Source organism: Streptomyces sclerotialus (genome assembly GCF_040907265.1).
GTDB classification, from domain to species: domain Bacteria; phylum Actinomycetota; class Actinomycetes; order Streptomycetales; family Streptomycetaceae; genus Streptomyces; species Streptomyces sclerotialus.
This window is the reverse complement of sequence record NZ_JBFOHP010000002.1, coordinates 1,379,396-1,838,684: the sequence shown is the minus strand read 5'-3', so window position 1 is coordinate 1,838,684 and position 459,289 is coordinate 1,379,396. Positions and strand designations below refer to the sequence as shown.

Genomic DNA, 459,289 nt, shown 5'->3' with positions numbered 1-459,289 from the left:
GCTACTCCGACTGTCATGCCCCTGAGAACCCTGACCGCCCGGGTGCCCATTCCGCCCGTACGTGACAACTTCTTGTCGGTCGCGTGAACCCGGCCATTCCGTCAGTCCTGTGCACCCGGCCGGTCCGGGGCCGCGGCCGTGAGGTGGGTCAGGACGCACTGCCAGCGGCCGTCCCGTCGTACGAACACGTCCGTCGTCCACTCGTCCGCGTCGAGGCGCTCGCCCCGGTAGTGGGCCGTGTTCGTGATCCTTCCGGTGACGAGCGCGGTGTCGCCGTGGACGCGGACCCGGGGCGGGCCGAGGTAGCGCATCGCCGAGTGCGTCAGCTCGCCGGACTCGACGAGCGACAGGAACTGCTCCCTCGGCGCGATGCCCGACGAGGAGACGCTCACCCATTCCTCGGCCATGAAGCCGGCGATGCGCGCGGCGTCACCGGCGACGAGGGCAGCCGCCCAGTCAGCGGTGAGCCCGATGAGCGCTTCCGCCACGTCACAGCCCGGTTCCTGCGGGTCGGGGGGAGGCTGTCCGTCCACGTTCCGACCGTAGGCGGGCCGGGCCGGCTGCGCGAGCACATGCACGGCGTTGCATAAAAGTGCCTTGGTCCGTATAGTCATGCCATCGATGAGGAGGATCCGATGACTGTACGAGCGGCGGTGGCCGGGGCCAGCGGATACGCGGGCGGCGAAGTCCTGCGTCTGCTGCTGGCGCACCCCGAGGTCGAGATCGGTGCGCTGACCGGCAACTCCAACGCGGGCCAGCGGCTCGGCGCGCTCCAGCCGCACCTGCTGCCGCTGGCGGACCGGGTGCTGGCGCCGACCACCACCGAGGCGCTGGCCGGGCACGACGTCGTCTTTCTCGCGCTGCCGCACGGGCAGTCGGCGGCCGTGGCCGAGGAGCTGGGCCCGGACGTGCTGGTCGTGGACTGCGGCGCCGACTTCCGGCTGAAGGACGCGGCGGACTGGGAGAAGTACTACGGCTCCCCGCACGCCGGTACCTGGCCGTACGGCCTCCCCGAGCTTCCCGGGGCGCGCGCCGCGCTGGAGGGGTCCAAGCGCATCGCCGTCCCGGGGTGTTACCCCACCGCCGTCTCGCTCGCGCTGTTCCCGGCGTACGCGGCGGGGCTGGCCGAGCCGGAGGCCGTGATCGTCGCGGCGTCCGGTACCTCGGGCGCGGGCAAGGCGGCCAAGCCGCACCTGCTCGGCTCCGAGGTGATGGGGTCGATGAGCCCGTACGGCGTCGGCGGCGTGCACCGGCACACCCCGGAGATGATCCAGAACCTCAGCGCCGCGGCCGGCGAGCCGGTCAGCGTGTCCTTCACGCCGACCCTCGCGCCCATGCCCCGCGGCATCCTCGCGACCTGCACGGCCAAGGCGAAGCCGGGGCTGACCGCGGAGGACCTGCGCGCCGCGTACGAGAAGGCCTTCGGCGACGAGCCCTTCGTGCAGCTGCTGCCCGAGGGGCAGTGGCCGGCCACCGCCGCCGTCTACGGCTCGAACGCGGCACAGCTCCAGGTCGCGTACGACGCGGCCGCCGGGCGGATCATCGTGATCTGCGCGCTCGACAACCTCGCGAAGGGTACGGCCGGAGGCGCCGTACAGAGCATGAACATCGCCCTCGGGCTCCCCGAGGACACGGGACTTTCCACGATCGGAGTCGCGCCGTGACGGTAACGGCAGCCAAGGGATTCACGGCGGCGGGCATCGCCGCCGGGATCAAGGAGAACGGGAACGCGGACCTCGCCCTCGTGGTGAACAACGGCCCGCGACTGGCCGCCGCCGGCGTCTTCACCGCCAACCGCGTCAAGGCGGCGCCGGTCCTCTGGTCCCAGCAGGTGCTCAAGGCCGGTCAGCTCAGCGCCGTCGTGCTGAACTCCGGCGGGGCGAACGCCTGCACCGGGCCGAAGGGCTTCCAGGACACGCACGCGACCGCGGAGAAGGTCGCCGAATCGCTCAACACCGCGGGGCTCGACGACACGGGCGGGCACGCCCCCGGCATGGTCGCGGTCTGCTCGACCGGCCTCATCGGCGAGCTGCTGCCCATGGACAAGGTGCTGCGCGGCGTCGACAAGGCGGTCGCCCAGCTGAGCCCGCACGGCGGCGAGAAGGCCGCCATCGCGATCAAGACCACCGACAGCGTGCACAAGACCGCGTTCGCCGAGCGGGACGGCTGGGTCGTCGGCGGCATGGCCAAGGGCGCGGGCATGCTCGCGCCGGGCCTGGCCACGATGCTCGTCGTGCTCACGACCGACGCCGACGTGCCGGCCGAGGAGCTGGACACGGCGCTGCGGGCCGCCACCCGTACGACCTTCGACCGCGTCGACTCCGACGGCTGCATGTCGACCAACGACACCGTGCTGCTGCTCGCCTCGGGCGCGTCCGGCGTCTCCCCGGCGTACGACGACTTCGCCGAGGCCGTGCGGGAGGTCTGCGACGACCTCGCCCGGCAGCTCATCGGCGACGCCGAGGGCGCCAGCAAGGACATCCGCATCGAGGTGGTCAACGCCGCGAGCGAGGACGACGCCGTCGAGGTCGGCCGGTCCATCGCGCGGAACAACCTGCTCAAGTGCGCCATCCACGGTGAGGACCCCAACTGGGGCCGGGTGCTGTCCGCCATCGGCACCACCTCCGCCGTCTTCGAGCCGGACCAGCTGAACGTCGCGATCAACGACGTCTGGGTCTGCAAGAACGGCTCGGTGGGGGAGGACCGCGACCTGGTCGACATGCGCTACCGGGAGGTCCGCATCACCGCCGACCTCGCCGCCGGGTCCGAGTCCGCCGTCATCTGGGCCAACGACCTCACCGCCGACTACGTCCACGAGAACAGCGCGTACTCCTCATGAGCGAACCGACCACCGCACGCAAACACACCGCGCTGCCCAAGGCCCGCATCCTCATCGAGGCGCTGCCCTGGCTCACCCGGCACCACGGGAAGACCGTCGTCATCAAGTTCGGCGGCAACGCCATGGTCGACGAGGAGCTGAAGGCCGCCTTCGCGCAGGACGTCGTGTTCCTGCGGCACGCGGGGCTGCGCCCGGTCGTCGTGCACGGCGGCGGCCCGCAGATCAGCAAGCAGCTGGACAAGCTCGGCATCGAGTCGGAGTTCAAGGGCGGGCTGCGGGTCACCACGCCCGAGGCCATGGACGTCGTACGGATGGTGCTGGCCGGGCAGGTCCAGCGCGAGCTGGTCGGGCTGCTCAACCAGCACGGGCCGCTCGCCGTCGGCATGACCGGCGAGGACGCCCACCTGATGACCGCCACCAAGCACTACGCCGACATCGACGGCGAGCTGGTGGACATCGGCCGGGTCGGCGAGATCTCCGCCATCGACGTGGGCGCCGTCCAGGCGCTGCTGGACGACGGCCGCATCCCGGTGATCTCCTCCGTCGCCCGGAGCGCGGACGACGGACACGTGTACAACGTGAACGCCGACACCGCCGCAGCGGCGCTCGCCGCCGCGCTGAACGCCGAGACCCTGATGGTCCTCACGGACGTCGAGGGCCTGTACGAGGACTGGCCGAACAGCGACGAGGTCATCTCCCGGCTCACCGCCACCGAGCTGGAGAAGCTGCTGCCGGACCTGGCCAGCGGCATGGTGCCCAAGATGCGCGGCTGCCTGCACGCGGTACGCAACGGCGTGCACACCGCCCGGGTGATCGACGGGCGGGTCCAGCACTCGATCCTGCTGGAGATCTTCACCGACGAGGGCATCGGCACGATGGTCGTGCCGGACGCCAAGGAGCACACGGACGACGAGGGGGCGGCAGCATGACGGCCGGCGTGACCAACACGGACCTCACCCGGCGCTGGCAGGGCGCCATGATGGACAACTTCGGCACGCCCCGCGTCCCCCTGGTGCGCGGCGAGGGGACCAGGGTCTGGGACGCCGACGGCGCCGAGTACCTGGACTTCCTCGGCGGCATCGCGGTCAACGCGCTGGGCCACGCCCACCCGGCCGTCGTCCGCGCCGTCTCCGACCAGGTCGCCACCCTCGGGCACGTCTCGAACTTCTTCGTCGCCGAGCCCACCGTGGCGCTCGCCGAGCGGCTGCTGAGCATCGCCGGCGGCCGTCCAGGACGGGTGTACTTCTCCAACTCCGGCGCCGAGGCCAACGAGGCCGCCTTCAAGATCGGCCGGCTCACCGGCCGGACCCACGTCGTCTCCACGGCCGGCGGCTTCCACGGCCGGACCATGGGCTCCCTCGCGCTGACCGGCCAGCCCGCCAAGCAGGACCCCTTCCGGCCGCTGCCCGGCGACGTGACGTACGTGCCGTACGGCGACACCGAGGCGCTGCGGAAGGCCGTCACCACCGACACCGCCTTCGTGATCCTGGAGCCGGTGCAGGGCGAGAACGGCGTCATCGTGCCCCCGGCCGGATACCTCCAGGAAGCCCGCGAGATCACCGCCGCCACCGGCACCCTGCTCGTCCTGGACGAGATCCAGACCGGCATCGGCCGGACCGGGCACTGGCTGGAGTCCCAGGCCCAGGGCGTCGTCGACGCCGACATCGTCACGCTCGCCAAGGGGCTGGGCGGCGGGCTGCCGATCGGCGCGACCCTCGCGTACGGCAAGGCCGCCGAGCTGCTCACGCCGGGCGCGCACGGCTCCACCTTCAGCGGCAACCCGGTCGTCTGCGCGGCCGCGCTGGCCGTCCTGGACACCATCGAGGCGGACGGGCTGCTGGACCATGTGAAGCGGGCGGGGGAGCGGCTGCGGGACGGGATCGAGGCCCTGGGTCACCCGCTCGTCGGCTCGGTCCGCGGTGCGGGCCTGCTGCTGGGTATCGTCTTGAGCGGGCCGCATGCGCCGAAGGTGCAGCAGGCCGCTCAGGACGCGGGTCTCCTGGTGAACGCCGTCGCGCCGGACGTGGTCCGGCTCGCACCGCCGCTGATCGTCTCCGACGCTGAGGTGGACACGTTCCTCCAGAAGCTCCCCGGCGTCCTGGACGCGGCAGGCGAGGCGGCCGACGGGGAACGACGAGCCGGAGACTGAACGAGACGATGACCGAGGCGCAGGACAACGATTCGCTGCACGGCCCTGCCGTACCGCAGACACGGACCGCCCGGCACCGCCGGATCGTGGACATCCTCAACCGCGATCCGGTCAGGTCGCAGAGCCAGCTGGCCAAGCTGCTGGCCGACGACGGGCTGAGCGTCACCCAGGCGACGCTCTCCCGCGACCTGGACGAGCTGGGCGCGGTGAAGATCCGCAACACCAACGGTGAGCTGATCTACGCGGTGCCCAGCGAGGGCGGCTTCCGCACGCCGAAGGCGCCGCTGGGCGAGTCGGCCAAGGAGGAGCGGATGCGCCGCCTCTCCGGCGAGCTGCTGATCTCCGCCGAGGCGTCGGCGAACCTGGTGGTGCTGCGTACCCCGCCGGGTGCGGCGCAGTTCCTCGCCTCGGCCATCGACCAGGCCGAGCTGCACGTCATCCTCGGCACCATCGCGGGGGACGACACCCTGCTGCTGATCAGCCGTGACCCGGACGGCGGCCAGGCGCTCGCCGATCATCTGCTGCGGCTGGCGCAGAAGTCCGGCTGAGCCCGGCCCGACGCACGTACGGCCCGCTCCCTCGGGGGCGGGCCGTACGCGTGCCGGGCCGTACGCGCGTCAGGAGGCAGGCAGCGGCGGCAGCGGCAGGGGCAGGCCCGGCAGCCCGTCGATGCTCTGCGCGATGTGCTCCTTCTTGCGGAAGTACGCGTCGAGGCTCTCGTCCGTCTCCCGCGCGAAGCGCGAGGCGTGCAGCGGACGGTCCTCGTCGTACGTCATGAACGGCACGCCGTAGCCGCAGGTGTCCCGGATCAGCTCGGCGGTGACCACGATGATCGCGCGCAGGCCGTGCGCCGCCCCGTCGACGCCGGGGAAGTGCGCGAGCAGGTCACCCCACCGAGGATCGTCGCGGAAGACCGGCTCACCCCGGCCGTGCACGCGGACGATGTTCGGCGGCCCCTCGAAGGCGCACCACATCAGCGTGATGCGGCCGTTCTCCCGCAGGTGCGCGATGGTCTCCGCGTTGCTGCCCGCGAAGTCGAGGTACGCCACGGTGCGTTCGTCGAGCACCGCGAAGGACCCGCTCAGCCCCTTGGGCGAGAGGTTGACCGTGCCGTCCCCGGACAGCGGTGCGGTAGCGGTGAAGAAGATCTTCTGCGCCTCTATGAACGCGCGCAGCCTGCCGTCGATACGTTCGTGAACCTTTCCCATACGCTCCAGTATCCGTTTGCCACGGGGGCGTTGGGAGGGCCGCAGGTCTCGCTCCGGAAACGTCCGCAACGGAGGCTCTCGAAAACCTCCCGGCCGTGGCAGAGTGTGCGGACACCCGCCCGGCGGCGGTGATCGGACGGCCGCCCGGGCGGCGAGGCGGACGAGGAGGCAGCGGCATGGACCGGCGGATGCGGCCGGCGGACGCCCTGCGGGCGCTGCTCGCGGTCTGCGCGCTCGTCCTCGGCGGGCTGAGCCCCACGGCGGCGGCCGCGACGACGGCCTCGTACGCGGACGGCGTGCCGTACGCGGCCAGGGGCCCGGCAGGATCCCCGCACGCGCACGACGGCTCCGCGCATCCCGCGAACCTGCCCGCCGTCCTCCGCACCGGCGGCCGCACCGCCCCCGCCGAACAGCACGTGGCCCACCCGGCACCGGGCCTCGGCCCGGCCGGCCGCTACGCGCCCCGGCTGCGGGCCCTGTCCTGGCTGCCGGTGCTCCGGAGTACCGGCGACCGGCAGCAGTTCTCGGCGGGCCTCCGGCCGGCCCGCGCCCCGCCCCTCTCCCACAGGTGAACACGCCACACCACGGCACGCCCTGACCTGTCCCCAGGTCCCGGGGCGTCCGCCGTGCTTCCCGCCGTGCCCGTACGTACCGGCCGCGGCGTTCCCCGCCGTACCCGTACGCCCGCGCGTACCCGTACGGATCTCCGCCGCGCCCGTACGCGACCGGGCGCGCGGCACCGCCTGTTGGAGGCCCACGCCCATGAACCGCGCTTCGAGGCTGCGCGCGCTGCTCGCGCTCGCCGTCCTCGCCCTCTCGCTGTACCTCACCTTCACCCAGTCGCCACGCCTCGGACTCGACCTGCGCGGCGGCACCCAGATCGTCCTGGAGACCCGGGACTCGCCCACCGCCGAGGCCGACCGCGAGGCCACCGAACGCACCCTGGAAGTCCTCCGCCGCCGCGTCGACGGCCTCGGCGTCTCCGAACCGAACCTCGCCCGCTCCGGCGAGCACCGCATCGTCGTCGAACTCCCCGGCGTCCAGGACCCGCGCGAGGCCGCCGAGGTGCTCGGCCGCACCGCACAGCTCACCTTCCACCCCGTACGCGGCACCGAACCGGCCGGCTCCCGGCAGCCGGGGCCCAAGGACGACCGCAGCCTGCGCGACGAGACCGGACAGCCGCTGCGGATCGGCCCCGCCGCGCTGACCGGCGAACAGGTCGACGGCGCCGAGGCCGGCTTCGACGCCGAGCGCGGCAGCGGCTGGTACGTCACGGTCGACCTGCGCGGCACCGGTGAGCAGAAATGGGCGAAGCTCACCGGCGACGCCGCCTGCAAGCCGATGGGCGACCCCGCCCGCCGCGCCGCCATCGTCCTGGACGACAAGGTCATCTCCTCCCCGCAGGTGAACGAGTCGGTGGCCTGCGGCACCGGCATCACCGGCGGCTCCACCCAGATCACCGGCAACTTCACCCAGCAGGAGGCCCAGGACCTCGCGCTGCTCATCAAGGGCGGCGCACTGCCCGTCCCCGTCGAACTGGTCGAGCAGCGGACCGTCGGGCCGACGCTGGGCGCGGACGCCATCGAGGCCAGCGCCGAGGCCGCGGTCATCGGCATCACCCTCACCGCGCTCTTCATCATCGTCGTCTACCGGCTGCTCGGCGCCCTCGCCGCGATCGCCCTGGCCTGCTACGCGCTGATCTCCTACGCCGCGCTGCTGGCGCTCGGTGCCACGCTCACCCTCCCGGGCCTGGCCGGCTTCGTCCTGGCCATCGGGATGGCGGTGGACGCCAACGTCCTCGTGTTCGAGCGGGCCAGGGAGGAGTACGCGATGACCGGGCGCAAGCGGAAACGGCGCGGCGGCCCGGACGACGCCGCGCGGCCGAGCATCCGTACCGCCCTCACCGCCGGCTTCCGCAATGCCTTCAGCGCCGTCGCGGACTCCAACATCACCACCCTGCTCGCCGCCGGACTGCTGTTCTTCTTCGCCTCCGGGCCGGTGCGCGGCTTCGGCGTCACCCTCTCCATCGGCGTCCTCGCCTCGATGATCAGCGCACTCGTCGTCACCCGCGTCCTCGCCGAATACGCCGTCGGCCGGGACCTGGTCAAGGCCGCGCCGCGGATCACCGGGCTGGCCAAGGAAGGCCGGGTCCGCACCTGGCTCACCCGCCGCGCCCCCGACCTGATGCGCCACCGCCGCCGCTGGCTGGCCGGTTCCGCGCTCGTCCTCGTCCTGGCCGGCAGCGGCATCGGCCTGCGCGGCCTCGACTTCGGCGTGGAGTTCACCGGCGGCCGGATGGTCGAGTACAGCACCGCCACCGAGGTGGGCCCCGGCGCGGCGCGCAAGGCGCTCGCCGAGGCCGGCTTCCCGCGTGCCGTGGTCAACTCCTCGGGCGAGGGCGACCTCACCGTACGCACCGAGAAGCTGACCGCGGCGCAGGAGAGCGAGGTCCGGGAGACCGTCGCCGGGCTGGGCGGGAAGACCGAGAAGGTACGGGACGAGCTGATCGGCCCGAGCCTGGGCGACGAACTGCGCCGCAACGCGCTCATCGCCCTCGGCGTGGCGCTGCTCGCCCAGCTCGGCTACCTCGCGGTCCGCTTCCGCTGGACCTTCGGCGCCTCGGCGGTCGCCGCGATGGCCCACGACGTGCTGATCCTGGTCGGCGTCTTCGCCTGGCTCGGCAAGCCTGTCGACGGGGTCTTCCTGGCGGCGCTGCTCACCGTCATCGGGTACTCCGTCAACGACTCCGTCGTGGTCTTCGACCGGGTGCGCGAGCTGTGGGGCGCGAACCGCAGGGCCCGGTTCGACCGGATCGCCAACTCCGCGATCCTGCAGACCCTGCCGCGCACCGTGAACACCGGCATCGGCGCCGTCCTCATCCTGGCGGCACTGGCGGTCCTGGGCGGTGACACGCTCACCGACTTCGCGGTGGCGCTGCTGATCGGCATCGGCGTCGGCACGTACTCGTCGCTGTTCACCGCGATGCCGCTGGCCATCTCGCTGGAGGCCCGCAACTCGGCGCCGCCGCCCCGGCCCGTCACGCGCCGCAAAACCCAGCCCCTGACCGGGCCACGCGGCAGGGCGGGAGCGGGCCGCGTGGACGACACGGGCGCGGTGGTCTGACCCGAGGGCGCCACCGGGGGCGCGGGCCGTGACGGGTACGGCCCGCTACGGCCCGCGCCCGCTGTGGCCCGCGCCCGTCTCAGGGCCGGCGCGCTTCCGCTTCCCGCGCCGGTACCGCCGTGGCGCCCGTCCCCGGTGCGCCGGCGGCCCCGCCGTCCTGCCCGCGCCGCCGCCGGGCGCGTACCCCGTACGCCGCGAGGACGACCACGAGCGTGACGGCGCTGGCAGCGAAGTCCATGCGGGTGCCGGGAAGGACGGCCATCGTGACGATCACCACCGTCATGGCGGCCACGGTGAACCAGCTCAGGTACGGGTACCACCACATCTTCAGCTGGAGCGCTTCCGGGTCCTCGCGTTCCAGACGGCGGCGCAGCCGCAGCTGGGAGAGGGCGACGAGCAGGTACACGAAGAGGGCCACCGCGCCGTAGGAGTGCACGATGAAGGAGAAGACCGCGTCCGGCGAGACGTAGGCGATGACCACCGAGACGTAGCCGAGGGTGGTCGCGAGGAGGATCGCGCGGCGCGGCACGCCCCGCTTGCTGAGCTTGGTCAGCCCGCGTGGCGCGTCGCCGTTCCGGGTGAGCGCGAAGACGATGCGGGAGGCGCTGTAGAGCCCCGCGTTGAGCGAGGAGAGCACGGCGACCAGGATCAGGGCCCGCATCAGGGTGCCCGCCGAGGGGATGCCGATCTCCTGGAGCGCCGCGACGTACGGGCCGTCGGCCACGTCCGGGTCGTTCCACGGCACGATCGCGATGACCAGGAAGACCGAGCCGACGTAGAAGAGCAGGACGCGCACGACGACGGAGTGGGTGGCCTTGGCGACGTTGCGGCGCGGCTCGCTGGACTCCGAGGCCGCCAGCGCGGCGATCTCGGCACCGGTGAAGAAACCGACCGCGGGAATGACGGCGGCGAGCACCGGCCCGATGCCGTGCGGCGCGAACCCCTGGTGCGCGGTCAGATTCGAGACGTCCGCGTCGTGCGCGCCCGGCCACAGCCCCAGCACGAATACCAGGCCGAGCACGAGAAATACGGTGATGGCGGCGACCTTGACGGAGGAGAACCAGTACTCGAACTCCCCGAAGGACTTCACGGAGAACATGTTGACCGCGGTGAGGACGACCATCAGGCAGAGGCTGATGACCCACAGCGGAATTCCCGGCAGCCAGACGTGCAGCTGGCTCGCGCCGGCCACCGCCTCCAGCGCCACCACATTCACCCAGAAATACCAGTAGAGCCAGCCGATGGTGAAGCCGCCCCAATTGCCCAGGGCGAGGCGTGCGTACGCGTAGAAGGAGCCGACCGAGGGACGCGCCACCGCCATTTCGCCCAGCATCCGCATCACCAGGATGACCAGCCCGCCGGCCAGCATGAACGAAATGACGGCGGCCGGCCCGGCGTCCTCGATGACCACACCGCTGCCCACGAAGAGCCCCGCGCCGATGACCCCGCCAAGAGCGATGAGCCGCATATGGCGCTGTTTCAGTTCGCTGCGCAGTCCGGCTCCGGCTCCTTCGACGGCTTCCTTGTTGTCTTCTCCCACGGGTGTTCCATTTCGTTGGGTGAATCGGCATTGCCCGGAATGGCGGCCCGCCGGCGAACTCCGAGAAAGCGCCGAGAAGCAGCGTTGTCGCGGTACCGGAGGGAGTTTAGAACGCGGACATGGCGTCGTTGTTGCAGGCGGATTGCACCATGATCTTCCGGGCGTACGCCAAGAGGGGGCGGGCGGACACGTCGTCCGCCCGCCCCCTGCGCCACGTGCGGCTCTAGACGAGGACCTCGTCGACGTCCACGTACTTCAGGTCGTGCGCCTCGGCCACCGGCCGGTAGGTGAGCTGACCGCCCATCACATTGATGCCCCGCTTGACGGCGGGGTCGGCCTCGGCCGCGGCCGCCAGGCCGTTGCCGGCGATGGCCAGGACGTACGGCAGGGTCACGTTGGTCAGCGCGTACGTGGAGGTGTTCGGGACCGCGCCCGGCATGTTCGCGACGCAGTAGAAGACCGAGCCGTGGACCCGGTGGACCGGGTCGGCGTGCGTCGTCGGCCGGGAGTCCGCGAAACAGCCGCCCTGGTCGATGGCGATGTCGACCAGTACCGAGCCCTCCTTCATCCGCGACACCAGGTCGTTGCTGATCAGCTTGGGGGCCCGGGCGCCGGGCACCAGCACCGCGCCGACGACCAGGTCCGCCTCCAGGACGGCCCGCTCCAGAGCGAAGGCGCTGGACGCGACGGTCCTGATCCGGCCCTGGTACATCCGGTCGGCGGCCCGCAGCTTCTCGATGTCGATGTCCAGCAGTGTGACGTCGGCCCACATGCCGGTGGCCACGGCCACCGCGTTCATGCCGGAGACGCCGGCGCCGACGACCACGACCTTGGCCGGGGAGGTGCCGGACACCCCGCCCATCAGCACGCCGCGGCCGCCCGCCGCCCGCATCAGGTGGTACGCGCCGACCTGCGGCGCCAGCCGGCCCGCCACCTCCGACATCGGGAACAGCAGCGGCAGCGAACCGTCCGCCGGCTGCACCGTCTCGTACGCGACGCCGGTGATCCCGGACTCCAGCATCGCCTGCGTGCACTCCTTGGAGGCCGCCAGGTGCAGGTACGTGAAGAGCAGCTGCCCCTCGCGCATGCGGTGGTACTCCTCCGCGACCGGCTCCTTGACCTTGAGGACCATGTCGGCGGTGGCCCAGACCTGATCGGCGTCCCGCAGGAGGGTGGCGCCGGCCGCCGCGTACTCGGCGTCCGGGATCGAGGATCCGGTGCCGGCGCCCTGCTCGACGTACACGGAGTGGCCGTGCCGGACCAGCTCGTGGACGCCTGAGGGGGTGATGGCCACCCGGTACTCGTGGTTCTTGATCTCGCGCGGGATCCCGATCTTCACGAAGAACTCCCATCGGTAGGGCGGGCGCGGACAGGGCGCCCGGCGACCTGCGGTGTCCGTGGCACCGGCGTGCGCGGCCGACCGGCCCGGGCATGAGCGCCAGTTCTCCGGCTCCTGACGGGCCCGGAGCCGGACGTACCGGCCCCGCCCGGCCGGCCGATTTCCCGGCTCCGCCCTCCTGGCCGGTGGCCCGGACGCGATCACGATCCCGCCGGCCGGCCCCCTGCGACAAGGCAAATCCGGTCAATCCGACCGGGACTCCGCCGATGCGACCGTGCTCCGGCCTGTTGACGGGTAGTTGAAAGCTGATTCACAGTAGCCGGCGCGGCTCCGGCCCCGGCCCGGGCGGTTGGCCGGTGCCCCCTTACGTCCTACGTGATGGTGAGTGAGGAAGGCGCGATGCGATGACCGACGTCACGGCCAGGGAAGAGCTGCTTCGTGGCGCGCCCAGCGGCGCAACCGCAACCGCACCCGCAGCCCCCGGGGTCGCCGAGTGAGTGCGTACCGGGAGCGACCCTGGCTGGCGCGGTACGGCGAGGGGGTGCCGGGCGACATCACGCCCGAGTACCCCACGCTCCTGCACGCGTTCCGGGCCTCCGTCGAGCGCAGCCCCGGTACCGAGGCGATCCGGTACTTCGACGGTGTGCTGACCCTCGCCGAGCTGGACGCCGCGTCCGACGCCCTCGCCGTCGCGCTGGCCGAGCGCGGTTTCGCGCCCGGCGACCGGCTGGCGCTGTACGTCCAGAACGACCCGGCCTTCGTCATCGGGCTGCTCGCCGCCTGGAAGGCCGGCGGTGCCGCGGTCGCCGTCAACCCGATGAACAAGGCCCGCGAGCTGACGTATCTGCTCACCGATTCCGGCGCGAGCGCGCTGCTGTGCCTGGACGGGCTGTACGAGAGCGTGGCCAAGGGTGTCATCGGCGGCGGGGGGACGCAGGTCGCCACCGTGGTGACCTGTTCGCCGTCGGACTGGCAGACGCGGGACGACCCGCGGCTGTTCGCCGGTGTGCGGAGGAGCCGGCCCCGGGGGACGCTCGGTCTGCGTGCGCTCGTCGAGCGGTACGCGGGGCGGGCCCCGGAGCCCGTGTCGCCCGCGCCGGGGGACATCGCCGTGCTCACGTACACCTCCGGTACGACCGGGGAGCCCAAGGGGGCGCTGAACACGCACGGCGCGATGCTGTTCAACGCCTGTACGTACCGGGACTGGATGCGGCTGGGGGAGGACGACAGCATCCTCGGTGTCGCGCCGCTGTTCCACATCACCGGGCTGATCGGGCATCTCGCGCTCGCCCTGCTGCTGCCCTGCCCGCTGGTCCTCGCGCACCGTTTCCACCCGGGCGTGGTGCTGGACGCGCTGCGCGAGCACCGGCCGACGTTCACGGTCGGCGCCGTCACCGTCTTCATCAGCCTGGCCGGCGCCCCGGACGCCACCCGTGAGGACTTCGCCTCGCTCCGCGTCGTCTACTCCGGCGGCGCGCCCGTCGCCCCCGCCGTCAACGAGCGGTTCGAGGAGGCGACGGGGCGGTACCTGCACAACATCTACGGGCTGACGGAGACCAATTCGCCCTCGCACGCCGTGCCGCTGGGCACGCGGGCGCCGGTCGACCCGGAGTCGGGCGCCCTGTCGGTGGGCGTACCGGTCTTCAACACCGTCGTGCGCGTCCTCGACGAGAACGGGGAGGAGGTACCGGTCGGGGAGACGGGGGAGATCGCCACGTCGGGGCCGCAGGTGGTGCCCGGGTACTGGAACAAGCCGGAGGCGACGGCCGCCGCGCTGCCCGGCGGGGAGCTGCGTACCGGCGACGTGGGGTTCATGGACGCCGAGGGCTGGTTCTACCTGGTGGACCGCAAGAAGGACATGATCAACGCGGCCGGGTACAAGGTCTGGCCGCGCGAGGTGGAGGACGTCCTCTACGGCCATCCGGCGGTGCGGGAGGCGGCGGTGGTCGGCGTGCCGGACGCGTACCGGGGCGAGAGCGTGCAGGCGTACGTGTCCCTCAAACGGGGCGAATCCGTCACGGAGGAGGAGCTGATCGGGTACTGCAAGGAGCGGATGGCCGCGTACAAATACCCGCGCTCCGTATCCTTCCTGGATGAGTTGCCGAAAACGGCCACGGGGAAGATCCTCCGTCGCGAGCTGCGGGAAACGCCGCGGTAACGCGAAACGTCGGCGAAACGTCGATGTTCGATACCGGAAATTGCGGCGGGTCACTCTCTTCCCTGGCCCGGCGGCCCCTCCTGCCGTCACCGCCGGGCGGGAAGGTTGACGCACATGCCTGCCGGAATCGACTCCGGGGACACCGCCTGGCTGCTGGCCGCCACCGCGCTGGTCCTGCTGATGACGCCGGGGCTGGCGCTGTTCTACGGCGGCATGGTGCGCGCCAAGAGCGTGCTGAACATGCTCATGATGAGCTTCACCGCCATCGCCGTCGTCACGGTCGTCTGGCTCGCGATCGGATACAGCCTGGTCTTCGCCCCGGACACCGGCGCAGGCCTGATCGGCGGCCTGGACCACCTCGGCATGCACGGCATCGGCCCGAAGAGCGTCACCGGCACCGTGCCGACCGCCCTCTTCGCCGCCTTCCAGCTCACCTTCGCGATCCTGACCGTCTCCCTGATCAGCGGCGCCATCGCTGACCGCGCCCGGTTCGGTGCGTGGGTGGCCTTCGCCGCGCTCTGGACCCTGCTCGTCTACGTACCGGTCGCCCACTGGGTGTTCGCGCCCGGCGGCTGGATCCTGGACAAGCTGGGCGCGCTGGACTTCGCGGGCGGCACCGTCGTCGAGGTGAACTGCGGGGCCTCCGGTCTGGCTCTCGCCCTGGTGCTCGGGCCGCGGCTCGGTTTCGGCAAGGAAGCGATGCGGCCGCACAGCCTGCCGCTGGTGGTCCTGGGCGCCGGTCTGCTCTGGTTCGGCTGGTTCGGTTTCAACGCGGGGTCCGCCGTCGCCGCTGACGGCAAGGCCGCCATGGCGCTGCTCAACACCCAGGCGGCCGGCTGCACCGGTCTGCTCGGCTGGCTGCTGGTGGAGAAGCGCCGGGACGCGCACGCCACCACCCTCGGCGCGGCCTCCGGAGCGGTCGCCGGCCTCGTCGCGATCACCCCGTCCTGCGGCTCGGTCGGCATCTGGGGCGCCCTCGCCATCGGCCTGGTCGCGGGCGTGGTCTGCTCCTACGCCGTCAACTGGAAGTTCCGCTTCGGCTACGACGACTCGCTCGACGTCGTCGGCGTCCACCTCGTCGCCGGTGTCATCGGCACGCTGCTCATCGGCTTCTTCGCGACCTCGGACATGACCGGAGGACCGGCAGGCCTGCTCTCCGGCGGCGGAGCGGGGCAGCTCGGCAAGCAGCTCGTCGCCGTGCTCGCCACCGGCGCGTACGCCTTCCTCGTCAGCTACGCCCTCGGCAAGGCCATCGACAAGGTCATGGGCTTCCGCGCGGCCCCCGAGCACGAACGGACCGGCCTGGACCAGACGATCCACGCCGAGACCGCCTACGACCACGGCGTACTCGGCCACGGCACGGTAGGCCGCCGCGACCCGGCCGGCCACCTCCCCGGCGGCGCCACCACCCTCATGCACCGCGCGGACCGGGAGCCCGGGGACTGATACGGAGGCGGGCGGGCGCGGAGGGGCGCGTCGGCGTGGTCCGGGGGCGGAGTGCCGCTCGTCTCGTCGCGCAGGGGGCTTACCGCAACGAGGGGACCGCGCCGCGGCGCGCCGCCGTGCTTCCGGGGCTCCTGGTGCCGTCCGTCCGTGGGCAACCCGGGTGACGTGAAGGGCCGTCTAGGTCCATGTCATACGACGTATGACACTTCACATCACAGGGGGATGCCTCATGGCATTACGGACATACGATGTGGTGGCACTTCAAGTTCCGATTGTGTACGACACGTGGGGGGACCACGACCCGGACGGGATGATCTACGCGCTCGCGGCGGACGAGCCCGAGCTGCGCAGGGTCCGGGAGAGCTTCCCGGACCCGTTCCCGCACCCGATCGAGGAGCCGGAGCGGCTCCCGGAGCCGCACCCGCTCGTCCGGCCGCTCGTGCTGCGTGCCAACGTCGGCGACAAGGTCGTGGTGCGGTTCCGCAACGAACTGCCGCAGCGCGCCGGTATCCACGCCCAGGGCGTCGGCTACGACGTCCTCGAAGCGGACGGCGGCCAGGTCGGCAGGAACCCGGACTCCGCCGCCGCACCGGACGGCGGCCGCCGGACCTACGTCTGGCGGTGTGACGAGGAAGGAACCTTCTTCTTCGGCGACCTCGCCGACCTGCGCGGCGCCGAGCACGGCTCGAACGCGCACGGCCTGTTCGGCGCGCTGATCGTGGAGCCGCGTGGCGCGACCTGGACCGACCCGGTCACCGGCGGGCCGCTGGCGTCCGGCCTGTACGCGGACGTGCACGTGCCCGGCGGGCCGAGCTTCCGCGAGTACGCGGTGTTCATGCACGACGAGACGCACAACCACAACCCCGTCCTGCCGCCGCACCCGCGGTACCACTGTGACCTGCCGCGCCCGCACACCCACTCCGTGGCCGCGGGCGGGGAGCGGCTGGCGCCCGACCTCTTCGGCGACCAGGACCCGGGCAACGGCGGGCACGGGGGCGGGCACGACGACGGGCACGCCGCGTCGATGATGCTGATGAGCTACCGCACCGAGCCGATGGGCTGGCGCGCGTTCGCCTACGAGCGGATGCTGGCGAGCGGGGAGCTCGACCCGGTGCGCGACCAGATCGTCGGCGAGGAACAGCACCACAGCTCCTGGCTGTTCGGCGACCCGTCGACCCCGCTGCTGCGCGCCTACCGGGGGGACCGTACGCGGATCCGGCTGGTGCACGCCGGGATCAAGGAGACGCACGTCTTCCACCTGCACCTGCACCAGTGGCGGGCGGTGCCCGGCAACGACGACTCGCCGCTGATCGACTCCATCTCCATCGGCCCGCAGCAGGCCTTCACCATCGAGACGACCGCCGGCTCGGCCCAGCGCGCGTACGGTGACGCGATCTTCCACTGTCACCTGTATCCGCACTTCCACTCCGGGATGTGGGGCATCTGGCGGATCTTCGACACGCTGCAGGACGGGTCGGGGCGTTACCCCGACGGGACGCCGATCGCGGCCCTGCGGCCGCTGCCCGGCAACCCCGAGCAGCCGCAGCCGCCGACCGCCGAGCGGCCGGGATACCCCGCCTTCATCCCCGCCGAGTTCCCGCAGAAGTCGCCCCGCCCGCCGCGCACCCCGCACATGCCGGAGGGCATGGGCCGGGAGCCCACCGCCCTGGAGCGCGCGGCGTTCGTCGACGACCCGCAGCCGGGCGAGGCGTTCACCAGGGTGACGCCCGCGGGTGTCACCCCGCCGGTCCGCCGCTACCACCTCGTCGTGCTGGAGGCGCCGGTCACGTACTTCGACGGCGGCAACGGCCACCCGGGCGGGGACGCCGGGCACGGCAGCCGGTGGTACGACCCGCGCGGCCACCTCTTCGCGCTCAAGGAGGAGATCGACGAGGCCGGCGGCGTCGAGGAGTTCCGGCGGCAGCTGGCCGAAGGCCACCGGCAGGTCCAGCCGATCGCGATCCGCGGGCGCAAGGGCGAGGTGCTGGAGTTCACGCTGACCAACGCGCTGCCGGTCGGCTGCCAGGAGGAGACCGCCTTCGACCAGGTACTGCCCTTCCAGCCCGAATGCGGACTGCACGTACACCTGGTCAAGTTCGATCCGCTGGTGTCGGACGGCGCCAGCGTGGGCTGGAACTACCTCTCCGGTACCACCACCACCGACCAGGGCGCCGAGGACTTCGCCCGCTACAACTCCTGGATGTACCGCTGGTACTGCGACGAGGAGTTCGGCGTCGTCTTCTTCCACGACCACCTGCTCGCCAACGAGCGGCAGCGGCACGGCCTGTTCGGCAGCATGATCGCCGAACCGGAGGGCGCCGTGTGGGTCGACCCGCACGACCACGACCGCGAGGTGCGCAACGCCAACCAGGCGGTGGTGCGGCTCCCGGACGGCACGGCCTTCCGCGAACAGATCCTCGGCGTCGCCGACTTCGTCCCGCTCTTCGAGCGCAAGGACGGCCGCGACGACCCGATCAACCCGCCGGAATTCCCCGGCCAGCTGGAGGACCACGGCGCGATGGCCGTCGGCTACCGCTGCGAACCGCTGCACGAGAGGGGCGACGAACCGGCCGACTGGTTCTCCAGCGACAAGCACGGCGACCCCGGTACGCCACTGCTGCGCGGCTACCCCGGCGAACCGGTCCGGCTGCGGCTCTACCAGGGCTCCCACGAGGAGCAGCACGGCCTGATGGTGCACGGCATGCGCTGGCGGGCCTGGCGCGACGACCCCGCATCACCGCTGCGCGACCACCAGACGCTGGGCATCTCCGAGGCGTTCAGCTTCCACCTGGACGAGTACCGCGGCCCTGGCGACTACCTGTGGCTCTTCGCCGGCATCGACGACACCTGGATGGGGTGCTGGGGGCTCTTCCGGCTGCACGAGGAGGAACAGCCGGACCTGCCGCCGCTGCCCGGCCGCCGCACCGCCGACGCACTGCCGCCGTTCCGCTCCGCACAGGCCCGGCGCTACCGGGTGCGCGCCCGGAGCAAGGAGCTGCGCTACAGCGACCAGCGCTCCGACCCGTTCGGCGTGGAGTACCGCACCGACGGCCAGCCCGAGAACGAGCCGCTGATCATCCGCTGCCGGGTCGGCGAATGGGCGGAGATCCGGCTCCGCAACGAACTGGCGGTGCCGCTGACGCCCACCCCGTTCGACCCGCCGCTGCCCGCCAAGGACGACCCCGCGACCCGGGAGATCTCCCAGCGGGTGTCGCTGCACGCGGGCGGCCTGGTCCGCTACGACGTACGGACCGGCGACGGGGCGCACATCGGGCGCAACCCCGACGGCACGGTGGGCCCGGGCGACGAGATCGTGTACCGCTGGTACGCCGACACGCCCGGCGCCGTCCTCCTTCAGGACCGCGCCGACCTGCGCACCCACCGCCACCGCGGGCTGGTCGGCGCGCTGATCGTCGAGCCGGCCGAGGTCACGCCCGAGCGCTGGACCGGGGCGCGGACCCTGCTGCGCGGGCCGGACGGGCCGCCGGTCCACGAGCTGGTCCTGATCGTCCAGGACGGCATGCGGCACTACCACGACGGCGACCCCGACCAGCCGGTGCGCGATCTGCAGGACGACCCCGAGGACGCGGGCCAGAAGGGCATCAACTACCGCAGCGCCCACCTGGTGCCGTCCCGCCCGTCGCTGGCCGACCCACGCCCGCCGACACCACTGCTGGAGTGCCGATCGGGCGACCGCATCCGTCTGCACCTCGTCTTCGGCACGGACAAGCCGCGCAACCACAGCTTCGAGGTGCACGGCGCGACCTGGCCGATGGAGGAACACCTGCGCCGCCCGCGGGTCGGCTCCCTCGGTGCGCTGAGCCCCGGCAGCGTACGGACCCTGGACCTGACGGCCGGCGGCCCCGGCGACTACGCGTACCGCAGCGGAGTGCTGCGCTGGACGCTGTCGGAGGGGGTGTGGGGGATCATCCGCGTCCGCGGCTGACCCGGCCCGTACGGCCTGCTCGGCCGCGATAGCCGGAAACGCCTCAGGGGCCATCCGAAGATGACCCCTGAGCTGCAAAAACACCGTCGGGACGACAGGATTTGAACCTGCGACCCCTTGACCCCCAGTCAAGTGCGCTACCAAGCTGCGCCACGTCCCGGTGCCTGCTCCGGTCCGGGTTCCCCGGCCGGTGCGTGCAGAAGAAATTTACCCTGTCCGGCCCCGTGCGCCAAAAACGGGGTCGGGGAGGCGGCGGATCGGGCCACCGGCGATGCCGCGCGTACGGGGTGCTCCGGTGTTTCAATGCGGCTATGAGCGAGGTCGCGGACGTACGGGTGCGCCGGGTGTACGAGCGGGTGGAGTCCGGCGACGGGGCGCGGGTGCTGGTCGACCGGCTGTGGCCGCGCGGCCTGTCGAAGGAGGCGGCGCGCCTGGACGCCTGGCTGAAGGACGTCGCGCCCTCGTCGGAACTGCGCAAGTGGTACGGGCACCGGGCGGCGGCGTACGAGGAGTTCGCCGAGCGCTATCGGGCGGAGCTGGCGGCGGAGCCGGCGCGGGGTGCGCTGCGGGAGCTGCGGGAGCTGGCCGGGCAGGGGCCGGTCACCCTGCTGACGGCGACCAGGGAACTGGACCTCAGCCATACGACGGTGCTCGTGGAACTGCTGCACAAGGGCGTCTGAGAGGTCTAGCGCACCCCTCCTGACCTGCACTGTTGACGAAACATACGGAGGACTGCATAGTTATACCTGTCAGTGCATGGACCGTAAGGAGAATCCCGTGACCGAGCGCGTCGTACTCGCCTACTCGGGCGGCCTGGACACCTCCGTCTGCATCGGCTGGATCGCCGAGGAGACGGGCGCCGAGGTCATCGCCGTCGCGGTGGACGTCGGCCAGGGCGGCGAGGACCTGGACGTCATCCGCAAGCGCGCGCTCGCCTGCGGTGCGGTCGAGGCCGAGGTCGCGGACGCCAAGGACGAGTTCGCCGACGAGTACTGCCTCCCGGCGGTCAAGGCCAATGCGCTGTACATGGACCGGTACCCGCTGGTCTCCGCCCTCTCCCGGCCGGTCATCGTCAAGCACCTGGTCGCCGCCGCGAAGAAGCACGGCGCGACGACCGTCGCGCACGGCTGCACCGGCAAGGGCAACGACCAGGTCCGGTTCGAGGCGGGCATCTCCTCCCTCGCTCCCGACCTGAAGTGCATCGCCCCGGTGCGGGACTACGCGATGACGCGGGACAAGGCGATCGCCTTCTGCGAGGAGAAGAACCTCCCGATCGCGACCACCAAGAAGTCGCCGTACTCCATCGACCAGAACGTCTTCGGGCGGGCCGTGGAGACCGGCTTCCTGGAGGACATCTGGAACGCGCCCATCGAGGACGTGTACGAGTACACCGCGAACCCCGCCACGCCGCGCGACGCCGACGAGGTCGTCATCACCTTCAAGGAAGGCGTGCCGGTCGCGATCGACGGCAGGCCCGTCACCGTCCTCCAGGCGATCCAGCAGCTGAACGAGCGGGCCGGCGCCCAGGGCGTCGGCCGGATCGACATGGTCGAGGACCGGCTGGTCGGCATCAAGTCCCGGGAGGTCTACGAGGCCCCCGGCGCGATCGCCCTGATCACCGCCCACCAGGAGCTGGAGAACGTCACCGTCGAGCGCGAGCTGGCCCGCTACAAGCGGCAGGTCGAGCAGCGCTGGGGCGAGCTGGTCTACGACGGCCTGTGGTTCTCGCCGCTCAAGCGCGCCCTGGACGGCTTCATCGCCGAGGCGAACCAGGCCGTCTCCGGTGACATCCGGATGACCCTGCACGGCGGCCGCGCCGTCGTCACCGGCCGGAAGTCCGACCAGTCGCTGTACGACTTCAACCTGGCGACGTACGACACGGGCGACACCTTCGACCAGTCGCTGTCGAAGGGCTTCATCGAGATCTTCGGCATGTCGAGCAAGATCGCCGCCAAGCGCGACCTGGCCTGACCGGCCGACCCGGTAACGTCCGTACCGCACTGCCGCCTCCCCGCCCGTCCGGCGGGGAGGCGGCGGTACACGACATCAGCTTTGAGGAGCGAAGCAAGTGAGCAACGGCAACAGCGGTGACGTCCGGCTCTGGGGCGGCCGTTTCGCGGACGGTCCCGCGGAGGCCCTGGCGAAGCTGTCCGCGTCGGTCCACTTCGACTGGCGGCTCGCCCCGTACGACATCGCCGGCTCGCGAGCCCACGCGCGCGTGCTCCACAAGGCGGGCCTGCTGACGGCCGACGAGCTGGACCGCATGATCGCCGGCCTCGACCAGCTGGAGGTGGACGTCGCCGACGGCAGCTTCGTCGGAACGATCGCCGACGAGGACGTGCACACCGCGCTGGAGCGTGGCCTGCTGGAGCGGCTCGGCCCCGACCTGGGCGGCAAGCTGCGGGCCGGCCGGTCCCGCAACGACCAGGTGGCGACCCTCTTCCGGATGTATCTCCGGGACCACGCCCGGATCATCGGCGGCCTGCTCGCCGAGCTCCAGGAGGCGCTGATCGGGCTGGCCGAGGCGCACCCGGACGTGGCGATGCCCGGCCGTACCCACCTCCAGCACGCCCAGCCCGTCCTCTTCGCGCACCACGTCCTCGCGCACGCGCAGGCGCTGTCCCGGAACGCCGAGCGGCTGCGCCAGTGGGACGACCGCACGGCCGTCTCGCCGTACGGCTCGGGCGCGCTGGCCGGCTCCTCGCTCGGCCTGGACCCCGAGGCGGTGGCCAAGGACCTCGGCTTCGAGCACGGTTCGGCCGGCAACTCCATCGACGGCACGGCCTCGCGTGACTTCGTGGCGGAGTTCGCCTTCATCACCGCGATGATCGGCGTCGACCTCTCCCGGATCGCCGAGGAGGTCATCATCTGGAACACGAAGGAGTTCTCCTTCGTGACCCTGCACGACGCCTTCTCCACCGGCTCCTCGATCATGCCGCAGAAGAAGAACCCGGACATCGCCGAGCTGGCGCGCGGCAAGTCGGGCCGCCTCATCGGCAACCTGACGGGCCTGCTGGCGACCCTCAAGGCGCTCCCGCTCGCGTACAACCGCGACCTCCAGGAGGACAAGGAGCCGGTCTTCGACTCCTGCGACCAGCTGGAGACCCTGCTGCCCGCCTTCACCGGCATGATGGCCACCCTGACCGTCAACCGCGAGCGCATGGAGGAGCTGGCCCCGGCCGGCTTCTCGCTGGCCACCGACATCGCCGAGTGGCTGGTCAAGCAGGGCGTGCCGTTCCGTGTCGCGCACGAGGTCGCGGGCGAGTGCGTCAAGGAGTGCGAGGCGCACGGCATCGAGCTCGACCAGCTCACCGACGAGCAGTTCGCGAAGATCTCCGAACACCTGACGCCCGAGGTGCGGACCGTCCTCAACGTGCCCGGCGCGCTCGCCTCACGCAGCGGCCGCGGCGGCACCGCCCCCTCGGCGGTCGCCGTCCAGCTCGCCGAGGTCAAGGCCGACCTGGCGACGCAGCGGGAGTGGGCCACGGCCAAGCAGAAGTAACTCCCTGAAGCGGCAGCGGCCGCCGTCCGGTCTCCCTGACCGGGCGGCGGCCGCTTTTGTGTGGTCCGGTGGACTGCGATGAGACTGCGGCGACCTTGGTGAGACAATGATGTCTCATTGGCGTACGATCTGTCTCATGGCCGTGGATCGAGAACGCGTACTCAAAGACGCCGCCGCCCTGCTCACCCGGAGGAGCACCGCCTCGATGGACGACATCGCGCGGGCCGCCGGGATCAGCCGGGCGACGCTGCACCGGCATTTCGCGGGGCGGGACGCGCTGATCCGCGCGCTGGAGGAACTGGGCATCGCGGAGAGCGGGCGGGCGCTGGACGCCGCCCGGCTGGACGAGGACGGTGCCGAGGCCGCGCTGCGCCGGCTCATCGCCGAGCTGGAGCCGGTCGCCGGGGTGCTGGCGTTCCTCTACACCGAGAACCAGCTCTTCGAGGGGGAAGAGATCAACGAAGGGTGGACGGCGCTCGACGCCCGGATACACGCGCTGTTCCGGCGGGGTCAGGAGGAGGGGACCTTCCGTATCGACCTGACCCCGGCCTGGCTGACCGAGGCGCTGTACGGGCTGGTCTGTGCGGGCGCCTGGTCGGTGCACGAGGGCCGGCTGGCCCGCGCCGACCGTAACCACTCCATCGCCGAGCTGCTGCTCGGCGGCGTACGAAGGGAGAGCACGCGATGAGCGGGGCGACGGCCGTGGGGGCGGCGGAGAACGGGACGGCGGAACAGCCGCGCCCGGGGCGCTGGCTCGCGCTCGGCGTGCTGGTCCTCGCGGTGCTGCTGGTCGGCGTCGACGCCACCGTGCTGGGCCTGGCCGCGCCGTACCTCAGCGAGGACCTGCGCCCGTCGGGCACCCAGCTGCTGTGGATCGGCGACGTCTACTCGTTCGTCATCGCCGGTCTGCTGGTGTCGATGGGCAGTCTCGGCGACCGGATCGGGCGCAAGAAGCTGCTGCTGACCGGGTCGGTGGCGTTCGGTGCGATGTCGGCGCTGGCGGCGTACGCGACGACGCCGGAGATGATGATCGCGGCGCGGGCGCTGCAGGGCGTGGCCGGTGCGACGCTGATGCCGTCCACCCTCGCGCTGATCCGCAACCTCTTCCACGACCCGCGCGAACGCAGCCTGGCGGTCGGCGTCTGGGGTGCGGCGGCCTCCGCGGGCACCGCGGTCGGCCCGGTGCTGGGCGGCTTCCTGCTGGGCCACTTCTGGTGGGGCTCGGTCTTCCTGATCAACCTGCCGGTGATGGTGGTGCTGGTCGCCGTCGGCATCAAGGTGCTGCCGGAGTCCCGCAACCCGAAGCCGGGACCGTGGGACCTGGTCAGCGTCGGGCTGTCGCTGGTCGGCATGATCGGTGTGGTGTACGCGGTGAAGGAGGCGGCGGCGCACGGCATCGGCGCCGGGGTCGCCGTCGCGGGCGTGATCGGTGTGCTCGCGCTCGTCGGCTTCGTCCGCCGCCAGCTGCGGCTGCCCACACCGCTGCTGGACATGAAGCTCTTCGGCAACCGTGGCTTCTCCGGCGCCGTACTGGCCGATCTGCTGACCATCCTGGGCCTGGCCGGACTGCTGTTCTTCCTGTCCCAGTTCCTCCAGATGGTGCAGGGCCGCTCGCCGCTCAACGCGGGGCTGGTCGAACTGCCCGCCGCCGTCGGCGCGATGGGCGCGGGGCTGGCCGCCGGACACGTCGCGCGCCGGCTGTCGGTGCGCGCGGTGGTGTCCGGCGGGCTGGTGCTGGTGGGGCTCGGGCTCGGCGCGTGTGCCTGGGTCAGCGCCACCACCGCGACGCCGGTCCTCGGCACGATCCTCTTCGTGGTCGGTGTCGGCGCGGGCTTCTCCTTCACCGTCACCGCCGACGTCATCCTCTCCAGCGTGCCGAAGGACCAGGCGGGCGCCGCCTCGGCGGTCTCCGAGACGGCGTACGAACTGGGCTCCGCGCTCGGTATCGCGCTGCTCGGCTCGGTCGTCACCGGCGTCTACCGGAACTTCACGGCGCCCGAGGGCGTGCCGGGCGACGCGGTCGGAGCGGCCCGTGAGTCGCTGGGCGGCGCGGTGGAGACGGCGGGCGACCTGCCGCACCGCGCGGGCGAGGCGCTGCTGCACGCCGCGCAGCAGGCGTTCACCGACGGCGTGGAGGCGGCGGCCGTGGTCGGCGGCGTCATCTCACTGGCCGCCGCGGCCGCCGCGTGGATACTGCTGCGCGGCCACCGGCTGGAGGGCGGCGACTGACCCGACGGCGGCGCGCGGTACGGGAGTACGGCGGATCGGCGCGCGCCCCGCGCCGGGGCGCGCGCCGCCGCCGGTAGCCTGCGCCGTGTCGGGACATCCGCGCTTCGGAGGAGGACTGTCATGGCACTGGCCGCCGAGGACCGCGCCGCCATCGCCGAGCTGCTCTCGCTGCACGGGCATCTGTTCGACGCGGGCGAGCTGCACCGGCTGGACGAGCTGTTCACCGAGGACGTCGTCTACGACGTCACCGACTTCGGGCAGCCGCCGCTGAAGGGTGTGTCGGCGATCCGCGAGGCCGCGCTCGCGCTGGGCGAGGCCAACCCGGTGGCCCACCACGTCACCAACGTCGTCCTCGCCGAACTGCCCGGCGGCGACGGGGTGCACGCCCTCTCCAAGGGCATCGGCGTCAACGCGGACGGCAGCTGCGGGACGGTCACCTACGAGGACACCGTCGTACGCGTCGGCGACGGCTGGCGCATCAGCCACCGCAAGGTCCTCGCCCGCCGCGCCCCGCTGGGCGGCCGGTGACCGCACGCGAACGGGCCCCCTGCCGCGGTCGGCGGCAGGGGGCCCGTTGTGTCCGGCGCGCGTCAGGCGGCCTTGGCCTTGGTGGCGTACACGTCGACGTACTCCTGGCCCGACAGGCGCATGACCTCGCTCATGACCTCGTCGGTCACGGCCCGCAGGACGTAGCGGTCGCGGTCCATGCCGTCGTACCGGCTGAAGTCCAGCGGCTCACCGAAACGGCAGGTCACCGGCGCGATACGGGGCATGCCCTTGCCGCCGGGCTGCACCTTGTCGGTACCGATCAGCGCGAACGGGACGACCGGCGCGCCGGTCATCAGCGTCAGCCGGGCGATGCCGGTGCGGCCCCGGTACAGGCGGCCGTCGGGGGAACGGGTGCCCTCGGGGTAGATGCCGAAGACCTTGCCCTCCTCCAGCACGCGGCGGCCGGTCATCAGGGCCGCGACGCCGCCGTGCCCGCCGTCCCGGTCGACCGGGATCATGCCGGCGGTGGTGAAGAACCAGGCCATCAGGCGGCCCTTGACGCCCTTGCCCTTGACGTACTCGTCCTTGGCGATGAAGTACACCTGGCGCTTGGTCGCGCGCTCCACGATCAGCGACAGGAACAGCGAGTCGATGAAGGTGACGTGGTTGCCGGCCAGGATCACCGGTCCGCTGCCTGGAATGCCGTCGAGTCCCTCGACCTTCGGGCGGAACAGGACACGCATGACGAATCCGAGAGTCGCCTTCAGCAGCATGCGGGACAACGGGTCCTCCGGGTTGACTGGTCAGTGCAGGAGTCTGCAGGTGAGGACGATACTCGCGGCTCAACCTCGATCGCACACCGGGTTCATGGGATCGATACGCAGAGTTGACACGCCCTTCCCGTGCGTCACGGGTGGTTAACCGGTCCGCCATGCGAAGAACGCAGGGTCCGTGTCTACGCAGCCTGCGGGACCGATGATGCGTACGAATGTTCGCGAGTGGCCGGAAGTGATCCCTCCGAGGCTGTGGAATGCCGCACACCGCACGGACCCGCGATGAGGCCGCTGCGCCTGCGGGTGACATCAGAATCACCCATACGTCACTCGCGTTCACCCGCGTGTTCGGTCGGATGTCTCCCACCGGAAAGCTGTACGGGCCTAACATCGCCCCGGCACCGGCAGGTGCCGCACATCACAGAACCATGAGGAGTCGGGGAAACATGGACAAGGCGCAGCGACCCGGGCGGCGGACCGTACTGAGCGTTGCGGCGCTCGGCGCCGGAGCGGCGGTGCTGGGCGGCGGGGCCGGTACGGCGACCGCGGCCGGGCGCGGGCACGGCGGACACGGCGGCGGGGAACTGCCCGTCCCCCTGGTCGTCGGCCACCGCGGCGCGAGCGGCTACCGCCCCGAGCACACCTTCGGCTCCTACCAGCTCGCGCTGGACATGGGCGCCGACGTCATCGAGCAGGACCTCGTCCCCACCAAGGACGGCCACCTGGTCTGCCGCCACGAGAACGACATCACCGCCACCACCGACGTCGCCGACCACCCGGAGTTCGCCGGCCGGAAGACGACCAAGACGGTGGACGGCACCAAGCTCACCGGCTGGTTCACCGAGGACTTCACGCTCGCCGAGCTGAAGACGCTGCGCGCCAAGGAGCGCATCCCGCAGACCCGGCAGCACAACACCCTCTACGACGGCCGCTGGGACGTCCCCACCCTCGAAGAGGTCTTCCAGTGGGCCGACCGCGAGGGCCGGAAGCGCGGCCGCCGCGTCTGGCTGCACATCGAGACCAAGCACCCCACCTACTTCCGCAAGCTGGGCCTCGGCCTGGAGGAGCGGCTGGCCAAGCTGCTCCGCCGGTACGGCCGCCACAAGAAGGACTCCCCGACCTTCCTCCAGTCCTTCGAGCCCTCCAGCATCCAGCGGCTGGACAAGCTCGTCGACTGCCCGAAGGTCGTCCTGCTCAGCACGCTGAAGTCCCAGCCCTGGGACTTCAAGGAGGCCGGCGACCCGCGTACCGTCGCCGACCTGGTCAAGCCGGCGGGGCTGCGCTGGATCGCCTCCTTCGCGCAGGGCATCGGCCCGGACCTCACCGTGATCATCCCGCGCACCGCCGACGGCAAGCTCGGCGAGCCGTCCTCCGTGGTCAAGGACGCGCACGCCGCGGGCCTCGTCCTGCACCCGTACACGGTCCGCAACGAGAACACCTTCCTGCCGGTGGACCTCCGCAAGGGCAGCGACCCGGCCGCGTACGGCGACTCCCTCGCCTACTTCAAGGCGCTCTTCGCGACCGGCATCGACGGCCTCTTCTCCGACAACCCCGACACCGCGCTGCTGGCGGCGGCGGAGTTCCGCAAGGGCTGACCGGCAGCGGTACCACCGTGGCGGCGGGCGGGTGCGGGGTGGTGACCCCGGCCCGCGCGCCGCACGCGCCCTGCCGTGCACCGACGCGGGACACCGCCGCGTTGACGCACGGCAACCGCGGGCCCGCCGGGCGCCGTCAGCGCGGGCATGACGGACCGCGACCATGAACTGATCACCGCGCTGCGCCCGCTCCTCGCCGCCGAGGCGGCGGCCGAGGCACCCGCCGCCGGGGCCGACGCCGAGGACATCGAACAGGGCGTGTGGGCACGCCTGCTCCGGTACACCCGAACGGCCGGTCCGCCGGCCGAGCCCGCGCGCTGGCTGCGCCGGGCGGTACGCGCAGAGGTGCGCGGCGCCCTGCGGCGGTCCCGGTACGAGATCCCGTACGACCCCACCGGCGCCCAGCCCCGGGTCGGCACCGTCGCCGAACCGCTGGCCCTGGACGCCGAGCGGCGCCGCGCGCTGCTCGCCGTGGCCGAACAACTCCCGGGACGCTGCCCGGCGTTGGTACGCGCCCTGTTGTCGGGGGCGGATCCGACCTACCGTGAGGTCTCATCTGAGTTGGGAATGTCACAGGGGAGCATGGGGCCACTCCGTTCCCGATGTCTGGGATGTCTGCGCAGAATGCTGACGGCGGAGGTTGGGGTTCCTGAACTCCGGGGAAAGGAGCGTTGACCCCGCCATGGCGGCGCCGCGCATCCCGTGGTGCCATCAAGTCAGGGCAGACCCGTCCGGGCACCGCACCACACCCTCATGGCGCCCGGGCTCACCGAACCGAAAAGGGGAGGCCAGCACGCATGGGCATGAGCGTGACCATCTCTGCGGCGACCGACAGCGACGCCGAGCAGATCCTCAAGCTGCAGTACCTGTGCTACCAGTCCGAGGCCGCGCTGTACGACGACTACTCGATCGAGCCGCTCACGCAGACGTTCGATGAGTTGCGTGCCGAGATGCGCGACGGCTGCGTGGTGGTCGCCCGCCTCGGCGACGAGGTCGTCGGCTCCGTGCGGGGCGCGGTCGACGCGGACGGCGTGGGCGGCATCGACAAGCTGATCGTGCATCCGCGTATGCAGCGGCACGGGCTCGGCAGCCGCCTGCTGGCCGCCGTCGAGGAGCGGCTGGCCGCCGAGCACGGCGTGACCCGCTTCCGCCTGCTCACCGGCCACCGCAGCGAGGGCAACCTCCGGCTGTACCGCAGCCGCGGTTACGCCCAGGTCGGCACCGAAGAGGTCAGCCGCCGGCTCAGCCTGATCACGCTGGAGAAGGACGCGTCGGCGCAGGCGTACGTGGCGAGCGCCTGAGCCTCCCCGTCCATGTGCCGCGGGCCCCGTACGTGCATCCGCACGTACGGGGCCCGCGGCCGTGAACGCAGGGGGAGCCGTCAGCCGGCGCGGCGGCCGCGGCGCAGCCAGAGCAGCCCGGTGACCGGCAGGAGGACGGGGATGAAGAGGTAGCCGTAGCCGTACCCCGACCAGACCGTGTCGTCGGGGAAGGCGGACGGCTCGAGCAGCGTCCAGGTGCCGACGCCGAGCACGCCCAGCAGCTCCAGACAGCAGCACACCAGCCCCACCCTGCGCGCCTTCTCCCCGCCGCGCACCAGGGAGAACAGGATGACGGCGTACACCACCGCGGAGACCGCGGACAGGATGTACGACAGCGGCGCACGGTCGTACTGGGCGATCAGCTGGTACACGGCGCGCGAACCGGCGCCGACGGTGAAGACGCCGTAGAGCCAGACCAGCAGCCGGCCGGGGCCCGAGCCCAGCGCAAGGCGGCCTCCGGCGGGCGCGGGCTTCTCGGTGGTCGTCGCGGGCTCAGCCATGGCCGCCTCCCCAGATGTCGTACAGCCGCACTTCCAGCACGGCCAGCACCACGCCGCCGGCCGCCACCGTCACCGAACCCCAGCGGGTCCGCTCCGACAGCGACAGGAACCCGGCCGCGGGCACACAGGCGGCGGCGCCGATCAGATAGGCGAGGAAGATCGCCGTACCGTCGTCGGGCTGCTCACCGCCCGCCAGCTTCACGACGGCGATCACCAGCTGCACGAGGGCGAGCAGCGAGACGACGGCCATCCCGATGAAGTGCCAGTCCTTGGTCGGCTCGTCGCGGTACGCGGCGAAGCCGCACCAGGCGGCGAGAGCAAGGGCGGTCACGCCGACCGCGACCGTCAGCGCGTCGATCACCGGGACCTCCGCACGGCGGCGCGGCTGCGCGCGGTGGGGCTGTGGGGCATGCCCCCGACTTTAATCGGCGTCCGCGGCCCGCCCGCGCGCGGCCCCGGCCCGGAGCGCGGCCCCGCGCACCACGTACGCTCGGCGACCATGAAGCTCTCGGTTGACGCCCTCCTGTTCGACAACGACGGCACGCTCGTCTCCTCCATGGAGTCGGTGCACCGCTGCTGGGCGCGGTGGGCGGAGGAGTACGGCGTCACCGAGGAATTCGCCCGGGTCGAACTGCACGGCCGGCCCGCCGCCGACATCGTCGCCGACCTGCTGCCCCCGGAGCGCGCGCCCGAGGCGCTGGCCCGCATCGAGGAGCTGGAGACCGCGGACGCGGACGGCGTGGTGCTGCTGCCCGGCACCCGTGAGCTGCTGGACTCCCTCCCCGCCGACCGCTGGGCCGTGGTCACCTCCGCCACCCGCAAGCTCGCCGAGGCCCGGCTCGCCGCCGTCGGCATCAGCGCCAAGCACCTGATCACCGCGGACGACATCACCCGCGGCAAGCCCGACCCCGAGCCCTTCCTGCTCGCCGCCCGGCACCTGGGCGTCGACCCGGCCCGCTGCGCCGTCTTCGAGGACGCCCCGGCCGGGCTCGCGGCGGGCCGCGCCGCCGGCGCCACGACCGTGGCGTTGACCACAACGGCCACGGCGGACGAGCTGGTGGCCGACGTGCTCGTCCCCGACCTGTCGGCGGTGTCCGCGCAGGCCACGGCGGCCGGCGTGGAGATCACGACCGCCGGCTGAGCCGCCGTCCACGGACTGATCCGGCCCGTCCGGTATCCGGACTGGCTTGATCGGTCCGTACGCGTGTCTGGTTTACTGGCCATCATGACCACGACGAGCTGCCGCATCCCTGCGACCGAGGCGCACAAAGCGCCCGGTGCTCGTCGCATGTGTCGAATGTGTGACCGCTGAGGGCCCCCGCCTGAGCCTCGCGCCCCGAAGCGAGACCCGCTGCCATGCGCCGGACGACCCGTACAGACACGCCCCGTACCTCCCGTACGCAGGCATTCCGTACCCCGCATCCCCGGCCGCCCCGCGTCACCGGACCCCGGAGCCGGGCGCCCGCCGCCCCTGTGCCTCCGCGATCCCCATGCCGCACTCCGCAATGAATGCCCCGTGCCCGGCGGACGAGCCGCCGAGCACTCAACCGTGACGGATATCCCTGTGATCACCACTACAGGCCTCACCAAGGTCTACCGATCGGGTGACCGCGAGGTCACCGCGCTGGACGGCGTCGACCTGCACGTCCGCGAGGGCGAGGTGTACGGCGTCATCGGCCAGAGCGGCGCCGGCAAGTCGACGCTCATCCGCTGCGTGAACCTCCTGGAGCGCCCCACCTCGGGCACGGTCACCGTGGCCGGCCAGGACCTCACCGCGCTCGCTGGACGCGGCCAGCGGGCGAACCCCGCGCTCCGTGCCGCACGCAGCCACATCGGCATGGTCTTCCAGCACTTCAACCTGCTGTCCTCGCGCACCGTCCAGGACAACGTCGAGTTCCCGCTGGAGATCCTCAAGGTCTCCCGCCGCGAGCGCAGCCGCAAGGCGCTGGAGCTGCTGGACCTGGTCGGCCTCGCCGACAAGGCCAAGGCGTACCCCGCCCAGCTCTCCGGCGGCCAGAAGCAGCGCGTCGGCATCGCCCGCGCGCTCGCCGGCGACCCGAAGGTGCTGCTCTCCGACGAGGCCACCAGCGCCCTGGACCCGGAGACCACCCGCTCCATCCTCCAGCTGCTCCGCGACCTCAACCGCCAGCTGGGCCTCACCGTCCTGCTCATCACCCACGAGATGGACGTCGTCAAGAGCATCTGCGACTCCGCGGCCCTGATGAAGGGCGGCCGCGTCGTCGAGCAGGGCACCGTCTCGGAACTGCTGGCCACCCCCGGCTCGGAGCTGGCCACGGAGCTGTTCCCGGTCACCGGCGAGGCCTCGGCGGCGGACCGCACGGTCGTGGACGTCACCTTCCACGGCGAGGCGGCCACCGAGCCGGTCATCTCGACCCTCTCGCGGACCTACAACGTCGACGTGTCGATCCTCGGCGCCGCCATGGACACCGTCGGCGGCAAGCAGATCGGCCGGATGCGCATCGAGCTGCCCGGCCGCTTCGAGGACAACGTCGTACCGATCGGGTTCCTGCGCGAGCAGGGCCTCCAGGTCGACGTCGTGGGCCGTACCGAGCCGGCCGCCGCGCCCGCCACCGTGCTGACCAAGGAGGTCGCCAAGTGACCTGGAACGACATGCAGCCGGTGCTTCAGGACGGCATCCTCGACACCCTCTTCATGGTGTGGTGGTCCACCGTCTACACGGTGATCGGCGGCCTGCTCCTCGGCGTCCTGCTGGTCCTCACCGACCGCGGCGGCCAGCTGCAGAACACCGTGGTGAACAAGGTCGTCAGCGTCGTGGTGAACATCGGCCGCTCGCTGCCCTTCATCATCCTGATGATCGCGATCATCCCGTTCACCCGGCTCGTCGTCGGCACCTCCATCGGCCCCTCGGCCGCCGTCGTGCCGCTCGCCGTCGGCGCCGTCCCCTTCTTCGCACGCCTGGTGGAGACCTCCCTGCGCGAGGTGGACGGCGGGCTCGTCGAGGCCGCCCAGTCCATGGGCGGCGGCACCTGGACGATCATCTTCAAGGTGCTGCTCCCGCAGGCGCTGCCCTCGCTGGTCGCCAGCCTGACCAACACCGTCATCACGATCATCAGCTACTCGGCGATGGCCGGCGCGCTCGGCGCCGGCGGCCTGGGCAGCGTGGCCATCACCTACGGCCAGCAGCGGTACGACACGCGCTTCATGCTCGTCACCGTGGTACTGATCATTGTGATCGTCACCGTCGTCCAGCTCATCGGCGACCTGGTGGTCCGGCGGCTGTCCCGCCGCGGCTCCCGCGCCGCCGCCCCCGTACGCCTCCTGAAGTCGCCCAAGGCCCGCACCGCGGCCCCGGACCCCGAGGCCCGCGCCGACGCGGGCAAGGTCCGCGAGACCGCGGACGAGGCCGCCTGAGCCACCGCACCCCTGGAGCCCGGACCCTTTGCCGGGCGGAACACCACTTGTAAGAAAGGCACTCTTCGTGCGTAACACCGTCAAGCTCACCGGCGCCGTCGCGGCCGCCGCCGCGCTCACCCTCGCCCTCGGCGCCTGCAGCGCCCCCTCCGACCCGGACACGGAGAAGAAGGACGACGCGAGCTCGCCGCTCGTCGTCGGCGCCACCTCCGTCCCGCACGCCGAGATCCTGGAGTACGTCAAGAAGGACCTGGCCCCCAAGGAGAACCTCAAGATCCAGGTCAAGACCTTCGACGACTACCAGCTGATCAACCCGGCGACCAAGGACGGCAGCCTGGACGCCAACTACTTCCAGACCGAGGAGTTCCTCGACGACTGGAACAAGAAGAACGACGGCAGCATCGAGCCCGTCGTCAACGTCCACGTCGAGCCGATGGGCGTCTACTCCAAGAACTACGACAAGCTCTCCGAGCTGAAGTCCGGAGACACCGTCGGCGTCCCCAACGACGCCAGCAACGAGGCCCGCGCCCTGAAGCTGCTCGACAAGGCCGGCGCCATCGAGCTCAAGGCCGACGCGCCCGCGGTCCCGGGTCTGAACGACGTCAAGGACAAGAAGGGCCTGAACATCAAGGAGTCCAAGGCGGAACTCCTGGCCCCGCAGCTGAGCGACTACGACGCAGCGGTCATCAACGGCAACTACGCCATCGCCGCCAAGCTCAGCCCGAAGTCCGACTCCCTGACCATCGAATCGGCCAAGAACAGCCCCTACGCCAACTTCCTCGCCGTCGACAAGAGCGAGAAGGACGACCCGCGCGTGCAGAAGCTCGCGAAGCTGCTCAACTCCGACCAGGTCAAGAAGTACATCGAGACGCACTACAAGGACGGCTCCGTGCTGCCCTCCTTCAGCAAGGCGAGCTGACCCCGCACCGCTCCCCGTACGACGGCCCGTACCTGCCTTATCAGGGCAGGTACGGGCCGTCATACTTGGCACATTCGCAGGCAGATGCTGCATGCTTGTGCACTCAAGACGGGCAGGACAGCCCGAACGTATTCACGGAGCCGCACGGAGCCGCACAACGCTTCGCGCAGCTCTACGTCCACGGCGTGGGAGCAGCTGCATGACATCCACCTTTCCGGACATCTCCATCAGCACGGAGCGTCTGGTGCTGCGGCCCTTCGACGACACGGACGTCCCCGCGCTCGGCGACATGATGAACGACGAGGCGGTCGTCGCCTGGACCGCGCAGCCCCACCCGTACACCACGGCGCACGCCGAGGAGTGGGTCACCACCGGCGCCCCGGCCGTCCGCACCTCCGGCCGCGGCCTCGCCTTCGCCGTCACCGAGTTCCTCACCCAGCGCCTCGTCGGCACCGTCCGGATCGACCGCACCGACTGGCGGATACGCGGCGCCGAGCTCTCCTACATCACAGCGCCCTGGGCCCGCGGCGAGGGCTACGCCTGCGAATCCGCGCTCGCCGTCGCCCAGTGGCTCTTCCGCGACCAGAAGTTCGAACGCCTGGAACTGCGCACGGCCGCCGACAACACCGCCGCCCAGCAGGTCGCCCAGAAACTCGGCTGCATCAGCGAGGGAGTGCTCCGCAACGCCTGGATAGCCCGGTCCCGCACCGAGGACGGGGGCTGGACCGACATCCGTACCGACCTCATCGTCTGGAGCCTGCTGCCCGAGGACTTCGACGGGCTGCCGGACCGGGCCGCCGACGCCAACGGCTTCGCGTACCCGGAATGGAACTGAGGCCCGGCCGCGGCCGACGGGGCCGGACCCCTTCGGTCACGCCCGGCGGCACGGCCCGCCGCTCGGGGTACCCTCACCTGATCCACACCCGTACGGCGCACCGACCGCACGAACCGTGACACGAACAGCCGTACGAAGGGCCGTACGAACGGCCGCACGGACAACCGCACGACGAGACCAGGGAGACACCTGCAGATGGCCGACCGCGTCACCGTGATCGGGTGGGACGGCTCGCCTCTGACCGCCGCCGCACGCTCCGCACTGGGCGCGGCGACCCTGGTGGCCGGCGCCGCCCACCACCTGGCGCTCAAGGAAGTGCCGCCCGCCGCCGAACGGATCAGACTCGGCAGCGTCGAACTGGCGGCCCGCCGGATCGCCCAGCACCGCGGCACCGCCGTCGTCCTCGCCGACGGCGACCCCGGCTTCTTCGGCGTCGTCCGCACCCTGCGCGCACCCGAACACGGCCTGGAGGTCGAGGTCGTACCGGCCGTCTCCTCCGTCGCCGCCGCCTTCGCCCGGGCCGGCATGCCCTGGGACGACGCCCAGATCGTCGTCGCCCACAGCCGCGACCTGCGCCGCGCCGTCAACGTCTGCCGCGCCCACACCAAGGTCGCCGTCCTCACCTCGCCCGGCGCGGGCCCCGCCGAACTGGCCCTCCTGCTGCGCGACGTGCACCGCACCTTCGTCATCTGCGAGGCCCTCGGCACCACTCAGGAACAGGTGACCGTCCTCACCTCCGACAAGGCGGCCGACCACGTCTGGCGCGACCCCAACGTCGTCATCGTCGTCGGCGGACCGGCCGGCAGCGCCGCCACCCAGGGCAGCCCCTGGCTCGCCGCCCACGAGATCGGCTACCCCGCGGGGCCGCGCGGCTGGGGCCTCTCCGACAGCGCGTACGGCGGCGGCCTCTCCGAAGGCGAGTCCGGCCAGCTGCGCACCGCGCAACTCGCCCGCCTCGGGCCCGCCATCGGCGACCTGGTCTGGGACATCGGCTCCGGCTCCGGCGCCGCCGCCGTGGAGGCCGCCCGCTTCGGCGCGGCCGTCATCGCCGTCGACGGCGACGCGGACGCCTGCGCCCGTACGACCGCCGTGGGCCGCAGGTACGGCGTACAGCTCCAGGTCGTGCACGGCCGCGCGCCCCAGGTGCTCGAAGACCTCCCCGAGCCGGACGTGGTCCGCATCGGGGGCGGCGGCACGGCCGTCGTCACCGCCTGCGCGGCCCGCCGCCCCGAACGCATCGTCACCCACGCCGCCACCCGCGACGAGGCGGAGGCGCTCGGCCGCGCACTGGCCGACGGAGGGTACGAAGTGGAGTGCGCGCTCCTCCAGTCGGTGGAGCTGGACACGTCCGCATGGGTGGAGCGGGAGCGGGCCGTCGTCTTCCTGGTCTGCGGTTACCGCGTGCATCACCCCTGACCCGATCGGTCACCCGCGGGAGGTAGGCTGGCGGATCGTTGCGCCGCCGTTCCGCGATCGGAGTCGTGCGTCAATATCCGGAAAAGCCGGAGGTTTTGACCGCACAAGATGCTCTTGAGGGCGGACGTGCCGCGAGGCGCGCTCGCTCGTTCTAGCTATGGGGGCGGTCGGCGCGTGCCGCGGTCGAGCGCGTCGGACGAGCGGTTGGAAGGAGCACTACCGATGGGCGAGGGGTACGCATGACCGACACCGGCCAGGTCCCGGGCGAGGGACTGCCGGAGAACGCAGGCGGACATCCCGGAGGGCCGCTGCCGGCGGCCGCTCCTGCCCCTGCCGACCCCGGCCCGCAGCAGCCGCACGACGCGTACGCCTACCTCGACACCGCCGAGCAGGCCGAGGACGACGACCTGCTGATGCCGGGCGCCCAGGGCGCCTGGGGCAGCGAACAGCAGGCGCACGCCGAGCAGCAGACCCCGTACGCCGACTACACCCCGGGACGGGGCGCGGTGTACGACCCGGTGGCGGCCTACGACCCGACGCCGTACGAGCCGGTGGCGTACGCCGCGGAACAGCCGGCGGACCCTGCCACCGCGCAGCCGGCGGGCGCGGCGCCCGGCGCCGGTGTGCCCGTCGGTGCGCCTCCGGTTGAAGCCCATCCGCACGCCGGTGCCCACGAGCACGGCGGCCGGGACACCGGCTCCGTCGACGTCGGCGGCGTACGGATGCCCGAGGCGGCGCAGCAGCCGGGCCAGGCCCCGCAGGCGGGCGCCGCGCAGCCGGGCGCCATGCCGGGCCAGGCCGCGATGCCGAAGCAGAGCACGCCGGCGCGCCGGCCGCTGCACATGGGCCCGCCCGTGCCGGAGGCGCACACCGGTGGCGTGGTGCGCTCCCTCGCCGACCGCGGCCCGGCCGGGACCCCGCAGCCGCCCACACGGCACGCGGGCCCGCCGACCGTCGGACCCGAGTACCTCGACGTACCGCGCGACGAACCGGGCCCGCTGCCGGACGCGACCCCGGGCCCACTGCCGGACGCGACCCCGGGCCCGCTCCCCGGGGAGGGCGCCCAGCGGGCGGCTCAGCAGGCCGCCCCGATGCCGATGCCGGAGGCCGAGCCGGTCGAAGCGGCCCAGCCGGTCGAGTCGGCTCAGTCGGTCGAATCGCCTCAGCCGCCGCAGGCCGAGGCGGAGGCTGCTTCGCAGCCGGCGGTCGCTGAGCAGCCGGTCCCGGCCGAGCAGCCTGCACCGGCCGAGCAGACCCCGTCGGCCGCGGAACAGGGTGGCGTGGTCATTCCCGCGCAGATGCCGGCTTGGGGCGCCGCACCGGTGGGGACGGAGGACGGCACGGCGGCCGCCGCGCAGGCGGCGGTCGAGAGCACGGACGCGACCGGTGAACCGGGCCAGGAGCAGACGGCCGAGGACGGGCAGCAGCCGGAGGCCGCGGCGGCGGAGTCCGCGGCCTCGGAGGACGCGCCGCAGGATGCTGCGGAGGGCCAGGCTCCTGAGGATGCCCAGGTCCCTGCGGAGGCTCCTGAAGCCGTCCCGGACGCGCAGGCCTCCGGTGAGCAGGAGCAGGAGGCCGTGGAGCACGGTGTCGCGGCGCCGCTCCCCGAGGCCGGGGCGGCGGAACACGACGCCGTCGGCCGGACCGCTCCGGAGCAGGGCCAGGAGCAGGACCAGGACCAGGGCCAGGAGCAGGGCCAGGCCGAGGACGTCGTACCGGCTGACGCCACCGCGGCGCCGGAGACGACGGACGAGGCCGACGCGCAGGACGCCGCGGCGGCCGCGCAGCAGAACGACACCGAGGGCGAGCAGGGACCCGCGGACGGTACGGCCGAGGCTGTACCGGCAGCCGCGGAGCAGCCCGGCGCTGAGCCCGTATCAGAGGAACACGTGCACAACGAAGAGCAGGCCGAGCCGCAGGCGCCCGTCGCCGGGGCAGAGCCGGTCCAGGCCGCCGAGCCCGCTCCCCAGGACGCCGCCGAGCTGGTGCAGCTCGGGGAGGACGCCCCGGAGGGCGCGGAGGGTGCGGACGGCGCCCCCGCGGCCACCGAGGCGCCCGAAGCCAAGGTGAAGGTGCCCCGGGCCCGGTCGGGACGGTCGGCCAAGGCGAAGGCCACCAAGGCCGCGATCGACGCGGCCTTCGCGGAGGACGAGGTCGGCACGGTGCCCGACGCCGCCGCGCCCGCCGAGGTGGCGGCCGAGGAGCCCGCTCCTGAGGTAGCTGAGCCTGCTGAGGCGCAGGTTCCTCCGGCGGCTGAGGCGGCAGACGCGGCTGAGGCGGCAGACGCGGCTGAGGCGGCAGCCGACGCCGAGGCGGTGGACGGCGACGAGGCCGAGTCCACGGTCGCCGAGGCCGAGGACGCGGTCGCCGGAGACGCGAGCGCCGAGGACGCGAGCGCGGCCGAGACGGCCGTCGAGGAAATGCCCGCCACGGACGCGGCCCCCGCGGAGCCCGAACCCGAGCCCGAGCCCGGGAGCGAGGCCGCCGTGCCCGGCGCCGCGCCCGCCGAGGCGGAACCGGCAGCGGAGCCCGACGCCGCCGCCGACAGCGAGACCGTGACCGAGCCGGCCGCTGCGAGCGAGGAAAACGAAGCAACGGCCGCCGCGCCGGAAGCCGACGCCGAGCCCACCCCCGAGATGGCGGAAGCCGAGGCCGACCCGCAGGCCGAGCCCACGGCGGCAGCCGAGCCCACCCCCGAGGCCGAGCCCGTCGCGGCGGCTGCAGGTGAGCCCGCCGCGGCCGACGCCGACGTGCCCGCCGCGGCCGACGCCGAAGCCGCCGACGCCGAAGCCGCCGACGCCGAAGCCGCCGACGCCGAAGCCGCCGAGGCCGAGGCGCCCCGGCCGGTCGACCCCGCCGCGGGGTACGGCGACGAGGAGCGGGCCGCCGTACACCGTGTGATGCGGGAGCGCCGGGACATCCGTAACGGCTTCCGCAGCGACCCGATCCCCAACGACGTACTGCTGCGCGTCCTGGAGGCGGCGCACACCGCCCCCAGCGTCGGCCACTCCCAGCCCTGGGACTTCGTCGTCATCCGGTCCGCCGAGACGCGCGAGCGGATGCACGAGCTGGCGATGCAGCAGCGCGAGGCGTACGCCAAGTCGCTGCCCAAGGCGCGCGCGAAGCAGTTCCGCGAGCTGAAGATCGAGGCGATCCTCGACACCCCGGTCAACATCGTCGTCACGGCCGACCCCACCCGCGGCGGCCGCCACACGCTCGGCCGGTACACCCAGCCGCAGATGGCGCCGTACAGCTCCGCGCTCGCCGTGGAGAACCTCTGGCTCGCCGCCCGCGCCGAAGGCCTCGGCGTCGGCTGGGTCAGCTTCTTCGACGAGCGCGAGATGGTCCGCGAGCTCGGCCTGCCCGAGCACCTGGAGATCGTCGCGTACCTGTGCGTCGGGTACGTCGACGAGTTCCCGGAGGAGCCCGAGCTGATGCAGGCCGGGTGGTCCAAGCGCCGCCCGCTGTCGTGGGTCGTGCACGAGGAGACGTACGGGCGCCGCGCGCTGCCCGGTGCCGAGCCGCACGACCTGCTCCAGGAGACCCTGCAGGGCATCCGCCCGCTGGACGCCAAGGCGCTCGGTGAGGCGTGGGAGCGGCAGAAGCGGATGACCAAGCCGGCCGGCGCGCTCGGCATGCTGGAGATCATCTCGGCGCAGCTGTGCGGCCTGTCGCGGAAGTGCCCGCCGCCGATCCCGGAGCCCGCCGCGGTGGCGATCTTCGCGGGCGACCACGGTGTGCACGCCCAGGGCGTCACCCCGTGGCCCCAGGAGGTCACCGGCCAGATGGTCGCCAACTTCCTCGGCGGCGGCGCGGTCTGCAACGCCTTCGCGAACCAGGTCGGCGCCGAGGTCTGCGTCGTGGACGTCGGCGTGAAGTCCGAGCTGCCGGCCACGCCCGGCCTGCTGCCGCGCAACGTGCGCCCCGGTACGGACGACATGACCGCCGGGCCCGCGATGTCCCGCGAGGACGTGCTCAAGGCCGTCGAGGTGGGCATCGAGACCGCCCGCGACCTGGTGTCGGCCGGGAACAAGGCCCTGCTCACGGGCGAGATGGGGATCGCGAACACCACCGCCTCCGCGGCGCTGATCTCCGTCTACACCGGTACCGACCCCGCCGAGGTCACCGGCCGCGGCACGGGCATCAACGACGAGACGCACGCCCGCAAGGTCGACGTCGTCCGCCGCGCGCTCGAACTGCACCAGCCGGACCCGGCCGACCCGATCGGCGTCCTCGCGGCCGTCGGCGGCCTGGAGCACGCCGCGCTGGTCGGCCTGATCCTCGGCGGCGCGTCGCTGCGTACGCCGGTGATCCTGGACGGCGTGAGCACCGGCGCGGCCGCGCTGGTGGCGCGGGCCGTGGCCCCCGAGGCGCTGGCCGCCTGCATCGCGGGCCACCGCAGCGCCGAGCCGGGGCACGTCGCGGCCCTGACCAAGCTGGGCCTGCGCCCGCTGGTCGACCTCGACCTGCGCCTCGGCGAGGGCACGGGCGCGCTGCTCGCCCTGCCGATCGTGCAGAGCGCGGCGCGCGCGATGCACGAGGTGGCCACGTTCGACTCCGCCGGAGTCACCGAGAAGGGCTGACGGCCTGCGGAGGACGGACCGCCGAGACCTTGCGTCGAGGGGGCCGTCCTCCACGCAGGGCCCCGCCGCGCCCCACCCCCGGGCGCGGCCCCGGCTGCCACATGTCCCGGCTGCCACGCGCCCCGTGTGCACCGGGCGGAACGCACCCCGGTCACCCGGGGCCCGCCCCGCCGTCCGGTCCTCAGGGGCGCCCGCGCATGACCCCAGGCCCGCGGCCAAATAGGCTGTGGGCCGGAATGCGTGGCCGCCCGTACCGGCCGCACCACCACCCTCACGCCGCTCCAGCGCCGAAGCGGCCCCGCATCACCCGCACAAGGAGCCGTACCGCCATGGCCGTTCCCTCCGAGCACGCCGCCTATCCCGTCGGCCTGCGCCTGACCGGCCGCCGGGTCGTGGTGCTGGGCGGCGGCCAGGTCGCCCAGCGCCGGCTGCCCGCGCTGATCGCCGCCGGCGCCGACATCCTGCTGGTCTCGCCGTCCGCCACCCCCTCCGTCGAGGCCATGGCCGACGCCGGGGAGCTGACCTGGGAACGCCGTACGTACCGGCCCGGCGACCTCGCGGACGCCTGGTACGCCCTGATCTCCACCGACGACGACGCGGCCAACGCCGCCGCCTCCCAGGAGGCCGAGGAGAACCGCGTCTGGGCCGTACGCTCCGACGACGCCGAGGCGGCCACCGCCTGGACGCCGGCCACCGGCCGCAGCGAGGGCGTCACCGTCGCCGTCCTCAACACCGAGGGCGCGGGCCGCGACCCGCGCCGCGCCGCCGCCGTCCGCGACGCCATCGTCGAGGGGCTGCGGGACGGCACGATCGCCGCGCCCCATCACCGCCGCCGTACCCCCGGCGTCGCCCTGGTCGGCGGCGGCCCTGGCGACCCTGACCTGATCACGGTGCGCGGCCGCCGGCTGCTCGCCGAGGCCGACGTCGTGATCGCCGACCGGCTCGGCCCCCGCGACCTGCTGGACGAGCTGCCGCCGCACGTCGAGGTCATCGACGCGGCGAAGATCCCGTACGGCCGGTACATGGCCCAGGAGGCCATCAACAACGCGCTCATCGAGCACGCCAAGGCCGGGAAGGCCGTGGTGCGTCTCAAGGGCGGTGACCCGTTCGTCTTCGGGCGCGGCATGGAGGAGGCCGAGGCGCTGGCCGAGGAGGGCATCGCCTGCACGGTCGTGCCCGGCATCTCCAGCTCCATCAGCGTCCCCGGCGCGGTCGGCGTGCCCGTCACCCACCGCGGCGTGGCGCACGAGTTCACCGTGGTCAGCGGCCACGTCGCGCCCGACGACCCGCGCTCGCTGGTCGACTGGGCGGCGCTGGCCAAGCTGCGCGGCACGCTGGTGATCCTGATGGGCGTGGACAAGATCGCCGCCATCGCCGCGGCCCTCGTCCGGCACGGGCGCCCGGCCGACACCCCGGTCGCGGTGGTCCAGGAGGGCACGATGGCCACCCAGCGCCGGGTCGACGCCACGCTGGAGACCGTCGGGGCGCGCGTCAAGGAGGAGGACGTCCGCCCGCCCGCCGTCATCGTCATCGGCGACGTGGTGAACGCCGCGAAGACCTTCGGCCGGTGAGTCCGGGAAGACCCCGGAGGCCGGGGAGGCGGCGCCTCCCCGCTCGGCCCCCTTCGCCCGACGGCCTCGGCAGCTCCGGCGGTTCCGACGGCCTCGCCGGCTCAGGCGCCCCCGGTGCAGTGACGCTTCACCACTTGGTCCCCCTTATGACTGGGGTTATATAGGGGAGGCGGCTTCGCCGGGCGGGCTTGTCCACAGGGCGGCTCGTTTCGTACGACTGGCCGCTCCTGCGACTGGCTGCTCCTGCGACTGGCCGCTCCTAGGACTGGTCGCTCGTACGGCGGGCCCTTCGTACGGCGGGCCCTTCGTACGGCGGGCCCGCCGCGCGGCTGCCCGGTTCGTACGACGGGGCGCCGCCACCGCGCAGGGCCTGGCGTAACCGTAGGTAACAAATCCGGTACCCCGGCAGGGGAACCGCAACGACGACAAGGCACCATCGACCCGTGGCAGACATCATCACCGTCGACGACCCCGACGACCCCCGGCTGCGCGACTACACCGGCCTCACCGACGTGGAGCTGCGCCGCAGGCGTGAACCGGCCGAGGGGCTGTTCATCGCCGAGGGCGAGAAGGTGATCCGGCGCGCGAAGCACGCCGGGTACGAGATGCGGTCGATGCTGCTCTCCGCCAAGTGGGTCGACGTCATGCGGGACGTCATCGACGAGGTGCCGGCCCCGGTGTACGCGGTGGATCCCGGGCTCGCCGAGCGGGTGACGGGCTATCACGTGCACCGCGGCGCGCTCGCCTCCATGCAGCGCAAGCCGCTCCCGGAGGCCGGCGAGCTGCTGGCCTCCGCGCGCCGCGTCGTCGTCATGGAAGCGGTCAACGACCACACCAACATCGGCGCGATCTTCCGCAGCGCCGCTGCCCTGGGCATGGACGCCGTACTGCTCTCACCGGACTGTGCCGACCCGCTGTACCGGCGGTCGGTGAAGGTGTCGATGGGGGCGGTGTTCTCCGTGCCGTACGCGCGGCTGGAGCAGTGGCCACGGAGCCTGGAGACCGTACGGGAGGCCGGCTTCAAGCTGCTCGCGCTGACGCCCGACGAGAAGGCCACGGCCATCGACGAGGCCGCGCCGCACCGCCTGGAGCGGGCCGCGCTGATGCTCGGTGCCGAGGGGGACGGGCTGTCCCGGCAGGCCCTGGTCGCCGCCGATGAATGGGTGCGCATCCCGATGGCGCACGGCGTCGACTCGCTGAACGTCGGTGCGGCCGCGGCGGTCGCCTTCTACGCGGTGGCCACGGGACGGCCAGGTCCGCGTGAGACGGCCAGGTCCGCGTGAGACGGGCAGGTACCGCCTGAGACGGCCGGGACCGCCTGAGCGTGACACGGTGAACGCCGCCGTGTCACGAAGGCCGCTGCTGCGAGTGCGGCACCATGAAGGCCCGCGCCGCCGTACTACGGCCGCGGCCTGCTCTCAGGCCATGGCCGGTTCTCAGGCCCCGCCCCTGCCACGTCCGTGCCTCCCGCATGACCGCCTGACGCGTGCGATCCGGCCGCGTGCCCACCCGGCACGCGCACACCCGCCGCGTGACCGACCGGCTCGTCCCCGTCCGGCACATGCGGAACCGACGGCACATGCACCCCTTGGGCGTGTCCGTTCGGCACACCTGCGCCCGACGTCCCCGTCCCCTGCCCGTGTGCCGAGCCCAGTACGCCGAGGCCGCGGGTGGGCCCCTGGCAGCCCTGGGCCGCTGCGATGCCCAGGGCCACGAGCAGCGTCACCGTCACGAAGACGATGAGCCGCTGGCGCAGCAGCCGGCGGTCGGGCCCTGCTGGGCGGCGTCCGCCCGACGTGGAGCGGGCCGCCGGACGCGAACCGTTTCGCCCGGTCGAACGCGCTCCCGGCACCCTGCCTGCGGCGCGCCCGCCGGAGCGTCCTTCGGAGTGCGGCCCGGCGGACCTGCCCTGGGAGGCGGTGCCGGACCTGCCGTTCGACCCGGGCGCCGAACGGCCGTTGGAGCCGGGCGGGGCCGTGCGGCCGTTCGAGCCGGGGGCGGCCGAGCGGCCGTTGGAGCCCGCGGGCGCCGACCTGCCGTTCGACCCGAGGGGCGCGGAACGCCCGTTCGAAGAGGGGGCGGGCGCGGAGCGCGCACCGCTGCCGCCCGGCGTCTGCCGTCCGCCGCTCTGGCCCGGTGCCGACGGCCACCCGCCGTTCGCCCCGGCCGCCGACCGGGAACCGGCCGGACGCGAGACGGAGGGCCGCGAGGAGGACTGCGGACGCGGCGTACTGGGGCCCTGGCCCGGGGTGTGCCGCTCGTCCGTGCGCTGGCGTACGAACTCCTCCGCGCGGCGGCCGGAGCGGTCCGTCCGTGCCGGGACCTCACCCGGCAGCCCGTCCACCGGGCCGTCCGGCAGCCCGTGCGCCTCCCGCGCGGCGATCTCCTTGAGCCGCAGCGAGAGCGACAGCGTGCTGGGGCGCTCGGCCGGGTCCTTGGCCAGGCACGACTCGATCAGCGGCACCAGCGCTTCGGGCACCCCCGCCAGCTGCGCCTCCTCGTGCACCACGCGGTAGAGCATGACCTCGGAACTGCCGTGTCCGAAGGGTGAGTCCGCGGTGCAGGCGTACGCCAGCGTGGCCCCGAGCGCGAAGATGTCCGTCGCGGGCGTGACGGCCGCGCCGCGCACCTGTTCGGGCGCGAGGAAGCCGGGCGAGCCGACGGCCGTGCCGACGTGCGTGAGCGTGCTCGCGCCGGTCGCCCAGGCGATGCCGAAGTCGATGATCCGGGGACCCTTGGGGGACAGCAGGATGTTCGACGGCTTCAGGTCGCGGTGGACCACCCCCGCGTCGTGGACGGCGAGCAGCCCTTCGGAGAGCGCGGCGCCGATCGTGGCGACCTGGGCCGGGGGCAGCGGGCCCTCGTCGTTGACCTTGTCGTGCAGCGAGGGGCCGGGGACGTACTGGGTGGCGAACCACGGGCGGTCCGCGTCCAGGTCGGCCGCCACCAGCCGCGCCGTGCAGCCGCCCCGGATGCGCCGGGCCGCCTGCACCTCACGTGCGAAGCGGGAGCGGAACTCGTGGTCCTCGGCCAGATCGGGGCGGATCACCTTCAGGGCGACCCGCTGGCCGCGCTTGTCGGACCCGAGATAGACCACGCCCATCCCACCGGCGCCCAGCCGCCGGTGCAGCCGGAACGAGCCGACGACCCGCGGATCCTCGCGCCGGAGCCGCATCATCGCCATGTCCGTCCCCTACCTGCGGTGGGGAGGCCCCACTCCGCTGCATCCGTCTGACGTGCCACAGCTTACGGATTGACGGGGCGTCGCGCTGTCAGGCCGCGCATGCGTCGGCCATGGATTGTCGGCGGCGGGCGGCGGGCGCGCACGGCCGAGGCGGAATGGGCCGCACTGCGCGCCCAGTTCCGCGGTACCGGTCCAAGGATCGGCGTCGGCAGGGGGATTGGCGGGCCGGCGGGTGATGGCCGGTCCGCCCCGCCCGGCGCGGCGGTACGGGAGCGGAAGGCGGCCACGCGGTGCCGCGGCCCGGTGCGCGGGCCCGGCGGGTGACCGGCGGGGGAGTGGCGGAAGTGACCGAAGTCACGCGAAGGGGCGGTCTCGGGGCACACCCGGGCATCCGGCGGCCCCCTGCGGGCGGCCCCGTCCGGGAACTCCCCGAAAGTCAGCCCCGCGTCTCCACCCATAGGAGTACGTCAGGGGGTGCCCCGTCATCCTCCTGGAGGCCGGACGATCAGTACGTCGGGCTGACGCCCCGCGGCCGCCGGCTGCCTAGTGTGGAGGTCAGGCGGTGGGCGCGGTACTCGTCCCCCGAGGTCGGACGCCCGCCGCCGCCAGGACGAGGGGAGCGGGGCGATGGCGGACACGGCAGGACGGACGGTTCTCCGTACGCAGGGGCGCAGGGCGGCCGCCGCGTTCGGCGGCGACCAGCCCTCCGGCACCCGCCATCCCCTGGTGGCGGTGGCCATGGTGCTGCCGCTGGCGGTGCTGCTGGCCGTCGTCTTCGGTGGCTGGGACGCCGTCCTCACACAGGCGTCGTCCGTGGCCGGAATGCTGGAGCGCTGACGCTCCGGCCCCCGGAAGAGCGGTCCGGGGCCGGGCGTGTACGGCGCTCCGGGGACAAGCCTCCGGCCGATTGACCCCGTGGGGACGGGGGTGCGGCGGACGGCACGAAGAGCCGGGCATCTGGGGAGATGCCCGGCCTTCGCGCGTCCTGGAACGGGCGCCGGGGTGCCCGTTCGGCGCCCGCGCACCGGTGCGTACGATCCCAGCGGCGGGGCCGGCCGGTGCGCTCTGCACGAGCCGGGTCCGTACGAGCCGAGGGGGAACGATGTCCCGCGCCCTGATCAGCCGCCTGGCGGCACTCTCCGCCGCCTCCGCGCCGTCCGGGGCCGCCGGCCCGGGCGCGGCCCACGAGCCCGTCGTACTCGCCGACCGGCCCGACGGGACCGTGGTCCGCGGCGCGCGTACGGTCGCCAAGGCGCACGCGCCCGACTGCGACGCCGCCGAGCTCGCCGTCCGGCTGCGCATCGCCGCCCACCCCGAGCTGCACGGCACGCTGCTGCCCCCGCTGCCCGTCACGGGCCCGGACGGCTACCTCGTGAGGCACGACGACGGCCGCCCCCTCACCCGCTGGCCGTACGGCCTCCCCGTCGCGCCGGACGACCCGGACGCGGCGCCCTGGGAGGACGCGGCCCGGCTCCTCGCCCGGCTGCACGCCGTGGACCCGCAGGCGCTGCCGGGCCCGGTCCCGCCGATGCGCGGCCCGGCCAAGGCGGCCCGCGCGCTGGCCCGGATGCGGGCCGCGCCCACCGCCGCCGTGCCGTCCCTGGCAGCGGCGGCACGCGCCGTGGAGGGCGGCTGGGCCACGCTGCCGCCCTGGGCGCGCGACGAGGCGCCCGCGCCGGGGCCCGGCCGGCTCTGCCACGGCGATCTGCACCTGGGCCAGCTGGTCCGGCATCCCGTGTCCGGCGGGCCCTGGCTGCTCATCGACGTCGACGACCTCGGCGTGGGGGAGCCGGGCTGGGATCTCGCCCGGCCCGCCGCCTGGTTCGCGAGCGGGCTGCTCGCCGGGGAGGTCTGGGCGCGCTTCCTCGGCGCGTACCGGGCCGCCGGGGGCCGTGCCGTACGGCCCGAGGGTGATCCATGGCCGGAACTGGACGTCCCGGCGCGCGCCCTGACGGTGCAGACCGCCGCGCTCGCCGTCGCCAAGGCGGCCCCGGAGGGCCGTCCGCCGGACGAGGTGGAGAGCGCTCTCGTCGACTCCTGCGCCCGGATGGTCTGGTGACAAGCTGTTACGTACCGGGGCAGTTGAGGTGCGGTTTCGAGTCGTAGGGTGAACACACCAACGGTGGACGGAGGTTCGTCGCCGCCGCCGTGCGATCACAGGAGTTGAGCCGACATGCAGTGTCCCAAGTGCCATGCGCCGATGCACACGTACAACCGGAACGGGGTCCAGATCGAGCAGTGCGCCGGCTGCCGGGGGATCTTCCTGGACTACGGCGAGCTGGAGTCGCTGACCCGCCTGGAGTCCCAGTGGTCGCAGCAGGCCCCGCCGCCCCCGCCCGCCCCGCAGGCCTACCCGGCGGCACCGGCCTGGGGTGCCCCGCATCACGGGCAGCACGGCCACCACGGTCACCATGGACATCACGGTCACCGCAGCTTCGGCCGGATGCTCTTCTCCTCCTGATCGCCGGTGCCCGCCCGGCCCGTCAGGGCCGGGCACCCGGGCGCCTGTCACCACACGACGACGAAGGGCCGGAGCATGAGCTCCGGCCCTTGTCTTTCGGGTGGACGATACTGGGATTGAACCAGTGACCTCTTCCGTGTCAGGGAAGCGCTCTCCCGCTGAGCTAATCGTCCTCGGGACCACGGTCACTCCGAGAAGTGAGCCGTGGGCACTGCGTGCGCGATACTGGGATTGAACCAGTGACCTCTTCCGTGTCAGGGAAGCGCTCTCCCGCTGAGCTAATCGCGCGGGTCGATCCTTATTAGATCATGGTCTTGGAGGACCGGATCCTTGTGGATCAGTGGACGATACTGGGATTGAACCAGTGACCTCTTCCGTGTCAGGGAAGCGCTCTCCCGCTGAGCTAATCGTCCTTGGAGGTGGAGACGGGATTTGAACCCGTGTAGACGGCTTTGCAGGCCGTTGCCTCGCCTCTCGGCCACTCCACCAGGAGTGCAGGGGTTCGGGAAGATCCCCCACTCAGAGCGGACAACGAGGCTCGAACTCGCGACCTCAACCTTGGCAAGGTTGCGCTCTACCAACTGAGCTATGTCCGCAGGTGCCTCCCCCAGACTAACGCCTGGGAGCTGCTGTCTTCGGTCGGCTTCCGCTTTTCGCTTCCGCGTCCCGGCGACGTGTTGAACTCTAGCGGATTCCTGGGCCAGTACAAAAACGCGTTTGTGCAGCGTGCTGCGGTGGTCGCTCGACCCGGGCGGCGCCGGGGCCCCCGTCCTAGACTCAGCGGCGTGTACGAGCTGCCTCCGCTGGCCCGCTTCGGCGGCCTGATCGCCTCTGACCTGCGGGACGTCACCAGTGACCCCGCCGCCCTGGACTCCGCCGGATGGTGGGCCGTCGTCGCCGACTTCGAGGGCCGCCTCGTGTGCGCGCGCTTCGGCGACGTACGGAAGGACCCCGGCGACCCCGCCGCCCGCGGCGCATGGCGCGGACCCGCGCGCGACGCCTGGACCAGTTCCCTGGACCGCGCCGCCTACACCGCGGGCGTACGCCGGATACGCGAGCACATCGCGGCCGGCGAGGTCTACCAGGCGAACCTCTGCCGCGTGCTCTCCGCGCCGCTGCCCGACCCGGAGCACGCCGACGTGGACGCCCTGACCGCGCTGCTGGCCCGCGGCAACCCGGCCCCGTACGCGGGAACGATTCGCCTCCCCGCGCACGGCGTCGAGGTCGCCACCGCCTCGCCCGAGCTCTACCTGCGCCGCGACGGCCGCACGGTCGAGTCCGGGCCCATCAAGGGCACCGGCCGCACCGCCGACGACCTGCTGGAGAAGGACCACGCCGAGAACGTGATGATCGTCGACCTGGTCCGCAACGACATGGGACGCGTCTGCGCCACCGGCTCCGTCACCGTCCCCGCGCTCTGCGCGGTCGAGGCCCACCCCGGCCTGGTCCACCTCGTCTCCACCGTCCGCGGCGAACTCCCCGAGGACGCCGGCTGGCCCGGCCTGCTGGCCGCCACCTTCCCGCCCGGCTCCGTCACCGGCGCCCCCAAGCGCAGCGCCCTGGACATCATCGAATCCCTGGAGACCGCGCCCCGCGGCCCCTACTGCGGCGGCATCGGCTGGGTCGACGCCGACCGCCGCACCGGCGAGCTCGCCGTCGGCATCCGCACCTTCTGGATCGACCGGCAGGCCGCCGCCGGGCCCGTGCTGCGCTTCGGCACCGGCGCCGGCATCACCTGGGGCTCCGACCCCGACCGCGAGTGGGACGAGACCGAGCTGAAGGCGGCCCGGCTGCTGGCGGTAGCGTCGGAGACGTACGAGACGACTGGAGGAACGACGCGATGAAGATCTGGCTCGACGGGGAACTGCGGGACGCGGACAGCGCCCGGGTCTCCGTCTTCGACCACGGACTGACGGTCGGGGACGGCGTCTTCGAGACCCTGAAGGCCGAGAACGGCCGTGCCTTCGCGCTCACCCGCCACCTCCACCGCCTGACCACCTCGGCCCGGGGCCTCGGCCTGCCCGACCCGGACCTCGACGAGGTACGCCACGCCTGCGAGGCCGTACTGGCCGCCAACCCGATGCCCTTCGGCCGGCTGCGGATCACCTACACCGGCGGCCGGTCCCCGCTCAGCTCCGACCGCGGTGACGACCGCCCCACCCTCGTCGTCGCGGTGGGCGAGACCACCCGCCGGCCCGACACCACGGCGACGATCACCGTCCCCTGGACCCGTAACGAACGCGGCGCGCTCGCCGGCCTGAAGACCACCTCGTACGCCGAGAACGTCGTCGCCCTGGCCCGCGCCGGTCAGCAGGGCGCCAGCGAGGCGCTGTTCGGCAACACGGTGGGGCGGCTCTGCGAGGGCACCGGCACCAACGTCTTCGTCGTGCTCGACGGCGAACTGCACACCCCGCCGCTGGAGTCCGGCTGCCTGGCCGGCATCACCCGCGCGCTGACCGTGGAATGGGCCGGCGCCAAGGAGACCGACCTGCCGCTGGACGCCCTGGACCGGGCCGAGGAGATCTTCCTGACCTCCTCGCTGCGCGACGTCCAGGCCGTCACGCGCCACGACGGGCGGCAGCTCGGCGACGCACCGGGACCGGTGACCGCCGAGGCCATGCGGATCTTCGCCGAACGGTCGGCGGCGGACTTCGACCCGCGCTGAGCGCGGCGCCGCGGCCCGGCCGCCGGGACTGCGGGCCGGGCCGATGACTGAGCGGCCGTACGCGGGTAGAACAACAGCGTGACCACAACGCTGCGCCCCACCGGTCCGGAAGAGCGTCCTGAGGGCGGCGGCCGGGCCCGTTCGTTCGACGTCTGCGTCAACAGCCGTCCCGTGGGACGGCTCCGGCTCGCCACCGATCCGCGGTCGGCGCTGTCCACCGGCCGCCTCGCGGACCTGTGGATCGACGAACCCGACCGGCGGCGGGGCCGGGCCACCGTCGCCGCCCTGGCCGCCGAGGAAGTGCTGCGCGGCTGGGGCTGCCGGCGTATCGAATTCCTGGTGCCGGCCGACGCCACGCCCGCGCTGCGGCTCAGCGCCGCCCTCGGCTACACCGAGCGCGCCCGCCGGATGACCAAGGAGCTCACCGCCCCGCCGGTGCTGCCGCCCGGGAGCACCGACCGGCCGCTGGACGACGCGGAGTACCCCGGCTGGCGCGCGGCCGCGCTCGCCGAGTACGTACGTGCCATGACCGCGCAGGGCGAGTCCCCCGAGCGCGCCGCCGAACTGGCCGAGGCCGACCACCGGCTGCTGCTGCCGGACGGCGCGCACACGCCGGACCACAGCCTGCGTGTGCTGAGCCACGAGGGCACGGACGTGGGCACCGTCTGGACCGCACTGAGATCGCCGGGCCGGCCGGGCGGCTACGTGTACGACGTACGGGTCGAGCCCGAGCACCGCGGCCACGGCCACGGGCGCACCCTGATGGGGATAGCCGAGCGGGAGTGCCTGGCCGCGGGGCGGCGCACCCTGGGCCTCAACGTCTACGCCGACAACCCCACCGCCCGGCGGCTGTACGAGTCACTGGGATACCGCGCCACGGATCACCGGCTGTGGAAGCCGCTGCTGTGAGCGGCCGCCGGGCCGCCCGGCCGGGGCGGGCGGCCGTTCCCGGCGCGCGGTGACCGCTCCGCCGGCTACCCGGCCGCGGCCAGCAGCCGGTCCGCGATCTCCTCGATCCGGGCGCGCAGCCCCTCCTGGCTCTTGCCGCCGTCCAGCCGCTCACCGCCGATGACGTACGTGGGCGTGCCGGTGACACCGATCGCCTTGCCCTCGGCCTGGTCCGCGTCGACGATCAGCAGGTGCCGGCCGTCGATCAGCGCGGTGTCCAGCTCCTCCGCGTCCAGGCCCAGCTCCCCGGCCACCTTCACCAGCAGCTTCTCGCCCTGCTTCGCGAGCTCGGCGGTGCGCCCGAGCACGGCTTCCACGTACGGCCAGCCCTGGCCCTGCTCGATGGCCTCCTCGGCGGCCTGCGCGGCGGCGTAGGCGTGCTTGTGCTTCTCCAGCGGGAAGTGGCGCAGCCGGATCTCCAGCCGGTCGCCGTAGCGCTCGCGCAGGGCGCGCAGGTCGGCGAGGGCGGTGTGGCAGTCCGGGCACTGCAGCTCGCACCAGACGTCCAGGACGGGACGGGGCACGGCGGGGGAGGGGGCGTCGTTCATGGGGCCAGTCTTCCAGCCCCGCGGCCCTGCCCGGACAGCCCCCGCGGTACGCCGGACCGGCACCTGCGGAGGATCCGTACCCCGAGATGACCCTGAGGGCGCGCGGGGGCATGGCCGGTACGCGGCGCGAGGGGGCAGGATGGAGGGAGAACCGTTCACGGCAGGAGGACCCGATGCTGACCTCGACCGTCTGCGCCGTGCTGTCGGTGGCCGGCCTGGGCGTCGCCGCGCTGACCGCCTTCCGCAGGCGTTTCCTGGCCGCGACGCGCATCGCCGCCTTCGCGCTGATCCCCGCCGGCCTGGTCATGACCGGCGTCATCGACTGGATCACCGGCCTGGTCCTCGAGCCGACCGTGTGGGCGGGCTTCGGCCTGCTGGCGCTCTCGGTCCTGCTGTTCCTGGTGAGCCGCTTCGCCGAGCGCCGCTCCGGGCGGCGGAAGGAGCGCCGGGCCGCCGCCGCGCAGCAGGGCGGTGCGGTGGCCCCGGGCGCCTCGGCGCCGTCCCTGGGCGCCGGCCGTGCGCCCGCCCGCCGTCCCGCCGCCGGGCCGGCCCGGCAGAGCGGCGGCGACGAGGACTTCTCCGATATCGAAGCCATCCTGAAAAAGCACGGGATCTGAGGAAGTCCCCCTCCTGCGGGGGAAGACCGCGTCACGCGCGGAGATCAGCTGCGCCATGATCTCCGCGAGATGAACGACGAGTGCGCCCTGACCCGGGAGACCACTCCCCGGGCCCCAGACCCAGCTTCTCCGTCCCGTGGCTGCCTGTTCGCCCTGTCGCAGCCGCCCCTGATGCTCTTCCTCACCGTCATCGGCGTCCTGCTCCTGGTGGGCGCCGTGCACGACCTCTTCGTCCTGTGAGCCGGCGGCCGTGCCCGCGGTACGGGTGCCCGGTCCGCGGGCTCAGCTCGCGGCCTCCCGGCGGCGGGCCCGGTACGCGGCGACGTGCAGGCGGTTGCCGCAGGTCCGGCTGTCGCAGTAGCGGCGCGAGCGGTTGCGCGAGAGGTCGACGAAGGCGTGCCGGCAGTCCGGCGCCTCGCACCGCCGCAGCCGCTCCCGCTCCCCGGCGACGACCAGGAACGCCAGCGCCATCCCGCCGTCCGCCGCGAGGTGGTCGGCGACCGAGGCGCCCGGCGCGAAGTAGTGCACGTGCCAGTCGTACCCGTCGTGGTCGGTCAGCCGCGGGGTGGTGCCGGCCGCCGCGATCAGCGCGTTCAGCAGCTCCGCCGCGGTGCGGTCGTCGTCCGCCGCGAAGACCTGCGCGAAGCGGCCCCGTACGGCCCGTACGGACGCCAGGTCCCGGTCGCCGAGCGTGCCCACATCGCTGATGGCGTTGCGCGCGACGAACTGGCGCAGGGCCGGCACGTCGCCGAGCGTGTCGGGCGCCGATGGCTCCCCGGCCTCTGGTGCGGTGTTCAGGAGGTCGACGACGGCCTCCAGTGCGCACCGGCTGTCGTGGGTGATCATCACGGGTCGCTCCCTGGCCGGGAGGGGCGGCCGTGCCGCCCCCGGGATCGATGGGCGGTGGCCGGCGGATCTCCAGCGATCGGCCGGCCACCCCCTTGTGCCGAATGGTCGCCGACTCTAGCGCTTCCAACAAGGCCGGGCGGACACGGTGCCGGAGGTTCGCCCGGCCCACGGGGGCGCGGCGTCCGGGCCGGTCAGCACGGACGGCGCCGCCACCGCGGTGGGTCCCGCGGGGGCGGCGCCGGTCTCGCCGTATGAACTTGTCCGTCCTGCGCCGTCTCCCCGAGTCGGACGGCGCGCGTGGTGAGCAGGGTTGACGCGGCACGTGGCCGCGGGCTCCTCAGCTCTCCGCGAGGATGTGTGAGAGCTCCGTGTCGAGATCGAAGTGGCGGTGTTCGGTGCCCGGCGGAACCGCGGCATCGGTGCGCTTCAGGAAGGATTCCAGAGCCCGCGCCGGGGCTTCGAGCAGAGCCTCCCCCTCCGGGGAGCTCAGGGCGATGCAGACGACTCCCTGACCGTGGCTCCGGGACGGCCAGACGCGGACGTCGCCGGTGCCGGTGGGCCGGTGCAGGCCTTCCGCGAGGAGATCACGGGCGAAAACCCACTCGACGGTCTCCTCGGCTCCGGTGTGGAAGGTGGCGTGCACGGCATAAGGATCGGCCGTGTCATACCGCAGGCCCGCAGGTACAGGCAGTGAGGACTCGCTCGACACAACGAGGCGCAGGTGCAGCTCGCAGCTGACCGTGGTGTTCATACGCCAGGGCCTTTCGCTCAGTGTGCGCTCGGGGGTTCGCACGTCGGCGAAATCGACATGCCACCTACGGTGGTGTTGTAAACCCCTCTGACTGTTTTGGGTGGCTTCGAGTACCTCTTACGGCGGAGTCCCGGATCCTCCTCGGCGTTCATGCGGGGGACCGGCACGTCGGGTAGGTTTGCCGGTATGAACGCGGAGAGTGACGGGGGCCGGGGCGCCGGCACGGGAGGCGCCACGGCGATCCCGCAGAAGCTCGGGTCCAAGGCGCCGCATTTCGTGAAGCGCTCCCGGACCCTGCACATGAGCTGGCAGGTCGGGATCTTCATCGTCGGGCTGGCGGTGGTCATCGGCGGCATCATCATGCTGCCGCTGCCCGGGCCCGGCTGGCTGGTGATCTTCGCCGGTATGGCGATCTGGGCGACCGAGTTCGTCTGGGCGCAGCTCGTGCTGCGCTGGACCAAGCGCAAGGTCACCGAGGCCGCGCACAAGGCCCTCGATCCCAAGGTCCGCCGCCGCAACATCATCCTCACCACGGTCGGCGCCGTGATCATCGTCGCGGCCCTCGCGGCGTACGTGTGGCAGTTCGGCTTCGCCATGCCCTGGAACATCAGCCGGTGACCGTGGTCATGAGCCCCGCTGACATGCGGTAATGTTGGCGGTGCGCCAGGCCGCGAGGCACCGGCGCACCGGGCGATTAGCTCAGTGGGAGAGCGCTTCGTTCACACCGAAGAGGTCACTGGTTCGAACCCAGTATCGCCCACAAGTACGAGGGTGAAGTGCGTTCGCGGAAAGCGCGAACCGCTTCGCCCTCGTCGTGTTCTGCGCGGCTTCGCCGCGCGCAGCGGGGGTTCCGCCACCCGCGCCCCCGGGCCCGGAGGTTTCCGCTTCCGGGTCCTTCGACATTCCGCGGTGCGGCACACCGACCTCTCCCCGCGCGGCACACTGGGCCCATGCCTGCCTGGCTCGCCCGCCCCCACCACTACCGCTTCCGCAGCGTCTGGCTGCTGGAGGCCGCGCCCGGCGCCGTGTACGCCGCCCTGGAGCGCACCGAGGCCTACCCCCGTTGGTGGCCCCACGTCGCCGAGGCGCACCGGATCGACGAGCGCTCCGGGGCCGCCCGCATCCGCTCCGTGCTGCCGTTCAGCCTGCGCTTCACCGCCCGTGAGACCCGGCGCGACCGGGAGGCCGGCGTCCTGGAGGCGACGCTGCACGGCGACATCGACGGCTGGGCCCGCTGGACGGTCGGCCCGTACGGCCCGGGCGCCCGCGCGCTGTACGAGCAGGAGGTGGAGGTGCGCCGGTCCTTCATGCGGCGGCTGGCCTACCCGGGGCGTCCGTTCTTCCGCCTCAACCACGCCCTGATGATGCGGGCCGGGCGGCGCGGGCTGGCCACCTGGCTGGACGGCCGCGAAGCAATTTGAAGCCAGGGCCCCGCGCCCTGTATTGTTCAGGTCGTTCGCGGGGGACACCCCAGGAACCCCGGGCGATTAGCTCAGTGGGAGAGCGCTTCGTTCACACCGAAGAGGTCACTGGTTCGAACCCAGTATCGCCCACCCGGAGAGAGGCCGGACCGTGACAACGGTCCGGCTTCTCGCTTGTGTTCACGCTTCACGCCGCCGCCGGAAGGTCAGGACGCAGCGGCCAGTGCGGGTCGACCGGCTCCTCCGTGCCGTTGCGCGCGAACCACGCCTGCAGACCCCGCGCCTGCGCCGCGTGCCACACCGCCTGCAGCGCGTGCAGCTCCGCCACGCTCAGCCCGTCGAGGCGCGTCGCGAACGTCTGCCCCACGGCCCGTACGACCTGCAGCGCCGCCGTCGCGTCCGCCGCCGCCTCGTGCGCCCCCGTCAGCTCGACGCCGTAGTGCTCGCACAGGTCCGTCAGCGTCCGGCGGCCCTTGCGGTACCGGTCCAGGTGCTTGTCCAGCACCCGCGGGTCCAGTACGCACAACGACTGCGTACCGAGGTACGCCGCCAGCGACGACGCGCGGTGCCGCCGCAACTCACGGTCCAGCAGCGTCAGGTCGAACGGCGCGTTCATCACCACCAGCGGCCGCCCCGCCATCGCCTGCTCCGCCAGGGCCCGCGCTATCTCCTCCATGACCGGCGCCGGCCACCGGCCGTTCATCGCCAGATGCCCGGCCGTCAGACCGTGCACCGCCGTCGCCGCCTCCGGGATGTCCACCCCCGGGTTGACCAGCCAGCGCGTGACCCGCGGAGTCGAGCGGGGCGTCTCCTGGACGACCAGGGCGGCGGAGACGATGCGGTCCTGCTCCACATCGATCCCCGTGGTCTCGGTGTCGAAGGCAGCAAGCGGCCCGTCGAACCAGCTCGGCATTGTCCCAACTCCTCGTGCTCCTGCGGCGGGTGGCCTGCCCCGGGCCGCCCGAGCTGGTGATACCCGGCCCTCACGGTTGTCGAACCGCCCTTGTTTGCGGACCACTTGACACGGAGACAACACAGAGGGGACCGCCGCCTCAGCCGCGGTCCGCCGGACCGCCGTGCGGTCCGGACTCTTCCACCCCCAGGCACCCGACCGGCATCACAGCAACGCCCGGAAGGCACAGGAGCGATGACGCTCGCGCAGCCAGAACCGGGTGGGCTGTCCCCCGCAAGCGGGCGGTACCCCCAGCCTGAAGGGGGACCGGTACCGCTGCGCGGCCAGCTCGCCACCACCGCCTCCATGGAGACGCTCCAGGTGGGCTACCTCCACGCCGTGGCCGCGGCCGCCGGCTGTTCGCTCGCGCAGCCCTTCCCGGACAACGGCATCGACTGGCACGTCAGCCACAGCGCGCCCGGCCACACCATCGACGACGAAGTGACGATCAAGGTGCAGCTCAAGTGCACCTACCAGGTCCGGCCCCGCCCGCCGGGGCCCAGCTTCGGCTTCACGCTGGACAACGACCACCTCGTGAAGCTCGCCCGGACACCCGTCGCGGTGCACAAGATCCTGGTCGTGATGCTCGTACCGCGCAGCCCCGAGGACTGGCTGCGCGCGAGCCACGACCGGCTCGAACTGCGGCACTGCTGCTACTGGATCAACCTGGCGGGCCGGCAGGCCACCGGCAGGCGCAAGACCACTGTGCGGATTCCGACCACGCGGGTCTTCGACGACCGCGCGCTCAGCGAGATCATGACGCGGGTCGGGGCGGGAGGGAGACCCTGATGTACCGGCCGACCGACGAGCAGCCCTTCCCCGTACCGGACCCCGCCCGGGTCGACCCCGCCGTCCTCACCGCTCTCCTGGCGCGGCACGGCTGGCGGCGCCGGGGCGGCTCCCAGGGGCGGTACGCCCGCTGGACCCCGCCCGGCGGTGCCGCCGGCACCAGCCTCCTGGTGCCCGAGTCCGCCGGCTTCCCCGACAGCGCCGACCTCCTCGCCGAGGCGCTGACCGCGCTCGCCCGCAGCGCCGTGCCCTCGGCCCGCGAGGTGCTGGTCGGTCTCGCGCTGCCCAGCGACGAGGTGCGCTGGGAACGCGAAGCCCCCGACGAGCGCTCCGGCGCGACCCTGTGGACCGCACAGGAACGGCTGCGCGCCGCCGCCCGCTCCCTGCTGATCGCCGGCGCGCTCGGCACGTACGGACGGGCCGGTTACTACGGCGCGCGGCACAAGCGGCAGGCCGAGGCGTTCCTGGACCAGGTGCTGGTCGGCCCGGCACCGGCGGGCCGCCGCCTCACCGCGTACGTACCGGTCGGCGCCGGCCGCGGAGCGGTGGCGAGCCTCCAGCGGGCGCTGCACGCGGCGCGCGACGCCACGGACTACCAGCGTGCCACCGGCGGCATGGAGGCCTACGAGGCCGCCGTGGAGCTGGGCGTCTGCCACGAGCTGACCGAGGCGCTGATCTCCCTGGTCCGCGGCGCCGAGGGCGTCCGCATCACCCTCGCCTGGTCACCGGCCGAAGGGCCGCCCCCGGGCTGCCCGGCCCGCCCCGAACCGGTCGAGTTCACCCCCGGCGACCTGCCCGCGCTGCAGCAGGCCGCCCAGCGGTACGTACAGGACGAGCCGTCCCTCGCCGTGCGGGTGACCGGCACGGTCGTACGGATGCGGCGGGAGCACCCCGACGGCGCGGGCGCGGTACGCCTGCGCGTCCTGGCCGGGGCCGACGTGGCGCAGGTCAGGGTGGCCCTCGGCGAGGAGGGCTACCGCATCGCGGGCCACGCGCACCTGCTCGGGCTGCCGGTACGGGTGACCGGCCGGCTGGAGAGCCGCGGCGGCTTCCGCCGGATAACGGGCGCCCGCGACGTCACCCCCGTCCAGGTCGACGAGGCCGAGCGGGACCGGCTGCTGAAGTCGCTCCAGGAGAACCTCGACCACTTCGAGGAGGCGTGCGGGGGCGAGTGAACGGCGGGCTGCGCCGCCCTCCGCCGGTCCGCACGCCCGCGCCAGCCCTTGCTCTCCCAGCCCCCGCACGCCCTGGTGCCAGGCCGCGTTCGCCGCGTCCGGCTGCTCCGGCGCGCCCTGCGCCGAGCCCGCGTACGCGAAGCTCTCGTAGGCCACGGGCGGCCCGCCGCCAGGCGATCGTCGTCACCGGCGCGGGCACCGGCTCGGGGAAGGCGAAGTCGACCGTGAACGCGCCGGCGCCCGCCTGGATGGGCGCGCTGTCCGTACCGCGCGGCCGGACGTTCCAGGCGTCCGGCACCGGCTCCCAGAAGTACTCCTCGTCGCTCGGCCCCTCCAGGCGCTCGCGCAGCTGGTGCCGCCAGTGCCGGTCGAGCTGCTCCGTCAGCATCTCGTTCCTGTGGATGGGCCCGGCGGTAGGGGCGCGCCGCCCCGGCGCGGGGCGGAACGCGGCGGGCGGAGGTGGCGCCGCCGGAATACCGTTTCGCGAGGCGGGCCCGTGGCTCGGTACGATTCGGTGAGCGCAGCGATCGCTGCCGTCCAGCAGACATACGTCAGGAGAGACCGGTGTCAGACGTCCGTGTGACCATCCAACGCGATTCCGAGCGGGAAGAACGCGTGGTGACCACGGGCACTACGGCCGCCGACCTCTTCCAGGGCGAGCGCAGCGTCGTCGCCGCGCGGGTGGCCGGAGAGCTCAAGGACCTCGCGTACGAGGTCGCCGACGGCGAGACCGTCGAGCCCGTGGAGATCACCTCCGAGGACGGCCTGAACATCCTGCGGCACTCCACCGCGCATGTGATGGCGCAGGCCGTGCAGGAGCTGTTCCCGGAGGCCAAGCTCGGCATCGGCCCGCCCATCAAGGACGGCTTCTACTACGACTTCGACGTCGAGACCCCGTTCACCCCCGAGGACCTCAAGCGCATCGAGAAGAAGATGCAGGAGATCCAGAAGCGGGGCCAGCGCTTCGCGCGCCGGGTCACCACCGACGAGGACGCCCGCGAGGAGCTGGCCGCCGAGCCGTACAAGCTCGAGCTGATCGGCCTCAAGGGCAAGGCCGGCGAGGCCGCCGAGGGCGCGGACGCCGAGGTCGGCGCCGGTGAGCTCACCATCTACGACAACCTCGACGCCAAGACCGGCGAGCTGTGCTGGAAGGACCTCTGCCGCGGTCCGCACCTGCCCACCACCCGGAACATCCCGGCGTTCAAGCTGATGCGCTCCGCCGCGGCGTACTGGCGCGGCAGCGAGAAGAACAAGCAGCTCCAGCGCATCTACGGCACCGCCTGGCCGACCAAGGACGAGCTCAAGGCGTACCTGGAGTTCCTCGCCGAGGCCGAGAAGCGCGACCACCGCAAGCTGGGCGCGGAGCTGGACCTGTTCTCCTTCCCGGACGAGCTGGGCCCCGGCCTCGCGGTCTTCCACCCCAAGGGCGGCGTGATCCGCAAGGTGATGGAGGACTACTCCCGCAAGCGGCACGAGGACGCGGGCTACGAGTTCGTGAACACCCCGCACATCTCGAAGGAGCAGCTCTTCGAGACCTCGGGGCACCTCCCGCACTACGCGGAGGGCATGTTCCCGCCCATCGAGTTCGACGGGCAGAACTACCGCCTGAAGGCGATGAACTGCCCGATGCACAACCTGATCTTCAAGTCGCGTGGCCGTTCCTATCGCGAACTGCCCCTGCGCGCCTTCGAGTTCGGCACGGTGTACCGGTACGAGAAGTCCGGTGTGGTGCACGGCCTGACCCGCTCCCGCGGCTTCACCCAGGACGACGCGCACATCTACTGCACCAAGGAGCAGATGCCGGAGGAGCTGGACACGCTCCTGACCTTCGTGCTCGACCTGCTGCGCGACTACGGCCTGACCGAGTTCGAGCTGGAGCTGTCCACCCGCGACCCCGAGTCGGACAAGTTCATCGGCTCGGACGAGGACTGGGAGGAGGCCACCGAGGCGCTCCGCCAGGCGGCCGAGAAGCAGGGCCTGCCGCTGGTCCCGGACCCGGGCGGCGCCGCGTACTACGGCCCGAAGATCTCCGTGCAGGCCAAGGACGCCATCGGCCGGTCCTGGCAGATGTCGACCCTCCAGGTCGACTTCAACCAGCCCAAGCGGTTCGGCCTGGAGTACACCGCGGCGGACGGCTCCAAGCAGCAGCCCGTCATGCTGCACCGCGCCCTCTTCGGCTCGATCGAGCGGTTCTTCGGCGTCCTGCTGGAGCACTACGCCGGTGCTTTCCCGGTCTGGCTGGCGCCCGTCCAGGCCACCGGCATCCCGATCGGCGACACCCACGTCCCGTACCTGGAGGAGTTCGCCGCGGAGGCCCGCAAGCAGGGCCTGCGCGTCGAGGTCGACTCGTCCTCGGACCGGATGCAGAAGAAGATCCGCAACGCCCAGAAGTCCAAGGTCCCCTACATGGTCATCGCGGGTGACGAGGACATGGAGAACGGCGCGGTGTCCTTCCGGTACCGGGACGGCTCGCAGGAGAACGGCATCCCGAAGGACGAGGCCATCGCCAAGATCCTCAAGGCGGTCGAGGAGCGCGCCCAGGTCTGACCGGGCCACGACGCGAGGATTCCAGGGGCGGTCCGCCAGGGCCGCCCCGCACCGCGTCCGTACCAGGGAATATGCTGCGTTTCATGACGACTGAGCCGGAGCAGCAGATCGGAGTCGGGACGCAGGACGCCTTCCAGCGCCTGTGGACGCCGCACCGGATGGCCTACATCCAGGGTGAGAACAAGCCGAGCGGCCCGGGGGCCGACGACGGCTGTCCCTTCTGCACGATCCCGTCGAAGTCGGACGAGGACGGTCTGGTCGTCGCCCGCGGCGAGCACGTTTATGCGGTGCTCAACCTCTACCCGTACAACGGCGGCCACCTCATGGTCGTCCCCTACCGGCACGTCGCCGACTACACCGAGCTGGACGACGCCGAGACGGCGGAGCTGGCGAAGCTCACGAAGCAGGCCATGATGGCGCTGCGCGCCGCCTCCGGGGCGCACGGGTTCAACATTGGCATGAACCAAGGCAGCACGGCCGGCGCCGGTATCGCCGCGCACCTGCACCAGCACGTCGTACCGCGCTGGGGCGGCGACACCAATTTCATGCCCGTCGTGGGGCACACCAAGGTGCTGCCGCAGCTGCTGGCGGACACCCGCGCGATGCTGGCGGACGCCTGGCCGTCGGTGTGACGCGGCAGGGCTGATCATGAGGGTGGCCGGTACGGGAGTCCGTACCGGCCACCCTCATGCCGTGCGTGCCGCCGCTCTCACGCGTCGTACGCGTCCGCCTTCCGCGGCGAGGCGTCCTGCACCGCGCCGCTGAGGACCAGGGAGCGGTTGTCGAAGCGGGTGATGTCCACGCCGTTCTCCTTCAGGACGCTCATCGCGGCGGAGTGCACCACGCGCAGTACGGGCGTGGCGGCGCGCAGCGCGTCGTCGGCCATGAAGCGGTGCCGCCAGGGCTTGTCGGCCCAGACGTGGCGCAGGCCGAAGGGCTCGGGGAGGACGAGCTTGCCGCCGAGGAAGTCCAGGACCGGCGGGAACCAGGTCAGCGGGGCGCGGGCGGCGAGGCGGACCACCTCGCCCGTGTCGATGAGCGGCAGGGTGGAGGTCTTGGTCTCCCAGAACTTCACCGTCTTGTTGACCGTGACGGTCTTGGGGCTGGGCTTGCCGAGGAAGAGGCCGTTGACGGGGCCGAGGGCGTGGCCGGTGACCTCGATGCGCAGCGTCTCGTGCAGCACGGTGACGGTGATGAGCAGGGTCAGGACGAGCTGGCCGTCCCAGAGGACGAACTGCACGCCCAGGTAGTGGCGGTTGCCGGCGCCGAACTGCTGCTCGTTGCAGATCCGCTCTATCTCGTGCGGGCGGATCTGGAAGGCGTCGGTGTCGGTGCCTTCGGGGCGGGCGACCGCGTCGGCGCCCTCGGCGACGGGGACGACGATCCAGTGGCGTACGGAGGGGGCCTGGCCGAAGCCGCCGGTGTGCAGCGGGCTGCGCTCCAGGAGGCGGAGCCGGTCGTGGATGACGCGGATGACGTCCCAGCTGCGGAAGGGGTGGATCTCGGATCCTTCTTCGGCGGGGCGCAGCTCCTCGGCGAGCTGCCAGCTGCCCCAGCGGGTGCCCATGCCGAGTATGCCCTTGGGGCCGGCGTAGAAGACGACGTTGCTGTTCTGTTCGGCGCTGAGCTTGGCGAGGTTCTGGCGGAGCTGTTCGGCGGCGGTCTGGGTGGGGTCCTGGGGCACCGCCTCGGGGATCTTGGCTCCGATGCCGCCGCCCTCCAGGAGGCCCTTCCACGCCTCGCGCAGGTCGACGGCGGTGCGCTCGCAGATCCGCTTGGCCCACCACCAGCCTATGACGGGGGCGATGAGCATCAGCCGGACGTAGATCATCCAGAAGCTGTTCAGGGGCAGCTTGACCAGGAAGATCAGGATGACGCCGCCGAGCGCCACGAGCAGCACCGTGCCCAGTGCGCTCTTCCCCTTGGTGGTGGCCTTGTCCAGGAGCCGCTTGAGCTGGAAGCCGCCGAGCCAGAGGAGGACGCCGGGCAGGAAGAGCAGCCCGAAGACGACCATGAGGATCGTCAGCTTGGTGTCCCGTTCCTTGCGGATGCGGCTGGCGGCGAGGCAGTGCTCGACGACGGTCTGCGGCTCGATGCCGAAGGACTGGATCAGCGCCTTGCGGCCGCCGCCGAGCATGCGGACCTGGACGGCGCGCGAGAAGGCCTCGCCGAGGTTCGGTTCGAAGAGGGAGAGCTTGGGCTTCTTGATGTCCGACTTGGCGGTGTCGGAGTCGGCGTTGGATATGTCGGAGAGCGGGCTGTCCCGGTACGCGGCCGAGGCCAGCGCCTGGGTCGCCGCGGTCTGGCCCGCGCCGCCGGCGATCGGGACTTGTGCCCCCGGGCTGAAGTCGAAGCCGTCCATCGTCGTCACCAAGGCCCCCTCGCCGCCGTCTGCCCCTGCCGTCGGGCGTGCTCCCGGAGGACGCCCCTAGGCGCCCTTCCCACCGTCCGCCTCCGGCACACCTGCTGAGCTGGACCTCAGCGTACAGCCGGCGTGCTGCCCAAGGGAGTTGAGCGTGCGTCCCTGGGCGGTACGCCGGCTGTTCCGCGGGCCGTCGGGGGTGGACTATCCGCCGTTCTCCGGCTTTTCCCGCTCCTCCCGGATCCGGGCGGCGAGCTGCGGCGGCATGGGTTCGTGCCGGGCGTAGCGGCGCTGGAAGCGGCCGGTGCCGTGCGAGAGTGACCGGAGATCGACGGCGTAGCGGCCGATTTCGATCTCCGGGACCTCCGCGCGCACCAGGGTCCGGCCGGCGCCGGACTGCTCGGTGCCCACGACGCGGCCGCGCCGTCCGGAGAGGTCGCTCATCACGGGGCCCACGTAGTCGTCGGCGACCAGGACGGAGATCTCGGCGACCGGTTCCAGGAGGTGGATGCGGGCTTCGGCGGCGGCCTCCCGCAGCGCGAGGGCGCCCGCGGTCTGGAACGCGGCGTCGGAGGAGTCGACGGAGTGCGCCTTGCCGTCCAGCAGGGTCACCCGGACGTCGACGAGCGGGTACCCGGCCGCGACCCCGCGCGCCGCCTGGGCCCGTACCCCCTTCTCCACGGAGGGGATGAACTGGCGGGGCACCGCGCCGCCCACGACCTTGTCGACGAACTCGATGCCGCTGCCGCCGGGCAGCGGCTCCACCTCGATCTCGCAGATGGCGTACTGCCCGTGGCCGCCCGACTGCTTGACGTGCCGGCCGCGTCCGGCGGCCTTGGCGCCGAACGTCTCCCGCAGCGAGACCTTGTGCGGTACGGCGTCGACCTGCACCCCGTACCGGGAGCGCAGCCGCTCCAGCGCGACGTCCACATGGGCCTCGCCCAGGCACCACAGGACGACCTGGTGGGTGTCCTGGTTCTGCTCCAGGCGCATGGTGGGGTCCTCGGCGACGAGCCGCGCGAGGCCCTGGGAGAGCTTGTCCTCGTCCGCCTTGCTGTGGGCCTGGATGGCGACCGGCAGCAGCGGGTCGGGCATGTCCCAGGGCGCCATCAGCAGCGGCGCCTCCTTGGCGGAGAGGGTGTCGCCGGTCTCGGCGCGGGAGAGCTTGGCGACGCAGGCCAGGTCGCCGGCGACGGCCTTGGTGGCGGTGCGCTGCTGTTTGCCGAAGGGTACGGACAGGGCGCCGATGCGCTCGTCGACGTCGTGGTCCTCGTGGCCGCGGTCGGCCAGCCCGTGTCCGGAGACGTGCACGGTCCGGTCGGGGTAGAGGGTGCCGGAGAAGACCCGGACGAGGGACAGCCGGCCGACGTACGGGTCGGACGAGGTCTTGACGACCTCCGCGACCAGCGGGCCTTCGGGGTCGCAGGTCAGGGCGGGCCGGGGCTTGCCCTCGGGGGTGGTGACGGCGGGGGCCTCCCGCTCGGCGGGGGTGGGGAACCCCCTGGTGATCAGGTCCAGCAGTTCGATGGTGCCCAGCCCCTCCTTGCTGCCCTCGGCGGCGGGCGCGGCGGCGAGCACGGGATGGAAGCTGCCACGGGCCACGGCGGTCTCCAGGTCGCCGATGAGGGTCTTGATGTCGATGTCCTCGCCGCCGAGGTAGCGGTCCATCAGGGACTCGTCCTCGCTCTCGGCGATGATCCCCTCGATGAGGCGGTTCCTGGCCTCCTGGATGAGGGGCAGCTCGCCGGGCTCGGGGTCGCGCTCCTTGCGGCTGCCGGTGGAGTAGTCGTACACCCGCTGGGTGAGCAGGCCGATCAGGCCGTGCACCGGAGCGTGGCCGTCGGCCCCGGCCGCGCCGTACAGCGGGAGGTACAGCGGCAGCACGGCGTCGGGGTCGTCGCCGCCGAAGGCCGTGCCGCAGGTCCCGGTCATGGTGTCGAAGTCGGCGCGGGCCGCTTCGAGGTGGGTGATCACTATGGCGCGGGGCATCCCTACGGCCGCGCATTCGTCCCAGACCATGCGGGTGGCGCCGTCCACGCCGTCCGCGGCCGAGACGACGAAGAGGGCCGCGTCCGCTGCCCGCAGACCGGCCCTCAGCTCCCCGACGAAGTCGGCGTATCCCGGTGTGTCCAGGAGATTGATCTTCACTCCTTCCCATTCGACGGGGACCAGGGACAGCTGTACGGAGCGTTGCTGGCGGTGCTCGATCTCGTCGTAGTCGGAGAGGCAGCCGCCGTCCTCCACCCGGCCCGCCCTGTTGACCGCGCCCGATGCCAGCGCGAGGGCTTCGACCAGGGTCGTCTTCCCCGATCCGCTGTGGCCGACCAGCACCACATTCCGTACGGAGGAGGGGGTGGTCGACCGCCGCTGCCCTGCCGGCGGCTCCTGGATGTGTGCTCGTCTTGTCGCCCATGTGTCTCGCCTCCAGGTCGACACTCTGCGGTGCTCCGAGCTTTCCACCGAGGTCATGGTGCGTCCATACATCGCACAAGGGACGATAGGGGATCTTGAGGGTGTCCGGGGAGCATGCAGGACAAGCCCGAACGGGTGGACCGGCCACGTGTGTACGGCTGCCAACTGCCGTCCTTCGCCGAGCTCATGGCCCCGGGGGCGGCCGCGGCCCGCTGCGCCGGGCGGGTGGCGGGGGAGGCGCCGGCGGTTCCGCGGGGTGTCCGCGAGCCGTGGTGCGTTCGCAAAGCGCCGAGGACGCCTGGCTACGATGGGCCAGCCGGTGGCCGTATTGACCGCGCGGCCCGCACACAACCTCCGGGAAGGCCATGCTGAACAAGTACGCGCGTGCGTTCTTCACGCGTGTTCTCACGCCGTTCGCCGCCCTGCTCATCCGCCTCGGCGTCAGCCCCGACGTGGTCACCGTCCTCGGCACCGCCGGCGTGGTCGCCGGGGCGCTGGTCTTCTACCCGCTGGGCGAGTTCTTCTGGGGCACCGTCGTCATCACCCTGTTCGTCTTCTCGGACCTGGTCGACGGCAACATGGCGCGGCAGCTGGGCCGGTCCAGCCGCTGGGGCGCGTTCCTGGACTCCACCCTGGACCGGGTCGCCGACGCCGCGATCTTCGGCGGCCTCGCCCTCTGGTACGCGGGCCGCGGTGACGACCTCCTCCTGTGTGCCGTGACGATCTTCTGCCTCGCCTCGGGGCAGGTCGTCTCGTACACCAAGGCGCGGGGTGAGAGCATCGGCCTGCCGGTGAACGTGAACGGCCTCATCGAGCGCGCCGAGCGGCTGGTCATCTCGCTGGTCGCGTGCGGCTTCGCCGGGCTGCACAAGTTCGGCGTGCCGTGGATCCAGAACCTGCTGCCGATCGCCCTGTGGATCGTGGCCGTCGGCAGCGCGGTCACCCTCGGCCAGCGGGTGGTCACCGTACGCCGGGAGTCCGCCGAGGCGGACGCCGTGGGGGGAGAGGGCGCGTGAAGCTCGACATCGGCAGGCTGACGGGCCCCGACGGGCCGCTGGACACGGGGAAACTGACCGACGCGCTGTACGGACTGGGCTGGGCCACGGTCAAGAAGCTCCCCGAACCGGTCGCCGTACGGCTCGGCGAGCGCATCGCCGACACCGTCTGGAAGCGGCGCGGCAAGGGCGTGCAGCGCCTGGAGGCCAACCTCGCGCGGGTCGTCCCCGACGCCTCCCCGCAGGCCCTGTCCCGGCTCTCCCGGGCCGGGATGCGCTCGTACATGCGGTACTGGATGGAGTCCTTCCGCCTGCCGGCCTGGAGCCGGGACCGGGTGAAGCAGGGGGTCGACGTCACCGACGTGCACCACCTGACCGAGGCCCTGGACAGCGGCCGGGGCGTGATCCTGGCCCTGCCCCACATGGGCAACTACGACCTCGCGGGCGTCTGGGTCACCCGGGCCCTCGGCGTGCCCTTCACCACCGTCGCCGAGCGCCTGAAGCCCGAATCGCTCTACGACCGCTTCGTCGCCTACCGCGAGAGCCTGGGCATGGAGGTGCTGCCGCACACCGGCGGCGCGGCCTTCGGCATACTCGCCCGGCGGCTGCGTGCCGGGGGCCTGATCTGCCTGGTCGCCGACCGCGACCTGTCCGCCTCCGGCATCGAGGTGAAGTTCTTCGGCGAGGCCGCCAAGATGCCCGCGGGACCGGCCATGCTCGCGCTCCAGACAGGCGCGGTACTGCTGCCGGTCACCCTGTGGTACGACGGTACGCCCGTCATGCGGGGCCGTGTGCACCCCGGGATCGAGGTACCCGAGACCGGTACGCGCACCGAAAAGGCCGCCGCGATGACCCAGGCCCTGGCCGACGCCTTCGCCTCGGGCATCGCCGAGCACCCGGAGGACTGGCACATGCTGCAGCGCCTGTGGCTCGCCGACCTGGAGCCGAACGGTGCCGGCGCCCGAGGGACGGAGACCCCGTGAGGATCGGCATCGTCTGCCCCTATTCGTGGGACGTCCCTGGCGGCGTCCAGTTCCACATCCGCGACCTCGCCGAGCACCTGATCCGGCTCGGCCACGAGGTCTCGGTACTCGCTCCGGCGGACGACGAGACCCCCCTCCCGCCGTACGTCGTCTCCGCCGGACGTGCCGTCCCCGTCCCGTACAACGGTTCGGTCGCGCGGCTCAACTTCGGCTTCCTCTCCGCCGCGCGGGTGCGGCGCTGGCTGCACGACGGCGCGTTCGAGGTCATCCACATCCACGAACCGGCGTCGCCCTCGCTCGGCCTGCTGGCCTGCTGGGCGGCCCAGGGGCCCATCGTGGCCACCTTCCACACCTCCAACCCGCGCTCCCGCGCCATGATCGCCGCGTACCCGATCCTCCAGCCCGCCCTGGAGAAGATCAGCGCCCGGATCGCGGTGAGCGAGTACGCCCGGCGGACGCTGGTGGAGCACCTCGGCGGCGACGCGGTCGTCATCCCCAACGGTGTCGACGTCGGCTTCTTCGCCCGCGCCGAGCCGAAGAAGGAGTGGCAGGGCCGGACCATCGGCTTCATAGGCCGCATCGACGAGCCCCGTAAGGGCCTCCCCGTCCTCATGAAGGCGCTGCCCGAGATCCTCGCCGAGGTACCCGACGCGCGCCTCCTCGTCGCCGGCCGCGGCGACGAGAAGGAAGCGGTCGCGGACCTTCCTGCGGAGTTCCGTGATCGCGTCGAGTTCCTCGGCATGGTGAGCGACGAGGACAAGGCCCGCCTGCTGCGGAGCGTCGACCTGTACGTCGCGCCCAACACCGGCGGCGAGTCCTTCGGCATCATCCTCGTCGAGGCGATGTCGGCGGCGGCGCCCGTCCTCGCCAGCGACCTCGACGCGTTCGCGCAGGTGCTGGACCAGGGGGAGGCGGGGGAGCTGTTCGCCAACGAGGATGCGTCCGCGCTCGCCGCGGCTGCCATCCGGCTTCTCCGCGACCCCTCCCGCCTCGCCGAACTGCGCGAGCGCGGCAGCCGCCACGTACGGCGGTTCGACTGGTCGACGGTGGGGGCTGACATCCTCGCCGTGTACGAGACCGTGACGGACGGGGCAGCGTCCGTGGACACGGACGAGCGGGTGGGGCTCCGGGCCCGGTGGGGGCTGGCGCGGGACTAGCGCCGCTGGGGCTGCGCGGGACTAGCGCCGCTGGAGGCCGTGCGTTGCCGGGTGCGGCGCCGTTGCGCCTGCGGCGGGCGGGTCCGCTGCGCGGGGCATGATGCTACGGTGCCGGGCCTCCGCGGGTGGGGTACCGGACTGCTTCGCTCTACGTCCGGTACCCCACCCGCCCCGGCCCGTCCCCTCCCGTCGTGGGTGGGGAGAAAGACAGGTGCGTGGGGGTGGCGGCCGTGCCGATAGCCTGGGCCGTCGTGAGTACTCTCATCTGGGTCGTCGTGGCCCTCGTTGTCGTCGGCGTGTACCTGAGCTGGACAGCCGGCAGGCTGGACCGGCTGCACGCGCGTATCGACGCCGCCCGCGCCGCGCTGGACGCGCAGTTGCTGCGGCGCGCGTCCGTCGCGCAGGAGCTCGGGACGTCCGGCATCCTCGACCCCGCCGCCTCGATCGTGCTGTACCAGGCGGCACACGAGGCTCGGCAGGCGGAGGAGGACCAGCGGGAGGTCGCGGAGAGCGCGCTCACCCAGGCGCTGCGCGCGGTCTTCGACGAGGCCGAGCAGGTCGACGCCGTACGCGAGGCGCCCGGCGGTGAGCAGACGCTCGCGGAGCTGAACGCGGCCGTGCGGCGGGTTCCGATGGCCCGGCGCTTCCACAACGACGCCGTACGCGCGGCCCGGGCCGTGCGCCGGCACCGGGTCGTACGGTGGTTCCGCCTCGCGGGCCACGCCCCGTTCCCGATGGCCTTCGAGATGGACGACGAGGCCCCGGCGGGCCTGGCGGAGCGCACGGCGGCCTGAGTCCGCCACGGCACGGGCAAGAGCCACCGCCGTGCAATTGGCCCTTTTCACCTGCCGTACACAAACGGTTCTCTAGGTGCTGCAGCACAACCACCCGCACTTAGTGAGGTCAATCGTGTCCACCACGCCCACCACGCCCCAGTCCCCGGAGACCGGAACCGCCCGCGTCAAGCGCGGCATGGCCGAGCAGCTCAAGGGCGGCGTGATCATGGACGTCGTCACGCCGGAAGAGGCGAAGATCGCCGAGGACGCCGGCGCCGTGGCGGTCATGGCCCTCGAGCGCGTCCCCGCGGACATCCGCAAGGACGGCGGCGTGGCACGGATGTCCGACCCGGACATGATCGACGGCATCATCAACGCCGTCTCCATCCCCGTCATGGCCAAGTCCCGCATCGGCCACTTCGTCGAGGCCCAGGTCCTGCAGTCGCTCGGCGTGGACTACATCGACGAGTCCGAGGTCCTCACCCCCGCCGACGAGGTCAACCACTCCGACAAGTGGGCCTTCACCACCCCCTTCGTGTGCGGTGCCACCAACCTCGGTGAGGCCCTGCGCCGTATCGCCGAGGGTGCGGCGATGATCCGCTCCAAGGGCGAGGCCGGCACCGGCAACGTCGTCGAGGCCGTCCGCCACCTCCGCCAGATCAAGGGCGAGATCGCCAAGCTGCGCGGCTGCGACAACAACGAGCTGTACGCCGCCGCCAAGGAGCTGCGCGCCCCGTACGAGCTGGTCAAGGAGGTCGCGGAGCTGGGCAAGCTGCCGGTCGTCCTGTTCTCCGCCGGTGGTGTGGCCACCCCGGCCGACGCCGCGCTGATGCGTCAGCTCGGCGCCGAGGGCGTCTTCGTCGGCTCCGGCATCTTCAAGTCCGGCGACCCGGCCAAGCGCGCCGCCGCGATCGTGAAGGCCACCACCTTCTACGACGACCCGAAGGTCATCGCCGACGCCTCCCGCGACCTGGGCGAGGCCATGGTCGGCATCAACTGCGACACCCTCCCCGAGGCGGAGCGGTACGCGAACCGCGGCTGGTAAGGCAAAGGCACCTACATGAGCAACAGCACCCCCACCATCGGCGTGCTGGCGCTGCAGGGCGACGTACGCGAGCACCTCACGGCGCTCGCGTCCGCCGATGCCCTGGCGCGCCCGGTGCGCCGCCCCGAGGAACTGGACGAACTCGACGGCCTGGTCATCCCGGGTGGCGAGTCCACGACCATGTCCAAGCTGGCGGGCGTCTTCGGCATGCTGGAGCCGCTGCGCGCGTTCATCCGGGCGGGCAAGCCGGTGTACGGCACCTGCGCGGGCATGATCATGGTCGCGGAGAAGATCCTGGACGGCCGGGAGGACCAGGAGACGTTCGGCGGCGTCGACATGATCGTGCGCCGTAACGCCTTCGGGCGACAGAACGAGTCCTTCGAGGCGGCGGTCGACGTCGCCGGGATCGACGGCGGACCGGTCGAGGGCGTCTTCATCCGCGCGCCCTGGGTCGAGTCGGTCGGCGCCGAGGTCGAGGTACTGGCCGAGCACGGCGGGCACACGGTGGCCGTCCGGCAGGGTAACGTCCTCGCCACGTCCTTCCATCCGGAGCTCACCGGTGACCACCGGGTCCACGCGTTCTTCGTGGACATGGTGCGTCACGCGGTGTGAGCGATGGCCGGTAGGATCTAGGGCGTTCGTTTTCGGAAATGGTTACGCGAAGGAGACAGGCGGATGTCCGGCCACTCTAAATGGGCTACGACGAAGCACAAGAAGGCCGTGATCGATGCCAAGCGCGGCAAGCTCTTCGCGAAGCTGATCAAGAACATCGAGGTCGCGGCGCGCATGGGCGGCGTCGACCTGGACGGTAACCCGACGCTGTACGACGCCGTGCAGAAGGCGAAGAAGCAGTCGGTCCCGAACAAGAACATCGACTCCGCGATCAAGCGTGGCGGCGGTCTCGAAGCCGGTGGTGCCGACTACGAGACGATCATGTACGAGGGTTACGGTCCGAACGGTGTCGCGGTGCTCATCGAGTGCCTCACCGACAACCGCAACCGTGCCGCCTCGGACGTGCGCGTCGCCATGACCCGCAACGGCGGCTCCATGGCCGACCCGGGTTCGGTGTCGTACCTGTTCAACCGCAAGGGCGTCGTCATCGTCCCCAAGGGCGAGCTCTCCGAGGACGACGTGCTCGGCGCGGTGCTGGACGCGGGTGCCGAAGAGGTCAACGACCTCGGCGAGACCTTCGAGGTGCTGAGCGAGGCGACCGACCTGGTCGCGGTCCGTACCGCGCTCCAGGAGGCCGGTATCGACTACGACTCGGCCGACACCAACTTCGTCCCGACCATGCAGGTCGAGCTGGACGAGGAAGGCGCGAAGAAGATCTTCAAGCTCATCGACGCGCTGGAGGACAGCGACGACGTCCAGAACGTCTTCGCCAACTTCGACGTCTCGGACGAGGTCATGGCGAAGGTGGACGCGTAAGCGCCCACGGCTGACACGGCTGACACGGCTGACACGGCTGACACGGCGGGCCGGCAGGGAGCACCCTTGCCGGCCCGCCGTCGTCGCGGGGTGGGCGAGAACGCCGGCCCGTGCCGTCCTCGCGGGCGGGCGAACACGCCATGCCCCGTGCCGTTCTCGTGGGCGGGTGAACACGCCATGCCCCGTGCCGTTCTCGTGGGTGGGCGAACACGCCATGCCCCGTGCCGTCTCGCGTTGTCAGTGGCACCCGATACTGTGCTGAGCAGGGGATCTCCGCTCCCCCGTGGTGGGGGTGGAGGGCCGAAACGGTACGGCGGCGGTGGGCACAGCGCGCCATGAGGGGAGGGGAGCACCCGTGAAGGTGCTGGGTGTGGACCCGGGGTTGACGCGCTGCGGTGTCGGTGTGGTCGAGGGCGTGGCCGGACGGCCGCTGACGATGGCCGGCGTGGGGGTCGTCCGTACCCCCGCCGACGCCGACATCGCGCACCGCCTCGTCCTCATCGAGCAGGGCATCGACGCCTGGCTCGACGAGCACCGCCCCGAGTACGTCGCCGTCGAGCGCGTCTTCAGCCAGCACAACGTCCGTACGGTCATGGGCACGGCCCAGGCCAGCGCGGTCGCCATGCTGTGCGCGGCCCGGCGCGGCCTGCCCGTCGCGCTGCACACCCCCAGCGAGGTCAAGGCCGCCGTCACCGGCTCGGGCCGCGCCGACAAGGCGCAGGTCGGCGCCATGGTGACCCGGCTGCTGCGGCTGTCGGCGCCCCCGAAGCCCGCCGACGCGGCGGACGCCCTGGCGCTGGCCATCTGCCACATCTGGCGCGCCCCCGCCGTCAACCGGCTCCAGCAGGCCCAGGCGCAGGCCCGGACCGCGGCCCGGCGCACCCCGCCCGCCGCGCGTCCGGCCGGCACGGGCCGCGCCGCCGCCCCGGAGCGCTCCGCCGGGACGCCCCGGACCGTCGCTCCCGAGCGCTCCAGCGGCGCGTCCCGCACGCCCGCTCCCGAGCGCTCCGCCGGCCCGTCCCGCGCCTCCGCCGCAGAGCGTCCCGCCGCGGCGCCCCGCACCCCCGCCCCCGTACGCACCACCACCCGCATCCCGAAGGGCACGTCATGATCGCCTTCGTCTCCGGCCCGGTCGCGGCCCTCGCCCCCGACGCCGCCGTCGTCGAGGTCGGCGGCATCGGCATGGCCGTCCAGTGCACGCCCGGCACCCTGTCGGGGCTGCGCATAGGGGAGCAGACCCGGCTCGCCACCTCCCTCGTCGTACGGGAGGACAGCCTCACGCTGTACGGCTTCGCGGACGACGACGAGCGGCAGACGTTCGAGCTGCTGCAGACGGCGAGCGGCGTCGGCCCGCGGCTGGCGCAGGCGATGCTCGCGGTGCACAGTCCGGATGCGCTGCGGCGCGCGGTCGCGTCCGGCGATGAGAAGGCGCTGACCGCCGTGCCCGGTATCGGCAAGAAGGGCGCGCAGAAGCTGCTGCTGGAGCTGAAGGACCGCCTCGGCGAGCCGGTCGGCAGCGCCGGGCCCGCGATCGGCAGCCCGGTCACGGCCGGCTGGCGCGACCAGCTGCACGCCGCGCTCATCGGCCTCGGGTACGCCACCCGGGAGGCCGACGAGGCGGTGGGCGCGGTCGCCCCGCAGGCCGAGGCGGCCGTGGCGGACGGCGGGACGCCGCAGGTCTCGCAGCTTCTGAAGGCGGCGCTGCAGTCGCTGAACCGGGCCCGCTGACCGGGCGCCCGACCGGGTACCCCTACGATCCGGCACTCCATCCACCGACGACGCGAGGCAGTACGCAGTGAACTGGGACGACAGCACCGACACCGCGGACGGACAGGACCCCGGCCTGCCGCCGGGCGGCGCCGACCGGCTGGTCGGCGCGGACGCCGACGGTGAGGACACGGCTGTCGAGGCCGCGCTGCGCCCGAAGGACCTGGAGGAGTTCGTCGGCCAGGAGCGGGTGCGCGAGCAGCTGGATCTCGTGCTGCGGGCCGCGCGGGCGCGCGGCGCCACCGCCGACCACGTGCTGCTCTCCGGTGCCCCGGGTCTCGGCAAGACCACCCTCTCGATGATCATCGCGGCGGAGATGGGCGCCCCGATCCGTATCACCTCCGGACCGGCGATCCAGCACGCCGGCGATCTCGCCGCGATCCTCTCCTCGCTCCAGGAGGGCGAGGTGCTTTTCCTGGACGAGATCCACCGGATGTCGCGGCCCGCTGAGGAAATGCTCTACATGGCGATGGAGGACTTCCGGGTCGACGTCATCGTGGGCAAGGGGCCGGGCGCCACCGCCATTCCGCTGGAGCTGCCGCCGTTCACGCTGGTCGGGGCCACGACGCGGGCCGGGCTGCTGCCCCCGCCGCTGCGCGACCGCTTCGGCTTCACCGGGCACATGGAGTTCTACGCGCCGCAGGAGCTGGAGCGGGTCATCCACCGCTCGGCGGGCCTGCTGGATGTCGACATAGAGACCGAGGGTGCCGCGGAGATCGCCGGCCGGTCGCGCGGTACGCCCCGTATCGCCAACCGTCTGCTGCGCCGCGTACGGGACTACGCCCAGGTCAAGGCGGACGGCCTGATCACCCGCGAGGTCGCGGCGCAGGCCCTGGACGTGTACGAGGTCGACGGGCGGGGCCTGGACCGGCTGGACCGCGCGGTGCTCACGGCGCTGCTCAAGCTGTTCAGCGGCGGGCCCGTGGGTCTGTCGACCCTGGCGGTGGCCGTGGGGGAGGAGCGTGAGACGGTCGAGGAGGTCGCCGAGCCGTTCCTCGTCCGTGAGGGACTGCTCGCGCGCACCCCCCGTGGCCGCATCGCCACGCCTGCCGCATGGACGCACATGGGGCTGGTGCCGCCGCAGCAGAAGACGGGCGGAAACGGACAGCAGGGGCTGTTCGGGGCGTGACGGCGCGGGGACTCGCCGGGTCAGGAACTGCGGTGCGATGCTGGGCGTTGTTCCACTGGTGCGGACTCGCTTAGACTCCGCCGATGCCGTCCGTACGGTCCGGCATCCAACCCCCGTATACCAGGCCGCGCCTCCGCGGTCGTGCGAAGGAATGTCCGTCCCGTGAATATCATGACCCTCCTCCCGTTCATCGTGCTCATCGGGGCCATGTTCCTGATGACCCGCTCCGCCAAGAAGAAGCAGCAGGCGGCAGTGCAGATGCGGAACGAAATGCAGCCCGGCACCGGCATCCGCACGATCGGGGGCATGTACGCCACCGTCAAGGAGATCCACGACGACACGGTCCTCCTCGAGGTGGCCCCGGGTGTGCACGCGCTGTACGCGAAGAACGCCGTCGGCGCCGTGCTGCCCGACGACGAGTACAACCGCATCATCGACGGCGCCGAGAAGGGCACCGTCGTCCCGGACGACCTGTCCTCCCTGACCGGCGCCTCGGCCGTCAACGACGCCGACGACGACACCACCGGCAAGGGTGACGCCGCCGAGAAGATCGACCTGGGCAAGGAAGCTCCCGCGGAGAAGGCCGACGCCGACGAGCCGAAGGCCGACGCGGCCCCGGCCGAGGACGCCGACGCCAAGGCCGCCGAGGCCAAGGACGCCAAGAAGGACGGCGGCGCCGACGCGAAGTAGGCCCGCCTCTCAGGGAACCGCGGTGCGCCCCGTGTGCGGTGCACCGCGGTTCCTGGACCGTCTAGGCTCCGGCGGGGGCACGTCCCCACAAGACTTCGTGGCCGTCCGGCACTGACCTGACTCGGGCGGTTGGACAGGGAGATACGAGAAGGTGGCAGCACCGAACAAGGGCCGAAGGTCGCCTGCGGCCCAGGGCAGGCCGGGGCGCGCCCTGGTCCTGATCCTGGTGGTCATCGCGGCGCTGGTCGGGGGGATGTTCTACTCCGGCACGATGACGCCGCGACTGGGCATCGACCTCGCGGGTGGTACGAGCTTCACGCTGGAAGCCCAGAACATGCCGGGCAAGCCCAACGCGATCAACGAGACCAACATGAAGACCGCGGCTGACATCATGAATCAGCGGGTCAACGGTCTCGGCGTCTCCGAGGCCGAGGTGCAGACGCAGGGCACCAACCACATCATCGTGAACATCCCCAAGGGGACGGACGCGAAGCAGGCCCGGGAGCAGATCGGCACCACTGCCCAGCTCGGCTTCCGTACGGTGCTCACCGCCGCGGCCGCGACGAAGACGCCCACGCCGGGCACCTCCGAGAGCCCCAAGGCCGGCAGCGGCGAGAAGGAGAAGGGCGACGGCGGCAGCTCCGCCTCGGCCACCCCCTCCGGCAAGCCCACCACCCAGGGCCGCGCCGTCAGTGACGCGCTGAAGAAGGACGACGCCCCTTCGGGCACCGCCACGCCGTCCGCCTCCAAGACGCCCAGCGTCCCCCCGGCCCAGCAGCAGCCCCAGGGTGCCGACATCCCCGCGGCGCTGCAGAAGAAGCTCGCGGCGCTGGACTGCTCCACCAAGAAGGGCCGCGCGGACGCCGCGGCGCAGGCCGCCCGTGCCAAGCCCAGCGAGCAGATCGTCGCCTGTGAGAAGGACGGCTCGCGGAAGTATGCCCTCGGCCCGGTCAAGGTCCAGGGCACCGAGGTGGACGACGCGAAGGCCATCTTCGACCAGCAGAACGGCCAGGGCTGGATCGTCCAGATGAACTTCAACTCCAAGGGGGGCAAGGCGTTCCTGGACCAGACCACGCAGCTGGCGTCCCAGGCCCCTCCGCAGAACCAGTTCGGCATCGTCCTGGACGGCAGCGTCGTCTCCAGCCCCCAGGTGACCAAGCCGATCCCGGGCGGTAACGCCCAGATCAGCGGCGGCTTCACCCAGCAGTCCGCCGAGGACCTCGGCAACATGCTGTCCTACGGTGCCCTGCCGCTCTCCTTCAAGATCGCGGACGAGACCACCGTCACCGCGGCCCTCGGCGGCGAGCAGCTGAACGCCGGTCTGATCGCGGGCGCCATCGGCCTCGCCCTGGTCGTGATCTACCTCGTCGCCTACTACCGCGGTCTGTCGCTGGTCGCGCTGGCCAGCCTCGTGGTGTCGGCGGTCCTGACGTACACGATCATGACGCTGCTCGGCCCGGCCATCGGGTTCGCGCTGAACCTCCCGGCCGTGTGCGGTGCGATCGTGGCGATCGGTATCACCGCCGACTCCTTCATCGTGTACTTCGAACGCATCCGGGACGAGATCCGGGAGGGCCGTACGCTGCGGCCGTCCGTCGAGCGGGCCTGGCCGCGCGCCCGGCGCACGATCCTGGTCTCGGACTTCGTGTCGTTCCTGGCCGCCGCCGTGCTCTTCATCGTCACGGTCGGCAAGGTGCAGGGCTTCGCGTTCACGCTCGGCCTGACGACCCTGCTGGACGTCGTGGTGGTCTTCTTCTTCACCAAGCCGCTGATGACGCTGCTGGCCCGGCGGAAGTTCTTCTACTCCGGGCACCCCTGGTCGGGTCTGGATCCCACGCGCCTCGGCGCGAAGCCGCCGCTGCGCCGCGGCCGGCGCACCTCCGCCCCCATCGAGACGAAGGAGGCGTGAGATGTCCAAGCTCGGAAATCTCGGCGCCCGGCTGTACCGAGGCGAGGTCGGCTACGACTTCATCGGTAAGCGCAAGATCTGGTACGGCATCTCGATCCTGATCACCATCACGGCGATCGTGGGCCTCGCGGTGCGCGGCCTCAACATGGGCATCGAGTTCTCCGGCGGCGCGGTCTTCACCACCCCGAAGACCTCCGTCTCGGCGAGCCAGGCCCAGCACCACGCCGAGTCCGCGTCCGGGGGCCACCAGGCTGTGGTCCAGCAGCTCGGCAACGGCGGCCTGCGCATCCAGATCAGCGAGCTGGACACCAAGGAGGCCGTGCCGGTCCAGGAGGAGCTGGCCAAGGACCTGAATGTCCCGGTCAAGGACATCAACACCCAACTGGTCGGTCCCAGCTGGGGCGAGGAGATCGCGAACAAGGCCTGGCTGGGCCTGGGGATCTTCATGATCCTCGTGGTGCTCTACCTCGCCATCGCCTTCGAGTGGCGGATGGCGCTGGCGGCCCTGATCGCGCTGATCCACGACCTCACGATCACGGTCGGTGTGTACGCACTGGTCGGCTTCGAGGTCACGCCCGGTACGGTCATCGGTCTGCTGACCATCCTCGGTTACTCGCTGTACGACACGGTGGTGGTCTTCGACAGCCTCAAGGAGGCGTCGCGGGGCATCACGAAGCAGTCCCGGTACACCTACGGGGAGATCGCCAACCGCTCGATCAACTCCACGCTGGTTCGGTCGATCAACACCACGGTCGTGGCGCTGCTCCCGGTGGCCGGTCTGCTCTTCGTGGGTGGCGGCTTCCTGGGTGCGGGCATGCTGAACGACATCTCGCTGGCCCTGTTCGTGGGTCTCGCGGCCGGTGCCTACAGCTCGATCTTCATCGCCACCCCGCTGGTCGCCGACTTCAAGGAGCGCGAGCCGCAGATGAAGTCCCTGGCCAGGCGGGTGCGTGCAAAGCGTGCCGCGGCGGCCAAGGGCGAGTCCCAGCAGGGGGCGGCCGAGGGCGCGGCGGAGGCCGGCGAGGAGCCGCAGGACGGCGCCCCGGCGGCGGCCGGCAGCTCGGCGGCCGGTCCGCGCAGCAGGCCCGCTGACCGCAGCCGCGGCCGCGGCCGTCCGTCGGGGAAGCGCCGATGAGCGCCCCCGCGGAGCTGCGCGAGCTCCTGCTGAGCAGAATCGCCGATGTGCCGGACTATCCGCAGGCGGGGGTGGTCTTCAAGGACATCACCCCGCTGCTGGCCGATCCGGACGCCTTCGGCAGGCTGACGGACGCGCTGGCCGGGGTCTGCGGTGAGTTCGGCGCGACGAAGATCGTGGCGCTGGAGGCCCGCGGGTTCATCCTGGCGGCCCCGGTCGCGGTGAAGGCGGGCGTCGGCTTCGTGCCCGTACGCAAGGCCGGCAAGCTCCCCGGGGCGACCCTGGGCCAGAGCTACGCGCTGGAGTACGGCCACGCCACGATCGAGATCCAGGCCGACGCGCTGGCTCCGGGGGACCGGGTGCTGGTGATCGACGACGTGCTGGCCACCGGCGGTACGGCCGAGGCCTCGCTGACCCTGATCCGCCGCTCCGGCGCCGAGGTCGCGGGCGTCGCGGTCCTGCTGGAGCTGGGCTTCCTGGACGGCCGCGAGCGGCTTGCAGCGGGCCTGGACGGGGCTCCGCTGGAGGCGCTGATCACGGTCTGAAGGCCGATGCAGCAGATGAGGCCGGTGCCCCGGGTGTTCACGGGGCACCGGCCTCTGCGCACCAGGCCGGCTGGAAAGGTCGTTGGCTGAAGATCAAAAACCCCTCAAATGAATGGCGGCCGTCCGCTCGCGTCTGATTGGATCATGGAGGTGCTCCTGACCAGAGCACCTCAATTTTGGAGGATCCATGAAGTTCTCGCGCAAGACGGCCACGGGGGCAGTCGCGCTCGCCTCTGCCGCGACGGTGGCACTCGCCGCCGCTCCGGCGAATGCATTCACGTCGGGTGCTGCTGGGCCCGCTGCTGACAAGATCGCCGTCAAGAGCTGCGGTGGCGGCTGGAACAAGGCGGGCGGTGTCCCGCTGAAGTGGAGCAAGTCGACCACGGACGGCTGCGGCATCTTCGGGCGCCCCGGGCACAAGGTCGTCTACAAGTGGGCGGCGTTCAAGGGCAGCGCCTGCGTCAAGGCCAAGGGGTTCACCAAGGCCGGCAAGAAGAAGTGGTACAACGCGGGCTGCGGCAAGAGCGGCTCGGTCAAGGTCTACTGGGGCAACGTCCTTGCCGAGAAGCAGATCATGATCAAGGGTGCTTCCCTGATCAGCTGGCGTTGAGGCGGTCGCGAGCGGCTCACCCGCCAGGCGCTGACGGTTGACCGAACCGGGCGGCGCAGCGCGCGGATTCCGCCCGCGAAGTAGGCAAAGTGCAGGTAAAAGGGCATCCGGCATAAATGCGGATGCCCTTTTGCTGTGACCACAGGAGCATCGGCCCGCGGAGGAGCCGGGGCCGCCGGCATGGATACCATGGCAGCCCGGCCACTCCGTGGACCGGTGGCCCGGCACCGCTCTTTTCCGCCCGTTCGCCGGTGGGAAAGGTCCCAGCGAGGAGTTGCTCTTGCCAGACGAGGCCCAGCCGCTCTCCCCCCGCACGCCGGGGGGTGGCCCCGCCGCGCACCCGGATGCCCGGCCCGCGCCCGCGGGCGGTTCCGCGGACGCGCCGAAGAACGGCGGGAAGGGAGCACCGGCAGGGCCCGGCCCGGCGGCTGCCCGGCCTGCCGCCCCGGCGTCCAAGCCCACCCCGCCGCCCTCGGCCCCCAAGCCGCTGCCGCCCGGTCACACCGGCCAGCCCGGCGGCCGCTCCGGCTCCTCCAACCGGGTCAGGGCCCGCCTGGCCCGGCTCGGCGTGCAGCGCCAGAGCCCGTACAACCCGGTCCTGGAGCCGCTGCTGCGGATCGTGCGCAGCAACGACCCCAAGATCGAGACGGCCACGCTGCGCCAGGTCGAGCGGGCCTACCAGGTGGCCGAGCGATGGCACCGCGGCCAGAAGCGCAAGAGCGGCGACCCGTACATCACGCACCCGCTCGCGGTCACGACCATCCTCGCCGAGCTGGGCATGGACCCGGCGACGCTGATGGCCGGGCTGCTGCACGACACCGTCGAGGACACCGAGTACGGGCTCGACACCCTCCGCCGGGACTTCGGCGACCAGGTCGCGCTGCTGGTGGACGGCGTCACCAAGCTGGACAAGGTCAAGTTCGGCGAGGCCGCGCAGGCCGAGACCGTGCGCAAGATGGTCGTGGCGATGGCCAAGGACCCGCGCGTCCTGGTGATCAAGCTCGCCGACCGGCTGCACAACATGCGCACGATGCGCTACCTCAAGCGGGAGAAGCAGGAGAAGAAGGCCCGCGAGACGCTGGAGATCTACGCCCCGCTGGCGCACCGGCTGGGCATGAACACCATCAAGTGGGAGCTGGAGGACCTCGCCTTCGCGATCCTCTACCCCAAGATGTACGACGAGATCGTCCGGCTGGTCGCCGAGCGGGCGCCCAAGCGCGACGAGTACCTCGCGATAGTCACCGACGAGGTCCAGGCCGACCTGCGCTCGGCGCGCATCAAGGCCACCGTCACCGGACGGCCCAAGCACTACTACAGCGTCTACCAGAAGATGATCGTCCGCGGACGCGACTTCGCGGAGATCTACGACCTGGTGGGTATCCGCGTTCTCGTCGACACGGTGCGTGACTGTTACGCGGCGCTGGGCACGGTGCACGCGCGATGGAATCCGGTCCCGGGCCGGTTCAAGGACTACATCGCGATGCCCAAGTTCAACATGTACCAGTCGCTGCACACGACGGTCATCGGGCCCAACGGCAAGCCGGTCGAGCTGCAGATCCGCACGTTCGACATGCACCGCCGCGCCGAGTACGGCATCGCCGCGCACTGGAAGTACAAGCAGGAGGCCGTCGCCGGCGCCTCCAAGGTCCGTACCGACGTGCCCAAGGGCAAGGCCGGCAAGGACGACGCGGTCAACGACATGGCGTGGCTGCGGCAGCTCCTGGACTGGCAGAAGGAGACCGAGGACCCGGGCGAGTTCCTGGAGTCGCTGCGCTTCGACCTCTCCCGCAACGAGGTCTTCGTCTTCACGCCCAAGGGCGACGTCATAGCGCTGCCGGCCGGCGCCACCCCGGTGGACTTCGCGTACGCGGTGCACACCGAGGTCGGCCACCGCACGATAGGCGCGCGCGTCAACGGCCGCCTCGTACCGCTGGAATCGACCCTGGACAACGGTGATCTCGTGGAGGTCTTCACCTCCAAGGCGCCGGGGGCCGGGCCGTCCCGCGACTGGCTGGGCTTCGTCAAGTCGCCCCGGGCCCGCAACAAGATCCGCGCCTGGTTCTCCAAGGAGCGCCGCGACGAGGCGATCGAGCAGGGCAAGGACGCCATCGCGCGGGCCATGCGCAAGCAGAACCTGCCCATCCAGCGCATCCTGACCGGCGACTCGCTGGTCACCCTCGCGCACGAGATGCGGTATCCGGACATCTCGTCGCTGTACGCCGCGATCGGCGAGGGGCACGTCACCGCGCAGTCCGTCGTGCAGAAGCTGGTGCAGGCGCTCGGCGGCCAGGACGAGGCCACCGAGGACATCGCCGAGTCCACGCCGATCCGCCGCTCCAAGCGGCGCTCCAGCGCGGACCCGGGCGTGGTCGTCAAGGGCGTCGAGGACGTCTGGGTCAAGCTGGCCCGCTGCTGTACGCCGGTGCCGGGTGACCCGATCATCGGCTTCGTCACCCGCGGCTCCGGCGTCTCGGTGCACCGCGCCGACTGCGTCAACGTCGACTCGCTGTCCAAACAGCCGGAGCGGATTCTCGAAGTCGAGTGGGCGCCCACCCAGTCCTCGGTCTTCCTGGTCGCCATCCAGGTCGAGGCGCTGGACCGTTCCCGCCTGCTCTCGGACGTCACCCGCGTGCTGTCCGACCAGCACGTCAACATCCTGTCGGCGGCCGTCCAGACCTCCCGGGACCGGGTGGCCACCTCCCGCTTCACCTTCGAGATGGGCGACCCCAAGCACCTCGGGCACGTCCTGAAGGCGGTACGGGGCGTGGAAGGCGTGTACGACGTGTACCGCGTGACCTCGGCCCGTAGGCCCAACTAGCCGCCGTACGCGACGAGGAGGGCCCCGGTACGCGGTACCGGGGCCCTCCTCGTGCGCTGTGCTCGTCGCAATCAGCCGCCGAACTCCTGGAGACCCTTCTGGGCCTGGTCCAGCAGCGCCTGGCGGCCCTCCAGCTCACGGGCGAGCTTGTCGGCCTTGGCGTCGTTGCCCGCGGCGCGGGCCGTGTCGATCTGCTTCTGGAGCTTGTCGACGGCGTCCTGGAGCTGACCGGTCAGCCCCGCGGCACGCGCCCGCGCCTCGGGGTTGGTCCGCCGCCACTCGGCCTCCTCGGCCTCCTGGATGGCGCGCTCGACGGCGTGCATCCGGCCCTCGATCTTCGGGCGGGCGTCCCGCGGCACATGGCCGATGGCCTCCCACCGCTCGTTGATCGAACGGAACGCGGCCCGCGCGGCCTTCAGGTCCGAGACCGGGAGCAGCTTCTCGGCCTCGACGGCCAGCTCCTCCTTGCGGGTGAGGTTCTCCCGCTGCTCGGCGTCCCGCTCCGCGAAGACCTCGCTGCGGGCCTGGAAGAAGATGTCCTGGGCGCCGCGGAAGCGGTTCCACAGATCGTCCTCGTGCTCGCGCTGGGCGCGGCCCGCGGCCTTCCACTCCTGCATCAGCTCGCGGTACCGGGCGGCGGTCGGGCCCCAGTCCGTGGAGTTCGACAGTGCCTCGGCGTCCGCGACCAGCTTCTCCTTGGTCTGCCTGGCCTGCTCGCGCTGCGCGTCCAGCGACGCGAAGTGCGCCTTGCGCCGCTTGGAGAACGCCGACCGGGCGTGCGAGAAGCGGTGCCACAGCTCGTCGTCGGACTTGCGGTCCAGGCGCGGCAGCCCCTTCCAGGTGTCGACCAGGGCCCGCAGCCGCTCGCCGGCCGCCCGCCACTGCTCGCTCGCGGCCAGCTCCTCGGCCTCGGCGACCAGCTTCTCCTTCGCCTCCCTGGCCTCGTCCGCCTGCCGGGCCTTGGCCGCCTTGCGCTCCTCGCGGCGGGCCTCGACCGTCTGAACGAGCGCGTCCAGGCGCTTGCGCAGGGCGTCCAGGTCGCCGACCGCGTGGTGCTCGTCCACCTGCTGGCGCAGGTGGTCGATCGCGGTCATGGCGTCCTTGGCCGACAGATCGGTGGTCTTGACCCGCCGCTCGAGGAGGCCGATCTCGACGACCAGGCCCTCATACTTGCGCTCGAAGTAGGCGAGGGCCTCCTCGGGAGATCCCGCCTGCCACGATCCGACGACCTGCTCGCCGTCGGCGGTACGCACGTACACGGTCCCCGTCTCATCGACGCGGCCCCATGGGTCGCTGCTCACAGCGCCTCCTCCACATGATGCCGGCGGGACACGGCGGCCCCGGGCATCGTCCACAGTTTCTGTCCGGCGGGACTGCGCCCCGGCCGGTCCGACGGACTGTTCTTGCGGGTGAGGGTGGCAGCCGTCGGAGCAGGCACCCTACCCAACGCCAATCTAGGCGACCGGCGGCCCGGCTGTCCGCATCCCGCACGACCGAAATTCCGTGGTCCAGGCAAGGATGGCCGGAGTACGTTCAGGACTTCGTGACGCGGGCACGGTCGATGACGACGGTGGCGTTCGGCGCGGTGTTCTGCGTCTGCGGGTCCACCGTGGAGCCGGCCTTGGCGATCTTCTTCAGCACGTCCATGCCCTCGGTGATCGTCCCGAACGGCGTGTAGTTCGCCGGCAGCTTGCTGTCCTGGAAGACCAGGAAGAACTGGCTGCCGCCGGTGTCCCGGGTCTTCTCGCTCCGCCCGTCGTAGCGGTTGGCCATCGCGACCGTGCCGGCCGGGTAGACACCGCCCTTGAGCCGCGGGTCCTTGAGGTTCTCGTCCGGGATGGTGTAGCCGGGGGTGCCCTGGCCGGTGCCCGTGGGGTCACCGCACTGCAGGACGTGCAGGCCGTCGTCGACCAGGCGGTGGCACTTGCTGTGGTCGAAGTAGTGCTTTCCGGCCAGGAAGTTGAACGAGTTGACCGTGTGCGGCGCCTTCTTCGCGTCCAGCTTCATGGTGATGTCGCCACAGGTGGTCGAGAGCTCGGCGGTGTACGAAGCGGACGTGTCCACCGTCAGCTTCGGCTCCTTCTTCCACTGCTCCTTCGACGGCTCGCCCTCGGCGGGCGTGGCGCACGGGTCCTTCGGCTGCTCGGCCGCCGCCGCGTCCACGTCGTTGCCGTTGTCCGAGCCGACCAGGCCCGCCGTCGCGTACACCGTCGCGCCCGCGGCGAGGACCACCGCGAGCGCCGACGCGATGATCACGTTGCGGCGCTTGGCCTTGCGCCGGGCCTCGGCCCGCCGCTGGAGCTGACGCTCGTACTTCTGGCGCGCGAGCTGCTTGCGCCGCTGATCCCCCTTGACCACCAGGCCGTCTCCTTGGTCTGTGTGCTCTGCCGTGGCCCGTACCGTATACGGGTTCGCCCCCGTGGGAGTCCCGCCGGTAGGCTCTGAACAGCAGAGATCTTGCAGCATGTTTCTGTGAGATCCGCCAGGGCCGCCTGCCGGGGCCCGCCAGGATCTGTCCGCCGGACGATAGAAGGACGAACGTGCTGATTGCCGGGTTCCCCGCCGGGGCCTGGGGCACCAATTGCTACTTGGTCGCCCCCGCCGCGGGTGAGGAGTGCGTGATCATCGACCCGGGCCACCAGGCCACCCAGGGCGTCGAGGAAGCGGTCAGGAAGCATCGCCTCAAGCCCGTCGCCGTCGTCCTCACCCACGGCCACATCGACCACGTCGCCTCGGTGGTGCCGGTCTGCGGCGCGCACGACGTCCCCGCCTGGATCCACCCCGAGGACCGCTACATGATGAGCGACCCGGAGAAGGCGCTGGGCCGCTCCATCGGGCAGCAGCTCATGGGCGAGCTGACCGTGGGCGAGCCCGACGACGTCAAGGAGCTGGCGGACGGCGGCACGCTCTCGCTCGCCGGGCTGGAGTTCTCCGTCGCGCACGCGCCGGGCCATACCAAGGGGTCGGTGACCTTCAGGATGCCCGAGCAGGCCGACATCCCGCCGGTCTTCTTCTCGGGCGACCTGCTCTTCGCCGGCTCCATCGGACGCACCGACCTGCCCGGCGGCGACCACGCCGAGATCCTCCGGTCGCTGGAGCGCGTATGCCTCCCGCTGGACGACTCGACCGTGGTGCTGTCCGGCCACGGCCCCCAGACCACCATCGGCCAGGAGCGCGCCACCAACCCCTTCCTGCGGGAGGTGGCCGCCGGCCTCGGAACGGGCCCCCAGAGCCCGGCTCCGCGACGAGGAATGTGACGAAAGCTTCCGTGAGCACCTTCAAGGCCCCCAAGGGCACCTACGACCTGATCCCGCCGCAGTCCGCGACCTACCTGGCGGTCCGCGACGCGATCTCCGGACCCCTCAAGCGCTCCGGTTACGGCTACATCGAGACGCCCGGCTTCGAGAACGTCGAGCTGTTCGCGCGCGGCGTCGGCGAGTCCACCGACATCGTCACCAAGGAGATGTACGCCTTCGAGACCAAGGGCGGCGACCAGCTCGCGCTGCGCCCGGAGGGCACCGCCTCCGTGCTGCGCGCCGCGCTGGAGGCCAACCTCCACAAGGCCGGCAACCTCCCGGTCAAGCTCTGGTACTCCGGCTCGTACTACCGCTACGAGCGCCCGCAGAAGGGCCGCTACCGGCACTTCTCGCAGGTCGGCGCGGAGGCCATCGGTGCCGAGGACCCGGCGCTGGACGCCGAGCTGATCATCCTGGCGAACGACGCGTACCGCTCGCTGGGCCTCAAGAACTTCCGCATCCTGCTGAACTCGCTCGGCGACAAGGAGTGCCGCCCCGCCTACCGGGCCGCGCTGCAGGACTTCCTGCGCGCCCTGGACCTGGACGAGGACACCCGCCGCCGCATCGAGATCAACCCGCTGCGGGTCCTGGACGACAAGCGCCCGGACGTGCAGAAGCAGCTGGTCGGCGCGCCGCTGCTGCGTGACCACCTCTGCGAGAACTGCAAGGCGTACCACGAGCAGGTGCGCGAGCTGCTGACCGCGGCGGGCGTGGCCTACGAGGACGACCCCAAGCTGGTCCGCGGCCTGGACTACTACACCCGCACCACCTTCGAGTTCGTCCACGACGGGCTGGGCTCGCAGTCCGCGGTGGGCGGCGGCGGGCGGTACGACGGCCTGTCCGAGATGATCGGCGGTCCCGCGCTGCCGTCCGTCGGCTGGGCGCTGGGCGTGGACCGCACGGTGCTGGCGCTGGAGGCCGAGGGCGTCGAGCTGGAGATCCCCGCGAGCACCGCCGTCTTCGCGGTGCCGCTGGGCGAGGAGGCCCGCCGGGTGCTCTTCGGCACGGTCACCGAGCTGCGCCGGGCCGGTCTCGCGACCGACTTCGCGTACGGCGGCAAGGGCCTGAAGAACGCCATGAAGTCCGCGAACCGCTCCGGCGCGCGTCTCGCGATCGTCGCCGGTGAGCGCGACCTCGCCGAGGGCGTGGTCCAGCTCAAGGACCTGGAGAGCGGCGAGCAGGCGCCGGTCGCGCTCGACGCCGTGGTCGAGGAGGTCCGGCGCAAGCTGGGCTGAGCACCCGTTTCTCTGTGCGAAGGGTCCGGGGCCGAGTGGCCGCCGGGCCCTTCGTCATGGGTGGGAGCACGTGCGTGGGCGCTCGATTTTATGTGCAGCGAACGGTGAGCGGTGGGCCGGTTGCGGCACAATGTGAGGTTCCACGGGCCTACCGACCACCGGATCGACGGAACGGCGATATGACGACGACTACGCTTGATGACGTGTCCACCGACCACGCTTCCGAGGGCGTCGACGACCGCACCATCGGCGCAGGCCGTCCTTTCGCCTGGCTTCTGGTGATCACTGGCGCGCTGGGCATCCTCGCGGCCTGGGTCATCACCCTGGACAAGTTCGCGCTGCTGGAGGACCCGAACTTCAAGCCGGCGTGCAGCATCAACCCGATCATCTCCTGCGGCAGCGTCATGAAGAGCGCGCAGGCCTCCGTCTTCGGCTTCCCGAACCCGATGGCCGGCCTGGTCGGCTTCGCCGTCGTGGTCGCGATCGGCATGGCGGTGCTCGGCGGGGCCCGCTTCCGCGCCTGGTACTGGATCGGGCTGAACATCGGCACGCTGCTCGCCTCGGTGTTCTGCATGTGGCTGATGTCCCAGTCGCTGTACGTCATCAACGCGCTGTGCCTGTGGTGCACGCTGACCTGGTGCGTCACGATCCTGATGTTCTGGTACACCACCGTGCACAACATCAAGCACCGCATCATCAAGGTGCCGGAGGGCGTGCGCGGCCCCGTCCTGGAGTTCCACTGGGTCGTCCCGGTGCTCTGGTACGGCGTGATCGCGGTGCTCATCCTGACCAAGTGGTGGACGCAGTACTGGAGCACGCTGCTCTAGGCGGCAGCCGCGTTGTCAGTACGGTGAATTAAGGTCGAACCGTGGAGCCCGACCTGTTCACCGCCGCCGCCGAAGACCGCCAGGAGAAGGACCCCGCGGGGTCCCCGCTCGCCGTACGCATGCGTCCGCGCACCCTGGACGAGGTGGTCGGCCAGCAGCATCTGCTCAAGCCCGGGTCGCCGCTGCGGCGGCTGGTGGGCGAGGGGGAGGGCGGGCCGGCCGGGCCGTCCTCGGTGTTCCTGTGGGGCCCGCCCGGCATCGGCAAGACCACCCTCGCGTACGTCGTCAGCCAGGCGACCAACAAGCGCTTCGTGGAGCTCTCCGCGATCACCGCGGGGGTGAAGGAGGTGCGGTCCGTCATCGACGGCGCCCGCCGCGCCTCCGGGGGATACGGGAAAGAGACCGTCCTCTTCCTCGACGAGATCCACCGCTTCAGCAAGGCCCAGCAGGACTCCCTGCTCCCGGCGGTGGAGAACCGCTGGGTGACCCTCATCGCGGCGACCACGGAGAACCCGTACTTCTCGGTGATCTCGCCGCTGCTCTCCCGCTCGCTGCTGCTGACGCTGGAGCCGCTCACCGACGACGATCTGCGCGGGCTGCTGAAGCGCGCGCTGACGGACGCGCGCGGGCTGGCGGGCGCGGTGACGCTGCCCGAGGACACCGAGGCGCATCTGCTGCGGATCGCGGGCGGCGACGCGCGCCGGGCGCTGACGGCCCTGGAGGCCGGTGCCGGGTCCGCGATCTCCAAGGGCGAGAAGGAGATCACCCTCCAGACCCTGGAGGAGTCGGTGAACCGGGCGGCGGTGAAGTACGACCGGGCCGGTGACCAGCACTACGACGTGGCGAGCGCGCTGATCAAGTCCATCCGCGGCTCGGACGTGGACGCGGCGCTGCACTATCTGGCGCGGATGATCGAGGCGGGCGAGGACCCGCGGTTCATCGCGCGGCGGCTGATGATCTCCGCGAGCGAGGACATCGGGCTGGCCGACCCGACCGCGCTGCAGACCGCGGTGGCCGCCGCGCAGGCCGTCGCGATGATCGGCTTCCCCGAGGCGCGGATCACGCTCAGCCAGGCGACGATCGCGCTGGCCCTCGCGCCCAAGTCGAACGCGGCGTACCTGGCGATCGACGCGGCGCTGGCGGACGTCCGGGCGGGGCTCGCCGGTCCGGTGCCCCCGCATCTGCGGGACAGCCATTACCAGGGCGCGAAGAAGCTCGGCCACGGCAAGGGGTACCAGTACCCGCACGACCTGCCCGGCGGCATCGCGGCCCAGCAGTACGCGCCGGACGAGGTGCACGGCAAGCGGTACTACACCCCGACGAGGTACGGCTCGGAGGCGCGGTACTACGACGTGGTGGAGCGGGTCCGCGGCCGGCTGGCGGGGGAGGCGGGGCCTGCGGGGGAGTGAGGCACGTGCGGAAGGCGGCGTTCCGTCGTCGCACGGGCAGGGCCCTGTCGAGCGGGGGCCCGTCACGAGATATCTTGATGTCGAGCAATGTTGCAGACGTGGAGCGGAGCACCGGTGACTGACTCGACCATCATCTATACGCACACCGACGAGGCCCCGGCCCTGGCGACGTATTCGTTCATGCCGGTGATCGAGGCCTACGCCTCGACGGCCGGTGTCGCCGTGGAGAGCCGTGACATCTCGCTGGCGGGCCGGATCATCGCCAGCTTCCCCGAGCGTCTTCGGGAGGACCAGCGCATCGACGACGCGCTGGCCGAGCTCGGCGAGCTGGCGAAGACGCCCGAGGCGAACATCATCAAGCTGCCGAACATCTCGGCCTCGATCCCGCAGCTGAAGGCCGCGATCGCGGAGCTGCAGGAGCAGGGCTACGCGCTGCCGGACTACCCGGACGACCCGAAGACCGACGAGGAGCGCGACATCCGCGCCCGGTACGACAAGGTCAAGGGCTCGGCCGTCAACCCGGTCCTGCGTGAGGGCAACTCCGACCGCCGCGCCCCCGCGTCGGTCAAGAACTACGCCAAGGCCAACCCGCACCGCATGGGTGCCTGGACCGCGGACTCCAAGACCAACGTCGCGCACATGACCGGTGACGACTTCCGCTCCACCGAGAAGTCCGTCGTCATCGCCGAGGACGGCGCGCTGAAGATCGAGCTGGTGGGCGACGACGGCTCCACCACCGTACTGCGCGAGTCGGTGCCGGTGCTGGCGGGCGAGGTCGTGGACGCCTCCGTGATGCGCGTCGCCGCGCTGCGCGAGTTCCTCAAGGAGCAGGTCGCCCGCGCCAAGGCCGAGGGCGTGCTGTTCTCGGTGCACCTCAAGGCCACGATGATGAAGGTCTCCGACCCGATCATCTTCGGCCACGTGGTGCGTGCCTTCTTCCCGAAGACCTTCGCGAAGTACGGTGACGTGCTCGCCGGTGCGGGCCTGACCCCGAACGACGGCCTCGGCGGCATCTGGAAGGGCCTGGAGTCGCTGCCCCAGGGCGAGGAGATCAAGGCCTCGTTCGACGCCGAGCTCGCCGAGGGCCCGGACCTGGCCATGGTCGACTCGCACCGCGGCATCACCAACCTGCACGTCCCCAGCGACGTCATCGTCGACGCCTCCATGCCGGCCATGATCCGCACCTCCGGCCACATGTGGAACAAGGACGACCAGGAGCAGGACGCCCTGGCCGTCATCCCGGACAGCAGCTACGCCGGCATCTACCAGGCCGTCATCGACGACTGCAAGGCCAACGGCGCCTACGACCCGTCGACCATGGGCTCGGTGCCGAACGTCGGCCTGATGGCGCAGAAGGCCGAGGAGTACGGCAGCCACGACAAGACCTTCGAGATCCCGACCACCGGCACGGTGCGGGTCCTCGACAAGGACGGCAACGCCGTCCTGGAGCAGACGGTCAGCACCGGCGACATCTTCCGCATGTGCCAGACCAAGGACGTGCCGATCCGGGACTGGGTCAAGCTGGCCGTCAACCGCGCCCGCGCGACCGGCGACCCGGCGGTGTTCTGGCTGGACGAGGACCGCGCGCACGACGCGAACCTCATCGCCAAGGTCAAGCAGTACCTCCCCGAGCACGACACCGAGGGCCTGCAGATCGAGATCATGTCCCCGGTCGAGGCGACGAAGTTCTCGGTCGAGCGCATCCGCCGGGGCGAGAACACCATCTCGGTGACCGGCAACGTGCTGCGTGACTACCTCACCGACCTGTTCCCGATCCTGGAGCTCGGCACGAGCGCCAAGATGCTCTCGGTCGTGCCGCTCATCAACGGCGGCGGTCTCTTCGAGACCGGTGCCGGCGGCTCCGCGCCCAAGCACGTCCAGCAGCTGGTCAAGGAGAACTACCTGCGCTGGGACAGCCTGGGTGAGTTCCTCGCGCTCGCGGTGAGCTTCGAGCACCTCGCGCAGAAGACGGGCAACGCGCGTGCCCAGATCCTCGCCGACACCCTCGACCGCGCCACCGGCACGTTCCTCAACGAGAACAAGTCCCCCAGCCGCAAGCTGGGCGGCATCGACAACCGCGGCAGCCACTTCTACCTCGCCCTGTACTGGGCCCAGGAGCTGGCCAAGCAGACCGAGGACGCGCCGCTCGCCGAGGCGTTCGCCGAGCTGGCGAAGACGCTGGCCGAGCAGGAGCAGACGATCGTCGACGAGCTGATCGCCGTCCAGGGCAAGCCGGCCGACATCGGCGGCTACTACCAGCCCGACCCGGCGAAGGCCGCGGCCGTCATGCGTCCGTCCGCCACGCTGAACAAGGCGCTCGCCGCGCTCAGCGCCTGACGCGCCCGACGGGCGTCCGCCCGCACGCGTACCGCCCCGGCCGGTCCTTCGACCAGCCGGGGCGGTCCCGTGTGCGGAGGGCGGCGCGGCCCGCGCGTGGGGGAGCGGCGGCGTTGCCGTCGCGGGCCCTCACGCCGCCGCGTCGAACAGGTGGTGCATCGCCCGGCGCAGCTCCATCAGGTCACGCACGGGCGTGGGGAAGTCGAAACGGGCGTCGAAGGTGTGGTGGCCCGGGTCGGAGAAGCGGACCCGGAGCCCGAAGCGGTCCAGCGCCACGGGAACGACGTCGCCGCGCGCCGCGCAGACCTGCTCGGCCCGGTCGCCGAGCAGCCCGCACAGGTCGCGTACCTGCTCGCCGTGCGCGGTGTGCAGATGCTGCAGCAGCTCCGCCTCGTGGCCCGCCACGGGGTCGGGAGCGGCCTGGGCGAATTCTTCCGGCTCGACGGAGTCCGCGCCCCACAGATCGTCCACAGTGGCCTCGCCGACCTCCAGGCGGAGCATCATCCAGGCGGCGCGGCCGACGGCGCCGGTGAGCGGGGCGGGGCGCAGTGCCTCGCCGATGCCCAGCAGCTCGCCGACGGGGTGCCGCTCGGCGAGCAGCCGGGCGGCGTGGGCCCGGTCCTCGCCGCGTACGGGGGTCAGCCAGCCGGCGATCCAGGCGCGTCCGCGGATGCGGTGCGGCACTGAAACGGGTGCGACGTCCGTGAGTTCCATCACGGCTGTGACGTCGTCGTCCTGTGCGTGAGCTGCGGCGCGAGCGGCTGCTGAGTCCCCAGGAACCAGCAACAGCACGTCTCCTGAGCCGTCGACCGTTCTGCAGGCGGGCGCGGCGAAGCCGGTCTCGTCGGGGTCGTGGACTCCGGGAATGGCCAAAGACGCCATAGCATGGGAATCCACGAGGGTTCGCACACGCTCGGCGGCGGTCGGCTGCTGGGCGTCTTCCATGGGACGCGGCTGACCCGCCTCGGTGCTCTCATCTGCACTGGGCAGGGGGTTCCCAGGTCGAAACATGCGGTCTCCTCGCGCTGCTAAGGTAAGCCTCACCTAACTTACATGGAGGTTCGTTCCACGTGAACCAGTCGCGTCCCAAGGTCAAGAAGTCGCGCGCGCTCGGCATCGCCCTGACGCCGAAGGCCGTCAAGTACTTCGAGGCCCGTCCCTACCCGCCCGGCGAGCACGGCCGTGGCCGCAAGCAGAACAGTGACTACAAGGTCCGCCTGCTGGAGAAGCAGCGTCTGCGTGCGCAGTACGACATCAGTGAGCGCCAGATGGTGCGCGCCTACGACCGCGCTCGGAAGGTCGACAGCAAGACAGGCGAAGCGCTGATCATCGAGCTTGAGCGCCGTCTGGACGCGCTCGTCCTCCGTTCGGGCCTCGCCCGGACGATCTACCAGGCCCGCCAGATGGTGGTGCACGGTCACATCTCGGTGAACGACCGCAAGGTCGACAAGCCGTCCTTCCGCGTCCGCCCCGGTGACGTCGTGATGGTCCGCGAGCGCAGCCGCAACAAGCACCCCTTCCAGGTCGCCCGTGAGGGTGGCTACGCCGGCGAGGGCGAGACCCCCCGCTACCTGGAGGTCAACCTGCAGGCCCTGGCGTTCCGCCTGGACCGGGACCCCAACCGCAAGGAGATCCCGGTCATCTGCGACGAGCAGCTGGTCGTCGAGTACTACGCCCGCTGAGCGAGCGCCGTACTCCGCGTGCCGGGCGAGCCGCCCGGCAGCACCCGGCACGCGCGCCGCACCGCGGCGCGCGCTGCCTCAGCCCGTCGTCTCCCCGCCGTTCGTGGCCGGGGAAACGGCGGGCTCGCCCGTATCCGGGGTCCGGCCGCCGGATTCCCCGCGCGGGCGCGGGAGACCGCCCACGACCCGTGCGACGGCCGCGTCCAGGTCCAGCGCCCCGCCCCGCCGCACGGCCGCCTCGTACCCCGCGTCGCCCAGCTCGCCGCGGGCCAGCCGCTCGCACAGCTCGTGCGGCTGGTTGAAGTTGCGGGAGCCGAACAGCTGCGGCCCGACCGACGGCCAGATCCGCGCCGCGGCCCCCTGCAGCAGCGCCGCCTCCGCCGCGTCCCCCTCGTCCGCCGTGACCAGCGCCAGCAGCTCCACCGCCAGCACCGCGCCCAGCAGGTCGTGGAAGGTGTGGTCGATCACCAGGCACTCGGTCAGCAGCCGGCGGGCACCCGCGAGGTCCTGCCGCGTCCACGCCGCGTAGGCCAGTACGTACAGCGCGTACGCCAGCGCCCAGCGCTCACCGTGGTCCGTGCACACCTCCCGGACCTCGGCGCACAGCTCCTCCGCCGCCGCCAGGTCGCCGCCGAAGGCCACCGCCATCGCCAGCTCGATCTGCGCCATCAGCACATTGCTGTTCAGCTCGCCGATCTCCCGGTAGGCGGCCAGCGCCTCCCGCAGCAGCTCCTCGGCGCGCGGCATGTCGTCGCCGGTCAGCGCCAGGCAGCCCAGGCGGTGCAGCGCGTAGGCGGCGGCCGTGGCGTTCCCCGCGTACCGCGCCTCCGACCGGCACTGCTCCAGCACGCGCCGCGCACGGACCGGATCGCCCTGGAGGACCGCGACGTAACCGGTCACCCAGAGCGCCTTCAGCCGCGCGTCGTGATGGTCGGCGGGCAGCCGCAGGGACCGCTCCAGCCAGTGCCGCCCCTCCGCGAGCCGGCCGCAGCCCACCCAGAAGAACCACAGCGTCCCGGCCAGGAACTGCCCGAGGTACGCCTCCTCCGGCACCTCCAGGCTGTGCTCCAGCGCCAGCCGCACGTTGGGCAGCTCGGCGTCGATCCGGGCCGCCACCTCGTCCTGCCGGGGCCCGAACCAGTCCAGCTCGCACCAGGTCGCCAGGCCCACGTACCAGTCGCGGTGCCGGCGCCGCAGCCGCGCGGTGTCGTCCAGCGCCGCCAGCCACTCGGCGCCGTAGGCCCGTACCGTGTCCAGCATCCGGTACCGCACCCCGGCCGGGCTCTCCTCACGGATCACCACCGACTGCGCGACCAGCTCGGACAGCACGTCCAGCAGCTCGTCGGCGGGCAGCCCGCTCCCCGAGCACACGTACTCCGCCGCCTCCAGATCGAACTGTCCGGCGAACACCGACAGCCGCGCCCACAGCAGCCGCTCCTGCGGCGTGCAGAGCTCGTGGCTCCAGCCGATGGCCGTACGCAGCGTCTGGTGGCGGGGCAGGGCCAGCCGGTCGCCACCGGTCAGCAGCCGGAAGCGGTCGTCCAGGCGGCGCACCACCTGCTCGACGGAGAGGGCGCGCAGCCGGCCCGCCGCCAGCTCCAGGGCCAGGGGGATGCCGTCGAGCCGGTGGCACAGCTCGGCGACCGCCGCGCCGTTCGCCTCGTCGACGGTGAACCCGGCGACCACACAGCGCGCCCGGTCGGCGAACAGCTCGCCCGCTTCCTCGTCGGGCAGCGGTGCCAGCGGACAGTTCCGCTCCCCGGGCAGGCCCAGCGGGCGCCGCCCCGCGGCCAGCACCCGGACATCGGGGGCCTGCCGCAGCAGCTGCGCGACCAGCGGCGCGCAGTCGGCCACCAGGTGCTCGTAGCCGTCCAGGACCAGCAGCAGCTCGCTGTCGGCGAGGTCGTCGCAGAGCGCCTCCCGCGTCGGGCGCCCGCTGTGGTCGGCCAGCTCCAGGGCCTCGGCGACCACGTGGTCCAGCAGATGCGGCTCCTGCACGCCGGACAGCTCGATCAGCCACACCCCGTCGCGGAAGCGGTCCCGCAGCGCCCGGCCGGCCTGCGTGGCGAGCCGGGTCTTGCCGACCCCGCCCATCCCCGTGAGCGCCACCACCCGCGCGTCCGCCACCATCCCGGTCAGCGTGGCCAGTTCGCCGGCGCGTCCGACGAACCGGTTCAGTTCCGCGGGCAGATTGCCCGGGGCCGGCGGGCGGACGCAGCGGTCACGGGAGGCGGGGTCCGGTCCCCGGGAGCGTCGCATGGCACACGGAGCGTACTCGGAGCTGTGCGGACCGTACAAACGAGCAGTACCTGCCCGGGTGCGCGGTCCGCCGCGGCACCACCGGCCCCGGAAACCGGCCGTGGCACACGGGAACGCGGTGCGGACGGGGAGCCCCGGCGCGATAGGGTCGTCATCTGCCGATCGAGCAGGACGAGACAAGCAGAGAACCAGTCGGAAAGTGGTGTGAGCGTGTCCGGTGGAGAGGTGGCCGGGATCCTCGTGGCCGTCTTCTGGGCGATCCTCGTGTCGTTCCTCGCCCTCGTGCTGGTGAGGCTCGCGCAGACGCTGAAGGCGACCACCAGGATGGTCTCCGAGGTGTCCGAGAAGGCCGTACCGCTGCTCGCGGACGCGTCCGAGACCGTCCGCTCCGCGCACACCCAGCTCGCCCGCGTCGACGCGATCACCTCCGACGTGCAGGAGGTCACCGCCAACGCCTCCGCGCTCTCCTCGACCGTCTCCTCCGCCTTCGGGGGCCCGCTGGTCAAGGTCGCGGCGTTCGGCTACGGCGTCCGCCGCGCGATCGGCCGGAAGGGCGCGCCCGCGCCCGAACCCCCCGTCGTCGTCGGCCGCACCCTGCCCGCCGCCCGCCGGAGCGGGCGCCGCAACCGCCGTACCAAGGACTGATCACCGCGATGTTCCGCCGCGCATTCTGGTTCACCACCGGCGCCGCCGCCGGGGTGTGGGTCACCAACAAGGTCCACAGCAAGCTGCGCAAGCTCCAGCCCGACAGTCTCGCGGCCCAGGCGGCGGACAAGGCGGTGGCGACCGGACACCGGCTGCGCCGATTTGCATTGGACGTACGCGACGGAATGGCGGACCGTGAAGAGCAGTTGCACGAAGCGCTCGGTCTGACGGAGACCGGAGCGGCGCGCGAACTGCCGCCCGCCCGCCGGACCGCCGCGCTCGAACCACACCACCCCACGACACGTATCACCCGGAAAACCGGACCGAACCGAAACGAGGACCACTGATGGAGTCGGCTGAAATCCGCCGCCGCTGGCTGCGCTTCTTCGAAGAGCGTGGGCACACCGTCGTGCCGTCGGCGTCGCTCATCGCGGACGACCCGACGCTGCTGCTGGTCCCCGCGGGCATGGTGCCCTTCAAGCCGTACTTCCTCGGCGAGGTCAAGCCGCCGGCGCCGCGCGCCACCAGCGTCCAGAAGTGCGTGCGCACGCCGGACATCGAAGAGGTCGGCAAGACCACCCGGCACGGCACGTTCTTCCAGATGTGCGGCAACTTCTCCTTCGGCGACTACTTCAAGGAAGGCGCCATCACGTACGCCTGGGAGCTGCTGACCAGCTCCCAGGAGGACGGCGGCTACGGCCTGGACCCGGAGAAGCTCTGGATCACGGTCTACCTGGACGACGACGAGGCCGAGCGGATCTGGCACGAGGTCGTCGGCGTGCCCAAGGAGCGCATCCAGCGCCTGGGCAAGAAGGAGAACTACTGGTCCATGGGCGTGCCGGGCCCGTGCGGCCCGTGCTCCGAGATCAACTACGACCGCGGCCCGGAGTTCGGCGTCGAGGGCGGCCCGGCCGTCAACGACGAGCGGTACGTGGAGATCTGGAACCTGGTCTTCATGCAGTACGAGCGCGGCGAGGGCACCTCCAAGGAGGACTTCGAGATCCTCGGCGAGCTGCCCAGCAAGAACATCGACACCGGCCTCGGTCTCGAACGCCTCGCCATGATCCTGCAGGGCGTACAGAACATGTACGAGACCGACACCCTGCGCGTGGTCATCGACAAGGCCACCGACCTGACCGGCGTCGCCTACGGCGCCGGCCAGGACACCGACGTCTCGCTGCGCGTCGTCGCCGACCACATGCGCACCTCCGTCATGCTCATCGGCGACGGCGTCACGCCCGGCAACGAGGGCCGCGGCTACGTCCTGCGCCGCATCATGCGCCGCGCCATCCGCAACATGCGGCTGCTCGGCGCCACCGAGCCGGTCGTCGCCGACCTGGTCGACGTGGTCATCAAGACGATGGGCCAGCAGTACCCGGAGCTGATCCAGGACCGCAAGCGCATCGAGACCGTCGCGCTCGCCGAGGAGGCCGCCTTCCTCAAGACCCTGAAGGCCGGCACCAACATCCTCGACACCGCCGTGAGCGAGACCAAGGCCGCCGGCGGCACGGTCCTCTCCGGTGACAAGGCGTTCCTGCTCCACGACACCTGGGGCTTCCCGATCGACCTCACCCTCGAAATGGCCGCCGAGCAGGGCCTGTCGGTGGACGAGAGCGGGTTCCGCCGCCTGATGAAGGAGCAGCGGGAGCGCGCCAAGGCCGACGCCCAGGCCAAGAAGCACGGCCACGCCGACCTGTCCGCCTACCGCGAGGTCGCCGACGCCTCCGGCTCGACGGTCTTCACCGGCTACACCGACACCCAGGGCGAGGCCGCGGTCGTCGGCCTGCTGGTCGACGGCGTCTCCTCGCCGGCCGCCCACGAGGGCGACGAGGTCGAGGTCGTCCTGGACCGTACGCCGTTCTACGCGGAGGGCGGCGGTCAGCTCGCCGACACCGGCCGCATCAAGACCGACACCGGCGCCGTGATCGATGTCCGCGACGTCCAGCAGCCGGTCCCGGGCGTCACTGTCCACAAGGGCTCGGTCCAGGTCGGCGAGATCACCGTGGGCTCGCCCGCGTACGCCACCATCGACGTCAAGCGCCGCCGGGCCATCGCCCGCGCCCACAGCGCCACCCACCTCACGCACCAGGCGCTGCGCGACGCCCTCGGCCCCACGGCCGCCCAGGCCGGTTCGGAGAACTCCCCGGGCCGCTTCCGGTTCGACTTCGGCTCGCCGACCGCCGTGCCCGGCACGGTCCTCACGGACGTCGAGCAGAAGATCAACGAGGTCCTCTCGCGCGAACTGGACGTCACCGCCGAGGTGATGAGCATGGACGACGCCAAGAAGCAGGGCGCCATCGCCGAGTTCGGCGAGAAGTACGGCGACCGCGTGCGCGTGGTCACCATCGGCGACTTCTCCAAGGAGCTGTGCGGCGGTACGCACGTCCACAACACCGCCCAGCTGGGCCTGGTGAAGCTGCTCGGCGAGTCCTCCATCGGCTCCGGCGTGCGCCGCGTGGAGGCCCTGGTGGGCGTCGACGCGTACAACTTCCTGGCCCGTGAGCACACGGTCGTCTCGCAGCTGACCGAGCTGGTCAAGGGCCGGCCCGAGGAGCTGCCGGAGAAGATCTCCGGCGTGCTGGCCAAGCTCAAGGAGGCGGAGAAGCAGATCGAGCAGTTCCGCGCGGAGAAGGTCCTGCAGGCCGCCGCCGGGCTCGCCGAGGGCGCCAAGAACGTGGGCGGCATCGCGCTGGCCTCCGGCCAGGTGCCCGACGGCACCTCCGCCGACGACCTGCGCAAGCTCGTCCTGGACGTGCGCGGCCGTATCCCGTCCGACCGCCCGGCCGTGGTCGCTCTCTTCTCGGTGGCCAACGGCCGCCCGCTGACCGTGATCGCCACCAACGAGGCTGCCCGCGAGCGCGGCATCAAGGCCGGCGACCTGGTCCGTACGGCCGCCAAGACGCTCGGCGGCGGTGGCGGCGGCAAGCCGGACGTCGCCCAGGGCGGTGGCCAGAACGCCACCGCCGTGCCCGAGGCCCTCGAGGCCGTCGAGCGGCTCGTGGCGCAGGCGGGCTGACGGTTGCGACGAGGCAGGCGGATCGCCGTCGACGTCGGGGACGCCCGGATCGGGGTCGCCTCGTGCGACCCCGACGGGGTCCTCGCGACCCCGGTGGAGACCGTGCCGGGACGTGACGTCCCGGCCGCCCACCGGCGCCTGGCGGCGATCATCGAGGAGTACGAACCGCTGGAGGTCGTCGTCGGCCTGCCCCGCTCCCTGAACGGGGGAGAGGGACCGGCCGCTGCCAAGGTGCGGGCCTTCGCGCGGGAGATGGCGAAGAACATCGCGCCGGTGCCGGTACGCCTGGTGGACGAGCGGATGTCGACGGTCACCGCGGCCCAGGGCATGCGCGCCTCCGGCGTGAAGGCCAAGAAGGGCCGTTCCGCGATCGACCAGGCGGCGGCCGTGGTCATCCTCCAGAGCGCCCTGGAAACCGAACGCACGTCCGGACAGGTCCCTGGTGAGAGCGTCGAGGCGGGCGGCTGATCGCGGTACGGTAACGTTCCGCGCGACCGGCCGCGTTCGAACAGGGGCGCGCGCAAGAAGAGGCGGTCAGTACGTCAGCAGCGCTGCCGACCACGGAGCGCACCGCCTCGCGGCTCTAGGGGATCGATGACTGAGTATGGCCGGGGCCACGGCTCCGAACCGTGGCACCCCGAGGACCCTCTCTACGGAGAGTCCTACGGCGAGCAGGGTGCCTACGGCGGCCAGGCTTCCTACGGGAACCAGGACCCCTACGCGGGGCAGCAGCCGGGCTGGGGCGGCGCCCCCGGCCCGCAGCAGCACCAGTACGAGCACCAGCAGTACGCGCACCCGCAGCAGTACGACCCGTACGGACAGGGCGGCGGACAGGCCGGGCAGGCCGGCGGCGCGCCCTACGACCCGTACGGCCACCAGGCGGACCCGTACGGCCACCAGCCCGACCCGTACGGGCAGCAGCCCGATCCGTACGGCGCCGGGGTGCCGGACCACTACGGCACGCCCGACGGCTACCCGGCACCGCACCCGCAGCAGCACCAGCCGGTGCGGCACGACCAGACGGCCCCCATGCCCGCCGTGCCCGGCGGCCCGCAGGGTGACGACTGGCAGGGGGCGGGGCACGACGCGGCCTGGCAGGAGGAGCCGGCCCGGCCCGAGCCGGAGCCGGACCATGCCTTCTTCTCCGGCGGCGACGCGGAAGCGGACCCCGACGAGGAGGCCGCGCCGCGCGGGAAGCGCCGGCCGGTGCGGGAGCGCCGCGGCAAGGACCAGCGCCCGAAGCGGCGTGGCCGCGCGGTCGCGGCGGTCGTCGTCCTCGCGGTGATCGCCGGCGGCGGCTACCTCGCCTACGACCGCTTCGCGCCGCCGCCGGACTTCGACGGCGAGGGCACCGGCAGCGTCCAGGTGGAGATCCCGGACGGCTCGCCCGTGCTCCAGATGGGGCTGCTGCTCAAGAAGGAAGGCGTGGTCAAGAGCGCCGACGCGTTCACCGCAGCGGTCACCGAGAATCCCAAGGCCGAGGCGGGCCTCCAGCCCGGCGTCTACACGCTGCGCAAGGAGATGTCGGCGGCCTCGGCCGTCGAACTGATGCTCAGCCCGAAGAGCCGCAACAGCCTGACCATCCCGGAGGGCTCGCGTGCGGTGGCGGTCTACTCCGCCATCGACAAGAAGCTCGGGCTGAAGGCCGGTACGACCAAGGGCGTCGCCGCGAGCGAGGCGAAGAACCTCGGCCTGCCGTCCTGGGCGGACGACGACCCCGACATAAAGGACCCGCTGGAAGGCTTCCTGTACCCCTCGCGTTACGAGGTCGGCGACCACACGAAGCCGGTCGACGTCCTCAAGCAGATGGTCGCGCGGGCGAAACAGAATTACGCCCGCTACGACCTCGCGGCGAACGCGAAGAAATTCGGGCTCACCTCGCCGCTCCAGCTCGTCACGGTCGCCAGCCTCACCCAGGCCGAAGGCACCAGCCACGACGACTTCCGCAAGATGGCCGAGGTCATCTACAACCGCCTGGACACCGGCAACACCGAAACCTACGGCAAGCTCGAATTCGACTCGACGTACAACTACATCAAGAACCAGAGCGAACTCGACATTCCGATCAGCGCCATCAAGAACTACGACAACCCCTACAACACGTACTACTACAAGGGGCTGCCGCCGGGGCCGATCGGAAATCCGGGCGAGGACGCGCTCAAGGCCGCGGTCAACCCGACCGACGACGGCTGGTACTACTTCGTCGCCATCAACGGGAAGACGAAGTTCGCCAAGACCTACGCCGAGCACGAGAAGCTCGTCGCGGAATTCAACAAGACCCGCTAGCACCCCTGGCGACCCGCCAGGGCAGGACGCGTGAGAGAACGGCTGAGGGCAGTACCCGTGTCAGGAACCCACCACAAGGCGGCGGTCCTCGGATCGCCCATCGCCCATTCGCTGTCGCCGGTGCTGCACCGTGCCGCGTACGAGGAACTGGGCCTGGCCGGCCGGGAGTACGGCCGCTTCGAGGTCGACGAGGCGGCCCTGCCCGGCTTCCTGGCGGAGCTGGACGACGCCGAGTGGGCGGGCCTGTCGCTGACCATGCCGCTCAAGCGTGCGGTCATCCCGCTGCTGGACGGGATCAGCGAGACCGCGGCCTCCGTCGAGGCGGTCAACACCGTGGTCTTCACCGAGGACGGCCGCCGCACCGGCGACAACACCGACATCCCCGGCATCCAGGAGGCGCTGCGCGAGCGCGGCGTGACGAGCGTCGGCCACGCGGCCATCCTCGGCGCGGGCGCCACCGCCTCCTCGGCGCTCGCCGCGCTCTCCCGGATCTGCACCGGCGAGGTGACCGTGTACGTCCGCAGCCAGGCGCGCGCCGACGAGATGCGCGGCTGGGGCGAGCGGCTGGGCGTCGCCGTTCGCACCGCCCCCTGGGACGAGGCGGCCGCCGCCTTCGACGCGCCGCTGGTCATCGCCACCACTCCGGCCGGGGCCACGGATGCGCTGGCCGCCGCGGTACCGGCCCGGCCCGGCACCCTCTTCGACGTGCTGTACGAGCCGTGGCCCACCGCCCTGGCCGCCGCCTGGTCCGAGCGCGGCGGCGCGGTCGTCGGCGGCCTGGACCTCCTGGTGCACCAGGCCGTCCTCCAGGTCGAGCAGATGACCGGCTGCGAGCGGGCCCCGCTGGCCGCGATGCGCAAGGCCGGCGAGGCGGCGCTGGCGGCCCGCTGACCCTCCCCGGCGTCCACCTGCCGTTCCGTCTGCTGGACTGGCCGCCGGCCGTGGCGCCGGACGTGGGAGGATCAGGGGAAGACCGTACGCGCAGTACATGAGGAGCACCGTTGAGCAGGTTGCGCTGGCTGACGGCGGGGGAGTCGCACGGCCCCGCACTGGTGGCGACGCTGGAGGGCCTTCCGGCCGGCGTCCCCGTTACCACGGACATGGTGGCGGACGCCCTGGCCCGTCGCCGGCTCGGCTATGGCCGCGGTGCCCGGATGAAGTTCGAGCGGGACGAGGTGACCTTCCTCGGCGGCGTGCGGCACGGTCTGTCGCTCGGCTCGCCCGTCGCGATCATGGTGGGCAACACCGAGTGGCCCAAGTGGGAGAAGGTCATGGCGGCCGACCCGGTCGACGAGGCCGAGCTGGCCGAGCTGGCCCGCAACGCGCCGCTGACCCGCCCCCGCCCCGGCCACGCGGACCTGGCCGGCATGCAGAAGTACGGCTTCGACGAGGCCCGCCCGATCCTGGAGCGCGCCTCCGCGCGGGAGACCGCGGCCCGGGTGGCGCTGGGCGCGGTGGCCCGCTCCTTCCTGAAGGAGACGGCGGGCATCGAGATCGTCAGCCATGTCGTGGAGCTGGCCGCCGCCAAGGCCCCCTACGGCGTGTACCCCAAGCCCTCCGACGTGGAGAAGCTGGACGCGGACCCGGTGCGCTGCCTGGACCAGGACGCCTCGAAGGCGATGGTCGCGGAGATCGACCAGGCCCACAAGGACGGCGACACCCTCGGCGGCGTCGTCGAGGTCCTCGCGTACGGCGTGCCGGTCGGCCTCGGCAGCCACGTCCACTGGGACCGGCGCCTGGACGCCCGTCTGGCAGGCGCGCTGATGGGCATCCAGGCGATCAAGGGCGTCGAGGTCGGCGACGGCTTCGACCTGGCCCGCGTGCCCGGCTCCCAGGCGCACGACGAGATCCTCGCGACCGATGAGGGGATCAAGCGCGCGTCCGGCCGCTCCGGCGGTACCGAGGGCGGTCTGACCACCGGCGAGCTGCTGCGTGTCCGCGCCGCGATGAAGCCGATCGCGACCGTGCCGCGCGCCCTGGCCACCGTGGACGTGACCACCGGCGAGGCGGCGCAGGCCCACCACCAGCGCTCCGACGTGTGCGCCGTGCCCGCCGCGGGCATCGTCGCCGAGGCCATGGTGGCGCTGGTCCTCGCGGACGCCGTGGCGGAGAAGTTCGGCGGCGACAGCGTCGCCGAGACCCGCCGCAACGTCCAGTCGTTCCTCGACAACCTGGCGATCCGGTGAGCGAGCCGGTGACCGGCCCGGCCGTCATCCTGGTCGGTCCGATGGGCGTCGGGAAGACGACGGCCGGCATGGCGATCGCCGCCCGGCTGGGCACCGCCTTCCGCGACACCGACGCCGACATCGTCGCCTCCCAGGGCAAGCCGATCTCCGAGATTTTCATCGACGAGGGCGAGCCGCACTTCCGCGAGCTGGAACGGCAGGCGGTGCGCGCCGCCGTGCAGGAGCACTCCGGAGTGCTCGCGCTGGGCGGCGGCGCCGTGCTGGACGCGTCCACGCGGGAGCTGCTGGCCGGCCGGCCCGTCGTCTTCCTGGAGATGGGCGTGGCCGAGGCCGTCAAGCGGGTCGGTCTGGACGCGCCGCGCCCGCTGCTGGCCGTCAACCCCCGGCAACGCTGGCGCGAGCTGATGGCCGAGCGCCGGCCGCTGTACGAGGAGGTGGCGCGGGCCGTGGTGTCCACGGAGGGCCGTACGCCCGAGGAGGTCGCCGACGCCGCGCTGAACGCCCTGGAGCTGCTGAAGACCCCCGGGGGCGACCCCGGGACCCCCGGCGGGAAGGACCACGCATGACCGACGCACCCACTCGCATCCACGTCGGCGGCACCGCCGGCTCGGACCCGTACGACGTGCTGGTCGGCCGGCAGCTGCTGGGCGAGCTGCCCGCGCTGATCGGCAACCAGGCCAAGCGCGTCGCCGTACTGCATCCGGAGGCGCTGGCCGCCACCGGTGAGGCGCTGCGCGAGGACCTCGCAGGCCAGGGCTACGAGGCCATCGCGATCCAGCTGCCGAACGCCGAGGAGGCCAAGACCGCCGAGGTCGCGGCGTACTGCTGGAAGGCGCTGGGCCAGACCGGCTTCACCCGTACCGACGTCGTGGTCGGCGTCGGCGGCGGCGCCACCACCGACGTGGCGGGCTTCGTCGCGGCCACCTGGCTGCGCGGGGTGCGCTGGATCGCCGTACCGACCACCGTGCTGGGCATGGTGGACGCGGCCGTGGGCGGCAAGACCGGCATCAACACCGCCGAGGGCAAGAACCTTGTCGGCGCCTTCCACCCGCCGGCCGGTGTGCTGTGCGACCTCGCGGCGCTGGACTCGCTGCCGGTGCACGACTACGTCTCGGGCCTGGCCGAGGTCATCAAGGCGGGCTTCATCGCCGACCCGGCCATCCTGGAGCTGATCGAGGGCGACCCCGAGGGCGCGAAGCGCCCCGACGGGCCGCACACCGCCGAGCTGATCGAGCGCGCCATCCGCGTCAAGGCCGAGGTGGTCTCCTCCGACCTCAAGGAGTCGGGCCTGCGGGAGATCCTCAACTACGGCCACACGCTCGCGCACGCCATCGAGAAGAACGAGCGGTACAACTGGCGGCACGGCGCGGCCGTCTCGGTGGGCATGGTCTTCGCCGCCGAACTGGGCCGGATCGCCGGGCGGCTGGACGACGCGACCGCCGACCGGCACCGCGCCGTCCTCGGCTCCGTCGGGCTGCCGCTGACCTACCGCGGCGACCAGTGGCCCAAGCTGCTGGAGACGATGAAGGTCGACAAGAAGTCCCGCGGCGACCTGCTGCGCTTCATCGTGCTGGACGGGCTGGCCAAGCCGACCGTGCTGGAGGGCCCGGACCCGGCCATGCTCCTCGCGGCACACGCCGAGATCGCCGCCTGACGCCCGCCGGGCACTTCCCGCCGCCCCCGGCCGTTCCCACAACTACGGCCGGGGGCAGTACCTTTCGGTACGACCCATCGTCCGCACTTCACCCACGAGACGGAGAGCCACCGGATGCAGCACCCAGGGGGGGCTCCGCTGCCACCGCCTCATTCGCCGGGCAGCGCCGGCGCCTGGGCCGACCCCCAGGCCCGCTCCATACCCTCCGGGCCGCAACGGCCCCCGGCACCGGCCGCACCGCCCCGGCCGCAGGGCGCCCCCACGGGTCCGCCCCCTCCGCCGCAGGGCGCGCCGACCGGTCCGCCGCCCCCGCCGCAGGGCGCGCCCGCGGGCTGGGCCGGTAACCAGCAGGCGCAGGCACCGCGGCCGGAGGCCACGGGCCACATCCAGCTGCCCACGGGCAACCCCGTCGCGCTGCCCACGCCGCCGCCCGGCACGGCCGCGCCCGACGCCGCGCACACCGCCGTCGCGGTGCTGCTCATCGGCCCGGCGGGGGCCGGCAAGACCAGCGTCGCCCGGCACTGGGCCGACATCCGCCGCGTCCCCACGGCCCACATCAGCCTGGACGACGTACGCGAATGGGTCCGCTCCGGTTTCGCCGACCCCCAGCAGGGCTGGAACGACCACTCCGAGGCGCAGTACCGTCTCGCCCGCCGGACCTGCGGCTTCGCCGCGCGCAACTTCCTCGCCAACGGAATCTCCTGCATCCTCGACGACGCCGTCTTCCCCGACCGGCCGGTCGTCGGGCTGGGTGGCTGGAAGCGCCACGTGGGCCCGGGGCTGCTGCCCGTCGTGCTGCTCCCCGGCCTGGAGATCGTCCTCGAACGCAACGCCCAGCGCAGCGGCAACCGCCGCCTCACGGACGAAGAGGTCGCGCGTATCCACGGCCGGATGGCCGGCTGGTACAGCTCGGGCCTGCCGATCATCGACAACTCCAGCCACGACGTCGCCACCACGGCCCGGATGCTCGACGACGTCGTGGCCCGCAGCATCGCCAGCCCGCCCGCCTGGTGACGGGCTGACCGGCCCGGTGCCGGGCGGCCGCCCCGTGTGGCGCGGCCGCCCGCTCGCCGACGGGCCGGAAACCCCCACAGACGCGTTCAAAGCGCGCGAGTCCCGGCGCACCCGTACGCTCGGTACATGCCAGACATGTACGCAACCCGACGCGCCCGGTTGCGTGACCGCTATGCCGCGGTCGGCACCGGCGCGGGCGCGACCGACACCGCCGCGGCACTCGTTTCGAGCCCCGCCAACATCCGCTATCTCACCGGGTGCGCGCCGCGCGGCGCCGCCCTGCTGCTGCACGAGGGCGGCGACACCCTGCTCTGCCCCAGCGCACCCACCGGCGATCCGTCGGAAGGGCGGCCGGCGGAGGACCTGCGGGTCAGCCTGCTGCCGCCGCACGCCGGCGACCCGGCCGTGGCCGGTGCCGACCTCGCCGCGAAGTCCGGCGCCGAGGCCTTGGCGGTGGAGGAGCACCACCTCACCGTCGCCCGCCACCGCGCCCTGCGCTCGGTGGCGCCCGAGCTGCGTCTGGAGGATCTCGGCTGTGCCGTGGAGGCGCAGCGGCTGGTGAAGGACCAGGACGAGATCGCGTGCCTGCGGATCGCGGCCGAGATCACCGACCAGGCCCTCGGCGAGCTGCTGGAGTCGATCCTCGTGGGCCGCACCGAACGCCACCTCGCCCTGGAGCTGGAGCGGCGGCTCGTCGACCACGGCGCGGACGGGCCCGCCTTCCCCACCTCCGTCGCCACCGGCCCGCACTCCGGCCGCCCCGGTCATCCGCCCACCGACCGGCGGGTCGAGGAAGGCGACTTCCTCACCGTCAGCCTGGGCGCCGACTACCGCGGCTACCGCTGCGAGATCGGCCGTACGTTCGTCATCGGCACCACCCCCGCGGACTGGCAGATCGACCTGTACGAGCTCGTCTTCGCAGCCCAGAGGGCCGGGAGGGAGGCGCTGGCACCCGGCGTCGAGTGCCGTGAAGTGGACCGCGCGGCGCGTCAGGTGCTGGCTTCCGGGGGGCACGAAGAGGGGCTCGGACCGTGGACCGGGCACGGCGTAGGGCTCGAAATCGCCGAGGACCCTCAGCTGTCACCTGCGGCCATGGGTAAACTGGACGCTTGCGTGCCGGTCACCGTCGATCCTGGGGTTCATCTTCCGGGCCGTGGCGGTGTCCGGATCGACGACACACTCGTCGTCCGCCCCGAGGCGGACGGCGGGCCAGAGCTACTCACGATCACGACCAAGGAGCTGCTCGCCCTCTGAGCCTTGACGGGCCCGGAGCGTGCGGACTCCGGGTCCCCACCACCTGCAGTCCAGGAGATACCGCAACCGTGGCATCCACGAACGACCTCAAGAACGGCATGGTGCTCAAGCTCGAAGGGGGCCAGCTGTGGTCCGTTGTCGAGTTCCAGCACGTCAAGCCCGGCAAGGGCCCGGCCTTCGTCCGTACCAAGCTGAAGAACGTGCTCTCCGGCAAGGTGGTGGACAAGACCTTCAACGCCGGCGTGAAGGTCGAGACGGCCAACGTCGACAAGCGCGGGATGCAGTTCTCGTACATGGACGGCGACTACTTCGTCTTCATGGACATGGACACCTACGACCAGCTGCACATCGACCGTAAGGTCGTCGGCGATGCCGCCAACTACCTGCTCGAGGGCTTCGAGGCCGTCGTGGCGCAGCACGACGGCGAGGTCCTGTACGTCGAGCTGCCGGCCGCGGTCGAGCTGACGATCAAGCACACCGACCCCGGCGTCCAGGGCGACCGCTCCACCGGCGGCACCAAGCCCGCCACGCTGGAGACCGACTACGAGATCCAGGTCCCGCTCTTCATCACCACGGGTGAGAAGATCAAGGTCGACACCCGCTCCGGTGAGTACCTCGGTCGGGTGAACAGCTAACCGTGGCCGCCCGTAACAAGGCCCGCAAGCGCGCCTTCCAGATCCTCTTCGAGGCCGACCAGCGCGGCGCCGACGTGCAGACCGTGCTCGCGGACTGGATGCGGCACGCCCGGACCGATCCCCGGCAGCCCCCGGTCAACGAGTACACCCTTGAGCTTGTCGAGGGGTACGCGGACCACGTCGGGCGCATCGACGAGCTGATCGCGCAGTACGCGGTCGGCTGGACGCTCGACCGGATGCCGGTCGTCGACCGCAACATCCTGCGGCTCGGCGCCTACGAGCTGATCTGGGTGGACGAGACTCCGGACGCGGTCGTGATCGACGAGGCCGTGCAGCTGGCCAAGGAGTTCTCCACCGACGACTCGCCGTCCTTCGTGAACGGCATGCTCGGCCGTCTGAAGGACCTCAAGCCGAGCCTGCGCCGGGCCTGACGCCCGCGCCGAGGCTCCGCACGCATCCACCGGGCCCGGAGACGGAAGGAATTCCTTCCGTCTCCGGGCCCGGTGCCGTTGCGGGGCCGCGCTACGTTCGGCCGGCGGTGCCGTTGCGGGGCCCGCCCTACGTTCGGCCGGATGTCCGAATCTGTCGCACGCCGAGCCGCCGGCCCCCTCCTCGCCCGTCCGGACCCCGGCCTGGACATGACGGCCTTACCGGGCGTCGTGGCGCGATCAGAGGCGGCCCGGGGAGCTGCCTCCTGGCCGTGTTCACGGCGCGTGAGCGCGCCCGTCGTACGCGCGGGGTCAGCGCGCCCGAAGTGCTCCTCCCCGAGACGGCGCACGCCGCCTTCCACGAGGCCGCGACGCTCTTCGGACTGCGCGCAGTAACCGTCCCCGTCGACCCCGTCGGCTACCGGCTGCGCCCTGCGGACGTCGCCGCGGCGCTCACCGGCCGCACGGCGCTGGTCGTGGGGCTGCGCCGGTCCTGCGGCACATCGGTCCCGAGGGCTGCACGGAGCCGGCGCGACGGGTGTACGGGGCGACGGGCGGCCCTGGTACGCGGCGTCGGGGGCCCTCGACGGCCTGCGCGTGTCCTCGGGCCCGCCGGACGACCTGCTCGTCGCGGTGGCGGCGGTACGGCGGGCTCGCGAGGACGGTCCCGCGGTGGTGAGCCCGGAGCCGCTGGCCGTGGCGGCCGCCCCGGCCAGCGGCGGAGTGGGAGCCCGCCCGGACGCGACAACGCCCCGGCGCGGGAGCTGTCGCTCCCGTACCGAGGCGTTTCGTTTCTGCTTACGGGCGGAGGACTCAGATGTCCTCGTGCTGGACCGCGCGGCGCGCGTCGGCGTCCAGGACGCCCCAGCTGATCAGCTGCTCGGTGAGGACCGAGGGGGACTGGTCGTAGATGACCGCGAGCGTGCGCAGGTCGTCCTGGCGGATGGAGAGCACCTTGCCGTTGTAGTCACCGCGCTGGCTCTGGATCGTCGCGGCGTAGCGCTGCAGCGGGCCGGCCTTCTCCTGCGGGACGTGGGCGAGCCGCTCCAGGTCCAGCACCAGCTTCGGCGGCGGCTCGGCGGCGCCGCCCGGGGTCGTGCCCGGAAGGAGCTCCTGGACCGGCACGCCGTAGAAGTCGGCGAGCTCGGCCAGGCGCTGCACGGTCACGGCACGGTCGCCGCGCTCGTACGAGCCCACTACCACGGCCTTCCAGCGGCCCTGGGACTTCTCCTCGACACCGTGGAGGGAGAGGCCCTGCTGGGTGCGGATGGCGCGGAGCTTGGCCCCGAGCTGTTTAGCGTATTCGCTGGACATAAAGCTCCCCAGACAGCTGTCTCGATATGCGGCTCGGCCGCGCGGCTGGTAACTCACTGTGAGTTACGCAGCGTAATTTGGCTTCGTCAAGCCGAATGAGGCATACCGTGTACCGGCAGGGGTGCTTACGGCCGATGTCCGGGCCCCTGGTACCGTGAATGCGGTAAATCCGACGTCCTTTAAGGTCCGTCCCGTGAGGCGGAGAAGGAGGTCCGTTTCGTATGGACGTAAACCCTGCGACTCCGGCGCGCCCCGTTCTGGAAGGCCCGGACATCGCGCGGATGCTGACCCGCATCGCCCACGAGATCGTGGAGCGCGCCAAGGGCGCCGAGGATGTGGTCCTGCTCGGCATTCCCACCCGTGGCGTCTTCCTCGCCCGCCGGCTCGCCGCCAAGCTCGAAGAGATCACCGGCCGCGCGGTCCCCGTCGGCTCGCTCGACATCACGATGTACCGCGACGACCTGCGTCTGGGCCCCGCCCGTACGCTCGCGCGTACCGACATCCCCGGTGACGGCATCGAGGGCCGCGTGGTCCTCCTCGTCGACGACGTGCTCTTCTCGGGCCGCACGATCCGCGCGGCCCTGGACGCCCTGAACGACATCGGCCGGCCGCGTGCCGTGCAGCTCGCCGTCCTGGTCGACCGTGGCCACCGCGAGCTGCCGATCCGCGCCGACTACGTCGGCAAGAACCTCCCCACGTCGCTGCGGGAGACGGTCAAGGTCCAGCTCGCCGAGGAGGACGGCCGGGACGCCGTGCTGCTCGGTGTGAAGCAGGACAAGCAGGCTCAGGCCGCACAGACCGCCGAGCGCTGAGCCCTCCCGTACGCCCCGGTGTGCCCGGGCGCGTACCCATGCCCGCTCGACGGACATTCCCGCATACCTGCCTCACTCACGGAGAAACCGGATGAAGCGTCACCTCATCTCGGCCGCCGATCTCTCACGCGACGACGCCGTCCTGATCCTCGACACCGCCGAGGAGATGGCCCGGGTCGCCGACCGGCCGATCAAGAAGCTGCCCACCCTGCGCGGGCGCACCGTCGTCAACCTCTTCTTCGAGGACTCCACCCGCACCCGCATCTCCTTCGAGGCGGCCGCCAAGCGCCTCTCCGCGGACGTCATCAACTTCTCCGCCAAGGGCTCGTCCGTCTCCAAGGGCGAGTCGCTGAAGGACACCGCGCTGACCCTGGAGGCGATGGGCGCCGACGCCGTCGTCATACGGCACCACGACTCCGGCGCGCCGCACCGCCTGGCCACCTCCGGCTGGATCGGCGGCTCGGTGATCAACGCCGGTGACGGCACCCACGAGCACCCCACCCAGGCCCTGCTGGACGCCTTCACGATGCGCCGCCGGCTGGCGGGCGGCGAGGGCGACCTGAACGGCCGCCGCATCACCATCGTCGGCGACATCCTGCACAGCCGCGTCGCCCGCTCCAACGTCCACCTGCTGACGACGCTGGGCGCCGAGGTCACGCTCGTCGCGCCGCCCACCCTCGTCCCGGTCGGCGTCGAGACCTGGCCGTGCGAGGTCTCCTACGACCTGGACGCCGTGGTCGCCAAGTCCGACGCGGTCATGATGCTGCGCGTCCAGCGCGAGCGGATGAACGCCGCGTTCTTCCCGACCGAGCGCGAGTACGCCCGCCGGTACGGCCTGGACGGCGACCGGATGGCCCGGATGCCCGAGCACGCCGTCGTGATGCACCCCGGCCCGATGAACCGCGGCATGGAGATCACCGCCGAGGTCGCCGACTCGCCGCGCTGCACCGCCGTGGAGCAGGTCACCAACGGCGTCAGCATCCGCATGGCGGTCATGTACCTGCTGCTGGGCGGCAACGAGCCCGCCCTCTCCACCCCCACCACCAGCACGACCGGCACCACTCGCACCGAGGAGAGCAAGTAACCATGGGCAAGATCCTTATCCGCGGCGCGAAGGTCCTCGGCGGCGAGCCGCAGGACGTGCTGATCGACGGCGAGACCATCGCCGAGGTGGGGAACGGGCTCAGCGCCGAGGGCGCCGAGGTCATCGAGGCCGACGGCAAGATCCTGCTGCCGGGCCTGGTCGACCTCCACACCCACCTGCGCGAGCCGGGCCGCGAGGACTCCGAGACGGTCCTGACCGGTACGAAGGCCGCGGCGGTCGGCGGCTTCACCGCCGTGCACGCCATGGCCAACACCTTCCCGGTCGCCGACACCGCCGGCGTCGTCGAGCAGGTATGGCGGCTCGGCAAGGAGTCCGGCTACTGCGACGTGCAGCCCATCGGCGCCGTCACGGTCGGCCTGGAGGGCAAGAAGCTCGCCGAGCTGGGCGCCATGCACGACTCCGCCGCCAACGTCCGGGTCTTCTCCGACGACGGCAAGTGCGTCGACGACGCGGTGATCATGCGCCGTGCCCTGGAGTACGTGAAGGCCTTCGACGGCGTCGTCGCCCAGCACGCCCAGGAGCCGCGCCTCACCGAGGGCGCCCAGATGAACGAGGGCGTCGTCTCCGCCGAGCTGGGGCTGGGCGGCTGGCCGGCCGTCGCCGAGGAGTCGATCATCGCCCGCGACGTCCTCCTCGCCGAGCACGTCGGCTCCCGTGTGCACATCTGCCACCTCTCCACCGCCGGCTCCGTCGAGATCGTCCGCTGGGCCAAGTCCCGCGGCATCGACGTGACCGCCGAGGTCACCCCGCACCACCTCCTCCTCACCGACGAGCTGGTGCGCACGTACAACCCGGTCTACAAGGTCAACCCGCCGCTGCGCACCGAGCGCGACGTCATGGCGCTGCGCGAGGCGCTGGCGGACGGCACGATCGACATCGTCGCCACCGACCACGCCCCGCACCCGCACGAGGACAAGGACTGCGAGTGGGGCGCGGCGGCCATGGGCATGGTCGGCCTGGAGACCGCCCTGTCCGTGATCCAGCACACGATGGTCGACACCGGCCTGCTGGACTGGGCGCAGGTCGCCGACCGGATGTCGGTCCGCCCCGCGGCCATCGGCCGCCTCGCGGGCCACGGCCGTCCCGTCTCGGCAGGCGAGCCCGCCAACCTCACCCTGGTCGATTCCGCTTACCGTGGAGCTGTGGACCCCGCAGGGTTCGCCTCCCGCAGCCGGAACACCCCGTACGAGGGCCGCGAGCTGCCGGGCCGCGTCACGCACACCTTCCTGCGGGGCCGGGCAACGGTCGTGGACGGGAAGCTGGCGTGACACCTCATCTGACCTTGATCTCTCTGGCCGCCGCGAAGGAGTCGGCAGAGGTCACCAACTGGCCCGCGCGGATCGGCTGGGTCGTCGGCCTGCTGCTCTTCGTGGTGCTCCTGTACTGGCTGATGCGCGAGGGCTGGAAGTGGCGCGGCACGCTCCAGGGCGACCTGCCCGAGCTTCCGCAGGCCCCCGAGGAGCCCGGTGAGCCGCGGCTCACGATGAGCGGCCGGTACCACGGCTCCACCACCGCCGGACAGTGGCTCGACCGGATCGTGGCCCGCGGGCTCGGCACCCGCAGCCGAGCTGAGCTGTCGCTCAGTTCCGCGGGGCTGAACGTGCTGCGCCCCGGCGCGGCCGACTTCTTCGTCCCGGCCGATCGGCTGCGCGGTGCCCGGCTCGACAAGGCCATCGCGGGCAAGGTTCTGCCGGAAGGCGGCCTGCTCGTCATCACCTGGGCGCACGGCGACAAGCTGCTCGACTCAGGGTTCCGCTCGGACCAGGCGGCCGAGCACCCCGCCTGGGTGGCAGCGATCAACTCCATGAACCAGTTCATCACTACGACGGAAGGCGCCGAACGATGACGACCTCCACCAGGGGAACCGCGAAGGTTCCCGCCGTACTCGTCCTGGAGGACGGCCGCAGCTTCCGCGGCCGTGCTTACGGGGCCGTGGGGGAGACCTTCGGCGAGGCGGTGTTCTCCACCGGCATGACCGGCTACCAGGAGACCCTGACCGACCCCTCCTACCACCGCCAGGTGGTCGTCATGACCGCCCCGCACATCGGCAACACCGGCGTCAACGACGAGGACCCCGAGTCCAGGAAGATCTGGGTCTCCGGCTACGTCGTCCGCGACCCCGCCCGGACGCCCTCCAACTGGCGCTCCGTCCGCACCCTGGACGACGAGCTGGCCGCCCAGGGCGTCGTCGGTATCTCCGGCGTCGACACCCGCGCGCTCACCCGCCACCTGCGCGAGCGCGGCGCCATGCGCGTCGGCATCTTCTCCGGCGAGGCGCTGCCCGACGAGGGCACGCTGCTGGAGAAGGTCCGCCAGGCCCCCGAGATGAAGGGCGCGAACCTCTCCGCCGAGGTCGCCACTCAGGAGGCGTACGTCGTCCCGGCGATCGGCACGAAGAAGTTCACCGTCGCCGCGATCGACCTGGGCATCAAGGGCATGACCCCGCACCGCATGGCCGAGCGCGGCATCGAGGTGCACGTCCTGCCCGCGACCGCCACGATCGAGGACGTCTACGCGGTCGATCCGGACGGCGTGTTCTTCTCGAACGGCCCCGGCGACCCCGCCACCGCCGACCACCCGGTCGCCCTCATGCAGGGCGTCCTGGAGCGGAAGACCCCGCTCTTCGGCATCTGCTTCGGCAACCAGATCCTGGGCCGCGCGCTCGGCTTCGGCACCTTCAAGCTGAAGTACGGCCACCGCGGCATCAACCAGCCGGTCCAGGACCGCGTCACCGGCAAGGTCGAGGTCACCGCGCACAACCACGGCTTCGCCGTGGACGCCCCGCTCGACAAGGTCTCCGACACCCCCTACGGCCGCGCCGAGGTCTCCCACGTCTGCCTGAACGACAACGTGGTGGAGGGCCTCCAGCTGCTCGACCAGCCGGCCTTCAGCGTCCAGTACCACCCCGAAGCGGCCGCCGGTCCCCACGACGCCGCGTACCTGTTCGACCGCTTCGTTAGCCTGATGGAGGGCCAGCGTGCCTAAGCGCACCGATATCCAGTCCGTCCTGGTCATCGGCTCCGGCCCGATCGTCATCGGCCAGGCCGCCGAGTTCGACTACTCCGGTACCCAGGCCTGCCGGGTCCTGAAGTCCGAGGGTCTCCGCGTCATCCTCGTGAACTCCAACCCGGCGACGATCATGACCGACCCGGAGATCGCCGACGCGACGTACGTCGAGCCGATCACCCCCGAGTTCGTCGAGAAGATCATCGCCAAGGAGCGCCCCGACGCGCTGCTGCCCACCCTCGGCGGCCAGACCGCGCTGAACACCGCGATCTCGCTGCACGAGGCCGGCACCCTCGACAAGTACGGCGTCGAGCTGATCGGCGCCAACGTGGCGGCGATCCACAAGGGCGAGGACCGCGACCTGTTCAAGGAGGTCGTGGAGGAGGTCCGCAAGAAGATCGGCCACGGCGAGTCCGCGCGCTCCTACATCTGCCACTCCATGGACGACGTCATGAAGGGCGTCGAGGAGCTGGGCGGCTACCCCGTCGTCGTCCGCCCCTCCTTCACCATGGGCGGCGCCGGTTCCGGTTTCGCGCACAACGAGGAGGAGCTGCGCCGCATGGCCAGCACCGGCCTCACGCTCTCCCCGACCACCGAGGTGCTCCTGGAGGAGTCCATCCTCGGCTGGAAGGAGTACGAGCTGGAGCTGATGCGCGACAAGAACGACAACGTCGTGGTCGTCTGCTCCATCGAGAACTTCGACCCGATGGGCGTGCACACCGGTGACTCGATCACCGTCGCCCCGGCGATGACGCTCACCGACCGCGAGTACCAGGTGCTGCGCGACGTCGGCATCGCGATCATCCGCGAGGTCGGCGTGGACACCGGCGGCTGCAACATCCAGTTCGCGGTCAACCCCGTGGACGGCCGGGTCATCGTCATCGAGATGAACCCGCGCGTCTCCCGGTCCTCCGCGCTCGCCTCGAAGGCCACCGGCTTCCCGATCGCCAAGATCGCCGCCCGGCTCGCCGTCGGCTACACGCTGGACGAGATCCCCAACGACATCACCGAGAAGACCCCGGCGTCCTTCGAGCCCACGCTCGACTACGTCGTGGTCAAGGTGCCGCGCTTCGCGTTCGAGAAGTTCCCGGCCGCCGACGCCACGCTGACCACGACCATGAAGTCGGTCGGCGAGGCCATGGCCATCGGCCGGAACTTCACCGAGGCCATGCAGAAGGCGCTGCGCTCGACCGAGAAGAAGGGCAGCTCCTTCACCTTCACCGGCGACCCCGGTGACAAGGCCGAGCTGCTGGCCACGGCGCAGGTCCCGACCGACGGCCGGATCAACACCGTCATGCAGGCCATCCGCGCCGGGGCCACCCCGCAGGAGGTCTTCGACGCCACGAAGATCGACCCGTGGTTCGTCGACCAGCTCTTCCTGATCAAGGAGACCGCCGACGAGATCGCGGCCGCCGACAAGCTCGGCGCCGAGGTCCTCGCCGAGGCCAAGCGGCACGGCTTCTCCGACGCCCAGATCGCGGAGATCCGCGAGCTGCGCGAGGACGTCGTCCGCGAGGTCCGGCACGCGCTCGGCGTCCGCCCGGTCTACAAGACGGTCGACACCTGCGCCGCCGAGTTCGCCGCGAAGACGCCGTACTTCTACTCCTCCTACGACGAGGAGTCCGAGGTCGCGCCGCGCGAGAAGCCCGCGGTGATCATCCTGGGCTCCGGCCCGAACCGCATCGGCCAGGGCATCGAGTTCGACTACTCCTGCGTCCACGCCTCCTTCGCGCTCAGCGACGCGGGCTACGAGACCGTGATGGTCAACTGCAACCCGGAGACCGTCTCCACGGACTACGACACCTCCGACCGCCTGTACTTCGAGCCGCTGACCCTCGAAGACGTGCTGGAGATCGTGCACGCCGAGCAGGCGGCGGGCCCGGTCGCGGGCGTCGTCGTGCAGCTCGGCGGCCAGACCCCGCTGGGCCTCGCGCAGGCCCTGAAGGACAACGGCGTGCCGATCGTCGGCACCTCGCCCGAGGCCATCGACCTCGCCGAGGAGCGCGGCGCCTTCGGCCGGGTGCTGACCGAGGCCGGGCTGCCCGCCCCGAAGTACGGCACCGCCTTCTCGTACGACGACGCCAAGAAGATCGCCGCCGAGATCGGCTACCCGGTCATGGTGCGCCCGTCCTACGTGCTCGGCGGCCGCGGCATGGAGATCGTCTACGACGAGCCGTCGCTCGGCGAGTACCTGGAGCGGCACGCGGGCCTCATCGACCAGCACCCCGTGCTGATCGACCGCTTCCTCGACGACGCCATCGAGATCGACGTCGACGCGCTCTACGACGGCCAGGAGCTCTACCTCGGCGGCGTCATGGAGCACATCGAGGAGGCCGGCATCCACTCCGGCGACTCCGCCTGCGCGCTGCCCCCGATCACCCTCGGCGGCTTCGACATCAAGCGGCTGCGCGCCTCCACGGGGGCCATCGCCAAGGGCGTCGGCGTCCGCGGCCTGATCAACATCCAGTTCGCGATGGCCGGGGACATCCTGTACGTCCTGGAGGCCAACCCGCGTGCCTCCCGTACGGTGCCCTTCACCTCGAAGGCCACCGCGGTACCGCTCGCCAAGGCCGCCGCCCGCATCTCGCTGGGCGCGACCATCGCCGAGCTGCGCGCGGAGGGCATGCTCCCGAAGACCGGCGACGGCGGCACGCTCCCCATGGACGCGCCGATCTCCGTCAAGGAGGCCGTGATGCCCTGGTCGCGCTTCCGCGACATGCAGGGCCGCGGTGTGGACACCGTCCTCGGCCCGGAGATGCGCTCCACCGGCGAGGTCATGGGCATCGACTCGGTCTTCGGCACGGCGTACGCCAAGTCGCAGGCCGGCGCGTACGGCGCGCTGCCCACGAAGGGCCGCGCGTTCGTCTCCGTCGCCAACCGCGACAAGCGCGCGATGATCTTCCCGGCCCGCGAGCTGGTCCAGCACGGCTTCGAGCTGCTGGCCACCTCCGGCACCGCCGAGGTGCTGCGCCGCAACGGCATCAACGCCACGGTCGTGCGCAAGCAGTCCGAGGGCGAGGGCCCGAACGGCGAGAAGACCATCGTCCAGCTCATCCACGACGGCCAGGTCGACCTGATCGTCAACACCCCGTACGGCACGGGTGGCCGCCTCGACGGCTACGACATCCGTACGGCGGCGGTGGCCCGCTCCGTGCCCTGCCTGACCACGGTCCAGGCCCTCGCGGCCGCCGTCCAGGGCATCGAGGCGGTCTCCCGCGGCGAGGTGGGCGTGCGCTCCCTCCAGGAGCACGCGGAGCACCTGACCGCGGCCCGCGACTAAGCAGCCCGTCGATCGAGGGGGACACCGGCCACCCGGTGTCCCCCTCTTCATGAGGACACTCCTGTGTACAAGCTGTTCTTCAACCTGATCTTCAAGCGGATGGACCCGGAGCAGGCCCATCACCTGGCCTTCGGCTGGATCCGGCTGGCCGCGCGCATCCCGGTCCTGCGGACCTTCGTCGCCGCCGTCCTCGCGCCCCGCTACAAGGAGCTGCGCGTCGAGGCCCTCGGGCGCCGCATGCACGGCCCCTTCGGGCTCGCCGCCGGCTTCGACAAGAACGCCGTCGCGATCGACGGCATGACCATGCTCGGCTTCGACCACGTCGAGATCGGCACGGTCACCGCGCAGCCGCAGCCCGGCAACCCCAAGAAGCGCCTCTTCCGCCTCGTGAAGGACCGCGCGCTCATCAACCGCATGGGGTTCAACAACGAGGGCTCCGCGGCCGTGGCGGCCCGCCTGGCGGCCCGCAAGGCCGCCTTCCGGACGACGCTGGGCGTCAACATCGGCAAGACCAAGGTCGTGCCCGAGGACGAAGCGGTCGGCGACTACGTCACCTCCACCGAGCGGCTGGCCGGCCACGCCGACTACCTCGTGGTCAACGTCTCCTCGCCGAACACGCCCGGCCTGCGCAACCTCCAGGCCGTCGACCACCTGCGCCCGCTGCTCTCGGCCGTGCGTGAGGCCGCCGACCGCACGGTCACCGGGCGCCGCGTCCCCCTCCTGGTGAAGATCGCCCCCGACCTGGCCGACGAGGACGTCGACGCGGTCGCCGACCTCGCCGTCGAGCTGGGCCTGGACGGCATCATCGCCACCAACACCACCATCGCCCGGGACGGGCTGGGCCTGAAGTCCGACCCCGCGCTCGTCCAGGAGACGGGCGGGCTCTCCGGCCGTCCGGTCAAGGAGCGCTCCCTGGAGGTGCTGCGCCGCCTGTACGCCCGCGTCGGCGACCGCATCACCCTCATCGGCGTCGGCGGCATCGAGAACGCCGAGGACGCCTGGCAGCGCATCCTGGCCGGCGCCACCCTCGTGCAGGGCTACAGCGCCTTCATCTACGAGGGCCCCTTCTGGTGCCGCGCGATCCACAAGGGCCTGGCAGCACGCCTGCGCAACAGCCCGTACGCCACCCTCGCCGAGGCCGTCGGCGCCGAGCACAAGAAGGTGACCTCATGACCGCCCAGGACACTCAGGGCAGCGCTCCGGAGCCCTTCGGAGCGCGCCTGCGCCGCGCCATGGACGCGCGCGGGCCGCTCTGCGTCGGCATCGACCCGCACGCCTCCCTGCTGGCCGACTGGGGCCTGAACGATGACGTCGCGGGTCTGGCGCGGTTCACCCGTACCGTCGTCGAGGCGCTGGGCGAGACCGTCGCGGTCTTCAAGCCGCAGGCCGCGTTCTTCGAGCGCTTCGGCTCCAAGGGCATCGCCGTCCTGGAGACCGCCGTCGCCGAAGCCCGGGAGCGGGGCGCGCTGGTCCTCATGGACGCCAAGCGCGGTGACATCGGCTCCACGATGGCCGCGTACGCCGACACCTTCCTCAGCCCGGACAGCCCGCTCTTCTCCGACGCGCTCACCGTCAGCCCGTACCTGGGCTACGGCTCCCTGAAGCCCGCCGTGGAGCTGGCCAAGGAGAACGGCTGCGGCCTCTTCGTGCTGGCGCTGACCTCCAACCCCGAGGGCCGGGAGGTGCAGCACGCGGTACGGGCCGACGGCTCGACCGTCGGGGCCACCGTGCTCGCCCACCTCAAGGCCGAGAACGCCGGTGCCGAGCCCCTGGGCTCCTTCGGCGCGGTCGTGGGCGCGACGCTGGGCGACCTGTCCTCGTACGACCTCGCCGTGAACGGACCGCTGCTCGCTCCCGGCATCGGTGCCCAGGGCGCGACCCCTGCGGACCTCCCCAAGGTCTTCGGTGCCGCCGTGCGCAATGTGGTGCCGAGCGTCAGCCGGGGTGTTCTGCGTCACGGTCCGGACGCCACAGGTCTGCGCGATGCGGCGGCTCGGTTCGCCCAGGATGTGGCCGCAGCGGTCGGTTAATGGCAGGCACCGGCACTTTTGCCGGTCCATTGGTCCCGAAATGTCCTGGTCGGTAGAGGCTGACCAGGACTTTTCGTCTGTTCTCGCTGACTCTGGCGCCCTCGCCCGCTAGTCTCCGACGAGAGCACCGCGCACAAGCGCGTTGTTCGTTGCTCCGCAGGTGCGGGGCGACTAGGTTCCACACCGGTCCGTATCCGACAGTTCGACATCCGAGGTGACGTAGGCGTGGCTCTTCCGCCCCTTACCCCTGAACAGCGCGCAGCCGCGCTCGAGAAGGCCGCCGCGGCTCGCCGGGAGCGCGCCGAGGTCAAGAATCGGCTCAAGAATTCAGGCGCTTCCCTTCATGACGTCATCAAGCAGGGCCAGGAGAACGACGTCATCGGCAAGATGAAGGTCTCCGCACTGCTCGAGTCCCTGCCCGGCGTCGGCAAGGTCCGTGCCAAGCAGCTCATGGAGCGGCTGGGGATCTCCGAGAGCCGCCGCGTCCGCGGCCTCGGCTCCAACCAGATCGCGGCTCTTGAGCGTGAGTTCGGCAGCAAGCCTGCCTGAGTGTCCGGGCACCCCCGGGAAGCTGAAATAATCGCTGTATGAGTTCTGCAGTCTCCCGGGGGGCGACCCCGGCATCCCCGGACAGACAACCGCGGCTGACCGTGCTCTCCGGCCCCTCCGGGGTCGGCAAGAGCACGGTCGTCGCCCATATGCGCAAGGTCCACCCCGAGGTATGGCTCTCGGTCTCGGCCACCACCCGTAAGCCGCGTCCCGGCGAGCGCCACGGCGTCCAGTACTTCTTCGTCGAGGACGAGGAATTCGACAAGCTGATCGCCAACGGCGAGCTGCTGGAGTGGGCCGAATTCGCGGGCAACCGCTACGGGACGCCCCGCCAGGCGGTCCTGGACCACCTGGCGGCCGGTGAGCCCGTCCTGCTGGAGATCGACCTGCAGGGCGCCCGGCAGGTCCGTGAGTCCATGCCGGAGGCCCGGCTGACCTTCCTGGCCCCGCCGAGCTGGGAGGAGCTGGTCCGCCGGCTCACCGGCCGGGGCACGGAGTCGCCCGAGGTGATCGAGCGCCGGCTGACCGCGGCGCGCGTCGAGCTGGCGGCGGAGAAGGAGTTCGACGAGACGCTCGTCAACACCTCCGTCGAGGACGTCTCGCGCGAGCTGCTAGCCTTGATGCTGAATAACTCCGGAGAATGATCTTCGCGCTCTTCCCGATGTCGCGGCTCCTCCGGAAATTCCCTGATCACACCCTTCGGAAGGCAGAGAGTGTCCTCTTCCATCACCACGCCCGAGGGCATCATCAACCCGCCGATTGATGAGCTTCTCGAGGCCACCGACTCGAAGTACAGCCTCGTGATCTACGCCGCGAAGCGTGCGCGCCAGATCAACGCGTACTACTCGCAGCTCGGCGAGGGCCTGCTCGAGTACGTCGGCCCCCTGGTGGACACCCACGTCCACGAGAAGCCCCTCTCGATCGCGCTGCGCGAGATCAACGCGGGTCTGCTGACCTCCGAGGCCGTGGAGGGCCCGGCCCAGTAAGGCCGCGCGAGATGTACCGCACCGAGGGCCCGGCAGCCGTGCTGCCGGGCCCCTGGTGTGTCATGGGTACGTACACCGCCGTGTGCGGGTAACCGTTCGGCGCATGGGCGCCCTGGCTCGGGGAGCAGCGAAGACGATGGACAAGCCCAAGGTCGTCCTGGGGGTCAGCGGCGGGATCGCCGCGTACAAGGCGTGCGAGCTGCTGCGGCGGCTGAGCGAGTCCGGGCACGACGTCCGCGTGGTGCCGACGGCCTCCGCGCTGCACTTCGTGGGCGAGGCCACCTGGGCCGCGCTCTCCGGGAACCCGGCCTCGACCGAGGTCTGGGAGTCCGTGCACGAGGTGCCGCACGTCCGCATCGGGCAGGGGGCCGACCTGGTCGTGGTGGCTCCCTGTACGGCCGACATGCTGGCCAAGGCGGCGCACGGCCTCGCCGACGACCTGCTCACCAACACGCTGCTGACCGCCCGGTGCCCCGTGGTCTTCGCCCCGGCGATGCACACCGAGATGTGGGAGCACCCGGCCACCCAGGAGAACGTCGCGACCCTGCGCCGCCGCGGCGCGATCGTGATCGAGCCCGCTGTGGGCCGGCTGACCGGCGTCGACACCGGCAAGGGCCGCTTCCCGGACCCCGCCGAGATCTTCGAGGTCTGCCGCCGGGTACTGGCCCGCGGCCCGGAGGCGGTCACGCCCGACCTCGCGGGCCGGCACGTCGTGATCAGCGCGGGCGGCACCCGCGAGCCGCTGGACCCCGTCCGCTACCTGGGCAACCGCTCCTCGGGGAAGCAGGGCTACGCGCTCGCCCGTACGGCGGTGGCGCGCGGCGCCCGGGTCACGCTGGTCGCGGCGGAGACCGGGCTGCCGGACCCGGCGGGCGTGGACGTCGTCCGTATCGGGACGGCCGTGCAGCTGCGCGAGGCGGTGCTGAAGGCGGCGGCCGACGCGGACGCGGTGGTCATGGCGGCGGCCGTGGCCGACTTCCGTCCGGCGCAGTACGCCACCGGAAAGATCAAGAAGCGGGACGACGTGGAGCAGCCGCCGCTCGACCTGGTCCGCAATCCGGACATTCTCGCGGAGATCTCGGCCGACCGGGCGCGTCCCGGACAAATCGTCGTCGGATTTGCCGCCGAGACCGACGACGTCCTGGAGAACGGGCGCAGGAAGCTCGCCCGCAAGGGCTGTGACCTGCTGGTCGTCAACGAGGTCGGGGAGCACAGGACCTTCGGTTCGGCCGAGAACGAGGCGGTCGTGCTGGCCGCCGACGGCACGGAGACCCCGGTGCCCCACGGGCCCAAGGAGGCGCTGGCCGACACGGTCTGGGACCTGGTCGCCGAGCGAATTTCCTGATCGTTCGACGAGTCCGTCCCGACCCATGGGCCACGGCAAAAACCCTTGTCGTGGCCTGCCGTTGAGCGGTCCTCGAGATCCGGATGGCAGGGTGTCCCTGGTCACGGCGCATCCACAGAACGAGACTGCGTGCCCGAACGTGGTGCCTGACCGATAAACTGGCCGTGGATCGCGCCGAGCGCAGCTCTCGGCCGGTCCGTCAATGATCAGACAGCAGCCGCTGCAACCCCAGGGAGCGATGTGTCCCGCCGCCTGTTCACCTCGGAGTCCGTCACCGAGGGCCACCCCGACAAGATCGCTGACCAGATCAGCGACACCATCCTCGACGCGCTCCTGAAGGAGGACCCGGCCTCCCGGGTCGCCGTCGAGACGCTGATCACCACCGGCCTGGTCCACGTGGCCGGCGAGGTGACCACGAAGGCCTACGCCGACATCCCCACCCTCGTGCGGAACAAGATCCTGGAGATCGGTTACGACTCCTCCAAGAAGGGCTTCGACGGCGCTTCCTGTGGTGTCTCCGTGTCGATCGGCGCGCAGTCCCCGGACATCGCCCAGGGTGTCGACACCGCCTACGAGAAGCGGGTCGAGGGCGACGAGGACGAGCTGGACAAGCAGGGCGCCGGCGACCAGGGCCTGATGTTCGGGTACGCCTGCGACGAGACCCCGGAGCTGATGCCGCTCCCGATCAACCTCGCGCACCGCCTGTCCAAGCGGCTGTCCGAGGTGCGGAAGAACGGCACCATCCCCTACCTCCGCCCCGACGGCAAGACCCAGGTCACCATCGAGTACGACGGTCACAAGGCGGTCCGCCTGGACACCGTGGTCGTCTCCTCGCAGCACGCCTCGGACATCGACCTGGACTCGCTGCTCGCTCCGGACATCCGCGAGTTCGTCGTCGAGCACGTGCTGAACCAGCTGATCGAGGACGGCATCAAGCTCGACACGGAGGGTTACCGCCTGCTGGTCAACCCGACCGGCCGCTTCGAGATCGGCGGCCCGATGGGCGACGCCGGCCTCACCGGCCGCAAGATCATCATCGACACCTACGGCGGCATGTCCCGGCACGGCGGCGGCGCCTTCTCCGGCAAGGACCCGTCCAAGGTCGACCGCTCCGCCGCCTACGCCATGCGCTGGGTCGCGAAGAACGTCGTGGCGGCGGGCCTGGCCCAGCGCTGCGAGGTCCAGGTCGCCTACGCCATCGGCAAGGCCGAGCCGGTCGGTCTCTTCGTGGAGACCTTCGGCACCGCCACCGTCGACGTCGAGAAGATCGAGCAGGCCATCAGCGAGGTCTTCGACCTCCGCCCGGCCGCGATCATCCGTGACCTGGACCTGCTCCGCCCGATCTACGCCGAGACCGCCGCGTACGGCCACTTCGGCCGTGAGCTGGAGGCCTTCACCTGGGAGCGCACGGACCGCGTCGACGCCCTGCGCAAGGCGGCCGGCCTGTAAGGCCCCGCGAGCCTTCGCGGCTCCGTTCTTTGTTGCTTCACGCCTCCGGGCCCGTACCGCTGTCGCGCGGTACGGGCCCGGAGGCGTTCCCGGCCGGCGCCGCTGCCCTGCGGCCGGCGGCCACTGTCGGTGGGGTCTGCTAAGACTGGGGGTGTGAGCAGCGAGAACGGGGCGGGGGCCGGGGAGCAGGGAGAGCAGCTGGCCCTGATCCGGGAGACCGTGCGTCAGGCCAAGAAGAAGACGCCGAAGGCCAAGCCGCGGACCTGGCGGGGGGCCGAGCTGGCCAAGGAGCGGCCGGTGGCGCGGGTCCTGGTGGACAAGGGCCCGGTCCATCTCGACAAGCTCTGGGACTACGCCGTGCCCGCCGCGATGGACGAGGAGGCCCGGCCCGGGGTCCGGGTCCGGGTCCGGTTCGGCGCGGGCACGGGCAAGGTGCGCGAGGGCCGGCGCGAGGGCGGCGGCCTCCTCGACGGGTTCATCGTCGAGCGCATCGCCGAGTCCGACTACCGCGGCCCGCTGGCGGCGATCGCCCAGGTGGTCTCGCCGGAGCCGGTGCTGAGCCCGGAGCTGCTGACGCTGTGCCGCGCGGTCGCCGACCGGTACGCCGGCTCGCTCGCCGACGTCCTGCAGCTGGCGATCCCGCCGCGGCACGCCAAGGCCGAGGCGGAGCGCTTCCCCGCGCCGCCGCCCCCGCCCGCGGTGCCCGCACTGGCCAGCTGGGAGCGGTATCCGGACGGGCCCGGGTTCATCGACGTCCTCGCGCGCGGGGGCTCGCCCCGGGCCGTGTGGACGGCGCTGCCGGGGCCGGACTGGCCCTGGGAGCTGGCCGCCGCGGTGGCGGCGACGCTGGCGTCGGGGCGGGGGGCGCTGGTCGTGCTGCCCGACGGGCGGTCGGCCGCCCGCGTCGACGCCGCCCTGACCGAGCTGGTGGGCCGGGGGCTGCACACCCTCCTGACGGCCGACTCCGGACCGGAGGAGCGGTACCGCCGCTGGCTGGCGATACGCCGGGGCGCGGTGCGCGCGGTCGTGGGGACGCGCGCGGCGATGTACGCGCCGGTGGCGGATCTGGGGCTCGTCGCCATCTGGGACGACGGGCACACCGCGCACAGCGACGATCACGCGCCGTACCCACACGCGCGGGACGTACTGCTGTTGCGCGCGGTGCACGAGAAGGCGGCGTGTCTGATCGGCGATCTGGGGCGCACGGTCGAGGCGGCCCAGCTGGTGGAGAACGGCTGGGCGCGGTCGCTGGAGGCCGGACGCGATCAGGTGCGCGCGGCGGCGCCGCTGGTCCGCACGATCGGGGACGCGGAGACCGCCCGTGACGAGGCGGCGCGCGCGGCCCGGCTGCCCTCGCTCGCCTGGCAGACGGCGCGCGCGGGGCTGGCCAGCGGCCCGGTGCTGGTCCAGGTCCCGCGGCGGGGGTACGTACCGCGGCTCGCCTGCGCCCGGTGCCGGGAGCCCGCGCGCTGCCGGCACTGCGCGGGGCCGCTGGAGGCGCGGGACCAGGACAGTGCGCTGTGCTGCGGATGGTGCGGGCAGGAGGCGCCGGACTGGCACTGTGCGGAGTGCGGGCACGCGCGGCTGCGGGCCCAGGTCGTGGGGGCGCGGCGGACGGCGGAGGAGCTGGGGCGGGCGTTTCCGGGAGTGCCGGTCCGGACGTCCGGCCGGGACCATGTGCTGGACACCGTGCCGGATCGGCCGGCGATCGTCGTCGCCACGCCTGGCGCGGAGCCGGTCGCGGCGGGCGGTTACGCCGCCGCGCTGCTGCTGGACGGGTGGGCGTTGCTGAACCGGCCCGATCTGCGGGCGGGGGAGGAGGCGCTGCGGCGCTGGCTGGGCGCGGGGGCACTGGTGCGTGGCGCCGACGCCGGGGGCGTCGTCGTGGTGACCGGGGAGCCTACGCTGCGGCCGGTGCAGGCGCTGGTGCGGTGGGACCCGGTGGGGCATGCGGTGCGGGAGCTCGCGGAGCGGGCGGAGCTGGGATTCCCGCCGGTGTCGCGGATGGCGTCGGTGGCGGGGCGGCCGGAGGATGTCGCGGAGCTGGTGCGGGGGGCGGCGTTGCCGCCTTCGGCGGAGGTGTTGGGGCCGGTGCCGGTTCCTGTCCCGGCCTCAGGGCGCCCGCGGCGGGCGGGGGAGCCGCCGGTGGGCGAGGTGTGGGAGCGGGTGCTCGTCCGGGTGCCGCCGGGGGAGGGGGCGGCGATGGTGGGCGCCCTGAAGGGTGCTTGGGCCGCGCGGATGGTGCGGCGGGAAGGTTCCGCCGTACGGGTGCGGGTCGATCCGCTGGATCTTGGGTGAGCCCTGCGCGGCCGGCGGTTCTGTTGCGTCGGGTGCGCCCCGGTGACGGTGTCCTCAAGCGCCGGACGGGCTGGGTCCGTACCGGGTGCGGTGGCGGCCCTCCGCGGGTGGGGGGTCGGACTGCTTCGCTTGACGTCCGAACCCCCACCCGCTCCGGCCCGCCCCCTCCCGTGGGGGAAGTGAGATTCGGTGCGTCGGGGTGGCTGAAGTGGCCTGCTGTCCGCCCGTAGTGCGTCGGCGTGCGTACGGGTGTCCGTGATCAGCCGTTGCGGGGGCCCGGGAAGGCGTTGGGGCGGTCCTGGGCGGCGGACTGGGCCGGCATCGTGCGGGCCGCGGGGACCGAGGGGGTGGGGGGCAGGGCCGGGGCCACGGAGACCGGGCGGGGGGCGGCTTCGGTGGCGCGGGGAGGTTCCTGGGCGTCGGCCGGGGGCTGGGCGGTGGCGCGGCGGGCGCCGTAGCGGCGGTGGACGGCCTGTTTGGTGACGCCGAGTGCCGAGCCCACCGCATCCCACGAGAAACCGAGCGAGCGGTCGAAGTCGACCGCGGCCGTGACGAGCGTCTCGACGCTGTCCCGCAGCTCCTGGGCGAGGCGCACCGTGGGTGCCGGAGCGCGCCCGTACACGACGAAACCCGTGGACGGGCCGGTGCGCCGGGGACGGTAGACGTTGCCGAGTTGGGCGGTCAGCGTACGCAGTGCGTCCACCTGCCGGCGGACCCGCTCGATGTCCCGCACCAGTAGATGGAGACTGGCGCGTGCCTGGGCGTCGTGGGTTGCGTGGTCGGCCATGAACAAGCCTCTCGAACCGGCGTTGATGCGGAAAGTGAATGCGTGGACCGGCTGGCGGTCCGGTGTGGTCAATGTCGCTTGACCAACGCGGCAGCGCCGGGTGGGGTCACGGTATGGGGGCGTACGAGCTTTCAGCTGGGGCGCGCGATGACCCGTACGCCCCCGGTTCTGACGCCCCATAGACTGGTGTGTCTTTCCGCAGCGCTGAGAGGTAGCACGCCACCCATGAGGCTCGTCTTCGCCGGTACCCCCGAGGTCGCCCTGCCCGCACTGGACGCCCTGATCGCGTCCGATCGGCACGAGGTGGTGGCCGTTTTGACCAGGCCGGACGCCCCGGCCGGGCGCGGCCGCAGGCTCGTCGCCAGTCCGGTCGCGCAGCGCGCGGAAGAGGCCGGCATCGAGGTGCTCAAGCCCGCCCGGCCGCGGGACGAGGACTTCCTGGCCCGGCTGCGTGAGATCGCGCCCGACTGCTGCCCGGTCGTCGCGTACGGCGCGCTGCTCCCGAAGGCCGCGCTGGAGATTCCCGCGCACGGGTGGGTGAACCTGCACTTCTCGCTGTTGCCCGCGTGGCGCGGCGCGGCGCCGGTGCAGCACGCGGTGCTGGCGGGCGACGAGGTGACGGGTGCTTCGACGTTCCGGATCGAGGAGGGGCTGGACTCCGGTCCCGTCTACGGCGTGCTGACGGAGGAGGTCCGGGCCACGGACACCAGCGGTGATCTGCTGACCCGGCTCGCGTTCGCCGGTGCCGGGCTGCTCGCCGCCACGATGGACGGCATCGAGGACGGCTCGCTGAAGGCGGTGCCGCAGCCTGCCGAGGGCGTCACGCTCGCGCCGAAGATCGAGGTCGAGGACGCGAAGATCGACTGGTCGGCGCCGGCGCTGCGGGTGGACCGGGTGGTCCGTGGCTGTGCCCCCGCGCCGGGCGCGTGGACGCTGTTCCGGGGGGAGCGGCTGAAGGTGATGTCGGTGGCGCTGGTGCCCGACCGTACGGACCTGGGGCCCGGTGAGATCGCGGCCACGAAGAAGGCCGTCTTCGTGGGTACCGGCAGCCACGCGGTGCAGCTGCAGTGGGTGCAGCCGCAGGGCAAGAAGCCGATGGCCGCCGCGGACTGGGCGCGCGGTGTGCGGATCGAGGCCGGGGAGCGGCTGGACGGCTGAGGAGTGCCCGCGGAGGGCAATTAATCAAGTTTGACGAGTGGAGCGCCGGGTATGACCTTGCCGAGCAATTAGTCAAGTTTGATTAGAGGGGGAGTCGGCATGGCTGAGTTCGTGGTGCCCGAGGCTGCTGGGTACGTACCGACCGAGCGGGACCGTCGGGAGGTGGACGCGTGGTTCGCGCGGTACGACGCGCTGAGTGCGGAGGTGGACGTCGAAAGGATGGCGGACATGGCCGTCTTCCCGCTCAACCTCGTCACCGACGACTCCGCGGGTGACGGCTGGACCGGGCAGTGGAGCCGGGCGGAGTTCATCCGGACGATGGAGGAGGTGATGGGCGGGGATGACGAGGTGTCGTTCGAGTCGAAGCGGACGCCGCACTTCCTGAGCGCGTCGCTCGTCGTGGTGTTCACGGACGCGGTGTTCACCGTGGGCGGGCGGCGGCAGGCGGTGCGGTACGCGGACGTGCTGGTGAAGCGGGGCGGGGCGTGGGCGTTCCAGACCATGATCCAGGGCGGCTGGGGCGACCTGCTGCGACGGTAGGCTGGACGGGATTCATTCTCGTCAGCAGCGGAGCACCTTACTCGTGAGCGACCAGCCTCGTCGTCGTACCGGCAAGCCCTACCGGAGGCCGAAGAAGGACCCCGTACGCATCCTCGCGTTCGAGGCCCTGCGCGCGGTCGACGAGCGGGACGCGTACGCGAACCTCGTCCTGCCGCCGCTGCTGCGCAAGGCGCGCGAGGGCGGCGACTTCGACGGGCGTGACGCGGCGCTGGCGACGGAGCTGGTCTACGGGACGCTGCGCCGGCAGGGGACGTACGACGCGATCATCGCGGCGTGTGTGGACCGGCCGCTGCGGGAGGTCGACCCGCCGGTGCTGGACGTGCTGAGTCTGGGCGCGCACCAGCTGCTCGGTACGCGCATCCCTACGCATGCCGCGGTCAGCGCCAGTGTGGAGCTGGCGCGGGTGGTGCTGGGCGACGGGCGGGCCAAGTTCGTCAACGCGGTGCTGCGGAAGATCGCGGCGGATGATCTGGACGGCTGGCTGGACCGGGTCGCGCCGCCGTACGACGAGGACCCGGAAGACCACCTGGGTGTGGTGCACTCCCATCCGCGCTGGGTCGTCTCCGCGCTGTGGGACTCGCTGGGGGGTGGCCGGGCCGGTATCGAGGACCTGCTGGAGGCGGACAACGAGCGGCCCGAGGTGACCCTGGTCGCCCGGCCCGGCCGGTCCACCCCCGAGGAGCTGCTCGCCGCGGTCGGCGAGGAGAACGGGCTGCCGGGGCGCTGGTCGCCGTACGCGGTACGGCTCAGCGAGGGCGGCGAGCCGGGCGCGCTGGACGCGGTACGGGAAGGCCGTGCGGGCGTGCAGGACGAGGGCAGTCAGCTGGTGGCCGTCGCCCTGGCCAACGCGCCGGTGGACGGGGCCGACGAGCGCTGGCTGGATGCCTGTGCGGGACCCGGCGGCAAGGCGGCGCTGCTGGGGGCGCTGGCGGCGGAGCGCGGTGCCTCGCTGCTCGCCGCGGAGAAGCAGCCGCACCGGGCGCGGCTGGTCGCGCGTGCGCTGGCGGGCAATCCCGGGCCGTACGAGGTGGTCGCGGCGGACGGTACGCGTCCGGTCTGGCGGCCCGGTTCCTTCGACCGGGTACTGGTGGACGTGCCCTGCACGGGCCTGGGCGCGCTGCGGCGCCGTCCGGAGGCCCGCTGGCGGCGGCGGCCCGAGGACCTGGACGGCTTCGCGCCGCTCCAGCGGGAGCTGCTGCGGCAGGCGCTGAAGGCCGTACGGGTCGGCGGGGTCGTCGGGTACGCGACCTGCTCGCCGCACCTGGCCGAGACCCGGGCGGTCGTGGACGACGTGCTGAAGGAGCGGGAGGCGGTGGCCGCCGAGCTGGTGGACGCCCGGCCGCTGATGCCCGGCGTCCCCGCCCTCGGGGACGGGCCGGACGTCCAGCTCTGGCCGCACCTGCACGGCACGGACGCGATGTACCTGGCGGTGCTGCGCCGCACGGCGTGAGGCGGCGGCCGCAGCGAGCAGTTGTCGGCATCACCGTCAAGCTGCTCGGCACCCCGGCGGAGGAGGACGGCGGCGGAGGAGGACGGCGGCGGCAAGGTCGACATGATCGAGCACGGCCTCTTCGACGAAGTCGCCGTCGCGATGATGGTGCACGCGAACGACGCCGACGCCGACGCCGTCGGCAACGGCTCGCTCGCCCTCGGCTCCTGGAACATCACCTGCACCGGCCGCCCCGCACACGCCTCGGCCGCGCCCTGGGAGGGCCGCAACGCCCTGGACGCGCTCACCGTCGCCCGGACCGCGCTCGGCCTGCCCCGCCAGCAGCTGCCCCCGGAGAGCGTCGTGCACGGCATCGTCACCGACGGCGGCCAGGCCGCCAACGTCATCCCGGCCAGGACCTCGGCCCGGTACGAGGCGCGCTCGCCCACGATGGAGTCGCTGCGAGCGCTCCAGGAACGGGTGCGCGCCCGCTTCGAGGCGGGCGCCTGGCCACCGGCACCGAACTCCGCGCGGAGCCGCACGGGCACGACTTCGCCGACCTGTGCAGGACACCACCGCCGCCGAGCTGTACGCGGGCGCCGCCGAAGCGCTGGGCCGTACCGTCGGGCGCGCGCCGGAGCGCGCCGGCTCCACCGACACGGGCAACGTCTCGCACCTGCTGCCCACGATCCACCCGATGATCGGCTACGACACCGGCGGCGCCCGGCAGCACACGGACGAGTTCGCCGCCGCCGGCACCTCCGAGGGGGCCGACCGCGCGGTCCTGGACGGCGCCGTCGCGATGGCCTGGACGGGCGTCGCGCCGGCCGCCGAAGCCGGGCACCGGGAGCGGCTGCCGGCCGCCGTGTACCGCCGCGCCGCCGAGCGGAAGCGTGCCGCGGAGGGCCGTGGCGGCCCGCGTCCTTGACCCGCTTATGGTTGTGGGCGCGGGCGCGACATACTAGGTGGCATGGCCTTGATCAACCCCAGCATTCTGTCCGCCGACTTCGCCCGGCTCGCCGAGGAGGCGAAGGCCGTCGAGGGCGCGGACTGGCTCCATGTCGACGTCATGGACAACCATTTCGTGCCCAATCTGACGCTCGGCGTCCCCGTCGTGGAGTCGCTGCGGAAGGCGACCGACACCCCCCTCGACTGCCACCTGATGATCGAGGACCCGGACCGCTGGGCGCCGCAGTACGTCGAGGCGGGGGCCGGCTCCGTCACCTTCCACGCCGAGGCCGCCGCCGCGCCGGTCCGCCTCGCGCGGGAGATCCGGGCCAAGGGGGCGCGGGCCTCGATGGCGCTCAAGCCCGCCACGCCCATCGAGCCGTACGAGGACCTGCTCCCCGAGCTCGACATGCTGCTGATCATGACGGTTGAACCGGGCTTCGGCGGGCAGGCGTTCCTCGACATCATGCTTCCGAAGATCCGCCGCACCCGTGCGCTGATCGCCAAGCACGGTCTGGAGCTGTGGCTCCAGGTCGACGGCGGGGTGTCCGACAAGACGATCGAGCGCTGCGCCGAGGCGGGCGCCGACGTCTTCGTCGCGGGTTCGGCGGTGTACGGCGCCGAGGACCCGGCGAAGGCCGTCCGTGAGCTGCGGGACAAGGCCGACGCCGCGACCGCGGCGGTCGGCTGGGGCTGCGCGCACTGACGCGGCCGGGCCGCGCGCACGGCGCGGCCCACATCCGGGGCGGCGGTCGCACGGCGGCGGGGGTTGACCTCGTGGCCATGCAGCGTTCATCGCGGGCCGAGCGGTCACGGTCCACGGCGGCCCCGGGTTTCTGGAAGGATGAGCGCAGAGTCGATCAGGTGCGCAGTAGGGGAGATTTTCGTGGTTGCCAGCCGCCCACATACCGGGATGGGCCCCGCCGAGCTGGTGCAGGCTGCGGCCATGGCCCGCCGGTTCTATCTCGAGGGCAAGTCCAAGATCCAGATCGCTGAGGAGTTCGGCGTCAGCCGCTTCAAGGTCGCGCGGGTGCTGGAGACGGCACTGGAGCGTGACCTCGTACGGATCGAGATCCGGGTGCCGGCCGAGCTGGACGCCGAGCGTTCGGACGCGCTGCGGGCCCGGTACGGCCTGCGGCACGCCGTGGTCGTGGAGTCGGCCGCCGACTCCGACGACGCGCCCGATCCGGAGAACCTCGGCGACGTCGCCGCCGACCTGCTCGGTGAGCTGGTCACCGAGGGGGACGTGCTCGGCATCGCATGGGGCCGCTCGACGATCCACATGGCCTCGGCGCTGCACCGGCTGCCGCCGTGCACGGTGGTCCAGCTGACCGGCGTGTACGACGCGGGCACCGCCGACAGCGGTTCGGTCGAGGCGGTACGCCGCGCCGCCGACGTCTCCGGAGGCGAGGCGCACCCCATTTACGCGCCGATGCTGCTGCCGGATTCGGCCACGGCGGCTGCGCTGCGCGGCCAGACGGGTATCGCCCGGGCGTTCGATTACTTCGACAAGGTCACCGTGGCCTGCGTGTCCATCGGTTCCTGGGCGCCCGGCATCTCGACGGTGTACGACATGCTCTCGGAGGACGAGCGCGAGCACTACGCCTCGCTCGGCGCCGCCGCGGAGATGTCGGCACACCTCTTCGACGCCGAGGGCCGGCGCATCGGCCGCGACCTGGGGGAGCGCTGCATCACGGTCGAGGCCGACCGGCTGCGCCGCATCCCCGAGGTGGTCGCCATCGCGGGCGGCCACCGCAAGGCCGCGGCGATCGGCGCGGTCCTGAAGTCCGGCCTGGTCACGAGCCTGGTGACGGACACCGCCGCCGCCGACCACCTCCTCCTGGAGACCGGACCCGGCCCGCGCCCGGCCCTGGACCGGGCGGACCCGGACGGTTCCTGAGCACCGCTCCCGGCACCTGCCGCGGCCCTCGTCCGCCGTACGGCGTGATCCGTACGGCGGGCGTTCGCCCGGCGGGCCGGCCGGGGCTGTGACAGCATCGCGGCATGTCCGATACCCCCGGAGTACCCGGCCAGGCGAGTGCCGGCCCGCGTAGCGGCGCCCCCACAGAGACGGACGGTGTCCCCCGGCCGCTGGCCGCCGTGCTCGACGGGCGGACGCTGCCGGGCGTGCTGTCCTGGCCGGCGGGCCGGCCCGTGCAGGACGCGCTGGACGCCGCACTGGCCGCGGGCTGGCAGAGCACGGTGCTCGACCTCGAAGGGGTCGCGGACAAGGCGGAGTTCATGGCCCGCGCCTCGGAGGCGCTGCGCCTGCCGCCGTGGTTCGGCCGCAACTGGGACGCGCTCGCCGACTGTCTCGGCGACCTGTCGTGGTGGCCGGCGGAGCACGGTGGCCGGCTGCTGGTCGTACGGGCGTGGCAGGGGTACGCCGCCGCCGAGCCGGAGGAGTGGCACGCGGCGGAGTCGGTGCTCGCGGACGCGGTGGCCCGCTGGCGGGACACCGACACCGGGCTGGCCGTCCTGCTGACCCGAGACGCCGGCGGCACGGCGCCGGCCCGCCGGTAAGAAGCCCCCGTCTACAGCACGCGCTCGAAGCACCACGACGACGCCACGCCCGTGTACGCCCCGAAATTCGGGATGCGGGCGTAGCCCGAGCGGGTGTAGAAGCGCACCGCGGCGTGCTGCCGGTCGCCGGTCTCCAGCCGGAGCCGGGTCCAGCCACGGGCGCGCGCCCAGTCCTCGAGGGCCCGCAGCAGCTCAGTGGCGGCGCCCGAGCCGCGCCGGTCCGGCAGTACGTACATTCGCTTGACCTCGCCGGTCCCGTCGCCGAGGTCGCGCAGCCCGCCGCAGCCCACCGGTATGCCGTCGTCCTCGTACGCGACGAAGAACGCCGTGCTGTCCGCCGCCGAGGGCGGGACCCCGGGCTCGCTGTCCGGGGTCCCGTAGAGCTCGGCGATCTCGCTCCGCTGCCCGGCCCGCAGTACGGCGGCATCCGGGTCGTCCCAGGCCACCTGTTCGATCTTCATGGCGGGGATTCTGCCGAGGCCGCGTTTCGGCTGCGTTACGCCACGGGACCGGCGTCCGGAACGGGTCAGTCGTCGACGCGGTCCCGCAGTACCGAGCCGCCGAAGTCCTCGTCGTCCGTGCCCCACAGGGCGTGGTCGCCGTCGGGGAGCAGGGCGACCGCCTCGATCTTGCGGTTGTCCGCCGTGGTGTAGCGGCGTACCTCGTCCGGCTTGGCCAGCTTCAGCGCGGGACGTCCCTTGTCGACCGTGAGCCGGCCCGCTTCGTACACCGCGGAGCTGAACGGACCGGAATTTTTGTTCGGGTCCTGGGCCGCGGACAGCACCACGGTGCCGTCCGGCGCGATCTTCAGGTCGCTGATGTGCCGCACCTCGTCCTGCGCCGGCCACGGCGCGCGGAACGCGACCGGGTCGGTGACGTGCGAGAAGACCGTCCCCGGGGTGGACGCGGCGGGGTGCAGTACGGCGGTGCGCACCTGGGAGGCGGTGCCGTTGCTGCCACGGGTCGCCCAGACCGCGACGTCCTTCCCGGTGGCCCGGTCGCGGTGGACGGCGAACGCCTCGTAGTTCTGCGTGTCGTCGCCCTTGTAGTCCTCGGTGCCGGGCAGCGGGGCCGACCAGCGGACCGTCGCGGTCCCGCCGTGCACCTTCACCCCGTACAGCGTCGGGCGGAACTTCCCGCTGTCGCCGCTGCTCAGGGTGGTGTACTCGCCGGGCCGCCCGGGGACGGCGTCCAGCGACTCCAGGTCCTTGGGCACCTCGCTCCCGGCCCACTTCAGGTCCCGGACGACGGGGGCGTGGCCGGCCGACAGACGGACGGTCGAGAGCCGGACCTGGCCCGGTTCCTTGTTGTCCCGTGCCACGACCGTGTCGATGCGGCCGTGACCGGCCGCGGCGACGGCCAGGCCGCTGACGCCGCCGGTCATGCCGTCCCCGACCTTCTGCCAGGTTCGGGTGGCGGCGGCCGGACGTTCCGTGCCGCCGGCGAACGCGACGGTGGCGGCGACGGTCGCGAGGGACACGCCGGCGATGCCCGACGCGAGGAGTGCTTTTCTGATCATCACGGCACGGTAAGGGAGCGTGCCGCTGTGCGAGCAGTCCGTATGCACAGGGTTTACCTTCACGGTCACAATTTCGGGTGAAACCACAGCCCGCGCGAGCGCCGGTCGGGTGATGTCACAGAACCTGGCCGAACGGCTGCCGAAGCTCGTCAATCCGGTGCCCGATCGGCGATGATGTACTAGGAGCTTGATGCCTGATCCGCTGCTGGCCGATCTGTACCCACTGTCGGACCGGTGCTGACTCCCCGCCCGCTACCGCAGTAAAACCGCAGGTGAGAGAGTTAGCATGCGATTTCTGAACGATCTGAAGCCGCCGTACGACCTGACGTACGACGATGTGTTCATGGTGCCGAACCGCTCCGCGGTCGGCTCCCGCCAGGGCGTGGACCTCGCTTCGCCGGACGGCACGGGCACCACCATCCCGCTGGTCGTGGCCAACATGACCGCGATCGCCGGCCGCCGGATGGCCGAGACGGTGGCGCGCCGCGGCGGCCTCGTCGTCATCCCGCAGGACATCCCGATCGACGTCGTCACCGACGTCGTCAGCTGGGTCAAGCGGCGTCACCTGGTCCTCGACACCCCGATCGTGCTCTCGCCGATCGCGACCGTCGCCGACGCGCTGTCCCTGCTGCCGAAGCGGGCGCACGGCGCGGGCATCGTCGTCGAGGGCGGCCGTCCCCTCGGCGTCGTCACCGAGCACGATCTGACCGGCGTGGACCGCTTCACCCAGGTCGCCGAGGTCATGTCCAAGGACCTGCTGGTGCTGGACGCCGACATCGACCCGCGCGAGGCCTTCAACCAGCTCGACGCGGCCAACCGCAAGCTCGCCCCCGCGGTCGACAAGGAAGGCCAGCTGGTCGGCATCCTCACCCGTAAGGGCGCGCTCCGCGCGACCCTCTACACCCCCGCCACCGACGCGGACGGCAAGCTGCGCATCGCCGCCGCCGTCGGGATCAACGGTGACGTGGCGGGCAAGGCCAAGGCGCTGCTCGCGGCCGGCGTGGACACCCTCGTGGTGGACACCGCGCACGGCCACCAGGAATCCATGATCAGCGCGGTCAAGGCCGTCCGGGCGCTGGACCCGCAGGTCCCGATCGTGGCGGGCAACATCGTCGCCGCCGAGGGCGTGCGTGACCTGATCGAGGCCGGCGCGGACATCATCAAGGTCGGCGTCGGCCCGGGCGCCATGTGCACCACCCGCATGATGACCGGCGTGGGCCGCCCGCAGTTCTCCGCCGTCCTGGAGTGCGCCGCCGAGGCGAAGAAGTACGGCAAGCACGTCTGGGCCGACGGCGGCGTGCGGCACCCGCGCGACGTCGCCATGGCGCTGGCCGCCGGCGCGTCCAACGTCATGATCGGCTCGTGGTTCGCCGGTACGTACGAGTCGCCCGGCGACCTCCAGCAGACCGCCGACGGCCGGCTCTACAAGGAGAGCTTCGGCATGGCCTCGGCGCGCGCGGTGCGCAACCGCACCAGCGAGGAGTCGGCGTACGACCGGGCCCGCAAGGGCCTGTTCGAGGAGGGCATCTCCACCTCGCGGATGTTCATCGACCCGGCCCGCCCCGGCGTCGAGGACGTGATCGACTCGATCATCGCGGGCGTGCGGTCCTCCTGCACCTACGCGGGCGCCTCGAACCTCGCCGAGTTCGCCGACAAGGCCGTCGTCGGCGTGCAGAGCGCGGCCGGCTACGCCGAGGGCAAGCCGCTGCACAACAGCTGGTAGCCGACCGGCAGGCCGACGCACTTCCGCGTCCCACGGGCCCGGTCCCGCGCACACGTCGCGCGGGGCCGGGCCCGTCGGCGTTCGCGGGACCGCCCGTCGGTGCGCCCGGCACGGCGTGAGATCGCTTACTTCCGGCCTCGTACGGCGCCGCGGCCCGAATGGCCGACCTTCGAATCCATGGTTCCAACACGCCGTGAACGCGCAACAAATGGCCGCTGTCGCCGTTCGTGCGCAAGGATCATGCACGGATGCGCAAAGAACCCGCATTACGGCAGGTCACGCGCGGGCCTTAAGGTCAGGCAAGTTACGTGGAGTGGCGGGGACCGTCCGCTCGGCGGTTCCCCCGTGCGGGTTGCTTCGTGCTGCCCTTGTGCCGGGCCGCCGCGGTCACCGCCGCCTGACCGGCAGCGATAAAGGAGCCACCCCAGTGTTGGACCACGGCGCAGCCCCTCCCGCAGAGGGCAGCGACCCCCAGCCGCAGCAGCCTCCGTCCCGTTCCGGGCCGCTCGGCACGCTGATGCGGCGCAAGCCCGTCGAACGCCTGGTGGCCGAGGGCGGCCAGGGCGAGGGCGGCACCCTCCGCCGCTCCCTGGGCATGTGGCAGCTGACGATGATCAGCATCGGTGCCACGCTCGGCACCGGCATCTTCGTCGTGCTGGGCGAGGCGGTGCCGGACGCGGGCCCCGCGGTCATCGTCTCCTTCGTGATCGCCGGTATCACCGCCCTCTTCTCGGCGCTGTCCTACGCCGAGCTGGCGGGCACCATCCCGGTCTCCGGCTCCTCGTACTCCTACGCCTACGCCACGCTCGGCGAGCTGGTCGCCTGGGTCTGCGGCTGGTGCCTGATCCTGGAGTACGGCGTCTCGGTGGCGGCGGTCGCGGTCGGCTGGGGGCAGTACCTCAACGAGCTGCTGTCCGGCACGATCGGCCTCACCATCCCCGAGGTGATCGCCGCGCCGCCCGGTGACGGCGGCGTCTTCAACCTGCCGGCGCTGCTGGTCGTGCTGCTCGCCATGGTCTTCCTGCTGGGCGGTGCCAAGGAGAGCGCCCGGGCCAACGCCATCATGGTCGCGGTGAAGATCGCCGCGCTGCTGCTCTTCTGCGCCGTCGCCTTCCAGGGGGTCCGGGCCGGCAACTACGCCCCCTTCATGCCGCTGGGCATGGCGGGCGTCAGCGCCGCGGGTGCCACGCTCTTCTTCTCCTACATCGGCTTCGACGCCGCCTCCACCGCCGGTGAGGAGGCCAAGAACCCGCAGCGCGACCTGCCGCGCGCCATCATGCTCTCGCTGGTGATCGTCACCGCGCTGTACTGCCTGGTCGCGGCCGTCGCCGTGGGCGCACTGCCCTGGAAGCGGTTCACCGGCACCGAGGCCGCGCTCGCCGGGATCATGAAGGACGTCACGGGCCAGGGCTTCTGGGCGGTGCTGCTCGCGCTCGGCGCGGTCGTCGCCATCGCGTCCGTCGTGCTGACCGTGCTCTACGGCCAGACCCGCGTCCTCTTCGCGATGTCCCGCGACGGCCTGGTGCCCAAGGTCTTCTCCAAGGTCCACCCGAAGACCGGCGCGCCCCGCGCCAACACCGTCATCGTCTCGCTGTTCTGCGGCATCCTCGCCGCCGCCGTGCCGCTCGGCCAGCTGGCGGACGCCACCAGCATCGGCACGCTCTTCGCGTTCGCGCTGGTCAACGTGGCGGTCATCGTGCTCCGCAAGACCCGGCCCGACATGCCGCGGTCCTTCCGTACGCCGCTGTCGCCGCTCTTCCCCGCGATCGGCTTCGTGCTGTGCCTCTGGATGATGGGCAGCCTCGACGTGATCACCTGGGTGGTGTTCGGAGTCTGGATGGTGGCCGGGCTCGTGGTCTACTTCGCTTACGGCATGCGCCGCTCCCGATTGGCCACCGACCAGAAGTGAACCACCCCCCGTGCGACTGAACGACCTCGACGAACGCATCGTCCACGCCCTGGCGGAGGACGCCCGCCGCTCCTACGCCGACATCGGACAGGAGGTCGGGCTCTCGGCCCCGGCCGTCAAACGCCGGGTGGACCGGCTGCGCGAACAGGGCGCCATCACCGGTTTCACCGTACGGGTGGACCCGGCGGTGCTCGGCTGGGAGACCGAGGGCTTCGTCGAGCTCTACTGCCGTCGCAACACCTCGCCCGAGGCCATTCACCGCGGCCTCGCGCGCTACCCCGAAGTGGCGTCCGCCTCCACCGTGACCGGTGAGGCGGACGCCCTCGTGCAGGTCTTCGCCTCCGACATGCGCCACTTCGAGCGGGTGCTCGAACGCATCGCGGGCGAGCACTTCGTCGAGCGGACCAAGTCCGTCCTGGTGCTCTCGCCACTGCTGCGGCGCTTCTCCTCGGGCTCCCCGGTCTGAGCCGGCCGTCCGGGCCCGCGCCGCGGTGCGCGGCCGGTAAGTGCATACCGCTGCCTGGCGTGGCGATGCGTCCGTAAGGCGGCGGTACCGCGCAACGAATCGCCGCGAGCGGCTCGCAAGGCGCAACGAATCGGTACGTGAAGCGCAATGGTGCAGCCTTGTACCACTTGCTCCGCTGACCGTACCGTCTTTACGTCTTCCGAAAGCCCGTACGCACCGTACGCACCACCCGAGGGGTCCCATGTCTTCGCTGCGCACCGCCCTGCTCCAGAGTTCGGGACGGCCCGGCGACGTGGCGTACAACCTCAAGGCGCTGGAGCGGGCCGCAGCGGACGCCGCGGCGGCCGGTGCCGGGCTGCTGGTGACCTCGGAGATGTTCCTGACCGGGTACGCGATCGGCGCGGACGTGCCCCGGCTGGCCGAGCCCGCCGACGGCGACAGCGCCGACGAGGTGGCCCGGATCGCCGCCGAGCACGGCATCGCCGTCGCCTACGCCTACCCGGAGCGCGCCGGTGCGGCGGTCCACAACGCCGTCCAGCTCATCGGCCCGGACGGCACCCGGCTCGCGAACTACCGCAAGACCCACCTCTTCGGCTGCTTCGAGCAGGAGATGTTCACCCCCGGCGACGAGCCCGTCGTCCAGGCCGAGCTGAACGGCGTCCGGATCGGCCTGCTGATCTGCTACGACGTGGAGTTCCCGGAGAACGTCCGGGCGCACGCGCTGGCCGGCACCGACTTCCTGGTCGTGCCCACCGCGCAGATGCATCCGTACCAGTTCGTCGCCGAGTCGGTGATCCCCGTACGGGCCTTCGAGAGCCAGCTCTCCATCGCGTACGTCAACCGCACCGGCCCCGAGGGTGAGTTCGAGTTCGTCGGGCTCTCCACGCTGGCCGGTCCCGACGGGGTCGTACGTGCCCGCGCCGGACGCGGCGAGGAGATGGTGTTCGGCGACGTCGACCCCGGCTTCCTCGCGGCCTCCCGTGAGGCGAACACCTACCTCGCCGATCGCCGCCCGGAGCTGTACGGCTCGCTGAGCTGACCCGGCGCCTGCGCCGCGCCCCCTCGTAGCGCCGCCCGCCGCGCTCCGGCCGCCCGGCCGGGCCGCCGGCTGCCCCGCCCTGGGCCCCGCCTGCCCCTTTCCTCTTGTTCTGCACGGTTTTGCAAGGAGCCTCGCCCCATGACGTCCACGGTGCCCACCGCCGTCCAGCACACCGACGCTCAGCCGCCGATCACCATGTTCGGGCCGGACTTCCCGTTCGCGTACGACGACTTCCTCGCCCACCCGGCGGGCCTGGGCCAGATACCCGCGACCGAGCACGGCACCGAGGTCGCGGTCATCGGCGGCGGCCTCTCCGGCATCATCACCGCGTACGAGCTGATGAAGATGGGCCTCAAGCCCGTCGTCTACGAGGCCGACCGGATCGGCGGCCGGCTGCGCACCGTCGGCTTCGAGGGCTGCGACTCCTCGCTCACCGCCGAGATGGGCGCCATGCGCTTCCCGCCGTCCTCCACGGCGCTGCAGCACTACATCGACCTGGTGGGCCTGAAGACCAAGCCCTTCCCGAACCCGCTCGCGCCCGACACCCCCTCCACCGTCGTCGACCTCAAGGGCGAGTCGCACTACGCCGAGACCCTCGACGACCTGCCCGACGTCTACCGCCAGGTGGCCGAGGCCTGGAACGCCTGCCTGGAGGAGGGCGCCGACTTCTCCGACATGAACCAGGCCCTCCGCGAGCGCGACGTGCCGCGCATCCGGGAGATCTGGGCCAAGCTCGTCGAGAAGCTCGACAACCAGACCTTCTACGGCTTCCTCTGCGACTCCAGCGCCTTCAAGTCCTTCCGGCACCGGGAGATCTTCGGCCAGGTCGGCTTCGGTACCGGCGGCTGGGACACCGACTTCCCCAACTCCATCCTGGAGATCCTCCGCGTCGTCTACACCGAGGCCGACGACCACCACCGCGGCATCGTCGGGGGCAGCCAGCAGCTCCCGCTGCGCCTGTGGGAGCGCGAGCCGGAGAAGATCGTGCACTGGGCCCAGGGCACGTCTCTCTCCTCGCTGCACGACGGCGCGCCGCGCCCGGCCGTGACCCGGCTGCACCGCACCGCCGGCAACCGGATCACCGTCACCGACGCCTCCGGCGACATCCGCACCTACCAGGCGGCCGTCTTCACCGCGCAGTCCTGGATGCTGCTGTCGAAGATCGAGTGCGACGACGCGCTGTTCCCCATCGACCACTGGACGGCGATGGAGCGCACCCACTACATGGAGTCCTCCAAGCTCTTCGTGCCCGTCGACCGGCCGTTCTGGCTGGACAAGGACGAGGAGACCGGCCGCGACGTCATGTCGATGACGCTGACCGACCGGATGACCCGCGGCACCTACCTCCTCGACAACGGGCCCGACGAGCCCGCCGTCATCTGCCTCTCCTACACCTGGTGCGACGACAGCCTGAAGTGGCTGCCGCTGGACGCCAACGAGCGCATGGAGGTCATGCTCAAGTCGCTCTCGGAGATCTATCCGAAGGTCGACATCCGCAAGCACATCATCGGCAACCCCGTGACCGTGTCCTGGGAGAACGAGCCGTACTTCATGGGCGCGTTCAAGGCCAACCTGCCGGGCCACTACCGCTACCAGCGCCGTCTGTTCACCCACTTCATGCAGGACCTCCTTCCCGAGGACAAGCGCGGCATCTTCCTGGCCGGTGACGACATCTCCTGGACAGCGGGCTGGGCCGAGGGCGCCGTGCAGACCGCGCTGAACGCCGTCTGGGGCGTGATGCACCACTTCGGCGGCGGCACCGACGCCACCAACCCGGGCCCGGGCGACGTGTACGACGAGATCGCCCCGGTCGAACTGCCGGAGGACTGACCGCCCGGCGACTGCCCCGCCGCCGGCCGGCGGGGCCCCCGGCTCGGGGACGGAGGGGACAGGGGGAGCCGCCCTTGCGGGGAGGCTCCCCCTGCGCTCATATACCGGCCGCGCGCGCCGCTTCGAACACCTCCGCCGCCAGATCCTTCAGCTCCTCCGCGTCCCGGGCCGGGCCTTGCAGCTCGACCAGTATCTCCTCGACACCCACCTCGGCATGGGCCGCCAGATCCTCGACGATCTGCGCGACGCTGCCCTGGAAGGGAGCGCGGTCCTTGCCGTCGTACGCCTTGGCCGTGTGCTGGGTGTTCACCCGCAGCACGTTCTGGAACGGGGCCTCGCGGCCACGCTCGGCAGCCAGCTCCCGCACCTGCCGCCACTGCTCGGCCAGCTTCTCCGCGCCCATGCCCACCGGCATCCAGCCGTCGGCCCGGTCCACCAGGCGGCGCAGCGCGCGGGGGCTGTTGGCGGGCAGCAGCACCGGGATCGGCCGGGCCGGCTTGGGACCGACCACGGACGGGGTGATCGTGGTCAGCTCGCCCTCGTACGCCACCGGGTCCGGGCCCCACACGGCCCGGCACACGTCCAGCAGCTCGTCGAGCACCTTGCCGCGCTTCTCGAACGGGGCCACCGAAGCCGCCGCGTACTCGTCCAGGGACCAGCCCGTGCCGAGTCCGGCGACTACCCGGCCGCCGCTCGCCGCGTCCAGCGAAGCCAGGCTCCGGGCCAGCTGGAAGGGCACGTGCAGCGGGGCGATCAACACGCTCGTGCCCAGCCGGGCCCGCTCCGTCGCCGCGGCGGCCAGCGTCAGCGTCACCAGCGGGTCGGCCACCGAGCGGTACTGGTCCGGCCAGGGCAGGCCCGGTATGCCGTACAGCCCCTGGGTCGCGGGCTCGGGGAAGAGCACGCGCTCGAAGACCCAGAGGCTCTCGTACCCGATCTGCTCGGCGGTGCGCGCCACGTCCGGCACGTCGCGGCCGAGGTCGTACTGGCGCATCTGCGGGAGGCCCAGGCCGAGTCGGACAGTCATACCGTGCTCCTTCGGATCCGGTTCGCCGACGGGTTACGAGCGATCAACGTCCGCGGTACGGGCGGAAGTTCCGCTCCCGCGGGGGGCGTGAGGGCGCGCGGTACCGGCGCACACCGCCGGTGAGGGTGGGGCCAAGCCATTGGTCCGATCCGGTCACGCCTCGCCACGCCGTCCCTGCCGGGCGCAGGCGCCTGCCAGGCTGATCCGCATGACGACGATGCAGCCGACGGGTGCGACGGAGGGCGTGGCGCGGATCGTGGCGCGGATGCGCACGCTGGACGCGACACTGCCGCCGCGCGACGGCGTCGCGGTGTTCAACCGGGTGTACCTCCAGGTCACCGAGGAGGTCGGACGGCAGATCGGGGCGGGTGGCTTCCGGGACGCGGGCGCGGCCGCCGAGCTGGACGTGCGGTTCGCGCTGCGGTACCTCGGCGCGGTGGACGCCGTCACGGCAGGGCTGCGGCCGCCGGCCTGCTGGCGCCCGCTGTTCCAGCTGCGCTGCCACCCCGGCGTCAAGCCGCTGCAGTTCGCGCTGGCCGGGATCAACGCCCACATCGGCCACGACCTGGCGCTCGCGCTGGTGGACACCTGTGGCGCGCTGGAGTGCGAACCGGCCGCGCTGGAGGCCGACTTCGACCGGGTGGGGCGGGTACTGACCGGCCTGGAGGAGCGAGTGCGGGAGCGGCTGATGCCGGGCCCCGACCTGCTCGACATCGCCGACCCGCTGACCCACCTGGCCGGTTCGTGGAGCCTGGAGGCGGCCCGGGACGGCGCATGGGCGGCGGCCCGGGTGCTGTGGGGCCTGCGCGGGCTGCCGGAGGTGGGGGAGGAGTTCGCCGAGCGCCTGGACGCGGGGGTCGGCCTGGTCGGCCAGATGCTGCTGACCCCGCTGAAAGGCTGACCGCCCCGCCCCGGGCTCAGAGCCTGTGTCATCACCCCGGCCGGGCGCCCGCCGCCCGGCACTTCCCCGAGCTCTCGGCTTCGCTCGAGGACGCTCCGGCGCCTTGCGCGCGCACGCACCGGACGACGTTCGCTGATCCGGCCAGGGTGAGGACGCAGCCTCTTACTTGCCCCGCGACTCCTCGTCGTACGCCGACGTGCCCTCGTCCAGCAGCGGCTGCTGCGTCTTGAGGTGTGCCGGGGCCAGCGCCCGCAGCACGTGGTAGCCGGAGAGGACGACGATCGTGCCCAGCGCGATCCCGCCCAGCTCGAAGTTGTCGGAGATCTTCAGGCTGACGCCGCCGACGCCGATGATGATGCCCGCGGCCACGGGGACGAGGTTCAGCGGATTGCGCAGGTCGACCTTGTTGTGGACCCAGATCTGCGCGCCGAGCAGGCCGATCATGCCGTACAGGATGACCGTGATGCCGCCCAGCACCCCGCCCGGGATCGCGGCGACGACCGCGCCGAACTTCGGGCAGAGCCCGAAGAGGAGGGCGAAGCAGGCGGCGGCCCAGTAGGCGGCGGTGGAGTAGACGCGGGTGGCCGCCATGACGCCGATGTTCTCGGAGTACGTGGTGTTGGGCGGGCCGCCGAGCGCGGTGGAGAGCACGGAGGCGGCGCCGTCGGCGGAGATCGCGGTGCCGAGCTTGTCGTCCAGCGGGTCGCCGGTCATCTCGCCGACCGCCTTGACGTGTCCGGCGTTCTCGGCGACCAGCGCGATCACGACGGGCAGCGCGACCAGGACCGCGGACCACTGGAAGCTGGGTCCGTGGAAGGACGGCAGGCCCACCCAGTCGGCCTGGGCGACGGCGGAGAAGTCCAGCCGCCAGTGGTCGGTGACCTTCCCGGCGCCGTTCTGCGAGTGGATCATCCCGAAGACCAGGTCGAAGAGCCAGGAGACGAGGTACCCGAAGACCAGCCCGAGGAAGATCGCGATACGCGACCAGAAGCCGCGCAGGCAGACCACGGCCAGCCCGGTGAACAGCATGGTCAGCAGCGCCACCCACTGGTCCTGCGGCCAGTAGGTGCTCGCGGTCACGGGGGCGAGGTTGAAGCCGATCAGCATGACGACGGCACCGGTGACGACCGGCGGCATCGCCGCGTGGATGATGCGCGCCCCGAAGCGCTGCACGGCGAGCCCGATGAGGAAGAGCACCGCGCCGACCACGAGGACCGCGCCGGTGACCGTGGCGCTCGTACCGCCCTGGGCCCGGATGACGGCCGCGACGCCCACGAAGGAGAGGCTGCACCCGAGGTAGGACGGCACCCGTCCGCGGGTCGCGAGCAGGAAGATCATCGTCGCGACGCCGGACATCATGATCGCGAGGTTCGGGTCCAGGCCCATGAGGACCGGCGCCACGAACGACGCACCGAACATCGCCACCACGTGCTGCGCGCCGAGGCCGGCGGTACGCGGCCAGGACAGCCGTTCGTCGGGTCTGACCACGGCTCCCGGCGCGGGGGTGCGCCCGTCTCCGTGGAGGGTCCAGCGCACGCCGAGGCCCATGGATGCTCCTGTTCTCGTCAAGTCGTCGTGAGGCCACCGACCGGCGGTGACCGGCCAATGTTAGTGCGGGCCGCGTCCGCTTCCTCCGGCTACGGGCGGTTCGGACGCGCATGGTCTCGGTCACTCGGCCCGACGCCGTAGCAGGCTGAGCGCACGCTTACGATGAGATGGTTCAACTTTTGAACGCATCTGTTCCGAGTATGTGCGGTCGCGTCCGGCCGCACCGCAGCACCAGGAGTACGACCGTGAGCGACGCCGCCCCGTCCACCGCCGAGACCCTCCCGTACGGCGAGCTGGTCCCCGTGACGGTCCACTTCGACGACCTCGACGCGCTCGGCATGCTCCACAACTCGCGCTTCCCGCTGCTCGTCGAGCGTGCCTGGGGCGAGTACTGGCACGGCCACGGCTTCGGCTTCACGGGCGACTGGGCGACCGCGGGCGACATGGCCAACGTCATCAAGGAGATGCGCGTCTCCTACGAGGCGCCGATCACCCGCCCCGGGACCTTCGCCGTTCACCTCTGGGTCGAGCGCCTGGGCCGGAGCAGCCTCACCTACGGCTTCCGGGTCTGCTCGCAGGACGGCGCGACCACGTATGCGCAGGGGCACCGCATCCTGGTCCGCGTCGACGCGCAGACCCTGCGCCCCACGCCCTGGACCGACGAGGCCCGCGCCATCGCCCGCAAGCTGGCCCGCCCGGAGGCGCTGCCCGACGCGAGCTGACGACCGTACGGGGTCACGAGCCCTTCAGGTCGAACGTCGCCGAGCTGACCGAGGCCCGGCGCTCCGGTACGCGGAGGACGCCCGCGCCCAGCACCAGGCCCAGCGCCAGCGCCGTGACCAGGACGAAGGAGCCGGTCAGCGAGGTGGCCTGGGCGATCGAGCCGATCGCGGAGGGCGCGATCAGGCCCGAGGTGTACGTGATCGTCGCGACGCCGGCGATGGCCTGGCTCGGCGCCGGGCCGCTGCGCCCCGCCGCGGCGAACGCCAGCGGCACCACCACCGCGATGCCCAGCCCGATCAGCGCGAAGCCCGCCACCGCCATGGCCGGATGCCGCGCCACCACGATCAGCAGTCCGCCCGCCGTGGCCAGCACGCCGCCCGCCCGTACCGTACGTACCGCACCGAAGCGGGCCACCACGTGGTCGCCCGCCAGCCGGGCCACCGCCATCGTGCAGGCGAACGCGGTCGTCGAGCCCGCCGCGAGCCCCGCCGACGTGCCCAGCACGTCCCGCAGGTACACCGCCGACCAGTCCAGGCTGGCCCCCTCGGCGAACACCGCGCAGAACCCGACGGCACCGATGACCAGCGCGGACTTCGGCGGCAGCGCGAACCGCGGCGGCGGATGCTCGTCCGCGGCGCTGCGCAGGTCCGGTACGCCCTGGCAGCAGACCGCGCCCAGGACGGTCAGCACGCCCGCCGCGAGCCCGAGGTGCAGCCGGGCGTCGGTCCCGGCGTGCGCCGCGACCGTGCCCGCCGCCGAGCCCAGCAGCGCGCCCACGCTCCACATGCCGTGCAGCCCCGACATGATCGGCTTGTCGAGGCGCTGCTCGACCTCGACGCCCAGGGCGTTCATGGCCACGTCCGACATCCCGGCGGTGGCGCCGTAGACCAGCAGGGCGCCGCAGAGCGTGTAGAGGTCCGGGGCGAGCGCGGGCAGTATCAGGGAGAGCGTCCACAGGGCCAGAAGGCCGCGCAGCGCCGTGCGGGTGCCGAAGCGGTGGCTGATCCGGCCGGCCAGCGGCATCGCCAGGGACGCGCCGATCGCCGGGAACGCGAGCGCGAGGCCGAGCTGCCCGGCGCTGACCCCGGTGTGCTCCTGGATCCAGGGGACGCGGGTCGCGAAGTTGCCCGTCACCGAGCCGTGCACGAGGAAGACCAGTGCCACCGCCCAGCGTGCGCGGCGCAGTTGACGGGGCGGGACTGCCGGGTCGGAACCACCGTTGGCGGGCATGACGATGAAACTATCAGGGACCCTGCCTATTAACCTCCGATTATCCGCGGGCTGTTCGGTCTGGAAGGATTCGGCCATGCCAGACACCACCGCGCGCCCGGGCCGTACGGCATCGCGTACCGCGCCCCGGGTCCGGTCCCGTACGGCGTCACCGCGCACCGCGCGGGCCATCAACGACCGCCTCGCGCTCCAGCACCTCGAATCCGCGGGCCCCTTGACGGCACATCAGCTCAAGGAACGGACCGGACTGTCCCGGCCGACGGTGTCCGACCTCGTCGACCGGCTGCGCGCCGCCGGGCTGATCGCGGTCGTCGGCGAGGCGGGCGCCGACCGCCGCGGCCCCAACGCCCGGCTCTACGGCATCGTCGCCGACCGCGCCCACCTCGCCGGGATCGACGTCCGCACGCACGGCGTCACCGTCGCCGTCGCCGACCTGCTCGGCGCCGTCCGCGCACAGGAATCCGTCCCGGTCCCCGAGGACGCGGCACCCGAGGCCGCGGTGACCGCCGCGTACGGCGCGCTGGACCGGGCGCTGGCCCGCGCGGGCGGGGTACGGGCGCACACCGTCGCGGTCGGCGCACCCGGTCTCATCGACCCCGCCACCGGACGGCTGACCGGCACCGGAACGCTGCCCTCCTGGCACGGCGCGCTGGTCGCCGGACTGCGCGACCGGCTCGAAGCGCCGCTGCTCCTGGAGAACGAGGTCAACCTCGCCGCCATCGCCGAACGGCGGGACGGCGCGGCCCGGGACCGCGACACCTTCGTCCTGCTGTGGCTCGGCCACGGGGTGGGCGCCGCGGTGGTACTGGACGACCGGCTGCGCCGCGGCGCCTCCGGGGGCACCGGCGAGATCGGCTTCCTGCCCGTGCCCGGCACGCCGGCCCTGCCCGGTGCCGCGGGCTGCGACGGCGGCTTCCACTCGCTGGCCGCCTCCGGCGCGATCGTGCGACTGGCGGGGGAGTACGGGTTCGCCGCCGCGCCGGACGGCGCCGAGCAGGGCACGGGAGCCGACGCGCCGGCCGCCGAGCGCGTCGTCCGCGCCGCGGTGGCCGCCGGGCCCGCCGGAGCGGACTTCCTCGACGCGCTCGCGCGGCGGATAGCCGTGGGGGTGACCGCGGTGTCCGCCGTGCTCGACCCCGGCTGCGTCGTGCTCGGCGGCGAGATCGGCCAGGCCGGCGGCGCCGCGCTCGCCACGAGGGTGGCCGCCCGGGCGGCCGGGATGTCACCGCTGCACACCGAGGTACGGGCGGGCACGGTCGGCGGTGGCGCCGTACTCCGCGGTGCCGTGCTCGCCGCCAAGGACGCGGCTCAGGACGACCTCTTCACCCCGGACGCCGCAGCACACTGAACCACCCCGGTCGTGCTGCTCACGACGGGTCGGTACCGGCCGCGCCCCGCGGCCACGGGGACGGATCGCCGGCCCAGCGGGCCAGGAGGCGCTCCAGGGCCGTGAGGGTCAGCGGCTTGGCCAGGTGGGCGTCGAATCCGGCCCGGGCCGACCCTTCCCGGTCGGCCCGCCGGCTGAAGCCGGACACGGCGACCAGCCGGGTGCGGTCGGCCGGCAGCGTCTCGCGCAGCCGGCGGGCGACGTCGTGGCCGTGCACGTCGGGCAGTGCCAGATCGCTCAGGACCAGGTCGAAGGGGGCGGCGTCGGCGGCGGCGAGCCCCGCACGGCCGGTATGGCACACCGTCACGTGGTCGCCGTTGCGTTCCAGCAGGGTGCGGTAGGTGGCGGCCAGATCGGCGTTGTCCTCGATCACCAGGACGCGCAGCGGCGGGCGGCGTCCGGCCGCCGCCGGCTCTCCGGACCGGCGGGCGGGCGGCGGCGCGGGGGAGGCCAGCGGAAGGCGGACGCGGAAGTGCGCGCCGCTGTCCGGGCCGTCGCTGTGCGCCTCCACGGTGCCGCCGTGCAGTTCGGCGATGCCGCGGACGATCGGCAGGCCCAGTCCGAGCCCGCCGGTCGTGGTGTCGGCGGCCGGGGCGGCCCGGACGAAGGCCTCGAAGAGGGTGCCGGCGGTGGCCGGAGCGAAACCGATGCCGTCGTCGCGCACGGTCAGCAGGGCGTGTCCGGCGTCCGTGCCGCCGGAGCCGGCCGCCGTCTCCAGTTCGAGTTCGACCGTTCCGTTCGGCCGGGTGTACTTGCGGCCGTTGCTGAGCAGATTGGCGGTCATCTGCGTCAGCCGGACGCGGTCCCCCTCGACGGGCACCGGCCCGGACGGTACGACGACCAGCAGCCTGCGCCGCGTCCGGGTGTATTCGGGCAGCATGTCCTCGGCTGCGGTGGTGACCACGGAGCGCAGGTCGAGCCGTTCGCGGGCCAGTTGCAGCCGGCCGGTCAGCGCCCTGGTCGCGTCCAGCAGGTCGTCGGTCATCCGCGTCATGTGTGTGATCTGCCGTTGCAGGACGGTCAGCGCCGGGTGGCTGTCGGGGATGTCCAGGGCGAGCAGCTCGCCGGCCGCCTGGAGCGCGGCCAGCGGATTGCGCAGTTCGTGCGACAGGGTGGCGATGAAGAGGTCCTTGGCCTCCTGCTGCTCACGCAGCGCGGCCCCGGCGGTGGTCAGCGCCTCGTTGGCCTGCCGCAGCCCCTGGTTGGCCTCCTGCACCTCGATGCTGCGGGCGAGCAGTTCGCCCTCCATCCGTTCCACGCGCTCGTGCTGCTCGGCGGCGGTCCGCTGCCGTCGGCTCGCGGTGCGGCGCAGCCGTACGAACTCGGTGACGTCCTCGACCCGGTGGATGATGTGGGTGAGGGTGCCGGTGCCGTCGTGCACCGGGGCGTTCACCGGACTCCAGTACCGCTCCTCGAAGGCGCCGTCCGGGCCGGCCGGGATGTCGTAGCGCTGCAGCGCCATGGTGTCGGGCCGGCCGGTGGCGAGCACGGTGTGCAGGGACCGGGCCAGGTTCCGTACGCCGTCCGCGGCCGGGAACGCCGGGTTGTCGGGGAAGACCTCGAACAGCGGGCGGCCGAGGAGGGCCTGCCGCCGGGTGACCGTGGCCGTCAGGTACGCCCGGTTGACCTCGACGATGCGCAGATCGACGTCCAGAACCAGGCAGGCCGACGGCGTCGCGTCGAACAGTGCGCGGAAGTCCGGCCCGGACGTGCTACGGCTGCCGTTGCCGTCCTGGCCCGCCCCTGGGGTCATGGCGGTTCACCTCGTGCTCGGTGCGGGGGTGCCGGGGATACGGTTCGGACGCCACGTCCAGCCGGTAGCCGAACCCGCGCACGGTCGTGATGTGCGGCGCCCCGACACCGGCGGCGAGGAGCTTGCGCCGTACGCGGTAGATGTGTTCGGTGACGGTGGCCGGGTCCTGCCAGTCGGCGCCCTGCCACAGGTGGTCCAGCAGCTGCCCGGGGGAGAAGGTCTGGCCCGGGGAGGCCGCGAGGAACTCCAGCAGCGCGTACTCGCGCGGCGTGAAGGCGATCGGGCCGCCCACGCTGCGCACCTGCCGGGCGCCGGTGTCGACGACGAGATCGCCCAGGGTGAGGACCGGCGGTCTCTCCGCGCTCGGCCGGTCCTGCCGCGGCGCCGCCCGGCGCAGCACCGCCCGTATCCGGGCGGCCAGTTCCCGTTGGGAGAACGGTTTGACCACGTAGTCGTCGGCGCCCAGCTCCAGACCGAGCACCCGGTCGGTCTCCTCGCCGCGCCCGGTCACGATGATCACCGGTGGGCCGTCGGCGGCGCGTACCCCGCGCAGCAGGTCCAGGCCGTTGCCGTCCGGCAGCCCCAGGTCCAGCACCACCAGATCGACCGCTGCGCCGTGCAGCACCGCACGTCCCGACCGCGCGTCGAGCGCGGTCAGCACGGCGAACCCCTCGCGCTCCAGGTACGCCCGGGACAACGTGAGGAGGTCGGACTCGTCCTCGATCAGCGCGACCACCGGTCGGTGTGCGGGCGGCACACGGCCCGTGGCGCCGCTTGCGGCGCTGTCCCGGGACGGTGCGGAAGGTGACGACAACGGTGGCCCCGTGCGGCTCGGCAGAGTTGATCCGGCGTTGATCCGGCGTGCAGGAGACGGCCAGTCCGCCGCGCTATCACTGGAACACCGGACCTCGAAGTGCTGTCTTCCGCAGCATCTCACGCGGGGACCAGGGGGGGCACCATGAATCGCATCGAACAGGGCGGGCCCGGCGCCCGCCGACTCCGGTTGAGCACACAGCCGTCGCCAAAGCCCACGCCCGCTCACAGCTCATCCGCAGGAGCCTCCGATGCCCGAACCCATCGGCGACGCACCGGGAGGGCGGGAACGCGCCCTCGCATGGGCGCTGCTGAACCTGATCCAGGTGCGCCCCGGCACCACGCCCGACACACTCGTCCAGCGCCTGATCGCGCACTGTCTCGATCTGCTGCCCGCCGATGCCGTGGGTGTCATGCTCACCGACCCGCAGGTGATGACGGACGAGGCGTCCCGCGTGCCCGATGGTACCGCCGTGCACGTGGCCGCCAGCTCCCACGAAGAGCTCCGCCGGCTGGAAGCGTACGAGATCCACACCGCGCGGGGACCGTGCATCGAGGCGCTGCGCTCCGTCCGCCCGCGCCACGTCGCGGACTTCACCGACAGCCGCGTCCCCTGGCCCGGACTCGCCCTGCGGGCCACGGCGGTCGGTTACCGGGCCATGTGGGCCGAGCCGCTGTCCCAGCAGAAGCACGTCGTCGGTGTCATCAACCTCTACCGCCGCACCCCCGGAACGCCGCGCCCGCGCCACCGGGCGTACTCCCGGTCCCTGGCCAGGGCAGCCGCCACCGGCCTGCTGCTGCAACGGGCCCTCAGCCACTACCCGCCGCGGACCGATCTGCCCCGGCAGGCCCTCGCCGCCCGCGTCCTGATCGAACAGGCCAAGGGCATCCTCGCCCGGCGCCTCATGCTCTCCCCGGACGCCGCCTTCGAAGTGCTGCGCACCCATGCGCACGCGAACGGGATGAGCCTGCACGACCTCGCCCGCGCCGTCGTCGACGACCCCGCCGGTACCTGGCCGCCTCCGGGCCGGTGACGGCCGTGCCCCGGCGGCGGCCCGCTCCTCAGCCGTCCGTGGCCCCGCCGCTGTCCACCGCCCGCAGCCCCGGTACGCGCCCGCCGCGCTCGGCCAGGAAGTCCGCATAGCGGATCTTGCCCACCGCGTGCTCCGGTGCGAGGTTCCCGCCCGCCCGCAGCGCCCGGTACGTGGCGCCGGGGAGCCGCAGCGGCAGCGCGAGGCGGCGGCGGTCACCCGCGCGCAGGGTGAGGCCGATCAGCTCGCGGGCGGTGAACACCTCGGGGCCGCCCATCTCCGGGACGTGCCCGGCCGGCTCCCCGTACGCCAGCTCCACCAGCCGCGCGCCCACCTCGCGGACGTCGACGGGCTGGACCCGTACGCCCGCCGGGGCCGGCAGCACCGGCGACCGCGCGCCGGCCTTCACCAGCCGCAGCACCAGATCGTGGAACTGCGTCGTGCGCAGCACCGTCCACGGCACGTCCGACTCCGCCAGCAGCCGCTCGACCTCGCGCTTGGTGCGGTAGTAGCGCAACGGCACACGGTCCACGCCGACGATGGAGATGTACACCAGATGCCGTACGCCTGCCGTCCGCGCCGCGTCCACCAATTGTCCGGCCGAATCCAGGTCACCCCCGGACGGCGTCGACGCGCAGTGCACGATCACGTCGGTGCCGGCCGTCGCGTCGGCGAGCCCGACACCGTTGCGCAGGTCCACGGCGTACGAGCGCAGCCTGGGATGTTCCGTGCGGGTGTGCGGCCGGCGGCTGAGCACCCGCACGGTGTGCCCGTCGGCCAGCAGCCGGTCCACCACGACCCGCCCCAGGGTGCCCGTGCCGCCGGTCACCAGAAACGTCGTCATCGCCCGCTCCTCCCGGAGACTGTCCTGTCATTCGACCGCGCCGGGGCGCGGTCCGTCACCGTAAGAACTCCCCGGGAACGCGCGGAGAACTCCCGGGGCCGGTGCGTACACGCCCCGCCACCCGATGTGAGTCAGCCCACAGGGACGCGCCCGCATGGCCGACGATCAGACGTGGCAGACTGGAGGGGTACTGACATACGCAGCGCACTCCGGGGTCGGTGAAAGTCCGAACCGGCGGTTACAGTCCGCGACCCGTCCGCAGCCAGCGGCCGGTTGAGCAGGTGAAATTCCTGCACCGACGGTTAAAGTCCGGATGGGAGGCAGTGCGCGGCGGGCGAGCAGCACCGGTACGCCGCCGCCGGCGTCCCGTCCGTGACGGCCGGGACCGCCTTTCCGGCCTCGGTGATCGTGCTGTTCCGTACCGCTTCTGTCGCTCGCGACAGCCCCGGAGTCCGTGCCCGAAGAGGCAGGAGGACCCGGTGGCCGCGACAGCCCCCGCTGAGACCATGGCGATGCGCCGGGCCATCGAGCTCGCAGCCCGCGGCCTCGGGCACACCAGCCCCAACCCCGTCGTCGGCTGCGTCGTCCTGGACGCGCACGGCGCCGTCGCGGGCGAGGGCTGGCACCAGCAGGCCGGCGGCCCGCACGCCGAGATCCACGCCCTGCGCGCCGCGGGCGAGCGCGCCCGCGGCGGCACGGCCCTGGTCACGCTGGAGCCCTGCAACCACACCGGCCGCACCGGCCCCTGCGCCCAGGCCCTCATCGACGCCGGCGTCGCCCGCGTCGTCTACGCCGTACCGGACCCGAACCCGACCGCCACCGGGGGCGCCGTCACGCTCCGCGCGGCCGGCGTCGACGTCGAGGGCGGGCTGCTGGTGGACGAGGCCGCCGCCGGGAACGAGGCCTGGCTGACCTCCGTACTGCGCCGCCGCCCCTTCGTGCTGTGGAAGTACGCCGCCACCCTGGACGGCCGGATCGCCGCCGCCGACGGCACCAGCCGGTGGATCACCTCCGCGCAGTCCCGCGCCGACGTGCACCGGCTGCGCGCCGCTGCCGACGCGGTGATCGTCGGCTCCGGCACGGCCCGCGCCGACGACCCGCAGCTCGGCGCCCGGCTGCCGGACACCGAGGTCACCCAGCCGCTGCGGGTGGTCGTCGACTCCTCCGCCACGGCCGTGAAGCCCGGCGCCCGGGTCCTGGACGGTACGGCGCCGACCCTGATCGCCGTCGCCGAGGACGCCGACGCCACCCACCTCGAAGAGCTCGCGCCCCTCGTCCGGCTGCCGCGCGCGGCAGCCGGCCCGGGCCTGGACGTACCGGCCCTGCTCGCCGCCCTCTACGACCGGGGCGTGCGGTCCGTACTGCTGGAAGGCGGCCCGACCCTCGCCGGGGCCTTCGTCGCCGCCCGCGTCGTCGACAAGGTCGTCGGCTATCTCGCCCCCGCGCTGCTCGGCGCCGGCCCGGCCGCGCTGGGCGACGCCGGAATCTCCACCATCGCCCAGGCGTTGCGCCTCGACGTGACCGACACCGAACGGCTCGGCCCCGACCTGCGCATCACCGCCACCCCCGCCCTCCACGAGGAGAACTGAAGTGTTCACCGGAATCGTCGAAGAACTGGGTGAGGTCGTCGCCGTCGAGAACCTCGGCGACTCTTCCCGCTTCCGCCTGCGCGGCCCCGTCGTCACCGAGGGCGCGAAGCACGGCGACTCCATCGCCGTCAACGGCGTGTGCCTGACCGTCGTGGAGACCGAGGACGGCGAGTTCACCGCCGATGTGATGGCCGAGACGCTCAAGCGGTCCAGCCTCGGCGCGCTGGAGAAGGGCTCCCGGGTCAACCTGGAGCGCCCGATGGCGCTCGGCGGACGGCTCGGCGGCCACCTCGTCCAGGGCCATGTCGACGGCACGGGCACCATCGCGGCGCGCACCCCAGGCGAGCACTGGGAGATCGTGAAGGTCTCGCTCCCCGGCGACCTCGCCCGCTACGTCGTCGAGAAGGGCTCCATCACCGTCGACGGCGTCTCCCTCACGGTCGTCGAGGCCGGGGACGACTACTTCACCATCAGCCTCATCCCCACCACCCTCGACCTCACCACCCTCGGCATCAAGCAGGTCGGCGACCCGGTCAACCTGGAGGTCGACGTCCTCGCCAAGTACGTCGAGCGGCTGCTCGGCAAGGACACCGCCGGAGACCCGCGATGACCGCCCTGAACTGGCTGAACGGTGAGGCGTTCGCCGCCTTCGGCCAGCACGTCATCTGGTCCGACATGATCGGCAACACCGTCGGCCTGATCGCCCTGGCCCTCGGCTGGCGGCGCTCGATATGGACCTGGCCCGCACAGTTCCTCTCCGGCGTCATCCTCGTCGCCGCCTACGCCTCCGCCCAGCTCAGCGGCGGGGTCGGCAAGCAGCTGCTGGTCATCGGCGTCGCCCTGTGGGGCTGGCGGCAGTGGCAGCGCGGCCGGCAGCAGGCCCAGGACGGCACCATCGCCGTCCGCTTCGCCACCTGGCGCGAGCGCGGCGCGCTCCTCGCGGGCACCGCCGTCGGCACCCTCGCCGTCGGCTTCCTCTTCACCCAAGTCCCCCAGCTGTCCTGGAACCCCTGGCCGGACGCCTACATCTTCGTCGGCACGCTCGCCGCGATGGTGGCCCAGGCCCGCGGCCTCGTGGAGTTCTGGTTCGCCTGGCTGCTGGTCGACGTGGTCGGCGTCCCGCTGGCCTTCAGCAGCGGCCTGGCCTTCTCCGGCCTGGTCTACGTCGTCTACCTCGGTCTCGTCCTGTGGGGCCTGCGCGACTGGTGGCTGCGCTCCCGCACGAGCCCGCAGCCCGTCCTGGAAGGAGCGGCCGCATGACCGCACAGCAGAACTGGTACGAAGGCCCCGACGCGACCGACCTCACCCTCGACCCCGTCGAGCGCGCCGTCGCCGACATCGCGGCGGGCCGCCCCGTCGTGGTCGTCGACGACGAGAGCCGCGAGAACGAGGGCGACCTCGTCCTCGCCGCCGAGAAGGCCACCCCCGAGCTCGTCGCCTTCATGATGAGCGAGTGCCGCGGCCTGATCTGCGCGCCCATGGAGGGCCCGGAGCTGGACCGGCTCGAACTCCCACAGATGGTCCAGCACAACACCGAGTCCATGCAGACGGCCTTCACCGTCTCCGTCGACGCCACCGGCGAGCACGGCGTCACCACCGGCATCTCCGCCGCCGACCGCGCCACCACCCTGCGCCTGCTCGCCTCCGGCGAGTCCGCGCCCGGCGACTTCGTACGGCCGGGCCACATCTTCCCGCTGCGCGCCAAGCCCGGCGGTGTCCTGGTACGCAACGGCCACACCGAGGCCGGCGTGGACCTCGCCCGGCTCGCCGGGCTGCGCCCCGCCGCCGCGATCGTGGAGATCGCCGGCGAGGACGGCACCATGCTGCGGCTGCCCGAGCTGATCCCGTTCGCCCGCAAGCACGGTCTCGCGATCATCTCCATCGAGGACCTGATCGCCTACCGCCGCAGTGCCGAGCCCACCGTCCGCCGCGAGGCCACGACGCGGCTGCCCACCGCCTTCGGCGACTTCACCGCGCACGGCTACCGCTCCACCGTGGACGGCGTCGAGCACGTCGCGCTGGTCGCGGGCGACCTCGGCGACGGCGAGGACGTCCTGGTCCGGGTCCACTCCGAGTGCCTGACCGGCGACATCTTCCACTCGCTGCGCTGCGACTGCGGCCCGCAGCTCCAGGAGTCGCTGCGCCGCATCAGCGAGGCAGGCCGCGGCGTGGTCATCTACCTGCGCGGCCACGAGGGGCGCGGCATCGGGCTGCTGTCCAAGCTGCGCGCCTACGAGCTCCAGGAGCGTGGCCGGGACACCCTGGACGCCAACCTGGAACTGGGCCTGCCCGCCGACGCCCGGGACTACGCAGCGGGTGCCCAGATCCTCACCGACCTGGGTGTGCGCTCGCTGCGCCTGATGACCAACAACCCGGAGAAGACCGCGGCCCTGGCCGGGTACGGCCTGCACATCACCGGCCGGGAGCCGATGCCGGTCCAGGCCGGCGAGCACAACCTGCGGTACCTGCGCACCAAGCGGGACCGGATGGGGCACGACCTGCCGTGGCTGGACCCGGCGGACCGGGCCTCGGCCTGCAACAGCCAGTAAGACCCCCGTACCCCCGATACATCAGCAAGCAGCACGAGGAGCAACGTGAGCGGCAAGGGCGCACCCGAACTGTCCGTGAAGAACTGTGGCGACCTGCGGGTGGCCGTGATCGCGGCCCAGTGGCACACCCAGGTCATGGACGGACTGGTGAACGGCGCGCTGCGCGCCCTGTCCGAGCTGGGCATCGACGAGCCGACCCTGCTCCGCGTGCCGGGCAGCTTCGAGCTGCCGGTGGTCGCCAAGGTGCTCGCGGACCGCGGGTACGACGCCGTGGTCGCGCTCGGCGTGGTCATCCGCGGCGGCACGCCGCACTTCGACTACGTCTGCCAGGGCGTCACCCAGGGCCTGACCCAGGTCTCCGTCGACACCGGCGTGCCCATCGGCTTCGGTGTGCTGACCTGCGACGACGAGCAGCAGGCGCTGGACCGCGCGGGCCTTGAGGGCTCCAGCGAGGACAAGGGCCACGAGGCGGTCACCGCGGCCGTCGCCACCGCCGCCACGCTCCGTTCAGTATCCGAACCCTGGCGCTAGGGCGGGGCGGGCGACCGCTAGGGTGGGTAGCACCATGTCCAAGAAGACGTTCGAGGAGCTCTTCGCCGAGCTCCAGCAGAAGGCCGCCACCGGCGACCCCGCCACCTCCCGCACCGCCGAGCTGGTCCAGTCCGGCGTCCATGCGATCGGCAAGAAGGTCGTCGAAGAGGCCGCCGAGGTGTGGATGGCGGCGGAGTACGAGTCGCACGACGCCGCCGCCGAGGAGATCTCCCAGCTCCTGTACCACCTTCAGGTGATGATGGTCGCCAAGGGCATCAGCCTTGACGACGTCTACGCCCACCTCTGATCACATCAGTTCTCCACTCACCGTTTCTCCCTCCCGCAAAGGAAATCTCTCTCATGCTGCGCATCGCCGTCCCGAACAAGGGTTCACTGTCCGAGCCTGCGTCGGCGATGCTCCATGAGGCCGGCTACCGCCAGCGCAAGGACCGCAGGGAGCTGGTCCTGGTCGACGCCGAGAACGAGGTCGAGTTCTTCTTCCTCCGCCCCCGCGACATCGCGGTGTACGTCGGCTCCGGCAAGCTCGACATCGGCATCACCGGCCGTGACCTGCTGCTGGACTCCGGTGCCAAGGCCGAGGAGATCATGCAGCTCGGCTTCGCCGGCTCGACCTTCCGGTACGCCACCACGCCCGGCACCGCCAAGGACGTCAGCGAGTTCGGCGGCATGACCGTCGCGACCTCCTTCTCCGGTCTGGTCACGCAGCACCTCGCCGACAACGGCGTGGACGCGTCGGTCGTGCACCTGGACGGTGCCGTGGAGACCGCCATCCAGCTCGGCGTCGCCGAGATCATCGCCGACGTCGTGGAGACCGGCACCACCCTGCGCAACGCCGGCCTGGAGATCATCGGCGAGCCGATCCTGAAGTCCGAGGCCGTCGTCATCCGCGGCAAGGGCGCGCCCGTCGACGACCCGAAGGTGCAGCAGTTCCTCCGCCGCATGCAGGGCGTCCTGGTGGCCCGCCGGTACGTGATGATGGACTACGACATCCGCGTCGAGCACGTCGAGAAGGCCGTCGCGCTCACCCCGGGCCTGGAGTCCCCGACCGTCTCCCCGCTGCACCACGAGGGCTGGGTCGCGGTCCGCTCGATGGTCCCCTCCAAGGACGCCCAGCGCATCATGGACGAGCTGTACGCCCTCGGTGCCCGCGCGATCCTGACCACCGGCATCCACGCCTGCCGCCTCTGACCATCCGCACGGCCGGGCCGTACGTACCGCCGCACGGCCGGCGTACGGCCCGCGCCGCCACCCCGCCACGGAAGACGACGACGTGTCCGCGCCTCTGCCCGACCTCCCGGTGACCTTCCGGCCCACTCGCACCCGCGCCGTCCTGTACGTCGTGGGCATCGCCCAGCTGGTGGCCCTGACGGTCATCGCGTTCCTGCTGCCGGCCCTCAGCGGCGGCGAGCGGATCAGCTTCGTGTTCACCGGCCTGCTCGTGCTGGGCGTCCTGCTGCTGCTCGCCCGGCCCAAGGTCGTCGCCACCGAGCACGGCATCACGGTCGTCAACCTCACGACCAAGCGGAAGCTGGCCTGGGCCGAGGTCCTGCGGGTGAATCTGCGGGTCGGCGACGCCTGGGTCCACCTCGACCTCGCCGACGGCACCAGCCTGCCCGCGATGGGCATCCAGCCCGGCATCGCCAAGGAACAGGCGGTCCAGGACGCCCGTACGCTGCGGGCCCTCGCCGAGACGCACGGCAGCGGCGACCACGCCGGCTGAGCGGCCGCCGCCCTCCGTACGGATCCGGACGGACCGCGGCGTGCGGGGTACCGCACGCCCGTCCGCTCTCCCCTTGCCGCGCCCGGCCTGATTACCCTGTAGCCCGGGGCAACGCCGTGCCCCGCCCCCTCGCGGGGACCCTGCGACCCGAGGAGTGACTCCTTCCAGCAATGGACGGATCGTCCTGTAGTACCTGCGCCGCCCCTCCCGGACCCCGCCCCCACACCGCGGACGTCCCGAGCACCACGGAGGCGGCGGCATGACGGACCCCCTGCTGCTGCTCGCCGCGGCATTCGTGCTGATCCTGGCGAACGGCTTCTTCGTGGCCGCGGAGTTCGGCCTCGTCACAGTGGAGAAAGCGGCGGCCGAACGGGCCGCCGAAGCCGGTGACCGCCGCGCCCGTACGGTCGTCACCGCGCTGCGCGAGCTCTCCTTCCAGCTCTCCGGCACCCAGCTGGGCATCACGATCACCTCCCTGGTGGTCGGCATGCTCGCCGAGCCCGCCCTCGCCGACCTGCTCGGCGGGCCGCTCGCCGGGACGGGACTGCCGGCCGGCGCGGTGCCCGGCATCGCCGTCGTCATCGGCATGCTGCTGGCCTCCGCCGTCCAGATGGTGATCGGCGAGCTGGTCCCGAAGAACTGGGCGGTCTCCAAGCCGCTCACCGTCGCCCGCTTCGTCGCCGGGCCGCAGAACGCCTTCTCGCGCTTCTTCCGGCCGGTCATCGCGCTGCTCAACACCGTGGCCAACCGTCTCGTACGGTCCCTCGGCGTCGAGCCCACCGACGAGTTGGCCTCGGCCCGTACCCCCGGCGAACTGGTCTCGCTGGCCCGGCACTCCGCACAGGCCGGCGCCATCGAGCAGGACACCGCCGACCTGTTCGTACGGACCCTCTCGCTCGGCGAGCTGACCGCGGAGAACGTGATGACCCCGCGGGTACGGGTCTCCGCGCTGCAGTCCTCCGCGACCGCCGAGGACGTCCTGAACCTCACCCGCGCCACCGGCCTGTCCCGCTTCCCCGTCTACCACACCCGCATCGACGAGGTCGTCGGCATGGTCCACCTCAAGGACGCGCTCGCCGTGCCCGCCGAGGAACGCCTGCGTACCCCCGTCGGCCGGATGACGGTCCCGCCGCTGCTGGTGCCGGAGAGCCTGCCGGTGCAGCCGCTGCTGGAGCGGCTGCGCAGCGAACAGCCGATCGCCGTGGTCGTCGACGAGTACGGCGGCACGGCCGGCGTGGTGACCCTGGAGGACATCATCGAAGAGCTGGTCGGCGAGGTCCGCGACGAGCACGACCACGTGGACCTGCCGGAACTGGTACTCGCGCCCGCCGAGGACGGCCACCCCGCCTGGGACGCCGACGGCGGCTGCCGCGTCGACACCCTCCGCAGGATCGGACTGACCGCGCCGGACGGCCCGTACGAGACCGTGGCCGGACTGGTCGCCCACATGCTCGGCCGCATCCCCGCCTCGGGGGACGTCGCCGAACTGGACGGCTGGCGGCTGCGGGTGCGGCTGGTCGCGCACCACCGTGCCGACCGGGTGCGCCTGATACGGACCGGGACGGCGCAGCCCGCCGTCGCCGTGCAGGCCGGCGAGACGGCAGGTGCCCGATGAGCGCACTGCAGCTGTTCTTCGCCGCCCTCCTCGTGCTCGCCAACGGCTTCTTCGTCGGCGCGGAGTTCGCGCTGGTCTCCGTACGCCGCAGCCAGATCGAACCGCTCGCCTCGGAGGGCTCCAAGCGCGCGAAGCGGGTGCTGTACGGGCTGGAGAACCTCCCGCAGATGATGGCCGCCGCGCAGTTCGGCATCACCGTCTGCTCGCTGACGCTGGGCGCGGTCGCCGAGCCGACCGTCGCCCGGCTGCTGGAGCCGCTCTTCCACGCCGTGCACCTCCCCGAGGCGCTGATCCACCCGCTCGGCTACACCATCGCCCTCGCCCTCGTGGTCTTCCTCCACCTGGTCATCGGCGAGATGGTGCCGAAGAACCTCGCGATGGCCGCGCCGGAGAAGACCGCCCTGTGGTTCAGCCCGGGCCTGGTCGTCTTCGCCCGAATGTGCCGGCCGGTCACCGCGCTGCTGGGCGCCTGCGCCCGGGGCATCCTGCGGCTCTTCCGCGTGGAGCCCAAGGACGAGGTCGAGGCGGTCTTCACCACCGAGCAGCTCACCCACCTCGTGGCCGACGCGGGGCAGGCCGGGCTGCTGGACCCGGGGGAGCAGGAACGCCTCTCCGACGCGCTGGAACTGGGCCGCCGCCCGGTCACCGACGTACTGATCGACCGGGTGGCCCTGGTCACCGTCGACCCGGCCGTCACGCCCCGGCAGGTCGAGGAGCTGACCGTGAAGACGGGCTTCTCCCGCTTCCCGGTGTGCGCGCCCGGCGGTGCGTACATGGGCTATCTGCACGTCAAGGACGTACTGGACCTGGAGGAGCGGGACCGCGCGGTGCCGCAGCACATCTGGCACCCGATGACCACGCTGCGCGCCGAGCTGCCGCTGGACGACGCGCTGACGGCGATGCGCCGGGCCGCCTCGCACCTCGCGGCGGTCTCCGACGGCACGAACCGGGTGCTCGGCCTGGTCGCGCTGGAGGACGTGCTGGAGAAGCTGGTCGGCGAGGTGCGCGACCCCGCCCACCGCGACACGGCGGAACCGGCCCGGATCGTCGAGCCGCGCGCCGCCGCCGACCTGCGGCCCGGGGACGTACAGCCGGGGGAGCGGGCGATGGCGGGCTGAGAGCCGCGCAACGGAACGCGGGCCCGGCACGACGGCCGGGCCCGTTCTCCGTCAGGGGCCCAGGTCCGGGGCCGGGCCCCGGCCCGACAGCACCTCGCCGTACGCCTGCATCAGATCCGGCAGCCGCAGCGTCGAAAGATCTTCCCGGCTCGGCGTGCCCGACCACGTCGACAGCCGCAGATCCCGGTACGCGCAGCTCTTCTCGTACAGCGTGCGCAGGAAGCGGCCGTTGCCCAGCTCGTCGATCCAGCCCTGGTCCACGACGTGCCCGGCGATGCTGCGCAGCTCGTCCAGCGACTCCTCGTCCCAGCGGTCGCCGTTGTCCGCGGCCAGCACCTCGCCGATGGCCGTCAGCTCCAGCGGCCGGTAACTGGGGAAGTCCACCCGGGTGGTGAAGCGCGAGGAGAGCCCCGGATTCGCGGCCAGCAGCCGGTCCATGCCCTCCGGATACCCGGCGAGGATCACCACCAGCCGGTCGCGGTTGTCCTCCGCGCGCTTCAACAGCACCTGCAGCGCCTCGTCGCCGTACGCGTCGCCCTTGGTGTAACCGGAGTTGGAGAGGGAGTACGCCTCGTCGACGAAGAGCACGCCGCCCAGCGCCGAGTCGATCAGCTCGTTCGCCTTCACCGCCGTCTGGCCGAGGAACTCGCCCACCAGGTCGGCGCGTTGGGCCTCCACGAGATGGTCGCCGCCGAGCAGCCCCAGCGCGTAGAAGACCCGCCCGAGTATCCGGGCCACGGTCGTCTTGCCCGTCCCCGAGGGGCCGGAGAAGACGAAGTGCCGCTTGGGCGGCTGGACGGGCAGCCCCTGCCCGGCCCGCAGCCGCGCCATCCGCAGCTGCGCCGACAGCGCCCGTACCTGCCGCTTCACCGGCTCCAGGCCGACCATCCGCTCCAGCTCCTGGAGCGCCTGCTCCAGCAGGACGGGGTCGGCGGGCCCGGCCGGCAGCTGATCGGCGCCGCGCGGCTCCGGCACGCCCTTGAAGCGGGCCGGCCCCGGGACGTCGGCGACCGGCGTGCCGAGCAGGTCCTCGTCCGGGCCCTCCGGCTCGGCCGCCGACAGCAGCTCCCGGCCGTCCACCGGGTCCAGCGGCGCCAGCGGATCCAGATCCGCGCCGTTCTCCTGACCGAGCCCGGCCGGCACCGTGGCCAGGTCGCCGCCCTCCTCCAGTCCGTCGCACTCGGCGATGGCCGCGAGCCGGGCAGCGGTGTCCATGAAGGCCGGATCCACGCGGTGAACGGCGCGATACAGGGGGAGGGCCGCGGCGCTGCGGCCCGTGCCCTCGTGCGCCCGCGCCAGCCAGTACCGCAGCTCCTTGCGCTGCGGCTGCTCGCTGCGGCACCGCATCAGCGCGGCCGACAGCAGCGGCTCGGCCTGCCCGTACATCTCCAGCCTGACCCGCGCCATGCCGCCGAACAGCCCCGACTCGATGCCCAGCAGCGGGTCGTCGATCAGCGGCTCGGTGTGCCGGACGAGCTGCTCCCAGTCCTTGACCAGGTACGCGCGGCAGGCGTGCAGGAAACGTACCTGCGGATCGGTGTCGACCGGCGGACAGCCGGCCAGCGCCTGGTCCAGCTCGGCGACGTGCCGGCCGTCCAGCCAGTGCGAGGCGTGCGCGAGGAGCAGGTCACGGCCGGTCTCCAGCACCGGCTGCACCCACCAGCCCAGCCAGTACCAGGAGTTGAGGGTGCGGCGGTGCCGGGCGCGCTGCTCGCCGAAGCGCTCGCGGTGCCGGTACATGCGCAGCAGTGCCGTGGTGGTGTCCGCGCGCAGCGCGTGCAGCCCGAGCCAGGCGTCCGCCATCGAGGGGTCGATCCGCACCGCGGCGCGGAACTCCTCCTCGGCCTGCGCGTACGCGCCCATGGTGTACGCGTCGACCGCGCGCAGCCAGGCGAGTTCGGCAGGGGCCACCGTGCTCTGCGCGCCACAATCCATCCTGTCCCCCACAAAAGATCCCCGCACCGTGCCCGCCAGGTGGCTACCCGGCAGCAGCGTGATCGAAGCAGCGTGCTGTGGACGGGATCTGCACGCCGTCGCGCGCCCGTCGGCCCGTGTCCTCGGGTGGCACGAACTGGCATCGTACCTGCGCTGCGGACGCCTGCCGAAGAGGGGCGCAGGGGGGAAGCTGGGACTCGGCGGCGCGAAGGGGCCGGTGACCGAGGGTGAGGGGGATGCGGCGCGAAGCGCGGGAATCGGGGAATGAGCACAGGACGAAGCCCCCGATCACGGGGGAACAACCGGGGGCTTCGCGTCTGTGGGCGGTCCGTCGGAACCGCACATTGAGAACGTAAGTCCTCTACGGCCCCCAGGTCAAGCCGAGTTGAGGCACTCGGCGGGAGCCTGTCGGCCCGCTTCCGCGCGTCGGCCGCAGCCCGTCACCGAGCGTGAAGGAATGGGGGAGTCAACGCGCGTCCACCGGCCTCGTGTGCCACTCGTACCCCTCCCGTACCTGGGACACCAGCAGGTCCGCGTACGGGCGGGAAGGATCGGCCGCGAAGTGCGCGCGCTCGGCCGGAATCCAGCCATCCCAGAAGGCGGCGAGCTCCGGCCCGTCCCGCCGCCGCCCCCGTGTCCAGGCGGCCTCGTCGGGCAGCTCCATCCACAGCAGGCAGGCCAGATACGGGCGGAGCGCGCTGCGGCCGGCGCCGACGCCTTCCAGAAGGACGACCGGGGCGGGCGCCAGCGCGCACTCCCGCACGAAGCGCTGGCGCACCCAGTCGTACACGCCGTACCGCGCGCTCCGCCCTTCGGAGAACGGATCGATCACCTGTTCCCGCAGCCGTCGGTCCCACGCGAAAAGCTCCTCGTGAGTCGCCAGGTCGTCGAGGTGGATGACGGGCGCGGCGGTGGCGGGGCCGCCGCTCTGTGGGGTCGCGGGGTCGCCGTCCTGTGGGGTGGCGGGGTCGCCGTCCTGTGGGGTGGCGGGGTCGCCGTCCCGTGGCGACGCGGCCACCGCCGCTTCCCCGCACGCCACCGCGGCTTCCCCGCACGCCGCCGCCAGCCGCCCCGCGAACGTGCTCTTCCCCGACCCCGCGTGCCCGTCCACGGCCACCAGCCGTACCGGACCGCACGAGGGGGGCAGCGCGCGCAGACGCGCGGCGAGCACGTCGAGACCGTGATCGGCGGCAGCTTCCATCCGGCCAGCGTACGACACTGGTCCACACCAATATTCGACGCGCGACGCGCGTCGAACCGCTGGCCGAACGCGTCCCGTGCGGTGATAGTTAGGCCACGACTGCCGTGACGCTCATCCCGCACCCGACTGGGGGACCTGAAGCCCATGACCAGATACGCTCCCCGCCGCACCGTCCTGGCCGCCGCCCTCGCCGTCGCCGCCGGCGCCGCGACCCCCCTGCCCGCCCTCGCCGCCGGCCGCTCCGGAACACCCGACCCGCACGGGTCCGGCACCGCCGCGCACCCGCACGCAGGTTCGCTCGTGGACTACCACGGCTGGACCACCGTCGCCGACTGGCTCGCCGGCTCGGGGCACGGCACCCGCATCGAGCCCGGCTCGCGCCCCGGCGTACAGATCGCGGTCCCGATCGGCACCACCGACTACCGCGACCCGCACCTGAACAAGACCTCCACCTGGGAGTACGCCACCTGGACCTCCCCGGTGCACGAGCTCAAGGTGCCGGCCACCGAGCTCATCGCGTCCTGGAACACCCACACCCCCGCCGGCACCTGGATCGCCGTCGAGCTGCGCGGCATGTACTCGGACAAGTCCCGTACCCCGTGGTACGTCATGGGCCGCTGGGCCGCGGGCGACCAGGACATCCGCCGTACGTCCGTCGACGACCAGACCGACGACAAGAGCACGGTCTACACCGACACCCTCTCCATCGACTCCCCGGCGAGCGGCCTGCGCCTGGTCTCGTACGAACTCCGCGTCACCCTCTACCGCAAGCCCGGTACGCAGCTCACCCCCACGGTGTGGCGTGTGGGAGCCATGGGTTCCGACATCCCCGACCGCTTCACCGTCCCGGCCTCCAAGCCGGGCATCGCCAGGGGCCGGGAACTCCCGGTCCCGCGCTACTCCCAGGAGATCCACAAGGGCCAGTACCCCGAGTACGACAACGGGGGAGAGGCCTGGTGCAGCCCCACCTCCTCCCAGATGATCATCGAGTACTGGGGCCGCCGCCCCACCCCCGAGGACCTGGCCTGGGTCAACCCCGACTACGCGGACCCCCAGGTCTGCCACGCCGCCCGCTACACCTTCGACTACCAGTACAAGGGCTGCGGCAACTGGCCCTTCAACGCCGCCTACGCCGCGACGTACCACGACCTCCAGGGCGTCGTGACCCGCCTGCACTCCCTCACCGACGTCGAGAAGCTCATCCACGTCGGCATCCCCGTCATCACCTCCCAGTCCTTCATCGCCTCGGAACTGGACGGCGCGGGCTACGGCACGGCAGGCCACCTGATGACGGTCATCGGCTTCACCCGGTCCGGCGACATCATCGCCAACGACCCGAACTCCCCCACCAACGCCGCCGTCCGCCGCGTCTACAACCGCCGCCAGTGGGAGAACATCTGGCTCCGCACCAAGCGCAAGGACGCGAGCGGCGCGGTGAAGTCCGGCACCGGCGGCGTCTGCTACCTCTACTTCCCGGCCTGTCCCACGGGGCCGCAGAAGCGGGCGCTGCAGGAGCTGGGGATCTGCGCGTAGCCGGTGAGGGACCGCAGCGGTCGACCGTGATCTTGATCGACCGGTGCCCGAGCCGTTCACTATCGCTCTGTGTGCGGCGAGCCGGCCGCCGCACACAGGGGCCAAGGCGGCTCGGTTCGTGGTGAGTCAGGCGGAACGTTGCGCGCGGGCCAAGCGGTCCGCGCGGTTTCGGCGGGACGGGGCCCGGACATCGACGTTCACGCCGGCTCCTTCGCCAGGTGTCGCTTCCTGGGCACGGAGCTTGTCGGCGAGCTTTCCGACCCGCTCATCGTGCGGACCGCAGTCGATGTAGAACAGCGATACGTTCACCTTCGTGTCGTCACCACCCCAACGAACGACACCCTCACAGTCGGCGAGGATGTCCCGCAGCACCACCTCCTGCGCGGGGAAGAAGCCTCTTTTCGCGCTCGCGCCCGGCCTGGTCTGCACCGCAGTACCGGAAGCGAGGTTCGACTCCGGCAAGCCCGCACGGACTCGCCGATCTGCGCGTCACCTGGCCAGGTCGACCCGCGGTACCTTCTGGACTTCGTAGTGGAAGCGGCGGATCACGTGCACGAGGATTGCCTCCACATCCCCGATGCGCACCTCGACATCGAGCCCCCTGCCGGCTACGGGGCGCGACCACACCGTCGAGACGTGGCGCGCTTCCCGCTCGATCGGCCACCCGTTCGCCGACGTCGGGAGCTTCTTGGTCGTGGCCTTCGAAGCAGCCGAGGCGGTACCCGGCATGAAGGAGCCCGCGGCGGTCGCCGCACCGATCACGGCGGTCCCCTTCACCACGGCCCGCTTCGTCATTTCGTTCTGCACACCATCCTTCCTCAGAGGACAGCCATGAGCACGAACGACGGCACAAGGGTCACCAGCACACTCACCGGCCGGTACAGGCGGGCGGGCAGCGCTGTGCTGCGCCGCACGGAGCGGTCGGCGAGCCACCACACCAGGGCGAACAGCGCCAGTACCGGTACGGCGACCATCAGCCACGGCAGCACGCCGTCGTTCTCCGTTGGTTCCTGCGTGGTCCGGCCCATCGCCGCAAGTGGCCAATTCACGGCGAGATACCACAGCAGCCATACCGGTACGACACCAGGAATTCCTAGCACCAGGTGCACGCCCATGGCCGCCGACCATTGCTTCCACATGCGTCCAGTGTCCACGCTCGTGATCGGAATCATTTGGCGCGTGACAGCCGGTCGTAGTTCTTGGGCGTGGCAAATGGTCAGGTAGGCGACCGACCGGATGGTGTAGGTCGTGTCCTGGAGGTCGTCCCACACCGTCCGCTGCTCAGCGCTGCTCAGCGCTGTTCAACGGTGTTCCATTGAGTGCGCAGTTCGAGTTGCCGTGCCGGCGACGTGAACAACCAGTCGGTGCTCAACACGAGGTCGTACGCCTTGGTGGTGGAGATACCGCCCGGCGTGGCCCAGTCGCTGTCGGTCCAGCCGTCGCCACCGGTTTCCGGGACACCGATCGACGTCAGATAGTTCTGGACGTCCTTCAGCATCGCGTCGCGGTACGAGGTCTTGTCCAGGTCGACGTCCAGGCCTTCCGTGCAGGAGTCGGCATCGAAGTCGCCCTGACCGGTGTCCCGGCCCGAGGCGATGTTGTTGTCGATTCCGATCGCGCCGTCACCCGGGCCGACGGTGACAGTGGCGATCTGGTCGAAGGCCCAGTTCGTCGGCATCGGACAGCCGAGGTTTCCGGAGAAACCACTGGACATGTCCGATACAAAGCTTGCCGTGGCGTACCCGGCCTCCGCGACCCGCCGACACACGTCGCGCGGACCGTATACGCCCACGCCGTAGCCGAGTTCTCCCCTGTCGTGCGCATCACCCCGCGGAGGTGCGGAACGATGTAACTCGTGACCTCGCCGTCCGTCGCGTCGTGGTCAACCGCGAAATAGATGATCGTGCCGGCCTTGGAACCGTGGTACCGAGCCCACTCGATTGCCCTGAACGCGTCGTTGGTCCCCTGGTGGTAGCTGAAGTGCGCCGACCGACTCCGTGTCTGGAAGATCGGGAAGCGGCGCAGCCCGTACTCCTTGATGGTGGCGAGCTCACCTGGCTGAATCCGCTTTTCCGGCAGGCTCGTACTCGACGGGCTGTAGAGGTACCGGCCGATGTACTTGTAGCCCGCGTTCTTCAGCGCTTGGGCGCGCGGTGGAGTGATCATCGTGACACCGTCGCACGCCGTCCTTACGGGACTGGTCCGAGCCGGGACCGAATACACCGTTCGCGGTGCCGTCGGCCATGCCCAGTTCGTATGGGATCACGAACAGCATCGGCTTGGTGACATCGCGGGAGTGGTGGCCGTCGCAGGGGATGACGGGCTTCACTGGTTCGGCCGAGCCTCCCGGCGGGTGCGTGGCGGGCGTGCGGTGCGGGAGGGAGCCGGTGGAGTGGCGTGAAGGCGCAGGTGGGGGCGGGTGGTGGAGGGGTGTGCTGCGCGGGGCTTCGGGGGGTCTGCCGTGCTCGGTCGTAGGGCGGGTGCGGGAAGCGTTCCGTTTCTGCGGGTTATGGGCGGGCACGCGGTGGACAATGCGGACCAACCGCATTTCATCGTCGGATATCCCGTCCAGTGCCAGGAGGCGACACCAGTGCCCACGGACAGCGGCCGCACCAGCCGGAACGACCGGATGCCGCAGGAGGAGGCCGAGATCCGCCCGCCCTACCGGTTCCAGCGCCAGCAGCGCCCGGGGCTCGAGGCGGACATGGAGACCCGGCCCCGCTACCTGGCCCCCAAGTACCGGGCGTCCGACCGCCTGGCCGGGCGCGTGGCCCTGATCACCGGTGGTGACTCGGGCATCGGCAGGTCGGTCGCCGTCCTCTACGCGCGGGAGGGCGCGGACGTCGCGATCGTCTACCTGCCGGAGGAGCAGCCGGATGCCGAGGAGACCCGCGAGGCCGTCGAGGACGAGGGCCGACGCTGTCTCCTGCTCTCCGGTGACCTGTGCGACGCCGACTTCTGCGCCGAGGCCGTCGACCGCACCGTACGGGAGTTCGGCCGGCTGAACATCCTGGTGAGCAACGCGGCCTACCTCAACAGCCAGAACGAGCTGGAGGACCTGACCGCGGAGGACTTCGACCGGGTCTTCAAGACCAACGTGTACGCGCACTTCCACCTGATCATGGCCGCGCTGCCGCACCTCTCGCACGGTGACGCCATCATCGCCACCGCCTCCGAGGAGGGCCTGAAGGGCAGCGAGATCATGATGGACTACGCCGCTTCCAAGTCGGCCATGGTCACGTTCACCAAGTCCATCGCCCCGCACCTGGCCCAGCGCGGGGTACGTGCCAACGTCGTCTCGCCCGGTCCGACCTGGACGGTGCTCAACCTCGCCGGGCAGCGCTGGCCGGACGACTACCTCACCAACCTGGGCAGCTCGGCCCCCATGGGGCGGGTCGCCCAGCCCGAAGAGGTGGCGCCCGCCTATGTGTACCTGGCCTCCGACGCCGACTCCAGCTTCACCGTCGGTGAGGTGATCGCGGTGACCGGAGGCCTGACGGACACCCGCTGACCGGCCGGCGGCACCGGCGCGTCCGCGCGGCCCCGCGTGCTTTCCGCGGTCAGTCGGAGATCTTGGCGAGGCGGAAGGGGCCGGCGGCGCCGGGGCCGTACATGGCGGGGAGGTCCTGACCGCGGGGCACGACGACGAGCGGTTCGTCGCGGTACTCCTTGAGGAACCTCTCCAGGGGCTCCCAGATGAGCTCCTGGTAGCCGGATTCGGTTCGCTGGCGTTCGAATGACAAGGTGAGCGCAGAGTCCATGACGGTGACGCTCACGCAGTTCACCTCCAGCCATGCACCCCCGATCCAGGCTTCAAGCCGCACGTAGGACATGGCGCAAGCCTGCCTTGTACGGCACGTCGCTCGCAATCAGCCACGGCCGCGGTACCACGGTTGACCGACTGGTGTGCGAGGGGTGAGGGGCTGCGGGGAGTGCATCCATCGGTGCGGTTCGTGCGTCTCAAGGGTGAGCGGCACTCTCATGTGACCGCACGGCAGGGGTAATGAGGTACTCGATTTGAAAAACGGCATCAATGGCATGCGTCGTGCGTCCGCGGTCCTGGTGACCGCGGGTGCGGTCCTGACCGCCGGGGCGTTCGCGGCCCCGGCGCAGGCCGCCACGCCCAAGGCGCCCACGATCACCGCCAAGGGCGGGTTCGTGATGAACAACGGCACGGGGAAGAGTCTCTTCACCAAGGCCGCCGACACCCGGCTGTCCACCGGGTCCACCACCAAGATCATGACCGCCCGGGTGGTGCTCGCGCAGAAGAACCTGAACCTGGACTCCAAGGTCACGATCCAGAAGGCGTACAGCGACTACATCGTCGACAACAACTGGGCCTCGTCGGCCCGGCTGATCGTCGGTGACAAGGTCACGGTCCGCCAGCTGCTGTACGGGCTGATGCTTCCCTCCGGATGCGACGCCGCGTACGCGCTCGCCGACAAGTTCGGCACCGGGTCCACCCGGTCCGCGCGGGTGAAGTCCTTCATCGGCAAGATGAACACCACGGCCAAGAGCCTCGGGCTGAAGAACACCCACTTCGACTCGTTCGACGGCATCGGGCGCGGCGCGAACTACTCGACGCCGCGTGACCTGACGAAGCTGGCCAGCAGTGCGATGAAGTACTCCACGTTCCGTACGGTCGTGAAGACGAAGTCCACCAAGCAGAAGGTCACGACGAAGAACGGCGGGTACCGCTACATGTCGTGGTCGAACACCAACAACCTGCTCGGCAGCTACTCCGGCACCATCGGCGTCAAGACCGGTTCGGGCCCGGAGGCCAAGTACTGCCTGGTCTTCGCCGCCACCCGCAGCGGCAAGACGGTCATCGGCACCGTCCTCGCGTCCTCCTCGGTGGCCAACCGCACCGCGGACGCGAAGAAGCTGATGGACTACGGGTTCAAGAAGTAGCCCGGCTCGTGTGGCGTACGCGGGGCCGGGCCGGCCGGAAGGGTGATCTTCCGGCCGGCCCGGCCCCGTTCCGCGTCAGGCCCCGTTCCGCGTCAGGCCGCGGCCGCGCCGCGTACCGGTACGTGGCCCAGGGAGCGGGAGCGCAGCCGGGCGTAGCCGGGGCGGATGACCTCGTCGACGAGGGCGGTGCGCTCGTCGAAGGGGAGGAAGGCGGCCTTGGCCGCGTTGACGGTGAACTCCTCCAGCTCCGCCGGGCCGTAGCCGAACGCGGTGGCCAGGTGCTGGAACTCCTGCGTCATCGTGGTGCCGCTGACCAGGCGGTTGTCGGTGTTGAGGCAGACCCGGAAGCCGAGCCTGCGCAGCAGGTCGATGGGGTGGCCCGGGTAGCTCGACGCGGCGCCGGTCTGGAGGTTGGAGGTGGGGCAGACCTCCAGGGCGATCCGCATGTCGCGTACGTAGGAGGCGAGGCGGCCGAGGCGTACCGAGCCGTCGGCGGCGATCTCGATGTCGTCGGTGATGCGGACGCCGTGGCCGATGCGGTGGGCGCCGCAGCGCAGCACCGCCTCCCGGATGGACTCCATGCCCACGGCCTCACCGGCGTGCACGGTCACCCGGGCGCCCTCGCTGCGGAGGTGGTCGAAGGCTTCGGCGTGGCGGCTCGCCGGGTTGCCGATCTCGCCGCCCGCGATGTCGAAGCCGGCCACGCCGCGGTCGCGGTGGGCGACGGCGAGCTGCGCGATCTCCAGCGCGCGGTCGGCGTGCCGCATGGCGCACAGCAGCGTACCGACGCGAATCCGGCGGCCGGCGGCCGCGGCCCGGCGCTCGCCCTCGCGGAAGCCGGCGTTGACCGCGTCGACGACCTCGTCGAGGGTGAGGCCGGCGGCGAGGTGCTGCTCGGGGGCGAAGCGCACCTCGGCGTAGACCACGCCGTCGGCGGCCAGGTCCTCGGCGCACTCGGCGGCGATGCGGAAGAGCGCGGGGGCGGTCTGCATCACGGCGCAGGTGTGCGCGAACGTCTCCAGGTAGCGCTCCAGCGAGCCGGAGTCGGCGGCGTCGCGGAACCACTCGCCCAGCGCGGCGGGGTCGGTGGTGGGCAGCGCGCCGTAGCCGGCCTCCTCGGCCAGTTCCACGACGGTCGCCGGGCGCAGGCCGCCGTCGAGGTGGTCGTGGAGCAGCACCTTGGGCGCCTGGCGGACCAGGTCCTCGGGCAGGGCGGGAGCGTTCGGCGCGTGGGGAAGCGCGCCGGTGGGCGGGGTGTACTTGTCAGACAGCGTCATGGGGCCGGAGTATGACACGGCTTCCTGAGTGCGGGCGACCGCGTCTCATGAGCGGGGGTGACCGCTCTCATGGACGATCGGCCCCGCCCGCACCCGGGAAGCCGCGGGGAGTCGCTGTCAGCGTGCCTGCCACACCGGGAGGGCCGGTGCGCCCGGCGGGAGCATGTGCTTGGCCGCGAGCAGCGGTGTGCGGTCCAGCCGTACGACCTGGGTGACCAGGACGGCGGGGGAGTCCGCGGGGCGGCCGAGCTGTTCGCCGCGCTGACGGCCGAGCGTGGTCGCCACGATGGTGCTGCTGCCCGTCAGCGGCAGTTCACGCCCCGCCTCCAGGAGCAGTCGCAGCATGGACGACGTCGCCGAGGCGGGCCCGTCGAACGCGGCCGCGGCGTCCGGCAGCAGCTCGGCCAGCGTCTCGTCCCGGGCCGCCCACTCCTGGGTCAGACAGGCCGGCAGCCCGCCGACCTCGATCAGGCTCTCCCAGAAGCGCACCCGGCTGGTGCCCGGCAGCAGCAGGTGCTGGGTGGAGAAGTCGGTCGGCTCCTCGTACGCGCGGGCCAGGGCCGAGGCCCGTACCTGCCGGCCCTCGCTGAGCAGCTGCTCCACCGGCTTGAGGTACTCGAAGCCGCGCGGCGGGAGGTGCGGGCTGACCGTACGGCCCACCCCGCGCCGTACGGTGATCGCGCCGTCCTCCTGGAGCAGGATCAGCGCCTCGCGCAGCGCCGGCCGGCTCACGCCCAGCTCGGCGGCGAGCCGCGGTTCGGTCGGCAGGGTGGAGCCCGGCGGGTAGGTGCCGTCCCGGATGGCCTCGATCATCCGCTCGTACAGCACGACGACCGGCCGCCGTTGAGGCGGTGCGGGCTGTCTGCCGGCCATGTTCATCTCCCTGGGCCGCGGTCCGACGTCACCCTGCGAAGGGGGCCTGCCGCGCGCTCGCGGCAGCGCGCGGCCACCAGTTTCGCACCGCGGGGAGCGGCCGCTCGTGGCGCGCAGGGGGTGCGGTGATCCGCACGGGAGTCAGTGGTGATCTGCACGGGAGCCGGTGGTGGTCCGCACGGGAGCCTGCGGTGATCTGCGAGTGAACTCTTGACACCCCTGAGGCTACGCGGGTAGACCAGAGCCTACGACGCGTTCCTGTCTGACAAGTGACGCCGAACGAGCGTCGACGACGCCATGTGACGCCGAGAGCGTCGCCGCCGCGCACCCGTGCGTGACGGGCCCCCGAGCAGCGAGCCGTGATCCGGCCGCGCCGGTCCGACGCGTCCGCACGCCGTCCTCCCTCTCAGGCCGCCTCCCTCTCAGGCCGTCCCCCCTCTCAGGCCGTCCCTCCCTCAGCCCAGGAGCCGTCATGCCCATCAAGAGCCCTGAGCGCACTCGTACCGCGCCGCCCGCCACCCCACGATTCCTGCTGCCCTCGCTGGTGCTGGCCGTACTCGGGTACCAGATCAACGCGACGATGCTCAGCCCGGCGCTGCCCGACGTCGCCCGCCGCCTGGACACCAGCAGCAGCCTCGTCGGCCTGTCGCAGACGCTGTTCTTCCTGCTCGCCGCCGTCGGGCAGGTCACCATGGCGCGGCTGAGCGACTACCGCGGCCGCAAGCCCGTCATGCTGCTGTGCGGCGCGCTGCTGATCCTCGGCAACCTCGCCTGCGCCCTCGCCCCCGACATCACCGTCTACCTCGCCGGACGCATCCTCCAGGGCGTGTCGGCCGCGATGTTCTCGCTCGCCTTCCTCACCCTCAACGACCTGCTCCCGCCCGCCGCCTTCGGCCGCGCCGCCGGCATCATCAGCGCCGTCAACGGCGGTTTCGCGGGAATCGACGCGATCGTGGGCGGCCGGCTCGCCGACACGGTCGGCTTCCGCGCCATCTTCCTCGGCGGCCTGCTGCTGTCGGTCGTGGGCACCGCGGCCGTGGCCCGGTACGTACCGGCCGTGGCGCCGAAGGCCGCGGGCGCCATGGACTGGCTGGGCGCGACGCTCCTGGCCCTGGGCCTGTCCGGAGTGCTCATCGGTCTGGCGCAGGGTGCCGGCTGGGGCTGGACCTCGGCGGCCACGCTCGGCTGCGTACTCGGCGGCCTGGCTGCGCTGACGGCCTTCGTCCTCGTCCAGCGGGCCCGCTCGGGCGGCACCGGCACCCCGGACCCCCACGAAGCGTCCGGCCCGGCCACCGGCGGTACCGGCTCCCGCCCGGCCACCGGCACCGGCACCGGCTCCGGTTCCCGCCCGGCCGCCCGCACCACCCCCGTGATCGACATCCGCCTGCTCGCCTCGCGCCGGGCCTGGCCGCTGCTGCTGACCGTGACCCTCACCCTCGCGGGCGCGTTCGGGGCGCTCGCCCTGACGATCCCGCTCTTCACCCAGGACCCGCACGCCGGTTACGGCCTCTCCGCGACCCGCTCGGCACTGCTGTACGCGACCCCCGCCGCGGCGATCGGCGTGCTCGGCGCCCCGCTCGCGGGCTACTTCGGACCCCGCGTCGGCTGGCGCCGCGTCGCCCTCGCCGGCTCGGCCGGCTCGCTGCTCGCCTTCGCCGTCGCCGTGCCGTTCCGGACCGAGCCCTGGGCGCTCTTCGCCGCGCTCACCGTGCTGGGCCTCACGTACAACGGCATCAGCATCACGGCGCTCAACGGGCTCGCCGTCGTCTCCGCACCCAAGGACCAGCAGGGCGCCCTCACCGGCCTGACCGGCGCCTGCTTCGGCATCGGCGCCTCCCTCGGCACCGCACTCGCCTCCGGGCTGATCACCGCGGCCGGTACCGGCGGCGCGAGCGGCTCAGCCCTCTACACCGGTGCGTTCGTGGCCGCGCTCGGCGCGCTCGTCCTCGCCATGGGGGCCGCCCTCGCCATCAAGCGCGTGCCGGCGGAGGACGGGGAAGGGGCCGGTCGCACGGAGGGCGCGCCCGCCGTCCACGTCTGAGACCGTCCCCGGCCGGGGCGCCGCCGGGCGGTGTCTGCGAACGTGTGCCCATGGCACTCAACGCGGTGATCGGTGTCGACGTCGGCACCTCCAGCAGCAAGGGCGTCCTGGTCGGGCCGGACGGCACACTGCTCCGCTCGGCGGTACGCGAGCACGTCGTCGACCGGCCGGCGCCCGGCCACGTCGAGATGGACGCCACCGTCTGGTGGGCGGAGTTCGTCTCGCTCGCCCGTGAGCTGACCGAGGACGGCGCCGTCGAGGTCGATGCCGTCGGCGTCAGCGGCATGGGCCCGTGCGTCCTGCTCACCGACGCCGACGACGTACCGCTGCGGCCGGCGATCCTCTACGGCGTCGACACCCGCGCCACCGAGCAGATCACCCGCCTCGAAGACCGTCTCGGCCCCGAGGCCATCAGGGCACGCTGCGGTTCAGGCCTCAGCAGCCAGGCGGCCGGTGCGAAGATCGCCTGGGTCGCGGACGAGGAGCCGGACGTGTTCGCCCGCGCCCGCCGCCTCTACATGCCCAGCTCCTGGCTGGTCCGCAACCTCACCGGCGGCTACGTCCTGGACCACCACTCCGCGAGCCAGACCACCCCGCTCTACGACACCGTCGCCCGCACCTGGTACACCCCCTGGGCCGGCCTGATCTGCCCGGACCTGGAACTCCCGCCGCTGCGCTGGTCCGGTGAGGCCGCCGGCAGCGTCACCGCGGAGGCCGCGCGGCTGACCGGACTGCCGGCCGGCATCCCGGTCGTCACCGGCACGGTCGACGCGTGGGCCGAGGCGCTGAGCGTCGGCGCGCACACCGCCGGCGACCTGATGCTGATGTACGGCACGACGATGTTTCTCGTCCACACCGTGCCCGGTCTGCTGACCGCGCCCGCCCTGTGGAGCACCGTCGGCGCCCTGCCCGGCACCCGCAACCTCGCCGGCGGCATGGCCACGTCGGGCGCCGTCACCGCGTGGCTGCGCGAGCTGACCGGCGGACCGGACTACGCCGAGCTGCTGCGGGCGGCCGAGGCGTCCGGTACCGGCGCCAACGGCCTGCTGATGCTGCCGTTCTTCGCGGGCGAACGCACCCCGGTCATGGACCCGCGGGCGCGCGGCGTCATCGCGGGCCTCACCCTCTCGCACACCCGCGGCGACCTCTACCGTGCGGCCCTGGAGGCCACCGCCTACGGCGTACGGCACAACATCGAGGCCATCGAGGCGGTCGGCGGCGACATCCGGCGGGTCGTGGCCGTGGGCGGCGGCACCCAGGGCCGGCTCTGGACGCAGATCGTCTCCGACGTCACCGGCAGGGCGCAGGAGGTACGCACCACCTCCATCGGAGCGAGCTACGGCGGCGCGCTGCTGGCCGCCCAGCTCCTCGGCGACGCCACGGCCGACGCCTGGAACCCGGTACGCGAGACCATCACCCCCAGGCCCGACGCCGCCGCGCGCTACACGGAGCTCTACGGCCTCTACCGCGACCTCTACCCGGCGACGGCAGACATCGTCCACACCCTCAGCACATACCAGACCCGCTGACCACCGTGGTCCGTTCTCTCGGCACCGGTGCGGGGCCGCGTGCGGCCACCGGTAGTCTCGGCGTCTTGTCTGTTACTCATGATGTTCTGGTGCCGGAGGGTTTGCGTGCGAGGGTGGCGACGTTGTATGGACGCGGCTGGGGTGCGGGGCGGTGAGGCACGCGCCGACTACACGAAGGTCGCGCAGTTCATGCAGCGCAGGGAGCCGGCCGGCTACGCCGCCGTCCGGCTGCTGACGCCCGCGCACTTCCAGCCGCACGCACTGGCCGGGTACGCGTTCGCGTCCTTCACCGACGACCTCTGCGACCGGGGCACGGTGCCCGAGCGGACCCGGCGCTTCGACGCGTGGGCCGGGCAGATCCGGGCGGCGCTGGACTCCGGCGCCACCAGGCATCCGCTGCTGCGCGCCTTCCTGCGCACGTCGGCCGAGCGTGCGCTGCCCCGGCACTGGATCGAGTCCTACCTGGACGGAGCGCGGATCGACCTGGACTTCTCCGGGTTCGCCACCGAGGCCGACTTCCAGGGGTACGTGGACCAGCTCACCTGGCCCTTCCTCATGATCACGACAGGGCTGGCGCAGCCGGGCGGCGGCAGCCCGGAATTCGCGCGGAGCTGCCGGCTGGTCGCCGACGCGGGCCAGCGCACCGACATCCTGACCGACCTGGCGGAGGACCTGCGGGACGGGCGCCTCTACCTGCCCCTCGACGCCCTGGAGCGGCACGGCGTCCTCCGCGCCGACCTCGAAGCGGGCCGGGACGTCCCCGGCGTCCGGGCACTGCTCACCGACGCCGCCGGCAAGGCGCACGGCACGCTCCGCGAGGCGACCCGGCTGCTGAACGAACTCCCCGCCGAGTACGGGCCGCTGATGCGGTTCGTCCTGGACCTGCACCACCAGCGGCTGGAACGGGTGGTGGCCATGGGCGGTGCCGTCACCCGGCGGCCGGTCCGGGACAGCCCGGTGGCCTGCCTGCGCCTGCTGGCCAGGGCGCGACGGCCCTACGGTGACCGGCGGCCGGCGCCGCAGTACGGGCCGGCGGGCGGCGCGGCGGACGGTTCAGCGGAGGAGCGGGCCGCGGCCTGATCGAGCCGGCCGGTCCTGGGTACCCGCGGGCGAGGACGCGCGGTGGTGCGGCGCGCTGACGGGGTGCCGGTGCCCCGCCGGTGCGGTGCCGCCGTGGTAGATGTTGCGTGCCCCGCGCCGTGGACGGGAGAGGCGTATGACCGAGCAGAATCCGGACCCGGACCCGCGGCGTACCCCGGGACTGGAGCCCGGCGGCGGTGTGCCGCCGGGCGAGACACCGCCCGCGGAGGGCAGTACGCCCTGGGCGGGCCCCGAGGAGACGTACAACCCCGCCAAGGGATGGGCCAAGGGGCCGCTGATCGCGATCGGCATCGTGGTCGTGCTCTGCGTGGTCTTCTTCGTGGCCTACGCCGTCATGCTGTGAGCCCTCGGCGGTTCCGGCGGCCGTGGGCCCTCCGGCGGCCTCACGGGTAGGAGACCACCTTGGACGGCACCGTGTCGGTGCCCGACGTGGCGGCTCCGGTGTCGTTGATGACGTGCTCGAACTGGCCGTGGCCGCTGAGCGAGACCACGAGCAGGTCGTGGAACCTCACCCCGGACCTGCGGGGCGCCGCGAAGCCGTGGTCCTGACGGATCGTCGGGTCCACGTTGTAGTAGCAGTAGCTGCCCATGCCCCAGCCCTCGTGCGTGGTGACCGAGTCGGCGACCTTGTACGCGGCGAAGCCCTTGGTGCCGCCGTTCTGGATGGCGGCCTGGTTCGGCGCGTCGTACGCCTTCTCGTTCTGGAAGAAGATGGTGCGGCCGCGCTCGCCGCGCCACTCCACGTCGTACTTGTTGAAATGTTCGACGAACAGGCCGGTCGCGAGGACGTCGGCGCCGTTGACGCGGACGCCGTAGTCGGCGCGGTTGGTCTCCCAGCCCACGCCGTCGCCGTGGTCGGCGCGCCAGACCCAGGTGTGGTCGATGATCGTGTGATTGCTGTTGATCACCATGCTGAGGGTGGCCTTGCCGGCGCCCGCGCCGCCGATCCGGATGAACACGTCCTGGACGGTGGTCGGGTTGGCGGCGTGGTTCGCCGACGCGCCCTCGGGGCCGACCTCCAGCAGCGTGGCGGAGTTGACGGTACCGGCGTCGATGAGGAAACCGGCCAGCCGTACGCCGTCCACGTCGGCGACCTTCAGGGCCGTCACGCCGTTGTCCGGGATGAGGGTCGCGTACCCCAGGCCGAGGACCACCGTGTTCGCGCGTTTGACCTCGACGGCCCGGTCCAGGTGGTAGATGCCGGGCGTGAGCAGCAGGTGGAGGCCCTGGTCGAGGGCCGCGTTCAGGGTGGCGGCGGTGACGCCGGGCTTGGCGACATAGAACTGGCTCAGCGGCAGGGAGGTGCCGCGCGGGGTGCCGCTGCCCCAGGTGGTGCCGCGCGCGTCGGTGCGCTTCTCGGGGAGGAAGACCCGGTACGCGTCGCCGTCCAGGTACAGGAAGGGCTTCTCGCGGGAGACCGGCGTGGTGTTCAGGGTGGTGTACGGCGGTTCGGGGAAGCTCTGCGCCGGTGCGCCCTCGACGCCGGAGAAGACCATGTTCCACACGGCGTTGGTCCAGCCGCCCACCGAGCTGTCGCGGGTGTACCACTGCTGCTGCGAGTACGGGCCCACGGTGCCGTCGATACGGCTGTCGGCGATGTAGCCGCCGCTGGCCCAGCCGTAGCCGTCGGGTGCCAGGTTCAGTCCGCCGCGGATGTGCATCCGGCGGAAGGGCGCCGCCTGCGCGACCGCCCACCGGTTCGTCCCGCTGACCGGGGTGAGGGCGAGGTTCTCCGCCGAGCGCCAGAAGTTCTGCGTGGCGTTGCCGCCGAACCAGCCCGCGTCCACGGTGACGTCGCCGTTGATGGACGTGTCGTCGGGGGAGAGGCCGAGACCGGCGATGGAGGTGTAGAAGCCGAGCTGCGCGTTGAGGCCGTGGTACGTACCCGGCTTGAACAGCAGCGCGTACCGCCCGGTGCCGAACTGGGCTTTCTCCTGCTGCCGGAAGATCTCGTCCAGCTTGCCCTGGATGTTCGGGGTGCCGGGGTCGAAGACGAGGACGTGGGGGCCGAGGTCGCCACCGCCGGGCAGTGCGGCGGGCGCGGCGGGCGCGGCCGGTGCCGCTGACGCGGTGGTGGCCAGGGCGGGGAGGCCGGCGGCGGGCAGTGCGGCGGCCATGGCGGCCAGGACGGAGCGGCGTGCGGGCATGGCGACTCTCCTGGGTTCAGGAAATGAATGAGGGGGATTCCTGGGAGCGCTCTCTTGCCCGACGAATGTTCAGTGCGTGGGGACAGACCGTCAAGAGGTACGGACCAACTCGCCCTCATGGCGGGGAGATTGGCAGCTGCGTCTTCGTGGGTTGATGACGCAACGGAGCCGGCCGCTGTGGGGCGGCCGGCTCCGTCTGCGCGAACGGTGCGGTACTACTCCTTGCCGACCTCCCTGTTCACCGCGGCGGGCGAGTCGTACTCCGACTCCGGGAGCTTCTTCAGCGCGCCCATGATGTCCTTGCTCGCGCCGTGCTGCTCGGCCTGCCGGACGATCTCGTCCTTGGAGGCCGGGTAGTTGACGCCGCCGAGGCACTTCTGCATTTCGATGGGGTTCACGTTGTTCTCCATGCGCTGGGGGTTCCCCGGCGGCCTGCTTCCCACGGCGCACGGACGCCATTATTCGCCCCGATGGAGCAAGAAATTCAGGCCGCTGTGTATGTGACGACGAGAACGTCGCGGCGGGCGGGCCGGCCGGTGTCCACCGGCCGAATGGGGGAGACCCCGTGCAAGGTACTGCGGTCGTCGGAGAGCAGCAGCGCCCCCGGTTCCCGCAGCGTCGTGGACAGCACTTCGCGGCCGTCGGCCGCGTACACCGTGCTCTGCCCGCCGGTGGCGTTCTCCCGGCCGATGAGCAGCGAGGTCACCAGTGTCACGCCGTCCCGGTGGCGGCCCTCGGGAGTGGGCTGTCCCGCGCCGTCGGCGGTGGCGCTCACCCGGAACGGATGTACTTTGACCTGCCACCGCTCCGGTTCCGCCAGCGCGTCCGCCGCCTTTCCCAGCAATTCCAGCAGCGAATGCAGTACCGGGTCGGCGAGGAAAGCGTCGGTCAGCGGGTCGAAATGGCGGTCCTGCGTTTCGTAGAGGTGGTTGGTGCGATCCGGCTGCAGGAAAGGCGTATGGGGCTGCAGCGTCCGTTCGCCGGTTTCCGTGTCGACGGTGAAATGGCCGTACCGGCGCAGCCTGCGGGTGCCGCGGGACGCCGCGTAGGGGTCCGGTGACAGGTCTTCCCAGTGCGCGGCGAACCGCGCCCAGCCGTCGGACCCGCCCGGCAGCGCGGCCCGTACGGCGGCCGGGGACATGAGGTGGGCGCCGGTGGCGGCCAGTGCGGTACGGGCGGCCTCGATGCCGGGACCGGCGCCCGCGGGGCCGGCGGTGCCGTCCGCATCGCCTGCCGTTCCGGTGCCGTCCGCCGTTCCGACGCTTTCGGTGATGTGGTCCATGCGGTCCATGCCGCCATGATGTGCGGCCCTTCCGGCGGCTGCACGTCGGCGGCTGCACGTCGAGGGCCGTACGTCGGCACGGGTGGGACCGGCGGGGGATCAGTGGCGCCGGGGCAGCTCGTGCAGCTCCACGTCGCCCAGCCGGCCGTCCGCCGCCGTCGCCGTCATGTACGTGCAGTACGGCTGGCGGCGCCGGTCCGTCGGTGAGCCCGGGTTGAGCAGCCGCAGGCCGCCCGGTGCGACGGTGTCCCAGGGGATGTGGCTGTGCCCGAAGACCAGCACGTCCAGGTCGGGGAAGCGCTCGGCGCACCGGCGCTCGCGGCCCTGTGCGGCCCCCGTCTCGTGCACCACGCCGAAGCGCAGCCCGCCCAGCTCGGCGCGTGCCACCTCGGGCAGCCGGGCCCGCAGCTCGGGCCCGTCGTTGTTGCCGTACACGCCGATGACGCGGCGGGCCCGCGCCGCCAGCAGGTCCAGCGTCGCGGTGTCCACCCAGTCGCCGGCGTGCAGCACGGCGTCGGCGCGTCCGATCTCGGCGAGGAGCGGGTCCGGCAGGACCTTGGCGCGCTTGGGCAGATGGGTGTCGGCGGTCAGCAGCAGACGCACCGGGTGGCCTCCCTGGGCGTACGGGCTCGTCACGGTACACGTGGTCCGCTCCGCAGCACGGTCGCATAGGCTCACCGGGCGATGAAGAACACTCAGGTGCCGCCGGCGGCCAAGGCGGACAGGTCCACCGTACGGCGGCACAACCTCAGTCTGGTGCTGCGGGTGGTGCACGACGAGGGCGAGGTCACCCGCGCGGCGGTGGCGGCGCGGGTGGGGCTGACGCGCGCGGCGGTGTCCTCGCTGGTCGAACAGTTGCTGGCGGGCGGTTTCCTGGTCGAGTCGGGCAAGACGTTCAGCGGCCAGGCGGGCCGCCCCGGCACGGTGCTGAAGGTCGCGGGCACGGGCCCGGCGGGCCTCGGCGTCGAGATCAACATCGACTACGTCTCGGTGTGCGTCGTGGACCTCGCGGGCACCGACCGGGTCCGGCTGACCACCCACCTCGACAACCGCGGTGCGGCGCCCGAGGAGACCGTCGACCGGGCGGCCCGCATCGCCGCGCGGACCCTGGAGTCGGCGGCGGAGCACGACCTGCGCCCGGCGGGGGTGCGGCTCGCGGTGCCGGGCCTGGTCTCCGGCGGCAGGGTGCGCCAGGCGCCCAACCTCGGCTGGAGCGGCGTGGTGGCCGAGGAGATGTTCGCGCGAGCCCTTTCCCGGCTGCGGCCCGGCGGCCGTGCGCTGCCGGTCGGCTCGGACAACGAGGCGAACAGCGCGGCCCTCGCCGAGCTGTGGTTCGGCGGCCTGGACCGGGTACGCAGCTTCCTGTACCTCACGGGCGAGACCGGCGTCGGCGGCGCACTGGTGCTGGACGGCGAACTGCTGCGCGGGGCGCACGGCTTCGCGGGCGAGATCGGGCACGTGGTGGTGGACCCGGACGGGCCCGAGTGCCGCTGCGGGGCGCGCGGCTGCCTGGAGCAGTACGCGGGCCAGGCGGCCCTGCTGCGCAACGCCGGGCTGGAGCCGGGCGCGGCCGGGGCGCAGGGCGTGACGGAGCTGGAGCGGCGGGCCCGGCAGGGGGAGCCGCGTGCGGTGGCGGCGATCGAGGAGGCCGGGCGGCGGCTGGGGCTGGTGCTCTCCGGGGCTGTGAACCTCTTCGACCCGGACGCCGTGGTGCTCGGCGGCAGTTACCGGCTGCTGATGCCGTGGCTGGCGCCCGCCGCCCACGCCGAGCTGGCCCGGCGGGTGGTGTCGGGCCTGTGGGGCGCGGACGGCGGGCGGCTGCGTGCCTCGTCCTCCTCGGGCGACGCCGCGCGGGGCGCCGCCGCCCAGGTCGTACGCGAGGTCCTGGCGGACCCGCTGGCGTACACGGAGGACCGGCCGGGCTGAGAGCCTGTGCCCTCACCCCAGCCGGGCTGAAAAGCCCCGTCAGCGGACCGCGAGCAGGTGCTCCATCGCGAGCTGGTCGAGGCGTTCGAAGGCCATGGAGCGGCCGGCGGCCGCCGCCACGTCGAACTCCTCGTACGCGGTGCGGTCCGCGCGCAGTGCGGCGAGGCCGTCGGCGGCGGTGGGCTGCGCGAGTTCGTCCAGGCGGGAGTCGCGCAGGGCCTGCTGGACCTCGGGGTCGGCGCGGAAGGCGGCGGCCCGCTCGCGCAGGATCAGGTAGTTGCGCATGCAGTTCTTCGCCGACTCCCACACGCCGTCGTAGCCGTCGGTGCGCACGGGCTTGAAGTCGAAGTGGCGGGGGCCCGCGTATCCGGCGGTCTCCAGCAGGTCCACCAGCCAGAAGGCCTGCCGCAGGTCGCCGGCGCCGAAGCGCAGGTCCTGGTCGTACTTGATGCCGTTCTGGCCGTTGAGGTCGAGGTGGAAGAGCTTGCCCGCCCACAGGACCTGGGCGATGCCGTGCGGGAAGTTCAGCCCGGCCATCTGCTCGTGGCCGACCTCCGGGTTCACGCCGAACAGCTCGGGCTTCTCCAGCCGCTCGATGAAGGCCAGCGCGTGGCCGACGGTGGGCAGCAGGATGTCGCCGCGCGGCTCGTTGGGCTTGGGCTCGATGGCGAACCGCAGCCCGTAGCCCTGCTCGGTGACGTACTCGGCGAGCAGGTCGAAGGCTTCCTTCATGCGGTCCAGGGCGTTGCGGACGTCCTTGGCGCCGCCGGACTCGGCGCCTTCCCGGCCGCCCCACGCCACGTACGTCTCGGCGCCCAGCTCGGCCGCGAGGTCGATGTTGCGCATGGTCTTGCGGAGCGCGTAGCGGCGTACGTCGCGGTCGTTGGCGGTGAAGCCGCCGTCCTTGAAGACCGGCTGCGTGAACAGGTTGGTGGTCGCCATCGGGACCTTCATGCCGGTGGCGTCCAGCGCGGCGCGGAACCGCTTGACGATCGCGTCGCGCTCGGCGTCCGCGGTCCCGAAGGGGATCAGGTCGTCGTCGTGGAAGGTCACGCCGTACGCGCCCAGCTCGGCCAGCCGCTCGACCGACTCGACCGGGTCCAGCGGGGCTCGGGTGGCCACGCCGAAGGGGTCGGTGCCGGTCCAGCCGACGGTCCACAGGCCGAAGGTGAACCGGTCCTCGGGGGTGGGGGTGTAGCTCATGGGGCACCTCTCTTGCGTCGCACCTATTAGTAAAGGCAGAAAACAAATTAGTATGCGGCGCAGTCGCGGGGGAAGCCCCCACGGCGGACCGACCGGCAAATCCGTCAAGGAGGAAACGTGCGCGGACAGCAGCGCGTGGTCATCGGGGTGGACAGCTCGACCCAGTCGGCCAAGGCCGTCGTCGTCGACGTCGAGACCGGCCGCATCCGGGGGCAGGGACGCGCCCCGCACGCCGTCACCGGCACCGAAGGAGCCCGGGAGAGCGACCCGGAGGCGTGGTGGAGCGCGCTCGGCGCGGCCGTCGCCGCCGGGCTGAAGGAGTCCGGAGCCGAGCCGTCCGCCGTCGCCGGCATCGCCGTCGCGGGCCAGCAGCACGGGCTCGTCGTCCTGGACACGGCCGGGCGGCCGCTGCGCCCCGCGCTGCTGTGGAACGACACCCGCTCGGCGCCGCAGGCCGCGGCCCTCACCGAGGCCCTCGGCGGCCCCGCCGCCTGGCTCGCCCGTACGGGATCGGAGCCGGTCGCCTCCATGACCGCCACCAAGTGGCAGTGGCTGCGGGAACACGAACCGGCCACCGCCGACGCCGCGGCCGCCGTCCGGCTGCCGCACGACTTCCTCACCGAACGCCTCGCCGGTACGGCCGCGACCGACCCCGGCGACGCCTCGGGCACGCTCTGGTACGCCACCACGACCGGCGCCTACGACCCGGAACTCCTCGATCTCGTCGGCATGGACGCGACGCTGCTGCCCGAGGTCGCGCCGACCGGCGCCACCCGCGTCGGGGCGCTCACCCCGGCCGCCGCCGAGGCACTCGGCCTGCCCGCCGGGATCGCCGTCGCGGCGGGCACCGGCGACAACATGGCCGCCGCCGTCGGCCTCGGCCTGGGCGGCGCCGGCCTGCTCGACCACCCCGTGGTCAGCCTCGGCACCTCCGGCACCGTCTTCGCCGCCAGCCGTACCCGGCCAGCAGCGCCCGGTATCGCCGGGTTCGCGGCAGCGGACGGCACATACCTCCCGCTCGGCTGCACCCTGAACTGCACACTCGCCGTCGACAAGGTCGCGGCCCTGCTCGGACTGGACCGCGAGGACGCCGAGCCGGGCGGCGCCGCCGTCCTCCTGCCGTTCCTGGATGGCGAACGCACCCCCGACCTCCCGCACGCCTCCGGGCTGCTCACCGGCATCCGGCACGACACCACCCCGCGGCAGCTGCTCGGCGCGGCGTACGAAGGCGCCGCCTTCACCGTGCTGCGCGCGCTGGACGAACTGCTGCGCGCCTGTGGTCTGGACCCCGCGGCACCCGAGGTGCGGAGCCGTCCGCTGCGGCTGACCGGCGGCGGCGCGCAGGGCCGGGTCTGGCGGGACACCGTACGGCGGCTCTCCGGCCGCCCGCTGATCGTGCCGCACCACACCGAACTGGTCGCGCTCGGCGCCGCCGCGCTGGCCGCCGGCGCCGCGACCGGGGACGATCCCGTGGCGGTCGCCGCCGGCTGGGGCACGGGCGAGGGCGAACCACTGCCGCCGCTGCCGCGCGATCAGGCGGCGTGGGACCGCATCGCCGACGTACTGGACCGGGCGACGCCGACGCTGCTGAGCTGAGCGGCGGGCGCCCGGCCGGGTGACGGCACAGGCCCTGAGCCGGGCGGTGGGGGCGCGGACCCGGAGAGCGGCCGGTCAGGCCACCGCGTCCCCGAATTCCCGCACCGCCTCGTCCACGATGCTCTGGAGCTGGGAGTGGTGTGCCCCGCGCCAGTACACCCGGCCGCAGGCGGTGCACTGCGCGAACACGTCGTACGTGCGCCGGGTGCCGTGCTCCAGCCGCTCGCGCACCGACTCCTTGTCCGCGTCCTTCAGCTCGCCGTTGCACGCCGTGCAGCGCGTCCACGGGGCCAGCCGGGGCGCGAACCGGCCGAGGACGTCGCGGAGTTGCTCGGCGGGCCGGTCGCTGTAGACCAGCGCTCCGGCCCAGATCTCCCGGCGCCGCAGCAGTCCGCGGTCGCGGGAGAGCAGGACGCGGCGCTGCGCGGCGGAGCGGGAGGCCAGCTCCGGGTCGCCGATGTCCTCGCTCTCGTACGCCGCGTCCACGCCCAGCAGCCGCAACCGCCGCGCGAGCGTGCCGAGATGGACGTCGAGCAGGAAGCGCAGCGGCGCGCCGGGCACCCGCTGCGGGCGGCGGACCGTCAGTACCTCGACGCTCTCCTTCTCCCGCGGTACGTGCGAGACCGGCTGCTCGCGGCCGTCGACGAGCACCGCGCCGACCTCCGTGAGCGGTACGCCGAGCGATTCGACGATGTGGCCGAGCGTGGACGACCCGTCGGTACGGAAGGCGGTGGGGCCGCCGCGTCGGCCGGCAGCGGCAAGAACCTGCAGCTCTGGGGCGAAACTGATGGTGATCTCCGGACCGTTCACCCCCACAGCATGCCATTACGGAGCGGCGTCGGACCGGGGATTTTCCGCCGTGCCGACGACGCGCGCGTACTGCGCGGCCGGCCCCTCCAGCAGCGCCTGTCCATGGTCCGGAAGTGGTTGGAGGGGGAGGGGCCGGTCACGCCGAGGACGGCCGTGAGGTGCCGGGTGGAGAGGGCCTGGAGGGGACGGCGGAGGCGGACCTTGCACGGTGCGTGTCCGGACGGTCGCGGAGCACCCCTTTTCAGTGGCGTTACGGCGGAGTAGGGTGCGAAAAACTTGCACCGCTAGTTTATGGGTAGCGAACGCGTCGTACACAGCGTCGTACACGGCGAACAGGAGCATCCGCACATGACCACCCTGTCCCTGGCCACCGTCCTCGCCGAGGCCGCCCGCCGCCGCCCCGGCCACCTCGCGCTCGTCGAGGGCGAGCGGCGGCTCACGTTCGGGGAGCTGTGGCGGCAGGCCAGGACCCAGGCGGCGGCGCTCGGCAAGCTGGGCGTACGGCCCGGCGACAAGGTCGCCCTGATGGCGCCCAACACCGCCGAATTCCCGCGCGCCTACTACGCGATCCTCGCCGCGGGCGCCGTCGTGGTCCCCGTGCACCTGCTGCTCTCCGCGGGCGAGGTGGCGCACGTGCTCCGCGACAGCGGCGCGAAACTGCTGCTCTGCCACGCCGACCAGGCGGCGACCGGCGGCGAGGCCGCGGCGGCCACGGACGCGCGGATGGTCACCATCGGGCCCGAGGTCCGGGTGCCCGGCGCGGACGGCCGCCTGGAGGATCTCGCCGAGACCGTCGAGCCGCTGCCGACGTACGTCACCCGCGAGGCCGAGGACCCGGCCGTGGTCTTCTACACCAGCGGTACGACGGGCGTCCCCAAGGGCGCCGTCCTCACCCACCTCAGCCTCGTCATGAACGCGACCACCAACGCCTTCGACTCGCACGAGGTCCAGCCGGACGACATCACCCTCGGCGCGCTGCCGCTGTACCACGCCTTCGGACAGACGGCGAGCATGAACTCCACCTGGCGGCGCGGCGCCACGCTCGTCCTCCAGCCGCGCTTCGACGCCGCGGCGGCGCTGGACCTGATGGTGCGCGAGAACGTCAACACCTTCCAGGGCGTGCCGACCATGTACGTACGCCTCCTGGAGGCCGCGGGCGAGGCGGCCGCACTGCCCCGGCTGGAACGCTGCGTCTCGGGCGGCGCCTCGCTGCCCGTACCGGTGCTGGAGAAGTTCACCGAGGTCTTCGACGCCGAGGTGTACGAGGGGTACGGGCTCTCCGAGACCTCGCCGACCGCGGCCGTCAACCAGCCGGCCTTCGGCACCCGCGCGGGCACCGTCGGCCACGCCGTCTGGGGCGTGGACGTCGAGATCGCCGCGCCCGAACCGGCCGACCGCGTCGAGCTGTTGCCCGCCGGGGAGCTGGGCGAGGTCGTCGTCCGCGGCCACAACGTCTTCGCCGGTTACCTCGGACGGCCCGAGGAGACCGCGGCGGCCCTGGTGGGTGGGGGTACCCCCGCCAGTGAGGGCGTAGCCGGCGGGGGAGGGTGGTTCCGCACCGGTGACCTCGGCACCAAGGACGAGGACGGGTTCCTGCGCATCGTCGACCGCAAGAAGGACCTGATCATCCGCGGCGGGTTCAACGTCTACCCGCGCGAGGTCGAGGAGGCGCTGCTGCGCCACCCGGGCATCGCCGAGGCCGCGGTGATCGGCCTGCCGCACCCGACCCACGGCGAGGAGGTCTGCGCCGTCGTCATCCGCGACCGGCACGCGGACCCGGCGCCCACCGCCGCGGAGATCATCGACTGGTCCAGGGAGCGGCTGGCCAAGTACAAGTACCCGCGCCGCGTCGAGTTCGTCGACGCCTACCCGCTGGGCCCCAGCCACAAGGTCCTCAAGCGCGAGCTGCGCGCACGGTTCGCGGACGGGGCTGCGTAGCGGCCGTCAGCGGTGGCCGCCGAAGTCGGGCGCGCGGCGCTCGCGGAACGCCGCGACGCCCTCCACCGGGTCCGGGCCGGTGAGGTCGAGGGCCGCGGCGAGCCACTCCTGGTCGAGGTAGTCGCGCAGCGAGGGCGAGTTGCCGGCCGCGGTCAGCATCCGCTTGGTGAGCATCAGGGCGTCGGGCGCCCCGGCGGCCAGCCGCACCGCCAGCTCCAGCGATTCCTTCAGCGCGGCGCCGTCCGGCACCACCCGGTTGACCAGCCCCATCGCCTCCGCCCTGGCGGCCGGCAGCCGCTCGCCCAGCATCGTCAGCTCCGCGGCGCGCCGGGTGCCGACCGCCTGGGCCAGGAACCACGCGCAGCCGCCGTCCGGCACGAGGCCGCGCTCCACGAACGGCGAGGCGAAGAAGGCGCTTTCGCCGGCCACGGTCATGTCGCAGGCCAGCGCGTAGGACCAGCCGATGCCGACCGCCGCGCCCTCCACCGCCGCGAGCACCGGTTTGGGCAGCCGGTGCAGCCGGTCGACCGTGCCCTGCAGCAGCCCCAGTCGCTTGGCCGGGCCCGCGACGCCACGGCCCGCCATCCGGGGCGCCTTGAGGTCGGCGCCCGCGCAGAAGTGGCCGCCGGTGCCGGTGAGGACGACGGCCCGGATCCCGTCGTCGTCCGCCGCCCGTACCGCGTCCTCCAGGCCGCGGACCGCGCCGTTGCCCAGCGCGTTGCGGCGGGCCGGACCGTCCAGGGTGATCTGCAGCACGCCCGGTGCGGGAGTGGTGGTGTGCACCTGGGTCTCGGGCGTCCCGCTCACGTCGCTCACTCGGCTCCTCCGGCTCCTCGGCGCGTCACCACGCTAGAGCGCGCTGATCAGCGACGTCCACCCTTGCGACAGAGAAAGATGCATTCGGCAGGTACCGCTTGGTATGCGTCGGTCGCGTGTCCGGCCGGACTTCCGGCGTCCGTACCGTGACAATGGCCGGGGCACGGACGGTGGCGGACGGCGGCGGAGAGCGAGGCGGGGACATGCGGGTGGGGCTGCTACGAGCGGTGGGCGCGGCGACGGCACTGTACGGCGTGGCCGTGACAGTCGTGCCCGACCTGCTCGCCCGCCCTTCGGGGCTGGCGGACGCGAACGGCCGGGTGGCCGAGGCGACCCGGGTCTCGCTGCGGCCGCTCGCCTGGCGGGACGCGGCGAGCGGCGCGGCTCTGGCCCTCGTGCCCGAAGGCCCGGCGCTGCGCACGGCGGCGCTCGTCCGGATCGCCGCCGACTTCGGGGACGCGGTCCTGCTCGGTGTCACGCTCCCGGACCGGTCGGCGCGCCGCAAGGCCGTCGCGGTGTCGGTCGGCTGGGGCGCCCTGTCGCTGGCCGGCCTCCTCGCGCCCGACAGGCGGCGCAAGGGGACACCCGGCCCTTAGGGGGTCCAGCGCCCCTCGGCGGCGTCCCATCGCCACAGCACCGTGACGCCGTCCCGCGCGCCCATCACGTGCCATGCGTCGCCGATCCACTGGATGCACGGGGTGGGCTCGGCCGCGAGGTACGGGGACGGGGCGCTCTGCAGGGCGAAGAGCTGGGGGAGCGCCTCGGCCGGCACCTCGACCGGGATCACCACGTGCCACCCGTGCTCGTTGCGCAGGTCGATCGGACCGTCCGACTCGCTCCGGAGGTCGCCCGTGCGCCGCCCCGACTCGCGCCGCAGGAACCGGCGCACGGCCGCTCTCGTGCCCTCGTCGACAGCGCCCGCCAGCCGGTTGCCGAAGTGCGCGGCGACGGCCTGCAGGAACGGCGTCACGGCCATGGTCACCGCGACGGTGGTCAGCATGTCCCCCATGCCGCCCGGCGGCGGATACCCGTAGGTCTCGGTCGCCGACTGCTGCGGTGCCGGCTGCGGGCCGCCCGGCCGGGCGTACCCGTCGTGCTCTTCCGTCTCCCCCATCACGCCTCCCTCAGGCGCCCGTCCAGCCACGCCTTCGCGAGAGGTTAGCCCGCTTCGGTCTTCACCGCCTCGGTTTCCGGCTGCTTCCCGAGCACGCTGTGGCGCCGCCCGTACCCGAAGTAGAGCGCCAGGCCGACCGCCAGCCAGACCAGGAAGCCGATCCAGGTGAAGACCTGGAGGTTGAGCATCAGGTACAGGCAGCACAGGAGCGAGACCAGCGGGATGACCGGCACCCAGGGCGTACGGAAGGCCCGGGGCAGGTCGGGCGCGGTGCGCCGGAGGATCAGGACGCTCGCGGAGACCGCGCCGAAGGCGAAGAGCGTGCCGATGTTGACCATCTCGGCGAGCAGGTCGAACTTCAGGAACGCGGCCAGGCACGCCATGAGGACGCCCAGCACCCACAGGTTGATCTTCGGCGTGCCGTGCTTCGGGTCGACCTTGCACAGGGCCTTCGGCAGCAGTCCGTCGCGGGCCATCGCGAAGACGACCCGGCTCTGGGAGCGGAAGCAGATCAGGCTCACGGCGGTCAGGCCGACCACCGCGCCCACGCTGATGACGGTGGCGAAGCCCGGGTGCCCCTTCGCCGTGAAGGCGTCCGCGAGCGGCGCCTGCACCGACAGCTCGGAGTAGTGCTGCATGCCGGTGACCACCAGGCACACCGCGACGTAGAGCACGGTGACGATGACCAGCGAGGCGATGATGCCGATCGGCAGGTCGCGCTGCGGCTTGCGGGTCTCCTCGGCGGTGGTGGCGACCATGTCGAAGCCGATGTAGGCGAAGAAGACCAGGGCTGCGGCGCTCAGGATGCCGGACACGCCGAACGCGGTCGGGGTGATGCCGGTCAGCACCTGCAGCAGCGGGGCCTGGAGCCCGGCGACCTTGCCGGTCGGCTCGGCGTCGGGCACGAAGGGATGGTAGTTCGCGGTGTCGACGAGGAACGCGCCCGCGACGATCACCAGCAGCACGATGGCCAGCTTGACCGCGACGAGTACGTTCGTGACGCCCTTGGAGAGCTTGCCGCCCGCGATGAGCACGCCGGTCAGCACGAGGATGAGGAGCGCGGCCGGCAGGTTCATCACCGAGCCGTCGCCGCCGCTCACGGCGGCCGGCAGGTGCAGGCCGATGCCGTGCAGCATCGAGTTCAGATAGCCGGACCAGCCGACCGCGACCACCGAGGTGGCCAGCATCAGCTCCAGGCTCAGGGCCCAGCCGATGATCCAGGCGGGCAGCTCGCCGAGCGAGGTGTAGGAGTAGGAGTACGCGGACCCGGCGACCGGCACCGAGGACGCGAATTCGGCGTAGCACAGCGCCGCGCAGCCGCAGACCGCGGCGGCGACGATGAAGGAGAGCGCGACGGCCGGACCCGCCATGTTCCGGGCCACCGTGCCGGTCAGTACGAAGATTCCGGTGCCGAGAATGACACCTACCCCGAGGATGGTGAGATCCAGCGCGGAAAGATCACGGCGCAGGCGTTGTTCGCCTTCTCCGCGAGCCTCCTTCATTGCGAGCTCAAGGGGCTTTTTTCGTAGCAGACTCACGGTGTGTTTCCGAACTCTCTGGGTGACGCAGGAACGAACGTACGCGGCCCCCGCGGGAGGAGTGTCGGACAGCCGCCCACGTCAGCGCAACGCGACACCCTCGTGTCTCACATGGTGATACGGGTGTCCCGGCCATGTTTTCCGGTGATTCCGCCGCTCGCTTTTGCCAACGCTTTTACCGGCGGCCTTACATGACCGTCCCGATGTGCCAGGGCACGAACTCTTCCTCGCCGTATTCCATCGACTCGCTCCTGGTGGGTTCGCCGGACGCGACCGACAGCACCCGGTCGAAAATTCTCCGGCCCACTTCTTCGACGGTGGCCGAGCCGTCGACGACGGTACCGGCGTTGATGTCCATGTCATCGGTCATGTGTGCATACAGCGGGGTGTTCGTCGCGAGTTTCAGGCTCGGTACGGGGGCGCAGCCGAAGGCCGAGCCGCGGCCCGTCGTGAAGCAGACGACCTGGGCGCCGCCGGCCACGATGCCGGTCACCGAGACCGGGTCGTAGCCGGGGGTGTCCATGAGGACGAAGCCCTTGCCGGTGACCGGCGCCGCGTAGTCGACCACGTCGGTGAGCGCGGTGGTGCCGCCCTTGGCGACGGCGCCGAGCGACTTCTCCAGGATGGTGGTGAGGCCGCCGGCCTTGTTGCCGGGGGAGGGGTTGTTGTCCATCGAGCCGCCGTTCCGCGCGGTGTACTCGCGCCACCACGCGATCCGCGCCAGCAGCTTCTCGCCGACCTCCTTGGAGACCGCGCGGCGTACGAGCAGCTGCTCCGCACCGTAGATCTCCGGGGTCTCGCCGACGACGCCGGTGCCGCCGTGCCGGACCAGCCGGTCCACCGCGTTGCCGAGCGCCGGATTGGCGGTGATGCCGGACCAGGAGTCGGAGCCGCCGCAGTTCGTGCCGAGGATCAGCTCGCTCGCCGGCACGGTCGTCCGGCGGGCGCGGTCGGCGGCCGGCAGCATGGCGGTCAGCCGCTCGACGCCGGCCGCCACGGTCTTCCTCGTACCGCCCAGCTCCTGGATCGTGCTCGCGAGGACCGGCAGGTCGGAGCGGAGCGGCAGCCCGTCGGTCAGCGCCTCGACCTGGTTGTCCTCGCAGCCGAGCCCGAGGAGGAGGAAGCCGGCGAAGTTGGGGTGCGTCAGGTAGCCGCGCATCACGCGCCGCAGCACCTCGATGCCCTCGCCGTCGGCCGCCAGCCCGCAGCCCTGCCCGTGGGTGAGGGCCACGACGCCGTCGACGTGGGCGTAGTCGTCGAGGACGCCGGAGTGCCGCAGCCGCGCGGCGATCTGCTTGGCGGCGGTGGCCGAGCAGTTGACGCTGGTGAGGATGCCCAGGTAGTTGCGGGTGCCGACCGAGCCGTCGGCGCGTACGTACCCCTGGAAGGTGGCCCGCTCGGACTCCGGCAGCAGCTCTGCCGGCCGGGCGTCCACGGCGAACTCGTAGCCGCGTTCGAAATCCCGGTACTCCAGGTTGTGCAGGTGGACGTGGTCGCCGGGTGCGATGTCCGCCGCGGCGAAGCCGATGATCTGTCCGTACCGCAGGACCGGCGCGCCCCGGCGGACGGCGCGCAGCGCGATCTTGTGTCCGCGGGGGACGTCGGCCCGGAGCGGCACGGCGAGGCCGTCCGCGTCGGCCGTACTGCCTGCCGGAAGGTCGGCGGCCGCGACCGCGACGTCGTCCCGGGGGTGGAGGCGGAGGGCGCGGGCGGCGGCGGGCGGGGCCATGAGCACCTCGATACGTGGACGGAACGGAGCGGCCGGACAGTCGGGTGTTCGAGATATCGATCAGCGGTTGATATCCGGAGCACGCTAGAACCGCGGCCGGGGGGTGTCAATGAGGCCTCCCCGTCGGCTCGCCGACGCCCTCGCGCCTGACTGCCCCTCAGAGCGGCCCTGCTTCCCGCTCATTGACGCCGCTCAGAAGGCGGCTTTACGCTCCCGCTCAACAGGTCGGACAACGTTCGAGATATCGAACGTGAGCAGAGAGGCTCCCATGCTGACGACGCCCCTGAGCGGTGTGATCCCGGTCGTCCCGACGGTCTTCGACGACGACGAGGAGCTGGACCTCGCCGGGCTGGCCCGGGTCGTCGACTACCTCATCGACGGCGGCGCCGACGCGCTGTGCGTCCTGGCCAACTACTCCGAGCAGTTCTCGCTGACGGACGAGGAGCGGGACCAGGTCTGCCGCACCGTCCTCGAACACACCGCGGGACGCATCCCCACGGTCGTGACCGCCAGCCACTACAGCGCCCGCGTCGCCGCCCACCGCAGCAGGGAAGCGCAGGCCATGGGTGCCGACATGATCATGCTGATGCCGCCGTTCTTCGGCGCCACCATGGCGGTCCCCGAGGCGGCCCTGACCGACTGGTTCACCACCGTGGCCGCCGCCACCGACCTCCCGCTCATGGTCCAGGACGCCCCGATGTCCACCACCCCGCTCCCCGTCGGCGTCCTCGTCCACCTGATCAAGGAGGTGCCGCAGCTGCGGTACGCCAAGATCGAGACGCCCGGCGCCGCCGACAAGCTCCGTACCCTCATCGCCGCGGTCGGCGACCAGCTGGAAGGCCCGTTCGACGGCGAGGAGGCCGTCACCCTCATACCGGACCTGGACGCCGGCGCGGTCGGCACCATGTCCAGCTCGACGGTGCCCGACCGGCTCGGCCGGATCGTGCGCCGGTACCACGCGGGGGACCGGGAGGGCGCCGTCGAGGACTGGGAGGCGCTGCTGCCGCTGATCCACTACGAGAACCGCCAGTGCGGGCTGCGCGCGCAGAAGATCCTCCTCGCCGAGGGCGGTGTCATCGCCTCCGAGCGCACCCGCGCCCCGTTCGGCCCGGTCCCGCCCGAGACCCGCGAAGGCCTCCTCGAACTGGCCCGCCGCCACGACCCGTTGGTGCTGCGCTGGGCGAGCTGAGCGGCCGCGGCGCACCAGCCGGGAGTGCGCCGCCGCGGAGCAGCCGGGAGTCGCCGCCGCGGAGCAGCCGCGAGTGCGCCGCCGCGGAGCAGCCGAGCGGGGAGCGTCAGCGGTCCCGGTCCTCGACCAGGACGAGGTGCTTGAGGTAATGGCTGCCGAGCCCGGCGAGCAGTGCGGCCTTGTCGCGGCCCAGGCGTACCTCGATCCGCCCGTGGCGGTGCGCGTCGGTGGAGAGGTGCAGCAGGTCCGAGGCGCAGCCGACGCTGAGGAAGTGCAGCCGGGAGAGGTCCACGACCAGGTGGCCGTCGTGCGCCGAGCTGTGGAACGCCTCGCGCAGCGCGGCGAGCCAGGCGACCTGGGTGGCCATGTCGGCCTCGCCGATGAGCCGGACGCACCCGGCCGCGTGCAGCGCCCGCAGCATGCCGGGCCGTTCGAGCAGATCGTGCGGATGGGCCGCCCGCACGGCATCGAGCACCGCCGGCTCGAAGGCGTGCGTGTCGTACGCGCAGACCTGGCTGTAGGGGCGGGCGGTGAAGAGGTGCGCCGCGTCCGCCTCGCGGGCCACCACCTCCGCCACGTCAGCGCCGAGGTCGGCGATCCAGCGCATGTCGACGAAGACGCGCAGCCCGGAGTAGTGCTCCGCCAGGGCCCCTTCGGTCTCCTCCTGGAGGCGCTGCCACTGACGGGCGGGGGTGAACCGGGGGCCGGGGTGGAGCAGCCTGCGCATGCTGGTGAACACCACCTGACCCCGGCGGCACGCGTGGTCCAGCGAGGGGCCGTACTCCTCCAGGCGGGTACGGGCCTCGTCGCTCCCGGCCTCCGGCGCGGGGCAGATGATCACCTTCTCGCCGCGCTCCAGGCCCTGCCACGCGTACGCCGCCACCAGGTCCCACCCCGGCTGTCCGGTGTACCGGCAGCAGGCGTGGTCGCCGGGGCGCATCCGCTGTACGGGCAACGTGCCGAGGCGGCTCTCCTCCCAGGCCATCGCCCGTCGCCTCCCCTCACTCCACCGTACGGACCGCACCATGCGTCGCTGCCGCAGCAGAACCTAGGCGAACCGGTTCGCCCGTGGAGAGGCCGTTCAGCAACTGCCCGGGTGTGCAGGGCAACCGACCGGCTGAGCCCACATCGGATCGACCCGTTGCTGAATGTGTTCCGGCACCGTCGGCCGCTCGCCGACGGGCACCGCCCGCAACGGCGTTGACGTGCCCTCCCCTCCCGGCCGTACGGCCGATCCGGTGGCGGCGGGCGGCACGGGAAGGGACCATCGGGAGGTGACGGATTCGCGACCGCTGCTGCTGCTCGACGTGGACGGCCCGCTCAACCCCTGGCTGGCGCCGGAGAAGCGGCGCCCCGCCGGCTACGGCACGCACCGGATGCGGCCGCCGGGCTGGGAGCCGCCGCGCGAGCCCTTGCTCGTGCGGCTCAACCCCGCGCACGGCCCGGCCCTCCTCTCCCTCGGCTGCCGGCTGGTGTGGGCCACGACGTGGAAGGACGCGGCCAACACCTGGATCGCGCCGGTCCTGGGGCTGCCCCCGCTGCCGTACCTCGACTGGCCCGACGGGCACCGCGCGGACCCGGACGGCGTGCACTGGAAGACCCGGCACCTGGTGCGCTGGGCGGCGGACCGCCCGTTCATCTGGGTCGACGACGAGATCGGCCCGGCGGACCGGCGCTGGGTGGCCCACCACCACGCCGGGCCGTCGCTCCTGTACCGGGTCGAGGCGACCCAGGGCCTGCTCCCGGACGACTTCGACACCCTCGCCACCTGGGCCGCGCGCCAGACACGGGACCATTGACCGGCGGGCCGCCGCGCCTTAACTTCGACCCCCGGCGCGCGGTACGCCACGTGCGCCGCCGACCCGCCGACGACGCACGTGCGCATCACCCTCCCCCTCTGCCGCGCCGCTCCGTACGGCGCGCCGCCCGAAGGAGGCCCAGGTGTCCGTCACCATCTGTTCCCTGCTGTGGGACGCGAAGCGGCACGGCGCCGGCTCGCAGCGGATCTCGTACGACAGCGACGGTTACCACCTCGTCCGGTTCCCGTACGGCGCATCGGGCGAGAGCTACGACCCGTGGCGCATGCACGACCCGGCCAACGGCGGCGACCCCGCCTCGGCCTTCCCCGACAAGCGCTCCGGACTGATCTGGCCCAGCCACGACGGCTGGGGCGTGCTCTCCGCGATGGTCTTCTGGGCCGCCGACTCCCGCCCCAACGAGTACCGCGCCCGCTTCGTCCGCGACCCGCTGAGCACGAGCAGCGGATACGACTCCACGGCCACGACGGACACCTGGAAGACCGGCGGCGGCCAGTACAAGACATACATGTGGCAGATCTTCGTGCACCCCGGCACGCCGCTCGGCCTGAAGATCTCCGCGCGCGGCCCGGGCGACACGAAGGTCCCGGCGCCGATCACCCACGCCCAGTTCAAACTGGCCATCCACACGGATGTGAAGCGGCCCTGAAAGACGGGTTGACCTGGGCTGATGCCCTGTGCCTGGTGGGCCCGAAGGCGCCGTCGGTCCGGCACTCGTCGGGCCAGGGGGGACGCGGGCGCAGCACAGCGGCCGGTGCGGGGGCACCGGTCTCCAGATGCGAGGTCTTCCACGGTCGGTTTCAGCCGACCTCATGCCGACCTCTTGCCGACTTTCCTGACGGGTCGTCACTCGCAAAGGGTGTGCGTGGAAGAGGGTGGGAAGGGGGAGCCCTGCGATTGCGCCTTCCCTGTACGGGAGCCCTGGCTGATATGGGCCCACATGCCTCGGGCGCCTGACTTCGCCACGGACGTTGGCCAGGTGTAGGCATGCGGCGATCAATGCGTTCCCGATGGCCCGTCATGTTGACTGCGTCGCGAACCTTGAGTCTGCGGAAAAGGGCCGCTTACCTGCAGTTTCGTCGAGTGTGCATGATGTGCGCCGTGGGAGCGTCAGGCATTCGTCCCTGCAGGTGACGGTGCGTTGGGTGCCGCCTGTCGGCATCCTTCTTTGCCTTCTCTTGGTGAAGTTGTGTCGGGTACAGCCTGGTTCGGGGCTCGGTAGGGGTGGGGAGGCCTCGGTCGAGCGGGTCGAGCACGTTCGCGCCCTGCTCAGGGCGGGCCTGAGTGCCGAAGTGATCCGCGAGATCGAGGAGCGCATCGACACCCTGGTCCGTAACCGGGACTCCATCCGCTGCTGCCTCATCGAGGCCGCGGGTGGCGACCCGAGTGACCACGTCGTCCCGGAGGAGGTCTCCGCGAGGGTGCGAGCGGCCGACCGGGACCTGAACGTGAGCCCCGTACGGGGACGTGGCGGTATCCGACCGCTCAACCGGACGGCGACCGCAACGCGGACGAGGAGTCGCGCCTGCCGTAGAGGTGGCGGAGGTCGCAGGCGGGCGATGTCGAGCGGGCCGACCTGGTGGTGCCCGGTCTGTCTTCGCCGGTCAGAGATCGGTACTTCACCGACCATCACGCGTTCCCGGCGAAGATGATGCTCGACCGGATCGACGCCTGCGCCGCGATGGAGACGCGGCTCGACGCACGGATCGACGAGCGGCTCCGGTCCTTTCGCCGGCACATCAGCACCGGGAGTTCCTGCCCTCCGGAGCCGCCGTCTGGCCGGACCGCGGCGAACGGCGCTGCCTCTACAAGGCGTACGTCATCACCTGCGACGACTCCGTGCGCCTGTACGTACGGGAGCATGTCAGCCCCGAATGCGTCCATGTCCCCGAGAGTGCCGCAGGGTTCGGGCCGGCCGAAGCGGCGGGCCGCGCCCCGCTGCGGCGGGCCGGCTGACCCCTCGGCGGCCCACCCGTCCCTTTCCGTCCACCGGAACGATCTGGCCACGCCGGGTCTGCGAAGCCCGAGGATGCCGGGAACCGCGGTGCTACAGTCACCGAAGTTCGATCTTTCACGAACAACGAAATTAGCTCGTCGCCGAGCCCGGACCTCCTCCAACGCAACGCCTGCGCAACGAACTTGGAGCACCTGTTGAGCCCTCCCTCCCTCCGCTCCTTCAGCCTCGATCACATCCTCGACGACCACGGACGCATCCCCGCCGTACTCGGCCGGGACGCATCGGACGTGGTCACCGCCGACCGCGCCCTGCGCGACGCGGCACTCGCCGTCCTCACCCTCGGCGGACCGCACGACCAGGCCCTGACCGCCCGACCCCTGGACGCCCTGCGGGAGTCCCGGGACACCGAGGCGATGGGCGCGCAGCCGGCGGACGTGCCCGCGTGCGCGGCGTGGATCGCCGCGCGGCAGAGCGCCGACGGCGGCTTCTCCCGGCTCCCCGGCGGCCCGTCGGAGACGACGGACGAAGGATTCATCGCCCTTCAGGCCCTGCACATGCTCGAACAGAAGCTCAACCCCTACTGGGCGGTGATCATGACATGACCAGCACTACTTCCCCCGGCACCACGGGAACGGCGCCGCAGGCCGATCTCGCGGGTCCTCCGGGCCCCAGCGTCAGGACCGTCTCGCTGCTGTCGTTCGCGACGATGTTCGTCATCGGCACCGACACGTTCGTGGTCGCCCCGCTGCTGCCGACCCTCACGGACACCTTCCGCATCTCCGCGGACGTCTCCGGCTGGATGGTCAGCGCCTACGCCCTGGGCTACGCATTGTTCGCCCTGGTGGCGGGACCACTGTCGGACGGCCGGGACCGCCGCGGCGTACTGCTGTCCGGCCTGGTCGGCTTCATCGTCATGACCACGCTGTGCGGCTTCGCGCAGAACTTCTGGATGATGATCGCGTTCCGCTTCCTTGCCGGTGTGAGCGCGGCATTCGTCTCGCCGCAGATCTGGGCCTCCATCCCGGCCCTGGTCAAGCCGGAGCAGATCGTCCGCACGATGGGCTCGGCCACCGCCGGCCTGGCCATCGCGCAGGTCGCCGGCATCCCGGTGGGCAGCTGGCTGGCCGCCCTCTCCTGGCACGTGCCCTTCTGGGCGATCGGCGGCGCGTCGGTCGTGCTGTGGCTGATCCTGGCCAAGGCGTTCCCCTCGGTACCCGGCCGCCCGTCGGGCGCCCCGGGCGGCATGTTCAGCAGCTACGGCAGCCTGCTCCGCAATCGCACCCTGAAGCTGTTCCTGCTGGCCTACCTGGTGTTCCAGACCGGCAACTTCGAGGCCATCTCCTTCTTCGGTTCGTGGTTCCACAAGGACTTCGGGCTGGACGTCGGCTCGGTCGGCCTGGCGATGATGGCGCTCGGCGTCGGCAACGCGATCGGCTCGCTCTTCGGCAGTCACCTCATCCGCCGGCTGGGACAGTACCGGTCGCTGCTGCTGGCGCTGTTGACGCTGATGGTCCTGTACTGCCTGGTGCCCTTCTCGCCGAACCTGGCAGTGGCGCTGGTGCTGCTCGGCCTGGTCATGATGGTCGCGGGCTTCGTCTTCCCGGTCTTCATGAGCACCCTGCAGTCCCAGACGGAGACGGCGCGGGGCACGGTCTCCTCGCTGGCCAACGCCGCCATGTACGTCGGCACGACGATCGGCGGCGTGGTCGGCGGCATCATGCTGACCAAGGTCACCGGCTTCTTCGGCGTGGCCGCCTTCACCATCGTCGGCTACCTGGCCGCGCTGGCGATCTACGCCTGGGCCGGCGCCTTCCGGCAGCGGAAGGAGGCGGCGTGAGCACGGCGGTACTGTTCGACCGGTACGGAACGGTGGACGAGCTGTACGCCGCCGACCTACCCGTGCCGTCCCCGGGCCCCGGCGAGGTCGTCGTCCGCTACGAGGGGATCGGCGTGAACCCCGTCGGCTGGAAGATCCTCCGCGGCGACATCGCCGACCGGCTCCCGCTGCCGATGCCGGCCGGGCCCGGTGTGGAGGCCGCCGGCACCATCGTGGCGGTCGGTCCCGATGTACGGGGCCACCGCGCGGGCGATGCGGTGATCCGGCACGGCCGTCCCGGCACGTACCGCGTGCACGAAGCGGTCTCCACGCTGCCGGAGGCGGACGAACTCACCCCGATGCCGGACCGGTTCTCCTTCGAGCAGGCCGCCGTCCTGCCGGTCGCGGCGGGTACCGCCTACTCCGCGCTGCGGCAGGTCGGACTGGCCGCCGGGGAGCGTCTGCTGGTGCACGGTGCGTCCGGCGGAGTCGGGCCGGCGACGGTTCAGCCGGCCTTCCTCCTCGGCGCCGCCGAGGTCATCGGCACCGCATCGGCCCGCCTCGAACTGCACGACTTCCCGGGCGCCTACCACCTCGCGTACTTGGTTGCCGGGGCCCAGGTGTCGAAGCGGCGGGTGGCGGAGCGCATCGACGTACTACGGCGCGCACTGCATTCGTCGTGACCGCTGATGCCGGGCAGGTGGCCTACGGCCACCTGCCCGGCATCGTGCGTGGTGGCAGGGCCCGGGCGCCGCCCTCAGGGCGCGGCCGTCTCCCCTATGATGTTTGATCATCATAGAACCTTGAACTAACTTCCCATCTCACAAGGAGGTGAGATTCATGCGTGGTGAGCTCTTCCATCCGGACCGGGCGGACATCTCGCTCGACAAGGTGCTCCACGCACTGAGCGACCCGATCCGCCGTGACGTGGCCCGGACCATGCACAGGGACGGACCCCGCGTCTGTGGCCAGCTCAGTTACCCGATCGCGAAGTCGACTCTCTCCCATCACCTGAAGGTGCTGCGGGAGTCGGGGCTGATGACGACCGAGGTCCGCGGGACGACGCGGGTGATCTCGCTGCGGAGGGACGACCTCGAAGCGCGTTTCCCCGGGCTGCTCGACGCCGTGCAGGTGACGGCGCCGGCTCCCGAAGAAGCGTTGCAGGCATCGTAGAAGGGCGGACGGCGCCGTCGGGGCCCGTGCCGCGGCGGCGCCGGCTCGCGCCGACTGCAGCGCTGCTGTCGGTGTTCGTCGTTCCCTGAACAAGCCAACAGTGAAGGTGGCGCAGCCCGCCGGCCATGGCGAAACGGCCGGCCCACCGGGAGCGTCCCCGTCGCCGAGGTGGGGGTGGTGGATGGTGGCGTACTCCTGCGTCCCGGCCTCGTGAGCTGGGCGGTTCGGACCGTGCGACGATGCCGGTACGAACCGACCGGCTGACTCGCAGTCGCCCTGCCTGCTCCCACACGCGTCCGATCCGGTGGATGGGTGGCCATGGGGCAACCGGCGTCGGGTGCAGCCCGTTCTCGGTGACTGGAACGATCAGGGAGGGCGTACTGGCCCTGGTCAGCGGCTTCGTGGACACGGTGATGTCTTCGTGCACCCCGGCACCCCGCTACGAGAGGTGGGCGGGGCCGCCAGGTGTCGTGGCGGGGGCACTCACCGGACAGCTGTCTGCAGCCGCACGTCCTGCTCGTCCGTCGGCTTCACCTGCGGCAACCCAAGGACACACCACTCCGATAGCGAAGAACCATTCTCCTCGCACGGGCGTTGGGCCCCATGCAACAGCAACCTGAGGAGTCCTTCATGAACCGCACAGCCATGAGCACCGTCGCACTCGGCGCAGTCGCCCTCATGGCCGCAGACGCCGGCACTGCGGCCGCCGACAGCACAGCCAGCAACACCACCTCGCACTCACCAGGCGTCCTCAACGCCTACGTCCGCCAGTACCCGATCCACATCCCGGTGAGCGGTTGCGGCATCACCGGCAACATCGTCGGCCTCCTCGATCCGGCTTTCGGCGCAGCCTGCCAGAACGACTGAAGCGCGACTCCGACGGCGCTTACCCGGTCATGCGGCTTGCATGATTGTCGGGCCGGGATCCGCCCGCCCGGAAGCGCAGCTCATCGGCTTGTGCCGCACTGCAGTCCGGCGGTTCGTCTGCCGGAGAGGCGTCGGTCACGGGCGTCCGTCCGGAAGGGGCCGGTAGAGGTCGCTGTCATCCGGACGCGGCGCGCTCCGTCGCTGTACGGCCGGGCGCGGGATCCTCACCGGGCCCCGGTTCCGGCTCCGGCCGGGGACGCGGGCGTCTCGGCAACCAGGACGGCGTCCACCAGTTGGCACGGCCTGCCACTGCCATCGCCGCAGGCACCAGGAGACCGCGGACCACGGTGGCGTCCAGCAACGCGGCCAGCGCCAGGCTGACGCCGATGAGTTTGAGGAAGGTGAGCTGCGAGGTGGCCAGCGCCGCCATCACGACGGTGAGGATGATCGCGGCCCAGGTGAACAGGGCGGCGGTGCGGTCCACTCCGCGGACCACGGCGGTGGCGGTGTCGCCGGTGAGGTCGTGTTCCTCCACGATGCGGGACAGCAGGATGACCTCGTAGTCCATGGACACCCCGAAGGCGATGCAGAACACCAGCACCGGCAGGAACGTGTCGGTGGTGCCGGTGACGGTGAAGTCGCCCACCAGCCCGCGCAGGTGCCCCTCCTGGAAGACGTACACGATCGCGCCGAAGGTGGCGCACAGGCTGAGCGCGTTCAGCAGCAGTGCCTTGACGGCCAGCATGGGGCGCCGGGTGAAGGCCAGGACGAGCAGGAGGACCACGGCGACGGCCATCCCCAGGGCCAGCGGTGTCCGGTCGGTGACGGGCTGCTGCGCGTCGGCGGCCAGCGCGCCCGGCCCGCCCACCAGCGCGGGCACCGGGGACGGCACCGCGCGGACCTGCCGGGCCAGCGCGGTGTTCGCCGGCCCGTACGGCTCGCCGGGTGCGGCCACCGTCAGGTAGGTCCCGCGCGGCGAGGTGAACCGGGCCGCCTCGGGGCCTGCGGGGATGACGTGGCGCCTGTGCCGGTAGCCGCCGGTGACGGTGTCCACCCGTGCCACCCCCGGCAGGGCGGACAGGCGGCGGGCGTAACGGTCGAGGGAGGGCGCGGCGGCCTTGGCGTCGAGCCCGCGCAGGACGACGGTGGTCGATGCCAGGTCCGCGTGCGGGAAGCCCTCCTGAAGGGCCGCGGTGGCCTGCGCCGCCGGGTGCTGGGCGGGCAGTACCCGGTAGTCGGACACGCCCGGCCGCGCTCCGCCGAACGGCATGGCCAGCAGCAGGAGCAGGACGACTGCGGGGAGACCCACCAGCAGCGGATGCCGCACGGTGACCGTGGCGATCCGCCCCCAACCGCCCGGTGCCTTGCCGCTGGCCGCTGCGGTGGCCCTGCGTGATGAGCGGCGGCGCAACGGGGCCAGGAGATCGAGGCGGTTCACCCGGTCGCCCAGCAGCGCCAGCAGTGCCGGCAGCACCACCAGGGCACCCAGGGCCGCCATGACGGTCACCGTGATGCCACCGTAGGCGGTGGACCGCAGCAGTGCGTGCGGGAACACCAGCAGTACCGACATCGCCAGCGCGACGGTGGCCGCCGAGAACGCCACCGCTCGGCCGGAGGTGCGCAGCATCGTGCGCAGTGCTCCTGGCTCCGCCGCCCCCTTCGCGCGCTCCTCGCGGTAACGGGCCAGCAGGAACAAGCTGTAGTCGAGCGACAGTCCGAGGGCGAGGGCGACGCTGATGTTCACCGCGTACGGCGACACGTCCGTGACCCCGGTCAGAACGCGCAGCACGGCCATCGTGCCCAGGACGGCGAACACCCCCACGAGCAACGGCAGCGCCGCCGCCACGACGGAGCCGAACACCAGCGCCATCAGTGCCAGGGCGACCGGCAGCGCCACCAGTTCGCTGTGGCGGACGTCGTGTGCAGCCTGGCGCGCCACCTCGTCCCGGACCAGCAGGTCACCGGCCGCCGCGACCCGCAGTGGGCCCGCCCGGCCGGTGAACCGCGCGGCGGTCCGTGCGACGTCACCTGCGGACGTGCGGCCGCTGGGAGCGCCGCCCTTCAGCCAGGTCAGCACCAGCGCGCCGCGCCCGTCCCGGGACCGCAGCGCAGCACGCCGCGTCGGCCAGTAGGACGCCACCCGCCCGACGGCGGGGTCGGCGGACACCCGCCGGGTCAGCGCCCGTCCTGCGGACGCGGCCCGCGGGCCGTCGACGGGCTCGCCGGCGCGGGCGAGGAGGACCAGGTCCGGTGCCCTGGTGCCGAAGTCCTGCGCCAGCACCCGGCCGGCGTTCATCGACTCGCTGCCGTGGGGGACGTTGCTCGACGTGGTGACACGATCCGTGACGTCGTGCCCCACGAGCCATGCCAGGACCATGAGAAGGGCGGCGAGCAGCGCCACCAGGTGACGGTGGCGTGCGGCGAAGGGGAGCGACGGAGTCGTTTCCGAGGGTGCGGCGGGCCGCCGCTCCTTCACTGTCGGTGCGGATACCGGCGGGAGAGAAGGCATGCGCTGTCCTTCGGGTGGTGGCTCGCCGGGAGGTCCGCGACGCAGGCGCCCTGCACGGCCCTCCGGCAGTGGAGTGGTGGTCCTGGCGGTGACGCGTGAGGGCGGGCGTCACCAGCCGAGCGTCCAGGTCTCCCGGGGTATGGCACCGAGATAGCGGTACGTGGCCCGCAGCGCGCTGTCGGCGGCCGACTCCGCCAAGGCGGGCGGGCCGCCGGGGATGGTGCCGAGCGAGGTGGGGAAGGGGGCGACGCCGTTGTACGAGGCCAGGAGCCCGGTGACGTGGCGCAGCGCGCTGGGCGGGACACCGTCGTCTCCGGCGTCCGGACCGGGAGAGGCCCCCTGGGCGGCTGACAGCACGCCGGCGACCACGGCGTCGTACAGCGCCGGATCGACCAGACGCGGCTGGAGCTTCCGCAGGCCCACGTCGGGTGGAGCGGTGCCCGCCTCCGCCATCAGCTCCAGGGCGATGTCGCACCCGGTGTCCACCACCCGGCTCATCGGCAGCGCGGCCGGACCGGCCGTGATCCAGTACTTCCCGCGGGCGGAGCCGTCCCGTGCCAGCGCTGCCAGAGCCGCGGCGACCACGTCGGTGGGCACCATGTCGATCAGCGTCGTCTCCGCGCAGGGGAGGAAGGGCAGCCGGCCCCACATGGCCATGCCGACCAAGTAGTGGAACGCCTGCAGACGGGCGACGGTGCCGGTCCGCGCGTCACCGATCACCGTGGAGATGCGGGCGACGGCGGCCGGCAGGCCGGACTCCGTGACCAGGGTCTCGCTGTCCGCCTTGGACCCGGCGTAGGCGCTCGACGTGGCCTCCGGCCTGGTCCGGGTGACGAAGGCGGTGGAACCGTGCACCAGGCGGGCGCCCGCGTCCTCGACGAAGCGCAGGACATGGCCGGTGCCCCGGACGTTCATGCGGTGCAGACTGCGCGCCGTCGCGCTGAAGTGCACCAGCGCGGCGCAGTGCACCACCACGTCTGTCGCGGCCGTCAGGTCCCGGTAATCCCCGGGCGAGAGCCCGAGCCACGGACGGGTGATGTCACCGCGCACCACCTCCCCGGCGACGGGCCTGCGGTGGGCCAGGGAGATGACTCGCCCGCCGCCCGGCGGGCCGGACAGGTGGCGCAGCAAGGCGGAGCCGACGACGCCGGAGGCGCCGGTCACGAGGATCACCGGTGAGGTGGTCATGAGGCTTTCTCCGTCCGGGAAACGGAACGGGCCGGGCAGGGGGCGGGGCCCTCGCGGTCGCGGACCCGGATGTGCTCCTCGTCCACGGTGACCTCCAGGGAGCAGGCGGTGTCGGATGAGGCGCCGGTACGGACGGGGACACGGGCCCCTCGCAGGTCCTCGTCCACGGTGATCCGGCACGGGTGCGTCGCGGTACGGCGTGCCACGTGCTCCTTCGCGGCGATCACGGGTGCGCTGTCCCGTAGGGGCGTCCCGGGGGGCAGGCCGTAGACGGCGGCCACCGTGCCCGGGAGGAAGTCCAGTTGGCGCAGCACGCCAGGACGCAGCACCGTCACCCCGCCGTCACCGGTGCCGTCCTGCTCGTGGTCGGACAGCAGCAGGGCAGGGCTGTACCGGCGGTCGCGGAGGAAGGCGCGGCGCGTGGCCGCGGGCACGGTGAGCAGGCGGCCGGCCGTGACGAGCACCAGGACGAGCCGGGCGCCGAGCAGGACGCGGTCACCGGTGCACAGCTGGAGGTCCACCGCAGGCAGTCGCGGATCACCGGAGTGGAAGCCCGCGAACCGTGCCTCGACGTCGACCCGTCCGGTGTCCGGCAGGGGGGCGTAGGCGTGCAGGGACGTGAGCGCGTGCGGATACGTCACCTGCTCCGGGCCGATGCCCGGCGACCACGTCCGCATGCGGGTGTGCGGGATGATGTGGGTGGCGGCGTCCAGCAGGCCCTGGTGGAAGAGCCCACGTGGCACGTCACCCCGCCCGGCGTCCAGTGTCCCGGAGGAGCCGCCGTCACCGATGCGGGACGAGGTCAGGTACTGGAAGCGGGGGCCGTGGAAGCAGTCGCCGCTCTCGTACGGGTCGGGGGCCGGGCGGGCGTCCGGCAGCGGCGGGAAGCGGCTCGGGGGCCGCTGCGCGCCGAAGACGGCCGTGGCGGAGGCCACGGGAGCGAAGCGCGCCAGCTCCGCGACGCGGGGTCGCTGCCATGCGGACAGCGTCACCCTGGGGCGGTCGGCCGGCCCTTCACAGGTGAGCCGGAGGGTGGTCGGGCCGGGCAGCGGCAGCCAGCGTCGCAGCTCCAGGCCGCGCAGCCCGGTGGGGGGACGCCCGCTGCGGTGACCGGCCGCGCGTGCGAGCAGGTCGGCCGTCGACATCAGGGGAAGGGCGGGCACCGTCCAGGTGGGGCAGTGGTCGGTCACCCAGTGGTCGCCGGCATCCGGATCGAGGACGACCTCGCACACCTCCTGCCCGTGTGGCGCGGCCGGCGCGGGCGGCCGAGGCCGTGCGGTGGCCGGGGCGCGCAGGGCAGCCAGCCGTTCACCGGCCAGCGCCTGCAACCGCAGGAACCGCTCGTGCAGCACGGTCGCCCGGTGGTGCTGTGCGGTGAGGAACGCGGCCGGCCCGGGAAGCGGGGAGCCGGGCGCCCAGTGGCGCACGGCGGCGGAGACGGCATCGTACGCAGCAACGGGTCCGCCCACGCCCGGCTCAGGAGGACGCGGCAGCACTTCCGGTTCCTCGGGCAGCGGTGGCATGAGCACCTCCCCACGCTCCGCGCAGGAACTCCGCGGCCGGACCGGCGGCGAGCAGTACCTGAGGACCTGACGCCTCGGTGGCGAGTTCGGCGGCGAAGGCGCGCGCGCCGGCCTCCACGGGCAGGACGGGCACGCCGCCCATGCGGAAGTCCTCCGCCAGCTCCCGGGACACCATGCCGCCGTCCCACGGTCCCCAGACCAGCGACCGCAGCCAGGCGTCCGGGCGGCCGGCCCGTTGCGCGGCGACGACGTGGTTCAGGGTCTCGTTGGCCATCGCATAGTCACTTTGCGCGGCGTTGCCGAACGTGCCCGCGAGCGAGGAGAAGACACACAGCAGCCGCAGCGGATCGTCCCGTGTCGCGTCCAGCAGAGCCGCCAGCCCCTCCGCCTTCGCACCGAACACCGCGTCGAAGTCGGCGGTCGTCTTCTCCCGGATGCGCCGGTCCGCCAGTACCCCGGCACCGTGCACCAGCCCGGTGACCGGTCCCCAGTCCGCGCGCACCTCCTCCAGCACGGCCCGCAGCCGGTCCCGGTCCCGTACGTCCGCCTGGTAGTAACGGGCCTGTGACCCGGTTTCCCGCAGGGCGGCGAGAACGGCGTCCACCCGGCCGATGTGCGGGCCGTCCGCCGGGGACCGGCCCAGCAGGACGAACCGTGCGGGAAGGGTGCGGCCCAGGGCGGTCAGCGCCGCGGCGGTGATACCGCGGGCACCGCCGGTTGCCACGATCACCGGCAGCGCGCCCAACTCGGGCATCCGGCCCGCCGGTGCTCCCGCGTGGCCGGCCGTTCCGGACACGTCGACCTTTCCTGTCGTTCCGGCGTCGGCGTAGGCCGGTTCCCGGCGCACTCCGTCGGCGGCGAGACCGACGTCCAGCGCCTCCCCGCCGGTCAGCAGTTCCGCCACGACGGCCTCGGCGACCTCGGCCGGGGAGCTGCCGCAGGCGCAGTCGATCGCCTTCACGGCCGCCCGGGGCCACTCCACCCTGGCTGTACGGGCGAGTGCGGCCAGGCCGCCGAGCCAGGCCCGCCGCTCCTCACAGGTGTCGGAGGCGCCGAGTCCGAAATACCCCCCGGTGTCCTGCACGGTGACGAAGAGGCCGCCGCGTTCCTCCATGCCGGACGCGACCGCGCGCGCGGCCCGCAGTGCCGCAGCCTGCCGGGCCACGGCGTCCCCCACGGTGTCCGGCCGGGCCAGACCGCCGAGCAGCACCACACCGGCCGCGTCCGCCGGTACGGACGGGCGGCTCTCGGCGGCCACCCCGCGCTCCCGCAGCAGGCGCACGACCTCGTCCGCGACTCCGGCGCCGTCCTCCGTCACCACGACCGTGCCGTCCCACAGCCCGGCCATCGGCGTGCCGGGTGCGGGCGTCTCCCGCATCACCGGCACCTGCCGGTACACGGTGTCCCTCTCCGGCCGTCGTCCGCCCGTGTACCGGAGTTCGCCGGCCTCTGCGCCGCCGGTGCCGGCGCCCCCGGCGGCCGGTGCGGAGACCTGCGCGAGGAGCTTGCGCAGCTCGGCGGCCATCTCCCCGACCGTTCTCATGGTCGCCAGCTGCGTGACGACCGACCGGTCGAGGCCCGCCAGGGCGGGGAACATCGGGCGCAGCGCCGCGAGGATCTGCACCCTGGTGATCGAGTCCAGGCCGAGGTCGGCCTCCAACTCCATGTGGGGCGCGAGCATGTCGGTGGGGTAGCCGGTCTTCTCCGACACCACCGACAGCACCAGGGCCTCCATCTCCGCCGCGGTCATGCCGCTCGGCGCCACCTCGCGCTGGGCGGGCAGGTCCGCCGTGCCGGCCGCGAGCGGCCGCTGCACGGGTTCGCCCGCCGCGCCCGGCCGGTTCTCCTCCACCGCCGACACGGGCGAGGGCAACGGCACGATGGCGGGTCCCGGGGCATCGGAGACGGCGCCGTGCGGTTCGGTGGGGGGCTGCCCGGCCGGTTCCGGCCATGGCGCACCGGAACCGGAGGTCAGGGCCTCCACCGACTTCTCGGCCAGCCGGAGATAAGCGGCGTGGGCCTCGGCGGTCTGCCGTTGCACCTCCAGCAGCGCCCGGACGATGTCCGTGCCCGGTCCGGCGGCGGCCGGGGGCAGCGGCACGGCCGGTGCGAAGCCGCCGGATACGGAGGGCGCGGGAGCCTCGTACGCCTCCATGGCGGGTACGTCGTACGGTGCCGGTTCCGGCGCCTGGTGCGGTGTCCGGTCCGGCGCCTCGTGCGGTGTCCGGTCCGGCGCCATGACGGGCGCCTCGGCAGTTGCCGCGACCTGACCGTCACCCGGCGTTCCGTCCGGCGTGCCGGCCGGCGCTTCGTCCGACGGGTACCGCCGGCCGTGGTTGCCGCCGCTGATGGTCATGGGCATCGAGGGGCCCGACGTCCGTACGGGGGCCGCGGCGTGCGGGGGCGCGTGATGCTCCCAGAGCCCGTCCGGCCGCAGCGGCACGCCGAGGACGGCCAGCCGCGCCAGCGCCTCGTGCAGCCCGGTCACTCCGTTGCGCCCGGCCGGCTCGCAGGCGATCGCGTGGTGCGGCGCGTCCGCGAGGATCTCGTTGATCAGACCGGTGAGCACCTGGCCGGGACCGACCTCGACGAAGGTCCGTACCCCGTCCTCGTACATCGCCCTGACCGTGTCGGTGAAGCGGACCGGCGAGGCCACCTGACGGGCGACCGCTTCGCGGATCCGGTCCGGTCGGAGAGGGTAGGGCGCGGCGTCCGCGGTGCCGTACACATCGAGCAGGGGAGCCCGGACGGTCCGGCCCTCCAGGAACCGTTCCAGCGGCTCGGCGGCCGGGGCCACCAGCGGGCAGTGGAAGGCGGTGGTCGTCTCCAGGGGGCGGACGGCCAGACCCGCGGCGGCGCAGCGTTCCGCGGCCCGGGCCGTCCCGGCCCCGGAACCGGACAGCACCACCTGCCCCGGTGCGTTGTCGGCGGTGATCCACACCTCCTCGTCGGCGCTGTCCTCGCCGAGGAGCGCGGTGACCCGCTCCGCCGGGGCGTCGACGGCCAGCATGGCGCCGGGCGCGGTGGAGGCGTCGCGCAGCAGCTCGCCGCGCCGGCGGGCCAGCCGCAGCAGGGTGTCGGCATCCCACACCCGTGCCGTGTGCAACGCGGTGAGTTCCCCGAAACTGTGTCCCGCGACGCAGTCCGGCCGTACGCCCACGGCCTCCAGGACCGCCAGCAGGGCGAGGCCGTGCGCGGCCAGCGCGGGCTGGGCCCATTCGGTGCGGGTCAGCAGCGCGCGCTGCCGCCGCCGCTCTTCCTCCTCAGGCGTGGGCGGGGGGAACACGACCTCGGTGAGCGGACGTTCGCCCAGCTCCAGCATGGCGGCGCGCTGCCACACCCGCTGCGCTGCCGGGAAGTGCAGGGCCAGATCCGTGCCCATGCCCGGGCGCTGGGTGCCCTGCCCGGGGAAGACGAAGGCGACGGGGCCGCAGGCCCGGGGCCCGGTGCGGTAGTGGATGCCGGGAGCCCGGAACGGTGCGTCCGGCTGCCGTTCGACCTGTGTCCTCGCCCGGCGCAGCAGTGCGGCGAGTTCCGCGGTGTCGGCCGCAACGACCGCCAGCCGGCAGTCCGCGGCGGCGTCGAACTCCTCCTGTGTCCGCCGGGCGAGCGTGGTCACCCCGGACAGCGCATCGGACTCCTTCTCCGCCGCCTCGGCAACCTCGCTGCAGCGGGCCAGCAGGGCACCGGTGGAGGAGGCGGACAGCGGTACCAGTTCGGACGGCCGGGCCGCACAGCGCGGCCCGGCCGGGCGGTCCACCGCTCCGGTGTACTCCTCCAGGGTGACGTGGAAGTTGGCGCCGCCGAAGCCGAAGCTGGACACCGAGGCCCGCCGGGGGCGGTCGGCGGTGTGCATCCAGGGCCGGGCCGTGGTGCTGAGGTGGAACGGGCTGCTGTGCAGGTCCAGTGCCGGATCGGGGCGGTCAGCCTTGATCGTGGGCGGCAGCACGCGGTGGTGCAGGGCGAGGGCCGCCTTGATCACTCCGGCGGCGCCCGCGGCGCCCGTGGTGTGGCCGATCTGGGACTTCACCGAGCCGAGCGCGCACCACTGCCGGTCGGTGCGGCCGGAACCGGTGAACACCTCCCGGAGGGCGGCCACCTCGGCGGCGTCACCTGCCGCCGTACCGGTGCCGTGCGCCTCGACCAGGTCCACCGTCTCCGGGCCGTAGCCTGCGGCGGCGTAGGCCCGGCGCATCGCCCGCGCCTGGCCGTCGGCCAGCGGCGCGTAGATGGCGGTGCCACTGCCGTCCGAGGACGCTCCGATGCCGCGGATCACCGCGTAGATCCGGTCGCCGTCCCGCTCGGCGTCGGCCAGTCGTCGCAGCGCCAGCAGTGCCACGCCCTCACCCAGCAGGGTGCCGTCGGCACCCTCGGCGAACGGCCGGCACTCACCGGTGCGCGACAGGGCCAGGGCTTTGCTGAAGGCGATGTAGGTCATGGGGTCGTTGAGCGTGTCCACGCCCCCGGTGATGACCAGGTCGGAGCGGCCGAGCGTCAGGTCGTCGACGGCGACGGACAGGGACGCCAGAGAGGTGGCGCAGGCCGCGTCCACCGTGAAGTTCGCGCCGTGCAGGTCGAAGACGTTGGCGACGCGCCCGGCGACCACGCTGCCCAGCAGGCCCGGGAAGGTCGCCGCCTGCCAGGGCACGCAGTGGCTCGCGATCCGGTCGCAGATCGCCTGGGTCCGCTCCTCCGGGATGCCGTGCTCGCGCAGCACCTTGTGCCAGGTGGGACGGCCGATGCGCACGCTCATCTCGCCCATGAGCTGGATGGCCACGGAGCCCAGGTAGACGCTGACCCGTTCCCGGTCCGGGCTGCCGGGGCGCGCGGAGGCGAGGTCGTCGAGCAGCCGCCGGGTGGCGACAAGGGCCAGCAACTGGGCGGTGTCGGTGGCCTCGACCACGCTGGGGCGCAGTCCGAAAGCGACCGGGTCGAACTCCACCGGCGGCAGGAAGGCGCCCCGCTTGCAATAGGTCTTGTCCTCCGCCGCCGGATCGGGGTCGTAGAAGTCCGCCACCCGCCACCGGTCGGCCGGTACCTCGGTCATCAGGTCGCGGCCTTCGATGATGGTGCGCCAGTAACCGTCGAGCTCCCGGGCCCCGGGCATGATCGTGCTCATGCCCACGATGGCGACCGGTTCCGTGGCGGCCGGCCGGGGCGGCCGGGTGTCGGTCATGCTGCGATACCTCCGGAAGGGACAGAGAGACGTCGGGTACTTCTGGCGAACGGGCGCCGGCCGGCGAGGCGTTGGGTCGCGGGGCCGGGAGCCGGGTCAGCGCAAGGGCCGCGGCCGGTAGGCGTACGCCTCGGGGGGCAGGACGAGCCCGTGGCAGCGCAACTGGTGCAGACGGGTGAGAACGGCGGCGCCCTGCATCAGGTTCAGCGCGATCTGGGTGACTGTGCGGTTCCGTGGCTCGGCCAGGAAGCTCCCCTCGGCCCACCGGTTGAACGCGCCCGCCGCAGGAGAGCACCACACCTGGTAGTCGGCCCGGCGGGCGGGCTCCCCTGCCACGGCCCACCGGCTGGAGGACCCCAGATACCACTGGAAGAGCAGTGCCATCCGGTGTTTGGGGTCCGCGTCGGCCCGGTCCAGCTCCGACGGGTCGCGGCCCGTCCAGTACGCCCGCGTCCAGGACCACACCTCCTCCAGGCGCGCCCCGAACACCTCGCGCTCCAGCGCCGCGCGCAGGGCCGCCGGAACGGCCTCCAGCGACGGGTGTGCCCGGTAGACGCGCTCCAGCCGAGCGGCTCGGCAGGCGAACAGCGTGCCCCGCCGCAGCACCTGTACCTGGGCGCCCAGCTGGAACATGTCCGCCGCAGGCGCCATCGCGGTGTCGGTCACCCGGGCTCCGGCGAGCATCGACTTGGTGTCGTCGCTGACGCCGGCCTCGACCGCCATCTGGTTCACCGTCCCGGTCACCACGTACGCCGCACCGAGCGCGAACGCCGCGGCGACCGCGGCGGGATCCCCGAGACCGCCGGCCGCGCCCACCCGTACCGGCCGGCCCAGGCGGTGCTTCGCGGCCAGCCGGTCCCGCAGGGCGGCCACCACCGGGAACAGCGCTGTCAGCGGCCGGTTGTCGGTGTGCCCGCCGCTGTCCGCCTCGACCGTGAGGTCCTCGGCGACCGGCACGTGGGCGGCCAGCCGAGCCTCCTCCTCGGTGAGTCGCCCGTCTGCCACGAGCTGCCGCAGTACCTCGGCGGGCGCGGGCAGGAGGAACCGCTCGGCCGTCTCCGGCCGGCTCACCTTGGCGAACACCGCCCTGGGACGGACGATGCGGCCCTGCCGGTCCAGGCGCAGCCCGCTGGCCGCGCAGTGCACGACCGCCGGGGTGAGGTCGAGGTACGCCGATGCCGACACCCGGGGGACACCGGCCCGTACCAGCACATCGGCGACCCGCTCCTCCAGGGCGGGGTCGCCGGGCGTGTGCAGCAGGTTCACCCCCCAGGGGCTTCGCTCCGGCAGCCGCGTGCCCAGTTCGCGCAGCGCGTTCTCGACCTCATGAGGCAGCAGTCCGCCGGCACCGAAGAAGGCCAGCGTCTCGGCTCCTGCCAGCGCCGTGACCAGCGCCGTCCCTGAGATGCCGCGAGCCATCTCCCCGGCCACGTACGGGAAGCGCACCCCGTGCGTCCGGGTGAACGACCGGTCGCCCAGCCATTCCGGATACAGCGCGGGCAGCAGCCCGGCCACGGCCAGGCCGCTTGCGGATGGCGGCTCCGGCAGCCGGGCGTCGGCCAGTCCCAGCCGCCCGTCACCGCGCCGTACGACCATCCGCACCGGCACGGTCACCTGCCGCGCCAGAGCCAGGAGGGCTTCGCCGTCGAAGGCGGCACCGTGGTCGCCAGGTGACCTCCGGGCGACGGGATGCGCGGCACCCGGGAATTCCGCGGTTCCGTTGAGCATCGGAATGTCCGTCAAAGCCGGCCGACTGCCGGTCAGAACGGTCCGAAGAACCAGTTGCCGGGCGCAGTCGGATCCTCACCCACCACGAAATCCGTGACCAATTTCAGGCATTCGGCGTAGCTGAGGGTTCTCTTTCCCGCCGGAGCCAGTTTCAGCCAGACCGCCTCGGCCTCCTCGGCGGAGAGACTCATGAACTCCGTCCCCAGCCGGAGCGCATCCTCCTTGTGGAGTTCTCCGTCCGCGTCCTGGTCGGCGAGCGCGAAGACAACATTGGTGATGAGGCCGACCATGCGGATGATCCGGTCCGGATCGTCCTCCAGACGGCACGCGAAATCGTAGGCGAACTTTTCGCGGTCACACAGCGGATCTTCTCCCGGGCCGTCCTGCTCGAACTGGTGCCAGAGCCGCCGGACGGTCTCCCCGAGCTGCGCCGCGTGCTCCTCGGCCCTGCCCCGGGCGGCCAGCTCGGCGTACCGGTCGTGGAGGCGTCCGGTCGTGAAGTAGCTGATCTCGCCGGTACGGTCCGCGTCCAACACCTGGAACAGGCGGAACAGCTTACGGCGGCGGAGGTCGGACATCGCTGCCAGCGTTTCCCGGACGGCGGTTTCCTCGGGGGATTCCGCTGCGACGGTGTCCTGGACGATGTCCTGGACGTCTTCGGTGTAGGACATGGCGTGCGGCCCTCTTCTCTCGTCGGTGAAGCAGGCTGTCATAAACGAGCACGGCCGGCGCGCTGCGCCCCGGGAAACATGCCGCATTCCGTCAAAGGTTTGCCTGTAATTTACGGTCGGAAAAGCTGTACGGTGCGATTATCGGTCGGCCGCACGGAATGCGCATCGGTCTTTCTCGGATTTCACGGAACACACGAGAACGCTCTGGCCCGTGCGGTGTGAGCCGGTTCCGGCGTAGTCGGTGAGGTCAGGAGAAGAGGATTCCCGACTCCCTCGGCAGAGCCGCCGAAATCGTTGACCTTGGTCCGACCGCCTGATCCGGCTCTTCAGGCCGGCGTCGAGCCTTTGACGGGGCGGAGAGGGCTTGCCGTCCGGCGCGGTACGTGGACCGCCCCGCGGGCGGATCAGTCGACCAGGTCCGGCACCGGGCGCAGACCGGCCGGGCGGTCGGCGGCCGGGAGGTGGTCGACGGGGAAGTAGCCGCAGCCCAGGGCCTGGGCGCCGCCGTCCGCCCGGCGGTCGTCGCCGACCATCAGGACGTCCTCCGGGGGCAGCCCCAGCTGCCGGCAGGCCACTTCGAAGATCCGCGGGTCGGGCTTCTGGATCCCGAGCTCGAAGGAGAGGACGTACGTACTGATCAGCGGGTCCAGCCCGTGTGCCCGCAGCACCGGACGCAGGTCCCAGCCGATGTTGCTGACCACGCCGGTCGCCACGCCGCGTTCGCGGAGCGTGCCCAGCACCTCGGCGGCGTCCGGGTACGGCGTCCAGGCGGCCGGTGACTTGTGGCGGACGTACAGGGTGTCGTACAACTCCTCGGCGGGCAGCGGGACCTGGCGGGCGAGCGCGGTGTAGAGGTCGCGGTGGTGCTCCGCCGTGCGGTCCCGGATCCGCCACAGCTCCGCCAGCTCGTCGGGGATCCGTTCCGGGGCGGAGCCGCCGGGCAGCGCTCCCGCGCGGTCCAGCTCCCGGGCCGTGCGCGCGAATTCCTCGTCCGTCATGGTGACACCGGCCGCGTCGAGCGCGCCGCGCAGCCAGGAGGTGACCGGCTCGATCCGCAGCAGCGTCCCGGAGAAGTCGAAGAGCACACCCTTGTACGCCATGGTCACCATCCTGTCCCGCGCGGGGCCCAGGGGCCAAGAGCGGCTTTCCGGCGAGCCGTTCAGCCCGAGCCGTTCAGTCCGACGGGGACGGGGTGGCCGCCGCTGCTGTCCTGACCCGGGTGTAGAGGCCGGCCGCCACGGCCACCAGGGCCGCGCCCAGCAGCCAGCCCGCCAGCACGTCGGACAACCAGTGGACGCCCAGGTACAGGCGTGTGCAGCCGACGCCGACCACGGACACCACGGCCAGGACACCCACCACCCGCCGCCGCACCAGGGGCGCGCCACGCTCACGCAGCACCCACAGCGCCAGCCCGCACGCGACCGCGGCGGTCATCGCGTGCCCCGAGGGGAACGAGGCGTAGTGCGCCGAGTCGACCGGGTCCGGCCAGACCGGGCGCGGGCGGTCCACCGCGGCCTTGACGCCCTGCTGGAACAGCGTCCCGGCGACGGACGTGGCCGCCACCCAGGCCGCGAGCGTGCGCACGCCCTGCCACACCAGCCACCCCACCAGCACCAGCAGCACCGCGCGCATCGTCCATGGGTCCCACACCCAGTCAGTGAGGATCCGGTTCGCCTGGGTGAGGTCCGGCGACGTACGCGCCACTCGGTGCAGCTCCCCGGCCACGGTCCGGTCCGCGTGCACCAGCGGCGCCCAGTGGACGATCACGAGGACGGCGAGGACCACGGCTACCGCGCCGAGCCACCCCGCGGTACGGAGCGCTCGTGCGGCTGCCGAGGGCCCGGGCGGCACGGCGGCCCCGGACGCGCTGCGGACCCCGGAGGACGACGAGGACGACGAGGAGGACGGGGGCGGCGGAGACGACGGAGATCCCATGTCCCGATCCTCGCGGAACCACCCCGCTCCGGGCCACCCGTGGCCACCCGCGGCCGCTCGCGCGCCGCGAACGGCCGCGAGTTGCCGTCAGGTGAGCGCGCTCAGCCCCGGCACGAAAGTGATCAGCAGGGGGACGACGGGCACCAGGGCGGCCACGGCGGTCATGCCCAGCCGGCGGCCCGGCGTGAGCCGGGGAGCGGGGGCGAGCAGCCGGTCCACCCGGGCCGGGACCTGCGCGCACTGTGCCGGGCCGGGGCCGAAGACGCCACGGTCCTCGTTCAGTTCGACCAGGGCCAGGGCGGTCGTCATCCGGCCGAAGCGCCGGGAGGCGATGTCGTCGGCGGCCAGCTCGACGAGCCGGTGCACCTGGTCCTGGAACGCGGCGAAGACCGGCACCTGCGGGAATCCGACCGCCAGCGCCGCCGCACAGTGCAGCAGCAGGTGGTGGCGGGCGCGGGCGTGGCCCTTCTCGTGCGCGATCACCGCGTCGAGCTGCTGCCCCTTCAGCCGGCGCAGCGCGGCCGTGGTGACCACCAGCTGCGGCGACAGGCCGGGCAGCCACCAGGCCTCGGCGCGCTCGCCCTCCAGCACCACGAGCGGATCGCCGGTCCGCTCCTCGCCGGGCAACAGCGGGGAGCGCAGCGCGACATCGGCGCGGCGGCGTTTGCGGCGCACCCGCGCGGCCCGCACCTCCCGCGTCAGCACGACGGCGGTCCACGCCCCGCCGCAGGCGAGCAGGACCGCCAGCGGCGCCGCCCAGGGGCCGTACGCACCGAGCGCGTACGCCTCGATGACGCCGCGCGGGGCGAGCGCGAAGACATTGCCCCGGACGGCCTCCCAGGCCGCCGCGGCGCTCAGGGACATGGCCAGCACACAGCACAGCAGCACACCGGCGACCACGCACTGCCAGACCCAGAGGGCGAGCACCGGCTCGCGGTCGGGCCAGCTCGCACGGGCCATCAGGCGCGGCGCCACCGCTGCCGCCAGCGCGCCGAGGAGGATCAGCGCGAAGGGGACCATCATGGCCGTCACTTTATGAGCGGCAGGCTACTGAGAGGTACGGTCTCGCCGAGAGAGTGACGCATGCCACCGACAGATGAGGTGCGAGCCGCTCAGTGGTGCCCCGGGACCGCGAGTGGCGCCTCGGGCGGCGTGTGCGGTCCGCCCTCACACCGCCAGCAGCATCGTGAACATCCCCATGCTCATGGCCGTACGGCAGGCGCTCAGCAGCTCGGGCCGCGGCACGGCCCGCACCCCGGCACCCGGCACGCTCCCCGCTGTCAGCACGGCGGGGGCCGGTATCAGACGGAGGCCGGAGGCGACGGCGTGCACGGCGTAGTAGGCGAGCAGCAGGCCGGTCAGTACGGGCAGGCCCGCTGCCCCGCCGTGGCCGCCGTGCCCCGCACCGGCCTGTGCCGTCGTCATCACCAGGGCCATGTAGACCATGGCGAGCGAGCCCACCGCGTGATGCGGATGGCGGGCGGCGACCGCCCACAGGCCCGTCACCCCGAAGACCGCCACGAAGGCCCACGCCGACCAGGCCGGCACCGGCACGACGGAGGCCGGCAGCGCCATCACCGCCATACCCAGTGCCATCAGCGCCTCACCGCGCGTCTGCCCGCGCCGGACGGGGCCCCCTTCCGCTCCCACGCGCGAGCGCACGAGGCAGTACGCGCCCGCCGCTGCGCACAGTACGACCAGCAGCCAGCCGGTCATCGCCGGTCCGTGCACGGCGCACCTCCCCCTGGAACACGTACGGCGTCCGTGCCGGGCCCCGGCGCGAACGATCTCTTCCGCTCGCAGGATGCCCGCCCGGAACCCGCCCCACGGGAGCGCACAGGCGCACGAGGGAGCGCGTGTGCGAATTGCCGCGGCCGCCGGGTCGCCGCCGGCCGCGGCGGGCGTCAGATCCCCGGCCGGTACCGGATCGGGTGGTCCGCCGGGACCTCGGTGAGGACGATGCGGTGGCCGTCGGGGTCGGCGATCCACATCTCGATCAGACCCCACGGCTCCTTGACCGGGGGCCGCAGGATCTCCACGCCGTTCGCCACCAGCTCCTCGTGCGCCGCCGCCGCGTCCGCGACCTGGAGCCAGAGCTGGAGCGTCGCGGTGGGCGGCTCCGCCGACCGGCCCGAGACCTCCAGGAAGCCGCCGCCGAGGAAGTACACGACCCCGCGCTCGGGTCCCGTACCGAACTCCCGGTACACCGGAAGACCCAGCGCCTTGCCGTAGAACTCCCGCGACCGCTCGGGATCGGCCGGCCGCACCAGCACTCTGCTGCTCAGTACCTGCACCATGGCACGGACCCTAAGGCTTTCCCGCTTCCAGTCCAGCGCGGCGTGCGGATCCGCGCCCTTGTTAGCCTCGACACCGGCCGCGCACCACCTGCCGCCGCGTGGCCGCCGCGCCACCCGCCGCCGTGCCGTCCGCCGCCGGGCTCCGCGGCCCGTACGCGTCGAGAGGACCCCGCCCGCCATGGCCACCACGCCAGCGCCCGAGCTGACCTTCCGCCCCGCCACCGCGTCCGACGTCCCCGCGCTCGTCGAGCTCATCGAGTCGGCGTACCGGGGCGACGCGAGCCGCGCGGGCTGGACCACGGAGGCGGACCTGCTGGCGGGCCGGCGCACCGACCCCGAGGGCGTCGCCGCGGTGGTCGAGGCGGACGGCAGCCGGCTGCTGGTCGCCGAACGGGACGGTGAGCTGGTGGCCTGCTGCCAGCTCGAACACCGCGGGGAGCACGCCTACTTCGGCATGTTCGCGGTGCGCCCCGCCCTCCAGGGCGGCGGCCTGGGCAAGGTGATCATCGCTGAGGCCGAGCGCATCGTACGCGCCGAGTGGGGCGCCCGCGAGATGCACATGACGGTCATCCGGCAGCGCACCGAGCTGATCGCCTGGTACGAGCGCCGCGGCTACGCGCGCACCGGCCGGATGACTCCCTTCCCGTACGGCGACGAGCGCTTCGGCATACCGCAGCGTGCCGACCTCGCATTCGAGCTGCTGGTCAAGAAGCTGGCCTGAGAGCCTGGCTCGCCGCGCGGCGTCACGCCGTGAAGCGCGTCGCCCGGCGGATCTCGGGGAAGTCGGTGATCACGCCGTCCAGACCGAGCCCGCGGGCGATCCGCAGCTGGTCGTGGGTGTTCACGGTCCAGGCGAGCATCCGCAGGCCCGCCGCGTGCGCACGCTCGGTCAGCTCCAGGGTGAGCCGGCGGATGTTCAGCGAGAGGTACTCGGCGCCCACCGCCTGCGCCCGGTCCACCACGTCCGTGCCGTACCGGCTGGCCACCAGGCCCGTGCGGACGCCGGGCAGCAGCGTGCGGACCTCCGCCAGCGCCTCGTCGTGGAAGGAGATCACGTCGACCCGGCCGGCGAGGTCCCGCTCGCGCAGCACGTCGGCCAGCGCGCGGGCCGCCGCCACGTCCTTGATCTCGGCCTGCAGCGGCGCCTGTACGGCCTCGACGACCTCTTCGAAGACGGGGATCCGCTCGCCCTGGCCCGCATCCATCTCACGCAGCGCGGCGAGGGTGTGGTCGGCGATCGGCCCGTGCCCGTCCGTCGTACGGTCCACCTCCGCGTCGTGCATCACGACGAGCGCACCGTCCTTGCTGAGGTGCAGGTCCAGCTCGATGATGTCGAGCCCCTCGCGTTCGGCGCGGCGGAAGGAACGCAGGGTGTTCTCCGGCTCCACGCCCATGACCCCGCGGTGTCCGATGGTCAGGAAGGACAAGGCTGCCTCGCTTCTGTGGCTGTCGGCTGTGGCTGGCGGTACGGAACCGGCAACCGGCTGGGGCACGGCTGCCGGAAACGGCGGCCAGCCTAACGGGCCACGCTGACGGTGAAGGGAACGCCGGATGTCGTCGCGGCGTGCCCCGCGCGGGCGCTCGCGACGCCGAGGACGAGACCGGTGATGACGGCGGCGACCAGCACGGTGCGGGTGCTCACGCGGGGCGACTCCCTCCGGGGCGGGCGGACCGGGGGACCCCTGTCCTGGCGGGGCGGGGCGCGGGGCGGCGCATCCGGTCACCCGTGCGTGGGCGCGTCCTCCGCGTGCTGACGCGGGAGGTCCGCCGACGGGGGGCGGCCCGGGGCGTCCACCGCCTGCCGTGGCCCATCCGGCTCCTCGTGCCCCAGTCGTTCCAGGTCGGCGAGCATGGCCTCGGCCAGCTCCAGCTCGGCCAGATGCTGCCGCTCGCTCCAGCCCAGTGCGACGCGGGGGAAGTCCCACTCCGGGGCGGCGTCGACGCCGTCCAGTGCCTTGCGTACGTTCCGCAGCCCGGCCCGGGTGCGCTCGCGGTGCTGTTCCACCAGGGTGCGCAGGGTGCCGGGCACGGTGAGGTGCCCGAGCCAGACGCGCAGGAGGAGCGGGTGCTTGAGGACCGGCGGGCCGCAGTCGCGGGTGCCGTCCGCCCAGGCGGTCAGTGCGTCGCGGCCGTTCCCGGTGATGGTGTAGCGGCGCTTGGCCCGGGGCTCCTCCGGGCCCGAGCGCCGGGAGGTGACCATGCCCAGGTCCTCCAGGCGGCGCAGCTCGGCGTAGATCTGGCTGATGGCCGGTGACCAGTAGAAGAAGCGGAGCGAGGTGTCGGCCCACTTCTTGAGGTCGTAGCCGGTGCGGTCGTCACGGAAGGAGAGCAGGCCGAGCACGGCCCAGGCGGTGACGGGGAGTCGCGGGTACGTGGTGGCCCCCTGGCGGCGGTACGGCGGGTTGGCCCGGCCATCTTCGGGGCGCGGCGGGGCGGCATGGACATGGAGCCCGAACATCTCGTCATTCCGGACGTTCCTGACCGGCCGCTGACCGCACGAGGACCGGATGGTGACCGGATCCGTCCGGACCCCGTACGGCCGTCACCCGAATGGCTGGGTATGACAGAAAACGCTGGCACACGGGTCTGTCGCAGGAAAAAACGCTCCGATAACGGGGGTACGGCAGGATGATTTCCGTTGATCCCCCTTGAGTCTCCGAAGGCTCCCTGGTTACGGTGTTCTCACCACACGATCTCCTGCCGGAGGGCAGTCATGACGGAAATTCTTTCGCCTGTGGGTGTCCGGACGGGTACCTCGACCGCTGAGCGCGTCGTCGAGCATGCGGCCTGGCCGGTGCTGAAGGACGCGATCGAGACCATCAGGCCCTGGCAGGCCAAGGACGGCTCCATAGACCTCGACGCCGAGGGCGCGCCCGCAGCGGCCACGGTCCGCCGCGAGGTGGACCGCGCGACCGCCGCGATCGAGACGCTCTCCCCGCTGCTGCCGCACGACGCCGCCTACCACCGCGCGCTCGTCGCCGACCTGCGCCGCTGGGCCGACGGCGGCTTCGCCGTGCCGGACTTCCTGGACTCGCTGCTCGCCTTCCAGCCGGCCCGCGGCCGCGAGGACGGCCTCCAGCACCTGGTCGTCTTCCCGATGTACACGCAGAACGGCAACCCCGACCGCAACTTCGAGGCCGTCGTGCTGCGCATGGTCTGGCCCGAGTGGCTCGCGGAGCTGGAGCGCACGCGCTACGACAACCCGCTGTTCTGCGGCATCACCTTCGAGGACTTCACCGCCGGGTACGACACCCACTCCGCGGTGCTCTTCCCCGAGACCATCGCGGTGCGCGAGGCGCCCGAGCGCTTCAGCTGGGGCGGCATCTTCTGCGACCGCGAGGCCGCGCGCTTCCGCCGGGTCAGCGAGGCCGCCGTGGACGTCCTCGGCATCGACCTCCCGGACGACGTCCGCGCGATGCTGGCCGACCAGAACCGCTGCCAGGAGGCGTTCGTTCTGTGGGACATGGTGCACGACCGTACGCACAGCCACGGTGACCTGCCCTTCGACCCCTTCATGATCAAGCAGCGGCAGCCGTTCTGGATGTACGGCCTGGAGGAGCTGCGCTGCGACCTCACCGCCTTCAAGGAGGCCGTGAAGCTGGAGGCGGAGGGCCTGCCGCAGGCCAGGGACGTGCAGTACGCGATGGTCTTCGACCGGATGTTCCGCTTCCCGGTCACCGGCGACCGCGTGAAGAACTACGACGGCCTCGGCGGCCAGCTGCTCTTCGCGTACCTGCACCAGCACGACGCCGTGCGCTGGACCGACAACACCCTGCACATCGACTGGGAGCGCATCCCGCAGGTCACGCAGCAGCTGTGCGGCGAGATCGAGAAGCTCTACCGCGACGGCATCGACCGCCCCAAGCTGGTCCACTGGTTCGCCGCGTACGACCTGGTCTCCACCTACCTCGCGCCGCACCCCGGCTCGGTCTGGGCCAAGGGGCCGGACGCCCTGGACCTGAGCCTGCCGCCGCGCAAACTCGTCGACGAGGTGCTTCCGGACGAATTCCCGCTGAGCATGTTCTATGAGGCCCTGCGCAAGAAGCTCCGTGAAGTGATCGCCTCCACCAAGGGCATCACGGCCGGCAGCCAGGCCGGAGCGGCGGCGTGAGCGGGGACGAGGAGCAGCGGGAGGCGGAGATGACCACTTCGATCACTTCGAGCGGTAATCAGGGCCCACTGGAGGGCGCGGTCGTCGCGGTGGCCGGCGCAGCGGGCCCGGCGGGGCGGGCCGCGCTGCTGCGGCTGGCCGAGGCGGGCGCCACCGTGGTCGCGGCGGACGCGGACGCCGAGCGGCTGGCCGAGGCGGTGGACGCCGCCCGGTACGCGCACGGCGGCGCGACCGTCACCGGCGACACCGTCGACCTGCTGGACCTGGACGCCACCCGGGAGTGGGCGGACCGTACGGAGAAGGAATTCGGCCGGATCGACGGGCTGGTGCACCTCGTGGGCGGCTGGCGGGGCTCGGCGTCCTTCGCCGAGACCGACCTCGCCGACTGGGACCTGCTGGAGAAGCTGCTGATCCGCACCGTCCAGCACACCTCGCTCGCCTTCGAGGGCGCGCTCAAGCGCAGCGGCAACGGCCGCTACCTGCTCATCAGCGCGGCGGGCGCGAGCAGGCCCACCGCCGGGAACGCCGCGTACGCCGCTTCGAAGGCCGCCGCCGAGGCCTGGACGCTCGCGCTGGCCGATGCCTTCCGCAAGGCCGGGGGCGAGGCCGGTCCGCACGCGGCGGCTGCGATCCTGGTCGTCAAGGCGCTCGTCAACGACCAGATGCGCGCCGAGCGACCGAACGCCAAATTCGCGGGCTTCACGGACGTGACAGAGCTGGCAGAGGCTGTCATCGGCGTCTGGGACCGGCCCGCCCGGGAAGTGAATGGACAGCGTCTGTGGCTGACCCCCAAGCCGTGACCGAAGCCGTGACCGAGGCCGTAGCCAAGGCTGTGAGCCGGGCCGTGGGCCCCGCCGTGCGCGAAGCGGTGGAGCAGGCGGAACGAACCACGGGACCCGCGGCGCCTGAAGGCAGGACCGACGCGCGCCGCCACCACGACCCCTCGGTACGCGGCTTCGCCAGCGACAACTACGCCGGCACGCACCCCGAGATCCTCGAAGCGCTCGCCCTCGCCAACGGCGGCCATCAGATCGCCTACGGCGGGGACGAGTACACCGAGAATCTCCAGCGCGTCATCCGCAGCCACTTCGGGCCGACCGCCGAGGCCTTCCCGGTCTTCAACGGGACCGGCGCCAACGTCGTGGCCCTCCAGGCCGTGACCGACCGCTGGGGCGCGGTGATCTGCGCCGAGTCCGCGCACATCAACGTCGACGAATGCGGCGCGCCGGAGCGGGTCGGCGGCCTGAAGCTGCTGACCGTCCCCACCCCGGACGGCAAGCTCACCCCCGAGCTGATCGACCGCGAGGCGTACGGCTGGGACGACGAGCACCGGGCCATGCCGCAGGCCGTGTCGATCACGCAGAACACCGAACTGGGCACGCTCTACACCCCCGACGAGATCCGGGCCATCTGCGAGCACGCCCATGAGCGCGGCATGGTCGTCCATCTCGACGGCTCCCGGATAGCCAACGCCGCGGCGTCGCTGGACGTTCCCATGCGGGCGTTCACCAACGCCGTGGGCGTGGACATCCTCTCGCTCGGCGGCACGAAGAACGGCGCGATCTTCGGCGAGGCCGTGGTCGTCATCAACCCCGACGCCGTGCGCGCCATGAAGCACCTGCGCAAGCTGTCGATGCAGCTGGCCTCGAAGATGCGCTTCGTGTCGGTGCAGCTGGAGGCGCTGCTCGCCAAGGACCTGTGGCTGCGCAACGCCCGGCACGCCAACACGATGGCGCAGCGGCTGGCCGAGGGCGTGCGCGCCGTCGACGGCGTGGAGATCCTCCACCCGGTCCAGGCCAACGCCGTCTTCGCGCGGCTGCCGCACGACGTGAGCGAGCGCCTGATGAAGCGCTACCGCTTCTACTTCTGGGACGAGGCGGCCGGCGACGTCCGGTGGATGTGCTCCTTCGACACCACGGAGGACGACGTGGACGGATTCGTGGCGGCGCTCCGTGAGGAGATGGGCAAGCCATGACGGACGCATGGCGTATGGTTCAGTTGGCTGCACTGAGGAGTGCAGCTTGCTGAACCGTCGCCTTGCGTGCTGGAATGCCTGCCATGAGCATCTCCGTCACCGTCTCCGATGACGTCCGGGCCCTGGCCCCCGACTTCGCGCACCTCGTCGTCGAGGCCTACGACCTGGTCAACGGGCCCAGCGACGAGGCAAGTTCGGCACTCCTGGACGAGGCGGCGGCCCGGCTCGCCGTACGTCTGGGCAGCACGCCCCCGCAGGACGAGCCGCACATCGCCGCCTGGCGCGCCGCGTACAGCGCCTTCGGCGCCAAGCCCTCGCGCACCCGCAACTCCGCCGAGGCGCTGGCCCGGCGCGCCTCGGCCGACGGCGACCTGCCCCGCGTCAACCGCCTCGTCGACGTCTACAACGCGATCAGCGTCGCGCACGTCATCCCGGTCGGCGGCGAGGACCTGGACCGCATCGAGGGCGACATGCACCTCGTACGCGCCACCGGGGACGAGCCCTTCGAGACGGCGGCCGGCGGCGAACGGGTCGTCGAGCACCCCGAGCCCGGCGAGGTCGTCTGGCGGGACGCGGCCGGCGTCACCTGCCGTCGCTGGAACTGGCGGCAGGGCGTCCGCACCCGCCTCACCGAGGACTCCACCAGCGCGCTGTTCCTCCTGGAACGGATGGCCCCGATGACGCTCGACGCGCTGGAGGAGGCGGGCGCCGAGCTCGCGGAGACGCTGGAGAAGTTCTCCCCGGGCGCGCGCATCCAGATGGGCGAGATCCGGCGCTGAACCGCCTCCGGGAGCGGCGCCGCGCGCCTCAGGGAGCCGGGGTGGCCGGCCTCAGGTTGCCGCGCCCGGCGCAGGTGCCGTGCCGCCCAGGTGGGCCGGTACCCACCAGGTGTCCTCCGGCCCCTTGGGGCGTACGGGGTACGCGCGCTGGGCCGCTTCCAGCAGGTCCTGCACACGGGTGCGCAGCCGGTCGGTGATCTTCTCCGGCTGCTCCTCGGCGGGCGCCTCGACCGGCTCGCCGACCCGGATGGTGATCGGGAAGTGGTTCCGGCCCAGGTCGCGCTTGTGGCCCTTGGTCCACAGCCGCTGGGTGCCCCACAGTGCCATCGGGAGCAGCGGCACGCCGGCCTCCTGGGCCAGCCGGGCCGCGCCGGACTTGAAGGTCTTCAAAGTGAAGGACTCGGAGATGGTGGCCTCGGGGAAGACCCCGATGATCTCGCCGCCGCGCAGCGCGCCCAGCGCGTGGCGGTAGGCGTGCACGCCCTGCGAGCGGTCCACCGGTATGTGCTTCATCGCGCGCATCAGAGGGCCGGACACCTTGTGACGGAAGACGGAGTCCTTCGCCATGAAGCGCACCAGCCGCTTGGCGGGCCGCGCCGCCAGGCCGCAGAAGATGAAGTCCAGGTATCCGATGTGGTTGCTCACCAGCACGGCGCCGCCGCGCCGCGGGATGTTCTCCGTGCCCGCGATGTCGAACTTGAGGTCGAGCGCCTTGAACGCCGTCCGGGCGAAACCGATAACGGGCGGATAGACGAGCTCTGCCATGTCGGGGGTTCCCCTTCTGTGTGCCTGGGGAGGGGTTCTCCCGGCGGGAAGTTACGCGGCCGTAGCTTTTCGGCTTTCGGGAGATCGTGCCCGAAGACGGCCGTAGGGGCTACCGCCGCGCCGCTTCGGAGCGGGAGATCCTCGTCACGTCGGTCTGCGGTGGGACTCCTTCCCGCGTACCCCCGTACGCGCGGACACCGCAGTGTCCGGCACGGCGGGCGGCCCCCGGACGGGAATGTCCGGCGGCCTGCTTACGCTGGTGCGGAAGGACGTGGCGACGCGGCGAGGGAAGGCCGAAGGTGGCAGGGCAGGCAGCAGGAGAGCAGGCGGCGGAGCGGCTGACCGCGGAGCGGATCGGTGCCGGCCTGGGGGAGCGGGCCACGCTCGTGCAGTTCTCCAGCGCCTTCTGCCAGCCGTGCCGGGCCACCCGCCGCACCTTGGAGGACGTCGCCGGGATGGTGCCCGGCGTGGCGCACGTCGAGATCGACGCCGAGGCCCACCTCGGTCTCGTACGGGAGCTCCGGATCGCGCGCACCCCGACCGTCCTGGTCCTGGACGCGGCCGGTACGGTCGTCCGGCGCGCCACCGGACAGCCCCGCAAGGCGGACGTGATCGCGGCACTGGGTGCCGCCGTGGGCGCCTGACGTCGGCCGTCGCGTGGCGTGTACACGCTGCGTGATTGTCGTCGCACCTGCCGGTGAGCGCTTGACTGCATGACGCACGCATCGTCAGTCTGACGTCATGCGGCGAGATCTCCTTCTGTACGGACGCGCCCACGTGGACCTCCTGCGCACCGCGAGTGCGCGCTGTCCGGCCGAGTGAGCAGCGACGACAGCACGGCTCCGGCCCGTACACCACAGCAGAAGGACACTTCCATGACCGCCTCGTCCGACCTCGCGGCACCCCGGCACGCCTCTCCCGAACTGCTGCGCTCGGTCTTCCGGCAGCACGCGGCGGGAGTCGCCGTGATCACCGCGCAGGGGCGCCGGGCGCCCGTCGGCTTCACCGCCACCTCCCTCACCTCCGTCGCCGCCGAACCGCCCTTGGTCTCCTTCGGGGTGGGCACCGGCAGCTCCAGCTGGCCCGTCATCGCGGAGGCGGAGTACGTCGGCGTCCACATACTCGGCGAGGACCAGGAGGAGCTGGCCGCCACCTTCGCGCGCAGCGGCGCGGACCGCTTCGCCGCGCCCACCTCCTGGCGCACCGGCCCCCAGGGGGTGCCGGTCCTCGACGGCGTGCTCGCCTGGCTGGTCGGCCGGGTCGTGGCGCGGGTGCCCGCGGGGGATCACCGGATCGTGCTGGCCGAGGTCGTCGTCGGTGACCCGACGGGCCACGGCAGGCCGTTGGTGTACCACCAGGGACGCTTCACCGCCCTACGTGACTGACGCCCCGTCCGGCGGCCCCGACACGCCGGGCCGGGGCCGTTGGCAAGGTCACAGTTCACCGAGCTTGATATCGGGGATACGCATAGGTGTACTGGCGAGTAATATTTCGGTCGGCGCGGGGAAACGCATCCGACCGGGAGCCGCCCCAACAGGCGCCTATGCTGCCAGCACAAGGCAGTTGTGAAGCGACGAAGCAGGTAGGAGAGCCGGCGTGAGCCTGAGGATCGTTGTCTGTGTGAAGTACGTGCCCGACGCCACCGGCGACCGGCACTTCGCCGAGGACCTGACCGTCGACCGTGACGACGTGGACGGTCTGCTCTCGGAGCTGGACGAGTACGCCGTGGAGCAGGCTCTCCAGATCAAGGAAGCGAACGACGACGCGGAGATCACGGTGCTCACCGTCGGTCCCGAGGACGCCAACGACGCGATCCGCAAGGCGCTGTCGATGGGTGCCGACAAGGGCGTGCACGTCGAGGACGACGACCTGCACGGCACCGACGCGGTGGGCACCTCGCTGGTGCTGGCCAAGGCCATCGAGAAGACCGGCTACGACCTGGTCGTCTGCGGTATGGCCTCCACCGACGGCACCATGGGCGTGCTGCCGGCGATGCTGGCCGAGCGCCTGGGCGTCCCGCAGGTCACCCTGCTCTCCGAGGTCTCCGTCGAGGACGGCACCGTCAAGGGCCGCCGGGATGGCGACGTCGCCACCGAGCAGCTGGAGGCCTCCCTTCCGGCCGTCGTGTCCGTCACCGACCAGTCCGGTGAGGCGCGTTACCCCTCCTTCAAGGGCATCATGGCCGCCAAGAAGAAGCCGGTGGAGTCCCTGGAGCTGGACGACCTGGACATCGACGCGGACGAGGTCGGCCTGGAGGGCGCCTGGACCAAGGTCGAGGACGCCACGGAGCGTCCGGCGCGCACCGCCGGCACGATCGTCAAGGACGAGGGCGAGGGCGCCAAGCAGCTCGCCGAGTTCCTCGCGGGCCAGAAGTTCATCTAAGGCCCCTGGGGCCGGGGTTCGCCCCGGCTCGGTCGCCCCTCAACCGCCGCATCTTTCCCGCAGGAGTGCAATCCCATGGCTGAAGTCCTTGTCTACGTCGACCACGTGGACGGCGCCGTCCGCAAGCCCACCCTCGAACTGCTCACCCTCGCCCGCCGCATCGGCGACCCGGTGGCCGTCTCCCTCGGCAACGGCGCGGCGGACACCGCCGCCGCGCTCGCCGAGCACGGCGCGGTCAAGGTCCTGACCGCGGACGCCCCGGAGTTCGCCGACTACCTCGTCGCCCCGAAGGTGGACGCCCTCCAGGCCGCGTACGAGGCCGTCTCCCCGGCCGCCGTGCTGCTGCCCTCCTCCGCCGAGGGCAAGGAGATCGGCGCCCGCCTCGCGGTGCGCATCGGCTCCGGCATCATCACCGACGCCGTCGACCTGGAGGCCGGCGACGAGGGCCCGGTGGCCACCCAGTCGGTGTTCGCCGCCTCCTACACCACCAAGTCCCGGGTCTCCAAGGGCACCCCGGTCATCACCGTCAAGCCCAACTCCGCCGCTCCGGAGGCCGCGCCGGCCGCCGGTACGGTCGAGGCCCTCGCGGTGACCGTGGCCGACGCCTCCAAGGGCACCAAGGTCGTGGCCCGTACGCCGCGTGAGTCCACCGGCCGTCCGGACCTGACCGAGGCCGCGATCGTGGTCTCCGGTGGCCGTGGCGTCAACGGCGCGGAGAACTTCCCCGTCATCGAGGCGCTGGCCGACTCCCTCGGCGCGGCCGTCGGCGCCTCGCGCGCCGCGGTGGACGCGGGCTGGTACCCGCACACCAACCAGGTCGGCCAGACCGGTAAGTCGGTCTCGCCGCAGCTGTACATCGCCGCGGGCATCTCCGGCGCGATCCAGCACCGTGCCGGTATGCAGACCTCGAAGACCATCGTGGCCATCAACAAGGACGAAGAGGCCCCGATCTTCGACCTGGTCGACTACGGCGTCGTCGGCGACCTGTTCGATGTCGTCCCCGCCCTGACCGACGAGGTCAAGGCCCGCAAGGGCTGACCTTCCGGTCCCTCCGGCGCAGCACCCGGGCCCCGTACGCATGCCGCGTACGGGGCCCGGGTGTGTGAGAGGGGTGCGCACCGTGCGCGGCGGCAAGATGGGTGTTGACCTGGACAGACGGCACGGATAGCTTCACTATGCGGAGTTCCTCTTCCATGAAGCGGAACTTACTCAACTCTTAAGCGAATCCGGGACGGAAACGTCCCCCTATCGGGAGGGTGTCGAATGCCGCAGCAGGAGCCCGTGGCCACGAGCCTTGCGAGCACCGTACGCGAGGAGATCGGAGCCGCCCTGGCCGAGGTCGACGCGGACCTCGCACGGCGCTACCCGGGCGACCCGGGCACCCGCCAGCCCGTCCACACGGTCTACGTCCCCGGTGACGTCTTCGCCGCCGACACCGTCCGCTCCTGGGGCGAGGCCGCGCGCACCGCGCTGGACGAGCACGCGCCGGACGCCGCCGCGCTCGCCTCCGTCCTCGGCATCTCCGACGAGCTCGCCGGGCCCGTGTACGACCGCGTACGGGCCAAGCTGGAGCGCGAGCCCGTCGAGGACCTGCGCGTCGACTTCGAGGACGGCTACGGCGCACGCCCGGACGCCGAGGAGGACGAGGCCGCGGCCCGCGCCGCCGCGACGATCGCCGCCGCGTACCAGGACGGCACCGCGGCCCCGTACATGGGCATCCGCATGAAGTGCATGGAGGCCGCCGTCCGCGACCGCGGCATCCGCACCCTGGACATCTTCCTCACCGGCCTCATGAAGGCCGGCGGCCTCCCCGAAGGGCTCGTGCTCACCCTCCCCAAGGTCACCTACGCCGAGCAGGTCACGGCGATGGTCCGGCTGCTGGAGGCCTTCGAGAAGCAGCACGGCCTGGCCGCGGGCCGGATCGGCTTCGAGATCCAGATCGAGACCACCCAGTCGATCCTCGGCGCCGACGGCCGCGCCACCGTCGCCCGCATGATCGAGGCGGCCGAGGGCCGCGCCACCTCGCTGCACTACGGCACCTTCGACTACAGCGCCTCCTGCGGGGTCAGTGCGGCGTACCAATCGCCGGACCACCCGGTGGCCGATCACGCCAAGGCGGTCATGCAGGTCGCGGCGGCCGGTACGGGGGTCCGGCTGTCCGACGGTTCCACGAACGTCCTCCCGGTCGGCGGCACCGCCCAGGTCCACGACGCCTGGCGGCTCCACCACGGCCTCGTACGCCGCTCGCTGGCCCGCGCGTACTACCAGGGCTGGGACATGCACCCGGCCCACCTGCCGACCCGGTACGCCGCCGTGTACGCCTTCTACCGCGAGGGCCTGGAGCAGGCCGCGGCCCGCCTCGCCGCGTACGTCTCCAAGGCCGGCGGCGCCGTGATGGACGAGCCCGCGACGGCGAAGGCGCTCAGCGGCTACCTGCTGCGCGGCCTGGACTGCGGTGCGGTCGACACCGCCGAGGTCGCCCGGCTGACCGGCCTCACGCGCGCGGACCTGGACGGGCTCGCGGGACGGCCGACGCAGGCCGGGTGACCACGGTCCCCGTACGGGGTGTCAGCCGCCCAGCTCGGCCAGGGTGGCGGACAGTTCGGCCCGCGGTGCCCGGTTGTGCGGCAGCTTGGCCAGCAGCCGGGCCATGCCGCAGGTGTCGGTGACGGCCGAGAAGACCAGCCCGCCGGCGACACCGGCCGACAGCAGCCGGGCGGCGGGCCACCGCCGCCCGGCGATCAGCCCGCTCAGGACCAGCCCGCCGGCGGCCAGTCGGACCTGCCGTTCCATGGCCCAGGCGGTGCGCGCGCCCGCGGGGTGCCGCACCTCCCGGCCGCTCCGCACCCAGCCGTCGGTCCCGCCGGCCAGGGTGGCGGCCGGTACGTCCCGCTCGGCGAGGGCGGCGCAGGCCTGCGCCGACCGGTTGCCGGAGGCGCAGACCATGAGCAGGCCGGCCCGCGTCGCGGCGCTCCGCAGCGCGGGCACGGCCTCGTCGAGACGGTCCAGCGGGACGTTGTACGCGCCGGGCAGATGCCCCGAGGCGTACTCGCCGGGCGTCCGTACGTCGATGACGGTCAGTTCGTCGAGCCGCGCACCGGCCTCGTCGGCGGTGAGCGCGGTGGGGGTGGTCGTCATGGGGTGTCGCCTTTCCTGCGTGGGTGTTTCCGACGGGTCCCGTAGGACCGGTGGTGGGTGTGGGGGTCGTGCGCGGGCCGTGGGGGCGGCCGTCGGGTCAGGTCACCGCGTCCACGGCCATGAACGCGGCCACCGCCAGCAGCGCGAGCGCGAAGGCGCGTTGCAGCAAGGGGCCGGACGCCCTGGCCGCCAGGCGTTTGCCGTCCCATGCGCCCAGGATCGCAGCCGCCGTGAAGGGCGCGATGACGGCCCAGTCGAGGCCGCCCATGGTCGTGCCGCGCGTGGCCAGCGAAGCCAGTGAGTTGGCCGAGATGACCAGCAGGCTGGTGCCGACCGCGGCCCGCATCTCGAAGGCCAGCACGGTGACCAGGGCGGGGACGGCCAGGAAGCCGCCGCCGACCCCCAGCAGCCCGGTCAGCGCGCCCAGTCCGGCGCCGCCGGCCGCGGCCCGGACGGGACGTACCGTGGGCGGCTGCCGCTCCTCGGCGTCCGGCCGGGTACGGCGCAGCATACGGACGGCTGCCAGTGCCGCCACGGCGGCGAACGCGAGGGTCAGTACCCAGTGCGGCAGCCGGGCCGCGGCCAGGCCCGCCAGCGCCGCCGGCACCAGCCCGGCGGCCGCGAACAGCGCACCGGCCCGCCACCGCACATTGCCCGTACGGGCGTGCGCGTACAGCGCGGTCAGCGAGGTGGCCGTGACGATCAGCAGGCTCGCGGTGGTCGCGGCGGCCGGGGTGAAGCCGAGGAGGTAGATCAGCGCGGGGACGGCGAGCACACTGCCCCCGCCGCCCAGCGCACCCAGCGCCAGGCCGACCACGGCCCCGGCGGCCAGGGCCAGGATCAACGCGCTCATACGGTGCGGTCATCGCTTCCCTGCCGCTCCCGGCCGGCTGCCCCGGGGCGTGCCAGCGGGAGACCGGCCGCTGCGGCGGCGTCGAAGGCGTCGTCGACGGCGACGACGTCCCGCCCCGCCGCGTCCAGCAGGGACGCCGCGATCGCCGCGCGCATACCGCCCGCGCAGTGCACCCACACGACTCCCGCCGGTATCTCTCCCGTCCGGCCGTGCAGTTCGTGGATCGGGACGTGCACGGAGCCCTCGATGTACGCTCCGGCACGCTCGGAGTCGCGCCGGACGTCCAGCACGACCAGGTCCTGCCGCTCCTTCTCGGGAACGGCCGCGAGATCGGCGAAGGTGGCCCGCGGGAAGGAGCGGAGCTCGTCGCCGTCGCGCAGCCAGCTCTCCGGGGACCCGGTGGCCGCTGCCGCCGGACGGTCGATGCCCACCCGCGCCAGCTCCCGCTGCGCGGCGGCGACCTGCTCGGGCGTTTCGGCCAGCAGCGTGACCGGCTTGCCCCAGGGGATCAGCCAGGCGAGGTACGTCGCCAGTTTGCCCTCGCCCTCGAAGTTGAACGAGCCGGCGAGGTGTCCGGCGGCGAACGCGACCCGGTTGCGCAGGTCCACCACCCACTCACCGGCCGCCAGCCGCCGCGCGAGCTCCTCGGCGTCGGCGGGCCGCGGCGGCGTGAGGTCCACCGGCGCAGGGCCCGCCGCGTTGGCCGGTCCCATGTGCGCGTAGTACGCCGGTACGTCCTCCAGGCCGGCCAGCAGCTCCGCGACGAAGGTGTCCACGTCCGTGGTCAGCGCGGCGTTGGTCCGCCGCTCGGCGCCGATCGTGGTGGCGTCCCCCTCGGCCTGGGCGGAGGAGCAGAAGCTGCCGAAGCCGTGGGTCGGCAGCACCGCCACCTCGTCGTCCAGCTCGGCGGCGAGCCGGTGCGCCGAGGCGTGCTGGGCCCGGGCCAACTGCTCCGTCAGCCGCGGCTCGACGAGGTCGGGCCGGCCGACCGTGCCGATCAGCAGCGAACCGCCGGTGAACGCGGTCACGCCACGGCCCGCCTCCTCCAGTACGTACGAGGTGTGGTGCGGGGTGTGTCCCGGGGTCGCCACCGCGCGCAGTACCAGGCCGTCGTCGACCGTCACCGTGTCGCCGTCGGCGACCGGTGTGCGCGCGAAGGAGACCGCGGCGTCGGCCGGTACCAGGTAGTGCGCGCCGGTCGTCCGGGCCAGCTCCAGCCCGCCCGTGACGTAGTCGTTGTGCACGTGGGTCTCCGCCACGTACGCGATGCGTACCCCGCGCCGCGCGGCGGCCGCGATGACCTGGTCGATGTCGCGCGGCGGGTCGATCACCACAGCGGCCGCCCGGCCGCCGGCCAGGTAGCTGCGGTTGCCCAGGCCTTCGCACTCCAGGGTGTCGACGAAGAACACGGCAGCGCCCCTTTCCTCTGTGTAGAGAAACGTGTACCCCACGTTCATTTACCCCCGGGGGTATCGGTACCCACCATAACAGCGGTACCCCCGGGGGTATTCCACAGGGTGTTCTGGGGTCTATGAGGGGATGGAGGCTGTCGTGAAGAGGGTAGGGCGACGGTGCCGGGGAGGGGGAGGGGAAAAGGAGTCAGGCAGGCGGGAGTTCACCCGAGCCGCGGGGGATCAGCCGGGTGGGGATGACCCGCTGCTGCGGCGGCTCCTCGGCGCCGTCCAGGCGGCGGAAGAGCAGGGTCGCGGCGGTGCGGCCCAGCAGGGCCGCGTCCTGGGCGACGACCGTGATGCCGGGAGTGATCAGATCGGCCAGCTCGAAGTCGTCGAAGCCGACCAGGGCGACCGGGCGCGGGTGGCCCGCGAGGACGCGTACGGCGGTGACGGTGACGCGGTTGTTGCCCGAGAAGAGCGCGGTGACCGGTTCCGGACCGGCGAGCATCGCCTCGGCCGCCTCCCGTACCCGCTCCGGCGCGGTGGATCCCAGCGCCACCCACGCCTCGTCGACCGGCAGCCCCGCCGCCGCCATCGCCGTGCGGTAGCCGCGCAGCCGCTCCGTGGCGGTGTGGATGCGCGGCTGGTCGCCGATGAAGCCGATCCGGCGGTGGCCGTGCGCGATCAGGTGGGCCACCGCGTCCCGCGCGCCCCCGAAGCTGTCGGAGAGCACCGCGTCCGCTTCGATCTCCCCGGCCGGCCGGTCCACGAAGACCGTGGCGACCCCGGCGGCTATCTCCGGTTCGAGGTAGCGGTGGTCGTCGCCCGCCGGGATGATCACCAGTCCGTCCACCCGGCGGGCGCACAGCGCGAGCACCAGCTCCTGCTCGCGGGCCGGGTCCTCGGCGCTGGAACCGTTGATCAGCAGCGCGCCGTGGTCGCGCGCCACCTCCTCGACGGCGCGGTTCAGCGGCCCGTAGAACGGGTCGGCGAGGTCCTCCAGCACCAGTCCGATGCTGGCCGTACGGCCCTTGCGCAGCACACGTGCCGAGTCGTTGCGGCGGAAGCCGAGCGCGGTGATGGCCTCCTGCACGCGCCGCTCGGTGTCAGGGGTGACGCCCGGCTCGCCGTTCACCACGCGGGAGACCGTCTTGAGGCCGACGCCGGCGCGCGCGGCGACGTCCTTCATCGTGGGCCGGGTGCCGTAGCGGCTGGTGCTCCGGGCAATGTCGGTCACGGTGCGGTGATCCTGGTTCTGTCGGGTGCGGCGGTGTGGCGTAGAGCATAACGTCTGCACAACGCCGTCTGGACAACGTTGTCAATTGTGGTCAGACTTGCGGTCTGCACGCCGGGGCGTCCGCCCCGGGCCGCCCGCCGACCAGGAGATTCCACGCCGATGCAGACCGACCTCAACGCAGCTCTGGACATCGGCGGCACGAAGATCGCCGGGGCGCTGGTGGACGACCGGGGCCGACTGCTCGTACGCGCCACCCGGCCCACCCCCGCCCAGGAGGACGGCGCCGCCGTGATGCGCGCGGTGGCCGCGGTGCTCGACGAGCTGACCGCGGCGCCCGAGTGGTCCCGCACCTCGGTCGTCGGCATCGGCAGCGCCGGTCCCGTCGACGCCCAGGCCGGCACCGTCAGCCCGGTCAACATCCCCGGCTGGCGCGACTTCCCGCTGGTCGCGGGCGTACGCGAGCGGACCGGCGGCCTCCCCGTCGTCCTGGTCGGCGACGGCGTCGCCATGACGGCGGCCGAGCACTGGCAGGGTGCGGCACGCGGCCACCGCAACGCCCTGTGCATGGTCGTCTCCACCGGCGTCGGCGGCGGCCTCGTCCTGAACGGCCGCCCGCACCCGGGACCCACCGGTAACGCCGGCCACATCGGTCACATCAGCGTCGACCTCGACGGCGACCCGTGTCCCTGCGGCGGACGCGGCTGCGTCGAACGCATCGCCAGCGGCCCGAACATCGCCCGCCGCGCCCTCGCGGAAGGCTGGCGGCCCGGCCCGGACGGCGACGCCACCGCGGCCGCGGTCGCCGCGTCAGCGCGCGCCGGGAACGCCGTGGCGCTCCGCTCCTTCGCGCGCGCGGCCCAGGCCTTGGCGGCAGGCATAGCCGCCACCGCCACCTTGGTCGAGATCGAGATCGCGGTGATCGGCGGCGGAGTCGCAGGCGCCGGCGACATCCTCTTCACCCCGCTCCGCCGCACCCTGCGCGAGTACGCCACCCTCTCCTTCGCCCGCGACATCACCGTCGTACCGGCCCAGATGGGCACCGACGCCGGCGTCGTGGGCGCCGCGGCCGCCGCCCAGCAGTACCGGGCGGACATGCTGGCGGGGTCCTCGGCGTGAGGGCGGCCGGGGCCCGGGAGGCGACGGCGGACCGTCGTCCGGGGGCTCCCGCGCCGTGACGGTGTGCCGCCTCGTGCGCCGCTGCGCCCCCTAGTCTGTCTCCCGCCACCACGCTCGCGCGGGACGAGGGGAACGGACAGGTGTCTACGGGGGAGTACGGGTCACCGGGAGAGCACGAGCCATCGGGCCGTGGCGACCCTTCCGGGCGCGGTGCGGAGACCGGGGAGCACCGCCGGGGCGGGAGCTCCGGCACGGATCCGACCGGGCGGCTGCTGGCCGGCCGGTACCGCGTCACCGGCACGCTCGGCCGCGGCGGCATGGGCGTGGTCTGCCGAGCGGTCGACGAGGTGCTGGGCCGCGAGGTCGCGGTCAAGGTGCTGCGCGCCTTCACCGACGCCTCCGCCGCCGAACTGGCCGACCTGCGCACCCGTATGCAACGCGAGGCGCGCGCCGCCGCCCGTATCCGGCACGCCGGTGTGATCACCGTCCATGACGTGATCGACGAGTCCGGCCGGCCCGTCATCGTCATGGAACTCGTCGACGGCCCCTCCCTGGACGACGTGATGGAGCGGCGGGGCCCGCTGGACCCGCGGGAGACCGCCGGCATCGGCGCCCAGGTGCTGGACGCGCTCGACGCGGCGCACCGGGCCGGCGTACTGCACCGGGACGTCAAGCCCGGCAACGTCCTGCTCGGCCCCGACGGCCGCGTCGTGATCACTGACTTCGGCATCGCCAGCATCCAGGCCCCGGACGACGGCGCGCGTACCCACCTCACCCGAAGCGGTGAACTCGTCGGCTCGCTCGACTACCTGCCGCCCGAACGTGCCCAGGGCCAGGCCCCGGGGCCCGCCTCCGACATCTGGTCCCTGGGCATGACGCTGTACGCGGCGGTGGAGGGCGCCGCCCCCTTCCGCCGTACGTCGGTGTGGTCGACGCTCACCGCGATCGTCTCCGAACCCCTCCCCGAACCGCGGCGCGCCGGCCCCCTGGCGCCGGTGCTGCTCGCCCTGATGACCAAGGACCCGGCCGCGCGTCCGTCGGCCGGGCAGGCCCGCGACATGCTGCGGGCGGTGGCGGAAGGGCGCGCCCCGGCCGTCGCGGGCGCGTTCCGCTCACCGACCGAACGCGACGTACGGGCGGCCGGGAGCGCCCCGCCGCCGGGTTTCGGCCCCCCGCCGGACCCGGGCCCGGTCCCCGCCCCTCTTCCCCCTCCGGGCCCGGTGGGCGGCCGCGACCGCCGGCGGGTGCGGCTCGTCGCCGCGGTGGCCGCTGTGACGCTGATGGCGAGTGGCGTGGCGTACGCACTGCTCGGCCAGGGGGAGCGCAGCACCCGCACCCCCACCGCGCACGCGTCCAGCACTCCGGCCGTGACCCCGGATGCCGAAGTCCCGGACGCCGCGGTCCCGGACGCTGAAGCCTCGCCGCCGGCCTCGTCCACGGCCCCTTCCCGGCCGCCGTCGTCCCCCTCGTCCCCCTCGTCGTCCGCGTCCGCCGCCCCTTCCTGCACCTCCGCCGCGGGCGGCAAGTACCACTGCGAGGTCTGGCGCGCCGCCGACTCCTACACGGAGGACTTCGAACGGGTCGGCACGCTGGAAGCCGGCACCAACTACTTCTACTGCCAGGCCGACCTGGACCGCCGCGAGACCTACGGCCGGTGGACCAACGTCTGGTGGGCCAGAACCGACGACGACAGCGGCAACACCGGGGTCTACGTCAGCCTCGTCTACCTCAAGGGCGGCGACAACGACCGGCCGGTACCGGGCCTGCCCACCTGCTGACTCGCCCGGCCCCCGCTCCACAGCGCACGCCCGGCCCTCTTGCCGCTTCCCCCGCCCGCCCCGACGCTGCCCCCATGACGAACGCGCAAATGTGGGCCCTGATCGTCGGATTCGCCTCCCCCCTCCTGATCTCCGTCATCAACCAGCCCCACTGGAGCAGCACCGCCCGCGCCGCCGTACAGGTGGCCGTCTCCGTCCTCGTCGGCCTCGGCACGGCCTACTTCGCCGGCGACTTCGCAGGCCAGGACATCATCACCAGCATTCTCCTCGCCTCCGTCTCCGCCATCAGCGCCTACAAGGGCATCTTCAAACCCACGGGCATGTCCCCTGCCGTGGAACGCGTGACCTCCCGCGCCGCACGCCCCTGAGAGCGGGGCGTGTTGCGGGCGCCGGTGAAACCGTCCGCTGTCTTGTCGATGAATGCGCGGCGGACGGTGGTGCCGCTGCCGGCCCGGCGGGCCTTCCGGACCAGCGCCGGAAGGTCGTCGCCGGCGTCCGCCTCCGGCGGACCGAGGTCGGTGGCCGTCGCCGGCCGGCCGTCCACGGCGGCCTCGCCGAGCTGGGCCGCATACCCGAGGCGAAAGGCTTTCGGGTCCATCGCACTGGTTCCTCTCGTCCTGCATCGGGCGCGGGGTCGCTGCTGTCGGGAGGCTGCCTCGGCCGGGGTGTGGCCCCGGTGGGGGCTGACTTTGGCACACGTATGAGCACACCGGGGACGGGGAGCGGGGGCACGCAGGAGGGACGGTGGGGAGATGGCGGGAGCCGGAACGATCCGGCTTGGCGGGATGGGAGGCAATGGGCGGGTTTGCGCCGTGGGCCGGGCCGGGGCGGGACGCCGGTACCAGGCGGTGACCGCGGTCGCGAGCGGTTGACGGCGCCGGGACGACCGCGCCGTAGCCGCCGTCCGTGGCGCGTTTCCGTGGCAGGGTGTTGCGGGCAACTCACAGGGGTCTAGGGATGAGGGGGAACCGTGATCGTCTGGCTGAACGGCGCGTTCGGTGCGGGCAAGACCACCGCGGCACAGGAACTCTTGGACCTGCTCCCCGGGAGCACGCTCTACGACCCCGAGCTGGTCGGGCACGGGCTGAAGGAGATGCTCCCGGCCAAGCGGCTGGATGACGTCGACGACTACCAGGACCTGCCGTCCTGGCGCCGACTCGTCGTCGACGCGGCCGCCGCGCTGCTCACGGAGGTACCGGGTCCGCTGATCACGCCGATGACGCTGTTGCGGCAGGAGTACCGCGACGAGATCTTCGGTGGCCTCGCCTCGCGCCGTATCCCGGTACGCCATGTCCTGCTGCACGCGGAGGAAACGATCCTCCGGGAGCGGATCGCTGCCCGGGAGGCGGCAGGGACCGAACGGAACGGCCCGAGCGGGAGCGGGCCCGGCGGCGCGAACAGACCGGAGGGGCCCGGCGGGCCGGACGGGGCGTCCGGTGCCGGGCTGCCGGGGGAGGGCCCCCGTGCGGCCGTCCCGGACCTCGCCGCGGCCGTCCGTACCCGTGCCTGGAGCCTCGAGCACCTGGAGCCCTACCAGCAGGCGCTGGGCTGGCTCCGCGGAGACGCGCACGTCATCGACACCTCAGCGATCGGGCCGCGGCAGACCGCCGAGCGCATCGCCGAGGCGGTGCGGAACGGCGGCGGCGCCTGCGACATCGTGCAGACGCCCGAACCGACCGCCGAGACCCTGGCCGCCGGCGTACTGCTCTTCGACGAGGAGGACCGGGTACTGCTGGTGGACCCGACGTACAAACCCGGCTGGGAGTTTCCCGGCGGGGTCGTGGAAGCGGGCGAGCCGCCGGCCCGGGCCGGGGTACGGGAAGTGGCCGAGGAGCTGGGCATCCGGCTCCCCACGATGCCGCGTCTGCTGGTGCTGGACTGGGAGGCGCCGGTGCCGCCCGGATTCGGCGGGCTGCGGCTCCTGTTCGACGGCGGGCGGCTGCCCCAGGAGCAGATACGGGATCTGCTGCTGCCGGGTTCGGAGCTGCGCGACTGGCGGTTCGTCACGGAGGACGAGGCGGAGTCGATGCTGCCGCCGGTGCGCTGGAACCGCCTCCGGTGGGCCCTGCGCGCCCGCGCACAGGGCCGGACGCTGAACCTGGAGGCGGGCGTTCCGGTGGGGTGAGGAGCGGTGCTCACCCGACGGCACTCGGGGTGAGGCGAACCCGCCCCACCCCGCGGTGCCCGGTACCGCTACGCGCCCGCCTTGCTCCCCGCGTACTTCTGCAGGAACAGGGCCTCCGCCAGCGACAGCCGCTCCAGTTCCTCCGGGGACACGCTCTCGTTCACCGCGTGGATCTGTGCCTCCGGCTCGCTGAGCCCGATCAGCAGGATCTCCGCCTCCGGGTACAGCGCGCCGAGCGTGTTGCACAGCGGGATGGAGCCGCCCATGCCGGCCGACTGCATCTCCGTGCCGTCGTACGCCTCACGCAGCGCCGCCGCCATCGACTCGTACGCCGGACTGGTCAGGTCAGCGCTGAACGGCTGGCCCTGGCCGACCTGCTCCACCGTCACGCGGGCCCCCCACGGCGCGGCCGACTCCAGGTGCGCGGTCAGCAGCTTGGCGGCCTCGGCCGCGTCCTGGCCCGGCGGCACCCGCAGGCTGATCTGCGCCCGCGCGCTCGCCTGTACGGACGGGGTGGCGCCGACGACCGGCGGGCAGTCGATGCCGATGACGGTGACGGCCGGCCGGGCCCAGATGCGGTCCGCGACACTGCCGGAACCGATCAGCTCCACGCCGTCCAGCACCTTGGCGTCGTTGCGGAACTCGTCCTCGTCGTACTGCAGGCCGTCCCACGTGCCGTCCGCCGTCAGCCCGTCTACCGTCGTCGAACCGTCCTCGGCGCGGAGCGAGTCCAGGATGCGGATCAGCGCGGCGAGCGCGTCGGGCGCGGCACCGCCGAACTGCCCCGAGTGCAGGTTGCCCGCCAGCGTGTCCACCTGCACGCGGAGCATCGCCATGCCGCGCAGCGACGCGGTGACGGTCGGCAGGCCGACGCGGAAGTTGCCGGTGTCGCCGATCACGATGGCATCGGCGGTGAGCAGGTCGGGATGGGCCTCGGCGTACCGCTCCAGTCCGCCGGTGCCCTGCTCCTCCGAGCCCTCGACGATCACCTTCACATTGACCGGTACGCCGCCGTGCTCCTTGAGCGCGCGCAGCGCCGTCAGGTGCATGATCAGCCCGCCCTTGCAGTCGGCGGTGCCGCGGCCGTACCAGCGGCCGTCGCGCTCGGTCAGCTCGAACGGCGGGCTCAGCCAGGCGCTCTCGTCCAGCGGCGGCTGCACGTCGTAGTGCGCGTACAGCAGAACGGTGGGGGCGCCGGCCGGGCCGGGCAGGAAGCCGTACACGGACTCGGTGCCGTCCGGCGTCTCCAGTACCGCCACGTCCTCGAAGCCCTCGGCCCGCAGCGCACCCGTTATCCACCGGGCCGCCGCCTCGCACTCGCTCTTCGGGAACTGCTCGGGGTCGGCGACCGACCTGAAGGCCACCAGCTCGGTCAGTTCGGCCCTGGCGCGGGACTGCAGCGCGGCGACGGTGGTGGCGAGCGGGCTGTCAGGCATGGAACGCTCCTTCTGGGCGCGACGTTGTCCTGGTGGACGGTGTCCGCGCGGCCCGCCCGGGCCGTGGCCGGAGGGTGGAGCCAGGGCGTCCGGAGCGGCACGGTGCCGTCCGCGAGCGTCCGCACGGAACGTCTCCGTGCGTCCGTACGTTACGCGTCCGTACGTAGGGGATGGTGCCTCCGATCTTCCCACAGGCACCTCCGCGATCAGCGAGCCGTAGGATGCGGGCGGTACGCGCGAGGTGCGGGCGGTACGCGCAAGGGCGCGGCGGTACGCGCGGCGTGCGGGCGGTACGCGCAACGGAGCGCCAGTACGCGGCCAGAAATTCGTGCCAGGGATTCGTGCCAGGAATTCGTGCCAGGGATCGATCGGGAGTAGCAGCACAGGTGAGCAGCGAGAGCGCAGACCGGGACGGCCGTACGGTGTGGGACGTGGTGGTGGTCGGCGCGGGGCCGGCGGGCGCCTCGGCGGCGTACGCCGCGGCCTGTACGGGACGCCGCGTACTCATCCTGGAGAAGGCCGAACTTCCCCGTTACAAGACCTGCGGAGGAGGCATCATCGGCCCCTCGCGTGACGCGCTCCCGCCCGGCTTCGAGCTGCCCCTGCAGGACCGGGTGCACGCGGTGACGTTCTCCCTGAACGGCAAGCTGACGCGTACCCGTCGCTCCCGGCAGATGCTCTTCGGCCTCATCAACCGCCCCGAGTTCGACGCCCAGCTCGTCGAGGCCGCCCAGAAGGCGGGCGCGGAGCTGCGTACGGGCGTCACGGTCAGCCGGGTCGAGCAGCACGGCAGCGCCGTCCCGGACCGGCGTACCGTCGCGGTCGTGCTGAGCGGCGGCGAGACGGTGCTCGCGCGTGCGGTGATCGGCGCGGACGGCAGCGCGAGCCGGATAGGGGCCCACGTCGGCGTCAAGCTCGACCAGGTGGACCTGGGGCTGGAGGCGGAGATCCCGGTGCCGCCGACGGTCGCCGAGGACTGGGCGGGGCGGGTGCTCATCGACTGGGGGCCGATCCCGGGCAGCTACGGGTGGGTCTTCCCCAAGGGCGACACGCTGACCGTCGGCGTGATCTCCGCGCGCGGCGAGGGCGCGGCCACCAAGCGGTACCTGGAGGAGTTCATCGGGCGGCTGGGGCTCGCGGGCTTCGAGCCCTCGATCTCGTCCGGGCACCTGACGCGGTGCCGTGCCGAGGACTCGCCGCTGTCGCGGGGGCGCGTGCTGGTCTGCGGTGACGCGGCCGGGCTGCTGGAGCCGTGGACGCGGGAAGGCATCTCCTTCGCGCTGCGGTCGGGCCGGCTTGCGGGGGAGTGGGCGGTGCGGGTCGCCGAGGCGCACGACGCGGTCGACGCGCGGCGCCAGGCGCTCAACTACGCCTTCGCCATCAAGGCCGGGCTGGGTGTCGAGATGAGCGTGGGCCGCCGGATGCTCGGGGTCTTCTCGCGCCGCCCCGGCATGCTGCACGCGGCGATCACCGGCTTCCGCCCCGCGTGGAACGCCTTCACGAAGATCACGCGAGGCACCACCACCCTCGCCGAAATCGTCCGCACCCACCCATTGGCCCACCGGGCGCTGTCGGCACTGGATCGGTGAGGGGCGCGGACCGAGGGGTTGAGCGCTGAGGGGTTGAGCGTCGAGGGCTGAGCGGGCGAGGGCGCTCGGGCGGTTCGGGTGGTTCGGTGGCCGGCTCGGGCGACTCGGGCGACTCGGGCGGTTCCGGTGGTTCGACCGGTTCGGGTGGCTCGACCGGGCCTGTCGCCGGTACGGCACCGCTTCCCGCGCACCGTCGCATTCGGCACGGCGGTCGCGGCCACGCTCCACCTCGCCGACGGCTGTCCGTACGGTCCGGTCCTCCTGCTCGTGGCGGTCGGCTGCTTCGCCGCCGTCGTCGCGGGGCGGCGCGTCGCCGCCTGGAGCGCGGTGGCGCCGGTCCGAGCCGGGCACCTCCTCGTCGCGCACTGGCTGTACCGGTGGCTGCCGCCGGGCACCGACGGCGCCGCGCCCTGCGGGCAGGAGCTGGTCGTCACCGCATGGGCGGTGGCGACCGCCGCCGCGTCCGAACCGGGCCGTGTCCGCCGCGAACAGCTCGTCCACGGGCGGGCCGAGCGCGCCGCGGCGGAGCGGCGCCGGACCGGCGAGGAGCGGCTGCGGATCGCCACGACGCACGTCAGCCGCACGATGGTGGAGCTGGGCGCCCGGGGCCGGGCACAACTGGTGGTGCCCGGCTACGAGTCGGGACCCGTACGCCCCGGCCGGCTGGGCTGACGCCACCGCCACAGGACGCGCACCACCCGGACGGCGCAGACCGCGCCACCGAGCACGGCGGCCGCCATGAGCCAGGAGCCGCGCCAGGAGACGGGCACCACGCCCCAGAGGACAGGCGCGGCGCAGAGCAGGAAGGCGAGGCCGCCCGCGAGCGCACCGGTCACCACGGCGAAGGCGATCTCGACGGTGACGGCGTCCCGTTGGGCCTGTGAGCGGGTCGGAGACACGGTGAGAGTCTGTCATGCGCACGGGATTGCCGCTCCCCTCCGGCCGCTCATAGGGTGAGCGCGACCGGCCGGTGACCGGCCGGAACCAGCGCATGCACGGCAGTGGCGCACGCCTCGTGCCGCGGTTACGCGCGCCGGAGGAACCGGTGCCGGAGGAAGGCGAGCGGTCATGAGGCCTTGGGACGTTGCCGTACGGTCGGGTGCACGGCTGGGCGAGGGGCCCACGTGGGACTCCGCGCGGGCGCGGCTGATCTGGGTCGACATCCTCACCTGCCGGGTGCACACCTTCGACCCCGCGACCGGCCGCCGCACCGTCATGGTCACCGAACAGCACGTGGGCGCCGCGAAGCCGCGCGCGGGCGGTGGTTTGGTCGTCAACCTGCGGGACGGCGTGGGCCGCTACGACGCCGACGGGGCCTTCTCCTGGCTGGCGCACGAGGCCGTGCCGGGGCGGCGCGGCAACGACGCGGCAGTGGCCCCCGACGGCGCGCTGTGGGCCGGGACGATGCGGTACGACGAGGCGCAGGGCGGCGGCACGCTGACGCGGATCGCCCCGGACGGCAGCGAGCAGCGGGTGCTGCCGGAGGTCGCGGTCAGCAACGGCATCGACTGGAGCCCGGACGGCCGGCTGATGTACTACATCGACAGCCCGACCCGGCGGATCGACGTCTTCGACGCGGGTGGCGGGGAAGAGGACGGCCCGGCCGGGGAGTTCGTACGGAACCGGCGTCCCTTCGTGGAGATCGAGGAGGGCGCGGGCTTCCCGGACGGGATGTGCGTGGACGCGGACGGCGGTGTCTGGGTGGCGCTGTGGGAGGGCGGGCAGGTACGCCGCTACACGCCCGACGGCACTCTCGACCGCACGGTCGAACTGCCCGTACGCCGCCCGACGGCCTGCGCCTTCGGCGGCAGCGGCCTCACCGATCTCTACATCACCACGGCGCAGGAGGACACGCCGCGCCACCCGCTGGAAGGCTCGGTGCTCGTCGTCCCCGGCGCGGGCCGGGGGATCGAGCAGCCGGCCTTCGCGGGCTGACGACGGCGAGCCGTCCGGGGCGGCGGGCGTCCGGGCACGTGCCGGGGCGGTCAGACGGCGAAGAGCTCCTGCCAGAGCCGAGGGAGGGAGCCGTCGCCGGACGTCACCTTCACGGCCGCCGAACTCTGCCACGGCAGGCGGTTCCACAGCATCGCGTAGAGATCCGCCGCCGGGCCTTCGAGCACGCAGTCCGGCGCCGGGCCACCGGCAACGGCCGCGCGGCCGGGCACGCCGTCGTCCGCTCCGGTCGCCGTCACCCGCTCCGTACGCGGCGGCCCGTCCGAAAGCCGTACGCGCCAGGCGGCGTTGCCCGTGCCGTCGGCGCCGGGCGCGTCCGTGGTGCGTATGTACAACTCCTTGGCGGACGTCGTGCGTCCGCGGCCACGGTCCCGGGCGAGGAAGCCGGTCAGCAGCTCGTCGATGCCGTCGGCGGCGAACTCGGGGGCGATCGGCGAGAAGCCCGCGCCGAGGGCCGCCTCGGCGTCGATGCGGTGCATCGCGGTCTCATGGGCCTGCCGGCGCGCCCAGAACGCCAGTGGCGACGGGGCGGAGAGGAAGGTCCAGCAGGACAGGTCGGCGGGCGCGGCGGCCAGCGCCGCGACCAGCGCGCCGTGTCCTTCGCGCACCCACTCGACCAGCTTCGAGCCGTCCAGGTCGGGCGCCTCGGGCGGACGCGTACGTCCCTCCGTCGCGCCCGTGACGTACCCCGTCGCCCAGCGGTGGACGCGGCCGATGTGCGTGAGCAGGTCGCGGACCTGCCAGTCGGGGCAGGCCGGGACCGAGGCGTCGGGGCCGGCCCGGTCGGCGGCGTCCGCGAGCAACTGGCCGTCCCCGCGGAGGGTTTCGACGTAATCAGTGATCTCCATGCCGTTGAGTGTGCCAGCCGCCACTGACAACGGCCCGCGGCGCGGTGGGCCGGCCGCGCAGACCGCGGTGGACCAGGCCGAGCAGCAGCGCGTTGAGCAGTGCCGCGACGCCGAGGGTGGTGACCGTGTACCAGGCGGGCGCGCCCGCGTCGGGCCACAGCGCGTCCCCCGCGAACCACAGCGGGAAGAGGGTCGGGGAGGTGACCAGCGCGGCCCAGACTCCGGACATGGAGGCGTCCGGGTGGCCGACGAAGAGCGAGTCGACGACGGCGAAGACCACCGCCGCGGCGAACACGGCCAGATAGCCGCGCGATACGGGATTGCCGAAGGTCAGCCGTCCCGCGTCGCGCAGCCAGGCGGCCAGGTGCGCGTTCGGGCCGGTCGTCGCGGGGTCGTGGAGGCGGGCTGTCGCGTTCATGTGTCCCCCCAGGGGCGGTCCAGGTGCCGATGCAGCAGTACGGGTCCAGTCGTACGTGCTCCGGGCGGGACGGACATCCGTGTAGGTACTCACGCGACGGTGTCCGTACTCAAGTATCGAGGCGGCGCCTGCGGCTGTCAGTGCGTGGTTCCGGCCGCGTGTGCGCCGGGCGCCGGTGCGCGCCGCCGACGGCGTGCGTCCGTACGCGCGGCGGACGGGAGGTAGCGTCTCGGTGTGCGGTGCGCGACGGGGCGATTTCCGTGAGGCGGCGGGCCGTGTTTTGTTCAAGGCGGATACAAAGTCAGAATGGACGGCGTGACCCACACTCGGACGACCAGGCTGGAGCGGGGCCGCGGCGCGCTCGGACCCGCGCTGGAGCTCGTACACACCGGACGCGCGCCCACGCGTGCCGTACTGACCTCCGAACTCGGCGTGACACGCGCGACGGCCGGTGCGGTGGCCGCCGAGCTCGAGGCGCTCGGCCTCATCACCGTCGACGCGCACCCGACCGCCGCGGCGGGCACCCAGGGACGCCCCTCGCACCGGCTGTTCATCGCGGAGCGGGGACCGGTCGTCCTGGCCGTCCAGATCCACGCGGACGGTTACCGGGTGGCGCTGGTGGGCCTCGGCGGCCGGATCGTGGCCACCACGTCCGGCTGCGGCACGGTCCCCGCCGACCCCGCCCACATCCTGTCCGAGGCCGTGCAGGCCGGTTCCGGCCTGCTGCGCGACAGCGGGCGGCGCTGCCTGGGCGCGGGCCTCGCCGTGCCGTCGGCGGTCGCCGAGCCGGACGGCGAAGCGCTCAACCCGCTGCACCTCGCCTGGCCCGCCGGCGCCCCCGTACGGCAGCTGTTCCTCCAGGCGCTGGCGGACGCCGGCGTCCCCGGCGTCACCCAGGACGTGGGCTTCAGCGGCAACGATGTCAACCTCACGGCGCTCGCCGAACACCGCCACGGCGCCGGCCGCGGCGCCCGCGACCTGCTCTGCGTGGCGTCCGGCCACCGTGGCGTCGGCGGCGCGCTGGTCCTGGACGGGCGGCTGCACAGCGGCAGTTCGGGCCTGGCCCTGGAGGTCGGTCACCTCACCGTCAACCCCGAGGGCGCGCCCTGTCACTGCGGCAGCCGTGGCTGCCTGGACGTCGAGGCGGACCCGCTCGCCTTCCTCGGCGCCGCCGGCCGCACGCCCGGGCCGGAGGGCTCGCTGCTCAAGCAGGCGACCGACATGCTGCGCGAGGAGTACGCGGACCCCGCCGTGAGGGCCGCGGGGGAACTGCTGATCGACCGGCTCGGCCTGGGCATCGCCGGGCTGGTCAACATCCTCAACCCCGACCGCATCATCCTGGGCGGACTGCACCGGGCGCTCCTGGAGGCCGACCCGGAGCGGCTGCGCGCCGTGGTGGCGGACCGCAGCCTCTGGGGGCGCAGCGGCGGTGTGCCCATCCTGCCGTGCACCCTGGACCACAACGGGCTGGTCGGCGCGGCGGAACTGGCCTGGCAGCCGGTGCTGGACGACCCGCTGATCGTCCTCGGTGCCGAACCGTCCGGCTGACCTCCCGCCGCCGGCGCCTCAGGCCCGCCACTCCGTGGCGAACGCACGCGCCGGGTTGGCCGTCAGCATGCGCTCGACGGCTGCTTCCTCCAGGGTGAGTACGAGGCGGCGCCGCAGCCCGTCCACGACGTACGGCATGCCCGGCCCGCCGTCGACCGAACGGGCCGCTGCCGTGGTCGTGTCGCCGCCCAGCAGGATCCGGTCGCCGAACCCGGCGTCGACCAGCTCCGCCAGCGTCTCCGGGAGCCGCCAGTCCGTCGCGTGGTGCGTGCGTGACGGACCGTCGAAGGCGAGGTAGGCCCCCGCCCCGGCGGCCGCGCGGTGAACGGCCGTATCCGGGGAGCGGTTGAGGTGCCCGAGGACCACGCGCCGCGGCGGTACCCCCGCCGCGCCGCACAACAGGTCGAGCACGTCGAGCGCCCCTGTGCCGAGCTCCAGGTGCACGCCGATGGCGGCCCCTGTGGCGTGGTGCGCCTCGGCCGCAGCGGACAGGGTGCGCCGGGCGTGCGCGTCCAGGCCGTGGAAGCCGCCGGCCACTTTCACGAGACCGGCCCGCGGTCCTCCGGGACCGCCGATGCCCTCGGTGAGCTCGGCGACGAAGAGCCCCGCCAGGTCGCCGCCGACCCGTGCGATGACCTCGGGTGCGTAGTGCGCCGCCTGGTGCAGTCCGGTGGCCGCGACGATCCGTACGCCCGACTCCCGGGAGAGGCGTACCAGTTCGGCCGCGCGGCGCCCCATCCCGTACGGCGTCCACTGCACCACTGTGCCGCCACCCGCCTCCCTGAAGGCCCGCAGTTCGGCGGCAGCGGCGGCAGGGTCGGCCAGCTCCTGGCCGGGCAGTTGCGGGCTGGTGAGGAAGAGGTGGTCGTGGGCGTCGCACCGGCCGTGGAGGGCCGTCGGGGGCAGGTCGCCCGTGACGGTACGAAGGGCCGCGGAACGAGTCCCTGCTATGCGCTGAGGCGTGTCCATGGAAGCACTTTACATACCAGTAGTTACAGAGTTTGGTGGATGGGCGTACCCGGCTCCGTCACTTCGTCCCGTGAACGGCTGAGCGCCCGGTCCCCCGGGGGACCGGGCGCTCAGCCCACGTGGGCGCCGCCTGCGGCGCGTACTCCGCCGCTCGCTTCCGTGCGCTTCGCGCGTGGTGGTTCCGCCGGCAGGCCGGTGAGCGCGTGGCCCGGTTCCTCGCGGCCGCGGGTGAGTGCGGGGAGCGTGAACCAGACGACCTTGCCGCTGTCCTCCGGACGGGCGCCCCAGCTCTCGCTCAGCTCGGCGATCAGGGTCAGGCCCCGGCCCCCGATATCCAGCGGCCCGGCCGCGGCGGGCTGCGGCATCCTGGGGTCCAGATCGCGTACCGACACGGTCAACTGGTCCAGCAGGACCGACAGTTCGACCGTGCACTGCTTGCTGGGCAGGGCGTGCTGATGAACGTTGGCGAGCAGCTCCGTCACTCCGAGCGTCGCCGCGTCGATCAAGGCGTCGAGACGCCAGTAACGTAGCTGTGCCGATACGATTCTTCGCATCTGTCCGATGCGTGCGGGCAGGGCTTGGAGCTCCACCGCGCAGTGCCTGCTGGGCTGCCTGATCACGACCGCGACTCCCTGATGAGGCCGGGCGCGCCCGCCGCTACGGAAACGCGAGGACCGGGTCCGGCGATGTCCCGCTCACCAAGAGTCACCGCTGGTGAACCCTCGGTGATACGAGTCCAGGGTCGGCCCGCGCCCGTACTCCTGCAACCGCAGGGCTCCCGCAACCCCAGCGCGTCCCACCGGTCTTCACTCGAATGCAGTCGGCGTTCCCCCGCATGCGCACCCGTACGGTCCCGTACGCGTCCGCACGCGGCCCGTAGGCCCCGTCGTCGTGCCGTGTCCGTCCGCCGCTACGGCGTCAGGTGCGTGCCGCGCCGGCTGCTCGCACGGCGTCCATGAAGCGTTCGGGGGCTCCCATGGTCAGTGAGTAGCGGTGGCCGTTGAGCGTGGCGTAGGCGCGGTCGCGTGCCAGCAGCCGCGGGCGGTGGGCCTGTACCGACGTCAGCGGGGCACTGTCGATCTCCGTGCCGTAGCTCGTCAGCAGCGCCAGCCTGCCGTCCCTGATGATGACCTGGCCCGCACGGGTCAACGAACGCAGCCAGCGCTCGATGCGCACACCGGTCGCGTTGAACTCCAGCTCCCTCATGGAGCACCGCCTCCTCGACACACATGGCCCGGGGTGAGGCCCCCGCCCTTCATGAAGTCTGCCCGGATCGCGGCCCGGGCACCAGTTCCCCTGGTCGTGGGCTTGTCGACCACGGGTACCCGCATGGCGCCTTGGGGTTGCCCAAAGCCTTGTTTATGCAGGTGAGAAGCGTGTGGCGGATGGTTATGATCGAGCCAGGCCCGGCGGTCGCGGCGGGCCGGAGCGACCGCGAGGAGCACGTCGATGAGCACGGCACAGCACACGGACGGGCAGGACGGCGGCCTCACGCGCGACGGCGGCCCCTCCTGTGACGCGCCCGCCGCCCCCGAAGGCGGTCCGCTGCCGACCCTCGACGTGGACCGCACCGACGCCGACTACCGCAACTGGCTGAAAGATGCCGTGCGCAAGGTCCAGGCGGACGCCAACCGCAGCGCCGACACCCACCTGCTGCGCTTCCCGCTGCCCGAGCAGTGGGGCATCGACCTCTACCTGAAGGACGAATCGACGCACCCCACTGGCAGCCTCAAGCACCGCCTCGCCCGCTCCCTCTTCCTCTACGGGCTGTGCAACGGCTGGATCCGCCCCGGCAAGCCGGTCATCGAGGCGTCCAGCGGCTCCACGGCCGTCTCCGAGGCGTACTTCGCGAAGCTCATCGGTGTGCCCTTCATCGCGGTGATGCCCGCGACGACCAGCCGCGAGAAGACCCGTCTGATCGAGTTCCACGGCGGCACCTGCCACCTGGTCGCCGACCCGCGTACCGTCTACGACGTCTCCGCCCGGCTCGCGGCCGAGACCGGCGGCCACTACATGGACCAGTTCACCTACGCCGAGCGGGCCACGGACTGGCGCGGCAACAACAACATCGCCGAATCGATCTTCCAGCAGCTGCGCCTGGAGCGCTATCCGGACCCCGCCTGGATCGTGGCCACCGCCGGCACCGGCGGCACCTCGGCGACCATCGCCCGCTACGTGCACTACATGCAGCGCGACACCCGGGTGTGCGTCGCCGACCCGGAGAACAGCTGCTTCTTCGACGGCTGGCTCAACGGCGACGCCGAGACGGACTGCCGCACCGCCTCCCGTATCGAGGGCATCGGCCGGCCGCGGATGGAGCCCAGCTTCGTGCCCGGCGCGATCGACCGGATGATGAAGGTGCCGGACGCGGCCAGCGTGGCGGCCGTACGGGCCCTGGAGGCGGCCATCGGCCGCAAGGCGGGCGGCTCGACGGGTACCGGGCTGTGGAGCGCCCTGAGGATCGTCTCCGAGATGGTCGCGGCGGGCCGGACGGGCTCGGTGGTCACCCTCCTGTGCGACCCGGGCGACCGCTACCTCGACAAGTACTACTCCGACGCCTGGCTGGCCGAGCAGGGCCTGGACATCACGCCGTACGCCCGGACCCTGCAGACGTTCCTCGCCGAAGGGGTCTGGCCGGAGTGACGGGCCGGGCGCTCACACCCTGACGAGCCGCCGGTCCAGCTGCCGCATCGAGTCGCGGAAGGCGCGGCCCAGCATCGGGCGGGCCAGCTGCATCACCGTGCGGAACGGCGCGGGGCCGTCGGCGGCGAACGTCCAGCGGACGAGCGTGCCGCCGGGGCACGGGGTGAGCCGCCAGTCCTCCAGGAGGGCGCGCAGGCCCGGGGTGTTGGTCTCGTCGACGCGGTAGGCGTAGTGCTCGGGGCGCTCGGCCGCCATGATGCTCTCGCGGAAGACGGTGCCGCCCGTCAGCCGCACCGCGCGGCCCTTCCCGCCGTCGGTGGGGACGATCCGGGAGACGCCGGTGAACCATGCGCACCAGGAGCCGACGTCGTCGGCGAGCGCGGCGTACACCGCTTCCGGAGGCGCGGACAGCTCCGCCGCGAAGACCATTCGCAGTGGCGCGGACTCGGCGAAGTCGAGCCCGACCGGGCTCAGTCGGCGCATCATGGGACGAGCACCCCCTGCACACAGTGACGAAGCCGGTACTGACGGTCGAACATACCGGCGACGCACACCATAGCTGGCGTCCCGTCACATGTCTGCGTCATCCTCCGGTTCACCGGCCACCACCAGGCGCGGCGGCAACTCGGCGAACTCCGCGCGGGCCTGCGCCGGCAGCCCGGGGTCGGTGACCAGTACGTCCACCTGATCCAGCGTGGCGAACGAACTCAGGCCCACCGTGCCCCACTTCGTGTGGTCGGCGACCACGACGACCCGGCGCGCCGACCGCACGAAATGGCGATTGGTCTCCGCCTCGGCGAGATTCGGCGTCGACAGCCCGGCCTCGACGGATATGCCGTGCACACCGAGGAAGAGCACATCGAAGTGGAGCGAGCGGATCGCGGCATCGGCGACCGGGCCCACCAGGGTGTCCGACGGCGTCCGTACACCGCCCGTCAGTACGACCGTGGCCGCACCGGGACGCGGGCCGCCGGAGCCGGCCGCCGCCCGCTGCGCGGCGTAGAAGACGTCCGCCACCCGGACCGAATTCGTCACCACCGTCAGGTCCGGCACGTCCAGCAGCTGATGGGCCAGCGTGAACGCCGTCGTGCCGCCCGCCAGCGCGATCGCGCTGCCCGGCGCCGCCATCTGCGCCGCCGCCTCGGCGATGGCCTCCTTCGCCGACAGCTCCAGCGAGGACTTGGCCTCGAAACCCGGCTCGTGCGTGCTCGGCTCGCTCACCGGGACCGCGCCGCCGTGCACCTTCTCCACCACGCCCTGGCGGGCCAGCGCGTCCAGGTCCCGACGGACCGTCATGTCCGAGACGCTCAGCTTGCGGGTGAGCTCGTTGACACGGACGCCGCCGCGCCGCCGCACCTCGTCCAGGATGAGGGCACGCCGCTGCTCGGCGAGGAGGTTCTGGTTGTCGCTCACCCGGCCTGTCCCTTCGTCCCGGCTCACGCACGCCATGTCACAGGAGCGCTGCTGTCCGGGAACATCCTCGCACGAGGCACTGACACGGACTCTGCGGGCCGGATGAGGTGAATGCGGTTCCAGGGCGGGCAAGAAAGAATCCGGGACGCACATCGACGTACGGACATCGGGGGAAGCACTGTGGACACCACGCACCGGTCCGCGCCCACAGCCACGACGGACCCGGACGGCGACGGGGACACCGCCGCCCCGCACAGACCTCGCCGGATCGCCCTGGAACTCCTGGTGCACGGCGTCGGCGGCACCACGCCCGCCGAGATGCTGGACGACCCCCGGGTCGTGCGCGTCACCGGTGACGACACCGCCGCCGTCTTCCGCCGCGTCGCCGACGCGGACGCCGAGGAGCGCCCCGCGGACCAGCGGGAGGGCGACCCCGACGAGCCGGTCCGCGAGGCGTACGTCTGGTGCAACCTCACCTCGGGCAACGGCAGCCGCGCACTCTGGCTGATCCTGCTGCCCTTCATGGTCGCCAACCTCGCCCACTGGATGCGGCCCGCCGCCCCGCGCGGCCATCCGGCCCAGCGGATCTACGACGTCCTCGTACGGATCCTCGCCCTCACCCTCACCGTCCTGCTCGCCGCCGCGGCCTGCGAGGTGGCCCTGGACCTGATCGCCTGGCAGTGCGCGGGCAGCCTCGCGTGCTCGGCGGACCGCTCCTGGCTGGGCTTCCTGAACACCGCGCACGACGGCTGGTGGAGCCTGCCGGGCCGCCGCCTGGTGGTCGCCAGTGCCCTCCCGCTGTTCCTCGTGGGCCTGCTCTGGTGGCTCTCGCACCGCACGTGGAGCGCGTACGAATCCGCCTCCCCGCCGCCGCGCCGCCCCGCCACCTCGCGCGACACGCCGCCCTCGGAACGCCCCACGCTGTGCCTGGACGGCTTCTGGTACGGCCGCCGGGTCGTCGCCCGGCTGCGCTCCGCGCACGCCGCCGCTGGACTGCTCACCCTCGCCACCGCCCTGCTGCTCACCACGCACGACGCCGACGCCCGGTCCGGCGCCGACGCGACGCTGCGCTGGGCCGGGTACGCGCTGACCACGCTGGTCGCCGTGCTCGCGGCGCTCAGCGTCGTCATCGTGTGCCGTACGGCGCGCAGCGAGGCGGAGCCCGACGTGGAGACCGACCGGCCCGTCGTGCGGTGGCTGCCGTACGCCGCGCTCGGCACCCTGCTCCTGACCTTCGTGCACACCGGCTGGGCGCGCCCCGGCTGGACCTCCTCCGGACACCTCCCCGGGGCCGGCGCCTTCGCCGTCCTCGCCGTCCTCCAGGGCGCCCTGGTCGTCGGGCTGCTGCTGACCGCCGCCGTGCTCCAGCGGGCCGCACGCGGCACGGAACGCACCGCCCTCGCGGGCCTGGCCGGCGCCTCCGTCGCGCTGCTGGCCTGCGCGCTGGGAGGAGTGCTCTCTGGGGGAGTGGCGCAGCGTGCCGCCGACTGGCTGGACCGCGGCGCCACCCCGGGAGACCCGCACGCCCCGATGGCGGGCCCGCCCGTGCTGCTCTCCTGGCAGGCCTCGGTCATCCCCGTCCTGCTGATCGTCGTCCTGCTGCTCGTCGTGGTGGCCGGCCTGCAGGTGCTCGCCGTCCGTCGCAAGGTCGTCCCGGACATCCCCGGGCTGTACGAGAGCGAGGAGAAGCCCGACGCGCAGCGCGCCCGGCGGATCGCGGGCACGATCGCCCGCGCCGGGCTCACCGACCGGGCGCCGGTGCTGATCGGCGTGATCACCGCCGTCACGTTCGTGCTCGGTACGGGCGCGGTGTTCGGCGCCCGGCTCACGGGGCTGCCGCCGGGCCGCGCCCTGGACGGTGCGCCCGTCTTCGTGGACGCCGTCGCCGAGACGGCACAGGCGCTCGGCTCCTGGCTGATGGGCGCGGGCGTGGTCCTGATGCTCGCCATGGGACGCCGCGCCTACAAGGACGCCTCGGCGCGCCGCACCATCGGCATCCTCTGGGACGTCGGCACCTTCTGGCCGCGCGCCGCGCACCCCTTCGCGCCCCCGTGCTACGCCGAGCGGGCCGTACCGGACCTGACCTGGCGGATGGCCACCTGGACCGAGACGCACGACGGGCGTCTGGTCCTCTCCGGGCACTCCCAGGGCAGCGTCCTCGCGGCCGCCGCCGTCTGGCAGCTGGACCCGGTGACGCGCAGCCGGGTCGCGCTCCTCACGTACGGCTCACCGCTGGAGCGCCTCTACGGGCGCTGGTTCCCCGCGTTCTTCGGGCCGCCCGCGCTCACCGGGCTGCACCGCGAGATGGACGCCTGGCGCAACTTGTGGCGGTTCACCGACCCCATCGGGGGCCCCGTCCGGCTCACCTGTGAGGACGGCGCCGCGGTCGACCGCGGGCCGCTCCGTGACCCGCTGGTCTTCGGGCGCACGCTCCAGCATCCGCTGCCCGCCCAGATCCTCGGCCACGGCGACTACCAGACCGACCCGGAGTTCGACGTGGCCCGCGCCGAACTCCTCGCCCATCTGGCGCCGGGGATACCGCAGCAGCCCGCCGGGCCCGGCATCGAGGAGGACTCCGGGGAGCGGCCCGCCGCGCCTCAGGGCAGCGCGGGCAGATCCTCGGCATAGAGGTGCGTGAGGTCGTCGGTGCTCGGGTCGGGGAGCTGCGCCACCCGGCCCGCGTGCCGCTCGACCATCGCCTCGAACGTCTGCCGGGCAGTACGCCCGTTGCCGAACGACGGTCCCTTCGGGAGCGCGGTGAAGTACTTCAGCAGCGCCTCGGAGGTGCCGTCCGCGAGGTGGTACTCCTGCTCCTCGGCCTGCTGCCCGACGATCCGGAGCAGCTCCTCGGGGTCGTAGTCGCCGAACGTGATGGTCCGCGAGAAGCGGGAGGCGACGCCGGGGTTGACCGCGAGGAAGCGCTCCATCTCGGCGGTGTAGCCCGCCACGATGACGACCACCGCGTCCCGGTGGTCCTCCATCAGCTTCACCAGGGTGTCGATCGCCTCGCGCCCGAAGTCCCGCCCGGAGTCCTCCGGGGACAGCGCGTACGCCTCGTCGATGAAGAGCACCCCGCCGCGCGCCCGGTCGAACGCCTCCTGGGTACGGATGGCCGTCGATCCGATGTGCTCGCCCACCAGGTCCACCCGGGAGACCTCCACGAGGTGGCCCCGCTCCAGCACGCCCAGGGACGCCAGGATCTCGCCGTACAGCCGGGCGACGGTGGTCTTGCCCGTACCGGGGGAGCCGGTGAAGACCAGGTGGCGGCGGACCGAGGCGGCCTTCAGGCCCGCCTGCTGCCGGCGGCGCCCCACCTCGATCATGTTGATCAGGCTGCGCACCTCACGCTTGACGCTCTCCAGCCCGACCAGGGTGTCCAGTTCGCCGAGCACCTCCTCGGAGGGGCGGGTGTCCGGGACCGGCTCGGCGGTCGCCGTGGGCGCTCCGGCGGCCGCCGGTGCGCCGCCCAGCAGGCCCGCAGTGCCCACGGGCCGGGCGGCGGGCGCGGTCGCCGGGGGAGCCGTCGGCGGGGGCGGGACGGACGGTGCCGCGACGGCCGCGGACTGGGTCATCCGGCTCTCGTCGCTCGTGCAGTCCACCGCGGTCGGCCCGTCCTCGGCGAACTCGTAACCGCCGCGCGCGCACCGCTCCGTACGGCACCGCGTCAGCGTCGTACGGCAGCCGTCGATCACGTGGAAGCCGTATCCGGAGCTGCCCATGACCCGGCAGTTGTGGAAGGCGCCGCGGCCCTCTGCGGACACGTAGAAGCCCGCCTCCGCCGGCGTGCTCACCGTGCACCGCTCGACACTCGGGTCGGCGCCCTTGGTGACGATCACGCCGGTCTGGACGTTCTCGATCGTGCAGCCCGCGAGCGTCCCCCCGCTGCCGTGGTCGCGGAACCACGCACCGGTCGCGGCCTCCCGGATGCGGCAGTCGTCCAGCTGCACCGTCGCGCCGTCGCTGACCGAGACGGCGGTGTTGCGTACCTGTGCGAGATCGGAGTCGACCACGTCGGCCCGGGAGCCGCGGTCCAGCACGAAGAGCGCGTCCGGCACGTCGTGCACCCGGGTCGAGTCCAGCACGGCCGTCGCGCCGTCGCTCACCCACACCGCCGGGTAGTCGCCCGTACTGTCGTGGATCTCGCACTGGTTGGCGTCCACCCGGGTGCCCGGGTCCCATACGGACAGGCCGTTGCGCCCGAAGTGCCGCACCCGGCTGCGGGTCAGCGTCAGCACCGAACGCGACCGCAGGTCCAGCGCGTTCTCCGGTATGTCGTGGATGTCGCAGTCGGCGACCGTGAGGACCGCGTCCGTGTCGAGTGTGACGCCGTCCGCGGACGTGCGGTGCACCGTGCAGTCGGTGAGATGCCCGGTGGCGCGCGAGGCGACCTGCACGCCCGCGCCCTTGATCTCGTACAGCTCGCAGCCGACCGCCTCGACCGCGCTGCCCTCGCCGTTCACCGACAGACCGGCACCGCTCGCGTGATGCACGCGGCAGCGCTCCAGCCGCGGGTGCGCCCCGCCGCGCACCGCTACGCCCGCCTGCCCGGCCGCCAGTACCTCGCACTCCTCGAAGACGCCGCCCGCCTCGTCCAGCACGCTGATGCCCACGCCGCCCGGATTGTCGACCGTGCAGCGCCGCACCGTGGGCCGGGCGCCACCGCGCACCTCGATGCCGGCCGCCGACCGCGTCACCACGCGCAGCCCGGCCAGCTCCGGTGCGCCGTCCTCCACCAGCAGCGCGGGCGCCGCCGAGTCCTGCGCCTCCACGTGCAGGTCCTGCACGGTCGCCGAGGCCCGTACGGTCAGCGCGACACCGTCCGCGGGAGCGATCCGTACCGAGCCGCGCGCCCCGTCGGGCCCGCGCAGCGTCACCGCACGGCGCAGCACGAGGTTCTCGCGGTACGTGCCGGCCGCGACGGTCAGCACATCACCGTCCCCGGCGGCTTCGAGGGCGGCGGCCAGGGAGCTGTACTCCCCTGTACGACGCCGCCAGCGCGACGTCCCGGAGTGCGTGACCTGGACCGAGCCCTGTGCCATGGCGATGTCGTGTCCCCACCTCGTGCGGCTGATTCCGGCCCGCGGTGGTACGCGCGTGTATGTCCGCGTACGGGCTTCGCAGGCCCCAGCCGAGCGGCTGGCTGCACCACCGTAGCGCGCTCCAGGCACGGTAGTTGACGTGGTCGTCGGCTTGCCGCACGAGGGGGCGACGGCGGCTCAGCTGCCGGCGCCGGCCCGCCCCCAGTCCTGGCCGGCGCGCTCCCACGCCTCGTCCCAGCGGCGGTACCGGCGGCGCATCAGCCGCCACAGCGCCAGCCGGCGGCCGCCCTCGACCGCGGCACCGGCCAGCGCGCCGGCGCCCAGCCCGGCGAGCACCGCATGGGAGTTCGCGGTCGTCACATCCATCGGACGGGCCATGACCCGGCCCCGGCCGTCGGTCCAGATGCGGAAGCGGTCACCGGGCTCCACCGGACGCGGTGCCGCGACCGGCCCGAGATGGCGGCTGCCGTCCACGCCACGCCAGGTGGCCAGCACCCGGCGGTGAGCGTCGCGCTGCGTGGCCGTCTCGGGGTCGGGGTCCACGGGGGGCTGCGGCAGCAGCCGGTCCACCTGCACCCACACCAGGTGCCGCTGGGCGTGCTGGGCCCGCACCGACTCCAGGAGGGCGTCGCCGGTGGCCCGAGTGGTCGCCCAGCCGACCGCCGAGCCCCCGAGGAGGATCAGGAGGGCGGCGGCGAGCGCCAGCCATGCCTCGGCGAGATCGGTCCTGCGCCGCAGCGGATTACCTCGCCACCGCCACAGTCCACTCATCGCTCGCACGGTCCGGTCCCCCCTTCCCCTTCCGTGTGCGTAACTACCTTATTCCGGTCCCTTCATGCACGGTTTCCGTGAAGTGGAGAGCAAAATCACCGGACATGACCGGGCTCCGCGGCGGCCGCGGTGAGGTGGCACGCGGTGCGGGAGGGGCAAGGTGCTGCGGGGTGCGCGACGTCCGGCGCCCCCACCCGGTCCGGGCCGTCATCCTAGCGCCGCCGGTGGGAGCGGCCGTGGGGCGGGGAGGGCGGCAGAAGGCCGTGAGCGGGCCCGGATCGCCGGCAGGGTCCCCGGGCGGCAGGAGGTCGTCCAAGAGCGCTGAGCGGCCGCCCAGCCGCCTTGCCGCGCGCGCTCAGGACAGCCGTACCGCCAGCGTGACCACCGCGCCGTCCTGCGGGCCGGCGGCGATCGTCAGCCGGTCGGCGACCAGCCGGGCCATCCACAGCCCGCGCCCCGTGGGCGCACCGTCCAGGCCCGGCAGCAGCTCGGGGATGACGGCCTCCGTGAAGCCGGGGCCCGAGTCGATGACCAGGCACTCCAGTTCGTCGTCGATCCGGCGCAGGACCAGCCGGCCGCTGCCGCCCGCATGCTCCACGGCGTTGCCCGCCACCTCGTCCACCGCCAGCACGAACTCCCCGCGCCGCGGCTCGGTGAGCCCTTCACGGGCCGCGCACTCCTCGACGAGCAGCCGTACCTGCGGGAGCAGCCGGGCGGTGAAGCGGCGCTGCAGCAGGTATCTGACGCCTGATTCGTCACTGGTGCCCTGGGGGTGAGCGGACTCGGGGATCAGCACGGTCGCGCCACCTCCGACAACGTCAGCCGCGAAATCGATGCCGCACCCAGCCGCTGGAGGAGCTTGTGCTGCACCGGGCCGCAGCGGACGTCGACCCGGTGGTGCCCGTTCGCGTCCTGGACGAGTGTGAGGAGGCCGGTGGCGCAGCCGACCGACAGGAAGTGCAGCCGGTTCAGGTCCAGGACGAGCCGGCCCGCGCCCGCGCTCTGCGCCAGGGCCAGTTCCAGGGTGGTGAGGAAGAGTTGTTTCGTCGCGGTGTCGGCCTCGCCCACGAGGCACAGCGCACCGTCCGGGGCCCGCTCCGTATGCAGCGCGCCGAGCCGTTCGAGGAGGTTGCGGGGGTGCGCCTCAGCCATGGCGGCCAGCACCTCCGGGGTGAACCAGCGCCGGTCGTACGCACAGATCTCGCTGTACGGGCGGCCCTTGAACAGGTCGTCGGCGTTCGACTCGCGGTGCATCATCGTGTGCACGTCCGCGCCCAGTTCCGGCACCCAGTGCATGTCGATGAACGTCCGCAGGCCCGTGTAACCGTCCGCGACGGCCTGCGCGGTCTCCTCGCGCAGCCGGCTCCACTGCCGGTCCGCCGTGAAGGCGGGGTCGGGGCTGATGAGCCGGCGCATGCTGCTGAGCACCAACTGTCCTTCGACGCGGGCGGCCGCCGTCGTGCGGTGGGGGAAGTCCAGCCGGGCCAGCACCTCTTCCTCGCGGAGCCCCGGGTGCGGGAAGACGATGACCCGCTCGCCGCGCGCCAGGCCGAGCCGTGTGAAGGCGGTCAGGACCTCCCAGCGGATCTCGTCGTCGTCGTAACCGACGAAGGCGTGGTCCCCAGGGCGCATATGGTGCACCGGGATGAGGCGCTCCTGTGCCGCGTCCCCGGCGGGCATTCGCAAGTGAATCTCCCTGTCGCCACCTCGATGCGCTCACCTTATGCAGGCCGGGCAGGGCCTCGCAATGCGGCCGACAGGGGGTGTGCGGTGCGGACAGCAACGGGCGTAGCCCGGCTGCGCCGCACCGTCGGCAGTGCGCGCAGCGGGGCGTGGCAGCGTCGTCGCGTCGGGGTGAGAACACGTGCTGACGTCAGCTCAGGACCTCGAAGGGGTCGCCGGCCCGGAGCGTGCCGCGCGATTCGGGTATGAGGTTCTGTCCGAACACGAGGTCGTCACCGAAGCGGCGGTGGCGCGCGAGCGTGCGCAGCGGCTCCTTGCCGCGCTCGGCGGTGCGCTGGTCGGTGGTGGTCACCACGCAGCGGTCGCAGGGCTTGACGACCTGGAAGGTCACCTCGCCGATCCGCACCCGCTCCCAGTCGTCCTCGGCCCACGGCGCGGTGCCCTCGATGACGACGTTCGGCCGGAAGCGGTCCATCGGCAGCGGGCCCTCGTCGGCGTGGTCGCCCTGGGCGATCAGGGAGTTGAGGGCGTCCAGCGAGGAGGAGGTGGTGAGCAGCAGCGGGAAGGCGTCGGCGAAGCTCACCGTGTCGCCGGGCCGCGCGAAATCCTGGCGCACGGCCCGGCGGACGGCCGGATCATCCATGTGAACGAGCGAGACCTCGGTGCCCAGGTACGTGCTGAACCACTCGGCGGCCGCAGGGGACGCGGGCACGGCGTCCACCTTGTCGCGCCAGACCTGCACCGGCACGGTCGCGACGGGAGCGGGGACCTCCACGGACAGGTCTTCCATCCCCGGCGCCGCGACCCTGATTCCCCCGTCGGGCAGCGCCTGCGCGACGGCCAACGCCAGCTGCGGCCGGGACCGCTGCGTGACGAGCCGGCGCTGCTCGTCGACCAGCAGCCAGCGCCGGTCCCCGGCCAGGCCCCATGGCTCCACGGCGGCCGAGTCCGGGGAGGTCCCCGCGAGCGACTTCACCGGATACAGCTGGAGGGCACGGAGGCATGAGTTCGGCATGGGCCCATCCTGCCAGCCGGGTCGGACAATTGGCCGGGCGCCCGGACACATGGCCGGGCGCCGGGGTCAGTAACCGCGCGGGTGCTGAGGGCGGCCGTACTGGTCCTCGTACGGAGCGGGGCGCGGCGCGACCGGGGCCGCCGGGCGCATCGCTTCGTATCCCGTACTCATCGGGCGCCGGGGCTGCTGCTGGCCCGAGTAGCCCTGGGGGCCCGCGGACTGCTGCGGGATGTAGGGCGTGGGCGCGGGCTGCATCGGCGCCTGCGCGGGGTACCCCTGCTGGGCGGGGGTGTGCGAGGGGCCGGAGGGGGAGGGCGGGCAGGGCCGGGAGGGCCGGTGACGAGTACGAGGACGACGAGCCGATGTCGTACGGAGGCTGGACCCTGATCGGCGCGATCTGGGGGGTGCCGCGCTCGGCGACGAGGCTGTCGTAGATCGGGGTGTCCGGGAAGGAGGGCGAAGCGTAGTAGCCGCCGCCGTAGGTAGAGCGGGGGGAGGTCATGCCTCTTAAGTTAAGCCCACGATGTGCTGGTTGGGGAGCCTGAAAAGAGGGTTGTTTTACGTGTCGGTAGTGGCTGCGGTTCACTAATGCGGGTGAACCCGGGAAAATCGGTCGCCAACACCCGTTTGAAACGTGTAAAGCGCGGCTCACCGGCAGGTGAAATCTTGCCTTCGTCGGTGGGGACTGCGCACGTCGGCGACCCCCTAGGTTGGGAGGCGGCGCGCCGCGAAGCGGGAGCGCGAATCCGAAGGAGGCGGCCATGTCGATGCCCAAGGGGGGCAACGCTCCGGTGGAGGCCGGCGCGGTACGGATCGAGCTGAGCTGGCGGACCGGTCCCGGCGTCCCCGACGTGGACGCCTCCGCGCTGCTGCTGAGCGGCGGCAAGGTGCGGGACGACGGCGACTTCGTGTTCTACAACCAGCCGGTGCACGCCGCGGGCGCCGTGCGCCACGAGGGCAAGCGGACGGCGGACGGCACGACGGCCGACACCCTCGCCGTCGACCTCGCCGCCATGGAGCCGGCGGTCGACCGGGTGGTGCTCGCGGCCTCCGCGGACGGCGGAACGTTCGGGCAGGTGCCGGGGCTGAGCGTACGGGTCCTCGACGCGACGGGCGCACCTACGGGAAGCTCGGGCGCGGGCTCCGGTGGTGCTGCGGCCGCGGGCCCCGGTGGTGCCGAACTCGTCCGGTTCGACAGCCAGGACGCCACCGTGGAGACCGCCTTCGTGCTCGGCGAGCTCTACCGGCGACAGGGCGGCTGGAAGTTCCGCGCGGTCGGCCAGGGCTACGACCGCGGACTGGCCGGTCTGGCGACGGACTACGGGATCACCGTGGACGATCCGGGCCCGGCGCCCGCCGTCCCTGTGCCCCCGGGAGCGCCCGCTGCCGTCCCGGAAGCTCCCGAGGCCACGCCGGAGCACACGGCGCCCCAAGGTCAACTCGGTGCGTCAACCCGCACGCCCCCGGCGCGCACCGCGAGCGCGCCCGCCCCCACCCCCGTACGTCTCTCGAAAGTCACCCTGACGAAGGAAGCGCCCGCCGTTTCGCTGACGAAACAAGGGGGCACCTCGGGCGCGCTGCGGGTGAACCTCAACTGGCGGACGCGCCAGGCACCCGCGGGATCGGGCTGGGGCCGCAAGCTGACCCGGGCGCTCGCCGGTCCCGCGGCGCTCGACCTCGACCTGGGCGCGCTGTACGAACTGACCGACGGCAGCAAGGGCGTCGTACAGGCCCTGGGCAACGCCTTCGGCTCCCTGCACGCCCCGCCGTACATCCACCTCGACGGGGACGACCGCACCGGCGCCGTGGCCTCCGGCGAGAACCTCACGGTCAGCCTCGACCACCAGCACCTCATCAAGCGGATCCTGTTCTTCGTCACCATCTACGAAGGCGCGCGCAGCTTCGGCGACCTGAACGCCACGGTCACCCTCACCCCGCAGCGCGGCGCGCCCGTCGACTTCTCCCTCGACGAGTGCACCGTCCCGTCCAACGTCTGCGCGCTGGCGCTGCTCATCAACACCGGCAGCGAACTGGTCGTCCAGCGTGAGGCCCGCTACCTCGTCCCCGAGCGGGGCGTCAGCCCGCAGCGCACGGTGGACCAGGCGTACGGGTGGGGGATGCGGTGGGCACCGGGCCGGAAATGAGGCGCGTACCTCCGCGCCCTCGGGCGGCACGCGCCTCCGCACCTTCGGACGGTGCGTGCCTCCGAGCCTTCGGACGGTGCGACCGTGCGTGTCTACGCGCCCTCGGAGGCCTCTCCTGAGGCGGCCCCCGCCCCCGTAGGCGGCGCCCCGTACGTCCGTCCCTTCCACGCGGCGCCGCGCCCGCGGTAGTGCTGCACGGCCGAGTCCACCGTCATCAGGAGGTACAGCAGCGCCGTGAACGGCAACAGGGGCGCCGTCCACGGGGGCTGCCGGTAGTAGCGCAGCATCGGCAGATACGTCCCCGCCATCACCGCCCACGCCAGGCCCCCGAGGACCGCGGCCGGCGCGCCGCCGCCGATCAGGCCCGCGACCAGCGCGACCGGCGGCACCAGATAGACCAGCGCGAGACCCAGGACCGTGCCCGCCAACAGCAACGGACTGTGCAGGAGTTGTGCGTACGCGCTGCGCGCCACCATCCGCCACAGGTCGGCCAGGCGCGGATACGGCCGCACGCTCTCCACGTGGTCCGCGAGTCCCAGCCAGATCCGCCCCGAGCCCGGCCCGCGCCGGCCTCCGGAGCGCTTCACGGCGCGGGCCAGCGTCACGTCGTCGATCACCGCGTGCCGGATGCGCTCCGGGATCCCGGCCCGCTCGGCGGCGTCCCGGCGCAGCAGTACGCAGCCGCCGGCCGCCGCCGCGGTACGTGCGCCGGGCCGGTTCACCCAGCGGAACGGGTACAGCTGGCCGAAGAAGTACACGAACGCCGGGACGATCAGCCGTTCCCAGAAGTCCGCCACCCGCAGCCGCGCCATCTGTGACACCAGGTCCAGGTCGGCCGCACGGGCGGCGGACACGAGGGCACGCAGGCTGTCCGGCCCGTGCGCGATGTCCGCGTCGGTCAGCAGCAGGTAGTCCGCGTCCGTGCGCTCCCGGGCGAGCGCCGTGCCGTGCCGCACCGCCCACAGCTTGCCCGTCCACCCCGGGGCCGGCTCACCCGGCGAGGTCACGGTCAGCGGCAGTCCGCCGTGCCCGGCGGCCAGCGCGCGGGCCAGCGCCCCGGTGCCGTCCGTGCTGCCGTCGTCGACGAGGAAGACCTCGGCCCGCCCCGGATACTCCTGCGCCAGCAGCGACGGCAGGCTCACCGGCAGCACCTCCGCCTCGTCCCGCGCCGGGACGACGACGGCCACGGAGGGCCAGTCCCCGGACGCCTCGCCGGGCCCTTGCGCGGGCTCCGTGCGGCCGTACGGCCGCCGCTGCGCCGTGCCGGGCGGCAGGCGCACGTCCGTCCGCCAGAAGAAGCCCTGGCCCGCCAGCAGCCAGACCCACGCCGCCAGCGACACCCCCGCGATCCACGCCATCTCAGCCACTCCGGCAGTGTGCCGCACGGCGCACCGCCCACCGGGGAAGCGGCCCGGTGCGGCCCGCACCGGGCCCGGCTGAGTAAAGTGTCCGGGTGAAGATCGCGCTCATGGACTCCGGCTCCGGCCTGCTCGCGGCCGCCGCGGCCGTACGGCGGCTGCGGCCCGACGCCGGTCTCGTGCTCTCCTCCGACCCCGACGGCATGCCATGGGGCCCGCGTACCGCCGCGGACCTCACCGAGCGCGCGCTCGCGGTCGCCAGGAACGCCGCGGTGCACCGTCCGGACGCCCTGATCGTCGCCTGCAACACCGCCTCCGTCCACGCGCTGCCCACGCTCCGCGCCGAGCTGGAGCCGGACCTGCCGGTGATCGGGACCGTTCCCGCGATCAAGCCGGCGGCGGCCGGCGGCGGCCCGGTGGCGATCTGGGCCACCCCCGCCACGACCGGCAGCCCGTACCAGCGCGGGCTGATCCGCTCCTTCGCGGCGGACACCGAGGTCGCCGAGGTGCCGTGCCCCGGCCTCGCCGACGCCGTGGAGACCGCCGACGAGACGGCGATCACCGCGGCGATCACCGCGGCGGCGGCGCTCACTCCACCGGACGTACGGTCCGTCGTCCTCGGCTGCACGCACTACGAGCTGGTCGCCGACCGCATCAGGGACGCGCTGCAGCGTCCGGACGGGCCCGCGCTCACGCTCCACGGTTCCGCGGACGCGGTCGCCGCCCAGGCGCTGCGCCGCATCGGTGCCGAACCGGCGCCCGCCGCCACCCCGAGCAGCGACCTGACCGTCCTCCTCAGCGGGCGCACCGGTGCGCTCCCGGAGGCGGCGCTGGCGTACGAGGAGGGCAGACTGCTCTCCGGTATCGGGGCCGGCCTCCGTGGCGGGGCCGCCGTCCCCGCGCCCGGCGAACCGGCCGCGGAACCGGCCCGCTGAGCAACGCCCTTCGGGGGGGGCAGCGGCTCGCCCCCAGGGGCGGTACGCAACGGAGCGGACCCGTTACGGAACGCGTCAACTGAACGATCGGCTCCGCCTCCGTGGACGCAGTCGGCGCCCCGCGTCCCACCCGTCACGGAGGGCCACGGCGCCCGCTGCCGGGCGAGGCGAATACGCGTACGCTGCGAAGCATGAGGGACCACCCCCAGGAGGGGGCAGCAGCCCCCCACAGTGACGGCGCGCAGGACTCGCCCTGCGGCTCCGTACCCGAGGTCTGGCACGGACGGGCCACCAACCGCTTCCAGTGGCTGCTGGCCGCCGCCGGGGCCGCGTGCATGGCGCTGGGCATCGAGCTGGCGGTCGACGACGCCTGGACGTCGGGCTCGACTCCGCTGGTGATGGCCGTCGTCGGCTGCGTCGCCGCCGGACTGCTCGTCCTCTTCGGCACGCTCGCCTTCGTGCACGTGGCCGTGCGGGTCGACAAGGACTGTCTTGAGGTGCGCTGCGGCCACATCGGACTGCCCCGCCGCCGCATCCCGCTCTCGCACGTGGTCGACGTCGACTTCGCGCCCCGCGTCACGCCCTGCCACTGGGGCGGCTGGGGCTACCGATGGCGCCCGGAACAGGGCACGGGGGTGATCGTGCGCCGCGGTGAGGCGGTGATCCTCCGGCTCGGTGACGGCCGTACGTTCACGGTCACCGTCGACGACGCGGAGGCCGCGGTCCGCTGCATCCGCTCCCGGCTGGGCCTGCAGCCGAAACCCGCCCGGGGCGCCGCCTGAGCCGGTCGGCGGCACCGGGCCCGGACGGCCCGGACGGCCTGCCGGTAAGGCTCCCGAAGCATTTCGTCCCCGCGCCGGGCGCTCGCTAAGGTGCGGGGCATGGCGACACCCGACTTCATCCGCGAAATCCGCGCGACCGCCGGCCACCAGCTGCTCTGGATGCCCGGCGTCAGCGCGATCGTCTTCGACGACGAGCGGCGGGTGCTGCTGGGGCGCCGCGTCGACAGCGGCCGCTGGTCGATCATCGGGGGCATCCCCGAGCCGGGCGAACAGCCCGCCGTCTGCGCCGTGCGCGAGGTCTTCGAGGAGACCGCCGTCCACTGCGTCCCGGAGCGTCTCCTTCTGGTCCAGGCGCTGGAGCCGGTCACCTACCCCAACGGCGACCGCTGCCAGTTCATGGACATCTGCTTCCTCTGCCGCGCCACCGGCGGCGAGGCGCGCGTGAACGATGACGAGTCCCTGGAGGTCGGCTGGTTCGAGCTGGACGCGCTGCCCCCGATGGAGGCGTTCGCGCTCGACCGGATCAAGCAGGCCACGGAAGACGCCCCCACGTGGTTCGAGGGCGCAGGGAAGGCCTGAGGACCGGCGATGAGTGACGACAACGACGACAGCGGGGCGGGCTCTTCGGGGAGCAGCGGTCGAGGTTCGATGCCGGACCTGCGCACCCTCAGGCGCGCGATGCGCTGGGAGACGCCGGCCGTGCTGCTCCTTCTGATCGTGCTGGCCGCCGTGTTCTCCTGAGCGGGCGCTCTCGAGGGCCGGCGAGCGCGAGAGCCCTTGAGGGGCGGCGTGCGCGCCGCAGGGGAGGCCGTCGGGGCCCGCTCTGCAGAGCGGCGGGGGAGCGCCTACGTTGGGGCGTATGACGGACGTGTGGAGCCCCCTGGGTGAGGGCCTGCTCACCGGCAAGGTGCGGCGCGGGCAGGAGACGCCGGACACCACCCGGCAGGGCACCGACTGGCCCGAACCGCACGTCACCGACTGGGACCGGGCGTACGACATCATCGACGCGCTCGACGGCATCGCCCGGGAGCGCGGTGTCTCCGTGCCCCGGGTCGTGCTCGCCTGGCTCCTGGGGCGCCCCGGCGTCACCGGCATCGTCCTCGGAGCGCGTACCGAGGAGCAGCTGCGTGACAATCTCGCGGCGGCGGACCTGGAGCTGACCGACGAGGAACGCGAGACCGTCACCCGTGTGTCGCAGCTGCCGGCCTACTACCCGTGGTGGCACCGCGCCCTCAATGCGACCGACCGGCCCGATCCGGCCGAGGAGCCCTACCTCACGGAGTTCCGTACGTACGCGGCACGCGGCTAGGAAGCGCCTCCGGCGTCACCCGGACGGCGGAACGGTGCCCTGCCCGTGTCCGCGTCGCGGGGCGCGGCCGGCGCCGCGCCTGGCGCGCCGGATCCGTTTCGGTTCGGAGCGGACGGTTACCCACGTCGTATGGCACGGACAACGCGACCGGGGGGCCAGGAGGGCCCCGCTCACCGCGCCGGTGCAGGTCCCGGGGAACCGGAGGCCCGGGTGCCCGAGGCGCGGCAGGAGGCAGGCCAGGGACCGGCTGCAAGCCCGGGGCCGGATCCGCTCGTCAAGCGGCAGGAGCCCGACGAGCTGACGGACCTGCCCAAGAAGTCCTGGTGGGCCGTGCTGCGTGGCACGGTCAAGGAGTTCCAGAAGGACGAACTGGTCGACCGGGCGGCGGCGCTGACGTACTACGGGGTGCTCTCGCTGTTCCCCGCGCTGCTCGTCCTGGTCTCGCTGCTGGGCCTCGTGGGGGAGTCGACCGCCCAGAGGGTGGTGAGCACGCTCCAGCAGCTGGCCCCCGGCGCCGTACGGCAGGTGATCGCCAATGCCGTACAGCAGCTGCAGGGCAATGCCGGAGTCGGCTCACTGGTGGCCGTCGTCGGTCTGCTGGTGGCGGTGTGGACCGCCTCCGGGTACGTGGCGGCGTTCATCCGCAGCTCCAACGTCGTGTACGACATCGCCGAGGGACGGCCGCTGGGCAAGGTGCTCGTGGTACGGCTGGGTCTTACGGTGGTACTGATGTTGCTGTCTCTCCTCAGTGCGCTCATCGTGGTGTTCACCGGCAACTTCGCGCAGCAGGCGGGTGAGGCACTGGGCTTCGGCGGCACGGCATTGACGGTCTGGTCGATCGCCAAGTGGCCGGTCCTGCTGATCCTGGTGACGACCATGATCGCGATCCTCTACTGGGGCGCGCCCAACGTGAAGGGCCGCGGCCTGCGGTGGGTGAGCCCCGGGAGCTTCCTGGCCCTGCTCATCTGGCTGGTGGCCTCCGCCGGCTTCGCGGTGTACGTGGGGAACTTCGCCTCCTACAACAAGACCTACGGCACCCTCGCCGGCGTGATCATCTTCCTTGTCTGGCTGTGGATCACCAATCTGGCCATCCTGCTCGGCCTGGAATTCGACGCCGAGATGGCACGGGAACGGGCCGTCGTCGGGGGCCACCCCGACGGGGACGAGCCGTACCTCGAACCGCGTGACACCAAAGCCTGGAGCGAGGAGGAACGCCGGAAGGCCGAGAGCCCGGGGGAAGTGTGATCCGCGCAGGACGCGGCCACGGAAAGGCAGTTGATCGGTGATGAGTACTACTGAGGACCGCACGGTGACGAGGACCGCCGAGGACCGTACGGTGCGCATCCGTACGTCCCCCGCCACGGCCTCGCACTCCCGCCACACCGAGGAGTCGGTGGGCGAGCTGGTCTCCCGCGCCTCCCAGCAGCTCTCGCAGCTGGTGCGTGAGGAGATGCAGCTGGCGCAGGCGGAGATGGTGCGGAAGGGCAAACGGTTCGGCGTCGGCGGCGGGCTGTTCGGCGGCGCGGGCGTGGTCGGCTTCCTCGCGCTCGAAGCGCTCGTGGTCACCGCGATCGCCGCCCTGGCGCTGGTACTGCCGGTATGGGCGTCGGCCCTGATCATCACCGGCGCGCTCCTCGCGCTCGCCGGGATTCTGGCGCTGACCGGCAAGAAGCAGATCGGCCGCGCGACCCCGCTGGCACCCGAGCAGGCGATCGCCGGCGTCAAGGCCGATGTCGCGGAGGTGAAGGAGAAGGCGCACCGATGACCGCTGAATCCCAGGACAGGAAAGAGTCCCGGTCCCTCACGCCCGAACAGCTGCGGGAGCGGGTGGAGCACACCCGTGAGGAGCTGGGCCGGACCGTCGAGGAGCTGGCCGCCAAGGCGGACGTGAAGGCGCGGGCGAAGGAGAAGGCCGGCGACGCCAGGGCGAAGGTCCACGACGTCGTCGTCCATTCGCGGGCACGGGTCCAGGACCGGACCGCCCGCACGGCGCAACGGGGCCTCGTTCCGGCGCTCGCGGTGACCGCCGCCGCGGCGGTCGCCGTCTGGCTGCAGGTCCGCCGGCACGGCCACGGCGGCGGCAAGGGACGCGGCCGGCTCGCCGCTGCCTCCCGCGGCGGCCCGTGCGGCATCGGGCCACGCCGCCGCGGCAGCCGTACCAGGAGGTTCCGATGAACGCAGCGAAGATCGTCTACACGCCGGTGGGCGTGGCCCTCGGCGCCTGCAGCGGCATGATCGCCGGGGCGCTGTTCAAGCAGACGTGGAAGAAGCTCGGGCACGAGGGGGACACCCCGAGTGCAAGAGACGAAGAGCGCACCTGGCGGGAGGTGCTGCTGGCAGCGGCCCTGCAAGGAGCCATCTTCGCCGTCGTCAAGGCGGCCATGGACCGCAGCGGTGCCACCGCCACGCGGCGGCTGACCGGTACCTGGCCCGGCTGACGGCCCGGCTCCCCGGATGCGGGGCGGCCGGAGAGCTGATTCGCTGAAAGAGCCCGCGCTTCTTCCACGCGCGGGTGTCTCGGACGTGGTGTCTCGGACGTGCAAGGAGTGGACATGGGCATGGACGGTGAGGTCGGCGGCCGGATCCGGCAGATGCGGGACAAGGCCAAGGAGCTGTCGGAGGCGGCGGAACGGACGGACGATCCGCAGGACCGCAAGCGGCTCCAGGACAAGGCCCGCAAGCTGGAGAGCCAGGCGGAGCAGGAGTCGACCATGGGCAGCGGGGACATCTTCCCGATGCAGTAGCCCTCGTACAGTGACGTCCGCCCTCCCGGTCGCGGAGGGCGGACGTTCGCGTGCGCACCGTCCGTCCGGTGGCGGGCGGCTGCGCGGCACCCTGAGGGGCAGCCGTTAAACTGGGGAAGGCGGTGACCACTCGGTCCCGCGCGGCGGTGGGGCCCGCCGTACCCGAACCGCGGCAGCGACGCCGCCAACGGTCCCTGCTTGCGATGCGCACCGGTGGGCGCATGCCCGGGCGCGCGTACCCGGCCGGTGCTCCCGGCGAGTAGGAGACAGGACACGTGTCAGAGGCCCGCCCCGCCACCCCCTCCGTGCTGAACGAACCGGTCGACCCCGACGTCGATCTGCACGTCCCGCCGCGGCCGCCCGCCGCACGGCGGGAACGGCAGGGCCCCGTCGTGGCCGCCGTCGCGCTCGGCGGCGCCCTGGGAGCGGTGGCGCGCTACGGCTCCTCGCTGCTGTGGCCCACGGCGCCCGGCGCTTTCCCGTGGACGACCATGGCCGTCAACACGGCCGGCTGCGCCCTCATCGGCGTCCTCATGGCGGTGCTCGGCGCGGCCCGGACCGCGCACACCCTGACCCGGCCCTTCCTGGGCACCGGCGTGCTCGGCGGCTTCACCACCTTCTCCACGTACGCCGTGGACATCCAGCGCCTGGTCGAGGACGGGAAGGCCGCCACGGGACTGGCGTACCTGGCGCTGACCCTGCTCGCGGCGCTGGCCGCGGTGTGGGCCGCCGCCACCGGAACCCGCCGCGTCCTCTGCCGGAGACGGCGCGTACTCGAAGAACGGCGGCGCGCACTCGAAGAACGGCGGCGTGCACCGGAAGAGTGCGGCGAAGGAGGCCGTACGCGGTGAACTGGCTGCTCGTGATCGCCGGGGCCATGGTCGGGGCCCCGCTGCGCTACCTCACCGACCGTGCGGTCCAGTCCCGCCACGACACCGTCTTCCCCTGGGGGACCTTCACCGTCAACGTCGCCGGATGCCTGGTACTCGGGCTGGTGACCGGCGCGGTCGCCGCCGGCGCCGCCTCCTCCCAGGTGCAGCTGCTCGTCGGTACCGGCCTGTGCGGGGCGCTGACCACGTACTCGACGTTCTCGTACGAGACGCTGCGGCTGGCCGAGGGCGGCGCCCGCTTCTTCGCCGTGGCCAACGCGGCGGGCAGCGTGGTGGCCGGGCTCGGCTCCGCCTTCGTGGGCGCCGCCGTCGCACAGGCCGGGTGGGGATGACCGCCTCCGAGGGGCGGCCTGCGCCGCCCCTCGGAGGCCGGGCGCTACTCGGTGATGTCGATCTTCCCGTTGGCCGCGGCGGGCCCGCCGTCGGCCGGTGCGGGCACCGGGGCGCCGCGCCGCGCGGTGATCCCCTTCAGGAGGTCCGCCAGGTCCACCCCGGTGGTCGAGCCGAGCAGCTCGACGCCCTGGGCGACGTTGTCGGCGACCGCACGGGGGAGCCGGCCCGCGCCGTCCGTGGAGATCACGGTCATCTTGTCCACCGCGCCCAGCGGTTCGGACGCCTTGCCGACGACGTCCGGCAGCACCTCCACCAGCATCTGCAGCACCGCGGCGTCCCCGTACCGCGCGAACGCGTCCGCCTTCTTCTGCATGGCCTCGGCCTCCGCCGCCCCCTTCGCGCCGATCGCGGCGGCCTCCGCCTCGCCTTCGATGCGCACCGCCTCGGCGAGCGCCGCACGCTGCGCCTTCTCGCCCTCACCGGTGAGCCGGGCCCGCTCGGCCGTCGCCTCGGCCTCCTTGACCAGCGCGATACGACGGGCCTCGGCCTCCTGCTCGGCCTGGTAACGGGCGGCGTCGGCGGGCTTGCGCACCTTCGTGTCCAGCTCGCGGTCGGTCAGTGCGGCCTGCCGCTGCGCCACCTTCTCCTGCTCACTGAGGACTTCCTGGCGCCGCGCGGCCTCGGCCAGCGGTCCGGCCGCGTCGGCCCGCGCCGCGGCCTCGTCCGTCTCGGCCTTGATCTCCGCCTGCCGCAGCGCGAACGTCCGCTGCGCGACGGCGATCTCCTCCTCGGCCTTCAGCCGGGCCTGTTCGGCCGCGCGCCGGGCCACCGCCTCGGCGATGTCGGCCTCCTGCTTGGCGCGGGCGGCCTCGGGCCGGCCGAGGTCCTCCAGGTACGAGCCCTCGGTGGTGATGTCGTGGATCTGGAAGGCGTCCAGCACCAGGCCCTGGCCCGACAGGCTGGCCTCGGCCTCCTCGGCGACCTGCCCGGCGAACGCGGCCCGGTCCCGTATGACGTCCTCCACGGACATCCGGCCCACGATGGCCCGCAGCGCGCCGGAGAGGACCTCCTGCGTGAAGCCGACGATCTCGTCCTGCTGCTGGAGGAACCGCTGGGCCGCGGCCCGGATGCAGTCCTCGGTGCCGCCGACCTTGACGATCGCGACGCCTTCGAGGTTGGCCTTCACGCCGCGCAGGGTGACCGCGCCGCGTACGGCGACGGGGATCTGCCGGCTGGAGAGGTCCAGCGTGAACTTCTGCTGGACGAACGGCACGACGAAGACGCCGCCGCCGACCACGACCTTCTGGCCGCTGTTGTCGGTGAACACCCGGCCGGTCTCGGGGTCGGTGGCCTTCTTGCCGCGCCGCCCGGTGACGATGAACGCCTCGCTGGGGCCGGCGACCTTGTAGCGCGTGATGACGACCAGCGCGAGCAGGACGAGCAGGACGACGATGCCGGCGACCGCCGTGAGGACTGGACTCATATGGAATTTCCCCCCTGCCCCCGTGGGACGGACGGCAGATCGGTGCGGTTGGTTCGATGTGAAAGGGAGAGAAGGAGGCGCGTGGGGGCGCGGGTCAGCGCTCGACGGGGCGGACCGCCACGGACGTCGGGGACAGCGTGGCCGCCACCCAGATCTCGGCGCCGCGTTCGATGGGCACCTCGCCCTTGGCCGCCAGCTTCACCGGCTGGCCCGCGAGCCGCAGCAGCACCTCGCCGTAGCCGTCGGCCGGGATGGCGGTGACGACCGAGCCGGCGGTACCGATCAGATCGTCCCCCTGGGGAGTCGCCGCGGTCTGCTCGCGCATCAGGGCCCGGCAGGTCCGCCAGGTCAGCCACCCGGCGGCGAGGCCGGCGACCGTCCCGGCCGCGGCGGCGGCGCCGGCTCCGAGGCCGGTCGTGCCGAGGACGAGCGCGCCTCCGAAGCCGAGCATCGAGACGAAGCCGGCGATCACCGGCAGCGACAGCAGTCCGTCGAAGAGGCCGTCGAGCACGCCGAGGCCGTCGAAGAGCCCTTCCAGTACGCCGTCGAGGACGAGCGAGAGAGCCAGTACCACGATCCCCGCGATGCCGAGGCCGAGAAACCAGGCCATCGGAACACCTCCCCCGTCGCACGTTCTTTCCCTGGTCGCCGCAATGTTTTCAGGTGTTCACCGAAACCGTCATTGCCGGAACCCGGCAATCTTTATGCGTTCTTGATGCCGGGTCACCGACGAGCCGGGGGGCCGCGCGTCGGGGCACATGCCCGTTTCCACGGTGGGCCGCGACGCGCGACGGGTGCGTGGCAGGATGCCGGTACAAGTACGGGGTAGGTGGGCCAATGGCAGACATCGAAGAGACCTTGCGGAACATCGTGCGCATCGACGGGGTGCTCGGCGCCTCCGTGGTCGATTACTTCAGCCGTCTGACGCTCGGTGCCGTCGGCAAGGCGGGGCCGGACCTGGAGAAGGCGGCGGCGGGCGACACCGACGTCGTGCGCGCCAAGCTCTTCACCCTCGAAATGCTCGGCTACCGGCCGGAACGGATAGAGGACATCCTCGTCACGCTGGACAGTGAGTACCACCTCATCCGCCCCCTCGTGCGCAGTCGTTACGAGGGCGTCTTCCTCTACCTGGTGCTGGACCGCTCCCGGACGGACCCCGTCGTCGCCAGGGACTGGCTGCGCGCGGCCGAGGAGCGGCTGGAGCTCTGACGCGCGGCAGCGGTGCCCGGCCGCCCGCGCTCCGGCCGCGTTGTCAGTGGCGGGTGCCAGACTGCGCCCATGACCGAAAACGTGCAGGGCCCCGCGAGTTACTTCCCGTCGATCGAGAAGAAGTACGGCCGGCCGATAGCGGAGTGGCAGGACCTCATCCGCACCTCCCCGCTGACGAAGCACATGGAGCTGGTCGCATGGCTCAAGAGCGCACACGGCCTGGGGCACGGCCACGCCAACGCCCTCGTCGCGCACACGCTCGCCGAGGCCCGCGGCAAGTAGCGTCCCCGGCCGGGGAGATGCGGCCGGGCCCGAGGGCGCGGGCCCGGTCAGGCGGTGCGGTAGCGGACCAGCAGCATCGCGGCGTCGTCGTGCAGCGGACCGCCGGTGTGCGCCACCAGATCCGCGCGGATGGCGTCCACCGCGGCCTGCGGGTCCGCCTCCTTCAGCAGTCCGGCCCGCTCGTCCAGCGGGTAGAAGTGCCCGTCGCCGTCCCGCGCCTCGGTCACCCCGTCCGTGTAGAACAGCACCTGGTCGCCCGGCGCGAAGCCGACGTCGTACGGTTCCGGGCCGTCCTCGCCGTGCGCGGTGAGGCCGAGCGGCAGGGCCCGGCGCGGCGGCTCCAGGTACGCCACGGCACCCTCCGGGCGGACGGCCAGCGGCGCGGGGTGGCCGTAGTTCAGCAGCGTCATCGTGTGGCCCGTGCCGGTCTCGGCGAGCACGGCGGTGACGAACTTCTCGTCCGACAGGTGCCGTTCCAGGGCGCGTTCGAGGCGGGCGCCGACGGCGGCGATGTCCGGCTCGTCGTACGCCGCCTCGCGGAAGGCACCGACCACGACGGCGGCCGTCTCCACCGCCTCCAGGCCCTTGCCCTGCACGTCCCCGATGAGCGCCCGCACACCGTACGGCGAGGCCACGACCTCGTAGAGGTCCCCGCCGATCCGCGCCTCGGCGACCGCGGAGGTGTACGAGACGGCCACGCTCAGCCGGCCCGCACCGCGCGGCACGGGACGCAGCAGGACGCGCTGCGCGACCTCGGCGATGGAGCGTACGTTCGCGAGCTCCGCCTCCCGGCGCCGCCGCATCACGGCCGCCGCGACGCCCGCGACCGTGACGCCGGCGACCGAGATCAGGGCGGTGTACCCGCGGCGCCCGGCGAAGAGCCCGTCGTACACCCCGAGGACGAGGCAGAGGACGAAGGAGAGCACACCGATCAGGGCGGTGCGCCGCCAGCTGCCGGTCAGCCCCGCGAAGGCCGGTCCGAGCGAGACCAGCGGCAGGAAGCCGGCGGCCGGTCCGACAGTGAGGTCCACCAGCGTGACCAGGGCCATCACCGCGTAGGGGAGGGCACCCAGGGCCGCGGTGGCCGGATGTACGCGCCGTGTCACCGCTCGTTCCGCTCCGCAGCTCGCTCCACGCGCATCCGCTCCCGTTCGACAGTCCCCTCACGTAGGGGCGGCCCGGGTGACCGGCGGCTCCGGGTCCACCGCCAAAGTTACTTTAAGCAACATTTGCACTGTCGAACCAACACAATTCCTTCACCGTTATCGAACCGAAGCCGATCTCCGGCAGCGGGAAGGGACAGGCAGGCGGCCCGGCGGCGGCCGAGCGCCCGGCCGCCGCCCCGGAGGGGGCGGCCGGGGACACGACCGCAGTGTCGGACGGTGCGCATCAGTGTCGGACGGTGCGGATGAGTGTCAGACGGTGCGGATCGCCGGGTCGCTGACGCCTGGTTCGCCGGTCTCGACGTGGCCGGCGAAGCGGCGCAGGAATGCCGCGTCGCCCTCCGAGGTCACCGACAGGTCGTACCAGCGCTTGCTCGGGCGCAGGTCGACGGTGTGGGTGACGGTGGCGCCGGCCCGGACCTTGAACGTCTGCGCGGGGCTGCCGTAGGCGTCGGCCAGCGTGAGGTCCGCGTCGGTACGGCCGCGGTTGGTGAAGGTCAGCTTCACGTTGCCGGTGGTGGCGTCGTGGCGCGCGGTCACCTCCGGGCCCGCGGTCCTCCCCGGTCCCTTGAAGACGCGCAGGAAGCCGTTCGGGCCGAACACAGACAGGTCGTACCGGCCCTCGGAGTAGGCGGTGTTCCAGGTGTCGGAGACCGGCCTGCCCGCGGCGGCGGTGTACGTCCAGGGGCCGTCGCCGCGGTTCCCCGCGGTGACGTAGAAGGCGGCCCCCGCCTTGTCGCCGCCGCTGAGGGTGAGCGTGTACTTCCCCGCCGCGGGGTCGGCCGCGCCGTCGGCGTACGGGGCGTAGGGCAGGGCGCGGGCCGGGCGGGAGCCCTTCTCCTGGCGGGGGAGGGACGGTTCGGCGGGCGGCTTCGGGACGTAGTCGTCGTGCCGGTCGCCGTCCGGCGGGCGGTAGCCCTCGGTGTCCGGGAGGGCGACCGGCCGGGTGTCGGGGTGCGCGAAGTCGAAGGCCGAGGTCAGGTCGCCGCAGATGGCCCGCCGCCAGGGCGAGATGTGCGGCTCGTGGACGCCGAAGCGGCGCTCCATGAAGCGGATGACGGAGGTGTGGTCGAAGGTCTCGGAGCAGACGTAGCCGCCCTTGCTCCAGGGCGAGAGGACCAGCATCGGCACGCGCTGGCCCAGGCCGTACGGCCCTGCGGCGTAGCCCTTGCCGCCCTCGTAGAGGTCGGGGCCGACGTCCACGGTGGAGCGGCCCTGCGCGTCGGAGGACGGCGGGTACGGCGGCACGACGTGGTCGAAGAAGCCGTCGTTCTCGTCGTAGGTGACGAAGAGGGCGGTCCTGCTCCACACGTCGGGGTCGGAGGTGAGCGCGTCCAGGATCTGGGAGATGTACCAGGCGCCGTAGTTCGCGGGCCAGTTGGGGTGCTCGGTGAACGCCTCGGGCGCCACGATCCAGGAGATCTTCGGCAGCTTGCCGCCCTTGACGTCGGCCCGGAGCTGGTCGAAGAGGCCGCCGCCCGCCTTGATGTCCGTGCCCGTGCGGGCCTTGTCGTACAGCGGGTCGCCGGGCTTCGCGTTCCGGTACTGGTCGAAGTACAGCAGCGAGTTGTCGCCGTACGTGCCGCGGTAGGCGTCGTCGATCCAGCCCCACTTGCCGTCCGCGTCGAGCCCGTCGCCGATGTCCTGGTAGATCTTCCAGGAGACGCCCGCCTTCTCCAGCCGCTCGGGGTAGGTGGTCCAGCTGTAGCCGGCCTCTTCGTTGCCGAGGACCGGGCCGCCGCCGGTGCCGTCGTTGCCGGTGTACCCGGTCCACAGGTAGTAGCGATTGGGGTCGGTGGAGCCGATCAGCGAGCAGTGGTACGCGTCGCAGATCGTGAAGGTGTCGGCGAGGGCGTAGTGGAAGGGGATGTCCGCACGCGTCAGGTACGCCATGGTCGTCGCCGACTTGGCGGGTATCCACTGGTCGTACTTGCCCTCGTTCCACGCCCGGTGGCTGCCGGCCCAGTCGTGGTTGAGGTCCTGGATGAACTGCAGGCCCAGGTTGTCGGCCTCCGGCCGGAAGGGCAGTACCTCCTTCGTGCCGTCCGACTGGTGCCACACCGGCTTGCCGCTGGGCAGCGTCACGGGGCGCGGGTCGCCGAAGCCGCGTACGCCGCGGAGCGAGCCGAAGTAGTGGTCGAAGGAACGGTTCTCCTGCATCAGTACGACGATGTGCTCGACGTCGTCGATGGTGCCGGAGCGGTGCCGGGCCGGGATCGCGGCGGCGCGGGCGATGCTGCCCGAGAGCGCGGTGAAGGCCGCGGTGCCTCCGGCGAGTTGCAGGAAGCGGCGGCGGTCCAGATGCGGCATGGGCGGGTGACCTCTTCGTCGGTGGGGGGCTGGCGAGGCGCATGATGCGCAGGGCAATTCTTGCGGTGTACGAGGACGCAGCGAAACCCCGTCTCGCGATCATTGCGTGACCAGGCGGTGCCGATGACCTGACCGTGCGCCGAACCGTGGGTGCTCCTTACGGGTGGCGGCCGGGCGCCGTGCGCCGCGGTTCGCGGGAAACACCGCCGGTGGTGACAGGCTGACGGGGACGGACCGGTCGGACGGAGGCAATCGGTGGTCCACGTTGAGCGGCAGGCGCGCGCGGAGGCCGCCGCGGCGCGCCGTGTCGAGACCGGCAGCCGCATCCGCGGCTGGCTGACCACCACCGACCACAAGGTGATCGGCAACCTCTACCTCGTGACCGCCTTCGCGTTCTTCCTGTTCGCCGGGGCGCTGGCGATGCTGATGCGGACCGAACTGGCCCGCCCGGGGATGCAGCTGGTCTCGTCCGAGCAGTACAACCAGCTGTTCACGATCCACGGCACGATCATGATGCTGCTCTTCGCGACGCCGATGTTCGCCGGGTTCGCCAACGCCGTCATGCCGCTGCAGATCGGCGCCCCGGACGTCGCCTTCCCCCGGCTGAACGCGCTCACCTACTGGCTGTTCCTCCTCGGCGGCCTGATGGTCGTCGCCGGCTTCCTCACCCCGCAGGGCGCCGCGTCCTTCGGGTGGTTCGCGTACGCGCCGCTCAACGGGGCCGTGCGCACGCCGGGGGAGGGCGGCGACCTGTGGGCGACGGGCCTGATCCTCTCCGGGCTCAGCACGACGCTGGGCTCGGTGAACTTCATCGCGACCATCATGTGCCTGCGCGCGCCCGGCATGACGATGTTCCGGATGCCGATCTTCACCTGGAACGTGCTGTTCACCTCGATCCTCGCCCTGCTGGCCTTCCCGGTCCTCACGGCCGCGCTCTTCGCGCTGCTCGCGGACCGGAAGTTCGGGGCGCACGTCTTCGACGCGGCGAACGGCGGGGCGGTCCTGTGGCAGCACCTGTTCTGGTTCTTCGGACACCCCGAGGTCTACATCGTGGCGCTGCCGTTCTTCGGGGTGATCACCGAGATCGTGCCGGTCTTCAGCCGCAAGCCGGTCTTCGGCTACGTCGGCATGGTCGGTGCGACCATCGCCATCACGATGCTCTCGGCGACCGTCTGGGCGCACCACATGTTCGCCACCGGCGCGGTGCTGCTGCCGTTCTTCTCGCTGATGTCGTTCCTGATCGCGGCGCCCACGGGGGTGAAGTTCTTCAACTGGATCGGCACGATGTGGCGCGGCAGCCTCTCCTTCGAGACGCCGATGCTGTGGGCCGGCGGCTTCCTGGTGACGTTCCTGCTCGGCGGGCTGAGCGGGGTGCTGATCGCCTCGCCGCCGCTGGACCTCCACGTCACCGACACCTACTTCATCGTCGCTCACCTGCACTACGTCCTCTTCGGGACGGTGGTCTTCGCGATGTTCGGCGGCTTCTACTTCTGGTGGCCCAAGCTGACCGGCCGGATGCTCGACGAACGGCTCGGGAAGATCCATTTCTGGACGCTGTTCGCGGGCTTCCAGCTCACCTTCCTGGTCCAGCACTGGCTGGGCTCCGAGGGCATGCCCCGGCGGTACGCCGACTACCTCGCGGCCGACGGCTTCACCACCCTCAACACCCTCTCCTCCCTCGGTGCCTTCCTCCTCGGCCTGTCGACGCTGCCGTTCCTGTACAACGTCTGGAGGACCGCCAAGTACGCCGCGAAGGTGCAGGCCGACGACCCCTGGGGCTGGGGCAGGTCGCTGGAGTGGGCCACCTCCTGCCCGCCGCCGCGGCACAACTTCCACACGCTGCCCCGCGTGCGCTCCGACTCGCCCGCCTTCGACCTGCACCACCCCGAGGCGTACCGGCTGCCCGCCGGCGAGCACGGCGCGCAGGAACCGACCCCCGACCCGCACGGAGAGCCCAGCGCATGAAGATCGAGGCCTACCTCTTCGGCGGCGTCGCGGTGTTCTTCCTCGTCGTCGACGTCGTCTACGCGCTGCTGTCGCTGGAGCCCGCGGGGGTGGCGGCGCTGACCGTGTCCTGCCTGATGGCGGCTCTGGTGTCCGCCTTCTGCACGGCGAACCACCGGCGCCGGGGCGCCCGGCCGGAGGACGACAAGCAGGGGGAGATCCGGGAGCGGGCCGGGCGGCTGGCCTTCTTCCCGCCGAAGAGCGGATACCCGCCGCTGACCGCGCTCGGCGCCGCGGTGGCGGGCCTGGGCATCGTCTATGGTCTGTGGCTCTTCCTCATCGGCTTCGGGCTGCTGGTGGCCGGCGCCTTCGGGATGGTCTTCGAGTTCAACGACCGGTAGCGGGCGGCGGGGCTACCGCGCGGAGTCCGGCGGCCCGGCCGTCTCCCGCGCCGGGCCCGCGGTCCGCTCGGCGATCTCCCGCCGCTGTCCGGGGGCGACCGGCAGCGGCACGTGATCGCGGTAGTACCAGCCGCTCAGCGCGATCCGCAGCCGCTGCCCGCGTGCCGTACGGCCGTCCGCAGGGCGCGGCAGCGGCTCGGGGACGTCGCGTACGAGGATGCGGTACGCGCGGTCGGCTGAGATGCCGGTGCGGCCACCACTCAGCTCGCCATGGACGTGCTGCGTGACCTCGCCGGTCTCCTCGCCTTCGGTGAGCAGCTCGCGGTCGGCCGCCTGGAGGGCGAGGCAGAGCCGCTTGGTGAGCCGGAAGGCGAGCACCGGGGCCACCACGAGGGCGACGCGCAGGACCCAGGTGAGCGCGTTCACCGAGACCCGGAAGCTGTAGGCGATCACGTCGTTGCCGCCGCCCAGCAGCAGGACGGCGTAGAAGACGACGGCGGCCACGCCCAGCGCGGTGCGGGTGGGCCGGTTCCGGGGCCGGTCGCACAGGTGGTGTTCGGCGCGGTCCCCGGTCACCCAGCGCTCGAAGAACGGATACAGGTACAGCGTGAGGAAGAGCAGGCCGGGGAGCACCAGAGTGGGAACGAAGACGTTCCACATCACGGTATGGCCCCACAGATTCGTCTCGAAAGGCGGCATGAGCCGCAGGCCGCCTTCCAGGAATCCCACGTACCAGTCGGGCTGGGCGTCGGTGGCCACCTGGTCCGGGCGGTACGGACCGTAATCCCAGACCGGATTGATCTGGGCCACCGCACCGAGGCAGGCCAGTACGCCGGAAATCATCATGAAGAGGCCGGTGGACTTCATGGTGAACTGCGGGACCATCGGCTGGCCGACGACGTTCCGGTTGGTGTGGCCGCGCTTGTTCCAGTGCGTGTGTTTGAGGACGACCACGAGCATCAGGTGCAGGGCGACCAGCGCGAGGATGATTCCCGGAATGAGGAGGATGTGCAGCACGTAGAGCCGCGGAATGAGGCCCGTCCCGGGATAGGCGCCCTGCCAGAGGAAGAAATTCAGATAGCTGCCGACGAGGGGAATGGAAGAGACGATCGCGTTGGCCGTGCGCAGTCCCGTACCGGACAGTGAATCGTCCGGGAGGGAGTAGCCGGCGAAACCCTCCAGCAGCGCCAGCATGAACAGCGTCACGCCGATCATCCAGTTCACTTCGCGGGGCCGCCGGAAAGCCCCGGTGAAAAAGACACGGAGCAGGTGCACACCGACCGCGGCCACGAACACCAGCGACGACCAGTGGTGGATCTGCCGGATCAGCAGACCGCCGCGCACCTCGAAACTGATGTCGAGGGTGGAGGCGTACGCATGGGACATCCGCGTACCGTCGAGCGCAATGTGGCGGCCGTGGTAAACGGTCTCCGCCGTGCTCGGGTCGAAGAACAGCGTGAGATAGGTGCCGGTCAGTACCAGCACCAGGAAGCTGTAGAGCGCGAGCTCCCCGAGCAGGAAGGACCAGTGGTCGGGGAAGGCCTTGCGAAGCAGTGCCCGGGCGCCTTCGACGAGGGGAAGCCGCTGGTCAAGGGCGGTGAACGCGGTGGCGGCCGCCCCTTCGGCCCGGTACGCAGGCCGGGCTCCGCGCCGTCGGAACACCTGCACCGAACTCCCTCCGGGGCCCATGGGGCGGCTGCGCATGCCTCGCTCGCATGGCTAACCGGAAGGGCGCCGGAACAATCCGGGAAATACCCGGGCCACCGCTTTCCGGCCGCGGGATTCATCCGTTCGGCGGAGCGGCCGGGCAGGTCTGGGAGCGGCCGGTCACGTTCTCCGTGAACGGCCGCTCCGGAAGGGCGGCGGCACTGCGCCCCGAGGCGTCAGCCGTTACCGAAGGAGCCGCTGTGGCCTTCCTGCCATTTCGGCGGTTCACCGCCGTCCGACGGGCGGGTGCCACGCGTCTGGTCGAACTCGTACGGCATCCGGCGGTGACCGTCGGCGGTCACCTCGTCATCCGTACGCATTCCCGTTTCGTACCCGCCTGCCATGGGCGCGCTCGGCTGATTGGGGGCCGGCTGCGAACGACGCCGCTTGCGCCGCAGACCGTAGCCCACGGCACCGATGAGAAGGAGCACGACGACGAGGCCCGCGACGAACGGACCGATGCCGACGAGCAGGTCACGGTTGGGAGCCGCCAAGGACTCGAAGCTGGTCATGTCGGCCGGGTACCCGGATGTACCGGAAACGACACGTGTCACACATTCGGACCAGCGCGGGCTTTCCCGGCCGGGGCCGGGCGTACGCCGGGTGGCGCCGGGTGCGGCGCAGGCCGTGATGCACCGGGAGAGCGGCGGGGGAATGCCGCATCCGCGTGCACCGGACGGTGAAGTGAGAAAATGTGGGCAGCGAACCGAGGGTTCGCTGCCGGGCGGTCCCGTCCTGCCCGGTGGTCGGCGCCGATGGTTTGCGGAAACGAGTGTTTTAGCTGGAAAACAGAACTGTCCGGCAGTCGGGGCGCGGGCAGTAATTGCACGCTGTTCCTGGTGATTCTGCCGGTGCCGGAATCCCGGCCGGAAGGGAAGGGCCATGGCCGCCTCCACCGCGCTCCGCCGCCATCCGGATGCCCCGGACACCGATGCCGCCTTCGCCCGGCTGGCCCAGCTGCCGGACTGCCCGGCCAGGAAGCAGCTGCGGGAGGGCATCGTCTGCGACTGGCTGCCGATGGCCAATCGCCTCGCGCGCCGCTACAGCGGCCGCGGCGAGACGGAGGAGGACCTGCGGCAGGTCGCCGCGGTCGGCCTCCTCAAAGCCGTCGACCGGTTCGATCCCGCCTCGGGCACGCCCTTCCCGGCGTACGCGATCCCCACCATCCTGGGCGAACTGCGGCGGCACTTCCGGGACGACCTGTGGGCCGTCCACGTACCGCGCCGCACGCAGGAGCTGCGCGCCACCGTCCACCAGGCACGCGAGCAGCTGGAATTCCGCAACGGCTCCGCCACCCTCACCATCGGCGACCTGGCCGAGCACACCGGCCTGTCCGAGGACGACGTGGTGCTGGGGCTGGAGGCGCAGGGCGCGTACACGGCGCTGTCGCTGGAATGCCCCATGAGCACGGACGCCGGCCACTCCTTCCACCTCGCCGACTTCCTCGGCGACGAGGACCCGGAGCTGGAGCTGGTCGAGGAGCGGCTGTGCGCGGCCCCCGTGCTGCGAGCCCTGCCGCAGCGCGAACGGGTCATCCTCTACCTGCGGTTCTTCCGCGACATGACCCAGAGCCAGATCGCCGAGGAGGTGGGCATCTCGCAGATGCACGTCTCCCGCATCCTCCAGCGGTGCTGCCACCTGGTGCGGGTCGAGGTGACACCGCAGCCGTGAGGGGCACTCGGCGGCGGTGAGAGTCACCGACCGTGTTCAGGGGTGGAGAAGAGTGATGAGCGACGAGCTGACCGGGCCGGAGCTGCCGCGCGACCGGGGGCCGGTCTCGGCAGCCGTGATCGGTGCGCTGCGCGACGGTGGCGCGCCGGACGCGGGCGACGCGGCCGCGACGGCGGACCCGTACGGCGACGACCTGCAGCTGGCGCTGTACGTGGCGTACGAGCTGCACTACCGCGGCTTCGCCGGGGTGGACCCGGCGCGTGAGTGGGACCCGGAGCTGCTGCGGGTGAGGGCCGTACTGGAGCGGCGCTTCCTCGACGCGCTGCGCGCCGACGCCACCGCACACGAGAGCGCGGCGGACGCCCTGGACGGCCTGCTCGTCGAACCGGTCGGCGGGGACGGTGTCTCCCATGTCCTGGAGCGCTCCGGCACCCGTTCCCAGCTGCGCGAATACGCCGCCCAGCGGAGCCTGTACCACCTGAAGGAGGCCGACCCGCACGCCTGGGTGCTGCCGCGGCTGTGGGGGCGGGCCAAGGCGGGCATGGCGGCGGTGGAGTTCGACGAGTTCGGCGGCGGGCGCCCCGAGCGGGTGCACGCCCAGCTCTTCGCCGACCTGATGACCGACCTCGGCCTGGACACCGCCTACGGGCGCTATCTCGAAGCGGCCGGTGCGGAGATGCTGGCCGTGGTCAACCTGATGTCCCTCTTCGGGCTGCACCGGGCGCTGCGCGGGGCGCTCGTCGGGCACTTCGCCGCCGTCGAGGTGACCTCCTCGCCCGCCTCCCGGCGGCTGGCCGGGGCGATGCGGCGGGCCGGCGCCGGCCCGGCGGCGGAGTTCTTCTACACCGAGCACGTGGAGGCCGACGCGGTGCACGAGCAGGTCGTACGGCACGAGGTCGTCGACGGGCTGCTGGCGGCCGAGCCGCACCTGGAGCGGGACGTCGCCTTCGGGATCGACGCCACCGGCTTCCTGGACGACCGCTTCGGTGAACGGCTGCTCACCGCCTGGCGGGCGGGCGAGTCGTCACTGCGGGTGGCCATCGAGCCCGATCTCGCATCCGTACGGTGAGGCCCGTACGCCGGCCGTTGAAATGGATTTATCCGGGTACTCCTGTTTTGTGCCTTTCATAACACTTCCCGGGGTCTACGCCCCGCAGGACGACACGGCCCTGCTGGCCGACGCGCTGCGGCACGAGCCGCTGGCGCCGGGTGCGCGGGTGCTGGACATCGGCACCGGCACCGGCGCACTGGCCCTCGCGGCCGCCCGGCGCGGCGGCGAGGTCACCGCCGTCGACATCTCCCGGCGCGCGGTGCTCGCGGCCCGGCTGAACGCCCGGCTCGCGGGCCTTCCCGTACGCGTGGTGCGCGGCAATCTCCTCACCCCCGTCACCGGCCGCTCCTTCGACCTGATCCTCACCAATCCGCCGTACGTCCCGGCACCCGCCGCCGTGCTGCCCCGGCGCGGCAGCGCACGGGCCTGGGACGCCGGACACGACGGGCGGCTGCTGCTGGACCGGATCTGCCGGGACGCACCGGGCCTGCTGGCGCCCGGCGGGGCGCTGCTCATGGTGCACTCGGCGCTCAGCGGTACCGAGCCGACCCTGCGGATGCTGCGCGCCGCCGGACTGGAGACCCTGCTGGTCGAGCAGCGCTCCGTACCCTTCGGGCCCGTGCTGCGGTCCCGGCAGAGCTGGCTGCACAGCCAGGGCCTGACGGCGCCGGACGAGGAGAAGGAAGAGCTGGTGGTGATCCGTGCCGAGCGAAGCGCCTGAGCCCGCGGCGGCGGCCGGCCCGGCAGCGGCCGGGGACGTCCGCCGCGTCACCCTCCAGAAGGAGGGCCCCGTGCTCGTGGAGGGCCCGGTCGAGGTGCGGCTGGCGGACGGCAGCGTGGTGACCTCCGACCGGTTCTGCGTGGCCCTGTGCATGTGCCGCCGCAGCCGCCGTTACCCGTGGTGCGACACCAGCCACCGGCGGCGCAAGCGGGACGGGTAGCCGGTGGTCCACGGTGACGCGAAGGGCGGGCGGTCCGCGGACCGCCCGCCCTTCGCGTCACCGTGCCGCGGTCAGCGCCGCAGCGGCGGCCGGTTGCGGTGCCGGTGGGCGCCGACCGCTTCGATGAAGGCCTGCGCGAACTGCTCGCTGGCCGGGCCGACCGGGTGGTGCGTGACGACCCCCTCGTCGGACACGGTGTGCTCGTGCTCGTCGGCGGTCCGCAGCCGGGCCGGCTCCAGCATCTTCAGTACGTCGATGCCGGTGCCCAGCGCGGCGATGGCCTTGCCGTGCCGGTAGGAGTCCCGGACGAACTTCAGCACCGCCGGGTCCTGCGCCGTACGGGGTACGGAGGAGGGGTCACCGGGGAGTACCACCGCGTCGTAGAGGACCGAGGCGACGGTGGGCAGTGCGCGGTCCACGGGGTGGGTGACCCCGTCGGAGCCGGTGAACTCGCCGTCGTGCTGCGCGAGCACCTCGACGTTCGCGCCCTGCGCCGAGAGCGCGGAGCGGATCGTGTCGACCTGGTCGGCGTCCACGCCGTCCGAGACGAGCACGGCGATCTGGCGGGTCGCGATGGAGCCGTCGCCGCGGTTGTTCTCGAAGCTGAGCGCGGGGGACGGCGTCACGTCCGGGGTCTCCTGACGCTCCGGCGGGGCCACGCCGACGCCCTCGGCGACCGCGACGGCGAGGGCGTGGTCGACCCGGGAGAGCTGCTCGACGGTCCGGGCCCGGACCTCCTTCGCCTTCACCTTGCCCAGCTCGAAGCGGAACGCCTCGATGATGTGCTGCTTCTCCCACTCGGCCATGGACTGCCAGAACATCGCGGCCTGGCTGTAGTGGTCCTGGAAGCTGTCGCTGCGCCGGCGGATCTTGCGGCCGTCGACCCGCTCGGTCAGGTGCCGGAAGGCGGACTCGTCGGCCCCGGCCAGCGCCGGGCAGCCGCCGCCCAGGGAGTTCTTGGTGTAGCTGGTGGTGCCGCGGTGGATCTCGCCCTGGTGGTAGCCGTCGCGCTGGTTGTTGCGGACCGGCGCGACCGGCCGGTTGACCGGGATCTGTGCGAAGTTCGGGCCGCCGAGCCGGATCAGCTGGGTGTCCAGGTAGGAGAAGTTGCGGGCCTGGAGCAGCGGATCGTTGGTGAAGTCGATACCGGGGACCACGTTCGCCGTGTGGAAGGCGACCTGCTCGGTCTCGGCGAAGAAATTGTCGGGGTTGCGGTTCAGGACCATCCGCCCGATCGGCCGGACCGGCACCTGCTCCTCGGGAATGATCTTCGTGGCGTCGAGCAGGTCGAAGTCGAAGCTGTGCTCGTCCTCCTCCGGCACCAGCTGCACGCCCAGCTCGTACTCCGGGTAGTCACCGGCCTCGATGCAGTCCCACAGGTCGCGGCGGTTGAAGTCCGGGTCGCGGCCCATCGTCTCCTGCGCCTCGTCCCACACCAGCGAGTGCACGCCCAGCTTCGGCTTCCAGTGGAACTTCACGAACGTGCCCTTGCCCTGGGCGTTCACGAAGCGGAAGGTGTGCACGCCGAAGCCCTGCATCATGCGGTAGCTGCGCGGGATCGCGCGGTCCGACATCAGCCACATGATCGTGTGCAGCGTCTCGGGCTGCAGCGAGACGAAGTCCCACAGCGTGTCGTGGGCCGACGCGCCGGTGGGCATCTCGTTGTGCGGCTCCATCTTCACCGCGTGCACGAAGTCCGGGAACTTGATGCCGTCCTGGATGAAGAAGACCGGGAAGTTGTTGCCGACCAGGTCGTAATTGCCTTCGGAGGTGAAGAACTTGGTGGCGAACCCGCGGACGTCACGTACCGTGTCGGCGGAGCCGCGCGGCCCCTGGACGGTGGAGAAGCGGACGAACACCGGCGTCCTGACCTCAGGGTCCTGGAGGAACGCCGCGCTGGTGAATTCCGCGCACGACCGGTACGGCTGGAAGTAGCCGTACGCACCCGAGCCCCGCGCGTGCACCACCCGCTCCGGGATCCGCTCATGGTCGAAGCGGGTGATCTTCTCGCGGAAGTGGAAGTCCTCCATCAGCGTGGGACCGCGCTCGCCCGCCTGGAGGGAGTCGTCGGTGTGGTCGACCGGCACGCCCTGGTCGGTGGTCAGTGGGCCGTCACTGAGGTCGTGCGCGTAGAACCGCTCCCGTTGCTCCTGTTTCCTGTCCGCCATCTCCGAAGGCTCCTTCCCGCTCCACGCCGTGCTGGAGTCGCCGACGAGGGCGTCCGGTCATGTGTCTCGGCTCGCCAGGTAACCGTTATCCGAGGCGGAGAAACCTCACTGGACCAGAAGGGGGAGCGCCGCGAACCGTGGGGTACCGGGCCTGTGGCGCGCTCCGAGGTGCCCGTCGGACCGGCGAGGTGCAGCGGAGACGAACTGCATGAATAGTGGCAATCAGGGCACCCCGAAGAGTGATGTACCCACCGCAGCGACGACGCCCCTGGAGAGCGGCATCCCCCGGCCCGCGAAGTCCTCCTTCGTGGCCCCGTACCTGGTGAACGCCCCATTCCGAGGAGGAAGCGCCATGCGACTCTCGCTCCTGCAACCGCTCATCGAACGACCTGGCCCTTGGGCGTCCGTCTACGCCGATGTCAGCCATGACACGGAGGACGCGGCCAAACAGCAGGAGCTGTCGGCGCGCAACGCGGCCGAACAGCTGTCGGCCCTCGGCGCCGACGAGGCCACCTGCCGCGCCGTGCACGACTGCCTGACCACGCTGCGCCGCCCCGGACAGTCGCTGTCCCACTCGGGCCGCGCCGTGTTCGCCACCGGCGGCGAGGTCGTCCTGGACACCCCGCTCGCCGGGCCGCCCACCGACCGCGGCGTGACCTGGTCCCCGGTGCCGCGGCTCGCCCCCCTGCTGGACGCGCTGGGCGAGAACCCCGTCTGCCTGGTGGTGTACGTGGACCGCACCGGAGCCGACTTCGAGCTGCGCAGCGACACGGCGCGGGACAGCGCCGGCAAGGTCAGCGGTGACGACTACCCGGTGCACCGGACCGCCACCGGCGACTGGTCCGAGCGCCACTTCCAGCTCAGGGTCGAGAACACCTGGGAGCAGAACGCCGCCGAGATCGCCGATGCCGCGGCCCAGGCCTTCGCGCACTCCGGCGCTGACCTGATCCTGCTGGCCGGGGACGCCCGCGAGCGCCGCTCCGTGCGCGACCGGCTGCCCGAGCAGCTGCGCGCCGTGGCGTACGAGAGCGAGCACGGCGGCCGGGCCGCAGGTGCCGACAGCACCCGGCTGGAGCGCGACATCGCCCACGTACGCGCCGGGCTCGAACTGGATCACACGACCGACGTCATCCAGCGCTTCCAGGCCGGGGCCGGCCGCAGCGACGGCGAGGCCGACGTCACCGCCGGCGTGCCCAACCTGGTCGAGGCCGCCCGCGAGCACCGCATCGACACGCTGCTCATCAGCCCCGACGGCGGGGACGCCGGCCGCGAGGTCTGGGTCGGCCCCGACCCCGACCAGCTGGCCGTACGCGGCACGGAGATGCAGTACCTGGGCGAGGTGCATCCGGAGCGGGCCCGCGCCGACGACGCCCTGCTGCGGTCCGCCGTGGCCAACGGGGCGCAGGCCGTGGTGCTGCACCACACCGACGAGGTGCCGCCCGGCGGGCTCGGCGCGCTGCTGCGCTGGTCCACGCCGGTGACCCACTGACCGGACCGGTTCGGCGGCCGGGTGTTAGGGGCGGGACCCGGCGGGCACCCGTGGGGCGCCGGCGGGTCGGCGGGCAGGCGTACTGCCCCCGCCCCCGCCCTGGCGCCGGCCGCAGCCGCACACCCTCGCTGGAGGACCCGTGACCACGCCGCAGCCGCCGGGACGCCCCGGCCCCACCCGTCCCGATCCGGTACCGCCGACACCGGGACCCGGCCCGGGGTCGCCCGGACCGGAACCCGGCCCCGCGCCCGGACCGGTGCCGGCCCCCGGTCCCGATCCGGTGCCGCCGGCCCCGACGCCCACTCCCGACCCGGACCCGGTGCCGCCGAACCCGGCACCGCCGACGCCGGGCCCGGAGCCCGGACCCGCGCCCGACCCGCTTCCGCCCCCGCACACCCCCGAGGAGTCCGGGCCGGCCGGCTGACGCCGGTTCCCCGGCCTCCGCGCAAGGAGTCCGCCGATGAGCCAGGCCCAGACCGTCGTCGTCACCGGAGCGAGCGCGGGCGTCGGCCGCGCGGTCGTCCGCGAGTTCGCCCGCCGGGGCGCACGCATCGGGCTGCTGGCACGCGGGGAGGCCGGGCTCGACGCGGCCGCCGGTGAGGTCGAGGCGGCCGGTGGCCGGGCCCTGGCACTGCCCACCGACGTCGCCGACCCGGTGCAGGTCGAGGCCGCCGCCGACGCCGTCGAGGCGGCGTTCGGGCCCATCGACGTCTGGGTCAACTGTGCCTTCACCGGGGTCTTCGCACCCTTCACGGAGGTGCGCCCGGAGGAGTTCAAGCGGGTCACCGAGGTGACGTACCTGGGCTTCGTGCACGGTACGCGGACCGCGCTGGCCCGGATGATGCCGCGCGACGCGGGCACGATCGTGCAGGCCGGCTCCGCGCTGGGGGAGCGGTCCATCCCGCTCCAGTCCGCCTACTGCGGGGCGAAGCACGCCATCCTGGGATTCACGTCCTCCGTGCGCACCGAGCTGATGCACGAGAAGAGCAACGTACGGATCACCGTCGTCCAGCTGCCGGCCGTCAACACCCCGCAGTTCTCCTGGGTCCTCTCCCGGCTGCCGCGCCGCCCGCGGCCGGTGGCGCCCGTCTACCAGCCGGAGGTCGCCGCGCGGGGCATCGTGCACGCCGCCGAGCACCCCCGGCGCAGGCAGTACTGCGTGGGCGGCTCGACCCTGGCGACGGTGCTCGCCAACCGGGTCGTCCCCGGGCTGCTGGACCGCTATCTGGCGCGTACGGGACACGACGCGCAGCAGACGGACCAGGAGTCCGGGCGGTACCCGGACAACCTCTGGAAGCCGGTCGACAGCGCGGACGGCCGGGACCACGGGGCCCACGGCTCCTTCGACGACGCGTCGCACGGACGCTCCGCCCAGCTGTGGGCCACCGAGCACGCACGCGCCCTGATCGCGGCCACAGCCGGGGCGCTGGCCGCCGCCGGGATCGCGCGGCGGACCAGGAACACGAGGAGCTTTCGATGACGGAATACGGCTATTTCCTCTCCTGCGAGGAGCACGACCCGCGCGCACTGGTGGAACAGGCACGCATGGCGGAGCAGGCCGGATTCACCTCGCTGTGGATCTCCGACCATTTCCACCCGTGGAATGACGAACAAGGGCAGGCGCCTTTCGTCTGGTCGGTGATCGGTGCGCTCGCCGAGGCCACGTCATTGCCGGTGGAGACCGCTGTGACCTGCCCGACCAAGCGCCTGCATCCGGTGATCACGGCACAGGCGGCGGCTACCAGCGCGGTGCTGCTGAACGGCCGTTTCCGGCTCGGCGTGGGCAGCGGCGAAGCGCTCAACGAACAGGTCGTGGGCGGTGAATGGCCGCAGGCCTCGGTCCGGCTGGAAATGCTGGAGGAAGCGATCCAGGTGATGCGCTCCCTCTTCGAGGGCAAGGAAGTCAGTCACCACGGAAAGCACTACACCGTACAGAACGCACGGCTCTACACCGTTCCCGAGGAACCGGTGCGCATCGATGTCTCCGGCTTCGGGCCGGCCGCCACGGAACTCGCCGCGCGGATCGGTGACGGATTCGTCACCATGGCGCCGGACGCGGAGGCGATCGAGCGGTTCCGGCGCGGCGGCGGCGGTGGCAAACCGGTACACGGCGGCCTCAAGGTCTGCTGGGGGACCGACAAGGACGAGGCCGTCCGCACCGCGCACCGGCTCTGGGCCAACGAGCAACTGCCCGGCGAACTGGGTCAGGTACTGCCGACCCCGCGCCATTTCGAGCAGGCCTCGACCCTGGTCACCCGTGAGCAGGTGGAGTCCGCAGTGACCTGCGGCGACGATGTGGACGCACATGTCGCGGCGCTGAGCGAGTACGCGCACGCCGGATTCGACACCGTCTACGTGAACCAGATAGGCCAGGATCAGCGCGGTTTCTTCGACTTCTATCGCACAAAGGTATTGCCTCAGCTGCAGGACTGAACCGGCCGCGTACCGGGAAGAAAACCACGGGGCGCATACGCATCGAATGCCGGGTGGCGGCGGGCCCTGCGGTGGCGGGGTATCGGCCCGCCGCCCTACCGTGGAATTCCCGAGCACGAGTGACCGGATATCCGAACGGCACATCAATGCTGCGGACCACGCGGGGCACATGAATTCCCTGCCGGTGCGGCGCGCCGGCCCGGCCGTTCAGGAGCAGTGATGCCGAGTCCTCCCCGGACCCCTTGGTGCAGTCAGTCGGGCGGCGGTGCCGTGGTGCTCCGCCCGCCGGAGTTCGACTGCGCCCGCGTCGTCCAGGCCCGCGAGGAGATGCTCATCCTCCTCAACAGGGGCGCCGCGAGCCTCCTGGTGGACCTCGCGGCCTGCTCCACGGTGTGCGCCTGCTGCGGGGTGCCCGCACTCGTCCGGGTCTTCCGGCGGGCCCGTGCGCTGGGCACCGCCTTCCACGTCATCGCGCCGCGGAACACACAGGCCCGGCGGGCGCTGGACGACGCGCAACGGGTGAGCCGGGAGCCGTTCCCGCTGGTGTCCACGAGCGAGGCATGACGACCTGAGCCGGGGCGCGCACGAACTCGTGCGCGCCCCGTGTGCTGTGCGGTGCGCTGCGCTCCCGGAGGAGCGGATCAGTACGGCCGGGCCCGCTCCCGGAACTCCTTCGCCGGCCGGGCCGAGGCCGACTCCGGGTACGAGACGCGGTCCGGGTCGCCGTCCGAGGTGTACCGCTTCACCGCACCGCTGCGCAGCTCGTCCAGCCAGTGCGCGGACCCGAATTGGGCGTCCTTGTCGTGCGGGCCCGCCGACCGGATGCGGGGTATGCCGACCGGGTCGAAGGCGGCGGCGTACGGCGAGGGGGCCGGCCCCGCGCCCACGAGGTAGGCGCCGTCGTACGCGTACCGCACCCCGTCCGCCGCACCCTTGATGTCCAGCTCGGCGGGGTTCGGCTGGACGCCGAACGGCAGGGCCATCGAGGACACCTTCGCACCCGGCGCGCTCTTGGTGATGAGCTGCTGGCCGGCGGCTATCTGGTGCTGCGCCCGTCCGGCCGGCACGTCGCGCAGGTTGGCGTGGTCCAGGGTGTGGTTGCCGATCTCGAAGCCGTGCGCGTGCAGCCAGCGCAGCGCCTTCTTCGTACCCGTGGCGGGGAACGCGTCGCCGTTCACGAAGAGCGTGGCGGCCGGTGCGAAGCCGGGGTGCTTCCGGGCCACGTCGAGCAGGATGCCGATCGCGCAGTCCGGGTCCGGGCGGCCGTCCTTGCCGAGCGCGAACTGGCCGTCGGTGGAGTCGTCGAAGGTGAGGACGACCGGGTGCCGCCCGGCCGGTATGTCGATCTTCCCGGTGCTGTACGCCGCCGCGGTCACCGGCACGTAGCCCTCCCTCGCCAGCCGCTCCAGCTCGGCGCGGAACTCCGCCGGCTCGCGGTCGTAGGGGCCGCGCGGGTCCTTGACGACCTGGTGGTACATCAGGACCGGTACGGAACCGAGCTCGTCGGCGTGCACCGAGGCGGGGGACTTCGGCCGCGCGGGGTGTTCCGGCAGGGCCGAGGGGGAATCCTGCCGACCACCGGTGGTTTTCGGAGCCGAGGGTTCCGGCGGTGGCGCACCGCCGCGGGACTCGGCGCAGGAGACGGCCGTCGCGACCAGCGTCAGCAGGGACAGGACGACGAGGCCGGGACGGCGGAGGGGGACGGGACGACGGCGACGGAGATGCACGAGACCTCCTGGAAGGGCGTGGTCATGCGGATCGACTGGAAGAAGCTTTTCCGCTACACCTCGGACGCAACACCCGCGTCCGATTCCTCCGCTTCCCCTGTTTCCGCCGAGTCCTCCCGTAGCCGTTCCCCGCGCAGACCGCTCGTCATTCTTCTGGCCGGTGTCCTGGCCATGGCCCTGGCCGTCGGCGGCGTCCTCCTCGTACGGCAGCAGAGCGGCGCCGGCTTCCGGCTGGCCGGAGCCTCCGACGGCGGCGTGGTGAACGCCGCCGACCTCGACAAGGGCGGGCTGGAGGTGACCGCACCCGAAGGGGAGGCGCTGGACGGCGCCGAAGTCACCGTGGACGGCGAGCGAGTGCCCGTGCAGACGGCGGGGCGCCATCTGACGGTGGGTCTGGACGGCCTGCGGGACGGCACGCACGAGCTGAAGGTGGCCACCGAGGGTTCCATGCTCGGCGGCGCCGAACTCACCCGTGAGCTGACCGTCGACACCACACCGCCGAAGCTCGCGGTCGCCGACACCGAGGGCCGCAGCCTGCGCGGCCCGGTCACGGTCGAGGGCCGCGCCCAGGACGCCACCGGAGTGACCGTCGCGGGCAGGAAGGCCCGCGTCGCGAAGGACGGCACGTTCGCCGTGACCCTCCCGCGGCCGCCGGCGAAGGCCACCGCCGTCGCCACCGACGAGGCCGGGAACACCACACGGGAGGACGCGGTGGTCACCGTGCGGCGGCCGACCCTGCGCGCGGTGCACGTCAGCGGCCAGGCCTGGGCCTCCGACCAGCTCCGCAAGCCGGTGCTGAAGCTGCTGAAGGAGGGCAAGCTCAACGCCGTCCAGCTCGACATCAAGGACGAGCTGGGCGAGATCAGCTACGACTCGAAGGTGCCGCTCGCCCGGCGGATCGGCGCGGCCAAGGGCTACTACGACGCGAAGCAGGCCGTCAAGGAGATCCACGCGGCGGGCGGCGCGGTCGTCGGCCGCATCGTTGCCTTCCGCGACCCGGTCCTGGCCTCGGCCTCCTGGAAGGACGGCCACCGCGACCGCGTCGTCCGCACCCCCGACGGCGGCCCGTACGGCGCCGGCTCCAAGTACGGCGCCCTGTCCTTCACCAACTTCGCGAACGAGGACGTCCGCCGGTACCACCTCGACCTCGCCGCCGAAGCCGCGGAGCTCGGCTTCGACGACATCCTCTACGACTACATCCGCCGCCCCGACGGCAAGCTCAGCGGCATGTCCTTCCCCGGCCTCGGCGGGACCTCGCCCGAGGACTCGATAACGGACCTGGTCGCGCGGACCCGTACGGTCGCCCGCGAGCACGGCGCCTTCCTCGGCGTCTCGGTCTTCGGCGTCGCGGTCACCCGCCCGAAGGAGATCGCCCAGGACATCGGCAAGCTCGCGAAGGAATGCGACTACATCGCGCCGATGGTCTACCCCTCGCACTGGGCCGCCGGCGAGTACGGCGTCTCCGACCCCAACTCCCACCCGTACCCCATCACCAAGAAGTCCCTCGCCGACTTCGTGAAGAAGACCCGTCACACCGACGCCCGGATCGTCCCCTGGCTCCAGGACTTCTCCCTGGGCGTCTCCTACGGCGACGCCGAAGTGGCCGCCCAGATCCGCGCCGCGGCGGACAACGGCATCCACTCCTTCCTCCTCTGGAACCCAGCGGTCCGCTACCACGGCGGGGCGCTGGAACGGATGGGGTGACGACCGGCCCGGGCGCCGGCCCGGGCCGCTGTTAGGCTGCCGGTGTGTCCCGTGGGGGAAGTCCGGTGAGAGTCCGGCGCTGACCCGCAACGGTGTTCGCGAGTGCGCGGCCGGGCCTGTCGTAAGGGTCCGGGGCGTCGCTCGGGTGAGTCCGATGACCCGCGGGGTGGCACAACTCCCTACTGCTCGCCGCGGACTGCGAGAGGGATGACGCACGGACGCCCGGCCGGCGCTGCGCCGTTTCCCTGCGCGCACGGACGCGGCCCGAGGCGAAGGACGCCCGCCCGTGCCCGCCATGACCACAGCCCCGGCACCCGCCGCGGCCGGACCGCCCGTGCCCCGCCGGCTGCCGGTCCCCGCCACCGCCGCCGTGCTCGCCGTCCTGCTGCTCGGCTCCCTCGTGTGCGGGGTCGGCCTCGGCTCCGCCGGGGTGTCGTGGGGCGAGACGCTGCACTTCCTGACGGCCGGGCTGACCGGCGGGACGATAGGGCCGGAGGAGACCGGCGGGTACACCATCGTCTGGGAGATACGGCTGCCGCGCGCCGTCCTCGCGGCCGTGGTCGGCGCGGGGCTCGCCTCGGTCGGGGTGGCCGTGCAGGCGCTGGTGCGCAACGCGCTCGCCGACCCCTTCGTGCTCGGCGTCTCCTCCGGTGCCGCGGTCGGCGCCAACGCCGTCCTGCTGCTGGGCGCGTTCGCCGCGCTGGGCGTGTGGGCGCTGTCGGTGTCCGCGTTCGTCTCGGCGCTCGCGGCGATGGTGCTCGTCTACGTGACGGCGCGTACCGCGTACGGGCTGACGCCGCTGCGGCTGGTGCTGTCCGGTACCGCGCTGTCGTACGGGTTCTCCGCCGTCACCACGCTGATGGTCTTCCGGGCCGAGCGCGGCGAGGCGGCCAGGTCCGCGATGATGTGGCTGCTCGGCAGCCTGGGCGGGGCGACCTGGGGCTCGGTGCCGCTCGCCGCCGTCACCGTGCTCGCCGGGACGGTGTACCTCGGCGCCCGGGCCGGGCAGCTCAACGCGCTCGCGATGGGCGACGAGACCGCGGCGGCACTCGGCGTGCGCGCGGGCCGGCTGCGCACCGAGCTGTTCGTGGTCACCGCCGCCGTCACCGCGACGGTCGTCGCCGTGTCCGGCGCGATCGGGTTCGTCGGCCTGATGGTGCCGCACGTCGTACGGATGCTGGTCGGCGCCGACCACCGGCGGGTGCTGCTCCTCGCGCCGCTCGCCGGCGCCGTGCTGCTGGTCTGGGCGGACATCGTCTCCCGGCTGCTGCTGGCGCCCGCCGAGATCCCGGTCGGTGTGGTCACCGCGGTACTCGGGGTGCCGTGCTTCCTGCTGCTGATGCGGCGCGGCGGCTACGCGTTCGGGGGCGGCCGCTGATGCGCGTCGACGTCGAAGGGGTGACGGTCGAGCTGGCGGGCAGCCGGATCGTCGAGGACATCACGCTGCGCGCCGAGGGCGGGCAGGTCGTCGGGGTGGTCGGGCCGAACGGCAGCGGCAAGTCCACGCTGCTGCGGTGCGTGTACCGGGCGCTGCGGCCCACGGCGGGCACGGTACGGCTGGCCGGCGACGATCTGCACGCGCTGGACGCGCGGGAGGGCGCGCGCCGGCTGGCCGCGCTGCCCCAGGAGTCCGGCGCCGAGTTCGACTTCACCGCGGCCGAGGTGGTGGCGATGGGGCGGCTGCCGCACCACCGGGGCTCCCCGTTCGCGGGCCGGTCCGCCGCCGACGCCGCGCTGTGCGCGGCCGCGCTGAACCGGGTCGGTGCGGGGCACCTCGCCGCACGCGGCTTCCGCTCGCTCTCCGGCGGCGAGAAGCAGCGCGTCCTGATCGCCCGCGCGCTGGCCCAGCAGCCGCAGGTCCTCGTCCTCGACGAACCGACCAACCACCTGGACATCGCCCACCAGCTGGAGGTGCTGTCCCTGGTACGCGGCAGTGGCCTCACGGTGCTCGCCGCACTGCACGACCTGAACCTCGCCGCGAGCCACTGCGACGTGCTGTACGTGCTCGACGGCGGCCGCGTCGTGGCCGCCGGCCCGCCGGAGGACGTCCTCAGCGCCGAGCTGCTGGCCGAGGTCTTCGGCGTACGGGCGCACCGCGTCGCCCACCCCGTGACCGGCGCACTCCAGCTCCTCTTCGACCTCGCCGACTGACCCCTTACGGAGATCCCATGCGCGTCCTGCGCCCGGCGGCCTGCGCGGCCGCCGCCCTCGCCCTCACCGCCTCGCTCACCGGCTGCGGAGCCCGCATCGCCGGTGGCGGGGACGGCAAGGCGGCCGAGAACACCGTCACCATCGAGAACTGCGGCAGGAAGGTCACCTTCGACAAGGCCCCCGAACGCGTCGTCACCAACGACGTCGGCATCACCGAGATCATGTTCGCGCTGGGCCTGGAGGACCGGATGGCCGGGTACGTCATGCCGGACGACAAGGGGGACCTGGACCACGTGCCCTGGAAGGACGCGTACAAGAAGACGAGGTGGCTGTCGAAGCAGGCGATCACCAAGGAGATGGCCGTCGACGCCCACGCCGACCTGGTATTCGCGGGCTGGGGCTACGGCTTCGGCGAGAACGGGATCACCCCGGCGGCCCTGAAGAAGCTCGGCATCGACGCGTACGTCCTCACCGAGTCCTGCCGCAACGGCCACGGCGCGGCACGCGGTGTCATGCCGCCGCTGGACGCCCTCTACACCGACCTCACCCAGCTCGGAAAGCTGTTCGGCGTGGAGGACCGGGCACGGAAGCTGATCGCGGACTTCCGGAGCCGGGTCGCGGACGTACGGAAGAAGGCGCCGAAGGGGGACGCCCGGCCGAGCGTGTTCCTCTACGACAGCGGCCAGGACAAGCCGTTCACGGCGGGCCGGTACGCGGCGCCCGACGAGATCATCACCAAGGCGGGCGGCCGCAGCATCACCCACGACCTCGCGGACTCCTGGACCACGGTCGGCTGGGAGACCGTCGTCGAACGCGACCCCGACGTGATCGTCGTCAACGACTACGGGGACACCACGGCCGAGCAGAAGAAGCGGTTCCTGCTCCACTACAAGCCACTGGCGAACGTCTCCGCGGTCAAACACCGCCGCATCATCACGCTGGACTACGCGGACCTGGTGGAGAGCCCGCGCAATCCCGCGGCAATCGAGCGCTTGGGCGCCTACCTGCGGTAGCAGGGGCGCGGGGAACTGCGCGCCCAGCCACGACGGCGCGTGACCGGGGCGGTTCCCCGCACCCCTACGGCGGCTACGCCGGCTGTCCGTCCGCCTCGGCGGACACCGGCTTCGGGATGAGGAACGACGCCGCGAACGCCGCCGCGATGATGACGACACCCGCGATCATCGCCGCGGTGTAGCCCGTCGTCGACGCCGGATCGGCCGGAACCACGGCGGTCTTGACCGCGTACAGGACCGCGAAGCTGAGGCCGGCCCCCAGGTTGAACGCACCCGCGTTCAGCCCCGGCAGGAAGCCGGGGTTCTCGCGTGGCGAGAGCACGATGCCCAGGCCGTTGAGGACGATGTTGGCCACGCCCGCGTACGCGATGCCCACCAGGACGGACATCAGCAGGAGCAGCACCCGGGAGTGACTGCCGCTGGTGACGATCATCAGCACGATCGTCACCACCGTACCGACGAGCCCGAACCGCAGAATGCGCCCGTACCCGAACGTCGCGGAGAGCCGGCCCGCCACCGGCCCCATCGCCAGCCCCGCGAGCGCGTACGGCGTCAGCGTCCACCAGGCCGACGCCTCGGCCGACATGCCCAGGCCCGCGTGGGCGTCCTGCGCGAGTGCCGGGATCAGCCCGTTCATGACGGCGAAGACGCCGGTCATGGTGAGCACGGTGGTCAGCAGCAGGGCCCAGGTCGAGCGCTGCTTGAGGTGGTGGGTGGCGACCAGCGGGTGGCCGCTGCGGCTCTCCGTACGCCAGAACAGCGCGAAGGCGATCGCGGCGATCACGACGAGCACGGCGATCAGCGGCCAGTTCGCGGCGGCCAGCTTGCCCGCCTCGTTGAACGCCGTCAGCAGGGTGCCGACCGAGATGACGAGGAGCAGCACACCGGGCCAGTCCATCCGGCTCTTCACGGGCGCGGTGGACTCCCGGGTGAGGGTGGCCACCAGCGCGGCGGCGACCGCCGCGACGACCGCCATCGCCCAGAAGACCGCGCCGAAGCCGTAGTGGTCGGCGAGGTAGCCGCCGGCGAGCGAGTCCACGCCCGCGATGCCGCCGTTGACCGCGGTGATCACGCCGAGCAGGGTGCCGTACTTCTTCGGCTCGGGCACCTCCACCCGCAGCATGATCAGGCACAGCGGTACGGTCGGACCGCTCACGCCCTGGATGACCCGGCCCACGAAGAGCATCGGCACGCTCGTCGCCAGCGCCGCGATGACACAGCCGATCACCATCAGCGCCATCATCCCGGCCAGCACCTTGCGGCGGCCGATGACGTCACCGAGCCGCGGCAGGAACAGCGAGAAGAGCGCGGCCGAGGTGAAGAACGCGGTCTGGGTGAGGCCGACCTCCGCCGAGGTGGCACCGAGGCTGTCCTCGATGCTCTTCAGCGCGGGGCTCAGCATGGACGCGTTGAGCTGGAAGGCGAAGCACGCCGCCAGCAGCGCGGTGAGCAGGACGCCGACCCGTACGGCGGGTCTCTCGGTCAGGCCGCCGGGGGGCGGCCCCGACGTGGTGGATGCGTTCATGCGAGGACGTCCCCAGGCTTCTGCGGGTTCTCGCCGATCAGCTCCGGGTCGCCGATCCGCTCCAGGGCGTCCACGACGAGGTCCCAGAAGCGGCCGTGGTCCAGCTTCACCGCGACCTGGGTCCTGCAGTCGGCGGGCGCGGGGGCGCGGAAGTCCGTCACGGTCATGCCCTTGGTCAGGGTGCCGGTCAGCTCGATGTCGACCGGGGCCCGGCGCACGGTCATCACGTCCGGGTCGATCACGTACGCGACGGCGCACGGGTCGTGCACCGGCGGCGACTCGAAGCCCTGGTGATCGCGGTAGGCGGTGCCGAAGAACTCCAGCAGCTCCCCGACGAACTTGCCGGGCCCGGTGCCCAGCGCGGCGATCCGCTCGGCCACCTCGGGCGTCGCGAGCGCCTGGTGGGTGAGGTCCAGGCCGACCATGGTGACCGGCCAGCCCGCGTTGAAGACGATGTGCGCGGCCTCGGGGTCGATGACGATGTTGAACTCGGCGACCGCGCTCCAGTTGCCCTCGTGGTAGCCGCCGCCCATCAGGACGACCTCGCGGACCCGCTCGACGATGCGCGGCTCCTTGCGGGCGGCCAGCGCGATGTTGGTCAGGCCCGCGGTCGGGACGATGGTGATCTCGCCCGGCTCGTGGGACATGACGGTGTCGATGATGAGGTCCACGGCGTGCCGCTCATCCAGGACGCACGTGGGGTCGGGGAGCACCGGCCCGTCCAGGCCGGTCTCGCCGTGGATGTCACCGGCGGTCTCGATGTTCCGTACGAGAGGGCGCGGGCAGCCGGCGGCGAAGGGCACGTCGGTGATGCCCGCGATCCGCGCCACGGACAGCGCGTTACGGGTGACCTTCTCCAGCGTCTGGTTGCCGACGACGGTGGTCACGGCGACCAGCTCGATGTCGGGGTTGCCGTGGGCCAGCAGCATGGCGATCGCGTCGTCGTGCCCCGGGTCGCAGTCGAGGATGATCTTTCTGGCCAACGGATGAGCCCCTTTGCCCTGTTGAACGGTGGTGCGGTGGCCTTCGGGAGAGGAGATGGGAAATCGTTCTCCAACGTGCCGCGAAGAGTTCACCCGCATACCGGGGCGCTTGTCAATGATTCATCCCACAGAGTCGGGCGACCACCCGGTGATAACGTTTGCCCGCCGTTTCCGCAGGGTACGCCGGTGCGGGCGGCGCAGCCGAGCCGAGCGAAGGGCACGACCGTGGCCGAAGTCACCCTCAAGGACGTCGCCCGCGCCTCGGGCTGCTCCGTCGCCACCGTCTCCCGCGTGCTCGCCGGGACCCGCCCCGTCGGCACCGAGACCGCCCGCACCGTACGGGAAGCCGCCGAGCGCCTCGGCTACCGCCCCAACCACGTCGCCCGCGCGCTGCGCCGCCGCGCGACGGGCACGGTCGGCCTGGTCCTGCCGCAGATCACCAATCCCTTCTTCCCCGCGCTCGTGCGCGAGCTGGAGCACGCGCTGCACGCGGCGGGCCGGGCCGTCCTGCTCGCCGACTGCGACGACGACCCGGCGACCGAGGCGGCCCGGATCGCGGAGTTCCTGGACCGGCAGGTGGACGCGCTGCTGCTGATACCGGTCGACGAGCGGCGCAGCCGGGAGGCGGTGGCGGACGCCGCACGGCGGGTGCCGGTGGTGCTGCTGGACCGTGGCTGCGGACCGGGTGTCGCCGATTCGGTCGCGGTGGACAACGCGGCCGGCATGGCGCTGGTACTGGACCACCTGGCGGCCGCGGGCCGCCGCCGCCCGTGGTTCGTGGGCGCGGCCGGTACGACGTCGACCGCGGCCGAGCGGCGCGCGGCGTACGAGGCGGGCGCCGCCGCCTTCGGCCCGTCGGCCCCCGGGCGGGTCGAACTCGGCGATTTCTCCGTGGCGTTCGGGCGCGAGGCGATCGACCGGATCTGGCCGTCCCGCCCGGACGCCGTCGTCTGCGCCAACGACCTCATCGCGGTCGGCGCGCTCCAGCGGCTGCGCCAACTGGGCGCCGACGTGCCCGGCGAGGTCGCGGTCACCGGCTTCGACGACGTGCCCCTCGCGGGCCTGGCCGACCCGGCGCTCACCACGGTCCGCCAGCCCGTCACCGAACTGGCGGCGGAGGCCGCCCGGTTGCTCGCCGACCGCTCGGACGACGGCACACCACCGGGGGAAGCGCCCCCGAGCCGCGCCGTCCGCCTCGCCCCGCGCCTGGTCGTACGGGCCTCCGGCTGACCAGCCGGAAGACCGGCGCCTCGTCCCCGGCCGGCGCCTCGTCCCCGGCCGACCGGCGCCCCGTCCTGGCCGGCCGGTGCCCTGCCCCCGGCCGGCCAGGACGGTCCGGCGGGCCGGACCGGTGCGGCGGCGCCCCGGTCCACAGCGCCTGCGGTACGGGGCCCGGCCGCCGGCCGTGCGCGGTGAGCCGGTTGTCCGACGGTGGACGGCCGCCCGCGGTGCGCTCCTGCTCGACCACGCCTGACACGACGAGCCGGCGCGGCCGGTCACTGAGCACCTTGTCGGAGAGGGCGAGACGGGCGGCGAGGACGATCTCCGTACGTCCGCGGCGCGTTCACGACGCCGGTGACATCGCTCTGCTGAGCGTGGACCGGGGGATCGCGGACAAGGCATCGGGAACGGTCACGCACGTGGCCCGGCGGGGCGCCTCGTACCGCATGTGCGGTGCTCGATACCTGAGAATGACGCCGGTGAAGTGCCTGGCACCCGAGCGGGTGCCGCACAAGAGCGGGATCGGCGGTTCCGCCGGATAATGTGCACATGACGGACGACATGTTGGATCCCGTGACATTGGCCGTACGGCCCGTGGTGTGCCCGGTGTGGTGCCGCCGTGTGCACACCGCGGCCGAGGCCGGCGGCCGGGAGGGCATCATGCATCTGGCGGAACCGGTCAGCTGGAACATTTCGGCACAGCCGGAGCGGAGCTTCCCGCAGCTCCTCTTTCACATCATGTGCGAAGAAGGCACGTCGGGCCGGACCTCCCCGGTGGTCGAGGTGGGCGTGATCGAGGCGGAGGGGCGCATGCCGTACTCCTGCGACGCGCGCACCGCCGGCGAGCTGGACCGGATCGTCGGCGAGCTGGAACGGGTGCTGGAGACGCTGCGGGGCTGGCGCGCCGCGCTGCCCGGCGGGGTCTCGGTGTCCTGACGCCCGGGGTGTGAACGTATGTACGCATCCCCGCGGGCGCCGTCACCCGCCCGGGGTTGAGCCGCGCAGACCGTTTTCAAAGAATCTGCACATCGCCCGCGCATCGGCGGCACAGCGTGTGTCCGTCCGTGCGCAGCCGTGCCCGGACGTCCGGGGCTTGGCGCGGGTATGTCCGAATGGGTCCGGCGTGCGTGCGCGGCCGCTCCGTCGCACGCAATGGACGTTGTGAAGGAGTCGTCACCAATGCGTGCACAAAACTGCACGCGATCGTCCGGTGACGGTGAAATATGCCGAGTGACCGCTGCAAGCGAGTTGGCCGCGTTGCCAGTTGGCATGCTTGGATCATTTCGACGCGAGGGTCCGGCGAATGCCCCCCGGTTTCCGTTCGGTTAATGCCCGGTATGGCTGCCCGGTTATGTTCTGCCGACGACCTCCGTGTTATTCGAGTATGACCCACAGCAATTGAAGGGATTCCCCTCATGGACTTCACCCCCCAGGTCGAGACCGCTGAGATCGCCGACGCCGAGCTGGACAACATCGCCGGTGGCCTCGGCGTCGTCGGCCCCGTCGCCGACTCCGTCGTCGGCACCGTCGACGGCGTGACCGGCGGCACCGTCGGCAACGTGCTCGGCACCGTGACCGGCACCGTGCAGCAGGCCACCGGCGTCAACGTGAACGGCGTCGTCGCGGGCCTCTGAGTCCCGCAGTCGCTGTCGGTGTCATCGCCGCAGGCTTGACTCGACCTATGGGTACATGTCCGTATCCGTAGGTCCCCGTGCGCCCCGGAGTAATTGCTCCGGGGCGCACGGATGCCATCGGCCGGTATTCTCCCGTCACGTGCGGGCTTTTCCGCCTGTGTTACGGTCATGCCTTGGCATGCCCGAACGGCGGGCATTTTCATGCTCATTGGTGCGCCATGTCGCGCGTGTCCCATTGGGTCGCCTTTCTGAGCGCGCTGCCCCTGGGCGCACGCTTCGGCATCGAATGAGACAAAAGCAGTCGAGGGAAAAGTTCCGTGCAGTTCCGGCAAAAGGCGCTGGCCAAGCTCCAGTCGCCTGAAGAGCTCGACCTGCCCGTGCGCTACGCCCGGCCGCAGGGCGGCCTCGTCCTCGCCGTCACCGTCGTCGTGATGGCCGTCGCCGCCTTCTGGGCGGTCACCGGGTCCGTGTCCTCCAAACTGACCTCACCCGGCATCCTCACCCACCCCCAGGGCAGCTACGTCCTGCAGAGCCCGGTCGCCGGCCAGGTCACCCAGGTCTTCGCCAAGGAAGGCCAGACGCTGCGCGCCGGAGCGCCGGTCCTGAAGGTCCGCACCGCACAGGGCGACCGCGCGGTCCGTGCCGTCGCCGCGGGCCGCGTCACCAGTCTGGTCGGCAAGATCGGTTCGGTGGTCACCGTCGGCGCCGACGTCGCGAGCGTCGAGCGCGTCACCAGCGCCCGTGAACCGCTGGTGGCGATGGTCTACGTACCCAGCCGCAGCGCCGCCACCGTCCCCGTCGGCGCCACCGTCGACCTCACGGTCCAGTCCGTGCCCACGCAGCAGTACGGAGTGCTGCGCGGCAAGGTCAAGGCGGTCGGCCGGGCGCCGCAGAGCAGCCGCCAGATCGCCGGCTTCCTCGGCGACCGCGAACTCGGCGAGCAGTTCACCGCGAAGGGCCAGCCCGTCGCCGTCCTGGTCGAGCTGGACCGCGCGGACACCAAGTCCGGCTACCGGTGGTCCACCGCCGACGGCCCGCCGAACGCGATCGGCTCCATGACGCCCGTCACCGGTGCGGTCCACCTGACCGCGCAGCGTCCGATCGATTGGCTCCTCCCGTGACCGCGCAGCCCGAAGCACCGGCGACGCCCCCGCTGCCGCCCGGCGGCCGCGGCCGGCACCGCCCGAACGCCAAGCCGGCCCGGCGCCGTACCGACCCCACGCCCGCCAAGGGCACGGGCCGTACCGTCCGTACCCCCACCGTCCTTCAGATGGAGGCCGTGGAGTGCGGCGCCGCCTCGCTCTCCATGGTCCTCGCCCACTACGGCCGGCACGTCCCGCTGGAGGAGCTGCGCATCGCCTGCGGTGTCTCCCGCGACGGTTCCCGCGCCTCCAACCTCCTCAAGGCCGCCCGCTCCTACGGCCTGAAGGCCAAGGGCATGCAGATGGAGCCGGCCGCGCTCGCCGAGGTGCGGGCCCCGGCCATCCTCTTCTGGGAGTTCAACCACTACGTCGTCTTCGAGGGCATGGGGCGCCGCCTCGGCCGCAGGGGCGCGTTCATCAACGACCCCGACCGGGGCCGCCGCTTCGTGCCCGCCGAGGACTTCGACACCAGCTTCACCGGCGTCGTGCTGACCTTCGAGCCCGGCGAGGACTTCCGCAAGGGTGGCCGCAAGCCGGGCGTCCTCGGCGCGCTGCCGCCCCGGCTGCGCGGTACCTCCGGCACCATGCTCGCCGCCGTCCTCGCCAGCTTCCTGCTGGTCGTGGTCGGTGCGACGGTGCCCGCGCTGAGCCGTACGTACATCGACATGTTCCTGATCGGCGACCAGACGTCGCTGCTCGGGGTGCTCTTCGCGTCGATGGGCACCACCCTCGTCCTGACTGCCGCGCTCACCGCGCTGCAACAGGCGAACCTGCTGCGCGGCCGCATCATCTCCTCCACCCTGAGCAGCGCCCGCTTCCTGCGCCATCTGCTCCGGCTGCCGGTCACCTTCTTCGCGCAACGCAACCCCGCCGACCTCGTCCAGCGCCTGCAGTCCAACGACACCGTCGCCGAGACCCTCGCCCGCGACCTGGCGGCGGCCGGCGTGGACGCCGTCGTCGTCATCCTCTACGCCTTCCTGCTGTGGTCGTACGACCCGCAGCTCACCCTCATCGGCGTGGCCGTCGCGCTGCTCAACGTCGCAGCGATGCGCATCGTCGTACGGCTGCGCGCCACCGGCACCCAGAAGCTGCGCGCCGACACCGCCCGGCTGACCAACACCTCCTACAGCGGCCTCCAGCTCATCGAGACGATGAAGGCCACCGGCGGCGAGAACGGCTACTTCCGCCGCTGGGCCGGGCAGCACGCCGTCACCCTGGACGGGCAGCAGCGGCTCGGTGTGCCCACCGCCTGGCTCGCCGTCGTCGCGCCCACCCTCGCCGCCCTCAACAGCGCCTGCATCCTGCTCATCGGCGGGCTGCGCGCCGTCGAAGGCCATATGTCGGTGGGTCTCCTCGTCGCCTTCCAGGCGCTGGTCACCAACTTCACCGCGCCCATCACCCGGCTCAACGGCATGGCGGGCCGCATCCAGGACTTCGCCGCCGACGTGGCCCGACTGAAGGACGTCGAGTCCTTCCCCGTCGACTCCCTCTACACCCGTCCCGAGCCGGTCGCCAGCACCCGCCGCCTCAAGGGCCACGTGGAGCTGACGAACATCACCTTCGGCTACAGCCCGCTGGACAAGCCGCTGCTCACCGACTTCTCGCTGACCGTCGGCCCCGGGCAGCAGGTCGCCCTCGTCGGCGGCTCCGGCAGCGGCAAGTCCACCGTCTCCCGCCTCATCTCCGGCCTGTACCGGCCGTGGGAGGGCACCATCCACATCGACGGGCAGCGGCTGGAGGACATCTCCCGCGGTGCGCTGGCCTCCTCGGTGTCCTTCGTCGACCAGGACGTCTTCCTCTTCGAGGGCACCGTCCGGGACAACGTCGCGCTGTGGGACCCCTCGATCCCCGACGAGGCCGTGATCGAGGCGCTGAAGAACGCCGCGGCCTACGACGTGGTCGCCCGCCGCCCCGGCGGCATCCACAGCCGCGTCGAGCAGGACGGACGCAACTTCTCCGGCGGTCAGCGGCAGCGCCTGGAGATCGCCCGGGCCCTGGTCCGGCGCCCCTCCATCCTCGTCCTGGACGAGGTCACCAGCGCCCTGGACGCGGAGACCGAACAGCTCATCATGGACAACCTGCGGCGCCTGGGCTGCGCCTGCGTCGTCATCGCGCACCGGCTGAGCACCGTGCGCGACAGCGACGAGATCGTGGTCCTGGACCACGGCACGGTCGTCGAGCGCGGGCGGCACGAGGACCTGGTCGCCGCCCAGGGCGCCTACGCGGAACTGGTCAAGGAGTCCTGAGGTGACGACCCCTCATCCCGCGGCCACCGGCACGGCCGCCGACGACAGCGTGCTGCACGCCCTCGGCGGACTCGGCACCGAGGCCGACCTCACGGGCCTGCGCAACCTCCCGCTCGAAGGCCCGCACGTCCTCTGGCTGGTCACCGCCGGCGCCATGGACCTCTTCGCGGTCGACGCCGCCCAGCAGGGCCACTGGTACTTCCTCGGCCGGCTGGCCCCCGGCACCCTCCTGCTCGGCCCCGTCGAGGGCCCGCAGCACACCCTCGTCGCCCGGCCGCTCCAGGGCTGCGCGGTCCGCCGTATCCAGCTGCGCGAACTCTTCCGGCCCGAGTACGGCGGCTACGCGGAGTACGACGCGTACGGCCGGTACGTCGGGCAGGCCCCGTACCCCGGTGACCCCGCGTACGACGGCACGCTCAGCCCGCTGGAGGACGCCTTCGCGCGCGGGGTCGGCCGCAGCCAGCGGGTGCTGTTCGAAGCGCCCCTCGACGGCGAGTACGAGACCCCCGAGGCGGCTGCGGCCCCCGACCCGCAGGGCACGGCCGACGAGAACATCCTGTGGATGCCGGTCGAGCCGGGCAGCCTCCAGTACGGCGCCCACTACAGCGCCGAGGCCGCCGCCGACCTGCTCATCGACGGCACGATGTGGCAGCGGATGGTCGACCAGCAGTACCGGCTGCTGTCGGCCCTGGACCGCTGGATCGAGCGGCTGGAGCGCGCCCACGAGGACCGCACGGCGGCCGGCATCGAGGCGGGCGAGGCCGCCCGCTCCCAGGCCGACCGGACCCTGATCTCCTCCATCGGCACGCGGGGCCGCGGCAGCGCGCGCACCGGCGCGACCGACGACGCCACCCTCGCCGTCTGCCGCCGGGTCGCCGACGCCGCCGGCATCACGCTCACCTCGCCCAAGGAGGGCGGTACGGCGAACGACCGGCTGAGCCCCGTCGAGCGGATCGCCGTCAGCTCCCGCATCCGTACCCGCGTCGTCAAGCTCGACGGCCGGTGGTGGCGCGAGAACAGCGGCCCGCTCGTCGGCCACCGGTCCGGGACCGGCGAACCCGTCGCGCTCCTGTGGCGCCGCGGCCGCTACGAAGCGGTCGAGGCGGACGGCGGGCGCACCCGCCTCGATGCCGGGACCGCAGCGGCGATCGAGCCCCGCGGCGTCATGCTCTACCCGCCGCTGCCCGACCGCCCGATGGGCCCGCTGCGGCTGGCCCGCTTCGCCATGCGCGGCACCCGCCTGGACCTGCGCAACCTCGTCCTCGGCGGGCTGGTGGCCGTGGTGCTGGGGGCGCTGGTGCCGATCGCCACCGGCAAGGTGCTGGGCGAGTACGTGCCCAACGCCGAGCGCGGCCTCATCGTCCAGACGACGATCGCGCTGATCGTCACCAGCCTGGTCTCCGCCGTCTTCATGCTGCTGGAGAACACCTCCATCCTGCGCATCGAAGGACGCATCGAGTCCACCCTCCAGCCGGCCGTCTGGGACCGGCTGCTGCGGCTGCCCACCCGGTTCTTCAGCGCGCGCTCCACCGGCGAGCTGGCCAGCGCCGCCATGGGCATCAGCGGCATCCGCCGCATCCTGTCCGGCATCGGCTCGATCGCCGTACAGGCCGGCACGGTCGGCACCATGAACCTCGTCCTGCTGCTGGTCTACAGCGTGAAGCTGGCCGTCGTCGCGATCGCCATGCTGCTCTGCATCGCCGCGGTCTTCCTGCTCCTCGGACTGTGGCAGCTGCGCTACCAGCGCCGCCTCATCGAGCTGAACAACAAGCTCAACAACCAGGCCTTCCAGACCCTGCGGGGACTGCCGAAGCTGCGCGTCGCGGCAGCCGAGAGCTTCGCCTACGGGGCGTGGGCCGGAGAGTTCGCGCGCAGCCGGGAGCTCCAGCAGAAGGTCGGCCGGATCAAGAACCTCACCACCACGCTCAACGCGGTCTACCTGCCGCTGTGCACCCTGGTGATGTTCATGCTGCTCGCGGGCCCGGCCCGTGGCGTGCTGTCGGCCGCCGCGTTCCTCACCTTCAACACCGCCGTGACGATGATGCTGACGTCGGTGACCCAGCTGACCGGCGCGTTCCTCCAGGCCGCCGCCGTGCTGCCGATGTTCGAGCAGATCAAGCCGGTGCTCGACGAGCGGCCCGAGGTACGCGGCGGCTCCACCCAGCCCGGTACCCTCACCGGCGCGCTGGAGGCCCGCGGCCTGTCCTTCCGGTACTCCGACGACGGGCCGCTGGTCCTGGACGACGTGTCCTTCCAGGTACGGCCCGGCGAGTTCGTCGCCGTGGTCGGCGCGAGCGGCTGCGGCAAGTCCACCCTGCTCCGCCTCCTCATCGGCTTCGACCGGCCGGCCGCCGGCAGCGTCCTGTACGACGGGCAGGACCTGGCGGCGCTGGACCAGGCCGCGGTACGCCGCCAGTGCGGCGTGGTGCTCCAGAACGCGCAGCCCTTCAACGGTTCGATCCTGGACTGCATCTGCGGCGCCGAGATGTTCACGCAGGAGGAGGCCTGGGCGGCCGCGGAGATGGCGGGCCTGGCCGAGGACATCAAACGGATGCCGATGGGCATGCACACCATGCTCTCCGACGGCGGCGGCTCGATCTCCGGCGGGCAGCGGCAGCGCCTGATGATCGCCCAGGCGCTGATCCGGCGGCCGCGCATCCTCTTCTTCGACGAGGCCACCAGCGCGCTGGACAACGAGACGCAGCGGGTGGTCACCGAGAGCACCCGCAAACTGAACGCCACCCGTGTCGTCATCGCCCACCGGCTCTCCACGGTCATGGATGCCGACCGGGTGATCGTCATGGCGGACGGCAAGGTCGCCCAGCAGGGCACCCCGGCCGACCTGCTCGCCGACACCGGCGGCCTCTTCCACGAGCTGGTCCGCCGCCAGATCAGCTGACCGCGTGCCGGCCGCGGGCCGCGCCCCGGCGGCGCGGCCGGCCCGCAGTGCGGAACGTCACGGCCCACGTCGCCGTCCGCACGTAAGAATGCCGTGTGCTCCAGCAACTCTTCACGCCCACCGTCCAGCACACGCTCGACCTCATCGGCATCTTCGTCTTCGCGATCTCCGGCGCGCTGCTCGCCGTACGCAAGAACTTCGACATCTTCGGCATCGCCGTGCTCGCCGAGGTGACCGCGCTGGGCGGCGGGCTGTTCCGCGACCTGATCATCGGGGCCGTGCCGCCGGCCGCCTTCACCGACCTCGGCTACTTCGTGACCCCGCTGGTCGCGGCGGTCCTCGTCTTCTTCCTGCACCCCCAGGTCCAGCGGATCCAGACCGGGGTGAACGTCTTCGACGCGGCCGGCCTCGGCCTCTTCTGCGTCGCGGGCACCACCAAGGCGTACGAGTACGGGCTGGGCCTCACCGCTTCCGCCACCCTGGGCATGGCCACGGCCGTCGGCGGCGGCGTGCTGCGCGACATCATCGCCAACGAGGTGCCCTCCCTCGTCCGCTGGGACCGCGACCTCTACGCCGTGCCCGCCATCGTCGGCGCGGCCATCGTCGCCCTGTGCATCCGCTTCCAGACCCTGAACCCCACGACCAGCGCGCTCGCCGCCGTCGTGGCCTTCGCGGTCCGGCTGCTCGCGCTGCGCTACCACTGGCGCGCCCCCCGGGCCTGGAACCGCCGCTCCACCGCGGTGGAGGTGGACGAGAGCACCCAGGGGGCGGGCCAGGTGGCAGCTGACCGCTAGGCGGCCGGAGTGCTTGTCGGCGCCGGGAAGCCGTCCCGGCCGTCGTTGACGGCGTCCGGGTCGACGCCGAGGGTGATCGCCGCGTGCACGCCGCGGCCCACCCGCCGCTCGTCGTACCGCAGCGCGAGCATCCCGTCGGCCGCGGTGTCGCCCGTGTAGAGCATGTCCTCGGCGTTGGTGGTGCGCTCGGTGGTGTTGGTGGCGTACGGGTCCAGCCGTGCGACGGCCTGGATGGCCGGCTCGGGGAAGTACAGCTGGCCGGTGTGGCAGTCGGTGCCGCCCTCGTACTTGCCGTGCGTGAACGTGCCGTCGACGTGCACCTTGGTGTGGATGTGCACGGCCCGGCCCCGGTACCAGCCGGGGAAGACCGTACGGAAGGTGACCCAGCCGGCCCGGTCGGTCATCTGGAAGCCGCGCAGGTAGGTCGTGTCGCTGTCCGGCTCGGCGTGCCCGCCGCCACCGCCGGGCGGCGGGCCGGTGGGCACGGCGGTCGGGGTGCCGGTGGGCGGCGTCGGGGTGCCACCGCCGCCGGAGGACTGTTCCTCGTAGCTGGAGTAGACGCCGAGCGCGTCGCAGTGCCAGATGTCGACGGCGACCCGGGAGAGGGGGCGGCAGTGCACGGAGTCGATGACGCGGATGCGGAGCGTCAGCGGGACGCCCGGCTTCCCCTCGGTGACGTCGGAGCGGTACTTGTCGTAGTCGAGGTAGTACGGGCCCTCGATGGACTCCTTGGTGAGCCGCAGGCAATCCGTGGTGGCGGGCTCCTCGGCCGACGCGCTGCCGGACAGGGCGGCCCCGCCGAGGCCCGCGACGGCGATACCGGCGCCGCCCGCGGCAAGTAACCGGCGACGGCTGAGACGAGGTGTGCTCTCTTCTGTCATGGGGCTCAAGGTACTGAGGAAAGCTGGGGAACTCCTGTGAACTTCCCTATGGCATAAGGCCGTTGAAAGCCAGTGGGGTCCGGCACGGCGGGGATCGGGATCTTCTTCCGGCCGCCCTCCCGAATTCGGCGATCTCGTATGTCAGTTCGACCCCTGGGTGTAGGGTTCGCGGCATGGCGCTGCAACTTGTTCAGGTGAATTTCAAAGCCGGCGACGACTCGGCGCTGGGCCGGTTCTGGGCGGAGGCGCTCGGCTGGGGCGTCTCCAGCGAGGCACCCGGTGTGACCAACGTCGAGCCCGTGGGTTTCGCGTGGCCGGACCCCTCCGCCGTCTGCATCGATGTCGTCACCGTCCCGGACCCCGAAACGGTGGAGTACCACGCGCACATCGAACTCGCCACCACTTCCGCGGCCCATCACGCGGAGTTGGTCGCGCGCCTGAAGGAGCTCGGCGCTACGCCCGCCGACGGGGGCCGAGGCGACCTTCCGTGGACGGTGCTGGCCGACCCGGAGGGCAACGAGTTCTGCGTCCTGGAGCCTCGGGAGATCTACCGGGACACCGGACCGATCGCCGCGGTGGTCGTCGACTGCGCGGACCCGAGGGCCATGGCCCGGTTCTGGGGCGAGGCGATGGACTGGACGCTGCACCAGGTGACCGACGACCGTGCGCTGCTGCGCTCCGCCAAGGGCGTCGGCCCATATCTGGAGTTCCGCCGCACGCCCCACCTGAACACCCGGCACCGTATCCATCTCGACCTGCTGCCCCAGCCCGTTGACGGTCAGGCGGCGGAGGTGGCCCGGCTTGAAGCCCTCGGCGCGACGCTCGCCGACGTAGGTCAGGGCGACGTCTCGTGGCAGGTCCTGGCCGACCCGGAGGGCCACGAGTTCTGCGTCCTCGGCCGGGCCTGAGGCGGAGCGTCACCCGGACCGTACCGTGCTGACCGCCGGGTCCGGCTCCGTGAAGGAGTTCCAGAGCGCGACCAGGGTGGCGCCGAGCAGGTCGGGGAGCGGGGCGCGCGGCGCCGGGTCGTCCGGCGGGGGAGTGCCGGGGTCGACCCGGGCGCGCAGGCAGAAGCCCTCCAGGGCGGCGAGCAGGGCGACGACGAAGTCGGCGACGGTGCGTCCGGCCGCCGTCCGGCGGCCCTCGCGGGCCAGCAGCCGTTCCGTCGCCGCGGCGTAACCGATGCCCAGCCGGCGGTAGCCCCCGTGGGCCGCTGCGCGCACCTCGGGGTGCTCGCCGAGCACGTAGAAGGTCAGGTGGACGTAGGTGAGGGGGTTGGCGCGGGCGCGTTCGAGACAGCCGGCGGCGAACGTGGTGAGGATGGCCTCGACCGGTGCCGTGGTGTCCGCGAGCGTCAGCAGTTCGGCCACCGCGTCCCGGTCCTCCGGGTACGCGTCCGGGCCGAGCAGGTGGAACATCAGGTCCGCCTGGTAATCGGCCTGGGTGGGCCACAGGGGGTAGATCGCGCCGGTGGTGATCGGCTGCGCGGGGCCGACACCTGGCCGGCGGTCCGCGGCGATCTCGGTGGCGAGCCGGGCCACCTCGGTGACCTTGATGTGTGCCAGGGGTCCGGCGAGTGCCTGGTCGGAGGCGTCGGCGGCGTGCCGGCGCACCAGCTCCACCCCGGCCTCCAGCATCAGGGCCCGGGTCTCCGCCGGTGAACGGCGGCTCCGCCGGGCCTTCTTGGTGACTCCGGGCATGGTGCTGCTGCCCCCTCCGTCGGCGCCGCTGGCTCCGTAGAAAAGCTACCGTAACTTTCCTACGGAATGGGGGACTTGGCCGTGGCACGCCCACGAGCGAGCCGGTCATGATGAACATCGGCCTGATCGTCCCGCCCGACGGCCACCACGCCGAGCTGAGAGCACTGCTCCTCCGGCACGGCGCCACCTCGCGTACGACGAGGTCAAGACGGGCCTCGCGGTCGCACCGGGCGGTGCCACCGAACTCTTCGGCACCACCCCGGACATCGTCTGCCTCGCCGAGGCCATGGCGGGCGGCGTCCCTTGCGGCGCGGTGGGCGCCACCCGCGCGCTGATGGACCGCATCGCCGACCACACCTACGAGCAGGTCGGCACCTCCCACGGCAACCCCCTGACGCTCGCCGCCGTCCATGCGATGCTCACCGAGGCGCTGACCGAGGACGCCGACCGGTTCGTCCGCAGCTTCGAACGGTTCGCCGCGGCGGCGGAGACCGCCCTGACCGCCGCGGCCGCCTGACCCGCTACCGCACCGGCCGGCTCCCCGCGTCGGCCGTGTGCTGTGCCGCCAGCCGCACCGTGGCGTTGGCCGCGCCGTACCCCTCGTAGCCGCCCCGCCGCTCCACGAGTTCGAAGAAGACCCGGCCGACGGTGACGGTGTAGCAGTGCAGGAACTCCCCGCCGTCCGCGTCCCGTTCGTAGAGGACGCCGAGCTCGCGGAAGGCCGTCAGGGTCTCCGGGGCGAGGTCGTACCGCGCGTCGAGGTCGTCGTAGTAGTTCTCCGGGATGGGCAGCAGGCCCGCGCCGTTCTCCCGCACCCGGCGCGCGGTCGCGAGGAGGTCGTCGGTGGCCAGCGCGATGTGCTGCGGCCTGACCTCCTGCTCGCCCGGGACGGGGGCGACGTTCAGGGCGATCCGCAGGGTGCCCGCCGCGTTGGCGACGGCGCGGCTGCGGAAGAGACCGTACGGATCGGCGAGGTCCAGGCTCTCGTTCGGCCGCAGCCCCAGCACGCTCGCGTAGAAGAGGGCCGCCTCGTCGAAGTGGTGCCAGGGCTGGGTGAGCGCGACGTGGTCGATCCGGGTGATCCCGGCCGCGCCGCCGTCCGGGGCCGCCGGGGACCCGAAGTCCGCCGTCCAGCTGGGGTGGTCGTCCCGGTCCGTACGGCAGAAGAACAGCTCGGTGTCGTCCGGCGCGGCCACCGCGTCCAGTGGTACGTCACCAGGCGCGCGGCGGCGGGGCACGACCGGCGCCCGCAGCGACTCGGCGCGGCGCACGGCCGCGTCCGGCTCCGGGCTCTCCAGGCCGAGCGCGACCAGCCCCGGGCCCTCGCGGCGGGCGCCGCTGACGGTGTTCAGCAGCACCCGCGCCTCGCCCTGCTGCCACAGCTCCACCGGCTTGCCGCCGGTGTGCCGTCCGGCGCGGGCGAAGCCGAGCGAGCCGAGCAGGCAGCGCAGCGGCTCGGTGTCGGCGGCGGCGAGCTCGGCGAAGGCGACGCCTTCGGGGACGACGGGCGCGGGCAGACTGCTGAGCCCGGCCGCCTCCTCCAGGGCGATCAGCGAGCGCATCGCGTCGACGGCCGTACGGCCCGCGTCCGCCTGCCGGAAGACATCGTTGAAGATCTCCAGCGAGAGCGGCCCGGCGTACCCGGCCCGCAGCACGTGGCCGAGCAGCCCGGCGAGGTCGAAGCCGCCCTGGCCGGGGAAGCAGCGGTAGTGCCGGCTCCACTGCAGCACGTCCATCGCCAGCTTCGGCGCGTCGGCCAGCTGGAGGAAGAAGATCTTCTCGCCGGGGATGTCCTCGATGCCCTGGGGGTCGGAGCCGCGGGAGAGGATGTGGAAGCTGTCCAGGCAGGTGCCGAGCGCGGGATGGCCGGCCTGCTCGACGATGCGCCAGGCGTGGTCGTACGTGTTGACGTGCCGCCCCCAGGCCAGCGCCTCGTACGCGAGGCGGATGCCGTGTTCGTGCGCGCGCTCGGCGAGTGCGCGCAGCTGGCGCGCCGCGAGCGCGTCGTCGTCGACGGCGTCCGGCGAGACGCTGGAGCACACCAGCATCGTGTCGGCGCCCAGCCGCTCCATGACGGCGAACTTCCGCTCCGCACGCCGCAGGTTGCGTGCGAAGACCTCCTCCGGCACCGCCTCGGCGTCCCGGAACGGCTGGTAGAGATCGATGGACAGGCCGAGGTCGGCGGCGCGCAGCCGGATCTCCTCGGGGCTCAGCGGACTGGCCAGCAGATCGTTCTCGAAGATCTCGACGCCGTCGAACCCGGCCGCTGCGACGGCGCTCAGCTTCTCGGAGAGCGAGCCGCTCAGCGACACCGTGGCGATGGACTTGCGCATCAGGGCCTCCTCAGACCGCTGCCGCGCCGACCAGGTCGGCGAGGTCGGCGAGCATCTCTTCGGCGTGCGGCTCCCGGCCGGTGAAGAGCCGGAAGGCGTCGGCGGCCTGGAAGACGGCCATGCCGCCGCCGTCCAGCGTCCGGCAGCCCAGCTCCCGTGCAGTACGCAGCAGTTCGGTCTCCAGCGGACGGTAGACGACCTCCGCGACCCACAGACCCGGACGGAGCAGATCGGCGGGGAGCGGCAGGCCCGGGTGGGCGGCCATGCCGGTGGGCGTGGCGTGCACCAGGCCGTCGGCGCCGGCCAGTACGGCGGCCAGCTCGTCGGGGGTGGCGCCAATGGCGCGCCCGGCACCGAAGCGGGCGTTCAGCGCGTCGGCCAGCGCCCCGGCCCGTGCCGCGTCGGTGTCGACGAGGACGAGGCGGTCGGTGCCGAGCGAGAGCATGGCGTGGGCGACGGCGGAGCCCGCGCCGCCCGCGCCGAGCTGGACGACCTGCCGGGTCGCCGCGCCGGGCAGGCCGCGCGCGAAGGACTGGGTGAAGCCGGTGACGTCGGTGTTGTGGCCGACCGCCCGGCCGCCCCGGAAGACGACGGTGTTGACCGCGCCCAGCTCGGCGGCGCCGGGCGACAGCTCGTCCAGGTGCGGGATCACGAGCTGCTTGCAGGGGTGCGTGATGTTGAGACCGTCGAAGCCGAGCGTACGGGCGGCGCGGATCAGTTCGCCGACCGCCTCGGCGGGCACGCCCAGCGTGTCGAGGTCGAGCGTCCGGTAGAGCAGTCGCAGGCCGTGCCGGTCGGCCTCCCGCTCGTGCAGGGCCGGGCTCAGCGAGGGGCCGATGCCGGAGCCGATCAGGCCGGTGAGATACGAGGGCGTGGACAACGCGACTCCCTGGTGGTGCACAGTGTACGAACTGGTTAGTTAATTATCATGGCAGAGGGCCGCGGGTGACAGGGACCCGCGGCCCCCGAGGCGGGGCGGCGGTCAGCGGGAGGCCGCGCCGGCCAGGTCGCGGTCCTGGGCCGCGCCCGGCTTCTCGCCGAGCAGTGCGGTCGGCACCCGGTACGTCTCCCGGCCCGTCAGCACGGCGAGGGAGCAGACCACGCAGGTCCCGGCGGTGAACGCGGCGACGCCCAGCCAGTTGTCACCGCCCGGTCCGGCGATCCGCTCGGCGAGGCTCACCGCGAAGCCGGCCACCGCGAAGCCGATCTGCGTACCGATCGCCATGCCCGACAGCCGCACCCGGGTCGGGAACATCTCGCCGTAGAAGGACGGCCAGATGCCGTTGGCCGCGCTGTAGAGCACGCCGAAGAAGAGGATGCCGGTGACGAGGACCAGCGGGTAGCTGCCGGTGGAGACCGCCCACAGGTAGATGAAGATCATCACGGCGGAGCCCAGCGAGCCGGTCAGGAAGACCGGCTTGCGGCCGATCCGGTCCGAGAGCTTCGCCCACAGCGGGATCGCGCCCAGCGCGACCACGTTGGCCAGTGCGCCCACCCAGAGCATCGCCGACTTGTCCAGCCCGACCGCGTCACCGGTGGCGTACGCCAGGGCCCAGACCGAGAAGACCGTGGAGACGGTGGCGATCAGGGCCGCCGCGATCACTCGCAGCACGTCCGCCCAGTGGTGCCGCAGCAGGTCGGCCAGCGGCAGCCGGGCCACCGCGTTCTCGGCCGCCGCCTGCTCGAAGACCGGGGTCTCCGACAGCTTGCGGCGGATGACGTAGCCGACGACCGTGACGGCCACGCTGAGCAGGAACGGCACCCGCCAGCCCCAGGTGTAGAGCTGCTCGTCGGGGAGCGCGGCCACCGGGATGAAGATCAGGGTGGCGAGGATCTGGCCGGCCTGGGTGCCGTTGAGCGCGAAGCTCGTGTAGTACCCGCGCCGGTCCTCCGGCGCGTGTTCCAGCGTCATCGAATTGGCGCTGGCCTGCTCGCCGGCGGCGGAGAGGCCCTGGAGTACGCGCATCAGCACCAGCAGGGCCGGGGCGGCGGTCCCGACCTGCGCGTACGTCGGCAGGCAGCCGATCAGGAAGGTCGACAGGCCCATCAGCATCAGGGTGAAGACCATGATCTTGCGGCGGCCGAGCCGGTCACCGTAGTGGCCGAGGAAGAGCGCGCCGATCGGGCGGGCCGCGTAGGCCACACCGAACGTCGCCAGCGAGATCAGCGTCGCGGTCGCCGGGTCGGACGGGTCGAAGAAGACCTTGGGGAAGACCAGCGCGGCGGCGCTGCCGTAGATGAAGAAGTCGTAGTACTCCAGCGCGCTGCCGATCCAGGCGGCGACGGCGGCTTTGCGGGGCCGGGCGGGGGGCGGGGCCCCGGCCTCGGACGAGAGAGCGGACATGCCTGCTCCACGGGGGGAGGGCCACCGGCGTGAGGGGCGGGTGGCGGCGAGTTAACGTACTAGATAGTTAGTTGTGGGGGTGCAGCGATCGTGAACTGCCCACAGGTCACTGTCAAGACATCTCGCGGAAACAATTCCCGCCCGTGCGCGACCGCGCGGCTCAGCCCGCCGCGGGCCCCGTCAGATAACCGAGCACCATGTCGCCGAGCATCGTGCGGTAGTGGTCCCGGCGGTCCGCCGCCGTCAGGTCGCGATCGAAGAGCGCGCCGAAGGTGTGCCGGTTGGAGACCCGGAAGAAGCAGAACGAGCTGATCATCGCGTGCAGGTCGACCGCGTCCACGTCCGCCGTGAACACGCCCTGCGCACGGCCCTCCGCCAGGATCCGGCCGATCACCTCGATGGCGGGCGAGTTGAGCCGGCCGATCGTCTCCGAGGCCGTGATGTGCTCCGCCTCGTGGATGTTCTCGATGCTCACCAGGCGGATGAAGTCCGGGTGCGCCTCGTGGTGGTCGAAGGTCAGCTCGGCCAGCCGCCGGATGGCCGCCGCGGGATCCAGGTGCTCGACGTCCAGCTGCTGTTCCTGCTGCCGGATGCCGGCGTACGCGTGCTCCAGCACGGCCGTGAACAGCTGCTCCTTACCGCCGAAGTAGTAATAGATCATCCGCTTCGTGGTGTGGATGCGGGCCGCGATCTCGTCCACCCGGGCGCCGGTGTACCCCAGTCGCGCGAACTCCTCCGTCGCGACCTTCAGGATCTCCGCCCGGGTCCGCGCCGCGTCGCGCTGCCGGCCCGCGGTACGGGCCGACGGGTGAACGGCGGTCATACGGCTGGCTCCTCGGATGCGGTCCACTGGTCGGCCCAGTCTAGGCAGACCCGTCCGGGGGACGGTGAGCACCCCGGGCGGCCGCCCGTGACCCATACGACTGATGCAGCGTCAGCTCGACGTGCGCTCGCTACGTCACGTACGTACGGTGTGACGATGAGTGATGCAGCGTGGCTGTTGTCGACCCGGGCGTACCGTCCGGCGCACGTGCCCGACCTGCCGGGCGCGGGCGGCGGACCGGGCCCTGACCACCGGCTGGCCTGGCTGGACGCGCTGCGCGGGATCGGCGCGCTGATGGTCGCACTGCACCACGCCGCACCGCGCTACCTCCCGGAGCTGTCCGCCACCGTGCTGCGCTGGTTCAACCCCGGCACCTACGGCGTCATCGTCTTCTTCCTGGTCAGCGGGTACATCATCCCGGCTTCGCTGGAGCGGCGCGGCTCCCTGCGCCGGTTCTGGGTGGGCCGGATCTGCCGCCTCTACCCGCTGCTGCTCGTGGTGCTCGCGGCCACCGCACTGCTCGCCCGGTGGGGCCCCGGACAGCTGCGCGAAGGGCTGGGGGAGCGGGACCCGCTGGGCGTCCTCCTCGCCCACGGGACGATGCTGCAGGACCTCCTCGGGGTGCCCAACGCACTCAACGTGCTGTGGACCCTCTCCTACGAAATGGTCTTCTACTTCCTGGTCGCGGCGCTCTTCGCGGTGCGGCAGCACCGCCGCTCCGCGCCCGTCGCCCTCGGCGTGGCCGCACTCGGCGTCGTGGCCGGCGGGCTGCTGCCGGCCGCCGCGCTGACCCGCGGGCTGGGCGGCGGACCGGTCATCGCGGCGACCGCGCTCGGGGCGGCCGTCGCACTGTGCGCCGTCGCCTCGGGCCGGACCTCGTGGTGCCGGGCGGGCGCGCTGGCCGGCGGCGCGCTGGCGGCCGTCCTGGTCCTCTGCAACGGCCGCATCCCGCCCTGGCAGGGCCTCGCGCTGCTGTCCCTGATGTTCACCGGGACGGTGCTGTACCGGATGGAGCGCGGGCAGCTGAGCAGGGCCGCCGGGACGGCCGTCGCGGGCACCGTGCTCGCGGCGTGCGTGCTCTCGGCGGCGCTGCACATCGGTGTCCGGGGCGACGCGGTCACCGGCGGCGCCGACCCGGAGTCCGCCGTACGGATCTGGTCGGTCACGGTCGGGCTCGCACTGCTCACCTTCGGTGCCGCGATGGCCCTGCGACGGCAGTACGTACCGCGCCTGCTCGCCTTCTGCGGTGTGATCAGCTACTCGCTCTACCTCCTGCATCCGCTCGTCCTGGAGGTCTGCGACCTGGCCGTGCCGTGGCAGCAGCACGACACCCCGCTGCTGATGGCCGCCTACCTCGCGCTGCTGCTGCCGCTGAGCATGCTCGCGCACCGCCTCGTCGAACTGCCCGGACAGCGGCTGGGACAGGTGCTGGCGGGCCCGCCGGGCGGCCTGCCGCTGCCCCGGCGGGAGCAGCGCGCGGGGACGACCGTCCCGGCGCCCGGCGAACCCGTCTGACGGCCAGTCACCCGCGTGACGGTACGCCGTCCGGGCGGGTGAGGTGACGGGCAGTCATGCGGTCCCCCGTACGGCCCTCAGCGGCCCGCCGTCGCCGCGTCCAGATGCACCCGCAGCGCCGCGTTCACCGCGTCCGGCCGTTCGACGCCCGCCAGATGGGCGGCGCCCGCGACCTCGACGAGGGCGGCGCCCGGGACACCGTCGGCGATCTCCCGGGCGTGCGCGGGCGGCGTCGCCGGGTCCTGACGCCCGGCGATCACCAGCGTGCGGGCCGTGACCGACCACAGCGCGGACCGTACGTCGTAGCCGGACAGCGCGTCGCAGCAGGCCGCGTAACCGGCCCGGTCGGCGGCCGCGAGGTCACCGAGCAATGCCGTGCCGCGCGGCCCCGCCGCCGTGCCGGGATCGGCGAACCAGCGCCCCGGTGTCGCCTGCACCATCGCCGCGGTGCCGTGCTCGCGCACCGTGGCGGCGCGCTCCCGCCAGCCGGCCGGCTCGCCGAAGCGGGCCGAGGAGCAGATCATCGCGAGCGAGGCGAGCCGGCCGGCGTGGTGCAACGCCAGCTGGGCGCCGATCGCGCCGCCGAGCGAGATCCCGGCGTAGTGGAAGGTGTCCCAACCGTGGTGACCGGCCACGTCCAGGACGAGCCGGGCGAGGTCCGCGACGGTGGTGCCGCCGGGCGTCGCGTCGGGCAGTACGCCGACGGGTGTCCCGCCGTGCCCCGGCAGGTCGAAGCGGAGCACCCGGTGGGTGCGGGCCAGTTCGGCCAGCTGCGGCTCCCACACGGTGAGCGAGGTGCCGAGCGACGGGCCGAGCACGAGCGGCGGCGCGTCCTCGGGGCCGGCCAGGCGGTGGTGGAGCAGTGGGGGTGCGAGGCTGGTCACGGACTCTCCTGCGGAACTGTTCGGGGGTGGGCGGCGGACGTCCATGCTGCCCTCCGTCAGGCGTTGATGTCGGAGGGGTGCACGGCCAGCGGTGTCACCTCGATGGACATGTACGGGAAGAGCGGCAGGCCCCACAGGATGTCGTGCAGCTCGTCGTTGGACTCCACGTCGAAGACGCTGAGGTTGGAGTACTGCCCGACGCACCGCCAGATGTGCGGCCACTTCCCGGCCTTCTGCAGCTCCTGGGAGTACGCCTTCTCGCGGGCGAGGGTGTCGGCCTTGACCTCGGGGTCCAGGCCGGTGGGCAGGTGCACGTCCATCTTGACCGCGAACAGCATGCTCAGGCCTCCGTCCGGTCCAGCACGAAGTCGTACGTGACCTGGTTGCCCTTGCCGTCGGCCGCGGGCTTCGGGTCGAGGATCAGCTCGGGCTTCACGGCCGAGGCGATGTCGTCCTCGACGTGGCTGCCGCCCTGGAAGTACAGCTGGGTGGTGATCAGCTGGTGGCCGGGCGCCGACACCTTCAGGTGCAGGTGGGCGGGGCGCCAGGCGTGCCAGCCGGCCGCGGCGATCAGCTTGCCGCAGGAGCCGTCGGTGGGGATCTGGTACGGCGCCGGCTGGATCGTGCGGATCTTGAAGTTGCCCTGCGCGTCGGCGACGACGGTGCCGCGCAGGTTCCACTCCGGCAGGTCCGGCGCGTACTGCGAGTACAGGCCGTCGTCGTCCGCGTGCCACATCTCCACGTGGGCGCCCGCCAGCGGCTCGCCGTCCACGCCGCGCACCTGGCCCTGGAAGAGCAGTGGCGTGCCGGTCTCGTCAGCGCGCATCGGCAGGGTCGTCTCGGCCTCGTGCTTCGGCGAGTCCGGGACGTAGTAGGGGCCCTCGATGGTGCCCTTGCTGCCCTGCCGGTTCTCGTTGGCGACCTCCTCGACGACGTGCTCGATCCACACGTCGAGGAAGAGCGGCCACTCGCCGTCCTGGCCGACGCCGATGAGCCAGGCCTTCAGCGCGTCGTACTCCGCGTACGTCACCTTGTGGCGGCGGATGACGTCGTGCACCGCGGTGATGACCTCGGTGGCCAGCGTGGAGACGCGCTCCTTGCTGCTGGTGGCCTCGGCTCGCTGCTTGGCGCGGAAGGCCTCGGTGGCCGAGGCGCCGGACGCGGCGGCGGTGGCCTGCTCCTGGACGTTCTCGCTCATGGTCGTGCTCCTGTCCTCACGGGAAGGGGAGAGGGGGTGCGGCTCTTGCGTGGGTGCGGCTCTCAGGCAGCGGTGCTGCCGCCGGCTCAGGCGTCCTGGCGGTAACGGGCCAGCTTGTCGGGATCGAGCTCGATGCCGAGGCCCGCGCCGTCGCGGACGCGCAGCGTGCCGTCCTCGATCCGCAGCGGCTCGGCGAGCAGGTCGTCGCTCATGTCGAGGAAGTTGGACAGCTCGCCGGCCCGGCGGGCGGTCAGTTCGTACGCGGATCCGAAGACCGCGGTGCACAGGGTGCCGATCTGGCCGTCGATCTGATTGCCCATCACGACCTCCACTCCCAGGCCCTCGCAGAGGTGATGGACGCGCTGGGAGTACGTGAAGCCGGTACGGGCGGTCTTGATGCTGATGGCGGTCGCCGAACCGGCCAGCAGTTCCCGGGTCACCTCGCCGGGGCGGGTGGCGCTCTCGTCGGCGACGAACGGGATGCCGGTGTGCGAGACCAGCCGGCGGCGGCCCAGTACGTCGTCGGCCGGGCACAGCTCCTCGGCCAGTGTCAGGTCCAGCCCCGCCATCGCGCGCAGCGCGCGGGCCGACTCCGAGGCGGTCCAGCCGCGGTTGCCGTCGATGTAGAGCTCGACCTCGTCGCCCAGTCCCTCGCGCAGCGCGCGGCAGGCCTCGACGTCGCGCGTGAAGGGGCGGCGGCCGACCTTCACCTTGAAGGTGGTGATGCCGTACGTGTCGCGGATGCGCTGCGCCTCGGCGACCATCTCCGCCGGCGGTGCGAAGCCCACCATGTGGGAGACCCGCATCCGGTCGGTGAAGCCGCCGAGCAGTTCGGTGACCGGCAGCCCGACCGACTGCCCTGTGACGTCCCAGAGGGCCATGTCCACGGCGGACTTGGCGGTGGGGTTGCCGACCGTACGGTTCAGGCGGGCGTGCACTGCTTCACGGGCGGTCGGGGCCAGGCCGGTGAGCTGCGGCGCGAAGACCTTCCCGATCACGGCGACGATGGACTCCTGGGTCTCGCCGTAGGTGAAGGGGCGCGGTGGGGCCTCGGCGACACCCACCAGGCCGTCGTCGGTGTGGACGCGTACGAGGACGTGTTCTGCCGTGTGGACCTCGCCGCTCGCGAACCTCAGCGGCTTCTTGTAGGGGATGGCGAACGGAATCGCCTCGATGGCGGTGATCTTCATCGGTCCTCGTTTGCGGTGGCTCTCAGCGGTCCCCGGTCGCGGGGTCCGGGACGAATACGCCGTGGGTCTCCAGGACGCCGATCAGCTTCTCCAGCAGGGGCGAGGCGTCGTTCTCGCGCCAGGCGAGGGCGAGTCCGACGGTCTCGGCGTCCCGGACGGGCTTGAAGACGACGCCGTCCCGGGAGACCGAGCGGACGGAGTCGGGGAGCAGGGCGATCCCCAGGCCGGCGGCGACGAGCGCCAGCGCGGTCGAGGTCTCGGTGACATCGTGTGCGCAGTGCGGGTGGTAGCCCGCCGCGAGGCAGCTCCGGGTGACCGCGTCGTTGACGACGGACCGGGAGTTGACCGCGTACATGATGAAGTTCTCGTGGCGCAGCTGGCCGACCTCGGCACTCTCCGCTTCGCTCAGCCAGTGGTCCTCGGGGACCGCCAGTACCAGCGGCTCCCGGGCGACCTCCCGGCAGACGATGCCCTCCTGCCGTACCGGCGGCCGGAGCATGCCCACGTCGAGCCGGTTCTCGGTGAGGGCCAGCTCCTGCGCCGGGGTCAGCAGCTCGGTGTGGATCTCCAGCGCCACCCCCGGCATCTCCTCCTTGACCAGCCGGGCGATCTCGGGGAGCTGCTTGTAGCAGGCGGTCCCGGTGAGCCCCAGCCGCAGGATGCCCTCGGCGCCCTTGGCGAAGCGGCGCACGCGGGTGGTGGCCTCGTCGACCGACTGCAGGATGCGTACCGCGTCGGTACGGAAGACCTCGCCGGCCCCGGTCAGGGCCACCTGGCGGGTGGTCCGGGTGAACAGCTCGACGCCGAGGTCGGCCTCCAGCTGGCGGATCGCCTGGGACAGCGGGGGCTGTGCCATGTGCAGGTTCTCCGCGGCCCGGCCGAAGTGCCGGGTCTCGGCGACGGCGACGAAATAGCGCAGGTGGCGCAGTTCCATTCGGGGCCTCCTTGGCTTCCTTGCCGCCGGATGCGGCTCATCGTAGGCAGCGGTTTCCAGACGAGAGAAATACTCTTTTGCCGCCGATTGATAGGCAAGGAATCTGAATGGGACCCTGGGTCAGCACTGGGGAAATGCCCGGGGTGGCGTCGTCACCCCGCTGCCATGGTGCTGAAAAGCGGCCGTGAGAGCCCCCGACGGGACGACGGGGCACCGGGCGCAGGTTTGGAGGGACCATGACGCAGACGTCGGTCACCGCCCGGGCGATCCTGGACGACGCCCTGGTGGAGGACGAGGAGAACGGCATCTACCGGGCCCGGCGGAAGATCTTCACCGACGAGGAGATCTTCGAGCTGGAGATGAAGCACATCTTCGAGGGCAACTGGGTCTATCTCGCCCACGAGACGCAGATTCCGGAGATCGGCGACTACTTCACGACGTACATCGGCCGCCAGCCCGTGGTGATCTCGCGGAGCAAGGACGGCGAGCTGCACGCGCTGATCAACGCGTGCAGTCACCGCGGCGCGATGCTCTGCCGCCGCAAGACGGACAACCGCACCACCTTCACCTGTCCGTTCCACGGCTGGACCTTCAACAACGCCGGCAGGCTGCTGAAGGTCAAGGACGGCCGCGGCGCCGGCTACCCGGAGCAGTTCAACAGAGACGGCTCGCACGACCTGACGAAGGTCGCCCGCTTCGAGAACTACCGCGGCTTCCTCTTCGGCAGCCTCAACCCGGACGTGCTGCCGCTCACCGAGCACCTCGGCGAGGCCACCAAGATCATCGACATGATCGTGGACCAGTCCCCGGAGGGCCTGGAGGTGCTGCGCGGCTCCTCCACCTACACCTACGACGGCAACTGGAAGGTGCAGGCGGAGAACGGCGCCGACGGCTACCACGTCTCCGCCACGCACTGGAACTACGCGGCCACCACGGCCCGCCGCACCTCCGGCGAGTCCGCCAACGACACCAAGAACATGGACGCCGGCAGCTGGGCCCGCCAGAAGGGCGGCTACTACTCCTTCGCACACGGCCACCTGCTGCTGTGGACCCGCTGGGAGGACCCGTCCAACCGCTCGCTGAACGAGCGCCGGGACGAGCTGGTCGCGGAGTTCGGCGAGGACAAGGCCGACTGGATGATCGAGTACTCGCGCAATCTGTGCCTGTACCCGAACGTCTATCTGATGGACCAGTTCAGCTCCCAGATCCGGCACTTCCGCCCGGTCTCCGTGGACAGGACCGAGGTCACCATCTACTGCATCGCCCCCAAGGGCGAGAGCGCCGAGGCCCGCGCCAACCGCATCCGCCAGTACGAGGACTTCTTCAACGCCACCGGCATGGCCACCCCGGACGACCTGGAGGAGTTCCGCTCCTGCCAGAAGACCTACCTGGCCGAGGCCGCGCCCTGGAACGACCTCAGCCGCGGCGTCGCCCACAAGATCGAAGGCCCGGACGAGGACGCGAAGAAGCTCGGCATCCACCCCATCGCCAGCGGCGCGCGCACCGAGGACGAGACCCTCTACCCGATCCAGCACGGCTACTGGCTGGACACCATGCGCCGCGCGGTGGCCGCCGAGGACGGAGCGACGGCATGACGACCACCACCGACATCCCGGTCGAGGACATCCGCCAGTTCCTCTACCGCGAAGCCCGCTACCTCGACGACCGCGAGTTCGAGAAGTGGCTGGAGTGCTACCACCCGGACGTCGAATTCTGGATGCCGGCCTGGGCGGACGACGACGAGCTCACCCGCGACCCGCAGACCGAGATCTCGCTGATCTACTACGCCAACCGCGGCGGCCTGGAGGACCGGGTCTTCCGCATCCGCACGGACCGCTCCAGCGCCACCAGCATCCCCGAGCCGCGCACCGGCCATCACCTCGCCAACGTGGAGGTCGTCGAGCGCCGCGGTGCCGAGATCGACGTCCGCTTCAACTGGCACACGCTGTACTACCGCTACCAGAACATCGACCCGTACTTCGGGACGTCGTTCTACACCATCGACTTCTCGGGCGAGACCCCACTGATCAGGAAGAAGAAGGTCGTTCTGAAGAACGACTGCATTCATCACGTGGTCGACATCTACCACATCTGATCGCCCGCCCTTCCTCCCGAAGCGAGTTCACCATGAGCACTCATCAGGTCGCCCTGGCCTTCGAAGACGGCATCACGCGGTTCGTCACCTGCGGACCGGACGAAACCGTCGCCGACGCCTCGTACAAGGCACGCATCAACATCCCCCTCGACTGCCGTGACGGCGCTTGCGGCACCTGCAAGTCCCTGTGCGAGAGCGGCAGTTACGACGGCGGCGACTACATCGAGGAGGCGCTGACCGACGAGGAGGCCGCGCAGGGGTACGCGCTGCCCTGCCAGATGACCCCGCAGAGCGACCTGGTGCTCCGCATCCCCACCACGTCGGACGCCGCGAAGACGGCCGCCGCGACCTACGGCGCGACCCTGGTCGCACGGGAGAAGCTGTCGGAGACCACCGTCGCCTTCACGCTCGAACTCGACGACCGCGACGCGCTGGCCTTCCTCCCCGGCCAGTACGTCAACGTCGCCGTACCCGGCACGGACGTCACCCGGTCGTACTCGTTCAGCAACGGACCCGCCGAGGGGCTGGTCTCCTTCCTCGTCCGCCTCACCGAGGACGGCGTGATGTCGAGCTATCTGCGCGACCGTGCCCAGATCGGCGACCGGATCGACTTCACCGGCCCGATGGGCAGCTTCTATCTGCGGGAACTCACCCGGCCCGCCCTGCTGCTGGCGGGCGGCACCGGACTCGCCCCGCTGCTCTCGATGCTGGAGCAGCTGACCACGCAGCCGCCCGGGCACCCCGTCCACCTGGTGTACGGCGTCTCCTCGGAGCGTGATCTGGTCCGTCTGGAGACGCTCGCCGATTACGCCGCGGTGATCCCCGGCTTCACCTACGACACCTGTGTGAAGGAGTACGTGACCGAGCGGCTGGAACCGGAGCACCTCCACGACGGTGACGTGGACGTGTACGTGTGCGGACCGCCGCCCATGGTCGAAGGCGTACGCGACCACTTCCGGCGACAGGGCGTCACACCCGCCCACTTCCACCACGAGAAGTTCGCTCCCACCGGAGCCGGTGACCTCGTCGGCGCCGCCCGATGACCCACTTCCCCGGCCGGTTCGCCGGCAAGAAGGCCGTGGTCACCGGCGCGGCTCAGGGCATCGGTGAGTGCGTGGCGCGCCGGCTGGCCGCCGAGGGCGCCGAGGTCGCCCTCGTGGACCGCTCCGAACTGGTCCTGGAGCTGGCCGAAGAACTCGGCAAGGGCGGCGCCCACGGAGTCACCGCCGACCTGGAGCAGTACGAAGGCGCCGAGCGGGCCGTCACCGAGGCGCACCGTGCGCTCGGCGGCCGCATAGACGTCCTGGTCAACAACGTCGGCGGCACCATCTGGGCCAAACCCTACGAGCACTACACCCCCGAGCAGATCCGGGCCGAGGTGCAGCGCTCCCTCTTCCCGACGCTGTGGACCTGCCACGCGGCGCTCCCGCACCTCATCGCGCAGCGCTCCGGCACGATCGTGAACGTCTCCTCGGTCGCCACCCGCGGCGTCAACCGGGTCCCGTACGCCGCGGCCAAGGGCGGCGTCAACGGCATCACCTCCGCGCTGGCCCTGGAGGCGGCCCCGTACGGCATCCGCGTCGTCGCCACCGCGCCCGGCGGCACCGACGCACCGCCCCGCCGGGTCGCCCGCGGCCCGGCCGCCGCCGACGACCGGGAACGCGCCTGGTACCAGCAGATCGTCGACCAGACGGTCGAGTCCTCGCTGCTCAAGCGGTACGGGAAGCTCGACGAGCAGGCCGCCGCCATCTGCTTCCTGGCCTCCGACGAGGCCTCCTACATCACCGCCTCGGTACTGCCCGTGGCCGGCGGTGACCAGGGCTGAGCGGTCCGCGGGAGCGTACGGCGCCGCGGGGCTAAGGTGACAACCGATGGACGATCACGACGGCGCGGCGCCCCTTCCGGACGGCGGCCGCGAGACGGTCCAGCGGGGCCCCGCCGGCCGGCAGACGGAGCTCGCGGCACTGCACCGCCTGCTGGCCGCCGCCCGCACCGGACACCCCTCGATCGTCCTGGTCGAGGGGGCCTCCGGCATGGGCAAGACCGCCCTGGTCGAGTACTTCCTGAGCGAACACGGCCCGGGCGGACACAGCCCGTGCGCACCCGGCACCGGCGGGCCCGGCCCGGCCGGGCAGCGCGCGGTCCGCGTGCACCGCGCCAACGGCGTCCGCTGGGAGAACGAGCTGGACCTCGGCGTCGCCGACCAGCTCGCCAAGGCATCGGGTGCCTCCCTCTTCCCCGACGGCGCCGCACCGGCGGAACCGCCGGGACCACTCGCGGCGGGCCGCCGGCTGTACGAGATATGGAGCGCCCACCGCGAGGACACCGCCGTCGTCGTCATCGACGACGCCCACTGGGCCGACGCCGCCTCGCTGCGCGCCGTCGCCTCCGCCGTACGCCGGATGTCCACCGAGAAGGTCCTCGTCGTCCTCGCCGCTGCCGACGACCAGCTGCACCGCCTGCCGGTCGACGTACTGGAATTCCTCGCGGCCCACCGGGACGGCGCGCTGCGCCTGGGACCGCTCACCCCGGAGGACGTCCAGCAGCTGGCCTGGAGCGCGGGCCGCGTGGACCTCTCGCTCCCCGCCGCGCGCATCCTCTGCCGCCACACCCGCGGCACCCCCCGCCACATCACCGACCTGCTCCAGGAAGTACCCGCCGGCATCTGGCGCGACTGGCAGCCCGCGCTGCCCGCACCCCGGCGGTACGCCTCCGCCGTCCACCGCCGCCTCGACACCTGCGGACCGCAGGCCCGCACCCTCGTCGAGGCGTGCTCGGCCCTGGGCGAGTCGGTGCCGTTCGCCGAGGCCGCCGAGCTGTCCGGCGTCGCGGAGCCGCTCGCGGCGGTCGACGAGGCCCGCCGCGCCGGGCTCCTCACCACGGCAGACGGCCCCGGACTGACCCTCCTCACCTTCCCCCACCCGCTCGTACGGGCCGCCGTGCACGGTGCGCTCGGCCTCGTCGAACGCGGCGACCTGCACCGCAGGGCAGCGGAGATCGTCGAGGACCACGGCCGCCGCCTGATGCACCGGGTCGCCGCCACCCCCGCGGCCGACGCCGAGCTGGCCGACGACCTGGACCGGTTCGCCGCCGACCGGGCAGCCGAGGGCGCCTGGTCCCAGGCGGCGGGCGCACTGGTCGCCGCCGGCCGGCTCACCCCCGCCCGCGCCACCCGCAGGGACCGGCTGCTGCGGGCCGTGGACGCGCTGGTCGGTGCGGGGGACCGGCCGCAGGCCGAAACGTTCGCCGCCGAGCTGGAGAGCTTCCCGCCCGGCGCGCTGCGCGACTCCGTCCTCGGCTACCTCGCGATCACTCGCGGCCGCCCCGAAGAGGCCGAGGTACGGCTCAGCCAGGCCTGGGAGCGCTGCGACCCGGCCCGCCGGCCCGAGCTGGCCGCCGCGATCTGCCACCGCCGGGTACTGCACTCGCTCGGCCGCTGCCGGCCCGCCGACCTCGTCCACTGGGCACGTAAGGCCGTCGACCTGGTCGGCCCGATGGAGCCCTCGGCCGTGGAGTCGGAGGCCATCCTCGGACTCGGGCTCGCCGCGATGGGCCGCACCGAGGAGGCCGCGCGCGCCTACGACGACGTACTGGCCCGGATCTCCAGCGGCGCCCAGTCGCAGCGCGTGCAGATGGGCCGGGGCTGGATGGACCTGGCGAGGGACGAGCCGGAAGCCGCGCGGCGCGAACTGGAAGGCGCCGTGCCGACCGGCTTCCGCATGGGCTCCACGCGCATCTCGCTGTGGGCACAGGCCTGGCTGGCCCGTACCCAGTTCGCGCTGGGTGCCTGGCAGGACGCGGTGCGCACGGTCGACCGGGCCGCCGCGCAGCTCGCCGAGGTCCGCATGGAGCTGCTGCGCCCGCTGGTGCACTGGACCGGCGCGCAGATCCACGCGCTGCGCGGCGACTGGGCGGCCGCCCATCACCACGTCCGGCACGCCTCCGCCGACATGCAGCACTACGAGGCGATGGTGCTGCCCGCCTGCCTGGCCCGCGCCCAGGTCGCCGAGGCCCGCGGCCAGTACGAGCGGGTGACCGCCGCGCTGGAACCCGTCCTGCGGCTCCGGCACCGCGAGGGCATCGACGAGCCGGGCTTCTGGCCCTGGCAGGACGTCTACGCCAACGCGCTGGTGATGACCAACCGGGTGCCCGAGGCCGACGCCTTCCTGAAACCGTTCGAAGAGCTGGCCGCCGACCGCGGCCACCGCTCCACGATGGCCCGGCTCGGCTACGTACGCGGCCGGATCGCCGGGAGCGAGGGCGACCTGGACGCGGCCCGCGCCCACTTCGAAGGAGCCCTGGCCCACCTGGAGCACCTGCCGCTGCCGTACGACCGGGCACGGGTGAGCTACGCGTACGGCCAGACGCTCCGCCGGGCGGGCAAGCGCCGGGAGGCGGACGCGCTGCTCCAGAACGCCCGGGACGCGTACGTCCTGCTCGGCGCCCGCACGTACGTCGAGCGCTGCGAGCGGGAGCTCCAGGCGGGCGGCCTGAAACGGGACGGCGTGGCGGAGTTCTCCCGGCTCACCGCACAGGAGCGGGCGGTGGCCCGGCTGGTCGCGCGCGGGATGAGCAATGCGCAGGTCGCGGCGGAGCTGTTCCTGTCGGTGAAGACCGTGCAGTACCACCTCACACACGTCTACGCGAAGTTCGGCGTGCGCTCGCGGGGCGAGCTGGCGGCCGTGTTCCGCGACTCCTGACCGTACGGTATTCGCACAAAGATTCGAACACGGCGTACGCTGGCGTCATGGTCACCACGCATCTGCAGAGTTCGCTCTTCGACGGGGTCGAGGACATCGGCCTGCGGTCGTTGGCAGGGGTCGAGCGCACGACCCTGGGCCTCGGCGCCTGGATCGACGTGCTGCCCGGCTGGCTGACCGGGGCCGACGAGCTGTTCCAAGAGCTGGTGGCAGCCGTGCCCTGGCGCGCCGAACGGCGGCAGATGTACGAGCGAACGGTGGCCGTCCCCCGGTTGCTGTGCCACTACGCAGAGGGCGTGGAGCTGCCGCATCCGGTGCTCGACGAGGCGCGGGAGGAACTCGGCGCGTACTACGCCGAGGAGCTCGGCGAACCGTTCCGCACCGCCGGGCTGTGCTACTACCGCGACGGCGAGGACAGCGTCGCCTGGCACGGCGACCGCATCGGACGCGGCCGCACCCAGGACACCATGGTCGCGATCCTCTCCGTCGGGGAACCCAGGACACTGGCGCTCCGCCCCCGCGACGGCGGCGGACCCACCGTCCGCCGTTCCCTCGGCCACGGCGACCTGATCGTCATGGGCGGCTCCTGCCAGCGCACCTGGGATCACGCCATCCCCAAGACCGCCCGCCCCGTCGGCCCCCGCATCAGCGTCCAGTTCCGGCCCCGCGGGGTGCTCTGAGGGCTCCCGCCACATGATCGGGGCGCGCCTTGTGGGCCCGCCCCACATCGGTACCGGACCCCGCGCTGCCTAGGGTGGCGACCATGAGCGCCCCCTCCACACCAGGTACCGACCACGCGCCCGGCCTCGGCGGCCGCACCGCACTCGTCACCGGCGCCGCCGGCGGCATCGGCGCGGCCTGCGCCCTGCGGCTGGCGGCGGCCGGCGCCACCGTCCGCGCGGTCGACCGGGACGGCGACGGACTCGCCCGGCTCGCGGCACGGGCCGACGGGCTGCCCGGCGCGCTCCAGCAGATCACCCTCGACCTCACCGACCTGGACGCCGCCGAGGAGATCGCGGCCGGCGCCGACATCCTCGTCAACAACGCGGGCATCCAGCTCGTCCGCCCCATCGAGGAGTTCCCGCCCGACGTCTTCGCGACCGTACTGAAGGTCATGCTGGAGGCGCCCTTCCGCCTCGTACGCGGCGCACTGCCGCACATGTACGCGCAGGGCTGGGGCCGTATCGTCAACATCTCCTCCGTGCACGGCCTGCGCGCCTCGCCGTACAAATCCGCCTATGTCGCCGCCAAGCACGGCCTGGAGGGCCTGTCCAAGGTCGCGGCCCTGGAAGGCGCCGAGCACGGCGTCACCTCCAACTGCGTCAACCCCGGCTACGTCCGCACCCCGCTGGTCGAGAAGCAGCTCGCCGACCAGGCCGAAGCGCACGGCATCCCCGCCGAGCGGGTGCTGACCGAGATCCTCCTCGCCGACTCCGCCATGAAACGGCTGGTCGAGCCGGATGAGGTCGCCGACGCCGTCGCGTACCTCTGCGGCCCCCAGGCGTCCTTCATCACCGGCACCTCGCTGTGCATGGACGGCGGATGGACGGCGCACTGACCTCCGGGGACGCCTCCTCCGGGGCCGGCCGGGCCGCCGCGGCTGGCGCGCTGCGGCGTACCGGCGGTATCCCTAGGTCCATGCCAGCCCAGCAGCCCGCCGAGCCCGCAGCGGAACCGGCCGAGACCCCCTTCCTCGACCTGCTCGCCACCGGCGCGCCCGCCGAGGACTTCGAACGCGCCGTGCTGCGTGCCCGGGCCGACGGCGCCTCCGCCGAACGCCTGGCGGCCCTGGAACGCGCCAAGCTGCTGGCCCTGCGGGTCCGTACGGAACTGGAGGGGCGCCGCCGCCGCGAGGCCGAGCTGTCCGCCCTGTACGAGACGGCCCACGACCTGGCCGGACTCCGCGACCTGGACGCGGTGCTGCGGGCCATCGTCCAGCGCGCCCGCTCCCTCCTCGGCACCGAGACCGCGTACATGACCCTCAACGACCCCGTCGAGGGCGACACCTACATGCGGGTCACCGACGGCTCGGTCTCGGCCCGCTTCCAGCAGCTGCGCCTGGGCATGGGGGAGGGCCTCGGTGGCCTGGTCGCCCAGACCGCCCGCCCGTACGTCACCGACAGCTACTTCGACGACCCGCGCTTCCAGCACACCCGGGCGATCGACACGGGCGTACGGGACGAGGGGCTGGTCGCGATCCTCGGGGTGCCGCTGAAGCTCGGCAGCGGCGTCATCGGCGTGCTCTTCGCCGCCGACCGCCGCGTCCGCGTCTTCGACCACGCCGAGATCGCCCTGCTGTCCGCGCACGCCGCGCACGCGGCCGTCGCCATCGACACCGCCAACCTGCTCGCCGAGACCCGCAAGGCGATGACCGAGCTGGAGGCCGCCAACGAGATCATCCGCGACCGCAGCGGCGTCATCGAACGCGCCTCCGAGGTCCACGACCGGCTCGCCGAACTCGTACTGCGCGGCGGCGGGGTACAGGACGTGACCGCCGCCGTCGCCGAAGTCCTCGACGGCACAGTGGAGTTCACCGACGCCGAACGGGTCCCGGCCGAGGCCCTGGAACGCTGCTCACGCGCCGACGGCCACGCCGTCCGCGACGGTGACGACTGGGTGGCCGCCGTCCGCTCCGGCAGCGAAGTACTCGGCGCGCTCGTGCTGCGCGGCCACCCCCGCCTGGACCCCGTCGACCAGCGCACCCTGGAGCGGGCCGCGATGGTCACGTCCCTGCTGCTGCTCGCCCGGCGCACCGCCGGCGAGGCCGAGCAGCGGGTACGCGGCGAACTGCTGGACGACCTGCTGGACGCGCCGGACCGCGACCCACGGCTGCTGCGCGAGCGCGCGGCGCGGGTCGCCGCCGATCTGGACGTACCGCACGTCGTGCTCGCGGCCCGCATCGAGGACCCGGCGGAAGACGGACCGGCCACGGTCACCACGGGCCCCGACGGTGCCGCGGCCACCGGCCGGCAGCGCCTGTGGTCCGCCGCCTCCCACCTCGCCGCGACCCGGCAGGGCTTGGCCGCCGCCCGGGACGCGGGCGTCGTGCTGCTGCTGCCGCTGGGCCGGGACGGCGAACCGGGCGAGGCGGCCCGGCGGGTCGCCCGCCAGCTCGGCGCCGCCGTCCACGCCCCCGTCACCGTCGGCGCCTCCGCGCCCGTACCCGCCCCGGCCGCCGCGCCTGCCGCGGTCGCAGCCGCCTACGCACAGGCCCGTCGCTGCCGCGAGGCGCTGCGGGTGCTGGGCCGCTGCGGCCAGGGTGCCGCGGCCGAGGACTTCGGCTTCCTCGGGCTGCTGCTGGCCGACGGCCGCGACGTGGACGGCTTCGTACGCCGCACCCTCGGCGAGGTCGTGGACTACGACACGCGCCGCGGCACGGACCTGCTGCGCACCCTGAACGCGTACTTCGCCAGCGGCATGAGCCCGGCCCGTACCAAGGACGCCCTCCACGTGCACGTCAACACGGTCGCCCAGCGACTGGACCGGATAGGCCGCCTGCTGGGTCCGGACTGGCAGTCGCCGTCGCGTGCTTTGGAGCTTCAACTGGCGCTGCAACTCCACCAGTTGTCCTCCGCGCTGGCGGAGTGAGACACGGAGCAGGGCCCGGTTGGAGTGCCCCCATGAGTACCGTCGGCCTGAGCGTGACGTACGCGTGCGCCGGGCTCGGCGCGGTGCTGGGCGCCGCACTGCGGACCGGCATCGCGGGGCCGGCCCTCGCGGCCCTGGCACTGGGCTGCTCATGCTTCCGCGGAGCGAGCTTCGCGGAAGCGGACGGCCTCGCGGACGTGGACCGCCTCGCCACCGTGCCCGGGCCCGGGGCCTGACAGGCCTGACAGGCCTGACGGCCTGGTCCGGGGCCCGGGCCGCGGGGCCTCAGGCCGTCTCCGCGCCCGCCGTCCCCGCCGCCCGCACGCCGTCACCGGCCGTCCCGGCCGCCGGCTCGACCGCCGCCAGGTCCCGGTTGCGGGTCTCCTTGGCCGCGTACAGCGCGATCAGCGTCAGCACCGCGGCGGCGATGACGTACAGCGCGATCGGCGTCGGGCTGTCGTGGTCCGCCAGCAGGGCGGTGGCGATCAGCGGTGCGGGCGCACCGGCCGCGACCGAGGAGAACTGCGCGCCGATCGACGCACCCGAGTACCGCATCCGCGTCGCGAACATCTCCGCGAAGAAGGCGGCCTGCGGCGCGTACATCGCCCCGTGGAACACCAGCCCGACGGACACCGCGAGCAGCAGCAGCCCGAAGTTCCGGCTGTCGACGAGCGCGAAGAACGGGAACGCCCAGACGGCCACCCCCACCGCCCCGATCAGATACACCGGGCGCCGCCCCAGCCGGTCCGACAGCGCGCCCCACGCCGGGATCACCGCGAAGTGCAGCGCGGAGGCGAGCAGGACGGCGTTCAGCGCGGTCTGCTGGGACAGCCCGCTGTGCTCGGTGGCGTAGACCAGGACGAAGGCCGTGAGGACGTAGTACGAGATGTTCTCGGCCATCCGCGCGCCCATCGCGATCAGCACGTCCCGCCAGTGGTGCCGCAGGACCGCGACCAGCGGCAGCTTCTCCGTCGCCCGCTCCTCGCCCTTACGGGCCGCCGCCTGCGCCAGTGCCGCCTTGAACACCGGCGACTCGTCCACCGACAGCCGGATCCACAGCCCGACCAGCACCAGTACGCCGGACAGCAGGAACGGTATCCGCCACCCCCACGACACGAACGCCGCATCCGGCAGCAGTGCGGTCAGCGCCGCCAGCACCCCGGTCGCCAGCAGCTGCCCGGCCGGCGCGCCGGTCTGCGGCCAGGACGCCCAGAAGCCACGCCGCCGCGCGTCACCGTGCTCGCTCACCAGCAGTACGGCACCGCCCCACTCACCGCCCAGCGCGAACCCCTGGACGAGCCTCAGCAGCGTCAGCAGCAGCGGTGCCGCCGAGCCGACCGTGGCATGGGTGGGCAGCAGCCCGATCGCGAACGTCGCGCCGCCCATCATCAGCAGGCTCAGCACCAGCAGCTTCTTACGGCCGAGCCGGTCGCCGTAGTGCCCGAAGACCAGCGCGCCGATGGGGCGGGCCATGAAGCCGACCGCGTACGTCAGGAACGACAGCAGCGTGCCCACCAGCGGATCGGAGTCCGGGAAGAACAGCTTGTTGAAGACCAGCGCGGCGGCCGACCCGTAGAGGAAGAAGTCGTACCACTCGACGGTGGTGCCGATCAGGCTCGCGGCGACGATGCGCCGCAGGCCGGCGGGGGTTGGCGGGACGTGCTCGGTGGCGGCCATGGTCTCACTCCGGAGCGGGAAGGGGACGTTGCGATGTCGCCACACGGTAGGAAGCGGGTGCCACACCGCGTATGTGGCCGGGCACCACACTTCCCGGGGAGGGTGTGCGGCCGACGTCCATGCCGGTCCGCGGGGTCCGCGGGGGACAACCATGCCGGTCCGCGGGGTCCACGGGCGTCAACCATGCCGGTCCGCGGGCGCGGACCGGTCCGGGGCCGGTTTCCGTGACCGCCCGCACGGGCACCCGCCTGATCTCACTCGTACCGCTGGGCGGGTGAGAAGCGGAAGACACCCGCCCTCTCCGGTCGCACACGCGTTGCCGCGGGGTGAGCCTGGAAGGGGACGGTATCCGCGTACGGCTCGACAGGAAGGTTGCACAGTGGACAGCGCGCACCAGGAGACGCAGGCGGAGCACGCAGCGGAGGTCACGGTCGAGTGCAGCGGATGCAGGCCGGAGGATGCGCAGGCGATCTTCACCGCGCTGCGGACGTCCTTCGCGTCCGACCGCGACGCGGACGACGCGCCCCGCGAGACGGGCGGCGCGGGACCGAGCGTGTGGACCGCGACCTTCGACGTCAACAAGACCCGTGACACGCCGCAGCCCACCCAGCTCTCCGCCCCCTGCACGGTCTCGCTGCAGGGCGGCTACCAGGCGGTCGACCAGCTGCGGAAGGCACTGCTGCCGGCCTTCGTGGTCTCGGTCGTCGGCACGGCGGCCGGCGACCAGGAGGAAGAGGTCCAGCTGCGGCTGGAGAGCCGCTGACGGAGACGGCACGGGGCCGGGACCGAAGCCGGTCCCGGCCCCGCCGCGTCCCAGGCTCGCGGAGCCCCGGCCAGGCGCAGCGCAGCACACGACTACCGTACTGACACCATGAGCGCGCACCTCTACGGCCCGGACTTCTTCCAGGACCCCTACGCCACCTACGCCCGACTGCGGTCCGCGGCCCCCGTGCACCCCCTCCCACCGCGCGGTGACGGCCCGCCGGGTTTCCTCGTCACCGGCTACTCCGCCGCCCGTGCCGCGCTCGCCGATCCGCGGTTGTCCAAGGACACCGCCCGCTACTTCGCCGGACGGCCCACCGGCCGCCGGCTGCACCCCGCGCTCGCGCACACCATGCTCGCCACCGACCCGCCGGACCACACCCGGCTGCGCCGCCTGGTGGCCCCCGCCTTCACCACCGGCGCCGTCACCCGGCTCCGCCCGTACCTCGACGGGCTGACGGCCGACCTGACGCGGGACTGGCGCACCGGCGACACCGTCGACATCGTCGCGGAGCTCGCCGTGCCGCTCCCGGTCACCGTCATCTGTCACCTCCTCGGCGTGCCCGAGGAGGACCGCACGCGGCTGCGGACCTGGTCGGACGAGCTGTTCGAGGCGGGCGCTCCGGACCGTACCGACACGGCCTCGCACGAGGTGGCGGAGTACTTCGGCCGGCTCGTCGCCGCCAAGCGCGCGGCGCCCGACGACGGCCTGCTCTCCGCGCTGATCGCCGCGCGGCACGGCGCCGACCGGGCCGACCGGCTCGAGGAGGACGGACTCGTCTCGCTCGCCGTCCTGCTCCTGGTCGCCGGACACGAAACCACCACGAACCTCATCGGTAATGCGACGCTCGCCCTGCTCGCCCACCCGGACGCCGCGGCCCGGCTGCGCGACCGTCCCGAGCTGGTGCCCGACGCGCTCGACGAACTGCTGCGGTACGACTCCCCGGTGTCGGTCGCGACCTTCCGGTACGCCACCGAGCCGCTGACGCTCGGCGGGACGGACATACCGGCCGGAGCGCCGGTGCTCATCTCACCCGGCGCGGCCAACCGCGACCCGGCGCGGTACGCCGACCCGGACACGCTCGACCTCGACCGGGAAGCGGCCGGCCACCTCGCCTTCGGCCACGGCATCCACCGCTGCCTGGGCGCCCCGCTGGCCCGCGCCGAGGCCGCCTCGGTACTGACCGCCCTGCTCACCCGCTTCCCCGGCCTCCGCCTCGCCGTCCCGGCCGCCGGACTGCGCTACCGCCACACCCGGCTGATGCGGGGCCTGGAAGCGCTACCGGTGACGCTGTGAGGCCGGCGCGGCGCCTCTTCGCACCGCACCGGCCCGGTCGGCGCCGCCGCACACTCCTTGCGGTAGCTGCCGCTCACTCCTTGCGGTAGGAGTACGCCTCTCCGGCCGCGGCGGCCACCGCGTCCAGGTCGGCGCCGGCCGAGGCCGTGACCACGGCGGCCACCGCCCCCTCCAGGAACGGCGCGTCCACCAGCCGGGTCCCCTCCGGCAGCTCGTCGCCCTCGGCGAGCAGTGCCTTCACCGTGAGGACGGCGCTGCCGAGGTCGACCAGGACGGCCACGCCGGCGCCGCGGTCGACCGTACGGGCGGCCTCGGTGATCAGCTCGGCGCTCGTTCCGAGGCCGCCGTCGGGTGTGCCGCCCGCCGCCGCGACAGGTGCCTTCGCATCGCCGCCCGCCAGCCCGACGGCCAGCTCCGCGACCGCTTCGGCCGCCGCGCCGCTGTGCGAGACCAGCACGATCCCGACGAGCGCGCCGGTGCCGCCGGCCGCGCCGTTCCCGGCCGGCGCCGCTGCCGTGCTCATGCGGTCACCTCCGCGAGCGCGGCGAACAACAACGCGGCCGAGGTCGCCCCCGGGTCCTGGTGCCCGATGCTCCGCTCACCCAGGTAGCTCGCCCGGCCCTTGCGAGCCTGCAGCGGAGTGGTGTCCACCGCGCCCTTCTCGGCGGCCTCGGCAGCGGCGGCGAAGGAGGTGCCCAGCGCCTCGACCGCCGGGTCCAGCGCGTCCAGCATCGTCTTGTCGCCCACGGCGGAGGCGCCCAGCTGGGCCACGGCCTCGACCCCGCCGCGCAGCGCGGCCTGCAGTTCCTCCGCCGTCACGCCCGGCGCGTCACCCAGTGCCTTGCCCGTACGGCGCAGCAGCGTCCCGTACAGCGGCCCCGAGGCGCCGCCCACGGTCGAGATCAACTGCCGTCCCGCGGTGGTCAGTACGGCTCCGGGCGTCACCGGCGGGTCCGTTTCCAGGGCCTTGGCGACGGACGTGAAGCCGCGCTTCAGATTGCTGCCGTGGTCTGCGTCGCCGATGGGGGAGTCCAGCTCGGTGAGGCGGTCGGCCTCCCGGTCCACCCGGGCGGCGGCAGCCTGCATCCAGCGGACGAAGAGCGCGGCGTCAAGGGCCGTTTCGGTCACGTGCTGCTCCTGAGATCTGCGGTACGGATACGAGTACGGGTACAGGTACAGGTACGGGTCATTCGCGGGCAGGCTCGCCGGCCGACCGGCCGACCGGCGGGCAGGCGGGCAGGCCGACAGTCGGGCAGTCGGGCCGGCGGGCAGTCGGTCCGGGCAGGTCAGCGCCCCCACCGTAGCCCGGGCGTCTGTACCGGCGCGTCGTACAGGCGCAGCAGCTCCTCGTCCGCCTGGCACAGCGTCACCGAGCAGCCCGCCATGTCGAGCGAGGTCACGTAGTTGCCGACGAGCGTGCGGGCCACCGACACGCCGCGCTCGCCGAGCACCCGCTGCACCTCCGCGTTGAACCCGTACAGTTCCAGCAGCGGTGTCGCGCCCATGCCGTTGACCAGTGCCAGTACCGGGCCCCTCGGCTGCCAGTCGTCCAGGACCGCGTCCACCGACGCGTCGGCGATCTCGCCCGAGGTCATCATCGGCCGCCGCTCGCGCCCCGGTTCGCCGTGGATGCCGATCCCCAACTCCAGCTCTCCGGCGGGCAGGTCGAACGTCGGGGTGCCCTTCGACGGTGTCGTACACGCGCTGAGCGCGACCCCGAAACTCCGCGAGGACTGCACGACCTGGCGGGCGACCGCCTCGACCCGTTCGAGCGGCTGTCCTTCCTCGGCCGCCGCACCGGCGATCTTCTCCACGAACAGTGTCGCCCCGGTCCCGCGCCGCCCGGCCGTGAACGTCGAGTCCGTCACCGCCACGTCGTCGTCGACCAGCACGCTGGCGACCTGTACTCCCTCGTCCTCCGCGAGCTCCGCCGCCATCCGGAAGTTCAGTACGTCACCGGTGTAGTTCTTCACGATGAACAGCACGCCCTGGCCGCTGTCCACCGCTGCCGCCGCCCGCACCATCTGGTCCGGTACCGGCGAGGTGAACACCTCACCCGGGCAGGCCGCGTCCAGCATGCCGGGCCCGACGAACCCTCCGTGCAGCGGCTCGTGCCCGCTGCCACCGCCCGACACGAGCGCGACCTTCCCGGACACCGGCGCGTCCCGCCGCACCACGACCCGTCCGTCGACGTCGACGACCAGCTCCGGATGCGCCGCCGCCATCCCCCGCAACGCATCCGCGACCACGCTCTCCGGCACATTCATCAGCATCTTCACGGGTACCTCCTGGTGAGATTAGCAGCCTGGCCTCTGAGCAGTGTTTCCGCTGGTCGCGGTACGTATGCCCAGCTCTCGATCTTGGCGGTCCATGTCGCTCCTGAGCGGCTTCCGGCGGGGCCGATGCTGACCCGATGCCGACTTCCCTGACATGCCGTCAGGGCAGTTTCCCGGCCCTGCACTGATCCCTCCCGATGCCGTTCAGCTCAGTATCTGCCCCATGGCGTTCGAGGTCACGGATCATGTCGGGAGGCGTTCCGGCGGCTGTGACCGGAAGTCCGCGAGGTGATCTCGACCGCAAGCTGTGGACGGGGCGGCCGGGCCGATCGGCCGGTCCAGGTCACGACCATCCGCAGCCGCCTCGCATCAGCTGCTGCGCCAGAGGCAAGGGGCGAGCGGCCGTAACGGAGCGTCTCCTGCGACCTGTTGCAGGTGGGGCGACAGCGAGGGGTTCGGCTCTTACGCTCCTCGCATCCGCGAGATTCGATCACTCGTGTGCCATCTCCAGCATGGGAGATAACGGTCCCGCTCCGTCATCCGCCGACGACCAAGAAACAGGGCAGGGCCAAACCCCCGAAGAACGGGTCGCCTGTTCCCGGAAGAGCGCCGAAGGCGACGTCGTGGCTGTAGGCAATGCCTCCGAGCCCGGCAGGGCCATCCTGACGCTCGCCGTGCAGGACTGGATCAAGCCCGAACACGGCGCCTCGCGCAACGCCCTCGACCTCGTCGATCCCACGGCGGCACGAGTTCGTGATGTTACCCAGCGCTCGGTACGCAACCTGGTCTTTACCGCGATGAGGGAGCGATCTCGGCAATCAGGCCCTCGATGCGGGACTTGATCTCGTCGCGGATGGGGCGTACGGCGTCCACGCCCTGGCCGGCCGGGTCCTCCAGCTTCCAGTCCAGGTAGCGCTTGCCGGGGAAGACCGGGCAGGCGTCCCCGCAGCCCATGGTGATGCAGACGTCGGAGGCCTGGACCGCCTCGACGGTCAGGATCTTCGGGGTCCGGGCGGCGATGTCGATGCCGACCTCGCGCATGGCCTCGACCACGGCCGGGTTGACGGTGTCGGCCGGGGCGGATCCCGCCGAGCGCACCTCGACCCGGTCCCCTGCGAGGTGGGTCAGCCAGGCGGCGGCCATCTGCGAGCGGCCGGCATTGTGCACGCAGACGAAGAGTACGGAGGGCTTCTCGGGCATCGGGTTCTCTCTTGTCTCGCGAGGCATCAGTGCGGGCTGGTATCAGCATCCGCTGATGTGAGAGTATCAGTGCATGATGACGTCAGTCGATACTGACCTGATCAGGGTTCTCGGTGACCCGCTCAGGCTCCAGATCGTGCAACTGCTTGCAAAAGAGACGCTGTGTACGACCCACCTGGTGGCGGAGACCGGCGCCCGGCAGACCAACCTCTCCAACCACCTGAAGGTGCTCAGAGAGGCGGGAGTGGTGGACACCGAACCCTGTGGCCGCTTCACCTACTACAAGCTGCGTCCTGACGTCATCGAGCACCTGGCCGGCCAGCTCGCGGAGCTGGCCGCGTCCGCCCGTACGACCGTCGACAGTGCGCGAAAGAGGCCCTGCCCGTGACGAGGACAGCATCCCCAGCCACCACCGAGGTGACCAGCACCGAGGAAGCGGGGGTCGTCGGCAAGCTGTCGACGCTCGACCGCTTCCTCGCCGTCTGGATCCTCGCGGCCATGGCAGTCGGCCTCGGTCTCGGCAGGGCCATCCCGGGCCTGGGTGACGTGCTCAGCAAGGTCGAGATCGGTGGTATCTCGCTCCCGATCGCCCTCGGCCTGCTGGTCATGATGTATCCGGTGCTGGCCAAGGTCCGTTATGACAAGCTCGACGCCGTCACCGGTGACCGCAAGCTGATGGTCTCCTCCCTGGTCATCAACTGGCTCGTTGGCCCGGCCGTGATGTTCGCGCTGGCCTGGATCTTCCTCCCGGATCTGCCGGAGTACCGCACCGGGCTGATCATCGTCGGGCTCGCCCGGTGCATCGCCATGGTGATCATCTGGAACGACCTGGCCTGCGGCGACCGCGAGGCCGCCGCCGTCCTCGTCGCACTGAACTCGGTCTTCCAGGTCATCGCCTTCGGCCTGCTCGGCTGGTTCTACCTCGACCTGCTGCCCCAATGGCTCGGCCTCGGGAACGGGCAGGGCCTGGACGTCCCGGTGTGGCACATCGCCCTGAACGTCATCGTCTTCCTCGGCGTACCGTTGCTCGCCGGTTTCCTCACCCGACGCATCGGCGAGAAGAGGCTCGGCCGCGAGCGCTACGAGTCGAATTTCCTGCCGAAGATCGGCCCCTGGGCGCTGTACGGCCTGCTGTTCACGATCGTCATCCTCTTCGCGCTGCAGGGGAAGACGATCACCACGCAGCCGCTGGACGTAGCCCGGATCGCGCTGCCGCTGCTGGTCTACTTCGCCGTGATGTGGGCGGGGACCTTCCTGCTCGGCAAGGGAATCGGTCTGGCCTACGACCGGACCGCGACCCTCGCCTTCACCGCCGCGGGCAACAACTTCGAGCTGGCCATCGCCGTCGCCATCGCCACCTTCGGCGTCACGAGCGGCCAGGCTCTGTCCGGCGTCGTCGGCCCGCTGATCGAGGTGCCGGTGCTCGTCGCGCTGGTCTACGTCTCGCTGGCCTGGCGCAAGAAGTTCGCGCCCGCCGCACGATGACGCGACGTACCGACGTAGTGGTGATCGGCGGCGGGCAAGCGGGCCTCGCCGCCGGTTACCACCTCCGGCGCCTGAACATCGACTTCGTCATCCTCGACGCTCAGGAGCGGCCGGGCGGCGCATGGCGACACACCTGGGATTCCCTGCACCTGTTCTCCCCGGCCGCCTACTCCTCCCTGCCCGGGCGTCTCATGCCCGGCCAGCCGGGGGAGACGTACCCGGACGCCGCACACGTCGTCGACTACCTCACCGACTACGAACGCCGTTACGACCTCCCCGTCCTGCGGCCCGTACGAGTGGAGGCAGTCCACCGGGACGGTGATGCTCTGCGCGTCGAAACCGGCTCCGGTACCTGGCATGCGAGGGCAGTGGTGAGTGCCACCGGTACCTGGTGGCGGCCGTTCCTGCCCGCGATTCCGGGCGCGGACGTCTTTCGGGGGACCCAGTTGCACACGGTCGGCTACCGGAGCCCCAAGGACTTCGAGGGCCAGCGGGTGATCGTGGTCGGCGGCGGCAACTCCGGGGCCCAGATCGCCGCCGATCTGGCAGAGCACACCGAGCTGACCTGGGTGACCAAGCAGCCCCCGCGCTACCTCGCCGACGACATCGACGGCCGCGCCCTCTTCGACGCGGCCACGGCCCGCCGCCGCGCGCTCGACGCGGGGGAGGGGGACACCGGCGGCGTGGCGTCCCTCGGTGACATCGTCGCGGTGCCGCCCGTACGAGAGGCGCGAGACCGCGGGCTGCTCACCGCCCGGCCGATGTTCGCGCGGCTGGCCCCGAAAGGCCCGGTCCGGGCCGACGGTACGCAGACGGAGGCCGACGCGATCATCTGGTGCACCGGTTTCCGCCCCGCGCTCTCCCACCTCGCCCCACTCGGCCTCCGTCAGAGCAACGGCAGGATCGCCACCACCGGTACCCGCGTGGATGCCGAACCTCGTGTGCACCTGCTCGGTTACGGCGACTGGACCGGCCCGGCCTCGGCCACCCTGATCGGTGTTGGCCGCCCCGCCCGGGAGATGGCCCGCGAGATCGCCGGCCTACTGGGCGTGACGACGCGCCGCTGAGTCCGTGGGCATCGTCCGTCGCGACCGAGGCAGGACAGTGCCCACGCACGTACATGTCAGCCGAATGCTCTGGCCTGAGCGGTGCCGATCTCGCCAGACTCCTTGCCAACCGCGATCGAGTGCTGTTGCCGAGGAGTTGTCAGGTGAGAAGAGACGAGCGAAACGTGTCCCGCCGGGGCTTTGTGAACGGAACCGTGGCCGGCGGAGTCGGAATGAGCCTGCCGGTCCTCGGCGCTGCCGCTCCGGCTTCCGCGGCAACATCTGCGGTCTCCGCAGCGACGCCCGCTCCGGGCGCCGAGCACGGCAGGAGCACGCCGGACCCCGACTTCACCGTGCGGTCGGCCGCGTTGACCCCCGACCGTACGGTCGCCACCGCCTGCCAGTTCTGCAATGCCAACTGCCGTCTTCACATCGCCCTCAAGGCCGATCGCGTGATCGCCGTACGCGGCGAGCAGGATGACCCGGTCCAGGCCGGCGGCCTGTGCGTGAAGGCCGACCTCATGCCCCAGCTCGTCTACAACCCCGAGCGGTTGACCGCTCCGCTCCGGCGGGTGTCCGGCAAGAAGGGCTCACCCGATTCCCGCTTCGAAAAGATCAGCTGGGACGAGGCGCTGACCACCATCGCCCGCAAGTTCCTCGAACTGCGTGACGCGGGGCAGGCCCATACGATCGCCAACCGTACGACCGGACGGATGCCCCGCGGCACCGGCTCGCTCGTCGCCCGGATGTTCGCCATGCTCGGCAGTCCGAACAACACCGATGTCGGCCCGGTGTGCAACGACGCCGGAGCCAACGCCCTCACCGCCTCCTTCGGCCTCGGCAACTTCACCAACGGCTACGGCGTCGACGGCGCCACCGGCAAGCAGGACCTCGGTGCCGCCCGCTACCTACTGCTCCTGGGGACCAACCAGGCCGAGACCCACCCGGTGACGTACGAGTACCTGCTGCGCGAGCGGAAGAAGACCGGTGCCAAGCTGACCGTCGTCGACCCCCGCCTGACGCCCACCGGCGCACAGGCCGACCGCTGGATCGCGCCCAAGCCGCACACCGATTACGCCCTCGTCCTGGGCATGCTGCACCACATCATCACCACCGACCGGCATGACCAGAAGTTCGTCGACCGCTGGGTCCTGGGCTTCGACGAGCTGCGCGAGCACCTGATCGACCACCGCTACTCCGCAGCCTGGGCATCCGAGGTGACCGGTGTCCCCGAGGCCACCATCAAAGCCATCGCCGAGGAGTACGCCTCCGCCGAGCCCGCTGCGATCTTCTGCAACGCCGGCATCTCCCACCAGCTCGGCGCCTTCGACACCTACCGCGCACTCACCTTCCTCGCGGCGGTCACCGGCAACATCGGCGTACCGGGCGGCGGTTGCAACTTCATGCACAACACCTGGCCCGGTGACCTGCACCTCCCGCCGCTCGAGGCCGAGACGCCCAAGCGCACCGATGCCCTGCCGGTCGGCCCCGACTATTTCGCCGAGTCCATCCTCACCGGTCGGCCGTACCGCCTGCGCGCGATCGTCTCCCAGGGCAACCCGCTCGTCTCCTCCGCCAACTCCAAGCGCGTCCGGGAAGCCTTCGAGCAGCTCGAATTCTTCGTCTGCACCGGCCTCTTCATGGAGGAGCCCGCCTACTACGCCGACATCATCCTGCCCGTGTGCAGCGGGCTGGAGATGGACGGCGTGTACATGCGGCGCGACGACCGTGCGATCCGCTGGCAGGAGCAGGCCGTTCCCCGCGTCGGTGACTCACGTCCGGACTGGGAGATCTGGATCGGCCTCGCGCACGCCATCGCCCGACTCGACAGCCGTCGCCCGGCCGATGAATGGCGGGAGGCATTCCCGGAGAAGTGGCTGGACTACCGCGAGCTGTGGTCCGCGTTCGTCCGGCACACCCCGGGCATGGCCGGCATGACCGCCCACCGCATGAGCCGCCGCGCCGAGCCGCTCCGATGGCCCTGCCCCAGCACGGACCACCCGGGCGTGAGCACCCTCTTCCTCGACCACCCGTCCTGGTACCAGGCCGCCGAAAGCCTCGGTCCCAAGTACAAGGGGAAGCGCTTCCTCACCCCGTCCGGCAAGGTCGAGATCTTCACCAAGGAACTGGACGACCGCCTCTCGACCGCCGGCCACGGCGCCCTGCCCGTCTTCTACACCCACCCGGAAGTCACCGGCGACCACCCCACCCTGCGCTACACGTCCTCGTTCGTCACCAACCCGATCAATCCGCAGGCACTCACCCACCCGGTGACCATCGGCGCTCGGCCCGACCGCGCCCCGCATGGTGCTTACCCCCTGATGGGCATGACGGGACGCCCCAGCGTCGTCCACTTCGCCGAGGTCACTCACTGGACGTACACCGGCAAGCAGCTCAACGGCATTCGCCTGATCCAGATCCATCCGCGCACGGCCCGGGCCGCGGGTATCGCCGACGGTGACCCGGTGAAGGTGGAGAGCCCACGAGGCGCGGTCACCGGCACGGCCCTGCTGTGGGACGGCATCCGCGAGGACACCATCTTCGTACCGAACACCTTCGGCCCCGCTCAACGCGTGGGAGACATCTTCGGCGCCCCGCGCTACGAGCCGGCCAACACGCTCCCCGACGACGGCTACTACGACAACCTCTCCGGGCAGCAGGCGTACAAGTGCTTCGCCTGCCGGGTGACGAAGGACGAAAAGGCGAGGTAGCCGCTGCCGAACCCGCTCCTCAGCCTCTCACCGTTCTCCACACGAAGCTCACCTTCGGAAGAATCTTGGGGATTTGCCTCATGCATGACAACCAACCGGGTCCCTCTTCCGGCCGGCCAAGTGCGGAACACCATGTGCAGCGACGACGGCTACCAGACGCCGCCGGCCCGGCACCAAGGGCCGGGAGTGGCTGATCGCCGATGTCGCCGTCAATGGCGAGCGCTACTTCTACGGGCAAGGCAACTGGTACGAGGCGGGTGCAGGCTTCCTGCAAACCCTGAAGGACGAGCTGGAGGAACTCTTCGCCAAGCCACCGACCGTCACCCTGCCGGCCTGCCCCAAGGGGAAGATCGTCAAGAAGCGGGGCACCCACGACGAGGACTGGTACAACCGAGCTCATCTGCGTCAGGAAGGCCACCTCGAGCACCGCCCCGCTCAACCACCTCTTTGCCCAGGCAGGGTGGCAGTCGAGACGCTGCGCAGTGACCTGGTGGTCCGCAACAAGTTCCTGGCGCAGGTGGAACGCAACACGCCGGACCATCGAATGCTCGACGACTTCGGCACACTGCGGATGGTCTTCGCCATCCTCCTCAAGGACGGCCAGGGCATCGCGGTGGACTCCCTCTTCGCCTTCGTTCGGGTGCCCCTGCTCCAGTCGGTCCGGCGACTGCGCGCAAGGAACGCGGAGGTCGAGATCGTCGCCATTCGGCGGTGAAGGCGGCAGCGTGCTTCAGCCGGCAGCGGTCAGCAGCTGACCCATGGCCGCCAGCACGCTGGGGGCGACCTTGTAGTAGACCCAGGTCCCGCGGCGCTCCGAGGTCAGCAGGCCGGCTTCCTTCAGCTTCTTCAGGTGGTGGGACACCGTGGGCTGGGAGACGCCGACGTCGGAGATGTCGCAGACGCACGCCTCGCCGTTCTCGTGCGAGGCGACCAAGGAGAACAGGCGGAGCCGCACCGGGTCACCGAGCGCTTTGAACATCACGGCGGCCCGGGCGGCCTCTTCCGCGGTGAAGGGGCGCTCGGTGAGCGGCGGGCAGCACGGCTCCACGCCAGAAGTGGCCTCCAGCAGTGGCAGCGCCTTAGCGTTCGACATGCATCTATGTTGACATACGTCGAACCAAGAGCCCAGGGGGTGCGTGACGTCCCCCATGAGGCAGTGTCAGTGAGCGAGGTGCGAGGCCAGGCGGCGGGCCGCACGACGGGCGTCGCGACCGACTCCGCGTATCGAAGCGGAGGAGAGGCTGCGCTGCCACTCCAGCCCGACATAGGCCAGGCGGGGAAGGGCCGTCGAGTATCCGTCGCGGTGGTGCGGATTTCCCTGGCCGTCCAGGGCGCCGAGAGGCGCGAGATGATCGAGATCAGGGCGGTAGCCGGTGGCTGCGATCGCTGCCCGCGCGCCCAGGCGGGAGCCGTCCTGGAAGGACAAGGCGAAGTTGTCGCCGTCGGCGCGGACGTCGGTCACTCGACGGCCGGTACGGATGTCCGCGTCGAGCCGGTCGGCATACCGCAGGAGGTAGTCGATCACTTCGTCGCGATGCGGGTAGCGATCGCCATCGCCCCGAAGGGCAGCCCGGGCAGGGAGTTGTACCGCGCCGGCGAGAACAACGTGAGGCTGTCGTAGTACCGAGGCCATGACCCGGCGGCCTGTGCGGAGGCTTCGAGCACCACCGGCTGCAGACCTCTTTCGCGTACAGCATGCGCGGCCGCAAGGTCCGACTGCCCACCGCCAATGATCGCGATGTCGAAATGTTCCATCGTGCCCACCGCCTACTTTGATGCATATCTATGTTGACGCATATCGAAGCAGGTGTCATGCTGACCGCACAAGACATAGACATGCATCAAAGCAAGGGGAACCGACATGACTGAGCCCGGCACCGCTCTGCCCACCGTGGTCGTCGGGGCCGGCCCGATCGGCCTGGCCGCCGCCGCGCACCTCATCGAGCGCGGTCTGGAGCCGCTCGTCCTGGAGTCCGGTACCAGTGCCGGCGCTGCGGTGCGGGAGTGGGGCCACGTCCGACTGTTCTCCCCCTGGGCCGAGGTCGTCGACCCGGCGGCAGAGAAGCTGCTTGCTCCCACCGGCTGGGTCCGGCCCGACGGCGCCGCCTGCCCCTCGGGCGCGGACTGGGCCGAGAGGTACCTCCAGCCGCTCGCAGACGTCCTCGGCGACAAGGTCCGCTTCGGTGCTCGCGTCACCGGCGTCTCCCGAGCCGGACGCGATCGTGTCGTGGACTCGGGCCGTGAGGACCAGCCCTTCACGGTCCACGTCACGCACGCCGACGGCGGCGAAGAGCGTCTGACGGCCCGGGCCGTGATCGATGCCTCCGGCACCTGGTCCATGCCCAGCCCGCTCGGCGGCAACGGTCTTCCTGCCCTCGGTGAGCGTGCGGCCGCTGACCGGATCTCCTACCGCGTCCCCGACCTCGAGGTCCCGGCCGTCCGTGAACGGTACGCCGGCAAGCGCACCGCCGTGATCGGCTCCGGTGCCTCCGCGTTCACCGCCCTTGCCTACCTGGCCGACCTCGCCAAGGACGCCCCCGGTACGCACGCCACTTGGATTCTGCGGCGCGGCCTCAGCGGCTCCACCTTCGGTGGCGGCGAGGCCGACCAGCTGCCCGCACGTGGCGCACTGGGACTGCGCGCCAAGGCCGCCGTGGACGAGGGGCACGCCGACGCGGTCACCGGCTTCCGTACCCGGGAGATCGAGAAGGCCGGCGAGCGGCTCATCCTCGTTGCCGAGGACGGCCACCGCCTTGCCCCCGTCGACGAGATCATCGCCCTTACCGGCTTCCGTCCCGACCTTCGCTTCCTGGAGGAGATCCGCCTCGGCCTCGATGAGCGTCTGCAGGCCCCGGTGGAGCTGGCGCCCCTCATCGACCCCAACGTCCATTCCTGCGGCACCGTCCACCCGCACGGCGTCAAGGAGCTCTCCCACCCCGAGCAGGGCATCTACCTTGTGGGCATGAAGAGTTACGGCCGTGCTCCGACGTTCCTCGCGATGACCGGGTACGAGCAGGTCCGCTCCGTTGCCGCCGCCTTGGCCGGCGACCAGGAGGCCGCCGAGCGCGTCGAGCTGACCCTGCCGGAGACCGGGGTGTGCGGGGGAGCGGGACTCTTCGACGAGCCGGAGGCCGACCAGTCCGGCGGTGGCTGCTGCGCCACCCCGACCGCGCTCCAGATCGGCGTCGGCGCGCCCACCTCTTCTGGCGGCTGCTGACCGCGGTGACCCGCCTCGATGCGCCGGAGGCCGTGACCGGGAACGATGCCCGGGCGTGGCCCCGCGCCGCCCTGCCCGCGTTGTGCGCCACCCAGACCACCGCCACTACTTCAACGTCGTGAACATCGACGGAAGGTGGTCTTCCTGGACTTCCAGCAGGGCAAGGCCGATCCGGCAAAGCCAACGTACGGTAGCTACTACCTCATGAGGACCAACTGACATGCTCGACCGGGAAGAAGCCGAGCGCAGGGCCGCAGAGTTCCTCGCGGAACGGAGCAGGGCGTGGGGGCCGTCCTCCGACGTGAGGATCGTCCCTGAGTACTGCTTCACGGCCCAGGGGCGGTTCGTCGCTCCCTACGACCATGTCGACTACCTCGATCACGGCCGTGACGATATGCAGCTGGGCGGAAATCTCCCCGTGGCGGTCGACCTGAGCACCGGATCGTGCTCCTTCCTCACCTGGGAGGAGGCTGAGGACATGATGGAGCGCGACCTGCTCTGAGGGACACCACACCAGGTTCAGCGGTCCCCGGCGATCACCGTCGCGGTACGGGACCTTCCTTGATTCGGAGACCGGTAAGGTCGGTCACTGGTCTGAAGGCGAAGGGGGCAACGTCGACCGCTCGCCCCCCCGCCATGCGCCGGTGAACAGTTTCGGTGCGGGTGAGTCCGAGGATGCCGAGCTCTTGGCCGGCGGCATCGCAGCAGTCCGGACAGAGCAGGCGCCACCGGTCCGTACTCGGAACGTCGCATCCGTTGTTCATCAGCAGGATCGCCCGGAGGTCATCGGGTATCGGAGCACCGTTGCCTGCTTCCGTGGCGCGGATCATCTCGGCATCCGCCGGCGGAGCAAGCTGCGCAGAAGTCCGCGGAGTGTTCCGTTCGATGCCCGGCGCCCGGCGCCGTGCAGCCTCGGTATCGGCCCCTTGGCGGGCGAGGTCACGGAGCGTGCCGTACGGCGCACCCCGGGGACGTGACGGAGGTCACTTGTGCGTGGCGGGGGTGCGGGGGAGGCGGGTGCGGGGGAGTGAGTTCGCGCAGGTTGAGGGCGCGTGCGGGGTGTGGCGTGCGGGCTGCCGTGGTGGGGAGGCAGTGATTCCGCCTCAAGGCGGTATGAATTCGGGCCAATATTGCCACTCGGTGCACCGAGGGCCCTGATACCGTCAACCCGGTTGACGATCACCTGTGAGACGGGGGGAGGGGTCTTCAACATGCCTGCTCGACCACTGGACCCATGCACCATCGGCGCGCTGCCGGACATCGTGCCGACCGGCGTCGAAGTGGCTCAGTCCACCTGCGATCTGACCTCGGGGGCCACGGCACGCGAAGTGGCGTCGCTCGGGTGGGCAGTGCCCGCGCGGCGGGCCGAGTTCGTGACCGGCAGGGTGCTGGCGCGGAGGGCGCTGGCCGCGGTGGGTGCGCCCGCGACGGACCTGGTGCGGAGGGCTGACGGAGCACCGGCCTGGCCGCCGGGGTTCACCGGCTCGATCACCCACTGCTCAGGGTTCCGCGCGGCCGCCGTGGCGGCTCGTCGCGACGTACGTGCGCTGGGGATCGATGCCGAGCCGCACCGTCCGCTGGTCACCGAGCTCGTCGGTGCCTTCGCCACGCCCGGGGAACGGCACGCGTGGCCGGTCGTGTCCGGTCTCTGTGCGGAGACGGTTGCCTTCTCCGCTAAAGAAGCGGCGTGCAAGGCCTGTTACGGGCTGGGGTCCGGGCTCCTGGACTTCTCCGAGTTCCGTGTCGAGCTGGGGGAGCCGGACCGCCTCGGCACGGATGCCTGGCGCGGCACGTTCGACGCCCACCTGCATCCCGCCCGCCGGGCGCCGGGCCTGCCGGCCGCCGTCAGCGGGCGCTGGCTGGTGGCTGACGCGCTGGTCCTCACCGCGGTCGTCCTGGAGACGGCGCCGGGCACCGGGCGGTGCGCATGACGGGCGCCCCCGTGACGTGGACAGCCGCGGACGTCGCGGAGTGGATCGTCACCTACGTCGGTGAGGAACTGGCCGTACCGGCACAGGAGGTGGACCGCGACGCCACCTTCTCGTCGCTCGGGCTCAGCTCCCAGGCCGGCGCGGCCATGGTCGGGCGGCTGGGACTGCGCCTCGGCCGGGACCTGCCCGTCGCCACGCTGTGGGCCTTCCCGACCGTGAACGGACTCGCCGCCGCGGCGGTGTCCGCGGAACAGCACACCGGCACGCCGGGCGGTGGACGGAGACGCTTCGGCGAGGACCCGGCCGAACCGCTGGCGGTTGTCTCCATGGCGGCGCGTCTGCCGGGCGCCGACTCCGTCTCGCAGTTGTGGGAACTGGTCCTGGCCGGCCGGGACATGATCGGGCCGCCGCCGCAGGGCCGCTTCCCGGACGGGCAGGCGCCGCCGCTCGACGCGGGCTACCTGCGGCAGCGACTCGACGAGTTCGACCACCGCTTCTTCCACCTCACGCCACGCGAAACGCTGGCGCTGGATCCGGTACAGCGGCTCTTCCTGGAAGTCTGCTGGGAGGCCGTAGAGGCGTCCTCACTGCTCCGTACGGGCCTGCGGGGCAGCGCCACGGGCGTGTACGTGGGCAGTATCTGGAACGAGCACGGCGCGCCGTCCCGGCCGGGGCAGCACACGATGCACACCGCGACCGGCTCCAGCCTCTCGATGGTCGCGAACCGTGTCTCCTACCTCTACGACCTGCACGGACCGTCGGTCACACTGGATTCCGCCTGCTCCTCTTCCCTCGTGGCCGTGCACCTGGCCGCCCAGGCCCTGCGCCTCGGAGAGATCGACGCGGCCATCGTGGGCGGCGTCAACCTCCTCCAGTCGGCAGCCACCACGGCCGACCTCATCGCCTTCGGCGGGCTCGCGCCCGACGGGCGCAGCAAGGCCTTCGCCGCCCAGGCGGACGGCTTCGGCCGTGGCGAGGGCGCGGCAGCGCTGGTCGTGAAGCGGCTCGCCGACGCCGAGCGGGACGGCGACCACATCTGGTGCCTGCTGCACGGCAGTGCGGTCAACAACGACGGGCACACCAACGGGCTGACGGCGCCCAGCCCCGGTGCACAGCAGGACGTCATCCGGGAGGCGCACACGCGGGGCCGCACCGATCCGGCGCGGGTGCGTTTCGTCGAGACGCACGGCACCGGTACGCCGCTCGGCGACCCGATCGAGGCGACCGCCCTCGCCGGCGCCCTGCGCGGCGCGGCGGCGCCTGTCCAGCTCGGCACGCTCAAGGCGAACATCGGACACCTCGAAGGGGCAGCGGGCGTCGCGGGGCTGGTCAAGGCCGCCCTGGTCATGCACCACGGCATCGTCCCGCCGTGCGTCCTGTCCGGCGAGGTGAATCCGCACATCGACCTGGATGCACTGAACCTGGCCGTGCCGCACGAGCCGGTCCCGTTGCCGTCCGGTGAGTCCGTCCTGGGCGGGGTCAGCAGCTTCGGCTGGGGCGGGACCAACGCACACGTGGTGGTCGGGCCGTACGAGCCGGACGCCGTAGCCACAGGCCCGACCCCGGCTCAGGACGGTGCCCGGCGCACCCCGCCCGGCGGTGAACAGCGGGACCGCGACGTGGCTTTCGTTTTCTCGCCCTTCGGCGGCCAGTGGACGGGCATGGCCCGCGACCTGCTCCGGACCGATGCGGTGTTCCGCGCCGCGGTCGCCGAGTGCGACCGCGGGGCGGCGCCGGTGCTCGGCCTTTCCTTACGGGAACTGATCGCGTCCGGAGCCGACCTGGAACCGTACGGCGTTGCCGTGTGCCAGCCCGCGATCCACGCGGTCCAGGTGGGTCTGGCCCGGAGCCTGGCCGCCCGTGGAGTACGTCCCACCGTGGTCGTCGGGCACTCGCTCGGTGAGATCGCCGGGGCCGTCGCCGTCGACGCGCTCACGGCGTACGAGAGCGGTCGCGTCGTGGCCCACTACGCGGCGGCGCAGCAGCGGCTGGTGGGCCGGGGCGGTGGCATGGCCGTGGTGGCGCTCCCGCTCGCGGAGCTGGCGCCCTATCTGGAGGCGCGGCCCGGCATCGTGGTCGCGGGCATCAGCTCGGCGTGCTCGACCAATCTGTCAGGCCCGGCCGCCGTGCTCGACGAGCTCGTCTCCGTGCTGTCCGGTGAGGGCCACAAGGCCAGCCGCATCAACGTCGGTCTCGCCGCGCACAGCCCCGCCATCGACGACGTCCGCGACGACCTGGTCGAGGCGCTCGGGCAGCTCGACCAGTACCCACCGGCGCTGCCGATGATCTCGGCGCTCGACGGGCGGCCGATGACCGCCGGTGCGTTCAGCGCCGAGTACTTCGCCACCGCGCTGCGCCGCCCGGTCGACTTCGCCGGGGCGTTGGCGCACCCAGCGCTGAGCGCCCCGGACGTCGTGGTGGAGATCAACGCCCACCCCATCCTGGGCAGCGCCCTGCGTGACAGGTACGGCGACCGGGCCACCGTCCTGCCGGCGTACTCGCGCTCCGGCAGCCACCTCGCCGACGTCGCCGACGCCTGCGGGGCGACGGTGAGCCCGGCCAGGGAGACGCTGCTGTCGCTGAGCGGTCACACCCCGGCGGCGCTGGCCCAACGGTGCCGGGACGTGGCTGAGTGGTGGCCCGAGGACAGTGCGCCCGCGGCCGTCGCACCCGCTCTGGCCGGCCTGGCGACCCTCCCGTACCGGGCGAGCGTCGTCGCGGCCGACCGGGACCGGGCAGTGACCGAGCTCGCAGCGCGCGCGGACGTTGCGGTCACCGCCGGTACGGCGCCCGCCGCGGCACAGGCTCCGCGTACCGTCTTCGTCTTCCCCGGCCAGGGCGGGCAGTGGCGGGGCATGGGCCGGGGCCTGTACCACCGCGACCCGGTGTTCGCGCGGCACGTGCGGCGCTGCGACGCGGCGATGCGTCAGGCCTGCGGTGTGCAGGTCCTGCAGCTGCTGCTCGAAGACACCGACGACGAGACGTTCACCAACGTCGCGACGGCCCAGCCCCTGCTGTTCGCGGTGCAGGTGGCGTTGGCGCGGACGCTGGAGCACTACGGGGTGACGCCGCACGCGGTGATCGGCCACAGCATGGGTGAGGCCGCTGCGGCGCACCTCGCCGGGGCGCTGTCGCTGCACGACGCTGCCGCGATCATCGGCCGCCGCTCCGCACTGATGGACGGCCTGACCGGTACCGGCGCCATGCTCGCGACCGAGCTGACCTTCCAGGAGGCCGAGGCGGTGTGCGCCGGCAACCCGGCGATGTCCGTCGCCGTGAGCAACTCGGCCCGCTCGACCGTACTTTCCGGGGCCGCTGCCGAGATCGAGCGGACAGCGCGGGAGCTCACCGGGCGCGGCGTCTTCAACCGGCCCGTACGGGTCCAGGTCGCATCGCACAGCCCCCAGATGGATCCCCTCCTGCCGGCACTGCGGGAAGCCCTCGCGGACATCGTTCCTGCCGCTTCGGTGCTGCCCGTCTACTCGACCGTCCTGGGGCGGGTGGCCGACGGGACGGAACTGGACACCGAGTACTGGGTCAGGAACCTGCGCGACCCGGTGCTGTTCGCGGCCGCGACGACCCGGTTGCTGGACGACGGCTACACCTGCTTCGTCGAGATCAGCCCGCACGCGGTACTCACTCCGGCGGTCGAGGAGACCGCGGCGCAGCGGAACGCCGACACGCTGGTGGTCCCTGCGCTTCGTAAGGAGCAGCCGGAGTGGCCGACGCTGCTGGGCGCGCTCGGACGGCTCTACGACGGCGGTGTCCCGGTGGACCACGCCGCGGTGAACACCGCGGGGCAGGCATTCCCGGTGCCGCTGCCGTACCCGTGGCAGCGGTCCTCAGCGCCGGTGCTGACCGGTGCGGCGCACCGCGGGAACGCCGACCCGCTCGGCGTGCGGACGCAGCTGCCCCACGACCCCGCGCTCGCGGTGCACGCCGGCCGGCTGGATTCCCTGACGTGGTCCGTCGCGGACCACGTGATCGACGGCCGGGCCGTGGTCCCCGCCGCCGCCTTCGCGGCCGCAGCGGTGCACGTGGCCGGCCCCGTCCTGGGCTCCGGCCCGGTCACGGTCCGGAACCTGGAGCTGCGCGCGTCCCTGGAGGTGTCCGGAGGGGACACGGCCCTGCAGACCACCGTGCGCAGTGACGGAGCGACGGCACGGACCGAGTTCTTCGGGCGGGAGGGCGACACCTGGGTGCAGGTGGGGTCGGCCACGGTCGAACGAGCGGCGGCAGAGACCGCTCCCCTGAAGCCCGTGGAAGGTGACCGGGCCGCGGCGGAGGACCTGTACGCCCGCTTCGCCGAGCGGGGGCTGGCCTTCGGGCCGCAGTACCGGCGGATCCGCCGGCTCTGCGTCGACGCGGCAGGCTCGACCGCGGAGATCGACTGGGACCCCCGGCACGCCGACGGCCACCTGCCCGTCGATCCGCGGGTGCTGGACGCCGCGCTGCAGGCCGCCGTGGCGCCGCTGCTGGCCGGACCGCACCCCGTCGCCACCGGCATGGCCGTACTGACGACGGCTGTCCGCGAGGTGACCGTACTCTCCGCCCCCGGTGCCGACCCGCGAGCGGTGGCGGCTGTTTCCGCCGGGCCCGCTCCGGGGTCCTTCGTCGCCGACGTGGACCTGGTCGGTGACGGCCGCGTCGCACTGCGAATCCGGGGCGTCGAGATCCGCCAGGTGCCGGTGGCCGCGGCAGCCGCGGCCGACGACGGCGCGGGGATGCTGCGGGAACAACTGCCGGCGCTGCCGGCGGCCGAGCGCACCGACCGGATGACCGAGGTGGTACGCGGTGTGGTCGGAGAGGTCACGGGCGTCCCGGCCGCCCAGGTCGAGCCCGCTGAGCCGTTCCACAGCCTGGGGCTCAACTCGATCATGGGGCTGGAGCTGCGCAACCGTCTGGAGCGCCTGCTCGGCATGGTGCTGTCCCCGACGGTGGTGTGGAACTACCCCACCGTGGAGGCCCTGGCCGCCGAACTCGCCGGCCGGCTGGCACCTCCCGAGGCGGCGGAGGAGGACCGGCCGGGGGAGCCGGTCCCGCCGCACACCGCGGAAAAGGACGTCCCGGGTGCCGCGCCCCGCGCGGACGAGAGCGACCTGGACGCCCTGCGACGAGAACTGACAGAACTGGAAGCACTGGTGGGGGAGATATGACCGAGCAGGGTGAGTCCGACAGAGCGCTGACCACCGCCCTGACGGCCGTCAGAAGCCTGCGTGCGCGGGTCGAGGAGCTGACGCGTGCACGGCGCGAGCCCATCGCCGTCGTCGGCCTGGGGGTGCGGCTCCCCGGGGGGATCACCACGCCCGCGGCTCTGCACGAGGCGCTGGCCACGGGCGTCGACGCGATCAGCGAGGTGGGTTCGGACCGGTGGGACCACGCGGAGTTCTACGACCCGGACCCGGACGCGGTCGGCCGCACGCACATGCGGCACGCCGGCCTCATCGACGACGTGGACGCCTTCGACGCCGCCTTCTTCGGAATCTCCCCGCGCGAGGCGGCACACATCGATCCGCAACAGCGCCTGCTGCTCGAAGTCGCCTGGGAGGCCTTCGAGGACGCCGGAGTGCCCGCCGACCGGCTGGCAGGGACGAACGCCGGGGTCTTCGTCGGCGCCAATGCCAGTGATTACCTGACCATGCAGCTGGCACGGCCGGAGTCCGTCGACCTCTACACCGTCGTCGGCGGCACCAACTGCATCATCGCCAACCGCCTCAGCTACCAGCTCGACCTGCGCGGCCCCAGCCTGTCCGTCGACACGGCCTGTTCCTCCTCGCTGGTCGCCGTGCACCTGGCGGTGCAGTCACTGCGGTCGGGGGAATGCGACACTGCGGTCGCCGCGGGGGTCAACCTCCTGCTGTCACCCGCCAGTACGGTCGCGCACTCCAAGGGGCTGCCGCTGTCACCGGACGGGCGGTGCAAGACCTTCGACGCCGCTGCGGACGGCTACGTCCGGGGCGAGGGCGTGGTCGCCGTCGTCCTGAAGCGGCTGTCCGACGCGGTCACCGACCGGGACCGTATCTATGCGACCATCCGCGGCTCGGCCGTCAACCAGGACGGCCGCACCAACGGCCTCACCGCACCGAGCGGGCGCGCGCAGCAGCAGTGCATCACGGCCGCGCTGAACAACGCCGGCGTCAGCCCCTCGCAGGTCAGCCTGGTGGAGGCGCACGGCACCGGAACCAGCCTCGGTGACCCGATCGAAGTCGAAGCACTGGCGTCGGTCTACGGCACGGCGTCCGGGCCGACCTGCCATCTGGGCTCCCTCAAGACCAACATGGGCCACCTGGAGGCCGCCGCCGGCATAGCGGGACTGGTGAAGACCGTGCTCGCCGTGCACCACCGGTCGGTCTACCCGTCCCTGCACCTCAAGACGGTCAACCCGCACCTGCAACTCGACGGTACGCGGCTGGGCCTCGCGAGCGGCCGGGTACGGCACTGGGAGGGCGACGACGAGCAGCGGATCGCCGCCGTCTCCGCGTTCGGCGCCGGAGGAACCAACGCGCACGCCCTCGTGGGACCGGCCCCCGCCGTGCGGCCGGAGGAGGAACCGGCCGCGGCGCTCGGCGGGGCACCGCTGACCCTGCGCATCTCGGCTGCCGCTCCCGCCGCCCTGGCCGGCCTCGCAGGACGGTACGCGGACCTGCTGGACGGGGCGGACGCCTCGTACGTCAGGACCGTCGCCGAAGTGGCCGACCAGCGCAGGACCCTGCTGCCCAGCCGGCTGTCGGCCTCGGCCGCCACACCGGCAGACCTGGTCGCGGTCCTGCGCGAAGCGGCCGACGGCGCGCCCGGCCCGGCCGGTGTGACCGGGGCGGCCCGAGGCACCGGTGGCACGGTCTTCGTCTTCCCCGGCCAGGGCCCGCACTGGATCGGCATGACGGCTCGGCTGCAGGACTCGAACCCCGCGTTCGCCGCGGCCGTGCGCGAGGTCGACGAGGCCATGCGCCCGGTGCTCGGACACAGCGTGCTCGACCTGATCGAGCACGGCGCCGACGGCGGACTCGCCACCCAGTTCGTCCAGCCGGCACTGTTCACGGTCGCCGTCGGACTCGCCGCGATGTGGCGTGCGGCGGGGGTGCACCCCGACGCCGTCATCGGACACAGCATGGGAGAGGTGGCCGCGGCGTACGTCGCCGGTGCCTTGTCGCTGCCGGACGCGGTGACGGTGATCTGCGAGCGTTCCCGGCTGCTGGCGCGCATCGCCGGCGCGGGCCGCATGCTCGTCGTTGGCGTCGGCCACGAGCAGGCCCGGAAGCTGTGCGAGGGGTACGGCGACATCTGCGTGGCGGTGGTCAACTCGCCGCACTCCACGGTGCTGTCCGGGGCCCACCGGTCACTGGAGCGGGTCGCCGCCGGGCTCGCGCGCGACAACGTCTTCAGCAGGTTCGTCGCGGTGGACGTCGCCTCGCACAGCCCGCAGGTCGACGTGCTGCGGACCGAGCTGCTGGGTGCCCTCACCGGCATCAGGCCGACGGCCCCGCAGGTCACGATGGTCTCCACGGTGTCCGGCAGCGATCTGACGCAGGCCCCGGAGCCCGCGTACTGGTACGCCAACATGCGCGAGCCCGTCCGCTTCTCCCAAGGCGTGGGGGCACTGCTCGCCGGCGGCCACGACACCTTCATCGAGATGGCGCCGCATCCCACGCTCGTCGACGCGCTCGACGGACTGTGCGCCGAGGCCGGCGGACCGGCCGCTGCCACCTGGTCGCTGCACCGGGAACTGCCCGACGACGTCGCGGTGGAGCGGGCTTTCGGCTTCCTGTTCGCCCATCGTCTCCGGGGCCCGTGGCCGCACCGCTCCGGCACCCGGCAGCGCCCTCCCGTCCCCATGACGACGTTGCCGACGTACCCCTTCGCCCGGGAGCGCCACTGGTTCACCCACGACCAGTGGGCGAACCCCTGGGCCGACCGGGCAGGCGCCCCGGCACCCGCGCCGGCCCCGACCGGGCCGGGCATCCCGCCGACGACCGGCGCCTGGACGGAGCAGGAGGTCACGGCCACCGTCGTCCGTGTCGTGGCGGAGAGCCTGGGCCTGGACCCGGACGAGCTCGACACCGACGCCGGCTTCTTCGCCCTGGGCATGGATTCCATGCTCGCCACCCGGGCCAAGGACCGACTGGCCAGGACCTTCGGGCTGACGCTGTCGAACCGCCTCATGTTCGAACACCCCACGGCCGCGGAGCTCGCGAGGTTCCTCGTGACGTCGGTGTGCGCGGGCGAGCAGGAGCGCGAACGCGTCGACACCGAACCACCCGGGCGCGGGGCCGCGGCGCAGCAGCCCGCCGGGCCGGACGCACTCGCCGACGACGAACTCATCAGAGCGCTCGAGTCCGAACTCGGCCGCTCTCACCAGCCGATGCCCGGGGGACAGTCATGACCACCCACCTGCCGGACGACACGCGCAAGCTCCTGCACTCGGCGCTGGAGCGGATCAAGTCACTGACCAGTGAACGGGACGCCCTGCGTGCCGAGATCACCGAACCCGTCGCCATCGTCGGCATGAGCGCGCGGATGCCCGGGGGAGCGGACGACACCGCGGCCTTGTGGGAACTGCTCGCCGAAGGCCGGGACGCGGTCGGACCGTACCCCTCCGCACGGCTGGACGACGTCCCCGGCGGCTTCCCCGGAGGCGTGCCCATGGGCGGCTTCCTGAAGACCGTCGACGGGTTCGACGCCGAATTCTTCGGCATCTCCGCGCGGGAAGCCCGCTACCTCGACCCTCAGCAGCGACTGCTGCTGGAGGTCTCGTGGGAGGCCCTGGAGAACGCCGGTGCCAGGCCCACGACGCTCAAGGGCAGCAAGGTAGGCGTCTACGTCGGAGTGACCAACAACGACTACATGCAGTCGTTGCTGACTCATGTGGCCCCGGAGGATCTGGAGGCGTACGCCCTCACCGGCAACGCGTCGACCTTCGCGGCAGGCCGGATCGCCTACTGGCTCGGGGTGCACGGCCCCAGCCTGTCCGTCGACACCGCCTGCTCCTCGTCCCTGGTCGCGGTGCACCTCGCCGCACAGGCGCTGCGCAGCCGGGACGCCGACCTCGCGCTCGCCGGCGGAGTCAACGTCCTGCTCTCGCCCGAGTGGTACACCGTGCTCGGCAAGGCGAACATGCTGTCGCCCGACGGCCACTGCAAGACGTTCGACACCTCCGCCGACGGCTACGTCCGTTCGGAAGGCTGCGGCGTGGTGGTACTGAAGCGTCTGTCCGACGCACAGGTCGACGGGGACCGGATCCTCGGCGTCATCCGCGGCAGCGCCGTCAACCAGGACGGGCGGGCGAGCGGCATCACCGTGCCCAACGCGAAGGCACAGCGGGACGTCGTACGCGCCGCGCTCGACGCAGCCGGACTGGCGGCCGCCGACATCGACTACGTCGAGACGCACGGCACCGGGACGCCGCTCGGCGACCCGATCGAGGTGAACGCGCTGGCCGATGTGTTGTGCCCGCCGGACAGGAGCACACCGCTGCTGGTCGGATCCGTCAAGACCAACCTCGGCCACCTGGAGCCGGCGGCCGGCGTCACCGGCCTCATCAAGGTGGTACTCGGCCTGAACCACGATCTGATCCCGCCCCACCGCGGCCTCTCGGAGATCAACCCCGAGATCGACCTCGACCGGCTGAAGATCGCGGTACCGGCCGACGGCCTGCCGTGGACCCCGGGGGAACGGATGCGGCGCGCAGGCGTCAGCTCGTTCGGCGCGAGCGGCACCAACGCCCACGTCATCGTCGAAGAAGCACCGGCCTCGGCAGCGGACGACCTGCCCCGGCAGGACCCCGGCACCTGTGTGCTGCCCTTGTCCGCCCGCACCGCGGACGGCGTCACCGAGCTCGCCCGGCAGTACCTGGCACGCCTCGATCCGGCCCGGGTGACCGTGACCGAGGAGACGCTGACGGACCTGGCCTTCACCGCCGGCACGGCCCGCGATCACTGGCCGGTCCGCCACGCCGTCGTCGCCGCCACCCCGTCGGAGATGCGGGACGAGTTGCGGCGGGTGGCCGACGGGCAGGTCGCGCTCGCGGGCCCCGCGAAGCGCCGGCAGGGCCGGACCGCCTTCCTCTTCACCGGTCAGGGCTCGCAGTACCCCGGTATGGGAGCCGGACTCTTCCCGTCCTCACCCGTCTTCCGCAGCAGCCTGGAGCACTGCGCCGGGCTGGTGGACGGCCTGCTCGACCGGCCGTTGCTCGACGTCATGTTCGCCTCGGACGGCTCTGCCGTCCACGACACCCATTACGCGCAGCCGGCACTGGTGGCGCTCGAATGGTCGCTGGCACAGATGTGGCGCGCCCTGGGCATCGAGCCCGACGTCGTCGTCGGGCACAGCGTGGGCGAGATCGCCGCGGCCGCGGTGACCGGGGTCCTCGACATCGCCGACGCACTCGCGGTCGCGGCCGCCCGTGGCCGGCTGATGCAGGAACTGACCGCACCGGGCGCGATGGCGGCGGTCTTCGGGCCGGTGGAGGCGGTACGCGAACTGCTCGACGGGACGCAGGGGAGCGTCGGCGTCGCCGCGGTCAACGGGCCGGAGCACGTGGTGATCTCGGGCGACCCCGACGGCGTACGCCACGTGTGCGAACGTGCGGCCACGCGAGGGCTGCGCAGCAAGCAGCTGGCGACCGGCCGGGCCTTCCACTCCCCGCTGATGCGGCCGATGCTCGACGCCTTCGAGAAGGAACTGTCCGGCATCACCTTCGCCGCGCCGTCCGTCCCCCTGGTCTCGTCGCTGACGGCGGCACCGGTGGCGGCACAGGACTGGAACGCCGGGTACCTGCTGGAGCACGCACTCCGGCCGGTCGACTTCTTCGGCGCCATGACGGCCGTCATGGACACCGGCGTCGACCACGTCCTGGAGATCGGGCCGACACCGACGCTGCTGGCGATGGCCCGCAGGTTCGTACCCGAGCAGCGGCGTTCCGGACTGTGGGGCATGTCCTTGCGGCCGGGCCGCCCCGATCGTGAGGTCGTGGCGGCCACTGTGGCCGAGGCCTACACCGCCGGCCTGGACATCGACTGGCTGGCGCTGTGGTCGGGGCGGGCCGCCAGGATCACCGATGCTCCGACGTATCCGTTCCAGCGGTCCCGTCATTGGTACGAGCCGACCCGCAGCATCCAAGGCCCCGTGCCGCAGCGGCAGAGCACCGGCGTTCAGCTGCCGGGTGCCGCCTCGCTGCTCGGTACCCGGGTGCCCACTCCGGGATCGGGAGCCGCCTTCCTCGCTTCCCTGGACAGCGCGGCCGACCCGGCACTGGCCGACTGCGTCATCGGGGGTGAGCCCATCGTCAACGTGGGCTTCTTCCTGGAGGCCGCCGTCCAGGCGGCCCGTGCCGTGACGGAGCGGGAGACCGTCGGGCTGGAGGACGTCACGGTGCTCCAGCGCCTGGGGTACGACGGGGACCGGCGGCCGACGGTCATGCTCACCCTCGACCCGGCACACGACGGGACACTGGGCTTCGCCTACCGGTCCGATCCCGGGGACCCGGCCCTGGCCTGGCCGGTGCACTGCCGTGGCCGCGTCGCGGGGACCGGCGCGGTGCCCGCGGCGCACGCCGAACTGCCCGGCGAGCTGCCGCACCGGATGACCGGCGGCGAGTTCTACCGTCACATGTGGTCCCGCCGCCTGTATCTCGGCGACGGTGCCAAGTGGGTCGAGGAGGTCGCCTTCGGCCGGGACCACGCCTCGGCCCGCGTCCGGGCCGCCACCCGCGCGGAGGCGGACCGCTACGTCGTGCCGCCCGGGCTGACCGACGCGATGTTCCAGGTGCTCTTCGCGCCGTTGATCGCGCGGGGCACGTCGGACAGTGCCTTCATGGTGGTCGGCATCGACGCCTTCACCGTACGGGCCGGAATGCCGGCCGACGCGATGCAGGTACGGGTGCTGCTGCGGGCGGGACCGGCGGACGCGCGCACGGTCGTGGCCGACGTGTCCCTCCTGGACGCCGCCGGCACGTGCTGGGTCGCGGCGTCGGGCGTCACGCTCGCCCGGGCGCAGGCACAGCCCCGGGCGGCCGGCCCGCTGCCCGGCGCACAGGCCTGGCAGCCGCTGGCGGCGGCCGTACCGCACGAGGGCCCTGCCGTGCCGGACCAGGCGCCGGAGACCCCGCTCAAGACGGTGACGGACGCCTGCGCCCGGTCCCTGCGTGCCGATGCGAGTCGGCTCCCGCAGGACGAACCGGTGCAGAACCTCGGCCTGGACTCCCTGATGGCCCTGGAGATCAAAGAGGCGATCACGGCCCGCTGCGGTGTGGCCGTCCCCCTGGCGATGTTCCTCGACGGGGCGAGCATCACCGAGGTCGCGGCCTACGTGCAGCAGCAGATGGCCGACGACGCCGGGCACCTGCCGGTGCCCGCCCCCGACCGGACGCCCGCACAGCCGGCCGAGGTCTCTCCGGCCGCTCCCGGCCAGGGCCAGGAACTGGTCGTCGACCCGGACGGCCGGTACGAGCCCTTCGGCCTCACCGACCTGCAGCAGGCCTACCTCATCGGGCGGTCGGAAGGCATCGAGCTCGGCGGCGTCTCGACCTTCTTCTTCCTCGAGGTCGACCTGCGCGGCCTGGACTGCGAACGCCTGGAGTCCGCCCTCAACACGGCCATCGGCCGGCACGACATGCTGCGCGCGGTCATGACCGACGACGGCCGGCAGCGGGTCCTCCCGCAGGTCGAGCACTACCGGCTCGACCGCCTCGACCTCAGCTCGGTACCGGCCGAGCACCTGCAGGCACGGCTGGCCGAACGGTCCGGGCAACTGTCGCACCAGGTCTTCGACCCGACCGTGTGGCCCCTGTTCCATCTCGCCGTCACCGAGCTCCCGGACGGGACCACCCGGCTGCACGTCGGCATCGACGCGCTCATCATCGACGCCTGGAGCACGGCGCTGCTCTTCGCGGAACTCGCCCAGACGTACGGCGGACACGACCAGGCCCCCGTCGAGCTGACGTTCCGCGACTACGTCCGGCACATCCGCGCCCTGGAATCCGCACCGGCGTACGCCGCGGCACGGGCGTACTGGACGGACCGGATCGCGACGCTGCCGCCGGCCCCCGAACTGCCGCTGGCCGCCGACCCGGCGGCGATCGGACGCCCGGAGTTCGCACACCTCAGCGGAACCGTCCCGCCGCAGCAGTGGGAGCGGTTCAAGGCGCACGCGAACGCCGCGGGAGTCACTCCCTCGGCAGCCGTCGCCGCCGCGTACGCCGAGACCGTCGCCCGCTGGTCGGCGAACCCGCACTTCACCCTGACCCTGCTGTTCTTCAACCGCACCCCGGTGCACCCGCAGGTCGGCGCGGTACTCGGTAACTTCTCCACCACGACCCTGCTGGAGGTCGACACCCGCGGTCCGGCGGACTTCGCCACCCGTAGCCGGCAGCTCCAGCGCCAACTCTGGAGCGACCTGGAACACAGCGCGTTCAGCGGCGTACAGGTCCTGCGCGAGCTGGCCACCCTGCACGGCTCCGCGCGGGCCGGCCGGGCGCCCGTGGTGTTCGCCAGCACGCTCAACTTCTCCTCGGGCGAGGGCCCCGCGTCCAGCGCGCTCACCGACCACCTGGTCGCGCTGACGGGCGACGGGGAGGAAGTCTCCTCGATGATCCGCACTCCTCAGGTCTGGCTGGACCACCAGGTGATCGAGGACGCCGACGGACTGCGCCTGAACTGGGACTACGTGTCACAGCTGCTGCCCGAGACAATGGTCGCGGCCATGTTCGCGAGCTACCGCGGACTCATCGAGACGCTCTGCGACGACGCACACGCCTGGGACCGCACACCCGACGTCGAGCTGGCCGAGCAGGAACTCGCACCGCGACGACAGGCCAACGCCACGGAGGCGGAGCGACCCACCGGCCTGCTCCACCACGGCTTCGAGCGTGCCGCGGCGCAGTCCCCCGACGCGCTCGCCGTCGTGTGCGGCGAGGAGACCCTCACCTACGCCGAACTCGACCGGCGCGCCGACACCTTGGCCCGCCACATCGTGGCCGGCACGGGGACCGACCCCGAAGAGCTCGTCGCCGTACTGCTGCCCAAGGGCACCGCGCAGATCGTGGCCGTGCTCGCGGTACTGAAGGCCGGCAAGGCGTACGTGCCGATCGCCGCCGACCTGCCGGCGGACCGCGCGCGCCGGACGCTGGAGCTGTCGGGAGCCGCGCTGACCGTGGTGGACCACGAGGCCCGCACGGCACATCCCTGGCTGAGCGCGTTCCCGGTGCTGGACGTGGCGGCGGCCACCGGCACACCGCCCGCCGACAGCCGGCCCGCCGCCGTGGCCGAGCCCGGCAACGTCGCCTATGTCATCTTCACCTCCGGTTCCACCGGTCAGCCCAAGGGCGTGGTGATCGAGCACCGGGCCGCCCTGGGAACCCTCCAGGACGTCGGCCGGCGGTTCTCGATCGAGGCCACGGACCGTGTGCTCGGCCTCTCGGCGCTCCACTTCGACCTGTCGGTCTTCGACGTCTTCGGCGTCCTGGCGGCAGGCGGCACACTGGTGCTGCCACGGCCGGAAGAGCTGCGTGATCCGCAGGCGTGGTACGAGCTGGTGCAGCGGCACGGTGTCACCGTCTGGAACTCGGTCCCCGCCCTGCTCCAGATGATGGTCGACCACCTGGAAGGCCAGGAGGTGGTCCTGCCGTCCCTGCGCACGGTCATGCTCAGCGGCGACTGGATACCCACCGAACTGCCCGGCCGGGCACGCCGGTGCGTGCCGGGAGCGGAGATCCATTCGCTGGGCGGTGCCACCGAGGCCGGTATCTGGTCCATCACCTACCCGATCGGCACCGTGGACCCCGCGTGGCCGTCGATCCCCTACGGGAAGCCGCTGGAGAACCAGAGCTTCCACGTGCTGGACGACCGGCTGAGGCATCGGCCCACGGGCGTCCCGGGTGAGCTCTACATCGGCGGCGACGGCCTCGCACGCGGTTACCTGGCCGACCCCGAGAAGACCGCCGCGAGCTTCGTGGACACGGTGCACGGCCGTCTCTACCGCACCGGCGACCTGGGCAGGTACCTCCCGGACGGCAACATCGAATTCCTGGGCCGCGAGGACGGTCAGGTGAAGATCCAGGGGTACCGGATCGAGCTGGGCGAGATCGAGAGCGCGCTGAGCCGGATGCCCGGGGTCCGCGGCGCGGTCGCCACCGCCATCGGCGAAACGATGGGTGCCAAGACCCTGGCGGCCGGCGTGGTGCTCGATGCGGCGGAGACCACCGTCGAAGCGGTCGCCGACGCACTGCGGACCCAGCTCCCGGCCTACATGGTCCCGAGCCGGATCGTCGCACTGGACGCCGTGCCGATCACCGCGAACGGCAAGGTGGACCGGCGCGCCCTTGAGGACCGTTGCCGCCGGTCGGTACGGCACACGGCAGCCGAGCCGCCGCGGGACGACACCGAGAAGTACCTGGCCGGCCTGTGGACCCAACTGCTGCCGAACGCCCCGCTCGGCAGGGACGACGACTTCTTCGCGCTCGGCGGGAACTCCCTGCTCGGCGTGCGGCTGATGTCCCGCGTCCGGGCCGACCTGGGGAAGACGGTCCCGCTCTCCGTACTGTTCACGCACCCCACCCTCGCGGCCATGGCCGAGGCGGTCCGTGACGGCGCGGGCAGGCGTACGACGCTGGTACCGATGACGACCGGCGGGACGGGCCCCACGTCGTACTGGATCCATCCCGTGGGCGGCGACATCGTCTGCTACCGCGACCTGGCGCACTCCCTCGGAGTGCCGGTGACCGCGGTGCAGGTACCGGACGAGGTGACCGCCTCGGCAGGCCTCACCGAGCTCGCCGACCGCTACGCCGACGCCATCGCCGAGGACGTCACCGGCCGCGACGTGCGCATCGCCGGCTGGTCGATGGGCGGCGTACTCGCGCTCGAGGTGGCCGAGCGGCTGACCGGGCGCGGACTCGCCGTGGCGCCGGTCGTCGCCGTCGACCTGATGGAGCACCCCGACGAACACGGCGAGAGCCCGTCCCGCGCGCGGCTCCTCGAATGGTTCGCCCGCGACGTCGCTCAAGTGGCGGGCGCGCCGGACCCGTTGGCCGGGTACGACCTCGGCGCGGCCGACGATCCCGACGCCGTACTCGCCGAACGGCTGCGCGCCAGTGGGCTGCTGGGCAGCGACACCGACCAGGAGACGATCGACGCGCTCCTGTCGCGGTTCGTCACCAACGCCCGTGCGCTCGCCGGCCACCGGCCGGGCAGCTACGCGACGCCGGCCGTGCTGATCCGGGCGAGCGAGGGCGCCTCCGAGGCCGTGACCTCGGCGTGGGCCGCCCACCTCACCGGACACGTCACCGTCCACACCCTCGTCGGCGACCACTACTCCCTGCTCCGGCCCGGCCGGCTCGACGCGCTCGTCTCGACGGTGCGCGCCGCCTGGGGCACTTCAGACCACCGGACGGCGAACCCGTCGCCCGGCTCACACAGTTCAGAGAGGAACCCCTCATGACCACGTTCACCCGCCACGACGTCTCGTCGGCTCCGGAAGGCGCCCGTCCCATCATGGAGAACACCGCCAAGGGCTTCGGTTTCGTGCCCGCGCCGGTGGCTCTGATGGCGGAGTCGCCGGAGCTGCTCGAAGGCTTCATGAACGGCAACGCGCTGTTCAACAAGACCACCCTGAGCCCGCTGGAGCGCGAGGTCTTCATCCTCACGATGGCCACCACGGTGGAGTGCCACTACTGCGTGGCGATGCACAGCGCGATGCTCAAGCGCACCAACGCCGACGAGGCCCTCATCGAGGCCCTGCGCGCCCGTAAGCCGCTGGAGGACGAGAAGCTGGAGGCGATGCGCGTCTTCACCCTCGCCGTGATGGAAGGCCACGGGCATGTGGCGGACGAGAAGATGAAGGCGTTCTTCGACGCCGGCTACACCCGGCGCAATGCCCTCGAGGTCGTCCTGGGCCTGGGCGTCTACACCATCTCCACCTACGCGAACCGCATGACCGACGCGCCGGTGGACGAGCCCTTCAAGGCCTTCGAGTGGCACGCCGAGCACTGAGCACCGACACACCACGGGGGGACAGACCGATGATGAAGAATATGCGTTCGAGATGGTCGCTGGGCCTGGCGCTCAGCGTGGCCACACTGCTCGGACTCGCGCCGTTGGTGTCGGCGAGCGACGCCGACGGCGGCGAGTCCGCGCAGCCGGTGGCGGAGTCGACCAGCTTGCCGGCTCTGACGTCGTTCAACAAGGTCTCGCTCGGCGACGGCTTCGTCGAGACCTTGTACGCCACCGACGACGCCAGGCACCCGAAGGTGCTCGCCGTCCGGGTCAACGCGGCGGCCATGAGGTCGCTGCCGTCGACGCCGAGCCATGACGGGCAGACATGCTTCGACAAGGGCGGCGACGGCATCGACCTCGAGACCGATTGTGCGAGTGGCCACGAGCGTGACCTGTGGTTCCCGAAGCTCAACGGACTGCCGTTCTCGTGGCTGATGTTCAACTGGCAAATGCATGGCCACGGGCCGACGCACGTCTTCGATAAGCCGCACTTCGACATGCATTTCTTCATCCAGGATTTCTCGGAACGGAATAGGATACGAACAGGACCGTGCAATCTCGTCATCAATTGCGATGACGACGCAAAGGCGAAGAAAACCGTGCCGGCACCCTATGCCCCCGAAGGCTGGGGGCTGCCCGGAGCCGCCGGACGCATGGGGAATCATCTCATCGACCCCAATGCGGCCCCGGCCAATGGTGAACCGTTCACCCAGGCTTTTGCCTACGGCACGTGGGACGGGCACATCAGTTTCTGGGAGCCGGTGGTGAACAAGGACTGGGTCGTCGCGACGAAGCCGTCGGCGGCGTGCCGGCCGATACCCCAGACGCCGGCGGTCGAGGTGTCCGGGTACTACCCCACCCAGATGTGCACGCGCTACGGCTCAAACGGTGACATGACGTTCACCTTGGAGAAGTTCGAGGCGCGGACGGCCCCGGCCGGGGCCGAGGCGCCCGCCTGGGCGACCGACACCCGCACGGAGTCCGAGTCGGTGCAACAGCATCACTGACGACTGCATTCGTGCAGCGTGCCCGTGCGGCTCACCTGGTGTGAGCCGCACGGGCACGTGCCGGTACAGCGCCGGTCAGGCGCCCAGCCATCCGGCGATGCGCTCGATCCCGTCGGAGTCGGACCGGCCCACCTTTTCCAGCGCGTCCTCGACCAGGGTCATGTCTTCTTCACCGACCATCGTGGCCCATTCGTCGCGCAGTTGGTTCAAAATGTCGCCCGACAAGGTGAGTGCTTCCACGCCGCGCTCCGTCAGGCTCACCTCGGTCTGACGCTGGTCCTTTACGCTCGCCTGCCGCTGTACATAACCGAGTTTCTCCAGCCCGGCCACCGTCTTGCTGGCGGCCTGCTTGGACACTCCCAGCCGTCGGCCGAGGTCGGTGATGCTCCCGCCGCGGCTGATCATTTGCATCGCGATTCCGTGCGCCGGGCGCAGTTCGGGGTGCCCCAGGTCGGCGAGGCGCACGTGCAGTTCGTCGATGAGGACGCGGAATGCCGTGAGAAGGAGAAAGGGAAGCGCGTTCCCCGGGCGTTGGGGCGGCATATGAGACCTCAGGGTGATGTTCGCTCGATCGCAAAAGGACCTTACCAGCCGGTGGACAGCGAATGCCGGTCTGTATACCAAGTGGCGTACGGCACCGGTCCCTTGCGGCTCGGCCGCCTTCCCTGGCGGTATACCCCCGCGGGGTATATGGTACTCGGCGAGTCGATGAGAGGGGTGGGGTGGATGTCCGGTGACGGCCGGGGCGGTGTGGCCGTCCGTGCGTGGCAGGCGGCGCGCCGGGCTGCGGGTGATCCCGTGGTGCGGATGGTCGTCGTGGCGCTCCTTCAGGTCGCCGCCGCGCGGGTCGAGCAGTCGGGCGGCCCGGTGTCGGCGCGGCGTGACTGTTCGGGAGGCGCCTGTAAGGCGGGCCGACCGACCTGACATGGCGAGCCGGCCGGACTGGTTCCGGCCGGCGCTGCACAGAAAGGCCGCCGATACCCCAGGGGGGTATCGGCGGCCTTTTGTTTCAGAGGTTTCCTTCCAGGTCTCCTTCCGGGCCTCCTTCTGGGTTCCATTACCCCCCGGGGGTATGCTACGTTCCCCGTCGCAAGTACCCCCCGGGGGTATACGACCGAGAAAGGGTGGCGCCATGTCTGCCGTCAATCCGCGGCGCTGGTGGGCACTTGCCGTGCTCGCGGCCGCACAGTTCATGGTCATCATGGACACGTCCATCATCGGAGTGGCGCTGCCCGAGATGCAGCGCGATCTCGGGTTCTCCCAGGGCGACCTGCAGTGGGTGTTCAACGCCTACGTCATCGCCTTCGGTGGCCTGCTGCTGCTCGGCGGCCGGCTCTCCGACCTGCTGGGCGCCCGCAAGATCTTCGTCAGCGGCTGGGCGGTGCTGATCGCCGGCTCCGTCGTCGCGGCCGCCGCTTCCACGGCGTGGGCCGAGATCCTGGGCCGGGCGGTGCAGGGCGTCGGCGGCGCGCTGATCGCGCCCGCTTCCATGACCCTGCTCATGATGCTCTTCGGGCACAACCCCAAGGAGCTGGGGAAGGCGATGGCCTTCTACGGAGCCGCGGCCCCGGCCGGCGGCACCGCGGGCGTCTTCCTCGGCGGCGTCTTCACCGAATGGGCCAGCTGGCCCTGGGTGTTCATCATCTACATCCCGATCGGCATCGTCACTCTCGCCGCCACCGGGCTGCTGCCCGCCGTCGCGGGGAAGCGGGGCTCCGTGGACCTGCTCGGCGCCGTCGCCGTCACCGCCGGCCTGGCGCTCGCCGTGTTCGCCGTGGTCCGTGCCCCGGAGGTCGGCTGGGGTACGACGGAGACCGTCCTCGGACTCGTCGGCGCCGCCGTGCTGATCGGCCTGTTCCTGGTGATCCAGCGGTCCGTCAAGGCGCCGCTCATGCCGCTGGGTGTGTGGCGCACTCCGGGCCTGGCGTCCTCGAACCTCTCGATGATGCTGCTCGGCGCGGCCTGGATCCCGATGTGGTACTTCCTCAACCTGTACCTGCAGCAGGTCCTCGGCTACGGCGCGTTCGCCAGTGGTGCCGCGCTGCTGCCCATGACCGTGCTGCTCATGATCTTCATGACGGTGATCACCGCCAAGCTGCTCGGCAGGTTCGGTCCCAAGCCACTGATCGCCGGCGGTCTGTTCGTCCTGGCGGCCGGTCTGGTCTGGCTCTCCGCCGTCGAGCCGACCGGCGCGTTCCTCGTCGACGTCCTGCCGGCCTCGCTGGTCGCGGCGCTCGGCATGTCGCTGGCGTACATCCCGGCCATGATGGCGGCGATGTCCGGAGTGCCGCAGGAGCAGGCGGGGCTGGCCTCCGGCATCGTCAACACCACCTACCAGGTGGGCTCCGCGCTCGGCCTGGCGGCCCTCACCGCGCTCGCCACCTCGCAGGGCGCCGGCAAGCTCGGCGACCTGCCCGCGCTGACCGACGGGTTCAGCTCCGCCTTCCTCGGCGCCGCGGGCGTCGCGGCCGTGGGTGCCCTGCTCACGCTGGTGTTCATGCGCGGCCGTGCGCCCCGGGCCGAGGCGCAGCAGAGCGGTGCGCCGGCGGGCGAGAAGGTCGTCGCGTAAGCCGTACGGCCGGCAGTCGTTCCGGGGTCGTGCAGTGCCCGCGCAGGGGCACTGCACGGCCCCGTCGCCGTAGTCACCCATCTGGCCAATTGGTCCGTCCTGGAAGGGGATTGGAATGGCGGAGGACCGAGACCTCGGAGCACTGCACCTGGAGACCCGCGCGGTCCATGTGACGGCCGCGGCGGCGGATGCCGTCCCGGGCGGTGCGAGACCGCTGAGTACGCCGATGGTGAGGTCGTCGGCGTTCGCGTACGACAGTGCCGACGCGCTCGCGGCGGCGATGGCCGCACCCGACGGGGACTTCGTCTACAGCAGGCGCGGCAACCCCACCGTACGCACGCTGGAACGCGTCCTCGCCGGGCTCGAAGGCGGTTCCCGGGCGCTGGCGGCCGCGTCCGGGATGGGGGCGATCAGCAGCACCTTGCTGGCTCTGCTGCGCCCGGGCGACCATGTGATCGCGCAGAGCTGCCTGTACGGCGGTACGTACGCGGTGCTGTCCGACCTCGCCGAGCGGTTCGGCATCGAGGTGGAACGGATGTCCGGCGACGACGCGGGGGAGCTGGCGGCGCTCCTGCGCCCGGCCACCCGGCTTCTGGTGCTGGAGACACTGGCGAACCCGACCGGGGAAGTTCCCGACCTGGCAGGCCTGTTGAGCGTGGCCGGGCGGGCCGGGGTCGTGAGCATGGTCGACAACTCCCTCGCGTCGCCCGCGCTGTGCCGTCCGATCGCGTTCGGCGCGGATGTCGTGGTCCACTCCACGACCAAGTACCTGGGCGGGCACTCGGACGTGATCGGGGGAGCGGCTGTCTTCGCCGACCCGGACCTGTACGAGCGGGTCTGGCGGCGCGCCGTCGAACTCGGCGCCACGGCCGACCCGTTCGCCGCCTGGCTCACCCTGCGCGGCATCCAGACGCTGCCGCTGCGCATGCGTCAGCACTGCCGCAACGCGGCCTTCCTCGCCGCCCGGCTGGAGCTTCACCCGGAGGTGGAGCGGGTCTACTGGCCCGGTCTGGTCACGCACCCCTCCCACGAGCGTGCCCGCCGGTTCCTCTCCGGCTTCGGCGGAATGGTCTCCTTCGAGCTGGCCGGCGGGCGGGACGCCGGCCGCGCCTTCGCCGAGCGGCTGCGGGTCGCGCAGCTCGCCCTGTCGCTGGGCGGCGTGGAGACGCTGGTGACCCACCCGGCCAGCACCTCCCACCGGGAGCTGGACGACCGGGCGCTGCGGGCGGCGGGGGTGGGGGCCGGGATGGTGCGGATGGCCGTGGGGATCGAGCACCCCGAAGACCTGTGGAACGACGTCGAGCAGGCGCTCCCCGCGGGCGCGGGGTCGTCGGCAGCTCTTTCTGAATCCATAGATTTGGATTGACAAAATAAACGGCCCGATCGTAAGTTGTGGTGTGCCAAGGGCTGTTGGGTCTTCAACGAGGGGATGGCACACGCATGCGTTACTTCGAGGACTTCCGCGCTGGTGACGTTCACGAGTTGGGGACGGTCACCGTGACCGAGGAGGAGGTGCTGGAGTTCGCCGCGCGCTTCGATCCGCAGCCGTTCCACACCGACCGGGAGGCCGCCGCGCGCAGCCCGTTCGGCGGGCTGATCGCCAGTGGGTTCCACACCGCCGCGATGTTCATGCGGTGCTACGTGGACGGCCTGCTCGCCTCCAGTGACGGGCTCGGCTCGCCCGGCATCGACGAGGTCCGCTTCGTCCGGCCCGTACGGCCGGGGGACGTCCTCACCGCCCGGCTGGAGATCCTCGGCTCCCGCCCGTCCCTCGGCAGTCCCGCCACCGGCATCGTGCAGCCCAAGTGCTCGCTGGTGGCCGAAGACGGGACGGTCGTGTTCAGCATGGTCCTGCACAGCATCTTCCGGCGCCGCTCCGCCGCCCAGCCCCCGTCGAAGACGGCGGCGGAGGACCCGGTGCCCTGCGTGCGCGGCTGACGCCGGACACGACCGTCCTCTCCACCCCGTGCCCGTGTTCCGGGCCCCGGCCGGGACCGGACACCGGCTCTCTACCGAAGGAAGGACCTCCAGTGGAGGCCGTATCCCGCACCGCACAGTGGACCGCCGCCGCCCGGGCCCTCGAATCCGAGCGCCCCGACCGGCTGTTCAACGACTCCTACGCACGCACCGTCGCCGCCGACACCGGATTCGAGCTGCTCGAACGGTACGCGGGCGCCGGCACGGTGCCCTTCCTGGCCATCCGTACCCAGTACCTCGACCAGGCCGTCACACGGACCGTCGCCGAGGGCGGCATCCGCCAGGTCGTGTTCATCGCCGCCGGGATGGACACCCGCTTCTACCGGCTGCCCTGGCCGGACGGCGTCACGGTGTACGAGCTCGACCGGCCGGCCCTGCTGGACGCCAAGGCGCGGATGCTCGCCGACGAACCGCAGCCGGCCGGCCGTACCCGGCACCCCGTCGCCGTCGACCTCACCGGGGAATGGACCGGCGCGCTGAAGGAAGCCGGCTGGCAGAGCGAGCGGCCCACCCTGTGGGTCGTCGAGGGCCTGCTCTTCTTCCTCCCCGAGGACGCCGTACGCACCCTGCTCGCGACCCTCGCCGACGTCAGCGCCCCGGACTCCGTCCTGGCCGGCGACGTCATCAGCCGGGCCGCGCTGGAGAACCCGCTGTCCCGGCCGTTCCTGAAGGCCCTGGCCGACGACGGCAACCCCTGGCTGTTCGGCACCGAGGAGCCCGAGCAGCTGCTGCTGGACACCGGCTGGGCGCCGCGCGAGGTCAGGCAGCCCGGTGAGGAGGGCGCCGACTTCGGCCGCTGGCCCTACCCGGTGCCGCCGCGCAGCGTGCCCCGCGTACCCCGGTCCTTCCTGTTCACCTGCGACCTGCGATCCGCGAACCGGCGAGGAGCGCAGCACATGGCTGAGGAGCCCAGATCATGAACGCCGTCCTGCAAGGTGTCACCACCGAAGAGTTCCACCAGCGCGTCATCACCGACGCGGCCGCCGCCGTACGCGGCCTGACCGTCGCCCTCGGCGAGCGCCTGGGGCTGTACCGGGCGCTGGCCGAGCACGGCCCGCTCACCCCCGAGGAGCTGGCCGAGCGCACCGGCATCAGCCCGCGCTACGCCGAGGAATGGCTGCACGCCCAGCTCAGCGCCGACTACGTCGAGCGCCACCCCAGCTCCGACCGCTACACCCTGCCCGCCGCACACGCCCCGGTCCTCGCCGACCGCGCCGCGGTCACGTACACGGCCGGCTTCTTCACCGCGCTCAAGGCCCTGTACGCGACCGAGGACCTGCTCGTGGACGCGTACCGCACCGGCGAGGGCGTCGGCTGGGCCGAGCACGACCCGGCGCTGGACACCGGCATGGGCAGCTTCTTCCAGCCAGCGTACGAGCACCGGCTGATCCCCGAGTGGCTGCCCGCGCTCGACGGGGTGACGGACAAGCTGCGCAACGGCGGCCGGGTCGCCGACGTCGGCTGCGGCGTCGGACACACCACGCTGCTCATCGCCAAGGCGTTCCCCGAGGCCACCGTGCACGGCTACGACTACTCCGAAGAGGCGATCAGCATCGCCCGCCAGCTCGCCGACGACGCGGGGCTGAGCGGCCGAGTGGTCTTCGACACCGCCTCGGCCGACGACTACCCGGGCCGCGACTACGACCTGGTGACCTTCTTCAACTGCCTGCACGACATGGGCGACCCGGAAGGAGCCGCGGCGCACGTCCGCGGCACGCTGAAGCCGGACGGCACGTGGATGCTGGTGGAGACCAACGCCTCCGCCGACGACGTCACCGCGCACGGCACGCCCGCCGCCCGGATGTTCATGAGCTTGTCCGCCGTGATGTGCCTGCCGGTCGCGGTCGCCCAGCGCGGCCCGTACGCCCTCGGCAACCACTCCGGCGAGACGGCCTTCCGGCGGATCGCCAAGGCCGGTGGCTTCTCCCGCTGGCGCCGCGCCACCGAGACGCCCGTCAACGCGGTCTACGAGGCCCGTCCCTGACCCGCCCGGCACACCGGACCACGTCGCACCGGATCACGTCACACCGGACCCCACCACTGGAGGGACGACCATGGCCGCCCCGGCCCTGCCCATCACCGACCGCTTCCAAGAGGTCCTGGAACGGCTCTCGACCAAGTCCATCGAGGACTACTACAACCCGTACCAGCAGTTCGACTGGCCCGACCGGCTCGACGAGGACCGGATGTGGATGAGCCCCGAGCTGCTCACCCCGTACGGCACCCCGCACTTCGACACACTCGGCGAGGAGACCCTGCGCCGGCTGTCCAAGTGGGAGAGCATCAACTTCTACAGCCTCAACGTGCACGGCATCCGTGAACTGCTCATCGAGGTCGTCAACCGCATCCACATGCCGGGATTCGAGATCCCCTCGGACTTCTTCCACCACTTCATCGGTGAGGAGAACGAGCACATGTGGTTCTTCGCCGAGTTCTGCCGCCGCTACGGCGACAAGATCTACCCCTCCACGGCGATGCGGGCCACCTCCGACTGGGAGCCCGAGGTGGAGAACTTCCTGGTCTTCGCCCGGATCCTGTTCTTCGAAGAGCTCGTGGACTTCTACAACATGCACATGGCGCAGGACGCGTCGCTGTGCGACACGATCCGGCAGGTCAACCGGCTGCACCACCAGGACGAGTCCCGCCACATCGCCTTCGGGCGCGAACTGGTCTCCCTGCTGCACACCCGCATGCGCGAGACCATCAGCGAGGAGCGGCACGCCGAGGTGGAGGCGTACCTCAAGCGGTACGTCGTCTTCAGCATCAACTCGCTCTACAACCCGCACGTCTACCGCGACGCCGGCGTCGCCGACCCGCTCGCGCTGCGCAACGCCCTGCTCGCCGACGACCGCCGCCGCGCCCTCGAGCGAAAGTCGGTCCGCAAGCCACTGGCGTTCTTCCTGAAGACCGGGATCTTCACGGACGACGTGCTGCCCGTCATCTGACCCGGACCGCCGTCCGGTCGCCACCGCGTTCTACGCCCCAAGTGAGGTACGCATGTCCACACCCACCGAAGTCCGCACCCCACCACCCACCGACCACAGGGCCGGACTGCCCACCCTGGGCCCGGAGGGCACCGCACTGCTGCGGCTGCTCGACGACACCTTCGAGAGCTGGGGCCACGCCGCGGGGGCCGGCTCCATGACGGCGCCTCCGCTCCTGCCCACCCAGGACCTGGCCCGCCTCGACTACTACGAGAACTTCCCCCACCAGGCCGTGGTGGTCTCCCCGCTCAACCTGGACAGCGCCCAGGGCGGCTCCGGGCTCTGTCAGGAGACCGGCTGCTTTCCCTGCGACGCCCTGCAGCCGGCCTCGCTCGGGCTGCCCTCGGCCTCCTGTTACGGGGTCTACCTCAGCCACGAGGGCCGGCAGCTGGCGGCCGACACCCTGGTGACCGTCGTCGGCTGGTGCTTCCGCAAGGAAGAGCGGTACGAAGGGCTGCGCCGCCAACTCGGCTTCCGTATGCGGGAGATCGTCGCACTGGGTGGCCAGGAACACGCCGAGCAGCACCTCACCACCTTCGGTGACCGGATCACCGCGTTCGCCGAGGCGCTCGACCTGCCGCTGCGCAAGGAAGCGGCGTGCGACCCCTTCTACGACAAGGGCAGTTCCAAGGCCGTGCTGCAGCGCCTCGTGCCCGTCAAGCACGAATTCCTCTTCGAGGACCTCGCCATCGCGTCCGTCAACACCCACCGCAACTTCTTCGGTGACCGCTGCGACATCACGCTCGCAGACGGCGGGGGACCGGCCTTCACCAGCTGTGTGGCCTTCGGGCTGGAACGCTGGCTGTCGGCACTGACCCGCCGGTACGGCGACTGGGACGCGGCGGCCGACGCGGTCGTGCGGGCGAGGTCGGTGCTCTGACGTGCCGGCCCAACCCGCCCCCAGTGGCCCGGGCTGGGCACATCTCGGCATGGACATCGTGTCCGTCACCCGTGTCCGGCGCCTCCTCGACGAGCACGGCGAGGACTTCTTCACCCGCATGCTCGTCCCCAGCGAGCTGGCCGACTGCCGCACCTCCACCGGGCTGGACGTGCTCAGCCTCTGCGGACGCATCGCCGCCAAGGAAGCCGCCTTCAAGACCTTACGGGTCCGCAACCGTTTCCTGCCCTGGCTGGACATCGTGGTGCAGCGCGCCGACGGCGGCTGGCCCCTGGTCGACCTGCGCGGCGCGGCCGGCCGGATGGCAGCCGCCTCCGGCATCGCGCAGATCACGGTGAGCATCAGCCACGACGTCGACTACGCGGTCGCCGTGGCCGCGCCCATCCTCACCGAACACCGAAACTCGTGAAACATTAAGGAGTAACCCCATGACCAGCCCCATCGCCGACGGAATCGACCAGGTCAAGGCGTGGATCGTCAAGCGCCACCCGGACCGCGAGGACATCGCCGGTGACCTCGACCTCATCGAGAACCGCCTCATCGACTCGCTGTCCTTCGTGGAGTTCGTCTTCCTCCTGGAGCAGGTGAGCGGCCGCTCCATCGACATGGACACCCTGGAGGTCGACTCGATCCGCACCCTGGACGCCATCGAGCGGCACTTCTTCGCGGCCCGGGTGAGCTGACATGAGCCTGCGCCTCTTCACTTCGGAATCGGTGACCGAGGGACACCCCGACAAGATCGCCGACCGGATCAGCGACTCCCTTCTCGACGCGCTCCTGAAGGAGGACCCCTCGTCCCGCGTCGCCGTCGAGACCTTGATCACCACCGGCCAGGTGCACGTGGCCGGCGAGGTCACCACCACGGCCTACGCACCCATCGCCCAGCTCGTCCGGGACACCGTCCTCGCCATCGGCTACGACTCGTCGGCCAAGGGCTTCGACGGGGCCTCCTGCGGCGTGTCGGTCTCCATCGGGGCCCAGTCGCCCGACATCGCCCAGGGCGTGGACACCGCGTACGAGCAGCGCGTCGGCAAGGGACCTGGCACGAGCGACGAACTCGACCGGCAGGGCGCCGGCGACCAGGGGCTGATGTTCGGTTACGCCTGCGACGACACGCCCGAACTGATGCCGCTGCCGATCACTCTCGCGCACCGCCTCGCCGCCCGCCTCACCGACGTCCGCAGGGACGGGACCGTCCCGTACCTGCGGCCCGACGGCAAGACCCAGGTCACCATCGAGTACGACGGCGACCGGGCCGTACGGCTCGACACCGTGGTCGTCTCCTCCCAGCACGCCTCGGACGTCAGCATCGACGGCCTCCTCGCGCCCGACATCCGCGAACACGTCGTCGAGCCGGAGCTGGCGGCCCTCGCCAAGGCCGGCATCAAGCTGGAGACGGAGGGGTACCGCCTGCTGGTCAACCCCACAGGCCGCTTCGAGATCGGCGGCCCGATGGGGGACGCGGGCCTGACCGGCCGCAAGATCATCATCGATACGTACGGCGGCATGGCCCGGCACGGCGGCGGCGCCTTCTCCGGCAAGGACCCGTCCAAGGTCGACCGCTCCGCCGCCTACGCCATGCGCTGGGTCGCCAAGAACGTCGTCGCGGCCGGCCTCGCCGCCCGCTGCGAGGTCCAGGTCGCCTACGCCATCGGCAAGGCCGAGCCGGTCGGTCTGTTCGTGGAGACCTTCGGCACCGCCACCGTCGACCCGGCACGGATCGAGGAAGCCATCAGCGAGGTCTTCGACCTCCGCCCCGCCGCGATCATCCGTGACCTCGACCTGCTCCGCCCGATCTACGCCCGGACCGCCGCGTACGGCCACTTCGGCCGCGAACTCCCCGAGTTCACCTGGGAGCGCACCGACCGCGCCACAAAGCTGCGCACCGCGGCGGGCTGCCAGTAACGGCACGGCAGGACACCGAAGCGAGAAAGGAGCACATCGTGCGGACAGTCGTGACCGGTTCCATAGCCACCGACCATCTGCTGACCTTCCCGGGAAGTTTCACCGATCAGCTCATCGCGGGGCAACTGGACCGGGTCTCACTGTCCTTCCTCGCCGACCGGCTCGACATACGCCGCGGGGGAGTGGCAGCCAACATCTGCTACGGACTGGGCCTGCTCGGACAGCGCCCCGTCCTGGTCGGCGCAGCGGGCACCGACTTCGAGCCGTACCGCGTCCACCTCAAGGAACACGGGGTCGACACCGACTCCGTACACATCAGCACCGACCTGCACACGGCCAGGTTCGTCTGCACGACCGACCGCAGACAGAACCAGATCGCCACCTTCTACGCGGGAGCGATGGCCGAAGCCCGCACCATCGACCTGTGCGACGTGCTCGCACGGGTCGGCCGCCTCGCCCTGGTCGTCATCTCCCCCGACGACCCGCAGGCGATGCTCCGCCACACGGCCGCCTGCCGGCAGCTCGACATCCCCTTCGCCGCCGACCCCTCGCAACAGCTCGCCAGGCTGAACCGCGCCGAGGTCCGGCAGCTCGTCGAAGGCGCCCGCTGGCTGTTCAGCAACGAGTACGAAGCGGCCCTGCTGCAGGAACGCTCCGGATGGACCGCCGAACAGATCCGCGCCCGCGTGGGCTGCTGGGTCACCACCCTGGGAGAGGGCGGCGTACGCCTCCAGAGCGAGGACCACTCGCCGGTCGTGGTCCCGGCCGTGCCGGTCGACGGCGTCGTCGACCCGACCGGAGTCGGCGACGCCTTCCGGGCCGGCTTCGTGGCCGCGGTGACCTGGGGCGTTCCCCTCGCCGACGCCGCCCGCCTGGGCTGCGCCATCGCCGCCACGGCTCTCGACTACATCGGCACCCAGGAGTACCGCCTCTACCGCGACCCGCTCCTGACCCGGCTCCGCACCGCGTACGGCTTCGCCGTACCCGCCCGCATCCTGCCCCACCTGAGGGAGCTGACGTGACCACCACCCCGCAACGGGCCGAGGAACTGCGCCAGGCCCTCGCCTCACGCGTCGTGGTCGCCGACGGAGCCATGGGCACCATGCTCCAGGCCCAGGACCCCAGCCTGGATGACTTCCAGCAGCTGGAGGGCTGCAACGAGATCCTGAACCTCACCCGCCCGGACATCGTGCGCTCGGTGCACGAGGAGTACTTCGCGGTCGGTGTGGACTGCGTGGAGACCAACACCTTCGGCGCCAACCATGCGGCGCTGGGGGAGTACGACATCCCCGAGCGGGTGTACGAGCTGTCGGAGGCCGGGGCGCGGATCGCCCGCGAGGTGGCCGACGAGTTCACCGAGAAGACCGGGCAGCAGCGGTGGGTGCTGGGCTCGATGGGCCCGGGCACCAAGCTGCCCACGCTGGGCCACGCCCCCTACACCACCCTGCGCGACGCCTACCAGCAGAACGCCGAGGGAATGATCGCCGGGGGCGCTGACGCGCTGCTGGTGGAGACCACCCAGGACCTGCTGCAGACCAAGGCCGCGGTGCTGGGGGCCCGCCGCGCGCTGGAGGCCACCGGCACGAACCTGCCCATCATCTGCTCGGTGACGGTGGAGACGACCGGCACGATGCTGCTGGGTTCGGAGATCGGTGCGGCGCTGACCGCGCTGGAGCCGCTGGGCATCGACATGATCGGCCTGAACTGTGCCACCGGCCCGGCGGAGATGAGTGAGCACCTGCGCTATCTGGCCCGCCACTCCCGCGTCCCGATCTCCTGCATGCCCAACGCGGGCCTGCCGGTGCTGGGCAAGGACGGCGCCCACTACCCGCTCACCGCGACCGAGCTGGCCGATGCGCAGGAGACCTTCGTCGCCGAGTACGGGCTGTCCCTGGTGGGCGGCTGCTGCGGCACCACCCCTGAGCACCTGCGCCAGGTCGTCGAGCGGGTGCGCGGCACCGCCCCCACCGAGCGCCGGCCGCGTCCGGAGCCGGGTGCGGCCTCCCTGTACCAGACCGTGCCCTTCCGCCAGGACACCTCCTACCTGGCGATCGGGGAGCGCACCAATGCCAACGGTTCCAAGAAGTTCCGCACCGCGATGCTGGAGGGGCGGTGGGATGACTGTGTGGAGATGGCCCGGGATCAGATCCGCGAGGGCGCGCACATGCTGGATCTGTGCGTGGACTATGTGGGCCGGGACGGCGTGGCGGACATGACCGAGCTGGCGGGGCGGTTCGCCACCGCCTCCACGCTTCCTATCGTGCTGGACTCCACCGAGGTGCCTGTCATCCAGGCGGGGCTGGAGAAGCTGGGCGGGCGTGCGGTCATCAACTCGGTGAACTACGAGGACGGTGACGGGCCCGACTCGCGTTTTGCGAAGGTCACCGCGCTGGCGAAGGAGCACGGTGCGGCGCTGATCGCGCTGACCATCGATGAGGAGGGCCAGGCCCGTACCCCCGAGCACAAGGTGGCCGTGGCCGAGCGGATCATCGCCGATCTGACCGGCAACTGGGGCATCCGCGAGTCCGACATCCTCATCGACACCCTGACCTTCACCATCTGCACCGGTCAGGAGGAGTCCCGTAAGGACGGGGTCGCCACCATCGAGGCGATCCGGGAGTTGAAGCGGCGCCATCCGGAGGTGCAGACCACGCTGGGTCTGTCGAACATCTCCTTCGGGCTGAACCCGGCCGCGCGCATCGTGCTGAACTCCGTCTTCCTGGACGAGTGTGTCAAGGCGGGGCTGGATTCGGCGATCGTGCATGCGTCGAAGATTTTGCCGATCGCGCGGCTGGAGGAGGAGCAGGTCCAGGTCGCCCTGGATCTGATCTACGACCGGCGGTCCGAGGGGTATGACCCGCTGCAGAAGCTGATGGCCCTCTTCGAGGGGGCGACGGCGAAGTCGCTGAAGGCCGGGGCGGCCGAGGAGCTGGCGGCGCTGCCGCTGGAGGAGCGGCTGCAGCGGCGCATCATCGACGGTGAGAAGAACGGCCTGGAGGCCGACCTGGATGCGGCGCTGGCCGAGCGTCCGGCGCTGGACATCGTCAATGACACGCTGCTGGCGGGCATGAAGGTGGTCGGGGACCTGTTCGGCTCCGGTCAGATGCAGCTGCCGTTCGTGCTGCAGTCCGCCGAGGTGATGAAGAGTGCGGTGGCCTATCTGGAGCCGCACATGGAGAAGGTGGAGGGCGATGAGGGCAAGGGCACCATCGTGCTGGCCACCGTCCGCGGTGATGTCCATGACATCGGCAAGAACCTTGTGGACATCATCCTGTCCAACAACGGCTACACCGTGGTCAACCTCGGTATCAAGCAGCCGGTCTCGGCGATCCTGGAGGCCGCCGAGGAGCACAAGGCCGACGTGATCGGGATGTCGGGGCTGCTGGTGAAGTCCACGGTGATCATGAAGGAGAACCTGGAGGAGCTCAACCAGCGCAAGCTGGCGGCCGACTTCCCCGTCATCCTCGGCGGCGCCGCGCTGACCCGCGCGTATGTCGAGCAGGACCTGCACGAGATCTACGAGGGTGAGGTCCGCTACGCCCGCGACGCCTTCGAGGGCCTGCGCCTGATGGATGCCCTGATCGCGGTCAAGCGGGGCGTGCCCGGGGCGAGCCTGCCGGAGCTGAAGCAGCGCCGGGTGCCGCACCGGCGGACGGCACTCGAAGAGCCCCAGGACACCGGCGGCCGCTCCGATGTGGCCACCGACAACCCGGTCCCGACCCCGCCGTTCTGGGGCACCCGCGTGGTCAAGGGCATCCAGCTCGCCGACTACGCCTCCTGGCTGGACGAAGGCGCGCTCTTCAAGGGCCAGTGGGGCCTGAAGCAGGAACAGATCGCGACCGACGGGCGGCCGCGGCTGCGGATGTGGCTGGGCCGGCTGCGCACACAGAACCTGCTCCAAGCGGCCGTCGTGCACGGCTACTTCCCCTGCTACTCCAAGGGCGACGACCTGGTCATCCTGGACGAGCACGGTGCCGAGCGCACCCGTTTCACCTTCCCCCGGCAGCGCCGCGGCCGCCGCCTGTGCCTCGCGGACTTCTTCCGCCCGGAGGAGTCCGGCGAGACCGATGTGGTCGGTCTTCAGGTCGTCACCGTCGGCTCGAAGATCGGCGAGGAGACCACCAGGCTCTTCGCGGCCGACTCCTACCGTGACTACCTGGAGCTGCACGGCCTGTCCGTCCAGCTCGCCGAGTCCCTCGCCGAGTACTGGCACGCCCGCGTCCGCACCGAACTGGGCATCGCCACCCACGAGCCGGAATCGCTGGAGGGAATGCTGCGCACCGAATACCAAGGCTGCCGCTACTCCCTGGGCTATCCGGCCTGCCCGGACCTGGCGGACCGCGCAAAGATCGCCGACCTGCTGCGGCCGGAGCGCATCGGCGTCGTCCTCTCCGAGGAATTCCAGCTCCACCCCGAACAGTCCACCGACGCCCTCGTCGTCCACCACCCCCAGGCGGGCTACTTCAACGCCGGGAGGCGGGCGTGAAGACGACGAACCCAGGGCCCACCTTCTCCTTCGAGTTCTTCCCTCCGAAGACACCGGCGGGCGAGCAGGCGCTGTGGCGGACGATCCGGCGGGCGGAGGCCCTGTCCCCGGACTTCGTATCCGTGACGTACGGCGCCGGCGGCTCCTCCCGTGACCGTACGATCGCGCTCACCGAACGCATCGCCGATGAGACGACTCTCCGGCCGGTCGCGCATCTGACCGCCGTCGGCCACTCGGTCGCCGAACTACGGGCAATCATCGGCCGGTACGCGGACGCCGGCATCCGCGACATCCTCGCCCTGCGCGGTGACCCTCCCGGCGACCCCAAGGGCACCTGGACGCCGCACCCGCAGGGCCTCAGGTACGCGTACGAGCTCGTCGAACTGGTCCGCTCGCTGGGCGACTTCACCATCGGTGTCGCGGCGTTCCCTGAGCGCCACCCGCGCTCGGCGGACTGGGAGAGCGACATCCGGCACTTCGTCGCCAAGTGCCGGGCGGGTGCCGACTACGCCCTCACCCAGATGTTCTTCCACGTCGAGGACTATCTGCGGCTGCGGGACCGGGTGGCGGCGGCCGGGTGCGACACCCCCATCATCCCGGAGATCATGCCGGCCACGGACGTCCGCCAGATCCGCCGCTTCGCCGAACTCAGCGGTGCCGCGTTCCCGGAGGAGCTGGCACACCGCCTGGAGGCGGCACGCCACCGCCCGGCCGACGGCCACCGCATCGGCGTCGAGTACGCCACGGAAATGGCCACGCGCCTTCTCGCCGAAGGCGCCCCCGGACTGCACTACATCACCCTCAACCGCTCCGCCGCGGCCCTCGACATCCATCGCAGCATCCAGACCTCAAGGAGTGCCCGTGCCTGCTGAGTCCATCGATTTCAAGGTCGCCGACCTGTCCCTGGCCGCCTTCGGCCGCAAGGAGATCACCCTCGCCGAGCACGAGATGCCCGGTCTGATGGCCCTCCGTAAGGAGTACGCCGCCGCCCAGCCGCTGGCCGGCGCCCGGATCACCGGTTCGCTGCACATGACCGTGCAGACCGCCGTGCTGATCGAGACCCTGGTCGCCCTCGGTGCCGAGGTCCGCTGGGCTTCCTGCAACATCTACTCCACCCAGGACCACGCCGCAGCCGCCATCGCTGCGGCCGGTGTCCCGGTCTTCGCCTGGAAGGGCGAGACGCTGGAGGAGTACTGGTGGTGTACGGAACAGGCGCTCAGCTGGCCCGGCGGGGCCGGCCCGAACATGATCCTGGACGACGGCGGCGACGCCACCCTCCTGGTCCACAAGGGCGTCGAGTACGAGAAGACGGGCGAGCTGCCCGCCGCCGGCAACGATGAACTCGCCGCGATACGCCGCCTGTTGGAGAACAGTTCCCTGGACTGGGTGAAGCTGGCCGCCCAGATCCGTGGTGTGACGGAGGAGACCACGACCGGTGTGCACCGGCTGTACGAGATGCACCGTGACGGCACCCTCCTCTTCCCGGCGATCAACGTGAACGACGCCGTGACCAAGTCGAAGTTCGACAACAAGTACGGCTGCCGCCACTCCCTCGTCGATGGCATCAACCGGGCCACCGACGTCCTGATCGGTGGCAAGACCGCCGTGGTGTGCGGTTACGGCGATGTGGGCAAGGGCTGTGCGGAGTCGCTGCGCGGCCAGGGCGCCCGGGTGATCGTCACGGAGGTCGACCCGATCTGCGCGCTGCAGGCGGCGATGGACGGCTACCAGGTCACCACCCTGGACGAGGTGGTGGAGACGGCGGACATCTTCATCACCACCACCGGCAACAAGGACATCATCATGGCCTCGGACATGGCCAAGATGAAGCACCAGGCGATCGTGGGCAACATCGGCCACTTCGACAACGAGATCGACATGGCCGGTCTGGCGCAGATCGAGGGCATCGTCAAGGACGAGGTCAAGCCGCAGGTGCACACCTGGACCTTCCCCGACGGCAAGGTCCTCATCGTGCTCTCCGAGGGCCGGCTGCTGAACCTGGGCAACGCCACCGGGCACCCCTCGTTCGTGATGTCCAACTCCTTCGCGGACCAGACGCTGGCGCAGATCGAGCTGTTCACCAAGCCGGAGCAGTACCCGACGGACGTGTACGTTCTGCCCAAGCACCTGGACGAGAAGGTGGCCCGGCTCCACCTGGATGCGCTGGGCGTCAAGCTCACCACGCTCCGCCCGGAGCAGGCCGCCTACATCGGCGTCGAGGTCGAGGGTCCCTACAAGCCCGACCACTACCGCTACTGATGGCCGGCGAGCGAGATCCTTGGCTGCCCGGCCGGCTGCTGCGTACGGAGCGGGACGCGCTGATGCCGCTGCTGCGCGGTACGGAACCCAGCCGCTTCGCCGCTCGTACGGCGTGCCCGGGCTGGACCGTACGTGACGTCCTGGCCCACTGCGGGGCGGCGCTCGTGCGCATCGTCGAAGGGCGGCTCGACGGTGCCTTCACGCCGGAAGCCAACGCCGCCGACGTACGCGAGCGTGCCGACTGGACCACGGCACAGATCCTGGACGAGCTGGAGCGTGGTCTCACCGAGGCGGGCCCGGTCATCGCCGCGTCCGACGGTGAGCTGGACGTCATCGCGTTGGGGGAGTGGGTGCATGCCGGGGACGTGCGCGAGGCGCTCGATGAGCCCGGTGCGTACGGAGGCAGGGGGGCGGCGGACGCGCTCGCGATCCTGTCGGTGACCAGCCGGGTGCGCCACACGCCGCGCCTCCATGCGGTCCTGGCCGGGCACGACGCCCCACTGGTGCTCGGCAACGAGGTCGACGGGCGTCCCGCGGCCTCACTGAAGGCCGATGTACCGACCCTCATCCGGCTGTACGCGGGCCGCCCACTGGTCCGTACGCGCTACGAGCTGCACGGTGCGACGGAGAGCGAGCTGGTCATCTACGGCTGACCGGCCCCTCGGACACAGGCTCTCAGGCCGTGTCGACGACCTGGAACGCCTCGGCGAGGCGTCCGGGCGGCAGTCCGCCGGCCCGGGCGTGTTCGCCGAGCCAGGAGCGGAGCAGGCCGGCGAGGTCGTCGAAGTGCGCGGTCTGGGAGGTGTGGATGCGCAGGGCTTCGACCTTGCGGTCGAAGACCGCGGTGACGTCGACGTACTGGTTGGGGCGGGGGCCGGTCATCAGCCACGTTTCCGGGACGGTCCAGGGGCGCAGGCCCTCGTGCTTGAGGAGGGAGGGGTGCGCGAAGGGGTTCCGTGCCTCGGGGTAGATCGCGCGGAGCGCCGCTTCCCCCACGGCCCGGTGGTCGGGGTGGACGTCCGCGATGCGCGCCCAGTTGATCTCCGGGCTCGGGATGATCGCGCGCTGCGGCCTCGTCTCGCGGATGACCCGGCACAGGTCGCGCCGGAGGTCGACGCCGGGCTCGACGAGGCTGTCGGGATAGCCGAGAAAGCGGACGTCCTGCACGCCGCTGAGTTTCGCGGAGTGCGCCTGTTCGGCGCGGCGCAGATCGGCCATGGCCTGCCGGGGCAGCCGTTCGTCGTAACCGCCCGCGCCGCCGTCCGTGACGATGCAGTACGTCACCTCGGTGCCGCGTTCGATCCACTGCATGACCGTTCCGCTCACGCAGAACTCGATGTCGTCCGGGTGCGCGGCGACCACTAACAGCCGCTCGGGCGCGCTGCGTCGGTGCGGTCCGATGGGGGAGTCGCTCATGCGATCAGCGTGCGGTGCGCCGGTGTGCCGGGCAAGGCGGCGGCCGTGGCCGGTTCACGCCATTGCACTGACGCGCCACCACAAGAATTGGTAGATTCAAATCATTGGGTGCATCCAGTGAGGCTGTTGATGCCGGTGTCAGGGCCCCGGGCTCGGAGGTAGTCGTCATGTGCAGGATCTGCGGAACGTTCGCCACCAGGGCCACCGGCCAGGAGCTGGCCGCCGTCTCCGGGCGGCAGCGGCACGGCGGACCCGACGCCCACGGCGTCGCACGCGGTCCGGGCTGGTCGCTGGGGTGCAACCGGCTCGCCGTCACCGACCCCTCCGGAGGCGGCCAGCCGTACCGCCTCCCCAGCGCGCCCGGCATCGTCGCCGTGCTCAACGGCGAGATCTACAACCACCGGCAACTGCGGGCACAAGTACGGGCCTTGGGGCACGTACTGCCCGACGACTGCGACGGCACGGTGATCCCCGCGCTGTACGCCGAGCACGGGCCGGGCTTCGTCGGCCTGCTGGACGGCATGTTCGCCCTCGCCGTCGTCGACCTGCGCCCGGAGGAGCCGCGGCTGCTCCTCGCCGTCGACGACCACGGCATGAAGACGCTCTACTACCACGCAGCCGCCGACGGTGGCGTGCGCTTCGCCTCCGAACTGCCCGCACTGCTCGGCTTCCCGCAGGTCCCGGCCGAGCACCGCGAGGAAGCCCTCGACGAGTACCTCACCACCCGTACCTGCCTCGGCCAGCAGACCGCCCTGCGGGGCATCCGGACCCTGCCGCCCGGCGCGACCGCCCTGGCCACCAGGGGAGGCGGACTGCGCCTGCACCGCCGGCCGCCCCACCGGAGCCCCAGCGCACCGCTCGGTGTGCGGGACGCACTCCGCCATGAGGTGCGCCGGCTCGCCCAGGCCGACGTCCCGGTCTGCGCCATCACCAGCGGGGGCCTCGACTCCGGCCTGGTGACCGCCCTGGCAGCGGAGGACAGCAACGCGTCGCAGGCGCCGCCGCTGCACACGTTCCACCTGACGTACCGCGGCGAGTGGCCGAACAGCGAGCACGGCTTCGCCCGCGCCGTCGCGAGGCGGAGCGGCACCGTGCACCACCAGATCGAGGCCGACCCCGCCGAGTTCGCCGACCTGCTGCCGCGCACGGTGTGGCACCTCGGGCAGCCCAACGCCGACCCGATCACCCTCAGCACCTACGCGCTGTTCCGGGCGGTGCGCAACGAGGGCTTCACCGTGGCCCTGACCGGTGACGGCGCCGACGAGCTGTTCGGCGGGTACGACCGGATGCGTACGGCCCTGGCGGCACCGCCCGGCCCCGGCTGGGTCGCCCCCTACGTCGCCGCGCTCGCCGCCGTGCCCCGCTCCCTGCGCGAGTCGCTCTACACCCCCGACTACCGCGCCTGCCTGGCCGACCGGGGGACCGCCGAACAGCGCCTCACCGACCGGCTGGCCTCGGCGGACAGCGACCGGCACGCCACGCTGACCGCGTTCGAGACCTTCCAGCGGCTGCCCGCCTACCACCTCAGGCGGCTGGACCACCTCAGCATGGCCTGGGCGGTCGAAGCCAGGCCGCCCTTCCTCCAGCCCTCCGTGACCGGTCTCGCCGCCCGCCTGCCCGCCCCGCTGAGGACCGGCAAGAGGGCCCTGTACGAAGCCGCTCGGGGACTGCTGCCGGAGGCCGTGATCCGGCGGCCCAAGCAGCCCTTCCTGCTGCCCGTCGCGGCGATGCTGGTACCGGGTACGCCCCTGATGGCGCTGGCCCAGGACGTGCTGGCCGCCGGGCCGCACCTCGACCCGCGGCTGTCCCCGCGCGGCCTGCGCGCACTCTTCACCGCCCACCTGCGCCGGCCCACCGGCACCAGTGCCATGGCCCTCTGGGCACTGCTCGTGCACGAGCTGTGGCGGCAGGAGCTGCGCGCCCTGCGCCCGGCGGCACCCCGTACCGCCGCGCCGTCGCCCGCACTCGCCGGAGCCGCCGCGTGAGCGCACACCTCGCCATGGCCGAGGGCGCGCCGGGGCCCACGCTGGTCCTGGACGCGTCCGAAGCCCCGGCCGGCGAGGAAGAGTTGGCCGAGTTCCTGTACGAGGTGCGGAGGGGCCTCCGGGCCGGCGGGTGGGGAGACGTGCTGAAGTATGCGCTCGTCCGGCGCTCCCGGTGCCCCTTCTTCGACCTGGAGTACCGGTTCGTGCAGGGGCTGGCGGGGCGCGCCGACGGGTTCGCCTTCGGGAGCGCATGCGGTCATTCGCTGCTGGCGGCCGTGGCCGTGAGCGGCTTGGGCGGTACCGTCCGCGTGCGGACACGCACTCCGGACGGCACCGGGGCGGTGGTCTGCGAGCAGGCCGCCGACGGCACGTACACCGTGCACTTCCTGCCCGCCATGCCGCGGCCGGCGGACCTGCTGCCCACCGGCAGCCCCGAGGACGTGCTCGGCACCGCCGACGGGGTGCACACGGTGTCGCTGGTGCGGTTCGGCAACCCGTACGTGTTCGTCGACGCCCGGGAACTCGGGCTGGACGGGCGGTCGGCCCTGTTCGCGGCCGGGAGCGCCGACTTCGGCCGGCTGCGGCGGCTGAGGGGCGCGGCGCGGTCGGTGCTGGGCCTGCCGTCCGGTGGCGCCCTGCCGAAGATCGCGGTCGTCGGGGCCGGCGGAGCGGGACGCCTCGTCGTCCGCGCACTGACCGAACCCGGCTGGCACCCCTCCTTCGCCATGACGGGGCTGACGTGCCTGGCCGCGGCCACGACCGTCGCCGGCACGGTGCCGTACCGGCTGGCCCGCGCGGCCGGCTGCCCGCCGCACGCCCTCCTCGTGGCGAGTCCCGCGGGGCCCGCGCGGGTCACCGCGACCGTCACGGGCGCACCGGACCCCCGGCTGGCCCGCGTCAGCGTCCCCGGCAAACGGGTACGCGTGCTGGAGCGGCACGTCGCGCTGCCCTGGCGTACCCACGCCACGGCGTGAACCTGCCGCCGTTTACCGCAGACCTTTCCCGTTCCGTCTGCCAGGCTCGTTGAACGGTCCAGCCGATTCAGGAGAACGGGACAGGATGACTTTCGAGAACCTGCGTGTCGTGGTGACCGGCGCCTCGCGCGAATTCGGGCGATCACTTGCCGTGGGATTCGCACACCTGGGAGCCGAAGTATTCGTTTCCGCGCGGACCGTCGAAGCGGCGGAACGTACCCGGACGGAAGTCCTCGGAGCCGCGCGCGACCGAATTCACGCATTCGGCTGCGACTTGAACCGCCCGGCCGAGATCCGGGAATTCGCCCGGAAAGTGGGCGAGCACAGCGAACGCGTCGATCTCCTGGTGAACAACGGCGCGCGCTGGCTCGACGGCGACGAGCTCGACGACGCCTCGGACGACCAGATCGTCGAGACCATCGGCTCCACCGCGGGCGGCACCGTCCTCATGGTGAAGCACTTCCTGCCGCTGCTGCGCAGATCCCACCGGCCGGACATCGTGAACATGGTGGCGGTACGGGGCGGTGCGGGAGCCGCCAGGACCTCCGCGCACGACGCCTTCTACGCGGCGAAGAACGCGCAGGCGGGGTTCGCCGACATCCTCTCCCACCGGCTGCGCCCCTCCGGCGTACGCGTCTTCTCCCTCTACCCGCCGGACTTCTCCACGGCCGACCCGCGGTCCGTGGAGTGGGCCGGACTCGGTGCCGACCCCGACGACAAACTCACCGGCCAGGCGCTCTTCGACTGCATCGTCTACGCCGTCGAGCAGCCGCGGGACTGCTTCATCCGCTCCTTCCACTTCGAGCCCCACTAGAGCCTGTCGCATGGCACAGGCCCCCCAGCACACCAAGGAGGTCCGCCCGTGAGCGTCCCGCTCTGGATCACCGCGACCCCGCCCGCCGCCCACGGCGAGCTCCACATCGGCCACCTGGCCGGCCCGTACGTCGCAGCCGACGTCCTCAGCCGCGCCCTCCGCGCCGACGGCAGGCCCGTCCTCTTCACCACCGGCACCGCCGAGCACGGCAGCTCCGTCGAACTCCGCGCGCTGCGCACCGGCCGCAAGCCGGAAGAGGTGGCGGAGGGCTACCGCCAGGCCATCTGCGCCGACCTGCTGCGCGCCGGAGTCGTCTTCGACCGCATCGTCCACCCCCGCACCGCCGACGGTTACGCGAGCTGGGTGGGGGACCTCTTCACCCGGCTCCGCAACGAGGGCGTCCTCGCGGCCCGCACCCGGCTCATGCCGTACTGCGAACCCTGCGGCCGCTGGCTGCACGGCGCGCACGCACACGGCACCTGTCCGCACTGCGCGCTGCCCTGCGACGGCAACGCCTGCCCGTCCTGCGCCCGGCCCAACAGCGGCGGCGAACTGCTGGAGCCGCGCTGCGCGCTCTGCGACACCCCCGCGACGATGCGCCGCTGCCGCCGGCTCCACCTCCCGCTGGAGCCCTTCCGCGACCAGCTGGCCGACTACTGGGCGGCCGCCGAACTGCCGCCCCGCCTCGCGGCACTGTGCGAGCAGCTCGCCGAGGACGGACTGCCGGACGTCGCCGTCTGCCACCCGGGGGAGTGGGGCCTGCCCGTACCGGGTGAGGACTTCGCCGGACACCGCATCGACGCGTGCTTCGAAGCCGCCGCGATCCACCTCTTCGGCTACCGGCTGGACCTCAACGCCGCACCCGAACGGACCGTGCACTTCTGCGGCTTCGACCACGCCTTCTGCCAGACCGTGCTGCTCCCCGCCCTCATGCTGGCCCAAGGCATCAAGCTGCCCCAGGGATTCTGCGTCAATGAACCCCTGGTGCTGGACGACGGCATCGTGCCGGGCGAACAGCCCGGGACCGTATGGGCGCTGGACCTGCTCACCGAGTTCGGTTCCGACTCCCTGCGGCGGCACGTGCTGCAGTCCCGCCCCGTCGGGCGTCCGGTCCACTTCAGCCGTACGGACCTGGAGCAGGCCCGCCGGACCCTCGACGCCACCTGGAACAGCTGGCTGACGCGGCTCTTCGCCCAGATACGGCAGGACTGCGCGGGCCGGGTGCCGGACGCCGAGCCCGGCGGCGCCGGCTGGCCGCGGCTGCGCGAGCTGCTGCTGCGTACGGCCGAGGACCTGGCCGTGGCGTACGCGCCGGACTCGTTCGACCCGCGGCACGCGGTCGCCCTGCTGGACGAGACCGTCCGCTCCGTCGACGACTTCGCCCACATCAACGCCCACGAAAGGCGCCGCCCGACAGGCCACGGCCGCGGCACGGCCGCCCTCGTCGCCCAGCTGGAGGTGGCCGGTGCGCTGTCGGCGTGGGCCCGGCCGGTGATGCCGGAAGGCGCCGACCGGCTGGCGGCGGCTCTCGGGCTGCCCGCCGGCCGCGCGATCACCGCGGCCGCGCTCGTGGCGCCTGCGCCCGGCACCAGGCTGTCACCCCCCTCAGGCCCCGTCTTCGGGTTCTGATCCCGCTACCCGCCCGCCCCGGTCCGCCCGGTCCGTTCCGGACCGCACGCGGATCGTGTCCCCACCGGCCCCGGCGCATCACGCACCGGGGCCGTCCGTCTGCCGCGTGCGCCGCCGGGTCCCGTACGGACACTGTGCCGCTACGGCAGCGGCGGGGCACGTGGCCCCCTCGAAGGAGACCACGTGCCCCGCTCCGCTTCCCGGCCGCCTCGCGTCGCCGTGCTCAGCGTGCACACTTCGCCCCTGCACCGGCCCGGCACCGGCGACGCCGGCGGCATGAACGTCTACATGGTGCAGCTGGCCCGCGCGCTGGCCGCCAAGGGCGCCGAGATCGACGTGTTCACCCGCTGCCGCGGCGAGGGCCTGCCGGCCCGCGTCCGGCTCGCCGAGCGGGTGACCGTTCAGCACCTCCACGCCGGCCCCTGCGGCCCGCTCGCCAAGGAAGCGCTGCCGGGCATGCTGCCCGCGTTCTCGCGCGACCTGCTCCGGGCCGCCGGCGAACGCCGTCCGTACGACGTCGTCCACTCCCACTACTGGCTGTCCGGCCAGGTGGGCCGGGCCGTCGCCGGCCGCTGGCGGGTGCCGCTCGTGCACACCATGCACACCCTGGGCCGGGTGAAGAACGCCTCCTTGGCGCCGGGCGACGACGCCGAACCCGCCGTCCGCATCCTGGGCGAGCACCAGGTCGTCGACGCCGCCGACCGGCTGATCGCGAACACCGCCGACGAGGCCGCCGCGCTCCGCGACCTCTACGGAGCCGAGGCCGCCCGTATCGACATCGTCCGGCCGGGCGTCGACACCGGCACCTTCAGCCCCGGCGCCGGCCGGCAGGACGCCCGCCGCCGTCTCGGCCTGCCGCCGGACGCCTTCGTGCCGCTCTTCGTCGGCCGGATCCAGCCGCTGAAGGGGCCGGACGTACTGATCAGAGCCATCGCCGAACTCCTGGACCTCGCCCCCGAGCTCCGTACGCGTCTGCTGGTCCCCGTCATCGGCGGGCTCAGCGGGAGCGGCACGCACGCGCCCGGACTGCCCGCCCTGTGCCGCCGGCTGGGCGTCGACGGTGTCGTACGCAGGGAGCCGGCGGTGCGCCGGCGGGCGCTGGCCGACTGGTACCGGGCCGCCGACGTCCTGGTCGTCCCCTCGCGCAGCGAATCGTTCGGGCTGGTGGCGGCGGAGGCGCAGGCCTGCGGCACGCCGGTACTCGCGGCGCGGGTGGGCGGGCTGCCGACGGCGGTCCGGGACGGCGTGACCGGGCTCCTGGTCGACGGTCACCGGCCCGCGGACTACGCACGGCAGTTGCTGGCTCTGGCCCGTGCTCCGCGCCGTGCGCGCGCGATGGGCAGGGCGGGGGTCCGGCACGCGGCGGGCATGACCTGGGAGACTGCGGCGGAGGCGACGCTCGCCACCTACGAACGAGCTGCCTCGGACCGTACGCGAGGGGTGGGCAGGGGCGGCGGCACGCCCCCGCCCGGGCGGGACCACGCCCCTGGAGGTGCTGAGTTCCCGCCGGTTCAGGGAGAGTTCGCCTCTATGATGCCGCATTGGTGACCGTACCATAGATTTGGTTGCCCCAAGAATGTGCGTGTGGTGCGGAGAATTGAATTCCGGAAAGGTCCCCGGAACGCGGACCGGAGAGGGGTGCATTCCACTTCCGGTGGTCGTGACGCACTCACGCCATGGCGCGGGCACGACGTCGCGAAAGCTGGATCGGCCGGTGGTCGGACGGGATTATTGAAGAGTCAGCCCGAGGAAATCCCGGCGGCACGGGAACGGGCGGCAAATCCCTTTCGAACTCCCTGGAGGATTCATGTTCTCGTACGCCGGAATTCGTTGCGCGCTCCGTCGGTTCGCCGTCGCGGCGGCTCTGTGCACGGCGGTCGCCGTGCCCGCGGCGGCCGCCGGCGCGGTGGACCGGGAGGCGGGCCCGGCGACCTTCCTGGCGAGCGAGATCGACTGGCCGCCGGCGGTGTCCGGGGCCACCGTCGTGGACCCGCAGATCGACTGGCCCCCGGCCGGTTCCGCGGTCTAACGGCACTCCGGGCACTCGCCCTTGTACACCAGCTCGGCGGCGTTCATGCGCCAGCCGCTCAGGCCCTTGCGCGACGGCGCAGGGGCCTGGACGTCTATGTTGACCACCCGGCCGCACCGGGTGCACAGGGCGTGGTGGTGCGGTTCCGCTGCCGCTTCGAACACCGCGGGAAAGCCGGGCCGGTCGAACTTCGTCACCAGACCCGTGTCCAGGAAATGCCTGAGCATTTCGTAGACCGCCTGGCTCGTGAGGGTGCCGAGCCGCTCACGGGCGATCGCGGTGATCTCCTCGACGTCCAGGTGCCCGCCCTCGCGCAGCACCTTGAGGACTTCCAGCCGCGGTCCCGTCACCCGGAGCCCGACATCGCGCAGCTGCTGCATCGCCGCTTCGCGCTGCTCCGGCAGTACATCGCGCTTCATGTCTCCGCCACCTGGTCAGGCCAAAAGTTTGACCCCATCGTACCTGTAGTCGGGACGGCCGACGCCGGCTGCTAGTCCAGCCAGCCCATCCGGGTGGCGCGTACGCCCGCCTCGAAGCGGCTGCCGGCGCCGAGGGCCTGCATGACCTCCGAGAGGAGACGGCTGACCGTGCGGAGGGAGACGCCGAGATTGCGGGCGATCTTCTCGTCCTTCATGCCGTCGGCGAGCATGCGCAGCGCGGCCCGCTGCTGTTCGGTGAGGCCGTCGCCGCCGCGTTCGGGGTCCTCCTCCTCACCGAAGGCGGCGGAGGTGTGCCAGCAGTACTCGTACACGGCGAGGTACGAGCGGACCAGCGCCGGGCCCCGCGCGAGGATCGCGCCGGCGGTGTGGTCCTCGGGGTCCGCCGGCAGGAGGGCGAACTGGTGGTCGCCCAGAATCATGTTCATCGGGACGACGGGGGAGAGGCGGACCTCGACGCCCACGCCCGCCTGCCGCCGGAAGAATTCCGCGAGCGCGGGCACGGAAGCGAAACGCTGGTTGTAGATGACGCGGACGCGGACGCCTTCGTCCACCATGCGTTTGTCGCGGCTGAGGGAGCGGTCCAGAGTGGCCGTGTCGATGGCGCCGGGATGCATGGAAGCGATGCTGTCGTGCACGACGTCGAGCACGTCTTCCACGACTTGCTGAATACGGCGGTAGTCGGTGAGAACCTCGACTTCCACCTCGGAATTCGAAACGGCACCGGCTCGCAGAAATCGTCCGGCCAGCATTTCCAGCCGGCTGTACGCCTCGTCGGTCTGCCGGAGCCTTTCCCGCAATGTGGTCTGCTCGTGCTCCAGGAGCCGTAGCAGTGCGACTTCCGGGTCGATGGCCGCGACCGTGTCATCGGCCTTGTCGTGCACCCATCCGGGATTGGTGTCCAGACCGGCGGTGTGTACCGGGTCGGTGGGGACGAGCAGTCCGAGCTGTTCCAATTCGGCGCGCAGTGCGCCGGCTTCCGCGGGGGCGAGCCCTAACTCCCGGGCCACGGCGGAGAAACCCGCTGCCCCCCGGGAGCGCAAGGCCTGGTAGAGATCGAACGCAAGGTCCTCGCTACTGCCACCGGAACCGGATCTGGACACGTTGCGGCCATCCCCCTCAGTCATAAGCCGCGCCCCTCAGCGACTCGTCACATTCCTGACCGGCGGCCGCTGTCCACCGATCAAGCCATGACCGCCGTCACCTCATCATGGGGCGGTACGGCAAATCAAGAGCACATGGTCCGTGGCACGGGCGATCCGGTGCGGCTTCCGCTGGGCCACCTGCAGCCCGGCGGCCTGGATTTCCTGTGCCAACCAGTCGGTTTCCACCAGCCACTTGTGTGTCCTGAGCACGCTGCGGTGCGTCCGGTGGCCCACCGTGCGTGCGCAATGATAAGTGATCTCTTCGGTCCCCTCCGTGAGGTCGAAGACCTGCCGTGCCACGACGCGTTCGGTCACGTCGTCACAGCGCGGTACGTCGAACGCCCACGTGCGGACGGGCTGTTCCGCGAGAGCGCGCACGGAGTGCTCGGCGTAGTCCAGGGCCAGGAGACCGCCCGTGCCGAGATGCGCCGCGATGTGGCGGAGCAGCCGCCCGCGTGCGGCCGGCGGCACCGCCATGATCATCGATCCGGCCAGCACCACCAGCCGGTAGTCCTGCCGGAGCCGCAGTTGCGTGAGGTCGGAGCGGACCGTGGTGACCAGCGCCGAGGTGCTGCTGCCGAGCCGGTCCGCCCAGCGCCGCAGCCGCTTCAGGCTGGGGCCGTCCCGGTCCACCGCCGCGACGGCGAACCCGTGCCGCGCGAACGGTACGGCCAGCCGGCCCGGGCCCGACCCCAGGTCGAGCACGGGACCGCCGGTCCGGCGCGCCAGCCGGAGGTAGCCCACGATGTCGGCGCTGTGCGGGCCGAGCAGCGCCTCGTGCAACCACACGTCCTGCGCGTCCTGCGGCGCGACGCTCTCCAGGCCGGGCAGCCACAGCCCGCCGGTGAGCTCGTCCGCGGTCCAGGACGGCACAGCGGTCGCGTCGAGGGTGTCCTGCGCCGAGGAGAGCAGGGAAGACGTCCGCGCGTCCGGGGCATCGCGCAACGCCGTAGGGGCGGTTCTGGTTCGCACGTCCATGGCTCCTCCAGGGTCCTTCGGGCGGACACTGCCGACCGGGACGGCACCCGTGCCGCCGGGGCCGTACCTGGGGAAAATCCTGTCCGGGAAGGGGCGCCGCGAGCTATGGCCGACGGCTGCGTGTCCACGCGATGGCGTGAACGCGCCACGGTGCCGGACGGATGGTGCGGTGCTTTCTCACACGGCGCGCGCGTACCGGGGCCGGTCCGCGGCGCTCTCCTCGGCGGGCCGGAAGCCGTGCCGGCTGAGGAAGGGAACGGCGGGGTCCTGGGCGGCGAGCAGGGAGATCCGCTGCTGCCGCGCTTCGTTCTTCAGCTGCTGGTCCGTGACGGCGGTCAGGAGGGAGCTGCCCACGCCATGACGGCGATGGGCCCCGGTCACGCACAAGGAATACACCTCGCCCGAACCCGCCTCGGCGATGCCGCCGGCCGCCGCACCGATGACCGTGCCGTCCGCCGTGGTGGCGACGAGCCAGCCCAGCCAGCCGGGCCCGCTGCCCGGCGCTCCGATTTCCGTACGAATTCGAGCCAGCGAACATTGCTGACTGACCAGGCGCTCGACGGCGGATTTACCGAGCAGGTCCGAATAGCTATTACGGAGTGATTCGGCGACGATGCGGGACACCGCCGGAGTGTCCGACTCGACCGCCAACCGCACGTCCACCTGGCCCATGGAGCCTCATCCCTCCCGCGGGCGTAGCCGCCCCACTGCGGTCCACCATAGACCTCAAGTCGCTTATGCAATCAGCCTTCCCGGCGATTTCGCAAGACCGCAATCATTCCACGGAAATATCTGCCGGCTGTTCCGCCGCGCACCCGGGGAATACGAATTTACGTAGTAAGTAAGTAGATCGCGGCGGCGCCTACAGCACACAGCACGTCACCAGGAGCGGAGCGGCGGCGAGTCCGCACCCCAGCACGGTGAGCGCACCACGCGCCGCGGCCCGGCGAGGCCGTTCGGTGGTCAGGAGACGACGGACCCGCACGGCGGTGGAGGAACCGCTCAGCGAGAGGGTGCCCTGGGCCGCCTGCCCGGCCGCCATCTCGTACAGGGCCGCCGCCAGCGCCTGCCGCGACCCGTGCCGCAGCGCGCGGTCGTCGGCCGCCATCTCCAGCAGGAGCGGTACCTCGCGGAGCAGACGGCGGCCGAGGGGCAGCCACCGGAAGGACGTGCCGAAGGCACGCGCGGCGGCGCCGAGCCAGTGATGACGGCCGCGGAGGTGCGCCCGCTCGTGGGCCAGCGCCACGTCCAGCTGCCGCTTGCTCAGCGTACGGACGGCCCCCGAACTCACCACGATCTGCGGTGACCGGCCGGGCAGGCAGTACACCGTCGGCACCGCGTGGTCGATGACCACCGCGCCCAGCGGTGCGGAACGCCGTCCCACCAGCCGCAGCAGATCGGCGTGGCGCGTCCGGGCCCGCCGGGTCCTGCGGTGCTCCCTGGCCAGGGCCTGTACGGGCGGGAGCGCGGCCGTGGCCAGCGAGCCGGCCAGCAGGAGGTACAGCCGGCCGCTGGGCTCCGCCGCGCCGCCCTCCGCGGTCGCGCAGGCCACGATCAGGGCCAGTGCGTCGTGCGCCCCGGCCAGCGGCAGCAGGAGCTGCGCCAGGCCCAGCCCCACCGCGGCCGTCATGAGCACGGCCAGGGTGAGCCAGCTCGCGATCGCCAGGCGCGGGGCGTGCGGGGCCCAGCGGGCGCGAGCCAGCAGACCGGGCGCGAGCAGGGCACTGCCCAGGGCGATCCCCAGCGGCAGTACCAGGTGATGCAGCATCGGTCAGTCCGGCTGCCGGGTGGAGCGGAGCGCGGCGTTGAGCGCTTCGACGTCCTCCGGCGACATGCATTCGACGAAGTGCAGCAGTGCGGTCCGCCGGTCCTCGGTGTGCCCCAGCGCCTCCTGCATGAGGGCCGCGGTGTACTCCTCGCGGCTGTGCGCCGGCTCGTACACCCACGCCCGGCCGCTCTTCTGCCGGCGCAGCAGACCCTTGCGGTGGAGGATGTCGGCGACGGTCATGACGGTCGTGTAGGCGACGGTGCGCGTGCGGTTGATGTCGTCCACCACGTCGCGCACGGTGGCGGGCCGGTCCCATCGCCAGAGCCGGTCCATGATCTCAGCTTCCAGTTCCCCCAGCCGGCGCACGCTGTCCCCCTTCCGCGGCATGACGCCGCCACATGGCCGTGGCACATCGTACGACGCTTGTGCGCCCGGTGACCGTACGAGGCCTCATGACCGCACGAGACGGGCGATGGCCGCCGAGGCCTCGGTGACCTTCTCCCGCGCCTCGCCCCCGCCCCTGCCGATCGCCTCGGTGACGCAGCAGTTGAGGTGTTCGTCGAGCAGCGCGAGAGCGCAGGACTGCAGGGCCGCGCTGGTCGCGGAGACCTGTGTCAGTACGTCGATGCAGTAGGTGTCCTCGGACACCATCCGCTGGAGTCCCCGCACCTGCCCCTCGACGCGGCGCAGCCGGCGCAGGATGTCGTCCTTGTGGTTCTGGTAACCGGTCACTGACGCCTCATCTCATCGGAACGTGCCGGATCGTCCGCCCGTACCGGGCATGACCTGCCGGAGCCGGCGGGGGCCGGAGCGGGAAGTCTCCGGCCCCTCGCCGGCCGGGCGTCAGGACTGGGGCGTGAAGCCGCGCAGCCGCAGGGAGTTGCCGACCACGAAGACCGAGGAGAAGGCCATGGCGGCCCCCGCGATCATCGGGTTGAGCAGGCCGGAAGCGGCGAGGGGGAGGGCCGCGACGTTGTAGGCGAAGGCCCAGAAGAGGTTGGACTTGATCGTGCCGAGCGTCTTGCGGGAGAGCCGGATGGCGTCGGCCGCGGCACGCAGGTCTCCGCGTACGAGGGTGAGGTCGCCGGCCTCGATCGCCGCGTCCGTGCCCGTGCCCATGGCCAGGCCCAGGTCGGCCTGGGCCAGCGCGGCGGCGTCGTTGACACCGTCACCGACCATGGCCACGCTCCGGCCCTCGTCCTGGAGGCGCTTGACGACGTTCACCTTGTCCTCCGGCATGACCTCGGCGATCACCTCGTCGATGCCGACCTCGGCGGCGACCGCCTTGGCCACCGCCTCGTTGTCGCCGGTGAGCAGGATGGGGGTGAGCCCCAGGGCACGCAGCCGCCGGATGGCCTCGGGGCTGGTCTCCTTCACGGCGTCGGCGACCTCCAGCACGGCCCGCGCCTCACCGTCCCAGGCCACCGCGATGGCCGTGCGGCCCGCGGCCTCCGCCTCGGACTTGGCGCGCGCCAGCCCGTCGGGCAGCGCGATGGCCCACTCGGCCAGCAGCTTCTCGCGGCCGACGAGGACGGCGTGGCCGTCGACGACCCCCTGCACACCGAGGCCCGCGACGTTGGCGAAGTCCTCGGGAGCGGGCAGCGTGCCCACCTTCTTGGCGGCGCCGTCGGCGACGGCGCGCGCGATCGGGTGCTCGGAGGAGTGCTCCAGCGCACCGGCCAGCCGCAGTACGTCGGCCTCGTCGGCGCCGGGCGCGGTGTGGACGGCGAGCAGGGTCATCTGACCGGTGGTGACCGTACCGGTCTTGTCCAGCACGATGGTGTCGACCTTGCGGGTGGTCTCCAGCACCTCGGGGCCCTTGATCAGGATGCCGAGCTGGGCGCCGCGGCCGGTGCCGACCATCAGCGCGGTCGGTGTGGCCAGGCCCAGGGCGCACGGGCAGGCGATGATCAGTACGGCGACGGCTGCGGTGAAAGCGGCCGTCAGCCCCGCGCCGTTGCCCAGCCAGAAGCCGAGCGTGCCCAGCGCGAGCGCGATGACGACGGGGACGAAGACGGCGGAGATCCGGTCGGCGAGGCGCTGCGCCGCGGCCTTGCCGTTCTGCGCGTCCTCCACCAGCTTCGCCATCCGCGCCAGCTGGGTGTCGGCGCCCACCCGGGTGGCCTCGACCACGAGCCGGCCGCCGGCGTTCAGCGTGGCACCGGTGACCGCGTCGCCGACCGAGACCTCGACGGGTACCGACTCGCCGGTCAGCATCGACGCGTCGACGGCCGAGGAGCCTTCGACGACGGTGCCGTCGGTCGCGATCTTCTCACCGGGACGGACCAGGAAACGGTCCCCGACCTGCAACTCGGCGGTCGGGACGGTCACTTCCCGGCCGTCGCGCAGCACGGTGACTTCCTTGGCGCCCAGCTCCAGCAGCGCCTTCAGGGCGGCGCCGGCCTTCCGCTTGGAGCGGGCCTCGAAATAGCGCCCGGCCAGGATGAAGGCGGTGACCCCGGCCGCGGCCTCCAGGTAGATGTTCCCGGCGCCGTCGGTGCGGGCGATGGTCAGCTCGAAGGGGTGCGTCATGCCGGGCGTACCGGCCGTACCGAAGAACAGCGCCCACAGCGACCACAGGAACGCGGCCGTCGTACCGACCGAGATCAGCGTGTCCATGGTGGCGGCGCCGTGCTTGGCGTTGGTCCAGGCGGCGCGGTGGAAGGGCCAGGCGGCGTACGTCACGACCGGGGCGGCGAGCGTCAGGGACAGCCACTGCCAGTACTCGATCTGCAACGCCGGGACCATCGCCATCGCGATCACCGGCACGGCGAGCGCCACCGCGGTCACCAGCCGCTGGCGCAGCGGCCGGAGCTCGTCGGGCTCGTCCGCTCCCTGCTCGCCCTCGGGAGCGCTGTCGGTGCGGGGCGGAGCCGGCTCCTGGGCGGTGTAGCCGGTCGCCTCGACGGTGGCGATCAGGTCGGTCACGGAGACGTCCGCGCCTCGGTAGCTGACCTTGGCCTTCTCCGTGGCGTAGTTGACGGTGGCCTCGACCCCGTCCATGCGGTTGAGCTTCTTCTCGATACGGGCCGCGCACGAGGCGCACGTCATGCCACCGATGGCGAGCTCGACCTCGTGGGATTCCGCGATGGTAGTCATCACTGCTCCTCAGTTGCGTCAGGCCGCCGGGCCCGCGCGGTAACGCGGGCCCGGCGACGGGGCCTGGGTCAGGCGGCCCGGCCGGTCAGTTCGTATCCGGCCTCGTCGACGACCTCGGCGATCTTCGCGTCGTCGAGCTCGTCCGCGCTCACGACGCTCGCGGTGCCGGCTTCGACGTCGACCTCGACGCTCAGCACGCCGTCGACCTCGCCGATGGCCTTGGTGAGCGTTGCCTTGCAGTGGCCGCAGGTCATTCCGGCGATCGCGTAGACCGTGGTCCGGCTGTCGGCGACGGCGGTCGCGGTGGTCTGCGCGCCGTCGGTCTGGCAGCTGCCGTCGGGTGTACAGCAGTTGGACATGGTTCCTCCTGGGAAGCGATCGACTCTGGGATACACCAGCCGTTACCCGCATACCCTAGGGGGGTATCGGCGGCGGCCCTGTCATGTATACCCCCACCCCGTATCCATGGCAAGCGCTCGACCGGGGCTTGCATATACCCCGAGGGGGTATATGCTCCGTGGCTACGTGCAGGTCGGCCGCGCGCTCCACGGCGTACGGCCGGCAGTGCGCCCCAGCCGCCCGTCAGCGGTGACCGACGCCCGGACGTGGTGACCGACGATTCGAGGAGAAGCCCGATGAACACCCCAGCGAAGATCACCGCCTTCGTCGCCGCGCTCGCCGCCTCCTTCGGGGCCGCGTACGGAGTGGGCAACGCCGTCGCCCCCATCGCGGCCCCCGAGCCCGCCGCGCACGCCGGACAGCACGGCGACGGCGCGGCGGAAGGCAGCGGTGAGCACGAGAAACAAGCCGGGGGACACGACATGCCGCCCGGCGGCCTGCAGATCTCCCAGGACGGCTACGCGCTCGACCTCAAGACCCCGCGCGTCCCCGCGGGTGAGAAGTCCGCGCTCCGCTTCGCCGTCCGCGACGACTCCGGCCGGCAGGTCACGGCGTTCCGGCGCGAGCACGGCAAGGAACTGCACCTGATCCTCGCCTCACGGGACCTGGGCACGTACCGGCACCTGCACCCCACCCGCGCGGCCGACGGCACCTGGAGCACGGACGCCGAGCTCCCGAAGGTCGGCGGCTACCGCCTCTTCGCCGACTTCACCCCGGCCGCCAAGGGCGCCGACGGCCTCACGCTGGGCGCAGACCTGGCCGTCACCGGGAACTACCGCCCTGCAGCGCTGCCCGCCCCCGCCAAGGTCGCGAAGGTCGACGGCTACACCGTCACCCTCGACGGGCGGCTGCGACCGGGCGCGGAGGACGAGCTGACGCTGAAGGTCAGCAAGGACGGCCGCCCGGTCACCGACCTCCAGCCCTACCTCGGCGCCTACGGCCACCTCGTGGCGCTGCGCTCCGGCGACCTGGCCTACCTCCACGTCCACCCCAACGGCGCCCCCGGCGACGGCAGGACGAAGCCGGGCCCTGAGGTCTCCTTCACCGCCACGGCGCCGAGCCCCGGCACGTACCGCCTCTTCCTCGACTTCCAGCACCAGGGCAAGGTCCGCACGGCGGCCTTCACGGTACGCGCGGAGGGCACGCCCGCCGGCACGGCAGCCGAGGAGACGGCCGAGCCGGAGTCCGGGTCGCACGGCGGCCACGCGCACTGACGGAGAACGCGACGGCGAGGCCGGGCGGCGCCGTTCTTCGGCGCCACCCGGCCTCGCCTGCTGTCGGACCTGACGTCCGCCGTCCTCGGCCCCGCGTCAGCTCCTTGAGGGCGATGTCGAGCCGGAGAATGTTGATCCGGGGCTCGCCCACGAAGCCGGCGATCCGGCCCTCGGTGTGGTCCTCGACCAGCTTCAGGGAGGAGCGGCTAGCGGCCGATGTCGCGGCTGCTCATATCGGCCAGCGTTTCGCGGCGTACGAGAAGCCGCGCCTCGCCGCCCCTCACGGCGGCCACCGGGGGACGGCCGACGAGGTTGTACGCGGAGGCCATGGACAGGTGGTACGCGCCCGCCACCGGTACGGCGAGGAGATCGCCGGGCCGGACGTCACCGGGCAGCGGCACACCGGACGCGAGGACGTCCCCCGCCTCGCAGTGCCGGCCGACGACGGTCACCGGGGCGGGTTCGGCGCGCGAGAGCCGGCCGACCAGCCGGGGCGCGTAGCGCACCCCGTACAGCGCGGGCCGGGGATTGTCGCTCATCCCGCCGTCCACGGCGACGAAGGTGCGCGACTCGGTGCGCTTGACGGCGAGCACCCGGTAGAGCGCGACGCCCGCGGGGCCCGCGATGGCCCGGCCCGGTTCGATGACGAGCCGGGGCACGGTGAGGCCGGCCGCCGCACAGCTCTCGATCAGGGCCGCGCGTACCTTCCTGGCGAGCGCGGGAACGTCCAGTGCGGGCTCGCCCGGCCGGTAGGCGATGCCGTGCCCGCCCCCGAGGTCCAGCTCGGGCGGCACCACGCCGTGGGTGCCCCGGATACGGGCCATCAGCCCCACCATCCGGCGCACCGCCGCCAGATAGGGCTTGCTGCTGGTGATCTGCGAGCCCAAGTGGCAGTGCAGGCCGGCCAGTTCGAGATCCGGCTGGGCGAGCACCCGGGCGATGGCGTGCTGCGCGCTGCCGTCCGCGACCGACAGGCCGAACTTCTGGTCGGCGGTACCGGTGCGGATCTTCTCGTGCGCGCCGGCGGTGATGCCGGGCACCACCCGGACCATGACCTTCAGGCGGGTCCGTGCGCTGCCGGCGGCGGCCGCGAGGCGGGCGATCTCCGACGGGCTGTCGATGACGATGCGGCCCACGCCGAGCCGTAGCGCGGCCTCCAGGTCGTGCGGGCTCTTGGCGTTGCCGTGCAGCACGACGCGCTCGGGCGGTACGCCCGCCGCGGCCGCGAGCTCCAGCTCGCCCGCCGAGCAGACGTCCAGGCCGAGCCCTTCCTCGGCCACCCAGCGGGCCATGGCCCGGCACAGGAAGGCCTTGGCCGCGTACCGGATGTCGGCGTCGGGGAAGGCCTGCGCATACGTACGGCAGCGGGCCCGCACCTCGCCCTCGTCGAGCAGGTAGACGGGCGTACCGAAGCGCTCGGCGGCCTCGGAGAGCGGCACCCCGCCCACCGCCAGGTCACCGGAGGGCAGCGGGACGGTGGAGGAAGGCCAGACGGACAGCGCGGCCGACCTGGTGGGGGCGGTCGCGGTGACCGTGGTGGACGGCAGGTCGACGGTGGTCATGCGGCGCGCCCCCGGAGGAGGTAGGGCGCCGCCGGTGCGGTGGCGCGCTTCGGTACGGGCGCGGCGCCCGGGGAGGGGGAACCGCCGAGGGCCGGCGAAGCGGCGGGCGTGACGGCGTGTTCAGGTGCGGGGGAGTGATGAGGCGTGGCACGGGGGTTCGGGGCGGCGAAGCGGGCGTCGACGGTGACGCGGGTGACGCCCAGCGGGGCCACGAGGGCGCGCAGCGCCGGCTCGGCGAGCCGGATCCACGGCACTCCGGGGCCGAGCGCCGACACCAGCCGTTGCTCCGTCGTGAAGCCGACGGCCGTGCGGCAGCCGAGGGGTGTACGGCACAGGCGGGCCGCGTAACCCATGGGACCCGGCCGGACCGGCACGTAGAGCGGTCCGGCCGGGTGTTCGAGAGGTTCCGGGTCTTCGGTCAGCAAGGTGTCCGCCATGGCGTTCTCCCAGGTGGTGCGGGTCTGAAGGCAGCGGTCCCGGCGCGGTGAGGGCGGGCCGGGACCGCTGCCGACGGTATGCCCGGGGCAGCGGGCGGCCCGTGGGTCCATGACGGGACGCTGACGGTGAACGGGCCGCTTCTGACGGAATGCTGACGCGACATGGGCCCGTCGGGGTGTCGCGGCACGCCCCGTGGGGGCGTCGGTGAAAAGGTGCTCGCCCGTGACTGCTGACGGGCGGCTCGGCAAGGGGGCGCTCGGCTGATCCTCGGCACGTGCCCGGGGCTCCTGGGGGAGCGGCGGGCCTGGCCGGGAGCGCCCTTGCGATGCTCAGGGTGTCCGGGCCACGGGAGGGCGCAACTGCCTCGTCCCGCCCGCCCGGACGGCGGGCTCACCGGTCGCGGTGCCGCTCCGCGTCCCGGCTCTCGTCCTCGCCCTCCGCCTGCGACGGCGTGGTGCGGGGTGCCTCGCGGCCGCGCTCGGGGCCGTCCTGCCGCCCACGGGTGTTCTCCGGGCCTCGGCGCTCGCCCTCCGCCTGGGAGGGCGTCGGCTCGTTCATCGGGTCTGTGTCGCGCATCTGCGCCTCCCGGTCTCGCCGGTCCGTTCCGGCCTGCTGCCGGAGCGATCATCGAGTACCCGGTGGTTTTCGGTGCAAACCGGAGCAAATACCTGGATAGCGCACACATGCCGGGCGTGCGGCCGCGTACTCGGCGGGCCGTGCAGGCCCTCGTCGTGACGCCGCGTGCTCGTCATGCCTCCGCGAGCGCCTTGATGCCCTCCAGCGTCGCGGTCATCCCCGTACGCAGCTCCGCGAGCCGGGCCTCGATCAGCTGCTCCTCGCGGTCGGGCATCCGGGCGATGACCGCGCTGAGCCCGGAGGCACCGGGGCCGATGCGTACGGAGTGCCGCAGCCGGACGCCCTCGGGTGCGGAGTCCAGTGTGAAGCGCCAGGTCGCCAGGGCGTGCGCGGGGTCCGTCACCGGTGCGCCGAAGCGGCCGGCGGTGTCGAGGACGGCCCAGCCGAACTCGTGCCCGGCGTCCGCCGTGACGATCTGCGAGACGGTCCGCCACTCACCGATCTTCGGGTGGCGGTTGTGCCCGGCGAAGCGAGCGCCCACCGCGGGCGCGGTGGCACCGTCGAGCCATTCCACCCGCTGCAGTTCGGGGCTCAGCCGGGCGGGCAGGCCGATGTCGCTGACCAGCTCCCAGATCCGTGGCGCGGCCGCCGCGATCCGTATCTCGCACCGGGCCGCCGGGCCGTCGGCATAACGCATCGTCTCTCCTCGTCTCCTCCGGTCGGGGAGACGGTACTTGCCGGACCCGTCGGCTTCTCGATCTTCACAGATTTCACAGAAAAACCTTTTGCTGTTCGAGGTGTTCGATAACCTGAGTGTCTGCCGAATCCTGCCGGGGTTCGGCCCGACATCTTGAGGATGCGCGTTGCTTCGTATACGTACGCTCGCCGCCGCAGTGACCGCCACCGCGTGTGCCGGGATCCTTGCGCTGCCCGCACAGGCCCAGGCGGCCGGCTCGGTCCACCTGTACAAGATCTACTACGACAGCCCGGGCAAGGACACCCGCTCCAATTCCAGCCTGAACGCCGAGTACGTGCAGATACGGAACAGCACCGGCAGGAGCGTCAGCCTGAAGGGCTGGACGCTGGTGGACGCCTCGCGGCACAAGTACACCTTCGGCACGTACACGCTCGGCTCCGGCAAGACCGTGACCGTGCGCACCGGCAGGGGCGGCAACACCCAGTCGACCCGCTATCAGGGCCGGGCCGCGTACGTCTGGAACAACGACAAGGACACCGCGACGCTGCGCACGTCCACCGGCCGCGTCCAGGACACCTGCTCGTACAACTCCCCCCGGTACGACTACAAGATGTGCTGAGCCGGGCGTGCCGCCCCGGTCCGCCGGGTGTGCCGCCAGGCGCACCACGGCGTACGGCGGCGGCGCGGGGCACGGTCGCCGTGCGCCTCCGAGGGGCTGCCGCGAGCGTTGCGGGACGCCTCGGGGCGCGTGATGATGGCTGCCTGGAGCGGCATCGCCGGACGCGGCGTGTCGGTCACAAGGGAGCGAGCCATGACCGAACCCGGTGACCTGCGGCAGACCTACGCATTCAGCTGCACCGGATGCGGTCACGCCTGGAAACAGACCTACGAGATCGTGATCGTCGCCGATGCCGACGGCCGCCGCTCCCAGACGTACCGCATCGAAGGGCGCACGGTGCGCTCCCCGCTCACCGCGCCCGTCTGCCCGCACTGCGAGAGCGGGCGGGTGCACGCGGTGCCGGTGGGGCTGGCCGATCGGGCCCTGGCGGCGGGCACCGCACCGCAGCCGCGTCCCGAACGCCATGAGCGCGCGCACCTGCCGCACGCACCCCATCTGCACCTGCGGCGCCGCTCCGCCCGGACGGGCACGCAGGACACGGCGCGCGCTCAGGAACGCATTCCGGACCGCACCCGCGTGCAGGACCGTGCGGACACGAAGGACGACCCGCCGGCGAGGTGACGGCCGTGGGCTCGTCCCGAGGCGCGTCGGTGAGTCCGCCCTCATGCTCCGACGTCCGTCCGGAGGACCGCTGCGGCGTCTCACAGGGTCCTGCTCCGCTCCGCGGAGGCTCTCTCAGGGGCTGACGGCCAGGACCAGGTACGCGGCCAGCAGGGCGAGGTGGACGCCGCCCTGGAGGGGCGTGGCGCGTCCCGGGATGACCGTCAGGGTGCCGACGACCACCGTGAGGGCCAGCAGCACCATGTGGGTCGCGCCGAGCCCGAGGACGAGCGGGCCGCTCAGCCAGATGGAGGCCACGGCGACGGCGGGGATGGTCAGCCCGATGCTCGCCATGGCGGAGCCGAGCCCGAGGTTCAGGCTGGTCTGCACCCGGTCACGGGCGGCCGCCCGTACCGCAGCGATGGTCTCCGGCAGCAGGACCAGCAGCGCGATCACCACGCCGACCACGGAGGACGGCAGGCCGGCGGCCTGCACCCCGGCCTCGATCGTGGGCGAGGCCGCCTTGGCCAGCCCCACCACGCCCACCAGCGCCAGGGCCAGCAGCCCCAGGCTGGTCAGGGCCACCCGCCGGGTGGGCGGATCGGCGTGGTCGTCCTCGTCGATCACCTTGCCCGAGGAGGTGACGGGGAGGAAGTAGTCCCGGTGCCGCAGGGTCTGGGTGGCCACGAAGAGCCCGTAGAGCACGACGGCCGCGAACGCGGCGAACACCAGCTGGGCCGGGGCGAACTCCGGGCCCGGCTTGCTCGTGGTGAACGTGGGCAGGACGAGGCTGAGCCCGGCCAGCGTGGCCACCGTCGCGAACGCCGCCCCGGTGCCCTCCGGGTTGAACACCGCGACCCGCCTGCGCACCGCGCCCACCAGCAGGCACAGCCCGACGATGCCGTTGCAGGTGATCATCACGGCGGCGAAGACGGTGTCCCGGGCGAGCGAGGCGGCCTTGTCGCCGCCGTCGGTCATCAGCGTGACGATCAGTGCCACTTCGATGGTGGTCACCGCCACCGCGAGCACCAGGGACCCGAACGGCTCACCCACCCGGTGGGCCACCACCTCGGCGTGGTGCACCGCGGCCAGTACGGCACCGGCCAGGAAGCACGCCACGAGGGCGACGACCGGTCCGGGCAGTGCACGGCCCCAGGTGAACGCGAGCAGGACGACGGCGAGTACGGGAAGGGCGGCGGTCCAGTCGCCGGCGACCGCCCGGACGGTACGCAGCATGGCTCGACCCTCTCAGATCACCCGGCGGCCTGCGCGCGGAAGAGCGCGCGCCTGCCCCTTCCGTATCACTGGAACACGTTCTGCCGTGCGGGCGACCCCACGGACCGCAGGACCGGGCCAGGGAGGCGCCGGCGCTCCGCCCTCAGCCCCCAGGACGCCTCCGCCGTCATCTTCACCTTCGGCGGCGGCAACAACGAGATCCAGCGGGAGATCATCTCGTGGGTCGGTCCGGGGACGCCCCGCGTGCGCAGATGATCCCGTATGCGCGCTGCTGTGGCAGCAGGTGGCCTCCATGGCGTACGAGGTGCTCCCCTCGTATGCGCACGAGCTGTACGGCAGTCCGGTGCCGCTGCCGGAACACGTCCTCCGCGCGGTGGCCGGACTCGGACCCGGCACCCGCCCGTCGGCCTACAAGCCGTGCCGCCCGGCCGCCATACTGAGGGCTCACGGTGCTCAGGGGGAGCCACGGGGCTGACAACGGGGACGGGGGCGGCGGCAGGCGATGGGGGAGAGCAGGCTGATCCACGGCCGTTACCGGCTGATCGATCTGATCGGACGCGGGGGCATGGGGGAGGTGTGGCGGGCCCGGGACGAGTCCCTGGGCCGCCGGGTCGCGGTCAAGTGCCTCAAGCCGCTGGGGCAGCAGCAGGACCCGTCGTTCATGCGCGTGCTGCGCGAGCGGTTCCGCCGCGAGGCGCGGGTGGCAGCGGGCCTGCAGCACCGCGGCATCACCGTCGTGCACGACTTCGGCGAGGACGACGGCATTCTGTACATCGTCATGGAGCTGCTGGACGGGCGTAATCTCAGCCAGCTTCTGGAGGACAACCGCCGGGACCCGCTGCCCGTACCGGACTTCGTCGACATCGCCGACCAGGTGTCGGCGGCGCTCGCGTACACGCACGAGCAGGCGGTCGTGCACCGGGACCTGAAGCCGGCGAACATCGTCCGGATAGCGGACGGTACGGTGAAGATCTGCGACTTCGGCATCGCCCGGCTCGGCCACGACATCGGCTTCACCGCCCGGCTCACCGGCACCGGCGTCGCCATGGGTACGCCGCACTACATGTCGCCCGAACAGATCGCGGGCGGCACCATCGACCACCGCAGCGACCTGTACTCCCTGGGCTGCGTGCTGTACGAACTGGCCACGGGCGTGCCGCCGTTCGAGTTCGACGACGCCTGGGCGGTGCTCGTCGGCCACCGCGACACCGCACCCCAGCCGCTCCGCAAGCGCCGCCCGGACCTCCCCGAGCCCTATGAGCGCATCGTCCTCGACCTGCTCGCCAAGGACCCCGACGACCGCCCGCGTGACGCCGCGGAACTGGGCAAGCGCCTCGCCACCGCCCGCGCCCCGCAGCAGGCCGCCACCGGGCTGCCCGCCTGGACCGCCGGCACGCGTCTCGGAGCCGGCGCGCGCTCGGCCCGTACGCTCCGCACACCGGCCCGCGGCACCGTCGGCGAACTGACCGGCTCCTGGACCATCGGCTTCGAGGCCCACCGGCCCGACAGCACCCCGCCCGCCCTGGAGCGCCCCACCCCCTCGCCCGCGACGCTCGCGGCCCTCGCCGGACGGCACAACGCCGGGCTGAGCCTGGGCCGGCTCGGACGCTGGGAGGAGGCGGGCGAGGTGCACCGCGCGGTCGCCGCCGAACGGGAGCACGTTCTCGGACCCGACCACGCCGACACCCTCGCCAGCCGCTTCGAGGTGGCCTTCACCCTGGCGCGCTCGGGCCGGTTCGCCGACGCGCTGCGCGAGTACGAGACGGTGGCCGCCGGCCGCGAGCGGACGCTCGGCGCCGAGCACGCCGACACGCTCGCCGCCCGCCAGGAGACGGCGTACGTACTCGGCCGCCTCGGGCGCCACTTCGAAGCGCATCAGGTGTACACCTCCGTCGCCGCGGCGCGGGACCGCACGATGGGCGCCGACCACCCCGACACGCTGCGCTGCCGCCACAACCTCGCCTACAACCTCGGCCGGCTGGGCCGCCTGGAGGACTCCTACGAGATGGCGCGCGAGGTCGCCGCCGCGCGCGCCCGGGTGCTCGGCGAGCACCACCCCGACACCCTTGTCACGCGTCACGAGGTCGCGTACACCCTCGGCCGGCTGGGCCGCTGGCCCGAAGCGCTGCGCATGTACAAAGAGGTGGCCGCGGCGCGCGCCCAGGCGCTCGGCCCGGAGCACCCCGATACGCTCGCCGCGACGTACGAGGTCGGGATAAGCCTCGGCCGGCTGGGCCGCAGTGCGGAGGCCCTGCAGCTCTACCGGGAGCTGGTGGCGGCCCGCACGGAGGCGCAGGGGGCGGAGGACCCCGAGACGCTGCGCGCCCGGCACGGCCTCGGTGTCAACCTCGGGCGGCTCGGGCGCTGGGAGGACGCGCTGGCCGAGGCGCGCGAGGTGTGCGCGCTGCGCGAGAAGGTGCTCGGCCCGGACCACCCGGACACGCTCGTCAGCCGCCGTGAGATCGCCGTGGGGCTGGGCTGGCTGGCTCGCTGGAGCGAGGCGCTGTCCGTCTACCGGCAGGTCGCGGAGGCGCGGGAGCGGGTGTTCGGGCCCGACCACCCCGACGCGCTGGCCAGCCGTACCGACGAGGCGCACTGTCTGGAACAGCTCGGCCGTGCGGCCGAGGCGGTCGGCCTGTACCGCCGGGTGGCGGCTCTGCGGCAGCGCCGGGGGCCGCACGCGCACTGAGGCGCACGGGCGCGGGGACTACGACGGCAAGGAGGTCCGGTTCGCGCGGTGCGAGTGCCCGGCGGGTGACGTACGGGCGCCTGCCGGGTGTCCGGAGACGGTCGGAACGGAGCGCTGCAGGACGCGTCCGACCGGAGGGAGGCAGACCTCTGGCCGGTAGTGATCGCTCCGTGCTACCAAGAGGCATGCCGGAACGGACGTCCTACGACGTGATCATTGTCGGCGGCGGGCACAACGGCCTCGTCGCCGCCGCCTATCTCGCCCGCGCCGGGCGCAGCGTGCTCGTACTGGAACGGCTCGGCCACACCGGTGGCGCAGCCGTCTCCACCAGGGCCTTCGCCGGGATCGACGCCCGGCTCTCGCGCTACTCCTACCTCGTCAGCCTGCTGCCCCCGAAGATCGTCCAGGATCTCGGGCTGCGCTTCGCCGTCCGGAAGCGCACCGTCTCCTCGTACACGCCCACCGACCGTGAAGGGCGGCCCACCGGGCTCCTCGTGGGCGGGGATACCGCCCGTACCCGTGCCGCCTTCAAAGTGCTGACCGGCTCGGACCGTGAGTACGAGGCCTGGGAGCGCTTCTACGGGGCGACGGCGCGGGTCGCCGAGCGGGTCTTCCCCACCCTCACCGAGCCGCTGCCCACCCGGGCGGAGCTGCGCGCCCGCATCGACGACGAGGACGCCTGGCAGGCGCTGTTCGAACGGCCGATCGGCGAGACCATCGAGAAGACGTTCGCCGACGACCTCGTACGCGGCGTCGTCCTCACCGACGGCCTGATCGGCACCTTCGCCGCCGCGCACGACGAGACGCTGCGCCAGAACCGCTGCTTCCTGTACCACGTCATCGGCGGCGGCACCGGCGACTGGGACGTACCGCTCGGCGGCATGGGCGCGCTCACCGACGCGCTGGCCCGCGCCGCCCGGCAGGCCGGCGCCGAGATCGCCACCGGCCACGAGGTGACACGGCTGGCCACGGACGGCAAGACGGCCGAAGTGACGTGCGAACAGGGCACGTTCGCCGCCCGTCAGGTGCTGGTGAACGCCTCCCCCGAGGCGCTGGCCGGGCTCCTCGGAGAGCAGCCGCCGGAGCCGGCCGAAGGCGCCCAGCTCAAGGTCAACATGCTGCTGACGCGCCTGCCGCGCCTCCGGGACGAGAGCGTCGACCCGCGCGAGGCGTTCTCCGGCACCTTCCACGTCGCGGAGGGGTACGAGCAGCTGGAGACGGCCTACCAGCAGGCCGCGGCCGGTCAACTCCCCGCGGCGCCGCCCAGCGAGATCTACTGCCACTCGCTCACCGACCCGTCCGTCCTCGCCCCCGACCTCGTACGCCAGGGCTACCAGACGCTCACCCTCTTCGGGCTGCACACCCCGGCGCGCCTGTTCGCGGCCGACAACGACACGGCGCGGGAACGTCTCCTCCGGGCCACCGTCGAACAGCTCGACGCGCACCTCGCCGAGCCGCTGGCCGACTGCCTGGCCCACGATGCCGACGGCCGTCCGTGCATCGAGGCGAAGACCCCGCTCGACCTGGAACGCGACCTCCGCCTCCCGGGCGGCAACATCTTCCACGGTGACCTGTCGTTCCCGTACGCGGACGGCCACGAGGACGACAGCCCCGCCGCCCGCTGGGGGGTGGCCACCGCGCACCCGAACGTCCTCCTGTGCGGCGCGGGCGCGCCGCGAGGCGGCGGCGTCAGCGGCATCCCGGGACACAACGCGGCGATGGCGGCCCTGGAGAGCTGAACGCGGCAGGGAGGTCAACGACGGGACGCGAGGGCCAGGCCCAGCACCGCGTCCAGGCCGCGGACCGCTCCCGGCGCCGCCCCCGCCGGGAGCACGTACGACCGCAGGCCGCTGCCCGCCGCGCCGCCGTCCTTGGCCGGGTGGTCCCCGACCATCAGCGTCTCGGCGGGCTCCACGGCCAGCTGTCGGCAGGCGTAACCGAACAGCGCCGGGTCGGGCTTCTCCGTGCCGTGCTCGTACGAATGCACCCACACGGAGAAGTACCGGTCCAGCCCGTGGCGGGCGAAGGTCGGGCGCAGGTCCCAGCCGACGTCGCTGACCACGCCGAGAGGTATGCCCTGCTGCGTGAGGGCCTCCAGGGTCTCCGCGGCGTCCGCGTACGGGCGCCAGTGCTCCGGGGAGCGCAGCTGCTCGTACAGCGCCTCCGCGACCGGCGCGAGGGCCGGGACGGACGCGTACCAGGTCGTGAAGGCGTGCCGGTGGGCCGCGGCGGAGACGTCCCGGCCCCGCTGGGCCGCCACGACCGCGGGGTGCGCCAGCCCGGCCTCCAGCCCGGTCAGCAGGGCGTCCATCGCGGTCTCGCTCACGGCCTGGCCCAGGGCGGCCCGGATGCGGTCCGCGTAGGGGGCGATCTGGAAGAGCGTGCCCGAGAAGTCGAAGAGCGCGGCGCGGACCGGCGCGGGCCGCAGCGGGCCGTCCGCGGCGCGCAGCGGGCCTTCGGGCCCGCAGACAGGAACGGGAGTCAGGGAAGTCATGCGAGGGACCCTGCCCCGGCCACAACAAAACTGACGTGGCGTCGGGAAAACTCTTCCTTCGTGCGGTGGGCTGCGGCATCCCGCGCGCATGCAGACGGAGCTGAGCAGCACGCTGGGTGTCGAACACGCCGTCTCCGGGTGCACGCCGTTCCCCGCCGTGGCCGCGGCGATCAGCCGGGCCACCGCCTCGTCCACGGGCTGCGCGCCGCCGGGCTGCGCCGCGGCGACGCGTTCGCCGTCGTGCTGCCCAACGGAGTGGAGTTCTTCACCGCCTACCTCGCCGCCGCCCAGGCCGGGTTCTACCTCGTGCCCGTCAACCACCACCTCGTCGGCCCGGAGATCGCCTGGACCGTCGCCGACTCCGGTGCCGAGGTACTGATCGCGCACGAGCGGTTCGGTGCCGCGGCCCGCGCCGCCGCCGACGAAGCCGGACTGCCCGCTGAACGCCGCTACGCGGCCGGTACGGCCGACGGTTTCCGCCCGTACGCGGAACTCCTCGACGGGCAGCCGGAGACGCCGCCTGACGGCCGCGCACTCGGCTGGGCCATGAACTACACCTCGGGCACCACCGGACGCCCACGAGGCATCCGCCGCCCACTGCCCGGCAAGCCCCCCGAGGAGACCCACCTCGGCGGCTTCCTCGGCATCTTCGGCATCAGGCCCTTCGACGACAACGTGCACCTCGTGTGCTCGCCGCTCTGCCACACCGCCGTCCTGCAGTTCTCGGGAGCCTCCCTGCACATCGGCCACCGGCTCGTCCTGATGGACCGCTGGACACTGCAAGAGGGAGGGCCGCACACCGGGCGAAGAACCGGCCGCCGAGATACTGGCCCACTGCGCCACCCGGCCGGCCGGATACAAACGCCCCAAGAGCGTCGGCTTCATCGTCACCATGCCACGCCACCCCAACGGCAAGCTCTACAAGAGGCGGCTGCGCGCACCGTACTGGGAGGGCCGCGCACGCGCGGTCTGAGACGCGGCGCGGCGGCCGGTGCCCCGGAGGCCGCCGCGCCGTTCCGGTGCCGTCTCCCTTGACCCGGGCGGAGGCCGGGCACAGGATCGCGCCATGGCTGGAGTGCGGAGCAGTACGGTCGACGGAATGCTGCGGCGGAGCGCCCGGCGGGTACCGGAGCGGACGGCGGTGCGGTACGCCGAACGCTCCTGGACCTACCGGGAACTGGACGAGGCGGTCACCGCCGCGGCCCGGCTGCTCCTCGGCGAGGGACTGCGCCCCGGCGACCGGGTCGGCTCGTACGGGCACAACTCCGACGCCTACCTGATCGGCTTCCTCGCCTGCGCCCGCGCCGGCCTCGTCCACGTCCCCGTCAACCACCACCTCACGGGCGACGACCTCCGGTACATCGTCGAACAGTCCGGCAGCTCCCTGGTCCTCACCGACCCCGACCTCGCCCACGAACTCCCCGCCGGCGCCACCGCCCTGCCACTGCGCGACGCCGGCGACGGACTGCTCGCCCGACTGGACCGGCTGCGTACGGACCCCGCAGCGCTGGCCGCACTCCCACCGCTCGGGGACGTCGACGGGGAGTCCCTCGTCCAGCTGCTCTACACCTCGGGCACCACCGCGCTCCCCAAGGGCGCGATGATGACCCACCGCGCCCTCGTGCACGAGTACGTCAGCGCCATCACGGCCCTGGACCTGACCGAGAACGACCGGCCGCTGCACTCCCTGCCGCTCTACCACTCCGCCCAGATGCACGTCTTCCTGCTGCCCTATCTGGCCGTGGGCGCGGAGAACACCATTCTGGACGCGCCCGCCGCCGACACCGTCTTCGAACTGGTGGGCGCGGGCCGTGCGGACAGCCTCTTCGCGCCGCCCACGGTGTGGATCGGCCTCTCCCAGCACCCCGACTTCGCGGCGCGCGACCTCACGGGGCTGCGCAAGGCGTACTACGGGGCGTCGATCATGCCCGTACCCGTACTGGAACGGCTCCGCGGCCGCCTGCCGGGACTCGCCTTCTACAACTGCTTCGGCCAGAGCGAGATCGGCCCGCTGGCCACCGTGCTGGGACCCGACGAGCACGAAGGCCGGATGGACTCCTGCGGACGCCCCGTGCTCTTCGTGGAGGCACGCGTCGTCGACGAGGAGGGCCGCGACGTACCCGACGGCACGCCCGGCGAGGTCGTCTACCGCTCACCGCAGCTGTGCGAGGGGTACTGGGAGAAGCCGGAGGAGACCGAGGCGGCCTTCAGGGACGGCTGGTTCCGCTCCGGCGACCTGGCCGTACGCGACCCCGAGGGATACCTCACGGTCGTCGACCGGGTGAAGGACGTCATCAACTCCGGCGGCGTGCTGGTCGCCTCCCGGCAGGTCGAGGACGTGCTCTACGAACACCCGAAGGTCGCCGAGGTCGCCGTCATCGGCCTGCCGGACGACCGGTGGATCGAGGCGGTCACGGCGGTGGTCGTCGCGAAACCGGACGCGGGCGAGGTGGGGGAGCAGGAGCTGATCGACGCCGCCCGCACCCGGCTGCCCGCCTTCAAGACGCCCAAGCGGATCGTCTTCGTCCCGGAACTGCCGCGCAACGCCAGCGGCAAGATCCTCAAGCGCGAACTGCGGGACCGGCTGGGACGCGGCAGCAAGCGGCGCTGAGAAGCGGCGGCATGCCGCCTGAGCTGCGGTGACGTGCTGTTGCGGGGCGACTGTCAGTGGTGCCTGCCATGCTGAGAACAGCTCAGGAAAACACGGTGGTGCGGGCCGTACTCGGCCGGCGGCCGAACACCGCCACGACAGCAGTTCACCAGCTTCGCCTCACACCGAAGGACCTGCTCATGCTCTCGACCAAGTACGTACCGGGCGCGCCGAACTGGCTCGACCTCGGCGTTCCCGACGTGGACGCGGCCGTCGCCTTCTACAGCGAGGTCCTCGGCTGGACCTTCGAGTCCCTGGGGCCGGACGCCGGGGGCTACGGCTTCTTCCGGCTGGACGGCCGGACCGTCGCCGCGATCGGCCCGCTGGTCGAGGAAGGCGCCGCCCCGTCCTGGACGCTGTACTTCCACACACCGGACGCGGACGGCACCGCCAAGGCCGTGGAGGCGGCCGGCGGCACGGTCCGCGCCGAACCGATGGACGTCTTCACCGCGGGCCGGCTGGCCGCGTTCACCGACCCCACCGGTGCGCAGTTCGCGGTCTGGCAGCCCGGCGAGGTGAAGGGGCTGGAGGTCGTGATGGAGTCCAACGCCCTGTGCTGGACCGAGCTGTACACCACCGACGCCGCGACGGCCAAGGACTTCTACGGCTCGGTGTTCTCCTGGCAGTACCAGGACCTGCCGATGGGCGAGGCGGGCGCCTACACCGTCGTCGTCCCGGCGGGCGTCGCGGCCTCGCCCGCGTTCGGCCAGGGCGGCATCATGCAGCTGCCCCAGGAGAACCTCGACCGCGGCTCGACCTCCGAGTGGCATCCGTACTTCGGTGTGGACGACTGTGACGCCACGGCCGCGGCGGCCACGGAGCGCGGCGCGACGACCCTCATCCCGCCGGTCGACGCGGAGGGAGTCGGCCGCCTGGCGATGTTCCGCGACCCGTACGGCGCCACCTTCGCGATCATCAAGGGAGAGCCGCCCACCAGCTGAGGGACGACAGAGGAAGGACCGGCGATCGCAGGGGGAGGGGGCGGGGGGAGGGGAGGGGCCCCGAGGCAAGCCGGGATCCAGGAGCCGGGAGCCCCTCCCCGGCCAGGCGCCCCCGAGGAGGCTGGAGCCTCTTCCGGTCAGGCCTCCCGGAGGTCGACGATGCGCTTGATCTTGCCGACCGAGCGCTCCAGCGTCTCCGGGTCGACGATCTCCACGGCCACGGTGACACCGATGCCGTCCTTCACGGCGCGGGCGATCCGTTCCACGGCGGTCGCGCGCTGCTCGGGGGTGGCATCGGTGCGGGCCTCGGCACGTACGGTCAGCTGGTCCAGTCGTCCCTCGCGGGTCAGCCGCAGCTGGAAGTGCGGGGCGACCCCGGCAGTACGCAGCACGATCTCCTCGATCTGGGAGGGAAAGAGGTTCACTCCGCGCAGGATGATCATGTCGTCGCAGCGTCCGGTGACCTTCGCCATCCGGCGGAAGGCGGGGCGCGCGGTGCCGGGCAGCAGCCGGGTGAGGTCGCGGGTGCGGTACCGGACGACCGGCATGGCCTCCTTGGTCAGTGAGGTGAAGACCAGTTCGCCGTCCGCTCCGTCGGGCAGCGCCTCACCGGTGACCGGGTCGACGACCTCGGGGAAGAAGTGGTCCTCCCAGATGTGCAGCCCGTCCTTGGTCTCCACGCACTCCTGCGCGACGCCGGGTCCCATCACCTCCGACAGGCCGTATATGTCCACCGCGTCCAGGGCGAAGCGCTCCTCGATCTCGCGGCGCATCTCCTCCGTCCACGGCTCGGCGCCGAACACACCCACCTGGAGGGAGGTCGTCCGCGGATCGATGCCCTGGCGCTCGAACTCGTCGAGGAGGGTGAGCATGTACGAGGGCGTCACCATGATGATCTCAGGGCGGAAGTCCTGGATGATCTGCACCTGCCGGGCGGTCATACCACCGGACGCCGGAATCACCGTGCAGCCCAGCCGCTCGGCGCCGTAGTGCGCGCCGAGCCCGCCGGTGAACAGGCCGTACCCGTACGCCACATGCACTTTGTGGCCGGCACGCGCACCCGCGGCGCGGAGCGAACGGGCCACCACACCGGCCCAGACGGACAGGTCGCGCTCCGTGTAGCCGACGACGGTCGGGCGGCCCGTCGTACCGCTGGACGCGTGGATGCGCCGTACGTCGGGCTCCGGTACCGCGAACATCCCGAAGGGATAGCCGGCGCGTAGGTCGTCCTTGTGGGTGAAGGGGTAGCGGGTGAGGTCGGAGAGGGTGCGGCAGTCCTCTGGGCGCACGCCGGCCGCGTCGAACGACGCACGGTAGAAGGGGACGTGGTCGTACGCGTGCCGCAGCGTGGCCCGCAGCCGTTCGAGCTGGAGGGCGCGCAGCTCCTCGCGCGTGAGCCGTTCGGCGTCGTCGTACGCCTCCGGAGCCCTCGTCCTCGTCCTCGGTCGCACCCTCGGCCCGTCCGGCGTTTCTGCCATGCGCCTGCACCGCCCTGTCACGTACTGCCCTGTCCCGCACCGGTCGACAGCACATCCCGCACCGGCCGACCGGGCGCCGACCGATCATTCGGTGGCCGATGCCGGGAACAAGTAATCAGCGCGCGGCGAACACGTCAAGGGTCTCGAAGCGTGCCGTCGTGGGTACCTTCGGCCCATGGCGGACGTACAGAAGGTGCAGGTGGACGGGGTCGAGCTGGCGTACCGGACGTGGGGCGAGGCGGACGCGCCCCCGGCCGTGCTGCTGCACGGTCTCGGCGAGGACGGTGAGGACTGGCGCGGCGTCGTGGGGCAGTTGGCGACAACCCGCCGGGTGTACGCACTGGACCAGCGGGGCCACGGGAAGAGCGACTGGCCCGGCGAGTACGGCTTCGAGCGGTGGCGGGACGACGCGATCGGCTTCCTCCGTGAGCTGCGGCTGGACGAGGTCACGCTCATCGGTCACTCCCTGGGGGCGGTGACCGCCTTCCTGCTGGCCGCCGAGCGGCCCGAACTGGTGGCACGGCTGGTGCTGGAGGAGGCGGCCCCGCCGCTGCCGGCCGACCCGCCGCAGGAGGTGCCCGAGGCGCCGCCCGGGCCGCCGATGTTCGACTGGGCGGCGAAGGCGGCCGTGGTGGCGGAGCGGAACGCGCCGGATCCGGGGTGGTGGGACGGGCTCGCACGGATCACCGCGCCCACGCTCGTGATCGGCGGCGGTTCCGACAGTCACATTCCGCAGGAGCACCTGGCCCGTATGGCGGAGCTGATCCCGCGTGCCGAACTGGTGACGATCGACGGCGCCGGCCACCTCGTCCACGAGGAGCGGCCGCGTGAATTCCTCGACGCGGTGCAGGGGTTCCTGGTGCGCGAAGGGTGACGGGACGGTGCGGGACGGTGCAAGGGCCGGATCCTGCACCGGTAGCCGTAGCAGTCGTTGATCGAGTAGAACGGGGCGTTACGCGAGACCGACCGAGAAGGGTGCCCCGTGCCTTCCAGTACCTCCGCCCGCCGTGGTCCGCTGCGGCGCGTCCTCGTCCGCCGCGCGGTGGTCACGGCTGCCGCCGCGACCGTCCTGTTCACCGGAGCGCCCGGCGCGGTCGCGGCCCCGAAGGCCCATGCGACGCCGAAGGTCCACGCGGCCCCGGCGGCCGAGGCGGCCTCTCCTGCCGCCCCGTCCGCCGCGCGCCCGGGGTCGTCCGCCGCGCGTCCGGGGTCGTACGCTGCGCTCCGGCCCCTCGCCGAGCTGTCCGCCGAACGGCTGGCCACCGCCGACCTGGTCGCGGCGGCCAAGTGGGGCACCGGCAGCCCCATCGACGACCCGGCGCGCGAGGAGCAGGTGCTCGACGCGGTGGCTCAGCGGGCGCGCGAACTGGGCGCGGACCCCGCACGCACGGTCGCCGTCTTTCGCGATCAGATCGAGGCGAACAAGATTGTGCAGCGTGGGCTGCACCGCCGCTGGGCCGCCGATCCGGCGGAAGCGCCCACCACCCGTCCCGACCTCACCGAGGTCCGCAAGGAGATCAACCGCATCAACGAAGGCCTGGTGCGTGCCATCGCCGGCTCCTCGGCCGCCCGTACCGCCCCGTCCTGCGGCCCCGTCCTGACCGTGGCCGCGGCCCGTGCCGTACGGGACGCGCACCTGGACGCGCTGCACACGGTCGCGCTGGCTCGCGCCCTGCGCTCCGCCTGCGGGTAGCGGGAGTCCCCCGGCGACCACGGTGGCGACGAACGACGAAGCACGAGCACCGGCGCGGCACCACGGTTGCTAGTCTCGAAGTTGCGCGATGTGCGCAACTTCGGGGCTTCGGCCGCGGCGTCACGATGACCGGGCGGCGGCTCGGTACGGAGGGGAGCGGCGGCCCGGTACGTAGTCGAGCGGTGGCTCCCGTGGGACGCGTGACGGGGTGTGGAGGGGCAGTTGACGAACCGGGAACGGGCGGGGACGCGGGAGCGGCGGCGTCGCATGGTGGAGCTGCTGGGGGAAGGTGACGTCAGCGTCCACCGGCTGGCGGCGGAGTTCGGCGTCTCCCTGTCGACCGTACGGAGGGACCTGGCCGGCCTCGCCCATGAGGGGCGCATCACCCGTACGTACGGCGGGGCCGTCGACCACCGCGTACCGGAGCGGTCCTGGCGCGACAAGGAAGGCGTGCGGCGGGCCGAGAAGGCGGCGATCGCGCGGGCGGCGGCGGAGCTGGTGCGGCCGGGCGACGTCGTGCTGCTGGACGCCGGTACGACCGTGGCCGGCGTCGCGCACGAGCTGCGCGACCGTACCGACGTCACCCTCGTCACCAACGGGCTCTCCACGCTGCTGGAACTGGCCGACGCCGCGGTGGAGCTGGTCGTCCTGGGCGGCAGGCTGCGCCGGCCCAACGAGGCGCTGCTCGGCACCCGTACGCTGCGCGAGCTGCGCGGCATCACACCGGACCTGGTCTTCCTCGGCGTCGACGGGCTGGACCCGCGGCGCGGCATCAACTGTCCCGACCACGAACAGGCCGCCCTCAAGGAGGCGATGGCCGAGTGCGCCCGGGACGCGTGGGTCCTCGCCGACGACTCGAAGCTGGGCACCGGGCCCGCCGCCTTCCCCTACTGGGCCGCACTGCCTCCTGGTACCGGGCTGTTGACCACGGCCGGTACGGAGGCGCTCGCGGCGTACGAAGAGGAGCGCTGGAACGTCTCGGCCGTGCACATGTATTGACGGGCCCGCTCTCGGTGGCCAACGCTGAAGTGACGCAAACGCGCATCTCTTGATGCGCGGTTCGCTCGCTTCAGGAGGTGCCGTGCCGCAGGTACTCGTCGTCGGGGACGACCTCACCGGGAGCAACGCCACCGGCGCGCTGTACGCCAGGCTCGGGCTGCGCACGGTCACCGTCAGCACCCTCGACCAGGTACGCCGCTTCGCCGACCGGGCCGACGTCCTCGTCGTCAACACCGGCTCCCGGCACTGGCCGGCGGAGCGCGCGTACGACGCCGTCCGGGCCGTGGTCGAGGCCGCCGGGCCGGTACCCCTCGTCGTCAAGCGGGTGGACACCACGCTGCGCGGCAACCCGGGACGCGAGACCGACGCCGTACTCGACGCCATGGCCGCCTCCGAGGCGTCCCCGGGGCCGGCAGCGGCAGGCCGCACCGCAGCCGCTCTCCGTCAGGCACTCAGCCAGGCTCCCGGCCCAGTTCCCAGCCCGGTTTCCGGCCCCGCTCCCGGCCCGCTCCCCCGGCCGGAGCCGCGGGTGCTCGCCGTTCCCGCCTTCCCCGCGGCCGGCCGGACCACCGTCGGCGGCCTGCACCTGGTCGACGGTGTGCCGCTCACCCGTACCCCCGTGGCCCGCGACCCCTTCGACCCCGTACGCCACTCCCGCGTGGCCGCGCTGCTCGGCGCCCAGACCGCCCGGACGACGGCCGAACTCCCGCTGGACATCGTCGAAGGGGGCGCCGACCAGGTCGTCGCGGCACTGCGCGCGGCCGACGCCGACATCGTGATCTGCGACGCCACCGAGAACGCCCACCTGCACACCATCGCCGCGGCGGCCGCACGGGTCGCCGCCGAGGACGGCGCGCGGTGGGCCGTACTGGACTCCGGCCCGTTCGGCGCCGCCTACAGCGCGGCGCTCGGCATCAGGCCACAGGGCGCCGAACCACCCCGGGTCCTCGCGGTGGTCGGCAGCATCACCGAGCGCACCGCGACGCAGCTCGCCCGCGCGGAAACCGCGCTGGGCGCCGTCTGGTGCGACCTCGACCCCGAGCATCCGGACCCGGAACAGGCGTTGAGCGCGCTGCGGGCCGCGGCGCAACGAGGCGCGACCGTACTCGGCGTACGGGTCGCGACGGGTCCCGCACGCCCCGAACCGAACGCGCACACCGCCGGACGCATCCTGCGCGCCCTGGCCGAGACCACCCGGCGGGCGGTCACCGAACTGCGGCCGGGCGGGCTGTACGCGTCCGGCGGTGACGTAGCGGCGGCCGTGACCGCGGCGCTGGGCGCCGACGGCTTCGCCATCGAGGCCGAGGTGCTGCCGCTCGCCGTCGCCGGGCACCTGGTGGGCGGGCCGCACGACGGCCTCCACTTCGCCACGAAGGGGGGCCTGATCGGCGGCCCGGACGCGGCCCGCGACTGCCTGGACCACCTGCGCGTGGCGTGCACCCGCGATGCGCTGCGGGGCCGGGAGCGGGAGGCGGGGCGGCGGGAGCGGGCCCCTGCACCTGCGAGTCCCTCGGTTCACCTGTGAATCCATCCATCCACCTGCGTCTTCGTCATCCCTTCACCTGTGAGGTCGTCATGAGTGCTGCCAGCGATTCCGCTGCTCTTCCCGTCCTTGCCGTCACCCTCGGCGATCCCGCCGGTATCGGGCCGGAGATCGTCGCGCGGACGCTCGCCGATCCGGGGACCGCGGCCGTCGGGCGCGGTATCGCGGTCGGGGACGCCGCCGTGCTGCGCCGGGCGCTCGCCGTCTGCGGGCTGGACGGCGTACAGGTGAACACGATCGGCGCGCCCGGGGAGGCGCGTTTCGCGCCGGGCACCATCGACGTGCTGGACCTCGGGATCGTCACCGGGGACCTGGCGTGGGGCGAGGTCAGTGCCGAGGCCGGGCGGGCGGCCGTCGCGGCGATCGAGACCGCGACCCGGATCGCGCTGGACGGCGAGGTGGACGGGATCGTCACCGCGCCGATCAACAAGGAGGCCATCTGGGCGGCGGGTTCGGAGCACCTCGGGCACACGGAGATGCTCGGCGAGCTGACCGGGGCCGCGCACTTCGACACCATGTTCGTGGTACGCGGGCTGAAGATCTTCTTCACGACGCGGCACGTCGCGCTGCGCAAGGCGCTGGACCAGATCACCGAGGAGCGGGTCGCGGCGAGCATCCGGCACGCCGTCACCGCGTTGCGCGTCTTCGGCCACGACGAGCCCCGCCTCGCCGTCGCCGCGATCAACCCGCACGGCGGCGAGGGTGGCCACTTCGGGGACGAGGAGATCACCGTACTGCGGCCCGCCGTGGAGAAGGCCGCCGCCGAGGGGCACGGCGTGTACGGGCCGGTCCCGGCCGACTCCGTCTTCCACCAGGGGCTGGCGGGGCGCTACGACGGCGTGCTGTCGCACTTCCACGACCAGGGGCACATCCCGGCGAAGACCGTGGACTTCGACGGCACCGTGTCCGTGACCGTGGGGCTGCCGATCCTGCGTACCTCCGTGGACCACGGCACCGCCTTCGACATCGCCGGCACCGGCCAGGCGTCGCCCGGCACCATGGCCGCCGCCTTCCGGGCCGCCGCGGACTTCAGCCGGTTCACCGACCGCATCCGCGCCGCCTACGGGGCGGGGGTCCGCCCATGACGGCCCCGGTACCCGCCGGGGACCAGGCAGCGGGCCAAGGGGCGGGCCGGGCCGCGGTCCCGGCCAAGCGGTGGGGGTACGTCATCCCCGTCGCCGCCTTCATGTACATGCTGGCGTACCTGGACCGGAACAACGTCTCCGTCGTGCTGCCCTACATGCACGGCGAACTGCGGCTCTCCCATGCCGACATGGGGATGGTCAGCGGCATCTTCTTCGTCGGGTACGTCTTCCTGCAGATCCCGGCCGCGGTGCTGGCACAGCGCTGGAGCGCGCGGAAGACCGTGCTGATCCTGATGGTCGCCTGGGGGCTGGCGGCGATGGCCTGCGCCTTCGTGCAGACCAAGGAGCAGTTCTACGTGGCGCGGTTCGCGCTCGGCTTCTTCGAGGGCGGCGTGTGGCCCGCCGTACTGATCCTGCTCGCCTCCTGGTTCCCGCTGCGCGAGCGGGCCCGTGCCAACGCGCTGTGGATGGCCTGTCTGCCGCTGTCCTCGATCATCATGGCGCCGCTGTCCGGGCTGATGCTCGACCACGCGAGCTGGCGCTGGGTGCTCTTCCTCCAAGGAGTGCCGCCGCTGGTGTGGGCCGTGGTGTGGTGGTTCGCCGTCGCCGACCGGCCCGCACAGGCCCGCTGGATCTCCCGGGCGGAGGCCGCGCATCTGGAGAGCGCGCTGGCCGCCGACGAGGCCGCCAAGCCCGCACCGGCCGGCGGCGGCTCGTACCTGAAGGCGGTGCGCAGGCCGCAGGTCCTGTTGCTGATCGGGGTGTACTTCTTCTGGATGACGGGCTTCTACGGGTTCAGCCTCTGGCTGCCCTCGGTGGTCAAGGAGCTGACGCATGACGGCTCGTCGACGGAGGTCGGGCTGCTCACGGCGATCCCGTTCGCCCTCGCGCTCGGTGCGATGGTCGCCAACGCCGCCTGGTCGGACCGTACCCGGCGGCGCCGGTCCGCCGTCGCCGGGCCCCTCGTGGCCGGTATCGCCGCGCTGCTGCTCGGCCAGGTGGTCGAGGGCGGCTTCCTGCGGATGGTGCTGCTGTGCGTGACGGCCGTGGCGGTGTACGCGCCGTACGGGCCGTTCTGGGCGATCCCCGGCGAGCTGCTGAGGCTGGAGGTGGTCGCGGTGGCCATGGGGCTGGTCAACGCGCTCGGCAACCTCGGCGGCTTCGCCGGGCCGTACCTCGTCGGCTGGCTGACCGACACGACGGGGACGCAGCTCACCGGGTTCGCGGTGCTCGCGGGGTCCCTGGCGGTCGCCGCCGGGCTGGTGACCTTCGGGCTGCGCCCGGCGCCGGCGGCGCCTGCCGAGCGCGGGAGTCAGCCCTCCGCTGCCACCCGCTTCGCCCAGCGGTAGTCCGCCTTGCCGCCGGGGGAGCGCTGGATGCGGTCGGCGACCACGACCGTACGGGGGATCTTGTAGCCGGCCAGCCGGGTGCGGCAGTGGGCCTGGACGGCGGCCAGGCCCACCGGCCCGGCACCCGGCCGCAGCTGCACCACGGCCGCCACCCAGGTTGCCCCAGCGGTCGTCCGGTACCCCCGCGACCAGGGCGTCGTGCACGTCCGGATGGGCCTTGAGCGCCTGCTCGGCCTCCTCCGGGTAGGCCTTCTCGCCGCCGGAGTTGATGCACTGCGAGCCGCGTCCCAGGACCGTGACCACGCCCTCCTAGCCGAGCGGCACGTGGCCGCGCTGCGCCAGGCGGCCGGGCTCGCCGGGCGCCACGGGCGCGTGCGTCACCGGGTCGACCACCGCCGTACGGCCGTTGACGTGCAGCCGGAAGCCGGTGTCCGGGCCGGCGTCGTCGGTCGCCGTGCCGTTGAAGCCGGACTCCGACGAACCGACGTTGTGGAGCAGCATCGTGTGCGGGAGCAGGGCGGTGAACCGGTCGCGGACGGTGTCGGAGAGGACCGCGCCGGAACTGGAGAGGGCGAACAGCGACGAGCAGTCGGTGCCCTTGAGGGGCCGCCGAGCGCGTCCGTCAGGGGGGCGCGGCATCGCGTCGCCCACGAGGGAAACGCGGGTGAACCGCTCGCGTTCGATCGTTCGCAGTACTTCTTCGGGCACGTACTTGCGGTGCAGGACCACCTTCTGGCCGAAGTGGAAGCCTATGAGGGCGCGGCACCCCAGGTGCGCGGCCGGTCGCTGGGCACCAAGTGCCGGGCGCACGGCGGCCGTTGAGGCACGCGTACGGAGGAGGGGCACAGTTCTTCTCGATGTGGCTGGTCGGCGCGGAACCGCCCGCGACCTGACCGGAGCGCTACGGGACGCCGCGGCGCGGCCCGACGCGGCCTGTCGGTCGCCGGGCACCGTGGCTAGGCTGGCCCGGACGGCGGACCCCACCGGGGAGGAGCGGTAAACGTGGCCGAAAGCACCACCACCGAGCAGCGGATCACCGGCGAGAAGCAGCCCGACCTCGATCTCACGCACGCCCAGTGGCAGCCCAGTGGCCAGGGCGTGGGCGACGTCCAGATCGCCTTCGTCGACGGTTTCATCGCGATGCGGGACCGCCGCAGCCCGGACGGCCCGGCCGTCGTCTTCTCACCCGGCGAATGGCGCGGGTTCGTGCTGCGCGCCCGGGACGGCGAATTCGATCTGACGTGACATCCGGCCGGACCCCGGCCGGGCGGTGCCTACCCCTCAGGTGAGGACGACGCAGCCGCGGCCCCTCAGGGCACGCAGCTCAGGGGCCGCCTCGTCGACGGCGTTCCAGCGCAGGTCCAGCTTCTCCAGCGACGGCCATTCCGGCAGCCAGTGGGGGAGCGCGCCGATGCGGTTGCCGCGCAGGTCCAGCCGGCGCAGCAGGGGCAGCGCGCGCAGCGCCTCGGGGACATCGGTCAGCTCGTTCTCGCGCAGTTCCAGTTCGCGCAGCTCCCGGAGCCCGGCGAAGGAGCCGGGCAGCGCGGTCAGGCGATTGCCCCGCAGCCACAGCTCCCGGAGGCGCGCGAGCCGGCCGAGCGCCGGCGGCAGGGCGGCCAGGGCGCAGTGCTGGGCCCGCAGCTCGTACAGGCCCGCCAGGCCGCCCAGCTCGTCCGGGAGCCGGCGCAGCGGGTTCTCGCCGATGTTGAGGTAGCCGAGGCGGGCCAGCCTGCCCAGTGCGGCGGGCAGTTCGGTGAGCCGGTTGTCGTGCAGGTACAGGCAGCCGGAGAGGCCGGTGAGGTCGCCGAGTGACGAGGGTAGCCGGGTGAGCGCGTTGTGACCGAGGTCCAGCGTGCGCAGCGTGCTGAGCTCGCCGATGCGTCCGGGGAGCTCGGTGAGGGCGTTGTCGGCCAGGATCAGCACCCGCGGTCCCGGCACCGCCTCCCACACCTCCGCCGGTACCCGGCCCAGCCCGGCCTTCCAGTAGTCGAACGTGTCCGGCACGGAAGACGGCCGCCGCTCAGGAGCCGGCCGGCCGCCCGGCCGCGGGCACACCCGGGTCGGCGGCGGCGAAGAGTTCGGCCCACGGGCGGCTGCGGACCGCGGCGGTGCCGGTGTCGTCGTACCGCGGGGTCTCCTGCGACCACACGAGATTGCCGCTCATCAGATGCTGCATGCTCGTGACGTAGTGCGCCACGTGGTCGTGCACGTCGGCGGGCATGCCCAGCTCCTTGAGGGTCGCCGGCAGGGTCGCGGCGATCTGCTGGAACTGGTCCACGCGCGCGTTGGCCGTCCGGACGATCCGGCGTACCGCCTGGTCCAGCGTGCAGCCGGTGGAGCGGTGCAGGATGATCACGCTGTTGTTGACGTCGCCGGCCGCCAGCTCCTTGTCCACCGACACGATGTCGTTGACGAAGATGACCACTTCGGCGGTGAGCCGGCGCAGCTCCGCGAGCGGCGCTCTGCCGTGCAGCTCACGGGGGAGGACGTAACCGCCGCAGCGCTCTGCGAAGTCCAGGCAGGGCTGGACTCCTATGGAGTCACGGCGGCCCTTGAGGTACTGCTCCAGTGGCAGCGCCCCCTTGCGGGTACGGTTCTGCGCCTCCCAGTGGTACGCGCCGAGATACCGCTCCCAGTGGCCCTGGAAACGCAGCTGCCAGGCGCGGGGCGCGTCGGCGGTGATCCGTTGCCAGATGTCGCGGTAACCGGCGACCAGCGGGCTGTCGGGCTCCTCGGGCAGCAGCTCCGGAGCGTCGTCCATCGTGCGCACCACTCGGTCCACGAAGTGCGCCACCGCCTCCGGGCACTGGCCCAGCTCTCCGTCGAACTGGTCGTCGAAGAGGAAGAACCAGGCGTTGAAATCCGTGGCCAAGGCCAGCTCGGTGGTGTCCGCCTCGGGGTAGAAGTAGGCCATGAGCCGGTCCAGTCGCAGCGCGTCGTACTCCTCGGTCGCCGCCTCACCGCAGAGCATGCCGTACCCGTGCAGCCAGCCGAGGGTGTGCCGACGGGCCGCCTCCACCCCGGGGTTGAGACGCGCCGGGAAGGGGATGGTGAGGGGCGCGGTACGCCGGGGGACGGGTGACAGCGGTACCGCTGCCGTGATCGGGTCGTTCATGGTCCGCCTCCTTCGCGCTGCGCCCCGCGGCGCAGTCAGGGGAGCCTGGGGCTCCTGCGATGACCAGTCAAGAAGGGAGCAGGTTATCGGTCAATGAGTTCGTGCACGAACGCCCGCTCGCGCCACCCGCGTAGGGACAGGGCCGTGCGCCGCGCGATGACCCAAGCGGCGCGGAGCGTGTCAATGCGCTCCACAGGTTCATGGTCGGAAGTTGCTCAGCCCGGACCACGCGGTGCCCGCCGACGCTAGGCTCATCGCTATATGCAGGAGGGGTAAGGAAATCACCATGGCGGAGATGATCGGGCGGTCCGGCCGGACGCGCAGGCCGATGCTTGAGCGAGAGGCCGAACTCGGCGCGCTGGACGCCCTGTTGACCGACCTGTGCGGCTCCGGCGAAGAGGACGGGAGCGTGCGGACGGGCGGTCTGATCGCCTTCGCCGGGCCCCCGGGCATGGGCAAGACGGCGCTGGTCAACGAGGCCCGCCGGCGCGCCATCGCCCGCGGTTGCACGGTGCTGCTCGCCCGGGGCGGTGAGCAGGAGCAGGAGGTGGCCTTCCACGTCGTACGCCAGCTGGTGCAGCCGGTCTTCGCCGCGGAATCCCCCGAGGAGCACCGCCGCATCCTCGGCACGTGGTACGACATCGTCGCGCCCGCTGTCGGCCTCGTCGCGGCGGAGGGCGACGCCTCTCCCGACCCGCAGGGCGTGCGCGACGGCCTGGACTGGGTCGTCACCCGCTTCGCGGTGCACTTCTCGCCCGTCGTCCTCATCCTCGACGACGCGCACTGGGCCGACCCCGAATCCCTGGCCTGGCTCACGGCGTTCGCCTCCCGCGCCGAGGAGCTCCCCATACTGATCATCGTCGGATACCGCCCCGACGAGCTGCCGGCCGGCGCCGGACCGCTGCGCCGGATCGCCGAGCGCAGCGGCTCCCGCCCCTTCGAGCTGACCCCGCTCACCCCCACCGCTGTCCGGCGCGTGGTGACCCACATGGTCGGCGACGGTGCCGACGAGGCGTTCTGCCGCGAGCGCTGGGCCGTCACCGGCGGCAACCCGTACGAGGTCGTCGAGCTGAGCGCCAAGATCCGCGAGCGCGGCATCAAGCCCCAGCAGGCCAACGTCTCCCAGCTGCGCGAGCTGGTCACCGCCATCAAGGACAGCGGGCTCATCGAGCGGCTGGAGCGGCTCGGGACCGCCGCCGTCCGCTTCGCCTGGGCCGCCGCCGTGCTCGGCACGGAGGTCTCCCCGACCCTCGCCGCCAACGTCGCGGGTCTCGGTGCCGTCCAGGCAGCGGACGTCGTGGACAAGCTGCGCGACGCCCGTATCCTCGCCCCGGCCCGCTCCTCCGACAACGGCAGCCTCCGCTTCTTCCACCCCCTCGTCGCCAGCGCCGTCTACCAGGCCATCCCCGGTGCGCTGCGGGTCGCCCTGCACGGCCAGGCGGCCGCCGCAGTCGTGGACGCGGGCCAGGGCGCCACGGCCGCGGCCCGGCACCTGCTGGAGATGCACCCCGAGCACGACGACTGGGTGGTGCAGCGGCTGCGGGAGGCGGCGAGCGAGTACTTCCGCGCGGGCGCCCCGGACGCGGCCCGCCGCTGCCTGGCCCGTGCGCTGCGCGAACCGCCCGCCCTCCAGGACCGCGCCCGGGTCCTCTTCGAGCTGGGCTGCTCCTCCCTGCTCAGCGAACCCGCGACCACGGTGAATCATCTCCGCGCGGCGCTGGAGGAGCACGAGCTGGACCCGGACCTGCGCGAGACGATCACGTACAAGCTGGCGCAGGCGCTCGGGCACGCCGACCGCATGGAGGAGGCGGCCCAGGTCGTCGCCGCCGAGGCACAGCGCGCCACCAACGCGCGGACGCGGCTGCGCATGCAGGCCGAGCAGTTCATGTGGAACGCCTTCCGCGCCGACGAGCAGGACTCGCCCGCCCGCTCCCGGCTGCTGGCCAAGCTCGCCGACCACCTCACCGGGCGCGGCATGGCCGAGCGGTACATCTTCGGGCTGCGCGCCTGGGACGCCATGGTGCGCGGCGAGAGCGCGCAGACCGCGCTGCACTACGCCGAGGAGGCCCTCGGCGACGGCCTGTCGTGGACCGACGAGGAGTGGGGCTTCGAGGTGCCCGTCCTCGTCGCGCTCACCTTCATGTACTGCGACCAGCCGGGCCGCGCTGAGGAGCTGTTCCACAAGGGCATCGCCGAGTGCGAGCGCAAGGGCTGGCGCGGCGCCCACCTCTCGTTCGGGTACACCCTGCTCGGCTACATCCGCTACCGCCGCGGGCGGCTCGCCGAGGCCGAGGACCTGGTGCACGGCGGTCTGCGGATCGCGCACCGGGTGGGCCAGCGGGTGCCGGCCCAGTGGTTCGCCATCGGCATCCTCATCGAGATCCTGCTCGCCCGTGGCCGGGTCGCCGAGGCGCAGGAGCTGGCCGACACCTACAGCTACGGCGAGGTCGTGCCGAACGCCGTCGTCTACCCCGACTCGCAGACCGTCTACAGCGAGCTGCTGCTCGCGCGCGGCCTGCACCGTGACGCGGAACAGCAGCTCACGGCGGTCGGCAGGCGCCTGGAGCCGCGCGCCATGCGCAACCCCGCCTGGTGCCCCTGGCAGCTCCACCTCGCCCGCGCGATCACCCTCACCGACCGGGCCAGGGCCCTGACCCTGGCCGACGAGGCGCTGCAGCGCGCCCAGGACTTCGGTACCGAGTCCGCCATCGGGCAGGCGCTGTTCTGCAAGGCCGGCGTGGTCGGTGGCGCGGAGGGCATGAAGCTGCTGGCCGAGGCGGTGCGCCACTTCGAGCGCTCCCCGTCCGCCTTCGAGCTGGCCCAGGCCCTGGTGGAGCACGGTGCGGCGCTGCGCCGGGCCGGCCTCCCGCAGGACGCCGCCGACCGCCTCTACCGCGGCCTGGACGGCGCCCTGCACTGCGGCGCCGAGTCGCTGGCGGCGCGGGCCCGCGACGAGCTGTCCGCCGCCGGGCTGCGCCCGCTCCAGCTGCGCACCTCCGGCACGGACACGCTCACCACGCAGGAGCGGGCGGTGGCCGAGTGGGTCGTGCAGGGCTGGACCAAGGACCGGATCGCCGTCGAGCTGGGCACGCAGGTACCGGCTGTCAGCCGGCTGCTGTCCGGGGTCTACCGCAAGATGGGGACGGACCGTAGCGGCCTGCCCCGGCTGCTGGAGAGCGCGAGTGCGGCCACCGTGCCGCCGCCCACCGCGCCGGAGGGGTGACGGCCGCCCGGTACCGCAGGAGGGTACGGCGGCGCGCCACGTACGATGGCTGTATGTCGTTCCTCCGCCGCCGTAGCGCCGTGCCTGCCGGGCCTGATTTCGATGTGCTTGCCATGGATCCCGGGGACTGGCCCGGCAATCTCGGCGCCGGGCTGCTGCCCGCTCCTGACGGCACCTGCCAGGGTGTTTTCCTGCGCTACGACCTCTTCGGCGGCCGCGGCCCCGCCATGATCATCGGCAATCTCCCCGAGGGCTCCCCGGCGCGCGAGCTCGGTGAGGGCGAGGTGCCCTTCGAGGTGGCGCAGCTGCTGGACGCGCTGGGCAACGACGAGGAGGTCACCGTCGTGGAGACCGAGGACCTCCCGGTCATGCACGACAACAACCTCCTGATCGTCAAGCGCATCAAGTGCTCCGAGGGCCGGATCTCCTGCGTGCAGTTCGACCGGAGCGACGGCGTGCTGGTCACCATCGCGAGCTGGGACCGCCCGATCACCGACGATCTGTACGCGCTGCTCAAGCCGCTGCCCGCGGAGATGTTCCAGCAGGGCTGAGCCTCCCGGCACGGCACATCACGGACCGGTGACCCCGGTTCCGGACCGGTGACCCTGGTTCCGTACGGCCTCTTGTCGGTCTATTCATCGGACCTCTAGCATCGGCGGCGCCCCGTCGGGGTGAGCCGCGCGTCGTGTCCTCCGGGAGTCGCCGATGTGTCCGGGAATGGGTCGAAGAGCCGTTGTACTGGGCGGTGCCGGAATGGGCGGCGCGCTCGCCCTCGGCGGGCCGCGGCGGCGGGCGTCAGCGCAGGAACCCGCCGTCATCGAAACGGTCGAGACCTCCGATGACCAGCTCCTCTGGTACGACCGTCCCGCCGGCGACTGGGAACGCGAGGCCCTGCCCCTCGGCAACGGCGCGCTCGGCGCGATGGTCTTCGGCACCGTCGCGAGCGAGCGGCTCCAGTTCAACGAGAAGACGCTGTGGACCGGCGGCCCCGGCTCCCCGGGCTACGACGCCGGCAACTGGCACGGCCCACGCGCCGAAGCCCTCGCCCGGGTCAGACGGCTGATCGACGACGAGGGCAGCGCCGACCCCGAGCGGGTCGCCGAGCTGCTGGGCCAGCCGAAGACCGGCTACGGCGCGTACCAGACCTTCGGCGACCTCCACCTGGACCTGGCGGACGCGCCCGCGTCCCCGGCCGGCTACCGCCGCGAGCTGGACCTCCGCTCCGCCGTGGCACGGGTGCGCTACCGCGCCGGAGCCACCACCCACCACCGCGCGTACTTCGCCTCGCACCCCGACGGTGTGCTCGTCGGCCGCCTCACCGCGGACCGGCCCGGCGCCGTCGCCTGCACCGTCCGCACCACCTCGCCCCGCGACGACCGCACGGTGACCGCACGGCACGGCCGGATCACCGTACGGGGCGCGCTCCAGGACAACGGGCTGGTCTTCGAGGCGCAGCTACGGGTGCTGACCGAGGGCGGCACGGTCCGCGACCACGCCGACGGTACGGTCACGGTCACCGGCGCCGACGACCTGTGGTTCGTGCTCGCGGCGGGCACCGACTACGCCGACCGGCACCCGCACTACCGCGGCCCCGACCCGCACGACCGGGTGACCCGGGCCGTGGACGCCGCGGCCGCCAAGGGCTACGGCCGGCTGCTCGCGGCCCATCTGCGCGACCACCGGCGGCTGTTCGGCCGCGTCGTGCTCGACATCGGAGGGCGCGTCCCGGCCGGCGTCCCCACCGACCGCCTCCTCGCCTCGTACACCGGTGGTGCGGACGCCGCCGACCGCGCACTGGAAGCGCTGTACTTCGCGTACGGCCGCTACCTTCTCCTCGCCTCCTCGCGCCGCGGCTCGCTCCCCGCCAACCTGCAGGGCGTCTGGAACGAGTCCACCAGCCCGCCCTGGGCGGCGGACTACCACACCAACATCAACCTCCAGATGAACTACTGGCCCGTGCACGCCGCCGGCCTCGCCGAGGCCGCCGAACCCCTGGAACGCTTCGTCACGGCGCTGCGCCCGCCGGGCACGGTGTCGGCGAAGGAGATGTTCGGGGCGCGCGGCTGGGTGGTGCACAACGAGACCAACCCGTACGGCTTCACGGGCGTGCACGACTGGGCCACCGCGTTCTGGTTCCCCGAAGCCGCGGCCTGGCTCGCGCACCACCTCTACGACCACTACCGCTTCACCCGCGACCCGGGCTTCCTGCGCCGTACCGCCTACCCGGCGATGAAGGAGGCCGCCCTCTTCTGGCTGGACACCCTGCACACCGACCCGCGCGACGGCACCCTCGTCGTCTCGCCCAGCTACTCGCCGGAGCACGGTGCCTTCACCGCGGGCGCCGCCATCTCCCAGCAGATCGTCCGCGACCTGTTGGTGAACACCCTGGAGGCAGCCCGGCTGACCGGCGACACCGCGGCGTTCCGTACGGAGGTCCAGGGGGCGCTGGACCGGCTCGACCCGGGGCTCCGCATCGGGTCGTGGGGCCAGCTGCAGGAGTGGAAGGCGGACCTGGACGACCCGGCGGACACCCACCGGCACGTCTCGCACCTCTTCGCGCTGCACCCCGGGCGGGCGATCGAGCCCGGCGGCGAGTGGGCGGAGGCGGCGAAGGTCTCGCTGCGCGCACGGGGCGACGGCGGCACCGGCTGGTCCAAGGCCTGGAAGATCAACTTCTGGGCGCGGCTGGGCGACGGCGACCACGCGCACACCATGCTCACCCAGCTGCTGACCGGCTCCACCCTGCCCAACCTCTGGGACACCCACCCGCCGTTCCAGATCGACGGCAACTTCGGGGCCACCGCCGGGATCACCGAGATGCTGCTGCAGAGCCACCTCGACGCGATCGAGGTGCTGCCCGCGCTGCCGGCCCGCTGGCCCGAGGGCTCGGTCAGCGGCCTGCGGGCGCGCGGCGACGCGGGCATGGACATCGAGTGGGCGGACGGGGCCGCGCGCCGGGTCGTGGTGCACGCGGGCCGGTCCGGTGAACTGCGCCTGCGCGGCGGGCTGTTCACGCGGGCGTACGCGGTCCGCGATCTGACGGCCGGCAAGGGGCTGGTGCCGCGCACGGAGGAGGGGACGGCCGTCCTCGCGGCGCGTGGGGGTCACTCGTACGAGTTCACTCCGGCGTAGCGGGCCCGGCCTGCTGGGGCGGGGCCGTGGTGGCCCGGGGTATCAGCCGGGTCGGCAGGACGATGTGCCGGGCCTGGTCGGCTTCCGGGTCGTTGATCAGGTCGCGGGCCAGCTCGCCCGCGGCCCGGCCGATGTCCCCGGGGGACTGGGCGATCGTGGTCAGGTCCGACCACTCGGCCATCTGGTGGTCGTCGAAGCCCAGTACGGACATCCGCCCGGGCACGTCGACATGGGCGTTGCGCAGCGTCCAGAGCACCGAGACGGCGACCTCGTCCTGCTCGGCGAAGATCGCGGTGGGCGGTTCGCGCAGGCTCAGCAGCGTCCCGACCGCCTCGGCGGTGCGGCGCTTGTGCCCGGGCGAGGTGGCGACGACCAGCTCGTCGTCCGGTTCCACCCCCGCCTCGCCGAGCGCCTGCTGGTATCCGAGCAGCCGCTCGTGCGAGCTGAACACGAAGCCGCTGGCGCCGGTGGTCTGCACGAAGGCGATCCGGCGGTGGCCGAGGCCGAGCAGATGCCGGGTGCCGGCCCTGGCCGCGGCCACGTCGTCCACGTACACGCTGGGCCGGCCCTCGGCGTGCTGGCTGATGTAGACCACCGGTACCTGCAGGTCGTCCAGGCGCGCGCTCTCCTCCTCGGAGAGGTCGAAGGAGAACACCAGGAGCGCGTCGGCGTTGCGCCGCGCGGGCAGCCGTTCGAAGAAGGTGGTGCGCTCCGTCATGTCGGGGATGACGTAGACGAGCAGTTCCAGGCCGGCCGCGCGCAGTACGGGGCCCAGGCTGGAGAGCGCCGAGCCGATGAACCACGAGTTGAGCGTGGGCGCGAGTACGGCGACCACGCCCGTGCGGCCCGTGACGAGGCTGGACGCCTGCCGTGAGACCACGAAGTGCAGTTCTCGGGCGGCCTGTTCGACGCGGGCGCGCACCTCGGGCGAGACGGTCGACAGGCCGCGCATGGTGCGGGAGACGGTGGAGGCCGACACCCCGGCCCGCTGGGCGACGTCGGCCAGCGTGGGGTGGTGTCGCTGGGCTGGTGGCATGGGCGGAAGGTAGCACCAGCCGGGCCGGTCCGGAACCTCTCGGAGACAGCGCTGTCACGCAGGAGGTGTGACAACGCTGTCTCAGGGCCTCTTTTTCCGTGTTCGACCGCCAATTATCGGCAAGAAAGCGGTCATAGCAGTGCGGTGGAACCGTCGAATTACCGCGACGTAACGCGTTGACTTCCCCCAGGTGTGCTCCTAGCGTGCAAGCGTTGTTACGGAGTGACCGCCGTCATCTGCCGCTCCCGCCCCCCTTTCTTATGCCAACGCCTTCGATATAGGCGTTCCGTTGTTCTGAGCTCCTGGGATGCGGATGACAGCGCAGTCACATGGTCGGTGCCGCACGCGGGACGTCACGTGCCGCGCGGGGCCCAGCTGCCAGGAGAGACAGTGAAGACCAGGACCACCAGAGCCGTCCGGAGCGCCTGCGCGGGGCTCGTCGGACTCACCACCGTGGCCGCCTGCGGCACCTCCGGCGGCGCGCCGCCCGCCGGGCAGGCCGGCACGTTCGAGGGCCGCGGCCCCATCACGTACGTCGCGGGCAAGGACACGACCGGCACGGTGCAAGCGGTGCTCGACCGCTGGAACAAGGCCCACCCCGACGAGAAGGTCACGTTCGTCCAGCTGCCCACCGACCCCGACGCGCAGCGTCAGCAGATGATCCAGAACGCCGAGATCAAGTCCGACGCGTTCACCGTGCTCTCCCTCGACGCGGTCTGGACCTCGGAGTTCGCCGCCCACCGCTGGATCGACCGGCTGCCCGCCGACCGCTTCCCGCTCGACGAGATGCTCGACCCCATCCTCGGCACGGCCACCTACCGGGGCGGCCTGTACGCGGTACCGGCCAGCTCCGACGGCGGCATGCTCTACTACCGCACCGACCTCCTGCGCAGAGCCGGCATCGAGAAGCCGCCGGTCACCTGGGCGGAGATGAAGGCCGACTGCGCGAAGGTGAAGAAGCTGCCCGAGGCGCGGGGGATGTCCTGCTACGCCGGCCAGTTCCAGAAGTACGAAGGGCTCACCGTCAACTTCGCCGAGGCCGTCAACTCCGCCGGCGGCACCGTCACCGACGCCCGCGGCCGCCCCCACCTGGACACCCCGCAGGCCAGGGCCGGGCTGGACTTCCTCGTCGACGCCGTGCGGGACGGCACGGCCCCGAAGGAGTCCCTCACCTACCAGGAGGAGGACGCCCGGCAGGCCTTCCAGGCCGGGAAAATCATCTTCGAGCGGCAATGGCCGTACATGTATCCGCTGGTGGCGAAGGAGGACGGCTCCAGCGAGGTCGCCGGGAAGTTCGGCGTCGCCCCGCTGCCCGGCCTGAACGGCCCCGGCGCCTCCAGCCTCGGCGGCCACAACCTCGCCCTCACCGCCTCCGCGAAGAACAAGGCCACCGCGCTGGACTTCATGGAGTTCTTCACCAACGAGGAGAACCAGCGCTTCTCCCTCAAGTACGCGCCCGCCGCGCCCACCTACAAGTCCCTCTACCAGGACCCGGCGCTGGTGAAGAGGTATCCCTACCTCCCCACCCTCGAGCGGTCGATCCTGCACGCCGTGCCGCGCCCGCGCGTCTTCCAGTACGGCGACGTGACCGCGGCCGTGCAGCGCGAGGCGTACGCCGCGCTGACCGGCGAGAAGAGCAGCGCCCAGGCGCTGAAGGACCTCCAGCGGGCGCTGCGGCAGCCCACGGCCGAGTAAGGAGCACGCCCCGATGGCCGAGACACGGACGCCAGCCCGGCCCGTACCGCCGGACGCGCGCAGAGAACCACCCGCGGCACCCGCCCGGCGCCGCAGGGCCCGCGCCACCGCCGGCACAGCCCGGCTCGCCGCCCTCCTGGTGTCGCCCACCCTGCTCGTCCTCGCCGTCGTCGTGCTCTACCCGACGGTCGTCGCCCTGCAGCAGTCGCTGTACGGCGCCCGCCGGCTGGACCCGAGGACCGGATTCGTCGAGGAGACCGAACCGTTCGTCGGGCTGCAGAACTTCGCCGCCATCTTCGGTGAGGCCGGCAGCCGCTTCTGGAACGCCTTCTGGAACACCACGTTCTTCACCGTCACCACGGTCCTGCTGGAGACCCTCATCGGGGTGGCCATGGCGCTGATCATGCACCGTGCCTTCCGCGGCCGTGCCCTGGTCCGCGCGAGCATCCTCATCCCGTGGGCCATCCCCACCGCCGTCACCGGCCTGCTCTGGCGCTGGATCTTCAACAGCGACGGCATCGCCAACACCCTCCTCGGCCACCAGGTGCTGTGGACCACCGAGGGGTTCCACGCCAAGGCCGCCGTGATCATCGCCGACGTGTGGAAGACCGCGCCCTTCGTGGGCCTCCTCGTCCTCGCCGGCCTCCAAGTCATCCCGAACGAGGTGTACGAGGCGGCCCGTATCGACGGGGCCGGGATCCTGCGCCGCTTCCGGCACATCACCCTGCCGCTGGTGAAGCCCGCCCTGCTGGTGGCCGTGCTGTTCCGCACCCTCGACGCGCTCCGGATGTTCGACCTGCCGTACATCCTGATCGGCGCGCAGAAGACCTCCGTGGAGACGCTGTCGATGCTCGCCCAGGACCAGGCCGCGAACGTACGCTTCGGCCCCGCGTCCGCGTACGCCGTCATCCTCTTCGTGTACGTGTTCCTCATCGCGCTGGCCTTCGTACGGCTGCTCGGTGCCGACGTCGTCGGGGACGACGGGAAGGTGAAACGCCGCCGCCGGCTGCTGCCGCGCCGCCCTCAGGGGGTTGCGGCATGACGATCCCGGCAAGCCTCCGCAAGTGGCTGTTGTCCCTCGGTGTCGCCGCGGTCGTGGCCTACTGCCTCGCGCCGTTCTACTGGATGCTGGTCTCCAGCCTCCGCCGCACCTCCGACATCTTCGACAACTCCCTGCTGCCGAGCCCGCTCTCCCTGGAGAACTACCGCGCGGTCTTCGACCCCTCGCAGGCCTTCACCCGCGCCCTCCTCAACAGCCTGGTCGTGGCGGGCGTGACCACGCTCCTCGCGCTGGTCCTGGCCACCTTCACCGCGTACGCCATGGCCCGGCTGGAGTTCCGGCTGAAGCGGCTGGTGCTCACCCTGATCATCGCCACCTCGATGTTCCCGGTGGTCTCGATCGCCGTGCCGTTGCTGAAGCTGTTCGTGGACCTGGGCTGGGTCAACACCTACCAGGCCATGATCGTGCCCAGTATGTCCTTCACCCTGCCACTGGCGGTCTGGAACCTCACCGCCTTCTTCCGGCAGCTCCCCGACGAGCTGGAACAGGCCGCCATGGTCGACGGCTGCACCCGCGGCCAGGCCTTCCGCAAGGTCATCATCCCGCTCGCCGCGCCCGGCCTGTTCACCACCGCGATCATCACCTTCATCGCGGCCTGGAACGAATTCCTGATCGCCCTGTCCATGACCAACAAGCCGGAGATGCAGACCGCGCCGGTCGCGATCTCCAAGTTCTCCGGCGCCACCCAGTTCGAGACGCCGTTCGGCAGCCAGATGGCGGCCGGGGTGCTCGTGACCGTACCGCTCGTGATCGTGGTGCTGCTCTTCCAGCGCCGCATCGTCGCCGGCCTCACCGCCGGCGCAGCGAAGTAGCCCAGACTGCCCGCCCGTACAAGGAGTACGCAGCCCATGACCCGCACCGCACCCTGGTGGCGCGACGCCGTCATCTACCAGGTCTACATCCGCAGCTTCGCCGACGGCGACGGCGACGGCATCGGTGACATCGCCGGCATCCGCTCCCGTCTGCCGTACCTGAAGTCGCTCGGCGTGGACGCGATCTGGATCAACCCGTGGTACAAGTCCCCGCAGGCCGACCACGGTTACGACGTGGCCGACTTCCGCGCGATCGACCCGCGGTTCGGCACCGTCGAGGAGGCCGAGGCGCTCATCGAGGAGGCGCACGCGGCCGGCATCCGCGTGATCCCGGACATCGTGCCCAACCACACCTCCGACCAGCACGCCTGGTTCCGCGCCGCGCTGGCCGCCGGACCCGGTAGCCCCGAGCGCGCCCGGTACGTCTTCCGGGACGGCCGCGGCCCCGACGGCGCCGAGCCGCCCAACGACTGGCGGTCCTGCTTCGGCGGCCGCGCCTGGACCCGGGTGCCCGACGGGCAGTGGTACCTCCACCTCTTCGCGCCCGAGCAGCCCGACCTCAACTGGGACCACCCCGAGGTGCTCGCCGAGTTCGAGGACATCCTGCGGTTCTGGTTCCGGCGCGGCGTGGACGGCTTCCGCATCGACGTCGCACACGGCCTGGTCAAGCACCCCGAACTGCCCGACCTGCCGGACCTCCCGGCACCGGCCGACCGCGTGCCGGGCCGGCATGTGGACCACCCGCACTGGGACCGTGACGAGGTCCACGAGATCTACCGCGCCTGGCGCCGGGTCGCCGACGAGTTCCCCGGCGACCGCGCCTTCGTCGCCGAGGCCTGGGCCGACACCCCCGAGCGGCTCGCCGCCTACGTCCGCCAGGACGGCCTGCACACCGCCTTCAACTTCGACTTCCTCATGGCGAGCTGGGACGCGAAGGACCTGCGCGCGGTCATCGACAACTCCCTCGCCATGCTCGGCGCGGTCGGCGCCCCGGCCACCTGGGTGCTCTCCAACCACGACGTGGTGCGCCACCCCAGCCGCTACGGCCGCGAGGTCGTCAAGAAGTGGGTCGCCAACGAGACGTACCGGCCCGAAGGCCCGCTCGACCTCGCCCTCGGCACCCGCCGGGCCCGCGCGGCCGCCCTCCTCATGCTCGCCCTGCCCGGCGGCGCCTACGTCTACCAGGGCGAGGAACTGGGCCTGCCGGAGGTCGAGGACCTGCCCGAGGACGTCCTCCAGGACCCCACCTGGGAGCGCTCCGGCCACACCGACCGGGGCCGGGACGGCTGCCGGGTGCCCATCCCGTGGTCCGGCGAGCAGGCACCGTACGGCTTCAGCCCGGACGGCGCGGCCGGCGAGCCCTGGCTGCCCCAGCCGCCGCTGTGGCGGGAGCTGAGCGTTGCCGCGCAGGAAGGCGACGACGACTCCATGCTGGCGCTGTACCGCCGCGCCCTGCGCACCCGCCGCGACCACCCCGCGCTCGGCGACGGGACGATGACCTGGCTCGACACCCCCGCCGGCGTCCTCGCCTTCCAGCGCGAGCCGGGCTTCGTGTGCGTCGTCAACCTCTCGGCCGAGCCGTACGCCCTCCCGGAACACAAGGACGTCCTGCTGGTCAGCGGCCCGCTCGCGGACGGTCGGCTGGCACCTGACCACGCGGTGTGGCTCGCCCTGTGACCACCGGCAGCGGAAGGAGCATCTGACATGGAGTACCGCACCCTCGGCATCACTGGCTGCGCCGTCTCGGAGTTCGCCCTCGGCACCATGACCTTCGGCCACGAGACCGACGAGGCGGGCGCCCACGCCCAGCTGGACCGGTTCGTCGAGGCCGGCGGCACCCTCGTGGACACCGCCGACGTCTACACCGCCGGCGCGTCCGAAGAGATCGTCGGCCGCTGGCTCGCGTCCCGCCCCGCCGACATCGGCGACCGCGTCGTCCTCGCCACCAAGGGCCGCTTCCCCATGGCCGCCGACCCGAACGGCGCCGGACTCTCCCGCCGCCACCTGCACCGGGCGCTGGACGCCTCGCTGCGCCGGCTCGGCGTCGAGACGGTCGACCTGTACCAGGTGCATGCCTGGGACCCGCTGACGCCCGTCGAGGAGACGCTGCGCTTCCTGGACGACGCGGTGCGCCAGGGCAAGGTCCACTACATCGGACTGTCCAACTTCACCGGCTGGCAGATCCAGAAGACCGTGGACGTCGCCGACTTCCGCGGCCTGGCCCGCCCGGTCACCCTCCAGCCGCAGTACAGCCTGCTCACCCGCGAGATCGAGTGGGAGATCGTCCCGGCCTGCGCCTCCGAAGGGCTCGGGCTGCTCCCGTGGAGCCCGCTCGGCGGCGGCTGGCTCACCGGGAAGTACCGGCGCGACGCGCGGCCCACGGGCGCGACCCGGCTCGGCGAGAACCCCGAGCGCGGGGTCGAGGCGTACGAGCGGCGCGGCCGCGTCGAGCGCACCTGGGCCGTCGTCGACGAGGTCCGCGCGGTGGCCGAGGAGCGCGGCGTCTCCATGGCGCAGGTCGCGCTCGCGTGGGTACGCGACCGGCCGGCCGTGACCTCGGTGATCCTCGGGGCCCGCACCGTGGCGCAGCTGGACGACAACCTCGCGGCGGCGGACCTGCGCCTGTCGGACGAGGAGCGGGCCCGGCTGGACAAGGTGAGCGACCCCGGCGCCGCCGACTACCCGTACGGCGGACCGGGCCAGGAGCAGCGCAGCCGGAACGTGGCCGGCGGGCGCTGAACGCGGACACGGAAGCGGCGGCCGGCGGGCCCGGACCGGGACCGCCGGCCGCCGCGCTGTCGCTAGCGGCCCGACCAGCGGATGTCGACGTCCGCCGCCCGGACGTAGCCGACCCGGTGGCCGACCTGGATCTCGTAGTACACGTCCTTGCCGCGCACGACGGCGTGCTTGCTCGTGTCGAACGTCGGTGCGTAGAAGTACTCGCCGTGCGTCCGGTCGCCGACCGCGTACCGCTGGCCGGCCTTGAGGGAGTACGGCAGCGGCGAGACCGCCTGGACCGGGACGTCCGCCGGGTAGGCCGCCTTCTCCGGGTAGGCCCGGCCGTAGACCGGGATCTCCGTCCGGCCCTCCTTCGGCGTGGCCACCCAGCCCTTGGCGTGCAGCGCCGTCGGTTCCTCACCGGGGTTGAGGAACCAGGCCTTCTGGCCGAGGTACCAGATCGCCGTCCACTCGCCCTTCCGCTCCGCGACCGCGAACTGCTGGCCGGTGCTGGCACGGGCCCCGGTGTCGTTCACCCCGGTGGTGGAGTCGCCGCCACCCGGGTGCAGCCCCTCGTCCTTCACCAGCGGGGCGTCCTCGCTGGGCGCGGAGTACAGGCGCACGGCGCCCGAACCGTGCGGGGCACACGGCTGCCCCGCCTTCTCGCAGCCGGTGTACTCCGGCTCGTTCATCTCGTAGACCGGGTCGATGGTGACGAGGCCGCCGCGCGGCCCGGCGGTGGGCGTCAGCGGCCTGCCCAGCAGGGCGAAGTAGTGGTCCCAGTCCCAGTAGGGACCCGGGTCGGTGTGCATGCCCTTGATCGACGCGGTGGTGGTGCCCGGCACGTTGTCATGGCCGAGGATGTGCTGCCGGTCCACCGGGATGTCGTACTTGCGCGCCAGGTACCGCACCAGCCGGGCCGAGGTCCGGTACATCGCCTCCGTGTACCAGGCGTCGGGCGCGGCCAGGAAGCCCTCGTGCTCCAGGCCGATGGAGTGGGAGTTGATGTACCAGTTGCCCGCGTGCCAGCCGACGTCCTTGGTGCGGACGTGCTGCGCGATCAGCCCGTCGGAGGACCGCAGGCTGTAGTGCCAGGACACGTAGGTCGGGTCCTGGACCAGCTTCAGCGTCGTCTCCCACGTCGCTTCCGTGTCGTGGATGACGATGTAGTCGACGCTCTGGTCCTCGGGGCGGTCCGCCAGGTCGTGGTTGCCGTAGTCGCCGTCGCTGAGCTCCTGGTACGGCGCCGGCACCGACTCGCACGCCACGCTCGACGGGCACTCGGTCCCGCCCCCGGAGGCCTTGCGCAGGCCCAGGACACGCTTCTGGGCGCGATCGGGGGCCAGACCGGGGGACTTGGCGAGGGTGACGCGCTGACCCGCGTCGGTCGTCCGGGACGCGCCGCTCCGCAGCACGTCGTAGACCTGGTCGGCGAAGACCGTGGCGCTCCTGGCGTCGTTCGCGCCGGAGTAGCGGGCCACGGCGGCGTACCAGTCGGCAGGCTCGGCGCTCGCCTTCAGGCCGAGCCGGCGCTGCTGATCGGCGAGCAGGGCGGCGCCGCCGCTGATGTTCGCGGCGGGATTCTCGCGCAGCTCACGCGCGGACAGGCCGGTGAGCGCCGCGGCCTTCGTGAGGGTCTTCAGCCGCGCCGGCACCTCGGAGGCCGCCGGCAGCTCCGCCTCGGCGGTCTTCCGGGGGCGCGCCGAGTCGCCGCGGGCGTCCTCGGTGCCCTCGCTGTGGTGCGGTGCCTCCCTGGCGAGCGCTGTCCGGGCGTCGGTGAGGTGCATCGGGCCGTACCCGCCGGCCACGCTGGGCGCGCCCCGGTGCCCGTCCCAGCGGGACTCCAGGTACGAGACGCCCAGCAGCACGCTCTGCGGGACGCCGTACCGGGCGGACGCGTCGGCGAAGGCGCGCTGGAGGGAACCGGTGTCCGAGCCGGCCGTGGCGGTGGGCGCGGCCGAGACCAGTGGCAGCAGAAGGGCTGCCGCCGCGACGGCGGTGGCTGCCCTCTTCGTCGTTCTGCGGGTGCGGAAGGCGTCGTGTCTGGCGACGCCGACGGGGGCGGATCCTCGCAATGCAGCCTCCTCGGGCCGGCCCGTACCGGGCGGTGTGGCGGATGGTGCGCCGTTGGGCGTGCGGGAACCCGACAAGAGGTATCGGTTCACCGACGATCCGTCAATCACCACGCAACCGGCTGATTCCGCAGGTCGGCGCGGGGCCGGTGCGGCTTTTCGCGCCCCGGGCCCCGGGCCTGGGACGCGTCAGTGGAGTGGACCAAAGCCGGGGGAACGCCAGGGCGGAACACACTCGGGAACCGCACCGTCATGTGGGTGCGTGTGGGTGATGCCCCGAAGGTCACGGGCGTACGCCATACGGGCGAGCCGTACGCCACCCCTGCCGAGGAGGGAAGTTGCGCACACGACAGCGGCGCGCCCCAGCACAGGCGCGCCGCTTCGTCCCCCCGTCAGCGGATCAGCGGGTGCCGACCGCCGCCCGTACCGCACGCCGCGCCATCTGGGCGTCGTCGTGCAGCCGCCGCAGCAGCAGGCGCTGTTCCTCACCTGCGGCGGGCGCTCCCGGCTGTCCCGTACCAGGAGGACCGGGCGGCACCTCCTCCCGCATGGTCCGCTGCACCGCGGTCTCGTAGCGCCGGATCTCCCTGGTCAGCACCAGCATCAGATTGACCAGGAAGGAGTCCCGCGCCGTCGGCCCCGCGGCCTGCGCGAGCTGGCTGATCTGGCGGCGCGCGACCGGTGCGTCACCGAGCACCGACCACAGGGTCGCCAGGTCGTAGCCCGGCAGATACCAGCCGGCGTGCTCCCAGTCCAGCAGCACCGGGCCGGCCGGAGAGAGCAGGACGTTGTTCAGCAGTGCGTCACCGTGGCAGAACTGGCCCGTGGAGTGCGCGAGGCCGTGCATCAGCTTCTGCAGGTCCCCGAGGTCCCGGTCGGTCAGCAGGCCGAGGTCGTGGTACCGCCCGATGCGGTTCGCGTAGTCCAGCGGGGCGTCGAACATGCCGGCCGGCGGACGCCAGAGGTTGATCCGGCAGATCGCGCCGAGCGCCGCACGGATGTCCGCACGCGGCGGCGCTTCGGTGGGGTGGCGCTGCACGGCGGCGACCCGGCCGGGCATGCGTTCGACGACCAGGGTGCAGTTGTCAGGATCCGCGGCGACCAACCTCGGGACGCGCACCGGCGGGCGGTGGCGTACGAAGGCGCGATACGCAGCTATTTCGTGCCGGAACCGCTCGGCCCAGGCCGGCGAATGGTCCAGTAAACACTTCGCGACCGCGGTCGAGCGGCCGGCCGTGCCGACGAGAAGGACGGACTTCCCGCCCCGCCGCAGCACCTGGACCGGGTTGAACTCCGGACAGATGCGCTGCACCGAGGCGACCGCCGCGCGCAGCTGCGCGCCCTGGGGGCCGGACAAGTCGAGTCTCCCGCTGAGCGGTTGGGGGCCAGGCCCCTGCGCCCGCCTGAGGCGGCCGCCCGAGGGCACTGCGGCCATCCCGGAGGAGTGGGCGGGATCGAGGTACGGACCGCTGCCCGTGGGCTGCGGACGGTACGGCCGGGTCGGGGCGGTCGCGGCGGACGATGCTGCGTACATGGGTGGATGAGGTCCCTTCGTGCGCCGACGAGTGGCGGTGCGCCTCCGGCCCGGTGAGGGTTGCGACACCCTGGGGAATGCGTTTCCGCCACCGGGCCGGGGGCTGCATCTCTACAGAACACGCGACTACGGGTGGCAGACCATCTGGCGCACCCTGGCGAACCCTGGCGAATGCTCGCCCGGCACATGACGGCCGGTTACTGTCAACTCAGTCGAGGAACCTGGGGGCTTGACGTGAACAGGGAGCCGAACACCCGTCTCGCGGACCTTTTCCAGCTCGCCGGCTGGTCGAAGGGCGAGCTGGCGAGGTTGGTCAACCGGCAGGCGGCGGCCATGGGCCATCCGCAGCTGGCGACCGACACGTCCCGAGTGCGGCGCTGGATCGACATGGGGGAGACCCCGCGCGATCCCGTACCGAAGGTACTGGCGGCCCTTTTCACCGAGCGCCTCGGCCGTGTCGTAACCATCGAGGACCTCGGTTTTGCACGCTCAGGGCGCGCGGGGAAGCGGCAGGCCGCCGACGGCCTGCCGTGGCCGCCCGACCGTACGGCTGCGGTCCTCACGGAATTCACGGGAATGGACCTCATGCTCAACCGACGCGGCTTGGTGGGCGCGGGCGCGGCGCTCGCCGCGGGCTCCGCGCTCAGCAGCGCCATGCACGACTGGCTGCACGCCGACCCGGCGCTGGCAGCCGATGCTCCCCGTACCGACAACCCCTTGTCCCCCACCCTCGACCAGGCCGGCATGGACCGGTACGAAGCGGCTCCCGTGGGCTCCCAGGAGATCGACGCCCTGGAGCGCTCCGTGGAGGTCTTCCGCGCCTGGGACGCGGCCCGCGGCGGCGGACTGCAGCGCAAGGCAGTGGTGGGCCAGCTCAACGAGGTGGGCGGGATGCTCTCCTACCGCCACCCCGAGCACCTCCAGCGGCGGCTGTGGGGTGTGGCGGCCAACCTGGCCGTACTGGCCGGCTGGATGTCCCACGACGTGGGCCTGGAGCCCACGGCGCAGAAGTACTTCGTCATCGCCGCGCACGCGGCCCGGGAGGGCGGTGACCGGCCACGGGCGGGGGAGGCGCTGTCCCGCGCCGCGCGGCAGATGGTCCACCTGGGCCGTCCCGACGACGCCCTGGACCTCATGAAGCTCGCCAAGTCCGGCTCCGGCGAGGAGAACCTGCCGCGCACGCGTGCGATGCTGCACACCATCGAGGCATGGGCGCAGGCGTCGAAGGGCCAGGGGCAGGCGATGCGGCGCACCCTCGGGGAGGCCGAGGAACTGTTCGTCTCGGACAAGCGGGACGTGCCGCCGCCCAGTTGGATGCAGAACTTCGACGAGGCCGACATGCACGGCATGCAGGCACTGGCGTACCGCACCCTCGCCGATCACGACCCCAAGGCCGCCAAGCTCGCCCAGACGCATGCCCGGCAGGCGCTGGCGCTGCGCAGGGACGGTTACCAGCGCTCGCAGATCTTCGACTACCTGTCGCTGGCCTCCGCCCTGTTCATCGCCAACGATCCTGAGCAGGCGGACAGGTACGCCCGCCTGGCACTGGTGTCGATCGGGGAGAACTCCTCGCACCGCACCTGGGACCGGCTGCGTGAGATGTACCGCCTGACGGGGCAGTACGCCGATTATCCCAAGGTCCAGGCGCTGCGCGAGGAGATCGAACTCGCCCTGCCGAAGCAGAAGAAGCTCAAGAACGGCAACGGCCGGGCCTGAGCGGCCGCCGGCCACCGCCCGGCCGTCTCGCCGGCTACCGGCGGCCGGAATCAGCCCGGAAACAGCACGGAAGACGCCCCCAAGACCTCGGGGCGCTTTCCCGTGTGCCGTCAGCAGACCACTGTCTGCTGCGCGCCACTGTCCACCGTCAGCCGCTCCACCGTCAGTCGCTGCCCACCGTCAGTCGGACAGTCGCTGCCCACCGTCAGTCGGAGACCCTGGCGATCAACACGCAGGCGTCGTCCTCCCGTTCGGCGCTGCCGAACTCCTCGACGACGATACGGACGCTGTCCTGCGCGCTCCGTGCCTCGGCGAACCGCGGGGCCAGGGCGAGCAGCCGCTCGGCGCCTTCGGACGTGCTGTCCGCGTCGTGCGTACGGTGCCGGGGCACCAGACCGTCGGTGTACAGCACGAGCAGGTCGCCGGGGGCCAGCTGCTCGCTGCGCTGTTCGTACACGGCATGGGAGGTCGCGCCCAGCAGCACACCCTGAGGGGGCTCCAGTTCCCGTCCTTGCCCGTCCCGGAAGAGCAGCGGGGCGGGATGTCCGGCCTGCGCCCAGTCCAGCCTGCGCGTGGCCGGATCGAAGCGGCAGCACACCGCGCTGCCCAGCGCGGGCTGCGCCGCGGTGTCCAGAAGCTGGTTGAGGTAGCCCATCAGCGGGCCGGGCTCCTGGCCCGACACGGCCATGCCGCGCAGCGCGCCGAGCAGCATCGCCATGCCGCCGGTGGCGGCGACGCCGTGTCCGGTGAGGTCGCCGGCGCTGAGCAGCGTACGCCCGTCGGGGAGCTGCAGCGCGTCGTACCAGTCACCGCCGATAAGGGCGCTGGAACCGGAGGGGAGGTAACGGGCGGCCAGGTCCAGGGCGGCCGGGCCGCCGTGCGGGAACCGCAGGGAGCCGCGCCACGGCGGCAGCACGGCTTCCTGCAGCTCGACCGCAAGCCGGTGCTCGGTCTGCGCGATGTGCCGTTGGCGCTGCAGCGAGTCACGGGTCTCGCGCACCGCCCTCTGGCTGCGGCGCAGCTCGCTGACGTCGCGCAGCACGGCCCACATGCAGGCCGTGCTGCCGTCGGCGTCGAGCACCGGCTCGCCCACCATGTGCACCGTGCGCACGCTCGTGTCGGAGCGCACGATGCGGAACTCGCCGTCGATCGGCTTGCCGTCCACCAGGCAGTCCGTGACCATCGCGGTCACCTGGGCCTGGTCGTCGGAGAAGATCAGGGAGGGCAGCTCGTCCAGCGTGAGGGGACCGTCGGCCGGGTCCCGGCCGAAGATCCCGAACAGCTCCTCGGACCAGCTGACCGCGTCGGTGAGGAGATTCCACTCCGCGCTGCCCACGCGGCTCAGCAGCGAGCCGCGGGCGTGGGCCTCGGGGTCCGGGCCGGGCGGGGCCGCCGGGCCCGGGAGGGAGTCGTAGGCGCCGTCCACGGGGCCGGCCGGAAGTCCCTCTCTGAGCTGATCCAGATGCCCGCCGAGGTCGTCGAGGTGGTGCACCGCGAGGTCGCACAGGGCCCGCTGCCAGCGCAGCTGGGCGTCCTCGTCCGGGAACCCGCCGACCGCGGCCTCGCGGCGTACGGCGTCCAGACTGCCGCGGAGCCTGCGGGCCTGCGAGATGAGTGCGTCGACCGCGCCGCGCTCCGGCGGCTGCGCGTGATGGTTGTCCGCGAAGAGATGGGACGGCATGACGTACTCCGATATCAGGCGGCGCTCGGCCATGTCTCCGGCCTTGTCGGCCATGTCTGACGGAAGGGCCGGTTACGACTGTTGCACAGGCCGCGACCGCGCGTAAGGGATTTGGCATGACCCGATACGGTGGTGCGCATGGCATATGCCCCCGGCTGCGCCTCCGCAACCCGCCCGGACGCTGCGGAATCCGTCACTCCGGGCTAGGCTTCGGCCGCCGTACGGCAGTCGTCCCGCCGATCCACTGTGGGGAACGACGCATACGGTCCGCGGACACCGGCAAGAATGCCGGTCAGCGGAAATCCCGTTGCCAGCCAGTCCCCCGCACCGGATGCTGACCTCATGTTCGATCCAGACATAGCGCCCAGTGGCACCCTGCTCGGCCTCCTCCAGCGAGGCCGCGGCGACGGGACCCTGCATGCCTTGGCGGCGCCCCGGGCCGAGGCCCTGGCCGCCCTCGACGACAGCGTGCTGCGCGACCCCCGGCGCGACTGGCAGCTGGAGAACCGCTCGCTGTACTACGCACGCCTCTACATGCAGCTCGACGGCGGACTCGAAGAGATCGAACGGCACCTCTTCCACCCCGACGACCACACCGACACCCGTGAGGAGCGCACCGGCCTCGCCCTCTCCGTGCTGGGCCACCTCGCCTCCTACGGGCGCGACGCCGCGCTGCTCCTCTTGCGCAGCTACGCCGCGGTCGGCGGCAACTGGCGCTGGGCCCTGGACGAGCTCGCCCTGCGCGACGGCGACGAGGGTCTGCTCTCCCTGGCGCCCGCCGTACTGGCCCGCTTCCCGGAGACCCCCGAGGGCGAGGCCGAGCTGGCCGCCGCCGTACGGGACGCGTTCGAGCCCCGCCCCTGGCGGCTGTGGGCCGAGGACGAGCGCTACGGCGCCCGTGTGCGGGCCGCGGGCGAGCAGGGTTCCTTCGACCGCTGGCAGCGCCAGCTCACGCCGAGCGGCCCGCGCCCCGGCTGGAGCGTCCGCGAGGTCCTGCAGTGGGCCGAGGACGGCCGTGCCGAGGAGCCCGCCGAGTGGCGGACCGGCGCCGCGGCGCGCTGCCTGGCGGCGGTGGCCGGCCCGGAGGACCGCCCCGAGCTGCTGGCCGCGGCCCGTGGCGGCCCGGACGCCGCCCGCGCCGCCGCCCTGCGCCACCTCGCCGAACGCGGCGATCCCGAGGCGCTCGACCTCATCGAGGCCGCCGCCGCCGACCCGCTCGGCTGTGCGGAGCTCACCGAAGCGGCGACCAGCGCCTTCGTCCGCATGCGCTCCGTGACGGCCGTCGAGCGCGCCCGGGCCTGGGCCTGCCGCCCGGACCGGCTGGGCGCCGTGGCCGCCGGGCTGCTCGCCCGCCGTGGCGGCGCCCGGGACGCCGACACCGTGCTCGCCGCACTGCGCAGGACGGTGCAGGCCGAGGGACCGGACGCGGCCGGTCTGTGGGAGCTGGTCGACGGCGTCGGACGGCTCGGCGTCGAGTGCGCCGCGCCCGTACTGCGCCACATCTACCGCGAGACCTCCTCCTCCCGCCTGCGCGGCCGGGCGGCCGCCGCGCTGGCGGCGACCGACCCCGGCTTCGCCGCCGGCTTCGCCGTCGAGTGCCTGTGGGACTGCGAGGAGAGCACCCGGGAGCTCGCCGCACGCACCGCCGCGACCGGCGACGCCCGCGTCGTCGAACAGCTCCGCCGACTGGCCGCCGACCCCGCCGAGGAGACCGAGGTCCAGACCGCGGTACGGGGCCGGATCGGCCCGGACGCCGCCGAGGTCTGACGCCGCCCGCCGTGGCCTCGGTGCGTCCTTCAGGTGCTGCGCCGCCGCCCGCTGGCTGTGTGGGGCGCGCGCCGCACTTCTTACGACGCGTTGCCGTCCCCTGTGCGGTCGAGGCCAGCCGCCGTGCCACCTACGGGGTCGCGGCCGGATCGGGGCGGATACCGCCGAGGTCTGACGCCGCCCGCCGTGGCCTCGGTGCGTCCTTCAGGTGCTGCGCCGCCGCCCGCTGGCTGTGTGGGGCGCGCGCCGCACTTCTTACGACGCGTTGCCGTCCCCTGTGCGGTCGAGGCCAGCCGCCGTGCCACCTACGGGGTCGCGGCCGGATCGGGGCGGATACCGCCGAGGTCTGACGCCGCCCGCCGTGCTCTCGGTGCGTCCTTCAGGTGCTGCGCCGCCGCCCGCTGACTGTGTGGGGCGCGCGCCGCACTTCTTACGACGCGTTGCCGTCCCCTGTGCGGTCGAGGCCAGCCGCCGTGCCACCTACGGGGTCGCGGCCGGATCGGGGCGGATACCGCCGAGGTCTGACGCCGCCCGCCGTGCTCTCGGTGCGTCCTTCAGGTGCTGCGCCGCCGCCCGCTGGCTGTGTGGGGCGCGCGCCGCACTTCTTACGACGCGTTGCCGTCCTCCGTGCGGTCGCGGCCGATCGCCGCGGCACCTACAGGGCCGCGGACGTGCGTACGGGATAAGGCGTACCGGATGCGGGCAGAGAACAGCCGTACGGGAACACCGCATCGCCGTCGTGCCGAACGCTGTACGTCCCCGCATCCGAGGATGCGCACGCACCGCCGCGCCCAGGAGGCAGCACGAGATGACCCGGCAGGCACCTTCTCTCCCCGCAGTCTCCGACGAGGTGCGCGGGGCGCTCGACACCGGGCGCCCCGTGGTCGCGCTGGAGTCGACGATCTTCACCCACGGGCTGCCCCGGCCGCGCAACCTCGACATCGCGCGGGAGGCCGAGCGGCTGCTGCGCGCAGCGGACGTGGTGCCGGCGACGGTCGGGGTGTCGGCGGGCGTCCCCACCGTGGGCCTCTCCGATGCCGAGATCGAGCGGCT

399 protein-coding genes, 8 tRNA genes, 12 pseudogenes and 1 riboswitch (2 of these 420 cut by a window edge) are annotated in these 459,289 nt (G+C 72.3%); of the genes and pseudogenes, 272 read left to right on the top strand and 147 right to left on the bottom strand.

Features of this window, described 5'->3' with window-relative positions:
- Positions 1-17: the 5' portion of a TIGR03564 family F420-dependent LLM class oxidoreductase gene (locus tag AAC944_RS08230; protein ID WP_030616268.1), read on the bottom strand. Its footprint begins 907 nt before the window's first position; 17 of the gene's 924 nt are visible here — the first part of the coding sequence; its start codon is at positions 15-17; its stop codon lies off the left edge, out of view.
- 84 nt (positions 18-101) lie between these two features.
- Positions 102-533 (bottom strand): nuclear transport factor 2 family protein, encoded by a 432-nt coding sequence (locus AAC944_RS08225; protein ID WP_030616265.1) that lies wholly within the window; start codon positions 531-533, stop codon positions 102-104.
- 102 nt (positions 534-635) lie between these two features.
- On the opposite strand from AAC944_RS08225, the gene argC reads away from it, so the two are divergent.
- Genes argC through AAC944_RS08200 form a run of 5 tightly spaced genes read left to right on the top strand, consistent with a single transcriptional unit; the run spans position 636 to position 5,536 of the window.
- Positions 636-1,664 (top strand): N-acetyl-gamma-glutamyl-phosphate reductase, encoded by a 1,029-nt coding sequence (gene argC / locus AAC944_RS08220; protein ID WP_030616263.1) that lies wholly within the window; start codon positions 636-638, stop codon positions 1,662-1,664.
- Entirely contained in the window at positions 1,661-2,839 is a 1,179-nt protein-coding gene (argJ, locus tag AAC944_RS08215; RefSeq protein WP_030616257.1) for a bifunctional glutamate N-acetyltransferase/amino-acid acetyltransferase ArgJ, read from the top strand. The genes argC and argJ overlap by 4 nt, the downstream gene beginning before the upstream one ends.
- Entirely contained in the window at positions 2,836-3,768 is a 933-nt protein-coding gene (gene argB / locus AAC944_RS08210) for an acetylglutamate kinase (protein WP_030616255.1), read from the top strand. The genes argJ and argB overlap by 4 nt, the downstream gene beginning before the upstream one ends.
- The gene (locus tag AAC944_RS08205; RefSeq protein WP_030616252.1) at positions 3,765-4,988 is read left to right on the top strand and encodes an acetylornithine transaminase; all 1,224 of its coding nucleotides are present in this window, start codon (positions 3,765-3,767) and stop codon (positions 4,986-4,988) included. Before argB ends, AAC944_RS08205 begins: the two co-directional genes overlap by 4 nt.
- An 8-nt stretch (positions 4,989-4,996) precedes the next feature.
- Entirely contained in the window at positions 4,997-5,536 is a 540-nt protein-coding gene (locus AAC944_RS08200) for an arginine repressor (RefSeq protein WP_030616248.1), read from the top strand.
- Positions 5,537-5,605: 69 nt separating this feature from the next.
- On the opposite strand, the gene AAC944_RS08195 is transcribed toward AAC944_RS08200, so the two are convergent.
- The gene (locus tag AAC944_RS08195; protein ID WP_030616245.1) at positions 5,606-6,196 is read right to left on the bottom strand and encodes a pyridoxamine 5'-phosphate oxidase family protein; all 591 of its coding nucleotides are present in this window, start codon (positions 6,194-6,196) and stop codon (positions 5,606-5,608) included.
- A 176-nt stretch (positions 6,197-6,372) separates the two neighbouring features.
- Here AAC944_RS08195 and AAC944_RS08190 point away from each other — a divergent pair, with 176 nt between their 5' ends.
- The gene (locus tag AAC944_RS08190) at positions 6,373-6,768 is read left to right on the top strand and encodes a hypothetical protein (protein ID WP_030616242.1); all 396 of its coding nucleotides are present in this window, start codon (positions 6,373-6,375) and stop codon (positions 6,766-6,768) included.
- Between the two features lie 190 nt (positions 6,769-6,958).
- Positions 6,959-9,319 carry a protein translocase subunit SecD gene (gene secD, locus AAC944_RS08185; RefSeq protein ID WP_078888622.1) on the top strand — a complete coding sequence of 787 codons (2,361 nt, stop codon included), beginning with the start codon at positions 6,959-6,961 and terminating at the stop codon, positions 9,317-9,319.
- A gap of 79 nt (positions 9,320-9,398) precedes the next feature.
- Here secD (AAC944_RS08185) and AAC944_RS08180 read toward each other — a convergent pair whose 3' ends face one another.
- A complete protein-coding gene (locus tag AAC944_RS08180) occupies positions 9,399-10,859 on the bottom strand; it encodes an amino acid permease (RefSeq protein WP_368397014.1) in 1,461 nt (486 codons plus the stop codon).
- Between the two features lie 223 nt (positions 10,860-11,082).
- On the bottom strand, positions 11,083-12,198 hold the full coding sequence (gene ald, locus AAC944_RS08175; protein WP_030616235.1) for an alanine dehydrogenase: 1,116 nt from the start codon (positions 12,196-12,198) through the stop codon (positions 11,083-11,085).
- A 493-nt stretch (positions 12,199-12,691) separates the two neighbouring features.
- Between ald and AAC944_RS08170 the strand changes: the two genes are divergently transcribed.
- The 3 genes from AAC944_RS08170 (at position 12,692) to AAC944_RS08160 (ending at position 19,748) form a co-directional block, all read left to right on the top strand.
- Complete coding sequence (locus AAC944_RS08170; RefSeq protein WP_030616233.1) at positions 12,692-14,356, top strand: class I adenylate-forming enzyme family protein; 1,665 nt, start codon at positions 12,692-12,694, stop codon at positions 14,354-14,356.
- A 114-nt stretch (positions 14,357-14,470) separates the two neighbouring features.
- Positions 14,471-15,802, top strand: coding sequence for an ammonium transporter (locus AAC944_RS08165; RefSeq protein ID WP_078888621.1), 1,332 nt, complete (start codon positions 14,471-14,473; stop codon positions 15,800-15,802).
- Positions 15,803-16,076: 274 nt separating this feature from the next.
- Positions 16,077-19,748 carry a multicopper oxidase domain-containing protein gene (locus AAC944_RS08160; protein WP_368397013.1) on the top strand — a complete coding sequence of 1,224 codons (3,672 nt, stop codon included), beginning with the start codon at positions 16,077-16,079 and terminating at the stop codon, positions 19,746-19,748.
- Positions 19,749-19,834: 86 nt separating this feature from the next.
- Here AAC944_RS08160 and AAC944_RS08155 read toward each other — a convergent pair.
- A tRNA-Pro gene (locus AAC944_RS08155) sits at positions 19,835-19,908 on the bottom strand.
- 151 nt (positions 19,909-20,059) lie between these two features.
- On the opposite strand from AAC944_RS08155, the gene AAC944_RS08150 reads away from it, so the two are divergent.
- From AAC944_RS08150 to AAC944_RS08125, 6 genes are all read left to right on the top strand, one after another.
- A complete protein-coding gene (locus AAC944_RS08150; protein ID WP_030616223.1) occupies positions 20,060-20,428 on the top strand; it encodes a DUF488 domain-containing protein in 369 nt (122 codons plus the stop codon).
- Between the two features lie 97 nt (positions 20,429-20,525).
- Positions 20,526-21,719, top strand: a complete 1,194-nt coding sequence (locus AAC944_RS08145) for an argininosuccinate synthase (protein WP_030616220.1) — start codon at positions 20,526-20,528, stop codon at positions 21,717-21,719.
- A gap of 97 nt (positions 21,720-21,816) precedes the next feature.
- Entirely contained in the window at positions 21,817-23,250 is a 1,434-nt protein-coding gene (argH, locus tag AAC944_RS08140; protein WP_030616217.1) for an argininosuccinate lyase, read from the top strand.
- Positions 23,251-23,386: 136 nt separating this feature from the next.
- Complete coding sequence (locus AAC944_RS08135; protein WP_030616214.1) at positions 23,387-23,938, top strand: TetR/AcrR family transcriptional regulator; 552 nt, start codon at positions 23,387-23,389, stop codon at positions 23,936-23,938.
- Positions 23,935-25,479, top strand: coding sequence for an MFS transporter (locus AAC944_RS08130; RefSeq protein ID WP_051871867.1), 1,545 nt, complete (start codon positions 23,935-23,937; stop codon positions 25,477-25,479). The genes AAC944_RS08135 and AAC944_RS08130 overlap by 4 nt, the downstream gene beginning before the upstream one ends.
- A gap of 120 nt (positions 25,480-25,599) precedes the next feature.
- On the top strand, positions 25,600-26,007 hold the full coding sequence (locus AAC944_RS08125; protein WP_030616209.1) for a nuclear transport factor 2 family protein: 408 nt from the start codon (positions 25,600-25,602) through the stop codon (positions 26,005-26,007).
- Between the two features lie 62 nt (positions 26,008-26,069).
- On the opposite strand, the gene AAC944_RS08120 is transcribed toward AAC944_RS08125, so the two are convergent.
- Positions 26,070-26,750 carry a lysophospholipid acyltransferase family protein gene (locus AAC944_RS08120; RefSeq protein WP_030616206.1) on the bottom strand — a complete coding sequence of 227 codons (681 nt, stop codon included), beginning with the start codon at positions 26,748-26,750 and terminating at the stop codon, positions 26,070-26,072.
- Between the two features lie 437 nt (positions 26,751-27,187).
- Here AAC944_RS08120 and AAC944_RS08115 point away from each other — a divergent pair, with 437 nt between their 5' ends.
- The 3 genes from AAC944_RS08115 (at position 27,188) to AAC944_RS08105 (ending at position 29,637) form a co-directional block, all read left to right on the top strand.
- Positions 27,188-28,336 carry a glycerophosphodiester phosphodiesterase gene (locus AAC944_RS08115; protein WP_030616203.1) on the top strand — a complete coding sequence of 383 codons (1,149 nt, stop codon included), beginning with the start codon at positions 27,188-27,190 and terminating at the stop codon, positions 28,334-28,336.
- A gap of 147 nt (positions 28,337-28,483) precedes the next feature.
- The gene (locus tag AAC944_RS08110; RefSeq protein ID WP_030616200.1) at positions 28,484-29,011 is read left to right on the top strand and encodes a sigma-70 family RNA polymerase sigma factor; all 528 of its coding nucleotides are present in this window, start codon (positions 28,484-28,486) and stop codon (positions 29,009-29,011) included.
- Positions 29,012-29,133: 122 nt separating this feature from the next.
- The gene (locus AAC944_RS08105) at positions 29,134-29,637 is read left to right on the top strand and encodes a GNAT family N-acetyltransferase (protein WP_030616198.1); all 504 of its coding nucleotides are present in this window, start codon (positions 29,134-29,136) and stop codon (positions 29,635-29,637) included.
- An 80-nt stretch (positions 29,638-29,717) separates the two neighbouring features.
- Here the strand turns inward: AAC944_RS08105 and AAC944_RS08100 are convergent, their stop codons facing one another.
- Positions 29,718-30,158 (bottom strand): hypothetical protein, encoded by a 441-nt coding sequence (locus AAC944_RS08100; RefSeq protein ID WP_030616195.1) that lies wholly within the window; start codon positions 30,156-30,158, stop codon positions 29,718-29,720.
- Positions 30,151-30,519, bottom strand: coding sequence for a hypothetical protein (locus AAC944_RS08095; protein WP_030616192.1), 369 nt, complete (start codon positions 30,517-30,519; stop codon positions 30,151-30,153). The genes AAC944_RS08100 and AAC944_RS08095 overlap by 8 nt, the downstream gene beginning before the upstream one ends.
- Before the next feature lie 138 nt (positions 30,520-30,657).
- Between AAC944_RS08095 and AAC944_RS08090 the strand changes: the two genes are divergently transcribed.
- The 9 genes from AAC944_RS08090 (at position 30,658) to AAC944_RS08050 (ending at position 44,158) form a co-directional block, all read left to right on the top strand.
- Positions 30,658-31,299, top strand: a complete 642-nt coding sequence (locus AAC944_RS08090; RefSeq protein WP_030616189.1) for an HAD-IA family hydrolase — start codon at positions 30,658-30,660, stop codon at positions 31,297-31,299.
- A 423-nt stretch (positions 31,300-31,722) separates the two neighbouring features.
- Positions 31,723-32,778, top strand: a complete 1,056-nt coding sequence (locus AAC944_RS08085; RefSeq protein WP_030616185.1) for a methionine ABC transporter ATP-binding protein — start codon at positions 31,723-31,725, stop codon at positions 32,776-32,778.
- Entirely contained in the window at positions 32,775-33,551 is a 777-nt protein-coding gene (locus tag AAC944_RS08080) for a methionine ABC transporter permease (protein WP_030616182.1), read from the top strand. Before AAC944_RS08085 ends, AAC944_RS08080 begins: the two co-directional genes overlap by 4 nt.
- Before the next feature lie 67 nt (positions 33,552-33,618).
- Complete coding sequence (locus AAC944_RS08075) at positions 33,619-34,470, top strand: MetQ/NlpA family ABC transporter substrate-binding protein (protein ID WP_030616179.1); 852 nt, start codon at positions 33,619-33,621, stop codon at positions 34,468-34,470.
- 199 nt (positions 34,471-34,669) lie between these two features.
- Positions 34,670-35,305, top strand: coding sequence for a GNAT family N-acetyltransferase (locus tag AAC944_RS08070; RefSeq protein ID WP_030616176.1), 636 nt, complete (start codon positions 34,670-34,672; stop codon positions 35,303-35,305).
- 195 nt (positions 35,306-35,500) lie between these two features.
- The gene (cbiE, locus tag AAC944_RS08065; RefSeq protein ID WP_030616173.1) at positions 35,501-36,721 is read left to right on the top strand and encodes a precorrin-6y C5,15-methyltransferase (decarboxylating) subunit CbiE; all 1,221 of its coding nucleotides are present in this window, start codon (positions 35,501-35,503) and stop codon (positions 36,719-36,721) included.
- Between the two features lie 239 nt (positions 36,722-36,960).
- On the top strand, positions 36,961-41,304 hold the full coding sequence (gene cobT, locus AAC944_RS08060) for a nicotinate-nucleotide--dimethylbenzimidazole phosphoribosyltransferase (protein ID WP_030616171.1): 4,344 nt from the start codon (positions 36,961-36,963) through the stop codon (positions 41,302-41,304).
- A gap of 329 nt (positions 41,305-41,633) precedes the next feature.
- The gene (gene cobA, locus AAC944_RS08055; protein WP_030616168.1) at positions 41,634-42,875 is read left to right on the top strand and encodes a uroporphyrinogen-III C-methyltransferase; all 1,242 of its coding nucleotides are present in this window, start codon (positions 41,634-41,636) and stop codon (positions 42,873-42,875) included.
- Between the two features lie 443 nt (positions 42,876-43,318).
- Positions 43,319-44,158, top strand: coding sequence for a TrmH family RNA methyltransferase (locus tag AAC944_RS08050; protein WP_030616165.1), 840 nt, complete (start codon positions 43,319-43,321; stop codon positions 44,156-44,158).
- A gap of 116 nt (positions 44,159-44,274) precedes the next feature.
- Here the strand turns inward: AAC944_RS08050 and AAC944_RS08045 are convergent, their stop codons facing one another.
- Entirely contained in the window at positions 44,275-46,050 is a 1,776-nt protein-coding gene (locus AAC944_RS08045) for a serine/threonine-protein kinase (protein WP_438272816.1), read from the bottom strand.
- A gap of 636 nt (positions 46,051-46,686) precedes the next feature.
- Here AAC944_RS08045 and AAC944_RS08040 point away from each other — a divergent pair.
- From AAC944_RS08040 to AAC944_RS08030, 3 genes are all read left to right on the top strand, one after another.
- On the top strand, positions 46,687-46,896 hold the full coding sequence (locus AAC944_RS08040) for a hypothetical protein (RefSeq protein WP_030616160.1): 210 nt from the start codon (positions 46,687-46,689) through the stop codon (positions 46,894-46,896).
- 265 nt (positions 46,897-47,161) lie between these two features.
- A complete protein-coding gene (locus tag AAC944_RS08035; protein ID WP_030616157.1) occupies positions 47,162-48,118 on the top strand; it encodes a phosphotransferase family protein in 957 nt (318 codons plus the stop codon).
- A gap of 114 nt (positions 48,119-48,232) precedes the next feature.
- Positions 48,233-48,520, top strand: coding sequence for a TFIIB-type zinc ribbon-containing protein (locus tag AAC944_RS08030; protein WP_030616154.1), 288 nt, complete (start codon positions 48,233-48,235; stop codon positions 48,518-48,520).
- 101 nt (positions 48,521-48,621) lie between these two features.
- Here the strand turns inward: AAC944_RS08030 and AAC944_RS08025 are convergent.
- The 5 genes from AAC944_RS08025 to AAC944_RS08005 form a co-directional block, all read right to left on the bottom strand.
- A tRNA-Val gene (locus AAC944_RS08025) sits at positions 48,622-48,693 on the bottom strand.
- A gap of 43 nt (positions 48,694-48,736) precedes the next feature.
- Positions 48,737-48,808 (bottom strand) — tRNA-Val (locus AAC944_RS08020).
- A 53-nt stretch (positions 48,809-48,861) separates the two neighbouring features.
- A tRNA-Val gene (locus AAC944_RS08015) sits at positions 48,862-48,933 on the bottom strand.
- A 1-nt stretch (position 48,934) separates the two neighbouring features.
- Positions 48,935-49,008: transfer RNA gene (locus AAC944_RS08010), tRNA-Cys, on the bottom strand.
- A gap of 35 nt (positions 49,009-49,043) precedes the next feature.
- Positions 49,044-49,116, bottom strand: a tRNA-Gly gene (locus AAC944_RS08005).
- A gap of 189 nt (positions 49,117-49,305) precedes the next feature.
- Here AAC944_RS08005 and AAC944_RS08000 point away from each other — a divergent pair.
- The 3 genes from AAC944_RS08000 to AAC944_RS07990 all read left to right on the top strand — a co-directional run bounded on the left by AAC944_RS08000 (position 49,306) and on the right by AAC944_RS07990 (position 52,094).
- Positions 49,306-50,364, top strand: coding sequence for a chorismate-binding protein (locus AAC944_RS08000; RefSeq protein WP_030616152.1), 1,059 nt, complete (start codon positions 49,306-49,308; stop codon positions 50,362-50,364).
- Positions 50,361-51,185, top strand: a complete 825-nt coding sequence (locus AAC944_RS07995) for an aminotransferase class IV (protein WP_030616147.1) — start codon at positions 50,361-50,363, stop codon at positions 51,183-51,185. Before AAC944_RS08000 ends, AAC944_RS07995 begins: the two co-directional genes overlap by 4 nt.
- Before the next feature lie 78 nt (positions 51,186-51,263).
- Positions 51,264-52,094: a GNAT family N-acetyltransferase gene (locus AAC944_RS07990; RefSeq protein ID WP_030616143.1), complete on the top strand. Its 831-nt coding sequence runs from the start codon at positions 51,264-51,266 to the stop codon at positions 52,092-52,094.
- Between the two features lie 65 nt (positions 52,095-52,159).
- On the opposite strand, the gene AAC944_RS07985 is transcribed toward AAC944_RS07990, so the two are convergent.
- Complete coding sequence (locus AAC944_RS07985) at positions 52,160-52,681, bottom strand: DsbA family protein (protein WP_030616141.1); 522 nt, start codon at positions 52,679-52,681, stop codon at positions 52,160-52,162.
- 173 nt (positions 52,682-52,854) lie between these two features.
- Here AAC944_RS07985 and AAC944_RS07980 point away from each other — a divergent pair, with 173 nt between their 5' ends.
- Both AAC944_RS07980 and AAC944_RS07975 read left to right on the top strand, forming a co-directional pair.
- Positions 52,855-53,298, top strand: a complete 444-nt coding sequence (locus AAC944_RS07980; RefSeq protein ID WP_030616140.1) for a hypothetical protein — start codon at positions 52,855-52,857, stop codon at positions 53,296-53,298.
- 69 nt (positions 53,299-53,367) lie between these two features.
- Positions 53,368-53,538, top strand: a complete 171-nt coding sequence (locus AAC944_RS07975; protein WP_196943038.1) for a hypothetical protein — start codon at positions 53,368-53,370, stop codon at positions 53,536-53,538.
- A gap of 42 nt (positions 53,539-53,580) precedes the next feature.
- Here AAC944_RS07975 and AAC944_RS07970 read toward each other — a convergent pair whose 3' ends face one another.
- Entirely contained in the window at positions 53,581-54,147 is a 567-nt protein-coding gene (locus AAC944_RS07970; RefSeq protein ID WP_030616137.1) for a CGNR zinc finger domain-containing protein, read from the bottom strand.
- A gap of 337 nt (positions 54,148-54,484) precedes the next feature.
- Positions 54,485-54,898, bottom strand: coding sequence for an SsgA family sporulation/cell division regulator (locus AAC944_RS07965; RefSeq protein ID WP_003959770.1), 414 nt, complete (start codon positions 54,896-54,898; stop codon positions 54,485-54,487).
- 186 nt (positions 54,899-55,084) lie between these two features.
- Between AAC944_RS07965 and AAC944_RS07960 the strand changes: the two genes are divergently transcribed.
- The 4 genes from AAC944_RS07960 (at position 55,085) to AAC944_RS07945 (ending at position 56,451) form a co-directional block, all read left to right on the top strand.
- Positions 55,085-55,516 (top strand): TIGR02611 family protein, encoded by a 432-nt coding sequence (locus tag AAC944_RS07960; protein ID WP_030616134.1) that lies wholly within the window; start codon positions 55,085-55,087, stop codon positions 55,514-55,516.
- 70 nt (positions 55,517-55,586) lie between these two features.
- Positions 55,587-55,658: transfer RNA gene (locus tag AAC944_RS07955), tRNA-Val, on the top strand.
- A gap of 190 nt (positions 55,659-55,848) precedes the next feature.
- Complete coding sequence (locus AAC944_RS07950; protein WP_030616131.1) at positions 55,849-56,319, top strand: SRPBCC family protein; 471 nt, start codon at positions 55,849-55,851, stop codon at positions 56,317-56,319.
- A 60-nt stretch (positions 56,320-56,379) separates the two neighbouring features.
- Positions 56,380-56,451: transfer RNA gene (locus AAC944_RS07945), tRNA-Val, on the top strand.
- A gap of 55 nt (positions 56,452-56,506) precedes the next feature.
- Here the strand turns inward: AAC944_RS07945 and AAC944_RS07940 are convergent.
- Positions 56,507-57,232 (bottom strand): 3'-5' exonuclease, encoded by a 726-nt coding sequence (locus AAC944_RS07940; protein ID WP_030616127.1) that lies wholly within the window; start codon positions 57,230-57,232, stop codon positions 56,507-56,509.
- Between the two features lie 234 nt (positions 57,233-57,466).
- Between AAC944_RS07940 and AAC944_RS07935 the strand changes: the two genes are divergently transcribed.
- The 4 genes from AAC944_RS07935 (at position 57,467) to AAC944_RS07920 (ending at position 62,414) form a co-directional block, all read left to right on the top strand.
- Complete coding sequence (locus tag AAC944_RS07935) at positions 57,467-58,060, top strand: DUF4365 domain-containing protein (RefSeq protein WP_030616126.1); 594 nt, start codon at positions 57,467-57,469, stop codon at positions 58,058-58,060.
- Positions 58,060-59,235, top strand: coding sequence for a hypothetical protein (locus AAC944_RS07930; protein WP_030616122.1), 1,176 nt, complete (start codon positions 58,060-58,062; stop codon positions 59,233-59,235). Before AAC944_RS07935 ends, AAC944_RS07930 begins: the two co-directional genes overlap by 1 nt.
- Positions 59,236-59,799: 564 nt before the next feature.
- Positions 59,800-61,782: a threonine--tRNA ligase gene (gene thrS, locus AAC944_RS07925; RefSeq protein ID WP_030616119.1), complete on the top strand. Its 1,983-nt coding sequence runs from the start codon at positions 59,800-59,802 to the stop codon at positions 61,780-61,782.
- A gap of 71 nt (positions 61,783-61,853) precedes the next feature.
- Positions 61,854-62,414, top strand: coding sequence for an HIT family protein (locus tag AAC944_RS07920; protein ID WP_030616116.1), 561 nt, complete (start codon positions 61,854-61,856; stop codon positions 62,412-62,414).
- Positions 62,415-62,491: 77 nt separating this feature from the next.
- On the opposite strand, the gene AAC944_RS07915 is transcribed toward AAC944_RS07920, so the two are convergent.
- Entirely contained in the window at positions 62,492-64,144 is a 1,653-nt protein-coding gene (locus tag AAC944_RS07915; protein WP_030616113.1) for an AbeC-like domain-containing protein, read from the bottom strand.
- 204 nt (positions 64,145-64,348) lie between these two features.
- Positions 64,349-66,557: pseudogene (locus tag AAC944_RS07910) on the bottom strand (elongation factor G-like protein EF-G2).
- Positions 66,558-66,921: 364 nt separating this feature from the next.
- On the opposite strand from AAC944_RS07910, the gene pgsA reads away from it, so the two are divergent.
- From pgsA to AAC944_RS07830, 16 genes and pseudogenes are all read left to right on the top strand, one after another.
- Positions 66,922-67,572 (top strand): phosphatidylinositol phosphate synthase, encoded by a 651-nt coding sequence (gene pgsA / locus AAC944_RS07905; protein WP_030616107.1) that lies wholly within the window; start codon positions 66,922-66,924, stop codon positions 67,570-67,572.
- The gene (locus AAC944_RS07900) at positions 67,569-68,534 is read left to right on the top strand and encodes a phosphatidylinositol mannoside acyltransferase (RefSeq protein WP_368397002.1); all 966 of its coding nucleotides are present in this window, start codon (positions 67,569-67,571) and stop codon (positions 68,532-68,534) included. The genes pgsA and AAC944_RS07900 overlap by 4 nt, the downstream gene beginning before the upstream one ends.
- Positions 68,531-69,691 (top strand): glycosyltransferase family 4 protein, encoded by a 1,161-nt coding sequence (locus AAC944_RS07895; RefSeq protein WP_030616100.1) that lies wholly within the window; start codon positions 68,531-68,533, stop codon positions 69,689-69,691. The genes AAC944_RS07900 and AAC944_RS07895 overlap by 4 nt, the downstream gene beginning before the upstream one ends.
- 251 nt (positions 69,692-69,942) lie before the next feature.
- The gene (locus tag AAC944_RS07890) at positions 69,943-70,485 is read left to right on the top strand and encodes a membrane protein (RefSeq protein ID WP_030616097.1); all 543 of its coding nucleotides are present in this window, start codon (positions 69,943-69,945) and stop codon (positions 70,483-70,485) included.
- A gap of 115 nt (positions 70,486-70,600) precedes the next feature.
- Entirely contained in the window at positions 70,601-71,512 is a 912-nt protein-coding gene (gene pdxS / locus AAC944_RS07885) for a pyridoxal 5'-phosphate synthase lyase subunit PdxS (protein ID WP_030616094.1), read from the top strand.
- Positions 71,513-71,527: 15 nt separating this feature from the next.
- Complete coding sequence (gene pdxT, locus AAC944_RS07880) at positions 71,528-72,124, top strand: pyridoxal 5'-phosphate synthase glutaminase subunit PdxT (protein ID WP_030616092.1); 597 nt, start codon at positions 71,528-71,530, stop codon at positions 72,122-72,124.
- Between the two features lie 63 nt (positions 72,125-72,187).
- Complete coding sequence (locus AAC944_RS07875; RefSeq protein ID WP_030616089.1) at positions 72,188-72,940, top strand: YebC/PmpR family DNA-binding transcriptional regulator; 753 nt, start codon at positions 72,188-72,190, stop codon at positions 72,938-72,940.
- 355 nt (positions 72,941-73,295) lie between these two features.
- Positions 73,296-73,844 (top strand): annotated as a pseudogene (gene ruvC / locus AAC944_RS07870) (crossover junction endodeoxyribonuclease RuvC); the annotation flags it as partial.
- Positions 73,845-74,047: 203 nt separating this feature from the next.
- Positions 74,048-74,668, top strand: coding sequence for a Holliday junction branch migration protein RuvA (ruvA, locus tag AAC944_RS07865; RefSeq protein ID WP_030616082.1), 621 nt, complete (start codon positions 74,048-74,050; stop codon positions 74,666-74,668).
- Positions 74,669-74,735: 67 nt separating this feature from the next.
- Positions 74,736-75,836 (top strand): Holliday junction branch migration DNA helicase RuvB, encoded by a 1,101-nt coding sequence (gene ruvB / locus AAC944_RS07860; protein WP_030616080.1) that lies wholly within the window; start codon positions 74,736-74,738, stop codon positions 75,834-75,836.
- A 162-nt stretch (positions 75,837-75,998) separates the two neighbouring features.
- Positions 75,999-76,526: a preprotein translocase subunit YajC gene (gene yajC / locus AAC944_RS07855; protein ID WP_030616078.1), complete on the top strand. Its 528-nt coding sequence runs from the start codon at positions 75,999-76,001 to the stop codon at positions 76,524-76,526.
- 151 nt (positions 76,527-76,677) lie between these two features.
- The gene (gene secD, locus AAC944_RS07850) at positions 76,678-78,435 is read left to right on the top strand and encodes a protein translocase subunit SecD (protein ID WP_030616076.1); all 1,758 of its coding nucleotides are present in this window, start codon (positions 76,678-76,680) and stop codon (positions 78,433-78,435) included.
- 1 nt (position 78,436) lies between these two features.
- Entirely contained in the window at positions 78,437-79,570 is a 1,134-nt protein-coding gene (gene secF / locus AAC944_RS07845) for a protein translocase subunit SecF (protein ID WP_030616074.1), read from the top strand.
- Positions 79,567-80,115, top strand: coding sequence for an adenine phosphoribosyltransferase (locus AAC944_RS07840; RefSeq protein ID WP_030616071.1), 549 nt, complete (start codon positions 79,567-79,569; stop codon positions 80,113-80,115). The genes secF and AAC944_RS07840 overlap by 4 nt, the downstream gene beginning before the upstream one ends.
- A 187-nt stretch (positions 80,116-80,302) precedes the next feature.
- On the top strand, positions 80,303-80,725 hold the full coding sequence (locus tag AAC944_RS07835; RefSeq protein WP_030616068.1) for a hypothetical protein: 423 nt from the start codon (positions 80,303-80,305) through the stop codon (positions 80,723-80,725).
- A 280-nt stretch (positions 80,726-81,005) separates the two neighbouring features.
- Positions 81,006-83,543: a RelA/SpoT family protein gene (locus AAC944_RS07830; protein WP_030616065.1), complete on the top strand. Its 2,538-nt coding sequence runs from the start codon at positions 81,006-81,008 to the stop codon at positions 83,541-83,543.
- A gap of 71 nt (positions 83,544-83,614) precedes the next feature.
- On the opposite strand, the gene AAC944_RS07825 is transcribed toward AAC944_RS07830, so the two are convergent.
- Together AAC944_RS07825 and AAC944_RS07820 are read right to left on the bottom strand one after the other, a co-directional pair.
- The gene (locus AAC944_RS07825) at positions 83,615-84,844 is read right to left on the bottom strand and encodes a DUF349 domain-containing protein (RefSeq protein ID WP_030616062.1); all 1,230 of its coding nucleotides are present in this window, start codon (positions 84,842-84,844) and stop codon (positions 83,615-83,617) included.
- Positions 84,845-85,076: 232 nt separating this feature from the next.
- Positions 85,077-85,901, bottom strand: a complete 825-nt coding sequence (locus tag AAC944_RS07820) for a peptidylprolyl isomerase (RefSeq protein WP_030616059.1) — start codon at positions 85,899-85,901, stop codon at positions 85,077-85,079.
- Between the two features lie 182 nt (positions 85,902-86,083).
- Here AAC944_RS07820 and AAC944_RS07815 point away from each other — a divergent pair, with 182 nt between their 5' ends.
- From AAC944_RS07815 to AAC944_RS07795, 5 genes are all read left to right on the top strand, one after another.
- On the top strand, positions 86,084-86,800 hold the full coding sequence (locus tag AAC944_RS07815; RefSeq protein ID WP_030616056.1) for an MBL fold metallo-hydrolase: 717 nt from the start codon (positions 86,084-86,086) through the stop codon (positions 86,798-86,800).
- Positions 86,801-86,811: 11 nt separating this feature from the next.
- Positions 86,812-88,074, top strand: coding sequence for a histidine--tRNA ligase (gene hisS / locus AAC944_RS07810; RefSeq protein WP_030616053.1), 1,263 nt, complete (start codon positions 86,812-86,814; stop codon positions 88,072-88,074).
- Between the two features lie 179 nt (positions 88,075-88,253).
- The gene (locus AAC944_RS07805) at positions 88,254-88,901 is read left to right on the top strand and encodes a vitamin K epoxide reductase family protein (protein WP_030616050.1); all 648 of its coding nucleotides are present in this window, start codon (positions 88,254-88,256) and stop codon (positions 88,899-88,901) included.
- A 41-nt stretch (positions 88,902-88,942) separates the two neighbouring features.
- On the top strand, positions 88,943-90,310 hold the full coding sequence (locus AAC944_RS07800) for a replication-associated recombination protein A (RefSeq protein WP_030616047.1): 1,368 nt from the start codon (positions 88,943-88,945) through the stop codon (positions 90,308-90,310).
- 114 nt (positions 90,311-90,424) lie between these two features.
- Positions 90,425-92,647 (top strand): NADP-dependent isocitrate dehydrogenase, encoded by a 2,223-nt coding sequence (locus AAC944_RS07795; RefSeq protein ID WP_030616044.1) that lies wholly within the window; start codon positions 90,425-90,427, stop codon positions 92,645-92,647.
- A 129-nt stretch (positions 92,648-92,776) separates the two neighbouring features.
- Here AAC944_RS07795 and AAC944_RS07790 read toward each other — a convergent pair whose 3' ends face one another.
- Entirely contained in the window at positions 92,777-93,529 is a 753-nt protein-coding gene (locus AAC944_RS07790; RefSeq protein WP_030616042.1) for a DUF2470 domain-containing protein, read from the bottom strand.
- Between the two features lie 188 nt (positions 93,530-93,717).
- On the opposite strand from AAC944_RS07790, the gene rpsD reads away from it, so the two are divergent.
- Positions 93,718-94,329: a 30S ribosomal protein S4 gene (gene rpsD / locus AAC944_RS07785; RefSeq protein WP_030616039.1), complete on the top strand. Its 612-nt coding sequence runs from the start codon at positions 93,718-93,720 to the stop codon at positions 94,327-94,329.
- A 78-nt stretch (positions 94,330-94,407) separates the two neighbouring features.
- Here rpsD and AAC944_RS07780 read toward each other — a convergent pair whose 3' ends face one another.
- Entirely contained in the window at positions 94,408-96,588 is a 2,181-nt protein-coding gene (locus AAC944_RS07780; protein WP_030616036.1) for an ATP-binding protein, read from the bottom strand.
- 210 nt (positions 96,589-96,798) lie between these two features.
- Here AAC944_RS07780 and AAC944_RS07775 point away from each other — a divergent pair, with 210 nt between their 5' ends.
- The 13 genes from AAC944_RS07775 to nusB all read left to right on the top strand — a co-directional run bounded on the left by AAC944_RS07775 (position 96,799) and on the right by nusB (position 109,709).
- Complete coding sequence (locus AAC944_RS07775) at positions 96,799-97,233, top strand: DUF948 domain-containing protein (protein WP_368397001.1); 435 nt, start codon at positions 96,799-96,801, stop codon at positions 97,231-97,233.
- A gap of 8 nt (positions 97,234-97,241) precedes the next feature.
- Positions 97,242-97,580 (top strand): DUF6167 family protein, encoded by a 339-nt coding sequence (locus AAC944_RS07770; protein ID WP_030616029.1) that lies wholly within the window; start codon positions 97,242-97,244, stop codon positions 97,578-97,580.
- A complete protein-coding gene (alaS, locus tag AAC944_RS07765) occupies positions 97,580-100,249 on the top strand; it encodes an alanine--tRNA ligase (RefSeq protein ID WP_030616025.1) in 2,670 nt (889 codons plus the stop codon). Before AAC944_RS07770 ends, alaS begins: the two co-directional genes overlap by 1 nt.
- A gap of 3 nt (positions 100,250-100,252) precedes the next feature.
- Positions 100,253-100,717, top strand: a complete 465-nt coding sequence (gene ruvX / locus AAC944_RS07760; RefSeq protein ID WP_030616022.1) for a Holliday junction resolvase RuvX — start codon at positions 100,253-100,255, stop codon at positions 100,715-100,717.
- A 126-nt stretch (positions 100,718-100,843) separates the two neighbouring features.
- Positions 100,844-102,535 (top strand): endolytic transglycosylase MltG, encoded by a 1,692-nt coding sequence (gene mltG / locus AAC944_RS07755; RefSeq protein ID WP_030616019.1) that lies wholly within the window; start codon positions 100,844-100,846, stop codon positions 102,533-102,535.
- A 57-nt stretch (positions 102,536-102,592) separates the two neighbouring features.
- On the top strand, positions 102,593-103,426 hold the full coding sequence (locus AAC944_RS07750; RefSeq protein ID WP_030616016.1) for a shikimate dehydrogenase: 834 nt from the start codon (positions 102,593-102,595) through the stop codon (positions 103,424-103,426).
- A gap of 110 nt (positions 103,427-103,536) precedes the next feature.
- Positions 103,537-104,721, top strand: a complete 1,185-nt coding sequence (gene aroC / locus AAC944_RS07745; RefSeq protein ID WP_368396999.1) for a chorismate synthase — start codon at positions 103,537-103,539, stop codon at positions 104,719-104,721.
- Between the two features lie 8 nt (positions 104,722-104,729).
- Positions 104,730-105,287: a shikimate kinase gene (locus AAC944_RS07740; RefSeq protein WP_368397252.1), complete on the top strand. Its 558-nt coding sequence runs from the start codon at positions 104,730-104,732 to the stop codon at positions 105,285-105,287.
- Positions 105,284-106,375 (top strand): 3-dehydroquinate synthase, encoded by a 1,092-nt coding sequence (gene aroB, locus AAC944_RS07735; protein WP_030610413.1) that lies wholly within the window; start codon positions 105,284-105,286, stop codon positions 106,373-106,375. The genes AAC944_RS07740 and aroB overlap by 4 nt, the downstream gene beginning before the upstream one ends.
- A gap of 114 nt (positions 106,376-106,489) precedes the next feature.
- Positions 106,490-107,389, top strand: coding sequence for an AAA family ATPase (locus AAC944_RS07730; RefSeq protein ID WP_030610415.1), 900 nt, complete (start codon positions 106,490-106,492; stop codon positions 107,387-107,389).
- 135 nt (positions 107,390-107,524) lie between these two features.
- A complete protein-coding gene (locus AAC944_RS07725; protein WP_438272815.1) occupies positions 107,525-108,643 on the top strand; it encodes an aminopeptidase P family protein in 1,119 nt (372 codons plus the stop codon).
- Positions 108,644-108,711: 68 nt separating this feature from the next.
- On the top strand, positions 108,712-109,278 hold the full coding sequence (gene efp / locus AAC944_RS07720) for an elongation factor P (RefSeq protein ID WP_030610421.1): 567 nt from the start codon (positions 108,712-108,714) through the stop codon (positions 109,276-109,278).
- 2 nt (positions 109,279-109,280) lie between these two features.
- On the top strand, positions 109,281-109,709 hold the full coding sequence (nusB, locus tag AAC944_RS07715; protein ID WP_030610424.1) for a transcription antitermination factor NusB: 429 nt from the start codon (positions 109,281-109,283) through the stop codon (positions 109,707-109,709).
- Positions 109,710-110,519: 810 nt separating this feature from the next.
- Here nusB and bldD read toward each other — a convergent pair.
- Positions 110,520-111,020: a transcriptional regulator BldD gene (bldD, locus tag AAC944_RS07705; RefSeq protein WP_030610427.1), complete on the bottom strand. Its 501-nt coding sequence runs from the start codon at positions 111,018-111,020 to the stop codon at positions 110,520-110,522.
- 221 nt (positions 111,021-111,241) lie between these two features.
- Here bldD and pyrR point away from each other — a divergent pair, with 221 nt between their 5' ends.
- From pyrR to AAC944_RS07635, 14 genes are all read left to right on the top strand, one after another.
- Complete coding sequence (gene pyrR / locus AAC944_RS07700) at positions 111,242-111,832, top strand: bifunctional pyr operon transcriptional regulator/uracil phosphoribosyltransferase PyrR (RefSeq protein ID WP_030610429.1); 591 nt, start codon at positions 111,242-111,244, stop codon at positions 111,830-111,832.
- Between the two features lie 91 nt (positions 111,833-111,923).
- Positions 111,924-112,916, top strand: coding sequence for an aspartate carbamoyltransferase catalytic subunit (locus tag AAC944_RS07695; RefSeq protein WP_030610431.1), 993 nt, complete (start codon positions 111,924-111,926; stop codon positions 112,914-112,916).
- 2 nt (positions 112,917-112,918) lie between these two features.
- Complete coding sequence (locus AAC944_RS07690; RefSeq protein ID WP_030610433.1) at positions 112,919-114,205, top strand: dihydroorotase; 1,287 nt, start codon at positions 112,919-112,921, stop codon at positions 114,203-114,205.
- The gene (locus AAC944_RS07685; protein ID WP_030610436.1) at positions 114,202-114,783 is read left to right on the top strand and encodes a PH-like domain-containing protein; all 582 of its coding nucleotides are present in this window, start codon (positions 114,202-114,204) and stop codon (positions 114,781-114,783) included. The genes AAC944_RS07690 and AAC944_RS07685 overlap by 4 nt, the downstream gene beginning before the upstream one ends.
- Positions 114,780-115,922 (top strand): glutamine-hydrolyzing carbamoyl-phosphate synthase small subunit, encoded by a 1,143-nt coding sequence (gene carA / locus AAC944_RS07680; RefSeq protein ID WP_030610438.1) that lies wholly within the window; start codon positions 114,780-114,782, stop codon positions 115,920-115,922. Before AAC944_RS07685 ends, carA begins: the two co-directional genes overlap by 4 nt.
- Positions 115,915-119,223 carry a carbamoyl-phosphate synthase large subunit gene (gene carB / locus AAC944_RS07675; RefSeq protein ID WP_030610441.1) on the top strand — a complete coding sequence of 1,103 codons (3,309 nt, stop codon included), beginning with the start codon at positions 115,915-115,917 and terminating at the stop codon, positions 119,221-119,223. The genes carA and carB overlap by 8 nt, the downstream gene beginning before the upstream one ends.
- A 63-nt stretch (positions 119,224-119,286) precedes the next feature.
- The gene (locus AAC944_RS07670; RefSeq protein WP_030610443.1) at positions 119,287-120,396 is read left to right on the top strand and encodes a quinone-dependent dihydroorotate dehydrogenase; all 1,110 of its coding nucleotides are present in this window, start codon (positions 119,287-119,289) and stop codon (positions 120,394-120,396) included.
- Complete coding sequence (gene pyrF, locus AAC944_RS07665) at positions 120,393-121,253, top strand: orotidine-5'-phosphate decarboxylase (RefSeq protein ID WP_030610446.1); 861 nt, start codon at positions 120,393-120,395, stop codon at positions 121,251-121,253. The genes AAC944_RS07670 and pyrF overlap by 4 nt, the downstream gene beginning before the upstream one ends.
- A gap of 225 nt (positions 121,254-121,478) precedes the next feature.
- Entirely contained in the window at positions 121,479-121,802 is a 324-nt protein-coding gene (locus AAC944_RS07660; RefSeq protein ID WP_030610449.1) for an integration host factor, read from the top strand.
- Positions 121,803-121,840: 38 nt separating this feature from the next.
- Positions 121,841-122,446 carry a guanylate kinase gene (gene gmk / locus AAC944_RS07655; protein ID WP_037771605.1) on the top strand — a complete coding sequence of 202 codons (606 nt, stop codon included), beginning with the start codon at positions 121,841-121,843 and terminating at the stop codon, positions 122,444-122,446.
- Positions 122,447-122,515: 69 nt separating this feature from the next.
- Positions 122,516-122,788 (top strand): DNA-directed RNA polymerase subunit omega, encoded by a 273-nt coding sequence (rpoZ, locus tag AAC944_RS07650; RefSeq protein ID WP_030610454.1) that lies wholly within the window; start codon positions 122,516-122,518, stop codon positions 122,786-122,788.
- Positions 122,789-122,924: 136 nt separating this feature from the next.
- A complete protein-coding gene (gene coaBC / locus AAC944_RS07645) occupies positions 122,925-124,133 on the top strand; it encodes a bifunctional phosphopantothenoylcysteine decarboxylase/phosphopantothenate--cysteine ligase CoaBC (protein ID WP_030610457.1) in 1,209 nt (402 codons plus the stop codon).
- A 240-nt stretch (positions 124,134-124,373) separates the two neighbouring features.
- A complete protein-coding gene (metK, locus tag AAC944_RS07640; RefSeq protein ID WP_030610459.1) occupies positions 124,374-125,582 on the top strand; it encodes a methionine adenosyltransferase in 1,209 nt (402 codons plus the stop codon).
- A 153-nt stretch (positions 125,583-125,735) separates the two neighbouring features.
- Entirely contained in the window at positions 125,736-127,880 is a 2,145-nt protein-coding gene (locus AAC944_RS07635) for a primosomal protein N' (protein WP_030610462.1), read from the top strand.
- 259 nt (positions 127,881-128,139) lie between these two features.
- On the opposite strand, the gene AAC944_RS07630 is transcribed toward AAC944_RS07635, so the two are convergent.
- Positions 128,140-128,667: a hypothetical protein gene (locus tag AAC944_RS07630; protein ID WP_030610465.1), complete on the bottom strand. Its 528-nt coding sequence runs from the start codon at positions 128,665-128,667 to the stop codon at positions 128,140-128,142.
- 225 nt (positions 128,668-128,892) lie between these two features.
- On the opposite strand from AAC944_RS07630, the gene fmt reads away from it, so the two are divergent.
- The 8 genes and pseudogenes from fmt (at position 128,893) to AAC944_RS07590 (ending at position 135,286) form a co-directional block, all read left to right on the top strand.
- Positions 128,893-129,825 carry a methionyl-tRNA formyltransferase gene (fmt, locus tag AAC944_RS07625; RefSeq protein ID WP_030610467.1) on the top strand — a complete coding sequence of 311 codons (933 nt, stop codon included), beginning with the start codon at positions 128,893-128,895 and terminating at the stop codon, positions 129,823-129,825.
- Positions 129,826-129,924: 99 nt separating this feature from the next.
- A complete protein-coding gene (locus AAC944_RS07620) occupies positions 129,925-130,365 on the top strand; it encodes a hypothetical protein (RefSeq protein WP_030610470.1) in 441 nt (146 codons plus the stop codon).
- A gap of 43 nt (positions 130,366-130,408) precedes the next feature.
- Positions 130,409-131,836 (top strand): RsmB/NOP family class I SAM-dependent RNA methyltransferase, encoded by a 1,428-nt coding sequence (locus AAC944_RS07615; protein ID WP_030610471.1) that lies wholly within the window; start codon positions 130,409-130,411, stop codon positions 131,834-131,836.
- Between the two features lie 102 nt (positions 131,837-131,938).
- Positions 131,939-132,304, top strand: a pseudogene (locus AAC944_RS07610) (peptidase dimerization domain-containing protein); the annotation flags it as partial.
- A 73-nt stretch (positions 132,305-132,377) separates the two neighbouring features.
- Positions 132,378-132,743, top strand: a complete 366-nt coding sequence (locus tag AAC944_RS07605; protein WP_051871508.1) for a zinc-binding metallopeptidase family protein — start codon at positions 132,378-132,380, stop codon at positions 132,741-132,743.
- A 42-nt stretch (positions 132,744-132,785) separates the two neighbouring features.
- Positions 132,786-133,469 carry a ribulose-phosphate 3-epimerase gene (gene rpe / locus AAC944_RS07600; RefSeq protein WP_030610474.1) on the top strand — a complete coding sequence of 228 codons (684 nt, stop codon included), beginning with the start codon at positions 132,786-132,788 and terminating at the stop codon, positions 133,467-133,469.
- Between the two features lie 207 nt (positions 133,470-133,676).
- Positions 133,677-134,663 carry a sugar-binding transcriptional regulator gene (locus tag AAC944_RS07595; RefSeq protein WP_030610475.1) on the top strand — a complete coding sequence of 329 codons (987 nt, stop codon included), beginning with the start codon at positions 133,677-133,679 and terminating at the stop codon, positions 134,661-134,663.
- A 104-nt stretch (positions 134,664-134,767) separates the two neighbouring features.
- Positions 134,768-135,286, top strand: a complete 519-nt coding sequence (locus tag AAC944_RS07590) for a barstar family protein (protein ID WP_078888376.1) — start codon at positions 134,768-134,770, stop codon at positions 135,284-135,286.
- A gap of 11 nt (positions 135,287-135,297) precedes the next feature.
- Here the strand turns inward: AAC944_RS07590 and AAC944_RS07585 are convergent, their stop codons facing one another.
- Positions 135,298-135,747 carry a GNAT family N-acetyltransferase gene (locus tag AAC944_RS07585; protein ID WP_030610478.1) on the bottom strand — a complete coding sequence of 150 codons (450 nt, stop codon included), beginning with the start codon at positions 135,745-135,747 and terminating at the stop codon, positions 135,298-135,300.
- A gap of 65 nt (positions 135,748-135,812) precedes the next feature.
- Positions 135,813-136,805 carry a hypothetical protein gene (locus tag AAC944_RS07580; RefSeq protein ID WP_030610480.1) on the bottom strand — a complete coding sequence of 331 codons (993 nt, stop codon included), beginning with the start codon at positions 136,803-136,805 and terminating at the stop codon, positions 135,813-135,815.
- A 286-nt stretch (positions 136,806-137,091) separates the two neighbouring features.
- Here AAC944_RS07580 and AAC944_RS07575 point away from each other — a divergent pair, with 286 nt between their 5' ends.
- The 5 genes from AAC944_RS07575 to AAC944_RS07555 all read left to right on the top strand — a co-directional run bounded on the left by AAC944_RS07575 (position 137,092) and on the right by AAC944_RS07555 (position 143,772).
- Positions 137,092-138,528 carry a GuaB1 family IMP dehydrogenase-related protein gene (locus AAC944_RS07575; RefSeq protein ID WP_030610482.1) on the top strand — a complete coding sequence of 479 codons (1,437 nt, stop codon included), beginning with the start codon at positions 137,092-137,094 and terminating at the stop codon, positions 138,526-138,528.
- A 427-nt stretch (positions 138,529-138,955) separates the two neighbouring features.
- The gene (locus tag AAC944_RS07570; RefSeq protein ID WP_030610485.1) at positions 138,956-140,437 is read left to right on the top strand and encodes an amino acid permease; all 1,482 of its coding nucleotides are present in this window, start codon (positions 138,956-138,958) and stop codon (positions 140,435-140,437) included.
- 10 nt (positions 140,438-140,447) lie between these two features.
- A complete protein-coding gene (locus tag AAC944_RS07565; RefSeq protein WP_030610486.1) occupies positions 140,448-140,903 on the top strand; it encodes an Lrp/AsnC family transcriptional regulator in 456 nt (151 codons plus the stop codon).
- Between the two features lie 241 nt (positions 140,904-141,144).
- Positions 141,145-141,942 (top strand): carbon-nitrogen hydrolase family protein, encoded by a 798-nt coding sequence (locus AAC944_RS07560; RefSeq protein ID WP_030610489.1) that lies wholly within the window; start codon positions 141,145-141,147, stop codon positions 141,940-141,942.
- Positions 141,943-142,080: 138 nt separating this feature from the next.
- A complete protein-coding gene (locus AAC944_RS07555; RefSeq protein WP_030610492.1) occupies positions 142,081-143,772 on the top strand; it encodes a flavin monoamine oxidase family protein in 1,692 nt (563 codons plus the stop codon).
- Positions 143,773-143,869: 97 nt separating this feature from the next.
- Here AAC944_RS07555 and AAC944_RS07550 read toward each other — a convergent pair whose 3' ends face one another.
- Positions 143,870-144,799: an LLM class F420-dependent oxidoreductase gene (locus AAC944_RS07550; protein ID WP_030610494.1), complete on the bottom strand. Its 930-nt coding sequence runs from the start codon at positions 144,797-144,799 to the stop codon at positions 143,870-143,872.
- Between the two features lie 208 nt (positions 144,800-145,007).
- On the opposite strand from AAC944_RS07550, the gene AAC944_RS07545 reads away from it, so the two are divergent.
- On the top strand, positions 145,008-145,700 hold the full coding sequence (locus AAC944_RS07545; protein WP_051871510.1) for a DUF5995 family protein: 693 nt from the start codon (positions 145,008-145,010) through the stop codon (positions 145,698-145,700).
- A gap of 162 nt (positions 145,701-145,862) precedes the next feature.
- Here the strand turns inward: AAC944_RS07545 and AAC944_RS07540 are convergent, their stop codons facing one another.
- On the bottom strand, positions 145,863-147,248 hold the full coding sequence (locus tag AAC944_RS07540) for a uracil-xanthine permease family protein (protein WP_030610499.1): 1,386 nt from the start codon (positions 147,246-147,248) through the stop codon (positions 145,863-145,865).
- A gap of 245 nt (positions 147,249-147,493) precedes the next feature.
- Here AAC944_RS07540 and AAC944_RS07535 point away from each other — a divergent pair, with 245 nt between their 5' ends.
- Positions 147,494-147,970 (top strand): acyl-CoA thioesterase, encoded by a 477-nt coding sequence (locus AAC944_RS07535; protein WP_030610502.1) that lies wholly within the window; start codon positions 147,494-147,496, stop codon positions 147,968-147,970.
- Positions 147,971-147,983: 13 nt separating this feature from the next.
- Here the strand turns inward: AAC944_RS07535 and AAC944_RS07530 are convergent, their stop codons facing one another.
- On the bottom strand, positions 147,984-149,201 hold the full coding sequence (locus tag AAC944_RS07530; protein WP_030610505.1) for an MFS transporter: 1,218 nt from the start codon (positions 149,199-149,201) through the stop codon (positions 147,984-147,986).
- A gap of 76 nt (positions 149,202-149,277) precedes the next feature.
- On the opposite strand from AAC944_RS07530, the gene AAC944_RS07525 reads away from it, so the two are divergent.
- Positions 149,278-150,549 (top strand): ROK family transcriptional regulator, encoded by a 1,272-nt coding sequence (locus AAC944_RS07525; RefSeq protein WP_078888378.1) that lies wholly within the window; start codon positions 149,278-149,280, stop codon positions 150,547-150,549.
- 19 nt (positions 150,550-150,568) lie between these two features.
- Here AAC944_RS07525 and AAC944_RS07520 read toward each other — a convergent pair whose 3' ends face one another.
- Both AAC944_RS07520 and AAC944_RS07515 read right to left on the bottom strand, forming a co-directional pair.
- A complete protein-coding gene (locus AAC944_RS07520; RefSeq protein ID WP_051871511.1) occupies positions 150,569-152,341 on the bottom strand; it encodes an ATP-binding protein in 1,773 nt (590 codons plus the stop codon).
- Positions 152,301-153,077: a response regulator transcription factor gene (locus AAC944_RS07515; RefSeq protein ID WP_063759891.1), complete on the bottom strand. Its 777-nt coding sequence runs from the start codon at positions 153,075-153,077 to the stop codon at positions 152,301-152,303. Before AAC944_RS07515 ends, AAC944_RS07520 begins: the two co-directional genes overlap by 41 nt.
- A gap of 328 nt (positions 153,078-153,405) precedes the next feature.
- On the opposite strand from AAC944_RS07515, the gene AAC944_RS07510 reads away from it, so the two are divergent.
- Entirely contained in the window at positions 153,406-154,188 is a 783-nt protein-coding gene (locus AAC944_RS07510; RefSeq protein ID WP_051871512.1) for a GAF and ANTAR domain-containing protein, read from the top strand.
- Positions 154,189-154,216: 28 nt separating this feature from the next.
- On the opposite strand, the gene AAC944_RS07505 is transcribed toward AAC944_RS07510, so the two are convergent.
- Positions 154,217-155,029, bottom strand: a complete 813-nt coding sequence (locus AAC944_RS07505) for an SDR family oxidoreductase (protein ID WP_051871513.1) — start codon at positions 155,027-155,029, stop codon at positions 154,217-154,219.
- A gap of 200 nt (positions 155,030-155,229) precedes the next feature.
- Positions 155,230-155,360, top strand: a riboswitch (FMN riboswitch).
- A 175-nt stretch (positions 155,361-155,535) separates the two neighbouring features.
- Here AAC944_RS07505 and ribD point away from each other — a divergent pair.
- The 10 genes from ribD (at position 155,536) to AAC944_RS07455 (ending at position 164,172) form a co-directional block, all read left to right on the top strand.
- On the top strand, positions 155,536-156,618 hold the full coding sequence (gene ribD / locus AAC944_RS07500) for a bifunctional diaminohydroxyphosphoribosylaminopyrimidine deaminase/5-amino-6-(5-phosphoribosylamino)uracil reductase RibD (RefSeq protein WP_030610524.1): 1,083 nt from the start codon (positions 155,536-155,538) through the stop codon (positions 156,616-156,618).
- A gap of 1 nt (position 156,619) precedes the next feature.
- Positions 156,620-157,228, top strand: coding sequence for a riboflavin synthase (locus tag AAC944_RS07495; RefSeq protein ID WP_030610526.1), 609 nt, complete (start codon positions 156,620-156,622; stop codon positions 157,226-157,228).
- Positions 157,225-157,878 carry a nicotinamide mononucleotide transporter family protein gene (locus AAC944_RS07490; RefSeq protein ID WP_030610528.1) on the top strand — a complete coding sequence of 218 codons (654 nt, stop codon included), beginning with the start codon at positions 157,225-157,227 and terminating at the stop codon, positions 157,876-157,878. The genes AAC944_RS07495 and AAC944_RS07490 overlap by 4 nt, the downstream gene beginning before the upstream one ends.
- Positions 157,875-159,167: a bifunctional 3,4-dihydroxy-2-butanone-4-phosphate synthase/GTP cyclohydrolase II gene (locus AAC944_RS07485; RefSeq protein WP_030610531.1), complete on the top strand. Its 1,293-nt coding sequence runs from the start codon at positions 157,875-157,877 to the stop codon at positions 159,165-159,167. The genes AAC944_RS07490 and AAC944_RS07485 overlap by 4 nt, the downstream gene beginning before the upstream one ends.
- Before the next feature lie 45 nt (positions 159,168-159,212).
- Positions 159,213-159,698 carry a 6,7-dimethyl-8-ribityllumazine synthase gene (ribH, locus tag AAC944_RS07480; RefSeq protein ID WP_030610534.1) on the top strand — a complete coding sequence of 162 codons (486 nt, stop codon included), beginning with the start codon at positions 159,213-159,215 and terminating at the stop codon, positions 159,696-159,698.
- A gap of 34 nt (positions 159,699-159,732) precedes the next feature.
- Complete coding sequence (locus AAC944_RS07475; RefSeq protein WP_030251465.1) at positions 159,733-160,005, top strand: phosphoribosyl-ATP diphosphatase; 273 nt, start codon at positions 159,733-159,735, stop codon at positions 160,003-160,005.
- A gap of 53 nt (positions 160,006-160,058) precedes the next feature.
- Positions 160,059-160,907, top strand: coding sequence for an ATP phosphoribosyltransferase (gene hisG / locus AAC944_RS07470; RefSeq protein WP_030610537.1), 849 nt, complete (start codon positions 160,059-160,061; stop codon positions 160,905-160,907).
- A gap of 82 nt (positions 160,908-160,989) precedes the next feature.
- On the top strand, positions 160,990-161,439 hold the full coding sequence (locus AAC944_RS07465; RefSeq protein WP_030610540.1) for a PH domain-containing protein: 450 nt from the start codon (positions 160,990-160,992) through the stop codon (positions 161,437-161,439).
- A gap of 259 nt (positions 161,440-161,698) precedes the next feature.
- Entirely contained in the window at positions 161,699-163,054 is a 1,356-nt protein-coding gene (locus tag AAC944_RS07460; RefSeq protein ID WP_030610543.1) for a hemolysin family protein, read from the top strand.
- Positions 163,051-164,172: a hemolysin family protein gene (locus AAC944_RS07455; RefSeq protein WP_030610545.1), complete on the top strand. Its 1,122-nt coding sequence runs from the start codon at positions 163,051-163,053 to the stop codon at positions 164,170-164,172. Before AAC944_RS07460 ends, AAC944_RS07455 begins: the two co-directional genes overlap by 4 nt.
- Positions 164,173-164,223: 51 nt before the next feature.
- Here AAC944_RS07455 and AAC944_RS07450 read toward each other — a convergent pair whose 3' ends face one another.
- Both AAC944_RS07450 and AAC944_RS07445 read right to left on the bottom strand, forming a co-directional pair.
- Positions 164,224-166,107: an AAA family ATPase gene (locus tag AAC944_RS07450; protein ID WP_030610547.1), complete on the bottom strand. Its 1,884-nt coding sequence runs from the start codon at positions 166,105-166,107 to the stop codon at positions 164,224-164,226.
- A 466-nt stretch (positions 166,108-166,573) separates the two neighbouring features.
- Positions 166,574-167,308, bottom strand: coding sequence for a uridine kinase family protein (locus AAC944_RS07445; protein WP_037771610.1), 735 nt, complete (start codon positions 167,306-167,308; stop codon positions 166,574-166,576).
- A gap of 144 nt (positions 167,309-167,452) precedes the next feature.
- Between AAC944_RS07445 and AAC944_RS07440 the strand changes: the two genes are divergently transcribed.
- Positions 167,453-168,841: a C39 family peptidase gene (locus tag AAC944_RS07440; protein ID WP_030610553.1), complete on the top strand. Its 1,389-nt coding sequence runs from the start codon at positions 167,453-167,455 to the stop codon at positions 168,839-168,841.
- 126 nt (positions 168,842-168,967) lie between these two features.
- On the opposite strand, the gene AAC944_RS07435 is transcribed toward AAC944_RS07440, so the two are convergent.
- The 6 genes and pseudogenes from AAC944_RS07435 to AAC944_RS36580 all read right to left on the bottom strand — a co-directional run bounded on the left by AAC944_RS07435 (position 168,968) and on the right by AAC944_RS36580 (position 171,389).
- A complete protein-coding gene (locus tag AAC944_RS07435; RefSeq protein ID WP_368396992.1) occupies positions 168,968-169,303 on the bottom strand; it encodes a hypothetical protein in 336 nt (111 codons plus the stop codon).
- A gap of 27 nt (positions 169,304-169,330) precedes the next feature.
- Positions 169,331-169,648 carry a hypothetical protein gene (locus AAC944_RS07430; protein WP_368396991.1) on the bottom strand — a complete coding sequence of 106 codons (318 nt, stop codon included), beginning with the start codon at positions 169,646-169,648 and terminating at the stop codon, positions 169,331-169,333.
- A gap of 11 nt (positions 169,649-169,659) precedes the next feature.
- The gene (locus AAC944_RS07425) at positions 169,660-169,980 is read right to left on the bottom strand and encodes a hypothetical protein (RefSeq protein ID WP_030610555.1); all 321 of its coding nucleotides are present in this window, start codon (positions 169,978-169,980) and stop codon (positions 169,660-169,662) included.
- A gap of 152 nt (positions 169,981-170,132) precedes the next feature.
- Positions 170,133-170,633, bottom strand: a complete 501-nt coding sequence (locus AAC944_RS07420) for a glycoside hydrolase domain-containing protein (RefSeq protein ID WP_490368262.1) — start codon at positions 170,631-170,633, stop codon at positions 170,133-170,135.
- Between the two features lie 77 nt (positions 170,634-170,710).
- Positions 170,711-171,007, bottom strand: a pseudogene (locus tag AAC944_RS07415) (glycoside hydrolase domain-containing protein); the annotation flags it as partial.
- Positions 170,892-171,389, bottom strand: a complete 498-nt coding sequence (locus AAC944_RS36580; RefSeq protein ID WP_490368261.1) for a hypothetical protein — start codon at positions 171,387-171,389, stop codon at positions 170,892-170,894. The pseudogene AAC944_RS07415 and the gene AAC944_RS36580, both read right to left, overlap by 116 nt.
- Before the next feature lie 42 nt (positions 171,390-171,431).
- Here AAC944_RS36580 and AAC944_RS07410 point away from each other — a divergent pair, with 42 nt between their 5' ends.
- Positions 171,432-172,352 (top strand): SDR family oxidoreductase, encoded by a 921-nt coding sequence (locus AAC944_RS07410; protein ID WP_368396988.1) that lies wholly within the window; start codon positions 171,432-171,434, stop codon positions 172,350-172,352.
- Between the two features lie 49 nt (positions 172,353-172,401).
- Here the strand turns inward: AAC944_RS07410 and AAC944_RS07405 are convergent, their stop codons facing one another.
- Positions 172,402-172,617: a hypothetical protein gene (locus AAC944_RS07405; protein WP_368396987.1), complete on the bottom strand. Its 216-nt coding sequence runs from the start codon at positions 172,615-172,617 to the stop codon at positions 172,402-172,404.
- 262 nt (positions 172,618-172,879) lie between these two features.
- Here AAC944_RS07405 and AAC944_RS07400 point away from each other — a divergent pair, with 262 nt between their 5' ends.
- Complete coding sequence (locus AAC944_RS07400; RefSeq protein ID WP_037771612.1) at positions 172,880-173,752, top strand: D-alanyl-D-alanine carboxypeptidase family protein; 873 nt, start codon at positions 172,880-172,882, stop codon at positions 173,750-173,752.
- Positions 173,753-173,844: 92 nt separating this feature from the next.
- On the opposite strand, the gene AAC944_RS07395 is transcribed toward AAC944_RS07400, so the two are convergent.
- Complete coding sequence (locus AAC944_RS07395; protein ID WP_030610563.1) at positions 173,845-175,029, bottom strand: adenosine deaminase; 1,185 nt, start codon at positions 175,027-175,029, stop codon at positions 173,845-173,847.
- A gap of 117 nt (positions 175,030-175,146) precedes the next feature.
- Positions 175,147-175,902, bottom strand: coding sequence for a GntR family transcriptional regulator (locus AAC944_RS07390; RefSeq protein ID WP_438272785.1), 756 nt, complete (start codon positions 175,900-175,902; stop codon positions 175,147-175,149).
- A 472-nt stretch (positions 175,903-176,374) separates the two neighbouring features.
- On the opposite strand from AAC944_RS07390, the gene AAC944_RS07385 reads away from it, so the two are divergent.
- The 4 genes from AAC944_RS07385 (at position 176,375) to AAC944_RS07370 (ending at position 180,916) form a co-directional block, all read left to right on the top strand.
- Positions 176,375-177,943, top strand: coding sequence for an MFS transporter (locus AAC944_RS07385; RefSeq protein ID WP_368396985.1), 1,569 nt, complete (start codon positions 176,375-176,377; stop codon positions 177,941-177,943).
- A gap of 50 nt (positions 177,944-177,993) precedes the next feature.
- Positions 177,994-179,472, top strand: coding sequence for an FGGY-family carbohydrate kinase (locus tag AAC944_RS07380; RefSeq protein WP_030610567.1), 1,479 nt, complete (start codon positions 177,994-177,996; stop codon positions 179,470-179,472).
- 126 nt (positions 179,473-179,598) lie between these two features.
- A complete protein-coding gene (locus AAC944_RS07375; RefSeq protein WP_196942846.1) occupies positions 179,599-180,552 on the top strand; it encodes a phytoene/squalene synthase family protein in 954 nt (317 codons plus the stop codon).
- Positions 180,553-180,688: 136 nt separating this feature from the next.
- Positions 180,689-180,916: a DUF6480 family protein gene (locus tag AAC944_RS07370; RefSeq protein ID WP_030610573.1), complete on the top strand. Its 228-nt coding sequence runs from the start codon at positions 180,689-180,691 to the stop codon at positions 180,914-180,916.
- A 40-nt stretch (positions 180,917-180,956) separates the two neighbouring features.
- Here AAC944_RS07370 and AAC944_RS07365 read toward each other — a convergent pair whose 3' ends face one another.
- The 4 genes from AAC944_RS07365 to AAC944_RS07350 all read right to left on the bottom strand — a co-directional run bounded on the left by AAC944_RS07365 (position 180,957) and on the right by AAC944_RS07350 (position 184,605).
- Positions 180,957-182,720, bottom strand: a complete 1,764-nt coding sequence (locus AAC944_RS07365; RefSeq protein WP_030610576.1) for a pectate lyase-like domain-containing protein — start codon at positions 182,718-182,720, stop codon at positions 180,957-180,959.
- A gap of 215 nt (positions 182,721-182,935) precedes the next feature.
- Positions 182,936-183,130 carry a DUF2795 domain-containing protein gene (locus tag AAC944_RS07360; protein ID WP_030610579.1) on the bottom strand — a complete coding sequence of 65 codons (195 nt, stop codon included), beginning with the start codon at positions 183,128-183,130 and terminating at the stop codon, positions 182,936-182,938.
- 74 nt (positions 183,131-183,204) lie between these two features.
- The gene (locus tag AAC944_RS07355; protein WP_368396981.1) at positions 183,205-184,011 is read right to left on the bottom strand and encodes a 2OG-Fe dioxygenase family protein; all 807 of its coding nucleotides are present in this window, start codon (positions 184,009-184,011) and stop codon (positions 183,205-183,207) included.
- 90 nt (positions 184,012-184,101) lie between these two features.
- Positions 184,102-184,605, bottom strand: coding sequence for a metallophosphoesterase family protein (locus AAC944_RS07350; RefSeq protein WP_030610585.1), 504 nt, complete (start codon positions 184,603-184,605; stop codon positions 184,102-184,104).
- Positions 184,606-184,686: 81 nt separating this feature from the next.
- Here AAC944_RS07350 and AAC944_RS07345 point away from each other — a divergent pair, with 81 nt between their 5' ends.
- Complete coding sequence (locus tag AAC944_RS07345) at positions 184,687-185,928, top strand: ROK family protein (RefSeq protein WP_030610588.1); 1,242 nt, start codon at positions 184,687-184,689, stop codon at positions 185,926-185,928.
- 39 nt (positions 185,929-185,967) lie between these two features.
- Here AAC944_RS07345 and xylA read toward each other — a convergent pair whose 3' ends face one another.
- A complete protein-coding gene (gene xylA, locus AAC944_RS07340; protein WP_030610591.1) occupies positions 185,968-187,131 on the bottom strand; it encodes a xylose isomerase in 1,164 nt (387 codons plus the stop codon).
- Between the two features lie 117 nt (positions 187,132-187,248).
- Between xylA and xylB the strand changes: the two genes are divergently transcribed.
- Positions 187,249-188,727, top strand: a complete 1,479-nt coding sequence (gene xylB / locus AAC944_RS07335; protein ID WP_030610594.1) for a xylulokinase — start codon at positions 187,249-187,251, stop codon at positions 188,725-188,727.
- A 75-nt stretch (positions 188,728-188,802) separates the two neighbouring features.
- Here the strand turns inward: xylB and AAC944_RS07330 are convergent, their stop codons facing one another.
- On the bottom strand, positions 188,803-189,537 hold the full coding sequence (locus tag AAC944_RS07330) for a Mut7-C RNAse domain-containing protein (RefSeq protein ID WP_030610598.1): 735 nt from the start codon (positions 189,535-189,537) through the stop codon (positions 188,803-188,805).
- A gap of 348 nt (positions 189,538-189,885) precedes the next feature.
- On the opposite strand from AAC944_RS07330, the gene AAC944_RS07320 reads away from it, so the two are divergent.
- Positions 189,886-191,475, top strand: a complete 1,590-nt coding sequence (locus AAC944_RS07320) for a long-chain-fatty-acid--CoA ligase (RefSeq protein ID WP_030610601.1) — start codon at positions 189,886-189,888, stop codon at positions 191,473-191,475.
- A gap of 6 nt (positions 191,476-191,481) precedes the next feature.
- On the opposite strand, the gene AAC944_RS07315 is transcribed toward AAC944_RS07320, so the two are convergent.
- A complete protein-coding gene (locus AAC944_RS07315; RefSeq protein ID WP_196942848.1) occupies positions 191,482-192,291 on the bottom strand; it encodes an enoyl-CoA hydratase/isomerase family protein in 810 nt (269 codons plus the stop codon).
- 203 nt (positions 192,292-192,494) lie between these two features.
- Here AAC944_RS07315 and AAC944_RS07310 point away from each other — a divergent pair, with 203 nt between their 5' ends.
- Positions 192,495-192,887, top strand: a complete 393-nt coding sequence (locus tag AAC944_RS07310) for a hypothetical protein (protein ID WP_030610607.1) — start codon at positions 192,495-192,497, stop codon at positions 192,885-192,887.
- Here the strand turns inward: AAC944_RS07310 and AAC944_RS07305 are convergent.
- The 3 genes from AAC944_RS07305 to AAC944_RS07295 form a co-directional block, all read right to left on the bottom strand.
- Complete coding sequence (locus AAC944_RS07305; protein WP_030610610.1) at positions 192,884-193,405, bottom strand: hypothetical protein; 522 nt, start codon at positions 193,403-193,405, stop codon at positions 192,884-192,886. The genes AAC944_RS07310 and AAC944_RS07305 overlap by 4 nt on opposite strands.
- A 44-nt stretch (positions 193,406-193,449) precedes the next feature.
- Positions 193,450-194,907: an amino acid permease gene (locus AAC944_RS07300; protein WP_051871516.1), complete on the bottom strand. Its 1,458-nt coding sequence runs from the start codon at positions 194,905-194,907 to the stop codon at positions 193,450-193,452.
- Positions 194,908-195,130: 223 nt separating this feature from the next.
- On the bottom strand, positions 195,131-196,672 hold the full coding sequence (locus AAC944_RS07295; protein WP_030610615.1) for a UxaA family hydrolase: 1,542 nt from the start codon (positions 196,670-196,672) through the stop codon (positions 195,131-195,133).
- 268 nt (positions 196,673-196,940) lie between these two features.
- On the opposite strand from AAC944_RS07295, the gene AAC944_RS07290 reads away from it, so the two are divergent.
- Complete coding sequence (locus AAC944_RS07290) at positions 196,941-197,861, top strand: dihydrodipicolinate synthase family protein (protein WP_030610618.1); 921 nt, start codon at positions 196,941-196,943, stop codon at positions 197,859-197,861.
- Between the two features lie 106 nt (positions 197,862-197,967).
- Here AAC944_RS07290 and AAC944_RS07285 read toward each other — a convergent pair whose 3' ends face one another.
- Entirely contained in the window at positions 197,968-198,846 is an 879-nt protein-coding gene (locus tag AAC944_RS07285) for an MEDS domain-containing protein (protein ID WP_030610620.1), read from the bottom strand.
- 289 nt (positions 198,847-199,135) lie between these two features.
- Between AAC944_RS07285 and AAC944_RS07280 the strand changes: the two genes are divergently transcribed.
- The 7 genes from AAC944_RS07280 (at position 199,136) to AAC944_RS07250 (ending at position 205,491) form a co-directional block, all read left to right on the top strand.
- On the top strand, positions 199,136-199,660 hold the full coding sequence (locus tag AAC944_RS07280) for an HAD domain-containing protein (RefSeq protein ID WP_030610624.1): 525 nt from the start codon (positions 199,136-199,138) through the stop codon (positions 199,658-199,660).
- 142 nt (positions 199,661-199,802) lie between these two features.
- Positions 199,803-200,327 carry a hypothetical protein gene (locus tag AAC944_RS07275; RefSeq protein ID WP_030610626.1) on the top strand — a complete coding sequence of 175 codons (525 nt, stop codon included), beginning with the start codon at positions 199,803-199,805 and terminating at the stop codon, positions 200,325-200,327.
- Positions 200,328-201,829: 1,502 nt separating this feature from the next.
- A complete protein-coding gene (locus AAC944_RS07270) occupies positions 201,830-202,237 on the top strand; it encodes a hypothetical protein (RefSeq protein WP_030610628.1) in 408 nt (135 codons plus the stop codon).
- Positions 202,234-203,472, top strand: a complete 1,239-nt coding sequence (locus tag AAC944_RS07265; RefSeq protein WP_078888382.1) for an MFS transporter — start codon at positions 202,234-202,236, stop codon at positions 203,470-203,472. Before AAC944_RS07270 ends, AAC944_RS07265 begins: the two co-directional genes overlap by 4 nt.
- Entirely contained in the window at positions 203,469-204,134 is a 666-nt protein-coding gene (locus AAC944_RS07260) for an alcohol dehydrogenase catalytic domain-containing protein (RefSeq protein WP_051871517.1), read from the top strand. Before AAC944_RS07265 ends, AAC944_RS07260 begins: the two co-directional genes overlap by 4 nt.
- Positions 204,135-204,291: 157 nt before the next feature.
- On the top strand, positions 204,292-204,624 hold the full coding sequence (locus AAC944_RS07255) for an ArsR/SmtB family transcription factor (RefSeq protein WP_030610634.1): 333 nt from the start codon (positions 204,292-204,294) through the stop codon (positions 204,622-204,624).
- A 645-nt stretch (positions 204,625-205,269) separates the two neighbouring features.
- A complete protein-coding gene (locus AAC944_RS07250) occupies positions 205,270-205,491 on the top strand; it encodes a chaplin (RefSeq protein WP_078888401.1) in 222 nt (73 codons plus the stop codon).
- A 175-nt stretch (positions 205,492-205,666) separates the two neighbouring features.
- On the opposite strand, the gene AAC944_RS07245 is transcribed toward AAC944_RS07250, so the two are convergent.
- The 11 genes from AAC944_RS07245 to AAC944_RS07195 form a co-directional block, all read right to left on the bottom strand.
- A complete protein-coding gene (locus AAC944_RS07245) occupies positions 205,667-208,000 on the bottom strand; it encodes an MMPL family transporter (protein WP_078888383.1) in 2,334 nt (777 codons plus the stop codon).
- Between the two features lie 108 nt (positions 208,001-208,108).
- Complete coding sequence (locus AAC944_RS07240; protein WP_030610643.1) at positions 208,109-209,188, bottom strand: SDR family oxidoreductase; 1,080 nt, start codon at positions 209,186-209,188, stop codon at positions 208,109-208,111.
- Positions 209,185-210,711: a hotdog family protein gene (locus AAC944_RS07235; RefSeq protein ID WP_196942850.1), complete on the bottom strand. Its 1,527-nt coding sequence runs from the start codon at positions 210,709-210,711 to the stop codon at positions 209,185-209,187. The genes AAC944_RS07240 and AAC944_RS07235 overlap by 4 nt, the downstream gene beginning before the upstream one ends.
- Positions 210,665-215,887, bottom strand: a complete 5,223-nt coding sequence (locus AAC944_RS07230) for a type I polyketide synthase (RefSeq protein ID WP_063759893.1) — start codon at positions 215,885-215,887, stop codon at positions 210,665-210,667. Before AAC944_RS07230 ends, AAC944_RS07235 begins: the two co-directional genes overlap by 47 nt.
- A 96-nt stretch (positions 215,888-215,983) precedes the next feature.
- Positions 215,984-217,483: a PfaD family polyunsaturated fatty acid/polyketide biosynthesis protein gene (locus AAC944_RS07225; protein ID WP_107054091.1), complete on the bottom strand. Its 1,500-nt coding sequence runs from the start codon at positions 217,481-217,483 to the stop codon at positions 215,984-215,986.
- 164 nt (positions 217,484-217,647) lie between these two features.
- Positions 217,648-218,373: an EF-hand domain-containing protein gene (locus AAC944_RS07220; protein WP_196942852.1), complete on the bottom strand. Its 726-nt coding sequence runs from the start codon at positions 218,371-218,373 to the stop codon at positions 217,648-217,650.
- Positions 218,374-218,690: 317 nt separating this feature from the next.
- Positions 218,691-219,386, bottom strand: coding sequence for an HAD family hydrolase (locus AAC944_RS07215; RefSeq protein ID WP_030610652.1), 696 nt, complete (start codon positions 219,384-219,386; stop codon positions 218,691-218,693).
- A gap of 73 nt (positions 219,387-219,459) precedes the next feature.
- Positions 219,460-220,221, bottom strand: a complete 762-nt coding sequence (locus tag AAC944_RS07210) for a phosphatase PAP2 family protein (protein WP_078888384.1) — start codon at positions 220,219-220,221, stop codon at positions 219,460-219,462.
- Positions 220,222-220,308: 87 nt separating this feature from the next.
- Complete coding sequence (locus AAC944_RS07205) at positions 220,309-221,244, bottom strand: M56 family metallopeptidase (protein WP_030610656.1); 936 nt, start codon at positions 221,242-221,244, stop codon at positions 220,309-220,311.
- A 144-nt stretch (positions 221,245-221,388) separates the two neighbouring features.
- Positions 221,389-221,952 (bottom strand): DUF5134 domain-containing protein, encoded by a 564-nt coding sequence (locus AAC944_RS07200; protein WP_030610658.1) that lies wholly within the window; start codon positions 221,950-221,952, stop codon positions 221,389-221,391.
- Between the two features lie 173 nt (positions 221,953-222,125).
- Positions 222,126-222,518 carry a VOC family protein gene (locus tag AAC944_RS07195; protein ID WP_030610661.1) on the bottom strand — a complete coding sequence of 131 codons (393 nt, stop codon included), beginning with the start codon at positions 222,516-222,518 and terminating at the stop codon, positions 222,126-222,128.
- 178 nt (positions 222,519-222,696) lie between these two features.
- Here AAC944_RS07195 and AAC944_RS07190 point away from each other — a divergent pair, with 178 nt between their 5' ends.
- Positions 222,697-223,239, top strand: a complete 543-nt coding sequence (locus AAC944_RS07190) for a GNAT family N-acetyltransferase (RefSeq protein WP_030610663.1) — start codon at positions 222,697-222,699, stop codon at positions 223,237-223,239.
- 22 nt (positions 223,240-223,261) lie between these two features.
- On the opposite strand, the gene AAC944_RS07185 is transcribed toward AAC944_RS07190, so the two are convergent.
- The 3 genes from AAC944_RS07185 to AAC944_RS07175 form a co-directional block, all read right to left on the bottom strand.
- Positions 223,262-223,945 carry a glycerophosphodiester phosphodiesterase gene (locus AAC944_RS07185; RefSeq protein ID WP_030610666.1) on the bottom strand — a complete coding sequence of 228 codons (684 nt, stop codon included), beginning with the start codon at positions 223,943-223,945 and terminating at the stop codon, positions 223,262-223,264.
- Positions 223,946-224,034: 89 nt separating this feature from the next.
- Complete coding sequence (locus tag AAC944_RS07180; protein ID WP_368396975.1) at positions 224,035-224,160, bottom strand: hypothetical protein; 126 nt, start codon at positions 224,158-224,160, stop codon at positions 224,035-224,037.
- Between the two features lie 78 nt (positions 224,161-224,238).
- Positions 224,239-224,976: a PadR family transcriptional regulator gene (locus AAC944_RS07175; RefSeq protein WP_196942855.1), complete on the bottom strand. Its 738-nt coding sequence runs from the start codon at positions 224,974-224,976 to the stop codon at positions 224,239-224,241.
- A 255-nt stretch (positions 224,977-225,231) separates the two neighbouring features.
- On the opposite strand from AAC944_RS07175, the gene AAC944_RS07170 reads away from it, so the two are divergent.
- From AAC944_RS07170 to AAC944_RS07155, 4 genes are all read left to right on the top strand, one after another.
- Positions 225,232-226,629, top strand: coding sequence for a DUF6421 family protein (locus tag AAC944_RS07170; RefSeq protein ID WP_030610672.1), 1,398 nt, complete (start codon positions 225,232-225,234; stop codon positions 226,627-226,629).
- Positions 226,630-226,658: 29 nt separating this feature from the next.
- Positions 226,659-227,429: an SDR family NAD(P)-dependent oxidoreductase gene (locus tag AAC944_RS07165; protein WP_051871533.1), complete on the top strand. Its 771-nt coding sequence runs from the start codon at positions 226,659-226,661 to the stop codon at positions 227,427-227,429.
- Positions 227,430-227,497: 68 nt separating this feature from the next.
- Entirely contained in the window at positions 227,498-228,604 is a 1,107-nt protein-coding gene (locus AAC944_RS07160) for a threonine aldolase family protein (protein WP_051871534.1), read from the top strand.
- Between the two features lie 83 nt (positions 228,605-228,687).
- On the top strand, positions 228,688-229,383 hold the full coding sequence (locus AAC944_RS07155) for a B3/B4 domain-containing protein (protein WP_030610681.1): 696 nt from the start codon (positions 228,688-228,690) through the stop codon (positions 229,381-229,383).
- A gap of 51 nt (positions 229,384-229,434) precedes the next feature.
- Here AAC944_RS07155 and AAC944_RS07150 read toward each other — a convergent pair whose 3' ends face one another.
- The gene (locus AAC944_RS07150; RefSeq protein ID WP_030610684.1) at positions 229,435-230,148 is read right to left on the bottom strand and encodes a lysophospholipid acyltransferase family protein; all 714 of its coding nucleotides are present in this window, start codon (positions 230,146-230,148) and stop codon (positions 229,435-229,437) included.
- Between the two features lie 299 nt (positions 230,149-230,447).
- Here AAC944_RS07150 and AAC944_RS07145 point away from each other — a divergent pair, with 299 nt between their 5' ends.
- The 5 genes from AAC944_RS07145 (at position 230,448) to AAC944_RS07125 (ending at position 235,077) form a co-directional block, all read left to right on the top strand.
- Complete coding sequence (locus AAC944_RS07145) at positions 230,448-230,792, top strand: thioredoxin family protein (protein WP_030610687.1); 345 nt, start codon at positions 230,448-230,450, stop codon at positions 230,790-230,792.
- 231 nt (positions 230,793-231,023) lie between these two features.
- Positions 231,024-231,533: a flavin reductase family protein gene (locus tag AAC944_RS07140; protein ID WP_030610690.1), complete on the top strand. Its 510-nt coding sequence runs from the start codon at positions 231,024-231,026 to the stop codon at positions 231,531-231,533.
- A 211-nt stretch (positions 231,534-231,744) separates the two neighbouring features.
- Complete coding sequence (locus AAC944_RS07135) at positions 231,745-232,530, top strand: electron transfer flavoprotein subunit beta/FixA family protein (RefSeq protein WP_030610693.1); 786 nt, start codon at positions 231,745-231,747, stop codon at positions 232,528-232,530.
- A gap of 75 nt (positions 232,531-232,605) precedes the next feature.
- Positions 232,606-233,568, top strand: a complete 963-nt coding sequence (locus AAC944_RS07130) for an electron transfer flavoprotein subunit alpha/FixB family protein (RefSeq protein ID WP_030610696.1) — start codon at positions 232,606-232,608, stop codon at positions 233,566-233,568.
- Between the two features lie 225 nt (positions 233,569-233,793).
- Positions 233,794-235,077, top strand: a complete 1,284-nt coding sequence (locus AAC944_RS07125; RefSeq protein ID WP_030610700.1) for a DUF6986 family protein — start codon at positions 233,794-233,796, stop codon at positions 235,075-235,077.
- A 21-nt stretch (positions 235,078-235,098) separates the two neighbouring features.
- On the opposite strand, the gene AAC944_RS07120 is transcribed toward AAC944_RS07125, so the two are convergent.
- From AAC944_RS07120 to AAC944_RS07105, 4 genes are all read right to left on the bottom strand, one after another.
- Positions 235,099-235,668 carry a rhodanese-like domain-containing protein gene (locus tag AAC944_RS07120; protein WP_030610703.1) on the bottom strand — a complete coding sequence of 190 codons (570 nt, stop codon included), beginning with the start codon at positions 235,666-235,668 and terminating at the stop codon, positions 235,099-235,101.
- 97 nt (positions 235,669-235,765) lie between these two features.
- Complete coding sequence (locus AAC944_RS07115) at positions 235,766-236,521, bottom strand: sulfite exporter TauE/SafE family protein (RefSeq protein WP_030610705.1); 756 nt, start codon at positions 236,519-236,521, stop codon at positions 235,766-235,768.
- Complete coding sequence (locus tag AAC944_RS07110; RefSeq protein WP_051871519.1) at positions 236,518-237,930, bottom strand: MBL fold metallo-hydrolase; 1,413 nt, start codon at positions 237,928-237,930, stop codon at positions 236,518-236,520. The genes AAC944_RS07115 and AAC944_RS07110 overlap by 4 nt, the downstream gene beginning before the upstream one ends.
- Before the next feature lie 190 nt (positions 237,931-238,120).
- The gene (locus tag AAC944_RS07105; RefSeq protein WP_030610709.1) at positions 238,121-239,152 is read right to left on the bottom strand and encodes a LacI family DNA-binding transcriptional regulator; all 1,032 of its coding nucleotides are present in this window, start codon (positions 239,150-239,152) and stop codon (positions 238,121-238,123) included.
- A 159-nt stretch (positions 239,153-239,311) separates the two neighbouring features.
- Between AAC944_RS07105 and AAC944_RS07100 the strand changes: the two genes are divergently transcribed.
- The 4 genes from AAC944_RS07100 (at position 239,312) to AAC944_RS07085 (ending at position 244,171) form a co-directional block, all read left to right on the top strand.
- A complete protein-coding gene (locus tag AAC944_RS07100; protein ID WP_030610711.1) occupies positions 239,312-240,268 on the top strand; it encodes an ROK family protein in 957 nt (318 codons plus the stop codon).
- Between the two features lie 269 nt (positions 240,269-240,537).
- Positions 240,538-242,046, top strand: coding sequence for a serine/threonine-protein kinase (locus AAC944_RS07095; protein WP_030610713.1), 1,509 nt, complete (start codon positions 240,538-240,540; stop codon positions 242,044-242,046).
- A 74-nt stretch (positions 242,047-242,120) separates the two neighbouring features.
- Positions 242,121-242,414: a hypothetical protein gene (locus AAC944_RS07090; RefSeq protein ID WP_196942856.1), complete on the top strand. Its 294-nt coding sequence runs from the start codon at positions 242,121-242,123 to the stop codon at positions 242,412-242,414.
- A 602-nt stretch (positions 242,415-243,016) separates the two neighbouring features.
- Complete coding sequence (locus AAC944_RS07085; RefSeq protein ID WP_030610716.1) at positions 243,017-244,171, top strand: NUDIX hydrolase; 1,155 nt, start codon at positions 243,017-243,019, stop codon at positions 244,169-244,171.
- A gap of 68 nt (positions 244,172-244,239) precedes the next feature.
- On the opposite strand, the gene AAC944_RS07080 is transcribed toward AAC944_RS07085, so the two are convergent.
- Entirely contained in the window at positions 244,240-245,607 is a 1,368-nt protein-coding gene (locus AAC944_RS07080) for a dipeptidase (protein ID WP_030610717.1), read from the bottom strand.
- A gap of 386 nt (positions 245,608-245,993) precedes the next feature.
- Between AAC944_RS07080 and AAC944_RS07075 the strand changes: the two genes are divergently transcribed.
- A complete protein-coding gene (locus AAC944_RS07075) occupies positions 245,994-247,196 on the top strand; it encodes a geranylgeranyl reductase family protein (RefSeq protein WP_030610719.1) in 1,203 nt (400 codons plus the stop codon).
- Positions 247,197-247,340: 144 nt separating this feature from the next.
- Entirely contained in the window at positions 247,341-247,868 is a 528-nt protein-coding gene (locus AAC944_RS07070) for a hypothetical protein (protein ID WP_030610722.1), read from the top strand.
- Here the strand turns inward: AAC944_RS07070 and AAC944_RS07065 are convergent.
- The gene (locus tag AAC944_RS07065) at positions 247,829-248,095 is read right to left on the bottom strand and encodes a DUF6332 family protein (protein WP_030610724.1); all 267 of its coding nucleotides are present in this window, start codon (positions 248,093-248,095) and stop codon (positions 247,829-247,831) included. The two genes, AAC944_RS07070 and AAC944_RS07065, sit on opposite strands and share 40 nt — an antisense overlap.
- A gap of 169 nt (positions 248,096-248,264) precedes the next feature.
- Between AAC944_RS07065 and AAC944_RS07060 the strand changes: the two genes are divergently transcribed.
- Positions 248,265-249,131: an SMP-30/gluconolactonase/LRE family protein gene (locus AAC944_RS07060; RefSeq protein ID WP_030610726.1), complete on the top strand. Its 867-nt coding sequence runs from the start codon at positions 248,265-248,267 to the stop codon at positions 249,129-249,131.
- Between the two features lie 50 nt (positions 249,132-249,181).
- Here AAC944_RS07060 and AAC944_RS07055 read toward each other — a convergent pair whose 3' ends face one another.
- Both AAC944_RS07055 and AAC944_RS07050 read right to left on the bottom strand, forming a co-directional pair.
- The gene (locus AAC944_RS07055) at positions 249,182-249,997 is read right to left on the bottom strand and encodes a maleylpyruvate isomerase family mycothiol-dependent enzyme (RefSeq protein ID WP_030610728.1); all 816 of its coding nucleotides are present in this window, start codon (positions 249,995-249,997) and stop codon (positions 249,182-249,184) included.
- The gene (locus AAC944_RS07050) at positions 249,984-250,415 is read right to left on the bottom strand and encodes an SCO4225 family membrane protein (protein ID WP_368396970.1); all 432 of its coding nucleotides are present in this window, start codon (positions 250,413-250,415) and stop codon (positions 249,984-249,986) included. The genes AAC944_RS07055 and AAC944_RS07050 overlap by 14 nt, the downstream gene beginning before the upstream one ends.
- A gap of 315 nt (positions 250,416-250,730) precedes the next feature.
- On the opposite strand from AAC944_RS07050, the gene AAC944_RS07045 reads away from it, so the two are divergent.
- Positions 250,731-251,963: an ROK family protein gene (locus AAC944_RS07045; protein ID WP_030610732.1), complete on the top strand. Its 1,233-nt coding sequence runs from the start codon at positions 250,731-250,733 to the stop codon at positions 251,961-251,963.
- Positions 251,964-251,981: 18 nt separating this feature from the next.
- Here the strand turns inward: AAC944_RS07045 and AAC944_RS07040 are convergent, their stop codons facing one another.
- The 3 genes from AAC944_RS07040 to AAC944_RS07030 form a co-directional block, all read right to left on the bottom strand.
- A complete protein-coding gene (locus AAC944_RS07040; protein WP_051871520.1) occupies positions 251,982-252,932 on the bottom strand; it encodes a phosphotriesterase family protein in 951 nt (316 codons plus the stop codon).
- 110 nt (positions 252,933-253,042) lie between these two features.
- The gene (locus AAC944_RS07035; RefSeq protein ID WP_078888387.1) at positions 253,043-253,552 is read right to left on the bottom strand and encodes an ATP-binding protein; all 510 of its coding nucleotides are present in this window, start codon (positions 253,550-253,552) and stop codon (positions 253,043-253,045) included.
- 298 nt (positions 253,553-253,850) lie between these two features.
- Entirely contained in the window at positions 253,851-254,138 is a 288-nt protein-coding gene (locus tag AAC944_RS07030; protein WP_030610737.1) for a hypothetical protein, read from the bottom strand.
- Positions 254,139-254,381: 243 nt separating this feature from the next.
- Here AAC944_RS07030 and AAC944_RS07025 point away from each other — a divergent pair, with 243 nt between their 5' ends.
- Entirely contained in the window at positions 254,382-255,575 is a 1,194-nt protein-coding gene (locus AAC944_RS07025; RefSeq protein ID WP_438272784.1) for a PLP-dependent cysteine synthase family protein, read from the top strand.
- A 12-nt stretch (positions 255,576-255,587) separates the two neighbouring features.
- Here the strand turns inward: AAC944_RS07025 and AAC944_RS07020 are convergent, their stop codons facing one another.
- On the bottom strand, positions 255,588-256,061 hold the full coding sequence (locus AAC944_RS07020; protein ID WP_030610742.1) for an SRPBCC family protein: 474 nt from the start codon (positions 256,059-256,061) through the stop codon (positions 255,588-255,590).
- An 84-nt stretch (positions 256,062-256,145) separates the two neighbouring features.
- The gene (locus AAC944_RS07015; protein WP_030610744.1) at positions 256,146-256,988 is read right to left on the bottom strand and encodes a DeoR/GlpR family DNA-binding transcription regulator; all 843 of its coding nucleotides are present in this window, start codon (positions 256,986-256,988) and stop codon (positions 256,146-256,148) included.
- Between the two features lie 318 nt (positions 256,989-257,306).
- Here AAC944_RS07015 and AAC944_RS07010 point away from each other — a divergent pair, with 318 nt between their 5' ends.
- A complete protein-coding gene (locus tag AAC944_RS07010) occupies positions 257,307-259,616 on the top strand; it encodes a hypothetical protein (RefSeq protein ID WP_368397248.1) in 2,310 nt (769 codons plus the stop codon).
- Here AAC944_RS07010 and AAC944_RS07005 read toward each other — a convergent pair.
- From AAC944_RS07005 to AAC944_RS06980, 6 genes and pseudogenes are all read right to left on the bottom strand, one after another.
- Entirely contained in the window at positions 259,586-262,027 is a 2,442-nt protein-coding gene (locus tag AAC944_RS07005) for a right-handed parallel beta-helix repeat-containing protein (RefSeq protein ID WP_368396967.1), read from the bottom strand. The genes AAC944_RS07010 and AAC944_RS07005 overlap by 31 nt on opposite strands.
- Before the next feature lie 177 nt (positions 262,028-262,204).
- A complete protein-coding gene (locus AAC944_RS07000; protein ID WP_078888388.1) occupies positions 262,205-262,798 on the bottom strand; it encodes an Rv1733c family protein in 594 nt (197 codons plus the stop codon).
- Positions 262,799-263,153: 355 nt separating this feature from the next.
- On the bottom strand, positions 263,154-263,594 hold the full coding sequence (locus tag AAC944_RS06995) for an ATP-binding protein (protein WP_030610755.1): 441 nt from the start codon (positions 263,592-263,594) through the stop codon (positions 263,154-263,156).
- A complete protein-coding gene (locus AAC944_RS06990) occupies positions 263,588-264,478 on the bottom strand; it encodes an MEDS domain-containing protein (protein WP_030610758.1) in 891 nt (296 codons plus the stop codon). Before AAC944_RS06990 ends, AAC944_RS06995 begins: the two co-directional genes overlap by 7 nt.
- Positions 264,479-264,671: 193 nt before the next feature.
- Positions 264,672-265,496, bottom strand: a complete 825-nt coding sequence (locus AAC944_RS06985; RefSeq protein WP_030610761.1) for an MOSC domain-containing protein — start codon at positions 265,494-265,496, stop codon at positions 264,672-264,674.
- Between the two features lie 66 nt (positions 265,497-265,562).
- Positions 265,563-265,998 (bottom strand): annotated as a pseudogene (locus AAC944_RS06980) (DUF6643 family protein).
- Between the two features lie 259 nt (positions 265,999-266,257).
- Between AAC944_RS06980 and AAC944_RS06975 the strand changes: the two are divergent.
- A complete protein-coding gene (locus tag AAC944_RS06975; RefSeq protein ID WP_030610767.1) occupies positions 266,258-267,640 on the top strand; it encodes a TerD family protein in 1,383 nt (460 codons plus the stop codon).
- A 92-nt stretch (positions 267,641-267,732) separates the two neighbouring features.
- Here AAC944_RS06975 and AAC944_RS06970 read toward each other — a convergent pair whose 3' ends face one another.
- On the bottom strand, positions 267,733-268,998 hold the full coding sequence (locus AAC944_RS06970; RefSeq protein ID WP_051871521.1) for a glycosyltransferase: 1,266 nt from the start codon (positions 268,996-268,998) through the stop codon (positions 267,733-267,735).
- Between the two features lie 95 nt (positions 268,999-269,093).
- Between AAC944_RS06970 and AAC944_RS06965 the strand changes: the two genes are divergently transcribed.
- The 12 genes from AAC944_RS06965 (at position 269,094) to crcB (ending at position 275,990) form a co-directional block, all read left to right on the top strand.
- Positions 269,094-269,933, top strand: coding sequence for a glutamate racemase (locus tag AAC944_RS06965; protein WP_037771619.1), 840 nt, complete (start codon positions 269,094-269,096; stop codon positions 269,931-269,933).
- A gap of 191 nt (positions 269,934-270,124) precedes the next feature.
- On the top strand, positions 270,125-270,715 hold the full coding sequence (locus AAC944_RS06960; RefSeq protein WP_030610776.1) for a hypothetical protein: 591 nt from the start codon (positions 270,125-270,127) through the stop codon (positions 270,713-270,715).
- Positions 270,716-270,814: 99 nt separating this feature from the next.
- On the top strand, positions 270,815-271,294 hold the full coding sequence (locus tag AAC944_RS06955; RefSeq protein WP_030610779.1) for an NUDIX hydrolase: 480 nt from the start codon (positions 270,815-270,817) through the stop codon (positions 271,292-271,294).
- 9 nt (positions 271,295-271,303) lie between these two features.
- Entirely contained in the window at positions 271,304-271,456 is a 153-nt protein-coding gene (locus tag AAC944_RS06950; RefSeq protein ID WP_196942859.1) for a hypothetical protein, read from the top strand.
- Between the two features lie 118 nt (positions 271,457-271,574).
- Complete coding sequence (locus AAC944_RS06945; RefSeq protein ID WP_078888389.1) at positions 271,575-272,024, top strand: aldo/keto reductase; 450 nt, start codon at positions 271,575-271,577, stop codon at positions 272,022-272,024.
- A 129-nt stretch (positions 272,025-272,153) separates the two neighbouring features.
- Positions 272,154-273,269 carry a YihY/virulence factor BrkB family protein gene (locus AAC944_RS06940; RefSeq protein ID WP_078888390.1) on the top strand — a complete coding sequence of 372 codons (1,116 nt, stop codon included), beginning with the start codon at positions 272,154-272,156 and terminating at the stop codon, positions 273,267-273,269.
- A gap of 40 nt (positions 273,270-273,309) precedes the next feature.
- Positions 273,310-273,789 (top strand): phage holin family protein, encoded by a 480-nt coding sequence (locus AAC944_RS06935; protein WP_078888391.1) that lies wholly within the window; start codon positions 273,310-273,312, stop codon positions 273,787-273,789.
- Positions 273,786-274,199: a DUF3618 domain-containing protein gene (locus tag AAC944_RS06930; protein WP_051871522.1), complete on the top strand. Its 414-nt coding sequence runs from the start codon at positions 273,786-273,788 to the stop codon at positions 274,197-274,199. Before AAC944_RS06935 ends, AAC944_RS06930 begins: the two co-directional genes overlap by 4 nt.
- Positions 274,196-274,462: a DUF4235 domain-containing protein gene (locus AAC944_RS06925; protein ID WP_030610795.1), complete on the top strand. Its 267-nt coding sequence runs from the start codon at positions 274,196-274,198 to the stop codon at positions 274,460-274,462. Before AAC944_RS06930 ends, AAC944_RS06925 begins: the two co-directional genes overlap by 4 nt.
- 114 nt (positions 274,463-274,576) lie before the next feature.
- Positions 274,577-274,768, top strand: a complete 192-nt coding sequence (locus tag AAC944_RS06920) for a DUF6381 family protein (protein ID WP_030610797.1) — start codon at positions 274,577-274,579, stop codon at positions 274,766-274,768.
- A 305-nt stretch (positions 274,769-275,073) separates the two neighbouring features.
- A complete protein-coding gene (locus AAC944_RS06915) occupies positions 275,074-275,619 on the top strand; it encodes a fluoride efflux transporter FluC (RefSeq protein ID WP_078888403.1) in 546 nt (181 codons plus the stop codon).
- Positions 275,616-275,990 (top strand): fluoride efflux transporter CrcB, encoded by a 375-nt coding sequence (crcB, locus tag AAC944_RS06910; protein WP_030610803.1) that lies wholly within the window; start codon positions 275,616-275,618, stop codon positions 275,988-275,990. The genes AAC944_RS06915 and crcB overlap by 4 nt, the downstream gene beginning before the upstream one ends.
- Before the next feature lie 44 nt (positions 275,991-276,034).
- On the opposite strand, the gene AAC944_RS06905 is transcribed toward crcB, so the two are convergent.
- Together AAC944_RS06905 and AAC944_RS06900 are read right to left on the bottom strand one after the other, a co-directional pair.
- Positions 276,035-277,474, bottom strand: coding sequence for a flotillin family protein (locus AAC944_RS06905; RefSeq protein ID WP_030610806.1), 1,440 nt, complete (start codon positions 277,472-277,474; stop codon positions 276,035-276,037).
- A gap of 94 nt (positions 277,475-277,568) precedes the next feature.
- Positions 277,569-278,084: an NfeD C-terminal domain-containing protein gene (locus AAC944_RS06900; RefSeq protein ID WP_030610809.1), complete on the bottom strand. Its 516-nt coding sequence runs from the start codon at positions 278,082-278,084 to the stop codon at positions 277,569-277,571.
- A 227-nt stretch (positions 278,085-278,311) separates the two neighbouring features.
- Here AAC944_RS06900 and AAC944_RS06895 point away from each other — a divergent pair, with 227 nt between their 5' ends.
- Positions 278,312-278,683, top strand: coding sequence for a hypothetical protein (locus tag AAC944_RS06895; protein ID WP_030610813.1), 372 nt, complete (start codon positions 278,312-278,314; stop codon positions 278,681-278,683).
- 69 nt (positions 278,684-278,752) lie between these two features.
- A complete protein-coding gene (locus AAC944_RS06890) occupies positions 278,753-278,965 on the top strand; it encodes a DUF4287 domain-containing protein (RefSeq protein WP_030610818.1) in 213 nt (70 codons plus the stop codon).
- A gap of 47 nt (positions 278,966-279,012) precedes the next feature.
- On the opposite strand, the gene AAC944_RS06885 is transcribed toward AAC944_RS06890, so the two are convergent.
- Together AAC944_RS06885 and AAC944_RS06880 are read right to left on the bottom strand one after the other, a co-directional pair.
- Complete coding sequence (locus tag AAC944_RS06885; protein ID WP_030610822.1) at positions 279,013-280,071, bottom strand: PP2C family protein-serine/threonine phosphatase; 1,059 nt, start codon at positions 280,069-280,071, stop codon at positions 279,013-279,015.
- Between the two features lie 309 nt (positions 280,072-280,380).
- Positions 280,381-282,438: a phosphocholine-specific phospholipase C gene (locus AAC944_RS06880; RefSeq protein ID WP_030610824.1), complete on the bottom strand. Its 2,058-nt coding sequence runs from the start codon at positions 282,436-282,438 to the stop codon at positions 280,381-280,383.
- A gap of 255 nt (positions 282,439-282,693) precedes the next feature.
- Between AAC944_RS06880 and ctaD the strand changes: the two genes are divergently transcribed.
- Together ctaD and AAC944_RS06870 are read left to right on the top strand one after the other, a co-directional pair.
- Complete coding sequence (gene ctaD, locus AAC944_RS06875; protein WP_030610826.1) at positions 282,694-284,403, top strand: aa3-type cytochrome oxidase subunit I; 1,710 nt, start codon at positions 282,694-282,696, stop codon at positions 284,401-284,403.
- Positions 284,400-284,783, top strand: coding sequence for a cytochrome c oxidase subunit 4 (locus AAC944_RS06870; RefSeq protein WP_030610829.1), 384 nt, complete (start codon positions 284,400-284,402; stop codon positions 284,781-284,783). Before ctaD ends, AAC944_RS06870 begins: the two co-directional genes overlap by 4 nt.
- Positions 284,784-284,795: 12 nt before the next feature.
- On the opposite strand, the gene qcrB is transcribed toward AAC944_RS06870, so the two are convergent.
- Both qcrB and AAC944_RS06860 read right to left on the bottom strand, forming a co-directional pair.
- The gene (qcrB, locus tag AAC944_RS06865; RefSeq protein WP_030610832.1) at positions 284,796-286,472 is read right to left on the bottom strand and encodes a cytochrome bc1 complex cytochrome b subunit; all 1,677 of its coding nucleotides are present in this window, start codon (positions 286,470-286,472) and stop codon (positions 284,796-284,798) included.
- 194 nt (positions 286,473-286,666) lie between these two features.
- A complete protein-coding gene (locus tag AAC944_RS06860) occupies positions 286,667-287,002 on the bottom strand; it encodes a DUF6479 family protein (RefSeq protein WP_030610835.1) in 336 nt (111 codons plus the stop codon).
- Between the two features lie 370 nt (positions 287,003-287,372).
- Between AAC944_RS06860 and AAC944_RS06855 the strand changes: the two genes are divergently transcribed.
- The 4 genes from AAC944_RS06855 to AAC944_RS06840 are packed head-to-tail and all read left to right on the top strand — an operon-like array spanning position 287,373 to position 290,153.
- Positions 287,373-288,161: a SigB/SigF/SigG family RNA polymerase sigma factor gene (locus tag AAC944_RS06855; protein WP_030610838.1), complete on the top strand. Its 789-nt coding sequence runs from the start codon at positions 287,373-287,375 to the stop codon at positions 288,159-288,161.
- A 55-nt stretch (positions 288,162-288,216) separates the two neighbouring features.
- Positions 288,217-289,230, top strand: coding sequence for an iron-containing redox enzyme family protein (locus AAC944_RS06850; RefSeq protein ID WP_030610841.1), 1,014 nt, complete (start codon positions 288,217-288,219; stop codon positions 289,228-289,230).
- 22 nt (positions 289,231-289,252) lie between these two features.
- A complete protein-coding gene (locus tag AAC944_RS06845; protein WP_051871523.1) occupies positions 289,253-289,933 on the top strand; it encodes a HemK2/MTQ2 family protein methyltransferase in 681 nt (226 codons plus the stop codon).
- Entirely contained in the window at positions 289,914-290,153 is a 240-nt protein-coding gene (locus AAC944_RS06840; protein WP_030610847.1) for a CDGSH iron-sulfur domain-containing protein, read from the top strand. The genes AAC944_RS06845 and AAC944_RS06840 overlap by 20 nt, the downstream gene beginning before the upstream one ends.
- Before the next feature lie 71 nt (positions 290,154-290,224).
- Here AAC944_RS06840 and AAC944_RS06835 read toward each other — a convergent pair whose 3' ends face one another.
- Complete coding sequence (locus tag AAC944_RS06835) at positions 290,225-292,321, bottom strand: catalase (protein WP_030610850.1); 2,097 nt, start codon at positions 292,319-292,321, stop codon at positions 290,225-290,227.
- 352 nt (positions 292,322-292,673) lie between these two features.
- Between AAC944_RS06835 and AAC944_RS06830 the strand changes: the two genes are divergently transcribed.
- The 4 genes from AAC944_RS06830 to AAC944_RS06815 all read left to right on the top strand — a co-directional run bounded on the left by AAC944_RS06830 (position 292,674) and on the right by AAC944_RS06815 (position 296,807).
- Positions 292,674-293,810, top strand: a complete 1,137-nt coding sequence (locus tag AAC944_RS06830; RefSeq protein ID WP_030610853.1) for a baeRF2 domain-containing protein — start codon at positions 292,674-292,676, stop codon at positions 293,808-293,810.
- A 460-nt stretch (positions 293,811-294,270) separates the two neighbouring features.
- The gene (locus AAC944_RS06825; protein ID WP_030610856.1) at positions 294,271-295,290 is read left to right on the top strand and encodes an SDR family oxidoreductase; all 1,020 of its coding nucleotides are present in this window, start codon (positions 294,271-294,273) and stop codon (positions 295,288-295,290) included.
- Entirely contained in the window at positions 295,287-296,243 is a 957-nt protein-coding gene (locus AAC944_RS06820; protein WP_030610859.1) for a TIGR03557 family F420-dependent LLM class oxidoreductase, read from the top strand. Before AAC944_RS06825 ends, AAC944_RS06820 begins: the two co-directional genes overlap by 4 nt.
- Positions 296,244-296,462: 219 nt before the next feature.
- On the top strand, positions 296,463-296,807 hold the full coding sequence (locus AAC944_RS06815) for an STAS domain-containing protein (protein WP_196942861.1): 345 nt from the start codon (positions 296,463-296,465) through the stop codon (positions 296,805-296,807).
- Positions 296,808-296,884: 77 nt separating this feature from the next.
- Here the strand turns inward: AAC944_RS06815 and AAC944_RS06810 are convergent, their stop codons facing one another.
- Positions 296,885-297,970, bottom strand: a complete 1,086-nt coding sequence (locus AAC944_RS06810; protein WP_368396960.1) for a polysaccharide deacetylase family protein — start codon at positions 297,968-297,970, stop codon at positions 296,885-296,887.
- Here AAC944_RS06810 and AAC944_RS06805 point away from each other — a divergent pair.
- The 4 genes from AAC944_RS06805 (at position 297,965) to AAC944_RS06790 (ending at position 302,838) form a co-directional block, all read left to right on the top strand.
- Positions 297,965-299,674, top strand: coding sequence for a putative glycoside hydrolase (locus AAC944_RS06805; protein ID WP_107054089.1), 1,710 nt, complete (start codon positions 297,965-297,967; stop codon positions 299,672-299,674). The two genes, AAC944_RS06810 and AAC944_RS06805, sit on opposite strands and share 6 nt — an antisense overlap.
- Positions 299,675-299,969: 295 nt before the next feature.
- Positions 299,970-301,052 (top strand): FecCD family ABC transporter permease, encoded by a 1,083-nt coding sequence (locus AAC944_RS06800; protein ID WP_030610870.1) that lies wholly within the window; start codon positions 299,970-299,972, stop codon positions 301,050-301,052.
- Positions 301,052-301,825: an ABC transporter ATP-binding protein gene (locus tag AAC944_RS06795; RefSeq protein WP_030610873.1), complete on the top strand. Its 774-nt coding sequence runs from the start codon at positions 301,052-301,054 to the stop codon at positions 301,823-301,825. The genes AAC944_RS06800 and AAC944_RS06795 overlap by 1 nt, the downstream gene beginning before the upstream one ends.
- Positions 301,826-301,842: 17 nt before the next feature.
- Entirely contained in the window at positions 301,843-302,838 is a 996-nt protein-coding gene (locus AAC944_RS06790; RefSeq protein WP_030610876.1) for an ABC transporter substrate-binding protein, read from the top strand.
- A gap of 73 nt (positions 302,839-302,911) precedes the next feature.
- Here the strand turns inward: AAC944_RS06790 and uriT are convergent, their stop codons facing one another.
- Both uriT and uriH read right to left on the bottom strand, forming a co-directional pair.
- Positions 302,912-304,363, bottom strand: coding sequence for a uridine transporter UriT (uriT, locus tag AAC944_RS06785; protein WP_030610879.1), 1,452 nt, complete (start codon positions 304,361-304,363; stop codon positions 302,912-302,914).
- The gene (uriH, locus tag AAC944_RS06780; RefSeq protein WP_030610882.1) at positions 304,360-305,346 is read right to left on the bottom strand and encodes a uridine-preferring nucleoside hydrolase UriH; all 987 of its coding nucleotides are present in this window, start codon (positions 305,344-305,346) and stop codon (positions 304,360-304,362) included. The genes uriT and uriH overlap by 4 nt, the downstream gene beginning before the upstream one ends.
- Positions 305,347-305,571: 225 nt before the next feature.
- Between uriH and AAC944_RS06775 the strand changes: the two genes are divergently transcribed.
- From AAC944_RS06775 to AAC944_RS06745, 7 genes are all read left to right on the top strand, one after another.
- Positions 305,572-306,576, top strand: a complete 1,005-nt coding sequence (locus tag AAC944_RS06775) for a LacI family DNA-binding transcriptional regulator (RefSeq protein WP_030610885.1) — start codon at positions 305,572-305,574, stop codon at positions 306,574-306,576.
- 540 nt (positions 306,577-307,116) lie between these two features.
- Positions 307,117-307,503 (top strand): DUF6907 domain-containing protein, encoded by a 387-nt coding sequence (locus AAC944_RS06770; RefSeq protein ID WP_030610887.1) that lies wholly within the window; start codon positions 307,117-307,119, stop codon positions 307,501-307,503.
- A gap of 479 nt (positions 307,504-307,982) precedes the next feature.
- Positions 307,983-308,201, top strand: a complete 219-nt coding sequence (locus AAC944_RS06765; RefSeq protein ID WP_030610889.1) for a hypothetical protein — start codon at positions 307,983-307,985, stop codon at positions 308,199-308,201.
- A gap of 317 nt (positions 308,202-308,518) precedes the next feature.
- On the top strand, positions 308,519-309,322 hold the full coding sequence (locus AAC944_RS06760) for an HlyD family efflux transporter periplasmic adaptor subunit (RefSeq protein WP_030610892.1): 804 nt from the start codon (positions 308,519-308,521) through the stop codon (positions 309,320-309,322).
- A complete protein-coding gene (locus AAC944_RS06755; protein ID WP_037771622.1) occupies positions 309,319-311,589 on the top strand; it encodes an NHLP family bacteriocin export ABC transporter peptidase/permease/ATPase subunit in 2,271 nt (756 codons plus the stop codon). Before AAC944_RS06760 ends, AAC944_RS06755 begins: the two co-directional genes overlap by 4 nt.
- A 1-nt stretch (position 311,590) precedes the next feature.
- On the top strand, positions 311,591-314,488 hold the full coding sequence (locus tag AAC944_RS06750; protein WP_030610900.1) for an NHLP bacteriocin export ABC transporter permease/ATPase subunit: 2,898 nt from the start codon (positions 311,591-311,593) through the stop codon (positions 314,486-314,488).
- Positions 314,489-314,583: 95 nt separating this feature from the next.
- A complete protein-coding gene (locus AAC944_RS06745; RefSeq protein WP_030610903.1) occupies positions 314,584-315,282 on the top strand; it encodes a trimeric intracellular cation channel family protein in 699 nt (232 codons plus the stop codon).
- Here AAC944_RS06745 and AAC944_RS06740 read toward each other — a convergent pair.
- Complete coding sequence (locus tag AAC944_RS06740) at positions 315,279-316,163, bottom strand: intradiol ring-cleavage dioxygenase (protein ID WP_030610909.1); 885 nt, start codon at positions 316,161-316,163, stop codon at positions 315,279-315,281. The genes AAC944_RS06745 and AAC944_RS06740 overlap by 4 nt on opposite strands.
- A gap of 173 nt (positions 316,164-316,336) precedes the next feature.
- Between AAC944_RS06740 and AAC944_RS06735 the strand changes: the two genes are divergently transcribed.
- Entirely contained in the window at positions 316,337-317,071 is a 735-nt protein-coding gene (locus AAC944_RS06735; RefSeq protein ID WP_030610912.1) for a VOC family protein, read from the top strand.
- Between the two features lie 9 nt (positions 317,072-317,080).
- On the opposite strand, the gene AAC944_RS06730 is transcribed toward AAC944_RS06735, so the two are convergent.
- Complete coding sequence (locus AAC944_RS06730; RefSeq protein ID WP_030610915.1) at positions 317,081-317,863, bottom strand: hypothetical protein; 783 nt, start codon at positions 317,861-317,863, stop codon at positions 317,081-317,083.
- Between the two features lie 199 nt (positions 317,864-318,062).
- On the opposite strand from AAC944_RS06730, the pseudogene AAC944_RS06725 reads away from it, so the two are divergent.
- Positions 318,063-318,380, top strand: a pseudogene (locus tag AAC944_RS06725) (aminotransferase class III-fold pyridoxal phosphate-dependent enzyme); the annotation flags it as partial.
- 4 nt (positions 318,381-318,384) lie between these two features.
- Here AAC944_RS06725 and AAC944_RS06720 read toward each other — a convergent pair.
- The 4 genes from AAC944_RS06720 to AAC944_RS06705 form a co-directional block, all read right to left on the bottom strand.
- Complete coding sequence (locus AAC944_RS06720) at positions 318,385-320,196, bottom strand: bifunctional sugar phosphate isomerase/epimerase/4-hydroxyphenylpyruvate dioxygenase family protein (protein WP_030610921.1); 1,812 nt, start codon at positions 320,194-320,196, stop codon at positions 318,385-318,387.
- Between the two features lie 10 nt (positions 320,197-320,206).
- Complete coding sequence (locus AAC944_RS06715; protein ID WP_030610922.1) at positions 320,207-321,076, bottom strand: shikimate dehydrogenase; 870 nt, start codon at positions 321,074-321,076, stop codon at positions 320,207-320,209.
- Between the two features lie 102 nt (positions 321,077-321,178).
- Positions 321,179-322,540, bottom strand: coding sequence for an MFS transporter (locus tag AAC944_RS06710; protein WP_030610925.1), 1,362 nt, complete (start codon positions 322,538-322,540; stop codon positions 321,179-321,181).
- 160 nt (positions 322,541-322,700) lie between these two features.
- The gene (locus AAC944_RS06705) at positions 322,701-323,363 is read right to left on the bottom strand and encodes a TetR/AcrR family transcriptional regulator (RefSeq protein ID WP_030610929.1); all 663 of its coding nucleotides are present in this window, start codon (positions 323,361-323,363) and stop codon (positions 322,701-322,703) included.
- Between the two features lie 156 nt (positions 323,364-323,519).
- On the opposite strand from AAC944_RS06705, the gene AAC944_RS06700 reads away from it, so the two are divergent.
- Positions 323,520-324,878: an acyltransferase family protein gene (locus tag AAC944_RS06700; protein ID WP_196942863.1), complete on the top strand. Its 1,359-nt coding sequence runs from the start codon at positions 323,520-323,522 to the stop codon at positions 324,876-324,878.
- A 77-nt stretch (positions 324,879-324,955) separates the two neighbouring features.
- Here AAC944_RS06700 and AAC944_RS06695 read toward each other — a convergent pair whose 3' ends face one another.
- From AAC944_RS06695 to AAC944_RS06675, 5 genes are all read right to left on the bottom strand, one after another.
- The gene (locus AAC944_RS06695) at positions 324,956-325,762 is read right to left on the bottom strand and encodes an alpha/beta fold hydrolase (RefSeq protein ID WP_030610936.1); all 807 of its coding nucleotides are present in this window, start codon (positions 325,760-325,762) and stop codon (positions 324,956-324,958) included.
- Positions 325,763-325,818: 56 nt separating this feature from the next.
- Entirely contained in the window at positions 325,819-326,100 is a 282-nt protein-coding gene (gene catC / locus AAC944_RS06690; protein ID WP_030610939.1) for a muconolactone Delta-isomerase, read from the bottom strand.
- A gap of 2 nt (positions 326,101-326,102) precedes the next feature.
- A complete protein-coding gene (gene catA, locus AAC944_RS06685; protein ID WP_030610943.1) occupies positions 326,103-326,960 on the bottom strand; it encodes a catechol 1,2-dioxygenase in 858 nt (285 codons plus the stop codon).
- Positions 326,961-327,046: 86 nt separating this feature from the next.
- A complete protein-coding gene (locus tag AAC944_RS06680) occupies positions 327,047-328,150 on the bottom strand; it encodes a mandelate racemase/muconate lactonizing enzyme family protein (RefSeq protein WP_030610946.1) in 1,104 nt (367 codons plus the stop codon).
- A gap of 22 nt (positions 328,151-328,172) precedes the next feature.
- The gene (locus AAC944_RS06675) at positions 328,173-329,084 is read right to left on the bottom strand and encodes a LysR substrate-binding domain-containing protein (protein ID WP_030610948.1); all 912 of its coding nucleotides are present in this window, start codon (positions 329,082-329,084) and stop codon (positions 328,173-328,175) included.
- A gap of 236 nt (positions 329,085-329,320) precedes the next feature.
- Here AAC944_RS06675 and benA point away from each other — a divergent pair, with 236 nt between their 5' ends.
- The 9 genes from benA (at position 329,321) to AAC944_RS06630 (ending at position 339,703) form a co-directional block, all read left to right on the top strand.
- A complete protein-coding gene (benA, locus tag AAC944_RS06670; protein ID WP_030610952.1) occupies positions 329,321-330,679 on the top strand; it encodes a benzoate 1,2-dioxygenase large subunit in 1,359 nt (452 codons plus the stop codon).
- Positions 330,676-331,179, top strand: a complete 504-nt coding sequence (benB, locus tag AAC944_RS06665) for a benzoate 1,2-dioxygenase small subunit (protein ID WP_030610954.1) — start codon at positions 330,676-330,678, stop codon at positions 331,177-331,179. The genes benA and benB overlap by 4 nt, the downstream gene beginning before the upstream one ends.
- A 32-nt stretch (positions 331,180-331,211) precedes the next feature.
- Complete coding sequence (benC, locus tag AAC944_RS06660) at positions 331,212-332,222, top strand: benzoate 1,2-dioxygenase electron transfer component BenC (protein ID WP_037771624.1); 1,011 nt, start codon at positions 331,212-331,214, stop codon at positions 332,220-332,222.
- A complete protein-coding gene (locus AAC944_RS06655; RefSeq protein WP_030610959.1) occupies positions 332,219-333,004 on the top strand; it encodes a 1,6-dihydroxycyclohexa-2,4-diene-1-carboxylate dehydrogenase in 786 nt (261 codons plus the stop codon). The genes benC and AAC944_RS06655 overlap by 4 nt, the downstream gene beginning before the upstream one ends.
- Positions 333,005-333,050: 46 nt before the next feature.
- A complete protein-coding gene (locus AAC944_RS06650; protein ID WP_078888393.1) occupies positions 333,051-335,879 on the top strand; it encodes a helix-turn-helix transcriptional regulator in 2,829 nt (942 codons plus the stop codon).
- A 47-nt stretch (positions 335,880-335,926) separates the two neighbouring features.
- A complete protein-coding gene (locus tag AAC944_RS06645) occupies positions 335,927-336,559 on the top strand; it encodes an alpha-ketoglutarate-dependent dioxygenase AlkB (protein ID WP_030610965.1) in 633 nt (210 codons plus the stop codon).
- An 83-nt stretch (positions 336,560-336,642) separates the two neighbouring features.
- Positions 336,643-337,437 carry a 3-hydroxybutyrate dehydrogenase gene (locus AAC944_RS06640; protein WP_030610968.1) on the top strand — a complete coding sequence of 265 codons (795 nt, stop codon included), beginning with the start codon at positions 336,643-336,645 and terminating at the stop codon, positions 337,435-337,437.
- Between the two features lie 80 nt (positions 337,438-337,517).
- The gene (locus tag AAC944_RS06635) at positions 337,518-339,467 is read left to right on the top strand and encodes a helix-turn-helix domain-containing protein (RefSeq protein ID WP_030610971.1); all 1,950 of its coding nucleotides are present in this window, start codon (positions 337,518-337,520) and stop codon (positions 339,465-339,467) included.
- A gap of 32 nt (positions 339,468-339,499) precedes the next feature.
- Positions 339,500-339,703 (top strand): hypothetical protein, encoded by a 204-nt coding sequence (locus AAC944_RS06630; protein WP_030610974.1) that lies wholly within the window; start codon positions 339,500-339,502, stop codon positions 339,701-339,703.
- Positions 339,704-339,752: 49 nt separating this feature from the next.
- On the opposite strand, the gene AAC944_RS06625 is transcribed toward AAC944_RS06630, so the two are convergent.
- The gene (locus tag AAC944_RS06625; protein ID WP_037771626.1) at positions 339,753-341,144 is read right to left on the bottom strand and encodes an MFS transporter; all 1,392 of its coding nucleotides are present in this window, start codon (positions 341,142-341,144) and stop codon (positions 339,753-339,755) included.
- A gap of 379 nt (positions 341,145-341,523) precedes the next feature.
- On the opposite strand from AAC944_RS06625, the gene AAC944_RS06620 reads away from it, so the two are divergent.
- Both AAC944_RS06620 and AAC944_RS06615 read left to right on the top strand, forming a co-directional pair.
- Entirely contained in the window at positions 341,524-341,907 is a 384-nt protein-coding gene (locus AAC944_RS06620; RefSeq protein WP_030610982.1) for a hypothetical protein, read from the top strand.
- Between the two features lie 108 nt (positions 341,908-342,015).
- On the top strand, positions 342,016-343,203 hold the full coding sequence (locus AAC944_RS06615) for a cytochrome P450 family protein (protein ID WP_030610985.1): 1,188 nt from the start codon (positions 342,016-342,018) through the stop codon (positions 343,201-343,203).
- A gap of 73 nt (positions 343,204-343,276) precedes the next feature.
- Here AAC944_RS06615 and AAC944_RS06610 read toward each other — a convergent pair whose 3' ends face one another.
- From AAC944_RS06610 to AAC944_RS06595, 4 genes are all read right to left on the bottom strand, one after another.
- Complete coding sequence (locus tag AAC944_RS06610; RefSeq protein WP_051871524.1) at positions 343,277-343,726, bottom strand: PTS-dependent dihydroxyacetone kinase phosphotransferase subunit DhaM; 450 nt, start codon at positions 343,724-343,726, stop codon at positions 343,277-343,279.
- Positions 343,723-344,289, bottom strand: a complete 567-nt coding sequence (gene dhaL / locus AAC944_RS06605) for a dihydroxyacetone kinase subunit DhaL (protein WP_030610991.1) — start codon at positions 344,287-344,289, stop codon at positions 343,723-343,725. Before dhaL ends, AAC944_RS06610 begins: the two co-directional genes overlap by 4 nt.
- Positions 344,290-344,489: 200 nt before the next feature.
- Entirely contained in the window at positions 344,490-345,482 is a 993-nt protein-coding gene (gene dhaK / locus AAC944_RS06600; protein WP_030610993.1) for a dihydroxyacetone kinase subunit DhaK, read from the bottom strand.
- Between the two features lie 786 nt (positions 345,483-346,268).
- Positions 346,269-346,679, bottom strand: a complete 411-nt coding sequence (locus AAC944_RS06595; RefSeq protein WP_030610997.1) for an arsenate reductase ArsC — start codon at positions 346,677-346,679, stop codon at positions 346,269-346,271.
- Between the two features lie 73 nt (positions 346,680-346,752).
- On the opposite strand from AAC944_RS06595, the gene AAC944_RS06590 reads away from it, so the two are divergent.
- The 6 genes and pseudogenes from AAC944_RS06590 (at position 346,753) to AAC944_RS06565 (ending at position 352,636) form a co-directional block, all read left to right on the top strand.
- Positions 346,753-347,067 (top strand): ArsR/SmtB family transcription factor, encoded by a 315-nt coding sequence (locus AAC944_RS06590; protein ID WP_030611000.1) that lies wholly within the window; start codon positions 346,753-346,755, stop codon positions 347,065-347,067.
- Positions 347,064-348,164, top strand: a complete 1,101-nt coding sequence (gene arsB / locus AAC944_RS06585) for an ACR3 family arsenite efflux transporter (RefSeq protein WP_030611002.1) — start codon at positions 347,064-347,066, stop codon at positions 348,162-348,164. Before AAC944_RS06590 ends, arsB begins: the two co-directional genes overlap by 4 nt.
- Entirely contained in the window at positions 348,161-349,231 is a 1,071-nt protein-coding gene (locus AAC944_RS06580) for an ArsO family NAD(P)H-dependent flavin-containing monooxygenase (RefSeq protein WP_030611004.1), read from the top strand. Before arsB ends, AAC944_RS06580 begins: the two co-directional genes overlap by 4 nt.
- Positions 349,232-349,443: 212 nt before the next feature.
- The gene (locus tag AAC944_RS06575; protein WP_078888394.1) at positions 349,444-351,921 is read left to right on the top strand and encodes a molybdopterin-containing oxidoreductase family protein; all 2,478 of its coding nucleotides are present in this window, start codon (positions 349,444-349,446) and stop codon (positions 351,919-351,921) included.
- Between the two features lie 187 nt (positions 351,922-352,108).
- Positions 352,109-352,312 (top strand): annotated as a pseudogene (locus tag AAC944_RS06570) (DUF6119 family protein); the annotation flags it as partial.
- Between the two features lie 69 nt (positions 352,313-352,381).
- The gene (locus tag AAC944_RS06565) at positions 352,382-352,636 is read left to right on the top strand and encodes a DUF6119 family protein (protein ID WP_030611008.1); all 255 of its coding nucleotides are present in this window, start codon (positions 352,382-352,384) and stop codon (positions 352,634-352,636) included.
- A gap of 15 nt (positions 352,637-352,651) precedes the next feature.
- Here the strand turns inward: AAC944_RS06565 and AAC944_RS06560 are convergent, their stop codons facing one another.
- From AAC944_RS06560 to AAC944_RS06550, 3 genes are all read right to left on the bottom strand, one after another.
- A complete protein-coding gene (locus tag AAC944_RS06560; protein ID WP_030611009.1) occupies positions 352,652-353,014 on the bottom strand; it encodes an ArsR/SmtB family transcription factor in 363 nt (120 codons plus the stop codon).
- Positions 353,015-353,080: 66 nt separating this feature from the next.
- Positions 353,081-353,446, bottom strand: a complete 366-nt coding sequence (locus tag AAC944_RS06555; protein WP_030611011.1) for an NAD(P)/FAD-dependent oxidoreductase — start codon at positions 353,444-353,446, stop codon at positions 353,081-353,083.
- Positions 353,443-353,676, bottom strand: a complete 234-nt coding sequence (locus tag AAC944_RS06550) for a hypothetical protein (RefSeq protein WP_030611013.1) — start codon at positions 353,674-353,676, stop codon at positions 353,443-353,445. Before AAC944_RS06550 ends, AAC944_RS06555 begins: the two co-directional genes overlap by 4 nt.
- Before the next feature lie 106 nt (positions 353,677-353,782).
- Between AAC944_RS06550 and AAC944_RS06545 the strand changes: the two genes are divergently transcribed.
- From AAC944_RS06545 to AAC944_RS06510, 8 genes are all read left to right on the top strand, one after another.
- Positions 353,783-355,138 carry an NAD(P)-binding domain-containing protein gene (locus AAC944_RS06545; protein WP_030611015.1) on the top strand — a complete coding sequence of 452 codons (1,356 nt, stop codon included), beginning with the start codon at positions 353,783-353,785 and terminating at the stop codon, positions 355,136-355,138.
- 220 nt (positions 355,139-355,358) lie between these two features.
- Positions 355,359-355,640: a hypothetical protein gene (locus tag AAC944_RS06540; RefSeq protein ID WP_030611017.1), complete on the top strand. Its 282-nt coding sequence runs from the start codon at positions 355,359-355,361 to the stop codon at positions 355,638-355,640.
- A 709-nt stretch (positions 355,641-356,349) separates the two neighbouring features.
- Positions 356,350-357,069 carry a 4'-phosphopantetheinyl transferase family protein gene (locus AAC944_RS06535; RefSeq protein ID WP_107054090.1) on the top strand — a complete coding sequence of 240 codons (720 nt, stop codon included), beginning with the start codon at positions 356,350-356,352 and terminating at the stop codon, positions 357,067-357,069.
- 11 nt (positions 357,070-357,080) lie between these two features.
- On the top strand, positions 357,081-362,225 hold the full coding sequence (locus tag AAC944_RS06530) for a type I polyketide synthase (RefSeq protein WP_196942865.1): 5,145 nt from the start codon (positions 357,081-357,083) through the stop codon (positions 362,223-362,225).
- Positions 362,222-365,449 (top strand): type I polyketide synthase, encoded by a 3,228-nt coding sequence (locus tag AAC944_RS06525; RefSeq protein ID WP_051871527.1) that lies wholly within the window; start codon positions 362,222-362,224, stop codon positions 365,447-365,449. Before AAC944_RS06530 ends, AAC944_RS06525 begins: the two co-directional genes overlap by 4 nt.
- The gene (locus AAC944_RS06520) at positions 365,446-373,500 is read left to right on the top strand and encodes a hybrid non-ribosomal peptide synthetase/type I polyketide synthase (protein ID WP_051871528.1); all 8,055 of its coding nucleotides are present in this window, start codon (positions 365,446-365,448) and stop codon (positions 373,498-373,500) included. The genes AAC944_RS06525 and AAC944_RS06520 overlap by 4 nt, the downstream gene beginning before the upstream one ends.
- Positions 373,497-374,051 carry a carboxymuconolactone decarboxylase family protein gene (locus AAC944_RS06515; RefSeq protein WP_030611027.1) on the top strand — a complete coding sequence of 185 codons (555 nt, stop codon included), beginning with the start codon at positions 373,497-373,499 and terminating at the stop codon, positions 374,049-374,051. Before AAC944_RS06520 ends, AAC944_RS06515 begins: the two co-directional genes overlap by 4 nt.
- A 29-nt stretch (positions 374,052-374,080) precedes the next feature.
- The gene (locus tag AAC944_RS06510; RefSeq protein WP_030611030.1) at positions 374,081-375,061 is read left to right on the top strand and encodes a hypothetical protein; all 981 of its coding nucleotides are present in this window, start codon (positions 374,081-374,083) and stop codon (positions 375,059-375,061) included.
- A 75-nt stretch (positions 375,062-375,136) separates the two neighbouring features.
- Here AAC944_RS06510 and AAC944_RS06505 read toward each other — a convergent pair whose 3' ends face one another.
- Positions 375,137-375,526, bottom strand: a complete 390-nt coding sequence (locus AAC944_RS06505; RefSeq protein WP_368396952.1) for a MarR family winged helix-turn-helix transcriptional regulator — start codon at positions 375,524-375,526, stop codon at positions 375,137-375,139.
- 667 nt (positions 375,527-376,193) lie between these two features.
- Between AAC944_RS06505 and AAC944_RS06500 the strand changes: the two genes are divergently transcribed.
- From AAC944_RS06500 to AAC944_RS06430, 15 genes are all read left to right on the top strand, one after another.
- Complete coding sequence (locus tag AAC944_RS06500) at positions 376,194-377,630, top strand: MFS transporter (protein WP_030611036.1); 1,437 nt, start codon at positions 376,194-376,196, stop codon at positions 377,628-377,630.
- 115 nt (positions 377,631-377,745) lie between these two features.
- Positions 377,746-378,996 carry a trans-sulfuration enzyme family protein gene (locus AAC944_RS06495; RefSeq protein ID WP_078888395.1) on the top strand — a complete coding sequence of 417 codons (1,251 nt, stop codon included), beginning with the start codon at positions 377,746-377,748 and terminating at the stop codon, positions 378,994-378,996.
- 74 nt (positions 378,997-379,070) lie between these two features.
- Complete coding sequence (locus AAC944_RS06490; RefSeq protein WP_030611040.1) at positions 379,071-379,568, top strand: MaoC family dehydratase; 498 nt, start codon at positions 379,071-379,073, stop codon at positions 379,566-379,568.
- Positions 379,569-379,660: 92 nt separating this feature from the next.
- Complete coding sequence (locus AAC944_RS06485) at positions 379,661-380,527, top strand: class I SAM-dependent methyltransferase (RefSeq protein WP_030611042.1); 867 nt, start codon at positions 379,661-379,663, stop codon at positions 380,525-380,527.
- Positions 380,524-381,591, top strand: a complete 1,068-nt coding sequence (locus tag AAC944_RS06480) for a class I SAM-dependent methyltransferase (RefSeq protein ID WP_030611045.1) — start codon at positions 380,524-380,526, stop codon at positions 381,589-381,591. The genes AAC944_RS06485 and AAC944_RS06480 overlap by 4 nt, the downstream gene beginning before the upstream one ends.
- A gap of 70 nt (positions 381,592-381,661) precedes the next feature.
- On the top strand, positions 381,662-382,552 hold the full coding sequence (locus AAC944_RS06475) for a diiron oxygenase (RefSeq protein WP_030611047.1): 891 nt from the start codon (positions 381,662-381,664) through the stop codon (positions 382,550-382,552).
- A gap of 52 nt (positions 382,553-382,604) precedes the next feature.
- Complete coding sequence (locus AAC944_RS06470) at positions 382,605-383,471, top strand: class-II aminoacyl-tRNA synthetase family protein (RefSeq protein WP_030611055.1); 867 nt, start codon at positions 382,605-382,607, stop codon at positions 383,469-383,471.
- A 49-nt stretch (positions 383,472-383,520) separates the two neighbouring features.
- Positions 383,521-383,898 (top strand): holo-ACP synthase, encoded by a 378-nt coding sequence (locus AAC944_RS06465; protein WP_030611059.1) that lies wholly within the window; start codon positions 383,521-383,523, stop codon positions 383,896-383,898.
- Positions 383,899-383,917: 19 nt separating this feature from the next.
- Entirely contained in the window at positions 383,918-384,172 is a 255-nt protein-coding gene (locus AAC944_RS06460; RefSeq protein ID WP_030611062.1) for a hypothetical protein, read from the top strand.
- Position 384,173: 1 nt separating this feature from the next.
- Positions 384,174-385,394, top strand: coding sequence for a methionine adenosyltransferase (gene metK, locus AAC944_RS06455; RefSeq protein ID WP_030611065.1), 1,221 nt, complete (start codon positions 384,174-384,176; stop codon positions 385,392-385,394).
- Between the two features lie 38 nt (positions 385,395-385,432).
- Entirely contained in the window at positions 385,433-386,416 is a 984-nt protein-coding gene (locus AAC944_RS06450) for a carbohydrate kinase family protein (RefSeq protein WP_030611068.1), read from the top strand.
- Positions 386,413-389,880: a methionine synthase gene (metH, locus tag AAC944_RS06445; protein WP_368396947.1), complete on the top strand. Its 3,468-nt coding sequence runs from the start codon at positions 386,413-386,415 to the stop codon at positions 389,878-389,880. The genes AAC944_RS06450 and metH overlap by 4 nt, the downstream gene beginning before the upstream one ends.
- Positions 389,877-390,752, top strand: coding sequence for a methylenetetrahydrofolate reductase [NAD(P)H] (gene metF, locus AAC944_RS06440; RefSeq protein ID WP_030625508.1), 876 nt, complete (start codon positions 389,877-389,879; stop codon positions 390,750-390,752). The genes metH and metF overlap by 4 nt, the downstream gene beginning before the upstream one ends.
- Positions 390,742-392,139 (top strand): adenosylhomocysteinase, encoded by a 1,398-nt coding sequence (gene ahcY, locus AAC944_RS06435; RefSeq protein ID WP_368396946.1) that lies wholly within the window; start codon positions 390,742-390,744, stop codon positions 392,137-392,139. Before metF ends, ahcY begins: the two co-directional genes overlap by 11 nt.
- On the top strand, positions 392,139-392,792 hold the full coding sequence (locus AAC944_RS06430) for a maleylpyruvate isomerase family mycothiol-dependent enzyme (RefSeq protein WP_030624014.1): 654 nt from the start codon (positions 392,139-392,141) through the stop codon (positions 392,790-392,792). The genes ahcY and AAC944_RS06430 overlap by 1 nt, the downstream gene beginning before the upstream one ends.
- 22 nt (positions 392,793-392,814) lie before the next feature.
- On the opposite strand, the gene AAC944_RS06425 is transcribed toward AAC944_RS06430, so the two are convergent.
- Positions 392,815-393,555 carry a PIG-L deacetylase family protein gene (locus AAC944_RS06425; RefSeq protein ID WP_030624016.1) on the bottom strand — a complete coding sequence of 247 codons (741 nt, stop codon included), beginning with the start codon at positions 393,553-393,555 and terminating at the stop codon, positions 392,815-392,817.
- Positions 393,556-393,722: 167 nt separating this feature from the next.
- Here AAC944_RS06425 and asnB point away from each other — a divergent pair, with 167 nt between their 5' ends.
- From asnB to AAC944_RS06395, 6 genes are all read left to right on the top strand, one after another.
- Positions 393,723-395,540, top strand: coding sequence for an asparagine synthase (glutamine-hydrolyzing) (gene asnB, locus AAC944_RS06420; protein WP_030624019.1), 1,818 nt, complete (start codon positions 393,723-393,725; stop codon positions 395,538-395,540).
- Positions 395,537-396,514, top strand: a complete 978-nt coding sequence (locus AAC944_RS06415) for a PrpF domain-containing protein (RefSeq protein WP_196943355.1) — start codon at positions 395,537-395,539, stop codon at positions 396,512-396,514. The genes asnB and AAC944_RS06415 overlap by 4 nt, the downstream gene beginning before the upstream one ends.
- Positions 396,515-396,599: 85 nt before the next feature.
- Complete coding sequence (locus tag AAC944_RS06410; protein ID WP_030624025.1) at positions 396,600-397,328, top strand: SDR family oxidoreductase; 729 nt, start codon at positions 396,600-396,602, stop codon at positions 397,326-397,328.
- A gap of 48 nt (positions 397,329-397,376) precedes the next feature.
- A complete protein-coding gene (locus tag AAC944_RS06405) occupies positions 397,377-398,957 on the top strand; it encodes a class I tRNA ligase family protein (protein ID WP_030624027.1) in 1,581 nt (526 codons plus the stop codon).
- Between the two features lie 183 nt (positions 398,958-399,140).
- Positions 399,141-400,505, top strand: a complete 1,365-nt coding sequence (gene mshA / locus AAC944_RS06400; RefSeq protein WP_063760035.1) for a D-inositol-3-phosphate glycosyltransferase — start codon at positions 399,141-399,143, stop codon at positions 400,503-400,505.
- 259 nt (positions 400,506-400,764) lie between these two features.
- Positions 400,765-400,986: a hypothetical protein gene (locus AAC944_RS06395; protein WP_030624033.1), complete on the top strand. Its 222-nt coding sequence runs from the start codon at positions 400,765-400,767 to the stop codon at positions 400,984-400,986.
- Here the strand turns inward: AAC944_RS06395 and AAC944_RS06390 are convergent.
- From AAC944_RS06390 to AAC944_RS06350, 9 genes are all read right to left on the bottom strand, one after another.
- Positions 400,983-401,405, bottom strand: coding sequence for a Fur family transcriptional regulator (locus tag AAC944_RS06390; protein WP_051872399.1), 423 nt, complete (start codon positions 401,403-401,405; stop codon positions 400,983-400,985). The genes AAC944_RS06395 and AAC944_RS06390 overlap by 4 nt on opposite strands.
- A gap of 71 nt (positions 401,406-401,476) precedes the next feature.
- Positions 401,477-402,433, bottom strand: a complete 957-nt coding sequence (locus tag AAC944_RS06385) for a helix-turn-helix transcriptional regulator (protein ID WP_368396942.1) — start codon at positions 402,431-402,433, stop codon at positions 401,477-401,479.
- Positions 402,434-402,631: 198 nt separating this feature from the next.
- On the bottom strand, positions 402,632-403,540 hold the full coding sequence (locus AAC944_RS06380) for a class I SAM-dependent methyltransferase (protein WP_196943356.1): 909 nt from the start codon (positions 403,538-403,540) through the stop codon (positions 402,632-402,634).
- 183 nt (positions 403,541-403,723) lie between these two features.
- Positions 403,724-404,218: a GNAT family N-acetyltransferase gene (locus AAC944_RS06375; protein ID WP_051872400.1), complete on the bottom strand. Its 495-nt coding sequence runs from the start codon at positions 404,216-404,218 to the stop codon at positions 403,724-403,726.
- Positions 404,219-404,408: 190 nt separating this feature from the next.
- A complete protein-coding gene (locus AAC944_RS06370; protein ID WP_030624048.1) occupies positions 404,409-405,314 on the bottom strand; it encodes a M56 family metallopeptidase in 906 nt (301 codons plus the stop codon).
- Positions 405,315-405,317: 3 nt separating this feature from the next.
- Positions 405,318-405,680 carry a BlaI/MecI/CopY family transcriptional regulator gene (locus AAC944_RS06365; RefSeq protein ID WP_030624051.1) on the bottom strand — a complete coding sequence of 121 codons (363 nt, stop codon included), beginning with the start codon at positions 405,678-405,680 and terminating at the stop codon, positions 405,318-405,320.
- An 84-nt stretch (positions 405,681-405,764) separates the two neighbouring features.
- Positions 405,765-406,046, bottom strand: coding sequence for a metal-sensitive transcriptional regulator (locus AAC944_RS06360; protein ID WP_030624054.1), 282 nt, complete (start codon positions 406,044-406,046; stop codon positions 405,765-405,767).
- A 111-nt stretch (positions 406,047-406,157) separates the two neighbouring features.
- Complete coding sequence (locus AAC944_RS06355; protein WP_107054264.1) at positions 406,158-408,413, bottom strand: heavy metal translocating P-type ATPase; 2,256 nt, start codon at positions 408,411-408,413, stop codon at positions 406,158-406,160.
- 68 nt (positions 408,414-408,481) lie between these two features.
- Complete coding sequence (locus AAC944_RS06350; protein ID WP_030624060.1) at positions 408,482-408,772, bottom strand: heavy-metal-associated domain-containing protein; 291 nt, start codon at positions 408,770-408,772, stop codon at positions 408,482-408,484.
- 276 nt (positions 408,773-409,048) lie between these two features.
- On the opposite strand from AAC944_RS06350, the gene AAC944_RS06345 reads away from it, so the two are divergent.
- Positions 409,049-410,026 (top strand): DUF8832 domain-containing protein, encoded by a 978-nt coding sequence (locus AAC944_RS06345; protein ID WP_037773508.1) that lies wholly within the window; start codon positions 409,049-409,051, stop codon positions 410,024-410,026.
- A gap of 88 nt (positions 410,027-410,114) precedes the next feature.
- Here AAC944_RS06345 and AAC944_RS06340 read toward each other — a convergent pair.
- The 5 genes and pseudogenes from AAC944_RS06340 to AAC944_RS06320 form a co-directional block, all read right to left on the bottom strand.
- A pseudogene (locus AAC944_RS06340) lies at positions 410,115-410,219 on the bottom strand (potassium-transporting ATPase subunit C); the annotation flags it as partial.
- A 13-nt stretch (positions 410,220-410,232) separates the two neighbouring features.
- Positions 410,233-411,588, bottom strand: a complete 1,356-nt coding sequence (lysA, locus tag AAC944_RS06335) for a diaminopimelate decarboxylase (RefSeq protein WP_030624066.1) — start codon at positions 411,586-411,588, stop codon at positions 410,233-410,235.
- Positions 411,585-412,025, bottom strand: a complete 441-nt coding sequence (locus tag AAC944_RS06330) for an SAV_915 family protein (RefSeq protein ID WP_051872401.1) — start codon at positions 412,023-412,025, stop codon at positions 411,585-411,587. The genes lysA and AAC944_RS06330 overlap by 4 nt, the downstream gene beginning before the upstream one ends.
- Positions 412,026-412,416: 391 nt before the next feature.
- The gene (locus tag AAC944_RS06325) at positions 412,417-412,602 is read right to left on the bottom strand and encodes a hypothetical protein (RefSeq protein ID WP_030624072.1); all 186 of its coding nucleotides are present in this window, start codon (positions 412,600-412,602) and stop codon (positions 412,417-412,419) included.
- Between the two features lie 172 nt (positions 412,603-412,774).
- Entirely contained in the window at positions 412,775-413,299 is a 525-nt protein-coding gene (locus tag AAC944_RS06320; protein WP_030624075.1) for an SRPBCC family protein, read from the bottom strand.
- Positions 413,300-413,465: 166 nt separating this feature from the next.
- Here AAC944_RS06320 and AAC944_RS06315 point away from each other — a divergent pair, with 166 nt between their 5' ends.
- Both AAC944_RS06315 and AAC944_RS06310 read left to right on the top strand, forming a co-directional pair.
- Entirely contained in the window at positions 413,466-413,918 is a 453-nt protein-coding gene (locus tag AAC944_RS06315; protein ID WP_051872402.1) for a lamin tail domain-containing protein, read from the top strand.
- A 192-nt stretch (positions 413,919-414,110) separates the two neighbouring features.
- Positions 414,111-414,539: a hypothetical protein gene (locus AAC944_RS06310; protein WP_051872403.1), complete on the top strand. Its 429-nt coding sequence runs from the start codon at positions 414,111-414,113 to the stop codon at positions 414,537-414,539.
- 114 nt (positions 414,540-414,653) lie between these two features.
- Here AAC944_RS06310 and AAC944_RS06305 read toward each other — a convergent pair whose 3' ends face one another.
- Positions 414,654-415,754, bottom strand: coding sequence for a calcium:cation antiporter (locus AAC944_RS06305; RefSeq protein WP_030624084.1), 1,101 nt, complete (start codon positions 415,752-415,754; stop codon positions 414,654-414,656).
- A 502-nt stretch (positions 415,755-416,256) separates the two neighbouring features.
- Between AAC944_RS06305 and AAC944_RS06295 the strand changes: the two genes are divergently transcribed.
- Positions 416,257-418,443 carry a serine/threonine-protein kinase gene (locus tag AAC944_RS06295; protein ID WP_030624090.1) on the top strand — a complete coding sequence of 729 codons (2,187 nt, stop codon included), beginning with the start codon at positions 416,257-416,259 and terminating at the stop codon, positions 418,441-418,443.
- 185 nt (positions 418,444-418,628) lie between these two features.
- A complete protein-coding gene (locus AAC944_RS06290; protein ID WP_030624092.1) occupies positions 418,629-420,182 on the top strand; it encodes a phytoene desaturase family protein in 1,554 nt (517 codons plus the stop codon).
- Positions 420,183-420,196: 14 nt separating this feature from the next.
- On the opposite strand, the gene AAC944_RS06285 is transcribed toward AAC944_RS06290, so the two are convergent.
- Entirely contained in the window at positions 420,197-420,937 is a 741-nt protein-coding gene (locus tag AAC944_RS06285; protein WP_368396938.1) for an HAD family hydrolase, read from the bottom strand.
- An 88-nt stretch (positions 420,938-421,025) separates the two neighbouring features.
- Between AAC944_RS06285 and AAC944_RS36485 the strand changes: the two are divergent.
- From AAC944_RS36485 to AAC944_RS06270, 4 genes and pseudogenes are all read left to right on the top strand, one after another.
- Positions 421,026-421,118, top strand: a pseudogene (locus AAC944_RS36485) (nitronate monooxygenase); the annotation flags it as partial.
- Between the two features lie 2 nt (positions 421,119-421,120).
- A pseudogene (locus AAC944_RS06280) lies at positions 421,121-421,723 on the top strand (AMP-binding protein); the annotation flags it as partial.
- 280 nt (positions 421,724-422,003) lie between these two features.
- The gene (locus AAC944_RS06275; RefSeq protein ID WP_030624099.1) at positions 422,004-423,548 is read left to right on the top strand and encodes an acyl-CoA synthetase; all 1,545 of its coding nucleotides are present in this window, start codon (positions 422,004-422,006) and stop codon (positions 423,546-423,548) included.
- Between the two features lie 179 nt (positions 423,549-423,727).
- Entirely contained in the window at positions 423,728-424,528 is an 801-nt protein-coding gene (locus AAC944_RS06270; protein WP_030624102.1) for a VOC family protein, read from the top strand.
- A 137-nt stretch (positions 424,529-424,665) separates the two neighbouring features.
- Here the strand turns inward: AAC944_RS06270 and paaK are convergent, their stop codons facing one another.
- Complete coding sequence (gene paaK, locus AAC944_RS06265; RefSeq protein ID WP_368396937.1) at positions 424,666-426,006, bottom strand: phenylacetate--CoA ligase PaaK; 1,341 nt, start codon at positions 426,004-426,006, stop codon at positions 424,666-424,668.
- Positions 426,007-426,181: 175 nt separating this feature from the next.
- Between paaK and AAC944_RS06260 the strand changes: the two genes are divergently transcribed.
- From AAC944_RS06260 to AAC944_RS06235, 6 genes are all read left to right on the top strand, one after another.
- A complete protein-coding gene (locus AAC944_RS06260) occupies positions 426,182-426,880 on the top strand; it encodes an alpha/beta fold hydrolase (protein WP_030624108.1) in 699 nt (232 codons plus the stop codon).
- 108 nt (positions 426,881-426,988) lie between these two features.
- Positions 426,989-427,699: a chorismate mutase gene (locus AAC944_RS06255; RefSeq protein WP_368396935.1), complete on the top strand. Its 711-nt coding sequence runs from the start codon at positions 426,989-426,991 to the stop codon at positions 427,697-427,699.
- 222 nt (positions 427,700-427,921) lie between these two features.
- Positions 427,922-428,698, top strand: a complete 777-nt coding sequence (locus AAC944_RS06250; protein ID WP_051872404.1) for a DeoR/GlpR family DNA-binding transcription regulator — start codon at positions 427,922-427,924, stop codon at positions 428,696-428,698.
- A gap of 82 nt (positions 428,699-428,780) precedes the next feature.
- Positions 428,781-430,223 carry a four-carbon acid sugar kinase family protein gene (locus AAC944_RS06245; protein ID WP_063760037.1) on the top strand — a complete coding sequence of 481 codons (1,443 nt, stop codon included), beginning with the start codon at positions 428,781-428,783 and terminating at the stop codon, positions 430,221-430,223.
- Between the two features lie 50 nt (positions 430,224-430,273).
- Positions 430,274-431,326: a 4-hydroxythreonine-4-phosphate dehydrogenase PdxA gene (gene pdxA / locus AAC944_RS06240; protein WP_030624116.1), complete on the top strand. Its 1,053-nt coding sequence runs from the start codon at positions 430,274-430,276 to the stop codon at positions 431,324-431,326.
- Positions 431,323-432,675 carry an MFS transporter gene (locus AAC944_RS06235; protein WP_030624118.1) on the top strand — a complete coding sequence of 451 codons (1,353 nt, stop codon included), beginning with the start codon at positions 431,323-431,325 and terminating at the stop codon, positions 432,673-432,675. The genes pdxA and AAC944_RS06235 overlap by 4 nt, the downstream gene beginning before the upstream one ends.
- Here AAC944_RS06235 and AAC944_RS06230 read toward each other — a convergent pair.
- Positions 432,639-433,434, bottom strand: a pseudogene (locus AAC944_RS06230) (AMP-binding enzyme); the annotation flags it as partial. The gene AAC944_RS06235 and the pseudogene AAC944_RS06230 overlap by 37 nt on opposite strands.
- Between AAC944_RS06230 and AAC944_RS36480 the strand changes: the two are divergent.
- Positions 433,435-433,568, top strand: a pseudogene (locus AAC944_RS36480) (thiolase domain-containing protein); the annotation flags it as partial. It abuts the pseudogene before it with no gap.
- A 109-nt stretch (positions 433,569-433,677) separates the two neighbouring features.
- Positions 433,678-433,920, top strand: a complete 243-nt coding sequence (locus tag AAC944_RS06225; protein WP_030624120.1) for a DUF397 domain-containing protein — start codon at positions 433,678-433,680, stop codon at positions 433,918-433,920.
- Between the two features lie 36 nt (positions 433,921-433,956).
- On the opposite strand, the gene AAC944_RS06220 is transcribed toward AAC944_RS06225, so the two are convergent.
- The gene (locus tag AAC944_RS06220) at positions 433,957-434,679 is read right to left on the bottom strand and encodes a leucine-rich repeat domain-containing protein (protein WP_030624122.1); all 723 of its coding nucleotides are present in this window, start codon (positions 434,677-434,679) and stop codon (positions 433,957-433,959) included.
- Positions 434,680-434,695: 16 nt separating this feature from the next.
- The gene (locus tag AAC944_RS06215; RefSeq protein WP_063760038.1) at positions 434,696-435,790 is read right to left on the bottom strand and encodes an isoafricanol synthase; all 1,095 of its coding nucleotides are present in this window, start codon (positions 435,788-435,790) and stop codon (positions 434,696-434,698) included.
- Positions 435,791-436,076: 286 nt separating this feature from the next.
- Here AAC944_RS06215 and AAC944_RS06210 point away from each other — a divergent pair, with 286 nt between their 5' ends.
- The 3 genes from AAC944_RS06210 to AAC944_RS06200 all read left to right on the top strand — a co-directional run bounded on the left by AAC944_RS06210 (position 436,077) and on the right by AAC944_RS06200 (position 442,145).
- A complete protein-coding gene (locus AAC944_RS06210; protein ID WP_030624128.1) occupies positions 436,077-439,013 on the top strand; it encodes an ATP-binding protein in 2,937 nt (978 codons plus the stop codon).
- A gap of 53 nt (positions 439,014-439,066) precedes the next feature.
- The gene (locus AAC944_RS06205) at positions 439,067-439,564 is read left to right on the top strand and encodes a hypothetical protein (RefSeq protein WP_030624131.1); all 498 of its coding nucleotides are present in this window, start codon (positions 439,067-439,069) and stop codon (positions 439,562-439,564) included.
- A gap of 202 nt (positions 439,565-439,766) precedes the next feature.
- Positions 439,767-442,145, top strand: a complete 2,379-nt coding sequence (locus AAC944_RS06200) for a glycosyl hydrolase family 95 catalytic domain-containing protein (protein ID WP_196943358.1) — start codon at positions 439,767-439,769, stop codon at positions 442,143-442,145.
- Here the strand turns inward: AAC944_RS06200 and AAC944_RS06195 are convergent.
- Positions 442,132-443,181: a LacI family DNA-binding transcriptional regulator gene (locus AAC944_RS06195; RefSeq protein WP_368396932.1), complete on the bottom strand. Its 1,050-nt coding sequence runs from the start codon at positions 443,179-443,181 to the stop codon at positions 442,132-442,134. The two genes, AAC944_RS06200 and AAC944_RS06195, sit on opposite strands and share 14 nt — an antisense overlap.
- 390 nt (positions 443,182-443,571) lie before the next feature.
- On the opposite strand from AAC944_RS06195, the gene AAC944_RS06190 reads away from it, so the two are divergent.
- Genes AAC944_RS06190 through AAC944_RS06170 form a run of 5 tightly spaced genes read left to right on the top strand, consistent with a single transcriptional unit; the run spans position 443,572 to position 449,487 of the window.
- Positions 443,572-444,876 (top strand): ABC transporter substrate-binding protein, encoded by a 1,305-nt coding sequence (locus AAC944_RS06190; protein WP_030624140.1) that lies wholly within the window; start codon positions 443,572-443,574, stop codon positions 444,874-444,876.
- A 13-nt stretch (positions 444,877-444,889) separates the two neighbouring features.
- A complete protein-coding gene (locus AAC944_RS06185; RefSeq protein WP_030624143.1) occupies positions 444,890-445,918 on the top strand; it encodes a carbohydrate ABC transporter permease in 1,029 nt (342 codons plus the stop codon).
- Positions 445,915-446,748, top strand: a complete 834-nt coding sequence (locus tag AAC944_RS06180; RefSeq protein WP_030624145.1) for a carbohydrate ABC transporter permease — start codon at positions 445,915-445,917, stop codon at positions 446,746-446,748. The genes AAC944_RS06185 and AAC944_RS06180 overlap by 4 nt, the downstream gene beginning before the upstream one ends.
- Before the next feature lie 36 nt (positions 446,749-446,784).
- Positions 446,785-448,425: a glycoside hydrolase family 13 protein gene (locus tag AAC944_RS06175; protein ID WP_030624148.1), complete on the top strand. Its 1,641-nt coding sequence runs from the start codon at positions 446,785-446,787 to the stop codon at positions 448,423-448,425.
- 27 nt (positions 448,426-448,452) lie between these two features.
- Positions 448,453-449,487, top strand: a complete 1,035-nt coding sequence (locus tag AAC944_RS06170; protein WP_030624150.1) for an aldo/keto reductase — start codon at positions 448,453-448,455, stop codon at positions 449,485-449,487.
- A gap of 62 nt (positions 449,488-449,549) precedes the next feature.
- Here the strand turns inward: AAC944_RS06170 and AAC944_RS06165 are convergent, their stop codons facing one another.
- Both AAC944_RS06165 and AAC944_RS06160 read right to left on the bottom strand, forming a co-directional pair.
- Entirely contained in the window at positions 449,550-451,541 is a 1,992-nt protein-coding gene (locus AAC944_RS06165; protein WP_030624151.1) for an N-acetylmuramoyl-L-alanine amidase, read from the bottom strand.
- 397 nt (positions 451,542-451,938) lie between these two features.
- The gene (locus AAC944_RS06160) at positions 451,939-453,072 is read right to left on the bottom strand and encodes an aminoglycoside phosphotransferase family protein (RefSeq protein WP_030624153.1); all 1,134 of its coding nucleotides are present in this window, start codon (positions 453,070-453,072) and stop codon (positions 451,939-451,941) included.
- A 234-nt stretch (positions 453,073-453,306) separates the two neighbouring features.
- On the opposite strand from AAC944_RS06160, the gene AAC944_RS06155 reads away from it, so the two are divergent.
- On the top strand, positions 453,307-454,788 hold the full coding sequence (locus AAC944_RS06155; protein WP_030624161.1) for a DNA-binding protein NsdB: 1,482 nt from the start codon (positions 453,307-453,309) through the stop codon (positions 454,786-454,788).
- A gap of 205 nt (positions 454,789-454,993) precedes the next feature.
- On the opposite strand, the gene AAC944_RS06150 is transcribed toward AAC944_RS06155, so the two are convergent.
- Positions 454,994-456,469, bottom strand: coding sequence for a PP2C family protein-serine/threonine phosphatase (locus tag AAC944_RS06150; RefSeq protein ID WP_030624164.1), 1,476 nt, complete (start codon positions 456,467-456,469; stop codon positions 454,994-454,996).
- 342 nt (positions 456,470-456,811) lie between these two features.
- On the opposite strand from AAC944_RS06150, the gene AAC944_RS06145 reads away from it, so the two are divergent.
- The gene (locus AAC944_RS06145) at positions 456,812-458,236 is read left to right on the top strand and encodes a hypothetical protein (RefSeq protein ID WP_030624166.1); all 1,425 of its coding nucleotides are present in this window, start codon (positions 456,812-456,814) and stop codon (positions 458,234-458,236) included.
- Positions 458,237-459,044: 808 nt separating this feature from the next.
- On the top strand, positions 459,045-459,289 hold the 5' portion of the coding sequence (locus AAC944_RS06140; protein WP_030624168.1) for a pseudouridine-5'-phosphate glycosidase. The gene runs 676 nt beyond the window's last position; the window shows 245 of its 921 coding nt (coding positions 1-245); its start codon is at positions 459,045-459,047; the stop codon falls past the right edge of the window.

What these genes read in the sequence shown, in the direction of transcription:
- AAC944_RS07695 (WP_030610431.1), top strand. Translation starts at nt 111,924, where the DNA reads ATGAAGCGTCACCTCATCTCGGCCGCCGATCTCTCACGCGACGACGCC.
- AAC944_RS07950 (WP_030616131.1), top strand. Translation starts at nt 55,849, where the DNA reads ATGCCTGCCTGGCTCGCCCGCCCCCACCACTACCGCTTCCGCAGCGTC.
- AAC944_RS06740 (WP_030610909.1), bottom strand. Translation starts at nt 316,163, where the DNA reads ATGACAGAAGAGAGCACACCTCGTCTCAGCCGTCGCCGGTTACTTGCC.
- AAC944_RS07250 (WP_078888401.1), top strand. Translation starts at nt 205,270, where the DNA reads ATGAGCACCGTCGCACTCGGCGCAGTCGCCCTCATGGCCGCAGACGCC.
- AAC944_RS06610 (WP_051871524.1), bottom strand. Translation starts at nt 343,726, where the DNA reads ATGAGCACGGCAGCGGCGCCGGCCGGGAACGGCGCGGCCGGCGGCACC.
- ribD (WP_030610524.1), top strand. Translation starts at nt 155,536, where the DNA reads ATGGCGATGCGCCGGGCCATCGAGCTCGCAGCCCGCGGCCTCGGGCAC.
- AAC944_RS06680 (WP_030610946.1), bottom strand. Translation starts at nt 328,150, where the DNA reads ATGAAGATCACCGCCATCGAGGCGATTCCGTTCGCCATCCCCTACAAG.
- AAC944_RS06615 (WP_030610985.1), top strand. Translation starts at nt 342,016, where the DNA reads ATGAGCGCGCACCTCTACGGCCCGGACTTCTTCCAGGACCCCTACGCC.
- AAC944_RS07210 (WP_078888384.1), bottom strand. Translation starts at nt 220,221, where the DNA reads ATGGGATCTCCGTCGTCTCCGCCGCCCCCGTCCTCCTCGTCGTCCTCG.
- AAC944_RS06955 (WP_030610779.1), top strand. Translation starts at nt 270,815, where the DNA reads ATGGCGACACCCGACTTCATCCGCGAAATCCGCGCGACCGCCGGCCAC.
- AAC944_RS06460 (WP_030611062.1), top strand. Translation starts at nt 383,918, where the DNA reads ATGACCAGCCCCATCGCCGACGGAATCGACCAGGTCAAGGCGTGGATC.
- AAC944_RS07725 (WP_438272815.1), top strand. Translation starts at nt 107,525, where the DNA reads ATGTACGCAACCCGACGCGCCCGGTTGCGTGACCGCTATGCCGCGGTC.
- pyrR (WP_030610429.1), top strand. Translation starts at nt 111,242, where the DNA reads ATGGACGTAAACCCTGCGACTCCGGCGCGCCCCGTTCTGGAAGGCCCG.
- AAC944_RS06210 (WP_030624128.1), top strand. Translation starts at nt 436,077, where the DNA reads ATGGCGGAGATGATCGGGCGGTCCGGCCGGACGCGCAGGCCGATGCTT.
- AAC944_RS06815 (WP_196942861.1), top strand. Translation starts at nt 296,463, where the DNA reads ATGCCGAGTCCTCCCCGGACCCCTTGGTGCAGTCAGTCGGGCGGCGGT.
- argC (WP_030616263.1), top strand. Translation starts at nt 636, where the DNA reads ATGACTGTACGAGCGGCGGTGGCCGGGGCCAGCGGATACGCGGGCGGC.
- AAC944_RS06465 (WP_030611059.1), top strand. Translation starts at nt 383,521, where the DNA reads ATGGACATCGTGTCCGTCACCCGTGTCCGGCGCCTCCTCGACGAGCAC.
- AAC944_RS06525 (WP_051871527.1), top strand. Translation starts at nt 362,222, where the DNA reads ATGACCGAGCAGGGTGAGTCCGACAGAGCGCTGACCACCGCCCTGACG.
- AAC944_RS07150 (WP_030610684.1), bottom strand. Translation starts at nt 230,148, where the DNA reads ATGGCAGAGCTCGTCTATCCGCCCGTTATCGGTTTCGCCCGGACGGCG.
- AAC944_RS07380 (WP_030610567.1), top strand. Translation starts at nt 177,994, where the DNA reads ATGGCACTCAACGCGGTGATCGGTGTCGACGTCGGCACCTCCAGCAGC.
- cbiE (WP_030616173.1), top strand. Translation starts at nt 35,501, where the DNA reads ATGGCCGACCGCGTCACCGTGATCGGGTGGGACGGCTCGCCTCTGACC.
- AAC944_RS07025 (WP_438272784.1), top strand. Translation starts at nt 254,382, where the DNA reads ATGAGCACGGCACAGCACACGGACGGGCAGGACGGCGGCCTCACGCGC.
- AAC944_RS06575 (WP_078888394.1), top strand. Translation starts at nt 349,444, where the DNA reads ATGAGCCTGCCGGTCCTCGGCGCTGCCGCTCCGGCTTCCGCGGCAACA.
- AAC944_RS07235 (WP_196942850.1), bottom strand. Translation starts at nt 210,711, where the DNA reads ATGCCACCGCTGCCCGAGGAACCGGAAGTGCTGCCGCGTCCTCCTGAG.
- AAC944_RS06735 (WP_030610912.1), top strand. Translation starts at nt 316,337, where the DNA reads ATGGCGCTGCAACTTGTTCAGGTGAATTTCAAAGCCGGCGACGACTCG.
- AAC944_RS06350 (WP_030624060.1), bottom strand. Translation starts at nt 408,772, where the DNA reads ATGTCCAACTGCTGTACACCCGACGGCAGCTGCCAGACCGACGGCGCG.
- metK (WP_030611065.1), top strand. Translation starts at nt 384,174, where the DNA reads ATGAGCCTGCGCCTCTTCACTTCGGAATCGGTGACCGAGGGACACCCC.
- AAC944_RS07175 (WP_196942855.1), bottom strand. Translation starts at nt 224,976, where the DNA reads ATGTTCGGGCTCCATGTCCATGCCGCCCCGCCGCGCCCCGAAGATGGC.
- AAC944_RS07310 (WP_030610607.1), top strand. Translation starts at nt 192,495, where the DNA reads ATGCGGGTGGGGCTGCTACGAGCGGTGGGCGCGGCGACGGCACTGTAC.
- AAC944_RS08190 (WP_030616242.1), top strand. Translation starts at nt 6,373, where the DNA reads ATGGACCGGCGGATGCGGCCGGCGGACGCCCTGCGGGCGCTGCTCGCG.
- AAC944_RS06325 (WP_030624072.1), bottom strand. Translation starts at nt 412,602, where the DNA reads ATGCGCGACACAGACCCGATGAACGAGCCGACGCCCTCCCAGGCGGAG.
- AAC944_RS07130 (WP_030610696.1), top strand. Translation starts at nt 232,606, where the DNA reads ATGGCTGAAGTCCTTGTCTACGTCGACCACGTGGACGGCGCCGTCCGC.
- AAC944_RS07245 (WP_078888383.1), bottom strand. Translation starts at nt 208,000, where the DNA reads ATGCCTTCTCTCCCGCCGGTATCCGCACCGACAGTGAAGGAGCGGCGG.
- AAC944_RS07255 (WP_030610634.1), top strand. Translation starts at nt 204,292, where the DNA reads ATGCGTGGTGAGCTCTTCCATCCGGACCGGGCGGACATCTCGCTCGAC.
- AAC944_RS06470 (WP_030611055.1), top strand. Translation starts at nt 382,605, where the DNA reads ATGTCCACACCCACCGAAGTCCGCACCCCACCACCCACCGACCACAGG.
- AAC944_RS06355 (WP_107054264.1), bottom strand. Translation starts at nt 408,413, where the DNA reads ATGACTACCATCGCGGAATCCCACGAGGTCGAGCTCGCCATCGGTGGC.
- benC (WP_037771624.1), top strand. Translation starts at nt 331,212, where the DNA reads ATGAGCACTCATCAGGTCGCCCTGGCCTTCGAAGACGGCATCACGCGG.
- AAC944_RS07730 (WP_030610415.1), top strand. Translation starts at nt 106,490, where the DNA reads ATGCAGCACCCAGGGGGGGCTCCGCTGCCACCGCCTCATTCGCCGGGC.
- AAC944_RS07505 (WP_051871513.1), bottom strand. Translation starts at nt 155,029, where the DNA reads ATGACGACGTTTCTGGTGACCGGCGGCACGGGCACCCTGGGGCGGGTC.
- dhaL (WP_030610991.1), bottom strand. Translation starts at nt 344,289, where the DNA reads ATGCAGGCTGCCGCCGCCCGGGTGGACCGGGAGGCCGACCGCCTCACC.
- AAC944_RS06590 (WP_030611000.1), top strand. Translation starts at nt 346,753, where the DNA reads ATGATGACGTCAGTCGATACTGACCTGATCAGGGTTCTCGGTGACCCG.
- AAC944_RS07475 (WP_030251465.1), top strand. Translation starts at nt 159,733, where the DNA reads ATGTCCAAGAAGACGTTCGAGGAGCTCTTCGCCGAGCTCCAGCAGAAG.
- AAC944_RS06160 (WP_030624153.1), bottom strand. Translation starts at nt 453,072, where the DNA reads ATGTACGCAGCATCGTCCGCCGCGACCGCCCCGACCCGGCCGTACCGT.
- cobA (WP_030616168.1), top strand. Translation starts at nt 41,634, where the DNA reads ATGGCCGTTCCCTCCGAGCACGCCGCCTATCCCGTCGGCCTGCGCCTG.
- AAC944_RS06550 (WP_030611013.1), bottom strand. Translation starts at nt 353,676, where the DNA reads ATGGAACATTTCGACATCGCGATCATTGGCGGTGGGCAGTCGGACCTT.
- AAC944_RS06950 (WP_196942859.1), top strand. Translation starts at nt 271,304, where the DNA reads ATGAGTGACGACAACGACGACAGCGGGGCGGGCTCTTCGGGGAGCAGC.
- AAC944_RS06580 (WP_030611004.1), top strand. Translation starts at nt 348,161, where the DNA reads ATGACGCGACGTACCGACGTAGTGGTGATCGGCGGCGGGCAAGCGGGC.
- AAC944_RS07055 (WP_030610728.1), bottom strand. Translation starts at nt 249,997, where the DNA reads ATGGAGATCACTGATTACGTCGAAACCCTCCGCGGGGACGGCCAGTTG.
- AAC944_RS07620 (WP_030610470.1), top strand. Translation starts at nt 129,925, where the DNA reads ATGGCTGAGTTCGTGGTGCCCGAGGCTGCTGGGTACGTACCGACCGAG.
- AAC944_RS07375 (WP_196942846.1), top strand. Translation starts at nt 179,599, where the DNA reads ATGGACGCGGCTGGGGTGCGGGGCGGTGAGGCACGCGCCGACTACACG.
- AAC944_RS07450 (WP_030610547.1), bottom strand. Translation starts at nt 166,107, where the DNA reads ATGGATTGTGGCGCGCAGAGCACGGTGGCCCCTGCCGAACTCGCCTGG.
- AAC944_RS06290 (WP_030624092.1), top strand. Translation starts at nt 418,629, where the DNA reads ATGCCGGAACGGACGTCCTACGACGTGATCATTGTCGGCGGCGGGCAC.
- mltG (WP_030616019.1), top strand. Translation starts at nt 100,844, where the DNA reads ATGACTGAGTATGGCCGGGGCCACGGCTCCGAACCGTGGCACCCCGAG.
- AAC944_RS07385 (WP_368396985.1), top strand. Translation starts at nt 176,375, where the DNA reads ATGCCCATCAAGAGCCCTGAGCGCACTCGTACCGCGCCGCCCGCCACC.
- AAC944_RS06700 (WP_196942863.1), top strand. Translation starts at nt 323,520, where the DNA reads ATGAGTGATGCAGCGTGGCTGTTGTCGACCCGGGCGTACCGTCCGGCG.
- AAC944_RS07555 (WP_030610492.1), top strand. Translation starts at nt 142,081, where the DNA reads ATGACGTCCACGGTGCCCACCGCCGTCCAGCACACCGACGCTCAGCCG.
- AAC944_RS07285 (WP_030610620.1), bottom strand. Translation starts at nt 198,846, where the DNA reads ATGGCCTGGGAGGAGAGCCGCCTCGGCACGTTGCCCGTACAGCGGATG.
- AAC944_RS07060 (WP_030610726.1), top strand. Translation starts at nt 248,265, where the DNA reads ATGAGGCCTTGGGACGTTGCCGTACGGTCGGGTGCACGGCTGGGCGAG.
- AAC944_RS06710 (WP_030610925.1), bottom strand. Translation starts at nt 322,540, where the DNA reads ATGTCCGCTCTCTCGTCCGAGGCCGGGGCCCCGCCCCCCGCCCGGCCC.
- AAC944_RS07000 (WP_078888388.1), bottom strand. Translation starts at nt 262,798, where the DNA reads ATGAGTGGACTGTGGCGGTGGCGAGGTAATCCGCTGCGGCGCAGGACC.
- AAC944_RS06180 (WP_030624145.1), top strand. Translation starts at nt 445,915, where the DNA reads ATGACGATCCCGGCAAGCCTCCGCAAGTGGCTGTTGTCCCTCGGTGTC.
- AAC944_RS06480 (WP_030611045.1), top strand. Translation starts at nt 380,524, where the DNA reads ATGAACGCCGTCCTGCAAGGTGTCACCACCGAAGAGTTCCACCAGCGC.
- AAC944_RS06905 (WP_030610806.1), bottom strand. Translation starts at nt 277,474, where the DNA reads ATGAGTCCAGTCCTCACGGCGGTCGCCGGCATCGTCGTCCTGCTCGTC.
- AAC944_RS07290 (WP_030610618.1), top strand. Translation starts at nt 196,941, where the DNA reads ATGCTGACGACGCCCCTGAGCGGTGTGATCCCGGTCGTCCCGACGGTC.
- AAC944_RS06825 (WP_030610856.1), top strand. Translation starts at nt 294,271, where the DNA reads ATGAGCCAGGCCCAGACCGTCGTCGTCACCGGAGCGAGCGCGGGCGTC.
- AAC944_RS06495 (WP_078888395.1), top strand. Translation starts at nt 377,746, where the DNA reads ATGGCGGAGGACCGAGACCTCGGAGCACTGCACCTGGAGACCCGCGCG.
- AAC944_RS08130 (WP_051871867.1), top strand. Translation starts at nt 23,935, where the DNA reads ATGAGCGGGGCGACGGCCGTGGGGGCGGCGGAGAACGGGACGGCGGAA.
- AAC944_RS06770 (WP_030610887.1), top strand. Translation starts at nt 307,117, where the DNA reads ATGACGGACGACATGTTGGATCCCGTGACATTGGCCGTACGGCCCGTG.
- AAC944_RS06200 (WP_196943358.1), top strand. Translation starts at nt 439,767, where the DNA reads ATGGGCGGCGCGCTCGCCCTCGGCGGGCCGCGGCGGCGGGCGTCAGCG.
- AAC944_RS06330 (WP_051872401.1), bottom strand. Translation starts at nt 412,025, where the DNA reads ATGGCGGACACCTTGCTGACCGAAGACCCGGAACCTCTCGAACACCCG.
- asnB (WP_030624019.1), top strand. Translation starts at nt 393,723, where the DNA reads ATGTGCAGGATCTGCGGAACGTTCGCCACCAGGGCCACCGGCCAGGAG.
- AAC944_RS06975 (WP_030610767.1), top strand. Translation starts at nt 266,258, where the DNA reads ATGTCGATGCCCAAGGGGGGCAACGCTCCGGTGGAGGCCGGCGCGGTA.
- AAC944_RS07040 (WP_051871520.1), bottom strand. Translation starts at nt 252,932, where the DNA reads ATGGACACGCCTCAGCGCATAGCAGGGACTCGTTCCGCGGCCCTTCGT.
- AAC944_RS06705 (WP_030610929.1), bottom strand. Translation starts at nt 323,363, where the DNA reads ATGACCGCCGTTCACCCGTCGGCCCGTACCGCGGGCCGGCAGCGCGAC.
- AAC944_RS06515 (WP_030611027.1), top strand. Translation starts at nt 373,497, where the DNA reads ATGACCACGTTCACCCGCCACGACGTCTCGTCGGCTCCGGAAGGCGCC.
- catA (WP_030610943.1), bottom strand. Translation starts at nt 326,960, where the DNA reads ATGAGCGAGAACGTCCAGGAGCAGGCCACCGCCGCCGCGTCCGGCGCC.
- AAC944_RS08090 (WP_030616189.1), top strand. Translation starts at nt 30,658, where the DNA reads ATGAAGCTCTCGGTTGACGCCCTCCTGTTCGACAACGACGGCACGCTC.
- AAC944_RS06635 (WP_030610971.1), top strand. Translation starts at nt 337,518, where the DNA reads ATGCCAGCCCAGCAGCCCGCCGAGCCCGCAGCGGAACCGGCCGAGACC.
- AAC944_RS06630 (WP_030610974.1), top strand. Translation starts at nt 339,500, where the DNA reads ATGAGTACCGTCGGCCTGAGCGTGACGTACGCGTGCGCCGGGCTCGGC.
- AAC944_RS07125 (WP_030610700.1), top strand. Translation starts at nt 233,794, where the DNA reads ATGCCGCAGCAGGAGCCCGTGGCCACGAGCCTTGCGAGCACCGTACGC.
- AAC944_RS07205 (WP_030610656.1), bottom strand. Translation starts at nt 221,244, where the DNA reads ATGATGGTCCCCTTCGCGCTGATCCTCCTCGGCGCGCTGGCGGCAGCG.
- AAC944_RS07005 (WP_368396967.1), bottom strand. Translation starts at nt 262,027, where the DNA reads ATGGCACAGGGCTCGGTCCAGGTCACGCACTCCGGGACGTCGCGCTGG.
- qcrB (WP_030610832.1), bottom strand. Translation starts at nt 286,472, where the DNA reads ATGGGCCCCGGAGGGAGTTCGGTGCAGGTGTTCCGACGGCGCGGAGCC.
- AAC944_RS06945 (WP_078888389.1), top strand. Translation starts at nt 271,575, where the DNA reads ATGACGGACGTGTGGAGCCCCCTGGGTGAGGGCCTGCTCACCGGCAAG.
- ruvA (WP_030616082.1), top strand. Translation starts at nt 74,048, where the DNA reads ATGATCGCCTTCGTCTCCGGCCCGGTCGCGGCCCTCGCCCCCGACGCC.
- AAC944_RS07770 (WP_030616029.1), top strand. Translation starts at nt 97,242, where the DNA reads ATGTTCCGCCGCGCATTCTGGTTCACCACCGGCGCCGCCGCCGGGGTG.
- AAC944_RS06310 (WP_051872403.1), top strand. Translation starts at nt 414,111, where the DNA reads ATGACCGAACCCGGTGACCTGCGGCAGACCTACGCATTCAGCTGCACC.
- AAC944_RS06595 (WP_030610997.1), bottom strand. Translation starts at nt 346,679, where the DNA reads ATGCCCGAGAAGCCCTCCGTACTCTTCGTCTGCGTGCACAATGCCGGC.
- AAC944_RS06860 (WP_030610835.1), bottom strand. Translation starts at nt 287,002, where the DNA reads ATGACCAGCTTCGAGTCCTTGGCGGCTCCCAACCGTGACCTGCTCGTC.
- AAC944_RS07115 (WP_030610705.1), bottom strand. Translation starts at nt 236,521, where the DNA reads ATGAGCGCGTTGATCCTGGCCCTGGCCGCCGGGGCCGTGGTCGGCCTG.
- AAC944_RS07995 (WP_030616147.1), top strand. Translation starts at nt 50,361, where the DNA reads ATGAAGATCTGGCTCGACGGGGAACTGCGGGACGCGGACAGCGCCCGG.
- AAC944_RS06175 (WP_030624148.1), top strand. Translation starts at nt 446,785, where the DNA reads ATGACCCGCACCGCACCCTGGTGGCGCGACGCCGTCATCTACCAGGTC.
- AAC944_RS06985 (WP_030610761.1), bottom strand. Translation starts at nt 265,496, where the DNA reads ATGCCGAACTCATGCCTCCGTGCCCTCCAGCTGTATCCGGTGAAGTCG.
- AAC944_RS06345 (WP_037773508.1), top strand. Translation starts at nt 409,049, where the DNA reads ATGAACACCCCAGCGAAGATCACCGCCTTCGTCGCCGCGCTCGCCGCC.
- AAC944_RS07540 (WP_030610499.1), bottom strand. Translation starts at nt 147,248, where the DNA reads ATGGGCCTCGGCGTGCGCTGGACCCTCCACGGAGACGGGCGCACCCCC.
- AAC944_RS07595 (WP_030610475.1), top strand. Translation starts at nt 133,677, where the DNA reads ATGGGCCCCGCCGAGCTGGTGCAGGCTGCGGCCATGGCCCGCCGGTTC.
- AAC944_RS07520 (WP_051871511.1), bottom strand. Translation starts at nt 152,341, where the DNA reads ATGACCCCAGGGGCGGGCCAGGACGGCAACGGCAGCCGTAGCACGTCC.
- AAC944_RS06390 (WP_051872399.1), bottom strand. Translation starts at nt 401,405, where the DNA reads ATGAAGCGCGATGTACTGCCGGAGCAGCGCGAAGCGGCGATGCAGCAG.
- AAC944_RS07835 (WP_030616068.1), top strand. Translation starts at nt 80,303, where the DNA reads ATGAAGTTCTCGCGCAAGACGGCCACGGGGGCAGTCGCGCTCGCCTCT.
- AAC944_RS07100 (WP_030610711.1), top strand. Translation starts at nt 239,312, where the DNA reads ATGCAGACCGACCTCAACGCAGCTCTGGACATCGGCGGCACGAAGATC.
- AAC944_RS07575 (WP_030610482.1), top strand. Translation starts at nt 137,092, where the DNA reads ATGCGATTTCTGAACGATCTGAAGCCGCCGTACGACCTGACGTACGAC.
- AAC944_RS07305 (WP_030610610.1), bottom strand. Translation starts at nt 193,405, where the DNA reads ATGGGGGAGACGGAAGAGCACGACGGGTACGCCCGGCCGGGCGGCCCG.
- AAC944_RS06800 (WP_030610870.1), top strand. Translation starts at nt 299,970, where the DNA reads ATGACCACAGCCCCGGCACCCGCCGCGGCCGGACCGCCCGTGCCCCGC.
- aroB (WP_030610413.1), top strand. Translation starts at nt 105,284, where the DNA reads ATGACCGACGCACCCACTCGCATCCACGTCGGCGGCACCGCCGGCTCG.
- AAC944_RS07395 (WP_030610563.1), bottom strand. Translation starts at nt 175,029, where the DNA reads ATGACGCTGTCTGACAAGTACACCCCGCCCACCGGCGCGCTTCCCCAC.
- AAC944_RS36580 (WP_490368261.1), bottom strand. Translation starts at nt 171,389, where the DNA reads ATGCGGTTGGTCCGCATTGTCCACCGCGTGCCCGCCCATAACCCGCAG.
- AAC944_RS07980 (WP_030616140.1), top strand. Translation starts at nt 52,855, where the DNA reads ATGCTGACCTCGACCGTCTGCGCCGTGCTGTCGGTGGCCGGCCTGGGC.
- AAC944_RS08045 (WP_438272816.1), bottom strand. Translation starts at nt 46,050, where the DNA reads ATGCGGCTCCGGCGCGAGGATCCGCGGGTCGTCGGCTCGTTCCGGCTG.
- AAC944_RS07320 (WP_030610601.1), top strand. Translation starts at nt 189,886, where the DNA reads ATGACCACCCTGTCCCTGGCCACCGTCCTCGCCGAGGCCGCCCGCCGC.
- AAC944_RS07630 (WP_030610465.1), bottom strand. Translation starts at nt 128,667, where the DNA reads ATGGCCGACCACGCAACCCACGACGCCCAGGCACGCGCCAGTCTCCAT.
- pyrF (WP_030610446.1), top strand. Translation starts at nt 120,393, where the DNA reads ATGACCGCCCAGGACACTCAGGGCAGCGCTCCGGAGCCCTTCGGAGCG.
- AAC944_RS06900 (WP_030610809.1), bottom strand. Translation starts at nt 278,084, where the DNA reads ATGGCCTGGTTTCTCGGCCTCGGCATCGCGGGGATCGTGGTACTGGCT.
- AAC944_RS06790 (WP_030610876.1), top strand. Translation starts at nt 301,843, where the DNA reads ATGCGCGTCCTGCGCCCGGCGGCCTGCGCGGCCGCCGCCCTCGCCCTC.
- AAC944_RS06640 (WP_030610968.1), top strand. Translation starts at nt 336,643, where the DNA reads ATGAGCGCCCCCTCCACACCAGGTACCGACCACGCGCCCGGCCTCGGC.
- pdxA (WP_030624116.1), top strand. Translation starts at nt 430,274, where the DNA reads ATGAGTGCTGCCAGCGATTCCGCTGCTCTTCCCGTCCTTGCCGTCACC.
- AAC944_RS06540 (WP_030611017.1), top strand. Translation starts at nt 355,359, where the DNA reads ATGCTCGACCGGGAAGAAGCCGAGCGCAGGGCCGCAGAGTTCCTCGCG.
- uriT (WP_030610879.1), bottom strand. Translation starts at nt 304,363, where the DNA reads ATGAACGCATCCACCACGTCGGGGCCGCCCCCCGGCGGCCTGACCGAG.
- AAC944_RS08100 (WP_030616195.1), bottom strand. Translation starts at nt 30,158, where the DNA reads ATGGCTGAGCCCGCGACGACCACCGAGAAGCCCGCGCCCGCCGGAGGC.
- AAC944_RS08135 (WP_030616214.1), top strand. Translation starts at nt 23,387, where the DNA reads ATGGCCGTGGATCGAGAACGCGTACTCAAAGACGCCGCCGCCCTGCTC.
- AAC944_RS06940 (WP_078888390.1), top strand. Translation starts at nt 272,154, where the DNA reads ATGGCACGGACAACGCGACCGGGGGGCCAGGAGGGCCCCGCTCACCGC.
- AAC944_RS07215 (WP_030610652.1), bottom strand. Translation starts at nt 219,386, where the DNA reads ATGGCGTACAAGGGTGTGCTCTTCGACTTCTCCGGGACGCTGCTGCGG.
- AAC944_RS06830 (WP_030610853.1), top strand. Translation starts at nt 292,674, where the DNA reads ATGCGACTCTCGCTCCTGCAACCGCTCATCGAACGACCTGGCCCTTGG.
- AAC944_RS07805 (WP_030616050.1), top strand. Translation starts at nt 88,254, where the DNA reads ATGACGACGACTACGCTTGATGACGTGTCCACCGACCACGCTTCCGAG.
- AAC944_RS06895 (WP_030610813.1), top strand. Translation starts at nt 278,312, where the DNA reads ATGGCAGACATCGAAGAGACCTTGCGGAACATCGTGCGCATCGACGGG.
- AAC944_RS06500 (WP_030611036.1), top strand. Translation starts at nt 376,194, where the DNA reads ATGTCTGCCGTCAATCCGCGGCGCTGGTGGGCACTTGCCGTGCTCGCG.
- AAC944_RS08070 (WP_030616176.1), top strand. Translation starts at nt 34,670, where the DNA reads ATGACATCCACCTTTCCGGACATCTCCATCAGCACGGAGCGTCTGGTG.
- AAC944_RS07300 (WP_051871516.1), bottom strand. Translation starts at nt 194,907, where the DNA reads ATGAAGGAGGCTCGCGGAGAAGGCGAACAACGCCTGCGCCGTGATCTT.
- AAC944_RS06890 (WP_030610818.1), top strand. Translation starts at nt 278,753, where the DNA reads ATGACCGAAAACGTGCAGGGCCCCGCGAGTTACTTCCCGTCGATCGAG.
- AAC944_RS06560 (WP_030611009.1), bottom strand. Translation starts at nt 353,014, where the DNA reads ATGTCGAACGCTAAGGCGCTGCCACTGCTGGAGGCCACTTCTGGCGTG.
- AAC944_RS07525 (WP_078888378.1), top strand. Translation starts at nt 149,278, where the DNA reads ATGCCAGACACCACCGCGCGCCCGGGCCGTACGGCATCGCGTACCGCG.
- AAC944_RS07460 (WP_030610543.1), top strand. Translation starts at nt 161,699, where the DNA reads ATGACGGACCCCCTGCTGCTGCTCGCCGCGGCATTCGTGCTGATCCTG.
- AAC944_RS06675 (WP_030610948.1), bottom strand. Translation starts at nt 329,084, where the DNA reads ATGGAACTGCGCCACCTGCGCTATTTCGTCGCCGTCGCCGAGACCCGG.
- AAC944_RS07965 (WP_003959770.1), bottom strand. Translation starts at nt 54,898, where the DNA reads ATGAACACCACGGTCAGCTGCGAGCTGCACCTGCGCCTCGTTGTGTCG.
- AAC944_RS06375 (WP_051872400.1), bottom strand. Translation starts at nt 404,218, where the DNA reads ATGGGCCAGGTGGACGTGCGGTTGGCGGTCGAGTCGGACACTCCGGCG.
- AAC944_RS07020 (WP_030610742.1), bottom strand. Translation starts at nt 256,061, where the DNA reads ATGATGCGCCGACTGAGCCCGGTCGGGCTCGACTTCGCCGAGTCCGCG.
- paaK (WP_368396937.1), bottom strand. Translation starts at nt 426,006, where the DNA reads ATGGCAGAAACGCCGGACGGGCCGAGGGTGCGACCGAGGACGAGGACG.
- AAC944_RS06925 (WP_030610795.1), top strand. Translation starts at nt 274,196, where the DNA reads ATGAACGCAGCGAAGATCGTCTACACGCCGGTGGGCGTGGCCCTCGGC.
- AAC944_RS06650 (WP_078888393.1), top strand. Translation starts at nt 333,051, where the DNA reads ATGGACGATCACGACGGCGCGGCGCCCCTTCCGGACGGCGGCCGCGAG.
- AAC944_RS07490 (WP_030610528.1), top strand. Translation starts at nt 157,225, where the DNA reads ATGACCGCCCTGAACTGGCTGAACGGTGAGGCGTTCGCCGCCTTCGGC.
- AAC944_RS07345 (WP_030610588.1), top strand. Translation starts at nt 184,687, where the DNA reads ATGAAGAACACTCAGGTGCCGCCGGCGGCCAAGGCGGACAGGTCCACC.
- AAC944_RS06490 (WP_030611040.1), top strand. Translation starts at nt 379,071, where the DNA reads ATGCGTTACTTCGAGGACTTCCGCGCTGGTGACGTTCACGAGTTGGGG.
- AAC944_RS07425 (WP_030610555.1), bottom strand. Translation starts at nt 169,980, where the DNA reads ATGTGGAAGCAATGGTCGGCGGCCATGGGCGTGCACCTGGTGCTAGGA.
- AAC944_RS07195 (WP_030610661.1), bottom strand. Translation starts at nt 222,518, where the DNA reads ATGGTGCAGGTACTGAGCAGCAGAGTGCTGGTGCGGCCGGCCGATCCC.
- AAC944_RS07030 (WP_030610737.1), bottom strand. Translation starts at nt 254,138, where the DNA reads ATGAGGGAGCTGGAGTTCAACGCGACCGGTGTGCGCATCGAGCGCTGG.
- AAC944_RS07915 (WP_030616113.1), bottom strand. Translation starts at nt 64,144, where the DNA reads ATGGACGGCTTCGACTTCAGCCCGGGGGCACAAGTCCCGATCGCCGGC.
- AAC944_RS08125 (WP_030616209.1), top strand. Translation starts at nt 25,600, where the DNA reads ATGGCACTGGCCGCCGAGGACCGCGCCGCCATCGCCGAGCTGCTCTCG.
- AAC944_RS06185 (WP_030624143.1), top strand. Translation starts at nt 444,890, where the DNA reads ATGGCCGAGACACGGACGCCAGCCCGGCCCGTACCGCCGGACGCGCGC.
- AAC944_RS07445 (WP_037771610.1), bottom strand. Translation starts at nt 167,308, where the DNA reads ATGGAAGCTGCCGCCGATCACGGTCTCGACGTGCTCGCCGCGCGTCTG.
- AAC944_RS06535 (WP_107054090.1), top strand. Translation starts at nt 356,350, where the DNA reads ATGCCTGCTCGACCACTGGACCCATGCACCATCGGCGCGCTGCCGGAC.
- AAC944_RS06730 (WP_030610915.1), bottom strand. Translation starts at nt 317,863, where the DNA reads ATGCCCGGAGTCACCAAGAAGGCCCGGCGGAGCCGCCGTTCACCGGCG.
- AAC944_RS06520 (WP_051871528.1), top strand. Translation starts at nt 365,446, where the DNA reads ATGACCACCCACCTGCCGGACGACACGCGCAAGCTCCTGCACTCGGCG.
- coaBC (WP_030610457.1), top strand. Translation starts at nt 122,925, where the DNA reads ATGGACAAGCCCAAGGTCGTCCTGGGGGTCAGCGGCGGGATCGCCGCG.
- AAC944_RS08150 (WP_030616223.1), top strand. Translation starts at nt 20,060, where the DNA reads ATGAGCGAGGTCGCGGACGTACGGGTGCGCCGGGTGTACGAGCGGGTG.
- AAC944_RS07690 (WP_030610433.1), top strand. Translation starts at nt 112,919, where the DNA reads ATGGGCAAGATCCTTATCCGCGGCGCGAAGGTCCTCGGCGGCGAGCCG.
- AAC944_RS06935 (WP_078888391.1), top strand. Translation starts at nt 273,310, where the DNA reads ATGAGTACTACTGAGGACCGCACGGTGACGAGGACCGCCGAGGACCGT.
- AAC944_RS07985 (WP_030616141.1), bottom strand. Translation starts at nt 52,681, where the DNA reads ATGAACGACGCCCCCTCCCCCGCCGTGCCCCGTCCCGTCCTGGACGTC.
- AAC944_RS06970 (WP_051871521.1), bottom strand. Translation starts at nt 268,998, where the DNA reads ATGGCGTGGATCGCGGGGGTGTCGCTGGCGGCGTGGGTCTGGCTGCTG.
- AAC944_RS07365 (WP_030610576.1), bottom strand. Translation starts at nt 182,720, where the DNA reads ATGCCCGCACGCCGCTCCGTCCTGGCCGCCATGGCCGCCGCACTGCCC.
- AAC944_RS08110 (WP_030616200.1), top strand. Translation starts at nt 28,484, where the DNA reads ATGACGGACCGCGACCATGAACTGATCACCGCGCTGCGCCCGCTCCTC.
- AAC944_RS06645 (WP_030610965.1), top strand. Translation starts at nt 335,927, where the DNA reads ATGGTCACCACGCATCTGCAGAGTTCGCTCTTCGACGGGGTCGAGGAC.
- AAC944_RS06410 (WP_030624025.1), top strand. Translation starts at nt 396,600, where the DNA reads ATGACTTTCGAGAACCTGCGTGTCGTGGTGACCGGCGCCTCGCGCGAA.
- AAC944_RS06425 (WP_030624016.1), bottom strand. Translation starts at nt 393,555, where the DNA reads ATGAGCGACTCCCCCATCGGACCGCACCGACGCAGCGCGCCCGAGCGG.
- AAC944_RS07400 (WP_037771612.1), top strand. Translation starts at nt 172,880, where the DNA reads ATGCGTCGTGCGTCCGCGGTCCTGGTGACCGCGGGTGCGGTCCTGACC.
- AAC944_RS07780 (WP_030616036.1), bottom strand. Translation starts at nt 96,588, where the DNA reads ATGCGACGCTCCCGGGGACCGGACCCCGCCTCCCGTGACCGCTGCGTC.
- AAC944_RS06835 (WP_030610850.1), bottom strand. Translation starts at nt 292,321, where the DNA reads ATGGCGGACAGGAAACAGGAGCAACGGGAGCGGTTCTACGCGCACGAC.
- AAC944_RS07550 (WP_030610494.1), bottom strand. Translation starts at nt 144,799, where the DNA reads ATGACTGTCCGACTCGGCCTGGGCCTCCCGCAGATGCGCCAGTACGAC.
- AAC944_RS06170 (WP_030624150.1), top strand. Translation starts at nt 448,453, where the DNA reads ATGGAGTACCGCACCCTCGGCATCACTGGCTGCGCCGTCTCGGAGTTC.
- AAC944_RS08195 (WP_030616245.1), bottom strand. Translation starts at nt 6,196, where the DNA reads ATGGGAAAGGTTCACGAACGTATCGACGGCAGGCTGCGCGCGTTCATA.
- AAC944_RS07920 (WP_030616116.1), top strand. Translation starts at nt 61,854, where the DNA reads ATGCTGCGTTTCATGACGACTGAGCCGGAGCAGCAGATCGGAGTCGGG.
- AAC944_RS07530 (WP_030610505.1), bottom strand. Translation starts at nt 149,201, where the DNA reads ATGCCCGCCAACGGTGGTTCCGACCCGGCAGTCCCGCCCCGTCAACTG.
- gmk (WP_037771605.1), top strand. Translation starts at nt 121,841, where the DNA reads ATGAGTTCTGCAGTCTCCCGGGGGGCGACCCCGGCATCCCCGGACAGA.
- AAC944_RS07090 (WP_196942856.1), top strand. Translation starts at nt 242,121, where the DNA reads ATGACGAACGCGCAAATGTGGGCCCTGATCGTCGGATTCGCCTCCCCC.
- AAC944_RS06205 (WP_030624131.1), top strand. Translation starts at nt 439,067, where the DNA reads ATGTCGTTCCTCCGCCGCCGTAGCGCCGTGCCTGCCGGGCCTGATTTC.
- AAC944_RS07120 (WP_030610703.1), bottom strand. Translation starts at nt 235,668, where the DNA reads ATGACGACCACCCCCACCGCGCTCACCGCCGACGAGGCCGGTGCGCGG.
- argB (WP_030616255.1), top strand. Translation starts at nt 2,836, where the DNA reads ATGAGCGAACCGACCACCGCACGCAAACACACCGCGCTGCCCAAGGCC.
- carA (WP_030610438.1), top strand. Translation starts at nt 114,780, where the DNA reads ATGACGACCTCCACCAGGGGAACCGCGAAGGTTCCCGCCGTACTCGTC.
- catC (WP_030610939.1), bottom strand. Translation starts at nt 326,100, where the DNA reads ATGCTGTTCGCGGTCAAGATGGACGTGCACCTGCCCACCGGCCTGGAC.
- AAC944_RS06295 (WP_030624090.1), top strand. Translation starts at nt 416,257, where the DNA reads ATGGGGGAGAGCAGGCTGATCCACGGCCGTTACCGGCTGATCGATCTG.
- AAC944_RS07010 (WP_368397248.1), top strand. Translation starts at nt 257,307, where the DNA reads ATGCTGGACGACCCCCGGGTCGTGCGCGTCACCGGTGACGACACCGCC.
- xylA (WP_030610591.1), bottom strand. Translation starts at nt 187,131, where the DNA reads ATGAGCTACACCCCCACCCCCGAGGACCGGTTCACCTTCGGCCTGTGG.
- AAC944_RS06285 (WP_368396938.1), bottom strand. Translation starts at nt 420,937, where the DNA reads ATGACTTCCCTGACTCCCGTTCCTGTCTGCGGGCCCGAAGGCCCGCTG.
- AAC944_RS06430 (WP_030624014.1), top strand. Translation starts at nt 392,139, where the DNA reads ATGGCCGGCGAGCGAGATCCTTGGCTGCCCGGCCGGCTGCTGCGTACG.
- AAC944_RS07590 (WP_078888376.1), top strand. Translation starts at nt 134,768, where the DNA reads ATGTCCGATACCCCCGGAGTACCCGGCCAGGCGAGTGCCGGCCCGCGT.
- AAC944_RS06870 (WP_030610829.1), top strand. Translation starts at nt 284,400, where the DNA reads ATGAAGATCGAGGCCTACCTCTTCGGCGGCGTCGCGGTGTTCTTCCTC.
- fmt (WP_030610467.1), top strand. Translation starts at nt 128,893, where the DNA reads ATGAGGCTCGTCTTCGCCGGTACCCCCGAGGTCGCCCTGCCCGCACTG.
- AAC944_RS06370 (WP_030624048.1), bottom strand. Translation starts at nt 405,314, where the DNA reads ATGCTGCATCACCTGGTACTGCCGCTGGGGATCGCCCTGGGCAGTGCC.
- AAC944_RS06850 (WP_030610841.1), top strand. Translation starts at nt 288,217, where the DNA reads ATGAGCGACGAGCTGACCGGGCCGGAGCTGCCGCGCGACCGGGGGCCG.
- AAC944_RS06475 (WP_030611047.1), top strand. Translation starts at nt 381,662, where the DNA reads ATGGCCGCCCCGGCCCTGCCCATCACCGACCGCTTCCAAGAGGTCCTG.
- AAC944_RS07165 (WP_051871533.1), top strand. Translation starts at nt 226,659, where the DNA reads ATGACCACTTCGATCACTTCGAGCGGTAATCAGGGCCCACTGGAGGGC.
- AAC944_RS06805 (WP_107054089.1), top strand. Translation starts at nt 297,965, where the DNA reads ATGCACGAGACCTCCTGGAAGGGCGTGGTCATGCGGATCGACTGGAAG.
- AAC944_RS06545 (WP_030611015.1), top strand. Translation starts at nt 353,783, where the DNA reads ATGACTGAGCCCGGCACCGCTCTGCCCACCGTGGTCGTCGGGGCCGGC.
- AAC944_RS07930 (WP_030616122.1), top strand. Translation starts at nt 58,060, where the DNA reads ATGTACCGGCCGACCGACGAGCAGCCCTTCCCCGTACCGGACCCCGCC.
- AAC944_RS07560 (WP_030610489.1), top strand. Translation starts at nt 141,145, where the DNA reads ATGTCTTCGCTGCGCACCGCCCTGCTCCAGAGTTCGGGACGGCCCGGC.
- AAC944_RS08115 (WP_030616203.1), top strand. Translation starts at nt 27,188, where the DNA reads ATGGACAAGGCGCAGCGACCCGGGCGGCGGACCGTACTGAGCGTTGCG.
- AAC944_RS06625 (WP_037771626.1), bottom strand. Translation starts at nt 341,144, where the DNA reads ATGGCCGCCACCGAGCACGTCCCGCCAACCCCCGCCGGCCTGCGGCGC.
- alaS (WP_030616025.1), top strand. Translation starts at nt 97,580, where the DNA reads ATGGAGTCGGCTGAAATCCGCCGCCGCTGGCTGCGCTTCTTCGAAGAG.
- lysA (WP_030624066.1), bottom strand. Translation starts at nt 411,588, where the DNA reads ATGACCACCGTCGACCTGCCGTCCACCACGGTCACCGCGACCGCCCCC.
- AAC944_RS07455 (WP_030610545.1), top strand. Translation starts at nt 163,051, where the DNA reads ATGAGCGCACTGCAGCTGTTCTTCGCCGCCCTCCTCGTGCTCGCCAAC.
- secD (WP_078888622.1), top strand. Translation starts at nt 6,959, where the DNA reads ATGAACCGCGCTTCGAGGCTGCGCGCGCTGCTCGCGCTCGCCGTCCTC.
- AAC944_RS08105 (WP_030616198.1), top strand. Translation starts at nt 29,134, where the DNA reads ATGGGCATGAGCGTGACCATCTCTGCGGCGACCGACAGCGACGCCGAG.
- AAC944_RS06320 (WP_030624075.1), bottom strand. Translation starts at nt 413,299, where the DNA reads ATGCGTTATGCCGACGGCCCGGCGGCCCGGTGCGAGATACGGATCGCG.
- AAC944_RS07975 (WP_196943038.1), top strand. Translation starts at nt 53,368, where the DNA reads ATGAACGACGAGTGCGCCCTGACCCGGGAGACCACTCCCCGGGCCCCA.
- AAC944_RS07360 (WP_030610579.1), bottom strand. Translation starts at nt 183,130, where the DNA reads ATGGAGAACAACGTGAACCCCATCGAAATGCAGAAGTGCCTCGGCGGC.
- AAC944_RS06795 (WP_030610873.1), top strand. Translation starts at nt 301,052, where the DNA reads ATGCGCGTCGACGTCGAAGGGGTGACGGTCGAGCTGGCGGGCAGCCGG.
- AAC944_RS06845 (WP_051871523.1), top strand. Translation starts at nt 289,253, where the DNA reads ATGGATTTATCCGGGTACTCCTGTTTTGTGCCTTTCATAACACTTCCC.
- AAC944_RS06765 (WP_030610889.1), top strand. Translation starts at nt 307,983, where the DNA reads ATGGACTTCACCCCCCAGGTCGAGACCGCTGAGATCGCCGACGCCGAG.
- hisG (WP_030610537.1), top strand. Translation starts at nt 160,059, where the DNA reads ATGCTGCGCATCGCCGTCCCGAACAAGGGTTCACTGTCCGAGCCTGCG.
- AAC944_RS06215 (WP_063760038.1), bottom strand. Translation starts at nt 435,790, where the DNA reads ATGAACGACCCGATCACGGCAGCGGTACCGCTGTCACCCGTCCCCCGG.
- bldD (WP_030610427.1), bottom strand. Translation starts at nt 111,020, where the DNA reads ATGTCCAGCGAATACGCTAAACAGCTCGGGGCCAAGCTCCGCGCCATC.
- AAC944_RS07440 (WP_030610553.1), top strand. Translation starts at nt 167,453, where the DNA reads ATGACCAGATACGCTCCCCGCCGCACCGTCCTGGCCGCCGCCCTCGCC.
- AAC944_RS07190 (WP_030610663.1), top strand. Translation starts at nt 222,697, where the DNA reads ATGGCCACCACGCCAGCGCCCGAGCTGACCTTCCGCCCCGCCACCGCG.
- AAC944_RS08035 (WP_030616157.1), top strand. Translation starts at nt 47,162, where the DNA reads ATGTCCCGCGCCCTGATCAGCCGCCTGGCGGCACTCTCCGCCGCCTCC.
- AAC944_RS06270 (WP_030624102.1), top strand. Translation starts at nt 423,728, where the DNA reads ATGCTCTCGACCAAGTACGTACCGGGCGCGCCGAACTGGCTCGACCTC.
- AAC944_RS07225 (WP_107054091.1), bottom strand. Translation starts at nt 217,483, where the DNA reads ATGGTCGTACGGCGCGGTGACGGGCGGCTGGGACTGGCCGACGCCCGG.
- AAC944_RS07940 (WP_030616127.1), bottom strand. Translation starts at nt 57,232, where the DNA reads ATGCCGAGCTGGTTCGACGGGCCGCTTGCTGCCTTCGACACCGAGACC.
- AAC944_RS06275 (WP_030624099.1), top strand. Translation starts at nt 422,004, where the DNA reads ATGGCTGGAGTGCGGAGCAGTACGGTCGACGGAATGCTGCGGCGGAGC.
- AAC944_RS07580 (WP_030610480.1), bottom strand. Translation starts at nt 136,805, where the DNA reads ATGATCAGAAAAGCACTCCTCGCGTCGGGCATCGCCGGCGTGTCCCTC.
- AAC944_RS07510 (WP_051871512.1), top strand. Translation starts at nt 153,406, where the DNA reads ATGCCCGAACCCATCGGCGACGCACCGGGAGGGCGGGAACGCGCCCTC.
- AAC944_RS07390 (WP_438272785.1), bottom strand. Translation starts at nt 175,902, where the DNA reads ATGGCCGGCAGACAGCCCGCACCGCCTCAACGGCGGCCGGTCGTCGTG.
- AAC944_RS06145 (WP_030624166.1), top strand. Translation starts at nt 456,812, where the DNA reads ATGTTCGATCCAGACATAGCGCCCAGTGGCACCCTGCTCGGCCTCCTC.
- AAC944_RS07295 (WP_030610615.1), bottom strand. Translation starts at nt 196,672, where the DNA reads ATGGCCCCGCCCGCCGCCGCCCGCGCCCTCCGCCTCCACCCCCGGGAC.
- AAC944_RS08200 (WP_030616248.1), top strand. Translation starts at nt 4,997, where the DNA reads ATGACCGAGGCGCAGGACAACGATTCGCTGCACGGCCCTGCCGTACCG.
- AAC944_RS08205 (WP_030616252.1), top strand. Translation starts at nt 3,765, where the DNA reads ATGACGGCCGGCGTGACCAACACGGACCTCACCCGGCGCTGGCAGGGC.
- AAC944_RS07370 (WP_030610573.1), top strand. Translation starts at nt 180,689, where the DNA reads ATGACCGAGCAGAATCCGGACCCGGACCCGCGGCGTACCCCGGGACTG.
- rpe (WP_030610474.1), top strand. Translation starts at nt 132,786, where the DNA reads ATGGCCTTGATCAACCCCAGCATTCTGTCCGCCGACTTCGCCCGGCTC.
- AAC944_RS06305 (WP_030624084.1), bottom strand. Translation starts at nt 415,754, where the DNA reads ATGCTGCGTACCGTCCGGGCGGTCGCCGGCGACTGGACCGCCGCCCTT.
- secF (WP_030616074.1), top strand. Translation starts at nt 78,437, where the DNA reads ATGTCCAAGCTCGGAAATCTCGGCGCCCGGCTGTACCGAGGCGAGGTC.
- AAC944_RS07355 (WP_368396981.1), bottom strand. Translation starts at nt 184,011, where the DNA reads ATGGACCGCATGGACCACATCACCGAAAGCGTCGGAACGGCGGACGGC.
- AAC944_RS06195 (WP_368396932.1), bottom strand. Translation starts at nt 443,181, where the DNA reads ATGCCACCAGCCCAGCGACACCACCCCACGCTGGCCGACGTCGCCCAG.
- AAC944_RS07485 (WP_030610531.1), top strand. Translation starts at nt 157,875, where the DNA reads ATGACCGCACAGCAGAACTGGTACGAAGGCCCCGACGCGACCGACCTC.
- AAC944_RS06930 (WP_051871522.1), top strand. Translation starts at nt 273,786, where the DNA reads ATGACCGCTGAATCCCAGGACAGGAAAGAGTCCCGGTCCCTCACGCCC.
- AAC944_RS07875 (WP_030616089.1), top strand. Translation starts at nt 72,188, where the DNA reads ATGTCCGGCCACTCTAAATGGGCTACGACGAAGCACAAGAAGGCCGTG.
- AAC944_RS06920 (WP_030610797.1), top strand. Translation starts at nt 274,577, where the DNA reads ATGGGCATGGACGGTGAGGTCGGCGGCCGGATCCGGCAGATGCGGGAC.
- cobT (WP_030616171.1), top strand. Translation starts at nt 36,961, where the DNA reads ATGACCGACACCGGCCAGGTCCCGGGCGAGGGACTGCCGGAGAACGCA.
- AAC944_RS07265 (WP_078888382.1), top strand. Translation starts at nt 202,234, where the DNA reads ATGACCAGCACTACTTCCCCCGGCACCACGGGAACGGCGCCGCAGGCC.
- AAC944_RS08165 (WP_078888621.1), top strand. Translation starts at nt 14,471, where the DNA reads ATGCCTGCCGGAATCGACTCCGGGGACACCGCCTGGCTGCTGGCCGCC.
- pdxT (WP_030616092.1), top strand. Translation starts at nt 71,528, where the DNA reads ATGAGCAACAGCACCCCCACCATCGGCGTGCTGGCGCTGCAGGGCGAC.
- AAC944_RS06260 (WP_030624108.1), top strand. Translation starts at nt 426,182, where the DNA reads ATGGCGGACGTACAGAAGGTGCAGGTGGACGGGGTCGAGCTGGCGTAC.
- AAC944_RS08040 (WP_030616160.1), top strand. Translation starts at nt 46,687, where the DNA reads ATGGCGGACACGGCAGGACGGACGGTTCTCCGTACGCAGGGGCGCAGG.
- AAC944_RS07230 (WP_063759893.1), bottom strand. Translation starts at nt 215,887, where the DNA reads ATGACCGACACCCGGCCGCCCCGGCCGGCCGCCACGGAACCGGTCGCC.
- AAC944_RS07790 (WP_030616042.1), bottom strand. Translation starts at nt 93,529, where the DNA reads ATGGCGTCTTTGGCCATTCCCGGAGTCCACGACCCCGACGAGACCGGC.
- AAC944_RS06820 (WP_030610859.1), top strand. Translation starts at nt 295,287, where the DNA reads ATGACGGAATACGGCTATTTCCTCTCCTGCGAGGAGCACGACCCGCGC.
- AAC944_RS06235 (WP_030624118.1), top strand. Translation starts at nt 431,323, where the DNA reads ATGACGGCCCCGGTACCCGCCGGGGACCAGGCAGCGGGCCAAGGGGCG.
- AAC944_RS07220 (WP_196942852.1), bottom strand. Translation starts at nt 218,373, where the DNA reads ATGCGGCATGTTTCCCGGGGCGCAGCGCGCCGGCCGTGCTCGTTTATG.
- AAC944_RS07935 (WP_030616126.1), top strand. Translation starts at nt 57,467, where the DNA reads ATGACGCTCGCGCAGCCAGAACCGGGTGGGCTGTCCCCCGCAAGCGGG.
- pgsA (WP_030616107.1), top strand. Translation starts at nt 66,922, where the DNA reads ATGCTGAACAAGTACGCGCGTGCGTTCTTCACGCGTGTTCTCACGCCG.
- benB (WP_030610954.1), top strand. Translation starts at nt 330,676, where the DNA reads ATGACGACCACCACCGACATCCCGGTCGAGGACATCCGCCAGTTCCTC.
- AAC944_RS06150 (WP_030624164.1), bottom strand. Translation starts at nt 456,469, where the DNA reads ATGCCGTCCCATCTCTTCGCGGACAACCATCACGCGCAGCCGCCGGAG.
- AAC944_RS06720 (WP_030610921.1), bottom strand. Translation starts at nt 320,196, where the DNA reads ATGCGCAAGTCCATCGCCACGGTGTCGCTGAGCGGCTCGCTCTCCGAG.
- AAC944_RS07840 (WP_030616071.1), top strand. Translation starts at nt 79,567, where the DNA reads ATGAGCGCCCCCGCGGAGCTGCGCGAGCTCCTGCTGAGCAGAATCGCC.
- AAC944_RS07545 (WP_051871510.1), top strand. Translation starts at nt 145,008, where the DNA reads ATGACGACGATGCAGCCGACGGGTGCGACGGAGGGCGTGGCGCGGATC.
- AAC944_RS07080 (WP_030610717.1), bottom strand. Translation starts at nt 245,607, where the DNA reads ATGCCTGACAGCCCGCTCGCCACCACCGTCGCCGCGCTGCAGTCCCGC.
- AAC944_RS07170 (WP_030610672.1), top strand. Translation starts at nt 225,232, where the DNA reads ATGACGGAAATTCTTTCGCCTGTGGGTGTCCGGACGGGTACCTCGACC.
- AAC944_RS06855 (WP_030610838.1), top strand. Translation starts at nt 287,373, where the DNA reads ATGGCCGCCTCCACCGCGCTCCGCCGCCATCCGGATGCCCCGGACACC.
- AAC944_RS06510 (WP_030611030.1), top strand. Translation starts at nt 374,081, where the DNA reads ATGATGAAGAATATGCGTTCGAGATGGTCGCTGGGCCTGGCGCTCAGC.
- AAC944_RS06960 (WP_030610776.1), top strand. Translation starts at nt 270,125, where the DNA reads ATGAGGGACCACCCCCAGGAGGGGGCAGCAGCCCCCCACAGTGACGGC.
- AAC944_RS08030 (WP_030616154.1), top strand. Translation starts at nt 48,233, where the DNA reads ATGCAGTGTCCCAAGTGCCATGCGCCGATGCACACGTACAACCGGAAC.
- AAC944_RS06655 (WP_030610959.1), top strand. Translation starts at nt 332,219, where the DNA reads ATGACCCACTTCCCCGGCCGGTTCGCCGGCAAGAAGGCCGTGGTCACC.
- AAC944_RS07585 (WP_030610478.1), bottom strand. Translation starts at nt 135,747, where the DNA reads ATGAAGATCGAACAGGTGGCCTGGGACGACCCGGATGCCGCCGTACTG.
- AAC944_RS06990 (WP_030610758.1), bottom strand. Translation starts at nt 264,478, where the DNA reads ATGCCCGCCGGGGACGCGGCACAGGAGCGCCTCATCCCGGTGCACCAT.
- AAC944_RS07140 (WP_030610690.1), top strand. Translation starts at nt 231,024, where the DNA reads ATGACCGCCTCGTCCGACCTCGCGGCACCCCGGCACGCCTCTCCCGAA.
- AAC944_RS07050 (WP_368396970.1), bottom strand. Translation starts at nt 250,415, where the DNA reads ATGAACGCGACAGCCCGCCTCCACGACCCCGCGACGACCGGCCCGAAC.
- benA (WP_030610952.1), top strand. Translation starts at nt 329,321, where the DNA reads ATGACGCAGACGTCGGTCACCGCCCGGGCGATCCTGGACGACGCCCTG.
- AAC944_RS06395 (WP_030624033.1), top strand. Translation starts at nt 400,765, where the DNA reads ATGTTCTCGTACGCCGGAATTCGTTGCGCGCTCCGTCGGTTCGCCGTC.
- AAC944_RS06880 (WP_030610824.1), bottom strand. Translation starts at nt 282,438, where the DNA reads ATGCCGCATCTGGACCGCCGCCGCTTCCTGCAACTCGCCGGAGGCACC.
- AAC944_RS07960 (WP_030616134.1), top strand. Translation starts at nt 55,085, where the DNA reads ATGAACGCGGAGAGTGACGGGGGCCGGGGCGCCGGCACGGGAGGCGCC.
- AAC944_RS07240 (WP_030610643.1), bottom strand. Translation starts at nt 209,188, where the DNA reads ATGACCACCTCACCGGTGATCCTCGTGACCGGCGCCTCCGGCGTCGTC.
- AAC944_RS07155 (WP_030610681.1), top strand. Translation starts at nt 228,688, where the DNA reads ATGAGCATCTCCGTCACCGTCTCCGATGACGTCCGGGCCCTGGCCCCC.